The sequence below is a fragment of the Paenibacillus glucanolyticus NBRC 15330 genome, assembly GCF_004000885.1.
Classification (GTDB): domain Bacteria; phylum Bacillota; class Bacilli; order Paenibacillales; family Paenibacillaceae; genus Paenibacillus_AQ; species Paenibacillus_AQ glucanolyticus.
Genome location: NZ_BIMC01000001.1, coordinates 230,687 through 692,059 on the forward strand (window position 1 = coordinate 230,687; position 461,373 = coordinate 692,059).

Genomic DNA, 461,373 nt, shown 5'->3' on the forward strand with positions numbered 1-461,373 from the left:
ACGTAAAAGCAAAACAAACGGCCATGCTGCTCTCCGGGGACGCGGATGTATTATACACGGGCGGAGCTTTTGCTTCCCAATGGTATCAGGAAGGACTGCTGCGGGATCTGGACGATCTGATTGAAAAGGACACCTCATTTGACCCCAACATTTATCTTGAAGGCATCATGAACAATTCCTACAGCACCAAATCCCCGGACGGCAGCAAGCAATTTGGCATTCCTGTCGCCCTTGGTCGCCGGATGACTATCTACGATAAGAAGCTGTTTGAAGACTGGGGAGTGGATACACTCACCGCACAGCCTGGTCCGGAAGAAATTCTGGATAAAGCTAAGAAAATGACTGGCAAAAACCCGAAAACCGGTGAAGACAATTACGGCCTGTATTGGAGCGGCAACTCGCTAAACGGATCTACCTTTGTTGCGCTTACCCTTGCTTTTGGCGCGAAGGGAGCGGAAGGGTCGTTGAAAGATATCAAGAACATCAAGTGGCATCTCAACACACCGGAAATGGTGAAGGTGCTGGAATGGCTGAAGGAAGCTGCCAAGCTGCCGCCGGCCGGTTTCGTCAACGCCCAGGGTGCCGAGAATTTCGGGCTTGAGAAGAACAACATTGCCATCGCGCTGGATTCTACCGGCGGTTCAACCATGAGTGAATACCGTTCGAAGCAGAACAAAGAGCTGCTGGACCGATTTGAGCCGGTATTGAACCTGGGTCCAAAAGGCGAAGGCTGGGTTGCAGTCGACCCGTTCATCATGGCAAAGAATGCAAAAGATGTGGATGCGTCATGGGAAGTGATGAAGTTCTTGACGAGTTACATGACGCAAAAATATATGTATGAAAATTTCTCGAATACCCCCACATTGAAAAACGCTGATTTCGTAACACCGGAAGATAAATTTGTGAAAAAAGCGCTTGAAATCGCGGAAGTTGGCCACTCGGAACTCATGGATGAAGCCAATCCGTTCTATATGAGCGACATCGCTCCAGCCATTAACGGATTTATTAGCCAGGCTGCATCCGGTCATGCACCGGATATTCAGAAGTTTCTGGATGATCTGCAGGCACGTGCAGAGAAATGGTCTGCTAATCTTAAGTAAGGTAGGTTACAAGAGGACTGCATAAAGCGCGCAACTCCTCAGAGACAGGCCTAATCATGATGATTATATGAGCCAATATGCAATATATTCCAGTTTATTGTAAAATGTGCATGGTCCAAATCAAGTGAAGAGATGAAGCCGGCCCAAGTGGCCGGTTTTTTTTATGAGATGGAATGGAACCCAGCATATTTTCAGGATATTTGCTGCTGCTGGTTACTGATATGGGAATCAGGCTTTAAGCCTGGTGCAAAATATGCGGATGTACCCGAGACTAAACGCCTCTACCGGATGCTTTGTCCCCACATACGATAAAAAAACAGGTTCTTGTGACGAGATACCCTATCAATGTGGCAAGGAGTTGAGACGACAATGGGTCGGCTGAAGACCGTACAGACAGAGATTCAAACCTATATTTCGCATCTCAAATCCTTACAGTTTCCGGACGGATCCTGGAGATTTCTTTTTGAAACGGGGCCGATGACAGATGCCAATATGATCATTCTACTGAAAAACCTGGATACCAAGCCGGAGCTAATTCCGCAGCTCGCGCAGCGTCTGAAGCAGCGTCAGGCTCCAAACGGCGCATGGAAGCAGTACGACGATGAAGTGGGCCATCTGTCTTCTACGGTCGAAGCTTATACAGCCCTGTTGCTATCCGGTTGTGCAAGCCGGGAAGACGTTATGATGCAGAAGGCTGAGGAGTATATTATACAGCATGGCGGTGTGGAGCAAGCCCATGTTTCGACTAAATTCATGCTGGCGCTAAACGGGTTCTATCCTTGGCCTCGTTTTTTCCCGCTGCCCCTGTATTTGATACAGCTTCCCAAATCAAGTTCTTTCAGTTATTACCGTTGGAGCTCGTATGTCCGCAGTCATTTTGCTTCCTTGCTGATCCTCGGCCACCGCAAGTTTAAGCTCCATCATCCTCCGGAGATCAACATCCATCATCTGTTTGTAACACAGCATTTTCATAAACTACGTGAACCGAGACGTTCAAATCGCACACGGGAAAGAAAGAAAAAAGGTTATCTGTCGAGAAGCGCACTTAAAAAAACAGAGCTAATCCTCCTGCAAAATATTGAAAATGACGGAACACAATACAGCTATGCCAGCGCGACCTTTTTTATGATTTATTCTCTCCTTGCCATTGGATATAAGACGGACTCACCGATGATCAAGCAAGCGGTAGAAGGCTTGGTTTCTTTCGGTTACACTGCGCTCGACGGGTCGCTGCACATTCAAAACTCCCCATCAACCGTCTGGGATACGGCACTGATTGCCTATACCCTCCAGGAGGCAGGAGTATCAACGGAAGATGCCGCAATTCTGCGAGCCGCGAAGTATCTTCTTTCCTTGCAGCATTTGGAGAAGCAGGAGTCGGAAAGAGACTCACGGCATCGTACCTCCGGTGGATGGGGATTCTCCGAGAGCAACACGGCCAATCCGGATGTTGACGATACACAGGCGGTTATTCGCGTACTTACCAGGTTAGCAGCTCAGCAGAGTGAATATAGCGCGGCATGGAGAAAAGGAATTCAATATGTATTCCGTATGCAAAATGATGATGGAGGATGGGCTGCTTTTGAGAAGAACAGTGCCTCGTCGATTATACGTTTATTTCGAATACCGCATTTTGCTGAAACTGCCTCCGACCCTTCCTGCGCGGATATTACCGGCCGGGTGCTGGAGCTGCTCGGGAATCACTTGAAACTGCGTTTATCCCATCCGCGCATTCAAGACGGTTTAGACTGGCTCGTGAAGAAGCAGAAGAGCGACGGCTCCTGGTATGGCCGGTGGGGAGTGTCTTTTATCTATGGCACATGGGCAGCGGTGACTGGAATGGCTGCTGCCGGCTTGCAGGCAGATCATCCTGCGATCCGGCGGGCCGTGGACTGGCTGTTGAGAATCCGGCATGAGGACGGGGGATGGGGGGAGTCCTGTCGGAGCGATTTCATTAAGAAATATAATCCGGCTCCATACTCTACGGTCGTCCATACGGCATGGGCTTTGGATGCGCTGATTGCAGTTCACGACAATCCAACCGAGGTGATCGATCAGGGGATCCTTCGTTTAATAGAGTGGAACCGACAAGAAGGCAGGAGAACCACATATCCTGCCGGTGCGGGTTTGCCGGGACATTTTTATATTCATTATCACAGTTATCCGCTGGTCTGGCCGCTGCTTACCTTGAGCCATTATGTGCAGAAGTACCAAAAACAGCCCTAATTCATCATATTTCGAAGCCTTCTGGTTATACACCCTGTCCATATTGGAAACATAGCATATGCTTTTATTACCGACGAATTGTCGGAAGCGGAACCAGCTAACAATAAGCGTTTACTGTATTTATTATTCAATCCTGAGGAGAATGAAAAGAAGCTTGCGAAAGGAGAAGGCAGATGGCATATCTTGATCCTGAACTAATGGGAACGTTTCGAGGCAAAATGATGAATCCGAGATACTTCCATCAAGTGTATGGAATTCTCTGCAAGAAACGCTGCGAGGATTTGCGAGACTATAACAGGTGCTGCGGGATGATTGATGAATTGTCCAATTGCTTGGGAGTACCGGTTACTCCTTGTCAAAAAGAAAATGCAGCGAAGTGGCTTATGGAATGCGGCGTCGATCCTCAAAATGGATATCATCGCAGACGCATGTGGAATATGGTATGGGGAAGAGGCTAAGCAAATAAGGCGAGTTTGGTTTATGCACCTTCGTTGAAGAAGTCGCGGGAATCCGCGGCTTTTTTATTTACTGAGTTGGGTACCTTGGTGAGACAGCTTATGTCTTGTTATGTATAGTAGGTTTAAAAATGGTTATAGTTGTATATGTAACCACCATGAATATTTACAGTAATTGGAATGTAATTGGAATTGAACTCGAAAGAAAAAACCTTTGAACAACCAAGCAAGGAATGCGAACAATCAAGGAATGCGGAATCGGTAATTTAGACGTATTATCATGTAATCTGTTTATGAACTTTGGAAAACCGAACTTAAATACCACATCGACGACGAACTGAATGTTCCGTTTAGAGTAAGTTTAAAGAAGCAGAAGCAGAAGCAACCAGAAAGACCAATATGGGCCGAGAAATAATATCTCTGTCTGAAGGTTTTTGTATGAAATCAATGATTCTAAGTTTTCCCGAGAGTCTATTTCACAAAACTCGTATTTTGTACATATATCAAAGAATAACGAAATCATTGATTGGATTTCAAACATTAACCCTGCGATCTTAGTACTTCTTCAAAATATTTAGCTTTCCCATCTTCTTCAGCAATCTGCATGATGATTTCTATTGTTTGCTTATGAACATGACCAGGGTAAATGCTCATCTTTTTTGTGCGCTCTATATACTCCTCAAAAATTATACGATTGTTTATTTTTTGGGTCATTGCCCAATTAAACAATTCTTTGGAAGATTTTATTATTTCGGCAGCTGCATTTCGTAATACTACTCGCTTCCATACTTCTGCAAGATCGTTACAGGTTTCCCTTCCCCTTAAAACTTCTAGAATGTATTCAAAAAAGTTATACATTAATTCAGCATTTTCTGTCACTCTTACAGGAATAAGTGTCCCTAACACAGTGAGTGCCCCAGCGTGTAAAAATGCATCGCTAATAGTGTACTCTCCTTTCCCTTTTGGAGCAACATGGCAAGCACTAAGTATAATAATGGGAGGTACTTTCTGTGTTGGAATTGGCATCCAAAATTCATCACCAACATCTATTCCTGCTATTCCTTCCGCTCCATACCTTCCATGAGCGGAAATTACCAAACAATCAATTTCGGTTGTTTCCATTAGTATAGAGTTCAACTTTTCGATTGAATTGCATTCTTTGTATATTATTGATGTCAGATCACTGGATTGTAATAAGTGATGAATAGCCAACCATCCTAAGTTAGAGTCATTTCGAATTCGGTCATCTTTAGATAGACATTCAATGATTAATACTTTAAAAGGTCTGCTAGTATTGATATAGTGCTCTTCTACTCTTTGAAGACCACGTTGGAAAGCCATTGTTAATGGTGTTATGGGCCTGTAAGAGATTGATACCATACAACATAAAGGATCACTATATCCTGGCAAAATAGCTAATCCTATCGGAAAGTCTGTGAAAGCTATAATTCTCGTACTGTTAGCAATGAATGTTCCAATTTCATCAGAGCCTATAACTTTCTTAAGTTCTTGTCCAAACCATTCCATGGTTTTTCTAATATAAAAAGATTTTTGATTATCGTGGGCTCCTATTCCTTCCGGAAAGGCATGCTGGAATATGTTCTCGACGATGGGCTGCAGGGAGAGCCTGACCATTTTCTCCAGCAAGAGCTCTGGCGGCGTGGCTACCTCGATTTCAAAGTCGCGCCCGATGCGATGCTTTAATATCATCATGTAATGCCGCACATGGTTAAGCTCGTTCGCAATCGTGATCTCCTCCAGATTGGTCTGAATGGAATAACGGAGCATGAAGGCCATGGCCTCCACCATGTCCGAGATCTCATCCGAATCCTGGACGATGGCGTAACAATTGATCGTCTCCAGTGTGTTGTACAGGAAATGCGGATTGATCTGCAGCTGCAGCGCCTGAAACTCTGCCCGCTGACGCTCAAGCTGTATATCCTGCAGCTCCAGCTGCGTTTTTTGATTGTGAAGCTCCGTATCGTACACCTGCTCGATCATGTCGGATAACCGGCTGACCATGAGATTGTAGCTATGAATCAAGCCGCCGATTTCATCCTCCCGCGGTTTTGCGTCAGAGATATGCGTCCAATTCCCCTTCTCTGTCTGCCTCATGCCATTCTTCAGATTGCGAATAGGATTCACGATCGATTTGCCAAATCTGTAGGCCAGGATGAGCGCAATAATCAACGTGACCAAACCTACAATAATGGTGGTAGAACGAATCCCTGAAATGGGAGCACGCAGCTCTTCCAGCGGCATCATAATGACAAGACTCCAACCCGAATATTCAGACTGGCGCGAGATGATCATCGTTTTGTCGCCAAGCACCGGTTCAATGAAGCGGTTGTCGCCCTTCGCAATAATGCGCTCCGGCAGATCCGTTGCCGTAATTCCGTCCATATCCACATGCTCGGGCGCATAAACGACTTCACCTTCGCGATCCAGGATGAAGAAGAAGCCCTGCTCTCCCAGATCAACGCCGTTCCATAAGCTGGACAGTTGATCTTCATTGAACTCAACCGCAAGCACGCCCTTTACGTCGTACGAATTCATCCCCCGGATTTTGCGCGCAACGGTAATCACGCTATCCCGATCCTGTTCCAGCAAGCTGGTCTTCAGGATGACAAATTCCCCGTTTTCCGGGGTCTTCTTCATCAATTCCCGGAGGCGATCGGTAGGATCAATCGACATCGCGGAGAAATTCTGATTCTGGTCAAAAATCGACCTGCCGTGAAATCCCAGAATATACATCATGTGCGTTTGGGTCGGATATTGAATGAAAATTTTCTGAAAGACATCCTTGCGGATGAGATTCGTGAACCTGTAGTGTTCGTAACTGTCGCTAGGGTCCATATCCAGAAATTTTTTAACGGAATCCTGCAGCAGAATTGTATTGCTGATCCGCTCAAACATTTGCAGATGATTGTCCGTTTGTCTTGCGGCGTTCGTGATCACGGTGGTCATATACTTCTCTACCTGCTCATCAATCGCTTCCGATGATTTCATGTAGAAGAAAACGCCGACCGTGGTAAGCGAGAACAATACAACGATAAAAAAATACAGGAAAATTTGACGGGACAAACTCCTCCGCATCATTCGATCCCCAGCAGCTCCCGGTATTCAGAGGGAGTATACCCGGTTACCTTCTTGAAGGTTTTCGTGAAATGGGGATGATCCGCATACCCCACCTCGAACGATATATCCGTTATTTTATAGTGCGGGATGGCGAGAAGTTTCTTCGCCTTCTCCATTCTTTTTTTGATCCGGTAGTGGACAAAGGTCTCATCCGTCATCTGTTTGAACAGCTGACTGAAGTAAGACGGGTTGAGTCCGAGCATATCGGCAACCTCGTCAAGCGAGAGATCCCGGGATAGATTACGTTCAATGTAAGCTTTTGCCTCTTCAACAGGCTCCTTGGCATTGCCTTTTCGCTTCTCCCGAATGAGCTTCACCGTCTGATCCACTGCCTGGCGGAAATCCTCAAAGGTATTGCGTTTCCCGCCGGCTTCCGATTCGGGCATTCCTGCCAAAGACTCAAACGAATACACATCCCTGCCGTTTAGCTGCTTGATCAGCTTCGCGTAGAGCTCATCCAGCAATTCCTGAAGCTGAATGGCTTCAAGCCTGCGCTCATTGCAATAATCCTCAATTTCCTGCAGTTTGGCCTGGATGTCATTCATTTGCAAATGCCATACGGCGAGCTCCAGCTGCTCCAGCCAATTCTCCAGCTTGGACAGAGGGAAATACATTCGTTGTTTCTCCTGCATCGATTTCCGGTCCGACATCAGTTTATTCATCGTGTGATGTACCACCGATTTGGTCACAGGCTTAAGCAAATACTCCTTAACCCCATACGACATACATTTCTGAGCGTATTCGAAATCACCGTAACCGGAGATAACCACCACCGTAATGTCGCCATATTTCTCATAAAGCTGCTTGCTCAGCTCCAGGCCGTCCATCTTTGGCATTTTGATATCCGTGAAAATGAAATCCGGTCGTGTCGTCTGGATCGATTCCAATGCTTCAATGCCGTTCTCGGCCGTATCCGCTTGAATCATCGAAGGATCCGCCTGGGTGATCAGTTTCGCCAAGCCCATTCTTATCATAGGTTCGTCATCAACGACCAGAATGCGGTACATTACCCGTTCCCCTTTCGAAAGCAGCGAGAGTAGTTTAGCTTTAGCAGATACTCCTCTGCTTGATCAAGCAAAGGAGTCATTCTTCAACACTATACTAAAACATGCTCTGCTTATTCGAAAGCGTTTTCTTTTTCGTTAAATCGTTTCGTTGCTTCTTCAATAATCTCGTTGCCGCCTTTGGACAGGTATTCTTCCAGCACCTTGCCGTAATCTTCGATCGGCTCCCTGCCGTATACCATGCGCAGGACATGTTCCAGGATCAGAGGCGGAAGTTCATCCGATTTCGGATTCAGCTCGGGGTACTTAACCATCGCTTCCAGTCTCGGATCGAACTCGATCCCGCGGCGACCTTCCTTCGATAACATGTTATCAAAGGCACTGATCAGTTCCTTGCCGGAATCGGACAGCTCGGATACGCGCTTGTTGTACGTTGTATCCTGCACAAGCCACAGCCAGTAGTTCAAATACCGCATTTTATCCGCGCCGGCGGCATCGGTCGGAACCTCAAAGACCGGCTTGCCATCGGTTACTTGATAGTCCTCGCCTTCAATCCCGAAGCTGAAGAACAATTCCGCATCCTCACTGACCATCCAGTTGAAGAATTTCACGATATCCTCCGCCTTATCCTTCGCTTTGGCGTTAATGAAGAAAGAACGGGTGACCGGATTATAATGGGCATAGCCCCCCTTGCCATCAGGTCCTACCGGAGATGGAATCAGAGCTACTTTGGCATCCGGTACACTCTCGGTGAGCTGGGTTCCCCAGATCGGAAGCTCATTGGCATTCATGGACCACATGCCAGCTTTGCCGCTCGTTACGATGGACTTGAAATCAGCGCTCTCGATCGTGGCGAATTCCTTGCTGATCAATCCTTCTTCATGCATTGTCTTATAGATTCCAATCGCTTGCTTCATATTCTCCTCGTCGAAGAAGGTAGGCTTCACCTTCCCGTCCGGGAACACTTTGAACTGGTTCAGATAGCCCAGTACGTCATAAGCGCCGAAGAAGGTATCGGCATATTTGAAGTTCTGGCGACCGGCATAAGGCTGCTCCACCCCGGCTTCTTTGAACGCTCGGAGTACGTCCATCGTCTCCTCAACCGTTGTCGGAATTTCCTTGCCCACCTTCTCCAACAGGTCGGTACGAATCCACGTTGCCCGTCTGGATGGATTGGAGAGAATTTCGGGAATCCCGTAAATGTTGCCTGTCTTCGAATCCGTCATCCGCTTCCAGGCTTCCTCCGGGATAAACTTGAGCAGATCCTGCCCGTGCTCTTGCAGAAGATCGTTCAGCGGCAGAAACACTCCGTTCTCGACAGCGCCAGCCAGCTCAGGGCCGCTGATTCCGCCAGTTCCCTGCACCACATCCGGAATGTCGTTCGTTGCAAACATCTGCACCATTTTATCCTGGTACTCATTATGCGGAATGAGACGGATATCAAGGTCCGTATTCGTCTTTTTCTCCAGCTCCAGCACATATTTATCCTTGTTGATATCCGCATTCTTCTCCACATAGGATACGTTGAGCGTCCGCATCGAGATGGAGAATTTTGTTGCTCCCGCTGCTTCCCCGCCTTCTGTTTTACCGCCACCGGCATGGGTCCCGGCGTCGCCTCCATTGTTACCCGCACAGCCAGCAAGCATGGTCAGAACAAGACCTGCCGTGAGCGCGCGCGTCCACCTTTTTCTCATGATTACCCCTCTTTTCAAGCTAATATAGTTGCTCATAATAGCGCTTTCAAACTTAATATCAGTATAGAGAGCCGTCAGGGCGGGAACAAGGAATGTCTTTGGCTCGGTTTGTCGTTTTTTTAGGATCACGCTTTGGACTACTCCACTGAATTATTCTTTGATCGACCCGATCATCATCCCATGAATGAAGAACCGCTGCAGAAACGGATACAGGAGAATGATGGGCACCGTGGCTACCAGAATAACCGCCATCTGGATGCCTTGCACGGACTGGGAGCTTGCTTCAAACGCAAGGTTGCCTGTATCGGTCAATCCTTCGTTCACGAGCAGCTCTCTTAACTTCACCTGCAGAGGATACTTGGCTCGATCGTTGATATAGTAGAGTGCATCCATGTATTTGTTCCAGTTGGTCACCGAGTAGAATATACCTACCGTCGCCAATGCCGGCTTCGACAGCGGAAGCACGATGCTCCATAATGTGCGGACCTCGCTGCATCCGTCAATACGGGACGAGTCGATCAGTTCATTCGGAATCTGGGTGAAGAAGGTTCGAAGCACAAACAGATTGAATGCACTGATTGCTGTTGGCAGCATCAACGACCACAGTGTGTTCACCAGATTCAGCTCACGCATCAGAATAAATTGCGGAATCAGCGGCGCCGTGAAAATCATCGTCATCAGGATGATGATCATGATCGTTTTTCTGCCTACATACTCGGGTCTGGACAGTGGATACGCCAGTGAGGCAGTAGCTGCCAGATTAATGAAGGTACCGAACACTGTAATATAAACACTGATTCCAAAAGCCCTCCAAATGGAGACGTCATTGAATACGTGCTGGTAGTAAGCAAACGTAAACTCCACCGGCCAGAACATGACCTCTCCCCGGTCAATAGCGCCTGGGCTGCTGAACGACTGAGCGATCACGTTGAGAAAAGGGAACAGCATGGTGAGTGCAAGAAAGGTAAGGATAATATAGTTGCACACAAGAAACAGTTTTCTGCCTGCACTGTCATATTTCACGTTGGATGTCACTCCCCTCTAATACAGCGACTCGCCGGTCGCTTTCTTGCTGATGGTGTTCGCTATCGAGATCAGGAACAAGCCGACAACGGATTTGAACACCCCGATGGCTGTTGCATAGCTGTACTGAAGCTGCTGCAGGCCAGCCTTGTAAATGTACGTATCCAGAATCTCGCTGGATTGAATGTTAAGCGGGTTCTGAAACACAAAGACGCGTTCAAATCCATAATCCATGAAATCCCCAATCTTGAGCAGGAACAGGATCGTAATAACAGGAAGCAATGCCGGCAGCGTAATGCTGAGGGTCTGACGCCATCTTCCCGCTCCGTCAATATCGGAGGCTTCGTAGAGATCCGGGTTGATACCTGCAAGTGCCGCAAGATAGATAATGGTCCCCCATCCGACGTCCCTCCATAATCCGGAGCCCACCAGCACAGAACGAATATAGGAATCCTCTCCAAGAAAATAGATCGGTTCCATGCCGAACCAGCCCAGCATCACATTCACGATCCCGGATGATGGAGACAGAATGCCAACAAAGATACCGCTTACAATGACCCATGATAGAAAGTGCGGCGCATAGAAAATGGTCTGCACAATCTTCTTGTAAACGACTTGGCGAACCTCATTAAGGAGTAATGCCAGAACAATAGGCGCTGTAAAAGCAAACAAAATGTCGTACGTGCCCAGTAGAAGCGTATTGCGTAATATTTTCAAGAAATCGTAATGCTGGAACATCCGTTCAAAGTGCTCGAGACCCACCCATGGACTTTGGGTCACGCCGGCAAACAGATTATAATTCTGAAATGCGATGACAGAGCCCATAAGCGGAACATACTTGAACAATCCGAAGAACAGAAGACCTGGTAGGGATATGAAATACAGTGCCCTGTATTTCCACATGAAGCCTAATATGTTTTTGCGCTTGGTATGTTTTCCCGGCAGCGCCTTGCTTACTGCTTTTGTTGGTTCGGCCATCTGTGCTCACCTCTTGTTTCTCAAATTGGCCGGTGCATGATCATCTATCGGAATTTCGTCAAACTGGATGCTGATGAATTCGGGTTCACGATCAATAATACGGGACAACTCTCTTGTAAAAACATCAATGATTTCGCTCTTCTGCTCATCCGAGCGTCCCTCATACATTTTAATAGTGATTTGCGGCAACGGCTTTCGCCTCCTTATGAAATGGATGTGATGAATATCCTTATCCTATAAGTTTTCAGGTACGGGCAGCAATGGAAGTTGATCGCTTCCCTTGTGTTTTTTTTAGGTGCAGAAGGCTGCTTGTGTTTTTTTAGGATCGGCTTGTTATTTCAATAGTTCTTCTGCTCCGCGTATAGAATTTATCGCCTTTCTATGGAACAATAGGTCTCAGCAGAAACGAGACATCAGCCGATCTATACCATAAGTTCTGGGAGGGTTACGATGAACGGACAACAGCAGGAAGCGATCACATCCTATTCGTTATTGTGGGAACGACTCGAGGCCAAACTATCACGCATGGCGGAGCAGCTGGCAGACAAGGTTCCCCATGCAACTAAGAACGGGATCTATGATTCCACCCGGATCGATTGGTGGACCTCCGGTTTTTGGCCGGGGATGCTGTGGATTATGTATGATATGACCAAGCAGCCGCAGTATAAGGAATGGGCTTGGGAATGGGACATTAGACTTGAGCAGGCCATTATTGCAGAGAGCAACTTTCATCATGATGTAGGCTTTCAGTTTCTGCCGACGGCCGTAATCAAACATAAGCTGACCGGGGATCAGGATGCCAGGCGCAGAGGGGTGCTGGCCGCTACCCTGCTGGCTGGAAGATACAATCCTGCGGGACGGTTTATACGTGCCTGGAATCAGGTGAAACCTACCTCCTGGAATCACGGGAATGAAGGCTGGTCCATCATTGACTCCACCATGAACCTCTCCCTCCTGTTCTGGGCCTCCGAGGAGACAGGTGATCCGAGATATGCGCATATTGCCAGAGAGCAGGCCAATACGGTAGTGGAGCATTTTATAAGACCGGACGGCTCCGTTCGGCACATTTGTCGGTTTGATCCCTTCACCGGGGAATTCATGGAAGCGCTCGGAGGACAAGGACTCGGACCCGAATCCGCCTGGAGCCGGGGCGCTGCCTGGGCCTTGCATGGCATGGCCAACACGTACCGGTATACCGGTGATATCCGATATCTGGACGCCGCGAAACGCGTGGCGCATTTCTTTATCGCGTCCCTTGAGGAGGATTCCATACCGCTCTGGGATTTTCGTGCGGCACCCGAGAGGCTGGAAACACCCGCAACAGCAGCAACCCATCAATCAGCTGAATCTCTCTTCATTGCGGCAGAACCCCGAGATACGTCAGCGGCATCCTGCGCTGCTTCGGGTTTGCTTGAGCTCGCAGATCAGGTACCGCAAACCGAAAGCGCGGTGTATCGCAGAAGTGCCTTGCGCATCATCGACTCCTTGACGACTCGTTACGCTGAATGGGATGATCCGAATTATGAAGGCATACTGAAAGAGGCAACAGGCCATCGACCTGGTGACCAAAATATCAACGTCTCCCTGATCTATGGCGATTATTATTATGTTGAGGCCGCTGCCAAGTTAATGGGGTGGAAAAACCGGATCTTCTGATCTGGTTTTTTTGCGTAAGACAACCTCCATTTAAATAGGTTGCATAATTATGGAATTTATTGTACCTTGATACTCAGCAATCAAATTTAATTAATGGGAATAGGTGCTGATGTTGAAGCCTCTTCAATTTCAGCTTAAAAGGGAAGTTTGGTGCAACACCAACGCGGTCCCGCCACTGTAACAGAGGAGTTTGCCATCGGATGATGCCACTGATCAGCTTTTGATCGGGAAGGCCATGGCAGACCTTGATTCTGGAGCCAGGAGACCTGCCTATTCTGACAACACTGCTTACCTACGGGAGATAGGGAGGTGTTAAAGATCGCAGCATCCGTATGTACACAACGGAGGCGTCTTTACCCTTGATATTTTGATCGGGGTAAAGGCGTCTTTTTTATTCAGTCATTTAAATATGTTGGTGGAGGCGAAGATATTGATGGCAAATGTTCAAAGCAGCAATCTCGGCTATCCGAGAATCGGAGCAAATCGCGAATGGAAAAAAGCATTGGAATCCTTCTGGAGCGGCAAGCTTGAGGAACACGAACTTCTATCCAAATTGGACGACATTCGGTTGGACCGTTTACGCATTCAACAGGAGAAAGACATCGACCTTATTCCGGTTCATGATTTTACAATGTACGACCATATGCTCGACATGTCGGTGATGTTTGGCTTGGTGCCACAGCGTTTCAAGTACGATGGTGGTCCTGTACCGCTGAGTGTCTACTTTGCCATGGCTCGCGGCAGTCAAGGTGCTGCTGCGTGCGAGATGACCAAATGGTTTAACACGAACTATCACTACATTGTACCGGAACTTCAGGATGCCAAACCACATCTTACGGTCAACAAGCCGCTAGAAGCTTACCGTGAAGCCAAATCCTCGCTAGGTATCGAAGGTAAACCTGTTCTTGTCGGTCCCTATACCTTCCTTAAGCTGTCTAAAGGCTACACCCCGGATCAATTCGAGTCCTTGCTGGACCAGTTCACGGATTTGTATGCGGTAATCCTGAAGGAGCTGGAGCAGGAAGGTGTTCAGTGGGTGCAGTTCGACGAACCGATTCTGGTTACTTCATTAACCAAAGATGAATTGGCGCTTGTATCATCCGTATACAAAAAACTTCATGCAGCGGCTCCGGCGATCCGGATCATGCTCCAAACCTACTTCGATTCGGTCAGCCATTATGTAGAGATCATCTCCTTGCCTGTGCAAGGCATCGGGCTTGATTTCGTACACGGCCTGGATGGTAATACCGAACAGCTTCTCAAGCACGGATTTCCTGAGGATAAGGTACTGGGGGTTGGTCTTATCGACGGGCGTAACATCTGGCGTTCAGATCTCGATGCCAAGCTGGAATTGCTGGACACCCTCTCCCAAAAGGTGAAGCCTTCTCAATATGTGATACAGCCTAGCTGCAGCCTGCTCCATGTTCCCGTATCCACAGCTCATGAGGATAAGCTGGACCCCGTTCTTCGCCAGGCGTTATCTTTTGCCAATGAGAAGCTGGACGAATTGACGCTGCTCACTAGCGCGCTCAATAATGGGATTGAATCCGTTTCCGAGCAGCTGAAAGAGCATAACCAGGCCGTAGCCGCCATGAATCAATCATCGCTGCGGAATAACGAACAAGTACAGAAAGAAACGTCCAAGGTTGTCGGATTGAATCCAACTCGAGCGCTGTCGTTTGAAGAGCGGCGCAAAGCCCAGCAGAAGAAATGGAATCTCCCGCTCCTCCCTACCACAACCATCGGAAGTTTCCCGCAGTCGACCGAAGTTCGGCAGGCCCGGAAGAACTGGAGAAGCGGCGAATGGTCTGCCGAGCAGTATGAAACCTTCCTCGCCGAGCAAACTCGCGCCTGGATTGAGATTCAAGAAGACATCGGCCTGGATGTTCTCGTTCACGGGGAGTTTGAACGGACTGATATGGTGGAATTTTTCGGAGAAAAATTGGATGGGTTTGCCTTTACAGCTAACGGCTGGGTTCAGTCCTACGGATCGCGCTGCGTCAAACCTCCCGTCATCTATGGAGACGTTGAGTTCGTGAACCCGATGACCGTGAAGGAAACCGTATATGCACAGAGCCTGACCTCGAAACCCGTCAAGGGGATGTTAACCGGACCGATCACGATCCTGAACTGGTCCTTCGTTCGCGACGACATATCAAGAGAATTGGTCGCTTATCAGATCGCCCTGGCTCTCCGACTTGAGGTTAACGCACTGGAGCAAGCAGGCATCGAGATGATCCAGGTTGACGAGCCGGCGCTTCGTGAAGGATTGCCGCTTAAGCGTGAAGATTGGCAGGCATATCTGGATTGGTCGGTGAAGGCATTCCGTCTGTCCACCTCATCCGTGAAGGATACAACCCAAATTCATACCCATATGTGCTATTGCGAATTCCATGACATTATCGATTCCATTCGCGCCCTGGATGCCGACGTGATATCCATCGAGACTTCACGGAGTCACGGCGAGCTGATCGGGAGCTTCGAGGAGCATACGTATGATCATGGCATCGGCCTTGGCGTTTACGATATTCACAGCCCGCGCGTTCCGGAAGTCGATGAGATGACCCAGATGATTAAGCGTGCGTTGTCCGTACTGGATCCCGAACTGTTCTGGATCAACCCCGACTGCGGATTGAAGACGCGCGGGCGCGATGAAACCGTAGCTGCCCTGCGCAACATGGTTGCAGCAGCTGCCCAATATCGAGAGGTATTGTCCGTTAATCAATCCTAAAGGGTTGAAGTAAGAAAACAGCAAGCGCTCTTGCTTAAAGCAGAGCGCTTGCTGTTTTTTATATAGATGACTCCTGTCTCTGTACTTCCTGTTGTTGTCTGCTGGAATCGACGGGAATTTCCTTGGGTATCCGAATATAGAAGCAGCTTCCACCTGCTTGCTCTTTCCCGCTTTCAGCCCATACGTCTCCGCCGTGAGCTGCAACAAGCTGCTTGACGATGGCAAGTCCCATTCCGCTTCCACCATTTAACCGGTTCCTTGATTTATCTCCCCGATAAAGCCTTTCGAATATATACGGCAGATCGGAAGCTGGAATGCCTTGGCCTGAATCCTCAATACGAATCTGAACCGTATTCCCTTCGTCCACGAGATCAGTCTGGACCCTCCCGCTTGCCGGTGTGTGGTGCAGTGCGTTACTGAGCACGTTGATTAAGATTTGGAGCATCCGGTCCGTATCTACTTTAGCGATTATCGGCGAATCGCCGGGTTGATGCACGTATCGCAGATCCACTTGTTTTTCATTGTACGCGGCCCTTACCACGGCTACTGCTCTCTCTATAATCTTGGCCAGATCCTGTTCCGATCGGGATAACTGAAACTCGGGTGATTCCATATTATGCAGATCTTCAAGCTCAGTAACCAGATCAATCAATCGGTCAATCTCTTCCAGGCAGGTTCGAAAGCGATCGGCTGTCGGCTCCCATATGCCGTCCTCCAGCGCACGGGTATGACTCTTCAAGGTAGTTAACGGCGTTCGCAGCTCATGGGCAATATCCTGCGTCATGTTTCTGCGAAGCTGCTCCTGCTTCTGCAGCTGTACAGCCAGCTCATTCAGCGAAGAACCGAGTCCCGCGATTTCATCGTCTCCTCGGGTATCCACCCTGATATCCAGTTTCCCTTGTGTCATCATCTCAGCTGCTTGCTTCATCTGGATTAGGGGAGCCGATATCCTTCTAGCCACATAAATACCTATGATGGAGGCCACGGCTATCGACAGCAAGCATGTCAAAATAATGGATTGCATCTGCGCCTGCTCCAGATGTTCGTTCAGCTCGTCCATTCCGTGATGCCCATTCGACTGCTGCTGGTACATGGCTATATGATAATGGTTGGTCACAATATTGGTGACGGTAAACACGATCAGAATCCCTGCGGTGATGCTGATGATAATGGCGGCAAGCCTTAGATCCAGTCGCTGCTTCAAGACACCTCACCTCCAAAGCGGTAGCCGAATCCGTAGACGGTGATGATATATTGGGGCTGTCTTGAATCAGGCTCAATCTTCTGCCGCAAATTCTTGATATGCTGATCAATAATGCGGATATCCCCGATAAAATCGTAGCCTAACACCCGGTCGACCAGTTCTTCGCGCGAAAAATTCCGCTGTGGATACTTGGCCAGCAAGAGCAGCAGTTTATATTCGCTGGGCGTCAAATTTATGACCTGTCCATCACAGGTTACCTCGTGCTTCAACGAATTGATCACAAGCCGCCCCTGGTGATATACAATTACATCTGCAAGCAGCTTGCTGTCATCCCCCCGTCTTAAGACGGCTTTGATTCTTGCCATCACCTCGCGGGGGTCAAAAGGTTTTACAATATAGTCATCCGCACCGGCGGCAAATCCGCCAATCCGGCTGCTTTGGGCCACTTTTGCCGTCAACATCATAATCGGCACTGAGCTGAACGTTCGAATTTCCTGGCATACCCGCTCACCCTCCATATCCGGCAGCATCAGATCCAATATAACAAGATCCACAGTCTGCTCACGCATGTATCCCAATGCTTCGGCACCGTTTGTCGCTTCCAGTGTCAGATAATGTTCTTTAAGCAGATAAGAAGCAAGAACTTCTCTAATATTCGGCTCATCGTCCACGACTAATATGGTCTTCATGGTTGCTTCTCCTTATCGAGTGCTTTCTCAGTACAAGTCCACTTTAACATAAAAATTCATGATAACTGAAACTTGTGAAGATCTAGTGAGGACACGCCAAAAAAGCCCATGAATACCATGGGCATGGCTACTGTAATAATCCCCCTCATCCGTTTCTTTGGACTGCAGCCATTCGGGTCCTCAGGTAGTGAACACTCTGCGGCACCTCATTTTCTGACAATCCATGAAGAATAAGCGGTCCCTTGAATTGATAATCTTGCAGCAGCCTCAAGTAAGCTCCGTAGTCCAGCTCACCAGTTCCGGCAGCCACATATTTCAGCCCGTCAGCGGTCGAATAATCCTTCGCGTGCGCGATAATGACCTCTTCGCCGAGCAGCGACAATACTTGTTCCAGAACATCGGCCAAAGGCTTCTCCTCCTCCGGCCTGAACAAATTCGCCGCATCCAGCACGACCTTTAATCGGGCTGAAGCGATGGTATCCAGCAGCTGCCTGCCTTTGACGGCATCGCTAACCACATTGGCCGGCTCAGGTTCAATAGCGAGGTCAAGCTGGAATTCCTCCGCGATATTCACGGCCTCCTGCATCGTCAGGAGCAGATCATTCCACGCTTCCGGCGTATCGTTATCCGGATGCGTTCTCCACATATTGACCGGGTCCCTTGTGCCCGTGCACAAGGTGATGACCGAAGTTCCCATGGCATGGCACATCGCGGCCAAATGACGAAACCGGCGAACATCGTTCCGCAGTTTCTGCCGATCCGGGTGAATCATGTTAAAGGTACCGGAGACTGCAGCCATATGAAGATGCCGCTTCTCACACGCTTCCCTTATATGGACCGCCATCTCCATATCCACTGCATCCGGCAGAGACGGGAGACCAGCGCATGACAGATTGAACTGTATGATATCGAGTCCACTTGCCATGACTGCATCCAAATTCCCATCCAATGTCGGACGGTCATACGTCTTGGAGAAGATGCCAAGCCTCATGCCTCATACACCTCCCGTTACATCAGCCAGCCTCACCGTCTCCTTGCTCTCCACAGATCTTGCAATCGCCGCCATCGCCCGCATGGCGGCAACGCCATCCTCCAGATTGGCCCCCTTCATGGGTGCTTGGCCCAGAATCGTATCTGCAAAGCCCTCAACCTGAAGCTTGAAAAAATGCGCGTCTTCGCCAAGCGGTCTGTGATAACAGCCGTCACGTGCCGAGAACACCTCAACATCGCTTGACTTAAAGAGCCACGGATTGTAGGTTTTGCCAAGAATGCTTCCGTGTTCGCCGTATATTTGAAAGCCTTCATGCCAGTCCATCCGCACGGCAACCGTTAAATCCAGATGTCCGATAGCACCCGAGGCATACTGAACCGTGACAAACCAGTTATATGCATCGAATTTCTGCGTGTTCCAAGCCGTAACACTGACCATCTCTCCTCCTAAAAAGCGCGCCGTATCAACCAGATGGCTGCCATGGGTGAGCATGAAGTATCGCAGTTTATCGAGCTTCGGATTGCCTTCCGGTCTCAATGCGTTCGGACTCAGCTGCACCATCGGCTGCACGTTCTCCGTGACCGTGTAACGGTAGGTGGAATCGCAATACCATGCTTTCACAGCCAGCAGTTCACCCATCTCTTGATCCATGAACTGCTTGGCGTAAGCGATTCCCGGATCAAATCGTTTCATGTTGCCGACTTGTACCACAGACCCGGAATGCTCGGCTCTACGCAGCAATTCCTCACACTCCTCTACGGTGACACCGAGAGGCTTCTCAACCAAAACATGCTTGCCTGCTTCGATGGCTTTAAGTGCAGCTTCAACATGAAACTGGTCTGCGATGCCAATGATGACCGCGTCTACATCCGGATCGGCCAGCATCTTGTCATAGTCGTTGAAGGTCTGCACAGGCTGATGGATTTCGGCCATCCGCCTGAGCAAATCCTCAGCCACATCACATATGGCGTACAGCCTTGCGTTGCGCGCTCTTCTGCAAGCTTCAAAATGCCCGTACTGCGATATGGGTCCGCAGCCCAGCACACCGATATTCAGTCGCTTCTGATCCGTAATCATGACAGCACCTCCTATAGTTGATGATTATTAAAAAAGCCGCGGGATATACTCCAGCGGCTGCATTTTCCTTTATTTTTTTGCCATATACTTTCGGATGTCAAAGGCAACCGCTGCTACAATAATAAGTCCTTTGATGATCAATTGCCAATAAGGACTCACACCGATAAAGGTCAAGCCGTAATTGATGACACCGAAGATAAGCACGCCGGCCATCACGCCCGGAACCGTGCCGATACCCCCGGCAGTGGATACGCCGCCAACCACACACGCGGCAATCGCATCCAGCTCATACATATTGCCATAGTTGTTGGTCGCGCCCCCGGTTCTGGCAGCCTCCAGCACGCCGGCAATCCCATACAGCGCCCCGGAGATGGCGTAGATCGCTATGAGATTTCGGGCCACGTTAATGCCGGATACATGCGCAGCCTGAACGTTGCCGCCAATGGCATACATATTTTTGCCGAGCCGGGTTTTATTGAATATAACCCAGCAGACAAAAGCCACAAACACGGCAATAATAACGATGTACGGAAGAGAGTATCCGCCACCGAAATCGATGTATCCACTTCCCCACACGGTAAAATCGGGCCTTAAACCGCCAATCGGCTGGGATTGGTTCGGCTCCATATCAAAATAGATGGAATTGATGCCGTAAATGCCGACCATCGTGCCGAGTGTCGCAATAAATGGCGGCACATGCAGCTTGGCTACGATAAAACCGTTAATTAAACCAACGATAAGCCCCGCCAAGATGCCGATAAGAATCGGCATGAAGACCCAAACTTGAGGGAGATCCGGAAAGAAACGGTTGGCATAGACATCCGTTTGGAGCATCGATGCCGATACAACGGCACTTAAACCTACGACCCGTCCAGCCGAGAGATCCACCCCGCCAGTAATCAGAATGAATGCCGCGCCAAGCGCGATAATTAATCGGGTAGAGGATTGCTGCAGAATATCCCTCAATGTGGAGAAGGCCAGAAAGTTGGGATCTGCTACGGCAATCCCGATCACGAGCAATATCAATACAACGAATATGGCGCGCTGCGCCAAATAATCTTTAACTTTAACGATGGCTTGCGTATTCATCGATCTTCCCCTCCTGGATCAGCTGACCGCTGCTGTGCGGCAAGCCGCATAATTTCCTCTTCGCTAGCCTCATGCCCCTCAAGAATTCCCGTCATCCGCCCTTCACTCATCACCATGATCCGGTCGGACATCCCCAGCAGCTCGGGCATTTCAGAGGAAATCATGATGATGCTCTTCCCTTGCTTGGCCAGCTGCGTAATGATGGAATAAATCTCGAATTTCGCACCGACATCGATTCCACGGGTAGGCTCATCCAGAAGCAGAATCTCAGGCTCCGTGAGCAGCCATCTTGCCAACAGCACCTTCTGCTGATTGCCGCCGGACAGATTCCGAATCTGGGTATTCACCGACGGCGTTTTGGTTCTCAGCTTCTCCACATTCCTTCGGGCATCTTCCATTCCTTTACGTTCATTTAACAGAAATGCCCAATTCTGATACCTTTGAAGATTGGCAATGACCGTATTCTCGTAAACCGAGAGAACCGGGAAAATGCCGGTTGCTCTCCGCTCTTCCGTCAAAAGTGCCATATTGTTTCTCTTGGCATCGGAAGGTGACTTGATCTTCACCTGCTTGCCGTGAATCGATATCGTTCCTGAGGCGATCGGACGAAGCCCGAACATGGCTTCAATCAGCTCCGTCCGCTGCGCACCAACCAGGCCGCCAATGCCCAGAATCTCGCCTTTTCGGAGCTCAAAGGACACATTCTGGAACGATTTCGGATTCGGGGAACTCAAATTGTGAATCTTCATCCGGGTATCTCCGGGAACATTCGTGCGTTCAGGATAACGCTCCGTCAAATCCCGCCCCACCATGCGGGTAATAATCAAATCGGTTGTCAGTTCACCTGCCTGCCAGGTACCGACATATTTGCCATCACGCATGATGGTCACATCATCGGATATCCGCAGGATTTCTTCCATCTTGTGCGATATATACACAATCGACACGCCCTGTGACCGAAGCCTGTTCATAATGCTGAACAGATGCTCCACCTCATTGCCAGTCAGAGATGAGGTCGGTTCGTCCATCACAATCACCTTGGAGTGGTAGGACACGGCCTTGACGATTTCAAGCGACTGGATCTTGGATACAGAGAGCGCACCCGTCCTTGCCTTGGGATCAACATCGATATCAAGCTCACGGAACAGCCGGAGCGTATCGATAGCCATCTGTTTCTCATTCACAAATTTGAAAGGCCAGAAACCCATCATCGGAAATCGGCCCAGCCATATATTCTCCATCACATTGCGGTGCGGCACCGGATGGAGCTCCTGATGGATCATGGATACTCCATAATTTAACGCGTCCTTGGAGCTGTTAATGGTTACCTTGCTGCCATTCAAATAAATATCGCCGGCATCCGGCTTGTAAATGCCGAACAAACACTTCATCAGCGTTGATTTGCCTGCCCCGTTCTCACCCATGAGAGCATGCACGGTGCCAGGCTTTACCTTGAATGTCACATCATTCAACGCCTGAACTCCTGGGAAAGCCTTCGATATATTCCGCATCTCCAGTACGTACGATTCTGTCATCCCTGGATACCTCCTTCGCCTGCCGGGCCAAAAAAAGCCGAATATAAAGGGACAACGCTACGAATAGCCGCTGCCCCTTTCATATAACCCTGCCATTATTTCGCGTCGGCGATATTGTCCTTCGTTATTTTTTTGTAAGCGATCCAGACATATTTGCCATCGGTAATGTCAAAGCCGGTGTTATCCTTGTTCGGCGTTTCTCCCTTGGAGAGTGCTGCAGCAATCGCTACGGAAGCTTTTCCCTGGCTCTTTGCATCGTTAAGCACCGTACCGAGAAGTGTGCCGTCTTCAAGCGCCTGGATTGCAGGGGCCGTTGCATCTACGCCGACAACAGGCATGTATTTGTCGCCGCTGAAATATCCCGCTGCCTTCAATGCTTCAATGGCTCCCAGCGCCATATCGTCATTGTTCGCGAGAACCGCTTCAATCTTGTCGCCATGGGATGCGAGGAATGCCTGCATCTTTTCCTGGCCCTTTACGCGGTCCCACATCGCGGTATCTACCGCAAGCGCTTCCACTTCGATGCCTGCATCTTGAATCGCCTGCACGGAAAATTTGGTTCGCAGCTCCGCATCCTGATGGCCCGGTTCGCCCTGCAGCAGCACATACTGAAGTTTGCCATCCCCGTTCTTGTCTGCCTTCGGATTCGCCTTCCAATAATCCACGATGAGCTGACCGGAGATTGTGCCGGATTCCTCCGCCTTCGCCCCTACGTAATACACCTTATCCCATTTGTTCATATCCTCTGCGATCGGTTCCCGGTTCAAGAAAACAACCGGTGTATTAGCCGTCTTGGCCTTATCAATAATGACGCCGGCAGCTGTCCGATCCACCGGGTTGATGATCATGGAGCTGTATTTTTTTGAAATAAACAGGTCGATTTTCTCATTCTGGGTAGGCTGCGCATTTTGACTATCCACGATATCCAGCTTAGCCACGCCATCAGCCGCGTCGGACATTGCATTACGCACACCCGTCATGAACGTATCGTCAAATTTGTAAATCGCCACCCCCACTTGGGGCGTGCCTCCGCTCGCTGCTTCACTTCCCTTGCTTTCACCGCCGGTTGAACTGCTTCCGCCGTTATTGCATGCCGCCGTGGTCAGCATCATGCCCGCCATAAGGACAAACAACCATTTTTTCTTCACCTGGGTTGACCTCCCTGATTCATTCGATGATCAGCGATGTGTACGGCCATCCATTGCCGCATTTCACTGTCTATCGCCATTATGCCGTAACGGATGGCACATTCGAATTCAAAATCCTCATGTTTTCTATCAAAATCCTCATCACTTTTTACAGTTGTGGAATTACTTCACAAATGGAAACAACACCTTCTGATTATCCATCCAGAACATGTTATCCGCATCAATGACCTTGGTTTCAAGCACGATCGGCTTGTCGTATCTGGAGCCGTCCAATACTTTCACCGCCTGTTCTACTCCCAAATAACCTGTGCTGAAGCCATTCTGTACCACCAGTTTGTGAATAACGCCATCCTGAAGAAGCTGCAGCTGCTCCAGATCGCTGCCAAATGTGACAATCTTGATCCTCCCCTGCTCCTTGCGCCGAGCAATTTCTTTGGCAGCACCTAGGGATGCCTGAATATCCAGTGCCAGAATCCCGTCGATGGAATCCCGGTCAAGTAGCTGCTTGGCTGCCTGCCAGCAAGCATCCTCACGCTTGCCGCATGCGGCGCCATCCGCAATTTGAATGCCGCTGATATTCGACAGTACTTGCTTGGCGCCTTCTTCGCGAGCAATTAAGTCCGGATCTTCCCTGTCCGATCGAAGGATGGCCACTATGCCTGCTCCTCCAAGCAGGTCTGCGAGCTGCTGCCCCGCCTGGCGTCCTGCCGCTTCGTTGTTGATTGCAATGGCGGCCATCACACCTGTATTCATGCGGGCATCATTTAATGCAATCACCGGGATCCCCGCTGCTGAAGCCTTCACGCCGAGGTCCTTCAGCACAGCTTCGGATGCCGGGTCAACCAATATGGCAGAAGTGCCTCTCTCCAATGCCTGTAGCGAGACTTGAAGCTGCTCCGCTTCGTCGTCACTTGGCTCAAGGGCGATATAATCCAGCTCAAACCTGTATTCCTTGGCAGCCGCTTCGGCACCCAAACGGATGGCATCGCCCTGTTCTTCGGCGTGTACGGGTGCTACGAGCGCAATATGCCGCAGTTCGCTCTCCTCATCCAAGGGTGGCTCTGACGAACATGAGGTTAAGAACATTAGCGATAAGAGAACCGCAATGAAACAGACGATCGGGACATGCGGTAACCGAATTGAAGTAATCCTCTTAATCATCCTCGCGCACCTCCTCGATATTATCGTGAATGACAGGAATCTGAATGCGAACGGTCGTGCCCGCTTCCAGCTCACTCTGAAACTCCAGACCATACCGATGCCCATAATACAACCGGATACGATCGTGAACATTTCGAACGGCTACACCGGAGCCGGCCGTATTGACAAATTTGGCGGGATTCTGCTCAGGCCATTCATCGTCCAAAATTCCTTCAACGACCTCGGGAGCCATCCCCACCCCGTTATCCGCAACCGTCAGTTCTAACACGTCTCCCCGTACGGCTGCCGTTACGGAAATATGTCCCTGATCCACCAAATACTCGATGCCATGCACGATAGCGTTCTCAATTAAAGGCTGAAGCACCAGCTTGAGGGTATAACAAGACTGTGACGCTTCATCGGCCTCGATTGTAAAATCAAACTTCTGTTTATATCTCATCTGTTGAATGGTCAAATAATGCCTTGCATGCTCCAGCTCTTCCTGTACGCTGATGGATGTTTTTCCTTTACTCAGGCTCAAGCGAAACAGCTTCGACAAGGAGGTAATCATCGTAATGACCTCCTCCTTCTTGCTCATGCCCACCATGCGGACAACCGAATTCAAGGTGTTATATAAAAAATGCGGGTTGATCTGCGCCTGCAATGCTTCCAGCTCATACTTGCGCTTGGATTCCTGCTCCTTCACAATCTGTTGCATCAGCTGCCTGATCTTGTCCAGCATCAGATTGAATCGGCTGGACAACTGCATGACTTCGAGCGGCCCCTGCATCGGAAGCTCTACATTGAAATCGCCCCGTTCCACCGCTTTCATGGTTCTGCCCATCCGGCGGATAGGGCGTGTAAGCATTGCGGAGAGAATCAGCGACACGACGATGGCAAGCACCAGAACGATTGCGACAACCTGAACCAGATAGCGGTTGACCTCTTCTCTCGTGGTCATGATCTCGTCCAGATAAGACACACCAACGATTTTCCAACCAATGTTAACCACCGACTTCACGGTGTTCAGCCGCTTGATCCCGTCCGATTCGTCAATGTAGCTGTCGGAGGATGTGAGCGCCCTCTCCACGCTCTCATTCCGAAGCCCCATATAGATTAACTGCTGCTGGGGATGATACACGATATTCCCGGCGCCTTCATCGATGATGTACGCATACCCCCGCTTCCCTAAACTGATACGGCTGCTAAGCTCATCAATTTTCTTGAAATTGATATCCACGAGCAGGATGACGTACATGGGCTCCCCATTATGAACGACCGTAATGCCTTTGCTCATTGTGACGACCCATTGAAACGTATTGTCGTACAGATTCTGCACATGGGGCAGCGAGAAGCTCAAATGATTCGACACCCTCATAGCCGAGTGAAACCAGCTCTGCTCCGTCACCCGGGCGCTTGGTTTGACCGGCACGGCCGGATGGTTCCGCAGCATTTCGCCCTGCGCATTGAATAATGCGATGGAGACGATATCATCCCGGCTTCGCATGATCGTATCCAGCTGTTGGGTCACCTCTTCATCGTCCCATTGCCCATCCAAGAGCATATTATCCTCGATAGCCCGGTACAGCTGCGCCATTCCATCCACATAATCCTCCAGATTATAGCTAACCTGATCGACAATCTGCTGGGCATTCAGAAATACGCTTTGCTCTGCCGAGCGTGAGAATTTGTTGAAGAGCAGCACGGCTACGACAACCACAATGAGCAGAATAAATGCGGAGAACGACCACATGATGATGGATTGTATGCTGTATGTGCGAAATCGCCTAACCCAGCGCTGCATGGCCGGCTTTGCCGAATATCGCTTGGAATACGTGATTTTCACCTGTGTCCTACCCCCTCGCTTGCGCACGGTATTCCTTGGGTGATATACCAACCTGCTTCTTGAAGCAGAAGCTGAAATAATTCGGATCGGCATAACCGACGCGCTCTGCAATCTCAAAAGCCTTCAGATCCGAAGAACGCAGAAGCTCTTTCGCCGTTTCCATGCGCAGCTGCATTAAATACTGAACATACGTCATTTTGATCTCTTTTTTGAACACGCCGCTAAAATAGCCTGTACTGATGTGCAGCTGCATGCACAGCTTCTGCAGTGAAAGCTCCGGATCCACGTAATGCTCCCGGGTATATTGAAGCGCCTTCTCCACGATGTCTTTATAGGAGTGCTGTCTGGAGCTGGAAATATGCTTGCGAATGGTCAAACTGATGTCAAGAAGCCAGACTTTGGCTTCCTCCAGTCCGGAAAATTTAAAAATTTCAGCGTGCAGCTGAAACCCTGCCCCGAACAACTCCTCCATTTCAATTCCCGATTCCTTGGCTGTTCGCAATATGGAAGTGACCACTTCCAGCAGGTAGACCTGAACCTCATGAATGGTGCAGGAGGCACCAATCAGCTCATCAAATATGTGCGAAATCGCTTCACTCAACTCTTCCGCAGTACCCAGCTTCAGATTACGAATCAGAGCCTGCTCCATCAGCTCATCCAGACGAACTCCCTCCTGCCTCGGACTCTCCACATCATCAATGAAGATGACTTTCTCGGCACCGAGAATCAGTCTGTAATCCAGCGCCAGCAGAGCATCTTGATAGGAGTGCTTGAGATCGGACAGATGCCGAACCTTGGAGCCAACGCCAATCGTAACCGACAGCTTCAAGTAGTGAAGGACGCTTTTTAATAGACGGTCCAGAGTGACCTGCAGATCGTTGAACCATGCCTCACCCTCACGCCCGTCATTCGTAGTCAATAACACAATGCTGTCCTGATAGATGAATGCGCTTCCATAAGAAAGAGGATCCATGAGTTCTTTGGCTATGTTCAACATGGCGTGCAGCATTAAATCCAAATCGCCTGAATGGCGCAGCGAGCTTGAAGAAGTCTTCTCCTTATCCTCAGCCGCCGGATACAAGGCCAATACCGACGCCAAATAGCAAGCTCCATTCGATGGAAGCCCATAGTTTCGAGTCTTCTCCTCGATAATCGTACGAGGTAATTTACGGGTGAGCAGCGATGCCAGGAACGATTCCCGAAGCAAGGGCAGACTTGTGCGGTAATGCTCCTTCAGCTGTCTTACATCCTCGCGTTCGGCAACCTCCCTATCGATTTTGTCTTTGATCTTATGCAATAGCTCCATGAAGCTGTCCGCAGAGAATGGTTTAAGCAAATATTCATCCACACGGAGCGTAATCGCTTGGCGGGCATAATCAAATTCATCGTAGCCTGTCAGTATGACAATTTTGCATAGCGGCTGATGCTCCCGAAGCCATGCGGCTAACTGAAGTCCGTCCTGAAATGGCATACTGATATCAGTAATGACAACATCCGGCTCGAGTCGCTCTGCAAGTTCCATAGCCTCTCTTCCGTTCTCTGCCGTACCCTCGATGGTGAATCCGCATGCTCCCCAGTGTATTTCCTGAACGAGCCCTTCCCGCACATCGGCTTCATCATCCACTAACAGCACTTTATACAATGCGACCCCTCCTGTTTTCGTCCGTTAATAGTCTTAATGGATCTAAAAAGATCTTACATCGCCGTCCTGCAATTTGGAATGTCTGACTTTTACGTTTTTTTCAAGCCGTTACAAAGTTACAAAAAAAGAACGAATGTGCCTCTGATCAAACAGGTGGATTCCTGTTCCTAGAGTCATCATTCGTTCTCCGTTATCCATTGAATCTTGTTCCTTAAGCATGAACCGGTATCGATGTAGATGCAGCGGGCTTGCTCAACCTCTTGATACTCATATAATAGGCGATGCCGAGCGGGATGACTGCACCTAACCATGCCAGCGGATTAGCCAGGCTTGCACCGAGGAAACCGATCTGTGCGGTCAGGAAGATGGCAGCCAGAACGCGCATGATCAGCTCCATAATGCCTGCCACCGTTGGAATAAAGCTCTGTCCCAATCCTTGGAGGGTGAAGCGGTATATAAACAACAGCGACAGGAGTAAATAGGTGCTCCCGTTCGATAAGAAGTACAGCTTGCTGAGCGATAGCAATTCCTCCTGACCCTGACCGACAAACAGACTGACCGCGGCAGGACCCGCGAATATGACCAGCAATCCCACGGCGATGCTGAACGATCCCGAGAGCCAAATGCACTGTTTAACCCCCAGCCTGATTCGATCTATTCGGTTTGCCCCATAATTCTGAGCCGCAAACGTTGCCATCGTAATGCCAAAGGAGCTCATAGGCTGGGTCGCGAGCATATCAATTTTCTGAGCTGCGGTGTATGCTGCTACGGCGGTTGCACCGAGTCCATTCAGCGTAATCTGAAGAATGATGGCTCCGATCGCAATGATGGAGGCTTGGAAGCCCATGGGAAAGCCGATCCACATATGCTGGCGGATAAATGTCCAGTCTATGGACCAATCCGCGTTCTTGAACTGCAGCAGCGGTACTTTTTTGTGAATATAGATCAGACACAGCAAGCAGGAGAACAGCTGTGATACAACCGTCGCAAGTCCTGCTCCTGCTACGCCCATCTTGAATACAAGAATAAACAGCAGATCCAGTACAATATTCAGAATGCTTGCAACCACTAAGAAGAGCAGCGGCGTTCGGCTGTCCCCTAGCGCTCTGAGCAGATTGGCCAACAAGTTGAACAGAACGGCTGCGCCAACACCCCAGTTGATAACAATCAAATAGGAGTAGGCATCATCCAATATTTCAGCCGGCGTATTCATCATCTCAAGCACCGGTCTCGTAAACATCACACTGACAACGGTTAGAAAAATGGTGAAGACAAGGCTGATCCAGATGCTCGTGCCGACACTTTTACGGATACCTGCGATATCTTTTGCACCGAAGCGCTGAGCCGTTATGATGGACAATCCTGCGGTCAAGCCTTGAGCAAAACCGATGACAAAGAACAAAATGCTGCCTGTCGAACCTACGGCTGCAAGTGCGTCCACCCCAATCGTCCGTCCCACGATGAGTGTATCTGCCATATTGTAAAATTGCTGAAAAACATTACCGATTAAGAGCGGTATCGTAAACATCACGATCAGCTTGATCGGACTTCCCTGTGTCATATCTCTCATGTTATTTCTCCTATGCCTGTAGAGCGTTCTATTTATATGTTGAAATGAATCCCGTGATAAGGCCCCAAATGATGGGATTATCGGGATGTGGACCATCGTATTCCTGTGTATCTTATCATGAACGATCGTAAATTTCTGCATATTTATTATTAATTTTTAAATTACATATACTCGTCTCGGCACCACGGCACGGCAATAGCGAAACGGATGCTCGCGGCTGCTTCCTATAGAAATAGGCCAACCGGGAAGTGCCGGTTGACCTTAGAACATGATCAAGAGGGACAAGCAAGAAAGTTTACACTTTAAGCGATTAAACTTCTTCTACAGCAAGCATCTCCCATGCTTTTTTTGCACGTGAACGTGCCTCTTCTACATGGCTGGCCGTGGACAGCGCAACCGCGACGCGTCTTCCGACCTTGGTTACAGGCTTGCCAAAAATGCGCAGCTGAGTGTTCGGAACGGCAAGTGCCCGCTCAGCACCGGTAACCGTATAATGTTCCAGCTCTTTCGGTGCTTTCAACGGCCGGCTGGCTCCAGGCGTGATCCATTCGATCTCGGGTATCGGATACCCGAGAATGGCACGTACATGAAGCGCAAATTCGGACAGGTTTTGTGTGACAAGCGTAACCAAGCCGGTATCATGCGGCCTTGGAGATACTTCACTGAAGTACACTTTGTTCTCGGTCAAGAACAGCTCTACCCCAAACAATCCGAACCCGCCAAGCTCGTCCGTAATCGCCTTTGCTATACCTTTGGCTTCCTCAATCTGCTCTTCCGACATGTTATGCGGCTGCCAGGATTCGATGTAGTCTCCACTCTCCTGGATATGCCCGATTGGCGCGCAGTAGTTTGTCCCACTCACAGAGCGAACCGTCAGAAGTGTAATCTCGGATTGAAACGTAATAAATTCCTCAATGATCACTCTCCCGTTCTGCACCCGGCCGCCTTCCATGGCAATATTCCAGCAGGACGCGATCTCATCTTCTGAGCGGCAGACACTCTGGCCTTTTCCGGAAGAGCTCATAAGCGGTTTAATGACACACGGAAATCCCATCTCCCGCACAGCCTGAACAAACTCCTCATACGTATCGGCAAACCGATAACCCGCAGTCGGCAGCCCCAGCTTCTCCGACGCCAGTCGGCGGATGCCTTCCCGATCCATCGTCAGTTTCGCGGCTCTCGCGGTAGGAATAACGCGGTATCCCTCTTCCTCCAGCTTCACAAGCTCCGACGTTGCCAGTGCTTCAATCTCGGGAACGATCAAATCCGGCTTCTCCTGCTCTATGATCTCGCGCAGCTTATCCCCATCCAGCATATCAATGACATAACTGCGATGGGCGACATGCATGGCGGGAGCATCGGCATAACGATCAACGGCGATGGTTTCAACGCCCAGTCTCTGTGCCTCGATGACAACCTCTTTTCCCAGTTCTCCTGATCCTAGCAGCAGTATTTTCTTCGTTTTCAACATCGTTGTGATATCCCCTTTTTTTCATAGTTTCAGAGATGATAGAAGTCATTAGAATAATAAAAGAGGTAAGGGAAATAAGCTTCCCTTACCTCTGCCCAGGCGTACGGCCGTTGTCATCCATGTGCTCCCTCATGGTCCCCCATGCTACGCCAGTCACACATAAACCTATACATTGTTAGCTAAATCATACTTAATCTTTCCCTTAAATGCAATATCATCGGACAGAGCTTTTTCTAGGGTTTGGATATCATCATATCGATGAAATCTCTCTGCGCATGCGAGATCCATTTCTTAGGATGTATCACCATCTGTATGTCCAGTCGGATATCCGGATGGATAAAGGGAAGAACAGCCAGCTCTCCCCGCTTGATTTCCGCTTCGGCTACCATGCGGGGCAACAGCGAAATCCCCGAACCGGACATGACATAGCGCTTAATCGCTTCGGGATTGCCTAATTCCAATCCTATACGTAAGGGAACGCCGCGGGCACGAAGGACCTTTTCCAGCATGATACGATAATTGCAGCTATCCTCGGTCATAATCCATTCTACATCAGCCAGATGTTCAAGCTTAATGACGGGATGAACATGCAGAGGATGATTCGGGTGAGCGACCAGTAATAGAGGTTCCTCCCTGATTCGAATCCATGTTAAGGATGAATCAGACGGGTTATGTTCCAGCATGAGACCCATATCGTACTCGCCTTCCCTCACTTTACTCACAATGCGGTCTTCACGATCTGGCTGCAAACGAATGGAAAGATCCTCATATTGATGTCTCAGCCGATGTACGACCGGCGGAAGAAAATAAGCGGCTAACGAATCGATGGTCCCTATCGATAAGGTGCCCCCGCCTTGTTTGGTCAGCTTTTCCTTCGACTGTTGGAACAGATCCAGCATCTGAACTGCATACTTCAGAAGCTCCTCTCCGGACTTCGTCAACCGCAGACCTTTGCCGTATCGCTCAAACAGCTTGACGCCATATTCCTTCTCCAGCTTCTGAATCTGAGTGGTTACGCTGGATTGAGCATATCCTAACTCCTCCGCAGCTTTCGTGAAACTTTGACGATTCGCCACTTCCTTGAATGTTTGCAGGTAGATGAGTTCCATCTCGCTCTCCTTATCAATAATATTGATAATAATTATCTATTATTATAGATAACACTGATCCTGATTGCCATGATACAGTATAACCACAACCAATGAAATGGAGGAAGGGCCATGTTGAATGAGCAGCAGCTGCATGGAATTTATGTGCCTGTCATTACACCCTTTTCACAGGATTATGAGCTGGACCTTATTTCGTATCAACGTTATGTAGAGAACTTGTTAACCCATGACATTCAGGGTTTGGTCATCAACGGTACGACCGGCGAGGCGCCAACGGTTACGTGGGATGAGGTTGTTCGGCTTACAGGGGAAACCCGGAGAATTCTGGGCAAGCGGCAATTGCCGCTGGTCATCGGTACAGGAACGAACGATACGGTCTCCAGCGTGAAACGGACGGAACAAGCAGCGCTTATCGGTGCCAATGCCGTATTGGTAGTCACACCATACTACAGCCGTCCTTCAATAGAAGGGATCATGGAACACTTCCGTCAAGTGTCCGAGGTCGGTATACCGGTTATCTTATATGAAGTTCCTTCGCGTACAGGTATCCGGCTGCCGGTCGATGCCATAAGAAGAATCATGGATCTGCCTGGTGTGATTGGCATGAAGGATAGCACCTCAAGTACGGAGTTAATGAAGGAATTATCACAGAATCGTACGAAGCCTGTTCTATGCGGGGATGATATTCACTTCCAGGAAATGCTGTATCATGGCGCTTCCGGCGGGATTCTGGCGTCTGCCAACGTGAATACCGAGGCCTACATTCGCATGTATCAATTAGCTGCCCAAGGGGACTATTTTCGGTCTGAACTGGAATTTGAAGTGCTGATTCCGTGTATTCAGAAGCTGTTCGCAGAATCTAATCCCGCTCCACTCAAATGGCTGCTCGCCAAGCAAGGGCTCATCTCTAATGACACTCTTCGTCTGCCGATGGCACCCATTTCAGAGGAGCTAAAGCTATCCTTTGAAAAGGTCCTGCGAAATCTGTTCTTTCACACGCGTTGAGCAGTAAGTTGCTCTAAGAAAAAGGCAAGGAGGATTTGTTGCCTTGCCTTTTCTGTATGGCGGGCAGCCAAAGCCAAAGATCAATAGAATAGGATTGATGAAAGATAGGGACCAACATATAATATGGGTAACTTCGATCCTTGCAGATATTTGAGAGGAGACTTGCAGGTGCTGCCCTATCCCAACCAAAATCCTGATTTTGCTTTTGAACAAGCTGTAATTGGAATGGCAATTGTTTCACTTGATGGAACTCTACTTAAGGCCAATACGGCACTAAGTGATCTATTGGGTTACACGCAGCAAGCGTTAACTGCCGGGGCGCAGCAAGCGGAAAGCATACGCATGCTATTGAATTGTATCGTTCAGAACGTAAAGGCATCTCAAGATCATCAGCAATCCATAAACCCTTTTGAACATACCTATCATCATCCAGAGAAGCACAAGCTCTACCTCAACATACATACCGGGATTGAGCTGGATACGGAGAAGAATCCCAAGTCGTACTGGGTACAGCTTGAGGATCGAACCCTGCACCGTCAGCTTATGGAGCAGCTCGAACAGAAGGAACAGAAACTCATCGAGAGAAAACATACATTCCTGCAGCTGCTAGAGATTCTCCCCCTCTCTGTACTCATCACCAAGAAGGGTATTGTCCAGTACGTTAATCCCGCAGCGCTCAAAATGGTAAAAGCCACGCATCCCCGTGATGTTCTTGGCATTTCAACAGATGTAGTGGTCGATGTATCGTCTCATAATGACCTGATCAAGCGCCGTATGCGATATGAGAAAGATGGGGTTATTGGAAGCGTCAACTATCTGATCCGCTGCCTGGACGGGCAAGAGAAGATTGTCAGCGGCTGCACGATAATGGTCCATTATGAAGGTGATACAGCCGCCTTGGGCATCTTCAAAGACATCACCGAGCAGCGGATGGAAGAGGACCGCGTAATGCAGTCTGAGAAGCTAACGACCGCTGGACAGCTGGCCGCAGGAATCGCCCATGAAATCAGGAATCCGTTAACATCCATTAACGGATTCGTGAAGCTGCTGCGATCTTCGGAAAGCAGCAACGAGCTGTATTTTGAAATTATTGAATCGGAGCTTAAACGCATTGAGCTGATTGTCAACGAACTGCTGGTGCTCTCCAAGCCGCAAGGGGTTCATGCCAGCGGTCCAATCGAAGTACTGCCGATTCTGGAGCAGATTATTACACTGATGAAGGTTCAAGCCGCACTCAAAAATATCGAAATCATTCCTCATTACCCGGATGTCCCGATATCCGTTCAGGGTGAGGTCAATCAGCTTAAGCAAGTCTTTATCAATCTGCTGAAAAATGCGATGGAAGCGATGAATCAAGGGGGAACCATCACCGTAGACATTCTGCTCAGCGGCCACAATGTTCAAATTGTAGTGCAGGACGAAGGGATTGGGATGACTCCTGAGCAGATCCAATCCTTGGGACAGCCTTTTTTCACAACCAAAGATACAGGAACGGGACTCGGTCTCATGATAACCAAGAACATTATTCACAATCACGGCGGAACGATGAACGTGGAGAGCGTGCCTGATCATGGGACAACCTTTACGATTCAATTACCCGCCTTATGAAATCACCCAATATTGGAGGAATACGGTATGGATAATCAGAATCCAAATACCCATAAACAATTTGCAATGGACTGCTTCAATCAGGTGTGGGATATCTTAGAGAACAAACAGCGCACACCCCAAGAGGAAGAGGACATGATTCATATGTGTCACAGTTCTTTCTGGCATTGGACCCGGGTCGAGGATCATACACAGCGCAACCTTTCGATTGGATATTGGCAGCTCTCCAGAGTGTATGCGGTAGTGGGGCAAGGCGATCAAGCGCTGCGTTATGCCAAGCGCTGCATCACCGTTGGCTCATCCGCAAGTCTCGAACCGTTCTACATCGGATACGGGTATGAAGCGGAAGCCCGTGCTTATCTGGTCTTAGGGGATAAGGAGCGCGCTCTGGCATCCAAAGAATCGGCAGGATTGTATCTGGATAAGGTCACTGAACAAGAGAGCCGAAACATGTTGGCCCTTGATCTGGACAGCCTGTCATAACTTTTGTCCTTCTCTTCGCAGAATCGATCATCGGAATGGCGAAACGGATTGTAGCCAATATAATAGAAGATCTCCCGTAATTTAAAAAAAGGGATTATCCTGCGCCTGCTCTGATACGTCGCTCCGGGAGGCTGGCGAAGGGCTGGCCTTCATCTCCACGTCTTCTGCCATGATCATGGCGCTTTTCAACGATGCCACATACTCATTCTCCTATCCAGGGCAAGCCTTTCGATACAAATCAAACAGCCCAATATATCTCATTGTCAATCATGAGATATATTGGGCACATATTATATTATCGCAAAAAAACTATGACATGGTTTCCCATTCAGACCTTAACATCGCATAATAATACTCATCCCACCACACATCGCCTTGGGGAATGCACTGCTTAAAATGCCCTTCTCTTCTCATACCCAGCTTCTCCATCACGCGGTAGGAGGGGGTATTCTCTGGCTGGCACGTCGCAATAATCCGGTGTATGTTCAGTACCTCGAAGCCATACTGGAGCACTGCTCTGGCTGCTTCCGTGGCATAGCCCTTATTCTGATAGGATGAGTTGAAGATCCAGCCGATTTCATACGTAAGCTCCCCGAACCAGGGATGGAACACGATGTGACCGATCACTTGCTCTTCCATCTTCAACATAACCGCGTATTTTCTAGCTTGATCTCCCCTGTTTTCGGCCAAAAATAACTTCACCGTCTCCTGCGTAAACACCGCTTCCGGCATATACTTCATCACGACGGGGTCTGATGTATATAGAAGAACATCTTGCCAGTCGCCCGGTTCAAACTCGCGAATAACCAATCTTTCTGTAACGATATGCATTTGCCATACTCCTCTTCCAGTTGTATTTAAGTGTTATAACTTACCTTGGCACTTCAATACAGTGGCAAATGCGAGTCGCCGTGTATACAAGTATAACTTGATAACGCCAGGTCACCCTCTTTCTTATGTGTACAGATTACTCTGTGTATGTTCGATAAGAAGAATGAAATTCCTTCATATTGATTCAAAAAGGAGATTTTTACATTAAAATGACATGAAGTTTCATCGTCGATTCAATTCGTCCAATAGCTGAAGCAGTGTTTCCTCTTTCACTGCCCCGCCCCCAAAGGCAAGGAGATTACGAAGCGGCATATCCTTCATCATGGCTGCAAACAATTCGGAATGGGAATCGTCTTCCGCCATGCCCGACATGGGACTGGCTTCTTGGAATTTCTTCAGCAATTGGCCCGTGGTTTCCGCGGTCACAGGATCACTTAACAGTTCTCCGATGGTCGAATTCAGTGTATATTGCTGTTCCAATCTCACTGTAGACTGCACCTGCAGTGTATCCTTCAGCACAATCTCCTGCGAAGATTTGCCTATGAGCACTTCGAAATCTCCCGATTCCACATGCCAATCCTTCAGTTCAACATTGTAATAGGCAAAGGATCGTTTATCCAGCGTAATACTAACCGTCTTATGCTCGCCTGGCTCAAGGTCGACCTTGGCGAACCCCTTCAGCTCCTTCTCAGGACGGATCACCAAGCTCTCGACATCCCGAACATAGAGCTGCACGATTTCTTTGCCCGCGAGATGACCGGTATTGGTGACCGTTACACTCACTTCCACCGTTTCGTTATCCGCCAGCTCCGTTCGACTGAACTTTAGATTACTATACTCAAAGGTGGTATAACTTAACCCATGGCCGAAAGGGAACAGTGTCTTCATTTCTTTTTTGTCGTAATAACGATATCCAACAAAAATCCCTTCTTTATATTCTACTCGGTCCCCTTCGCCAGGAAAGTTCAGAAACGAGGGGTTGTCACTCAGTTTAACGGGGAAGGTCTCTGCGAGCTTGCCGGACGGGTTCTTCTTCCCGAACAGCACATCAGCGATCGCTCCGCCGACAGCCTGCCCACCGAGATAGCCTTCAATTACAGCTTTCACTCGATGAAGCCAGGGCATTTCTACGGGCGAGCCGTTGAGCAGCACCACCACGACATTATTCTGCACTTCCGCAATCGCATCAATCAGTTGAGTCTGATTCGCCGGAAGGGAAAGATGTGTGCGGTCATAACCCTCAGATTCATAACGATCCGGCAGACCGGCTATGACCACGGCCACTTGCCCCTGGCGTGCAGCCTGCAACGCTTCATGGATGAGAGTCTCATCCACGGCGTCATTCTCCAGCTGATAGCCCTGCGCATAGGTCACGTTCGACACGTGTCCGGACAGTGCAACGATTTCCTCATAAGGCGTGTCAAGCTGAGTCGGATTGATATGGGAGCTGCCGCCTCCCTGGAATCGCGGTGTTTTAGCAAACGCGCCAATGACGGCAATCTTGCTGTCTTGCCCAAGAGGCAGCAGCTGGTCCTCGTTCTGGAGGAGCACCATACTCTCGCCAGCAACTTTTCTCGCTAAGGCGTGATGCTCTTTTTGGTCATAGACTGCATTTTCTTTTTTATGATCAACCGCCATGAAAATAATTCGCAAGATACGGGCAACGGCACGATCCAGCGCTTCTTCTGTCAGCTTCCCGCTCTGCACGGCATGGATAACTTTACGTTCTCCACGTCCATTGCTGGAAGGCATTTCGAGCTCCATCCCCGCTGCAAGCGCATCGTCCCGCTGATTGACAGCACCCCAGTCCGATACCACAAAACCTTCATGGCCCCATTCATCCTTCAAAATTTCCGTTAATAATCTTGGATTCTCCGAAGCATAAGTACCATTCACCTGATTGTAGGAACACATCACCGTCCATGGCTTCGCTTTCTTGACGGCTCCTTCGAAGCTGGCCAGATAAATCTCCCGCAGCGTACGCTCATCAATGACTGCATCCGTTGTCATCCGCCGATGCTCCTGGTTATTAGCGGCAAAATGCTTGAGCGACGTACCCACGCCCTGGCTTTGAACCCCCTGGATATGGCTCGCAGCGAGCTCCGACGAAAGATAAGGATCTTCCGAGAAGTACTCAAAGTTTCTTCCGCACACAGGGGAGCGTTTAATGTTCGCACCAGGTCCAAGCAATACAGCAACGTCCTCTGCCTGACATTCTTCTCCCAGCGCCACACCCACTTGCCGGATCAATTCTCTGTCCCATGAGCTGGCAAGTCCGGCAGCGGAAGGAAAACACGTGGAAGGAACGCTGTCGAATATGCCGAGATGATCAGCACCCTGCCGTTGTTTGCGCAGTCCATGCGGTCCATCCGTCACCATAATCGATGGAATGCCCAGACGCTCCACCCCTTTTAGGTTCCAGAAGTCAAGCCCGCTGCACATTCCCGCTTTTTCTTCCAATGTCATCTGATTGATGATCTTCTCTATATCACGTTGTTCACTCATATCGTCAGCCTCCACATTAAACAGTTTTCAATGCTGACCCTATTATATGAAGGTTGCTCCTAACTTTATTGTAATTTCATTGGAATCTTGGTATTTTCTTTTCTTTATAAAGCGCAATCATGATAATTGCAGACTATATTGGGTCTTCCTCGCCTGAATGCGTACTCTTTAACCTGCGGCCTTCACGGTACTGTTTAGGGGTTACGCCTGTCAGCTTCCTGAATACCTTCGTAAAGTAGCTTTGATCATGATAGTTCAGCCGGGCATAAATCACCGATATAGGCAGATCAGTCAGGACCAGCAATTTTTTTGCCTCCTCAATGCGCTGCCCTTGTATATATTCACTAATAGACACCCCGGTTTCCTGTTTGAACCGTCTGGACAGATAACTGGAATTCATATGCACCGAGCGAGATAGCTGCTGTAGGGAGACATCCTCATATAGATGGTTAAAAATATACTGTTTGCACTTCACGACAGCTTTCGAGAAATCACCTTCTTTACATTCCTTCACCCGGTTTGCAAAATCGTAAGTCGCCTGCTGAAGTGCCGTATTCACTTCGTTTGCATCCGTCATCTCCTCCATTTGCTGAATATACAGGTCACTCATCGTATACGCAATCTCTGGATGCAAGCCACCTTCCACCGCTGCACGTGTCATCAGCGCTATCCCCACGATGCTTAGATTCTTCTGATGCCGAACATGGCTTGTTCTGGACAGCGTTCCTATCCCCTCCGTCGTCTGAATGAGCTCCAACTTGTTCACAAGCTCCTCCGGACGTCCATCGGTAACAAGCTGCATCAGCTCCTTCTCATAGATCGGATCATGGTGAAAGGAGACATTGATCCGCTGCTCCGAGACCTGAATATCTATATTTTCGCCCAGACCCTGATATCGCGATCCCCCGTGATTATGCTGCATGACGTCCATAATATCGATCCGGGTGTGATAGACCAGATAGTGCAGCATGGCTGCGGCATGAAGAAGCTTCTTCTTATCCATGATTACAAGCCTATCGTAATAACGCTCAAGCGCATCTCTATCCGTGATCCGATGATCACGCGCCAAGCCAACCAGCATATCCTTCGGGATGCGTGAATAAATGCTCGGACCGGCTATCAAACTTCCCATATAAACGCCATTTTCTTCGATTCGTGTTTCAATAAAATTTTCCAATAGAGATGTGCCCAGCATGTATGGACCCTGAACTTCGCCACGATGGGAACTCGAGATCAGCTGTATCATTCGCTCCTGAAGCTCCTTCTGGCCCTGTGATGATATTCCGGCAGGCATTAAGGAGTATTCAATTCTCCGATGTGGATTACAATAATGCATAGGCAGCCCCAAATTATCGTTCATAAGCTTGCAGATATCCATCCATTGCTCCAGCTTCATTCTCTTCATGCTGCCGCTCCCATCTATTTCATTCATTGCTTCATTCCATAATTATATGTTATCAGAATAACAATCAATTAGGGATTATACATCCTTCTGCATATCTTCATCCAATTATTGTTTACTAATTTCCATTGACATCGTTTTCATTAAGGATATAATATAAACTTATAAAGAGGTTAACAATATCCGGTTCTATAAAAAATTTGCTTATTAGTACTTTTTCACACCATTTAAGTTTATATAGTAAACTTAACAGAACAACAAACGTTGATACTAAAAAGGAAGTGATCACGTCCAATGGAAGTACATCTGCCCAGCACGATCCGCAGAATGAACAAAGAGATTGTGCTTAATACCATTAAAGATATGGGGCCTATTGCCCGGACCGAAATTGCCAAACAGACCGGAATTACCAAAGCCACCGTATCGGATATCGTCAAGACACTTATTGAAGAGAAATTGATCTACGACGAGAAGGATGACGCTGATTTAAGCAAACGCGGCACGAGACTTCATTTTGCCAAACATGCTGCCTTCGGCATCGCCATTGATCTCGGCGGGACCACACTCCATTTTGGACTATTCAATCTGGCAGGCGAATGCACTGCGAAGCATACGGTAGCTACGTATCAACACCAGACAAGTCAAGAATTTTTGGAGCATATGGCGGCCGATATCAAAGAATTCATTAAACAATCCGGGCAGCCGGAAACCCACCTTGCCTTCATCAGTATAGCCACTCCAGGAATCGTTGATCCTTCCAGCGGCATGGTTCTCGAAGGCTCGCCTAACTTGCCGGAATGGAAGAACATCGATCTTGGCCGGTACTTTCATAACGTATTTCATGTTCCCGTCACAGTTGAGAATGATGTCCGTGCCGCACTGGTTGGCGAGATGTATGCCGGGGCGCTTCAGGATCTGAACTCTGCCGTACTGATTGGAATTGGAACCGGACTCGGATCCGCCATTCTGATAGATGGCAAAGTGATACGCGGTGCGCGGAATGCAGCCGGCGAGATTGGTTACATGCTGTTCCAGCAGCACCAATTGTATGCTCCTTCAAGCAAGGGACATTTTGAAATCATATGTTCCGGTTCTGGTTTGGAGGCTACAGCACACGGTATGTTTCATAAGAACCTCACAGCACAAGAAGTATTCGAAATGGCTCTGCAAGGAGATATTCAGGCACGACATCTTGTATCCCGATTTGAGGAGCATCTCGCGATGGGCATCCTGAATATTATATCCCTGCTGAATCCGGAGAAAATCCTGCTCATGGGCGGCGTAACCGAATCGCTCTCACTCCAGAGTCTGACTGCTAAAGTGGGTCTTCATACTTCGAATGTAACCAATGTAGCCATCGAGATTTCGACCTTGCAGCATCAGTCGGCTCTCCAGGGTATAGCCATTCTAGGGCTGAAGCAAGCTTATCCCTCACTTCAATATATGAAAGACAAACAACTCTACTAACAGGAGCGTGATCAGCAATGTCAGGAATTCAACTGCACCCGCATGATATTTTAGATGAAGGTATGCCGCAGATCATGTCGTATATCCGCAAGCTGAAGGATGTACGCTATATCTTCCCGGAGGTGAATACCATCTTCGAACGAAATCCGAACCCTGTTGGCAACCTGCCAAGGAATGCCGTACATGAAGTCGTGTTCGGTACAGGAACCATACATGCTATCCTCCCCTCCTATCAAGGGCTTGATCAGCGAAGAGAACCCGGCCTTAGCGATGAACAGGATCCCCTGATGATCATTAAGGAATCGCTTCAGGAGGAACATTACGAGATCATCCCATGGCTCAATATTCTGAATGGTCATTTCGAAGGCCCTCTGCTTGCTCATAATCTGGTTACGGATCTGGATGGACAAGTCATTCCGCACTGGCTCTGTCCCAATGCGCCGGATGTCATCGACTTCTGGGAACAAGCATTGATTGACCTCCGCCAACGTTACGGTTATACCACCTACATGATCGACCGGATCCGGTATCCCGATTGGGGCGGAGAGGAAGTGAATCCAAGAGGATTGTTAACCTGCTTCTGTCCGCATTGTGAGAGAAAAATGAAGGAACAGCACATTGATGTAAGCGCGCTCAAGAATAACCTGCGTCAATGGATCACGCTCTTCGCAGAGAAGAAATTCGATGACGCCGTCACGTTTGCGGAAAACAATGCGCTGATTCAAGAATGGATCGCATTTCGACAACAGAGTGTAACCGGCTTTGTGGAACGTCTCATCGAACGCGTAAGAACTGTAAACGAGGACTTTACGCTGTGGCTGGACCTCTGGCCACCCGCTTACAGTTGGATGCTTGGCCAGGATTATGCGAGCATCACCAAATGCTCGCCTGCATTGAAACATTTTCCTTACCATAAGCTGGGCGGCGGGGCCGATGTACAGGGTTTGATCCATTACTTGGCGCATACTGCCGATGAGCAGGAACAAGCATTCCAGGCCTTCAAAAGATTCTTTGCGCTTCCCTATGATCTGACGTATGAGATGTTCAAGCAGGAAGGGTTCCCTATTCAATTCGTCGCGGATCAGAATAACAAGGTTCGCAGCCTGTCCGACCCCAATACACGTATCTATAGCGGAATCCAGATGTGGAACATTTCGCCGCAGAATCTGATTGAAGCGGTACAAGCCGGTGAGAACAGCGCAGCAGATGAGCTGTTGTATTACTGTTACGGCTGGGCGGCTGACGAGTTGTTTGAGGCTTTACAGACCTATCGAGAGAAAGGAATGAACTAACATGCAAAAAATACAGCGTCCGATCATTTACTTTCTCATCTTTGCCACCATGTTTGTCCTCGGCGGAATTCAGAACACCAAGGGTCTCATCCTTGAGAAAGTTCAGACGGATATCAATCTGGATCTCAGTCAAGTCGGTATCATGGTATCCGTCTTTCAGGTGGGATTTTTGTTAGCCAGTCTGGTCGCTGGCATATTCGCCGACCGCAAGGGAATCAAGGCGGTTATGACCCTCGGAACCATTCTGATGATCATTGGTTTAATTGGTACCGGCTCCGCTTATACCGTTGCCTTTTTTCTCGGATTCTATCTGATCGTGGGTGTCGGTATCGGGTCCATGACCGTCTCGGTTGCGACATTGATTCCGACCTATTTCAAGGAACGGTCCGGCGTGGTGTTTAACCTCGCCAATGCACTGTTCGGAGTTGGTATGATTGTTACTCCGCTCGTTCTGAACGCGATTTTCTCTCATAACATCAGCTGGCGCGCCTTCTACATTGGTGTAGCCGTCGTGATTGCCATCATTCTGGCTGCACTCATGATGTTTAAACCCGAACAGAGAGCTGCAACTGAAGGGCAAGATAAAGTCAGCTTAATGTCTGTCGCGAGGTTGTTTAAAGACCGGCAAATCTTATATGTCATTCTGTTCATTCTGTTCTATGTTGCAGCGGAAGCCGGCTTCCTGAATTTCTTCCCGATTTTCTATACGTCGCTGGACATTGCCGGGATGGATGCAGCGCAAAAAGCTTCAACCGCAGCCTATATCATCGCCAGCTTTGCATTTCTCTTTACCATTGGGCGTTTTGTAGGCGGGTTCATCATCTACAAGCTTGGTGAGAGACGCACCTTGATCGGCTTCTCCGTATTCGCCCTTCTCGCCTTGATTCTCGGCCGTCTGCTGGTTGTGAATGCCAGTTATTTAATGATGCTGTTCGGACTTGCCCTGTCCGTGTTGTTCCCGACGGCTCAAGGCATCGCCTCCAAGCTGACGAAGCAAGCCGGATCACTGCAAGGCGTTATCTATGTTGCATCCGGTCTCGGAGGCGCGGTAGTCGGACTCTTGATCGGTGAAATATCGGATGCGTTTGGCATTCAGCATGGATTTAATTTGATTTTCGTATTTACAGCTATCATTACGGTGCTGGCAATGCTGATTCGCACTCCTAAACAAGAAGAAACTAAGACTGCAGCTTAATAAGCCATTCGACCGCCCGAAGCCTTATCTTCGGGCGGTTTTTTATGTCTATCTGGACTTGACCGTTGGAATTACAGAACGATTTTTCAGCAGCTGTGCAACCTTTGAGACCTTCTCCCGTCTATAGTGGTGCAGCAAGTACAATTTACCAATTGAAATATCGCTTGGCTGTATCCTGGCTCGTTAGGATAATCTTTTATTTGGAGGATACCAACAATGAACAAAATCTACAAAGTACTAACAACCACTACGATACTCGCCATGACCGCACTGCCGATTGCAGCAAGTGCACAGGGCGCTCCTCCTGCTTCCATCCATTCGGAACAAGGCAGCAATGTGAATCAGGTGAAGCGTGTGCCTGGAACCCTGGGTTACATTACGGATTATGTAAATGACAAAACAGGCAAATCGATTACGGTTACCGGCCGCGGCTTGGCTGCTACCGATCAACGTGAAATCAAGCTTTCCATCTCCAAAGATACTAAAATCGTGGATGCACAGGGAAATAAAGTCCAGCTTCAGACCATCGTAGATAAAAACAAAGCCATTAAAGCTTTCTATAGCCCGAATATCACCAAAAGCCTCCCGGCTCAAGGAGCTGCACTTACCATCATTGTCTCGGACCATGACTTTGCCGCTATAGACGGGACCATCTCCGAAATAAACGAACGAGGTTTTCTTGTAGAAGGAAGCAACGTGTACGGTGACAACGCAGAGACCATTTGGCTTCATCCGGATCCCAAAACGACCATTATCGATCAAAATGGAAAGACACTGAAAGCAAGTGACCTGAAAGCCGGCATGACCGTTCGTTCCTTCTACGGTCCATATGTTGCGTTAAGTTTTCCTCCTCAATCCTCTACAAACTATATTCTGGTGAACACGGATCCCGCCAATGACGAGCAGGAAACCGAGGCCGGCATTAACGGTATCCTTACGGAGAAAACAGATGGCAGAATTTCGATTAGCGGCCAACCATCGAATCCTGACGGATATGAATACGTGGTGCTCGCCATCGATGGGGACACGCAGATCGTGGATGCACAAGGTAAGCCTTTAACATCTGATGTGCTGAACGAGGGTCGGCGGATCGAAGCACAATACGTGCCCGTCATTTACCCTGCGCTGCCGCATGCCGATAAAATCGTTGTATCTGATGCTTCAGCACCAAGAGTTGAAGGCACAATAACTGCATCTGAACGCACTACCCAGGATCTCCTGTACATTAATGTGGGTTCAGATCAATCCACGGATAACGATATCATTCTCAACATATCCAAGGACACCCAAATAATCGGTCTCAGCCCTGATGAGAAACTGAAGCCCGGCACAAAGATTGTAGCTTACCACTCCCTTATCATGACCAAATCAATCCCTGCTATCACTTCAGCGGAAGTCATTGTTGTTCAACCTGACATTACGCTGCCGTTCGAATCACCTATAAAAGGATAATCTGCACTATAATGCAAAAACCATCGTGTTCAGAAGTGCTGAATACGATGGTTTTTTGTGTACATACATGGATCGAGTTCTTCTATTCTTCAAACTCTACGTTATGATAGACCTGTTGCACATCTTCCAGATCTTCCAGCGCATCAATCAGCTTCTCGAATTGCGCCTCAGCATCACCTGGCAGTGTAACAAAGTTCTGTGCCAGCATGGTCAGCTCTGACACCGTAAACTCCGTAACCCCTGCAGCCTTAAAAGCCTCCTGTACCGCATGGAACTGGTCAGGTTCTGCATACACGATTACAGCATCTTCCTCTTCAAGGATGTCACGTACATCCACATCAGCTTCAAGCAGCAGATCCATGACCTCTTCCGATGTCTTACCTTCGACGCCGAACACGGCCGTTGGATCGAACATATAAGATACAGAGCCGCTGACGCCCATGTTACCGCCGTTCTTGTTAAAGGCAGAACGCACTTCCGGTGCCGTACGATTGACGTTATTGGTCAACGCGTCAACAATGATCATCGAACCGTTCGGACCAAATCCTTCGTAACGAAGCTCCACATAATTCTCGTCTCCGCTGCCCTTCGCTTTTTCCAGAGCACGGTCGATAATGGCTTTAGGCACATTGTATGTTTTCGCGCGCTCAAGCACGACCTTGAGCACACGGTTCGACTCCGGATCCGGTTCACCCTTCTTGGCTGCCACATAAATCTCAACACCAAACTTAGCGTAGACGCGACTTGTATTCGCATCCTTGGATGCTTTTTTTTCTTTAATATTATTCCATTTACGGCCCATATATTTCCGCTCGCTTTCATTATTGAATCTGTAGCCGGTATTCAATAAATACCCTTATCCATTATATCTCTATTAAGTAGCATGAACAAGGTTAAGAGCACATTTAGAGTAAATCCCAAACAAAAAACAATCTCGTCTATTCAAGGATATAATCGGCTCATAAATACAAGCAGATTGTGCCTGTTTTTAATTGCATACTGTAGACAAAAAATAAATTTGTATTGATTATTTATAGATATAATATTAATATGTCTATGTATTTAATAAACTAAATGCGCATCCGTTTATTAAATAATCAATTACGACTCCGTTTCACACGAGTCACGAAAGGAGAATCCTCATTATGCTTCTTAACAACCCGTATGTCCGAACGATTATTTTGTCACACGTTCTTTTAAATCTTGGCATTTGGGTTCGTAACTTTGCGATTCTGTTATATGTCACCGACATAACCAACAACGATCCTTGGTTTGTATCCCTCATATCGGTAGCCGAATTTGCCCCTATCTTCCTGTTCGCTTTCATTGGTGGTACATTTGCAGACCGGTGGCGACCTAAACGAACCATGATCGGTGCCGATGTGTTGTCGGCCGTTTCCGTTTTTCTCGTACTGATTGCTGTCCACAATAACTCATGGCAGGCGCTGCTGGTCGTTACGTTATTCTCAGCCATCATGTCACAGTTCTCCCAACCCTCGGCTATGAAATTGTTCAAACAGCATGTGCCGGAACATCAGCTCCAATCCGTCATGGCTATATTCCAATCCTTAATGGCCTTCTTTATGGTGATCGGCCCCATTGCAGGAGCATTCGTGTATCAGAAGTTTGGAATTGAAGCATCCCTTATCGCAACAGGTGTATTATTCCTGGGTTCCGCTCTGATCCTGGTGTGGCTGCCGAGAGATCAAGAGAAAGAATCAAAGTCTGAACAACGGAGCCTCTTGCAGGAAGCTATTGAAGGGCTGCGCTATGTGTGGAATAACCGCGCCTTGCGGACGCTGGCTACAACCTTCGCTGCCGCCGGTCTCGCTGCCGGACTTATTCAGCCCATGATGCTGTTTGTCACGATTGAGAATCTCGGGCAGGATAAATCTTTCCTGCAATGGCTGCTAACCGCGAACGGTGCTGCGATGCTGCTTGGCGGGGGCTTCGTTATGGTGTTAGCCAAAAGAATATCGCCGCAATCCTTGCTGGCGCTTGGCCTTACCGTCAGCGCACTGGGCAACCTCGGCATCGGCTGGTCTACGAGCATTCTCTTCACTCTGCTGTTGCAGGTAGTCAATGGTTTCTTCTATCCCACCATTCACATCGGCATCAACACGCTCATTCTGACGAATACCGAGAATGCATACATCGGACGCGTAGGCGGCGCTCTGACACCGATCTTCATGGGCATGATGGTCATTGGCATGTCGCTTGGCGGATTACTGAAAAATCAATTTTCCTTATTCACCGTATTCTCAGCAAGTGCCCTCCTGTTTCTGATAGGCTCCGCTCTTCTGATCCCTTTGTTTAAAAAAAGCAGGAACGCCACAAATAGTCTCGTACAATGATGATCAGAGCCACCTCATGCTGAGGTGGCTCTTGGCGTGAATCGGCTTAATCCACCATCTCCACGCTTGAGAAAAAATAAAAAACCGAAGCCCCTCCTCTCGGAGAGCTCCGGTCTGTCGTGTTTATTCACAGTTATCCTCTGAATCCCTATATGTCTCTTTACATTTACATGTTATGCGTGAAACTGCTGTCCATCCAATACTTCCTTCACATAGCCTGCGCGAATGACAAAGTCACCAAAGTGCTCGCCTTTCTCTCGCTCTTGTGCATACTGTGTGATCATCGGGCGAAGCGAATCCAAAATCTCGGTTTCACCGATGTTTTCCTTGAAGAGCTTGTTTAAGCGGTGCCCGGAGAAACCTCCACCCAAGTACATATTGTATTTGCCCGGTGCCTTGCCGATAAAGGCGATCTCAGCCAGCATCGGTCTGGCACATCCGTTCGGGCATCCTGTCATACGAATGACGATATCCTCTTCGCGCAGCCCATTCTCCTCCAGAATCGGATCAATCTTATCCAATAGCGTTGGCAGATAGCGCTCGGATTCAGCCATAGCCAGACCACATGTTGGCAAAGATACGCATGCCATGGAGTTTCTTCGCAGAGCGGAGTAATGGCTTCCGTCTGTGAGTCCGTAACGCTTGATGAGCTCCTCGATCTTTTTCTTCTTATGGCTGCTGACATTGGCAATGATCAGATTCTGATTGGCCGTCAGACGGAAATCGCCATTATGGATTTGGGCAATTTCACGAAGACCTGTCATCAGCAGATAATCCGCCTCGTCTTTAACGCGTCCGCTTTGGATGAAAAGTGTAAAATGCCATTTTCCGTTACTGCCTTTTACCCATCCGTAGCGATCACCGTTATGGTCAAAATGAAAAGGTCTTGCCTCTTCCAGCTTCCAGCCAAGCCGCTCGCTAAGTTCGCTTACGAACCAATCGATCCCTCGGTCATCGATCGTATATTTGAATCTAGCATGTTTACGAACCGCGCGGTCCCCGTAATCACGCTGGATCATAACGGTCTTCTCCGCCAAGTCAATGATTTGCTCCGGTTTGCAGAAACCAATGACTTTTGCCACTTGAGGGTAGGTCAGCGGATCACCGTGTGTCATCCCCATCCCACCGCCAACAGATATGTTGAAGCCCTTCAACTCTCCGTTCTCAACAATTGCAATGAAACCAAGATCCTGGGAGTATACATCCACATCATTGGAAGGTGGCACAGCCATCCCAATTTTGAATTTACGAGGGAGATACACCGGGCCGTAGATCGGCTCCTGTTCCTCGGCATCCTGCAGACTATCCACGATCTTCTCACCATCAAGCCAGATCTCATGATAGGCACGAGAGCGCGGATCCAGATGATCACTCACTTTGCGTGCCCACTCGTACACCTCCGAATGAATCTCGGATTGGTACGGGTTAGGGTTACACATAACGTTACGGTTGACGTCGCCGCAGGCTGCTAATGTACTAAGGAGTGCTTCATTAACCTCTTGAATCGTAGTCTTCATGTTCCATTTGAGCACACCATGAAGCTGAAACGACTGGCGTGTTGTCAACCGAATTGACCCGTTTGCGTACTTCTGCGCAACGCGGTCCATCATAAGCCATTGCTCAGGAGTAACCACACCGCCGGCAGCGCGAACACGCAGCATAAACTGGTACGCAGGCTCCAGCTTCTGCTTATGTCTCTCATTGCGTAAATCCCGGTCATCCTGCATGTAGCTGCCATGGAATTTCATCAGCCGGTTATCATCTTCCGGAATCGATCCGGTTATACGATCTTCCAGCGTTTCTACAAGACTGCCGCGCAGATAGTTGCTTCGACGCTTGATGTCCTCCACATCACTATGAGGTGCGCTATTAGATGATAATAAGTTATTATCAGACATATTCCTTTTCTCCTCTCGCAACCATGGGAATTGTCTTAATATACATCCCGCTGGTAACGTTTCTCTTGCTGCATGAGGCCCAAGTATTCCGCAGCTTCTTCTGGACTCATCCCGCCTTCTTGCTCAAGAATTGCCCCCAGTGCGGAATGCACATCATGCGCCATCTTCTTCTCGTCACCGCAGACGTATACACACGCTCCGTTCTGAAGCCACTGATACAATTCCTTGCTCCTCTCCAGCATACGGTGCTGTACATATACTTTCTTGTCCGTATCTCGCGAGAAGGCAACATCCATCTGTGTCAACACCCCATCCTTTAACCAGCGCTGCCATTCGATCTGATAGAGAAAGTCTGTTGAGAAATGCTGGTCACCGTAGAACAACCAGGATTTCCCTCCTGCACCTGTCTCTTCGCGCTCACCGAGGAAAGCTCTGAATGGAGCAACCCCTGTACCAGGACCGATCATGATGATCGGGGTGTCCGGATTCTCGGGAAGCTTAAAGTTCGGATTGTGTTGAACATACACCGGAAGTGTGTCTCCAGCTTCCAGCCGTTCCGCCAATTGTACGGAACATACACCGTAACGATCTCGGCCATGTGCCTCGTAACGAACCGTACGAACGGTTACATGGACTTCATCGGGGAAGGCCTTGGAACTGCTGGCAATTGAGTACAGACGAGCAGGGATTTTTCGTAATATCGATACAAAATCACTTGCTGCCACTTGCTGCAGACCATAATCCTGTACCAGGTCGAGCAAATCCCGTTCCTCGATATAGGTGCGCAATTCCTGCTCATGCCCTGGTTCCAGAAGCTTCCGAAGCCCTTCATTCCCTGAGACCTTAACCACTTGCTCAATCAGAGGTTTCGTGAGAACGGTTATTTCGTAGTGACGGAGCAAGGCATCCCGAAGCGCTCGCGCTTCACCATGTTTATTAATGACGACCACTTCATCAGCATTCCATCCCATAGCAGCGATAAGATCATCGACAAGCTGCGGATGATTTTCCGGATAGATTCCTAAGCTATCGCCCGGCTCATACTGCAAATTTGATCCTTCAAGAGAAATTTCGATATGACGTGTTTCACGGTCGGATCCTCTTCCGTTCAAATTCAAATTCTCGAGGATTTCCGCTTGAAATGGATTGCTTCTTGAAAATTCCGATTCCGTGCTATCGCTCAGGGCTACCGCACTCACGCTTTCAACAACGGACGATCCTGCTCCAGCCTCATTCAGCGATTGAAGAACCTGGTTCATCCATTCAGCGGCCGATTCATCAAAATCCACGTCGCAATCCACTCTTGGCGTCAGCCGCTTGCCGCCCAATTCTTCGAGCCGCTTGTCGAAATCTTTACCCGTTTGGCAGAAAAATTCATACGAGGTATCCCCCAGCGCCAGTACGGAATATTGAAGACTCTCTACTTGAGGCGCCCGTTTGCTGTGCAGGAACTCATAGAAAGGAATGGCGTTATCCGGCGGTTCGCCTTCGCCATGCGTACTCACAATAATAAGGAGATTCTGCAGCTTCTTCAGATTGTTCGGCTTGAAGTCGCTCATTGAGGACATTGTAACCACTAGACCAACCTCTTCAAGCTTCTTCGATAACTTCTTCGATAATCCATGACCATTGCCAGTCTGAGATCCGTATAATACGGTCACTTCTTTAGGTGCCAGCGCTGCGGGAACCGCTATTGCTGCTGTGTTTGCTTGTGGTGCTGTTGCAACTGAAGCGGCTGCCGTTCCCTGGATAGCGGCAATATATCCGCTGAGCCAGGACCGCTGGGAATCCGTCAGTGTCGGCAACAGCCGGTTCAGTAATTCTACCTGTTCCTGATTAAAAGGACTGTTCGTTACTTGAAGTTCCAACCATATCCACCTCTCAAAAGCGCACATTATTAATTCCTACTATTACGATACAATTAATTTTATTGCTCCTCTGAACCTATCACAGCTTACCGGGCCGGTCAATTACAATGTTCTTATAGCATTTATCAGTTTTCCTGATAAATCGATGATGAAGGATTTTTTTGCGATTTAAGAACTTCGCGAAGCAGGCAGAATATCGCTGTGTCGGATTGGTAATGATACGAAGGATAAGGAGGAAGATAGAAGATGCAAATTCATGACTGCAATTTCACGCCGCTTAAGCGCAAGCTGAAAGACCAGCTTATTGACATCAAAAAGCATATAGAGAATGTCATTGTCAATCTGGACCAGAACAGCTCCTGTCTGCTTAATGAATTGGATCTTGTACGCACTAAATTTTTGGAAGCCGAGTCAATTTCATCCACGTATTATCTCAATTGTTTTCTCTTCCCCTTCACAAGCAAGTACCAGGAAATCGCCAAATCCATATATCATCTCAGTCAAAAAAATCTGGGAGCGCTGATTGTGATTCAGCGGGAAGATCCTCTCGATTCTTTAATAACACCCGGCATCCCCTTATCTGCGGAAATCACGAGCCCGCTGCTGGAATCCATATTCGTTCCGGGTAGTCCGCTGCATGACGGGGCCGTTCTCGTTCGCAAAGAAATGATTATCTCTGCTGCGAATGTGCTTCCATTAACTGCAAAAACTTATGGTGATCGAAAGCTTGGCACTAGGCATCGTGCGGCTATAGGTTTATCCGAGATTAGCGATGCTTTGGTTCTCGTCGTATCTGAAGAAACAGGAAGAACCTCCTTCTGCATGAAAGGAACTCTCTACCCCTTATCGATTACCAGTCCTTAATTCATCAACACTCTTGGCTACATAACCTCTCTTTACAGCGCACCAATAATAAAGTGAACCTTCGCTCGTATTGGCATAGAAAAAAGAGCCACCGCGGTGGCTCTTCTATTGATATCCATCTATTCATAGGATTCTTATTCAAAGGTATACGTCCAGAAACGTTCAGTCCCGAAGCGGTCCTCGACTTCTTTTGCCTTCAACTGCTTTTTACCCAGCAGCTCTGCAGCCTGGAATTGGGAACGATGGGCTTGAATGGAATTCAGCTTCTGGACCATAAACATAGATACGTCCTGATAAACATCCGGTTTGCCAAGCTCCTGCTCACAATTTTTGGAGAATGCCAGACACTGAACCACAGGTCTTTCCCCAGCAGGCATCCGCTGAATCGTACGAATTACAGCTGCACCCGTGGCATCATGATCGGGATGAACACTATAGCCAGGATAGAATGTGAATACAAGTGAAGGTTGTATCTCCTGAATCAGGGCTGCAATCACACCATCCAGCTTAGGCTGGTCCTCGAATTCAATCGTTTTATCATGGAAACCCAGCAATCGCAGGTCTTGTATGCCTATAGCTTTGCACGATTCCTCCAACTCTGCTCTACGAATAGTCGGAAGCGTGATCCGGTTAGCAAACGGAGGTATCCCCATGTTGCGGCCCATCTCTCCGAGTGTCAGGCAAGCATAGGTGACATGAGCACCTTCTATAATATATTTAGCCAACGTACCGGATAAACCAAAGGCTTCGTCATCCGGATGCGGCAATACGACCAGTATGTTTTGCTCCATCGTTCCTCATCTCCTCTCTCTATTAAAAAGGCTCCCGGCTCAGCTGCAAAGCAACAACCAGCTTCCCCTGACTATCATGGCCCGCCATGATAAGTCTATCGGTATCAGCCTGTTCAAAATGGGTAAGTCCTTCGGTATATATCCAGCCTTGATTCATTTTTAAACCAACCCGGTAAGGACCGTTGCCGGATATTGAACCAGCGGTATAACGAATACTTGCATTTGTAATAAAATTGGCAGCAGGGTGCTTTGTGCTATCGTGATGGGCAGCATAGGCGCCTGTTGTCATCTCAAGATGAATATATAAATCCTGATCCTTCAATTTATCAATCATTTGTTGGACTTCTGCTTGATTTATGAGTTCCATAGTTCCCTCCAATATAAAGAATCACGACAATGATCACAGTCGGTATGATGATTCTAACATAATTATATGACCATGACGAAATACCTTGTATTTATCTTTCAGCAAACAGAGCGGAGTATTCCGGCTGTGCTGCATACACGCTGAGCTCGTGCTCAGAAATAACGGTATATCCTTCCCTGCGCAGAAGAGCTGTTGTTACGCCATAACCGGCTTGCTTCACATTGGCAAATTCTCCATTATAGATCATTGCGCTGCCGCAGGAGGGGCTGTTCTCCTTCAGAACGATAAGCAGTGCTCCGAGCTTTTGTGCCGTTTGAAGAGCCTGATATGCACCCTTTATATACATCTCCGTCACATCTCTGCCGGACCATTCTATTACTCTGGCACTTCCTGACAGGACGTCATCACCGTTACCGCCGATGATCTCTGCTGGCTCACGCGGAGTTGAGAATCCGCCAAGAAGTTCCGGGCATACGGTTACCGCTTTCTTCGCTTCCACTAACAGTTGAATATGGGTATCCAGGCTGTCCGTAGCGTTATAACGAACCTTCAACCCGGCTAAACAAGAGCTTACGATAATCACAGATGCCACCTCAAATCTTCGTGCTTTGCTTAATATATGGCTAAAGCGGTTCGGTCTGACTTAAGTATCATGAATCAGAACGCAATTGTCAACGCAATACGCATGATGGATGGCTGCTGCCATCACTCCAGCTTCCCTCTGAGAAGTCTCTGAGTCAAAGCTGAAGATCATCATAATTATCGTAACATGGGAGCAACCCGTTTAAGGAAATGGTTCATTAATAATGGCAAGGAAATCAGAATCGGTGGGTCATCTAACCGGGGAACATGCAGAGTCACTTGGAGATGCCGGGTCTTCGAGTTGGATGTAACGATGATCGGTTCCCTTGAACGGGTACGCAAGGTGGTGGATTGCGGAAGCAAGAAGTCAACTGCCTGCATACCCCATGGCACAGAAGTAGCCATCAGATAATATGTGCCCGGGCTTACGTCGGTAAATCGAAATGAGCCAACAGACGGAAGCAGTGTTCCATATAGAGGAAATCCTTCTGGAATGGGCTTGGCAAATAAGCCTATCAAAATAACTCCCTGAAATGGGGCTGTTGCTTCTATCGTTCCCTCAACCGTCAAGTTGGGATTCTGAATCGGCATGGATTCTCGCCAGTCGTTCAGACTCTGCAAAGATAACAAATGCTTGTCCGCCTCCTCCATGGAGTTCCGAAACTGGGAGGGGGTTACACCCACTCTCTCGGAGAAGCGGGTCGTAAATGTACCCAGGCTTTGCTGCCCAATCTCCAGGGCGATATCCCGGATGCTGAGGTGCGTGTGCAGCAGTAAATCCTTGGCTTTCTCCAAACGAAGTGATGAGACATAATACAGGGGCGGCAGTCCGATCCGATCCTTGAATATACGAGAGAAATGATAAGGACTGTATCCAATGTAACCCGCCAGTAATGACAAGGGAAGCGGTTCGTAAATATTCTTGTGAATATAAGCGATTACCTCGTCGATTTCTGAATATCGCTCAGTCATCATGCCCTGCACCATCCTTCATGTCATGGATATTGTAAAATTAAAATTGTAATTATCCTCAAATAAAGAACAAATGTTCTGTTCCATACTATCATATCCATATGGAAATTGGAAGCGTAGATCTGGAAATTTACCGTTATGATGACAACAAAAAAGCCGCGCAGTATACGCGGCTGAACTGCCACTAATCCAATTCCGGGATGTGGATATCCACTTCTTTTTTGCTCTGGGAAGAGCGCAGAATGCCGTCCAGGATTGCTTGATTCCGAAGCACCTGCTCTCCGGGTATCGGTGCTGGCTTGCCTTCGCGCACGGCGCTTACGAAATCTTTGATTTTCTCTTCGAATACGTTAAGCTGGTGGCTGATCAACGGAATTGCGCTTTCGGTATGATGCCCTTGAATGTCATGGAATAAGGAGATTGAGCCTACTTTCCCATCCCATACGCCACTCCAGGGTCCTGATCCAGCCGGCGTAATCTTCATGCCCGCATCCGTTCCAAGGAACATGGTTGCTCCCAAGGTATCCATATGCATAGCCCAGGACGTCTTAAAGTTCAATACGATGTCGCCTTCGAACCGAATGATGGCAACGCCGAAGTCCTCCACGTTAAACGCACCGGATTCCGAGTGGTATTTAGGATTCGTTCCGAAGTGATTAGAGGTATAGGCCGATACCGTTAACGGCTTTGGATATCCAAGCGCATTCAATGCCATATCCAAGGAATAGCAACCGATGTCCGCCATGGCACCTGCTCCGGCAATTTCCTGACGGATAAAGGTTCCACCCGGCATCCCACGGCGACGGCCGCCTCCCGTTTCCACATAATACACCTTGCCGAGCTCACCATTCTGGATCAGATTCTTAATGATTCCCATGTTCGGGTCATAGCGCGGTTGAAAGCCCACATTGAGTATATTCCCGGTCTTCTTCGAGATTTGAACCATCTCGATAGCTTCATCCAAGGTGACCGACATCGGCTTCTCGAGCATGACATGTTTGCCGGCTGAGAGCGCATCGATCGTTGTTCTGTGATGAGCAACATTTGGCGTACAGATACTCACACCATCCAGATCCAGATCAAGGAGCCTGCGGTGATCGTCAAATCCGATTGCCCCCTGAAGTCCCCAACGCTCAATGAACTGATCTGCTCTTCCTGGTAAAATATCCGCTACAGCGACAATCTGTACGTCTTCAATTTGTTTGTAGTACTTTGCATGCTCTCCTGCAATGCCACCGCTTCCAATAATTCCAATTCGAATGCTTTTGCCCATATGTGATACTCCCCCTACAATTTCACATTCATTGCCCGATATGTTGTTGGCGTATAGCCGTATCTCTTTCGAAACACGGTATGCAAATAACTGCCGCTCGAGAAGCCTTCATGAATCGCGATTTTATCAATAGACCAATTGGTATCGATTAATTTCCGGCACACCGCTTCTAAACGGACGTGTTCAAGAATTTCACTGAAGGATTGCCCAGCCGCTTGCTCCTTGAATATCCGCTGCAGCTGCCTGGAACTGATATGCAATTTCTCCGCGACATCATCCAGAACGACCTCACCCGAGGAATTCGCATGGATATACTCCAGTGCCAATTGATAGCGGTAAGCCTTCATGTCTCGTGAAGGCAACTCCGCTTCGGATGGCTCGGATTCATACGCGCGTACGGCACGCAGCAGTATCTGAATAATGCACTGCTTGATCGTTGTGTACAGACCCGGATATTTTTCCTGAGAAGCTTGGTAAGCCTCCAGAAAATAAGGCATCGCCCGATGGATATCCATCGACGGCTTCAGCGGCAGCCCCCTGAGCTTTTCCATGCAGTCGTCAGCCTCCGCCATCTCCCAAGGATCCGCAGCCGGCCATAACAGACGATCCGGATCATCGGGTGTTACGTCATGCGGAATAATGTCCACATGCAGACATAATTCGTCCATGGGCTCTGCTGCGTCCGCTTCCTGATAATGGAGAACATTCGGACCCGTTAAATAAAACATTCCTTCCCTCAAGGCATAGGGATTCTCTTCCATAATAACGGTCCCTTTGCCACGCGGTATGAAATGAAACTCATATTCAGCATGTTTATGGAAGGACACAATCTTCCCCGGAGGGAAGGTGGTGAGATGAAATCGAAGAACCCGGATCTCATAACGCCCCCAATAGACCCTCAGATCAAGTCTCTCCAAGGCATCTTGCCGATCTTTCATAAACTCATATGGAAAATGATTATTCATGCTGATACATCACCCTTGTAACTTAAGCTTGCAGTTCATCCAAACGAATCGCACGATGTTCCTTGGCCGAACGGTTGGAAGCCTCCATCAATTTCGTTAATTCAACCGCATATGCGATATTTTCCTCTGCAACGGTATTTTCCTGAATATGAGAGATCCACTGTTCAAAAGCACTTGCACGATTTGCTGGTACTGGCAGTTCAACCCACGCTTCCTTGTATTCTTCTTTCTTCGTTGAGCGGATAAGAAGTTTACTGTCTGGCGTACCATAGAGAATCGTTCCGTCTGTACCGTGAATCTCAATCGTAAACGGCGAGAAGTTATTAACAAAACCAGCCTCCACAATACCAACAGCACCCGTAGCTGTAGATAATGTAGCAACGGCGTTATCTTCGACCTCTTTACCCGTTATGTAGCCAAAATTCGCATGAACATCAACCGCTTCTTCTCCCAGGAACAGGCGTGTCAAATACATAGGATGGCAACCCAGATCAATGAGGGCTCCTCCACGAGTTTCCTCCAGACCATAGAAATGCTCAGGCAGCCAGCCTGCCGTTGCGCCGTTATGAGACAAGCGGACACGAACGAGTGTTACGGTACCCAGTAGTCCCTCTTGCAACAGTTCACGGATCGCCAAGGTGTAACCATCATTCAAGCGGGGGAGTGATACCGTTAATTTGACTTGATTCTCATTTACCGCGTTCATAATATCATTGACCTCTTGAAGGGTAGCGGCCACTACTTTCTCCGTAAAAATGTGCTTGCCGGCTGCCGCAGCTTTCAGCATCACTTCTCTGTGCATGGATGTTGGTGCATCCACGATGACAGCATCGATATCGCTTTGCAGCATTTCATCCAAGGATTCAAAGAAGGGTACTCCTTGCTGCTCCGCAGCTTTTTTACCGCGTTCCGGATTCTCATCCCATACGGCTACGATTTGTGCATCCGGATGCTCCTGCGCCTGTTTTGTGTAATCCCATGCGTGCACATGCCAATAACTAATTTTTCCGATTCTAATCATTATGGTCACCTCAGTATCTAATATTAAGACATCATGCCATTAATCTAACACATGAATTAGCCGATTCACAGTGTAAAATTGCGACAGTTGATTTTGATATTGCGACATCATTGCATACAAAAACTCCGCCATAAGACGGAGTAATATGTATTGTCACGCTATATTGTGAACCGTTCTCTTGCAGAAGTAATATGTGCTATGTGATGATTCCCATGCCATGCATACATGGCCGTGGCGTATTCAAGATGAGTCGTTCGCTGGTTCTCGGGATGATAGAACGTTCTTAGAAAGTCTTCATGGTCCATACTGTTTAATAAAGCGACCCATCTGGTATGTATGCCTTCAATCATGGCCAAAGATACTTCAGCAGCCACCGTCATGGAATCCGGAAGCGCTGCCCACAGCCGCTCGTCATACGGTTTGATGGTTGGATTGTCTTCTGTTAAAGCGAGTTTAAACCTCATATAGGAGTTCATATGACTGTCTGCAAGATGATGAACGACCTGACGTATGGTCCACCCACCCTCACGATAGGCCAAGTTAAGCTGTTCCTCAGACAAACCTTGAACGGCTGTCCGCAGTTTCCCAGGCATCCCCTCAATCTCTTGAATCCAGTGATTCCTATGTTCCGGTGACGACTGTCCCTCCCATTCAAATTGCCCTATGGGGTATCTCATATCCATGTTCCTCACTCCGATCTGCATGGTATCATCCCTTATCGTATGAATTGATAAGAACTTCTTCTCTATTATATAGAAGATGTTGTATAAACTGCTACAGCTGCTGAGCTAGAAATTATATTTACATAATATAATTTTCCAAAAGCATTTGCTATGCCCATCCTCAATAATTTTTAATGATTCAATTCTCGAATTATAATGGACATGGCTTGCAGTCTTTTTGAGAAAAAAGGGAGGCAGGCCGCACTTTGGTGAATGTGCCGCCCCCCATCATTTTTGACTACGAAATGCGAATGACATTAAACACTTGGCCCGAATATGTGGCAGAGCTGTTTGCCCCCGAAGTATCCATGATAATACGCAGAACATCGCCATTATTCAAAGTAGTTAAATAAGATTTTGAAGCTTCCCCATTGGTTACTAACGTTGCCCCAATACCAGAGATATTTTCAATGGAAAAACTGGAAACACTTCTCGGTTCTTGCGTAGTGCCATTGATTTGCACATAGAAGCTGACAAGGCGACTCGCCGAAGCCAACAGTGTAGGAGTTGTGGTTAGATGAACGGTTATTACAAAGTCCACCATATATACTCCGGACGCATTAACCGTAATCGTACCTGATGCCACGCTCGTTGTCGTATTTAGGGTAGGCCCTGCTGTTGTAAAAGCTACAGGTGTATTGTCAACAACCGTGATTAACGTAGTAGGGGAACCATAAATGGAACCATAACCTAGAGCAATAGTTCCCGTCGGGCCCGTTGGACCAGTTGCTCCAGTGGCACCGGTTGGTCCGGTTACACCAGATGAGCCGGTGGCTCCCGTAGCTCCGGTTACTCCCGTCAGACCCGTTGGACCGGTTGGGCCGGTTGAACCAGTTCTTCCAGTTGCTCCTGCCTCCCCTGTTCCTCCAGTAGGACCGGTTACACCCGTTGCTCCTGTTGGACCCGCTGCTCCAGTCAGACCGGTTACACCGGTTGGGCCTGTCGCTCCGGTTGGGCCAGTTAATCCTGTTGAGCCTGTTGCACCAATCGCGCCTGTGGATCCCGTTGCGCCCGTAGACCCCGTTGCTCCTGTTGGTCCAATTACACCTGTTGCCCCTGTTGGGCCAGTAGCTCCTGTGACACCAGTGCTTCCTGTTATGCCTGTTACTCCTGCTGAACCTGTTGCACCCGTTGGACCAGTCGAGCCGGTTGGACCGGTTGGACCGGTTGAACCAGTTCTTCCAGTTGCTCCTGCCCCCCCTGTTCCTCCCGTAGGACCGGTTACACCCGTTGCTCCTGTTGGACCAGACGAACCTGTGGATCCTGTAGCACCGGTTACTCCAATGGCTCCAGTCGAGCCGGTTGGGCCTGTTACTCCGGTTGAACCCGTGTTACCAGTTACACCAATCGGGCCTGTCGCTCCTGTTAAACCAGTTGGACCGGTTGCTCCCGTAACTCCGGTGGCTCCGGTCGAGCCAGTTGAACCTGTAACGCCTGTTACACCCGTTGACCCGGTCGAGCCTGTGGATCCTGTAACACCGGTTGCCCCCGTGTTACCAGTTACACCGATCGGCCCCGTTGGGCCTGTTACCCCAGTTATCCCAGTTGCTCCTGTGACACCAGTACTTCCTGTTGGACCTGTAACGCCGGTTGCACCAGTTGAACCTGTTGCACCAATCGCGCCTGTTACACCTGTTGAACCTGTCGCTCCTGTCGGACCTGTAACTCCCGTTGAGCCAGTTGCACCAGTTGGACCGGTTACACCGATTCCTCCTGTTGGACCGGTAACTCCCGTAGCACCTGTCAGGCCAGTTGAACCTGTAACGCCGGTTACCCCCGTTGAACCCGTGGCTCCTGTTGCTCCAGTAACGCCGGTTGCACCAATGGCTCCTGTCGGGCCCGTTGCTCCTGTTGCCCCCGTAACGCCGGTTGGGCCTGTTGGACCGGTGGCTCCCGTGTTACCAGTTACACCAATTAAACCCGTAGGGCCGGTGGCTCCTGTTCCTCCTGTTACTCCCGTTGCACCAGTTTGGCCTGTTGGGCCTGTGGCTCCGGTTGCACCTGTTGGGCCTGTTGGGCCTGTGTTACCAGTTAGACCGATTGCTCCCGTAACTCCAGTTGGACCGGTTATGCCGGTTGCTCCTGTGACACCAGTAGCTCCGATTGCTCCGGTTGGACCCGTACTTCCGGTTCCTCCTGTTAAACCAGTTGGACCGGTGACTCCGGCAGTTCCTGTCGCGCCGGTTGGGCCTGTTACCCCGGTTGCTCCGGTTCCTCCCGTTGAACCTGTCGCACCTGTTGAACCTGTAACGCCGGTTGCACCAATGGCTCCAGTCGGGCCCGTTACACCCGCTGCTCCTGTTGCTCCCGTAACTCCTGTAATGCCAGTTGGACCGGTTAATCCGGTAACTCCGGTGGCACCTGTTGGGCCTGTTGAACCTGTAACGCCGGTCGGGCCTGTTACTCCAGTTAACCCGGTTGCTCCTGTGACGCCAGTGCCTCCTGTTGTTCCTGTAACTCCAGTTGGACCGGTGACTCCCGTTGGACCAGTCAAGCCTGGGGATCCTGTAGCGCCGGTTGGGCCCGTTACTCCGGTTGCCCCGGTGTTACCAGTTACACCAGTCGGGCCGGTCGCTCCTATTAACCCAGTTGGACCTGTTGGACCTGTAACTCCCGTTGAGCCTGTTGCACCAGTTGCCCCTGTTCCTCCTGTCGGACCTGTGACTCCTGTGGATCCTGTAACACCGGTTACCCCAATGGCTCCTGTCGCTCCGGTTGAACCCGTGTTACCAGTTACACCAATCGGCCCGGTTGCTCCTGTTGCTCCTGTTGCTCCGGTTACACCGGTCGGACCGGTGACTCCAGTTACACCTGTAACTCCCGCTGAGCCAGTTGCACCAGTTGGGCCAGTGGATCCTGTTACCCCTGTTAATCCAACTGGGCCTGTTGTTCCTGTGACGCCAGTTGGACCAGTTATTCCCGTAACTCCTGTGGCTCCGGTCGAGCCTGTGGATCCTGTTACACCGATCGGACCCGTTGGACCGGTTACACCGGTCGGACCTGTTACTCCTGTCGAACCCGTGGCGCCAACAGCTCCAGTTGCTCCGGTTGGACCGGTTATCCCGGTTACTCCTGTGATACCAGTTGGACCTACTAATCCCGTAACTCCGGTGGCACCAGTGACACCAGTTGCCCCCGTTCCTCCGGTTACCCCAATCGGGCCTGTTACTCCCGTTGACCCCGTTGCACCAGTTGGGCCTGTTACTCCCGTTGACCCCGTTGCACCAGTTGGGCCTGTTACGCCGGTTGCACCTGTAACACCCGTTACTCCTGCTGAACCTGTTGGTCCCGTCAAACCCGTGACGCCTGTTACTCCGGTTCCTCCAGTCGGACCTGTGGCTCCGGTTGCACCGATTGGTCCCGTTGGACCTGTTACTCCGGTGGCTCCTGTGACACCTGTGCTTCCTGTTATTCCTGCAACACCGGTTGCCCCGATGGCTCCTGTTGAGCCCATTGCGCCAGTAGATCCTGTTGAACCCGTGGCTCCTATTGCTCCGGTAACGCCGGTTGGGCCTGTTAACCCGGTTGCTCCTGTTGCTCCCGTAACTCCTGTGGCTCCTGTTGCTCCCGTCGCTCCGGTTCCTCCTGTTGATCCGGTAACTCCAGTCGGACCGGTTACACCAGTTGCCCCGGTTCCTCCGGTTGGACCTGTAACTCCCGTTGCACCTATCGCACCAGTTGGGCCAGTGGATCCCGTTACTCCTGTTAATCCAGTTGGGCCGGTTAATCCCGTAACTCCTGTGGCTCCGGTTGGGCCAGTTGAACCTGTTACTCCGGTTACTCCCGATGGACCGGTCAAACCTGTGGACCCTGTAACACCGGTTGCCCCGACGGCTCCGGTTGAGCCCGTGGCCCCTATTGCTCCTGTAACGCCAGTTGCACCTGTTACTCCGGTTACCCCAGTCGGGCCTGTTACACCTGTTACCCCACTTCCTCCTGTTGGACCTGTAACTCCCGTAGCGCCCGTTGCACCAGTTGAGCCTGTGGATCCCGTTGGACCAGTTGAACCTGTAACGCCGGTTGGGCCTGTAGAACCTGTTCCTCCGATAGAGCCTGTTGCTCCTGTCACTCCATTTCCTCCGGTCGGACCTGTTGGACCGGTTAATCCCGTAACTCCGGTGACTCCTGTTACCCCGACCGGTCCACTTGGCCCTGTGGCTCCGGTTGGCCCGATTGACCCTGTTGCACCAATCGCTCCTGTCGCTCCCGTCGCTCCGGTTCCTCCAGTTAACCCAGTTGGACCGGTTAACCCTGTTGAGCCTGTTGCTCCTGTTGGGCCCATCGCTCCCGTTAAACCCATGATTCCTGTTGGCCCGGTTATTCCAGTAGCCCCAGTTGCTCCAGTCGAGCCTGTTACTCCGGTGGCTCCTGCTGCTCCTGTTGCTCCGGTTACACCGGTCGGACCGGTGACTCCAGTTACTCCTGTAACGCCAGTTGGACCTGTTGCTCCTGTCGAACCCGTGGCGCCAATAGCTCCGGTTGCTCCGGTTGGACCGGTTAATCCCATTTGGCCTGTTGCACCAGTTGGGCCAGTGGATCCCGTTGACCCTGTTAATCCAGCTGGGCCTGTTGTTCCTGTGACGCCAGTTGGACCAGTTATTCCCGTAACTCCTGTGGCTCCGGTCGGACCGGTGGATCCTGTGACACCTGTAACGCCTGTTGGACCGGTTAATCCCGTAACTCCGGTGACTCCTGTTGCCCCGACCGGTCCACTTGGCCCTGTGGCTCCGGTTGGCCCGATTGACCCTGTTAAACCCATGATTCCTGTTGGCCCGGTTATTCCAGTAGCCCCAGTTGCTCCAGTCGAGCCTGTTACTCCGGTGGCTCCTGCTGCTCCTGTTGCTCCTGTTGCTCCGGTTACACCGGTCGGACCGGTGACTCCAGTTACTCCTGTTGTTCCTGTAACGCCGGTTGCCCCTGTTGCGCCGGTTGCTCCGGTGACTCCAGTCGAGCCTGTTGCACCCGTTGGGCCTGTGACTCCCGTTGATCCAGTTACTCCTGTCGCGCCGGTTGGGCCTGTTACTCCTGTTAACCCATTTGGACCTGTTGCTCCTGTGCTACCAGTGCTCCCTGTTGTTCCTGTGGATCCTGTTGCTCCCGTAACTCCGGTGGCTCCGGTCGGGCCAGTTGAACCTGTAACGCCTGTTACACCCGTTGAACCGGTCGAGCCTGTGGATCCTGTAACACCGGTTGCCCCGGTGGCTCCTGTCACGCCAGTTGGGCCTGTTACCCCGGTTAACCCAGTTGCCCCCGTTGCTCCAGTCGGGCCTGTTGAACCCGTGGCTCCTATTACTCCTGTTGCGCCGGTTGGGCCAGTGATTCCGGTTGCCCCCGTGTTACCGGTTACTCCGGTAAAACCTGTTGCTCCAGTTGCTCCGGTGACTCCTATCGCGCCCGTTGCGCCAGTAGATCCTGTTGAACCCGTGGCTCCTATTGCTCCTGTAACACCGGTTGCGCCTGTTACCCCGGTTAACCCGGTGGCTCCTGTCGCACCGGTTGGGCCTGTTACTCCCGTTGCCCCTGTGGAACCGGTGGTTCCTGTTGGACCAGTTACTCCCGTAAATCCTGTGGCTCCTGTCGGGCCTGTTGAACCTGTTGCTCCGGTTGCACCTGTTGTTCCTGTGTTACCTGTTAGACCGATTGCTCCCGTAACTCCAGTTGGACCGGTTGCTCCCGTAACTCCGGTGGCTCCGGTAGCTCCTGTGGCTCCCATTGCGCCCGTAGCTCCTGTAACGCCGGTTGAACCCGTGTTACCAGTTACACCGATCGGCCCCGTTGGACCGGTTGCTCCGATCGGACCTGTGGATCCGGTTGCACCTGTTACTCCCGTGTTACCAGTTATACCGATTGTTCCCGTTGGACCGGTTGCTCCGGTGGCACCTGTCGCTCCCGTAGATCCCGTTAAACCCATGATTCCTGTTGGCCCGATCGAACCTGTTGCTCCAGTCGGTCCAGTGACTCCCGTCGCTCCGGTTGTTCCTGTGACTCCTGTCAATCCCGTTGGGCCGGTTATCCCAGTTGTTCCCGGGACGCCGGTTGGCCCTATTGCCCCCGTGTTACCAGTTACACCAATCGGCCCGGTTGCTCCTGTTGGACCTGTTGCACCACTCACGCCTGTTGCTCCGGTTCCTCCTGTTGCTCCGGTGACTCCCGTTGAACCTGTCGCACCAGTTGGACCAGCGGATCCCGTTACCCCTGTTAATCCAGTTGCGCCTGTTGTTCCTGTGACGCCCGTTGGACCAGTTATTCCCGTAACTCCTGTGGCTCCGGTCGAGCCTGTAGATCCTGTAACGCCGGTTAAACCCGTGTTACCAGTTACACCGATCGGACCCGTTGGACCGGTGGATCCTGTGACACCTGTGCTTCCTGTTGGACCTGTAACGCCGATTGCTCCTGTCGGGCCTGTTGAACCTGTAACTCCAGTTACTCCCATTGGACCAGTCGAGCCTGTGGATCCTGTCGCGCCGGTTGAACCCGTGTTACCAGTTACACCAATCGGCCCGGTTGCTCCTGTTGGACCTGTTGCACCACTCGCACCTGTTGCTCCGGTTTCTCCTGTTGCTCCGGTGACTCCCGTTGAACCTGTCGCACCAGTTGGGCCAGCGGATCCCGTTACCCCTGTTAATCCAGTTGCGCCTGTGGATCCCGTTGCTCCTGTGACACCAGTGCTTCCTGTTGGACCTGTAACGCCTGTTGGACCAGTGACTCCCGTAACTCCGGTTATTCCAGTCGGGCCTATTGCCCCGGTTGGGCCTGTGACTCCCGTTGATCCAGTTACTCCTGTTGTTCCTGAAACGCCGGTTGCTCCTGTAACGCCTGTTGCCCCGGTTGCACCAGTGGTTCCCGTAGCACCTGTAACTCCCGTTGGGCCAGTAGCTCCTGTTGAACCGATTGAACCTGTTTCACCGATCGGGCCTGTTACTCCCGTTGGACCCGTTAATCCCGTAGCTCCGGTGACTCCTGCTGAACCTGTTGCCCCTGTTGGTCCAGTCGGACCGGTGGATCCTGTAACGCCTGTTGGACCTGTTAATCCGGTTACCCCCGTAACTCCAGTGGCACCAGTTGCTCCTGCTGAGCCCGTCGCTCCTGTTGGACCTGTAGCTCCCGCTACTCCTGTAACGCCAGTTGCCCCGGTTCCTCCAGCCGGACCGGTTGCTCCCGTGTTACCAGTTACTCCAGTCGAGCCTGTAGCTCCCGTCGCTCCTGCTGCACCAGTTGGACCGGTCGAGCCAGTTGCTCCTGTATTACCAGTTCCTCCCGTTGGGCCAGTTGCTCCCGTAGCCCCAGTGACTCCTGCGCTACCGGTTGCTCCTGGTTCTCCAGTCGGACCTGTTAATCCCGTAACTCCTGTAACTCCAATCGGTCCCGTGGCTCCAATTGCTCCTGTTACTCCAGCCAGACCAGTTGCTCCCGTGGCTCCTGCCGCACCAGTCGAACCGGTTACACCCGTTGCTCCCGTATCTCCTCTGGTACCCGTCATCCCTGTAGCACCTGTTTCGCCGGTCGGGCCCGTCGCTCCTGTTATTCCTACCTCACCGCTCATGCCGGCTGCCGCCAGCAAGGTATAATCTGCCGATGCTCCGGGGATCCCCGTGGGATTGGCGACATTGACCAAATACGTACTACCATTGTATGTCACGACTTGATCCAACGGATAAGACTGACCTTGAGCTGGATCAAATGGTATAACCCCGTTTAAGCCTGCGCCTGCAGCAGCAAGCAATGTATAATCCGGCGACATGCCCGGAACGCCTTGAGGCGAAGTGACATTTGCAAGGTAGGTGCTGCCGTTATAAGTAACGACCTGACCTTGCATATAGAATAAACTTGATCCTGGATCAAAACTGACAATTCCATTTAATCCTTCACCTGTTGCTCCTGTTGCTCCTGCACCACCATCTGCTCCGCTATAGCCAATGGGTCCTTGAGGTCCCCTGACCCCCGGAGCTCCCGTTATACCTCTGGGTCCTCTTCTAGCGAGAACTACTTTTCGTATACATTTCCCACGTTTTCTTTTATGGTGATGATGATGTCGTTGCTTTCTATGATGTGACCGAGATTGTCTTGAAATGACCAAGCGATTTTTCCGAAGCGATTTTTGGCGACTGATCTTTTTCATTATTTTTTTTCGTTGAAGTACACGCTGTTTAGGCTTATTTCTGAGCGATTTCCGAAGAACCCATTTTCTTCTCAGCTAATTTCACCTCCTCGTTTTCGACTCGGTTGCATAAGTATATGAGAAATAACGCCTACCCTTGAATGATTAAAAATATTTAGCGTGATCATCAAGCAAAAAAAGTCCCCCGGATGTTTCCCGGCGGACCTATTTTCTTCAACACCCAATGCCATTCATGACGAACCTAGTATTCCTTCGACTTCATTTATCTGCGCCTCCGACAAAGGTCCAAAAGCAGCTGCCCCGATCAATTCCTCCACCTGCTTCCTGGTTTTAAAACCTGGGATCGGAATTGTCACATGACTTCTCCCCCAAATCCATGCAAGCGCCCCTTGAACTAAAGTTCGATTTCCGCTCGTTAAGACCTCTCTGACTGCCTCAAGCTTTTGGAGGTACGAAGGTACCGCCTTACCATTCTTAAAATAGGTAACCCATTCATGACGGCTTCCCCTTACATCCTGATCACTGAATCTGGAATCATGATTGAATTTTCCGCTCAAGAGGCCCATAGCCAGAGGAGTATTATTAATGCTGGCTAGACCATAACGTTCACATAGAGAGAGCATTTCCTTATCATCACTAAGCACATTCAATACGTGCTGTATGGCAGCTGCTTCCGATTTTTGAGCGAAGATTTGGGCATTGGCTACATCCCATGTGCTCCAGCCATATGTACGGATCAGCCCTTCTTGACGAAGTTCATTCAAACTATCGATGACTGTATCGATTTCCTCTAAACTTAAACCACCTACATGAATTTGGTACATGTCAACATAATCCGTTTGAAGACGTCTCAGGGACCTCTCACACGCATGACGAACATATTCTGGTGTTACATCGTGACGAGTGAATGCTTCCTTGGTTGACTCATCATAGGTATATCCGAATTTGGTAGCAATGACCGCTTCGTGTCGTCTTCCCCTCAACGCACGACCAAGCACCCCTTCGCTATGCCCTGTTCCATATACATCCGCAGTATCAAAAAAGTTTACACCCCTTTCTAACGCTGCATGAATCCCTGCAATCGATTCAGACTCATCGACCTCCCCCCATCCGTCCGGCAAGCCATCTAACGTAAATTCCCCACCGATTGCCCAACATCCCAACCCAAGCGGACTTACGGATATTTCCGATCTGCCTAACATCCTGTTCATGTCATTTCCTCCCTTTTCGGATCACTTCAACATCATTATAATAAGGACAATGGTTTATGATTAGATCCAATATTCGCTGTTATACAGGAACCAATTAGAGGAGGAAAATCGTGTACGGCATTTATGTGGACCGTGAATCTAAGGTACCGGTGACGCGTCAGATATGCCAGCAGTTGCGAATGATCATCGAATCGGGGCAGCTGTCGGCTGGAACCAGACTGCTTCCCACTCGCGTTTTCGCTAAGGAATGGGGAATTGCGCGCAATGTTGTCATCGAGGTATATGAGCAGCTGACAGCCGAAGGATATCTGGATGGTCGGGCAGGATCTGGCACCTATGTGGCCGAAGGAATCTTCCCCTCTTCCGATTCGCGTATTCCCACAATTTCCAGCGGAGCGGCAGTCCAACCACAGCCTAAACCGGAGCGTGAACAAATCATTGATTTTGCGACAGGGGTTCCTGACCAAAAATGGTTCCCTAGGCAAATCTGGGCGAAATACTTGAAAGAAGCAGCAGAAGGCACGTTGTCTGAAGAACATAATTACGGTCATATCCAAGGCGATTTATCGCTTCGGTCCGCGATATGCGAATATGTATACCGCTCCAAGGGCATTCAATGCACAGCCGAACAAATCATGATTGTTTCGGGCGCTTCCGAAGGTTTTTTTCTCCTGGCCAAATCATTCGCTCCAAAGTTTCATTCCTTGTACATAGAAGATCCAACAATCGATTTTACACAAGAGATTTTTAAGCTGATGGACTATCGTCTTGTCCCTGTTGAAGTCGATCTCAACGGAATGCGTATCGACTTCCTTACGAGTATCACTCCGGGTCATCTTGTTTTATTAACACCGTCACACCAGTTTCCTACTGGGAGCCTGCTGTCCATTCAACGCAGACATCAGATTATCCGGATGGTTGAAGAAGCGGACTCATTCGTGATTGAAGATGATTATGATAGCGAGTTCCGTCTTCGGGGAATTCCTGTACCCCCTCTACAGACCCTCTCCCCTTCCAGAGTCATCTATGTGGGAACGTTTAGCAAAACCTTATCGCCCAGTCTTCGGATCGGATTTATAATTGTTCCGCCGAGTCTAATCGATACCATTGCCGAAGTGAAAGATAAACTGAATTTGCACACACCCTTTATCATTCAAAAGGCATTAAGTCAGTACATTCTGGATGGCCAACTGGAACGACATATCCATAAGATGAAGAAAGTGTACAAGAAACGCAGGAATTTCATGACGGAACGGCTTCAGCACTTATTCGGTAATGATATTTCCATTCTGGGCGATGAGGCAGGCATGCATCTTCAGATCTCTTTTCATCCGAAAGCGTACGCTCTTCTTCCTTGGAATGATACGGCTGCATACGGCTTCCAAGCTGAAACGATTTCGAAATACAGGATCACCAAGCCGAGCCCCTCCACTCCAACCGGTATTGTATTAGGGTACGGGAACCTCACAACAGAAGAGATTGAGGAAGGACTGAGCAGAATTTATCAGTATGCTTCTCAGGCAGGGATACCTCGTGAATGAATACTTCTACAACCAAACAAAACGGCCTGTCCGCTTATTGCGAGCCGAGCCGTTTCATTGGAATACTTCTATGTTCTTCTACTTGCTGCACTTCAATCTCCTCGATCCGATCAGTTACGCAGCGTCCAAAACGCATTCAGGATTAAACCTGGCTTCTCTATCGATTATTACGACTCTTCATAAAAAATGATTTTATTACCGAATGGGTCAATGACACACAGCTCTTTACTGTTCCAAGGCGCGATCTCGATGCCAGGTCTGGAGTATGGATAATTTTTCTGGATCAGTTGTTCATGAAAATGCTCAATCCCTACCAGGTCCACCCGAATGGCTGCGCCGGGTGAGCAGTCTCCATAATGCTCCGTCAAATGGATTTTTAACGAATCCCTGGATATCTGCATGTATAGCGGTGCGGAATCATCAAAGCGATGTTCCCAATCCAAGGTGAATCCAAGATATTGGATATAAAATTCTTTCGCCTTCGTTTCATCGAATACTCTGAATAAAGGTATGATTTCGCTCATAACTCTCCCTCCCATGTCCTGTTTATTCTATTCAATCACTTACCTAAATCTCTTTAAACGCATTATGTATGTGTGCAGCTACGCTGTAAGCAGCGGTTGCAAGGGCATTCAAATCTGCAGACCTTTTATTTTAAAATGCAAATCATGCCATTCATTCATTTCTGGTGGCATTGGAGAGCTTTTTGGCTTTCTCACGTTTAACGCGATTCCACACAAGCAGGATAAGAAAGGAACAAGCCAGACAGATAAAGATTACCTTCAGATAATGTTCGACCACATTCAGAATATACTGCCACTGCTCGCCAAAGATATAACCTATGCTGAAGAAGGATATTACCCACGCTGCGACCCCCGTGTATCCATAGATCCATACCGTCCGGTAAGGTACTCGAATCATGCCGATAAAGTACCCGATGAATTGCCTCACCCCGGGGATGAAAAAACAAATAATGAGCAGCTTATTTCCATACTTGTTGTAATACACCTGTGTTTTCTCCACAAGGGATGGCTTAATGAAGAGCCATTTTCCATAGCGTTCTATGAGCGGCATCCCCAGCTTATATCCAAGGATATAGGTAATGGTTAACCCTATGGCTGCCCCTATAAAAGCTGATCCAAATGCAGGGACCATCTCAACGATCCCCTTATAGGTCAGGAACCCGGTGTAGGTTAAGGTGCTGTTTCCAGGAGGAATTGGAAGAGCAATAAAATCAAGGGGCAGCCCAATCAATAACACCAAATAACCATATTGTTCAAATAACTGCTCAACCAATTCCAACAAATTCATGGATAAACTCCTTCATCTTACCGATAACTGTCATAGTAATGGTGTAGGGCCTCGTTCTCAAAGACCTCTCTGTTCAGCACCCCGTACGGTACAGCTGTTATGTCGTCTGACCATTCGCGAAGCCGATAGCTCTGTTGAATATGGAGCAATCTGGTCAGAACCGATAGTGCGGAATCTTTATGGGTATTGATTGCGGCTTTGTGCTTCATCTCCTGCAGAAGTGCCGGAGTCGTAATCAACTTCAGCAATTGCTGTTTCAGTTCACCAGCCATGGCTTGCTGAGCCACGCCGATTCCCACCAGATAATCCGCATTATCCTGCTCTTGACCCGGCAGCGGTTTAACTAATAACATAGGACGCTCCATCGTCAACGCTTCGGATATGGTGAGTCCTCCTGGTTTTGTCACCATCAAATCAGCCATCGCCATCAATTCATGCATACGATCTACATAACCCATGACCGTTATTTGGGAATGATCCGAAAAATCCTCCTGCAGCGATTGATACAACTTCGTGTTACGGCCGCACACGATCATAAATCGCACATTCTGCGGGTATTCCCGTGATTTCATCCATTCGATAACCTCTTTATCGATCATGCCTTCTCCTCCGCCCATGATCAGCACAACCTGCTCAGATGCATGTATGCCGTAATGGTCTCGCAGCCGGCCCTGATCCACCGGTTGGCTGTAGAGAGGATTGACGGGAATTCCGGTGACTGAGATTTTTTTACTTGGCACGCCTTTGCGCTCCAGTGCAAGCTGTACGACATCAGAACCCACCATATAATAATCCGTGTGAGAATGTATCCAGTAGCTGTGATCCGTGTGATCCGTCATGACGGTAGCCGTTGGCACATCGGTAAAGCCCATTGCTTTCAATAAGGACATGCCTGCTGCTGCCGGGGGGAACGTACTGACTACAATTGCCGGCTTCTCCGTCTCCAGCATTGTGCTGAGTTTATGCAGGCTGAAAGTACTGAAGCGCTTCAGCATCTGAATTAGGGTGTTTTCCTCACGTGTTTTTTGAAATAGATAACCGTAGACGGATGGGAAATGCTTCATCCACTGCACAAAGAAATACTGGCCTGCCACATGCAGCCGTGGATGGGTTAGCTCCATATAATCCATTACTTTAACGCGCAGATGAGGGTAGTTTTTTTTAGCTGACTCCACAATGGCCTTCGACGCCTGGTTGTGACCCTCTCCCAGGCTTCCGGTTAATATTAATATTTTTTGCTCATTTATGGATCTCATTGATATTACTCCTTATCTAACGTTATGTGTTGCTTATTCGTTAATCAAAACTTCATCATCGAACCATCAATCATTCTTCACCTGCCGTCACATCAATCGAATCTTTTGGAGGCTGCACCACTGAGGTCTCAGAGCGTTTTTTCTTGCGGTTCTTAATCATCCGTACTGTGAACCAAACGCCCCCGATCAGAATCCCAACAGATAACAGAATAATCGTGAGTACACTATCCACCATATTCTCAGCTGCGCGGCCGTAAACATAGAACAGCACGCCCACGGTATAGAACTTCACTGCGCGGCCGATAGCCGCATAACTGAGAAGTTTCCATAAAGGATAGTTCATGCAGCCAGATAGAATGGTAAATATTTTAAAGGGAATTGGCGTGAAAGCTCCAACAAGTATGGCAGCTTCGCCATGCTTGGTGAACAATGCGGTTGCTGAATCATACCATTTTTTCTTCATGATCTTGTTTAAGACTAAACTGCCGGAAACTTTTCCAATTCCATAACCGATAGGCGTTCCAATCAAACACCCTGCAAATCCGATCGTCGCGAGCCAGATCGCCCGGTCCGGGCTCAGAGCGCTCAGGGACAGCTGCGAGAACAGTGCCGGAATCGGAAAAATAATCGCATCGATCATGGCATGAATAAATAATCCGATATCGCCTAAATTACGTAAAAAATCCATCAGGCCTTATCTCCTCTGCTTGGTTACCACCTACGCAACCCGTATATTGTGCGATATCGTTGTTTAGAATCAAATCAGTAAGCATCCGTTCACATTCCTCTCCCGTGTCTTGTTAATGCAAGGATATCATGATCGGAGAGGGTTATCTTCCGTCTTCAGACGATATTCATCCTAGACTTAGGTCTAGATACTAATAGTAGATATAATATAGTAGATATAGTATAAACGAGTTTTATGATCAATAAGTTGGGTTTATGTCCATTTGGTGTAAAACAAAAAAAAGCCCAGCCGCAATTCGCGGCCAAGCTCTAGGTAATATTCTATTCGAATTGGCAGATCTGCGCAACTTCCGAAACGGCATGCACCACATAATCGGCTTGGGATAAATCCTGATTTCCCGAATTCGGATTCACGAAGCCGATGCATTTCATCCCTGCCGCTTTCGCTGCGGCAACACCATGGCGGGCATCTTCAAGCACCATGCAATCTTGTGGCTTCACCCCCAACAATTCGGCAGCCTTGAGATATACATCCGGTGCTGGCTTCCCTCTCTCCACTTCTTCTCCACTCACAACGCATTCAAAATGATCTAGCAGATCAAACTTGCGGAGAACGGCCTTAATGAATACAGGTGGCGATGATGACGCAATAGCCGCCGGAATATTCCGTGCTTTGAGCTCTGCCAGGAGTTCCCGTATGCCATCGATAGGCTCCATCTCACTTGAAGTCAGCATTTCGATTTTGTTGGACAACTGGTATTCAATAATTTCTGAAACGGATGGAGTCAGATTATGCTGTTCTTTCACGGCTGCCCACATCTCCGGATTGGTCATCCCCACGTACTGCTCCAGCTGTTCATGGGTTATAGCCGACCCGTAATAGTTCATAACCTGAATATCCACTTCAAAGTGCATGGGCTCGCTATCAATAATGACGCCATCCATGTCGAAAATAAAAGCTTGTATCATGTTCATACCCCTTTGTTGTATTGTTTCTTGCTTAACCCCATATGATATCCAGCACCGTTCCCAGCGCCCCGGATTTATGGCCCCGCAGGACATCGGGATTGAATACCTCTACGAATCCGCACCGGGTGCAGGATACGAACAAATAATGGTGATAATCGATATCGAAAATTTTGCTAACACCGGTACCGCTCATGCTAACTTCCTGCGAGATGCAATCCCGATGACCACAGCGTCGGCAATTGAATTTGCTGATCATCAATTCCTCCATGCTGAGGCAGCCCGCTTCAGTTAATGGATCACTCTGGACGCTTGTCTCTTCATCCGGCCCAGATATCAGATGCTCAGGCAATACCTCGTGTTTACATACCGGACACGTCTGGTCAATCAAAGCTACATCGCTCGCACACCATGGGCATTGAACCACACCAGCACCTTCCTCCCAATCATGTAGACAACAACGTTCTCTCAAACCCTACTCGTGAATACCCTTCGGCAAAATAATTAAGCTCGTAACGGGTTTGTTGGTATCCGAGGCGTTTGTAAAAGTTGAGAGTACCTTCATTCCCAGGGTGACCCAAGGTGAATAAAACGGCTGTGAAATGGCCTCGATCCCGAATGCCTGCACATACGGCATCCAGTATGCCGGCGCCAATTCCCTGCCGTTGATATAACGGAGAAACCACCACACCAACAATTTCATATCTTTTCAGATCAGAATTCCATATGTATCCAGCATGACCCACAACATCTTCTGTATCCCTAACAGCCACCCAGTATTTCGCATCATCCTTATGTTTTAAATAAAGATTCCACCTTTCAGGATACAATCGCTGGACAAAGCCAGGAAATTGCAGTGGATGTCGCCCCATTAGCTCCAACACAAGTTTACAATCTTGTTCCTGAAGAAGTCCATAATATGGATCATGATCATGATACCTCCATATTCATCCTGCCCATCGAAACCGATCCTCTAAAACGATATAATATCGTGTAACTCCTCCAGCGTATGGATCTCATACTTGGGTTGAATGGACGTGGAGTTTGCCTTACGATGCGGGTTATACCAGCAAGTATCAATCCCGTAACGAATGCCGCCCTGTATATCGGAAGTTAGAGAATCACCAACGATGAGGACCTCCTTCTTATCGGGGTGGTTCAATTTATCGAAGGCATAATCAAAAATCCCTTCGTGGGGCTTTTGAGAACCGGCATCCTCCGAGACGATAATACATTCAAAGGCATCACATAACGCAGAACCGTGAATTCGGTTAAACTGTACTTCCTTGATTCCGTTCGTAATGATGGCCATTCGCTGCCCGCGTTCCGCAAGCTGACTGCATAGCTCTTTTGCCCCTTCGATCAGGTATGAGCCCTGTCCTAGATACTTAATGTAGGTATGACTGAATGCATCGGCATCCAGGTCACATTCAATGCTGTGTTCGGCCAGCAGCCTTTCGAATCTGGCTGTTCGCAGTTCACTCTGCGTAACGCTTCCTTGCTCGAATTCGTTCCATAACTGCTGGTTAATACGCCTGTAGCTGTCCACGATAGCGGCCGTGCATTCCTGATCGATCTCGCCAAATGAACCTGACAATGCAAAAGCCTCCGACTTGGCATAGTCATACAACGTATCATCTGCATCGAATAATATAACCTTATATCGCAACGATGTGCCTCCTCGCATGCTTTATTCTTGTTTACGCTGCTTACTCCGATGCCGATTCGGATGGCAGATGTTCTCTGGACTTTTGATTCAGTTCATGAATCTTTTGTCTTTTTTGATGGACCACATAATCCCTGCCACTCTTTACCAGCTTCATCTGATAATGGAGTATTAAAGATAACAATGTAATCATAACACCTGCAGCCAGCATAATCATGATCCACTCATCCACTGCCAAGAGCATAATGAGCAGCAGCTCAACGACGATGAATATCCCTGCTCCCAAGGCAAGAGTTTTCATATTACCTCCTTAACCCTCTTTGCTGAGCCTATAGTAATGATGAAGCTCCTGATCGAGCTCGACCTCGCCGACGTACGTAAACCCGCATTTTCTGATAACTTTATTGGAAGCCTCATTGCCGGGCAGAGCAGCAGCACATAATTCGAGCTCCCCTGTATTCTGGAACAAAAACTCGATTAATCCACGAGCAGCCTGGGTTGTATATCCGTGATTGTGATGCCGGTTGGACATTCCATACATGATTTCCCTGTTAGGATAAGGCAGCCCGTCCTTGGGTCCTGTGTTGCACCAGCCAATGGTCTCTCCGGTATCCTTCAACACAATAACTAATCGCAGACGCAGTTCGCCCACATCCCCGCCGTCCTGAACGGCTTGCAGGAACTGTCGATTCTCAACCATCTCATAGTTGGTCAGCCAATCAAGGCGCTGTTCCTTCGGCACATCCCAACCCGGCAGGTACTGCCTGATCTCCGGTTCATGCGTGATCTTGTATATGGCATCCAGATCCTCCAGCATATATTCCCTAAGAACAATATCCTCACATTCAATCATAAAGGGTTTGCCTTGCGGATCGGTCATTGTATAATTGTTCAAAATAGTCCTCCTACATTCATTTCCTTAACGAATCCGGCTTAGACTGCTTCCTCTAAAACCGGGTTTTCTGCAGCCTCTTCCATGATTATACAACGGTTACTGATACAGAGTAACCCCCGGCGCGCGAGGCACAGAGGCTCGAACCCCCTACAAGCACCTAACGCGCTACCTGTTTACGTCTATACCAATACGTATAAATCTCTTTATACTGTAACCGATCATACAAACGGTTAGCTGCAACATTATTTTGTATCACTTGCAGATAACTGCAAGTTGCACCTTTCGCTTTTGCCCATTGAAGGATGTGCAGCACCAGCTGCTTGCCGAAACCCCGATTTCTGGCAGCTGGCGAGGTGGCAATATCATAAAGCCCGAGAACCCCCTGCTCCAAAGCTCCAATCCCGCAGGCTACGGGCTTGGATTGATCATATAGAGTAAAGAATCCGTATGGAATAACAGATTGACATAACAACCTTCTCGTAGTTGCCAGATCCTGCTCTGACTGTCCCGTTATCACTCCCAGATTATGAAGCCAGTCATCGCTTACATGCTCCTGAACGGTCACTTCATGATGAGTAGGGGCCTCGATATCACGCAAATGCTCCAGGATTCTGACACTGGATGGATCAACAACAGAGTAATTCATAGAATCTAATGTTGAATCCAGATCGGGCGGGTTGAATGGCGTGATTTTGAAAATAACATCAAGTCCGGTATCTGCATAACTTCTCTCACATAGATGAATCTGCGCGTGAAGATCTATCGGATGTTCTGAATATAACGCGCTGATTGAGTTGGACCTCTTCGTAAAACCGTCTGCAAATCGCAGCAACCAGCCATGCTGGACCACCGTCTGGATGGCCGGCCACGCATTCAGTGTCAGTTCTTCAATTCGCTTATGCATATCTACCACTCCCTATAACCTGTTGAGAATAAATATACATTTTACCGAAAATTTATTCAATAATTTGAGCAAATTGATAGGAAGCTGCAAGTTACACGCATGCCTCTGCCTCTCCTCTAGCTTCCAAGTACACGCTGGATAAATTCTGTTTTTGCAGCCGTGTATGCCTCTCGATCATCCTGATTCTCTTGTGCCAGCTTCACTTTCAATTCAGCATATTGCTGAGCCCACTTAGGCTGCTCCCTAAGCCGATCCCGAAACTGAAGCTGCTTCTCCCATCTCGGCTCCTTGTCCAGCATCAGATGCAAGTGACACTCTCGCCGATCATTCCTGACTCTGACAAAAAATCTTCGGTACGTTCTCCCATCCAACTCTGGTGGAACATAGCTCCAGCGATGCACCTCCAGCATCTCAGCTATACAGTCAATCTCTTCAAAAGATTGGATCTTCGCCATGACATCGATAATCGGTTTTGCCGGCATCCCAGGTATGGACGTGCTTCCGATATGCTCGATCTGCACAACACCATATTGTGCCAGCAACTGCTTAAGTTCGGCAACCTCATGAAGTCCTTTGTTAAGCCAGGCAGGATCCGGTGCGGCAATACTAATCTTCTCCGTTGCCCAATCGGGCCAAGCTTCCTGATGAAACTCCCCCATGTCATTCACCTCGTGTTTAATTGGTTAAGGTCTGTATTGTTCTTCTAATAGGATGGCAGAGTCTCCCGCATACCGCACATGAAACAAACGATCTACGAGATTCATCGTGACCATTTCATGAAGCTTCACTTCAACCGTTCTTGACCCGTCCAGTACATACAGCAATGCATCCGTTGGGAGGTGTATATGCGTATCGTCTGTTACCGGATTGCGAATATAGAATCCATTGCTTAAAGAAGCAGTGTCAGGAACGCCATCCTCGGCGGCAGCTTGCTCTGCTGCTTCAGCTGAGAACCATTCTACATCATCCAATACAAGGGAATAGCCGGCATCTTCCTTCTTAACAGCTAGAATAAAACCCAGCTTTTCCTTAACCTGAGGCAGATGATCTACGATCTGATTGAGTTTCTTCATATCAGATTGGACCTCGGAAATGGCCTCGTCGCTCATGCTGCTGACCGCCACAGCCTCCTGTTGCTGATGAGCATCGGATTGTGGATTAACACGATCCATCTGCGTAATTTTGGACTGGGCCAGCAGCATATCATCCTGTAATTGCTTCATGTTCTCTTCCACTCTTTGAATGCTCTGGGCATTCTCTTGCTTATTCTTATGTAAGGCGTTGAATAATACCAGATTTGAAGCTAAAGAAACGATGATTAACAATATCAAACCGATGGCAACCTTAGGCTTTTTGGACATACGTACCCTCTCCCGATCGATAATCAACAGCCTATATTTCGAAATACAATGGGGCCGAAGCATGATACCCCCTCCACAGCGCTGATGATATTGATATAACGCAAAAAAACGAAGACCCAGCCTCAAAAACTCCCGTCTCAGGCCTCGAATCTCGATAAAACGCTATCAAGCACTTTACTCCAGGCGTTCATTTCGGATAACCATATGAAGATGGTCCTCCCACACACCGTTAATTTTCAGGTATTTGATTGCCAGACCCTCTTCATAGAAGCCTAAGCGTCTCACCACATTCAACGAGGCTGCATTCCTCGGCATGATATTGGCTTCCAGCCGGTGCATCTCCAGTGTATCAAAGCAATGGGATACGACAGCGCTCAGCGCTTCGGTCATATACCCTTTTCCCGTGTGACTCTGTGCCAGCTTGTAGCCGACATGCCCCGATTGAAATACGCCCCGAACGATGTTGCTGACCGCTACGGATCCGATGATCTTGTCATCCTGATGCAGCCACACCTTGAACAGGGAGCCGTCAGCTATACTGCGTCTTTCCGCCGCAAGAAGCTCTGCTTGTTTACCAATCGTAAAGTATTCCGGTTCCCTTACAGGCTCCCAAATTTTGAAGTAAGGCTCGTTCCCGACGATAAAATCCACCACTTCTGCTGCCCGATCCTGATCCAGGATCTTCAACTGCAGACGTGATGTTTGCCATGCAATGGACATGTGATGCTCCCCCTTGTAAACGTATCCAATACGTAAATAATATCATATCAATCTCTAGGATTATAATGTTTCAGTTGTGATCGGGTAAATCCGCGAGCTTCTCCCTCGGGAGTCAATCGGTACTCGAACTGCATAATATGGTTGTGCGCAAAATAGATGTATTCGACTTCGGGCTCATCCTTGAAGATCACAACCGTATAAAATGGAGGCAGCTTCACTCCCCATATGCCTTGAACGGACTGTATCTCTTCTTGCCGATAATGCTCTTCTTCAAGAAGGTAAGCGTTGACCCTTTTGGCATAGAGCATTTTGTTAACCTGTACGTACACAATGGGAGACAATACAACAAGCACCAACAGAATCAATAGTGTAATTTTGAACTTCTTCATCCTATTCCACTGAATCCTGCGCAACAAATTGATCTCCATCCCATATCAAGGTAGACTCGATTTCTTTTCCTTTCGAGTTGTTATAATAACTTTTTTATTAGATGAAATCTCTTCTGCCCTCAGTGTTTTTTCGTATCTGCAGTTGGTCAAATAACCACCCCTGGTCATCGACGGCACGCAATTCCAAACGGTCCGTTGTAACAACCACTTGAAGAAAATGCGGTACGGCCAAGGACTGCGATGTATGCCACTCTCTCTTGGGAAGCAGCCAGTCCGGCATGGCCCCGGCACCACCTGCTACAATGTAAACAATCCCATGATCGTAATCAATTATCCCGTCTCGGAGCGGATGGCTTCGCTCATATACAATCGTGTGCGAGTTCATAACCAAATCCACTCCGTACTCTTCAAATACCGGACAGAGCTGCCGGAGAGCCTCCACTTGGTAACCGCCTGAAACATACGGTGGATAGTGAAAAAACACGATGTTCCACCGCGCAGACGACGATTCCAAATCACGCACCATAAAATCATATTGCGGATTTCCCGGACCCATCACCCCGGAGCTGTAAGGATAATCCTTCTCTTTTATCAAATCCGTGCTGTCCAAACAGACGAAATGAACATCCCCATAGTTGAAGGAATAATAGTTCCGAGGTTCAGGAAAAGCAAAAAGGTCATAATACCAGGATGCGTTGTCCTCATGATTCCCCAGGCAGCTGTAAAATGGCGTATCCACAAAAAAATCGCGGCCGGGTCCGAAGAAATATGTATTCCAATCCTCATCGTTCTTCCCGTCATTGACAACATCCCCGACAAATAAGGCAATATCGGGTCTATACTGCTTCATCTGGCTGAATATCCTCTGATTGATAAGACCGTCTGTAGCATCAAACCCGCTGTATCCTCCGGTTTCGCTTGTCACCGTAAAGGAGAATGGCACACCGCGTCCTGCCGCGGTCTTGAACATATACAGCTTGGATTCAATCTCACCTGATTCATTGCGTGAGTGAATCTTGTAATAATAGATGGTCCCCGGCTCAAGACCCTCTACTGTAATTTGGTGAATCCTGGATTCAGACCCGACAGTGAACGTGCCGAATGGCTTATCCGGCAACTTGTAGTTCCCTTGATATCCGCTGTGTATTCGCTCAGCCAGCAAGACGTCCACTCTGGAGGACGCAGGTAACGAAGTTTCCCACATGACGGTTATACAATGCTCAGCCGGGTTTTGGAGATACGGTCCTTTTACAATGGAAAGCATTTTACTCCCCCATCCATTTTATTTCTCGGCAATGTGTTGTTATGCGACTCATCCTCTAATTATAACGATCTTTCCGCGAAAAAGTTACGAGTGCTTCACCATAACATTGGCCTTGAAAAACCGAAAAAAGCCGACTTAATCAGCCGGCTCCTCCACTATTCTATTCGCTTATCCAACCACGGCATCCAGATCCGACTCTCCCTGTTCAGTCTCCGGAACCAACACTTCAACCACGACTCTTGTCGGAACGCAAATGATCTGCTGGTATGGCTTTGAAATAAACCCCATATCCAGTGCAATGCTCTTCGGAGCATCCGAATATATCATCTGTATGCCGTAATCATAAACTTTCAGCGTGTTATGGCCATATTTGGTCTTAATATCAATGACACGCTCGTCTCCGATCAAAGGGACCGTCTCATATTCCTTACCATTGACCGTGATCAACGCCTGGAGCTGCCCCTGCTCATACGCCACATGCTGATGGCTCCACCATTGAAGAACCGTTACAGATCCAATAATCAGGATCATAGTGAACAAAATGATATCCCCTCGTTTTACTTTAGCCATGGCCGCATGCCCCTTCCAACCCTATTAGGAAATTAAGTATGCATGATTTATGACCAAGTTGAAATGATTTCCGTCATAATCTCCAATTTCCTGGATGTTTGTTCGGCTAACAGCTTGTACAAAACGAAAGGGGGACCTGTTTATTTGTCCATTGGTCCGAAATCAGCATAGGTTCGGCTGAATTTTTGCGAGAATGCACTGATGATTGCGAACAGCTCAATACATATCCGTTGACCTGCATGCACAGATGACATAACGTCCATAGACCTGTGCGCCCTGATAACACCAATCCCGTCCGATGTAAGGATGCGCTTGTTGGGAGATGCAATCCTGACACTTCGCCCGCTGCCCGACCGGATCACTTGTATACCACCACCCGGCAGGATAAGGACATAACCCTTTGCAATCAGTGATTACCGTGTTGGGTGTACAAACGATATAATCTGAAGGGCAGGAGGCGTCTGCCCCGCAGCCCGTGCAATATTGTCCGTGCGGAGGTCTGCAAGGGCCCGCGGCGAACGAGATTTTGACGATTTCATCATCGTCAGGCCGAACCAATATCTTGGCCAGCGTCTCTGCCGTCTTTTGCGCAAATTGGTTCAGAAGCGATTTGCGATTCATTTTCCGGGTAACCTGACTGATCAGCACCTGTGTCTCTTCATCCTTGCTTTCCGGCTTCCGCCACATGCTCTACACCCCTTCTTAAGAAGCTCTTGCTGCCTTCGCATACGCCTCGAGCTGTTCCCGGCTGTTAACCAGTCCCTTGTGCCGAATGACACCGTTCGTATCCACCGCATACGCATAAGGTGTAACCTGCACATCCAGATGGTTGGCAAACTCCGAACTTACGATAAGCACCTCATCCTCATATGCGATTTTTCGGATATAATCCGATGCTAAATCCACAGACGAGAATAACAGCAGGACCGGTTTCACGTTGTTCATCTCGGCAATCCGCTTGAAATCCGGCAAAATGTCGGCGCATTCCTTACACGTCGGTGAGCCAAAAAGCATTAAAGACGGCATGCCCATCAGCTCGCTGGTGGACCACTCAGTTCCTTGCAGCTTTGTTGTCACGGCTTCGGGAATTTTTTTGCCGACAGGAATACCGGATTGATTCACGCCCCTCGCGGTGCCCATCACCATAATTCCCAACTGCCGGAACAGGACCAGATTCAGAATCACCAAGGGTACAACCAGAAGCCATAGAATGGAATAAGAGATCCAGAAGAATGTGTTCATCGGCAGCCTCCTTAAAATCTTTTGAGTTTGGCATAATGAGATGCGGCAATATCGCGGTACAATCGGATCGCATGCAGGGCATCCGGAACCCCCACCATGATGAGCAGTGCAAGCAGCAGCAGCATGGCCTCCATTAGCAGACCTGTTATGGCGAAGGAGTAACCGTACACAAACCAGTCGGGATTGCTGTATGCCGCCAAACCGATGGAACCCATAACTAAATTGAACAATATCAACGGCCAGCCCAGCTTGGAATTAATCTGAGGACCCAGACAGCCGCAGTCCACCCTCCCCTTTATCCTAATGAAGTAAGCCACACCCAATCCCTGAGTGAAATAAAGTACCGAGATGATCAGGAAGCTGACAGCTGATGGAAAGCAGTATATCAAGGTAATCGACACCACTTGTGAGAGGATGAGTTGAGCATGCAGACGGGCACTTCCGGGAAAATGATCCGGATCACCGAATATACGGCTCCAGACAAAACTCACCACCGACAAAAGCATGGGAAGCGTAACCGATATGGCAACAAGCTCATACATAGGTCTATCAGGCTCCTTAACTTTAGTAGCTGATGATCCAAATGATGGATCCGATGATCAGCAGCATGGAAACGGCTTGCCGCACCGCGGTGAGCAGCGTGATGCTGCGTACTCTTTTTTCAAGCATGCGATATACAATGGAGCGGATCAGCGGCAGGCTGAATACCATCCCCCGAACGAACCCGAACGTTATGCCGGCCAGCAAACTCAGCCACCACGGTGAAGCAAACAGGGAAACCAGAATATAGGCGTGAAACAGCACGCCCACTTGCAGCGTGATGAATCCCAAACCCAAAATATGTCCCCATAATGCAGCAGAGCGATAACCTGCGTGCTTGATCCACTCCGATGGAACGATGAAATTGCCTGATGGAAGAATTCCCGTTCGATGAATCAACTCCAACACCAGGAATACGGCAAACAGCGTGATAATGATGTAGTTCTGATACAGACCGACAGGGGTGAATTTGAGCAAAAAATTAAAGAGCCCTATTGCCAGTCCCGTCACGGCTCCTCCCAGCATGCAGGACGCAATATACACAAGCGCATATCTGAATTTGCTGACCTTCGTGCTGTCCAGGCTGCCCAATACATTCAAGCCGCAGGTTGTATCCACACTGGCAATGGCGGCACCGATGGCAAAAATGAATAGCAATATCGACAACAAATCATTCCACCTCCCACAATTCCTTTCGGAATGAATGCTCCATCACTTCATCTTATGAGGGACGCTTGTCGATTAATTACGGAAATAATCCATAGGGCTTGGGCATGCTCTTTACATGGCTATCTAATTTAGAAAAAAATAAACCGTCCATGGACAATATCCATAGACGGTTTCTGCTTATTCCTATTGCTGGATACGTGCTCAGGATCATGATGCACAACACGAATCAGAGCCACCCTTTATCCTCCGCGATGGCGGCCGCCTGCTGCCTGGAATCAGCCTCCAGCTTCTGAATGGCAGAGGACAAGTAATTGCGTACGGTCCCTGTAGTCAGAAAAAGAGCCTTGCTAATTTCGCCTGTCGTCATCCCTTCCTTGGTCAAGCGAAGCATTTCGATTTCCCGCTCGCTCAGCGGATTCTCTCCCTTCATGAACAGTGCCGCCGCCAGATCGGTGCTGACGACTCGCTCGCCCTTCATGACCCGCCGAATGGCCTCGATCAGGAAATCGATCGGCTCATCCTTTAAGAGATAACCCTCCACCTGCGCATTCATCGCTTTCTGCAAATAGCCGGGGCGCGCGAAGGTTGTAACGATCATAATCTTGCACGGTAAGCCGACATGCCGGATATTCTCGGCAAGCTCAAGGCCGTTGATGCCAGGCATCTCGATGTCGAGCAGGCATATATCCGGCTGATGATGCCGTATTGCTTCCCATGCTTGTTCCCCGTCCGGCACTTCCGCCACCACCTCGATATCGTCTTCGAATCGGAGCAGCGAGGCGAAAGCGCCGCGAAGCATTTTCTGATCTTCGGCAATGATAATCCGAATCATGAATCGTCCTCCTTCTCGTGCTGGTGAATCGGAAGTTTCAGGGACAGAACCGTCCCTCCCGCAGGGGATGGGCAAATCGCGAAGGAGCCTCCTAAGATCTGCATTCGCTCCACCATTGACGGAATGCCATTCCCGCCTTCCTGCTGCGTAACCCCCTTGCCGTCATCTGTAATATGGATGACGTAGGATTGCTCCTTGACTTCCAGCATGATCGTGCACCGCTTTGCCCCGCTGTGCTTGATAATGTTGGTAGTAGCCTCGCGGACGCACAGCGACAGCATCGTCTCTTCCACGCTGGATAACAGCGGTGTCTTGCCATGATATTCAATATAAAGTGCGATGCCTGCCGTTCGGAGCAGTTCTACCGAATGCTCCAGTTCGCCGGGAAGAGAGATGAACTTCATCTCCGATACCAGTTCCCTCACCTGCTTGATCGCCGTTCTGGAGGTAGCCAGAATATCGCCTAGCTCCCGCTTCGCCTGGGCAGTATCTTTATCTACCCACTTGGTGGCCAGCTCGCTCTTCAATTTAATCATCATCAAGGTCTGTCCCAAGATGTCGTGCAGATCCCTTGCAATCCGCTGCCGTTCTTCCTGCTGAATATATTTCGCAATCTGCTCGTTCGCAGCATCAAGCTCTCCTTGAAGGCTTTTGGATTTCTCCTTGATATAGATGACGATGGGGTACACCGTCTGGATGATCATCACCGGCAAGTACACGGCATTAGATATCTGGAGCAGCGGTTCCATCCGAATGATGAACACGAACATAAAGGAAAGGGCAATGCCCGCGCTGCCGATCGCGATGTGCCCTTTGGATCTGGACCTGCCGAGCAGGTCGGCAAAAATAAACCCGAACCATAGGATGACCGGACCGATATACACCGCGAGGACCGCAAGAACGAACAGGCCGGACAATACGGCCGCCAGCAGCCCGCCGTCCCGGCGCCACAACGCAAAATAAAAGGAGACGAGAAACAGCAGGAGCAGCATAAGGCTGCTCCATAGTCCCAGCGCCCCATCCAAACGGAGCACGCGGTAGAATAAAAACACGATCAGCACGAAATCTATGAGCAAATAATTTTTAATTTGGTCTTTCGGATACAGCTTGTCGAGCATCCCTAACCCCCTGCTAATTTCTATCGAATAATCCTATTGCCGTTTTGCGGAATGTCTCCATGGGCCCCAGCCGGAAGCTTCGCAGCCACAAGGATGCAAATCCGAGAAGGGATACGGAGATCAGCAGCCAAACAACGATAATGGCGGCGGAATTCAGCTTGCCGGCCAGTCCCAACCCCCAGCCGTAGAAAACGGCGGATGCGATGAGGTTCTGGATCACATAACAACTCAAGGACATTTTCCCGGCATTCTCCAGAAGACGCCACAGCCCATCCCACTTCGTATATTGTATCATTTTGGCAATGATTGCTATATACCCTATCGACATCAGCGGGGCAAACAAGTATCGGACCGGCAGGTCGAATGCCCCACCCGGGATAAAAATGAACAGATTCAGAGGCAAACCGGCATATAGACCGATCTTCAACAGCTTCTCCCTCAGCTTTTTGCCATTCTCATCCGGTGAGAACACCCCTGCGCGCATGAAACGAACGCCCAGCAGGAACAGGAATATGTTCAGCGGGATGACGAAGATGGCCTCTATCCGGAGGGAAAGGAAGTTGGCCAGACGATACCCGACTTGATCAAGCCACGTCCCTTCTTGATATAGTGTGATAACGGCTTCGAAGCTGCCCGGCGATAGACCGCCGCTTGTCAGCATCAGTGCAAGGAGGGCCAGAAACATCGCTGCGTAGAGGCAACCGATAACGTTCATCGTGCGGGCGATGAGACGGTCGCCGCCCTTCACGATAAAGGCTGCAATAACGGCCGTCACGCCATAACTCATTAAGATGTCATACTCCATGACCAAGATAAAATGCAGCAAACCTTCAACGAACAGAAACATGACGGCCCATAAGTAAACGCCAGGCCATGGCTTTCCTATACGTTTGGCCTGACGGTACTTCATCTCCAGTCCGACGCCGAACATAATCGTCAGCAGGCCGAGCAGTTTCCCGTTCACCAGAAACAGCACGATCATGCGAAGCAAATCGTTCATCTCCCACCAGCCCTCGTAGTTAGAGGTGGTGATATAGTTCAGGTCTCCCGCATGAGCGAAAATCCAGATATTCGTCCCGAGCGTTCCCAGGATGGCGAAGCCTCTCAATATATCCAGCAGGCGGATGCGGTTCGTTTGTTGTTCCATGGTTGCCTTCCCTTCTTCCCTCGTAGGTTAATCTCGCAGCTTTATTGTAAATGCGAACCGTGAGGAACAACATTCACACCTGTAAAGAAATCCATATGACACCTGTCATAAGTCTGGGCGCGCATGAAAAAAGGTCGAAGACAAGAACTCATATAGAGCCTGTCTTCGACCTTTTTGGCCGTTCATGAATGAGAATTGGGGCTACGCCCTGTAGACTATCTACTATGGGGACAATTTCTTAGCTGTTGGCATCGCGGGATACGCGCTCTCGATCATGATGCGATGTTGCGGTAATCGGAGATATCCACCTCCAGCGACAGCTCGGCTGCGCGAGATTTCTGCGCCGCTTTGAAGAATAGGATCACGAGCACGACACTGATAACCGCACCTGCAACATACGATACATTCAAGGACTGCCTGAAGCCGATTTCGGCGTTCAAAATATACACCGTGGTTGTATAGAGTATAAACGCACCCGGAATCAGAGCCACCCAGTAATTCTTACGGGCAATGAACAGGTACATCGCACCGACAAACAGAGCAATGGCGGCTGTCGCCTGGTTGGCCCAAGAGAAATATCTCCACAGAATATTGAAGTCAATTTGCGTTAACGCAATGGAGATCACAAAGAGCGGAACCGCAATGAGCAGACGTTTTTTCATGCTGAACTGAGGTAGCTTGATATAATCGGCAATGATCATCCGCGCACTGCGGAAAGCGGTATCACCTGAAGTAATCGGCAATACGATGACACCCAGCACAGCCAGTGTGCCTACTACGGCTCCTAACGTTACCTTCGCTACTTCACTTACCACGAGACCTGTTCCTCCTGTAGCAAGCAGCTCATTCAAACCGTTGGCCCCTTGGAACAAACTCATGGCAGCGGCCGCCCACACCATCGCAATAATGCCCTCGGCAATCATCATACCGTAGAAAATTTTACGTCCCTGCTTCTCGGTCTGCGTAGTCCGGGAAATGATCGGTGTTTGGGTTGCATGGAATCCGGACAGAGCTCCGCAGGTTATGGTTAGAAACAACAGCGGGAAGATCGGCATTTGATCAGGATGAAGATTGGCTAGAGTCAATTCCGGTATGGGCACCTGCTGAATGATCAGCATTCCGCCGACACCTAATGAGGCAACTAGCAGCAGTGCACCGAAAATGGGATAAAACCGGCCGATGATCTTATCGATCGGCAGCAGTGTAGCCAAAATATAATAACCGAAAATAAACAGTGTGATGATCAACAGGCTGACTTTGCCGTTCATCAGGTTGTGAAGCAAACTGGCCGGTGAAGTAACAAAGACTGTACCCACCAGAATCAGCAGCAGGATCGCGAAAGCGTTCACAACATGCTTCATCACTTTCCCCAGAAACTTGCCTGCAAGCTCCGGCAAATGCGCGCCGCGGTTACGGATCGAGATCATGCCTGTCAGATAGTCATGGACGGCTCCGGCAAAAATACATCCGAGCACAATCCAGATAAAAGCAACCGGTCCATACAGTGCTCCCATAATCGGGCCGAAGATCGGCCCTACACCGGCTATATTCAGGAGCTGAATAAGAGAGTTTTTATTGGAGCTCATGGGGAGGTAATCAACGCCGTCCTGATTGACATAGGCTGGAGTGGCCCTCTCTTCTTTAACCCCGAACATTTTTTCAATGTATTTACCGTAAGTAAAATATCCGGCAACAAGCAGAATGATGGATATAATGAAGGTATACATGCCTTCGCCCTCCTCTATTGGAATCGCTTACATTGATTATAAACAATTCAGCAAGACGAGAGGTCGGTTTTGAGTTAACATGTCGTTCCCGCTCATCAAGATGCGCAAAATGAAGATTAACACGCATATCATGGCATGTACATCCAGCTCTATTTCTATATCATCCCTTACTGCATTGCTACCCAAACACCGCTTGCTATAACTCCATGGCTTCGCGAAACGCCTTGGCATAGTTTCGGCTCACAGCGAGTTTATCGCTGCAGTCCTTAAGCTCAAGCTGGAATGCACCGTTAAACCAGGGAACCAGCCTGTTAACATAATCCAGGTGAACCATGTAGCTTTTGTGGATTCGAAAGAACGGATACTTCTGCAGTTTGGCCTCCAGCTCCTTCAACGGGGTTTTAACACGGTAATGCCTATGGGCTGTGACGATCTTGGAATATGTATCCTCACGTGAGATATAGATAATTTCATCCGGATCGATAAATAGGATCTCGCCGTTCTCTTCCAGCGACAGCTTGCCGGAGGATTTAAGAGGAAGATGTGCGGCGGAAGCTTCTTTATGAAAAGCTTTTTCCAGACGCCTTACGGTCTCTGCCAGACGTTCCTCGTCAATCGGCTTTAACAGATAGTCCAGCGCTTCGAATTGAAAAGCCTCCACGCCAAATTGAGGATACGCCGTTGCAAACACGATTTGGGGGGGATTCTTCAATCTCGTTAATGCTCTTGCCGTCTCAAGTCCGTTCATCCGCGGCATTTCTACGTCCAGAAACACCGCTTCCGGCTGCAGCTGCATCGTCCTTAACACCGCCTGTTCCCCGGAATCTGCTTCCCCGACAATTTCCAATGCCGGATGCTGCTTTAATAGAAAGATCAGTTCTTCACGGCTGTAACGTTCATCGTCCACGATCAGTGTTCGAATACGTTCGGTCATGTGATGGGTCCCCTTCCTTCATGAATGGATTTTAACGTTAACTGCAGGCGGAATTCGGAAATTGATTTCGGTTCCTGCCGATTTGTCACTCTTGATGTTTAGTGATGCCTCGGGTCCATACATCAAGGTTAACCTTCGATTTACATTGTACACGGCCATTCCGGTTCCCGATGTTGAATCGAGCATTTGGCGGCCCAGGTACTGAAGCCGTTCCGGCGTAATGCCCTCTCCATTATCCCTGATCGTGACGGATACGCCTGAGGCAGGTTCACCCTCAACGAGGATATCGATGACACAGTTGTCCGTCTTGTCCCTGAAGCCGTGACGTATGCTGTTCTCCACTAACGGCTGCAAGGTCAGCGGCGGCACCAGCGCATGGAGCGCGACATCCTCCACCTCATAGCGAATAAACAGTTTATCCTCGAATCGAGTCTGTTCAATGCTCATATATGAACGTATATGCTGCAGCTCATCCTGAAGCGTCGCCTTCTCAGAGGTTGCTGCCGACAGATTCTGACGGATATAATTCGATAGATTCCGCAATAGTTTTCTTGCCTTCTCTGCATCAATCCGCGTTAAAGATAGTATGGTATTCAATGTATTAAACAGAAAATGCGGATGGATTTGGGCTTGCAGCGTCTTAATCTCAGCTTCTCTGGCAAGCTCCTTGGTTTCGGCCAACTGAGCGGCCTCCAGCTGGTAACTTAACAACATGGTAAGACCGGACATCAGTTCCTTCGTTACATGCGAGATATCCTTGGGACTGCTGAAATAGAACTTTAGGGTACCCACGGTGTGTTCCCCTTGTTTCAAGGGCCCGATGATCACCGCCCCAAGCGGACATTCCGTCTTCTGGCATTGAATATGATCCCGATCGGCGATCAATTGCTCCCCTTGTTCAATGACCCGGCGTGTTACTTCAGTCTGCAGCGGTCGGCCTGCTGCGTGGTGGTCATCCCCTGTCCCGATATGAGCCAGAATAACACGATCATCGGTCATGGCTATGGCACTGGCTTTGACTTCTTCGTATAAGATCCGGCATACCGCCTCCGCAGACTGTGGATTCATGCCCTGACGCATGTAGGCAAGCGTCCTGCGAGCGATACGAAGTGAGGTTTGGGCCTGCAGGGCAGCAATCCTCTCCTCTTCATTCAATACGGACCGGATAATCAGCAGAAATAAAGCACATCCGATCCCGTTTGCTACAATCATCGGAACTCCAATATATCCAACCAAAGACACGGCCTGTTCAAATGGCCTCGACAAGAGCAGGATGATCAGCATCTGAAGAGATTCTGCCAACGCCCCCATTAACAGTGCCGCTGAAAAAGAAACCTTCTCATTCTTCTTATGAAACAAGCTGGCCAAGTGTCCTGCTAATATGGTGGCCAAGCCACAGGCCAGACTCGTAAAACCTCCTAATGTAAAACGATGGAGTCCTGCTATCAGGCCTGCGCCGAGCCCGATTCTCCAACCTCCGAACATTCCGGCCATGACTACGCCGACAACCCGGGAGTTTGCAATCGCTTCTTCTCCGGTAACCTGCATCATCCATTTGTTCACTTCAAGCGATTCGGTATTTACGGTTATGCCCGTATACGTTCCGACGATACCCAGAACGCCAAAAACCAATATGGCTTGCAGCTGCTGCACAGGCGCCAGCTTGTCCTGACTTATCATCGTCCGAAAAAATCTCAGACGGGTAACAATAAAGGCAATCGTCACAATGATCCCGATCCGCTCGGTCATCGTGATCAGCAGTTCAAACATGGCGTCACCCCGCAATCCACATCTATTCGGTACTCAACATCTTCACTTCAGTATGAAGTATGCCGTTAAGCTGGCGATACATACTAAAGTATCATGGCTGAAGCTCAAAAAACAAGAAACCTCCCGCTTCGAATTGGAATCGAAGCCGAAGGTCAGAAGGTCGTTCTCTTTCAAGATTATCTATTCAGGTTTAGGTTGAGGGGCTTACTCCACTCCATATAAATGCGTTCATGGAATCCTGAATCCTCCGAGTGCCCTTCGGGCTTGCGTTCAATCTCCCGAAATCCTAATTTCGGATACAGCCGAAGCCCGGCTTCGTTGCTGTTCGCCACTTCCAGGACATAACGCCTGTAGGGCAGCTCCTTCATCACATGCTTCATCAACGCAGTAGAAACTCCTTTGCCGCGTGCTTTTTCCGTTGTGGCCACACATTCGATATAGCCGGTATCGTCATCGTATGGCAGCGCCAGATTAAATTCGTTTTTCATAACCTCATAAGCCAGTTTGCCGGTCTTGTCTCCAAGAGCATCCTGAAGCGGGGTTAACGCCACCGGCATCGCCCGCTGTCCGTTATGGGAACAAGCCAGAATCCCGATGATCACGCCCTGCACCTCGGCCACATAAAACACCTCGGGACTGAACAAGTCTTGAAAGGCTGTTTGCAGCGTGTTCCTGTCCTGCGTGAAATAGGACAGCTCGTTATAGTACCCGTCAACAAATACCTCGGCCACTTCCCTGCGAACGTCACGATCATAATCTGCCATTCTTCGAATCCTGATTGTATTCACCCTGCTTTCCTCCTGTCAAAAATGTAATCTGCGCTTGATGTCCTGGCGGAATCCCTTGTCAGCGAGCAGGCACATCCCGCCAAAGGTGAGCAGCGCGTACAGCGCAGCCGCAACGGCTGTCCATAACACGTGCGACATGCCGACGGCATACAGCAGCAAGGGGATAAATCCAAGGAGAATCAGGGTTAGCAGGTATCCTGCGAACTCCCGCCAACGCATTTTTTTCGTGCTGCAGATCAGCGTTATGAAAAAGGTTGCCGCCATCATCAGGAACGGGATCACGTAGCCCGTCGACCAGTAATTTGTATCCGCCACCACATTGATCCACAGCAGCATGCCGGACAATCCGAGCAGTTGAACGATGACCTTGCCGCCAAGATGTGATCGGGACATCAAGGTATGTCTGATGAACAGCCAGGCATACAGCACACAGGGCATCAGATACAGACTCCACCAAACATCGCGATTTCCCAGCGCGTTAATTATGACGGAAACACTGATGACGGATACAACAATAAAGGCGAGCCAGTTGGAGAGAAGACTGCTGGCACGCTCCTCCTCCCGAACCGTATAGGCGGGATACCATCGATTACCAGCTAATGATGCCGCGTCCTTGCCATGTAAGTTCCTACGGCACAAGGGACACGCTGCATGCACCGGATCTACGGTAACGCCACAGCTCTCGCATCTCATGCCCCCATCCCCCAATCATTGCTGATAATCCTCACGTCCAGACCGCTTAAGCCGGAGAGCTGGCGGAAGAAGTGTTGGATCACATCGTTTTCGACGATATTCCGTGCAAAGGTGATTGTGAGCTGATCGTTAATGGAGCATACGGCACAATTCATCGGGCTTTTGGCTGTGGGATACATCGTTGTTTCCATCGCTTCGATATGCGCTCCCATGCTGGCAGGAATATCGATTCGGCCGAGATTGGTAAGCGTGAGGGTTTTGGCTTCCTCACCGTAATGGTCGAATCCATACCGAATCGCGAGATCCTTCAACTTCAGGGGTGTAAATCTCGATAGAAGGTTCTTCTCGTACTTCATGCTGCTGGCCATCGCTTGAGTTAGATACGGCTTGGTTGTTTTTTCTTTCATCTGGGCTTGTACAATTTCGAGCACCTGCTCGAATGTCATGCCTGCTTCGATCCGCACGCCGATGTTGATAACCGCAAAAAAATTACGCAGGCTGCTGGAAGGAAAGATTTTTCTCAGATTCACCGGCATGCTGATCACAATAGGTCGGTTCTCGTTGTTCAAGGGAAGCGTGGAGTCATGAACCGCCATGATCAGAAGCGCCGTCAAGTAAGCAGTAAGGGTTGCCCCGTGCTGCTTGGCTGCTGCATTCAGCCGGGAGGCGTGAATCATTCCGTGGATCACGTTGTGACCATAAGGCGAAAAGCGCGTACCTGGAATCTGCAAGGCCTCCGGCGTCCTGATTTCCGAAACCGTGGAGGTATAGTGAGCCTTAAAGCTGTCCTGCGCTTCGGCATAACGGGCAAAGGAGGCGGGCGGCAAAATCAGCCCATCCCTGTCCTCCACACTCTCACCGATCCGATATAAATACTGGAATACCAGGGTTTTGAGAAACTCAAGCGCCCCTCCACCGTCGGTCAGTGCATGGAATATCTCCACACTGATCTTGTTGCCGTGATATAGAACCCTCACCAGACTTCCGTTAGATTCCGATAAAGTGACAGGTGAACAGGGATAGGCGTTTTCCGGTTTTACCATCAGACGTGTCTCCTTCTCCCTCAGGAATTTCCAGAACAGGCCGTTTCTCAGCTCAACATTCAATAGCGGAAATCTCGATATGACATCATCCAGTGCCGTCTGTAAAACTTCTTCGTGAACGGGGCTCGTCAGCATCATCGATAATCTGTAGGTCGAAGAATTCTCCCTTCCCGCCACCGCGGGAAACAGCTTCCCGGCATGGTCCAGTTTATACCAATCCTCCATGTATGGATCTCCTCCTTCAACCTTTAACCTTCAATCGTAGCCGATACCAGACTTGCCCCATATCCATCTTCATGTGCCTGCCTTCTATCCGACATTGAAAAGCGTTTCCTCAGCGAAGACCGGGTATGGATCAACATCATCGGGACAAGCAATTCGGTTCTTCGTTCGATGCGGCTTTTGCCCTCCGGGTGCATGACAGACAGCAGCATGCGGAGGTACAAAGTCGTTATCTTCTGAAAAATGTCTGGTTTCATCTCTTGATGCTCGAATCCGAGTCCATGCGTCAGGCCGCGGTGCAGCAGGGTAATTCCGACCAAGGCGCTGACCTCGCTGAACTCGGCCTGGCTTTCGTAGGCACAGCTTATCTGCTTCATGGATTTTCTTCCGAGCCTCGCGATTTTCAGAGCCGCACGATCCGGTCCTTCCGACCGAATTAACCTCAGGATCGTTTCGTTGTCCAGATGAAGCTCACCGATTAAATCTCCATTATGTATGACTGTGGAATCCTCACAGACGATGGGTTCCCCCTGATGCTTCTTAATCATCACTGTGCATATGCCAAAGTGTGAGATATGCGAGCTGCGAAACCGGGATATGAATGCAAAGATCCGTTCCCATATCATCCAGGTGCTCTGCATGACGGATTTAAGCAATTTGTGCAGCAGCTGTAACACCACCTTACTTTTTTTGATTGAATATTTCTTGCAATGAACGCCCCTGCAACATTCGTTAAACACATCATACCGAATATCCCGGCAGGGTCACACCGTCTCAGGTATAGCGCTGCACTCGGTCTCGAGGCGGAGATGCAGGCATAACTTGTTGCGATCGATGATTAATGCGAACATCCCGAATCGCAATGCGTGCTGTCTTGGAATTACATATTGCTTTTGATGCTGTACACAAACCAAAACAACCCTTGGTCTTCACCAAAGGTTGTCTGCCTAATTCCTATATCAACAATCTCACTAAGTTCTCTCTCCCCCAGAATGCTCCCCTCTCCCAATCAACCCGTAGTAGAATAGTCGATCAATATCCCGAAGCATAGTAGGGCTTGCTTGTGCAATGAATCCCGGACGCGCTAGCGCATCCTTAAACACTTGAATATAGAACAAAGCCGCTTCTATCGAAATATGGGGATCAATATCTCCTTCCTGCTTGCCTTGCTCAATCAATTTCACAAAAAAGGGAATCGTCCTTTCCTTGTAAAAAGCCTCGATATGCTCCCGAACAGACGGTTCATTGCTGATTTGAATAAAATCCACATTGATTTGATCCACGCTGTTCATTCTTGACCCCAACAACAATTTTAATTTTTCTTGAAAAGGGATAGGCTCTTCCAGGAGCTTCTCATACTCGTTCATGATTTTACTCATATAATCGATAAACGTCATACGTATAAGCTCTTCCTTACTGCCAAAATAATTATAAATGGAGACGGGAGACACGCGAGCGTGTTTCGAAATTTCTGTAATACTTGTCTTATCCACTCCATATTTGCTTATCAAATCGAAGGCTGTCTTCATAATTTGTTCTTTTTTCTTCTCCGTGCGTAGTTGATAGCCGTTCATCTTCTCACCTCTCGTATAAAACTATACTGAATGTTTTGTAATAATGCAATTCATATAGTTCAAAAACACCTTGCTTAATTCTGTTCGGGAATTTATTATGAATTATATGAATGTTTTCATTACAAATTATATAAAAAGGAAGTGTGATTATGAACAGAATCCCTGGACCCCACTCCGCCTTCGGCTGGAGGATCAATATGTTTCACTTTTTTCGCAGCCCTTTCGCATTTCAACAAAAATTGTTAGAAGGGTATGGTAAACTTTCGGCCCTGGGGCAAAGCGTCAAACCTTCAGTTGTATTTGCGTTTGGTCCTGAGCTGAACCGTCAAATTCTATCCAACCCGAACTTCTTTGAGATGAGCACGGCTCTTGTTAAAATACCCAAAGACACCGTTATGGGGGATTTATTCTACCATAATCTGCTATTAATGAGCGGTGAAAAGCACAAAGAGCATCGTCGCCTGATACAGCCCGCCTTTCTGCACAGTCAAATTGAAAGATACGGCCAGGACATGACGTTAATAACGGAACAGTTGGCAGACGAATGGAGAGGTCGTCCCCTGATTGACATTAACACTGAAATGAAAAAGTTAACGCAGCGCATCGCCCTTAAGACGTTATTCGGTGTTCAAAATAGTGAAATGATGGATACGATGGGGATGCTGATTAACCGGTTTACGAAGTCTTTTCTGCTTGCCACGCTTGCTCCACTCAATATTCCTTTCACTCCATACCGTCGCTCACTACGTAATGCACAGCAGCTTAATACTCAAATACGGTCCATGATTCATGAGAAACGACAGGAGTCTGATGCAACGGATGTACTTGCAGCACTTATTAGAGGACATGATGAGGAGGGCTCAGCATTATCGGATGAAGAATTAGTCGGACATGCATTCTCAATCTATACGGCTGGTCACGAAACCACTGCAAATGCTTTGACTTGGGCATTTTTTCTGCTGGTACAGCACCCGAATATATATGCAAACTTAATGGAAGAATTAAACGCCGTGATGGGTGGAAGCCACCTGACACAGGAGAAACTAAGTCGACTCTCCCTGCTGGACTATGTTGTCAAAGAGAGTTTACGTTTACTTCCTCCAGCTAGCATCGGCACCCGCATTACAAATGCCCCTTGTGAGCTGGATGGTTACGCTCTTCCGGAGGGCACAAATGTATTTTTCAGCCAATTCATTACACATCGTCTCCCTGAGCTTTACGAGGACCCAAATTATTTCAAGCCCCACCGGTGGCAGACCATCAAACCATCTGTGTTTGAATTCTTACCATTTAGTGCAGGACCTCATATGTGTATAGGTTGGCACTTCGCCATGCAAGAACTTAAGATCGTCCTCGCTGTTCTTCTTCAACGATTTAATTTTTCATTAGTGCGTAATGCAAAAATCACTCCGAATCTGATGATGCGGCCCATTCACGGCATGCCCATGCATATAAGTCTGAATCATGGCACATTTGAACGAGTTGACGTACGTGGTACCATTCATCGGGTTATCGACTATGGAGTCGTACCTGCTTGCCTTAGAAAATAATAACTTAACACGAATCCAACATCGGTTCTAATCGTCTATTTTTGTAATATTAAAAAGTAAACGCTTCAAAATAACACAGATTTGTATTTTTATGTTAGTTTCTTCATTTCGACTGCCGTTGAGTCAATTAGATTTACATCATACTGACAAGGATGTGAATAAAATGATGCTTTCACATTTACGCAGGTGCGGGCTCTTGTTTCTGGCGGCAGTTCTGATGGCTACAATTGGTGTTCCAATCCCCCATGCTCAGGCCGCTGCGTTGATTACGTTGGATTCTCATCAGGACGGGCAAACGCTGCAGCCGGGTGTGACTGAGTTATTCGGAACCTACTCCGGTGTATATGATCTCCAGCTCATCGTTAACGGTGAATGGGTAACGGACGTTCAGATGGATGATCCCAATGGGGATGACAGCGGGTCCTGGTCTTACTCACTCGATACAAGTCAGCTGGATGGCTCGGTCGAGATTGTCCTTAAAGCAAACGACGCGGTAACACGATATGGCATCTGGTCTCCTTGGATCCACCTTAACATCGATAATCCTGCGGCTCATATTCCGGACGTGCAGATTACCAGCCCTGCTGAGTTTACACAGCAGAACGACACCATTAAGGTTGGCATATCAGCCGAGGGTAAAAACCCGATAGCCCTGGTTGAGCTCCGCATCGACGGCGGCGCATGGATGCAAATTCCTTCTGCACATAATGGATACACATACGAATTTGACACGTGTCCATCCCCGCAGCAGGTTCACAGCCTGGAAGCCCGCGCCACCGATACGTATGGCAATACAGGTTATAGCTTAACGGTTTATGCAAGTTCCGGTAATCCATTACCCATTAACGAAGGTGATAATTCTGCTGCTGTTACCGATGCCGTGTATCCTGAAACGGTAACAAGCACCACCTATGGTCCTGAGCCGATGCCGGATCAGGACCGTGCAATCTGGATCTGGGAGAATGCCTCCTATCCACTGGTGCTGAATCCGAATTCGCGAAGCGTGCTCTCTTCTATGGCCAAGGATACAGCTACGTTTAATCAACGGCCGATTAAGACCCTTTATTTAGCTGTAGGTAAATATAACGGAGCTGCCATGCTGGAGGATTACCGAGGTGAGGTTCAACAATTCGTAGAATGGGCACACGGCGAAGGTTTCTATGTTCAAGCATTAATCGCCGGCGGCACCACTCCACCTTATTTCGGAGCGTATAGTCGTTATCACCCTCATGCCGTCAAGGAATTCGAGCAAATCTTGAATTACAACCTGGCTTCCTCCGAATTGGCCCGCTTTGATGGCGTAAACGTGGATACGGAGCCGTATATCCTGCCCGATTTCAAAACGGCAAAACCTTCCGTCCAAATCCAGTACCTGGATATGCTGAAACTGCTGATGGAACGCAAACAGGCATCTGGTCTCACCTTGTCCGTCGGCGCGGCCATTCCAAGATGGTACGACACCTCCGCCGATGCCAGCAATATCGCATGGAACGGAGGAACCAAATGGCTCTCTGAGCATGTTCAGGATACGGTGGACTACATCTCGATTATGGATTACCGCGATCAGGCGGAGGGCAGTGCGGGCATTATTGCGCAAGCGCTGAATGAGCTGGCCTATGCCAATTCGATTGGCAAGCCGAAATCGGTTGTGATCGGGGTTGAGACAAAAGATATCGCGGATGGCGGAGATCCTGAGACCATCAGCTTTCATGAAGAAGGACGCATCTACATGGAACAGGAGTTAAACAAGGCGTACAACGCTTTTCAGAACGACCCGGCGTTTGGAGGAATCGCCCTCCATCATTACTCGTCCATCGTTGATTTTCCAAGCGAGTGGGGACCGGGCGGCTACACATGGCAGCCTCCTTCGGATCAAGAACCGCCGAGTACGGTCAGCGGGGCAGAAGCAGTTACATTTGATTTTCAGCGGATTAACGTATCCTACGATATGGCAACGGATAACACTGCCGTGAATGAGTATCGTGTCTACAGGGGAACCGATGCCGCTTTTAACATTGGGCCGGATACTTACGCAGGGACTTCGAAAGGGCTCAATTACACAGATACGGGGCTCCTGCCGGATACGACCTATTATTATAAAATCACGGCCGTGGATATTAGCGGCAATGAAGGAGCCCCCAGCGCAGCGGCCACCGCAACGACGGCTCCCTCCGCGATGAAACCCATGGTCATCGACCACATGACCATCGTCTATTCCGCCGGTACGGCCAAAGTAACCGTGAAGATGGTGGATATGGAAACAAGACTGTCGGTAACCGCCAAAATCAGCGGACGCTTCACTCATATGGCCGGCAAGTATGTGAATGCCGCGACGAATGCGGCTGGCGTGTTCCAATCCCAATCCGAATCGGTCCCCGTATCCCGAGGCCAGATCGGCTTCCTGCCGCGGCGAATCATGGCCGACTCCTATTATTGGGCCAGCGCCTACGATCAGCTTCCATACCCGACGGTGATATGGGGGCCTTGATGCAAAAAACCGCCCGGGCATAAGCTCGGGCGGTTTGGCATATTCACTTCTGTATCGTAGGATGAGAACATCGTGACATCATAGGGGCATAGTTGATGTTACGCAGCAGCACATCCACTTTTTCGTCAACAGATACAGATCCAATAAGCCTCGTGCAATTACCGAATAATTCGGCCACTCTGATCGGGTCGTACTAATTCAAATCTTTGTTTTGTAATCCATCACTACGCATGCGGATCATGCTTCCGATCCCTGTTGCCCCCAGATTTCTGATTATCCTATGATATGGTTGAAATCCGGGGACAAAGGGGACCGCTTTCGCTTCTCCAGCATGATTCCACCTTCTTCGTTGGAGTAGGAAACCAAACAGAAACCTCTCTATGGTAATGGAGGTTGTAATCACCGCCATTACAGAGAGGTTTCTTTATCAAATCTACTTGACTTGTACAAATATCTTCACATGAAACATTGGATTATTATCCGCATATAGATAATTGCTGACAAGGCTGTTCACTATATTCCCTTTTTAAAATCAATCTTTGTATTTTTCAGGTACATATTCTATGTTGATAATGCCCTTAATCAAATTTTATCGATATATTCCTCATTTCATAAATTTTTTGCAAGGTATCAAGGTGCATAGATTTATCCCCGGGCGACTCCGCGAATGTATACCACTCCACAAGCCTGTATCCGAACATAGTAAGGATTAGTTCATGGACACAATGATCGGTGATATGGGACACATCCACATATTCCGAAAAACCCCTGTAATAAGCCGGAATGCATTTTTGGTAGTATTCAACCATATGACAGACGTCTGCTTCGTCCGCTATTAAACTCGCGATGTCCTCGCCCATGTACCCCCATCCAGCGGTATCCCAGTCAATCAGTGCGATTTTCCTGTCCGAGTAGAATATGTTTGCCACCCAAAAATCTCTATGGCAAAACACAATTGGCAGCTTTTCAATGCGACTGAATATTTCGTCCGCATGGTTATCTATGTCTATGAGCATTTTACATAGGTGCTTCGGAATTTCGCAGTCGTCGGAGCGTATATAATCATACAAAACTTTCCACGACTGATACCGCAGATAGGAGCTTTTTACGAAGTCAACCTCGCTTACATTGATCAGATTCAGTAATACATCCGATTGCTTAGCATATAGCTTGCCTTGAAACCGCCCCAATTCCTCGGCTGCACGTTCATACATTTCGGAGGTTAGATTTAAGCCTGACACCCCCTCAATATGTTCCATCCATAACTGTATCTCATCACCGTTCATTTCCCCGTAATAACATTCTGGCCAGCGGAGAGAATCCGTGAAAAACTTTGCGAAATCCGATACATAGAGGTCGTATTCCCTCCGCCATGAATCAGGGTCGCCGTGGCGTTCCCATTTTTTCTGTGTTTTCCACACCACCTTATACGGCAGACTCTCACCGTCGGAGGTTTCAGCCATCCCCGTAACAAGCCTAACATCCCCTAATGTCCCGCCTTGCAACTCTTTGAGTTGATAATCTGCGCGTACTACCGTCTTGTCGAGCATTTTACTCAAAACAAGTACCAGTATTTGGGGATTTACGAATTTTTCATCATGGTTGTTCATTTAATTGTAGCCTCCCTTTTACCCTTATGTCGCATGGCAATCGCCTTTTGCCACGCGAGGCAGCAATTTGACAATGCGCGAAACTCGCTGAAGTTCCGTAACCCTTCCGGGTATTACACCTATCGGCGTCGGTTCCGCTTCGATATAGGCGTATGGTTTCAAATCAGTCATTGAACCGATTCCCTCCTACAAAATCAGAGTTGTTTTCGGACATAAAAATACCGCGAACACGCAGCCTCCTAAGAAGCTGCTGTTTCGCGGCGAAAAGCCAGAAGTCGGCTTATGATCAAAAAGGGATACGACCGTCATCGTATCCCGCTTAACAGCAGTATTCACGAAAGGTTACTGATTACGGCATAGCTATAATCAAAGATTGGAACTTACTATGCCTGATATTCGGTTAAGGGAAAACCACCATTACCATATTAGCAGTCATTTAAAACATCTCCTTTCATAAGAAACAAGAATTGAAATGCCCTTACACATCCATAGTTTGGCATAATCACTTACGGGTACTCAATGTAAAATTTAAATATAAACAAACTTTATTTGGTAAGCTGCTCTCCAACAGATTCGAACCTTCATCGAAGAACCGCATACACACAGCCAAAATCCTGACATTTTTCAAATATCAATTTCCGCATCCATAAAATATCGGCCCTTTACGCCACTGATCACTTTATTAAGTTCACCCATCGCTCGTTTCACTTCAACAGGCTCGATCCACCAATTATCTCTTCTCCCTTTGGCACGATGGTCCGGGCTCCAGACAAACTCATACCAAGGCGGCATGAAGGTCTTGAGCAGGAGCTGGCATCGGCGCATATGACTGGGCGCACTGACAAACAACAACCGCTGGATTTGCTGTAATCCAAGGGCCCGGTCGAGTACGATCAGGGAAGCTATCACATTCTCTTTGGTATGGTTAGACATCGTTTCAATGAAGATGGACTCCGGTGGAACCCCCATCTTCACGGCTTCATCTCGCATCATGGTCGCCTCTGGTTGATCCCATTCACCGAATCGATCTCCGCCAGCAAATAAAATATAGGGTGCGCGACCATCATTGTACAGTTCAACCGCTTTCCACACTCGATCCAGATTTTTGCCCCCAAATACAAAGATGATATCTGCCAATTGTGTGCCGTCATCAACTTCGGATTCCGCTCCGAACACCACTTTGGTAATCTGTTCTCTCGATAATGCCTCTGGATTCATCTGTGAGATCAGCATACGAGCACCTCCCATTTATTGTGTTGATGGCAAACCATGCCTGCAATCTTTCAAAGAAAAGGGACCACCATGCGATCATCCCATACCTGAGCTTCGATGTATCGTTCAGGTCCCTACTGTTTGCTCCAATACTCGGGATCTCCCGTTTCATACAACTTCTCTCCCTCTTTATTGAAACTTCGGATCGTGATCGGTGAGTTTAAATCATCTTTCATAAGTGCGTACCATACCGTCAGAGAATTGTTTTCTATTATAGTGGCTGCTTTATTTTCCTCACTCAACAGCAAGATATGGCTGGTTTCCGGATTATTCACAACCCCGTACAGCATATGAATATTTTCCGAGTTGGATTCGATACCAAACCAGCTCAGATCATTTTCCAAAGCCACTTGATTCTTTCCGATATACTCTTTTACTCTAAAACCCCCGTAAGCCTCTTCTACTGTTACTACCCCGACTTCGCTTTGGATTGTTGAAAAAAACACAAGTGTTCTTGCTCTATCCATGTGTATATGCAGCACCTCATTCAAATCGGTCTCCAAGGAATGAATAGCTTCTTCGATTTGGTTATATACACTTTCTTTTCTTAGCGGCCCTGCAAATAAAAACCAAAGGCAGATCACAATCAACATCACGGATATAACCATTGCGTTTTTGTTAGATAATGGCATCATAACGCAGCCGATTCGATTTTCTGCTTTTCACGGTCTATGAAATCATATACTTTTGAAATTTCCTCTTCATAGTTCTCTTCCATTTCAAAATACGCAACTTCGAATGCCGGTGGTGAGGCAGTACATAGCAGCCCTCGATAATTAAATTCTGATTATTCTCGATATTGGTCATGATGATCCCTTTGAGGATCGGCCATAATTTCTCACCGATGTATTCAGTTGAATCCAGCGGCGTGAACCCGCAATTTTGATCCGCTCTGTATAACCCCATTTTAAAATGGTCAATCGAAAGATAAGGAACGTGATATTTCTCAAGTAATCTTTGAGCCATATAGGTCTTACCCGTGCAGCTCACCCCGCTTATGAGTATGATCATTGTATGAGACGCCCTCCCTTAGCCCATATTGCTGCATCAATCAAATCTCTTGGTATTCATTTTTCACAATGCCGTAGTAGACAAGATCCTCATAGTGATTTTCTTTCTTCACATGATCGATCAATACTCCTTCTTGTTTCATGCCTGTTTTTTGTATGACTTGCCCGGATGCCGGATTCGAAGCAAAATGCCGCGCATAGACCTTATGATAATGTTTCATCTGAAAGGCAAAGTCCAATATGGCTTTGGAGGCTTCTGTTGCATATCCCTTTCCCCAATACTCCTCACCAATCCAATAAGCGATTTCTCCATTATCATAGCGCTGATGATTAGTTAATGCGATTGCACCATATACCGTCCCTGTGTGCCTGTCACAAACAGCAAATTCATATGACTTATCCGCATCAAAATTATGTATATGATGTTCTATCCATGACAAAGCACAATCAAGTGTATAAGGGTACGGCAGCGTGAGTGTGCTTTTATATATATTGTAGTTATTGCATAGCCTGACAACCGTTTCAGCATCCGATTCCCTGAATAAGCGAAGCAATAATCTCTCCGTCGTCATCGTTTTATTGATCTCGTCATATGTCATTTCACTTCGCCTCTTTCATAAAAAAGTATTGAACTGCCCTAGATCCCGATCGACGCTCTCTATTGTCATTCGTTCCTCGGCGCAATACTGGTTATTTTCGCCTATCATACCATAATCATCTATGGCTAAACATGACAAAAAAGGCCGGACTTCTCATCCCGACCAAACAGATAATTTCTATGATCTTACAAACTAGCGAATCCACGAATCCATCACCCGCAGTCTCGCCAACCCCGGCCTCTTAAGGCTCAAAGCCCTGTTGGCTCACGAATAACTGCTCCTTCGGAAACGCCTGGCTAAACCGATCATAAACGACCTGATAGGCAGCTGGATCGTACCATTCCTCAAGTCCAAGCTCTTCATACAGCACCTGAACAGGCAGCCTCTTCGTCCGTTTCCCGCCGCTGCCGTCGCCCATGAAATAATCGTCGATGCACACGCGATTCACAAGCGGCCGCAGGATCTCGGGAAAAGCCGCCGTGCTCGGAAGCACGGGTGCGATCGCTGCCTGAGTGGGAATCCCAGCGTCTCTCAGCAGCTCCAGTGTTTTCAGTCTGGCTTGGACCGGCGGTGCAGATGGCGTAAAATGCTTGCGGATGTCCTCACGGTCGGTCTCAACCGTCATGCTGACCCGCACCCGATCTCCTAACTGCTGCAGCAGATCGATATCCCGCCGGACTAAGGGACTTCGTGTCTGCACGAACAGGAAATCCGGCGGTTCGCCGACCATGACCTCAAGCAGCGCGCGAGTTACTTGTTCCTTGGCCTCGACCGGCTGATACGGATCGGTGCTGGAAGACATGAAGATCGTAACGGGCCCCTTCGTTTTGGCACGTTTCAGTTCTTTGCGCAGAATGGCGGCAGATTCCAGCTTAACGTCAACCCAGCTGCCCCACTCCCCATTGCGAAAGATCGATACCGGCATTTGCCGGACATAACAATAAGAACAAGCGAAGGTACAGCCTGTGTACGGATTTAAAGTATGGCTGTATCCGTTCAGAAATCCCGTTCCTTTATTCAACAGGGTCTTGGGGGTCTTATAGAGCACTTCACTTTTAATCTCAAACACCCCGTTTCTGCACTTTCTTCTATTATACCATGTCTCTCCAGGCATCCTGGCCGAGGAATCCACCCCACTTATGAACCCTTTTACTTCGCATCATGAAAAATAATCCCAAGGCTGTACCTGGTCCCTGCCGTGATGGTGCTAACGCCGTGCCGCAGCGTGGTTCGGTAATACCCTCGGGTCCCCTGAACGGGCCGATGGTTGGTCGGAAAAATCAGTCCCGCGCCCTGTTCCAAAGTAATGACATGCCCCCGGCTCTGTGCCCGCGGCCGCTGTTCAACCAACAGAAACTCTCCGCCCGCGTAATCGACTTCCTTCTCATTCAGCACGAATACCACTTGGAACGGGAAGAATTCATCTCCATATAAATCCTGATGCAGACAGTTGTAGCCGCCCTTCTCATATTTCAAGATGAGCGGTGTAGAGCGCCCCTGCCCTTGCGAATGGCACATCTCAAGGAACTCAGCCAAGGTCCCAGGGTACCGCTCCTCGCTTCCCAGCTGCGTCAGCCAGCGGTTGGCTGTCAGTGCAAGCTCAGGATAGAAGCCTTCCCGAAGCTGTTGCAGGAGTCCTGGCAGCGGGGCCTGATAGTACTTGTACTCCCCAACCCCAAAGCGGTGTCTGGCCATGTTAATGGTATTGCGAAACCGCTCCTCTTCCGAATAGGTATTTATGATCCCTGTACATTCCTCAGGCAGCAGAAGCTTTGGAATGACAGCATATCCCTGCTCATCCAAAGCTCCCTGTATCCCTTCCCAATGTAGTCCCGAGATTCGCTCCTGCAACGATCTAGACATACTCCGCGGTCTCCTTTACCGGGACACGCCCGCGCTCCAGCTGAAGCAGCCAGGTCTTCATCTCAAGCCCTCCGCGATAACCGGTCAAAGCCCCGCTCTTGCCAATTACCCGGTGGCACGGCACGGTTATAAGCAATGGATTGGCTCCGATAGCCGCTCCAACGGCACGAACCGCGGCCGGCTTTCCAATCTGGTTGGCGATGTCCGTATACGTATAGGTCTCGCCATACGGAATATGGCATAACGCATTCCATACAGCCGATTGAAAGGCGGTACCTTTGTAATCCATAGGCATTTCAAACCGGTCTCTGTTCCCCTGAAAATACTCGGTTAACTCTTCCGAATATACCTGCATTTTCGCATCATCCCGTACAAGCTCGCTGCCAGGGAACCTGACGTTCACCCAGTCCGCTAACTCTTCTAACGGCTTATCCTGCGAGCCGACATAACATAATCCTTCCTTCGTAGCCGCCAGATATACATTCCAGTTGTCATGAGTCAGTCGAGTCCAGTAGATTATTGTATTATCGGATTTCATCATGATCCTGCACCTCCATGCTTGTATTATTCAACACATATTGCCCGCGATAACGGAGTGGAGTAACCCCCGTCTTCTTCTTAAACAAGGTGATAAAATAAGCCGTATTGTCCAAACCCACCTTATGGCCGATATCCGAAATGGTTAATCCGGAATCCCTAAGGAGCTCCTTGGCTTTGTCCATCCGGTAATCCTGAATGTACTCCATCGGGGTCAACCCTTTTACGCGTTTAAATATCCGGTGCAGATGATACGGGCTGCCGTGGCTCACATCGGCCAATACATCGAGTGTCAAATGCTCCGTGTAGTGGTTGTCGATATACTCCGTAACCAGCTCAATCCATTCATGGTCCGGTAGACGTTCTCCTGTCGGCTTGCACCGTTTGCATGGTCGGAAGCGTTCGGCCCTCGCTTCATCCGGGGATTGGAACACGCGCACATTTTCAAATTTCGGGGGTCTGGATTTACAGGATGGCCGGCAGAAAATCCCGGTTGTCTGCACCGCGTAGAAAAACTTGCCGTCACTCTCTTTATCATTGCTGATGATGGCCTTCCACTGTGCTTCGGTTGGCTGAATTCGGTTTGCCACGTTTCCTCACCTCCGCTAACATTATAACCACAGGATGGATTCGCTGTACGCTTTTTGGAATAGAAGAGCAAGATAACAAAATTATACGATCCGCATTTATGTTACAACTAGTATAGATAAGTTTATGAAGGAAAGGAACCGGTGAACATGCGAGATTCAAAACCTATGCCAAGCGGCACAATCCCTGCGCAAGACCCCATATTTCTGAAGAAGCTGCCGCCGGGCCAAACCGCCCACTATAACGGGGACATGGCTCAGGAACAAGACACATATGGCCGTTTTCTTCCCCAGGACAGCTGGGAGGATCTTCAGCATTCGTTAAAGCTGCACGTGCCGAAGGAATTCAGTTTTACCGAGAACCTCCATTATTTGCAGAGATCGCCAAACGAATGTCTCTATCATATTCAACATGACGCGATTTACAGAGCGCTTTCTCTCGATTCAGAGACGGCGGTCATTGAGGTTAGCGAGCTGCCTCAAGAACAGGCTATCCTTGTACGGTTTCTGGGTGATACTGCCCCAACGGAATGGAGCAAGCGTGCGGAAGTGGCGATTTATGTCCGGGACTGGTTTGATCTGAACACCGATCTGGTTCCCTTCTACGCCATGGCACAGACTGACCCTCTGCTCAGTCGAGCCCTTCATTCCTTCTATGGACTGCGCAACATGGGCATCCCCGACCTGTTCGAGGCACTGTGTTGGGGTATTCTGGGACAGCAGATTAACCTGACTTATGCATATACGTTAAAAAGACGATTCGTCGAGGCTTTTGGCCGCCGCGTGGAATGTGAAGGAGAGATTTACTGGTTGTTTCCCCGGCCCGAGGACATCGCACATCTAAACGTGCAGGACCTGGAGGAGCTCCGTATGACCGTGAAAAAATGCGAGTACCTCATCGGGGTGGCACAGCTTATGGCGGAAGGAGAATTGACGAAAAAGCAGCTGCTTGATACGAATAGCTTAGTAGAAGCTGAGAAACAACTTGTAAGCATTCGCGGCATCGGTCCGTGGACGGCCAACTATGTGCTGATGCGCTGCCTCCGGATGCCCGCGGCATTCCCCATCGACGATGTCGGGCTGCACAATGCCATCAAACATCTGCTGGGTTCGGAGAAGAAACCGACAAAGAAGGAGATTCTGGCACTATCGGCAGCATGGGCGAATTGGGAATCCTACGCTACCTTTTACCTCTGGAGGTTTCTCTATTAATCGCAGATAGAAAAAGGGATATCTCCCACAACTGCGGCGCAGTCTGTAAGGAGACATCCCTTTCTTAGCGATGATTTCTATCTCGAATACCTATTCGATGAAATATAATTTGCCGTCAACCTCAAGCGAGATCGCGGATTGTGCCAGATCGTCCTTCAGCTTTTTTGCATAATCCACCACTTGATTGAGCGAATCCTTGTCGAGTTTTTCGGCAAAAGCGTACACAATCGTAACTTTTTCCTTGATCAGGGTTTTATGGTTGTCCACCCACGCGCCTTCACCCGGAATCGCGGTAGCACCGCCAAACCAACCGGACAGTTTAGTCAAGGTCTGGTCAACAAACTTCTGATGTGCCGCATCTGTAATCGGGATGTCCCCTTTCACGGTGGAAGGGACATAAATTTTCACCACATGATCCAGATGGAATTGATCGTTCAGGGCACTTTGTGTAATGGCAGTAGCCGTCGGGTTTCCCTCTGCACTGAAAGACTGCTGAACCGGCACCACGATAAGCGTTAACAACAACGCTGCAGCGAATGCAATAAGCCAACCTTTTCTCTTCATCTTCATTTCTCCTCTATGTATGGTCTCGTTCTCCCCGTACGAACCGCTGGCTACCTTTCTTGTGCTGGCCGCCAACCGGACGGTGCAAACTAGCACATATTATATAATGGACTTAACCTGTCAGCTATGGGGCATACGGATTATATTATGCGGATTCATGCAAAAAAGCCGATATTCCCGATGTAAAAACTCAGAAAATCGACTTTATGCTGAAACAGAGCTTATTCTACCGTTATTTGATCGTACCGATCCAGGATAAACTCTCCACCGATCGATGATCCATACTGCCATTTAGGATAGCCTGAACGTCATCTAGTGTTTCTAGCAGCGATACCCGCTCGCCCTGTAATCTGGTATATGCTTCCGCAACGTAAAAAGGCTGCGAAAGATAGGCTTCCAGCCGTTCTCCCCGCTCATATACTTCCGTCTCGGATGCCGGAATGGCTTGCAGGCCTCGCACTTGAACCAGCGAACGCAGCTCACGGTAACGCCTCAGCAGTTTCTGGGCACGCTGCTGAACCGACAGGTGATGCTGATCCAGATGGACTCCTTCCAATACGGAAGATGTGGAGTATAACGGATTTACGGCCGGAAACATATGTCTGGCAGCCAGGTCCGCATCAAAATACCACAGCGTCTCCAGGGGACCGTAAGGCAAATCCTCATCAACAGCTGCCCCTTTTAGATCCACAAGAAAAGTCGTGACATTCTCAATGCCTTCTTGTTGAATACGTTCCTGAAGATCATAGATCTTCCCGGTTAAGACGTGCTCCCGGTCTGCTGCAAATACAATCTCCTTCTCCCTACTTGTATTCGCCACGATTGAATAAGTTTCTTCTATAGAGCTAGCCACCCGCTGCACATCATTAAGCATGTCCTGCAGCTCCGGATATTCACCTTCCGGCTTCAGCAGAATCGTCACATAACCTCCCGCCTTGAAGTGGTGGAACAATTCCCCCAGCAGCACAAGCTGACCCATTCCGGGACGGGCGACTAAACCGACGGTGCCGCCTTTTGCCAGCGGAGCAAATAAATCGAGCGGCTTGATGCCTGTTTCGATCATATCCACCCTTTCCCCGCGCAGGATCAGTTCATCTAAACTGCATTTCGCCAGGGATGCCAGTGCGGCAATGGTGCGGACTTCCGCCCGTCCCACGGGGATTTTTCCCGTGCACAGATTGGAGACCGTAGCAGGCCGCAGTCCAACGGATTTGGCGGCGCTAGTCAGGTTCGGAACCCTTTGTCGTAACAGTGATACATTGAGCTTCAGATTATCCAAGTGCGTACACCCTTTTTAATAGTGGATTGATTTTATGCTTTTTTCCATCAAAGAATCTGCTGTGCAGACAAACAACCCCTCATCCGGTTCAAAAATGTTGTGATCAAACTGCTCGAATTCCGCGATTTTGGCCTGAGGCAGTGATTGTTTGTATTGTTTCCACTGCATCTAATGAAACCTAGGACTTGGTTTTATGCCACGGATCATAAGAACTGGGCAAGACAATAGCGTCAGATCGTTCCACAGTTCTACTTTCGCTGTTACAGAGCATGTAAGGCAGAGGGCTTCATCCATCATTAGCCCCCCTCTTACCTTAATGCGCCAAAAGGCAAAAATGCGTGCACGCCCTTGGCCGTATTCACGATTTGAGTTACGCGCAGATCTACTGCCAATGTGGCGTAAGCGTACGCCTCTGTTCGCGTAATGGAGTAGAGTTCCGTCATGAGGTCAAGCATCCCGCTTAGAGCCATCCACATCGCTTCGTCCAGATCCTCATGAAACCCCATCGTTAGCCAACCGGTGCTCGTCTTCGCTCTTGGCATCGTAATCGGCATATCGTCCCGGATATGAAAGGTCAGACTCACCTTCTCCATGGGACATTCCAGGGCAGGCCCGCTGACTTCGCCGTCCCCCTGCACGGCGTGACCATCCCCTGTAGAGAATAATCCGCCATCGACCGGAATCGGCAAATACAGGGTGGAACCGGCGGTTAACTCTTTGCAATCCAGGTTACCTCCATAGGGGCGCGGCATAAAAGTCGTATGCTGGCCTTCTTCTCCTGGCGGCATGCCCATTATACCCATAAAAGGTTTCAGACCAACGTTGTACTTGAAGGTTCCGAATTGACTCCGGCCTATCAAAGTCTTGGCGTCCAATTCAAAATCCAGCATGATTTCTTGAACATCACGCATCCCCAGCTTCTCGTTCCAATAACTTGGAAAACCTCCGGCGGAGGTCCAACCCCATGATCCGGGAATAATCTCGTTGATCTGGATCTCCAATGTGTCACCAGCTTTTGCACCTTCAATATGTACCGGCCCCACCAATGCATGCCCAAACTGTTTCTCCTGCCGCCCCGGCTTACGCTCAGTGAACTTCGTTCTTGGCGCACCTGGCGCAGAGCGCTTCGCAATCCCCCAGGAAGCATCCAACGTTTGATAGAGGACAGTGTCCCCTGACTGAATATACAGAGCCGGTTCCAGCTCTTTGCTGAAAAATCCATGAAGCGAGTGAATATCCGGTTTTAGCCTATGAACGTTCGACATCGGTTCTTCTCCCTTCACACCCATGATCAGAATAGCGCCGCACCTAGGCAGGCTATACCCTGTTACGTTATAAAGTATTTTATATTACTCTAAAAGTCAATACATTTTTACTCTTTAAAGTAATTATAATTACGCATTAAGATGTGTGTTTAGTTGATGCTAGGTATCGACATTCAAATCTGGATACAAAAAAGTCCCCAGCCTCCATCTTATAGACTGGACGAGTGGGAACTTCAGTTATACTTAGACGGCATGTATTACCGTTTGTTATGCTGTGGTTTGCTCGGAGCCTTGTAGGCTCGTAACTTCAATTTCACAGATTCGAAGATCAGGAAGATTCATGGATTCTGAGATCCCTTGAAAAATAGTTCCATCGATTCATGAGTCTTATGAGTTCATTGTATCATTCATCCAGCAGCATGCCGCGTTCATCGTAAAACTTATAGTCCCTGAAGGTGTACGATTGATCTTCGGACGGAGGTAATTCAATATAAGTCACATCTGCACGGTTAGGGACGAATGTTTGCTCCAACAACTCCCCATTAATGCGTACTTGCATTTTGGCGACTTGATTATCGTGATGGGTTACAACCATCCATTTTTGAACCTCTTCCTTGGGATTATTCAGCATGAACAACCCGACAGGATCATGCGCTGTCTCTATATGTTTCCATTCATAGTTCCCTTTGGAATTTCGAGCAAACTCAATATACCCCGGCCTTTGGTCGGACAAGAATCCTACCACCCTGCTGTCATGGAAATCGGATATATCCAGAATCTCGATTTGCCTGTTTTCGTATCCCTCAATCGACTGAATTACTTTTTGGATGGACCCCTCATCGTTTCCATACAGCTTCTTGTCGTTACTAAGATAATAAGCTGATAGAACAACAATACCAATAACCAAAACCAAGCCAATCATTACATTTTGTCTTCTCAAAATTATAGTCACGCCCCAGTACGAAAGGATGTTGTAATTGAAATCTCGGGGTCACGTAGAGAGAATCCCATACGAACACACGAACCAAGCGACCCAATTAAGGTCATATGACTGAAATACCCACATGAACTCACTCTCCAGAACCCCCACATGAATATACTTTAATTGTACTCTAACGTATTATAGTCACGATTCGCTAATTTGGTGGGTATCCAACCGAGCATGCAAGCCATACTCCAATCAGCCCATACCAATGGCATAACGGACTCCACAGACGTTATTTACATTAATTCGCGCCGTTTGCAAATGTAACGGACCGAGCAGACGCTATACCATAAATATTTGCCCACTTTCCCTATTTTGTAGAGAATAAGGCGGCTGAGGTCCGTTATCTTGTTCAAATGTTCCTTTTGGAGCAAATAGCGTCTCCTGTGTCCGTTAAAGTGCAAAAAACGTTCGATCACGCGACCTCTCGTTCACAGGTATTTAGGGGTCCATCTTAGAGTAACTTGCCATGCAAATATTGGTTTGTTGTTACAATGGACTTGAGCCTTGAGATTGTATCATGCCTAATCGGCAGATTATTCGCCCTAAACAATAGAATGCCTCGCAAACACGCGATGGCTTCGAATAGTTCCAGCTCATCCTCCCCATATCGGCTCTCTGCACAAAATGCAGTACGGTAGAAAGAGGCCCACTTCTCGCTTACATAAATCCACATCAAGATAATGGACCAGGCTATGTCATATCTAGGGTCACCTATTTGGACGTTAGTCCAATCGATCACGGTCAGCTTGCCTTCTGACTCAAGAATATTGCCCAGATGGTAATCCCCATGAATCATGCACACTGGCTTCAAGTCTGCTCGCTGAACCAGCTTCACTAATAAATCCTGGATATCGGGGTGCTGATCCACTTGCGGATAAAAATAATCAATGAGGTCGTAGCTTGGTAACGCCGAACCAGTCAGACGATCAAGCGGGAACTTATGCACATCATTCAAATTCTTCGCAAGCTTCTTAAGTTTGGGCTGATCCACTTTATCTATGGGTGTCCCATCGTAACTGGTTAGCAGGACTTGATGGCCATTCACCTCATAACCCCAGCCGACAGGTTTCGAAACCGCACTTCCATGCGTGTGTAAGGCATTTAAGATTTCATATTGGAATTGCACATTAGGCTGAGACTCTTTATTCCAAACCTTTAAGACAAAATCAGACTCGGGTGAGCTGATTTTCATGACCTCAGCCTCCAACCCGGAATCCAGCGGAGTTACGCTTAGTGTGGTATCATCTTCCAGCAATAACACCATTCGGTCGCTTTTCTCCACCCAGTTTATTTCACGCGCTTGGAAATCTATCCTGCTCACTGCCTTTCGCGGGGATGGTTGCACGCACTAACACACCAGCTTCCCATATCATTTTATAATCGCTTCACCGCTAACTTGGTCAGATATTCCCTTCTATTTCTGGCAATTTACTCACCATGCCTTGCCATGTAGATGCATGCAGCCGTTATTACCTCCGTAATTTATAATCCTCCGTGTTTCCCACGATCCTCAGCCTAAATCAAGTACCCTCTTCTGTTCGTTGTTAGTATACCATCATATTTACGGCATCCATTTCTTCACGCACCTTCATAGCTGCAGCGATTCAATCGTTGTAAAGATTCGGGAATAGACATCCTGGATATTGGACTCATTGCGTACATCGTTGGATAACCCATATTCCCAGTAATGAGATTCCTCGCCATAGTAACCCGTGGCATAAGCGTAAGCTGAAAGATCAGGAACATCGGCATACGATAACTCCTCAATTGTAAAGGGGACGTGTGATTTCTTAGACTCGATATAGAAAAAAGGGATGTCCGAATGGTGATAGACTTTTGCATATTGTGGATTGGAAGCCTCCACTAGAAACTCTTTCGTAATGAAAATAGCGTCAAGGTCAGATGATAACTCTTCTTCCTCTAATTGTTTGAACGCAACCTCCACAAAATCCACATTCTCTTCCCTTATGTTCGGATTCTCTCCAATCAAACCAATAACTAGGCTCCTACCCTCATAGGGTGGACCCTCATAAGGTGGAGTATCAACGCTATCGACGTTAGATTTACAGACCATTAACATCAAACATATACAGAATAGGACCATGGCATTTTTCATCATTATGGAAAGCTCCTTCAGCAGATATAGGATAAATTCGCTCACCAGACTTAACGGTTATCTCTTATGGCAATTTGGGCTCGGCTTTCACATCCGGCACCTTAATGACCTTGTAGGTATTGATCGCTTTCTTCAGTTCCCCCTTCTCAGTTGCCTTGTGCTTCACCGCCTGCAAAGACTCACCGACTTTTCCAATAACTCCATATTATGTGTATTTCTCCACTTCGTAAATACTTATCTTCGCTATGGCCAAGTATCCGTACAACACAAAAACCGCGATATACGCGGTTTCTGCGATCTCTGTTTGCTATTTCTCGGATAAGGAACTCGCCTTTCCTAATGAAGTTCGATGCTCCCTCCTGGATGCTCCCCAATCATGTATCACATTGAGAACGTCTTCAAATTCTCTTCCCTGCTCCGTTAAGGAATACTCAACCGTAACCGGCATGGTTGGCATGACTTGCCGTTGAATGATTCCGTTCTGTTCCAAATGTCTCAGGATCACCGTCAACGATTGCGTACTGATGTTGCCCAAATTCCGGCGTAAGCGGTTAAACCGCTGAGGACCGTCATGCAGTTCTCCAATCACGTGGACGGCCCGTTTCACGGCAACTATTTTCAAAACCTCGCCAATAACCTCCGTGCATACTTCATATTCTTCGTTATGTTCTGAATGCTCGCTCAAACCATCACCCGCCCTAACCTAAAGTAAGTTGGTCTATAATAAATGATCTTATCAATAAATATTGCCTACTGTTCTTGTTGGTTTAGAGTCATTATAATTTGGCACATAGCTGTTGATCAAGGTGCATTCTTGAATCGACACTCTGAAAATCGCGCGATTCTCTTCGAATAGCCATATATCCGGAAATGTGGTTATGCACAACAATATACAGTACGAGGAGACGATGAAATGTCGACCACGATTAAAGAAATCCGCGCGCCCTTATTCGCCATCATCATTGGCATGTTTATGGTCCTACTGAATATGACCGCCATGAATGTGGCGATTCCGAAACTAATGAACACCTTTCAAAGCCCACTATCTTTAATGCAATGGGCAACCACGGGTTATATACTGGCCGAGGCGGCCATTATTCCGGTAGCCGGCTGGCTGGCTGACCGCTTTGGCGGCAGGCGCATGTTCATTCTGGCCATCTCCATCTTTACAATCTGCTCTATTCTTTGCGCACTCTCAATTAACGCTGAGCAATTTATACTGTTTCGCATACTTCAAGGTTTAGGTGGAGGCATTGTCATGCCGATTGGTTATGCCATCGTCTTTCGGATCAGTCCTCCGGACAAGATTGGCACGGTGATGGGTTCATACCTGGGCGTTCCCATACTTATTGCGCCAGCCATCGGGCCCGTGTTTGCCGGGTGGTTGGTGGATTACGTAAGCTGGCCTTATCTATTCTGGGTGAATGTGCCTGTAGGCATCTTAGGAATATGCCTCGGGCTGCGATATCTGCCTAAGTTGGAGAGTCAGGCTCAAGCCAAGCTGGATAAACTCGGCATGATTTTCGGCCCTCTTGCTTTTGCAGCCCTCATCTACGGCGTGCACCAAGGGGGCGATGCCGGATGGGACTCCATGCAGACCATCATCGGCCTTGCAGTTGGCGTAGTGGCGCTTCTGCTATTTATTCTGGTTGAACTTCGCTCAAGCGAGCCGCTCCTCGAGCTGCGTGTATTCCGTTCGTGGTCTTTTACAAGCGCCATGTTGATTCTTTGGCTAACGGCCGTTACGTTTTATGGAAACTTCTTTCTCATTCCGGTTTACCTCCAGCAGGTGAAGGGATTTAATGCATTTGATACAGGGCTCCTCATGATTCCACAGGCCATTGCCTGTATCGTTCTCATGCAGATTGGCGGTAGGCTCTTTGACCGGATGAGCGTAAAGCCGCTGGTTATTATCGGTACGGCACTTCTGGGGCTAGGGGCCTTCCTGCTCTCTAGAGTTTCTTCGGGGAGCGGAATGGGAATGTTAATTGTCGCTATGACCTTAGCAGGCTCCGGCCATGCATTGTATGGCATGTCTTTGAATGCATTTGTTATGAAATCTGCACCGCAAGCGCTGATCAACCGCGTTACGTCCTTGAACAATGCTTCACAGCAAGTGATGGGCTCGTTTGCGGTGGCTGCCTTCTCAACCTTGTTGACAGCTCGTGTATCAGCTTCATCTCGTGCAATACCGCAAGTTGAAATCTGGGCAGATGCGTTCTCGTTCACCTACCTTGTTGTAACGGCAGTGTCCATTGTTGGTGTTGTCATGGGGTTATTGATCCGTAAACCAACCGCTCTAACGGATGAAGCCATTGATCAACCAGATGCACGAGGCTTGGACTCCTGATTTTATAGTTGATTAGGTATAACGGCATTGCATCTGTTCTGCTATACTACGTTCAATATAAACGTTTCCCATATTAAAGAAACGGAGGTGAACTTCATACAGTCCATCGTTTGATTTCCGAGTTCTCAGCCATATATTCTTCTGATTGGAGCTGATCAAACATTGAAATTCGTGAAACTGCTGCTTGGGATGGCTGCACTCGCAACTGCGTTCCTGTTCCCGGTACAGGCTTTTGCCTACAGTAATCCATTTCATTTAACGGATTCCTGGCGTTGGAACAATAACGATTTCTACGGTGAGGGCGACCCTTACATCCTCAAATTCAACGGAACGTATTATCTGTATGTCAGTACGGTTGACCACCAGTCCGGCATCAAAGTGTGGTCTTCCCCCGATCTTGTCAATTGGGCCTACCGCGGTCTATGCGCAACAGATCCGATTACCAAAGCCGCTTATGCTCCTGAGGTATTCTATCATGTGGACGGAAATTTCTATATGTACACATCACCGGGAGGAGGAGGGCATTATGTGCTGAAAAGCGACAGTCCCCTCGGTCCGTTCGTTCCGGTTACTGGCAATGTGGGCATGGGGATTGACGGTTCTGTTTTCGTTGACGACAACGGACAGTGGACCTTTTATGCAACCGGGTCCAATCAGATCATGGCCTGGCCAATGAACAGCCCTACTTCCTTTGGTTCTGCGGTGTCGACCGGTCTCAGCATGAACGGCTGGACTGAGGGTCCTACCGTCCTTAAGCGCAATAACAAGTATTTCATGACCTATACCGGCAATCATGTATGGAGTACGGCATACCGGGTCGATTATGCTGTCAGCAACAACGCAACCCACGCATTCGCGCCCGCGTCCGGCCAGAATCCCGTTCTCCTTGAAACGGAAGGCCATCATGTCGGCCTTGGGCACAACTCCCTTGTGCGCGGACCTGATCTGGATTCGGACTATATGGTTTATCACAGCCATGCGCATGAAGGAAATTCGGTTTATCCGGGACGAAGGATGAATCTGGATCGAATCGTGTGGAACGGGGACCGAATGCTTGTGCTCGGACCGACGTCATCGGAGCAAACCAATCCGGAGCTGCCGTTGTTTGCAGATCGCTTTAACCGGACAACGATCGGAAACCAATGGATCAATGTTGGAGGAGGCACTTGGGGGATCTATAATCAGGAACTCATGTGGCAGGATACCATCGGCAATGCTTCTTGGTACCGTCAAGTAACGGCCAATGCTACGGAAGCCGATTATACGGCCGAGTTCCATACCAAACAGATGAAGCAAGGCTCTGGCAATACGCCTGTGTACGGCGTCGTATTTTCATATCAGGATGAATCCAACTACGGAACGGCCGTCCTGAACCGAAGCTTAAACCGGCTCGAAACCGACTTTGTCATTGGCGGCGTGAGTCAGGGATGGGAATATGCTTCCTTACCTTCGGGTTTCAATTATACGAAATGGCATCAAATCCGCGTGGAGAAAAAGGATTCCAGCTTCTCCATCTTTGTTGATGGCATGAAGAAGCAGACCCGGAACATCACCGGTCTGGCCGGAGGCAAGATCGGGTATGCCACGTCGAAAGTCCATGCCGATTTCGGCTATGCTGCCTTTAGCAACAAAGTTGGTGGCAGCAGTGCATGGAATGCCTATAAGCCCGTTGCCGGCACCATCGAAGCCGTTCATTACATGCAGGGCGGCGAAGGAACAGCATACCATGATCTCAGTCAAGGGAACACGGGCGGCGCTTACCGGAATGAACATGTTGATATTCGATCTTCGGCGTCTGAAGGGAAATATGTCATCGGCTGGAACCAGCCGGGCGAATGGCTCAAATATCGTGTCAACGTTGCGGAGACCGGGTATTATGATCTGAATCTGCGGGCAGCAACGACGTTCCCCAATGCGCAGTTCCGTCTCTGGAATGGAGCCGAAGATCTTACCGGGCCCGTTCCTGTCCCCAGCACGGGAGATTGGGAGAACTGGCGGTTAACCAGCGGCAAGCGTATATATTTGACTGCCGGCCATCATGAATTGCGGCTTGAAACGGTCAGCGGGGAATTCGATTTAAGCTCGCTCACCTTCTCGCGCGCGGACGCAGTCACCTCCATCAACGATGATTTCAATGACGGCAACGACAATGAATGGACTCGCTACGAGGGCGACTGGTCGGTTGTTAACGGAGAGTATGCAGGAACAGGGGCAGGCTCCTTTGGCAAAACGGTAATCGGCAGCAGCCTCTGGAGTGATTATTCGGTTGAGGCGGATATCAGGCGGCTGACATCAACGGGAGATGCGGGAATTGTTGTCCGTGTCAACAATCCGGCGAGCGGCAAGGCCTTTGTTAACAACCCGGATTATCTGCAGGGTTACTATGCTCATATCACTGCCCAGGGCGTGCATCTTGGCAAAATGAATTACGGTTACCAAGCGCTCGACTTTGCGGCCATGAGCCTGCCCGCCGATAGCTGGCATCATCTGAAGGTTGTCGTTAGCGGAACCCATATTAAAATTTATGTAAATCATGGTGTATCTCCTGTTATCGACTATACGGATACCAGCATGAATCCATTTACCCACGGCAAAGTCGGACTCCGTGTAATGAACAGCAATGCCCGTTTTGATAATGTTAAGGTAAATCCTTAAGGCTTAAGGGTAAGGTCATCCATCAAGCGAGAAATCCCAAAGCGGAGATACGCCTGCCACGAAGGTACCTTTTCCCTTTATGCGGGTAACTACGCCCTCCTCGGCCAGACCAGCGAGCGCATTCCTGGTCGTGATGACACTGACATGAAACCGCATGGCCAGTTCTTTCTCGGACGGGATGCGGTCGCCCGGACGCAGATTGCCCTGCTGGATCTGTTCTCTGATTTTATATTGTATTTGCTGGTATAAAGGAAGCTCCTTCACGATAGATCATCCTCTCCTCAACATACTTAAATGAACACATGAGATTTAAAACCCCGGCCAGGCTCCTATGCCTGGCCGGGATCATGTTTAGCTGTTTTACTCTCCGGAAGGCAGAGGAAGCAAGCTATGCTCAGATATTGGAAGCCCAAAATCGGGCAAGCCGTCCTCCTTCCAGCCGAAGCGTTGAATCCGCGTACTGCGTGGACCGCCAGCCGAACGCTGCTGCTCGGCTTCCGAGTAAGAATACGCATGGTAGACGATCCAATCTTCCGAACCGTCCGGTGAGACGGTGAAGCTGTTATGTCCGGGGGCGTACACGCCCTGAGCGGGATTCTTCGCAAACACTGGCCCTGCATGCTTGGTCCAGGCTGAAGCATCGAGCACATCATCCGTCTCCGAAATCGTAATCATCCCAAGACTATAATCATCGGACCAGGTCGCGCTTGCCGAGAATACGAGGAACAAGCGCCCATTCCGCTTCAAGAACACCGGTCCTTCGTTAATCGCCATCCCGCCTTGCTTCTCCCATGCTTCCGTAGGCGCCGATAGAAGCACATTCGGCCCCGTTAAGGTCCAGGGATTAACCATGCGGACCGCATAAATGGCCGAACCGTAGTCCGGGAAAAAACCGTATCCGGAATAGAAAAAATACAGCTCTCCCTTGTGCTGGAGCACGGTTCCATCCAATCCCGGATGCTCCGTGTTTATCACACCTCGAAATATCCACTCATCGTTCATCGGATCTTCGCCTATGAGCTCCAGCACGCATATTCTTCGCGTATCATCGCCGCCCCCATTGTTGGCCGTGTAATAGATGTACCATCGATCCTCAATGTAGTGAAGCTCCGGTGCCCATAAATGATAGGAATACGGCCCGTCCTGTTCAGGGGTCCATATCGTTGTCGGGTTTGCCGCAGCTAACCCGGTCATGGTATGGCTCCGCCAAAGGGCGATCCGGTCACCTAACGTCACCGTCAAATAATAATATCCATCCGTATGCTTGATGATCCAAGGGTCGGCACCATTAGGGAGTATCGGGTTCCTGAACGTTTGTTGAGTCAATTTATTTTCCTCCTTCCAAACTTAAGAAAGATTGATCTCGCGAATGATATCCAGCGGAAACTTCGGTTTGCGCTCCTCTGTCAATAAACCGTTCATCTCTTGCTGCACGTCCGTTAGCTGTGTGTAACAATATCCTACAATATATTCCGTATCCTTGATCGCTTGGTGAATGCTGCGGAACCTCGAGAGGAATTCCTCCTCTGAAGACTCCTGCTTGCCATAACCCCAGCCGGATTCCGATTGAAAGGCAATCCCCCCGAATTCGCTAACGATAATGGGCTGTCCTCCGTAATGGTATCCCTCTGCGTAAGCATACTTCCACTGGTTGAACGATCGTTCGTTATTCACGATCACATCTTTATTCGCATAACGCTTCTTGAATTGTTCCCCGGACTCGATATAATCGTGAAGTGTCAAAATATCGGACATGGTGTGCTCCCATCCGTCATTCGTGATCACCGGACGGTTCGGATCGAATGACTTCGTCAAGTGATAAATGGATTCGGTAAATTTCTGCTGCCTGCGGTCCTTGGCAATTTGCGCGATTCCCCACGATTCATTAAACGGAACCCAGGTAATAATGCTGGGGTGGTTATATTGCTGACGGACGATTTCCATCCATTCGTTGGTGAATTTCTGGATGGCATTGTCATTGAATTCAAAGGCAGCCGCCATCTCCGACCAGACAAGCAGCCCCTTTACATCACACCAGTACAAGAACCGGGCATCCTCCACTTTCATATGTTTGCGGACACCGTTATACCCCATTTCCAGAATTGCATCGATATCCTCAATGATGGCTTCCTCGGATGGCGGAGTGAGATGACTGTCAGACCAATAACCTTGGTCCAACACGAGTCTTTGATAGATCGGAACGTTATTAAGCAGGACTCTGCCCTTCTCAATCGATATCTTCCTCATGCCGAAATAGGAATAGACGTGGTCGAGCTTCTCCTCCCCTTGATGCAGTATAAATTCAACATCGTATAAATTCGGATGAGCCGGAGACCACAGGCAGTGCTTCCACGGACCGTTGGCTTCGTGAACCAGATCGACGTCCAATTGGAGCCACGGACGATCAATCGTCAAACTCACTTTCTTAACTTGCTTCCCTTTCAAGCTGATAATCGTCTCCAGTCTGGTCTCCTTCGTCGTGAAATCACCCTTCACCTGGTATTCGAAACGCACGGAGCGCGTATCCATATTCGGTGTTATTTTGACAGAATCGACATGGACCGGTTCTACAACTTCCAGCCAGACCGACTGCCAAATCCCGGTTGTCTGGACGTAAAAACACTCGAAATTATGCTCAACCCACCTCTGCTTGCCTCGTGGCTGGGTTGCATCCATGCTGTCCTCCGCTTTCACCGTTAATTGATTGGCAGCACCAAAGGATATGTACGGGGTAATATCAAATGAAAATGCCGAGTATCCCCCTTGATGACTGCCAACGTAGGTACCATTAATCCAGATTTTCGCCAAGTAGTCTACTCCTTGAAAATGCAGGACAACTCGCTTGCCCTCATCCTCCTGAGGGATATCAAGCGTTCGGTTATACCATATGAATGGATGGTGCTCCTCTCTGCCGATCCCGCTGGCCTTCGTCTCATAAGTAAAGGGCACCGTGATCTTCAATTCACCGCCAAAATCATCCTGCCACCGATCACGCTCACCTGTATTGTCATCGTCAAACCCGAAACTCCACTCCCCGTTCAGATTAACCCAATGTTCTCTCACGAATTGAGGTCGCGGATAATCTTTGCTATACATTTTTGTTGTCATGTTGTCTCCTGCTCCTTTGTCGCACGTTGGCTTGTGCTATGTTTATGTTGTCGGTATGCAGTTACTGCATTTCGATCGGTTCAACCGTTAGCGGCGAGAAGGTCCATCCCTTCGAGGAGGTACGCAGACCGACACGGCCGTTCAGGAAGGCGTTGGGGTCCAGCCAGCTCACAATCGGATCTTCACCGCCGTTGGCGTACACATGTATAGCGGCTCCTTCAAGTCTTACTTTAATCTCTGCTGGCTGATGTTCCTCCAGCTCAAGGAAGCCCGAAGCCATCTCCTCATTCACTTCATAACTGATCCGCTTTAAGATCACCCTTCCATTACGGAAAGACAGCTCATAACCCATGAAGGAGTCCCTGACCTGGTCCGGAAAATCCGATTCGTTGGATGTTCTTAACAACACGGACGCCTCCCCTGACGCTTCTTCAGTTGCGGTTAACTGAAAGCTCACTTCGTAATTGCTCCATCGCGGGTCCCCGCCGAACAACTTGCCCTCTTGGCCTTCCGACAGAAGCTCGGCCTGACCGTTTGCAAGGTTCCAGCTGCCGTATACGTCGGTGAATTCGACGTCATGACGTGGCGCTACTGGGGAAATTAAGCTGGACTCGATATAACGTATCGAGACATCTCCCTTTTTCCTCGTTAACGATAGCCATTGAGGCCCCTTACGCAGTTGAACCGACCCCAGGGGAATCTTCGTCCATTCGGATTCTTCGGAGAACCATGAAGGATCCAGCAGGATTTCCTTTCGTTCTCCCCCGGCATCCAGGACAAGCCTTGCACCGGCCGAAGCGTTCGATACCATCGCAGATAACAGATAACTGCCGTCTTCTTTTACATATACCGGAAACGTTAGTCCCTTGTGATCTTGAAGCACGGTTACCGCATAACTTCCGTCCGGTGTTTCCTTGTCACTGATTGCGTATTCGTTACGCTCAACTGAATCTTGGACACCATGTATGGCCTCCATCGTACCAGGCACCTGCTTCAGCACATCTTGGTCGCTGCTGCCGTTCGCTTCGTTTGAAAAGGCGGTATATCGCAGTTCCGGCTTCAGCGCTGGTGACCAGCTATATCCGATCCGTCCTGCCGTACCCTTCATTTCCTTATCGCTCAGCAGAAGGATCCCATCCCAATAAACTCGGGTTCCATGGTCCCCTGATTCGATGCGCAGCGCGTGATGCTTGGTCATATCCATTCCGTTAGGGAGACTGACGGATTGAGTTATGACTTCTTGTCCCCCAGCTCTTTCAAACATTGACATGGACATATCCTTGCCATCCACGCGAATGCCTCGGTAATGATCTCCATCCTCATAGGAAAACAAAGCCTCGAAATCCGCATCTTCCGAACCGGCAGGGACGTTCCCATCCGTGAGCACAGCATTGAACTCTGCCGTAAACCTGTTGTCCGTGCTTAGGCTGCTGATCCATGCTGCTGATCCATTTACAAGCTTCTGATGTTCCCAGCGCTCGCCTTGCGGCTCCGCTCCTCCGAGCACATCATGAAAGACCGGAAGTGCTGGTGCTTGCACCGGTATCCCATGCGTAGGTCCTGCAAGCGACATTTTGTCCCCATTAAAAATCAATCGGTCCATGTTCAACATCCGTACCGGCGGGCCTTCCGCCGAACGCCCCGCAAGATTGTGGTACACAATGTAGTAGGAATCCATGTCAGGTCCTAATACGGTTGCGCTATGCCCCAGCCCGTTAAACTCATCGTTAGTCGAGATGATGATGGGGTTATTCTCCGGAATTGAGTAGATTCCGTTAGGCGAATCATGGGCAACCGCATAATTGACGCGGTATCCGCGGCTGAACACATGATTGCCTGTATACGTCATGTAATACCGGTCTTGACGCTTGATGATCATGGAGCCTTCCGTCCAGTGGCCTAAAGACGTATTCAGTTTAGAGCCAACGTCAATGGAATACGGGTCCTTCATGGTGCTTGCCATGATGCCGCCTGATGCGGCATAAGTGAAATACCACTTGGCATCATCGTCTATGAACACCGAACCATCGATATTCAGTCCCAAATTATCGGTTTCTATTTGGAATGGACCCGTCGGATTGTCGCTTCGCAGAACATAATGTCCTTTGCCCCCAGGCGAGGTGTACATGTAGAATGATCCGTTCCAGTAGACTACCTCCGGCGCATAAGCCCCCTCGGTAAGCGGCTCTTCCGTAACAAGTCCTTCGTATTGCCAGCTCACAAGATCCTCGGAGCTCCATGCCTTAATGCCGACACGCCAGTCCTTTGTACTGCAATATAGATAATATCTTCCATTAAAACGCAGTACATAAGGGTCACCTATTCCATAATCCTCCCATTCCTGATCCAGCTTCATCGGGTTCAGATAGGTATGTTCCATTGTTATCTCCCCTCCGTATGCCTGCTTACCCTTGGTCGCATCCTGTATGACTGCAAGCGTAACGGCCACAGCCGCAACCGATGCCAACGAAATCCCTAACAGCCTCCACGGTTTCCGAAATCGTGTCATCGGTTATCCCTTAATGCCCGTAATGGCCAAGGATTCAATGAAGTAGCGCTGAGCCATGAAGAATACAATAACGACTGGCAGCAATGCCACGATGGAGGCAGCCATGAGCGACGGATAATTGGAGGTCGAGATGTAATTGGACTGCATACTTGCGATTAACACCTGAATAGTCTGCCTTTCCGGTGTGTGCAGATAAATCAAGGGGCCCATAAAATCGTTCCATATCCCCATAAATCCAAGGGCGGCCTGTGCAGCAATCGCCGGTTTCACGATGGGAAGCGCGACGGTCGTAAATGTCCGGAAATATCCGCAGCCATCTATTTTCGCCGCATCGATGAGGTCCGTCGGAATAGAGCCTTGCATAAATTGACGAAAGAAGAAGATCGTCACAATATTCCCGAAGAGACCAGGCACGATGAGCGGAAGCAGCGTATCCACCCACCCAAGCTCAGAGAAACCGATATATTGGGGGATCATGACCACGGAATATGGAATCATCATCGTGCCAAGCAGGGCCATGAAGATCCCTTCTTTGAAGGGAAAATCAAACTTGGAAAAGGCATAAGCTGCCATGGCTGCCACAAACAGACCTATTGTCAGTACCGTCACCACCACGATGGCACTGTTCATAAAACCATACAGGAGCGGGGCTTTGGCCCAGACATCCTTGTAATTCAGCCATGTCAGCGGATCGGGAATCCACTGCGGCGGTATATCAAAAACATGCTGCTGGCTCTTCAATGACGTTGACAACGTCCAGACTAGCGGTCCAAGCATGATGAAAGACCCCGCAAGCAGCAGGATATAGATCATCGAATGGATCAAACGGCGTTGTTTAACCATAATATCTAATTCCTCCTATATAAATGGCATGCGTCTATTCTTGGTAAACCCACCGCTTGGAGAAGCGGAACTGGAACAGCGTGATGATAAAAATGAGAATACCCAGCACCCATGCCACCGCGCTTGCGTAACCCATATTGAAATATTTAAAGGCTTCCTGGAAGATGTAATACACGATGGTCGCTCCGCTGTATTCAGGCCCTCCATCTGCTGCCAGAATGTACATCTGGCTGAAGGATTGGAAGGTGCCTATGATGCCCATCACAACGACATAGAAGTGAATCGGCGACAGCAGCGGAAGCGTAATATGCTTGAATTGGTGCCAGCGCGAAGCCCCATCAACCTGAGCCGCTTCATAATAACTTGAGGGTATCCCTTGCAATCCTGCAAGATACAGCACCATAGTGCCGCCAACGCCGCCCCATAAACCCATCAGGATGAATGACGGTTTTACCCAATTCGGGTCTCCGAGCCAGTTCGGACCCTGCACCCCGAATACATTCCAGATAAACTCATTGATAATGCCGTAATCGTAATTAAGAAGCCACTGCCAGAGTAATGAAACGGCAATAATAGGGGATATCACCGGAATGTAATAAATGGTACGAAAGAATGAAATACCCTTTAGCGGCCGATTCATCATGATCGCCAGGATCAGAGCTATGATCATGCCGAGCGGAATACCGAGCAGCAGATAGAACGTGTTATAAAGCGACTTGTAGAATTTCTCGTCCGCAAACATGTACTGAAAATTGTCCGTACCCGTGAACTTGGCGGGCGTGAACATATCCCATGACATGAAGCTTAATCCAAACGATGTCAGAAGCGGTGCCAAACCGAATATCAAGAAACCCAATATCGGCGGTGTGACAAACAGCAGTGACCATATGATTTCTTTGCGCCGATATCCCGGGGTTGTATTCTTCATCAATTTTTCCTCCCTGGCTGCAGCGGGAAAAAGCAAAGACGCTGCAAGCCGGGTTCCCCCGTCGTCTTCGCCTCTCCACCGCAGCATGTGCTGCCCTGCCTACTTATTGCTTTCGTCGTAAAGCTTCTGCAGCTTCGGCTGCTCCTCTTTGACAAATTCAGCTGCGGATTTCTTGCCTGTCCACACTTGACTGGCATCCTGCCAGAACGTATCCAGCCATTTGGTGTTTTTGGAGGTAACTTCAACTGGCGGACGTCCATAATCTTCAATGATATCGAGGAATACCTGACGAGTCTGCGGGGCCTTCTCCATGTCCAGGAATTCGCCCTTTGCCATATCCATCAAATTCGGAACCGCCTGACCCAGCATGTAATTTTCTTTTTGCGATTCCGGATCCAGGCTCAAGTACGCTGCCAGGGCAAATGAATCTTCAGGATACTCCGTTTTCTTTGATACAACGAATCCAAGCGAACCCAGCCACGTTGCGGTTTTGCCCGTATTTGGACTTGCCGGCCATGCGGCGATGTCCCACTCAAACGGCAGATCCCAGAAACCAGGCTGATCCCACGGACCCATTGGGAACATCGCCACTTTACCGGCAACGAAGCGAGCATAGGCGTTCTGGGCCTTCTCATCGTCCGGTGACGGACTGACTTTATGTACCAGGCTCAAATCGGCTACAAATTGCATCGCTTCTGCGAATTCAGGCGTATCAATTGTAATCTTGCCGGTAGCGGGATCGAGCCAGTCGGCTCCATTGGCCCACACCGCGGATTCGGTGGAGTAGCCCGCAACACCGAACGTATCGATCTTTCCGCGCTCATTCACAACGGTGATGGCTTTTGCATCTGCGACCATGTCATCCCATGTGTATTCGCCAGCCTTGGCGCTAGGGTATGGAAGGCCCGCTTTATCAAACAACGCTTTATTGTAAGCAAATGCCCACGGACCTACGTCTTTAGGCAATCCGAACAAATCTCCGGAACCCACATTGCTTCCATCGTAACGATAACGATCGAGTCCCTGCTTCCACACGTTGTCGGGGTTCACGTCGCTGTTGGAGTTGAGCTGGGATTCCAGATTTAACAGAACATCACTGGAGACCAGCTTATTGAAGTGGGCTCCTCCGGCATAAAAAACATCCGGTGTCTTGTTCGCCGCAATCAATGTATCCAGCTTCTGATAATATTCCGCAGGCGGAACGACAGTATATTTCACTTTCTTGTTCGGATTCTTTTTCATATAGGAGTCAATCAGCTTCTGGAATACGGCTTTCTCGGTATCGCCCCCCCATCCCATGAATTCAATCTGGGATTTTGCGTTTTCACTCGGTTCTCCCGTCCCACCATCCGATTTCGGGTCCTCCGGTGCAGCGGTATTATTGCTGGAACCACAACCTGATAGTACAAGCATGAAACTTAACACCATTGTCAATGAAAGCTGAACCCACTTTCCTTTCCAAACCATAATGGATGCTTCCCCCTTCGATTGATTTGCTGATAAACAAACAACTGCTCAAAACAGCGCTTCCATGAGTACATCTGGAGCCATGAACTTGTTTTCTCTGCCCATGATCCAAATTCTTCAATACTCATTCGTTTGTTTTATTACAATTAATTTGTTTATAAACAGAATAATATATGGTCATTAAATGTTTTGTCAACGCTTTCTTTCGAAATTATTGTTTTATTCAATAAAAAAAGTTTCAGAATGTTTTGTATTACAAAACATCTGAAACCTTAACATTTAATATGGATCAATCATACTGCAGCTTCATCACAATGCCCTGCGCGTAATCGCCAAATCCTTTTCCGAACAAATTGATACCGCCCTGATGCTTCGCATCGGGCTTGATCCCGATCCGAAACGTTATAAACGGCTTGTCCTCCAGATGAAGATCCCGAAGGGTAACATCCGAGCATTTCTCTTTATCCACCATGCTTCGGTTCAGATCGGTAGACCAGGTTTTCAGCAGACCGTGCTGTGTGCTGTTGTCATACCACCATGAAGGATTAAGCTTGCCGCGGTAATCGCCGAAATCTCCTGGCGAAATCCATGACCCCACCTCTATGTCGTTAATCCACACCGTAATTTCCGATGGCCAATCATTATTGAAGTTTGGCGCCTCGGAGCATATCTCGAGGGAGAATTCCAGTGACTGGATCTGTGCTCCTGCTGGAAGCTTTCGGGGAAACCGATATTCGATCCAGCCTTTACGGAACCATATGATCTCTGCGGTTCTGCTCTCTGGAAGATAGAAATTAACCGGATCGTCCTCTTGAAAAACCATCCCTGTCGCATTGGCCATTCCACAGGTAGGAACGATATCAAAATTAATGAAATGACCAATGGGCATTTCGATTTCCTCAACCTTGCTTGTATTTTGGTCATAGGCCTTGGGGTTCAAAATCATGCGTACATCGTCAAAATTTCGGCTGCACACCTTCATGGCCCCTCTTGTCGCAGGCTGAAGCTCTGTGACGATTAATTCGGCTTCTTCCAATACTTTGACGTTGTTTGCCGCTGTCGATACGGGAATATCAAGCTGTTCCGCGATTTCCAAGATATTAAGATTAGCTTTGGCCAGCAGCAGCTTAATAATGCCTATTCTGGTCTGCGTGCTGAGTGCATGAGCCACTTTTACCAATCGGTCAGAATCATTAATGGACAGTTCCAGCAATGTACAGTCACCTTCTCGTCATATTTCTTTATCTTACAATAATATAAACAACATCATGCGTATTTGTCCAGTTTTTTTGTAATAAAACAATGATACCATAATACTAGAACGCAAAAAGAAGCTTTCACTCCTCACCGTTTAGATTTCCATCTAAAACAAGAGAAATATGAAAGCTCCTAAACATGCCAGTAACGTTGAACAGCTTGGTATGCAGTTCTAAGAAACAAACGAAAATTCCGTCTGGCTACGATACTCCTGCCCTGCTCAGCTTGCGTTAGCTTTTCAGTCCCCGTCATCCTTACCTTAAGATCATTTCTTTCGCTTCCCGATCAGAGGAAATTCGCCAATTCGAAGCCTCGCGCTTCCATACGGAACTAACTCTAATTCCGTAATGGGCTGTCCATCCGTATTCGGATGCAGCGGTGGAGTTCCTGCGTTGTTGCCTTCCATTTTCCAATCCCGGATTAACTGTCCCTGCGCCTTCACCCTGACCGGTGACTCTGAAGCCAAGAACGGCTGCCGAGCCATATCCTGCTCCAGCACCTCGAATGACGTATCGGCAATCAAACCATATTTCCATGGCGATGCAGGATATACCTCCCAATCGTGAAACATATCCCGCTGCTGGATCATCTGCCAGTTCTCCTTCACAGGCAGCACATAAACCAGCGGCCCCCTTTCGATGCTTGCAGCGTACATGCTCCGCGACGAGGTTCTCACTTCCATCGGCAGGTGAATGTCCAGGCGGTCACCGCTCTGCCAGTTCTGAACGAGCCTTGCATAACCGGATGTAACCTGGAACTCCAATTCGTGCCCGTTCAGCGTAATGACGGGATGATCGCACCATGCCGGGATACGCAAGGAGAGAGGAAACGATTCCGGTCGTTCCAATGACAGCTTGATCTGGACGCGATCCTTAAACGGATATTCTCCGCTTACCTCTACAGCTGCGGCAACCCCTTGACCTACCGTTGTTCTCACGGTGCATGGCGCGTAGGACACGGCTGCAAGCCCCTCCTCCCGATCCTTCATCCAGAGATGTGAAGTCAGCTTGGGCCAGCCCTGGTGCATGTTGGCCGTGCAGCATCCGAAATTCGGCTCCAATCCGAACAGGTTGGCATCCGGACCATTGCTCCATGGCCGCGGAGCGACATTGCACACCATCTGATTGACCTGCTGGTCATACTGATGGGATGTCCAATCCGGAGAGATTGCGGCAGGCAGCGCATTAAAGGCAACCTTCTCCAGAATGTCCCCAAAGCGTCCGTCTCCGAAAATACGCGTCAACTGCTCCATAGAGAACATATACTCCACGACGGCACACAATTCCACGCCCTGACTCGGATGGGTACCGGACAACCATTCATCTCCCGAGAACATGCCGTGCGCTTGACCATGATAATTCATCAACGAGTCGATGCCTCGCAGCACGCTTTCCCGCTCTTTGACGTTGCCGTTTAATTCAAACAGCACGCCCGGCGTTTTGATTCCCATGGCTACGTTGACAACATGGGTCGTCCAATCCCACTCCTCAACCTTTCGCCAGAATGGGAAATCATGAAAGATATCGCTCCAGTCCGTCGTTTGTCCGGCAACGATATCGGCAAGCTCTAACAGGAAGGATAACGACGTGCGTTTATACAACCAGACAATGCACAGCAGCATTTCCGCGCCTCTTGTCTGAGCCCAGCCCCGAAGCGGCTGTTCCTTAATAACCGAATGGACATAAGCAAAAAATTTCGTGAGAAACGGGATGATTCGTTCATCCCCTGTTGCTTCTTCATGCTGCATCATCACTTTCAGCATGATCATGTAATGCCACCAGTCCTGCTCCTTGTCGATATCCTGATTTACCGATGTAATACGCGCCGGACCGAACATGCCATTCTCCTGCTGGCTGGCAAGCGACCACTCGACCCAGCGGTTCGATTTGGCAATTAACGACTCATCTTCAAGCAAATAAGCTAAAGGAAGCAACCCATCCACATAATACGGTCCCCGTTCCCAGCTCTCCCCCTGTCCACCCAGCCAGCCATTGTCAGCCCCAACGTCCTTCCACTGTTCCTCCAAATGTCCGGTAAGCCCGTTTGCCTGAATCTCAAGCTGATCCTTAAGCCAGCCAGCCGGCTTTATGGCTCCTAATGGGAGGTTGCTAAACGCAGTCTCATGCAGCATTCACTTCCACGCTCCTTGTTTCTGTCTTGTAGGTGTACACTCTGATAGAAATATATCATGTCATCAGACGGCGCCCTATACACAGAAGCAACCTGTTTTTATCCAATTACAACATCATGCGTCTTATTGAATTCTGATCAGAAAAGAGTATATTATGGAGAAAAAGTTTGGATGACAGGAGGTCAGACAAGCATATGCTCTTCCAATTCACGGCACTGCCGCTTCCTCACTATATTATTTGTGGAGAAGATACCTATCAGGAAGGACACCAGCATCCGAATCGGTTTAATATCGGTGTCTTTGATCTGATTCTGGTTACAAGAGGCGCTTTATATCTGGAGGAGTCTGGCGCTCCGTATCGCGTTTCCGCAGGCTGTTACCTGATTCTGAGACCGGATGCCGCGCATCGCACCTTTTTGCCATGCCAAGAGGAGACGCATTTTTATTGGCTGCATTTCCAGACGCTCGGCCAGTGGATCGAAGCAGAGGAAATAACCCCATTTGCCTTATCGCAATCGGAGCAGCCATATGTACATATCGAGAACTTCACCTTCTATATACCGAAATACGGACAGTTATCATCGGGAGAGCAGGCCGAACTGTTCATCGAACAATTGCAGCTGCTGGAGCAATCCCTTTCTTCCGCAGCGCGTTGGAAGCAGCAGCAGGTATTGCAGGAGCTTCTATTGTTGCTTCAAGCTGAAGAACAAGGAATTCAGAAGAGACAGAACCCTCATTATGTCATTGCCGAGAGAACGGCCAACTATCTCAGGAAACACTACAACGAACCCATGAGTTACGGGAGGTTATCCGATGCCATGCACTTTCACCAGAACTACCTTTCCATATGCATGAAAAAGACGTTTGGCTGCACTCCCCTGGAATTTCTTACACGGCATCGAATCGAACAAGCCAAACAAATGCTGATTCATACCAATGATCCCATTGGGCATATTGCCGAAGAATCCGGGTTCGGCTCATTTCCTTATTTTATACGATGCTTTTCCCGTTATACTGGCCTCAAACCCAAATCCTTCAGGCAAAAATACCGTTCACCATGAGCTTATCGTTCCATTGCCCTGGCCTAGAACACACTTCGGACCAAGCCCCCGTCTACACGGAGTGCTGAACCGTTGATGGCCGAGGACTTGGGGCTGCTGAGATAGGTAACAAAATCCGCAATCTCCTCGGGTCGAATCAATCGCTGAATAATGGACGTCGGCCGGTTTTCCTTCATAAATCGCAGCTCGGCTTCTTCGATGGTAAGCTTCTCATGAGGGTACAGAGTATTCAGCATCGTCTCCACACCTTCGGTCAGGGTGGATCCGGGCATGACGGTATTCACCGTTACGCGTGTGCCTGTTGTCAGCTCGGCCAAACTCCGGGAGAGGGACAGCTGCATCGTTTTGGTTGCACTGTAATGTGCCATCTCTTGCGATGGCATGACGGCAGCTTCACTGGCAATAAAGATGATTCGGCCTTCATTGCGACTCAGCATGTTTTTCAGATAATGCCGCGTTAACCGAACACCACTCATAATATTCGTCTCAAAGAACCTGAACCAATCCGCATCCGAAATATCGAAAAATTCAGCAGGCTCAAAGATCCCCAGATTGTTAACCAGAATATCAAGCACCGGAGCTGCTTCCCTAACCTGATGGCATCCTTCCTCCGTGCCAAGATCCGCAACGACAAAACGCACCTCGGCATCCGGGTGCTTCGAGTGAATATCATGGATCGTCTGTTTCACTTTATCCTCATGTCTGCCATTAATAATGACCGAAGCTCCCTCAGCTGCAAGAGCCATGGCAATAGCTTTGCCAATGCCGGACGTCGAGCCTGTTACCAATACGACTTTGCCTTGTAGATCCAGATTCATCATTTCTCTCTCCTTCCAGGTTATGTAGAAAATGGACTCTCCTTGTTTCCGAAGTGCAGCTGGAAATGAAGGAGAGCCGTAATATTTATTACACTTATATTGTTACCTCAAACGGATTTCTTAAAAGTCAAAATCGTCCGGGTCGGGACCAACTCTGAGGTCCTCATTCAAACTGTCGATACGCTGCATATCCTCATCAGACAACTCAAAATCGAAGATAGCCGCATTCTCTATAATCCGATGTTCCTTGGTTGATTTTGGAATGGTAATCACGCCGTTCTGCAGATCCCAACGCAGAATAATCTGGGCAATGGATTTATGATGCTTCGCGGCAATGCCTTGAAGATCCTCCTGATCCAGCAGCTGGCCCTGCATCAAGGGGGACCAGGCCTCGAACTGAATTCCGTTCGCTTGGCAGTACTGCTGCAGCTCCTTTTGCGTCAACCGCGGGTGATATTCCACCTGGTTCACCATCGGTTTGATTTCAGTTTCCTTCATTAACTGCTCCAGATGATGGATGTGGAAATTACTCACGCCAATGGCTTTTACCCGCCCTTGCTTGTACAGCGTTTCTAGCGCTTTCCATGCTTCTTCATATTTCCCTTCAACCGGCCAATGTATGAGATACAGGTCCAAATATTCCAGTCCCAGCTTCTGGATACTTGTTTCATAAGCCTTTAGTGTCGATTCATACCCCAGGTCAGCATTCCACACTTTAGATGTAACAAACAGATCTTCTCGCTGGATTCCCGCGGCTTCCAGACCCTCACGTATTCCCTGTCCGACACCTTCTTCATTTTCGTATATGGCTGCCGTATCCACGCTACGATAGCCGTGCTGGATTGCCGTGCGAACCGCATTTACCAATTCCGGTCCTTCTTCTACTTTAAATACGCCAAGTCCAAACCATGGCATATTAACGCCATTAGATAAAGTGGTTGTATCCTGTAAGTTTTTTGCTGTCATGTTGGTAAAACCTCCGATTATTTGTGAGAATGTTAGAAAGCTTCCCTTCTTGCTTACAATTAATTGATCAAGCTGCTTGGTCTCGATGCCCTTGCTGATCCTTCCGTTCCAGCTTCAAACTCCAACCGGTGAGCACAACAGCGCCCAGCACCATCAATGCGCCGATCCAGGCTGTATGAATCATGCCAAGTGAATCCGTAATCAAGCCGCCCATAAAAGCCCCGATTGCAATACCAGCATTGAAGGCGGCAATATTCATCGCGGAAGCCATATCGACAGCCCGGGGAGCAAACCGCTCAGCCAACATCACGACATAAACCTGAAGCCCTGGCACATTCATAAATGCAAGAAAGCCCATGAGAATGATTGTGATTAAACCGGCGACTTTGAACGGTGCAGTAAACAGCAGAATGAACAGCACCACCGCTTGAGCGATAAACATATAGAGCAGGGCTTTAAGCGGGTTTCGGTTTGCTGCCTTCCCGCCGATAACATTACCAATTGCAATGGCAATTCCGTATACAAGCAGGATGACCGCCACCGTGCTTTCCTTGAACCCTGTTACATCCTGAAGTAATGGAGACAAATAAGTGAAGACAACGAAAGTACCTCCATAACCCAATGCAGTGATCAAGAGCATAAGAAGCAGTCTGCCGTTTGTCAACAATTTAGCCTGATCACGGAATGTAGTGCGCTCTCCCTTGGGCAAATCCGCAGGGACTAGAATGCTGTTGGCAATGAAGGCGATAACACCAACTACAATAATTGCCACAAAAGCAAGCCTCCAGCCCAACTGCTGGCCGATAAATGTTCCAAGCGGAACACCCGTAACCGTAGCTACCGTAAGCCCCGTAAACATAATGGAGATGGCGGATGCTCTGCGATTCTCAGGTACGACGCTTGCTGCAATGATCGAGCCGATGGACATAAATACGCCATGCGAAAAGGCCGAAAGCACGCGGGCGGCAAGTAGAATGCCAATCGAAGTTGCACTGGCAGCCACGCTGTTACCGATGATAAAAATAATCATAATCCAGAGCAGCAGCGCTTTTCTGGGCATCCTGGATGTAAGTGACGTAAGAATCGGTGCGCCGAAGGTAACGCCCAGCGCGTACATCGAAACGGTTAAACCGGCGGTTGTCACCGAAATATTCATATCCTCTGCAATAAGAGGAAGCAGTCCCACGCTTATAAACTCTGTAGTGCCGATAGCAAAAGCACTGACCGCAAGGGCTAACAGTGCAAACAAACTTCTCTTTTTGTTAACGATCATGATGTTAATAGTTCCCCCTATCAAGTGTATAACTTGTATTTTGTGAAAATATTCTGTATGGTGTAATCCAGCTGGCAAATGCTATTATGATTGATATCATCTTTTGTGTGAAGAACGTACTTTTTAGTAAGGTAGGTACCACAGAGTACCCTAGGTACTTATTGGTGCCTATAAATTAAGGAGGATGTATATGCAAGCAAAGAAATACAACATAGCAGTAGAGGCAACCTTGGAGGTTATCGGAGGTAAGTGGAAATGCGTGATCCTCTGTCATCTGACCCACGGCCGCAAACGAACGAACGAATTGAAGCGGCTCATGCCTCATATCACGCAGAAAATGCTCACTCAGCAGCTGCGGGAGCTTGAAGATGACGGCGTGATCAATCGGATTATCCATAATCAGGTACCACCGAAAGTGGAATATGAGCTGAGTGAGTACGGTATGAGTCTGTGCGGAATTCTGGACATGCTCTGTGCATGGGGGGAAAGGCATATTACGAAAGTATACGGAGACAAGTTCAGTGTGCTTGAGGATAGCATACTGAACGACAAACTGAAGACAGGCGATGCACCATTAGATGTACTTTAGACTTAAATCAAGCGGACCTGCTCCCTTCTGTAGTCCAGGATTAGGATTCAGATGATGTTATGGACGCGATCCAATGCCAAAAGGGCGAAGTCAGATATCACTGACTTTGCCCTTTTTTAAGTTACTCTATATGTTCACCGCGGTCAAAGACGGTCTATCTTGTCCATTCACCAAATGTTGAATTCGTCCGCACTACTGCCATTAAATCTCCAGATGTACCCATCCCAAATTTCATCTCATTTCTCACGCGAATCATTCATACGCCACGTTTTTTATTTCGCGTTTTCCTTCTCTTTTTTGGCAACGATCATATCCGTCACTTCTTGTGCTTGAGCCAGGACAGCTATGGGGTCATACGGCCAGAATCGTTTGGCGTCCAAATAGAACACGCGATCTTGCTTGACAGCCTCAAGGGAGCTCCATACCTTGTCATCCTTGTCTAAGGTACCACCTTTCGACTCATCCAGGAATATGTAATCGCCAGCATAATCTTTAAGGACTTCCATAGAAACCTCCTTAAAGGTTTCCCCTGTGTCGATTAATTCCGTTTTAATGCGTTCGGGCGGGGTTAGTTTCAGCTCCTTGTAAATCGCCAAACCTCCACGATAGATGCCGTCTCCATACAGATAAAACCCTTTTCCGAAGGCACCGAAAATCGATACCGTTTCTCCCTCTGCCATAACACCGTTCATGCGGATCCGAAGCTCTCCGATCTTCTCATCAAAGCTGGCGAGCCATTTCGTTGCTTCTTCTTCCTTGCCCAGCATGGCCCCAAAGCCCTCGACTTCCTCATGTACGCTTCGGTAGGTCTCATATGGAATAATAACCGTTGGCGCAATTTTGGATAACTGCTCGTATATTTCGGGTTCCGAGTTAGCGCTTATGATTAAATCCGGGCTTAATTCCAGAATCTTCTCCGTCGCGCTCTCTCCTGTGCTCTCAATTCCTTCAATCAAGTCTTGAATATGCACGTTGCCGAGATCTCTTTCGGTCGCACCTACCGGCTTCTCACCAAGCAGCAGTAACGTAGGCAAGTAAGCATCGACCACAATTCGCTTAGGTTCAGCCGGGATCTCTATTTCTCCATGAATCGTCTCTATTACTCTAGTTGCTGGTGCTGAAGCTTCGCTCTTCTGATTTTCCGCGCCGACCGCAGTTTCCCCGGCAAATCCGGCACTGCTCGTGGTATTCTCTGTCCCGCTACAAGCTGTAATCCATAAAGAACATAGTACGAACATATATAAAAGCACTCGGAATTTCGTCTTGTACATAATATGAATCCTCCAGAATGGTTAATGAGTTCTATTAAGCGCCAAACTGTGCACGATGCAATCGGCTGTATAGGCCACGGGCCTCGAGCAGTTCCTCATGCATGCCTTGTTCTGCAATCCCCTGATCTGCCACTACTACAATCCGGTCTGCATTCTTGATGGTTGCCAGCCTGTGAGCGATCACCAGCGTTGTGCGGCCCTCGGAGAGCTCGGCCAGTGATTGCTGAATCGCAGCTTCGGTCTCCGCATCCAGGGCGGACGTTGCTTCATCCAGGATCAGAATCGGCGGGTTCTTCAAGAACATCCGCGCAATCGACAGACGCTGCTTCTGTCCACCGGACAGTTTAACGCCTCTCTCGCCTATCAACGTATCAAGCCCCTCCGGAAGCGACGCGACCAAATCCTCAAGCTGAGCACGACGGACGGCTTGCATGATTTCGCTATCTGCAGCGCCCAGTTTGCCATAGGCAATATTTTCACGGATGCTGCCATCGAACAGGAACACATCCTGCTGCACAATGCCGATATGGGAACGAAGGGATTGCAGCGTCATTTTTCGTATATCCATCCCGTCAATCGTAATCCGGCCCGCCTCTGTATCATAGAAGCGAGGCAGCAAGGAACACAGCGTCGTTTTGCCTGCTCCAGACGGACCCACAAGGGCAACCGTTTCTCCTGCTCGAATGGACAGATTCACATCCTGAAGCACTTTATCCTTGTTCTCATACCCGAATGAAACCTCGTGGAATGCAATATCTCCCCGCAGATGCTGGACCGGCTTCGCATCCGGCGAATCCGCAACATCCGGCTCGGTCGCAAGCAGCTCCAAATATCGCTTGAAGCCGGCAATTCCTTTTGGATACATCTCAATGACCGCATTGATCTGTTTGATCGGACCTAAGAATACGTTGGACAGCATCACAAACGCAATAAATTCTCCGTTGGTCATCCGTCCTTGGATCACGAACCAGGTACCGCACACCAGAACGAACAAGGAAATGAATTTCATCAGGATAAAACTGATCGAAGAGTTCCAAGCCATAATGCGATAGGCAATCAGCTTGGTCACACGGAAGCGGTTGTTGTTTTCAGCGAAACGTGCGATTTCATGATTCTCATTCGAGAAAGCTTGAACCACGCGAATGCCACTGACATTGTTCTCCACCCGCGCATTATAATCGGCGATATCTGAGAACATCCGCTTGAACGCCGCCGACATTTTGCTGCTGAAATACAGGGATAAATAAATCATCAATGGCACAATGACAAACGTCATCACCGCCAGCTGCCAGTTAATACTGAGCATGATGCCCAGCGCTCCGGCAAGCGTCATAACGGCAATAAACAGGTCCTCTGGACCGTGGTGAGCGATTTCCCCGATATCCATCAGGTCATTGGTCATTCGCGAAACCAGATGCCCTGTTTTGTTGTTGTCAAAAAAACGAAAAGATTGCTTCTGAACGCGGTCAAACAGCTTCTTGCGCATGTCCGTCTCAATGTTGATCCCCAGCTTATGCCCCCAATAGGTAACTACATAATGCAAGAAAGAGCTGATGACATAAATGCCCAGAAGACCCAGGCAAGCATATAGAATCCACTTCCAATTACCGCTCGGGAGCAAATCGTCGATGACCCGGTTCACGGCAAGAGGGAATATCAATTCCAACAATGCTGCAAAAATGGCACAGCAAAAATCAAGGATAAACAGGCCCTTGTAGGGCTTGTAATAAGAAAAAAATTGGCGCAGCATAAGGACCTCCTTAATCCATATTTCCGTTCATTGGGAGCAAGTCCATTTTTTAGCAAAACTCACTTGGTCCTGCAGCACACCTCGGTTTTTAGCCTTTCGACCTGGACAACAGGTACAGGAAATAGGGAGCTCCGATCACCGCAACAACGATCCCCGTCGGAATCTCTGACGGTTGAATGATCCAGCGGCCCAGGGTATCCGCCGTTATGACGAGCAATGCCCCCACCAATGCCGTTATCGGCAGCAGCATCTGATGTTTTGCACCCACCAGTTTCCTTGCTAAATGGGGTGCTATGAGTCCGACAAATCCGATCCCTCCACTTACAGCGACACAAGAGGCCGCCAAACCAACTGCCGCAGCCAGCAGCTTCAGCTGCTCCCTGGTTACGGAAGCACCGAGTCCGGTCGCCATCGACTCCCCGAGATTAAGAACATTCATCACCTGTGCTTTGTACATGACATAAGGCAAAAGCACAACAATCCATGGAAGCAGGGCAAACACAAACTTCCAGCTTGACCCCCAGATGCTTCCGGCAAGCCAAGTTGCAACAAATTGATATTTTTCCGGACTTAGCTTGAGGGTCAACACGATCATCGCCGCACTGATCCCTGCCGCCACAGCAATTCCCGTCAACAGAAGTCCGGTTGGCTTGAAACCCTCATTCTTTTTGTAAGCCAGCACGCAGATTATAGCAGCGGTCAAGCCAGCACCTATCAGCGCCAGAACCGGCAGCAGATATACCGGGGCCGATGTCGTGCTTGGGAAGAATGAAATGAACAGCATCACCATCAAGCCGGCACCCGCATTGATGCCTAAGATCCCGGGATCAGCCAGCTCATTTCGGGATATTCCCTGCATAATGCAACCAGAAATCGCTAACCCTGCACCAATGAGCAGAGAAATCACAATGCGCGGCAAGCGGAATTCAAATAGAACCAGATTCTGCTTGTCCGTCCCGCTGCCAAACAATGTTTTTATTACCTCAAGGGGGGATAGACGGATAACTCCCGTGTTCATACTGATGAGAAAAACGAGAACGATGAGTATCCCAAGTACAGACAGGACCACCATCTTTCGCTTCCTGTCTTTTCGCTCGTGGATGTCATTTGTTATTGCCTCCATTTACAGTCCCCTCCTTTCTTTACGCGCCAGGTAGAGGAAGAAAGGTACCCCGATCAGCGCAACAACCGCGCCCACAGGTGTCTCATAAGGAGGATTCACCATTCTTGCTGCAAGGTCCGCAAGGACAACAAGCAAACTTCCCAGTACTGCCGAGCAAGGGATGATCAGACGATAATCCACACCTACCAGCTTGCGGGTTACGTGTGGAATAATAAGACCGACAAACCCTACCGCACCAACGACCGAGACCGCAGCCCCTGCCAGCACAAGGACAATGACCGCCCCCGCTAATTTCACCAGACCCGTTCGTTGTCCGAGTCCTTTCGCAATGTCATCTCCAAGACTGAGCATTGTAATGGAACGCGACAAGGCAATCGCGCCCAGAATAGCAGCTCCGATCCACGGCAGCATAATCTTCAGGTGAATCCACTTAATTCCCGCCGCACCGCCGGCATACCAGAAGGCCATATCCTGTCCGACCTGAAAATATAATGCTATGCCTTCACTGAGCGCACTTAACAAAGCGCTTAGCGCAGCACCTGCCAGTACGAGGCGAACCGGTGTCAACCCCCCCTTTGCCATGGAGCTAACCCCATACACAAGTACTGCCCCGAGCCCAGCGCCAAGGAACGAGAACAGAATCAGATACATGTACGGTAAACCCGGGAAAAATGAAAAGCAGATGGCGATGACAAAGCCCGCTCCCGCATTTAATCCGAGCAAACCCGAGTCGGCGAGCGGATTCCGGGTCATCCCCTGCATGATCGCGCCAGATACCGCGAAACAGGCACCAACCATCGCCCCGCCGAGCACCCTCGGCAGACGCAGCTCCTGTATAATCTGATGCTCAGTCACAGACGGATTAAAGAAGAACACTGCTTCCCATACGCTCCTCAAATCAATCTCGGCTGCGCCCAGCGATATGGATACGGCGATCCCAAGAACAAGTGCTGCCACACCACCAATAAGAATAAAGGTTGCTGCCCATGGCCGCCTTTGGAGGTTGACGCTGGTCTTGGAATCTGTAAGACTTGTATTCGAAGTGTTTGCTGACATCGTTTACCCCTCAATATTTTGATATTGATTATCATTATCATCTGTAACTATAAAATAGAGCCTGTTCTTTCGTCCATGGACATCTTGAATTTCTCACCTGAAAAAAGTCCATGCCCAAGTCAAGCATTTTCTTCCAAAAAAAGCCCGCTTTCCGGATCATCGGAAAGCGGGCTTTTAAATGAGTTTCAGCGCGATTTGCGCCGAGTTATGCAAATTTACATCCAATCTTGTAAGTACTCCAGCGGAATCGTTCTGGAGAAGCGCAGCGGTCGCCTTTGCCGTCGGATTTCACCCCTATCCAATCCATTCATAGAAATCCGAGGACAACAGCGATCGGAAGAACGATCCGCATGCGCAGCGATGTCACCTCTTCCCCACCATCATGCAGGGTACATGTTATCGCATGCGAGATTAACATCCCATGACCTCCAGTGGAGAAGGCGGAATCGTTCTGGAGAAGCGCAGCGGTCGCCTTTGCCGTCGGATTTCACCCCTATTCATATCCATTCATAGAAATCCGGGGACAACAGCGATCGGAAGAACGATCCGCATGCGCAGCGACGCCTTTATTCAATAACTCCCTTGCTGCTTAAAAGCATACGCTCAAAACATGAACCCTGATTGTTCCTCACTTTATTCCCGCATGCATAAAACTATTGATGAATCGCTGCTGGAAAATCATGAACAAAACAAGCAGCGGAGCAATAACCAGCAAGGTCGCCGCGCTGACATCAGCCCATTGGGCCCCCGTCTCGAAGGATTGAGCGAAGATGGCAAGACCAACCGTGAGCGGACGGTTCTCCACTGAGTTCGTAATGATCAGCGGCCACAAGAAATTGTTCCATTGATGACTGATGGATACAACGGCAAACGAGACGTAAACCGGAATCGACAAGGGTACATAAATGCGCGCTAGCAGACCAATCTTGGAGCAGCCCTCCATCACTGCCGCCTCTTCCAGTTCAGCTGGAAGCTGCTTAAACATTTGACGAAGCAGAAAGACGCCAAATGCCGAGACAAAGAAAGGAGCCATGATACCAAGCTTGGTGTCGAGCAAATTCAATTCCTTGATCACATGATAATTGGGGAAAATCAATACATCGGCTGGAATCATAAGCTGGACAAGAAACAGGACAAAGATGATGTCCCTGCCCCAGAAATTCAACCGGGCAAAAGCAAACGAAGCCAAGGTGACCGTCACGAGCTGTACAGCCAGCACACCTCCAGCAATCAACAGCGTATTGAGATAATATTGGGCAAACGGCGCGGCCTGCCACACATGAGCAAAATTCTCCAGCGTAAAATTCCAGCTCCAGCCGTTTAAGGTTTCGCTTTTGGGCATAAAGGCTGCCCAAACCATCCATAACAATGGAATGACCCACAGCGCGGCCAGCAGATACATAACGCCATAACCGATCAGCATCGCTGGACTTTCCCTGCGCAGCCTTCGGGCGAAACGGAACCCTTGTCGAGACGAAACGGAGGACTCAGCCGCTCCCACGGTGATAGGCAAACTTTGATCTTTCATCGATGTTCCTCCATTTCTTTTAACGATAATGAATCCGCTTATCCAAGCCAAAGAACTGTGCGCAGGAGAGGATCAGCAGAATGCCTATCATAACGACGGTCAGCGCGCCGGCCATCCCTTGATCGTAGAAAGAAAATGCCGTCTCGAAAATATAAAACAACAGCAGGCTGCTAGAGTTGTCGGGCCCGCCCTTGGTCATTATCCACAGATGATCTACCAGCTTGAAGGAATTCGTCAGCGCTATGATCATCACGAACAGTGTCGTGGGCATCAGGAGCGGAAAGGTAATCCGCCGGAAAACAACAAAGCGACTGACACCGTCAACATTCGCCGATTCATACAGATCCTTCGGAATGTTTTGCAGGCCGGCCAGATAAAAGATCATGAAGTACCCTGCTTCCTTCCAAATCATCATGAAGGCCAGCGCACCCATCACCGTATCCGGATTTCCGAGTAAATTCATGCCCTCGGCATTGAACCAGACCGTAATCCGGCTTAGCAGCCCATATTGCGGTGTGTAAATAAACAACCATACGTTCGCCGCCGCTATCATCGGTATCAGGTTCGGGTAGAAAAAAGATACCCGCACCCACGACTTGGCGTGGATAGCCTTATCCGCAAATATAGCCATGACCATCCCAAGCAGTATGGAGGCAGGCACCGTTGCCAAGGCAAACCACAGGTTGTTGCCAATCACCTGCCGGAATACGGAATCGTCCAGCATGCGGGAATAATTATCCCATCCGGTAAACGTCGGAATCGGTGTGGCCAGATCCGATTGATAGAAGCTGATCTTCCCCGTCTTCCACATGGGATAAAGCGTAAAAAGCGCGAGAAACACCAGAGACGGCAAGAGCAGCAGCCAAGCAAAGCCATTCTCCTTTAAAGTAGAACGTACAGATGAAGACATCCTAATCTCTCCCTACTTATCGTTAAGGCTATTAGTCAGCGATCACTTTAACTTTCGCTTCACTTATCACCCGCGTAACATGTGAAAAGCAGACCGCCCGATAAGCGACCTGCCCCTTTCATATGGAATGAACATGAAGGTTACTTATTGAATGGCTCCAATGCTTTATTTGCTTCTTCCTGCGCTTTTTTCAGTGCACCTGCCGGATCGATCGTACCCGTTAACGCAGCCTGAACCTGATCAGACAGAGCCTTGGACACGCGTCCATTGTTATGTGTGGACAATTCGGCATGCGCATGCTCAAGCTGATCCCGGGCAACAACAGCGAGTGGGAAATCCTGCGTATACTGCTTCATTACATCGGTTTCATAGGCAGACTTTCTTACCGCTACATACCCTGTATCAATGCTCCACTGCGCAGCGCGCTCGGGCTCTGTCATGAACTTGATGAATTTCCATGCGGCTTCCTGTTTCTTCGGTTCAATATCTTTGAATACATAGAAATTGCCGCCGCCTGTCGGGCTTCCGTACTGCTTGTTCATCGGCAGGAAAGCTACTCCGAAATCAAATGCAGCGGAATTCTTGATATTGGTCAGGTTTCCGGTCGTATGTATGATCATCGCTGTCTTCTCGGCCAAAAAGTCCGAGGGTACCGTTGCCCAATCCAGTATGCCTTCCGGCATGACTTTGTGTTTTTTCGTCAGGTCTACCCAGTACTGTAAGGCTTCCACATTCTCAGGCGTATCGAAGAATACCTTCTTGCCATCCGGTGACATCAAATTTCCGCCGTCCGGACTGTTCTGCAGAGACAACAGCTGGAACATCCAATAAGCAAAACCGCTGCCCGGAATCTCGATCCCGGATTGACCGTTCTGGTTCAACTGCTTCGCGGCAGTAACCAGCTCATCCCAGTTCGCAGGAGGCTTCTCCGGATCCAGCCCCGCCTTCTTAAAGGCATCCTTGTTATAGTACAGCACAATGGTGCTGCGCTGGAACGGAATGCTGTAGGTTTTGCCTTCGCTCTGCGCATTGGACATGAAGGCAGGATAGAAATCTTCAATATAAGACGGATCTTCTTTGGCAATAAAATCATCCAGCGGAATAACGGCATTGCTGTCAATCATGCTGTATAGCTCCGTTGTCAGCAGAACGGCCACATCCGGCGGCTGTTTAGCCTGCACACCAGCCTGCACTTTGGTGGTGGTATCCGCGTAACTCCCGGTATAAATCGGCTTCACCTTGATATCCGGGTTCTCTTTTGTGAACTCCTCCGTCATTTTCTCAATAACGGACGTTAACGGACCGCCCACAGCAATCGGGTAATAAAATGAAAGCTCCGTCTGCTCACCCTCGGAAGCCACCTGTTCGGTGTTAGCCCCCGACTCCAGTTTCGGCTGCTGTGTATCCCCTTGTCCTGTCTTTGACCCCGATGTTCCGCAACCAGCCACGAACAGTACGCACATGCATAGTACCAACATTAATTTCGCTCTGAATTTCATTCCCCTTCATCCTCCATCTATGGGCTTGTCTGTCACCTTCTACAAATTACCATAGGAAAATACAGGGAATTACACGATCTATGTAAATCGATTGTTAAATTTATTGCAGGGAATGTGCTATTGACGGCAAACCTGTATTCCATTACAATAAATGCTAATTAAATGAGGCGATGGAGTTCGCCATAACCGCTTGCAAAAAGCTAATGACTCCTACCAGTGGTCGCTTCCCTGGTAGGAGTCTGTTTGTTATTGAGGGGTTAGCGGCGAATAATAAGAAACGGGTGAGCGGGAATGACTAAGAAATGGATCGAATTAAATCAAAAGTGGCCCTTAGCATCGCTGTTCGGGTACGTAATCAAATGGATCGTACTGGGTAGTATTGTGGGATTCATGACGGGCAGCGCTTCTGCCTTCTTCCTCTACAGTCTGGATTATGTAACCCAGCTGCGTATGGAAATTCCTTGGCTGTTATACTTCCTTCCTCTGGGGGGCGCAGCCGTCAGTTTCCTCTATTATAAGTTTGGCAAAAGTTGCTCCAAGGGAAATAATCTCATCATTGAACAAATTCATGGTAGTGGCGGTACGGAATCCGTTCCGTTGCGAATGGCGCCACTGGTCTTGGTCGGGACACTGATCACACACCTGTTTGGAGGATCTGCGGGACGGGAAGGGACAGCCGTGCAGATGGGGGGGAGTTTGTCCGATTGGTTGGGGAAGCTGCTTCACGTGAATCGGTTGGATCGAAAAATACTGCTTATCTGCGGGATAAGCGGCGGTTTTGGATCGATTTTCGGCACGCCGCTGGCGGGGACGCTGTTCGGACTTGAAGTCCTTGCGATCGGACTCATCTCGCATCAGGCGCTATGGCCTGCATTCGCGGCCAGCTTGATCGGGAATATAACCGCCACATCCCTATGGGGGGTGAGCCACCTGCACTATCCGATCGGCCAGATTCCCGTTCTGAGCTTCGTGGTGGTCCTTAAAGTCATCGTGGTGTCCATACTCTTTGGACTGACAAGCCGGTTCTTCAGTGAACTTACCCATGCGCTGAAGCGGTGGTACAGTTATGGGTTCAACAATCCGATGGTCAGAAGCGCAGTCGGCGGCGTGATCATCATTGGGCTGGTCTTTTTACTCGGAACACGGGATTACTTGGGGCTGGGCATCCCGCTCATCGAGAAATCATTCGCCGGCGAAGTTTCACCGTTCGCTTTTCTCGGGAAACTGATTTTTACCTCGCTGACGTTAGGCGCAGGCTTTCAAGGCGGCGAAGTCACTCCGCTGTTTGCCATCGGGGCAACGCTGGGCAACGCGTTATCGGGATGGTTCGGATTGCATGCCCCTTTTCTCGCCGCGTTAGGTTTTATCGCTGTTTTCTGCGGTGCCACAAACACTCCGCTTGCATGCTTCATTATGGGAATCGAACTGTTCGGTGGCGAGGGCGCGGTGTATATGTTTATGGCCTGCGTCATCAGCTATCTGTTCTCGGGTCACTCCGGCATATACACATCGCAGCAGATCGGCACATCCAAGCACCCGCTGCTCTCATTTCCACAGGGAACAACGCTTGCGGAGACCAAAACTTTATACAAACAGAAGAACAGACGAAAAGACGTCCGATGATTAGTCGGACGTCTTATAATTTGATCGGAATTACACAGTAGATTTGCGCAGACACTGACGGGAACACAGCGCAATGATCAGAACGACCGGAATGAACCACAGTGACAAACCGAGTGCAGTATGCCCGGCAAACCATTTAATGATCGGCCCCCACCACTCGTATCGGGTAGCGACCAAACTCATCCCCGAGAGAAATATCATAACGGCCGCAAGCATAACAAAAGTTCTAATCCCCCTGAATCTTAGGAAGAAGGCTCCGATTCCATAACCGAGCATCGAAAATGTAACGAGCAATATCAAATTCACAACGAACTGGGCCAGCCAGGATCCGTCACTCAAGTAAAGCAGATGAAAGAAATGCACCGTATTTCCCCAGGATCCCGTCCATACCTCTATATACGAGAGAAGAACTAGCAACGCAGATGTAATGATACTGATAAATAGGATAAATAAGAAGGTGCCTGAGAAAAAGTCCGTTCTGCGTATGCTAAAGCCCATGGCGAAAGAGAACAGCTGTATCGTTGTGGTTAAAGCGGTGACAAACATGAACACAAAAATCGTCGCAAGCCCCCCTGTATAAATGGTATCGCCTCCCACCAATACACTGACAAGTATATTTACCAGAAAACTTAATCCCATAATGGCCCAAGGCAGGTAAAACCATGTGAGCTTCTGTCTTAGCTGCATTTTAAAGACACTGTTCATTCCATTCATCAGCGGCTCGCCACCTTTCCGTTCTTCGTTAGATGAACAATTAATTGCTGCAGCGAGACTGGCGCCGTTTCCAATCCGGCTTGCTCTGCTGCCTGTTTCACTTCGGTTTCCGTTCTCCCCATAACCGTGGCTGACAGCGTCGATCCCAAGGATTCCAAATGAATAACATCCCTGCCCTTAATGAAGGATTCCACTGCAGATTGATGTCCGATGACGTTATGCGTGCGTCCGCGCAGTTCATCCGTATCCGTGTCGAGCAGTATTTTTCCGCTGTCGATGACAATGAGATGTTCAAGCAAGCGGCTGACCTCGTCAATAAGATGAGTCGACAAAATAATCGTTCGAGGATTCTCAGTGTAATCCTCTATCAGATGATCGTAGAACAGCTCTCTTGCCACCGCGTCTAGACCGAGATAAGGCTCGTCGAAGATGGTGATCGGCGCGCGGCTGGCAAGCCCGACTATGATGCCTACAGAAGACAGCATCCCTCTGGATAACCTCTTGATGAGGCGTTTCATGGGCAGGCGGAATACCTCGATCAAGGCTTTGGCATATTCCGCATCCCAATTCGGATATACACTTGATGCGGTAACCATAACGTCCTTAACCGTAAATAGATCCGGATATTTCTGTCCTTCCTTAATGAAGCAAATCTGCTGGATCACTTTTTTATTTTCATAGGGGTGTTCCCCAAATACACGAACCTCGCCGCTGGTCGAAAACAGCTGTGCCGTAATCATCTGCATGATAGTGGTTTTACCTGCACCGTTTCTTCCCAGCAATCCGTAAATCTTGTTCTCTTCGATTCGGAAGCTAACATGGTCGACAGCTGTGGTATCCTTATATTCCTTCGTCAAATTCCTGACTTCGATCACCGTTTGGCTCATCAGTCTTTCTCCCCTCTGCGGATCATTTCCGATAATTGATCTTTGGTAATGCCCAGCTTTGCCGCTTCCTTAACCATGGCAACAACATACTGCTCATAAAACTCTGTCTTGCGTTTCTCCATCAGCCGTTCACGAGCTCCCGAAGCTACAAACATGCCAATCCCCCGTTTCTTGTATAGAATTCCTTGATCCACCAGCAGATTGACGCCCTTGGCAGCTGTAGCCGGATTGATCTGGTAAAAGGCTGCAAACTGATTCGTTGATGGAACCTGTGTCTCTTCAGGCAGTCGTGCTTCTATGATGTCGTCTTCTATTTTGTCTGCAATTTGCATGAATATCGGTCTGCTGTCATCAATCTGAAATGCCATTCCCTCACCACTTTCGTTTATGACCTAGGTTGCATCATTGGTTAGTTACTCATGTAATTAACCATACAAGAGAAGAAGCATTCTGTCAACGGGCGAATGGGGATCATTTACAAAAATCAAGAAAAAATTGGACTTTTGTCCTAAATAAATAGTCCCTGTCGTCCGATATAGTATAGGCACAAATTTTGTGTCACCTGAACCAACTACAGACAAAGAGAAAAAGGAGTTTGAGGGGAAACATGAAGAGAATAATTGCAATCGTAGTGCTTGCTATGCTTACAGTAATGACGCCGCTGTATGCCGCATCCACTCCAAAAAACTTGGCCTATGTGGACAAGAACAGCCAGTCGTATGTTCCGGTCGGGGTACTCAAGACCTATGAAGACATACAGGTGACGTATACAGCTGCGGAAAAGAAACTCAACATCAGTCGTGGTGATAAAGCTCTGACACTATACCTGGGCAGCCGAAATGCCTATGTAAACGGCAAAAAAGTTCAAATGAAGGCAGCACCGTTCTCTGAGAACGGGTCCACCTATGTGCCGCTGCAATTCGTCAGCCAACATCTGGGCCTGGATCTATCGTGGAGCAACAACCGATCGACTCTTAAAATTACGGATGGAAACATGGTAAACACCCTGCCTGTTCTATCAGGAAATCTCATATCCAGCCAGTCCAAGCCCGTTACCACGGCTAGAAAAAGCTTCAAGGTTGGTTCAAGATCCTTTAGCGCGCAGGTTGTTACGGTTTCGCTTCTCCATCCGAAGGTAGAACTGGATGTCGTTCTTGCAGGCAATAAGGCAGGTAAAGTCGAGGATCTGCGCAGTATAGCCAAACGAAGCCATGCCGTGGCGGCCATTAACGGGACGTTCTTCGATGCCTACACTTCAGGTGCCTACAAGGCGCCGTATGGCTATCTTGTCAGCAACGGCAATATTTTTCACAAGGCCTCGGGAGATAATCGGACCATCTTCACATATGACAGCAACAATCTGGCCTCGATGATTCCCGGGCTTGATTTCAAATCCGTATACGATACCGGACATATGGACGGCGCACTTCAAGCTGGCCCGCGTCTATTGACGGATGGCAAGGTGACCCTCGACGTGAAGAAGGAAGGATTCAAAGATCCGAAGATTCTTACGGGCGGCGGTGCGCGAAGTGCACTTGGTATCACGAAGGATCACAAGCTGATTTTGCTTACGACAGGCGGAGCAACCATTCCTCAACTCGCTGAAATCATGAAGCAGGCAGGTGCATACCAAGCGATGAATTTGGATGGTGGCGCCTCAAGCGGCTTGTACTACAACGGCTCTTACTTGACAACCCCGGGCCGTCAGATCAGTAATGCCATTGTCGTGAAATATAAATAATGGGTTGGGACTTCTCTCCTCTGGTTATTCGGATTACTTCTTCCGGGTACCTGGGGGAGTTTTCTTTTTATTCAGCAATACCTCCGCTTCGAGGTGCATATGCTGGTCAAAGAAATGTTTCACTATGAAGACCAGATGTGTAAATATATAGAAAACTGTTTATCGTGTGAGTACCGGAATTCAATGGTTGAAGGATTATACTGCGGGGGGTGAATTCCATTACAGCTTCTATAGCGACTATCCGGACGAGAATTAGGGATATGGTCGAGGGTGTTATGGGTGCGTGGCGGGAATGGATAAGAAAATACCCTATGATAGCAAAGGTATATCACTTATTTACCTGGCTTTCCCTGCTAGTGCTCGTTATAAGCCTGATTCTGATCGAAGAGTCTCGTACCATGCTTGTCCAATATTTGTGGTCATTCTATGTGCTGGTGCAGTTTTGGCTGTTATGCCGGAGTAAAACGTTGGCCTGGAAACAGGTCAGCTTGTTTGTTCTTTCAGGTGTTCTTCTGGTCATTCCTTTGACCAATTGGACCATGCAGGGTCTTCATTTGATTTTTGGAGGACGGACAACCGACACATGGTCCTTCGCCATAATGACACCTGTCATTGAAGAAGTTTACAAGCTGATGCCGCTGGCATTGTTCCTGTGCTTCTCAAGAAAAGCCACCTCCCTTAGCCTGAGTGATTACGTACTTTTGGGCGCTGCCCCGGGTATTGGGTTTCAATTCATGGAGGAGTTATCAAGACGCCTGGTCCAGAACAATTATGGCGTCACTTGGCTCGGTGGAAAAACACTTCATTGGGAGTTCTTCGATCTATTCCCCGGATACTTCGAGGAAAGCTTTCTTCCTACCATGATGAATGTTACACATCCTGTACAAAGCGCCATGACTGCGCTTGGCATCGGAATCGCTATCCGGTACTCCAAACAACTGACGCGCTGGGTCTATGTTTTTCCTGTGCTGCTGCTACTCTGGACAATCCTGAATCATGCAGCCTGGAACGGTCAAAATCGGCTGCCTGACTGGCTTCTTGCCTTTCATGATTGGACCGGGGAGGGTTACCGAACCGAGGGCTTCTTCCTGCTCCTGCTGGCAGCGGGATTGTTCATCGACTATTTGGATTTGCACCGAATTCGCGAGCGGCTGCCTGTCCTGAAGGGTGAAACCCTCATCAATCCTTTTACGGAGCTTTGGCAGATGACGACGGCTCTTTTTACAGACCGGAAACGTCTTGGCTATCTGATCGGATTCTATCGTGATCGACGGGAACTCGGATTCTCGCTGCTGTATGGTAACGATGAAGCAGCTGGCCAAAGGGATCAGGTTCAGGAAAATGTACGGAGATACGCTGCCGTACTGGGAGCAATCGGACTCATTATTGTTGCTGCGGGGATCTTCTCCAATATGGGCATTCCAGCTCTCGCAAGTGAGTCCTCGTGTTTTGCATGCCTGTTTGACTCGCTTCAGAATTGGTGGGATGGGCTCAACGGCTGGGAGCAAGCGGCTATTATACTGGGCGCCTTCGCCCTTTCCATACTGTTTGTCAGCTTCTGGCCGGCCCTTGGCATCGCCATGACCGGTGCAGGTATTGCAGGTGGAGGACATGAAATTGCCGGATACATCCGCGATCCGAAGAAGCTGTTATCCCCTCAAAATGCTGCAGCTGCCGTATTAGCCGTTGTTCTCAGCCGAATACCGTTCGGTAAAGGTTTGTCTTGGCTGTCCAGGAAGCTGGGTCCCCGTGCGAGAAAGTGGCTGGATAACCTCGCCGAGAAAGTCGGGTCGAAGCCGCGCCAAGAACCGGATGCCCCATCTGGAGGAAGTCGTGATCACCCCCCTGACCACGAGCGCCCGCCTGAGAAGAAACCGGAACCAAACAAACCCGATGATGAAAAACCGGACGAAGCTGGCAACACTCCACAAGATGTGCCGCGATATTCCGGTGGGCTGCAGAAGGTTAACAAGCCGGATGCAGCCGCAGATGCGCTTGCCGAGCGACTTGGCGGCGAATCCAGAATGAAATTTGATAGCGATCCGATCGGCCGCGAATTCGATGCCATCAGCGATGAATACATTGCCCAGACAAAGCCCGCGCTGCAGCAGGTCAACAAAAAGGTGCGTGACCAAATGAAGGCCACCTTTGAAGCTGCCGAGCAGACTGGCAGAAAAGTATATTATCATTTTGAAGGAGAGCCTGCCCAATCGGTTATTGACAAATTACATGAATACAGCCAAAGATATGGAATAGAGGTCCACATTGATACCGATCCATTATAACGACAAGGAGTGATCATTCATGTATGAATTTCACGGCTGGGCTACCATCCAGGACAATCCTGCCGAAATAGATGCTGGGCAGCTGGATGCAATCATTCAGAAAATACAGCTTAAGATTACCGAGTTTGCTTGGGGCAGCGGCCTGCTGTCCTTAAATGCAGCAAACGGTTCATATTACCTTCATGTCGGAGGTTTTACCAACCGCAAGGGCGTCGAAGCAGACGAGGTTGTATCGCTGTACCAATTAATCGGTGAGATCGCTCCCGGATCGTACGGTCTTCTGTATACCCGGGATGATGAGAATACAGAGGGCTTTGATAACGAGTTTCGGGTGTCGGTGCTGGCACGCGGCCGATTACAGGAGCAGCATGATCCCTTCCTCTCCCCATGCATCCCTGTTATCGAGGATGAGCTCGATTAAACTGGACAAAAAATCCCGCAAACCCGACCATGAGAACATTGCATGGTTTGGATTTGCGGGATTTTTCAGCTGAGTCGCTGTTTGTCAGTTTAGCTGGTTAGCTGGTTCGTGAAAACTGATTACCGTATTCATCAATCGTCGATTGTACAATAACCCTCAGGGCGTCCAGCATGGTTTCATGTGACAACGTCGGCAAACCCGGCTTCTCCACCGCCATCTCCGTTGAAGCCGGAAAATGCACAAACCCGCCAATCGCAGTTAGCTGCTGAATCCGTATCTCGTTCAGAATGGCGTACATTGTGTTATTGCATATATACGTTCCCGCGGTATTGGACACCGAGGCAGGGATCCCCGCTTCCTTCAGCCGGTTGACCATCAATCGAATCGGAAGTGACGAGAACAATCCGTCTGGTCCGTCAGGATCGATGAGCTCGTCCTGCGGCCTCGCTCCCCGATTATCCGAAATCGTGGATTCGGGCGGGATGTCTTTAATGTTAACGGCAATTCGTTCAGGCGTAATGGCGGTCCGGCCACCGGCTACACCGCAGGCGATTACGGCATCAGGTCCGTACGCCCTCATCTCTTGCAGCAGAATTTCTGCACATTCATCGTAATGTACCGGGAGAAGAATCGTTCTTATCTCAGCGCCCTGGAAGGAATCATGCCTGATTTCCTCAACCAGTCTTTCTGTCGGATTGATGGAGCTGCCGCCAAATGGTTCAAAGCCAGAAATTAATATTTTTATCATATCTCATCTCTCCTGTGCTTGATTTATGTATGCTTGCTTGATCATATTCCCAACAAGTTGATTGGAGTATATCATATGGATTGCACGCTTATACCCTCGGCTTCAAGCCGTGATCGCAAAGTCCTCGCGAACAGGGATGCATGTGCGCCGTCTCCGTGAATGCAGATCGTATCTGCGGAGATCGGGATAACCTTGCCCGTCTGGCTTATAACCTCTTTATCTTTGACCATCCGAATCACATGTGAGACTGAAGCTTCCGCATCGGTAATTATGGCTTCCGGCCAATTTCTCGGCGTGAGCGTGCCATCATCCTGATAGGTCCGATCTGCAAATACTTCACTTGCCGTGCGAAGTCCGGCAGCAGCCCCTGCCGCGACCAGCTCGCTGCCTGCCAATCCGTACAGGATAAGAGACGAATCAATCCGGTGGATGGCGGATGCTATCGCATCAGCAAGAGGTCTTGAGGCCGCTGCCATATTATAGAGAGCGCCGTGAGGCTTCACATGCTTCAGTTGACCGCCCTCCTGTATCGTAAAAGCCATCAGCGCTCCAACCTGGTAGGTCACCATATCATAGGCTTCGGCAGGAGAAATCTCCATTCTCCTTCTTCCGAAGCCGACCAGATCAGGCAAGCCTGGATGCGCTCCGATCGCGATACCGCCCGCGATGGCCTGACGCACCGTTGCCCGCATCACGGATGGATCGCCTGCATGAAATCCGCAGGCGATATTAACCGAAGTAATGCTGCCAAGCAGCTCGGAATCATTGCCAATTCGGTAAGCGCCGAAGCTCTCTCCCATATCGCAGTTCAGATCCACTCGAACCAATGTTAGCACGCTCCTTTAATTTAAGCTTAATCATAGCTTCCGTCATCCGAAGCTCACGAATGTAATCCGTATAGAGCCGTTCTGCTTCTGCTAAGGTAATTTCCTTAAAGCGGATCATGCCGCCAGGCGGCAGCTGGGCAATTAACGGAACATCCACAGAAGCAACCTGGGCGATCTTTGGATAGCCTCCAAGCGTTTGGCGATCCGCCATCAGGACAATCGGCTGACCATCCGCAGGCACCTGTACCGTGCCTATGGATACCGGTTCGGATATATACTCCTTCTCTTGACTTAACCGCAGCAGCGGACCGGACAACCGGTAGCCCATGCGGTCCGATTGCGGAGTTATGCGGAAGGAATCCCGGAACAAAGCCAGCTTGCTGCTGCTGTCAAAATCATCATACTGGCGACCTCTCAGCACACGCACTACAGTCTCTTGATCGTTGATTGAATACAAGTCCGCAGAGACGGACCATTTTACAGTGAAAAAGGTGCCTGCCTCATCATAAGGAAACCCTGATGAGACCCGAGGTAGACGCGAGGGATGGGCATTCAGCACATCCCCCTTCTGCAGCGGTCTTCCCTCATAGCCGCCAATTTCGGCTCGCAAATATGTACTGTAGCTGTCCATTACCATGGGAACCTCGAACCCGCCAGAAACGGCCAAATAGGCGCGGCAGCCGGATAATCGCTGTTGAAAGCTCAGGACACTGCCCGCTTTGATGTATACGGGACGCCACATAGGCACCCTCGTATCCTGGATCGCTGGCGACATATCTCCGCCAGTAATTGCAACCCACATATCGCTTTGGAATTCTACCGCAAATCCAGACCATGTAATCTCAAGAACTGCGGCTCCATCCTCATTACCAACGAGTACATTGGCGACCCGATAGGCGAAGCCATCCATGACTCCTCCCGCGCTGATGCCGTATCTTCCATAACCGTATCTTCCGGCATCCTGAAGCGTAACGAGCAGTCCCGGCTTAATTACCGTCAAACCCATAAGCTCACTTCCCTTATCCGTTCATATTCCTCTGTTTCAATGGGCCTAAACCGGATATATTGTCCAGCCTTCAACAAGCTTGGCGGCTGTGCTCCCGGACGAAACAACGCAAGCGGTGTCCTGCCGATCAGCTGCCATCCACCGGGCGTCTCGATCGGGTATATCCCGGTTTGATTGCCTGCAATGCCCACAGATCCAGGCGGAATTCGCAGCCGGGGTGTCTTTTTGCGCGGCGTTGCGATAGTGTCCGGTATTCCTCCGACATAGGGGAAGCCTGGCGCAAATCCGATCGCATAGATCAGATAATCCTGGCCGGAATGAATCCGGATAACCTCCTCGGGTGTGAGCCGATTCTTATCAGCCACAAGCTCCAGATCCGGACCGTGTTTACCCCCATAGCAAACCGGAATTTCAACAACGTCAGGCACCGCACTTGCCTTCTCTGCTTCGTCAGCCACCATCCTTTGCTCCAGCATCGAGCAGATATACGCATATACGGTATCAAACTCGTCAGGTTTGTTAATTCTATGGAATTCATAGTAAATCGCAACACTGGTAAACGATGGAATGCACTCGACGAATCCCGGGAACGGATTCTCTTCGATACATCTCGCCGCAGCTGTGACCTCCCGATGTATGTTCTCGCTCACCCAGCTTTCGAATTGGATAAGGACTGCCGAATCTCCCAAAGGGAAGAACGAATAGGACCTGCTCATCATGACATTCTCCGTTCCGAATATACTGCCTGATACAGATAAATGAATCGAATGATTACTCCTATGATAGCAGAGAAACGAGCATCCTTTGAACATGAAATAAATAAAATCGCAGCTGGTTATAAAAAAGCACGTAACGCAGCTAAACGCCAGGAAAAGATGCTGTTTTCTGTATAAAATTAGGACATTGTTGGCAGAATACAGAAGTCATTCTCGATAAAGGAGGTGCCAAGATGAGCGAAACCAACCATAACGGTAACCAACCAACAAAAGCCGAAGTGCAAACCACGAAATTGAACAAAATGCCGGTTCCAGGTGAATTCGACACCGAGTTTTCTGCTGAAGAAGCTGCAGAAGTGTTTGAACAGCAGCAGCCACACGCTGAGAACAACTCCGAGAACCAACAATAATACATGTCGAAGACCTCACGGGCGATCCAATGGTCGTGTGAGGTCTTTTTTTTATATTCGCCCATCGTTATCGATCAAATGATGTATGTATCCATTTCCTGAAGCTTTTTTTGGACAAGCTTGATCCATTGACCTTCCGGATCTGCCAGAACCGTGCTCCAGGACAACTCCTCAGCAGGCCTCAAATTTTTTGCCTGGTCATCAACATAGATAGTGGATTTGCCTTCATCCAGTTTGGATGCAACGATATGATAGATCGGAAGATCCGGCTTGCAGCATCCCTCATCGCTAGAAATCGTCACGCTGGCAAGATAAGGCCTAATGGGATCAAGCAGCATCTGGAGCCATTCTGACCTGTGATTGCTGAGGAGATGAATATCGGTTTGCACAGACCACTCAGGGACTAGATCAAATGCCGGCATTGTGTGCAGATTATTAAATAATATCGTCTTCAATTCCTTCGGTTCTACAGGACAATACCCAGCTAGCCAATTCCAGAAAGCTTCTTCACTCATTTGACCTGTCCATAACGGTTTACGTATCTCGGTTGCAAACAACAACTTCAATTCGCCAAACGTAATTCCATTCGCACGGGTCGTATCATGCCAGAATGCGGGTGAGAAATTGGTGATTAATACCCCAGCAACATCCAGTACCAGCTGCGTCTTCTTCATTTTCCATCCCCTTGGAATCTATTCGTATGGATTTCTATCGTAGACTTCTTCAAACAGCAATCAATTCCCTCTTATTCATAACCGCTTGACTTGATATCGACCTGTTCGAATCTCAAGAATATAATCTTCAGGAGAGGGCATTCCCGATTGAATGGCATCCTGCACGGCCTGCTCAATATTGTAGGGAACACGGATAAATTGAATGTTCAAGGGTGCCGGGATACCACTCTCATAGCTTCCATCCAGAATAACATACGAGGCTTCCGGCATTTCAAGGGGATTGCCTACGCTGCCGGTATTAAACAGCGTTCTGCCTTCCAGATGCTGGTGGAACGCATTGTGGATATCCCCGTAACCGGCGACATCTGCTATTCTAGCGCTCCCACATAACGCGGAGCTGTGAAACAGGGTGGTCCGCTTCTCCTGTTCGTGCCACGGCTGTATCCGCTCATACACACTGCGGGGAGACGCATGAAATAATCGGATCCATTTGCCGCTCATCATGAACTCGATAGTATAAGGCAGACTGGAAAGATACTGTAGCCTCTCTGTTCCAAGTTTATGCTGCTGCCATTGCAGGGCCGGATCATCGGTTTCCTTGCCAATAAAATCATCCCAGTTGCCCTTGATCACCTGCTGGCAATGGGTTCTTACCATATCAACTGCGGTATCTCCGTCCGGGCCTTTACCAATCAAGTCACCCAAGCAATAGATGGCATCTACTCTACGCTGCTGTATATCCACCAGAACGGCCTCCAGTGCAGGAATGTTGCCATGAATGTCGGAGATCAATGCAATCTGCGTCATGAACCCGCCTCCAAACTTCATTTATTTCCGATTACTTTAAACGAATAGCATCCCTTAAATCATAATATGCGTCTTGCAGCCACGGATGGACTACCGCAAGCGATTCACGCTGATTCCATAAGTGCTGAATATATTGAAATGCTGCATGATCAAGCGAAATATGTAATTGCTCGGTTATATCCCTTAAGTACGGAGGACTCCCCGTCTGATCCCATTCAATCTTATCAGCGACAAACAGCACCTTGTCTAGCAGTGAAGCCTTAGCTTTCAAGGTAGTATGACAGCCGACTGCACTCCATATTTCAGGATCGGTCATTCCAAACAGATCCCTGGCCATGTAAGACGAAATTTTCTGATGAATGATCATGGGAAATTGCTGTTCTTCAGGCAATACATCCAGCCCGATCTCGCGGGATACCTGAATGCGGACATGGTTCGGGAAAATGGCGCTGATATCATGCAGATACCCGGCATATTCAGCAGCGACCGGATCTGCGTCATAAAGAACGGCAATTCTGCGGGCTTCATCCCCCACCTTCAGCACATGCTCCGCCGTTTTTGGACAATGATGCTCCTGCAGAAAGCGATACACATCATCTCTCAGGTTTCCGGTCAAATCGTGCACCCGAAGCTCATCGTAGCTGTTGATCATCAAAAACGCTCCTTTTCCATACCCTATCATTTTATAATGAGAATGGTTTGAAGCCATTATACAAGAAAGTCAAAGAAAGGGGGAATATCTATTCCATGCATCGTCTTCCAATCTTCTCGGGGTTACCGCTGCAGGTGTAAATTGTTATTCTAAGAATTACAAATCCGCACATTGGAAAGGAGGCCATTATACATTAGAGGGCAGCTCGCTGTATTCGCCACAAAAAAAAGCAGCCCGTGGGCTGCTATATTCCGAGATGACGTTGATTTAACAAGGCTTAATGCGTCTGCTCTGAAATTTGGCTGAGTGCATCGCCTGCTTCATTTACAAAGATATTCACTTTTGCCAAATCGCCAATAGCAACCATACCCACCAATTCCCCTTGGTCCACGATGGGAATCCGGCGGATCTGATGTTCTGCCATCGTTCGGGACAGCTCGTGCACATCCGTATCCGGAGAGGCACTCACAACATTCGTTGTCATACAGTGCTGACACGTCACGGTGTTGATATCCTTGGAATCAGCCACCGATTTAATGACGATATCCCGGTCCGTAATCATCCCCACAACATTCTTTCCTTCACAGACGGGCACAGAACCACAGTTGATGTCTCGCATAATTTGGGCTGCTGTGGATACAGAATCCTGAGGCGTGCATACTTTTACATTCGAGCTCATAATATCTCTTGCCGTTGTCATCTTGTCCTTCACTTCCTACTCCATATTTTTGGTCAATCTTTGATATTGTCTCCATGCGCTATGCAATTATTCCTTTATATGGAATGTTTCAATTTTTAGTCTATTGTTTATTATCTTAATCATATATTTTTACTCACGCGAGCTTGGTAACTGAATAAGATTTAAGCATGACTGATTTCACCACGTTAGGAGGCTGACGATAGTGAACACACGCAGGATGGTTAGCTTAGGGTTACTTATTCTTATCTTGTTAATCAGCGGTTGCGCGGGAACAACTTCAAGCGAAAAAACGAAAACGCTTACACTCTGGTATTGGAACCGAAGCCTGGACGACGAGCTGATCAAATCCGTCGAGCAAAAGTTTCCGGGTATCCGTATCAATGCCCAAAAAATCGGAGGCGATTTCAAATCCAAGCTCAAAACAACGCTGGCTGCCGGTTCCGGAGGACCGGACATCGTTGCTTTTAACGACTGGGTGGCAGAGCTGTTTACCAGCTCGGATCGCTTCTATGATCTGTATGAGCTTGGTGCCAAGGAAATCGAGCCCGATTTCCTCGATTGGAAATGGAAGCTTGGCGTTACCCCGGAAGGTTCCATGATAGCGCTTCCGATCGATACGGGGCCAACTGCCCTCTATTATCGGGCGGATTTGTTCGAGGAAGCCGGTCTGCCGTCCGAACCTGATGATGTGTATGCACAGATAAACACCTGGGATCAATATTTCGAGGCAGGGCTGAAACTGCAAGAGCATTTTGACAATAAAGTAAAAATGCTCGACAACATCACCAACATCTACACTCAGATTAATGCCCAGTCTGACCATATATATTTTGCCGAGGATGGGTCATTTATCGGTGAGTCACCTGAGTCCTCGATGAAGACGGCTTGGGATACAGCAGTTACAGCATCACAGATGAAACTGAGTGCCAATACCACCACCTCCTCCTCTGAATGGAATGCCGCCATGAACAATGGACGAATCGCTTCCTTTGTCGGTGCGGTATGGATGAAGGAGATTCTAATGCAGGCAGCACCGGATACAAGCGGCAAATGGAAGGTAGCACGCGCACCGGGTGGAGACGGCAACAATGGCGGTTCCTTCCTGGCCATCATGAAGACCAGTAAATATCCGCAAGAGGCGTTTGATGTCATGAAGTATATTCAGAATCCGGAGAATCAGGTTCAATCCTTCAAGAAAATCAATCTCTTTCCTTCCGCCACGGAAGCACTGGACGCCCCTGTGATGAAGGAAACCGAAGAATTTTTCGGAAATCAGGCCACAGGTGAAGTATTCTCGGAATCTGCGCGCAACGTCAAACCTGCTTACTTCGGCGGGAAATACGCAAATTTAAACGGCATTGTCAATCGAGAGCTTTCTTCCGTTGCACTTGAGGGCAAAAATCCCGATAAAGCATGGAAGGATGCGCTGGCAAGGGTCAAAAAAGAATTGCTGCGCTGAATCTTCGTGCCGGTGTTCAACCCATTGCAACCCTCGATTGCTATGAGTACTTAAATACCAACCGCTACAGGAGGTTACAGTACGATGGATAATCCACTGCTGAATCATACACCCGTGGAACACAAACCTGTTCCGAAGAAATCAAAGTCACAGGACCGGTTATCTGCTCAAATATGGAAACATCGCAAGGAATATCTGGCGATCTCCCCTTTTTACATCTTGTTTGCCATTTTCGGATTGTTCCCGATCGCCTTCTCCATGTTTCTGTCCTTTCAAAAGTGGGATGGCATCGGTGAGATGACCTTTAACGGCCTCAATAACTATCAATTCATGTTAACCGATCCTGAATTCTGGAGAGCTGTGGGCAACACGCTGCTCATCTGGATCTACTCCACGATACCGATGCTATTTATTGCGTTAGTTGTTGCTTTCCTTCTCAATGCATCGTTTGTGCGGTTCCGCACATTTTTCCGGATCGGGTATTTCCTGCCGAACGTCACGTCTCTCGTCGCTGTTGCCATTGTATTCGGCACGGTATTCTCCAACAACTACGGTCTGCTCAACTATATACTGTCTCTGTTCGGCCTGAACTCCGTGGAGTGGCTGAACAAAACATGGGGCATCCAGCTTGCCATTTCGGTGATGGTCATCTGGAGATGGGCGGGGTATAACGCCATTATTTATCTCGCCGGATTGCAGAGCATTCCCACGGTTCTGTACGAGGCAGCCAAGATCGACGGAGCTTCAGGCATACAATCCTTTTTCAAAATCACCATTCCGAATTTAAGACCGATCATTCTCTTTACGGTTATTACATCAACGATCGGCGGCATGCAGATTTTTACCGAACCACAAGTGCTTGTCGGGAATGACGGCGGCGTAAGCGGCGGCGGTTTGACAATCGTTCTGTATTTATACCGTGAAGCCTTCGTCAATAACTATTTCGGATATGGCGCTGCTGTCGGCTGGGGTATGTTCGTGCTCATTGCCCTCTTTTCCATCGTGAACTGGAAAATGGTGCAGGGCAATCCTTCCAATGACTGATAATGGGGGTGAATCGTATGTTCAAATGGAAATCCATTCTGCTGCATCTCGGATTAATCGCCGGACTGCTCTTGTCAATCTTTCCCTTCTACTGGCTGCTTGTTATGGCGACACGCACCACTTCGGATATTTACAGCTTTCCTCCTAAATTATGGTTCGGTCCCCACTTGTTAGATAACGTGTCCAGGGTACTCAGCAGCATCGACTTTTTCGGGGCCTTCTGGAACACCCTGTTCGTAGCTGCTGCGTGCACACTTCTGGTGTTGTTCTTTGATTCCCTGGCTGGTTTTACGTTTGCTAAATTCCAATTTCCGGGCAAAAAATGGCTGTTCGTCCTGCTTCTCGCCACCATGATGGCCCCGGCCCAGCTATCTCTGGTGCCATCGTTTGTTATCATGGCCGAGTTTGGATGGGTGGGCTCTTACAAAGCTTTGATTATTCCGGGAATGGTAAACGCTTTCGGGATCTTCTGGATCAGACAGTATGCGCAGGAGTCGGTTCCATCGGAGCTGCTGGATGCCGGTAAAATCGATGGCTGCGGATTCTTCCGCCTGTACTGGAATATATCGCTGCCTATTCTGCGGCCTGCTCTTTCATTCCTGGCCGCCTTCACGTTTATCGGCGTGTGGAATGATTATCTCTGGCCACTCATCATTCTGAACGATGAGAGTAAATTCACTTTACAGGTTGCACTCTCCTCATTGAACGGAATCTACACCACCGACTACTCGATGGTTATTGCCGGCACCCTTCTCGCCGTCATTCCGCTGATCGTCATGTTCCTGTTTATCAGCAAGCAATTCATTTCAGATATTGCGGCAGGCGCCATTAAGAGCTAATAGCAACAGAGCTGCCTGATCGGCTGAACACCGGCAGGCAGCTCTTATCATATGATGAACTACGGCGAAGCTATCTTGTTATGGAACCAAGACCAGCTTCTCCCGATCCTGGGATTCTTCGACTTCCTCTGCCGAATCAACGACAGCCTCCTTCACCTCTGCGGATTCATCCATCTTCTTGCGTCCCATAAACGTTGCGGCAAGAAGCGCTAACGCGGCAGGAGCAATAGCCCAGGCGAACGTTGCAGCTATGGAGGATGCCAGTGAGTCCGATATCGGTTTTAACAGCTCCGCCGGAATCAGCGCACGAGTCTCCGGTGCCAACAGCGCGTGGGGATCCTGCAGATTAAATCCCTCAGGAAGGTGACCGTTGTTCGCTCCGCCCGATGTTAAGGAACCCGCAAAAGAGCGGCTCTGTATCAACCCAAACACCGTTATCCCAATCGTCATACCGAGCGACCGCGTGAAATTGAAGGTCGAGGTGGCCATGCCGCGCTGTTTATAAGACAAGCCATGCATCACAGCGGTTCCCAGCACAGAGAACGAGCCCCCGATGCCAAGCCCAATTAGCACCATGTATAAGGTGACGATCAGCCGGCTTGATTCCGCCGTCAGCGTCGAGGCGAGCACCATGCCCCCCGTGAACAGGACCAGTGTTGGAATCATGATGTTTCGATAAGATATTCTGCTCATCAGAAAACCGCTCACCGTAGCTGTTATGACGGAGCCCAGCATCATCGGCAGCAGAACGAGACCCGAGTTGGTTGCGCTTCCCCCAAGTACGCCTTGGATAAAGATCGGTATATATACGGAAGCCACGATAAACGATCCGCCACTGAATAAACCGCATAACACACTGGACGTATAGAGTTTATTCTTAAACAGGCTGAATGATATGATTGGCTCCTTTGCCCTTCTCTCGGCTAGAACAAAAACAACCAGCATAACGGCAGCAGCAGCGAGCAAGGAAATCAAAATCCAGGAATCCCATGCCAATTGCTTGCCGCCAAGCTCCAGTGCAAACATGAAGCAAATAACGCCTGTCAGGAGAGTGGTTGCTCCCATCCAATCAATTGGTTGTTTGGAACGCTCATGCGACTCCTTGTAGAACAGCGTGACCATCATGAAAGCCACGATTCCAATGGGCAAATTGATATAGAACACCCACTGCCAGGTGATGTGATCCGTAATGTATGCCCCTGCCAGCGGGCCAAATATACTCGATAACCCGAACACAGCTCCGAACAAACCTGTAAGCTTGCCGCGCTTCTCAAGCGGAACCGTATCAAACATAATGGCGAATGCAATCGGAATGAGTGCCCCGCCGCCGATTCCTTGCACCGCACGATACAGCGCCAGTTCCGTAATGGAGCTTGCCGTTCCGCACAGCACGGAGCCCAGCATAAATACAATCATCCCGAATACAAAAAACTTTTTGCGCCCATACATATCGGACAGCTTTCCGAAGATCGGCATTCCTGCCAGTTCAGCGACCATATAAGCGGAGGTCACCCATACGAAATGATCGAGTCCGCCGAGCTCTCCCACGATATTTCCCATGGCCGTCGCTACAATCGTATTGTCCATGGAAGCCATCAGGATGGCGAGCAGCAGCCCGGCAAGCACGATGGGCAGTTTGTTAACTTGATTCGTTTTCACGTTTCTCAAACACTCCTTCTCAGTACGTTTCCTTATTTACTAAAGTCAGTGTAATCCAGAATGTATGACAGCTGATTGTCACACTTTTGCACGGGAATTCTATTTATATAAATTGTTCAGAGAACCCCCATCCTTAAAGCACAGGCAGCTCGTAGCGATAATCTGGTTATCTAATTTAAGTAGGGAGATACACATGGAATGAAGATCAGCGAATTATCACAACACAGTCATGTCCATGCGCTCCATCCGGCACTATGAGCAAAAAAGACTGCTGGAAGCCGACAGACTGGACAATGATTACCGCGATTTTAACGCGCATCCGCGATCGAACGGGTCAAGATGATTCCATTGTACTTGAAGCTCGGTCTGACCACAGATCAAATACGGGTATTACTCCGCGGTGAGGTGGCTTCGCCCGATGCTTACGAATACTGCGAGGAAATGCTCTCCTTCTACGAGGCAAAGTTAAACAATGTGGACAGTCAGATTGCTCACTGCATGAATTGAAACATCTGCTTCGGAGACAAATCTCCCTTACTCTGGACAAGAAAAAGAGGCAATTGCCGATATCGCCATCATCCATTTGTTTAGTGTCTACTGTTAACGTGATAGAATAAAGTGTACATCTGAAATGGAGGACATCTACATATGGACAATTTCGAGAAAAATCTGGAGAAATACGCGGAGCTGGTCATTAAAGTGGGCGTAAACGTTCAGCCAGGTCAAGTTCTAATCGTCAATGCGCCCATTGAAACCGTAGATTTGACCCGCCACATCGTAGCCAAGGCATATGATGCGGGCGCCAAATATGTGCAAGTCGATTGGGAAGACGAGAAAATCACCCGAATTCGTTATGAGAAGGCACCTGACGATTCCTTCGGGTATTATCCACAGTGGCAGGCAGATGCCATGCAGCAGCTTGCCGAAGGCGGAGGTGCCATTCTGCGCATTAAGGTACCGGATCCTGAGCTGTTCCGTGGAATTGACTCAGCCAAAGTATCTACGGCTGTAAAAGCTGCCGCTGTAGCCAGCGAGAAATACCAGGATTATGTGCGCAACAACAAAATCAGCTGGTCGCTCATTAAGGCGCCTACGCGTGCATGGGCTAATAAAGTGTTTGCAGACCTCCCTGAAGAAGAGCGGGTTCCAGCCATGTGGGAGGCCGTATTCCAGATGACCCGTGTCGGAAACGACGATCCGGTAGCAGCCTGGCGCGATCATATAGCTCAACTGAAGCTGCGACAAAATCACATGAACGCAAAGCGCTACAAGAGCTTTCACTACCGCGCACCGGGAACCGATTTGCGTGTTGATATGCCGGAGAGATATCTATGGCTCGGCGGCGGCGATGAGAACGAAGTCGGCGTATATTTTGTTGCCAATATGCCAACAGAAGAGATCTATACGATGCCGCACCGTACAGGCGTGAACGGTACCGTAACCAGTACGCTTCCACTCAATCTGAATGGCCGATTGGTTGAAGGCATCAAGCTTACCTTCAAGGACGGCAAGGTAGTCGAGTATGAAGCCGAATCCGGACGGGAGCATCTCACAACACTGCTCGACACGGACGAGGGTGCATCCTATCTCGGGGAAATGGCGCTCGTTCCGCATGACTCGCCGATCTCTCAACTGAATCGGGTGTTCTATAACACCGGGATTGATGAGAATGCCTCCTGTCACTTTGCACTTGGCAGCGCCTATCCGGTCAATATAGAGGGCGGTACCAAGCTGAGCAAGGAGGAACTGCTGGCTCGTGGAGCCAATGTCAGCTTGACGCATGTCGATTTCATGATCGGGTCTGCTGAGCTCGACATTGATGGCGAGCTGGCGGACGGCACGGTTGAGCCAGTATTCCGCGGCGGACGCTGGGTCTGATTACGATTGGAATACAAACACGAAACAAAGCCCTGCGAGGTTCGCGGGGCTTTGTTTGTATATAGAAGACTAGACCTGAATCTTCTGTATTCCACAGCCAATATTCAGTTGAACAGGCGGGTCGATCTTGTCATAGAATTTGTACTTTACTTATACTGGAAGCGCTTTTATAATTTATAATAACATAAATCGATTTATACTAACATGAAATAAATTTCAAACAAATCGGAGGTGATTTATTCTAGAAGTGTTTCACGGATTCGTTCTCTCTAATTCAGATTGAAAGGAAGGATATAACGAATGAACAAGAAGAGAAAATGGCTTACTTCGCTTGTGCTTGCCATTGGGTTGTGCGTCACGGGCGCACAGTCGGCATTCGGCGCTTTCTGGAACCTTAGCGGTGATATTGTCGTTCACGATCCAACGATCATCAAGGAAGGGAATACATGGTACACCTTCTCAACAGGACAGGGCATTCAGCTGCTGAAATCCAGCAACGGCACGAACTGGACCAGGGCCAATCAGGTATTTTCCTCTCCGCTTTCCTGGTGGAAGACCTATGTACCGAATCAGAGCACGAATGATCTCTGGGCACCCGATATTGAATATTTCAACGGTCGTTACTGGCTCTATTATTCGATCTCGTCCTTCGGGTCCAACACATCCGCCATCGGCTTGACTTCGACAACCAGCATCACCTCAGGCAATTGGCGCGACGACGGTCTGGTTACACGGACGACATCATCTAACAACTATAATGCAATCGATCCCACCCTGACGATTGACAAGGACGGTAACCCTTGGCTCGCCTACGGTTCGTTCTGGAGCGGACTGAAGCTGACACGCGTGGATGCAAGCACGATGAAACCGACAGGCACGCTTTATTCCATTGCCTCACGTCCTAACAACGGCGGTGCCGTAGAAGCGCCAACGATCATCTACCGAAACGGTTACTATTATCTGTTTGCCTCCTTTGATTCCTGCTGTCAGGGCGTGAACAGCACTTATAAAATCGCTTATGGCCGTTCTGCCAATATCACGGGCCCTTACGTAGACAAGAACGGAACCAGCATGATGAACGGCGGCGGCACGATCATGGACAGCGGCAATGCCGTCTGGAAGGGGCCCGGACACCAAGATGTGTATAACAACATCATCATTAGACATGCTTATGACGCAACGGACAACGGTACGCCGAAGCTGCTCATCAATGACCTGAACTGGGACGCCCAGGGCTGGCCTACTTATTGAAGGTAAAGGGACAGAGCGTTTAATCATTGGATAAAAAAATAACCTGCAAGAGCGCACGTTTGTTCAAGCGTCCACTCTTGCAGGTTACGATTCTCCTATCGCTTTATCGGCTTCGATAGTGGAATGAATATCGATGAATCTCCTCATGTAAAAGAGGCCTTCACCCATGAATATGCTTGGGCGAAAGCCTCTTGTTCATTGAATAACTCGTTATTTCTCCACTTTCTCGAGCATGCGAAGAATCATCATAACCGCTTCCGCGCGAGTCGCGGATTCAAGTGGAGCAAATCGGTTACCCGAGCGGCCATTCACGATACCGGCATCAACAGCAGCGGATATCTCCTTCTCTGCCCAGGCAGGAATGTTGCTATGATCTCGGAAGGAAGATTCCGCATCCCCCAAGCTCAGTCCCAGGTATCTCACAAGTATGACCGCCATCTCTGCACGGTTAACGGTTTGATTCGGACGGAATGAACGATCTTCGTATCCCTTCACGATACCTTCGGATACGGCCCATTGAACGGCTTCAAGCGCCCAAGGTCCGATGAGGGAACTATCTTTGAAGTTCAGCGTCGCGGAATTCCCGTGGCCCTCCATGGCTTTTGCCAGCATCACCATAAATTCAGCACGGGTTACCTGACGGTCCGGTCTGAAGGTCTGGTCCGGGTAACCTCCAACAATCTCAAGCTGAACGGCTTGTTCAATGGCTGACGCGGCCCAGTGTTCACCGATGTCCGTTAACCCTGCCGGCTTGGGATCGGGCTTCGTTGCTTCTGTCTCTTTAGCTTTACGATGAATGTTCAACTGATAGACCTTTGTCGCGCCATTCTCGGCTTGAACTACCAACCTCAGAATGTTATCCCCTTCCGTTAAGGCGATCAGCTGATCCGGCTTCACGGCTTCATCACCCAGAAGCACCTTGGCTCCGCTGTGCGCAGCGCCAACACGGAGCTGTACCGATTCGGCTTCCGTTTCAAGCCGATACTCCGTTGTATTCTGGTTGAACGCAGGAGATAGTTCTACCGCCTTGCCGCCAATGATCACTTCAAGGCCTTTCAGGTTTGTGTTGCCTGACCGTACGATGCCTCCGGAAGAATCTGAACCTGAAGATGGAGGATTCTCCGATGAAGGAATAACCGAAACGTTATAGGCACGGATTGCAGCCTGCAATACTATCACTGCATCCTCTACATCCTTGGCTGTGGCTTGATCCTGTTCCGCTACGACACTGGCACTCGCAATGGCAGTCCGTAAAGCGAATCGTGCGGCTGCCGGGTACTGGCCCGGCGATGAGCCTTCTTGGGTTTCATCGAGCCTTTGCTGTGCCAAAGCGATCCACCTTTTCAGCTCTCTTTTATCTACAGCTGCCGCCGGAGTTGTAACCGATTGATGAAGTCCATGGCTCTCTCCAGCCGCATTATAGGCTTTTACCGTAAAGTGATACAACGTATCCGGCTCCAGGCTGGAGACGGTATGTGAATACACGTCGTTCGTCACGGTAACCACCGGTTCACTCCGACCATTCTGATAGACGCGATAGCCATCCACGCCATCAGGTGCATTCGCCTCCGGCCAGCCCAAGGTTACACTTATTGGCGTAATGTCCGTAACCTTCAACTCTCCGGATGACCATACAGGCGCACCCGAAATGACCTCAGCATTCGTTGTAATCGTTAACCTGTCGCTTCGATCCGATTCGTTCCCTTGTTCATCCAGGGTAGTTACCTGGAATTCGTATACCGTGTCTGCCATCAGCCCTGTCGCTTCATACACACTCTCCGTTACAGTCGCTGTCTGCTGACCATTCTGATAGATATTGTAGCCCGCGACCTGCTGGTCCGGATGGTTCACAGAATCCCAGCCCAACTGAACCGAGGAGGATGTCACTCGCAGTGCCTTCAGATTCGTCGGAGCAGGAAGCTCCCCGCCTTCGGTTGTGAATGACCAAACATCCGATACGGTTCTCCCGCCGAATTCATCCTGTGCAAGAACATACCAGGAATACGTCGTCCCGTTCGATTGAAGCCCCGTCCATGGCTGCGTCACCTCTGCACCGCTGGCAACTTTCTGCGGTGCACCCAAAGCCGCTCCTTTCAGATGATTCACTTGAATCGAATCCGTTGCCACCCTTTTCAGCTTCGGCTCAAGATCCAGATTCATCGTAAACTCGTCCACTCCTGGATTTGTATAATAATTGTACTTATCCAGGTATGGAGAATACGTATTCACGTAAATTTGATTGCTTTCCTTATCAAAATGCAGCAAGCGCAGATAGCCGCTGCCACCATCGGCATGTCCCTGGTAGTCCGCAAGCATCTGATAGACGGTTCTGTCCGGCGTACCGTCACCGTCATCATCCAGCTCATTCTTGAGCAGACTGGCTCCCGTGTAATGCCCGCTCAGAACAGCAACTACATTCGGGTTCGGGACGACCACTTCTTTGTATAACTTGTTTCCTACACCGGAACGCGTTCCATTGGCAAGCATGTAATCATGGAAATTCAGAAACGCGATTCGGTCCGGGTACTCAGCCAGAACCTCATTCATCCACTTTATGTCCTCGTCTTCGACTCCCCATCCCATATACATCATGATGTAGTCGTTGCCTTCGGCGGAGATGAGGTCGTAATGACCGCGATTATCCTTGTAGGAGCCACCGTAGTAAGGCTGATTCTTATAGCGGTCCTCTCCAAAATATTGACTGTAGGTCGTGTAATCCCAATCATAACTACCCACGTCATGATTACCGGCAAGCACGCCATGAGGCAAGTTTGCATTCTCCAGCATGTTCATATATCTGTCGGCTCGTTCCCACTGATATTGCGCCGTCGGATCATTTACGATGTCACCGGTATGGAACAAATATTTAATATTCATATCATCCATGGAATCGACGATCCAGTCGAATTGTTTCTGTTGAATGTGCGGGTACAGCTCTGTCAAGAACTGGGTATCCGATACCCAGACAAAGGTATAGTCATAATCACCTCGGGTGGGAATTTCATCCTGTACGATGACATCCACCTGGTTGCTCCGCACGTAGTCAGCTGCGGCCAATTCTCCACGAAGCGTAAAATCATCTTCGGACTGGGCGATATGTTTCGTGATTTCCGTCCACTTGCTTGTATTGTAATTCCACGCGTACATCGTGACCTTGCGACCAGAAACGGTATGTCCTTCCCAGCCCACTTCGACGACGTCGCCTGGTTCGGCGGCTTGCTCCAGGTCAACCTCGAAGCGGATGTAAGGGAACTGGGATGTAGAATCCACGGTAACATATTGATCGTTGGACTCGGAGATGAGTTTCAATTCCTCTTCTGTCAATACGGTTTCGCCAGCCGGAAGCTTGACCTTGGGCGGTTCTTCATCCGAAGCGTTCTTGGACAACTTCACTCGATCACCGCTTAACGAGTGATACGTATGCGCCTGATGGAAGGAAACCTCAAGCTCGTCATTCGATGGATCACTGACTTGAACCTTCAGCTCTGGCGAAAGCCCTGTTCCTGTCTCCTTATCCGCTGGTGACACCAAGACCGGTACATTCGGATGCTCCTGAGCAGTGTTAAACGTAACGGAGCGTTCCGAACTGTTGCCGATCTTATCCACTGCGCGAATCTCCAGCTTATGATCACCAGGTGCAAGCTCCGATGATGAAGTCGCGTATGGCACCTCGATTAATCGACCGTCCAGTGTGACCTCCATACGATCCACGCCGGATACGTTATCCATAGCGGATACTTCGATCGGGATGCTCCCCTTATAAGACTTTCCCTCTTCTACACTCACATTGATTTCCGGCCCATGATTATCGGACTGAACGGTGGCAGATACTCCAGACTGGCCCTTTATGTTCAGTTGGACCGTATGCTGCCCGTCCGTGACTTGTGAGGTATCCCACGCATACGACAAAGCTTTTACCTTATCCGCCGGAATGTCAAAATAAAATTCAACCAGCGGCAGAAACCGTCCGTCATCACCCAGATCATGAATCAGCGCAGGGTCGCTGTATCGCGGATCCCGTATCTCCGTTCCGTCTCCTAACAGAAGTCGTACATTTCGGGCATTGAAGTCATCCATGTTCCCAGCAGGCTTGTTATCCTCGAAGTAGGTTCGCTCATTGTCGCCTGCCCGAAGCGTTATTTCGTTAATGCCGCTTGTCAGCCACTGGGGTTCAATCGGGACAGCGATCGTTCGATAGCCATCTATATTAGCCTCGGTCTTGTAGAGAACGTCCTTGCCGATGGTTACCGTGTTGATCCCATCATCGATACCATCCGCTTCAAATACAAAGTAGGCTGAGTGCTCCATGACAGGCACACCTTGAACCCTCTGTCCATCTATAAAAAGCTCCAGGTCGTTGGATTCCGCACCATTTGCGGCGCCCCGAATGTACGTTGTGCCGGTTACCGTTTGTTGATGATCCAGGTTCAATCTGGCGCTTGCTCCATTCCCTGTCAGATCGACCTCATACTTGGGGCTCTCCACTTCTTTAAACGTATTGGACACCGTGAAGAAATACTCCAGTTTACGGTGTCCCAGCAGTTCAAGATAAGAGATCGTATGCCGGAAATCTTGCTTTCCTTCCTGGAGCTGAACGACCGTGTAATCATTTTGATCATCGACACGATAAGATAATGCCACAGAAGTGACCATTCGCGCATCATGGGCCTCGGCAATTATCTCCAGATTATCTCCCGGCTCTACGTCCATGGCTGTCGTGCGGTTCGTCACGGTCGGTTCCTTCGTTATATCGATATGTACCGGCTCCGACGGCACCTCAGAATGCTGTAATGAACCCGGCGTTGCCAGATGCTCCAGTTGGGAGATCCGCTGCATCTTCAGGCTGCCGTCCTCAGGATATTTATAGAAGATCCCCAGATCAGGACCGTTATGGACTTCTCCGTCATTATAGAATGCAGACACGATCGGTCGCCCGGTGTTGGTCACTACCATGAGCTCCCGCATGCGCGAATTGGACATACCACCTGAGAATATTTTCACCACATCGGTGTTCTCAGTCAGCTGGGTGCCATAGTTATTATTAAAATCGCCAATCGTTGATTTATTGTTCTGACCGTTAATAATCCAGAACACCAGCGTACCGCCGGCTGGAATGGTCACCTCATCAGGGACGTGCGCCCAGAGGGTGTCACTCTCCAAATAACGGTAGCGTATTTTGTAATTGCTGAAATCGATGGCCTGATCGGTATTGTTATACACTTCAATAAATTCGTATCCATCTGCAGTTCCAACATTTGTAGAATCAGGTACAAGTTCAGTAATTAACAGCTCCGGAACGGTATTGCCTGTAGCCAGCTGCTCGGCTGAAGCTTGTCCGATGCCAACGGTGAACGAGGCTGATAAGACGATACAGAGAATCAAGAAGCAGGAAATACATCGATTAAGGACGATCTTAGACATGGAAAACCTCCTAGAAATGATTTGTTGAGCAATCAATTCAGTTTCCCAATTCTCCAGGTCTCCATGGGATCTCCAAATTTAAAATTAAAGCGTTTTCATCACAAGCTCCTTCACAACGCTCGATTCAGGTTGTCCCCTCGAGGAGTTGCGTTACCCCATCACCTCCTGAAATCAATAATTGCATATTCTACCCGGTTTTTAAACCACTTTATGTAAAATTTGATAAATGATATATTAGTCCCGGTAGTCCCTTCCACCTCTAGTCACAGGGAACCATTTGTCAGGCATTCTTTACTATTAGATATGGACTTGGGCTCCATTTACTGCACAAAAAAAAGACCCCGCGAATGATATCGCAGGATCCTTATGAGTGGGAAGCGATTTGAAGTTCGTTATGCAGCAATTTTCCAATTGCTAGGGTGCCTTACCTGAAAAGAATCGAAGAAATCTCGCTCTTCTTCTCCTTTTGCGAGTGTTCATGGCGAATCAACTGCCTTTCGGAATGACATCAAGTTCTTCCGTCCGTCGATTGACAATACCACTTCCCACTTATTCTATATTTACCCGATCCTCAATAAACGAAACAACTCTCTTTCAAAACCATTATGTCTGAGCGTTGATTTCTCATCGATGCGAGTTCGCCCCATTCAACTATTGAGGCGGCTCATTCTGCATCTCCATGGCCAGCTGTGCCAGCTTGTTCATCGTTTTCCAATTCCGCATCGTGACGGGTAGACTGAGCTTGGATAATTGCCCTGCCAGCTTGGAATTCCGGACGCTTTCCTTAAATAATAAATAGACCTCTTCACCTATCGCTTCAAAGGCTTCCTTGTCGTTCTCATAGTTCTTCAACTTCTCAACCTCTTCAACTGCAGGTACTTCTGGCAGCATGGCAACATACAGGCTTTCAAACTCTGAGGCTTCCTCGGCAAGGCGAATACGTTCTTCTGAGAAAGGACAATTCCGAATAATCCCTTCGATTTCCGAGGAGGTTCTGAGCAGCACCGGCACCGGGAAGCCAAACACTTCAAGTATGCCCTGCTCCATCTTTGCACGCAGAGCTGCTTTGGATTCCGCGGATTGAAACAGTACGTTTCCGCTCTGAATGTAGGTTTGTACATGGGTTAGCCCCATGCCCTCCAGCATCTTCCTTAAATCGGCCATTTTTATTTTATGGTGGCCGCCGACATTGATCCCTCGAAGCAGTGCAATGTAGATGGTCATGTGTTTGCCTCCTGATTACGTTCCATAATCTGACCAGCCGTATTCTCACCATTCGCAATACAGTCCGGGATGCCTACCCCATAGTAAGAACATCCCGCAAGAATCACGTTAGGATACGAATCTTTTAGTTTGCGCTCCAATGATTCTACAACCTGTCTGTGCTTCAAATGGTAATTCGGCATGTCGTCATGCCACTTCGTAACTTCACAGGAGACCGGCTCTGCCGTAATACCCAAGCTGCGGTTGATGTCCTCCATCCCGACCTGCTTCAATTCATCGTCCGTTAACCGGATTAACTCCTCATAATGCGGATTGGAGCTCTTGTAGAACAATCTCATCAATAATCGCTTGTTCTCGGAGGTATGCTCCCATTTCCGACTGGTCCAGGTGCAGGCATCACACTTCAAATGTGTGCCTTTGCCCGTAATGAATCCTGTGCCATCATAAGGAAGTTCTTCATCTTGTATATCAAAAGCAAGATACACACTGATGAGGGATTTGGTATACAGCTGATCGAAGTCTTCGTTAAGGTGTGGATCTTGCAGCAATTCCTTCGCAGATGAAGCCAGCGTGCTCAGCACAACATAATCGGCTTCAAGCTTTTCTCCGTTGGAGAGTGCAATTTCATAGCCATCAGCTAATTTCTTCAGCTTCGCTGCTGCCGTTCCTTTGTAAATCTCTGCTCCTGCTTGAGAAACCGTATCTTCCAGGGCATCAATCAAAGCCGAGACGCCGCCTTTGAAGGAGATGAATTTCTTGTTTCCCGCACCCAGATACTTCTGCTTATTCTCTGCGAGGCCGCCCATGATGCTGCCATATGTATTTTTGTAATCAAGCAAATAGGGGAAGGTGGAGGCAATGGTCAAGTCATGAAGATCTCCGGAATACACCCCTGATATGACCGGAGCGATCTGCTTCTGCACAATCTCCTTGCCAAGAAATGCTTCAAGAAACTCCCCCAGCGAATCATCCCTGGTGAATGTCTCATTGGGCGTGTAATAATCTTTGAGCGCCACTACCTTCCCCTCCGCGGATACGAGCTCACTTTCGGCCAGCGACCTCAGGCTAAGCGGTATACCAAACACACTCTCGTCCGGAATTTTCTTCAGTCCCTCGCTTGTGTAAATAAAAGAGGTTCCCGTGGCATTATACACAACCTGATCCGTTAGCTGAAGCTCCTCCAAGAGCGGTGCCACATTCGTTTTTCGGGACACGATGGAATCCGCGCCGGTTTCCATAATAAACTCGCCATTCTGAACGGTTCGAATTTTCCCTCCAAGCGTTTCGCTTGCCTCAATAAGCACCAGATTCATCTCCTGATGACGAAGCTTTAACTCTTTTTGCAGGTAGTATAAGGTTGAAAGTCCGGTAATGCCGCCGCCGATCACTACTATAGTTGTCACTATATACACCTCAATTATGTAGGTTCTTTACAATCTCATCCATGTTACTTACCATTGTATCCAATTCATAAGTATATCATAGAAGCAGTCCATCGAATGCCGCCATTCCCTCAATATTGTGAACAGTCTTTTCAGCAAAAGATCAGCATATCCAGCTGGGATGCAACGAAAAAAACTCCACGAGATGCCTCGCAGAGTTTTTTAAAGTGGGAAGCGGTTATTACCGTTCACAAACCATCATTACATTACTTAGGATGTCTTCGGAATAATTCAGGCGGTGCCTTCCTTATTCCTCGTTATATGCTTCATGGGTATCAAGTCCTTTCGGTAATTCCGACTTTAACAGTCTTGTTATCCGTCTGGTGTTGATGTGACTCCACTTCCCACTTAGGATATATATACCCGGACCACTGCCGATGAAACATGTTGCACTTGATATCTTCGAAACAGACTTAACCTTATTTCTCCTCCGTGAATACCTCAAGCAAGCCCGCTGGAAGCTCATACTTGCGATTGTTAATCTGAATGCTCTTCAGCTCCTCCAGCAATGAATCCTCACTCTCTGAATCCTTGATTGCTTGTACCTCATGATGCAATTGTTCCATTTGACGGTCCAGCGCATTGGCGGTATCCGCTGCATTCTTCAGTTCCTCCAGCAGCTGCTGAGGAACCGACTTATTATATTTGTAGAAGATCTTGTGCTCCAGGCTTGCCCAGAAATCCATGGCAATGGTTCGAATCTGAACTTCAACGCATACCTTTTCAACCCTGTCGGAGAAGTACACCGGTACTTCTACTAGAAGATGCAGGCTTTGGTATCCGTTCGGCTTCGGATTCTTGATATAATCCTTCACATTAAGAACCGTTAAGTCGCTTTGCTGCTGCAGCATATCGCTGATTTTGTAAATGTCGGAAATAAAAGAACAGGTGATCCTTAAACCTGCGATATCCTTAATGTTATCCTCAATCGAGCTTAGGGATATGTTTCCGCCTTTACGAAGCAGTTTCTTCATGATGCTTTCCGGTGACTTCAGGCGGGATTTCGTATGTTCAATCGGGCTATAATCATGAAGAGCCTGGAACTCCTCTTTCAATATTTCCATTTTGGTTTCAATCTCATCTAATGCGAATTTGTATTTCATCATGAAACGGGTAATTTCATTCCGAATGATTTTGAGCTGTTCGATTTGCAAAGAATTCATGGGATACTTCCTTTCGATTGTGTGATTCAGAGTCGTTTTTGACTCGATCGTAATTAAATATCGCTTGCTGATTACATACTAGAAGTTCCGTTCCCTCTCTAAATATTAGTTGAAAAGGAGGGGTGCCTGCAACTTTAGTGCAATAACGCAAAAAAGACGCCGCAACCATTTCAAGTTGCCCCGTCTTCATCTTATGCCGATATGCTGCTGTTTGACTTACTTTACGCCGCTGTTCGCGCGGACTTTCAAGACTTCTGTTCAACAAAAGGTTACAACGAAACTCACATCATAATATAACTATATGATTATATTTAGAATAAAAAAAGCCTGGCAATTGAACAATGTGACCATCGTTAATCACATTAATATTTCATATCACTTTTGTTCAACTGCTTAAGCATATCTTGTGGAGACGGCATCTCATTCAATACGGCCTGAATGTATGGCTTGTCTGCAACATTGAGCGAGTAATATACCCATTGTCCGCGCCTTTCTTCATTCACGATTCCCAGAGATTTCAGTTTTCTTAAATGTTGGCTGACACTTGGTTGTGACATATGCAGCACGTGAACGAACTCGCACACACACCACTCCCTCTCTGTTAGCAAGATCAGAATCGTCAGTCTTGTCTTATCTCCCAGCAGCTTTAGCTTATCGGAGATGATCTCCAAACGTTCCATTCTCTGAACCTCCAATACCATCTTGAGCCAGATTCCATCCACCGTTGATATATTTATCATTCAATCGCAATAAAATTACTATTACTATCATGAAGCGCAGGTTTTATTTCTCGGGCAATCGCAAAATAATCTTGGTTTCGACAACCGAATCTCACTTTGCCATCATGTCGTTACCCGTTCCCATTTTATTTTGGACAGTACCTGCTCCAGCCTGTTCATATCCTTGTGAAAAGGACTAAGAACCGAATGTAAACTCTGGACTCCATCCGGGCCAAATAACGAATGATTGTGCTTTATGAAGGTTGCAAGTGTTCCCCCTGGCCCCAAATCCACAAAAATCTTATCCTCCATGGGCAGCAAAGTTTTCAAGGCATCGCGAAAGCGGATCGGTTCCCGCACCGCGTTCCATAAATGCTCGGACTCAAAAGAAGCGCAGGCCCCTCCTGCCAGAGCTGATATGACTCCTGATTGAGGAGACTTTAAAGAACATGAGGTTGCATAACGCTTATATAGTGCTCCGGCAGGATCTATCCACTTAGAGTGAAAACCATAATGAATAGGTAACCGCTGAAACGTCACTTTGCGTTTTTTTATATATGCCTCCACTTCAGAGAGGCCTGCTGTTCCCCCTGAAACGACAAAATGATTATCAAAATTAACCGAGGCAATCTCACAGTTCCGATAAAGCTCCGGTTCGCTATGGAACAGCGATACTTGTTCAAGAATAGCGATCATCCCTCCCGGTTCGCAATGATTCTGTACGATGTCCGCTTGAACGACCAAACTCTCCAATGCTGAAGTGTAATCCAGCGCTCCGGCAACGGTACATGACGCAAATTCCCCCAGACTAGTACCAAACACATAATCAGGGTAGATCTGCTGCTCCATAAATACCTGGGCTAAGGCATATTCGATCATAAATATGGCGGGATGTGTGAGCGGCAATGAGTCAAATGGTTGACTTATTGGATAATCCTTATCGTACAGCTCGTCGATGACCGAATTTCCGGTTATTCCGTAATAATATTGATCCAGATGCCGCATCCAGTGGCGGAACACCGGTTGATCTCGATATAATTCCCTGCCCATTTGGTAGTATTGTGAGCCTTGCCCGGAAAATAAAAATACGATGGATTTCCCCACCTTTGTTCACTCCCCTATCATCGAAAATTAAATACGCTTTTCTGATTCGGCCTCATTCTGAAATCGACAAAATGCTTGCGCGAATCCAATTGAAAGTAAATATTCTGATCGTATAACCTTCTTATGGTTTGGCCTGGCTCGGCCCCGTAGGAATGACCGGGATACACACGCAAGTCCGGGGCAGCCAAAGCCTTGATCTTTTGGATACTCTCAAACATCGCCTCAGCCGAACCGCCTGGATAATGGCATCCCCCACAGCCCTCTATGAATAAAGTGTCTCCAGTAAATACGCAGTCCTCCAGCAAAAAACACATGCTTCCCGAGGTATGTCCGGGTGTCCACAAGCAGGTGACCTTCGTTCTCCCAATCGAGATGACTTCTTGATCCGAGACACTTATCAGGTTTCTGCAATGGAATCCGTAGTCTTCAATTTCCACATTCGACATGAATACGTCACATTCAAAAATCTCCGTGAGCACCAAGGTCAAATTCACGTGATCATAATGGGAGTGAGTCAACATAATCCCCTTCACGTCTGCATTCAAATCGTTCAGCTTGCCGAGGATGGCATCGAGTTCCCATGAAGGATCGATTAACAAGGCAGAACGACTGCTTTTGTCCAAAACAATATAGCAATAATTAATGTAAGGAAGCGAGACCGTTCGTAGTGCAAACACTTCGTAATTAACCATTGTCCTCCCTTTCGCATAGGCATGACAAAATCCCGACTAAGCGCCTTGTACCGCAGCTTAGTCGGGATTCGTTCACACCTTGCTTCCGTGTAATTCTTTCGTTTGCTCTTTAAACATCTGGAGGAACTCCTTGGTTATGCCTTCTCCAGAATATAACGCTTCGCAAAATGCAAAAATCGTTTCGTACGATTTAGCTTCCGACAACAGCACCATATGATTCGAAGGATCGATATCCATGACATGCAGGTCCGGGAACTGGCGTTCCCACTCCTTCCAGTATGCCGCTTGGTCTAGAACCGACGAATCTTCGGTTGTCGAGAAGTACGGCTCCAGCTCTCCGAAGATCAAGCCGCCCTTATTGCGGAAATAGTAGCAGGTTACGGCATCCGGGTCGGGAAGCGGCATCGCCGCATATTGATCGAATTGGTAAGCATGCTGTATCTTGACATTCGCCTCGATCATGGACACAATCTGATCCTCGGTCTTGGTGAGTCCGCGTGTGTTTCCCAGCTTAATAAGCTGCTCCAGCAGTTTGCCCTCTTCCACATTAAAGTCCAGTTCATCCCTATGAATCAGCGTCTGGATAAACTTGTCTGGTTCTTGAAAATTCCTCGAGGCAAGCGCCAAGTTAACGGCCTGCAATACGGCCGTTGTTCTTGAGACGGCTCCTTGCTGGAACTCTTTGCCGTATGGGGAGTCCAGCATCACAACCGAATTCACCACATGCCCCAGTACCTGCAATTGACGCGTTACTTCATAGGCCAGAACCCCGCCTAAGGAGTATCCTCCCAGATCATAAGGACCGTCGGGCTGAACCGATTGAATAATGTGGGCATAATAAGCGGCCATCGCCCCGACCCCTTTTAGAGGGGTACGGTCAGTCAACCACCCTCTCGCCTGAATTCCGTAAAAGGGACGCTCACTCTTTTGCGCCAACTTCTGGTACATTTCGACACCGCCCAAACCCCCATGAAACCAGAATACGGGCGAACCTTGTGATCCTTTGTTAAGCAGGATGAGCTCGGGAAATTGCGGCCAATTGACGGGTGCAATAGACGCATTCTCAGGATCAAGTCTGGGCTGCCTGTCTTCTGTCGGCGGCAATTCAATCATGGCAGCAATATCCATCACCGTCCTGCATTCCTGCAGCTTGACGAGATCAACCGCGGGATCCAGCTGGTGCTGCAGCTGCTGCAGCAGCTGCATCAATAGAATGGAGTCAAGCCCGTATCGATCCAAGGGCAGCCCCGGATTCATCTCAGCCGGTGCCATGCCCAGTATGCTCGATACGATATCGATCACGCGGCTGCTTATATAAGGATCAGGATCGGTCTCTTGTACATCGTCCAGCTCAGGCCAGCACCTTCTCTTCTCGAATGGATACGCGGGAAGAGATATTCTATGGACTCGTTCTTCCATATGGAGCCATTCCCAAGGGAACTGCCCGCCTTTTGTCCACTGCAGCGCTATGTTGGTCAAATTGTTTTCTGCAAAAAGCGACTGAAGCGCAGCCGAATCCAGTTTGGAGCTTGAGAAGGTTGTATCCCCAGTAAAAATGGCCGGATTCGTAATGGCCCCACCGGGGTTATCCGGCGATGCATTCAGGAATATCCTGAAACCAGTAATCAGTTCCTGCCTGCTGCTGGCAACCATAGCTAACCGGGACTCCATCTGTTCCCTTCCCACCTGTAAGGTATATGCAAATTCCTCTAATGAGAACTCGGAATGACGTTCTGCATATTCAAGCATTTGTGAAGCGTATTCTTGAAGCCGCTCTGTTTTTTTTGCCGACAGGACAATAATCTGAGGTTTCCCTGAAGGTTCTGCCCGAAGCAACCCTTCATCTGCAGGGATATACTCTTCAAGAATGACATGGGCGTTTACACCGCCGATCCCGTAGCTGTTTATCGCTGCGCGCCGCGGAAGCGTCTTGCCGTCTGCATCGGTTAAGGCTTCCCATTCATGATGCTCTGCGGAGATTCGCAGCGGACTGCCCGCAAGCGTAATATGTTCACTCGGACTTGTAAATCGGACCACCCCAGGGATAAGTTTATGCCTTATCGCCTGTATGGCCTTGATTAACGAAGCCATGCCGGAAGCCACTTCCCCATGACCCATGACGGGCTTCAAGGTGCTGATATAACAAGCATTGTCCTTGACTGAATCAATTGCAGACGAGCTGTTCGACGCAATCTCCTGATATCCCGCCCTCAGTGCATTCACTTCAATGCCGTCAGCCATCGGGGACGCAATGCCATGAGCTTCGATATAAGATATCGTCCGAGGATGAACTCCCGAGCCTTTAAAGGCTTGAGACATCGCGGCTTTCATGCCTCCGGCATTGGGAGAGGTCAATGACATCCCCTTGCCCCCATGCGAAACGCCTGTCCCTTTGATTACCGCATAAATGAGATTATGGTCCTTGATTGCTTTTGACAAAGGCTTGATGATCATCGCACCAACCCCCTCGCTCCGCACGAACCCGTCCGCGTCGGACTGAAAGGATTTGGCATGTCCATCCGGGCTAAGATAACCCATGGCATCAAAACCTATGAAGCCTATTGGAGAGATCAGCAGGTTTACGGCGCCAACGATGGCTTGTTCGCATTCTTGATCGCGAATAGAGCGAATGGCACGATGCAAGGCCACCAAGGTTGAGGAACAAGCCGTTTCGTAATATTCGCTCGGCCCTTGCAGGTTTAAGGCATAGGAGATACGGTTCGGAATCAAGGATGGAACGACCCCTGTCATCGCTTGGGGATTCCCCTGCGAGATCGAAGTGATGTTCATATAATCGCCTGGACCTGCAGCCACGAATACACCTGTAGGATCTTGCGACAGCTTGCCCGGTGCAATACCGGCATCCTCAACCGCCTTCCAAACCTGGGTGAGCAGGAGACGCTGCTGGGGATCCATAATCTCGGCTTCTCTCGGGGAAATACCGAAGAATAACGGATCAAATTCTTCCACGCCTTCAATGAAGCCTCCCCATTTTAGACTGGAATGCCCTTGAGCCTCGGAAGGATCATCCAGACACTCCCTCCAGTCCCATCGCTCCTTCGGTATTTCCGTGATACAATCCTTGCCCTCCACGATGTTCCTCCAAAATTCATTCACATCCTGTGCCATCGGAAACAGACCGCTGATACCTACGATAGCCATCGGCTCAGGTTCAGCTTGAGTGTCTTGGGCAACCTGGGCTAACTGGACAGGCTGGACAACTTTCGGCGCCCATCGGGAGCGAGGTTTTCTGACGGGATTCACTTCTTCCTTCTCAACCTCAACCTCTACTGCGTTTATCTCTATTACGTTAACCTCTGGAGCGTCCGACTGCATGTCCGATGGAGTCCCAGCGGTAAATGCAGCCGGATGTTCCGCGATCAGGTATTCGGCAAAACTATCCAGCGTTGTATATTCAAAGAACACGGTCGGAGTCAATTCAAGACTGTAGGCTTCATTCAACATGTTGGCAAATTGCGTAAGAGAGATCGAGTCGAATCCATACTCACTGAATTCCGATTGAATATCGATATCTTCCAGCTTGACCTTTAATAGTGTGGACACGTTCTGTATCAACACGGTCTCTACTCTATCCCTCTGCGTGCCGTCATCATGCTTGACGGTAGCTGTCATCATGCTCGGCTGTGGAGCAACGGCATTGGTTGGAGGGAGCATTCTGGGTTTCATTCGTGACATCATGCCTGTCATGACCAGAACCTGATGTCTTCCCGAGGCAAGCCCCTGATACAGTGCTTGAATTCCCGCAGAAGTCTGCATCGGGACGGTGCCCAGACTCTTCAGCATGATTTTTTCGACGTCATCGCCGACGCGCATACCGCCCTCTTTCCACAAGGGCCAATTGATGGATAACATTCGACCATGTCGCTGCTCGGATGCGGCAAGCGTATTTCTATACTCTGCGAAGGCATCCATGAAAGCATTGGCGGCAGCATAATCTGTCTGACCCGGATTTCCCGTCGCCCCAGCCACAGAAGAGAAAGCAATAAACAAATCCAGATGAATATTTTTACTGGCTTCGTCCAAATTTACGAGCCCGTTAACTTTGGGGGCCATCACCTCTTGCAGTTCCCCCACATCTTTTCTAAGAATAAGATTGTCCCGGATGATGCCCGCTCCATGAATGATCCCGTTCAGACGTCCATATTCATCCTGGATACTTCGGATCAAGGCGAAGACCTGCTGCCTGTCCGTCACGTCCACTTGTCTATAATCCACCTTGGCACCGCGAGCTCGCAGTTCGTCCAGCTCCGCCCGCGCCCCTGCTTGCAGCGCAGAACGTCCGGTAAGAATCAACACGGTTTCTTTGGCTGTATTCGTAATCTCTCTGGCAAAAATAATGCCCAGACCGCCAGCACCGCCCGTAATCAGATAGATGCCTTGGTCCTTCCACGGAGGAACTGCTTCCTTAGCATCAGCATGAAGCTCGCCCCATCCCGCAACCCATCGTTTGCCGTCCCGATATCGGATGCGTTGATCCGACGGCTGGCCGCTGTTCTCCATGGATACACCTGTCAATTTCGCAATTTCGGCTGAGCCTGATTCTATTTCGATAAATTGACATGCAAGCTTGGAACTTTCCAACTGTGCTGCCTTCATTAATCCCGAAAGACCCGAGAACAACAACCGGTCATTCTGCGGAAGGGATACAACCTGAATCAGAATTTTATCTTTCGGTTTCTCTTGCAGAACGGCTTGGATTTCCTCAAATATCCGGCTGGCATAACTTGTATACCGTTCTTCCATTCTTTCCTGAGATGATTCCAGCGTGATACAGCGTGCCTGAGTCATCTGTTGGTTCATGCCCTGCTGCAGGTCCAGACCGATCTCGCACAGGAAGACCAGATGTTTGGCATAACCCTGGGCGCTGGTGTTGCTAGGGACAGGCTGCTCCCTCCAGATCGGCTCCAGCATAAGAGTCCCGGGTGTCTCTGAAAGACCCTGTGACTTCACCTCACTGTCTAGCACCCTGGTTGAAAAACCTTTCATTATTACAAATACAGTCCCTTGAGCATCGCATAAATGGATATCCAGCTTCTGCACTTTGCTATCTGCATTATTTCCTTCGCTGTACCGGATCAGAGCCCACATTTCAGACGGGCAGCGGCCAAATACCTCAAGCTCCTGAAGTGCAAACGGAAGTCCCGGCTTCAGGGCAGCGGACGACGCTGGATCTGAGCTCATCATCATGGAAATCGTTGCCTGCAGGGCCGAATCCATCAAGCTGGGATGCAGAGTATACATTTGGGTTGTTTCAGAAACCACGGCGGGAATGGACAGCTTGGCCAATGCCTGACCACTTCCCAAATAAACCTTCTGTATTCCCTGGTGAGCCGGACCGTAATGAATGCCCATGGCTCTGTATGTTTCATAGATCTGGTTTGATGAAATGACATCTCGATTACATTCAGACTGAAGGGCTTGGATATCCAGCGATATATGATCCTCCATACTGCCTAATATCGCACTCCCTTGACTGTGCAGCACTGCTTCTCCATCTGCTCCTGGTTCGCTGCTGTATACTTCATAGGCAATTTCACCATTGTCCTCATGAACAAGATCAATGTAGACTTGAACGGGTTCATCTCGCACCGCAATAGGCCGAGCCCACACCACGTTCTTGAGCCGTATTCCCATGCGCTCTTCCTTCAGTATCTCTCCGGCCGTTTGCTCAACAGCCGCTCGCGCCATTTCAAGATAAGCCACACCAGGCAGGACAGGCGCCCCCTTCACCACATGATCCTTCAGGAAAAACTCGTTCCCCGTATACATCGAAGTGAAACGCAGCCCCGACAGGTCAGAGGTATTCCGATGAAGCAAAGGATGAACAACAGATGCTGCCGATGCTTCAGCAGGTCGGCTTGTTTCAGCGTCTGCCCCAGCTTCAGGGATCCAGTACGGTTCACCGGCAAAAGGATAAGTTGGCAAGCCGATCCGAGAAGGTTTAACTTCGCCATAGATCTGGCCCCAGTCAACGCTCAGCCCCCTCACCCATAAATTGAGAAGTTTGGCGTATTTTCCTCGCTGGATCCATCTAACGATGGCATCCTGGATTTCTTCATCAGCCTCAAGAAGCGACATCGTCTCCTTATTGCGCTTGACCTGCCCTCTGAACGTATCCTTGATCGAATCGCAGCCATTCGCGAACTCGTGTAATTTTGCCTTAAGATCGTCCACGGAGCCAACGATCATGGCCAAGCGATCCTCCATGGCCTCGCGTCCCACTTGAAGTGTATACGCTATATCCCGCAGGCTTGCATCCGTCAGCTGTTCTTCGCCGATGGCGTGCATTAGCCTTCTGGCCTGCTCCCGGAGCCTGTCCTCGTTTTTGGCAGATAAGAGTATTAATGCAGGGCTATGTGAATGAACGGCAATAGGAGCCTTATGGCTGTCCTTAGGGATATACTCCTCAACCACGATATGGGCGTTAGCTCCTCCTGCCCCGAAGGACGAAATTCCGGACCGGCGAGGTACCTCCTCCCCATTAATCGTGGGACGCTTCCAATACGCCGTTTCACTCTGCACGACAAATGGCGTCTGATTGAAGTCGATGTTAGGGTTCAGTCTTTGTCCGTGCATGACATTTTTCACAAGCGTTTGATGTTTCATTTGAAGCAACACTTTCGTAAGCTGCGCGATGCCGGCCGCTGCCTCCGCATGTCCGATGTTCGATTTGACCGAGGAGATGGAACAATAGCCTGTTTCTTCGGTATATCTACCAAATACGTCCATCAAACCTTTAATCTCGATCGGATCACCAAGCGCCGTTCCGGTACCGTGAGCTTCGATGGAGCTGATGCTTCTTGGGTCAATTCCACTTTGGATGAGCGCATTCTCAATGGCCTGTGATTGGGATACCGGACTTGGAACGGTATAACCGTTCGTTCTGCCCGCATGACTGACTGCAGTGCCTTTTATGACTCCATAAATGTAGTCCTGATCTTGGATTGCCTCTTGCAAAGGTTTCAAAAAGACGGCGCCTATCGCCTCGGATGGTACATAGCCTGTGCCGCCTTCACCAAAAGCACGGCATCTTCCGTCTGAAGCGCTGAATTGCCCCTGGCATAACGTAATGTATTTGCTTGGATGAAGGGATAGATTAACGCCGCCTGCAATCGCCATCTTGGACTGTCCGTTTCGGATGCTCTCGCAAGCCAGGTGTACAGCATAAAGCGATGAAGAGCAGGCCGTATCCACCGTTAAGCTTGGACCCGTGAAATTCATGATGTAAGACACCCGGTTCGCTATCGAGAACATCTGGCTCGTCGCCAGATACATATCTTGATTGGCTTGCTTGGCCGCATCGGCCATAAACAGCTGATAGTTGTTAAATGTAGCGCCTACAAAAACTCCGATTTGATTGCCATAACCCTCATGCTTCAACGATTCGCGCGTATAACCCGCATTCTCCATGCATCCCCAGGCAACCTCCAAAAACAGCCGTTCCTGTGGATCCATGTACATGGCGTCTCTTGGCGAAATATTAAAAAACAAGGGATCGAAATAGTCAATACGATCCAAGAAGCCTCCCCATTTGCTATAACTCAGTCCCTTGGCAACGGCTTTAGCCCGGTCCGGCTCATAGAATCCCTCCAGAGGCCAGCGGTTTGCCGGAATCTCTTCAATGCAGTCCTTGCCTTCGTACAAGTTGTTCCAGAACTGCTCCAGCGTCTCCGCTTTCGGATAACGGCCAGCCACCCCAATGATGGCAATATCCGCAGATTGGCTTGGCTGACGTTCCGTTAGAGATATTGATTGTTTGTTAGACGGACTAACGGATGAGATGGAGGCTGAAATAGCTGGCTTTTTTGTTGTTTCAACCTGCTTTAGACTCTTCAGGGACTTCTCCACAACGGCCACAGCCGTATCGGCTGCGAGTGCGGAAACCACGTCTTTATACTCCCGGATTAAATAAGCGGCTAATGTCTTGACGCTGTTGTACGTATAGAAGAGGGTGGTATCCAATTTCCCGATCCATAACTCCATTTTCCGATTCAGGGCAGTAATCATCAGGGAATCAAGTCCCAATTCTTCAAAGGAGGCTTCCTCCTCCAATTTATCATGAGGGATCCCGGTAACCTCTCCAAGGAGCATTCTTAATCGTGCTGTGGCTGCCGATACCATCGCTTCCGTATCCACGCTGCCCTGAAGAGGAGTTTGTTCTTCATTAAGGTCATCTTCCAAATCTTCTGTTTGGCTAGCTAATGGAAGCTCTTCTACTTCCGCCGCAGAATCGAAGCCCGTCTCTTTCTCCATCCCTACAGCAGCTGGCTCGTTCACGGCTGTTTCGGCAGAATCCACCCAATATTCCCCTTTTTCAAAAGGATAGGTTGGAAGCTTTACCTTATAAGGTTGATCTTCGCCAAACAGCAGATTCCACTCGATGTCGTACCCCTGGCAATACAAATCCGCCAGCACGAACAGCGTCTCTTGGAATTCGCTTTTACGATGACGCTGGGTGAGGCTCTTCGTAAGGAGCTCCTGGATATAAAGCTGCATCGCTTTTTGCCCGGTAAAGTCCCGCGGAACCCTGCCTGTAAACAGATTTGGCACTTTCTCGCTGCTGGAGGACAAGTTCAGTACATACTTCGCATCACCTAAATCCTGAATGACCACGGCACAGCGATAACTGAAGTGGCGGCGTCCCTTTAACAGCGTATAGCTTATATGCGGAAGATCTTCATCATTCCATGTCTCTTGATCAAGCGTTTGGATCATATCCCGGATTTTTTCGTCGAGTGCTTCCTTCGTTTTTGCCGACAAGGCAAGCAGATGGTATGGCGGACGCGCCTTGGACACACCACCTTTTCTATCTCTTGCATAACTCTCCAGAACCATATGCGCATTGGTCCCGCTCATACCAAATGCGCTTACTGCCCCGGTACGAACTGTTCCTTCCGGTCTGCTCCAAACTTTGGCTTCTCTGTTTACATAGAACGGGCTCGCACCCCAATGGATATAATCGTTCTCTTGTTCAAAATGGAGGCTTGGCGGAATCATTTCATGGCGCAGGGAAAGCACCAGATTGATCAGACTGACCAGACCGGAAGCTGCAAAGGCATGTCCGAAGTTGGTCTTGGAGGAAGTGAGTGCACAATAACTCTGTTTCCCCGTATGCGCTTTGAAAGCATCGTTCAAGGCATTGATTTCTACAGGATCGCCTAACTTTGTCCCGGTGCCATGGGTTACGATATATTCGATTTCTTCGGGATTTATTTGATATTGTGCATAAATTTCTCTCAACAATTTGCTCTGAGCAACTCCGCTTGGGGCCGTAATCCCATTAGTTCTCCCATCGTAATTCACCCCGCTTCCGCGAATAACCACCTGAATAGGATCTCCATCCGCTTCCGCTTGCGACAAACGCTTAAAAACCAGGACGGCAACGGCTTCTCCCGGAACGGTTCCGTTCGCCCGATTGTCGAAGGCGTAACATTTGCCGTCCGCGGATAATATCCCTGCCTGACTAATGCCTGCATAGGCTTGGGGAGTAAGCAGCAAGTTAACGCCCGCCACGATAGCGGTATCGCATTCTCCATTCCGCAGGCTCATACAGGCCTGGTGAGCAGCAACCAATCCCGATGAACATGCCGTATTTATAGCCATATTCGGTCCGCTCAAGTTGAGGAAGTAAGACAATCGAGCTGCCAGGATAGCGTTATGATTAGAGGTTATAGTCCCCTTATCCTTGACCAGCAGATGATAATCGCCATCCTCAACCCCAACAAACATTCCGATCTTGCCTGTACCAAGCCGGTCTTCACCGTACCCGGCATCCTCTAACGCCTTCCAGGATTCCTGGAGCAGCAGCCGCTGCCTCGGGTCCATCGTTTTGGCTTCATTCGGCGAAATCTCGAAGAACATCGGATCGAATTCGCTAACACCCGGAATGGTGCCACACCATTTACAATGGATCTGCCCTGATTCTTGCTCGCCATCCCCGTAATATTTCCGCCAATCGAACCTCTCGACGGGAACTTCCGACACTGCACTTCTGCCTTCAGCCAGAATCGTCCACATCTCATCGATATTCCGTGCTTCCGGAAAGCGCCCGCTCATGCCGATAATCGCGATAGGCTCATGCATGGCCGGCGGTGAGAGGTTCGGTATGGCCTTTCTCACAGGCCCTCGTGCCCGCTTAAATGCTGTTTGCTCCGATTCCGGCCTATTCAATGGTTGTCGTAAATCCGTATGCTCGATCTGACCTTCCTGGTAGAAATCAGCCGCCAATTCCTTATGTTCATCCAGGAAATAGCCGATTAATTTCCCAATCGTGGATTGTCCGAAGAACAACGAAGGTGTTATATCCAAGCCATAATGCTCTGTCAATGCGTTTGCGAACTGCGCAAGATTGATGGAATCGAAGCCGAATTCAGCCAGGTTCTCTTCCAGGTCCAGCTTATCGCGAGGGATTTTTAGCAATTGGCTGACGATTTCCTTCAAATCCCGCTCCAGACACTGCTCAAGGCTCAAGCCCTTCATTTCACTCGTCCAGCCCCTGCCTGGAGCGGATAACGCTTGAACGGTCTTCGACTCCTGTTCTTTCGCTTCAATAACGGAACCACGATCAGCAATCCCCAAAAATCTGTGTACGCGGCTTCGCTGCCCAACCAGTATCAAATGCTGCGAGTGGCTGTTAGATAAAATGCGCTCAAATATCTGTAATCCCTCTTCGGCCTCCAGAAAGCGCTGACCGCTCGATTTTAAATACAGCTCCGTATTCGCTTTATCCTGGAAGCCCATCCCGCCGTCCTTCCACAGCGGCCAATTGATTACGAAGGTACGACCGCTGCGTCTCTGTTCGTTCCGATAGCGGGCATAAGCCATCTGAAAACGATTGCCAACCGCATAATCGCATGAGCCGAAATCTCCGAGCACGGCCGAAGTGGACGAAAAATAACAGATAAAGTCCAGCTGCTGTTCCCCTTGAAGCAACGCCTCCAGCGCAAGTGTTCCTTCCACTTTAGGAGCGAGAATCTTATGGAAATCTTCAATCTCTTTTTCAAGAATATTCTGACTGCTGGACATGCCAGCTGCATGAATAACCCCATGAATGGCCCCAAAACGATCTTTTGCAGGGGCCAACCCTTCCCGCATGCCTTCTGCATCGCAAATATCGGCCTGAACGTAAACGACATGGCCGCCCCTATTCTCCAGTTCCTCCATGCTGAACCGCATTTCATCATTCATTGGAGATCTGCCTGTAAGGATTAAATTTGCGCCATATCGCTCAGCCATATGCCTGGCGAAGACAAGCCCAAGACCTCCACATCCGCCTGTAACAAGGTACGTGCCTCCATTCTTTAACATGTTGGAGCCATTCGCCATCACGGTGGGCTTGATCTGCCTAACATGGCGCTTACCTTTTTGATACCAGACGCTTGTTGCTTGATTGTTGCTTATTTCCGCCAACAGCCTTTGAGTCACTTCTCTCCAGGAAACTTCATGCGGCTGTGCTTGCGATTCCAATGATACGACGCTCACGCTAATGTTAGGCAGCACAAGACCGAGTGAACGTTCAAAGCCTGTCCAAGATTCCATATAACACTGTTCAAGCCGGTTCTCATATTGACCTGCCAATAACAACCGCTTCGGCTTCAGCCTTGCAGAGGCGATGGCTTGAATCAGGTGCACAACGCAAGAAACGTCCTTAACGTAAATGGCATCTTCCATAGGCCACAGATACAGAACCGCATCGATTTCTTTGAAATCTTCCTTGATGCTGCTCAATGCCTGCACGTACGTCTCCCGATCCGTCTCGGAAATGGTGTAATCATACGTTGTGTTCTTGGCAAATCCCGTACTTCGCGAAACAAAAATAACCTGGGTGTCCCCACCCAAGCCTGTCGCGGTCTCCAAAAATTTCTGTTGACTCCCATGCTGGGAAAGGAAACAGATCATCGTCTTCGTTTCTGTATTATGGGTACCCGTTAAGACTTCTTCCTCCCATACCTCTTCAAATGTCATCATCTCGTAGGATTCTTGTGTTTGTTTCATTGAAGCTCCCGTATTGTCCTTGCTCGGTCTGTTTGTGATCCGCATGCTTCGTGATTTGGTTCCGGCAGCATCCCCTTTGACGTCGTTCCGGGACGTCCAATACCGTTCCCTGGCAAATGGATACGTCGGAAGATGGGTTAGCCGAGCCGAGGTGCCTGCATATAAATTTTCGCCGCTCAGCTCATAGCCCTGACAGTAGAAATCAGCTAATGCATGCAGAGCTTCCCGATATTTGTCCGGATCTTCCATCAGAGAAGGCATGGTTCTCATAAGGTCTTGGACATACTGCTGAATCATGCTTTGCCCTTCAAAATCTCGCGGCACTTTTCCGCTGAACAGGCTTGGCAGCCGTACCTTGTCTGCGCTTGTCGACAATGCATATTCCGCATCCTGTTTGTCCCTTACAACAATGGCAATCCGATGGTTAAAATGCTGTCGTCCTTCCAGCAAGGTATAACCCAGATGGCCCATCTCTTCTTGTGATAGCTTCGTGTTCCTGAACATAGCGAGCATGTCTTGAATCTTCTCCTCCAGAGCTTCGCTCGTTTTGGCGGAGAACGTAAGCAAATGATATGGAGAACGGTCAGCAGACTCTTCAATCGGCTCTCTGGCGTAACTCTCCAGCACCATATGAACGTTGGTCCCGCTCATTCCAAATGCGCTTACTGCTCCCAGACGATTTTTGACGCTGTTGGAGGGCCAGGGTTTGTTCGTTTTATTGACATAAAAAGGACTTTCCGTCCAATGAATATAATCATTCTCCTCTTCAACATTCAGGCTTGCAGGAATCATTTCATGGCGGAAAGCCTGTATCAAGTTGATCATATTGACTAAACCGGAGGCGGCAAAGGTATGGCCGAAGTTGGTTTTGTTGGAAGTAATCGCGCAATAGCCTTGTTTATCGGTATTCGCTTTAAACGCATCTTGCAAAGCGTTGACTTCAACCGGGTCTCCTAATCTGGTTCCGGTGCCGTGTGTAACAACATATTCAATGTCTTCCGGTGTTACCCCGGACTGCTGATACACGGCTGTTACAAGATCCCTTTGCGCCACTCCGCTCGGAGCTGTGATACCGTTTGTCCTGCCATCATAATTCATACCGCTCCCGCGGATGACCCCCAGAATCGAATCCCCGTCTGCTTCAGCTCTGGATAAACGCTTGAGTATCACCACGGCAACCGCTTCGCCGGGAACAAGCCCGTTTGCCCGCTGATCAAAAGCAAAGCATTGTCCATCCTTGGAGAGCATGCCAGCCTGACTCATCCCGATATACGGCTCCGGGGTCAGCATCAGATTGACACCTGCTGCAATAGCCGTGTCACACTCCTCGTGCCGAAGACTGAGACAAGCCTGATGCGCTGCTGCCAGCCCAGAGGAGCAGGCGGTATCCACCGACAGCACGGGACCGTTCAGGTTCAAGAAGTAAGACAGCCTTGCTGCCAAAATGGCATTGTGGTTGGAGGTAATCCCCGCTTCCCCTCGGACCAGCTGCTGATAATCTCCTTGCTCTGCCCCAACAAACATCCCTATCTTCCCGGCTTCGATTTTCTTGGTCCCATACCCAGCATCCTCCAAGGCATTCCAGGCCTCCTGAAGCAATAAACGCTGCCTCGGATCCATCAGCTCCGCATCCCTGGGTGAAATTTCGAAGAACAAAGGATCGAATTCACCGACACCCGGAATACAGCCACACCATTTGCTGTCTATCGTTTGAGACTCCTTACCGGAGTCTGTGTAATAATCACGCCAATCAAACCGATCCGAAGGAATTTCTTTCACCGCACTCCTTCCTTCGGTCAGGATGGTCCACATTTCTTCTACATTCCTCGCATCTGGAAATCGCCCGCTCATGCCAATGATGGCAATAGGCTCGGGGACATCCGGGGAAGCGCTGCGTGATATTACCTTAGGCCTCTCAGACGACCGTGGTTTCGTTCTGGAGACGGATGCAACGGGCTTGCTCTCTTCAGCCTCATAATAGAACGCTGCAACCACCTCTTGATGCTCCGTCATCAAGTATTCCGCTATTTTATTTATGCTGGAATGCCCAAAAAACACCGCCGGGGTAAGCTCGATCCCGTAAAGCTTCGAAAGCGATGCTGCCAAGTGGGTCAAGCTTATCGAATCAAATCCAAAATCCGCGAGATTGATTTCACTGTCCAATCGATCCCGCTGGATTTGGAGTAAAGCACCTATCTGATCCTTCAAATCCAGCTCTACGCACTGCTGTTCATTCAAACCTCTCATTTCTCTTTTTCGGCCTTTACCTGATTCGGTTCTTCGATGATCAGCCTGACGATCCGACTGTTCCATATTTTCATTGGCATCGAATTTTACAGACTCATCCGAACCCAACGGTTCGATGAAGGATGCGGGCGTGGATATTATACGCTCACCATCCAGCTTATCAGCTATAAAATATCGTTCCCTCGCAAATGGATAGGTCGGCAGACTCCTGCGGCGCGGTTTAGGCCCTACGCTATACAGGCTGTTCCAATCCAAACTTGGCCCTTCGACCCAAAACCTTGCTATACTCTGATAATCCCCCAGCTGCAACCAAATCTCCATGTTTGCATTCACTTCTGTTATATCCTTCAGCTCTTTGCCAGCCTTGTTCTGTCCCTTGCTCAGCCCATCAATGTCTGCCTGACCTTCCAAATAACGCATCAGCTTAGTTTGAAGCTCCTGAATAGAATCCACAACGAGCGCAATCCGCTCCTCCATGGCTTCTCGTCCGATTTGAAGGGTGTACGCTACATCCGGCAGGTCGCTGTCCGATAATTCCCCGGCGCGGATAACCGACAAGAGTTGCCCTGCCCTCTCGTTTAGTCCCGCTTCGGTTTTGGCTGACAAAGGAACGATGACCTTCACATGTTTAACTTGCTTCACTTGCATCAGGGTTGGATCATTCCGGGATGCTTCCTCGGGTCTATATTCTTCGAGTATGACATGGGCATTAGAGCCTCCCGCTCCAAAGGAGGATACCCCGGCAATTCTGGGGAATTCCCTCAGCTTGCCGTCGAAATGAATGACCGGTCTTTGCCATTCTTCCAGTGATTGCTGGACAACAAAAGGTGTTTTGGCAAAATGAATATTCGGATTCAGCTCTTGGGCATGCAAGCTGGGCACCAGCATCTTATGCTTCATTTGCAAGACGATTTTGGTTAACCCCGCCATGCCAGCCGCAGCTTCCAGATGCCCGATGTTGGATTTGGCTGAACCGATGGCGCAATACCCTGTATCGTCTGTGTCTTTGGAAAAGGCTTGGGTCAGCCCGGTTATTTCTATAGGGTCACCGAGATCTGTGCCGGTTCCATGTGCTTCAATATAACTGACCGCTCTCGCATTTACGCCTGCCTTGTCCAGCGCAGCACGAACAAGCTCGCCCTGAGCTACGGGATTGGGCACGGTGTAACCGTTGGTTTTACCACCATGATTCGTGCTGGTGCTTTTAATGACGGCATGGATCTGATCCTCATCCGCAATGGCGCGTGACAAAGGTTTCAGCAGCACGATGCCGACACCTTCGCCGGGAACGAACCCATTGGCTCCTTGACCAAAGCTTTTGCATTTACCGTCCTTCGAAAGCATCTTCTGTACGCTCAGCCAGTGGTAATTGGAAGGGTGCAAATACAGATTTACCCCGCCTGCAATTGCCATTTCGCAATCACCAAGATGAAGATGTTCGCAGGCTTCATGAATCGCGGTTAGCGAGGAGGAGCACATCGTATCAATCGGCATGCTGGGACCTTGCAAATTCAGATAATACGAAACCCTGTTGGCGACGGAGCTGAAGGATGTGTACGGATTGAGATGTTCCCCCTGTTCCCATAATTCGGGGCCGTACAGATCGTAGCCCGTCTTCGTAATACCTGCAAAAACACCTACCCGGCGGTTATGCTGAACCGCCAGCTGCTCCCGAGTGTATCCCGCGTCCTCTAACGCTTCCCAGCAGGACTCGATGAACAGGCGTTCTTGAGGGTCCATCAGCATGGCTTCCCGGGGAGAAATGTTGAAAAACAGGGGATCAAAATCCGCGTATCCGTCTAGAAAACCGCCCCATTTACTATAACTCTTTCCCTGTGACGCGGCCTCCTGCGGATCCGGATGGAAGAAGCCTTCCATCGTCCAGCGGTCTTCAGGTATTTCAGAAATCGAGTCTTTGCCGGCCTTTAAATTCTCCCAGTACTCGCTCAGATTGCGGGCTCCCGGATACCGTCCGCTTATACCTATGATGGCAATGGGTTCCCGCGTGTTGCGGGCAGGCTTATGGGCAGGGAAGCTATTAGATCGTTTCGTACCTCGTCTGCGTGAAACGAGTGCCGGAAAGGAATTGTCCGGATGCGAAGCTGTTGGATTGCTTGCAGGTATTTCCCTGACGACCTGCTCTTCTCCCATCCCCGTCCACTTCACGCACAACTCCGTATATTCAGCAGCCAGATAATCAACGACTTCTCCCAACGTCTGATACTCATAAAATAACGTTTTGGAAAGAGCTCCGAAGATCCTTTCCAAGTTCATATTCAATTGGTTGATCATGATGGAGTCGATTCCGTAACGCTCAAGGGGTTCGTTTATATTTATTTTGGAAGCATCGAGCTGCGTAATCTCCCCGAATAGCGCTCTGAATTGCTGAGCCGTTCTATCTCTTAAACGTTCCCGATCCACCTGGGATCGATCTGCCGTTTCGGAAATCACTTGCTTAAGGGCGGAACTTGAGAGCAAAGTATCCCTCATCTTAGTGAGTTCACCTGGCAGAATAAGCACTTGATCATGGCCGGAAGCCAGTGCTTGAAACATAGCCTGAATGCCAGCATTCGTCTCCAGTGCCGTCACGCCCCAGCTATGCATCATCCGGTCCTCAGCTTGTGGATCAATTCCCATCCCGCCATCCTTCCATAAGGGCCAGCTGACAGACAAGGCTCGGCCTTGGCGAAGCCCGGATGCCGCCAGACCGTTGCGATGCATCGCGTAAGCATCCATAAAGGCATTCGCCGCAGCATAGTCGGCTTGTCCCGGATTTCCAAAACTGCCCGCTATCGAAGAAAAGAACACAAAGAAATCCAAAGGAAGCTCCTTGGAGGCAAGATCCAGATTCACGAGACCCGCTACTTTGGGATCCAGTACTTGCTGTACCTCTTGTCTGTCCTTCTTAATTATGAAATTGTCGCAAATGACGCCCGCACTATGGATGATCCCGCTCAGCTTCCCGAATTCCTCTACAATATATCGGAACAGACCTTCTACTTGATCCCTATGGGTCACATCCGTTTGCATGTATACGATTTGGGCTCCGCTTGACCTTAGTTCATGGAGTCTGGCATCTGTTTCCCCTGACAGCACAGAACGTCCCGTTAGAATCAGCACAGGGTCTTTCACTTGCCGCACAATATCGTTGGCGAATAGGAGTCCGAGTCCCCCCGCACCCCCGGTAATTAGATATATCCCGTTGTCTTTCCATGAAATCCTCGGCTCTAACGGTGAAGCTGCAATTTCATTCCAGTCTGCCACCATTCTTATACCCTGGTCATACTGCACGCGATCATCAGGCTGTCCCTTGCTTTCGTTCAGTTGCTGCACAAGTTGGTCTATAGTCTCATCAAGTTCTGTTACGATCAATTGAACTCTTAACTGCGGATTCTCCAAGTGGGCCGTTTTCAAAAATCCAAAGAGCCCGGTGAGCAGCTTCTGTTCACCCTGCGCAGACACCACCAGTTGAATAAGGGTCTTCCCTGTCTCTTTACGCTCTAATATCGTTTTTACCCAATCGAACATTTGCTGTGCATAGGTTTGGAATCGTTCATGAATCTCCATATATGGAGAGGATTGCAGCATATGAACTTCTGCACCCGACATTCTAACTTGAACGCTTTCTTGGGATACGTGCTCCATATCGCACAGGATAACCATATGCCGGGTTTCCTCTGCTGGCATGTGTCTGTCCATCATCCCTGCTTCTCTAAAATGCGGCGTAAACAAATGAACCGTGGACGCTGCTACGGACCTATTAGAACCTGAAAGAGTATGTTGATTTCTCATAGTTTTAACCCTCCCCCAACCATGTCGTGTCCTACAGTATATTTATCTTTGCTCTCCGTAAACCGGACTGTAAGTCCCTTCAATCTTGCATATACCTTACCGTGTTGATCATACAAGTCCATATCTACTTGTATATCCTTATTCCCCTGCACGCGATGTTCGCTCTTTCGTACATGGATCCATACTTGCGGTGTGGGTTCACCGATCATTTGCATCTCTTGCAAGTAGAGCGGCAGCATGGATTGGATAACATCACTGCTCATTCGAGGATCCCTATCCGCCAAAAGACCAATAGCCGCCTGCAAAGCGGCATCTGTAATACATGGGTGCAGAATAAAGGGATGAGACGAATCCGTCCAGGTTGCATGCAGTGAAAGTTTGGCAAGCACTTCATTCTGTCCGACAAACAGCTCGTCTACCACTCGATGCTCAGGGCTATAGACGGCTTCTGCCTGATCGTATGCCTTATACCAGTCTTCTTTTGAGAAATATTTCACGTTGCATTGTTCCCGTATGAGGTTCAAATCAATTGTTTCAGCTCCTGGTACAGGATAAGACGATACGCTCCCTTGATTGTGTATAACCGGTTCTGGGCTGCTCAGGCCAGAACTGCTGTAGATTTCAAACGAAATACCCTCATCATCAGGAAAGACGTCGATATGAATCTCCAAGCCTTCCATCCCTAACTCAACCGGACTGGACCAGACCATATCCTTGATCTGGATGCCTTCATGAGGTCCTATAAAAGCTCCCGCCGACATTTCCGCCGCTTTTCGTGCCATCTCGAGATAGGTCAAGCCAGGTATGGTTTTTGTTCCTTTGACATTCCCATAAGCCAGATAAGGTTCGCTGCCTTTAAACGTCGTGCTGTAGCGAACTCCTGACAGATCCGAGGTATTCCGATGAAGCAAGGGGTGCAGCATGGCCTGTCCTGGTGACGCTGTATCATGGGATGATAAACGTTTGTTTTTCTTATCCGGTACCCAATAGCGTTCTGTCGCAAAAGGATATGTTGGGAGGGACAAAATTCTATAACGTTCACCTGAGAACAATGCTTCGTAGTTAAGCGCATATCCTTGAACGTATAACTCAGCAATCGCAGATAACCGTTCCACGTACCCATTCGGATCTGCTGCGAAGCACTCCTCAATGCATTGATTTCCGTACCGTTTCAGCGAAGGCTGCTCCCGCCGATCATTTTCATTCCGTTCTGAAACGTATACCTGCGGTACTTTGCTCCTGGCCAGCCATTTGCTTAAATACGATATAAGTTCATCCACACTGCGAACAACGCAAGCTAAACGATGGTTGAAATGTTTTCTCCCCGCCAATAACGTGTAGCTTAAGTTGCCGCAGTCCGCTTGCTGATTCCGTTCACAGTATTCGATTAGCTGGTCAGCCTGCTGCCGCAGCTGCTCTGGAGTGCGCGCGGATAACGCTAACAAATACCCTGGTTTCACGGAATGGCTCCCTGCAGGTTCCGATGCTTCCTCAATAACAATATGGGCGTTTGTGCCACTGAATCCGAAAGAGCTGACAGCAGCCCGTCTTCTGTCATTGGAGCCGGTTTCCCAGTCCCTGAGCGTTGTATTGACATAAAACGGGCTGTCCTTAAATTGAATATTGGAGTTGCCCGACTTGAAATTAAGCGTAGGCGGGATTTGTTGATGCTTCATGGACAGCAGAATTTTGATGATTCCCGCGACGCCAGCCGCATGGGCCGCATGCCCGATGTTGGTCTTGATTGAACCGATGGCGCAGTATTCCTTATTGTCGGTATATTTCCTGAATGCTCTGGTAAGTGCCTGGTATTCAATCGGATCTCCCAGCTTCGTGCCCGTTCCGTGGGCTTCAACTACCTGGATGCCGCTTGGATCAATATGAAACGCATCATATACGCTGCGTTCCAAACTCTCCTGGGAAATGGCGCTTGGCGCCGTAATACCATTGGTGGTTCCGTCCTGATTCATTCCCGATCCGCGGATGACGCCGTAGATATGATCTCCATCATCCATCGCTTCGCTAAGACGCTTCAATACAAGCACGCCGGCCCCTTCACCGGGAACAAATCCATCCGCACGGTCATCAAAGGTATAGCTGTGTCCTGTTGCAGAGAGCATTCCGGCTTTGTTGGTGCTCAAGTAGTACCAAGGCGTAGACTGGATAAACACGCCTCCCGCCAGAGCCATTTCCGTCTCTCCTGCCCACAATCCCTGACAAGCGATATGAACCGCAACCAACGAACTGGAGCAAGCGGTATCGATAGCAATAGCCGGTCCCTTGAGATCAAGGTAATAGGCAATCCGTGCCGGAATGACCGACCCGGCTATGCCCCAGAAGGCCTGCGCGGGTGCATCGTCACCCGACAGCTGGTGATAATCCCCCGCTCCTCCAAGGCAACCGACATAAACGCCGCATTGGCGTCCCTGAATCCTGGAACCGGCATAACCGGAATCCTCCAGTGCCTTCCAGCACTCCTCCATAAACAATCTCTGCTGGGGATCCATATAATTGGCTTCAAGTCCGTTAATATTGAAAAAAGAAGGATCAAATTGATCGATGTTCTCTACAAAGCCGCCGCGGTTGCAATATTCGGCATCCTCCGGATAGTATGCCGTGAGATCCCAACGCGGTGACTCTCCGATAAGCTCCGCTCCATTGGATAGATGTGTCCATAATTCATCCACGTTGGCCGATTGGGCATACTTTCCGCTCATTCCAATTATGGCAATCGGCTCTTTTTGCATGGATGTCTTAAGGGCGACCCCCTGCTGTTCAAGATTAGCCATTTGAGAGTCAGGCAGTGGAGCCGCATCCATAAACCTGCCAAAGTAAGACCTAGGGGCGGAGGCGTCCTCTATATCAGATTCACCCGGCTTAGCCTCAACAACGACAGCTTCGTCTTTAAGGTTTTGTCCGAATTCACTGGCGACCGCATCTCTGTGATCCGATAAAATATACGCTGTGAGCTGCTTCACGGAACTATAATCAAAGAGGCTTGTCGTATCAAGTTCAATGTTTAAGGCTTGATTAAGCACTTGTACCAAATGAACACCGATAATAGAATCCAGACCGTAGTCGGCAAAAGAATCCTCCAGCTCGATTTCGTTCCTGTTCACCTTCAATGCCTCCGAGAGCTTCTCAATGATGGTCTCCTTCACATGATCCTCCAGCATCTGTTCGGTCACAGCCCTGGTTGTTTGCGTAGCCGCGACGTTCTTCTCATGTCTTTTTTCTGCTATAATCGTGGGCTGCAGCGTGGTCGTCGTGTCAATTCGGTTTAGCTTGGACATGCTTCTGACCTCGGCATGCGGGGAAGCATCCTGGAGTGCTATCTTCTGTCGTACAACCCCGTTGCTTCCCGCCGCAATGATCTGCTGTCCCCAATCATGAGCTTCTTGTGCCGGAAAGAAGACGCCCTCATAGCCTTCGGATTCCAACACGGCTTTCCAGGTTGCCGGATACAGGCCGGGGCTGCCGGGAATGCGTAGAGCTGCATCTTCATACAGCCACCACCCTTCCAGAAGTCCGAAAGTTAAATGAGTGAACAGCCGATTATCGCTGAGCTCGTTGATCAGAATGATGCCGTTCTTTTTTAACACGGCTTTGGCATTTCGTAACGTATGGCGGATATTGCGCGTCGCATGAAGCACATTGGTTGCGATCGCAATATCGAATGCTCCCGCAGGCGTATTCGGACCGGATGCCGGTGCGTCTACATTGAAGATTTTATAGGTCAAATAGGCATGCTCCGGACCATATTCTTTTTCAGCAAACAATAAAAATGCTTTGGAAATATCGGTATAGCAATACTCCTCAATATGGTCACGGTAAGGCTTCAGTTTGTGGAAAAGCATGCTGCTAGTCCCTCCGGTACCAGCCCCGATTTCAATAAGCCGCAGCTTTGCCGAAGGATCTGCCTTGATCCTGTCCTCCACATACGCGATTAAGGCATCTGCAAGAGCTTCATTGAAATAGTCTGCAACCGGATTATTTTTATAAATGCCTTCCACCATGCTCATCGAGGAATTAGGAAACAGGATATCGGTCGCGAGGCGCTGACCCGTTAGAATGTCAGGTAATGCGCGCAGCACCGCCTCCGTCAGTGTCATCCATGCTTTTAAGCTTGGATCTGCCAGCCATTCCTTCTTTCTCAGCTCCCATTCCTTCCACATTGAATCCCTGTCAACGGTTACCGATTTCATGGTTTGGTACGTCTCGCCATCCTGATAAAGGAATTGATTCTGTACAAGAACACGGTGGCTTTCCTCAAGCCATCTTTCGTACATGGGAGCCAATCCCTTGCGGGCGTTACCATCACTCGACGCCTTTATGCCCGACTTCAATAGCCCCATAGCCGTAAGCTCGCTCAAGAGCATTCTGGATAAGAGGTCAATCATTTCCTTATTCAGGCCCTGACCCTCGTTCAAGCTCGGAGCCTGGTAACCTGCCGCAGCGCTATTCCCCTTGAGGTTAAAACTGTGGATGGTTGGCGGTACGTTGTCCGAACGGATATCGAAACGCTCCTTAGGATTCATCCCTTCCACCAGGAGGGGTTTGGTTGTTGTAATCATGGCCATCTGATGGATGGGGTTCGATACCAGCAGTTCCACGGCCTTCATTCCATCCTCCGGTGTTATGAGTCCCAATCCGATTCGGGACAGCTGCTGTACATCCTCGGAAGCAGCAGCGTCAACGCTGCTCCAATACCCCCAGTTCATCACCTTCACCTTACACGGCCACTCACTCGCGAGCCGATGGGCGAACGCATCCTTGAATGTACACCCGGAGGCGTAAGAGCTTTGCCTTGGGTTTTTGATGAGAGCGATCAGAGAAGAGAAAAACAAAACAAAATCCAAAGGTTCCTCACGAAACACCTGAGCCATGCGTACGCTCACGTCAATCTTAGCCGAGAGGCCCGCCTGGAATTGCTCCTCCTCCATATCCGCAAGGCTGCAGTCCGACAGCACCATCGCTGAGTGAACGATGCCGTTAATTCCCGGGAATTCCGCCTTAATTGCTGTGTAGGCTCCTCTGAGTTCTTCTAAATGGGTTGCATCTGCTGCGATATAAACAGGTTTCGGGCCAAATTGTGAGATACGATCCAAATCCGACTGGATCTGATCATCTATAGGTCTGCGGCCAATCCATACCACGTTAGCCTTATACGTCCGGACCATGTATTCGCTCCATGCTTTACCGATTCCTCCGGCACCACCAATTACGACATAAACGCCCCCGACCTTAAAGCTTGATTCCACCATTGGAGGCGGGTTCATAAGTACGAGATGCTGCCTGTACCACTCCTGATTCCGGTAAGCCCAGGGGTGTCCGCGCCGATCGGCAGGCAAGGCCAATAGATCGGTTACGGGCCAATCACAACCGGCCTCCAGATCGACGATCCTAATGTTCCAGTTGGGATATTCTTTTGCCATCGAACCTACCAGTCCGAGAATACTGGCATGCGCAGGATTAATCGTATCTGATCCATGAACGGATTGCGTATTAAATGTAATCACGGTCCATTCCAAGCTGCGAGTTGAATACCCCAGACGGATAAGCGATTTAATCGTTCGGAACAACGGTTTAACGCCTGACTCCTGTCCTGCGATCCATTCATCTCCCGCGGTGGGTTCAAGTGAATGTTCAGAAGGAGCCATCCATATCACATGATCTATCAAACCGCGAGCTTCCATTTGGGCTGCAATGCCTGTAATTGTATCTTGGGACGTGATGTCGATGAATTGCATCTGAGGGTATATCTGCTGGATCGTACTTCTGTTTTCCTTCCCGCCGACAACCAGAACACGAGCCAACGCTTGGGGCAGCCTCTCTCCCTTATCTGGCAGCACCGCATCCCATACCGGGACGAGATGAATATTCCCGACAGGAGGCTGTGCATAGGACTCTTGCCGAATGGCATTCGACTGGCTGCTTGCTTGAGATTCCCCCTCCAGCACCCTTGTTGAGAACCCTCTCATACGGACACGGATACGGCCCTCTTCGTCGCATAAATCGATGTCCAGCTTTTGAGTTTTGCCTATCGTCGCAGCCGCATACTGATCACTGCTTCGTATCCATGCCCACATATTCGGAGTGCAATCGCCCAGTATGTCTAGCTCCTGCAGGGCAAAGGGCATCACGGGTTTAACCGAATCCGGGATTCTGCCTTCGCCTTCTGAGCTCATTAGAAAACCGATGGTAGCCTGTAAGGCTGAATCCATCAGGCTCGGATGAAGAACATACTCGTTCAGGGTACTGGTTACAATTGAAGGGATGGACAGCTTCGCCAGTATTTGCCCTGAGCCCTCTTCCTTATAAGCTTCTTCAATTCCCCTGTGCGCCGCTCCATAGTCCATGCCCATCGCATTAAAAACCTCATAAAAACGAGAGGCGGGAATGGATTGTTCGCCATACTGCTTCTTCAACTCATCGATATTCAGGACAACCTGCGTGCCAGGCCGTACCAGCTCCGCATGGCCTTTGCTGTGTACAGTAAATTCAGTGCCGGTATCCCCTCGAGGCGTGCTATATATTTCGTAGCCTATCCCTCCGTGTTCCTCGGGAAGCAGCCGAATATTCACGATGGCTGGCTCCCCCTCTACGGAGATTGGCCGAATCCAGACTACATTCTTCAAGCGAATTACTGTCTGGTGATCCGGTAGTTTGCCAAGCGATTGCAACATCGCCATCCGAGCCATCTCAAGATAGGCCACCCCCGGCAATATCTTCTGCTTCTTCACAACATGATCGGACAAGAAAAATTCATGTCCGGTAAACCTGCTGCTGAATCGCTGCTCCATGAAATCGGACGTGTTTTTGTGAAGCAGCGGGTGTATGCCCACTTCCGCTGCAGGCGCGATCGGCTTACCGATAACAGGAATCCAATAGCGCTCCCGTGCAAATGGATAGGTTGGCAGGCTGATCCGGGAAGCTCTGTTGTTGTCACCATAGAGCAAATTCCAATCGATCTCGATTCCCTTAACCCACCACTCAGCCAAATGCTCCATACGTCCCTCATGAATCCATTGGCTGACGAATTCTTCATTTGCTTCTCTCGCAGAGGATAATGAAACCGTGTCCTTATCCGGCTTGATCGTCCCTATATAGCCGCGTTCAAGTACATCTTTATTTTGCAGGAAAGCCTGAAGCCCCTCAATCAACTCCGAAATCTCCCGAACAACAAAAGCCACCCGTACTTCCATAGCTTCACGCCCTACCTGCAGCGTAAAGGCCACATCCTCTATGGAGGTTACGTTGTGGTCCTGCTCCCGATCCCATTCTTCCTGGGCAATCGTTTCGTCATGAGCCGCAACCTCACTCTGGGCTCGCAATCGTTCTGGATGCTCGTCCAGAAGATGTGCCGCAACCGAAGCGATCGTGCAACTCTGAACCCATTCCCTATCGTCCATCTCAACGGCGAATTCTTCCAGAATTTTGTCCTTCAGCTGTCGGATGTGAACGGGTTCGACTCCATATTCACTCCATGGAACAACGGCTTCAATAAGTTCTGCGTCAACATGAATGATCGCGGCTAAGATCCCCCTGATTCGCTCTTCCAAGAAGCCCGCAAGTTGCGACTCTGTATGCTCGATATCCAGCACTTTCTCACGGATAGGCAGCCCTTGCAGATGTTTGAGCAGCTCTACGGCATAGGATTTAAGCCTCTCATTGTTTTTAGCCGAAAGAGGAACAAGCACGGGCCGGTCTTGCTCACGCTTCGTCCGTGCAACTCCTCGAATTTGGGTATCTATGTATTCTTCTAGAATCACATGCGCATTTGAACCAGTGGCTCCGAACGAACTTAATGCTGCCCGCCGCGGATAACGAACCTGCCGCCCATCTTCCATCATCACGGATGGCTGCCATTCTTCGGTGACACGCTGCACATAGAACGGCGATTGCTCAAAATCGATATAAGGGTTCAATTCCTCAGCGTGAAGCGAAGGAACAAGGGTTTTGTGATAAATTTGGAGCGCTGCTTTCTGAAGACCGATCACCCCGGCTGCCGATTCCGCGTGCCCTATATTTGATTTTACAGAGCCGATCGAACAAAACTGCCGGTCTTGGGTATAACTTCCAAAAGCTTTCATCAATCCTTCAATCTCAATGGGATCACCGAGGGAGGTTCCCGTACCATGCGCCTCCACATAACGAATCGTCCGCGGGTTAATGCCGGATTGCTTCAAGCAATCGGCAATCGCCTCCCCTTGTGCCACTGGACCAGGCACCATGATTCCACTCACAGTTCCAACATGGTTAATGGCGCTGCCTTTTATAGTCGCGTAGATTCTGTCATTGTCTTCAATGGCTTTATTTAAAGGCTTCAAGAGAACCGAAGCAACGCCTTCTGCAGACACATAACCATCGCCTCCTTCACCGAAGGTATGGCAGTAACCATCACTTGAATGCATCCCCCACATTCCATAGGTCATATACTTGGCCGGATGCAGGGATAAATTCACACCACCCGCCAAAGCCACTTCGCTTTCACCGCGTTTTATGCTTTCCATAGCCAGATGGACAGCCGTAAGGGAAGAAGAACAGAGTGTATCTACGGTCATGCTCGGACCATGAAAATTACAAAAATACGAAACCCGGTTCGCGATAGGACCTGCATTCAATGAGAGTGGAAACGCCTCCCCTTGGGACAACGCCTCTGCCCCCACCAGGGAATAATCCTTGTGCATCACCCCGGCAAAAACACCTACGTTCCGTCTCTTGTTTTTCCCGCGAGGCGTCACCAATGATTTAGGTGTATATCCGGCATCCTCAATGGCCTCCCAGCACGTTTCCAGAAACAGTCGTTCCTGCGGATCCATCGTTTCCGCTTCACGAGGAGAGATTCGAAAGAATTTGGGGTCAAAGCAATCCGGATCTTCAATAAATCCACCCCATTTGGACATTTCTTTACCGCCAGGCGATTTAATTCCGGCCAGCCGCTTCCGATCCCACCGAGATTCTGGTATCTCACTTATGCAATCTTTTCCCTCCTGCAAGTTCGTCCAGAATTCCTGGAGGTTTCTGGCTTGCGGATATCGGCCGGACATACCGATGATGGCAATATCGTCATCGGCGGCTGTCCTTTCCTTGGGAGTGGAACCCAAAGCAGTAGGGGCTAAAGGTTTAGGCAAGTCATCGAATCCAGGATGGGAAGGCGATCTGGATACGGATTGCTCTGATGCTGCTTCGATTTGCTTAAATTGTGATGCATAATGCTCTTCCAGGTAAGCAGAAAGCTCGGCAATGGTTGTGTATTCAAACAACAAGGTGGGCGATAAAGAGGTCTTGATTCTGGACTCAATCGATCTCACGATCCCCAACAAGCCCGGGGAATCCAATCCCATCTCATAGTAACCGGACTCCGGGTGGATATCTTCCGCGGAACTATTCAAAACATCTGCCATGAGCTGCCGCAGGAACCTTTCGATAGAAATAACGGGTGCCGCATCACCTGCGACACCCGTATCGAGAGTGATCTTATCGGAGGTGGCCGGAGCTCCGCTTATAGGCTCCTGCCACGGAGATGATGGAGACGACAACTTCCGTTCCGGATTGATCAGTCCCGCTTCACGGACCAGTTTGCCCGCGAAATTTCTTAATTCTCCGACTTTTTTTCCATCCCGATTAAAAAACTCCATCGTCCAAAACATCAATTCGTTCTTATGGATCACCGAGGATTTCTGCACTCGTGTAATACATCGCTGCTGAAGAGGTTCTGACGCATGAAACGCTGCATAACTAAGAGGCAAGAATAATCGCTGTTCCTGCTCAGTGGCAGGCGCAAACATTCTCCCGGCCCCAACACCGCTGCCGTCAATCAGCGCAGGGTGGAATAAGAACTCTTGCGAGCTGGACTGAGCGTCCGGTCCGATAGAAAGATCCAGAATCACGGCGGCCTCCAGTTCATAGACCTGACCTTCTGCCTTCATAAATCCGGTATGAACCAGCTCCTGGCTTTGGTATTCTTCATATAAATCATATATGCCCAGCTCTCTGATTGCCGAGCGCTTCACGGAGCTCACGTCCAACGTCTCATCATACGACACCGGTTCTATAAGAGACATTTCGGCAGTAGCGTACAAGGTTGTCTCCGGTTCCAGTAAGCCATCACGCTGATTCTGCCCTTCGAGACGAATCTTCCACAAACCGGCAGAGGTTTCATTGCAATGAACGCCAAGTCTGACAGAGCAGCCTGGGACGGTTGCAAGCGGCTTGAAAATACTCAAATTACGAAGTTCGAGCCTGTCGAAAGAATAGTGATTTTTTTTGTAAGCTTGATATATAAGATCAATATAAGCCAGTCCAGGCAATAATTCTTGTCCATACACTTTATGATTGCTGATAATCGGATTCTTTGCAGACAGGTTAAATTGTTCGTACATCTCACTGGCTCCTCCCTAGTCGAATTTCTCCCAAAAAATATTCTGCGGAACGTCGGCTGCTGCTCTGCTGCCGGGTATCGTCATGGCATGCGTCTGCCACAGCCGCTGCTTGTTTAATGCCGGAAGTGGAACAGGCTGCCTTGTATTGCGTTGGAGAGCCAAATCCGCGGCCTCCTCCAAAATCACATGGGCGTTGGTTCCCCCGTCGGCAAAACAGTTAATCGCAGCGATTCTTGATGTATGAGCATGAGTCCACTCGGTATTTTCTCTGCCAAAATACAGCGGAGATGATTCTATGTCATAATGTGCCATAGCTTCTCGGCCAGATAAGAAAGGAACAAATCGTCCATGCTGCAGCATCAATACCACTTTAATAAAACTCGCGATGCCTTCGGCACAGAGCGGATGCCCGATATTGGGTTTCATCGACCCGAGCCCCAGCGGAATCGTGCTCGACTCCCGATAAATCGTATGGATCGCCTTAAGTTCCAGCAGATCGGTCACCGTCGTACCGGAACCGTTGGTTTCAACATAACTGATCTCCTCAGGTTTCCTGCCACTCTTGCGCAATGCGGATTGTAAAACTTCTCTCTGCGCCTGGATATTCGGAGTTGATGGACCTGCTGTCCGTCCGTCATTGTTAACGGCCACTCCCTTGATGACAGCGTAGATTCGATCGCCATCTGCAAGCGCCTGCTCCACGGTCTTCAACAGAACCATACCCGCACCTTCTCCCAGCACCACGCCATCCGCTCGCTTGTCAAACATATGGAAGTCCTGCACCGGACTTAAAATTCCCCGCTGCGCGAATATTCTGTGAGCACGATCCGTTGTCAGCAGACTTGCGCCGCCGACAATCGCTGAATCGATATCTCCTGCAAGGAGCGCTTGGATGGCCATGTTCATCGCTACCAGAGCTGAAGAACAGGCGGTATCCATCACAACGCTTGGACCACGGAGGTCAAGAAATTGCGAGATATTGGCAGCCAGATAGTTCTGTCCCACGGCCACAATGGGATTACGTGCTTGATGTAGGCTTGATTCTTCCGGCTGATGCTGTGTTCGCGCACCGAGGTAAACCCCGGTCGGCTTTCCCTTCATTTCTTGCATCGTATATCCCGCATGAGATAACAGCTTCAGACTTTCTTCCAGTACCATTAACGCCTGAGGATCCATGGCTTGGGCATCGGCTTTAGGAATCAGGAAGAAGGAGTGATCAAAGCTTGTAATGTCATTCAGCGTGCCCGCATAGAAGCCGCTGGAGTAACCCCATTTTTCATATGGGACCTGACGAATCGCTGATCTTCCCTCCGATAGAATCCTCCAATATTCTTCAAGCGACTCGGCACCCGGGAATCGGCATGACAAACCTACCACGGCAATATCTGAAGAAATAACTCCATGAATGCCTTTATTGGATGGTCTTCTTCTATCTTCTGAAGCCGCTGGTACCTGTGGTGGAGATTCTTTCCCTTCGTGTTCATAACCTTCCATATTCATAGACCCAAGCAACTGAGATACGGCAGCGGGATGGGCACTGACAAGCCACGCGGCCAATGATTCTATGGTTGGATATTCAAATAGCAGAGTTGGCTCCAGATCCAGCATGGCTAATTGATTCATTCGGCGCAGTAATTGAGCGATCATAATCGAATCTACGCCGTAATCCTGAAATGCTGTATCAAGCTCCAGCCGGGAGAAAGGGATTTTCAATTCTTCTGCCAGCAATTCGGCGAGCCAGACTTGCGTTTTATTTAATAGGCTATCGCCGCCAGGCTTGGGAGATACCAGCACTGCCTTTTGCCCGCCGTGCTGCGATCCGGTGTATCCTTCCGGGCGCTCCTGAATCGCATTATGCATAAGCATGCCAGGATTCCATATCTCCGGATTAACAACAGCCGGCAGAATCACCGATTCTGTTCTGCTGGAGAGAATCTGATCCAACAGCTGCAGCCCCTCTTCATTTGTCACGCTCAGTAAGCCTGTCTGCGCATAAGCCTTGCTCCTTACCTCGCCCATACCAGCCTCTTTCCAGCTTGGCCACTGGATACTGATTACGGGATTCGCATGCTTCTCCTTCGCCGCAAAATAGTCCATATAAGCATTTGCCATGGCATAATCGCTTTGTCCGGAACCTAAAACAGGAATCGTTGACGAAACGGACGAGAAAAGCATAAAAAACGATAAGGCTTCATGTCTAAAGCAATCATAGAGCACTTGAAGTCCCGCCACCTTCGGGTCAAAAACCCGCTCGATTCCTTCAACCGGCTTCCTTACAAAGGCAGGATTATGCGAATCAATTACGCCGGCACAATGTAAAACGCCTCCAATTGGCCCCATCGTGCTTTTAACCGCTTCCAGGCTATGCCGCATCTTACGTTCATCCGTTAGGGATACGGAGAGGACCCTCACTTCTACCTGTTGTGCTTCCAAAGCCTGGATCGCTTGAATTTTGTGGGCCACAGCCGTATTCTGACCCTTGTAAAATCCCCATTCCTCTCGGGGAGGCAGCTCTTCCAGTCCAGTTAGAACCAGCTTTCTAACTCCGTATTTCCTTACAAAATGCGCGGCGCATACATATCCAATTCCCCGCGTCCCGCCTGTGATCCATAGTACATGGTCCTCTGGAAAAGCGAACGGTTCCTTGCCGGGGCCGAAGCCCTGCAACTCATCCAGCGCTGCACGATATCGCGTACCGCTCCGGTAACCAACTTCCGCATCCTGACTTTCAGCTGCGAATTCGCTGACGATTTGCTCAGCTAGGGCAAGAACATCATATGCTGCATCCACATCCATATGACGTGACCTCAAGCGGCTATACTCACTCTGCAGCATTCGATACAGCCCCGCCCGATCAGCGCCCGACAAATTCACTTCGGTACTGAGAAATGACTCCAGCCCTTGCGTAACACCAAGGAGTGCCAGACCACCTGCGTCCGCATGCTCAATTACTTTTTGAAGCCAGGGAATCCACCCGGTCAACCCCGTCCCATTCCTGCCGCAGCCAACAACGTCGATACAGCCGCCATATTGCTTCCAATCCCGCTCGGTCTGATGAAATTCCTGTGCCATATCCTGAACATCAATGATCCGGCTGCGTGTGAAATGTCTCGACACATGCGCAGCTAATTCCATCGTTTCCCGGGTCGTCAATATGGCAATCGTTTGATTCTCGAACCTGCTCATATCAAGGGATGTTTCTATGCTTGCAGGTATCCACGTCTTGTTCAAAAAGCACATGTTACGCTCGACCGGATGATTTGGGATGACAGGAGGAGCTGCATCCTGTTTCGTTCCCGAACTTCTGTCCAACCGATCACGGCGATCATGACTCCCTTGGGGATACCAGTAACGCTCTTGAGAAAACGGATAGATCGGCAGGCTGATCCGTTGCGGGAGATTCTCGCCATATAGCAAGCTCCATTCCACATTCAACCCTTTCACCCAGAGACTGACGAGTTTGTTGTACTTTCTGCGCTGTATCCATTTAACAATGGCTTCCTGCAGTTCTTCATCCCTCGCAAATACAGATAACGTATCTTTATTACGTTTAACCTGGCCATAATGCACGCCGTCCCCATGCTCACGGCCTTCGATGTAATCCGTTAGTTTATCCACCAGTTCTCTCATCGTGGATGCAATCACGGCCAATCGTTCCTCCATGGCTTCCCGTCCGATTTGAAGGGTGTAAGCCATATCAATGAGGCTGTGTTCTTCATACTGCTGGACCGCGATATCCGCCAGAAGGCGCTGAGCCTGCAACTTCAGCTGCTCCTGATTCTTCGCGGACAATACAATGATGGCCGGATAATGGCTATCTGCTATCACTGGCGAAGGTTTCTCGTATCTTGGGATATATTCTTCTATCACGATATGGGCATTAGACCCGCCCGCTCCGAAGGACGAAACGCCCGCTATTCTCGGGTATTCCTTCCGTTCTCCGTCTATCTCTAACACGGGTCTTTTCCAATCGGCAAGATCCTGCTGAACAACAAATGGAGTATCGGCAAAATCGATGTTGGGATTCAGCACGCGGGAATGAAGCGAAGGAACTAACTGCTTGTACTTAAGCTGAAGCAGCACTTTGGTCAAACCTGCAATTCCCGCAGCACTCTCGCAATGCCCGATATTTGATTTAGCCGAACCGAGCGCACAGAACTGCTTGTCGCCCGTGTACTCCCGGAATATGCTGTTCAAGCCGGCAATCTCAATGGGATCTCCGAGCGATGTTCCGGTGCCGTGCGCCTCCATGTAACTGATCGTCCGCGGCTCAATCCCTGCCTTCTTAATAGCCCGGCCAATTACGCTCGCTTGAGCCTTGGGATTAGGAACCGTATATCCGTTCGTTTTCCCCCCGTGATTGATTGCGGTCGCTTTTATAATTCCATAGATCTGGTCCCGATCCTCAATGGCTTGGGCCAGCGGTTTAAGAAGAACCGCGCCTACGCCTTCACCGGGTACGTATCCCTCTCCTCCCTCGCCAAAACTCTCGCATCTGCCCCTGCTGGATATGAACTTCCCTTGAGACAGGTAGAGATATTTATTGGGATGAATCGAGACGTTGACCCCGCCTGCAATGGCAGCCTGGCATTCCCCTCTCTGCAAGCTTTGACAAGCCAGATGGATCGCTGTGATGGAAGATGAGCACATCGTATCTACGGTCATGCTCGGACCATGGAAATTGCAAAAGTAAGAAACGCGATTAGCGATGGATGCCGGAAGTCCGGGCAGCGCGAGAGGATTCCCCTGTATTTGTTCCTGAGCCCCATATAGCTGGTATTCCTGGTACATGGATCCGACATAAACGCCGACATTTCCCTCCAGACCATAATCATGGTATAGGCCCAAATTCTCCCGGGTATATCCCGCATCCTCAAGAGTTTCATAAACGCATTGCAAAAAGAGGCGCTCTTGCGGATCCATCATTTCCGCTTCCCGCGGCGATATATTAAAAAACAATGGATCGAAGCGGTCTACGCCTTGAAGAAATCCGCCCCACTTGCTGTAGGCTTTTCCCGGTTTGTTACGATCCTCATCAAAATACAACTGGGAATCCCAGCGGTCTTTCGGTATTTCCGTAATGCAATCCTTGCCATTCTTCAACACCTCCCAGAACTGGCCGATATTCTCGGCGCCGGGATAACGTCCGGACACACCGATGATGGCAATATCCATCGCTTCGGTTGTCCGTTCATTCCGCTCGCTCCTGGTTGGCGACAAGAACCTTGAACGCCTGAGACTGGCAACGTTCCGAAAGGCCTCTCCCTGTGTTGAAAGGGGGGGCTCCGCTTGCTGAACAGCAGCAGGTTCTATGGGCTCTGCATCTTCCCTCTCTCCCAGAACCTCCTTCAATTGATCCCGGTAGGCTGTAATGAAATACCCCGTTAATTCCCGTATATTTTGATATTCAAAAAATAGCGTTTTGGACAATGAGCCGAAGGTTTTCTCCAATTCGTTGGTCAATTGCGTGGTCATGATGGAATCGATGCCATACTGCTCCATCGGAGCATCCGTTTCTATTCGCTGAACGGGCAGCTTCAAGACGGCTGATATCTGTCTCTTTATGAAATGTACCGCTTTTTCCGCGAACACCTCTTCGCTCTTTTGAAGGGAATGGTCATTGTCCGAAGGTGGCAGCGACGCCTGTAACCGAACTGCAGGCTTCACGACCTGCTTCTCTGTCAATTTGGCATAGAACAGCTCAGGATTACCTGCCATGACAAGAACCTGGTCTTTACCGGACGTCCATGCACGATGGAAAGCAATCATAGCTGAAGGTGTCTCTATTGCGGCCATTCCCAGCCGCTGTTTCATCATCTGTGCGGACTTTTCATCAACCTGCATGCCGCCATCTTTCCATAAAGGCCAATTGACGGACAGCGTATGCCCACTTCGCTCGTTCGCGCGTACAAGTTCATTTCGGTATGAAGCGTAAGCGTCCATAAAAGCATTGGCCGAACAATAATCTGCCTGTCCCGGATTGCCCAAAACCCCATATATCGATGAAAAAACGACAAAAAGATCAAGCTTCAAATCCTTGGTTACTTGATCCAAATGGACAAGTCCTGCCACTTTTGGCGCCATCACCGCCTGCAGTTCTTCCGCTGTTTTATTGAGAATAAGACGATCCTTAATCACGCCAGCGCTGTGAAGGACTCCATTCAGCCCGCCAAACTCGGTGGCAATGTTACGAACGAGTTTCTCCACCTCTTTGAAGTTCGACACATCGACCTGCCTGTATTCCACCCTAGCCCCTTGAATTCTCAATTGCTCCAGTTGAAGCGCTGAGTCGCTACCTGGCGCAGATCGGCCGGTAAGAATTAACGTCACATCCTTCGTGTGCCGGGCGATCTCATTCGCAAAAATAAACCCGAGACCTCCCAGCCCTCCCGTAATCAAGTACGTTCCGTTCTCTTTCCAAGGAGGGCTCTCTTCGAATGTCGGTGTCTCCATGACGTCCCAGCCTTTAACGAAGCGCTTCCCTTCCTGGTATCGAATATGAAATTCCTCCGGGCTGCAATGGTTCTCCCTCAATACGCCAACCAACCGCTCCGCCGATACATGCGGCTCCATCTCGATCATCTGTCCTACGAATTTGGGATTCTCCAGCCTGGCCGTCTTCAGAAGTCCCGATAAACCGGATAACAGACGATGTTCCCCCTGCGCAGGAATGACAATTTGAATGAACACGTTCTTTTTGGAGCCGTCTTTAAGAATACTCTGAATTTCATCAAGCAGATTGCCCGAGTATGCTTGAAACCGGTCCTTCATGTTTTTTCGTTTCGATTGCAAGGACAGGATGCGGACACCCTCCATTTGCGTTTCAAGACTCTTCTTCGCCGTTTCGTCCATTTCACACAGCACGACACAGTGGTCATCATAACCGGATAACACCTCATGAGCCGCAACGTCCTGTTCCTGCCATGTCGGATGCAGCATGATCGTGCCCGTGCCTGCCCCGGATTTGAGCAAGGCCTCCTCTTTACTGAGTATCCTCCAGGATAACCCCTTCATCCTGACGCATAACATTCCTTGTCCGTCATAGAGTTCAATATCGACTTTCTCAGACTTTCCTGATGTCCTGTCCTGCAGACTATACTGAACCTGCGCCCACATGACCGACGAGCATTCGTGTACAATATCGAGCTCCTGCAGTGCAAAAGGCAGGAACAGCCTTGATGCAGCCTTGCCCTCCAACACGCCCAACATGTCTGAACCAAGCATCAGAATCATGGCCGCCTGGAGGGCCGAATCCATCAAGCTGGGATGCAAGATAAACGGATCTTCGGTGCCCCGAATGGAGGAAGGAATCGACAGCTTAGCCAGGACTCCGCTTGCTCCCGTATATACTTCTTCAATCCCTTGATGTGCAGGTCCGTAATGAATTCCCATAAGCCGGAAAACCTCATAGTACTGCGCTATTGCAGTATCGGCTCTGACAAACTGTTTTTTTAATCCATCGATGTTCACCTGTGGCGTCCCGCCAATCAAGTCGGCATCCAACACGATATGGCCCTGGCTATGAACAATAGACTCTTCACCGCCATCTTCCGGCTCGCTATAAATTTCGTAGGAAACATCGCCCTGTTCATCTGGATAAAGCGCAATGTTCACATGAGCATGATGATCTCCAACCGTGATCGGCCTGGCCCAGACCACATGTTCCAGCCGAATCGGCGAGTATGCATCAGCTGATTGTCCTGAGGCCCTCGAAGCAGCTTCCCTGGCCATTTCAAGATAAGCGACGCCGGGCAAGACACGCTGATTGTTCACGATATGATCCCTCAGAAAAAACTCTTCGCCCGAAAAGGTTGAGCTGTATCGCTGTTCTGAGAAATCGGACGTGTTCCGGTGCAGAAGCGGGTGTATACAGGAAGCTGCTGCACCCTCGGATACCAAGCTGACATCCGTGGTACCTTCTTCGGGTTCGGATATCCAATACCGCTCCCTGGCAAAAGGATAGGTAGGAAGATGGACATGCTGTATCTTCTCGGCCGGGAAGATGGCCTTCCAGTCCACCTCATACCCTTTTACGTATAATTCTGCCAATGCCATCAATTTACTGCCGTATTCCTGCACACTGCTCTTCTTGATGGATTGAAGCTCGGTGACAAGCACCTTGCCCAGATGTTCAAAGAGCGGCTCCTCCTTCTTCCCTGTTAAAGGGATTCGATCGTGGAAATACCCCTCAGGCTCATTTTTAGCAACTACCTGCTGCAGCTTCTCCCGAAGCTCACGTACATCCCTAACAACGTAAGCAGACCTTACTCCGAAATGCTCCCGGTGAAGGAGGAGGGTTGCGCTAACCTCCGTAAGCGCGATGTCCTGTTCTTGTTGGTCGAGCCAGCGTGCCAGATCCTGTTCCCGTTGGCGAAGCGATCCTTCTGTTTTGGCGGATAAACAGATTACGTACTGAGGAAGCTTTTTGCTCGATTTTTTCTTGGCAGCGGGGGCTTCTTCAAGCACGACATGCGCATTCGTTCCACCGAACCCAAAGGAACTGATCCCAGCACGCCTCGGATAGGTCTGTCCATCTTCGCTCTCAAGCAGCTTCCATTCCCTGAGCTTGTCCACCATGTAAAACGGGCTTTCATCGATTGAAATACGGTGGTTCAGCTTTTTGAAATTTTGCAATCCGGGCAGCTGCTTATATTTCATGGACATCAGGACTTTGATAACCCCGGCAATGCCTGCCGCTGATTCCAGATGACCGATATTCGTTTTCACCGAGCCCAGTCCGCAGTAATTGGTGTTCAGCTTTTGAGGCTCTTCCGGATGGAGTAATTGAAAAGCTTTCACAAGCCCTTGAAACTCCATGGGATCTCCCTTGGGCGTACCGGTCCCATGAGCTTCGATGTAACTGATGCTTTCCACGGGTACACCGGCTTTGCGATGGGCTTCGGCTATAACATCCGCCTGAGCTTCCGGATTGGGATAGGTGAGCGTATGCGTTTTTCCGCTATGATTAACGGCCGTTCCCTTCAGGACGCCATAAATGGAGTCCCCGTCTTCCAGGGCCTTCACCAGCGGCTTAAGCAGCACGACGCCTGCGCCTTCACTGCGCACGTAACCGTCAGCGCTGTCGTCGAATGTTTTGCATGATCCGGTTGGGGACAGCATGCCCGCTTTGGAAAAGGAAATATGGCGGGAAGGGGTGAGTATAAGGCTGATCCCGCCTACAAGCGCCATGTTGCTCTCTCCAAGAAGTATGGACTGGGCTGCGGAATGGATTGCGTTGAATGAACTTGAGCAAGCGGTGTCGATAGGAAAACTCGGGCCCTTCAGGTTGAAATAATGCGAGATCCGATTCGCAATTACGGCCGAAGCTGTCCCTATGGAATGATAGGTTTCAATAGTCTGATTGCTCTGCTCCTGCAATCCTTTGTAATCAAAATTAAAGACCCCCATGTAAACGCCGACCTTGTCCCCAGACAGTTGTGAAGGACGAATCCCGGCATCCTCCAGGCAGGACCACGATAATTCCAGCATAATCCGCTGCTGAGGGTCGGTCGCCTCCACTTCCCTTGCTGAGAGACCAAAAAAGCCCGGATCAAAGGCATCTGCGTCTTGTATAAAACCGCCCCACTTGCTGTTGCTCTTGTTCTTCCCTTGGGGATCGCCCCAATATTCCTTCCAGTCCCAGCGCTCCTTCGGTATCTCCTGAATGCTTGAACGACCTTCCTTCAGATTATCCCAGAATTCTTCATAATTCTGCGCTCCAGGGAATCGGCAAGCTATGCCAATAATCGCGATCTCGTTCTTCATTTATACGGTACACCTCACTTTTAATAAACCTCTTGTGTGCTTCGGCTGTTCTCCATTGCGATGTCATCCGTCTCCGAAAGCTTGGAGAAGCTCTTATATCTTTGATTGAGCAGTGCTGCCGTCTCCACCATCAGTTTCTCCGCAATCTCATCAACGCGCCTGTTCCGCCACTGCTCAAGCTCGGTTCCTTTAACCCATTGATTAAAAGCACCTAAGGCCGGTCCGCAATGAATTTGATAATCCACTTTATTTTCAGGGTCGCCCTGCAAAGCCAACCGTGTGCTGTAACTGAAATACCACCGGAATATCATGGCCATTTTGTATTTCGGGTTCCGCTCCGCCTTCTCGACGATTTGTGGATAGCGCGTTCTGACCATGTCATATACGCTCTCAAAACTGCGCTTGAAATACTTGTCCTGTATCTGTGCCTTGGTCTTCTCGTCGATTTCATCAATGGAGTTGTACTGACGGTACAAATCGTATAACTTATTGGAGCGCGCCGGAAAAAAAAGCCCCTTTTTCAGCACCTGCACCCTCGCCCCCATCTCAAACATATCTCCCGCAGGCGCGTATTCCGTGTCCTGGACGTTCATTTGCTGCAGCAGGTCCTTTGCTTCGTCGCTCGTTCCGGCCTCCAAGGTGCATTGATTGATTGAACCGGTAACAATAAAGTCGGCACCCAGTGTAAGGGCTGCCGATATCGCATCCGGTGTACCGATCCCACCTGCGGCGCCTATTCTTATTTTTTTGTGATATCGATACTTATCCATCATTTCATCCCGTAATTTAATCATGGCCGGCATTAATGCATAAGCCACTGCTCCGTCCGTATGACCACCGGAATCCGCCTCGGCGCAAATATCATCGGCAACCGGCATTTCCCTAAGCATCAGGGCCTCTTCCGGCGTGATTTTGTTTTCCTCCCGCAGCTTTGTAATGATCCGCTCAGGCGCCGGACTGAGAAATGCTTCCGCAACTTCCGGCCGCGATACCTTGGCAATAATTTTCTTAGAAGAAACAATCCTTCCATGTACGTCACGCGTCAAGCCTTTGGCCCGGTATTTAACCAATGCAGGCGTAATGTTCATGAAAGCCGCCGCCTCCATAACCCTCACGCCGCTTTGCAGGAACAGATCCACGGTTTGTTCTTCGATCTCCGGCTCGGTCGGATTGTGAACCAGGTTCATGCCGTAGGATTGGCCTTGAGAAAGCTCTCGTTGTATGTATTGAATTGCATCCGCAATCTGCGGTAATTTCAAGCCGCCAGCCCCGAAGAAACCCATCATTCCTGCTTGACCCATTCTTACAACCATTTCCTTGGAAGCAATGCCGCGGTACATGGCTCCGGTCATATAGGCGTATTTAAGATTATAGTCTCTGCGGAATTCAGCGCTTCCCAGGGAAGAAGGGAGAATATGATATTCTGACGATGGTACCGGAGCGGGCGGTTCCGCCCCCGATACTTCCATAGTCGTCGATTCCAATACTGACGGTATCTGTGCGGCACTCTCGATTAGTTCTTCATTCACGCTTTCTGCAACGGACTCCTCAACCACTTCCGGTTCATCCACGATCAGCGGACTTGCCTCTGTCCTGATTCTCGCTATTAGATCCGTCAGAACCCTCCCGGGCCCAACCTCTTCATATTCCTGTACGCCAAGCCCCATTAAATAGCGAATGCTTTCCGTCCATTTAACGGAACTTGTAATCTGTTGAACCAGATTATATTTAATTTCGGTTGGTCGATAACGTCTGGCATGCACATTGGAGATGACCGGAATCCGCAATGACTGGAACGTAAAGTTTTCCAGGAAAGCTTCAAATTCTCTCGCTGCATCCTCCATATGCCGGGAATGAAAGGCACCGCTCGTTCGCAAGGGAATGCACATCGTCACGTCCTTGTGGGACTCAAGAACCTTCATGGCATGATCCATGTCTGCTTTCGCCCCGGAAATCACGATCTGATGGGGGCTGTTAAGATTGGCAATGTCAATGCGGTCCAGTTTATACTCCTGCAGCACCTCTGAAAGCTTATTTTCACTTAGGCCGATGACTGCTGCCATGCCCCCGCCGGCAGCCCGGCTCATCAATTCGCCCCTTTTTTGCACAAGCTTCAGTCCTGTTGCAAAGTCGTAAGCTCCTGCTGCCAGCAGGGCGTTATATTCCCCCAGACTATGTCCGGCAACAAAATCGACCCTGCTCCCGGAATCCTTGACCTTCTTGAAGTAACTTAATGCACTAACGGTGTATAATGCGGGTTGGGTGAATTGCGTCTTATTAAGTTCAGAATCCGGATCTTCCAGACATAGTCTCTTAATCGAATATCCCAGAATACGATCCGCTTGCGCAGTCAAATCCTTGAATTCGTCAAACAACCCTTCGCCCATTCCTTTTTTCTGGGCACCCTGCCCTGGAAATACGTAAGCCAGCATAAGTTTCTACCATCCTCCCAATTAGATTTGTATAGGTATGTTTAATCCTTTTTTGATCGCCTTCATGTTCAGCCGCATCCCCTTCGGATAAGTGATGGAACAGACAAAGGAATCCAGCATGAAAGAAGTCGTTTCATATTGATAAAAGTTTTCATAATAACTCACAAAAACATCATCCTTGAGGTTGATTTGCTTCAATTCAAAGATAGCGAACGGGGTGGATAATCCCGTTTTCAGCACCTTGGATAGCGCCTCTTTAGCCGTCCAGACCAACGTCAGCATGCTGTCCGCAGAATAAGGCAGCGATTGTATCAAGCTTAATTCTCTCGCGGTTGCTTGATCTTGCAGAACCTCCCGATTGCCCTCACAGATTTGTTCGATATCGATTCCCATAAGGAACTTCTCCGAAAAAGCAACGGCGGCGGCGAGATGGCCAGAATGCGTTATACTAACTTGCGCATTCTGTGAATGCACCACGAGGGGCTGGTTAAAAATACCCCGTGCAATGAGAATTTGTCTCAAATCATCCTCGTTTTTGTACAGAGCAATCGCTTTTTTGGCTGCGTACCTGCCTGCCAGATAACTTCTGATCCTTCGTTCAAAATGGAGTGAGCGATAATACTGCCATTCTTCAACATGAAGAAATTCTGTCGTCTTCAACAGCTGTTCCTCTTCTGAACAAGAGAAAAAACATAGACTTGCCACGTTCGAACCCGTTCCTTCTCCAGACATTAAATGCTCAACCGTCATTTCCCAGGATGGACTTGTCATTCCCTTCAGGAGGCCTCCTCGATACAGAATAAGATCGATTCATGCGCATCATTCTTTTTAAAAATGAACATAAAAATGCCTACGAGGTCCTCCCCTAAATTGCGGGAGGATTCGTAAGCATTAACACTAGTCACGTGTATGTTATGGCCCTTAAATGCTCTTAACGCGCCGAAACGTCGATTAAGTCGATTTAAGTTTCTGTTAATTAAAGTCATTCATTACCAATATATTATTATATAATTATTTATTTGTAAACTATTAATCTTATATGATTAGTAGTTTATTTTTTGTTTAAATTCCTTATTTCGACATTTTTTTCTCAGATTGTTTGATATGATCTTCATCATCCAATAAGAAGGGAGGATCACATATGTCCTGGTACGCTTTATTTGTTAAAACCGGTTACGAATCTTCCATCAAACGATGGCTTGATACAAGGTTCGATAACAACTTGCTGCATAGTGTGATTCCTAAAAGAAAAGTGCCGGAGAAAAAGGACCGTACCGTCCAGCACGTAATAAAAACACTTTTTCCCGGATATGTGTTCATCGAAACCAAAATGAGCTTTTCCATTTATTATACATTAAAAGAAAATCCTTTCATTTACAACACACTGAACTATCTCAATAACAAGGATAAAAGATCAACCCTCCCTGATGTGCAAATGGCTAGCGTCGCTTCTGAAAGACCAGCAGCAGAATCGCATTTTTTCAAGGAGATTCCCAGCGAGGAGATGCTTGTCGTGCTGCAGCTGATTAACGAGAATGAGGTTATCGAGTATTCCCAGGTCTATTTCCAAGATTCCAAGGTGATCGTCCAATCGGGTCCCTTGAAAGGTTTGGAGAGCCACATAAAAAAAGTCGATAAACATAAAAAGCGAGCGAAAGTGCTTATGAATATTATGGGGAAAGAACAGTTGGTCGACGTTGGAATTGAGATCATTGAATAATCCATCGAAGTTTACTTACACAAAAAAGGGGCTGCAAGCAGCCCCTCATTCACAAACGGAAGCGCGGTAACGACAAACGCCCCCTCTCCAGCCCGCAGAGTAGCCACCCGTCGAGGTGTACAAGCTTCGGGTAATCGGTGACTTCTGTTATCCCATAGCTTATTTAGTCAATTTTGCATAAATCTCTTTCAATTTAGCGACAGCCTTAATCTCCAGAGCTTTGATATCCTGTACCAACGTTATCGCCTTGGTAGATTGATCTTCGAGATTGGGCTCGCCCCCTACCGGGAAAGGGAACATCTGATGCAGCACATTGAACCGTTCACACATCCCTGCATACAACATGTTTGCCTCCTCGAACAGCCCCGTAAGCTCCGGCTCTTCACCGTTCCCTTGCGGCCAAGCTGTAATCAATTCCTTGAAGAACTCTGCCGCGTAATAACGGGCATCTCTCAGCACTTCAATGTTGTAGGCGTGACCATTGGGCTCGATCTGCCGCCCCTGCAACGATTCAAGCCAGGCATCATATGCCGCGATTCCTTTGACGGCTGTGGGTACGACGCTTTCTTTTCCTTCATATTGCTCAACGGCAGTCTCAAGGGCAAGTCGAAGCTGCTGACGGAGCGTTATATCAACGGAGCCCTCGATGATCAGAACGAATAGATCTTCCATGACACTCCTGCCCAGATTTTCGTAAGGCAGCGTATCCACTCTGCCGCACTCCTCCGCGTACAGGGTTCTGGTCTCATCATCGTACCCATACAGCGTACCGAACTCCGGGAAGAAAATATCCCATGCCAGCACAGGGTATCCCCGGTCCAGCGAGCTGTGAATGAGATCGAGGGCTCTTGGCAGCTCTTGGTGAATGCTGCGTTTGCTCATCGCTTCTTTTTCCATGAGGGCAGGATCCAGCAGGTTGGTGTTAGGTCCGATTCCGTCCGACATCCCGTCAACGAATTTGGAATGGAAACCGATGTTATGAAGTCCACGGGATAACGCTTCGCCAAAGAAATAAGCGGTCGGACCGGCAATATGAACATTATTCGGTATGATGTTGATCCGGAAAGCATGCCCTGTAAGCCCCATCACCATAGGCAGTGAGAGCTTCCGGTCAGTGAATTGCAGCATTTTATAGGTGGCATCTGCAGCACTCGTCCAGGTTTTTGTTTCTTTCAGCGATCCTTCATACGGCAAAATTTTCTTTTTCATGATTCCCAAATCCCTTCTCGTCTTAATATAAGAGTCAACGGTGATACGGATTTTTTCCTGAATCACTTTCTTGCGTGACCTGGATATTATCTGATACACATTGGCCGAAGAGAGCTGAAACAGGTTGGCAATTTCTTGCGGCGACAGCTGATCGAAGAAATGGGATTCGAAAATAAGCCGTTCGCGAGGCTTGAGGCATTGAATGATGCCTGTCAAAACACGCAGCGTTTCCTGCTGGAGGATTCGTTCCTCCGGCACGCTGGAGCCTGCGCTTGCTTCATTTGCGGAACGGTGGAGCCGTCCTAGAATGCTGTCCAGATTGCCCCAATTGTGCGAGCCTCCAGTGCCATCTGCTCTTCCCACGCCCTCAAGCTCGGTAAATGTCTGCTCTTTAACAGCAGAGTTCCCTCTGAGTCGGGTATAGGCCTGGTTCCGGACGATCCGGTGCACCCATGGCAGGAACCGCTCTACATCAACCAGCTTGCCAAGATGCATGAAAGCGCGGATGAGTGCATCCTGCACAACGTCCTCTGCCAGATAGGACTCCCGGGTTATAGCTCTGGCATAGCCATACACCTTCGACCGGTGACGCCGGACGAGTTCCCCGAATGCTTCCCGCTCTCCTGCCTGCGCATATTTCACCAACTCGCGATCTTCCATCTCATCCCATTGGACCTTGCTGTCTGCTGTCGTTTCCAATTGCTTAAACCCTCTTTCGTATCGTTGACTACTTATATGACCGGAGAAGTTCGCCATTTCTGACAATGTGATTGAAAAACATTATACCTTTTTTTGATTTTCCTTTCATGACAAAAAAAACGTCCCAAGATGACCTGTACTTCAGTCACTTGAAACGTCTCTTTAATCCCCATAGGTTATCTAACATCCACTGCTGCGCGCTGGACCTCTTGGCGGAAGTGCCCCACATCCGGGCGCTGAAGACCGAGATGCTCTCTCAATGTTCGTCCGCTGTATTCGGTACGGAACAATCCCCGTTCTTGCAGCACAGGGATGACGGTATTCACGAAATCGTCCAGATCGCCCGGCAGAACCGGAGGCATAATATTAAACCCGTCACAGGCGTAACCTTCAAACCAATCCTGCATCATGTCAGTCAATTGCTCGGGGGTTCCGACAAACTGCATATGTCCCCTGGAGGTTAGTATCTTTCTGCCCAGTTCCAGAATCGACAGATTGTCTTGATAGGCCATATCCATATATAACTGGACTCTGCTCTTCATGCCGTTGGAAGCCGCTACAGGATCCGGAATGTCTCTTGGCAAGGGTTGATCCAGCGGATAACCGCTCAGGTCATAATTAAGGAAACCCGATAGAACGGTAATCGCGGAAGATGGCGGTATCAACGCCTGCAGCTCATAAAACTTGCGCCACGCTTCCTCCTCGGTAGCTCCAATAACAGGTGAAAGACCCGGCATGATTTTCAGGCTTCCGCTTGCTCTCCCATACTGCGACAGCTTGGAATTGACACTGGCATAGAAATCCTGTGCAGCCTTCTTGGACTGCTGTGCCGTGAATATAACTTCACCATATTGGGCGGCAAAATCCTGCCCTGGTCCCGAAGAGCCAGCCTGAATCAGCACAGGATAACCTTGCGGCGGCCTCGGCACATTCAGAGGACCCTTCGTGGAATACCACTGTCCGGTGTAATCCACAGGCTGCACTTTGGCTCCATCGGCAAACCTCCCCGACTCACGATCAAGAACAAGCGCATCATCTTCCCAGCTGTCCCATAAACGGGTGACCACCTCCACGAACTCATGCGCCATCTCATAACGAAGACCATGTTCTGGATGTTTCGGCTTGCCATAATTATGGGCTTCAATATCAAGCTGGGACGTGACGATATTCCAGCCTGCTCTTCCTCCGCTTATAAAGTCCAGGGAGGCAAACTTCCGGGCTACATTATATGGCTCGTTGTACGTGGTGGAGACAGTTGCGGTAAGCCCCAATCTGTCCGTAACGGTAGAGAGGGCCGATAATAACGTCAGCGGGTCCAGCATGCCGGAAGCGGAATTTTCGACCTGGGTCACATACAGCAAATCGGCAAAAAACATCATATCGAACTTTCCCCGCTCCGCGGTGGCGGCGAGTTTCTTGTACAGCTCGATTCCAAACATCCCCTCCACATCGGAATCGGCATGACGCCATCCGGCATGATGATGACCGGCATAATAGATAAACGCACCCAGATGCATTTGATGATCTCTGCGGCTCGTTGTTCCCATCTATGTAACACCCCTTTTTTCCATATGGCCCAGCGAACGATCGCTGATCAGCCTTTATATGTCTCTCTCCACCTCAGAAGCTTGGATTCCAGCAGACGCACAACCGAATCCGACAGCTTGCCCACGATGGCAAAAATAATAATGCCCACAAACACGATATCAGTCTGCGAATACGCTCTCGCGTCTTGAATCATGTACCCGATTCCAGCACTGGTGCCCATCATCTCCGCAACAACCAGGACGAGCCAGGATACCCCGAGCGACAAGCGGATGCCCAGCAGAATGTTTGGCAGCGCAGCCGGTATGATCAGGCGGATTACCAGCTGCAGCTTCGAATATTGAAAAATTCTTGATACATCATACAGCTTCACATCCACACTGCGGATGCCAAGGAAGGTGTTCACATACATCGGAAAAAATGCCCCAAGCGAAATCATGAGAATCTTCGAGAATTCCCCGATGCCAAACCAGAGAATGAACAGTGGAATCAGCGATAGCAGCGGCACTGTACGAAGCATCTGCAAGGAAGGATCAAGCGTGCGCTCTGCCATTTTGCCAAGCCCTGTTGACAATCCAAGTGCCAGCCCCGTCAATCCCCCCAGCACAAAGCCGGAGAGCGCCCGAAGGATGCTGATCTGAAAATGCTCCCACAGCTCACCGCTTAACCCCAAACTCACAAATTGCTTGGCAATCGTTAACGGTGTCGGGAGCAGCGTTGCCGATATCCACCCCAGTCCACCGGCTATTTGCCATAAGGCTACTATGGCTATCGGTACAAGCCAGGCATGAAGCGGTCCGGGTACCGCCCTCAGCCAATCCTGCCCCGCAGCTTTGCGGGCGGCTATTTCACTTTTCATGACTTGTCACCACCCTTGTAGCTATCCTGCCAGCGCAGCAGCCTGCCCTCAAGCCATTTTACGAGAGAATCCGAAAGCTTTCCGACGAGTGCGAACACTATGATTCCAACGAATACGACAGTCGTCCATGAGAAAGAACGCGCATCATTAATGATGTAGCCGATGCCGGAGCTGGAACCCATCAGCTCAGCCACCACCAGTCCAAGCCATGCTACGCCAATCGAGAGACGGATTCCGAGAAATATGTTAGGCAGCGAGGCCGGAACGATCAACCTGAGGATCAGATCCCACCGACTGAACTGCAGCACACGCGCAACATCAAACAGCCTGTTGTCCACTGATCGTATGCCAAGGAAAGTATTCACGTATAACGGGAAGAACGAGCCTTTGGCGATTAACAGTATTTTCGATGTTTCGCCGAAACCAAACCATAGGATGAACAGCGGCGCGATCGCTAGATGAGGAAGCGTCCTCAGCATTTGCAGCGATGGATCGACAAGCCGTTCCGCCTTATACGAGAATCCCACCCATATGCCAGCTGCCAAACCCAAGCTGCCACCGAGCAGAAATCCGAGCAGCGCGCGCCAGGACGATATGCCAAGATGTTGAATCAATTCGCCTGTGCTCGTTAAATGAACGAGCTCATTCCAGATCGCAAGCGGAGTCGGCAGCAGGATCGGATTGAGCCAGCCCAATGCTCCCGCAGCCTGCCATACCATGACGATAACAAGGGGGACCATCCAGCCTATCAATGCATTTGTGAACTTGATCAGAAATCGTCGATCTATTCGTTTCTGGCGCCTCATCGGTTCGGCGGGTATGGCAACCGCCCCTTTGCTGATCCCTTCTTGGAGCATGTAACACGCCTCCTCTCACCTTCGTATTGTTTGTTTGTACTATTTGGATACGGCCTCTATATATTGATTATCAAAAACCTCCTTAACCTGGATTTTCTTGCGAATGGTTTTCTGTTCGAATTGAAAATCAGCCGTTTTCTGCTGCTCAGCTATAATTTCGTCTGTTACAGGTATGTTGATGGATCTGGAGCGGTCAAAGGTCCCCTGGATCACTTCCTGGGGAACACCCCGCTCGTCAGCATATCGCTTAAGTGCCTCTGCTTCATTCTCCTTCTCCCAAGCTAGCGTCTGGTTCAGCACTTTAAGATAGAGCGTGACGAGATCCGGGTATTGCTCGGCAAAATCCTTCCGGACAATATTGAAAGATGGGGACAGAACGCCAAGCTGCTCACCATCGGCCAGCACTTTGCCTTTCCCTGTCAATGTATTCAAGGTTATATAAGGGTCCCAAGTGGCCCATGCTTCTACTCCGCCCGATTCAAACGCAGGCTGAGCTTCATCAGGCTGAAGCTGAATAATCTCAATGTCAGACACCTTGACCCCCGCGTCTGCCAATCCCCGGTAAAGAAAGTTAAACGCGTTGCTTCCCTTCGTTACGGCTACCTTCTTGCCTTTCAGATCACTCAGAGACTGCGCCGTACTGTCAGGCGGCACAATAATGGCCACATTCTTCTGACCATGCAAGCTTTGGGAAATCACCTTAAATGGAATATCTGCCGCCTGGGCCGCGATAATCGGCATATTCCCTAAACCCGCAAAATCGAGACGATTCGACGCCATCGCTTCCGTCATCGGCGGTCCGCTCTGAAACTCTGCCCACTCCACCTTGACACCCAGCTTGCCAAACTCCTCCTCAAACCACCCTTCCTCCCGGGCCTTGCCAAACAAACCTCCGCTTCCCTGTACGCCGAGCCTGACAATCAGATCTCCATACTGGCCGTCCGCTCCCTTCTCCACGGCACGAGTCTTGGATTGACTATCTGTGCTTGCACATCCGGAAGCCAGTACAGAAATGATGAATAGTAGAATAAACACGACTTTCTTGTTCATTGGTCTCATGATTAGCTCTCTCCCCTGTTATCTATCGTTCTGCCCGTTCAATATCGAATCGTCATGGATATTAAATGCCCGCACCTGTATCGAACTCCGGCTCTTCTACTTTCTCGAATTCACGCAGTACTTTGGTCCGCAGCTCTTGAAAAGATGATCCCGTCCGCTTGCGTGGAAAAGGCAAATCGATTGGCAGGATGGAACGAATATGGCCAGGTCTGGGGTTCATAATGACCACGCGCTCGCCGAGGAATACCGCCTCATCCAGATCATGGGTAACAAAGAGCATGGTCGTGCGGTTGTTTTGCCATATATCCAGCAGGACCTCTTGCATATGGGAACGTGTGAAGGCATCAAGCGCACCGAACGGCTCATCCAGCAGCAGCACATCCGGATTCCGCAGCAGCGCTCGGGCAATTGCTACCCGCTGGGCCATTCCTCCGGACAGTTCTCGGGGATAGGCCTTCTCAAAGCCTTGAAGCCGAACAAGCTCGATGAATTCATCCACTTTTTTGCGTACAGCTGCCTGCTTCAACGACAAATTTCCGGCGATATTCTTCTCCACGGTCAGCCAAGGAAACAGTCGCGGCTCTTGAAAAATGAACCCCTTCTCAATGCTTGGACCCGATACAGGTTTATCATTCAGCAGGACATTCCCCTCATACGAGGTATCGAGGCCCGCCACGATTTTGAGCAAGGTGCTCTTTCCGCATCCACTCGGTCCGATCAATGTAATGAATTCCCCTTTTCGAACCCGAAGATCAATCCCTTTCAATGCCATGACATTTCCTGTTGGGGCTTGGAAAATCTTGTTGACCTGCTCAATGATCAATGTATCCGCAGACATTCCGCTCACCATCCCATACATTAATTATTCTTACCTGATTACTTGGTTAAAAGAGTACAAGAAAAACGTCTAGCGACGTAATTTCCCAGAACCGGATAATAGCGAAACGCTTTCTTATGAGATAAGGCGACAAGCCTCTTCAAATACATGCATATGCTTATCTCAATAAAAAAGGAGATATTACGCTTGTCTAAGTACTTCCAATAGCTCGTACTTGTTCACAGGCGCGATATCTCCAGTTATCTGGTCGATTATCTTGGTATTCATTTGGTATGCCGTTATATTACAACTGCTGATAAAGGTTGTCAAACCTTTTTTCGTTCCGGACTCACTCCCCTGCATGTCAGAATATGTTCATACCTGCCAATAGACACCGGCGCCCAATAATGCGACAATATACTCTGCATGTCATACGATATATAATGTAAAAAAAGTGTTTCTACGCAACACCCGCACGCTTATGCTTCAAGTCGCATTTATCAGGAAAGGAACGAAAGCATGGCTCAATTATTTTTCAAACACGGTTCTATGAACAGTGGTAAATCGATCGAGATTCTAAAAGTTGCTCACAATTACGAAGAACAGAACAAACCTGTGCTTCTCTTCACATCCGCCATTGATGACAGGGATGCCGTCGGTTATGTATCCTCACGCATCGGTCTGCGCCGGGAAGCGATACCCGTTACGGAAAGCACCGATATCTACGGCATCGTGAAGGACCATCAGCCTAAGCCATACTGCGTTCTGGTGGATGAATGCCAATTCCTTACCAAGGATAGCATCCTTCAGCTCGTTCGGATTGTAGATGAGCTTGACGTGCCTGTGATGGGCTTCGGGCTGAAGAATGATTTCCGCAACGAGCTGTTTGAAGGCAGCCGCTGGATGCTGATTTACGCCGATAAAATCGAGGAAATGAAAACGATCTGCTGGTTCTGTGAGCGGAAAGCTATCATGAACCTTCGGGTCATTGATGGGAAGCCCGTATATGACGGCGAGCAGATACTGATTGGCGGGAACGACACCTACTTCCCTGTCTGCCGGAAATGCCATACCAATCCCCCATTATCATAGGACGTTGTATTCAATCCATCATTCAAACTTAAGGAGCAGGATGATCCATGCCTATTGTCAGACCATTATTGACCGATCAGGATTTTCAGGAAGTAATGGAGCAGCAGATCCGTATCCGCATATTCAAGGACAATCATCTGATCGATTCCGGGAGTCTCGTTATTCGGTTTACCGACGACACCATCATTACGCAGTCCAGTGTCAGTTCGCTCGGTTATCATAAACGGGATGCATGCGAATTTTTCGAAGTACGGAAGTAATGGAGCGATTGCCTGAGCGCTTGTCCGAGCAGACCTTGATCTTAAGTCTCTCCCATAGCTTCAGGCAATCAAATCTCCTCCCCCTCCCCAATAAAAAAACGGTCTTCTGCAGAAAAAATCTGCAAAAAACCGCTGATCATCCATCCATAACTGCTGTAACGTCTTCTAGTGAATATCGGCCTTCGCCATACTTCCACCAAGCACGTCCGCTACATTCTGAATCGAAATAAACGCATTCTTGTCAATCTCCTGCACTACGGTCTTCAGCTTCGCAATCTCAAGCCTTGTCACAACGCAATATATCATTTGCGTGTCCTCTTGAGAGTACCCGCCCTTTGCATATATCATGGTGGTGCTGCGGCCCAGACGCTGCACGATCGCACTTGAGATTTCTTCGTATTCATTGGATATAATCGTAACGGATTTGGACTCGTCCAAGCCCTCTACCACAATATCCATCACTTTTGCCGCTATATAGTAAGAGAAGATTGAATACATGGCTGAATCTGCACCGAACACAAACCCTGCCGTGATGAAAATAAAGACGTTGATGATCATGATGATCTGTCCGACTGGCATTCGCAGCTTTTTGGACAGCAGAATGGCCACGATCTCCGTCCCGTCAAGAGCCCCCCCATAACGGATAACAAGGCCTACTCCAAGACCCAGAATCAGCCCACCGAACAGTACCGCCAGAATTTTCTCGTTCGTAAACGGTTCTACATGATGAAGGAATGTTGTCGCGAGCGACAGCACTACGATCCCGTACAAGGTCGAGAACGCAAACGTTTTGCCTATCTGCTTGTAACCGATAAACAGAAACGGCAAGTTGATGATGAAGAGGAACACACCGAGTTTGATAGGTGTAATCGATGATAATACGATAGAAATACCGGTAATACCACCGTCGATAATTTCGTTTGGCACGAGGAATATCTCAAGCGCCACGGCCATCAGGATAGCCCCGATCGTAATAAAGATGAACCTTTTTAGAATCTCGCCGACTGTCATTTTTTTGTGATGTTTGACCATGCCATTCTCCTTTTGTATCTTTTTTCACACGATAATACCTGTCGAAGAACCATTGTATTAAAAAATTGATCGGCATGTCAATATTGACACAGTAATACGCACGGAACTTTAGGGCATTATCAGCTCATCGATACACAAGGATTGCAGATGCTGATCGATGATCTTCTCGATCTTATCCTGCGTGAGCTGCTGCGGTCTCATGATATGGTGAATCGCCAATCCATCAACCAATGCGTATATTCGCTCCTTCTCATATTCAAGATCCAGCTCCGGTTTAGCAAGCTTATGGGTGACCAGGGAATCGATGACGAAATGACATGCTTTCGTTAAACCATCATACATCTCATCGTTTATCTTCCGTAATTCGGGATAGATGAGCGCTTTGGCAACAAACGACATCCATACCTCCATTTCCATCGTTCTATCCTCATCCATCGGAAGAAATTGCATCAGCACCAGCTTCATATCCGAGAACACTGGCCCCTTCAATGATAAGGACGTTAAGCGTTTCTCAATCCGTTCAATAATGAGGTTCATGCAGAAGGCCAGCAGCTCAGCCTGACTTGAGAAATAATGCCGCATGGAGCCTACGGACAAGCCGGCCTCTTCCGCAATATTACGTACCGTCGCTTTTTCCAGTCCACCCTTCTGAATAACCCGCAGAGCCGCTTCGGCAACCCATTCTCTTTGTTTATCATGATCTACTATTTTTGGCATACCTCCATTATACACCTCCAACTTTTTTTAATACAGCGTACTATAATCAAGCATTAATCTCTCTTCAGCTGGAGCCAGATACTCCTAAAAATGGGTTTCCTCTGTGGAACACCTTGATAGAAAAAATACTATACATATTAATGGTACAAGAGAAACGAACACCGCATCGTGTTCCAGGAGAGGAGAGATCTGGTCATTCGTACATCAACTGAATTGAGTACTCATCATGGAATATCCCGGATATTCCGTGATCAAGAAGGCCGATTGAATTTGTTCTGGCGTATCGCCTTCGGCTGGCTGGCATTTGTAATAGGGCTCGGACTTGCCGTAGTCGTTGCCACGGCCGCAGGCACTTACGGCATTCCCACACTCGGTCTGCAAATCCTCCTTGCCGTTGTAACGACTAGCGTTACAGTGCCGCTGATTTATCTGCTTAGGCGTTATGCGGACCGGCGTCCATGGAGCGGGCTTGGTCTAAGCTCACCGCCATCGGGGCTTCGTTATTTCCTTCTCGGCATTGGCTTTCTGGCACTTGTTACGGCAGTGGCCCTGCTGCTGGGAAGCGCCTTCGGATGGCTCCGGGTTGTCGCTCTCCATTTACCGGCAGTTACTCTGCTCGTCATGCTCATCAACATTCCCATTGCCTTTTTCTATGAAGCCTTTCCTGAAGAACTCACCTTCCGGGGGTATTTGTTCCGTAATTTAAACACCCGTTATCCGCGCTGGCTTGCGCTAATCCTCCAGGTCTTCTTATTCGTTCTTGCACCCATCGCCGTAACTGGATTCATGGTGGCGGCAGGACTGGGTACTTGGGATCTGATTACGGTACAGTATATCGTTAATTCAATCGCTTTTGGCACGGTACTGCAGCTGCTCCGTATCGTATCCAACAATCTGTGGATAAATATCGGCTTTCACCTGGCTTGGCTTGAGATGGTCCGATACGTTGTCGTGCCTTCCGAATATGCCATCGTCGAGATCGAATACGTATCCATCTGGGGCAATTATATGGTAACGATAGGTTCCGTCATCATCGGGATCATTGTACTCTTTATTTGGTCCCTGCGGGGCAGGCACAGAGTCGACTGGAGCCGAATAGAACCGGATTAATCAAACATGAAGCAGATAAGCTCAAACTCAACCGAAATCGGAAGAGTTTGAGCTTCTTTTGTAGCAGGACAACTGCGATTTATAATATAGCTTCCGGTTATGCTATAATGTAATTCATCTGTAATCGACCAGAAATTACATAATTTTACCCTAGGCAGGGAGAGGATTCACTCATCATGTTGGAATGGCTTCAGAACGTATGGACCCATATGAAAGATATTGATATGGATCAAGTGCAGGGATGGCTTCAGCAGTACTCCCAGCTGGGACCCATCCCGGGCATATTGCTTCCATTTATAGAGGCGTTTCTTCCCATCCTGCCGCTTATCGTGCTGGTGATGGGGAATTCCGCTGCTTATGGCTTATGGTGGGGATTCTTCCTGTCATGGATTGGCGTCTGCCTTGGATCCATTACGGTGTTTTGGATTGTTCGCAAGCTGGGAGGCAAGCTCGGCCTGCTTATCCAAAAAAGAATGCCGGGATCTCAGCGTTTTTTCCATTGGATTGAGGAGAAGGGATTTACCCCCATCTTCATGCTGTACTGCTTTCCCTTCACCCCGTCCTCGCTGATTAACATCGCCTCTGGCATCAGCACGGTATCGGCAACAACGTTCACGATAGCCGTAATGGCGGGAAAGTCCGTTATGATCTTTATGGTCGCTTTCATCGGACATGACTGGAGAGCGTTCGTTGAGCAGCCCTGGCGCATTCTCATCGCCGCTTTGGTACTGTGGCTACTGTGGCTGGCCGGCAAGAAGATGGAGAACCGCTACCACCATGAAGACCAGCCTGACGGCGCGTCAAGCAATAAGAATACGAAGCCATAGTGGACTCATGACAAGACCCGCCCATCCCATAACAAGGACAGGCGGGTCTTGTCGTGAAGAAGCAAGCGTTCATCCCGTTATCTGATTACACTCCGTTGCTTCCCTCCGTGAATTCGGGATCTCCTGAATGAACCTGTCTGCCTGCAACAGAAGCAGGGCTGCCATATTTGAAAAGGCCGCCCTCATTCTATCCGTAAATCGTCCACTCATAAACTTCAGCTTTCTTCATTCACCCCTGCTTTGGAGGAATCCACCGCCTGAGACTCGCGCATCCGCTCCCGTTCGCGTTTAAGTGCAGGCTTCAGGTCGTCGTGGACACTTTTGTCCCACATGGATACACCCGATCGATAAGCGGCCCTTCCGTTCAGGTGACCTGCCACCGGTCCCGTAATGAACACGAATACGATACCCAGCAGCAGCTTAGCGCTGACATGCTCCAGGTAGAACGTGAAATACAGGAATGCACCTGCAAGGATCAAGAGGACGCCCAAGGTAGCGCTTTTCGTAGCTGCATGGGAACGCATGTAAACATCCGGCAGGCGAATCAGGCCGAACGCACTCAATGCACCGAGCAATGCACCGAGCAGCACTATGAGTGCAATGATAAACTCACCGATCTGACTCATCATTTGTGCGTTCAATGACATCACCCCTCTCAATATATCTCGCTAGTGCAGTTGTTCCGATGAAAGTCAAAATTCCAATTAACAGGATAATGTCGAAATAGACGGTTGTCCGAAAGAGCATGCACAGGACAGCAATCATGGATAACAGAATAATACCGATCGTATCCAGCGACATAATCCGGTCGTTCATCGATGGCCCCTTAATCAAACGGTACAAGCAGCCCAGTATCGCAAGAGACAGTATGACCAGCGAAGCAATCAGCATACTGTTGATCATGTGCGGGTCACCTCCTTAATCGCCCTTTCAAAGGTACCACGGATCTGGTTCGACAGCTCTTCAACATCCTCGATGTCCATCGCATGAATGTACAGCGTCTGTCCTTCACGCGACACCTCCAGTGTCAGTGTTCCCGGCGTCAGGCAGATCAGGCAGGACAGCACCGTGATCTCCCAGTCCGATTTCAGCTCGGTTGTATAGGCGAAGATGCCTGGACGTACGTTCAGCTTCGGCCGAATAATCTGACCGATGACGGTGATGCTCGATTTAAACAGCTCGCTTAGAAACAAGAGCAGCAGCAAGATGACCGACCACAGCTTGCGCAGATAGAAATCATTCGGCCAGAAGCGTCTCAACAAGTAAATCAGCAAGATTCCGATCAGATATCCGACAATAAACTGCTGAGGGGACCAGTTATTGTTCAGAAACATCCAGACAACGGCAATGATGATATTTAACAGGATTTGATGGCCCATATCCACTACTCCTTTAATACGGCATTAATATATAGTGATGGATCGGATAATACGGCGCCGGCTTGAGAGGTATAGGAATAAATCCACTCCGAGCCGACTCCAAGTACAATCACCATAACCGATAACCCGATAACGGCCGCATAAGCTGTCCGATGGATTCTGACCGGCTGCTGCGTATCACGCGGTCCAGGGACATCTCCCCAGAAAGCTCCCATGAACACCTTTATCAGGGAATACAATACAGCTAGACTTGATGCCAGGGCCAGTCCAGACAGCCAATAATGTCCCTCGCTCAGCCCGCCGCGGATAATAAGGACTTTTCCAAGAAAACCGCTGAGCGGCGGGATGCCAACCAGAGCAAGTGCAGCAATGAAGAACATCCATCCTACCAACGGATGACGCTTCATCAGACCGCCCATCTCACTCAGTTTATTCGTGCCAGCCGATGCTATGATGATGCCGCCCAGAATGAAGAGCAGTGCCTTCGCAATCATATCGTGCATCAAGTAGAATACGGCTCCATTCAAGGAATCGGAAGACGCGACTGCAACCCCAAAGGCAATGAAACCCACACTGATAATGATGTTATAATTCAGGATTCGTCCAAGATCCTTGTAGGCAACCGCGCCCAAGCTGCCTAGAATCATCGTGGCTGCGGCCATCCATCCGATGATGGCATGAATGCCGCCAATATCATGATAGAAGATCAAGGTAAAAGTACGGATAATCGCATATAACCCGACCTTTGTGAGCAGCGCACCGAACAAAGCGGTCACTGCCGCTGGAGGCGCACTGTAGGAGCCCGGCAGCCAGAAGAACAGGAACAAGCCTGCCTTCAGGGCAAATACGATCAGGAACAAAATGCCGATGACCGACAATACGCCATCCTGGTGCACTTCGGCCACGCGTTGGGACAGATGCGCCATATTCAACGTACCCACCGTACCATACAAGTAGGCAACGGCTGCAACAAACAGGGTGGATGAAATAATATTAATCAGCATGTACTTTAGGGTTTCTCTCAGCTGACGCTTCGTTCCGCCCAGCACAATCAGTGCATAGGAAGCGATCAGCATCACTTCGAAACAGACAAACAGGTTGAACAGATCCCCCGTCAGGAATGATCCGATTACGCCAGCAAGCAAAAATTGAAAAAAGGGATAGAAGTAGTGCTTCTCTCTCTCTTCCCCAATACTTCGAAACGCGTAGAACAGACAGCCTGCAGCCACAATCAGCGTTGTAAGAACCAGCAGTGCCGCGAGCATATCCGCAACAAACACAATCCCGTATGGTGGCAGCCATCCGCCCATATGAAGCGTCTGAATGCCTTCATGGTTCACTTGATTTACGATGAACAGAGCGACCAGTACGTTCATCACAACGCTGATGGCGCTAATCAAGCGCTGCGCGCAGACGTATTTGGAGCAGAAGATGAGAATTACGGCTGTAACCAGCGGAATGAGAAGCGGAAGAACGATTACATTATTCATCCTCCGTCCCCCTTAACTCTTCCATGTTATCAGTGCCGAGGCGTTGATACGCTTTATATGCCAATACGAAGAAGAACGATGTGACACCGAAGCTGATGACAATGGAAGTTAGAATTAAAGCTTGCGGAACCGGATCGACGTAAGCGGATGCCTTTTCGCCAAGCAGCGGTGCCGCTCCGGTCTTCAGCCGCGACATGGTGAGCAGAAGCAGGTGGACACCATGGGTCAGGAGCGATGTACCCAGAATAATCCGCAGCAAGCTTTTGGACAGAATCTGGTATATCCCAACGGCAAAAATAATCCCGATAGCAAGTGACATATAGAGTTCCATGGTCAGTTATCCCTCCCAATCGAATTGATGATGGTCATCGTTACGCCAACAACGGCTAAATATACGCCGAGGTCGAAGATAACGGCAGTAGCCAGCTCGGTTTCTCCAAGCAGTGGCAGGTTGAAATATCCGAAGGAATGACTTAAGAACGGTGCGCCAAAGGCAAATGAACCGATGCCCGTAAGCAGAGCAATGAGAAGTCCTGTCGCCATAACCTTCCGGAACTCGAAGGGCACGATTTTCCGGGTCATGTCCATGCCGAAAGCCATCGACAACAGAACCAGTGCCGCGGAAGTCATCAATCCTCCAACAAACCCTCCGCCAGGCTCATGATGTCCAGAGTTGAACAGGAACCATGAGAAGGTTACCACGATAAAGATGACAACTTTGGAAACAGTCCGCAGAATGACGTCGTTGCTGTTGGGCAGATACACACCTTCGTAGCGATCCCGCTCGCCTAGAATGCCTTCACCCAAATCGACTTTGATCAAGGCGTAGATTCCAAGGGAAGCAATGCCCAGAACCGTAATTTCAAGCAGGGTATCGAAACCGCGGAAGTCCACCAGAATGACATTGACGATATTTTTACCGCCCGCGGAGTTGTAGCTCTCTTTAATGAAATAGTCCGCAATCGATTCAAAGGCCCTGCCGCTGCTGGCAGCGAGTGCAATCAAGGTAACCACGGCCCCGACGCCGACCGATATGAGCAGATTTCTCCACTTCAGGCTCATCGGAACCTTTTCCCGCTTCAGCTTCGGCAAATGATAGAAACAGAGCAGGAACAGCATGACGGATACCGTCTCTACAACCATCTGCGTTAGCGCAAGGTCCGGCGCACGGAACAGGACAAAGAACAAGGTAACCATGTAGCCGGCAGCACCGGTTAATATGATCGCCATCAGTCGTGTACGGACGAACGGAAGCGCAATGACCGGAATGACCAAGCCCAGAATCGCAACTGCCTCATAAAAAGACATTGGCGCGTATGCAGACATATCAATCCCGATATTGTCTATCAGCAGCAGCCCTCCGCCAAGAACGGCAATAAAGAATACAAAGATATACATGACGTAATGACGGATTGAACCTGTCATGTAAGTCGAGGTCAGCGACTTGCCGCCTCTTTCGAGGACGCGCAATCCACCGTCATACAGACGGTTTAATGTGATTCGCTTACTCAACGGACGGTTCAGCACGCTCACGCTGCCATGAAGTTTATAGAGAACGGTACCCAGAACAATAATGCCGATTGTCATATAAATTTCCGCAGTCCAGCCGTGCCACATCTCGATCTTCACGTGGAAGCGGTCGCCTCCTGCCAGCAGCCCCGGATGAATGGCAGCCATAGCCGGTTCAATAAGGGAGTAGGACAACAAATTCGGAAACAGACCGAAGACGATGGCCAGCGAAGCCAGAATTACTGGAGGAATCAGCATCCCCAGCGGTGCTTCATGCGGCTTCTTCTCCAGCTTCTCAGGCTGGAATTTTCCGGTGAAGGTTCTGAATACCAGAATCATGCTGTACAGGAACGTAAACACGCTGGCTATCCATGCCACAACAGGGATCAGCACACCCCACGTATCTGCATTCCAGAAATTCATATGAGATGCCTGCAGCACGGCGGTGAAGAACATTTCTTTACTCAGGAATCCGTTAAACGGAGGCAGTCCGGCCATGGAAAAAGCTCCAATGACAGCCACCGTGAACGTAATCGGCATGAGTGACATGAGACCGCCGAGCTTCCGCAGATCCCTGGTGCCCGTCTCATGATCCACGATGCCGACCACCATAAACAAAGCGCCCTTGAATATCGCATGGTTGATCAGGTGGAAGATGGCTGCTGTGGTCGCTTTCGTATAGAGCAGCGTGTCCACGCCTCCTCCATAATAAGCAGCCGCAGAACCCAGTCCGAGCAAACTCATGATGAGCCCCAGTTGGCTGATCGTAGAGAATGCAAGCAATGCCTTCAGATCCGTCTGCTTGATCGCGCGAATTGAAGCATAGATCAACGTGGTCAAGCCTGTAATCGCAATGATCCAGAACCAAGCGGCCTGACCGGCAAATACCGGACTAAAGCGGGCAACCAGATAGATTCCCGCCTTGACCATCGTGGCCGAGTGCAGATAAGCACTGACCGGAGTCGGCGCTTCCATGGCATCCGGCAGCCAGATATGAAATGGAAACTGCGCGGATTTGGTGAAGGCGCCCAGCAGAATCAGGATCATGGCTGGAATAAACAGCGCTTCGCCGCTGATGCTTCCCACATTCGCCACAATCTCGCGGACACTGAAGGTGCCTGTCATGGTATACAACATAATGAATCCAGCAAACATGGCTAGGCCACCGAATACGGTGATCAGCATGGATTTCAATGCCCCGTACCGGGAACGGTCGCGATGGTGCCAGAATGCAATCAGCAAGAATGACGAAATGCTGGTCAGCTCCCAGAAGCCGTACAACACCATCAGGTTATCGGAGAGCACCACGCCCAGCATGGCCCCCATGAACAGAAGCAGATACACATAAAATCTGTGCACGGCTTCCTTCTTTTTGTCCATATAGAAGATAGAATACAATACCACAAGCGAGCCAATACCCGATATTAAGAGTGCAAATATCAAACTTAACCCGTCCAAGTAGACCGTAAAGTTAATTCCAAGGCTTGGAATCCATTCCAGAACGGCCTGAACTTGTTCACCTCCCTGAATGGTTGGGATAAGACCCAAAAAGTAGGCAAACAGGATAACCGGTACCGGCAGAATCACCCATCCGGTATGAACACGGCCTATGAGCTTGTAGGTCAGCATAACCACAAGCGCTACAATAAAAGGTGCCAGAACGGCGATGTGCAGCAAAGACAAAGTCTACTCCTCCTATAGTCCGAATTTTCCTTACATTAGTATTTCCCCATTAATTTAGGAATAAGTCCAAAAAAACACAAAAAGAGCCCGCTGATGGCAGGCTCCTCCGGGTAAAACCTTATGGTATTTTTTCGAATCACACTGAAAATCAGTATATCTTGTGAGCAAAACTTTGTCAAAGGTTATGTTGGAATGAAATGTGATCAATCAGGAAATCACTGTATATAAAGGAGTGGTTCCCATGATAATCAAAAAAACATTGGTTTGCGCTATCATTTTTGTCGTTATTTTAGCTGCAGCCATCCTAACCGATAGTCGTACACGATCACGCTATCAACCGGACAACACGTCTTATATACAAAGGTATCAAATGCAGGATTTCCAAGAGGAATCCCGATGGTTCTCGCCTAGAGAATATATAAAAATCATTCGGAAATCGCCGGAATCCGGACCGGATCAGCCATAGTCCTTGTCCTGTGGCTGTCTATCCGTGAAACTGAATTTCACTGTTTTCTTTGCTTCGCTTTTTTCTCCGGATCAGCCACGATATGATCATGATGACGGCGAGACCAGCAACTACAGCTGCCACATAGTAACCGTAACGGTTAATCATCAGTCCTATGTGATCAACCACCTGATCCCCAACAAACATCCCCAGAGAAAAATAACCGATGGTCCATACCAAGGACGCGGAATAGGAGAACATCGCAAATCTTCGATAGGGCATCCCCTTCATGCCTACCGCATAGGGAGTTACGTTGCGCAATATCGGTAAGAAAGCGCTGATGCAGATCGCATAGTTGCCGTATTGGTGAGTCAGTCGTTCGGATACATTAAGAAACTCGCGAATTTTCGATTTTTCCCCAACGCGGTTTAACAGTTTGCTTGCGGTAAACCGACTGAGCATAAATCCTACCGTCGAGCCTGAGCATACCCCGAGAAAAGTCATAAAAAAAGACGGTACCGGTGATAAAATCTCGGATGCCGCTAACGCTCCACCGGTCATGGCCACGACTTCATTAGGCACAGGAAGGCCGACCAATCCAAGGCATAATACAAGAAATAGCGCATAATGCCCGATCTGTTCAATAAAATCTAATAGCGTATCCACGCCTTGGCCCCCTAATCCGTCCCTTAAAATATATAACCAGTTTATATGCAAGCGCCGCATTCGCACACGTGCTGCAGACGAGGATATGCACTGGACCTGAGACTAGGATCAGTCCATCACGATCTCTTATAGATTTTTAAAAGCTGCAATAAAAGACTGCGGATCATCCTTCACCGTGTAAGAGTACACGCCTTGCTGGGTATGCAAATATAAAAAACCACCGCCGCCTCCCAGAGGGCGGTACGAGAGGTCAAACACCTGCTTAATCGGGAACTCGCGGTATTTCGTGACGATTCGATCCTCATACAAGAGCATCTCCCGGCCTTGCTCCTCGGTCCGTTGTTCGATGCCATCCACGACTCGGTTGATTTTGTAATAGGGCTGCATGGCTACACACTTCATAAGCTCCCTCCTTGCTGTCTGTGTCATCCTCGGTTCGAAGACTGCACTTCCCCTCTCTTCTTCCTGCGGTTCCTGATTCGTTCCATCAGCTCCAGGGCTCCAATGAATAGAACGAAAACTACGAATAACCCGATCGCCCGGCCTGGTTCAATCAGACCATATAAAGAAGCAGCGATGCCGGTAATCCCTACAATAATAATACCTAATACTGAAAGTTTCCAACCTGTTAACATATGTATGCTCCTATAATAAACATAATTGCCATTCATTAAATCGATAGCTTTAGGATTGTCCAAGTGTACATTTCCAGACACAGGGAATGTATCATAAAGGAGCCCCTACATTCAAGTTATAACGGAATCGGCAATTTCAATTGCCAAACACTCGTGACTTTTGCAATAATTTACTCAAGGAGAGAAACGATAAGCTGGCCTACGGAAACAAATAGACGGGAGGAATACTTATGAGCACATCCATTTGGATCCTGATCCTTTTGTTTATTTTGGTGGATATTTGGATTATTGCTTTTTTTGTCTTCAAGCGCTCGTTACGTAATCAAAATAGTCAACAGCCCTTTAAGGGCAATAAGCCTCGACGTGGAAAAATACCTGATCTGCCGCCCATCGTGAAAGCGGAAAGCCCTGCAAGTGAGCTTGCCGGCAGACTGGAAGCCGCCCTGCCTTATACCTATCAGAACACGCTGAAGCAGAGAGTGATGAGTGAGCACCCGGACATGTCAGAACCGGAATATGAATGGCGATGGCAAGAGCTGAAACGTTTCTTTATCCTGTGCGCTGTTCTGGATCGAGTCCCGATGTTCAGCAAAGACGTGGACGAAGTGTGGCATGAAATGCTGATGTATACATATGAGTATCAACAGTTCTCGGAGCGCTTTCTTGGCCGTATGCTTCATCACGCTCCCAACACCGGAAGCGAACATGTTCCCATCCCGAATGAACGGGCATGGTTTGACACGGTCTATGTCCAATTATTCGGCTGGCATGAATACAGCGCCAAGCTATGGGGAGCATTCTTCCGCGTCCCGCTGCCTCGCGAAGAACTGAAGGACTACGGTTCTGGCCATTTCGCCGTGGATCATGGTCAGAAGCGTTTTAACGCTTGGACTTATGAGAGCATGCCTGCGGCACGTACGGCGATTGATGCCGTCATTCATGATTTGCAGGATCGGATTAGAGCAGCCGAGGTGGAGCGGCCGCATGATCAGAAGCTGGTTAATTTCCGCAATAGCGATGTGCTGCTGGCGGCGGCCGTTTATTATGCGTGGAACGCACCCGAGCAATTCGCAGATCATATGATCCCTGATGAGCGGGAGCTTTATAAGAGCAGCAGCAGCTCCTCTTGCACCGCTGCTTCGGCTTGCGGGTCCGGCAGTGGCTCGGACTCCGGCAGCGGATCCTCCTGCAGCAGCGGTTCGTCCTGCGGCAGCAGTTGCGGAGGCGGCTGCAGCAGCTAATGTGAATCGGGGCCGCAGCAGGTGTGCCAGAGAGTTTATCAACTATATGTAGAACAGGGCCTGGAATAATTCCAGGCCCTGTTTATGTTATGGATGCGTTATTTCCCGCCGTCTACAATTTCACCTTTTCTTACCTTTACATCTCCCAGCCAGTTGATGTTAAGAGATTTCGTGCCGTCTCTAAACAGATCTGGATGATCCGACACTTGAAAATGCAGATGTGCCTCACTGGAATTGCCGGAATTGCCACACAACCCAATCCGATCACCCGATTCCACGTCCGTCCCCTCCAACACGCACACCGATCCCAGCTTAAGATGCGCATACAGGCTGTATTCATGGCTGCCATGATCGATGATGACATAATTTCCTGCAGGTTCGGTTTCGTTTACCACTCCGACGGGCACGTTATCCGCGATGTTGTTCTCAATGGCAATCACTTTACCGCTGGCACCTGCTAGAATTTCTTCTCCAAACGCGAAGTAACTTTCGTTCAAATCGGGATCCCCATGGTAGGTCATCCCTTCCTCCGTTCTCACAACATCGATGGCATACCGCTGGCTCGCCTCCACGTAATGATAATTGTCCATCACATGCTCGCCTCCCCAGAACACATACCATTTCCCCTTAAACGGCAATTTGAACGTTGTTGCCGAATAACGGCTATCCGATTCCGAAAATCTCTCAAGAGGCGATAACATGAATCCGACAATCATGCCCGCTTCATCGATCATAGCTTGGATTCCTTTTGTCCCGCTGTCATCCATCCAGTGAATCATTCGAAGTTTGTTCATCGTGTTGTCCAGAACGAGATGGAACGCACTCACTCCAGCCGTATATTCCTTGGACATCGCTTCGAATTGTTCCACCGTTACAAGTGCTCGCAATTCCTCCTCAAAAAGCTCATACAGCACGCGATGTTCCCCATCAAGCATTAATTTCGGAGCATCTACCATATTCAAGTCCTCCTCCATATGTATACGGGTCCACTATGACCCAAGTATACCTGATGAGATTTATCTTGATCGAAACAGAAGCTTAACTTTAGCTAAACTTTCTTCTGCAGCGAAAATTCAATGATCAATGATTTCATATTCCATATAAAAAGCACCTGTAACCATCCTTCGACGGTTCAGGTGCTCCTATTCACGATGTGACTTGGCCATATTATCCATTGGACGAGAGAATCATGCCGGAACGGGTCTGCGGCCCGACTTTGCGGATTGAAATCTGATTTTGTTCGGCCCAGCGTGTCAGCTCCCGAATTCCTTCGCAATTCTTCTCTTCAAATTTAAAACAGCAGTACATAGGGGGTACGCTCTTATCCTTGAGAATGAATTGAAAAGCGGCCTTGTGACATCCGGAAACCTTAATCTCACGAATCTGACCGGCATGAACTTCAACACCATTAATTGTAATCGTATCGGAATTCCCGTCAATCTGGACTTCACGCTTTACCAAACGTGCATAAGCTTCAATTCCTAATGCCGCAACAATAACGACATTCACAACCATCTGCATATAGAATAGGACAGGATACGAATATTCCGTCAGAGTCGCAACTTGAAACATCATGATGCTAATTACCAGAGCAAATAAAATAATGTCTTTCATTCTTGTAGAATAGTGAATTGCGAATTTCATAATCATCAGCTCCGTTCGTTCTGTAAGGGTTTTCATTTTCTTCTTTCCTTATTATAACACCATTGTACATAATTTTGACACATATCATTCACATTTCTGTCAAAAAAATATTTGCTTCGCTCCATATTCTATGCTTATTCGAATGGCGCAGTGTCGTCCATGGTCTAGCCAACCGCATAACTACTCGGTGATGATCAGAACCTGTCCCCAGTGAATGCGGAAAAAGTGGGTATGAGCGATTGGTTCCTATGGCATCTCTTAACAACAAAAAAAGAGCATCCCGCCAGATCCAAAATCTGTTGGGATACCCTTTGTTTCAACCTGTTGTCTTTACTTGGTTAACGCCGTATTTCCTTCCTTTCTCCGAAACCGTTTCATCACGACAGATACGGTATCAATAAGGGCGATGACCACAATAATGTAAATGAGGCCGTCCCTGGATCGATCCCAAATTAACTTTACGGTCTCATACGATCCATCTCCCGTTGTTACAAGTCCTGATTGAACGAGCTGATCCATGAATATCGGATTCCAAATCGTCATATCGGAGAACAGGATCACCGCAACGATAACGGAAGCAATGTTAAATATAACATGCATGACGGCAAGCTGCGGCGTCCACTTTCTTGTGATTAATTTCCTGGCTTCATTGAATATGCTGAAGGCGGTAAGAAGCCATATCAGCGGCAAATACTTGGCGAAGGCAGCCTGTTCAAACACCGGAATGGCGATCGAGTGTTCAGCAAATCGATGAACACCGATCAAGTTAATGGAAAACGTGTTAATGGAAAACGTGAACAGGACGAAGAACAGCACGGAAAAGAGGATGCCAAGCACCGGCTCGCTCGGTTTAATCCGGGTGGCTGGTTCTGGAATTGCAGGCAATTCCGAGGGTTTCCATGGATCATTGGAGACTTGGCGAGCCCCGCGGTATTCGATAAAGGCAAAAATAACGGTTACCCAGGCAAATCCGTGGATTCCTACGCTAAGCAGCGAGACAAGGTATTCCAGCAGCTTCTCGGCAGTGGGTTCCGTGCTTATAAAGAAATTAACGATGTAGACGATCCCAAGAGCAACGGCTATCGAATACAGAACAATCCTTAGGACGGACCAATAGCTGTCAATCAAACCAGGACCAATGAGATACCTTTCCCTTCCTCTGTATCTGGCTGCCATTTCCACGGGGGGGCCGAGCTCAAGCAGCACCTGCTCCACTTCTTCCAAACTAGCGGTCTCCCTGTCGGCTCCCCGGTCTTCCAGCATGTCTTCGACGAGTCCTTGAAGCTCCTTCTCAATATCCGCCCGCTGCGATTCGGGCAGCTTCTGGGTCACCGCATAAATATACCTGTTAATCAGATCCATCACTTTAGTCCCCCTTGTCATTTATAAGTCCCTCCAGACTTGTCATCATATCTTTCCATTCATGGTAGAGCTGCCGATATATATCCTTGCCTGTCTGACTTATGATGTAATATTTCCTCGGCCGGGCTTCATTTGTATCCCACTCGCTGTTAAGCAAGCCTTGTTTCTCCAGCCGTCGCAGCAACGGGTAGAGCGTACCCGCTTCCACGTTGATCCCCCTCTCCTGCAATATGGTCACTAATGAATAACCATACTGCGGCTCGGACAACTGACTGAGAACACCAAGGATGATCGTACCACGCCGAAGCTCCTGCACCATACTGTTTAAAATGTCCTGATCCTCTGGCATATCATCATCTCCTGGAAAAGATTATACTGTATATCACACACTAATGTAAATAAAACATTAATGATTATTTAAAATTATTTTTAGATGTCCTTATGTTAACTACTGCCAAGTTTGATGACTTACCAAATTCGGCCAATTGCTTGTACGCAAAAAAAGGTTATCCTACAGCCGTGACGGACCGTAAGATAACCTTCTCTATTTATGCTCAACCCATTACAGGGATACTGTGGATGTTCACGTCAGGGAACCTGGTATACCAACATTATCGTTCATTGGCAGCTACATGTTCATATCTTGCCTACCTTATCTCGTTTTTCTGGGAAATCCGTTCTGATACTGTGTCGGAATTGCCGTCTCCTTCTGCAGGACAGCTGCAGCCTCCAATGCCCAGTAAGGGTTCCGAAGCATTCCTCTTCCAACGGCAACGAGATCTGCTTCTTCATTGCCAACGACCGCATTCGCCAGTGCAGGTTCATCCAGACGGCCAACAGCTATGACCGGTACTTGCAGCGCTTCTTTAATTTGTCTGGCAAGCGGAACTTGGTATGCCACATGTGTGCCCGGTCTGCCTTCGGCCGCAATCGGTCCCTCGCCGCCTGCGCTGATATGGAACATGTCGACACCGGCAGCCTGATATTCTTTGGCGAAAGCAATGCTCTCCTGAATGCCGTAACCGCCTGTCACGTATTCTCTTGCAGAGATTCGCATGATTAATGGCATATCTGCCGGCATTTCACTTTTTGCGGCTTGAATGACTTCTTTACCAAACTTCGTTAAATCCTGTCCGTACTCATCGTTTCTTTGGTTCGTTAACGGGGAGTGGAACTGATGAATCAGATAACCATGTGCACCATGAAGCTCAATCGCATCAAATCCCGCCTTCACCGCACGGCGTACAGCCAGACGGAACTTCTCCACCATCTGCTGAACTTCTTCAGTTGAAAGAGCTCTTGGCGTTTTGGAATTCTCGTCAAACGGAATAGCCGATGGAGCCACAGGTGTCTCCGCATCCTCTGCTTTCCGGCCGGCATGTGCAATTTGGATCGCTGCCTTCGCACCATGCTGGTGAACAGCATCAACGATGCGAGCCAAAGCCGGGATATGATCATCCGACCATAAACCGAGGTCATAATCGGAAATCCGTCCATCCGGTTCGACGTCCGTCATTTCAACGATAACAAGTCCCGCTCCGCCAATCGCACGGCTGGTATAGTGCAAGTAATGCCAATCCGTCGCGATTCCGTCCTTGTTTGTTACGGAGTATTGGCACATCGGCGGCATGACCACCCGATTTTTCAATTCTAAAGATTTCAGTTTGTATGGGCTGAATAAATGTTCCATTGTAACACGCTCCCTCTATTCAAAAAGATTGATTCGCAAACTTATTAATGCATGCGCATGCATCTAAAATAACAAAATAAGAACCATCCGTCAATAAGGAGACTGAAAAATGGTCACGCCTGCACCTGTTTTAATACATCCTGAAGTCCATGCTTCAGCTTAGGCGCAGAGAATTGCTGCTCCAATACCCCTTGGACAGTAGCTTTCGCTTTTTGCAGCTTCTCTTCACCGATATGAGTTAGCGATGTATAGATCCCTCTTCTGTCATCCTCACAGATGGCTCTCTGCATCGCACCGCAGCTTTTGGCTTCAAAACGGCTGACGAGTCTCGATATCGCACTTTGACTAAGGCCCACCATGGTTTGCAGCTGCTGAAGGCGCAGTTTTTTCTCAGGCGACTCCGATAGAAATAACATCACATAAAATTCATTCAACGTTAAATCATGCTTTTGCTGCAAGGTTTGTTCCAGCTCATGGGTAATCATCGCCTGAACCTGCGTTAAAGATAGCCAACTGGTTATAAGAGTATGCGTTTGTTCTGTTGACATAAGGTCTCCACCTGTTCTAGGTATATTTCCATCAGATGATCCACTCTGCCACCATCCAACGGCTCACTATTAGTTATTAATAATAACAACTCCCCCTTTGGGACGTCAAACCTATCATTCGTTAAATCGTTCCGCCAACAACCAACATGCCAGTCTATAACCCTCAAGAGAGAGCTTCAACTGACACGCTGTAACGGACTTTTTTCTCTAAAAGAGACTAAACAATCTCCTGCGGTTCCTTATCCAACAGTCCCAGCATTTGAAGGCCGTGCTTGATCCCGTCCTGAGCAACATCCCGGGTCACGTATCTTGCTGCCTGTTTTACAATCTCCGGCGCATTCCCCATTGCTACACCGTGACCCACGTACGACAGCATCTCCAGATCATTCAGATAATCGCCAAAGGCGATAGTATCCTCTAATTGGATACCAAGCATATCAATCAATGGTTTGATTCCTTGGGCTTTTGAACCTCCCGCAGGAAGAACATCGATTCCATAAGGCCCCCAACGCACAAAATCAAACTGTCCCTCGAAACTTTTCGCATAAGCCGATTCCTCTTCCTCCGTACAGAAGACAATGGCCTGATAGATATCTCTGCCCAGATAATATTCCGGATCATATTCCGGGATTGTAAGTTTGAGCTCTCCCCAGCTGGAATCGATATGAACATGCTCGGTTACGTTCATCTTCATCGCTTCGCTGCCGGCATAGATAATCGGATGGTCAAGAAGAACAGCCTGTTCCGTAAGCTGCTGCAAGGAATCCTGCGCTAATGGATTGCCGTAGATCGGTTTGCCTTCATGCACCACATACTGGCCATTCAAACAGACATACGAATCGATACCCAGTTCCTCACGCAGTTCTTCAAAATGATACGGAGCACGCCCTGTTGCAATGGCAACGATGTGTCCGGCTTCCTGTAGTTGGCGAATGGACTCCCGTGTCGTTGCAGGTACCTTCTTCTCATGATCCAGCAGGGTTCCATCAATATCAAAAAAAATCATTCTCTTCATCAATAATACTCGCCTCTCTTCCGTATACTCAAGCTTGTAACTACATTGTAAATGATGAAAAGCATTTCAGAGCAAGCATTTTTTTAGCTTATCCTCCGGGTATTTGTGTTTCATTCGTCAGCCAAGATTTTCTTATGCAGCGTACAAAAAAAGCCCGCGTGTTAAGGCGGACTTTCCTTATGGCTTTAATTTGCTTCCGAGTGAACCTCTTCCAGCATTTTATCATTGAATCCGAACATCCAGGTCAGTACAAATGCAATCGCCATCGCCGTTACATTGCACAAAATGTAAAGTGGAAGCTGGCTGTTCAAGTATAACAGCGTGCCCGGGATAACGGTAATTGCCATGCCTGTGGCCTCAAGCTGAAAGATGGAAGCCATGAAACCGCCCACACCGCCACCGATCAAGCCGATAACAAACGGTCTGACGTAACGGAGGTTGACCCCGAAGATTGCAGGTTCGGAGATTCCCAGCAAGGCCGAGAATGCGGATGGCAGGGATAATGCCTTGAGCTTTTTATTTCTCGTTTTGAGTCCGACAGCCAGACAAGCTGCACCTTGAGCTGCCATCGCACTGGTCACGATCGCATTAAACGGATTGCTTCCTGTCTTCTCAAGCAGCTGAATTTCCAGGAAGTTGAATATATGATGCACGCCGGTAACCACAATAATCTGGTTGAAGAAACCGATGACCAGACCCGCGATACCGAACGGCAGCTCCAGCAAGAAGGTTGTTGCGTTCAGCACGACCTCTTCCAGGGAATGGAATACGGGACCGATCGCGAACAGGCCAAGCGTAATCATAACAAGCAAGGTTAAAAATGGCGTAACGATCAGATCGATGGCGTCAGGAATGCGTTTTCGCAAAAATCTCTCGAATCTCGCGCCCAGCAGTCCAATGAAGAATGCCGGCAGGACCGAGCCCTGATACCCGACGACCGGAATGAAATCAAAGATCATGAGTGCCTCAGCCGAACCGTTGGCGACGCTGTACGCATTGGGAAGAGCCGGGTTAACCAGCATCAATCCCAGGACGATACCGAGCACGGGGCTTCCTCCGAACACTCTGAATGCGGACCATGCCACCAAGGCTGGCAAAAAAGCGAAAGCCGTATCCGTCAGTACCTGGGTGAAGAGCAGGAAATTAGCCGAGATATCATCCGGTGTCGCACCGAACCAGGCAAGCACGGTATCCTGGGTCAGCAAGCCCCGTAATCCCATGAACAAGCCAGTGGCGACCAGTACAGGGATAATCGGCACAAACACGTCACCGAATGTGCGAATCGCCCGCTGAAACGGATTCCCCGACTTTTTCGCCTGAGATTTCAATTCTTCCTTGCTTGTGCTCTCCATTCCAAGGGATTCGACCGCTTCAAAAATCTGATTGACGGTTCCTGTTCCGAAAATGACCTGGTATTGCCCGGAGTTGAAAAAAGCTCCCTTAACCTTATCGATCTGCTCAACCTTCTTCTGGTCAATCTTCTTCTGATCATAAACCATGATTCTCAGTCTGGTTGCACAATGGGCAAAGGAAGCGATGTTCTCCCTGCCGCCAATGGCTTCCACTACCTGCCTTGCGATTTCCCGATTATCCGCTGCCATGTTCATACATCCCCTTCTTTATCTTTTACGGCTTCGGTCAGATCCCATTTCGCGACCTTCAAGCCGGCACTGCCGTTCTGTACAAAAAATCGAATATTTCGGCTCTCGCACTTCGGAAAAATCCGGCTTGTAAACACCTCTTCGCCATCGTTGATGAACAGCTCGACCGAAGAGATGTCCACAAACAGATGAAATTTGATCGAATTTCTTTCGGTTGGCAGCTTACAGGATCGAACCGTTCCGTAATCACTGACAATCGATGCTCCCGAAGAAGAGCGATCCAGCGTAACCTTCCGTTTGCCGGATTCATATCGAATAACGGTTCGTTCCCCTTCGCCAGCCCGAAATTCAATGCCAACAACGTCCGCTTCGATTGCTTGGAACTCGCATATCATCTCGAATGCGGTCCCTTGCACCCCCTTGTAACTCTTCACTTCGCTGTGAAGCGTATCCGCTGCCTCTGCGACCTTGTCGCGGAGCACCTGAAGCTCGGGGACCGGCTGTTGATTCAACCTGCCTTCACGGAACGTAAGCATACGAGGAAGCGTCAAACAATGGGCCCAGCCATGCGAGTCGGTGGGATACCCGATATCCGGCAAACCCATCCAGCCCACCATGATGCGCCGGTCTTTCTCATCCAGCATGGTCTGCGGCGCGTAGAAATCAAAACCTCTGTCCAGCTCGCAAAAGGAGCCGTGATCCAACTCCAGCGTATCCCTCTTCAGCGGTTTACCTGAAATATAGCCGGATTGATATATGTTTTGAAAATGGTCATCCTCCGGAAGCAGCCCTTGGGGTGAAAACAGCAGCACCCCTTGGCCTTCCAGTTCAAAATAGTCAGGGCATTCCCACATATAGCCGAAATGCTCAAGACGGGTTTGAATCTCCCCTTTGAATTCCCAAGACAGCAAATCCGAAGATTCGTAGATGACTGCCGAACCGGTCTGATCAACCCTTTGGGCGCCGATGACGAACCGGTATTTGTCTTGGTCTTTCCATACTTTCGGATCCCGGAAGTGTTCGGTATATCCGTCCGGCACATGATCGATCAGCGGCTTATCAAGCTTCGTGATCGATCCGTCGCGGTCCATCACAGCCATGCATTGATAAGATTGCCTGTTCCATTCCTCGTCCCGGGCATTACCGGTATATAACAGATACAGTTTGTTGTCTTTCACGATCCCGCTGCCTGAATATGCGCCATAAGCATCAAACAGCTGCCCTGGTTCAATGGCGATGCCTTTGTTATGCCAATGCACCAGATCCTTCGAGGAAGTATGATACCAATATTTCAAGCCATGAAACGTCCCCAAAGGAAACCATTGATAAAACAAGTGATATTCCCCGTTATAATAAGAAAATCCGTTGGGATCATTCATCAACCCCATGACGGGCTGTATGTGAAACGTCTGTCTCCATTCGCTTCGTCTCGCCTGCCTCCTTAATGAAGCAATCTCTTCGGGAGAAGCCTGATCCAGGCGGCGGTATTTCAGTTCTCTGTCCATATCTCTTCTCCTTATAAATGGGCTAACTAAAGAATCAAACAGACGTGCTGCACGTGTACGTGAACAAAACCAATCATAGTGGAACCGGTTCCAATCAAGTGTAAAAATAATGAACTCAGTTCCAATACAAGCAGCAAACGCCTGAGTTGGAACCGGTTCCGTTTTTTTAGTATAAAATAACTAATTCAGATTGTCAACGCTTTCCCGATGAATCATCTCGCAATTCATGACCGTCAGGAGATCCGCAGGCTCGTCGTTGACCAGCTTGATAATATGCTGTGCAGCGAGGTGCCCCGCTTGAAAATATCCATATTTAACCGTGGTCAATCCGGGGTGAATCACCTCGGTTACATCGTATCCGCCAAATCCGGTAACGGAGATTTCGCTGGGAATTTGAATGCCCTTCATATGAGCAGCTTTCATCACGCCAAGCGCGATGTTGTCCGTGGCGCAGACCACCGCCGTTGGCAGCGTTCGATTAGATTGGAGAATCGTCAACGCGGTCTGAACGCCATCTGACATTTTAAAGCCACTTTCATAGAGATCGAGATTCACTTCCACACCAACATGCTCGCTCACCGCTTTCAGAAACCCTTCCTTTCGTTTGACCCCAACTGCAACGTCTTTTTCCGTAACACCAATATAAGCTATGTTACGATGTCCCTTGGACAGTACATAACGCCCCATGTCATAGCCTGCGGCATAGTCGTTATAAATCATGCTGTGAACATCCTTGTGCTGTTGTCCGAGCAGAAGAACGGGAATGCCGATCTCTTTAATCGCGGCAAGATGCGTCTCCGTCACCTGTGTGGCGAATAGAATGATCCCTGATATTTTTTGTCTGGCGAGGTCATACAGCGCCTCAATCTCTCGGGATAAATCCTGGCTTGCATTAATGATGAGAAGCTGATATCCGTGTTCCCTTAGTTCTTCGTCCATTCCGGCCACGGTCTGCGATGCGGAAAATGAGTCCAGACGCGGCATAATGGTGCCAATCATACTGGTTTTTTTCGCTTTTAAGCTCTGTGCAAAAGAATTCGGAATATAGCCGGTTTCCTGAATGACCTGCTCAATCTTTCGGCGTGTCGCATGGCTTACGGATCCTCCGTTTAAGAAACGGGAGACCGTGCTTTTGGCAACTCCGGCTTTGTGAGCGATATCGGCGATCGTGTTCTTCATTCACTGATCACCGGAGCCGCACAACAGGCTTTGATTCGTGTATGCATGAAGCTCTCCCCTTCGAGTTCGCATTTCTCTAACTATACCATGACCTCCGGGCGTCCGTGAAATTGCAGGCCTAGGGCCTATCTTTTTATAGACCATACCTCTCTAAGATCCAAACTTTGGCGTGGATAAAGCGATTCGAAGGGGATTATTCTTGGTTCCCCTTTACTTAACATGCAGATGGTCTATGGCTTTCCCCTTAGACTTGCACGGTTCGCTCAGCCGATTCTACGGTATGCTTCAGCAGCGTAGCAATCGTAACAGGGCCCACGCCGGCAGGTACCGGCGTAATCGCGGAAGCAGCCTTCGCGCAAGCTTCATAATCGCAGTCACCGATATTCCCTTTGTTATAGCCTGCATCCAATACAACGGCCCCCGGCTTGATCCAATTCCCTTGAATGAAATTGGGTTTGCCTACGGCAGCAACAACAATATCCGCCTGCGAGACAATATTGGCGAGATCCTTCGTTCTCGAATGACAGATCGTAACCGTTGCATTGCGATTCAGCAGCATCATCGATACCGGCTTGCCGAGAATCGGACTGCGTCCAACAACGACGGCATGTTTCCCTTCAATCGGCAGGTTGTAATAATCCATAATCGCAAGTATCGCCGCAGGCGTACAGGAAGGATAGTCGGCAAAACCAAACGCATTTTGCGAGAACCCAAGCGTGGTGACCCCGTCCACATCTTTTTCAATATGGATGGTATCAAAAGCCGCTCGTTCATCGATATGATGGGGTACCGGATGCTGCAGCAGAATGCCGTGAACATTGGGATCCTCATTCAGCTCTTGAATGGCAGCCATCAGTTCCTCCGTTGTTGTCGACTCGTCTAACACCACTTTTTTGGATATAATTCCAAGCCGCTCACAGGCATTTCCCTTCATTCGCACATAGGTTGCCGAAGCCGGATCTTCTCCTACCAATATCGTTGCCAGACAAGGGGTTACCCCTTTCTCCTTAAGCTCCTGCACCTTCACGGCCAGCTTGGCCTTGATATCGTCGGATACCAGCTTTCCATCCAAAATCAAAGGTTCCTTACTCATTGCACATCCGCTCCTTCGCCATTGTTATTGTAATAAACATAAAGAGGCAAGGCGACATCTCTGTCTCCTTACCTCTTGCCCAGGCGTACGGCATATGATCCTATGTGCTCCCTCTTGGTGACCCAAGTTACGCCAGTAACACATAGATAACTTTTTTTAATATACCATGACTTTGGACTTCACGCTACCAGGATGATGCGCCCGTTCCAAATCGTAATCTTTTTGATTAGATTATTAAAAACACGTATGTTGCCGATTGTCCAAGCATAGAATGTGCTAAGAACATTTCGCTTCAGGAGGACTTGATGAAACATCCCGTTGTATTCAAAATGCTGCCCTTCATCCTGCCGCTTGTCTTCGTGATTCCGGTCTTAACGATATGGCTGCAAAAGGGTTCTGGTTCCAGGCTCGTCGAAATCCTTGACATGCAGCAGGTCAAAACCATTTTTACTGGCATCTTCCTTGAGGCGCTACCTTTTGTTTTGCTAGGCGTGCTGCTCTCGTCCCTTCTGCAAATGTTTGTAAAAGAGCAATGGGTGCGCCGACTTATACCCAAAAATCCGCTCATCGGCGTTTTGTTTGCTTCCATGCTGGGCATCGTGCTTCCCATATGTGAATGCGGGATGATACCGGTCGTCCGAAGGTTGATGTTAAAAGGGATGCCTGCCTACATCGCAGTCACCTTTATCCTCAGCGGCCCCATACTGAATCCGGTCGTGTTCGCCGCAACCATCATGGCCTTCCGCTCGCATCCCGAAGTGGTGATCGGCCGGATGGGACTAGCATTGGCCGTTGCCGTGACGGTAGGTTTAATCGTATATGTATTCTCCAAACATAATCCGCTCAAGCGATCCTTTCAGGAGTTTACCGAACAGGGCTCCGTCAATGGGGGTCGGAAAATACATGAGCACCCTAAAACATGGAGAAGCATGTTTGTTCACGCCGGAGACGAATTAATTGAAATGACCAAGTATCTGGTTCTTGGCGCGTTCTTGACCGCCTGTATCCAATCCTTCATTCCAAGGGATGAATTGTTGGCATTAGGAAACGGTCCTGCCGCCTCTTATCTGTTCATGATGGGGTTTGCGTTTATATTGTCGCTCTGCTCGACTTCGGATGCCTTTGTCGCGTCTGCGTTCACGCACAGCTTTTCGGTCGGTCCGCTGGTTTCCTTTCTTGTTCTCGGCCCGATGCTGGATTTCAAAAGCTTGCTTATGCTGTCCGCTACGTTCAAGACCAAATTCGTAATCGGTCTAAGCCTGCTGGTTATCACGCTGGTCTTTATCGGCTCTATAGCCGTTGATGCTCTGTTTCGAGGTTAGCTTATTGGGGAGGAGGCTGATGTAAACGATGATTTCCAGCTGGGCTATACGGGGCCATTATGTGCTTCGGTCGCTGCTCATTGCAGCTCTTGCCTTCTATATCATGCATCTGAATGCTACAGATTCTCTTCATTATTACCTGGCTCCACACATGCAGACCCTGCTGCTGCTCTGTCCGGTCCCGCTTCTATTCATTGCATTCGGTATGCTGTGGCACGCTCTTGGGGGTGATACCGGAGAGGTGTGTGATTGCGAGCATCCCCTGCCTAACGGCTTTGTCAAAAACATGACCGTCTACGGGTTGTTCGCAGTACCGCTGCTGTTCGGCCAGCTTCTGCCGAATCAAGCTCTTGGAAGCGACATGGCTTCCAAAAAAGGCATGATCTACACCTATCCGAACCCGGATGTCCGCCGTAAGGCCGAGGACCAGAACGCCTCTGCAGCCTCTGAGACAAATAACCACTCTCTATCTGCTGATCAATCGGCGACCCAAGACGCCTCGCAGCAGGAGCTGTTTATTGCCAAGGACATCTACAGCGTGGAATTCGCAGAGCTCGCCAAGCGTTTATATACGCTTTCCGTCATTTCGGTTAAACCTGACATTTTCTCGGAGACCGTCGGTGCCATCGATATGTATAAACAGCAGTTTCAAGGAAAATCCATTACAGTCCAAGGATTCGTCCATCGGGATAAACATATGTTAGAAGACACGTTTGCCGTCAGCCGATTCCTTGTCATGTGCTGCACCGCTGACGCCATCCCGTTTGGCATTATTGTCCGCGGCGCGAACGCTTCGTCTTTTGACAATGACACATGGGTCCAGATCGATGGCACGATCCAGGTGAGTACCCTAAATGGTGAGGAAACTCTTCAAGTGCAAGCCGAAGAAATTCAACCGATTGAGCAGCCGGCATCCCCGTACATTTTTACAAATGCGGACTCCGTGGCGGAGTTTGATGAACTGTATTCCAATATTAAAGATACCGGGAGGTAAGGAACCGATGAGCAAAGTGCCTGTAATTATGATTAGCGGTTTTTTGGGAAGCGGCAAAACAACGCTGCTGCTCAGACTGCTGGATTATGCCGCCAAGCAGCAGTGGAAGACAGCCGTATTGATGAACGAGATGGGCGATCAGGACGTGGATGGGGCTATCGTATCCGGCGAAATGCCGGATCTTCCGATCGAGAAGCTGCTTGACGGCTGCATCTGCTGCACCAAACGAAGCGAGCTTGGGCAAGCTCTGAACACCCTGTTAGATCAGAAACCTGATCTCATATTTATTGAGACTACCGGAGTCGCGAACCCTGAGCAGATTCTTGAGGATCTGCAGGATCCGTCCCTTGTGGATCGCATATCGATCCAGCGCAAAATCGCTTTGGCCGACGGCAGAAAATTTCTGGAATACAACAGCTTCTTCGCATCCAGCCGCGAACTGGTCCGTACCCTACGGGGACAAATCAGCTTCGCGGATATTATCATCCTTAACAAAGCAGGTGAATGCGAAGAGAAACATCTCAACAAGGTCATCACTTCCATACGAAAAATAAACACGGCCGCAAGCCTGTCCGTGACCGATTACAGCCTTATAGATGAGCTGGAAGTGTTTCGTGAATTCTCACGGCCAGCGGATGTTCGCATAGATCAAATTCAAGACACACCATGGAGTGAAGAGGCCCTCAAACATGAGCCTCATCCCCAGGGAGCCCCAATATTCGCGAATCACCGCCATCAACATGGAGTGGAGTCAGAGCAGACAAATCCCTCCTTCTCGGGTCTGGATACCTTAACGTTATCCGCGCCAACCCCTATCCCGCTTCGCATAAGTGTGATCGAAGCCTTTTTGACCGCGCGCAGGTCCAGCCTGATACGAGCCAAAGGCTATATTCAGCTCTCGACTGGCCCCACACTTGTTCAGTGGGCGGGTTCACAGCTGGAATGCCAACCAAGCACCCTGCGGCTGCAGCGCGGATATCTCACACTCATCGGCCATCGTCTGGATAAAACGCGCATCGTACAGGAATGGGAGGACTTACTGAGCGGCGTGGTGCAGTAAAGTGAAAATCAAGTGGAAATAATCCCAAGAAATGTGAGTGCAACCGCGATGGGAGGAACGTTTCATACATGGAGCACCTTCCAGCAGGAAAAGGGGCATCTCACAAGATCTAAGATCTTATGAGACACCCCTTACGGTGAAACTGGTAGTTTAAACACATACGTAATTCCGATAGAATCATAATTTAGTCCCGGGGATAATTCACTTCCATGATGTCCATAAATGAAATTTTAGTAACCTCACCATTATGTTTCATATGTACCTTCCCTGTTCGGGAGTCCATTTGATCGATTTGTCCGCGAACCGTCTCTTCCCATCCCCATACCGTTAATACAATCACAGATTCCTCTTGGTAAGCTTCTGTAAGTTGATTGCCGAGCTCTTCAAGTACAAACTCATCTCTAGTAGGTCTCTTTGGTACTTTTGCCTTGGCCATATCCTTGCCCTCCTGATTTATGTTGTTCATGCTGCAGCATTAAATTTCGAATGAACGATTTCTTTCATCAAAACGATGAATTGGGAATCTTCTTCCTATTATACATCAAAAACGATCCAGAATGCTCAGTCCATCACTTATCTCAACGGATGATAGGCAGAACAAAAAAACAAGCCTTGATAATCAAATCAAGGCTTGTTTTTATGCGTAATCATTACGATTAATTTCAGTCAAAAAATATAGTCCTACATAAGGGACTCATTCTCTTCTAATACCATCCATGGCAGCGGATTGTTAAATGTTGACCATTCAAGCTGCATTTCCTCGTCCGTTAACAGACATCCATCCAGGTCCTGCTCGATTTGCTCCCGCTCCATCTGAATGCCAATCATCACGAGCTCGGTCATCCGATCTCCCCAGACGCCATCCCATTTTCTCCGGATATCCGGTTCGCTCTGAATCAGCTCCTGCTGCTCCTGCTCGGTTAATGCAGCGACCCAGTATCCTGCCGGTCCGAACTGAATGGAGGGACCCGCCTGACTTAAGCTTGCAGCCACATCCTCACGCACAGCCAGCCATGCGATTCCTTTGGCGCGTACGACCTCTTCGGGCCAATCCCCCATGAATTCGGCCAGCCGCTCGGGATGGAACGGTCTTCTTCTCCGGTAAACAAATGAGCTGATGCCGTATTCATCCGTTTCCGGCACATGCTCTTCCTTCTGAAGCTCCTGAATCCATCCGGGCGATTGACTCGCTTTTTCAAAATCAAAAAGCCCGGTGTTCAGGATTTTCGCAGGGGAAACCTGTCCGTTCACTGTACGAATGATGCTGGCACTTGGCTGAAGCTTGCGCAGTATACCCTCGACCTTGGTCAATTCCTCTTCGCTTACCAGATCACATTTATTCAACAGCAGCACATCACACATCTCAATCTGATCAATCAACAGATCGACCACTTCCCGTGTATCCTCTTCGCCCAGCGCTTCCTTCCGATCGAGCAGGCTTTGGCCGGAAGAGAAGTCTTTCCAGAATCGGTTGGCGTCCACTACCGTTACCATGCAATCCAGCCTGGCGAGGTCAGACAATTGCACACCCGAGACCTCATCCGGATAGACAAAGGTCTGCGCGACAGGCACGGGCTCACTTATTCCCGTTGATTCAATCAGAATGTAATCAAAGCGCTTCTCTTCCGCCAGCTTCTGTACTTCCTGCACCAGATCTTCCCGAAGTGTGCAGCAGATACAGCCGTTGGACATTTCGACCAGCTTCTCATCTGTGCGCGACAAGCTTCCCTCTCCTCGAACCAGATCTGCATCAATATTCACTTCACTCATGTCATTAACGATGACAGCTACCTTCAATCCCTCACGGTTATGTAATACATGATTAAGAACCGTTGTTTTCCCTGATCCGAGATAGCCGCTAAGTACAGTAACCGGTATTCTTGTATTATTCATTTATTGAACTCCCTCCATTCATTAATCGTAATAATTACGATTAATACGTTTTGATATTATATCTCCTCCGTTCAAATGTCAATCCTTCTGTACAAAAAAAACGCCTCAAGCAGTAAAAAACCTCCGGCGCCTTATGTACCGGAGGTTTATGCCATATTGCAGCGAGGCGCGAGTCATGATGTTGAGCTACCCTCTATGATTTAACATGCTCTTTTGTCTGCTTATCGCAGAGTCAATCCTCTGCTGCTATTATTTATATTGAAGCCTATCATTCGTCTTTCCAGATGACCTGCTCGCCGTAATCTTTTCCCCAATCGTACATCAGTTTCAGGATTGGCATTAAGCTCTCCCCATAAGGCGTGAGCGAGTATTCGACTCTGGGCGGGACCTCGGGATAAACCACTCGATGCACCAACTGATCCTCTTCCAGCTCACGAAGCTGATTGGTCAGCATTTTTTGCGTGATATGAGGAATCATCCTGTTTAGCTCACCGAAGCGTTTGACGCCTTCCAAGCCAAGATGCCATAGAATGATCAGTTTCCATTTGCCGCCGATGACCGCCAGGGTTAACTCCTTATGGCAGTTTATTTCTTTGAGATTAATCCGCTGCTTGACTTCACTAGCCATAATTAACACCCCTTCCTCCCTATAGTATACAACGGGCGCGGCCATATCATCAAAATGGAAAACCTCACATAATCAAGCTTCTATTCCAGATTGGCGTGCAGCCCAAACATATTGTCCGACTGCAGTTCCTTCTGTTCCATCAATCTGAGTATGACGGCATCCAGCACGATCAGCAAGGTCTGCTCAAATAAGGAAGCCATCGGTTGAACGGTTACGAGATTATCCGGATTCTGGTCTTTGGTTGCGCCTGGAAGCACAACAACCGTATCTGATAGTTTACCCAATCGGGATTCGGGCTTAATGGTTACAACCGCTAAGGCAGAACCGATGCTTTTGGCCTTCTGGGCCATGGCCACCAAGCTCTGCGTCTCGCCGGAACCTGAACCGATCAGGAGTAGATCCCTCTCTCCAATAGCCGGAGTTACCGTTTCACCCACAACATGGACCTTGTATCCCATCTGCATCAACCGCATGGCAAAAGATCGGATCATCAGACCGGATCTTCCGCCTCCCGCTACAAAGATAGACTCGGATCTCATAATTCGTTTGATCAATTCCTCAATCTGGGTACCATCGACCTTCTGTACAGATTCCGAGATCTCCCTGGCAATCACATCTGCATGCTGAAAAATCGGTTTATCCATCGTCCTTAAGCCTGCTTAACCCATTGCTGCATTTGGGCAGCAGCGGCTTTCTTATCCGATTGGCCCGTGATTCCACCGCCAACGATTACGAGATCGGGGTTCGCTTGGATCACCTCAGGCAGAGTCTCCAGCTTGATTCCTCCTGCAACGGCTGTCTTGGCATTTTTGACTACACGTTTGATCGCTGCCAATTCTTCGAAGGAGTTTTTGCCTTCCGCCTGATGGTCATAACCGGAATGCACGCAAATGTAATCCACGCCGAATGCATCAATCTCCCGTGCTCTTCCCTCGATATCCTTCACATTAATCATGTCCACCATCACCTGTTTGCCTTGCTTCAGGGCTTCAGCCACAGCGCCTTTGATGGTAGAGTCATCGGATACACCCAATACCGTGATAATGTCCGCACCAGCCTCGGATGCCTTCATCACTTCATAACCGCCAGCATCCATAATTTTAAGGTCAGCGAGCACGCGCAGATGCGGAAATGCCTCCTTGATGGCTTTTACGGCGTGAAGGCCCTCGTTAATGACAACCGGTGTTCCAATCTCCACGATATCGATAAACTCGGCTACCTCGGCCACCACTTCCTTTGCTTCCGAAATATTCACCAGGTCTAATGCCAATTGAAGTTCCATATTGTTAATCTCTCCTTATGAGCGTATTGGTTAGCTGTTACACGCTCATTGTAGAGCCATTACTTTACTTTATGGAAGTACGTACTTATAAGTGAGATACTTACGGCGAAGTAAGTAATGTGGTGGGACAAGGGTTTGCAGGCTCTCCTTTTCCGCGAAAATATTTTGGATAACATGCTAGCGCCCAGGTAAAAAACAATTAAGGTCATTTATTCGCTTCTGTCTCACCAGCTGCTGTGGTTTAATATAGTTGTCCGGCCGGACTAAATGATCGGAAAGGAGGCTGAACGAATTGATTCAGAATATGGAGGTGGCATCTGCGTAAGCGGATGCCGCGTTAAGGGGAGTCCATCTTGGACTCCCCTTCATTCATTTTATTCATAAATAACGGCTTTGATTTCGTCACTATCGATGTTGTTTTTATCATACCAGTAGAAGCCCGTATCAATCTGCGGTTCTACCTTCTCTCCTTTGATAGCGGCAACAGCCGCTTTCACCGTCTCATATCCGATGCCGACCGGGTTTTGCGTGATGGCTCCCGCCATCGTTCCGTTCTTGATGGCATCGATCTGCGCTTTTCCGGAATCGAAGCCGACCACCACGATCTGGCCTTCCTTCTTCATCTCCGTTACCGCATTAATGACACCGACCGCAGATCCTTCATTCGCCCCGAAAATCCCTTTCAAATCCGGGTGTGCCTGCATCATCGCTTTGGCAAGGTCCGTGGATTTCAGATGATCTCCGCCCCCATATTGGATATCAACGATCTCAATATTCGGATACTTGTCTTCGATCTGCTTCTTGAAGCCGTCGCGACGGCTTACGCCCGTGACACTTGTCTGGTCATGGACCACCATCGCGATTTTGCCTTCATTCCCGATGAGCTTCGCCATCTTATCCGCCGCTAATGCAGAAGCTGCCATATTGTCTGTAGAAGCAGTTGTTACCGGAATGTCGCTTTCCACGCCGGAATCAAAGGCGATCACCGGAATATTGTTTTCCTGGGCTTTTTTCAGATAAGGAATCGAAGCCTGACTATCCAGTGCAGCGAACCCGATCGCGCTTGGTTTCTTGTCCAGTGCAGCCTGCAGCATTTCGATCTGCTTATCCACCTGGGATTCCGTTTCCGGTCCTTCAAAGGTAATCCGTACGCCCAGCTCCTGCCCAGCCTGCTCAGCTCCTGCTTTCACCGCCTGCCAGAATTGATGCTGAAAGCCTTTGGAAATAATCGGGATATAGATTTCTTCCTCGGCACCGGAGCCTGAGCTTGAACCGCCCTCGCTTGGACTATCGGTACCTGTCGCTGTACTGCCTGATGCGCCGCAAGCCGCCAGCAAGCCTGCAGTCAGCATGAGAATCAGAACCAATACGGAAAGCTTTTTCATAATTTCAATCTCCCCTTATGTTTCAGTAATGTACATCTATAGAACTTCCAATCCGGAAGTTTCTACACAACAAATCTGCTTCTGATCAAGCTTAATTCCGTCATTGAAACGCTTGAAACGCTTCACGCTTTACGTCTGCGAAGAATATCCGCATATACCGCAAGAATGATAACGAAGCCAACCACAACGGTCTGCCACTCCTGAGGCACAGACAGAATGCGCAATCCGTTCGTCAGCACACTCATTATCAGAGCACCGATGACCGTTCCGATAATGGTGCCCTTCCCTCCGCTGAGCGAAGTTCCCCCAATCACCACCGCTGCGATAGCTTCCAGCTCATACCCGGCACCCAGCGCCGGATTGGCCGAATTCAATCTCGATGCCATCATGACGCCGGCCAGGCCGGTAAAGGCGCCGGTTAAGGTGTAGATTACGATTTTCCAGAAGCCTACATTAACGCCCGACAATCGGGTCGCCTCTTCGTTGCTGCCAAGCGCAAAGTTATATCGGCCGATAATGGTCTTCGATAGGATAAGATATCCGACAATAGCGGCAACAAAGAAAATGACCACTGCATTCGGAATATCGAGTCCCGGTATCAACCAGCCCAACACGCTGCCTTGGGAGACCTCTGCAAAACTCTCGGCGTCGTTGAAATATACCGGCTTCGCCCCTGAGATGATTAACGCCAACCCTTTGGCTATCATCATCATCGCCAGCGTGGCAATAAAAGGCGGGATCTTCATTTTCGCAACCGCCGTTCCGGACAGAAGTCCGCATAAAGCGCCCATCAATATGCCTCCAAGGATACCAACAGGAACCGGCAAACCCCAGAACGTAATGCATACCCCTGTCATAACGCCGCTGAGTGTCATGACCGTACCAACCGATAAATCAATGCCTCCCGTAATAATGACAAAGGTTGAACCCAGAGCCAGCACGCCGATCACGGCAGTGGAGAGAAGAATCCCCACGATATTGGAGAACTGAAAAAAATTGCTGGATGAAATCGTGAAGAAAACAATGAGAACGACCAAACTTGCAAGCGCCAGCACTTGCTGAAGCGCACCTGACTTGATTTGAATGTTCATCTACTAATTCCTCCTGACGTGTATGGATAACGGCTTACATTCTCGCTGTTGCCAGATGCATAATGGTTTCTTGGGTAGCCTCTTCATGATCCAGTTCGCCTGTAATCCGGCCCTCACACATCACAAGAATCCGATGACTCATCCGCAGAATCTCAGGCAGCTCCGACGAGATCATGATGATTGATTTGCCCTGCGCCGCAAGTTCGTTCAGCAATCTGTAAATTTCGCTCTTCGCCCCCACGTCAATCCCGCGCGTAGGTTCATCGAAGATCAGAATATCGCAATCGCGCGTCAGCCATTTGCCAATGACCACTTTCTGCTGATTGCCGCCGGAGAGGAACTTTACCTCCTGGTCAACATGCGGCGTTTTGACCTTCAATCGTTCGACCATATCCTCCGCTTGCTTGCGAATCTTTACCGTATTCACCCATCCGCCGGGACGGAGAAATCCAGGGTAGGAAGCAATGACCACATTGCTCTTCACATCCAGGTCAACAACGCATCCGTATCGCTTGCGGTCTTCGGATAAATACCCGATTCCTAGACGTACCGCGTCATGCGGGCCTCTCATCTTCACCCTGGAGCCATGGATGTATATCTCTCCGGATTGGATGCGGTCCGCACCGAATATCGCTCGCGCAAGCTCGGTGCGCCCCGCACCCACCAGACCCGCAATGCCTAGAATCTCTCCTTTTCTCAGGGTGAAGCTAATATCTCTCAAGGCTCTGCCTTGATTCAGCCCCTTCACCTCCAATACCGTCTCGCGCTCGCCTGCCGCGGCTTCCGGCTTCGAGGTCTCGTAAATCTGCCGGCCAACCATCTTGGATATAATATCCTGGGTGGTGACTTCAGCCGTCAACACCGTATCGATGTACTGCCCGTCGCGCATCACCGTAATGCGATCCGTAATCCGCTTGATTTCGTCCATTCGATGCGAAATGTAAACGATTCCAACTCCGTCGGCGCGAAGCTGACGAATGATGCGGAACAAATCTTCGATCTCGGTCTCGCTTAAAGCTGCCGTCGGCTCATCCATAACCAGTACATCCGCGTTATAGGACAAGGCCTTGGCGATCTCCACCATCTGCTGCTTGGCTACCGTTAATTCCGATACCTGAATGGCTGGATCCATATCAAGCCCCATTCGCTGGAACAATGCCTTCACCTGCCGGTGCAGCGCCTGATCATCCAGAAACAGACGGAGCCTTCGCCGTGGCTCACGACCGATGAATATATTCTGAGCAACCGTCAAGTCCGGCGCCAGGTTCAGTTCCTGATGAATCATGCTGATTCCGGCGTCTTGAGCCGCTTTCGGATTCGTTAACTCCACGGGTTTCCCTTGGTACGTAACTGTACCTTCATCCTTCTGGTACACGCCGGTCAAAATCTTCATCATGGTCGACTTGCCCGCACCATTCTCACCCATCAGCGCATGAACTTCGCCGCGCCGCAGCTCAAATTGGCAGTTGTTCAATGCCAGCACACCCGGAAATTCCTTCGTGATTCCTTCCATCTGCAGCAGCACTTCACTCAAAATCTCTCACCTCTCCAGCATTGATGCATTTATTCATCATTGTATAAGCCGGTAAGTTTCACGGGAATGGAATATTCTCTGTTCCATGTTGAATATTCTACGATCCATCCATAAGCTCAAAAAAAGAAGCTACTCTTCCACAAAGGGAAAGAGCAGCTTCTGATTTTCCTCGGTATACATATTGTCCTTGTTGATAATTACGGAGTCCGTATAAACATTAGGAGACACCTTATCCCCTTCGATAAGGGATACGGCTGTTTTTATCCCCAAATAGCCAATGCTGAACGGCTTCTGAACGATGGTAGATTGGAGAACTCCCTCTTCCAGCAGCTTCACTTCCTTGATCGAGCTGTCGAAACCAACGAGTTTCACCTTGCCGACCAGTCCCTGTTCTCCAATCGCCCTGCCCGCCCCAACCGTGGAAGGCTCATTCAATCCCACGATTCCATCCAAATCAGGCCGCTCCCGCAGGAGCTCCATCGTGATTTCATAGGCTCTCTCCTCCATGCCCTCACTGTAATAGGTCCCGACAATCTCAGTGCCTTCACGCTGCTCCAGTATACTTCGAACTCCTTGTTCCCGCTCGATCTGCGTTGAGGTGCCCTGAACGAAACTGACGATAGCTACCTTGGCATTTACCGGAAGCCGTTCAGCAAGCTCCACAGCAGCCTTTTGCCCCGCATTGAAATTGTCCGTAGCGATCAGGCTCTGTGCATAATCACCATTTACGGCAGAATCAATCATGATCAGCGGAATACCTGCTTTTCGAATCGACTCCACAGTGGGGACCAAGCGGTTATAATCGCCTGCGGCCATTACGATGGCATCCGGCTGCTGCTTAATGGCTTCCTGCAGCATTTGGATTTGCAGGTCAACCTGAATTTCACGAGGAGGTCCTACCACCGAAACGTCCACGCCGAATTCACGCGAAGCCGTGTTTACCCCTTCAATCAGCACTCTCCAGAATTCGATCTCTTCCACGGCTTTGACGCCAACAATGATCTTCTTGGGCCGGGGTTCATCTTTAGACCATTGAAGAATGGCATAACCCACTATCAAGGCAGGAATCAGCAGCATCACAATATAACGCATGCTCAAGTAGGACTTCAAGGCATATCCCCCTCCTTTTCCCGCCGTTCCTCCGCATGAATAGCCGGAATGAGCAGCTTTACGCACGTCCCCGCACCAGGCTCGCTTGTATAACTCAGGCCATAATTCGCACCGAAATATAACTGAATCCGCTGATGGACATTCGCAATCCCAACGCTATTCCTCGATTGGTTCCCACCACTGGACGTTAAGAGGGTCTCCACCTTGGCCTCATCCATTCCGATGCCGTCATCCATGACTTGAAATACGATCATATGGTCTTCATGCGCACCCGTGATGGTGATCGTTCCCGGGCCTTCCTTGTTCTTGATACCATGATAGATAGCGTTTTCCACAAGCGGCTGCAGCAGTACTTTTAGCGTGAGATAAGAATAAAGCTCCGGATCCATATCGAGTGTATACCGGATTTTGTCCTGATATCGCATCTGCTGTATTTTTAAATAATTCGTAATGTGTTCCATTTCCGTGGCAATCGGTATCAATTCCTTCCCCTTGCTTAGTGACGCCCGGAACAGACGAGCTAAAGCCGATGTCATCAGAATAACCTCATCATGCTTCTTGCTCTCGGCCATCCATATGATGGAGTCGAGTGTATTGTACAGAAAATGGGGATTGATTTGGGCCTGAAGGGCATTCAATTCGCTTTTCCTCTTAAACTCCTGTTCAACCATAATCTGCCTCATCAATTCTTTGACCTTCGATACCATGACGTTGAAGCTGCGGGCCAGGCCGGAGATTTCTCTGGAATGCCCTACAGGAACGCGAATATCGAAATTCCCTTTCTCCACCTCCATCATTTTCTCCTGAAGCTTCTTGATAGGCCGGGTCAGGTTGCGGGAGATGACAACAGAGAACAGCACGCCTAACCCGAGGCATAACAATCCTGCTACGGCAAAAGAAAGCTGCATCTGCTTCTTATTATCCACCAGCTCATTCTCGTAAAAGACCCCGACGATTTTCCAGCCGAAATCCGTGTCCTTAATGCTATAAATTCGGCTTGCACCATCCTCCTTCACAACAAATCCCCCTTGCTTGTCCTGAAGCACCTGTTCCAATCGCTCCGTCTTCAGATTGCTGTAGAGCAGCTGCTGCTGAGGGTGGTATACAATCCTCCCCTGGCTGTCAATCACAAACACATAACCCCGGTTGCCCAGATCGAGCTTGCTGAGCATGTCGTTGATGACCTTGAAATTGAGGTCAATCAGCAGGATTCCAAGCCCTTGGGTAGGGGTAATGCCGCTGAGCTCTCGGCTGAGCGATACAACCCAGCGGTATTCTCCCTTGATGACCGGCTGCACATGCGACGACGATATGACCGTCTGTCCCTTGTTTTCCTGTGCCTGCCGATACCAGGGCTGCTCGGAAACCTCAATATAAGGATTTAACTCTGCATTCGTCCGATCGGAAATGAAGGTCCCGCCCTCGCCGAAAATGTTGATCGAAGCTATATCCTTGCGCGAGACCCGGATGGAATGGAAATATTCCGATATTTTCGCTTTCAGTTGGGCTAATTCAGCCGGCTGCAATTCCTCGGAAGAGGCAAGATATTCCCTCACGTTCGGGTTGTTCATGGTCGCAAGCGAAATGTCCTTCATGCCCGTAATATAGGTTTGGATGTTCGCATTCACTTGATTGATAAGCTCGGAGGTATAACTCTCCGCCGTTTCGCGAACAGCTGATTCGGATAACCGATAGGAGATAAAAATAAGCAATAGTGCCGTAAACAGCACCAGCATCACAAACGAGCTGGCAATGCGGGACTGAATGCTCTTGATCCGCTGCGAGGATTTCATGAGTTTGTTCCATCCATCGTCATTTTGTTCCGGTATTCCGTGGGGGTAACTCCGGTATGCTTCTTAAACAGCACGCTAAAATATTGAGGGTCCAGGTAGCCGGACCTTGCCGCAATTTCATAGGTTCTCATCGGCGAGTGCTTCAGCAGCTCTTTGGCTTTCTCCATTCGAACTTCCGTTACATATTCAACGAAGGTCTTCCCCGTATGAGCCTTGAACAAGGAGCTGAAATAACTTGTGCTCATGAAGATTCGGCTGGATACCGACTTGATCGATAGCTGCGCATCCTCATAATGTTGGTGAATGAAATTCACCGCTTCCAGCATCTGCGAACGCGTAATATCCTTCCTCGTCTTGGCCACGTCCCGTATAGCTTGCTCGCACACTTCTTGCAGCCAGCACTCAATCTCATCGAGGGAGCGAAATGAGTATAAATCGGATAGCAGCCTCTTTTCCTTGCCAACCCACTCATTCTCGTTGCTGCCGATTTCCGTTAGGGTCTGAAGCACGGCCAGCATGACCCGTACAATTCTCACATAACATAGCTCAATCGATATTGAAGCGCTTCCAATTTCGCTGATCAAACGCTTGATGCACGCCTCCACTTCACTCGCAGTTCCTGCACGGATTGCGGCTATAAGGGCTGCTTCATTTTCACTCCCGTCATGCAGCGGGCTGGTCTCCCGCTTTTCGAGATCCGTAATGCTGACCACCTGATCATGGCCCATCAGGAGCCGATATTCCAGCGCAGCCTCTGAGGCACGACAGGAATAACGTATCGCATGAAGCTGATAGCCGATCGTTCCTATTCCTAAGGTAACGGTGAATTTCATAAATCGTTTCGTAGACACGCGAATTTCCTCTGCCAGCTCTTGTGCTCTTGCGTACAGCTCTTCCTCGCCAAGACCGGACAGAATAGTCATGACTTTGTTCTCCTTATACCGAAAGACCGCTGCTCCCGGCTCCTCCGCTAATATCTCCTGAGTGATATTGTATAAGGCAAAAGCGTGCAGCTCATGATCCACATACCCTTCATCAGAAAGGAGTTCATCCATATCCGCCAGCATGGCTATATAACACGGGCCATGGAGTGGAATTGCAAAATACGTCAGCTTGTTCTCAATCTCCGTGATTTTCATCGGAGATGTTGCCAGTCGCTCCAGGAAACGTTCCTTGAGGAGAACCAGGCTTTCGTTCAACTGCTGCCTGAGTTTTTTCAGGTGCTCTGCATGTCCGCGCTCTTCATCCATTTCCAGCTTCAGTTTATCCAGCAGTTCTCTTAACTCTGCGGATGTAACCGGTTTCAAAATAAAATCCGTCACCTGCAGCTTCACGGCCTGCTGGGCGTATTCAAAATCGTCAAACCCGGTCAAAATGATAATTTTGGTCTTGGGGTGCTGCTGCGTAATATGTCGGGATAATTCCAGACCGTCCATATACGGCATATGGATATCCGTCAACACGACGTCCGGTTGAAGCCGGTTCACAGCTTCCAATGCATCACGGCCGTTCTCGCAATCTCCAATACATTCAAAGCCATGCTCTGCCCACGGAATCCGGTTCCGAATTCCTTCCCTCACAATCGGTTCATCGTCCACAATAAGGATTGTATACAATCGAAGCCTCCCCCGTCCGAAGCAAATTCGCCTTTCTTTCACATCTCATGAATATGAGGAGAATATACAGGAAAAGCCCCTCGGCAGGCAACTGCCAAAGGGCTTCATACGTTAACATTATTTGCGGGAGTTCATCCAGTTTATGAAGTTGTTCACCACGATATCAATGAAACCAATTGTCGGTTCATGGATCAGCTTACCGGTCTCATCCATCTTCTCATGTACCGCACCGATATATACCTCATTATTGGGAAGCAGCGGTGATGTAATGCCGACGGAAAAAAGGATATCCCGAAGATGCTCTTGAGCACGAACCGTGCCAAGCTGACCCATCGATGCCCCCATGATCCAGGACGGCTTCCCGTTCATGACCTTATCGACGCGGGATAACCAATCCAGTGCATTCTTAAGCACGCCAGGTATGGAGTAGTTGTACTCCGGCGTTATCCATAACACAGCATCAGCTGCTGCAATCCGCTCCTTGAAATCTTTGACCACCGCAGGCGGATCCAGCTCCACATCCTGATCGTAATGCGGCAGATCGCGAATGCCAACGATCTCGAATGTAATCTGATCCGCATAACGGAGCTTCAAATATTCTGCAAGCTTCATATTGTACGACTGTTTTCTGATGCTTCCTACCACAATTGCAACCTTCATGATACCCTCCAATTCTTATGCCTTAAGCACAAATGTTTCAGATTCTAGACAACTCTATTCAGCCTAACACCATATTTTACCATTGTCAAAATAACCTTCGTCCTACTTCATCAAGGAGAGCAGTTTACACACATCGCGTTCCAGCTCCACTCTTCGACCTTGCGGCACATACTGGAGCAGCGCCAGTGCAGCGTAGGGCACTTTGATTGCGTGAGGATCTTCATAGAGCCCGCTCCAATAGGACGAATCCATGATCGAAGCTTCATCCGATACCTTAATTTCCAGATGCGCGAGTTCTTGCGGTCTCAGACGGTTCAATATCGTCTGCCGCTGGTGGTTGCCTTGACCCAGCCTGGCCAGCTGGGTGTATCCGAGCCTTTCCAGTTCAATAAGCGCATGGGCATGCGTAATGCCGTGTTCAAGCTCTCCTGCAAAAAAGTAATACTTGCCCTCATAATGCTGATCCGGCAGCACCAGCTGCAGCTCCGATAGGGCACGGGAGGCCAAGTCAGACGCATCCTGGTAAGGTGGTATGTCATTGAACGAGAGTTCCGGCAGACTTTGCCGGGTATAATCCTCAATCCCATAATACCTGGCAAGCTTATGCTCATGCGCTGCATCTTCCATCAGCTTGAGCAGACCCCTGACGATAGACGGAGTCAGCAGATCCGGCCGGTCCCGCAGCGCTTTAAGGCCGAGGACTCCGAGGGTCACCCCATGCCCGGAGGTGCTCAGATTTGTCAGGTTCGGCAGCAATCCTTCTACCAATTGATCCATTAATTCAGGCTTAGCCAGCTCCGATGGATAGGGCTCAAACCAATCCTCATGCTGACTGCGCAAGTGTCGGCAATTGGCGGCCAGCCCCTGCCGCACGTCCTGCGGAAGATTATGCTCCTTCTGCATGTAATAAGCCGCCAGATACGCCCCGCCGACATGTCCTTCAAACCAACCCACCTCACCCCCGCGGCTTAGTGCCGTGAGTCCATCCTCCAAATATTGGTCGCTGATGTCCATGTCGTCTCCCTTCCCTTCACTCGTGTCCGGCAAATTCAGCCTGGATGCAATATCCTTGGGCAAACTCGTTTTCTTCAAACGAATATTGTAGCCATACATTCTAAACTGCAGACCATTTTCGTTATCCGACACGATGATCCGGCGATCCAATGAGGAGCGAACCCGATCCAGAAAGCGATCATCCGTAACCCCATAAGTTAAATCTAACGACGGTGCCAGCGCATACATCGCGATTGGAATCCATTTGCGCTTGGTAGACACGACGACCGCATGGGCCGTTCCCCCAATAACAAATGCAAACTGCTCCGAGTCCTTGGCAATCGTTAATCCCAACGTCCGTTTCATCCATAATCTAGCGGCTACCGGATCCTCTACAGGCAATCCCACTTCCCGCAAATACAGGACACCGTAAGGACCATTCGGAGTCAGAACCCCTTCTTTCAAGTCGTGATGGGCTATAAATTCAAGCAGATTGCCATCGCCGTCTTTGAAATACGCGTTCACACCGGAATCAAACCATTCAACCACCTCGCCGTCGGGCCATTGCAGCAGTGGCAGCTGCTCTGCGAGCTGCTGAATCGTAGAGTTGAAGCGGGAATAGGAGACTTCAAACGCGATATGAACCGGGGATAAGGGTTCGAACACTTCTTCGAATACAAGCGAAAAATCAGGTGTAGGCTGAAATTCGATCTCGACCTCATTTTCCCGCGTGATGGGGAAGTGAAGCAGTCCATGATAGAACTGCTTCACCCCCTGAATGGATAGGGTCTTCAATTTCAATCCGGAAAAATGTGTAATCACGATGGAAAAGCCTCCTCTTTACCGCTGACTTTCTTGACCAGCTCCATAAAGATGGATAGGGCTTCCTTGGCACGGTAATCCAGCACAAGTGTACCTTCTGCCGATTCGTTTTCATAAATGGCACGCTGAGAGCCACCAATGGAGATCCATTCCGGACTGTTAATTCCATGCAGATTGCGAATGGTAGCCTGCATTTGCTGCAGTGAACTCACACCTACTGCGCCGCCCGCCGAGCTTACGGATAGAACCGGCTTGCCTGAGAAATGCATCTGTCCCATATGATCCAGCGCGTTCTTAAGCACCCCGCTCATTCCACCGTGATATTCGGGAGTTGTCAAAATAATACCGTCTGCCTCCATTAACAGCCGCTGCAGCTCACGCACGCCCTCATGACGGTTGAATATTTCGTCCGGCGAATAGAACGGAAGCGGGCTTTCATACAGATTGAACAGGTTTACTTCCACGAACAACCGCCTCAATTGCCCCTCCAAAGCTTTTGCCAAAACGGTACTGGTTGCTTCCTTGCGATTGCTGCCTGTGATCATCACGATTTTCATAGCACTGCCTCCCTTTTAGATTGTCGAGTGATTTGTTAAGTACATTGTATAGGAGGCAAGCCATGGAATTCGTCATCACAAGGAGTGATTTCACGTGCAAAAACCCTCAAACCTTAGGCTGAGGGCTCTACAACTATAGTCTTAGATACGATCACTATGTAAAGTAAACTTTTATACGATTCCGTGCTTGAGCGCATAGATGGCCGCCTGTGTCCGGTCGGCGACACCCAGCTTATCAAGCAGATGGCTGACATGGGTCTTGACCGTCTTCTCGGTAATATACAGCGCTTCGCTGATTTCCCTGTTGTTCATACCCGAAGCGATCAGCTGCAGCACTTCCTGTTCCCGGCGGGTGAGTTTATCCAGCTCCTGCACAGCTTCTTCCTGCCTGCCGGGCCCGCTGGACGACTCCGCTCCTTCGGGTAATGTAACGTGTGTCATTAACAGTCCTGCTGCATCCGGATGCAGCTCGACCATGCCTTGGAATACGCGTCTGATGGCAGCTACCAGCTCCTCCGGTTCAATATCCTTCAAGAGATAGCCTCGTGCGCCTGCCCGAATGGCGGGCAGAACATGGTCGTAATCGACAAAAGAGGTCAGTACAATCACTTTAATGTGAGGCTGTTCTTTTTTCAGCCGTGCGGTCGTGTCGATTCCATTCAGCACAGGCATGTTCAGATCCATTAAAACAACGTCCGGCCTGAGATGAACCACCCGTTCCAAGGTCTCCTCGCCATTGGCGGCTTCACCCACCATTTCGATATCCGGCTGCGTAGCCAGAAAAACCTGCAGTCCCCGGCGTACCATGGCGTGATCGTCAGCAATTAACAATCTGATCATCGCATATCACCTCCATTCTCTGTTGATTTCAACATCAAGGGCAGCGTAACCTCAATGATGGTTCCTCCTCTGTACACACTATATAGACGGAATTGTCCTCCCAGTGATTCGGCCCGTTCCCGCATGCTGGAAAGTCCAATGGAGTGTCTTGTGAGCTCGCTCAATCGTTGTTTGGTAATGCCTCGCCCGCGATCTTCAATCCGAAGTTCCACTTCACCATCATGCAGGGTTAAAGCTACCGTAACTTCCTTCGTATCCGCATGCTTGCTTACATTGTTGAGCGCCTCTTGGCCGATCCTCCATAAGGCTTCTTCTATTAGCCGCGGCAGCTCGTGAATACCGCTGATATGTGAACGCACATGAAGCTTCAACCGTTCGCCGTATTGCTTCAGACCTGTCACAAGCCCTTCCTCAAGCCCTGGCGGACGAAGCTGCATAATCAGCTCCCGCATTTCCTTGAGGGCGCTTTGTGATAATGACTGTATGTCGTGAATCGTGTCCTGCAGCAAGCTTGTTTGACCATTGGATTCCGCTGCAAGCATACCGCCCACTCCCCTGGACATCATCACCAGCGAGAATAAGGTTTGGCTTACCGAGTCATGCAGGTCGCGTGCGAGGCGGTTTCGTTCATCCATCCGGGTAAGCTCTCGCCGGTTCTCCTCGAGGCGGACACGCTGAAGGGTCAAGCCAATATGTTCAGCCAAAGCCTCGATGACTTCGATATCCGCCCGGTACTGATCGCCGTATTGATCATAACCCACCAGAAGCAGGCCGAGTGAAGAGTCTCCGGCGACAGTGACAGCGGTAGCCACAGCACGGGTCAGGGATGAGACCCAGCCTTCCTGAACGAGCTGGTCTGCCAGCCGCTGCGCATCTTCTGCGCAGACCGGATCTCCTCCTGAGCGCTTCCTGTCGTTAGGGTGGGGACGTGCCATCTCGGCGAGTGGAAATTTGGCATGGGGCAGCGTTGTTTTTCCCTCGCTGTATAGTGCCCGGAGTGTGATTTCCTTTTCAAGCGGCTCCAGCAGCGCGACGACCGGCCAATCAAAATACCGGCCCATTAAACTCATCACCTGCTCTGTTAACTCAGCCCGGTTAACGGCTTGTGAAGCATAGGCACCGAGAGCGCTGCTGTATTCCCCGAGCCGGACGAACAAATCCGCTCGACGCTGCTCGGCCGCGTACAGCCGCATGCGCTCAATGGCGCTGCCAATCTGATAAGCAACCGACTCCAGCAGCGCCAATTCCTCTTTGGAAAAATGCAGCTTCCCGGGCGCAGCCACATTCAGCACACCGAACCTGCGGCTGCCGGATCGCAGCGGAACCGTTGCATGGTGGGTAATGCCTTCCGTGTCACCCCACTGATATCGAACCGCGTTATCCAGACGTTTGCAATTTAGAATGTTGACTGCATTCTTCAGGCGTCCATCATCGTAGCGCTCCAAGCACCAGCAGCTGCCGCATCTCATAGGCTCGTTATCCTCCCGGCTCAGTGCAGGCGGCAGATTTCGATTCGCTACAAATTCATACGTTCCCCGCTCATCCACAAGGAACAGCCAGCCGGTCGTAAGTCCTGTCAGCTCCAACAGCTTGCCTATGACGACATCCAGCATCAGGGTCAGCTCATTGGATTCGTTCAAGGTTTCTGCGATCGTCTTCAGCGTAATCAATTCCTGAATATGCGGATCCTGATTGGACATACACGAGAACTCCTTCTTTTTTTGCATTCTGAAGTAACTATATTATATAATCCAGTCACATACCATCCAATCCCTCATCCAGCATCCTCAGCCAGCCCGATATTTCACCCCATTAATTTTGGTAAAAAACAATTAATATTGTTTTATCTCTTGCATAATTCCACCTACATATGGCTTAATATAGAAGTCGGGCCGACGAAATGAGCTGAAAGGAGGCTGATTGAAATGATTCAGATCCGTGAGGTGGTATTCGCGTAAAGCGAATATCCGTTAAATGGGAGCCCGCTGCGGGCTCCCTATATCTATTTTAAAATCCAAAAAAAATCCTAAAAAACTAATTTCACGAAAGGAGGAGGGCAAGCATGATCAATGCAATTGTTTTGAAACTCAGCGATAGCTTAAATATGTATACAGAAAGAGGAGGGCATCGATGGGCCATTACAAGAACGGAAGAGAAGTGCTTCCCCCCGAGCTGCTGCAGCAAATTCAACAGTATATAGATGGAGAATTACTCTACATACCGAAACAGAGCGAGCAAAGAGCCGGCTGGGGAGAGTTAAGCGGTTCCAAACAACGCATCGAAAGTCGCAACAAAGAAATGTATCGCGCTTACTGCAAAGGAAGGTCTATTGAAGAACTGGAACGGACCTACTTCCTGTCAGGAGAAAGCGTGCGCAAGATCATAAGCAAACTTACCCGCGTAGGGACCTAAAGCGATGAGGCTTAACGGACTGCATGCGGATTAGCATAGGACTGTTCCCCAGGGGTGCAGTCCTTTTCATGTGACTCAGGCTAAACTGGCGTGGAGCCTGGCTTGTGTTGAACCGTATATCGGAATTCGAGATTCGACTACATAGAAAAAAGAATGCCCGGCTGTAGATTGTCTACGGCCGGGCATCTTCATGTCCAACTATCCTTCCTGCGGCTCACCCGCTATATCCCATCGATGGCGGAATTTCTCCAATCTCGGGTGCAAGTATGGAGGCTCGGACAACAGAATCAGCCTCAGCTTCACAATCCATTCCTCAAATGAAGAAAAAGACGCAAACACATTAGCCACCTCAGGCGTCAAAACAAGAAAATGCGGGCTTCCGTATTTCTCGACCAGATGACGAAGCGCAGTATCGATTGGCGTGTACTTTTTTCGTTTCGACTCGAAAGCTTCAATTACAACCGAGGAGTCTTCACGCTCCCCGACCCATTCCTGAAGCCGTTTCTCCCGTTTGTAATAAGGACTCACCGGCTCCTTGAACATCCGTCTTACCGTCTCTTCATGCAGCGGATACAGCACCAATTTTGAAAACGCCCGTTCTTCCAGAATGGCTACAGCCTGCTCCAGATCCTCCTGTACCTGTTCGAAGGAGTCGTAAAATATTAATGTTCCCTTGGTTGCCGGCTTCGGGGGTTCGTAGCCGTAAGGAACATGCACCAAATTGCGCGGCATGATGGAGCTTCACCTCTCTTTACTCTGATGACTGGGATGAAAGCTTTGGCGCTACGCGATGTCGCGTCGCCTGTTCAAAGCCATAGGCCAGCTTGATTAGCACGGGCTCACTATAAGCCGTTCCGATGAAGGTAATGCCCTGAGGGCCCTTCGTCATGTAACCGCCCGGAGCAATGACGCCATTCTCCGCGTAACCTCCAGGAACGGTAATCGAAGGATAGCCTGCTCTGGCTGCCAGATCCGGTCCATATTCATTACCCAGGAACAGCAAGGCATCCAGCTGGAACTCCTGCAAAACCTGGTCAATGCCCCGGGTCCCTGCCATCTCCCTGTTCTTCTGTCTGCTCTCGAGGTACTCTTGCTCGGTCAATGTACCGCTGGTTTCCTCGGCCCAAATCAACGTGCCCTGACCATATTTCAGGGCCCTGTCGGCATGTGCCTCATTATAAGCGATTACGTCGGCCAATGAGTGAACCGGCAGCGAAGAATCCACATTTGCCAAATAATCATTCACGTACTTCTTAAACTCATAGCGGAGGACATTGGCATCCCATTTCGTATTCTGGCATGGCAGATCGACCGGGTCGATTATGACAGCTCCCTGCTCCCGCAGCACTTGAATGGCGGATTCTACAATGTCTAGTCTATCCCGATCGAGATGCTTATAGTAGTGTCGGGGAATCCCGATTCTGGCCTGCTTCAGATATCCAGCATCCAGAAATTCGGTGTAATCCTTGATCCGATGCTGAGGATCTATGTTCGTGACTTCGTCCTGATCATCAGCCCCGGTGATGGCACCAAGCAGAATAGCGGCATCCGCGACAGTTCTGGCCATAGGGCCTGCTGTATCCTGCGTATAGGTGATCGGAATGATACCCGAGCGGCTAACCAGACCCATTGTCGGTTTAATTCCAACCAGACTATTCTGGCTGGATGGGCTGATAATCGATCCCGAGGTTTCCGTCCCGATAGCCGCCGCGGCCAAATTCGCCGCTACCGCTGCACCGGAGCCGGAGCTTGAACCTCCAATAAACAATTCACCCGGACCATATGGTTTTAAGGTAAGTCCTTTTCTCGAGCTATACCCAGCCCACATGGAGGCTGACATGAAGTTGGCCCATTCGGTCATGTTGGTCTTTCCAAGAATGACGGCACCAGCCTGGCGCAGCTTCTCTGCAACGAAGGAGTCCTTGGCTGCATAAGAGTCCGCAAGCGAGATAGAGCCGGCGCTTGTATGCAGCTTGTCTCCTGTGTCTATGTTATCTTTCAGCAGAACTGGAATTCCGTGCAGCATTCCCCTGACTTTCTTGGCGCTGCGTTCCTGATCCAGGTCCTGGGCGATCTGCAGCGCGTCCGGGTTCACCTCCAGAATCGAGTGAAGCTGTCCGTCGTACAGCTCGATCCGCTCCAGGTACAATTGAACCAGCTCCGCTGAAGTGATCCAGCCTTGTTTCAATGCATCCTGCATATCCGAAATGGTTGCTTCCACAATCCATGTTTTTTTATCCATAATCCGATACTCTCCCCCTGATTCATCGTTTTGAACTTGAAATAGATTAACGGGGATTACATTTTCATATTCTAGCCTCCAGACTGCTCATATCCGTTTTAATTTCGAGATTCGGACGCAAAATCCCTCTAATATCGGAGTATTTCAATCCTTTCGATCCATGCTTTATGCTTGTATAGTATCTATCGTACATCCCATGATGTTGTTCCCAAACAACAAACAAGCCGACCAAGAATAAACCCTTGATCAGCTCGCTTTCGTTAGGAAACCGGGTGCTACCGGTACCACTGTGCCTGTTTGTTAAACATCTCGGCATAATGCGCGTCCTGCTCGATTAACTCCTCATGCCTTCCCTCTTCAACGATCCTTCCATCCTTAAGGACCAGAATACGATCCGCTTGTCGGCAGCTGCCCAGCCGGTGAGATATGAAGATGGCGGTTTTCCCTTCCGTCATGGACATCAGGTTCTCAAATATAGCAGACTCCGTGAGCGGATCTACCGCAGCCGTAGGCTCGTCCAGATAGATTACCTCGAAATCCCGGTAAAATGCGCGGGCAATCGCTACCTTCTGCCATTGTCCCTGCGACAGTTCACGCCCGCCCGAGAAACGCGTGCCCAGCTGTGTTGACACCCCATCACGGAGTGAATTGACCAGCGAGGTCATCGATGCCTTATCGATGGCATGAGTCAATTGGCGCTCGCTTTTCCAATCATCCGTCTCACTCTCCTGCAGCGTGATGTTCGCTCCAAGGGTCAATTCATATCGGTAGAAATCCTGGAACACTGCCGTCACTTTACTGCGGAAGCTCGTGGGATCATAATCATGAATCGGGATGTTATTGTAACGCACCTCACCGCTGGTTGGCTCATACAACCCCAGCATAACCTTGACAAGGGTGCTCTTACCCGCACCGTTTTCACCCACGATGGCTACCTTTTCACCAGGCTTTATGCGAATGGACAGATCGTCAAGGATATTCCGTTCCTGGCTCGGATAACGAAAAGAAACACGATCCACTTCAATGCCTTGAAACAGCTGCCCGGCCATCGGCAGTTCTTTGCTTTGCTGTGGTACGGGCGTATCCAGAAACTCAAACAATTCATGAATGAACAGACCGTCATGGTAGATCTGTCCCATGTTCTGACTAATATTCTGTATGGAATAACGCGTATCCTGCACCGCTTGATAGAGTGCAACATAGCTGCCAATCGTCAATTTGACGCGGGAGCCCAGCCATATGAATACAGCCAGAATGCTAAATGAAAATATCGTAACCGCGGACTCCACCACAAGGCGATTTTTCATATTTTTCCGCTCAACACCCAGCATTTCATACGTGTTCTTGAAATAGATGTCCCTCCATCTGCTCAGTAAAAAATCCTTGGCATCAAACAAGCGAATTTCCTTCGCCGCTTCCTTGGTTTGCAGCAGCTGGTTCATATACACCGCCATCCTTGACGAAGCAGTCTGCTGATGAATGACTATAAAGCGGGAAGCCCCCTCCTTCTTCTGGATGACCAGCAGCGGAATAATCAGAAGCAGCATCACGATGGGCAATATGTAATGGAAGCTGAACAGCAGCACAAGCAATCCCGCAAGCGTAATGACACTCTGAATGATGGAGAATATGTAGAACACCATGTTAATGCCGCATATGCTCAGATTGCGAAGCGCTCTCTGCAGCTTGTCATAGCTTTCCGGTGATTCAAAGAACAAGAATGGAAGCTTGCTCAATTTTTCGGATACTTGAAGATTAAACCAGAACGATACATACGCGTTCATCTTGCGTTCCGTATACTTTTGAAAGGAGCTCAGCGCGATTCCAAGCAATATGACCGTCAACTGAAGAACCAACCAATACAGTGCGCTAAGAGGCGTTTCACCACGGGTCAGCACACCCGTAACAGCGTTAATGACTTGAGCCGTAATATAGATCTGTGCTACAGGCAAGAAGGCCTCAGCCAGATAAATAACAGTGGCCCTTGAGAACATGCGTGGAGAAACACGGTACACCTGCTTCATAACCTCAAATATCAGGTTTGCATATTTCATGGTGTATGGCCTTGAGCCTCCTTCACGATTAAGCTGATTTGTTAAAGGCTGAAGGTTTTGCATGCGGTAGCTGTGTCATCATTTGCTCAAAATGATGCAAGTAATTGGTGACACTTTTGTTGAGGATAACCTGCTCATCGGATAAGTAAAACGCAAAGGGAAACCGGTTCACTTTATACGAATCGATAAGTGCCCGATCCGCCCATACCACCTGAAAATCTGCTAATTCATTGGTGTTGACCATCTCTTCAGCCTCGTCAGCATCCTGTGCGTACAGAAATAACGTGACGGGAAGCCCAGGATGCGAAGCAATGAATGTTTTAACGGCGCTATAGGTTTCCTTGCAGGCATTGCAATTGTTCATGGTGAACAAGATGATTTTGGACTTGCCATCATACAGATTCACGGATTCTCCCCCCATACTCATATAGGTTTTACGGGGAATCGCCACCCCCAGCTCAAGCCCTTCCTTCGGCATTGTCGGCTCCTCCTTATCGGTTATCGCTGGCTGAGACTTCAAACTCCGAACATGTTGATACAATTTAATTACGAAGAACGCCAAGCTGAATATGAGTACATATTGAATAACAAGCACGGTAGTAATCAAATCCATGGATTATTCCTCCCTCCTCGGGTGCAATTGGGCTAGCGTATAATAGTTCAATACGACCAAGGCTAGAACGGCAACTCCGATGGCTGACAGCACGGTGAGAACCACTTCTTGTGCCGGTAGGCTCCAGAAATCCACAGACTCAGAGAAGATCGATAGCAGCACATTTAACAATCCTAATAACCCGATCTTGACGACCGTGCTCATTCCGAGCGTTTCACTGGACCACGAGCCGAAGCAGCTGCAGACAATCTCCTGTTTCCGCACAACCTTTGCCTGATAAACGGCGAATCCGAACCCTGCCAGCATGATGAAAATCGCGATCTGCGCATACATCCTGCTTCCTGAGAACAGCAGACCTGCCCCTGCCGCTATCTCAGCGGCGCATATGAGAACAGGTACAATGGGTGAGCGACCTGCAGGCATCTGCAATCGTTCTATCGTTGTCCTGAAATCCGGTAACGATAACAGTTTCGACACTCCCGAAAACACAAATATCACGGTAAGAGATAGCAGACCAAGCGCGGTCATCGACACGATTCATTCTCCTTCCCGACAGCCAGGGAGACCAGGCACCCATTTGATGACATTGAATTCTTGCTGACATCGGACAATCCTCATCATGCCTGCTCACGGCTTCTCTTCCATACTGCAATGGACCAGCAATCATAATCGATACCTCACTCTCCAACAGTGTTATGAAATAGTAGATTCCGCATGAAATATAAACAGCGGAACAAGAAGTTCCGCTGTTTATACGATGAGTGCATGCGTTTTCAAAAATTAGCAGCCGCAGCTATATCTTGCTTCGGAACCATTGCCGCAATCCCATACTTCGAGAAGAACGCCAAATTTGTCACGTCCGCATTGCTCTGTTGTGTTACAAGAAGTGTGACGAAGAATACACATTAATCTTCACCTCCTTTCAAACCATGAAATACATGTGCATTTATGTGAAAGGTGCTCTGGCAGCCGTGTTGAGATGTGTAAACCGCTTGATGTAGGGAGTCGTTCAGTCTAGTAAAGCGCATAGTTTAGTGAATAAATCCAGAGGTTGTTTAAGAGGAGCTTGATCTAACTAACTAGCTTGCAAGATATGATTAATATACTATATTTATCATTTCTTACAAGGATAATATCTTATAGTAAATAAATAGAATATTACCCCTTATTCAATAAATTACATATCTTTTACGGCGTTTATACTCCATTCTCCATTCCAGCTTTCGCCATGCGAGAAGAACATGACAAAAGGTTTCAATGCGGACTTGGTTTGCGTAACCCCTACAAAAAACATTAGGAAACAGAGGCCTCTTAGGCCACCTGCTTTGCAATTTAAATTAAGCATTTCCGATCGTAGGATTGTCTTCCTGCCCCCATTCATGCAACCAATCCCCTTCTGTCAGCGTAATAGAAGAAAACACCCGCTGGAAAAGGTATTTTTATTCGTAATCGCTATAAAAAACTAATTGAAAGAAGGAAGATCGTATGATTATTACAACAACATCTACCATTGAAGGTTACCCGGTTAAAAGGTATATCGGCGTTGTGACAGGCGAAGTCATTATGGGCGCTAATGTAGTGAGGGACTTTCTGGCCTCCATTACCGATTTTGTTGGCGGGCGCTCGGGTGCATACGAGAACAAGCTGCAGGAGGCAAGAGATGTAGCGTTTGCCGAGATGAAAGATAAAGCTGAGCGGATGGGGGCCAACGCCATTGTAGCAGTGGACATCGACTATGAAGTCATTCGCGAGGGTATGCTGATGGTGGCCGTCAGCGGAACAGCAGTGGTGATATAGCCGGTCCTGTAACAGACGACGAACGGCGCAAATCAGCCAGTAATCGGCTTATCGCAAGATTGATGAAGCCACGGCCAGTCAGACCGATTACGGTCTGACTGGCGCTGTCTTCTCTAAAAACCGTGGGCATGACTTGCCTGGCGCCTCAAACCACTTCAGGAAAGCTTCAGCAACCACCGCTCCTGCTAGGAAGGGAGTGAATGAATGTCACATTGATGCTATAAGTCGAGCTGCAATTGAAAAACGGCTTAATCGTTTGAAGATTTCGATCAAGTCTTTTCTCACTTGATTATAGATCTCTTTCCGTCTATACGTCGGGGTGAACACAATATGGTACTTGCACAGTGGTTTCATATTTCGCACGCTATCGCGTGCTCAACTGACTAAACTCATAAAAAAACCCTTGAATCATCAAGGGTCAGGCTGTCGAGAAAGTCTCGACAGCTATTTTTATATTCGATTATTTCAACACGACACCGCGTTAATGTTGTATAATTATAGTAATAAATGAGATCGGGAAGGTGTTCAATTATGCTGCGTTCAAACCGTGAAAAACAACAGGCTTATGAGTTTGTCTCAATTGAGGAGCTTGTTCCTCAGGACCATCTGCTACGCAAAGTGGAAAAGTATATCGACTTTACCTTCATTGACGAAAAGGTTCGTCCTCTTTATTGTGCAGACCATGGTCGGCCAGCCATTGACCCTGTTGTATTATTTAAGATGATTTTTCTCGGTTATTTTTACGGCATCCGTTCGGAACGTCAGCTTGAACGTGAAATTCAGACCAACTTAGCTTACCGCTGGTTTCTGGGACTTGGCCTTACGGATAAAGTCCCAGACCACTCCACCATCAGCTGGAATCGTCGTACTCGCTTTAAAGATACCGGTATTTTCCAAGACATTTTTGATGAGATTGTTCTTCAAGCGATTCAGCACCGAATGGTCGGTGGACGCGTCTTGGTTTCGGATTCTACCCATGTCAAGGCCAATGCCAATAAGCATAAGTACACCAAAGAGCAGGTTTTACAAAACACCCGTGATTATGTAGATGAATTGAATGCAGCCGTGGAGGCAGACCGGAAAGCACAAGGAAAAAAGCCTTAAAACCCAGAGAGGACGTGATAGAGGAAAAGGAAGTTAAAGTGAGCACAACCGACCCGGATAGCGGTTATATGATTCGTGATGGAAAGCCGGAAGGGTTTTTCTATTTAGACCACCGTACGGTAGACCTGAAATACAATATGATTACGGATGTCCATATTACGCCGGGCAATGTGCATGACTCCGTTCCTTATCTGTCCCGAATAGATCGACAACAACAACGATTTGGTTTTAAAGTAGAGGCCGTTGCTTTGGATTCTGGTTATTTGACTTCACCTATTTGTAAAGGGCTGCATAGCCGGAACATTTTTGCCGTCATTGCTCATCGAAGATTCCACTCGACTCGAGGTCTATTCCCTAAATGGAAGTTTACGTATGATGCAGAACACAATCTCTACGTATGCCCCGCGAAGCATGAGTTATTATACAAGACGACCAACCGTGAGGGGTATCGGCAGTACGCTTCGGATCCTCAACATTGCAAGAACTGCCCGTTCTTGAATGAATGTACTCGTTCACGCAATCACCGAAAGGTGGTCACCCGGCATGTCTGGGAAGACAGCAAAGAATGGGTACGGGGCAATAGGTTGAGCCGATCCGGCAAATATTTATACCGAAAACGAAAAGAAACGATTGAGCGAAGCTTCGCGGACGCAAAAGAGCTCCACGGGTTTCGCTATTGTCGTTTGCGCGGACTGCAGAACGTCAGGGAGCAAGCCCTGATGACAGCAGCCGTACAGAACATGAAGAAGATGGCGATCCACTTGGATCGCCTGGAAAGACGGGGTTAAACCTCCGTCCATCCCTTTTAAAGTAACTGCTTGAAGACGAGAAACCCTGTTCCTTTGAAAAAGTACAGGGTTTCTCGACAATCTGACCCTTGAATCATCAAGGGTTTTCTTCGTATAGGACCCAGAGGAATTTAACCCCTATCCTGTTTGGCATTCTCAATTAAATCACAACGCCTTTTTTCAGAATGATGTTTGCATATAATGCTTTTTCGCCTGTCGAGACGACCGCGTAAGCATTTTTTGCCCGTTCATAGAATGCAAACCGCTCCAGTTCCTTGAAGTCCATATGCACGGCATGAAACTCCCTCACGATCCCCCTGTATTCCTCCCAGATCGGTGTCTGCACCGTATCGCCAGGCATGACAGCCATCAGCGCAACAGGGGACTCAACATACGTATCCAGAGGAAACAGCGGCAATATGGCGCTCAGCAGTGCAGGGATACCATGTCCGTCTGCCCGGACCAACCGCCGGGCATGACTTGCTGCCGGGAAATTGGCGTCGCCGAGCACGATTTCATCCGCGTGCCCCATTTCCATGAGGATCTTCAGCAGATCCGGGGAGATCACATTGGATATTCCTTTTAACATGGCACGAGCCCCCTTCTATGACAACGTAACAGAATAATAACGAATCAAGCAATTGGGACGTCATGTTGCTAACATGAATGAAACGATGCAATAGCCTACTTCACTTGCTGCTGTGCGGTTATGGACTTGTAATGAGAGAAGGCTGCGTTCCAATCCTCTGCAGATGCCGGTTCATACCAGGCAAGCGGAAAAGAACGCTTGACGAGTTCTACTCCCTCTTCCCGATTGCGCAAAGTGCCATTCGCCACAAATTGAACCAGCATGTTCCCGATGGCACTTGCTTCAATCGGTCCAGCCCACACCGTTCGGCCCATGGCATTAGCCGTATACCGGCATAACAGCTCGTTTTGAATGCCGCCGCCTACCATGTGCAGCCCATCATAATGGCATCCGGTAAGAATCTCCATTCGTTCAAGCACTTCCCGGTATCTTAATGCCAAACTCTGCAAAATACACTGCACAAACTCGCCAGTACTCTGCGGAACGGGCTGGCTCGTCTCCTTGCAATACTCCCGGATCTCAACCGTCATATCCGCCGGATTCATGAAGCGCAGGTCATCCGGATGGATGAAACTCTGGAAGGGTTCTGCCTCTTGCGCAAATTCAACCAGCTCTGCGTATGAATACGTCAGTCCCTGAATCTCCCATTGGCGTTTGCATTCCTGCAAAATCCAGAGGCCCATAATGTTCTTCAGCAATTGAAAGGTCTCATAAGCCCCGCCTTCATTGGAGAAATCCTCTTCCAGTACCTCCATGTGCACAAGCGGCTCAGGAAGCTCCGTTCCGAGAAGCGACCAGGTTCCGCATACCAGATAAGCAAACTGCACCGAATTCGCCGGTACAGCGACCACGGCGGATTCCGTATCATGCGAGGCAACCGCAATAGCCTCTATCGCCGGAACCCCCAGCTCTTGTGCTACGGAATCCTGCAGCTTCCCTATAACCGTCCCCGGTTGAATGGGATCTATGAACAGGGAGCGGGAAAGCCCGAGCTCCTCGAGGAGCTTCTCGTTCCATTGCCCATCCGTCACATGATACAGCTGCGTGGTTGTCGCCATTGTAAACTCGCATGCCTGTACCCCTGTCAAATAGTAATTCAGCAAATCCGGGGTGAGCAGGAGTTTATCCGCAATATCCAGCATCGGCGATTGTGACTTCAACATCGCATTTAATTGAAATATGGTGTTAAACGGCATAAACTGCAGTCCGCTTTCTTGAAACAGGCGTTCCTTGCCAACCTGCTCACAAGTCTCCTTCACCATTCCCTCGGTCCTTAGGTCCCGATAATGGTAAGGAACTCCGATCAGCTCTCCGTTGTAATCAATCAGCCCATAATCGACACCCCATGAATCAATGGCGTAGCTGACTGGCTGATAACCGGCTTGAAAAGCTTTGCGGATGCCATGCTTAACTTCCTGCAGCAGCATCGGAAAATTCCAATGCAGATGCTCTCCCATCTGTACAGGGATATTGGCAAAACGGTGAATCTCGGTAATCTTCAACATTCCGGGCGAATCATGATCAGAAGAGGTGATTTCTCCCAGCAGCGCCCGGCCGCTGCTCGCCCCCATATCAAAAGCAAGCACCGCAGATGATTTGCTCATAAGCCGCATCCTTTCTCACCTTCAGTACTGTACCCATCCGAATATTTGAACCCATGGATCTGAACACCACGATCGTTTATTTCATCTTCTGCAACAGCTGGATTCGATAATCTTCACTTTCGAGTGCAGCGATGTCGTCCACTTCCTGTTCCGTCAGCGGCACCAGCGTGCCGGCAGCCTTCGCGCTCAAGTAGATTTTGGCACTCTCTTCCACAACCTGGGTCCGGTAATAGGCTTCCCGAAGATTCCGGCCGGTGGTGACCAAGCCGTGGTTGCCTAGCAGAATGGAACTGGCCGTTGTAACCTTCGCTGCAACGGCATCTGCCAGCAGGTCGGTTGTCGGGATAATATACGGAATATAAGCTGTTCGGCCGACCAATGCCGCTTGATCGGGGAACATCACTGGGAGCTCCCGCTCAACCAGCGTGAACGCAATGCAGTGTGACGGATGTGTATGCACCATGGCCCCGATATCCGGGTTGCTACGATAACCATACAAGTGCATCAATACTTCGGAAGAGGGTCTCAAGCCAATGTCGGTAATATCTCCCGTCAGGATGTCAACCTCAATCCATTGCTCCGGCTCGATCTCCTCCAGCGCAAAGCCGCTCGGGGACAAATACATTTTGTCCCCGGCTCTTGCGCTGATGTTCCCTCCCGGACCCACAACAAGTCCGCTGTCGACGATTTTTTTGGCATACTTGCAGAGCTCGTTTCTCGTTTCTAGGTTCAGCATGATTCCTTCTCCTCTCGAATGACCCGTTATTTATATAGGGGTCCGAAGTTCTGACAAGCGCGGAAATCAGCGCTTTCCGGGTCAGACGTTCCGAACATGCCCCATGCACGCGGACGGAACACCTCTTCGGCGGACACATTATGCATGTTGACCGGAATCCGCAGCACGGAAGCAAGGGTGATAAGATCTGCACCGATATGACCGTAACTGATGACGCCGTGATTAGCCCCCCACTGATTCATAACCTCATACACGCTTGTGAACGCTCCCTGTCCTGTGAGGTTCGGCACGAACCAGGTAGTCGGCCAAGTCGGGTCGGTACGCTTGTCGAGTGTATCGTGCACCTCCGCTGGCAGATCCACCGAGTAACCCTCGGCAATTTGCAGGACGGGGCCAAGTCCCTTCACCAAATTCAGACGGAACATCGTCATCGGCATTCCGCCGCGTGTCAGATAATCGGTCGAATAACCTCCGCCCCGGAAGTACTCTAAATTAGCCGGTCTCCACTCCGTTGCCCTCAGCGTGCGGTCCACTTCCTCGTCCGTAATCTCCCAGAACGGCTTCATGGCCGGTTTGCCGTCCTTCTCCTGCTCGCCCGTGCCATCCAGCGCTGCCGAGCCCGAGTTAATCAAATGCAAGATGCCGTTCTCCGCCTTGCCTTCTAGCTTGTAACCCGTGACCCGTTCAACCGATGCCGGACTCCAGTATGTTCTAACATCCGCGAAGATCTGCGCCGTGTTGGTTAACAGATGCCCGAAGAGCATGCCCACGCCATTCAAGCTGTCATTCTCGGTGGCGACAACATAAGGAGCGCGTTTGCCGTTCCAGTCGAAGGAGGAGTTCAGCAAGGTCTCCAGGAAATCACCATTCGGCGAATGATCCGTCCACTGGCGTTGTCCTTGAAAACCGGAAGCGATTGCGCTGTGCCCCTGCGCTTCCTCCTCGAAACCCAGCTCAGCCAGGCGCGGATTGCCAATCATTAAGTCGCGGGTAATCAGCGTCATTTTCACAACGGTTTCCCACTCCAGATCCTTCCGCTCCCGGCTGTTCTGAAGATGGTCCGGATTGTTGTCCGGTCCTTCCGCACAGTTCTCCTTTACCCAGGCAAGCGCCTTTGTATATTCTTCAGGATCGTAGATGCCTTCTGCTAGGCGCCGCGTGAACTCGCTCATATCCACATATTCATTCCGCATGCCCAGATATTCCTGGAAAAAGCTGTCGTCCACAATCGAGCCGGCGATGCCCATTGATACGGAGCCCATGGACAAATACGATTGTCCACGCATATATGCAGCGGCCAAGCCGCTTCGGGCAAAGCGCAGAAGTTTCTCCTGCACATCGTCCGGGATGCGGGTATCGCCTTCGTCCTGAACGTCCTCCCCGTAGATACCGAATGCCGGCAGTCCCTTCTGTGCATGGGCAGACAGTACGGCAGCCAGATAAACCGCACCTGGACGCCCTGTTCCATTAAAGCCCCACACTGCCTTGGGACGTGAAGGATCCGCATCCATCGTTTCGGTTCCGTAACACCAGCAAGGCGTAACGGTTATTGTTAGACCGACCTCCGCATTCTTGAATTTTTTGGCGGCAGCTGCTGCCTCAGCGGCTCCACCGATGCAAGTATCTGCAATAACGCATTCAATCGGTTCGCCATTCGGGTATTTAAGCTCGCTGGACAGCAGCTCGGCGACGGCCTTGGCGAGGTTCATCGTCTGTTCTTCGAGGGATTCCCTTACCCCTCTCCGTCTTCCATCTATCGTAGGGCGAATGCCGATTTTCGGAAATCCGTCCCGCCATCTGTAATCGTTTTCAATTGTCATGTTGCCACGCCTCCCAATCAGGAATATGACCTCATTGTAAATTTATTCGGCGCAGAGGATAACCCACTATTTTGTTGTATCGGACCATAATTTCAGCAAGACAGTGAACCATTCCAAGTATTCATGTAAACGATTTCCTCATGATGAGCATTATGCATTATAATGGATACAGGATGCTGCTTTCCAGGAGGGACGAGACCGTGCCAAAGATCGAAATCTCGCATAGCAAAAGCGATCAATTCCGCTTCATCAAAAATCCGCAGCTGCTGTTTGCCGGGCAAGTGGTGGACGAAAATTTTTTCTACGGGCCGCCGCAAATTCACGATTTCTGTGAGATCCTCTATGTGGTTGAAGGACGCGGGGAATTCACCATCGCAGGAAAAGTATATGAACTCCGCAAAGGCGATGTTGCGATTTACAACCCCGGTGTCCCCCATGAGGAACGATCCATCACGGACGGGCCTTTTAAAGTAATCTATTGCGGCGTGGATTCGCTCCACATTGAGGGCGTTCAGCAAGGAATGCTGCTGCCAGCGTATGTCGAGCCGGTTATTTCCTGTGAGAAATACGCCTATAAAGTCGAAAGTTATCTTTCGGAAATCATCCGCGAATGTGATTCGCAGGTGCTGGGTTACGAAACGCTGAGCACGAACCTGCTCATGTCATTGATCACCGTGATCTATCGCATCGTGGATGTAAAGCATCAATTCCAATCCCTGAAGGGCAAGAATGAAATCGCGCTCCGGACCAAACAGTTCATCGACGCCAACTATACCCAAAGCATCAGTCTGAAGGACATCGCGGATACGATGTACGTCAGCCAGCATTATTTATCCCATCTGTTCAAAAAAGAGCTTGGCGATTCTCCCTTCAATTACTTGATATCCCGCCGGATTGAGGAAGCCAAGCGCCTGCTTGCCGACTCGGAAATGCCAGTGCATGAGGTGGCCTCCCAAGTAGGCTATGGCAACGATAAATACTTCTCGATGTTATTCAAGAAAATTACCGGTCAAACGCCAAGTTCCTTCCGGGAACAGAACAAGCTGGCCTTGGAATAAAGGATTTACATGCGCGGACTATTTATATGAAGCCGTCTTTAAAGAACCTTAGTCCGGTGCTCAACTAGACTAGGTTCTTTGCATTTTTCTGGTAACGTTATGGATTTCCCTTGCGTGATATACCCCCTTCATTTTTTCACGATTAAAAAAGCATGCAAGAAAGGCCCGTTCCTCCTTATCGTTCAAGTTGGAATAAGCCTTTGAAAATTCCGATCAGTATAACACCAATCTGCGTATAGGTAGCTATTCTAATCTGCAACTCAAAAAATAGTCGCCAGATAATATCGTTCAAAAGTACGGAGCATGCCTGATTTTGATGGGACCCACCGCTTCGACACGGCTCTGACATCCCAAACGGTAGCCTTCCTCAATCTCTTCCGGATCAAGGCGCCCCTCTTCCGCAAGGTTCGGCTCGGACAAATATTGAATACCCTCCGCCACCATGCAGCGGCAGCGCGCGCAAGTCCCTCTTTTGCAAAAGGAGTTCCAATCCACGTCATTCCGCTCCGCAAGATCCAGGACGGTCATACCAAGAACAGGCGCCACATTACGCTGAATCTCTCGTCCCGTAAGCTCGATAATCAGATCCGGTACAGCCTCAATCGGTTCTCCTTCCGTACTCAACGATGTATCTCCGCGTTCACTACCCTTTTTATTCTTCCAGAATTTAAACACGCCGTTGTCCCCCTATGCATGTAATCATCAGGTTATGTATGAATTCCTGTATTTATTATACTTGAAAGTTTAAAAAATCAACATGCCTGCTCTTATCTATTCTATGACATCATGTAATTGGAACTCTATGAAAATTTTGCTATAATTGCATATGCTAGATTACCATTCCATGTAAGGCCAATCTACTATTATATGATGAGTTGGAGGAATACGGAGTATGTTACATAAACATGTAGGAAAAACAGCGGCCGCCACCGTTCTGGCCCTATCCTTGCTGGGTACTGCCACGAATATCAGTAATGCCGCCGCAGCACCGGCTATTGCGGTCATGCTGGATGATGTTCCACTGAAATTTGATGCTGCTCCAAGGATAGACAACGGTGTCACTTATGTTCCATTCCGGACCGTTGGCGAAGCGCTCGGAATTGAGATCACCTGGAACAGCAAGACGCAAACGGTGAGAGCGATCGGCAGCCTGAAGGGGCAAGCAACGGAGGTATTGCTGCAAGTGGGCAGTAAAACCGCAACCGTGAACGGGAAAAAAGTTACGCTCGCGGCACCACCGGTACAGCGGGAAGGGCGCGTGCTGATTCCGCTCAGCTCGTTCAGCAGCCAATTCGGTGTCGACGTGGGCTGGAACCAGGCTACGCGTACGGTTTCCCTGACATCTCCGCAGCGGGAGATGCATTTGAGAGCCTTCTATGCTCTAGAATCCTATCAGGAACGCGATATAATACCTTCCATGAACTCAGTCGCTTTCGGGTGGAGCCGCATCGACCGCGAAGGTCAATTTACGCTTGAGGGTAAAGAGTACCGCTTGCCTGCATCTGCCGGTGATGTAACGCCACAATCCATTGTGGCGGATGCAGCAGATCAGAACATTAAACCGCATCTTATGGTTTATGCTTTGGATGGTAATGGTGAACTGACCAAGGTTCTGAGTGACAGCACCCTTCGGCAGAAATCGATTGAGGGCATAACGACAGCCGTTACGGACAACGGCTTCGGCGGAGTTGTTCTCGATTTTGAAGGGCTCGGCTTTAAATTGGATGCAGGGCAGCAGCAGAAGCTGCTTAACAATTATGTCAAACAGCTGAAGGCTTCTTTACCGAATGACATCTCCCTGTCATTGGCAGTGCCGCCATTGAACAGTGCCTATAAAGGCTATGATTACAAGACTCTTGCCTCCATAGCAGATGATCTCATCATTATGGCTTATCAGTATAACCCGGTCGGCACCAAATCGCAGGTACCCGAGCCTAACAGTCTTGTAGATCAGGCGATTCAGCTTGCACTCCAAGCGGGTGTTCCTAAGCAAAAGCTCCTGCTCGGCATCAGCTTAAGCAGTGAAACTCCGTCTTCCGTAGATGATAAGCTGGGTCTCGCCAAGCGCTATGATCTAAAGGGAGCTGCCTTCTGGCGTCTGGGACTATTCCGGACTTATAATAATCAGATGGAAGGCGCTGTGAATGCTTCTGTTGTAAAGGAATAAAGTGATCAGGTCTAGCATCCCTCAATAAAAGAAAGCCTGACAAAGATGGATCTTTGTCAGGCTTTCTTAATATGTATTATACTTCCCGAAAAACTGCGTCTCTCAATTAGCTTGGACTGCCTACCAGTTTCGCATAGTTTTCTTGACTCAGTACACGACGCGCCGTTACATAACGCGGCTCATAATAAGAATCGCTAAGCTTGCTGATTCTTACACCCTTGCTGCTGGAAGCATGCGCAAATTGACCTTCGCCAATGTAAACTCCTGCATGCGAAATTCCGCTGCCGCTTGTATTGAAGAACACCAGATCTCCAACCCGCAGGTCTTCGCGATCCACATAAACCCCGGCTTTAGCCTGGCTTTGGGATGTGCGTGGAAGATCTATATCAAAATTTCTAAACATGTACAGTATAAATCCTGAGCAATCAAATCCACTGGTGGTCGTTCCGCCCCATTTATATGGAGTTCCTACCAATTGTTTCACTTGATGCTGAAAGTTCGGTTGTTGATCAGCAAATGCTGTTACGGCACCTGAAGAAAAAATAATTGCAGACCCAAGCAATGTGATGACAAATTTCTTCAAAATATGTTCTCTCCTTCGATGCCTACGGAGTTAGCTAAGGGTTCGGTTGAAGGTTCCCTATACTCTCTTTAGTACAAGAATAATTCACCCAAGACGGTTCCCCCGTTTTCACAAACGAAATTCGGCAAAAATTCATTAACATTTTGTAACTTCTCTTAATATAGTATACAAGCAAGGATGCTGTCAATAATATCCTAAGAATCTATCGTTTTATGTTACCCGCTGTCGGAATAATCGAATTTCGCAGCTTGATTTCTGTTAACAATCTCACATAGTCATGACAATTATGTAACTCTAGCGTATTCCTCTTACTCCATTTTCTTAAAACGTTTAGCAACTTTTTACAGGATCCTGCGTTTAACTATATCAGAAAAGAAATCATAGAGGTGATCCATTACGAATGAGTCAAATCACAATGGCTGAAGCTTTAGCCGTACGGGCAGCAATTCATCGTCTTATGAGCCAGCTGGCGTCGGAGCGTCTGAATAACAGCAGTACGATCATTGAAAAAGGAGAAACGGCTGAGTATCCCGCGCGGAGTGTAGATGTCATTACGGAAGAGATTGAAGCGGCGGCGGCGGATTTCAGAAAACTGGATTTGCTGATGGCCCTCTCCAACACAACGCAGACGATCTCCTGGAATGGTTCCGACATAACGATCATGGAAGCAATCGAGCTGGCGAAACACATTCGCGGTGATATCGGACAGCTTGCACACCTCGGCTCTCGCAAGAAGCTTGAGCGTCAAAGCAGCCGGGGAAGCGGAGACAACGCCACGACGCTGTTCAACGTCGCTCTGTATGATCCTGAAGCTTATCAGGCGGCAGCGCGCAAGAAGGAACGCGAGGTAACCAAACTCTCGTCACTGATAGAACATGCCAATCATAACGCCATGATATCGTTTGACGCATCGAAGTATATGGGGTAACGGCAGCCGCCGGCTCCAAGCCTACAGGTATTCCTAACGTGCGGGTTTGGAGCCGGCGGTTACCGCCGGCGGGCGGGAAAGTGCGGGCAACCGCTTGTTTGTCGGATACAAACAAACCATAAGAAAACCAAAAAGTCGAATCCTATGCACAAACGGATGACGGTTTACGGTTCACACTTATCACTCATTACATGTGACGGACTCCCCAATAGCAAAAAAATGATCGCCCCGTTTCCCGCTTCCCTGATACATAATGAAAGCCGCCCTTCTATGGGCGGCTTTTTTTATAACTACTGGCTATAAGAACCGTCTAATTCCAATTCTATTTCCCTGCCAAATGATCTCTATCTAAGCTTTATTCCATCCACTGCTCTATCCACTACCTAAGCATTGCAGTTGTCATCACCGGAACAAGGCTGCGGCACCAACCAGACCCACATCATCCCGCAGACCGGCCGGAACGATCTCGTACGTGCCTAAATAGGACGGCATGACCAGTTTATCTGTCATTTCCCGCAGCTGCGGGAACAGCAGCTCTCCTGCTCTGCTGACACCTCCACCAATTACGATGCGGTCCGGGTTGAAGCTGTGAATGACATTAACCAGACCTAGTGCCATGTAATAAATAGCACGGTCGATGACCTCCACCGCTACAGGGTCCTGAAGACGCTTAGCTTCAAATACGTGCTTTGCATTCACTCCCCCATCCGCTGCAGCCAGCTCTCTGATCACGCTCGGCTGATCGAGCATCCGCTGGGACGCTGCATGGCCGATCGCTGTCCCCGAGGCAAATACCTCCCAGCAGCCATGACTTCCGCAATTGCATCTGGGACCGCTCGGATCGATGATATGATGCCCGAGTTCGCCTGCAAAAGAATTACTGCCCAGAAACAGCTTGCCGTCCAGCACGATTCCTGAACCAATGCCTGTACTCAGCGTCACATACACCATGTTAGTTGAACCTCTGCCGGCTCCTCTTACATATTCCCCCCACGCGGCTGCATTGGCGTCGTTCAGCACCTGAACTTCCGTATGCAGCTCACGCTCCATCCAGGCTTTGAGGGGGACATTGGTCCATTCCGGCAAATTCGTTCCATGAATGACAATCCCCTCTCGGCTATTCACTGTGCCTGGTGAGGCCATCCCTACCCCTCGAAGCGGATGGCCGCCCGACACACTGCGGATCATGGCCGTAATTCTGCCGACCACCTCCTCCGCCGTCTGTGCGCCGGCGGTTTCCATCTGCTCCCGGTTCAGCAGCTGTCCTTCGGAATCAAAGAGCGCTGCCGCGATCTTTGTACCCCCAAGGTCAACGCCAACCACAAATTCTTGCTGTTTATTCCATTCGGTTTGCAATTTTTGTTCACCTGTTTCCGATAGGTTTGCTACTACTTCTATTGATGTATGCTGTCTGCCAGCGATCTCAATTCAATCGGATCAATGGGCTTCAGCCCTGACCGACCATATCGAACCGCCGAGCCGAAATGCACCTCGCTCACACCGGTCTGATCGATAAATTCACGAATAATTTCCCATTTCAGGCCATTGCCGGCCAATATCTTAAGCTCGCTGCCTTTGGTTTGTTCCACAAGCTCCCGAATTCTCGGAATTGCTTGTGGCGCTGGCTGGGGCCCTCCCGATGTCAGTACACGGGTAACGGACGGGTATTTCAGCAGCGTACGCAGACCTTCGAACTGATCCTCCAGCTCATCAAAAGCACGGTGGAAGGTGACTTGCATGCTGCCCGTCCATTCCAGCATGTTGGCCAAGGAAACCTCGTCAATCTTCCCATCCGGGGTCAACATGCCCAGCACTACGCCGGCTGCCCCGGCCTTGCGGATCGCCTTGACCTCCGCCGTCATGGTTGCTATATCGTGTGTGCTGTACACAAAGGACCGACTGTGTGGTCTTACCATCACATGGACAGGAATTTGAACAGCCTTCACAACCTCTTCAACGAGACCGATTCCAGGCGTAAGTCCGCCCTCGGTTATGGCCGTAATTAATTCCAGACGGTCCGCACCATTCTGCTCTGCGGTGATGGCATCATCCACGCAAGTTGCGATAATTTCTAGAAGCATCATCGTCACTCCTCATCTGAAGTTCTGTTCTCTATGTCTTGAGAAACTGCTTCTCCACATAATCTGCCAACAATCTGGCGCCATAGCCGGTGGCTCCCGCAGCGGAATAGGGAAACTCCCGTTTATACTGCACGGTGCCTGCCATATCGATATGCACCCATTTCATGGACTCGGCTACAAAATGGCGGATGAACAGCGCAGCCGTTATGGCTCCAGCCAGCGTAGACGTACCGACATTTTTTAAATCCGCATAATCGCTTCTCAGCTCCGAGGCATACTCATCCATAAGCGGCATGGGCCACAAACGCTCCCCGTTGCGTTCCCCGATATCAACCAAATCAGCTGTAATCTCCCGGTCTCCCCAGATTCCAGCAATCTCCAGGCCAAGCGCTGCGCCGACATTGCCTGTGAGGGTAGCGATATCAATGACCTTATCGGCACCGAGATTCGCTGCATGCAGCAGAGCATCCGCAATAATCAATCTCCCTTCCCCATCCGTATTGGCTACCTGAACACTCAGCCCGTTCGGATAATGGATAACGGAAGAAGGAAGCATGGCATCCGGTCCAGCTAAATTATCAGCCACGGCGATCAGTGCTGTGACTCGCACAGGTGCTTGGCGAGATACCAGAATATCCATTGCACCAACGACGGCAGCAGCACCGCCCATGTCCATGCGGGCATCGCTGATATCTCGGCCAATCTTGACGTTCATACCGCCCATATCAAAGGTTACGCCTTTGCCGATGAGCACGATATGAGGAATCTTCTCCGATGAAGAAGCTCCGTTGTAGGATAATTCAATCATGGCAGGGGCGTATTGGCTGCCAGCGCCTACGGCAATAAGCCCGTTCATCTGCCGATCATGAAGCTCTTGTCCGCGATACACGTGAAGCTGAACCGGTGCCTTCTTGAAGCGTTCCTCGACCACCGCAACGAACGCTTCCGGATTTAACGTTTCCGGTGATTCGTTAACCAAATCTCGCGTGAGCCGGGTTCCGTTTATGCGGATGGAAGCCTCCCTCAGGATGGATTCCATATCTTCACGGGTAAGCCCCTGCCAATCTTTCACTCGGAGATTCAAGGAGAGGTCTTGATGATTGGCTGTAACGCCTCGATGTTTATTGAATTGATATAATCCGTACATCCAGCCTTCCATCCATGCTTGAAGCTCCTCCTTCACCGATATTGCTGCAGAAGCCCCTCCCTCGCGGAATGAGGCGCGCACCAGCACCGCACTTGCTTTTTTCTCCTTAAGCAGTGCTCTCGCTGCAGATGCTCCCGTTCTGCGCACTTGCTCCAATGTCAGGCCAGAGCGCGGACCCATTCCGGCTACGAGATCGTCTGTCTCATGATGAGAACGGCCATAGAACCAGGTCAGTGTATATTTTTGCTTCTGGGATTCCGTTACCCGGAAAGGGGGCCCCTCCCCTTCATAAACCGCATAAATCGAAGTATCTACCGATTGCATATCGTCTATTGTGATTTGCATCTGAGTCCTCCTCCTCAACCGAACATCCATATCAAAGCTGCTTACACATGCTTCATGATCTCTTCATCATATAAATGACAAGCCACCTGATGCCCTGGTTCAACCTCACGGTATACGGGCGTTACCTGCTTGCACACTTCCATGCAGGAAGGACAGCGCGTGTGGAATCGGCAGCCTGTTGGCGGATTCACGGGACTTGGCAAATCGCCCTTCAGAATAATCCGTTCCTTCTTCTGCTTCGGATCCGGAACCGGAACCGAGGACAACAGCGCCTGGGTATACGGATGCAGCGGACGATCGTACAGCGTATCTTTATCCGCCGTTTCCACCAAAGTCCCTAAATACATCACACCGATCCGATCGCTGATATGCTCGACAACACTCAGATCATGCGAGATGAACAGGTACGTTAGCCCATACTCCTCTTGAAGATCTTGCAGCAGGTTCAGCACCTGCGACTGGATGGATACATCCAGTGCCGAAACAGGCTCATCTGCTACGATCAGATTCGGACGAACGGACAGTGCTCTGGCAATGCCAATCCGCTGACGCTGGCCCCCGCTGAACTCATGGGCAAAGCGTTCGGCATGGAAGCTGTTCAAACCCACCGTTTCCAGCAGCTCGCAAGCCAATTTATCCCGCTCTTTCGTGCTCATCTTGGTATGGATCAGCAATGGCTCTGCCACCAGCTCTTTCACCTTCATCCGGGGATTGAGGGAAGCGTAAGGATCCTGGAAAACCATCTGCATATCTTTACGAAGCGGACGCATCTGATTATCGTTATAACCGCTGATGTCTTGTCCGTTAAAAATCACTTCGCCTGCGTTTGGTGTCAGCAACCGTGTGACCAGCCGGCCTGTCGTTGACTTGCCGCATCCGCTCTCCCCAACAAGACTGAAGGTTTCGCCCTTCTGAATGGCGAAGGATATTCCGTCCACGGCGCGCAGCTGCTTGGCGTTACCGAAGAATCCTTTTTTCACGGTGAATGATTTCTGCAGGTTCCTGACTTCTAACAAAGGTGTTTCTTTCATGCGGTTTCCCCTCCTTCCGGATGCCCTTCCTGCGTCAGCCAGCAGCGACTTTGACGATGCGGTTCATTGGCAACGGGCAGCAGCCCAGGCTCCTGTGACAAACAACGCTCCATCACGAATGGGCAGCGCGGTGCAAACTTGCAGCCTTGAGGCATATTCATCAAATCCGGTACGTTCCCGGGTATCGATTCCAAGCGGCGAACCTTCTGTCTCAGCTTCGGCACGGAATGAATGAGCCCTTTGGTATACGGATGTTGCGGATTCTCAAACAGCTCCTCCACCGTTGCTTCTTCCACCACCCGGCCGGCATACATGACAACCACACGATCGCACATTTCCGCGACGACGCCAAGGTCATGTGTAATGAGCAGCATTCCCATTTCCTGCTCCCTCTTCAGCCGGTTCATCAGATCCAGGATTTGAGCCTGAATCGTTACATCGAGCGCTGTCGTTGGTTCGTCAGCTATGAGCAGCTTCGGATTACAGGACATGGCCATTGCAATCATGACGCGCTGCCGCATGCCGCCGGACAATTGGTGCGGATAGTCATCCACGACTTCGTCGGCTCTCGGAATCCCAACCAGTTTAAGAGACTCAATCGCATGATTACGCGCCTTCTTGCGGCCGTAGCCCAGATGGAGCATAATCGACTCTTCCAGCTGCTTGCCAATGCGCAGCACGGGATTGAGTGAGGTCATCGGCTCCTGGAAGATCATTGCCAGCTCGTTACCGCGGTAACGACGCATTTCTTTTTCCGACAGCTGCACCAGATCCTTGCCTTCAAAGCTCACGGAGCCTCCGGAGATTCTGCCGGGTGTATCTTTAAGAAGTCTCATGATGGACAGGGAGGTCACGCTTTTACCGCAACCGGATTCACCTACGAGCCCGAGCACTTCGCCTTTATTAATATGAAAATCCACTCCCGCCACAGCGAGCACCGATGAGCCCTCGCGTTTGAACTCGGTTTTGAGACCTTTCACTTCAAGCAATGTTTGCGCCACGATTTATCCCCCCTTTTAATTTTTTGTCTTCGGATCCAGCGCGTCATTGAGGCCATCCCCAATCAGGTTAAAAGCAAGCACCGTCAAAAAGATGATGAAGCCTGGAAAATACACGATATGCGGAGCAATGCTGAGGTAATCACGCCCCATGCTTAGCATGGCACCCCAGTCCGGTTCAGTCGGCTTCGCTCCAAGTCCAAGGAAGCTCAAGGATGCCGCTGCCAGAATGGCGCCACCGATTTTCATCGAGACGTTAACAATGATGCTTGGTACGGTTTCAGGAAAAATGTGCTTCCAGATAATCCGATTATTCTTGGCGCCCATCGATTGAGCTGCTTCGACATACAGCGATTCTTTGGCAGACAAGGTTACGCTTCGGATGATCCTTGCGAACGACGGCGTCCCGAATACGGCTACTGCTATAACCACGTTGGATAAGCCCGGCCCCAAAATCGCCACGATACCGATGGCAAGCAGCAGATCGGGGAAGGAGAACATAACATCGCTGCCCCGCATGATCAGACGATCGATCCAGCCGCCATAATAACCGCTGATTAGTCCGAGAATGGTACCCGCTATTGCGGAAATGAATACCGCGCTTAAGCTGACAGCCATCGTGAGCCTTGTTCCATCGATCAAGCGGCTGAGAATATCCCGGCCATACTCGTCGGTACCTGCCCAATGCGCTGCCGATGGTCCTTCCATCAGGGCGTCGTAATTCGGTTCATTTGGAGGATAAGGTACAATATGCGGACCGATTATTGCTACTATGAATAACAGCAGGATAAACGCACTGGATATAACGGCAAGCTTTTGCTTCATAAACTTAGACATAAACGCTTTGAATTTGCCTGTTGCCGGCCTGTTCACAAGCGTCTCCTCTGGTACAGAAATGACAGTCGCTGTCGAGTTGTCGCTCATTGGTTCCCCCTCCTATTTCGATGCATACCGGATTTTCGGATTCAGTACGCCATAAAGCAGATCAACGATCAGGTTGATTAAAATAAATTCAGCTGCAAACATTAACAGCAAGGCCTGGATCACGGTATAATCACGAAATGCGATGGAATCTACCAACAAACGACCCATGCCCGGTATGCTGAATACCGTCTCAACCATAACCGAGCCGCCAAGCAGGAACCCGAACTGCAGTCCGGCAACGGTCACTACTTGAATCAGGGAATTGCGCAGCGCATGTCTTCCGACAACGGTAAACTCGCGCAAGCCTTTGGCGCGTCCGGTTCGGACATAATCCTCACGCATCGTCTCCAGCATGGAGGAGCGGGAGTATCTCGCCAGCATGGACATAATGCCGGCTCCAAGCGTGAAGGAAGGCAGAATATAGGATTGCCATGTATCAATGCCCCCTGTCGGGAACCATCCCAACTGAACGGAGAAAACTTGTATAAGGACAAGCCCCAGCCAGAATCCAGGCAGCGAAATACCGGATATCGCGGCCAGCATACCGATATAATCCGGCCATTTGCCTCGATTAACAGCGGTTACAATCCCGATTAGCAGTCCAATAATAAGTGCCCAGCCAAGACTGGTAAAAGTCAGGATAATGGTTGGGAGAAAACGGCTTTCCAACATCTCCATAACCGGTATTCCGGAACGTACGGATTCACCCAAGTCACCCTTCAACAGATCACCCATGTAATTAACATATTGCTGCCATAACGGCAAATTCAATCCCAGCTGCTCACGAATACCGTTGATCTCCTCAAGGGTGGCATCCTTACCTGCAACAAGTCTCGCCGGATCTCCAGGAATAAGATGAATGAACATAAATACGAGTATCGATACAATGAACAGCAGCGGGATAACCCCCAGCAGCCTCTGAATTGCATATCTTCCCAAGGGATGAGCCTCCTTCCGCAACATTTGAGCTCTTTTTAAAATAAGATGGGCCGCATCCTTAATAATCTTAAGAAGCGGCCCACCACAAGGTATACGTTCAGTAAGCTCTTCGCTGTCTGATTACTTTATTTCGGCATTCAGCACATTGATGGAACCATCAGGGAATGCCTTCACGCCTTCAAGATAAGCTCTTTTACCCGTAATGACCTGATCTACACCGAGGAACGCCCATGGCGCATCTTCCCAGATTTGCTTCTGGATGTCGGCATAAATGCTTTTTGCAGCCTCTGGATCTACAGACTTATTGGCATCCATGATCCACTTATCTACGTTATCATTCTTGTAATATGCTGTATTAGAGCCAGCTGGCGGGAAGAATTCACTGCTGAACAGACCTTTAGTAGCTCCATCCGCATCGCCTGAAGATGGTGACCAGCTTACATACCACATTTGAATCTTCGCATCTTCCGGCGTTGCCGAGTTGATTTGATCGGACAGCGTAGCACCCTCCATCGATTTCACTTCGACTTTGATTCCGACTAGAGCAAGCTGCTGTTGAATGAACTGCATACCCTTCATCGTTTCGGAGTCGTTCTCTCCCCAGATTTCTGCTTCGAATCCTTCCGGATAGCCAGCTTCCGCAAGGAGTGCTTTGGCTTTCTCCGGATCGTAGTCATAACCGGATTGCTCTGAATAATACTGTGTCATTGAGGACATGGAAGAAGTCAGCTTGGAGCCAAGACCGGATTTGACAACCTTAATGTATGCTTCTTTATCGATTGCATAGTTGATCGCTTGACGGACTTTCAGATCGTCGTAAGGTTTCTTCATCGTGTTCAGTGTGATGTAACGCACGATGGTGGAATCGATCTTGTCAACAACGATGTTCTGATCGCCTTCGACCTCAGATACCTGCTCTGTCGGCATCGGGTAGATGAAGTCCGCTTCTCCGGTCTTCAGCATGGCAATACGGGAACCATTCTCAGGTACAGGCTTGAACGTGATGCTGTCGACTTTTGGCAGACCCTCCTGCCAGTAGTCTTCGTTCTTCAGCACAACGAGACGATCACCTTGGACCCATTCTTTGAATTTGTATGCTCCGGTACCCACGGGGTTCTTCGTGATATCAATACCGTCTTCAAGCGCTTTCGGACTGATGATCAGCGCCATGGCCGTCTTGTTCAAGAACGCGTTGTAGGGCTCGCTGAGAGTAATAACAACGGTATGTTCGTCCGGTGTTTGAACATCTGCCACTTTCGAGAAGCTTTTGCGCATACGAAGGTTGTTCTCTTCATTCATAATGCGCTCCAGATTGACTTTTACGGCTTCAGCATTGAAATCTGTTCCATCATGAAACTTCACGTTCTTACGCAGGTTGAACGTATACGTCAAACCATCTTCACTGACTGTGTGGTCTTCAGCCAGCATAGGCACGAGTTCCATTTTCTCATTGAAACCCATCAGGCCTTCATACATCGTGCGTGCACCGGAAATCGAGTGCGTGTCTCCAGCATTGTGCGGGTCAAGCGTAATGAAGTTGGCGTTGATGGCAATGACCACGTCTTTATTATCTTTTGTCACCGGCTTGGTTTCGCCGCCGCCTTCACTTGCACCTTCACCGCCTCCGCTATTTCCGCCGCAGCCTGCCGCAACAATCGTGAATGCGAGCAGCAGCATAAGCAGTGACCATGTTCTACCTTTGAATCTCATTGTTTACTCCCCCTTTGATGTAATAATATCTATAGATTCACTCGCCGCTTAAGAAAATAACATCTCTTCCTTAAGCCTTGAGTTCCTCACAGCTTAATCATTCCAGTCATACACGGCCCGCCGCTCGCCAACAAGCGTACCGCCATCGTTAAAGATCGCATTCGGCACAAGATCATACAATCGATCAATCGTAGCTTGATTGTCATAACCAAGACGCTCCAGGATGGAGGCAATGATACAAGGCCATACTTGTTCGGAGCCATCGGATACTTTAAGCGAGATGGCCAAGCGCTCCTCCCGAAGTCCGATGCCGTATACGCCTTTGGCGCCGCCCTTGGCAGCCAGATTGGGATCCCGGAGCAGAGCCGAGCACACAAATCTCGTATCTGCGATGACATCCGGATACTCGTTCATCAGCTGTGCCATTCTTGCAGCTGCATCCGCTGTCTGCGCATCGTGGATCAAATCCGGACAAGCCAGCTTAAGGAACGAGTACCCTATGCGATCCAGAGGAAGTGCGAAGATGGGAAGCCCACAGCCGTCGATGCCTTGCGGAATCGAGGAAACCGGAACTTCAGCAAAGTAAGCCAGGGTTTCAAGGATTTCCTGCTGAACCGGATGCTCCGGCTTGTAATACGTGCTCTCGTCCCAGCCCATATGCTTGCTCAGGGCAATCAAACCGCTGTGCTTGCCTGAGCAGTTATGGAATATCCGGCGCTTCTCCTCATGGTTGCGGTGCCTCTCTGCCTTTGCATCCTCATTCAATGGATAGGTTGCACAGCAGTGGAGGGCCTCCTCCTGAATCTCTGTTTTTTTCAGAATGGATTCCAGGGCATCGATATGAAAGCGTTCGCCCCGGTGGGAAGCGGCAAACAGTGCCGTCTCTTCCCCCGTAAGTCCGTAGACTTCGGCAATTCGGCGCTTCATAACCGGTATCGCCTGAAATGGTTTAGCCGCCGATCTCAGGAATGTCATGTGATGCGGATCACCTGCTGCATAAATGACCCCTCCGTTCTCGTCTACAACGCTGATCGCTCCGTAATGGACATTCTCCAGTACATTTCCGCGATATTCCTCTACCAATGGCACAAAACCCATAATCATGCTCCCCCATCTTTAGATGAATTAATTCAATTGAAAATAACGATCCTGTGCCACAAGTCCCGAGCCAATGATGACGCCATGCTCATGCAGCTTGGAGCGGACGATGGTGAAGGAATCCTGAAGCGGTTCCCAGATATACTGCGTATAACAGAGATTGGTAATCTCCTCATACACTTCGGGAAACTTGTCCAGAATTTCACCGCTCAAGATGACGCTGTCAGGATTGTACATGCTAACCACGTTGTTGATTGTAATGGCCATATAAGCAAGGGCTCGATCGATTAAGTAACACGCCCATCTTGTTCCTGCACGTCTCTCCGCGAATAACTCTTCTATAGTACGAACCGGTTTTATTTTGCTGGCTTCTGATAGCAAGGACGGTATGTTGATATAGGTTTGAAGACAGCCGGCCTTGCCGCAGTCACACATCATGCCTTCAGGATCCACCGTGGTATGTCCGATTTCCCCCGCACTGTTGGTCACCCCCCGGTAAATTTCCCCTTCCAGGATCAGTGCCGAGCCTACACCATTACCAAATCCCAGCAGAACCGTACGGTTGGAGCCATACGCTGAGCCTTTTAATTGTTCCGCCAATGCTTTCACTTTCAGCTCATTGTCTACGACAGCTTGAAGCCCCGTTAATTCCTTCAGTCTCTCGGCAAGCTGCACATTCTTCCAACCCAGCTGAACGGAAAAATTGACAATGCCTGCTTCAACATCGATGATGCCTGGCAGCCCAACGCCGATTCCCACAATCCGTCTGCGATCGATATCGCATTCAAGAATCAGCTCTTCAATAATGTCTGCGATCCGAGCCACCGTTGCTTCTGGCGTATCGCCCGAAGATCTGGGAAAATTGCCGCTGCACAGCACATTCCCCTGTACATCGATGAATCCGATGTTGGCCTGGTGACGATCCAGCTCGACGCCGATCGAGATCACGGCAGTATCCAGCAGCCTTATTAAGGAAGACTTTCTTCCTCGTCCGGCCGAAGCTTGTTCTTCCGTCTCATGAACGTATCCCTCTTCTGTCAGCTCTGACACTATGCGGCTGACGGTTGTCGGGCTCATTCCGGTTTGTTTGGCAATAGCTGCTCTTGAAATCGGCTGTTCATTCTTGATGATTTGGAATACCGTGAGTCTGTTCTGCCGCTTCATAAAGTCTTGATCATGCTTTTTCATGAAGACATCCCCTATTTAATTTCACCAGTAGATTAATTAGATCATTTTTCCATTTAAAACGACCTGTTATCATCAAAAAACAGTGATTTTTATCAATTTTATTATTTTTATTCTCCAGTGATATTAATAATAAAACGTCTTTTGTAAAAGTGTCAATATATATGACACATTTAAATTATTATTTTTTTATTTTGGAAATGTAAGCATTTCAATTTTTTGCGAAAGTGATACAATCCCTTGCATAGACACAGTTGCCCCTCTCACGCGCACAACATGACATTAATATGACACGAAATCTCCTGAAATGTAGATAACACCGCGGTTTGACTTCCATAATAAAGCCAACCGCGAAACGAATTATTGTATGTTTGCCAGCCTTGTTTGGTCGACATCCATCCAAGCATGCCCCGAACCTCGCATCAGGAAATTTTCCCATTCTAAGCGCCTCAATAGGTGGTTTTACAGGGGTTTAAAGTAATAACGATGTTGATTCGAGGCATGCCTACGTCGAACACTTCATCCAAGCGAAATAAACCACCCGAGAAATAAATTAGAGAGGTTTCTCTAATTTTAAAATGCACCCTATAAGATGACCTTTTTTAAAGTGTCTGTCTTATGGGGTACATTTTTTTCCCGAATGGCTTTAAAATTGATGATCTGTGATTGTAGTATTATCACTGGTTGTCATTGATTCTTTGTTTTTTGTTCCCGCTCGCTAGAAATCAGCCGGTCCCCTTGGAGCGAGTTGACCATCGCCCCGCAGCGCGTGATCGGCGCGGGGGCGAATGGCTGCCCGGGTCGTTCGATGGCTGTGCGTGTGGTTTGGTGGCTGGCATGGGATACGGTAGATGGCTGTACGACTCGGTGGCTGCCCGTGAGGGTTGGTGGCGCCGTGCGGTACGATGACTTCTGCGTGATTTGATGGATGCTGTGTGGTTGGATAGATGTCCGTCGAGGGCTGTACATGCGGTTTGGATGCTGCCCGAGGAGTTTGCTGGCTACCGCGTCGATGGCTGTCCACGCGCGTCGATGGCTGCCGGCGTGGGTCGATAGCTGCAGCGTGGTTGAATGGGTGGTTCTTAGGTGGTTGAGTAACTGAGGACGCTAACGGACTGGAACGCTCTTATCTACCTAAAAAACCAGCTTTTGATTTTTTAACGGACTGGAGAGCTCTTATTACTCGAAAACACCCCCAAAGGTGCTTTTCAGTGACGAATAAGAGCTACGGTGTCCGTTAATCCCTGCAATCGCTCGATTTCGCTAGAATAACGCCTGCTAGGTCCGTTAGGGTGATGCTCGCACACATCATTGATTGGTCAAGCTATTCTCGCATTCGATCTTTCAACCTCTCGATCCCTTAATCTTTTGATCTGTAGATCTTCCCCCACAGCGGAGGTTTGAGGATAGCCGATCCTTTGGGAGTCCGTTTCACCCCTGCCTATTCCAATCCAAGAAACGGACGGACAACAGAGCGGATAGCCTCAAACCGAAGCGCTTGCTAGCCTCAAACCGGAGCGCCCGAGCGCCCTACTTGTTTTTATAATATTCAACCGCTTTATCGAAGTAATGCTTCTCTTCTTCCGGCAGGTCCTCGAAATAGAAAATAGCGGCCACCGGGCATGCTGCCTCGCAAGCACCGCATGAAATACAGATATCCGTGTCTATGTAGAACTGGTCATCTCCTTCTTCTATACAATCCACAGGGCAAACGTCTACGCATTCTCCCGCTTTCTCTTCGATACAAGCCGAACCAATAACATACATTCGTGATTCCACCTTCCCATGTTATAATTTTTCATTGCCTATCATTTCCAAATAAAGTTCCGTGACCTTGAGACACTTTGTTTTTTTATACTTTTTATACTAAAATATATCATAATTATGTGGTCAAACATGTGGATTGTCAATAAACGGCGTCACATCAAGCTTACAAAACTGCTATTCCGGTTGACTTATAGAAGGTAAAGTCATAAGATGAGACATATTGCTTTTTAACGATTTTTAGTTGTAATAGAAGTAATTCATCGAGAAACAAGGCGGTGATTTTAGTGGATCAGGAAGTCGCATACAGCACTCGCGAGTATATCATGCAAATGTTAAAAATAAATGGTGAACTGAGCACAAAATCCATTACCGAGACATTAGGCATTACCGGCATGGCCGTCAGGCGTCATCTGGAAAGCTTGAAAAATGAGGGCTACATCACATACAGAACCGTGAAGCAACCGATGGGAAGACCCGTTTCCTTATACAGTCTTACCGATTCTGCGGAGGATTTTTTCCCTAAGAACTATCACGCTCTTGCTCTTGACCTGCTCAGCGAGCTGCAGGACGAAGCTGGTGATGAGATGATTTCGCTGCTGTTTGATAAACGAAAAGGTACACTGTTGAACAAGTATACGCCTGCTGTTAAAGCGGATGCCCTGGAAGAGCGTGTTATAGCGCTTGCCCAAATTCAGAATGACAACGGATATATGGTCGATTACAAAAAGGTAACGGAAGATGAATATATATTCGAAGAATTGAACTGCCCGATATCCCAGGTAGCCAACCGGTTCCAGCATGCCTGCCGCTGTGAGCTTGACCTGTTTCAATCGCTGCTGGAGGCCGATGTGGAACGTACCGAATGCCTCGCCAAGGGCGACAAGAAATGCGTCTACCGTATCCGAAAGCAGGTCGAAAGCGGACAAACATAATATCTGTTATTGCCACTTAAGGCCTCTTCCATACAGGAAGGGGCTTTTTTAGAACGGTACGGTACGCTTCTTCTATCCTATTCTCTCAAACGACAAGACATGTACAATTCTCTGAATTATTCCAGTACAAGCAGCCGGTCATCGTTATCGGAGGGCACACCCCGCCCATCGGTGTTGTTGGTAATGACATAAATTTTGCCGTTATATACTTTCACGTCTCTTAATCTGCCTTCATCCTCCAACACAACATCGAGTGAGGTACTCTCCGGCTGGAACCGGTACAGCTTCTGACCGCGCAAGGTAGCAACATACATCTGATCCTCTTCATCAAAAGCGATGCCCGAAGGAGCAATGGCCGTATCGCCGCTATGGTACACCGGGGTCTTCATGCCCTCTTGCTGCTCATCCCCAAGAATCTCGGGCCAGCCATAATTGCTGCCTGCGGTGATCTCATTAATCTCATCGTGTCCACCAGGCGTACCGGATGGTCCGTGTTCTGAGCTGTAGAATTCTCCTTCGGAATTCCAAGCCAAGCCTTGCGAATTTCGGTGACCTAACGTAAACACATAGGAGCCTGCTGTGGGGTTATCCTCGGGAATTTTTCCATCCAGCGTCAGCCGCAATATTTTCCCTGCAAGATTCTCCTGGTTCTGCGCAAGCTCGCCCTCTCCTGAATCACCGGTAGTCACATAGAGATGATTGTCGGGTCCAATCGCTATTCTTCCGCCATTATGCACATTGGAGCCCGGGATTTTCTCAATGAACGATTCCGCTTCTGTCCATTCATTCCCCTTCTGCTCCAATAGAACCAGCCGGTTCATAACCGATCCGTCCTGATCATAGCTGTGATAGGCGAAGGCTCTTCTGGATTCCTTGAAATCAGGGGCTAATACAAAGCCCAAGAACCCGCCTTCTCCTATCTGGGCAACCGGCTTCTCTGTATGTACAGACTGTCTGTTGAATGCGCCGTCCTGGATCTGAACGATATTCCCTCCCCGTTCGCTGATATAAATCGTTTCTCCGTCAAAATCAATCGCCCAGGGTGTCTTCAATTGTTCAGCAAGCATTTGGTATGGAGTATCGGGGGACTTTTCCTCCCGGCTGACCTCCTGCTCCTGCTCCTGTTCCTGCCGCTCTCCCTCCGTTGACGGGGATGAAGGGCTGGTACAAGCTGTCACAGTCAACAAAATCGCTGCTAACATGATGCCAATCGTTGTTCGTTTCAAGATTACACCTCCCAAGATCGCTTAAGCTTATTGTTCGGGTGACATCATCTGGATGCCGTGCTCCATGACCTGAAGGGAACTCAGCACAACCTCCTCATCGCTGAAAGAATCAACCTGGCTCCCCGCTACGTAACGGGTCTCATGACCCCGCCCGGTAATGATAATCCTGTCCTGGTCCCCGGCCATCTCGACCGCTCGTTGAATCGCCTCTTTGCGGTTCGGCACTACCTCCCAGTTGACGGCATGATGAGAGCTCAAACCTCCGAGCATCTCAGCTATGATCTGCTCCGGGTCCTCGGAGAACGGATTGTCCGTTGTGAACAACACATAATCCGAATAGGATGCTGCAATATCCGCCATGATCGGCCGTTTGAGCCGATCCCGTTCGCCCCGACAGCCCATCACGCATATCATTTTCCCCGAGGTAATTTCTTTAGCGGACAGCAAGGTTGCCTTGAGCCCATCCGGATTATGGGCATAATCTACAACTACGCGAAAACTCCTGTCTGTCTTTATTTCTTGAAAACGTCCATGAACACCTGCAAAATCCTGAAGACTGTTCCTGATTTCTTGGATCGGAATCCCTTCGAGCAGACAGGTAGTAATGGCCGCCAGCGCATTGTACACGTTGTGTATGCCATGAACCTTCATAGTGAAGTCGCTACTTCCCCATGGCGTCTCTACGATAAAGTTGCAGCCGTCGCCGGTATTTTGAATATGCAGAGCACGAACATCCGCCGGGTTATGAATGCCGTATGTCACAATCTGTGCGGATGTACGCTTCCCGTAATAGGATGAGGCCGCATCATCAGCATTCAGCACCACTTTTTTCTGCATGTCACGATCACTGTTGCCTAGTTGGGTGAATAGCAGTTCCTTCGTATTGCGATAACTCTCCATGTTCTGATGGAAATCGAGATGATCATGGGACAGGTTTGTAAAAACAACGGTCTGAAAATCACACCCCCGCACTCTTCCCATATCCAGTCCATGCGAGGATACTTCCAACACGCCATACGTGCCGCCATGCGCGACCATCGCATGAAAATATCGCTGCAGCTGGATCGTATCCGGCGTGGTATTCAACGTTTTCTCTACATGATCTCCGATTTTCATATAGAGAGTACCGATAATTCCCGTTTTGCGGTTGGAATCATTCAGCACCTTATCAACCATATGTGTTGTTGTTGTTTTGCCGTTCGTCCCCGTAATCCCGATCAATTTCAGCTGCTCGGTAGGATTACCGAAAAAGGAGTTGGCTAAAATGGGAAGCACCCTTCTTGTATCCGGCACAGTAATCCGCGTAATGTTCCCGGGAAGCTCCGGAAGCTCCTTCTCAGCCATAATGGCAACAGCACCGTTCTGTATCGCATGCTCGATATAATCATGGCCGTCTACATTAAATCCCGGAACGCAGACAAACAATCCGCCAGGTCTGATGGCTCTTGAATCCGTATCGAGATTCGTGATTTCCACAGCAGCGCTGCCTGTAATTGTCTTAAGAATCAGCCGCTCCGTCAGTGATTTCAGGTTCATGTAGGGTACCTCATCTCGTGATGTAATCCGTTCAAGGTCCGTTGTGATATTAAGGCGTAGAATTCACGACGATGTATCGTTTTAAACCAGCGTTTCTTATTAACCTAACCAAGCCAGCCCGTTATGAAACAAGAATATGATGACTGGAAGAGATAACCATGTTACGCTGGAAGTAAGCGGTTGCAATTCCAATATCGAATATCGAAACCAGCCGCTCATATGAACATCAGATTCACTTATTCGTTCTGCTATTTCATCACTGCTTGAAAGGAGAATAATCGATGGGACCATTCACCGAAGATTTACTTCAAAACAAAGTCGTATTGATCACAGGAGGCGCAACCGGACTGGGACGTGCCATGGGCGAGAAGTTCGCACAGCTTGGCGCCAAGCTGGGCATATGCGGACGCCGGGAGGAGGTTCTGCAGCAGACGGCTGATGAGCTAAGGCAATTGGGATGCGAGGTATGGCATCAGACCTGTGATGTACGGGATCCTGCGCAGATCACAGCACTAGTCGATGCAGCAGAATTGCATTATGGAGGCATTGATGTGCTTGTGAACAATGCGGCTGGCAATTTTATCAGCCCGACTGAACGTCTTTCGCCACGAGCGGTGGATGCTGTGTTAAATATCGTGCTGCATGGAACTTTCTACACGACCCTTGAGGTTGGCAAGCGCTGGATCGAGCAGGGGAAGAACGGAACGATGCTCAACATTGTCACTACCTACGCTTCAACAGGCTCAGGGTACGTGGTCCCTTCCGCAGCTGCGAAAGCGGGAGTGCTCGCACTTACCCGATCCTTAGCTGTGGAATGGGCCTCTTACGGTATTCGTCAAGTAGCCATTGCGCCCGGACCGTTCCCAACTGAAGGCGCATGGTCAAGATTATCGCCGACGCCGGAGCTTGAGCAGAAAATGATCGACCGCATTCCCCTGCGACGCGTTGGCGACGCGGAGGAATTGGCCAACCTGGCCGCCTTTCTCATCTCGGATTATGCCGGCTATATTAATGGGGACGTCATCACCATTGATGGCGGCGAATGGCTGAGGGGTGCAGGCCAGTTCAATGACCTGTCAGAAGTAACCCATGAGCAGTGGGATCGACTGGCCGAGCTGACGCGAAAAGGAAAATAATCTCACAAAAAAAACAACGAGCGACCGAGTAAACTACCATCGACGTGCTTGCAGAAAAACAGAACCCGCTTGGAGGGATGTTCTTCTTGCAGCTACCGAGATTTTTACCTTCGCCTGAAAATGATAGAATTCCGACATGCTAAACAGCCCCTTGCCTGGAGTATAAACATTCCTACTCCAGGCAAGGGGCTTATTGTTTATCTAATGATTACTCATAAGAATCTACTAGTACGGCATAGACGATGCCGGGTCCGTGAACGCCGATCGTCAGATCATTCTCGATATCGGCAGAACGGCTGGGACCCGAGATGAAATGGATGCCGGCAGGAAGCTGCTCACGTCCGCCTTGATCAAACTGAAACAGAATCTCGCCTAAACGGGTATACATCCGATCGACAGGAATGACGGCAATCAGTACCGTGGGCAGCAGGCTGACCGATCTTCCTTTATGCGGGGCAGATTTCACCGTAATCGAACCCGTGTAGGCCGCTGCATAATCAGCCATCACCACGCCAAAATCGGCCTTCGCGGCGACAGCTCTCCAGTCCGTGTCGGCAGCTTCGTTCCAGGAGAGAATCATGGCCTCCGGCAAACTCTCTTCAAGCTCTAAAAGGTCCAGAGCCTCTTCCCGTTGACGAAGAATCGTGGCCGCACTCATCTCCAGTGCCTTATCTCGAATAAACCGGCTTACCTCTTCACGATTGCTTACCCTGACCGCATGGCCTCCGGCAGCTTCAAAGTTCGCGGTAAATTGCGTAATCTTCTCTTCCAGCGGCCACTGGAATTCATGCCAGAAATCAGGCGCACCGCGAAAAGGATGCTCCGGAGCTGACCGAACGCGGTCTCTTCCCAGCTTCGCGGCAATCCCATCCATGAACAACTCCTGTTTCTTGCGCGAGCGTTCTTCCAGTTGGCTTAACCACCCGCCGTCTGCATGGTTACCCATGGGAGTCCTCCCCCTTTCGCGACTTCTGCTGCTGAAGCCGTTCCTTCAATCGGTTTGCGATTTCAGGCTCCATCTGCCCGGAGGTTCGGCGGATATCCCGCTCCATCTCCGGCCACCGATCCCGGAAGGACTGCTTAGGCAGACTCGGGGTCACTCGGTACGAGTTCCATCCTTTCAACGGGCCGATCCGTGTCCGAATCTCCCCGTTTCGAACGACAAACTTCTGCCCCCATTTCCCCAGGGATACCACGCTGCGATAACGTTTGGCATTACCCATTATCGCGGAGAAGCCCTTCATCCCCATGGCTTCCAGCTTGTCACCCCGTCCGGCCTCAATCTTTCTTCGCCGTAAGGATACCAGCATATCGTGGAGCGGAATCTTCACAGGACATGCCTCATAACATGCTCCGCACAGACTCGATGCGTTGGCGATATCATCCCATTCCGCGACATTCTTGTTTAACGCCGGAGTCAATACGGCACCGATCGGACCGCTGTAGGTGCCTCCGTATGCGTGACCGCCAATATGGCGATATACGGGACAGGCGTTCAGGCATGCGCCGCAGCGAATGCAGTTGAGCAGCTCCTGGAATTCCGGATCGCCGAGCTGGAGAGAACGCCCATTATCGATGATGATAATATGCATTTCATCAGGTCCATCGGCGTCCAGCTCTCTCTTGGGACCACTGATTCCAGACATATAGACTGTCAGCTTCTGGCCGGTCGCTGACCGCGGGAGCAAGGTGGCCATCACTTCCAGGTCAGCCCATGACGGGATGATCCGCTCCATTCCCATAAGCGTTATTTGCGTCTTGGGCACGGTGGTCACCATCCGGGCATTGCCTTCGTTCTCGAACAATACCATCGATCCCGTCTCGGCAATTGCAAAATTACAGCCCGTCATGCCAATATCCGCTTCGAGAAACTTCTCGCGCAGTTTCATTCGTACAAAACCTGCCATGATCGCCGTGTCGGGCGGCAGCGTTTCGCCCGCCTCCTCAGACAGAAGCTCTGCGATCTGATAACGGTTCTTGTGGATCGCAGGGATGATGATATGGGATGGGGTTTCATCCGCAAGCTGAATAATGTACTCGCCGAGGTCCGTTTCCACGGCCTCCACGCCGATGGAATCCAGTGCTTTGTTCAAATGCAGCTCCTCGGACACCATCGATTTGGACTTTACGACGGACTTGGCGGACTTGTGCTCCGCGATCTGCAGGGATAGCGCGACCGCTTCCTCCGCCGTCTCCGCAAAGTGGACATGAGCCCCGTTCGCCCTGGCCTGTTCAGCAAACTCATTCAAATAGTAATCCAGGTGAGCGATGGTATGAAGCCGGATTTGACGTCCTCGCTCCCTCCACTCATCCCAGTTGCCATGCTCCTCCGACGCCAGCTTTTTGCCAAGCCGCAGCCGCTCTGTTGTAAACTTCACCGCATTGCGCAGAAATTCGTTGTTCAGAGCGTAACCTGCACGTTCCTTAACCGAATGCGCTTTCGATTCAGCTGTGTTCATGCACGCTCACCCCCTCGTACAGAAGTTCGGCCAAGTGCTTGACCTGCACCTTCTCGCCCCGATGACGCAAATTGCCGGCAATATTCATCAGGCAGGCCATATCAAGACCGACCAGCACGGTCGCTTCCGTCTCCAGCACATGATCGCTTTTCTCGGTGACCATGGCTCCCGAAATATCCGCCATCTTCACGGCAAACGTGCCTCCGAACCCGCAGCAATCCTCTGCAAAAGGCAGCGGTACAAGCTCCAGCCCCTTCACCTGATTCAACAGCTTCATCGGTTCATCCTTAACGCCCAGCAGACGGCTGCCGTGACAGGAGGGATGGTAGGTTACCTTTTGCGGATAAACGGCTCCCACATCGGTCACACCGAGCACATCGACAAGGAACTGGGTAAACTCATAGGATTTGAATTGAAGCGCTTTCGCTTTTTTCAGGTAGAGGGGATCGTCCTTGAACAGATCCGGATAATGATGAATCATATAGGTGCAGGAACCGGAAGGGGAAACAACGAAGTCACTATCTTCGAAAGCGTCGAGAATCGTCCTCGCGCTTATTCGTGCGTCCTCCCAGTAACCGCTGTTATAGGCCGGCTGACCGCAGCAGGTCTGAATTTCCGGGAATTCCAAATGAACACCGTACCTGGCCAGCAGCCTTGCCATGGATTCAGCCACCCGCGGGAACAAGGCATCACTGAGGCAAGTAACAAACAACGAAATCTTCATGATTTTCACCCCGCTATCATCAGGATATGGACCGATTGATCGGTCTCTGGCAAGAACCCCCCGACCTCGGGGGGATTCCAATGTTGATGTCCATTCGCTGCTCTACACAGATTGAATGGTGATGCCTAAAGCTCGATAAGGATCGGCTTCCTCTTCCGTTAATCTCCTATCCGTAATAATCAGATTCACTTGAGACAAGTCGGCTACCTGGGCAAAAGCCTGAGCACCGAATTTGCTGGCATCGGCAAGCACAATGGTCTCATCCGTCATTCCAATCATTTTATGCTTTATTCTGGCCTGAAGCTCGTTGGATTCGCTAAGTCCCCTGTCCAGGTGCACGCCCTTGCAGAACAGAAAGGCTTTATCCACGTAATAAGCATCAAGAGAGCGTTCCGCAAGCGGACCGACAAAGGACAACGAGCGGTGTGCCAGAATGCCGCCGGTAGATATAACCTGGACGCGCTCCTTGGTGCTTAGCTCGGCAGCCACCTTGATTGAATTCGTCAATACCGTAATCGGAATATCCGGTATGATTTTTGCCATATACCAGGCCGTTGAGCTGGCATCAAGCAAGATACGGTCATTCGGATGGATTCGCTTGACCGCTTCCTCCGCAATGCGCTGCTTCTCCAGCGCATTCATGATTTCCCGTTCAGCATACGGTATCTCCGGCTGCGAGCGCTGAATTTCCGGTTGATCCTTCACACTAACCGCCCCTCCATGGGAACGGCGCAGGCGTCCTGCTTGCTCCAGCCTGTCAAGGTCACGGCGAATCGTTTCCTCCGTTACGCCGCATAGCTGACTCAGCTCGGAGACGCGGATGCTCCCTCTTTCGTTGACCAACTGTACTATTTTCTCATATCGTTCTGCAACCAGCATATTACCGCCCATCCTTACTATTCGATATATTCTATCTCTTCCGGGTCAGCTGACCGAACACACCACAGGCATCCTCCCATAGTGGAGTATCCTCGGGCTCGTAAGTCTTGACCGGGAATGATTCCCTAATAACGGCACGAGCCTCCCATATATCGGACAGCTCGCCCTGCGCAATCCACTGCACAGCCATATTGCCAATGGCGCTGCCCTCTGCAGGTCCAGCCCATACAGGCTTGCCGATGGCATTCGCCGTCCACTGGCATAATATTTCATTATGAATGCCACCGCCTACCATATGCAACCCTTGAAATTTCTGTCCGGACAATTCCTCGGTCAAATCCAGCACATAACGGTACTGCATGGCCAAACTCTCCATGATGCAGCGCACGATGGCACCTTCACCTTGCGGAATGCGCTGGTTGGTGCGAGCCGCATACTCCCTTACCCGCTTCGGCATGTCTCCAGCCGGGAGGAATAAGGGATCGTCCGGATCAATGAAACATGCAAAAGCAGGTGCTGCATCCGCCATCTTAACCAATTCGGGGTACGAGTAGGATAACCCTTCCCGCTCCCAGGTCCGCTGGCACTCCTGCAGAATCCACAGACCCATGATGTTCTTGAGCAGCCGGTAAGTACCGTATGCCCCTCCCTCATTCGTGAAGTTCAGCTCTCTGGCCCGTTCATGAATGACAGGCTGCTCCACCTCTGTTCCCATCAACGACCAGGTACCGCAGCTTAAGTAAGCAAATGACCGATCCAGTGCCGGTACCGCCACCACGGCGGATGCCGTATCATGCTCGGCAACCGTATAAACCGGAACGGACGCGATCCCCAGCTCCTCTGTTACGGAAGATCTCAAAGATCCAACGGGAGTGCCGGGTTGAACGACTGGATGAAACATCCCATGAGGTATATGCAAAGAATTCATCAGATAATGATCCCAGCTGCCTGAAACCGGATTATACAGCTGCGTCGTGGTAGCATTCGTAAACTCATTAGCCATCTCACCGGTCAAGAAGTAGCGCAGCAGATCGGGAATCATCAAGAACCGCTCCGCTTCTTGAAGCAGATAAGGCTTCTGCTGCCGGATTGAGGCCAGCTGATAAATGGTGTTAAACGGGAGGAACTGAATCCCCGTCCGTTCAAAAATCTCGGAAGGCGGCACGCTTTTCATGACCTGTTCCATCACACCGTCCGTGTGCGTATCGCGATAATGATACGGATTCGTCATAAGCTCGCCATTCCGATCCACAAGACCGTAATCCACCGCCCAGGTATCGATGCCTATGCTTGTCGGCAGTCCGTGCTGCCCTTTCGCCCGCAGCAAGCCCTGCTTCATCTCATGATAAATCCGGAGAACGTCCCATTGTAAGCGGTTGCCAACTCGAACAGGGTCATTCGGAAATCGGTGGATTTCCTTCACTTCAATGGTTCGGCTGCTTAACTGCCCCAGCATAGCTCTTCCGCTGCTTGCTCCAATATCAAATGCAAGAACGCTCAACGTTCTCTAGCCTCCTTGTCAGATCAATTTCCACTGCCCGACACAACGATGATTGCATAAAAAATGATCCTGCTCTACTTATGACCCGAAGCGCTTCAGTAATACGTCCTGCTCATACCGCTTCACTTCGGATAACCATTCTTCCCTGACGGGTACCCCCATGCGTTCGCAGTAGTAATCCCACACCGCTCCAAAGGGATAGGATTTAAACTCTTCCATTAACGCAAGACGGGTTGTGTAATCACCCTCAAGCTCGGCTTGCTTCAGCGTCTCGGTCGGTTCGAGCTTGGCACGAAGCAGCGCCTTAATCGTATTGCGAGTACCGATAACCCAAGCGGCAATGCGGTTAATGCTTGCATCGAAAAAGTCCAGCCCGATATGGGTGACACCAAGCAAGTCATTACGCACAAGCTCGCGTCCAATTTCAATTAACTCATCATCCATAATGACAACATGGTCACTGTCCCACCGCATCGGCCGGCTTACATGAAGGAGGAGCCCTTCCGTAAAGAGCGCGAGTGAGGACAGCTTTCCGGCAATGCCTTCGGTTGGGTGGAAATGACCTGCGTCAAGGCAAATCAGCTTATTATTCTGAATGCCGTACCCCATATAAAATTCATGGGAGCCGACAACGTAAGCCTCGGAGCCCAACCCGAACAGCTTGCTCTCTACGGCATCGAGGTTCCAGTCTGGATTGATCTCCTCGGCAAAAATCTCATCCAGCGATGCCTTCAGCCGTTGTCTGGGCGCTAAACGATCAACCGGTATGTCTTTATAACCATCCGGGATCCAGATGTTGGTCACGCAGGTCTGACCCAGCTGTTCACCAAAATAAGCCCCGATTCTGCGTGAAGCCTTGCAATGGTCAATCCAGAATTGGCGAATAGCCGGATCGGCATGGCTTAGCGTAAAACCGTCCCTCGACTTGTCGTGGGAGAAGCAGGTTGGATTAAAATCAAGCCCGATTCCCTGTACTTTGGCCCAATCCACCCAGGACTGAAAATGCTTGGGCTCCAGCTGATCCAAATCCACCGATTCCTCGGTGTCCGCATATATGGCATGGAGGTTCACCTTATGCGATCCCGGAATAAGCGACATCGCTTTTTCCAGATCGGCCCGAAGCTGCTCCGGCGTTCCTGCTGCGCCGGGATACTCGCCGGTTACGGAAATCCCGCCAGACAGCTCCTGATCCCGGAACAGAAATCCGCGAACATCGTCTCCTTGCCAGCAATGGATGGAGATTTTGATACGTTCAAGCTCCGTCAAGATTTCATCTACCTGGATGCCATGCTGCTCATAGAGCTTTTTCGCTTCTTCATAATTCCTTGCAACATCCTGCCTCATCTCATAACCCCCCGCTTGAATGAGGATCGCCGGGTCATAAGAGACCCAGCGCCCGATTATATGAAATATGATATCATCATGATTCCTTGTGGATCGCGTATGTGCATGTGCTTCTATCCAAATTAACGAGTAAATGCAGCCGGCACTCCGCCGTCAATGGTCAGCATGCAGCCGGTTGTCTTCGAGGATCTCGAAGAAGCGAAGTAAGCAATGCCTTCGGCAATGTCTTGCGGATATATATTCACAAGAAGAGTCGTGCGTTTACGGTAATGCTCTTCCAGTTGATCCGGTTCAATTCCATAGGCTGCCGCCCGCTCATTTCTCCAGTTCGAGTTCCATATTGCAGACCCTTGCAGAATCGCGTCAGGCAAAATCGTGTTGACTCGGATTCCGTATTCCCCGCCTTCAGCAGCAATGCAGCGGGCCAGATGCGCCTCCAGTGCTTTCGCGGAGCTGTATGCGGTCACGTTTTTCCCGGCATAGACGGAGTTTTTCGAGCCAACAAACACCATGCTTCCGCCGACGCCCTGTACCTTCATTAATTTAAAGGCTTCTCGGGCTACAAGGAAATACCCCGTCCCCAGAACGTTCATGTTCAGGTTCCATTCCTTCAGGCTAGTCTCATCAAACGGACTGGATGTTGCAAGGCCCGCGTTATTGATAATGATATCAACGCCGCCATAGGTTATTGCCGTTTCACGATAGGCGCGTTGAACCGCCTCTTCATCGGTTACATCCATTTTAACAGCAAACGCCCGATGATCTCCGTATTTTGCATTAATCTCCTCGGCAACCTGCTGCGCTCCTTCTAAATTTAAATCGGCCAGCACAACATGCGCTCCCCCGGACACCAATCGACGGGCGGTTGCACTGCCGATCCCGCCTGCCCCGCCTGTGATGAAGGCAACCTGACGGGAGAACTCCGTCTCGGCAGGAGCGAGGGACAATTTGTACAGCTCAAGCGGCCAGTACTCTACATTGTAAGACTCATTCTCGCTCAGGGACACAAAATCACCCAGTGCCGTCGCCCCCCGCATAACCGCAATCGCCCGATGGTACAGGGCACCGCTGACTTGCGACATTGCCCAGCTCTTGCCGGTATTAATCATCCCGATCCCAGGGATAAGGATAACGCGCGGAGCTGCTTCGAACATAACATCACCTTCATGGCGGTTGCGTTCAAAGTACGCTTTATACTGCTCTTTGTAGTCTGCAATGCCTTCAAACAGCTTCGCCTTAAGGCCTTCCACATCGTCAGCATCCGGTGTCCAATCGATGAAGAGGGGAACAACCTTGGTATGGACCAGATGGTCTGGGCATGCCGCTCCTACCTGGGATAGCTTGGGGGCATCGCTGCCGCCGACAAAGTCCAGCACATCGTCCTGATCGTCAAAAGACAGGATCATCTTCTTGACGTCGCTCACAGCACCACGAACGGCAGGCATCACCTCTGCCGCAATGCTGCGGCGTACCTCAGAGGTCAACGGGGCAAATTTGCGCCCGCCAAACAGCTTGTCGTTGTTAACCCGGGCTTCGATGAAAGCCTCTGCTTCGCTAATGATACGAATTGTTTGCGCATAACATGCCTCAGAGGTATCTCCCCAGGTTACGAGACCATGCTTCTCCATGAGAACAAGCTCAGCTTGGGGATTCGCCAGCACCCCTTCCGCAATCATCTTCGACAGTGTGAACCCGGGTCGTACATACGGAACCCATACGAATCGGTCGCCAAAGATTTCTTGGGCCAGTTCCTTGCCGTTATGAGCGCAGCATAAGCTGATGATGGCATCGGGATGCGTATGATCCACATGCCGGAACGGCAAGAACGCATGCAGCAGCGTTTCAATGGAAGCGCGAGGATGCTTGGCATCCACCATGCAGTGGCCCAGATAAGCCACCATTTCCTCATCGGACATCGATTCCCTCTCGAACAATGGCCGAATATCCTCCAGTCGCAAGCCTGTGAAATTGCCCGATTTCATGGTTGCAAGGTCGGAGCCGCTGCCCTTCACATACATGACCTCTACATCTTTGCCTCGGAAATCCTGAATCGTGGTTTTGCTGGATGTGTTGCCGCCGCCCCAATTGCAGACGCGCCGATCCGCCCCAATCAAATTGGAACGGTATACAAGCTCATCCAATGTATTTTGTGCCTGCTGCGCTGTAGATTGTTCCCATAAGCTCTGAACCATGAAGTTTCCCCTCCGATTGACCATATGAATTTGCTTTCATTTGATTCCTATATTATCATGTCCGTTTATGTTTGAATAGTGTGTTTTTCAAAAATAAACAAAGATCATTTATCTGTTTTTTTGTTTTGTTATTTAATACACGTTCCTCTGAAAACAAAAAAGCAGCTCCGCTGGAGATGCCTCCATACCGAGCTGCTGTGTAATAGAGCTATGATTTATCCGCGCCTGCGGATTGCGCCATTTGATCGGCTTTTTCAATCCCTTCAATCAGCGCATCGCGAAATGCGATTTCATCGTCGTTAATATATCCCCTAAATACAACCTCCGATATATCCTCATGGTTAAAAAAGATATTGGAATCCTTCGTCAGATTGCCATGAGGGTAGAAGCAGGCGACATAATCCCAACGCTTCAACGTCTTGGAGTCATTCTGCATCCGCCCCGTCTGATCCCATTCCTTGAATTTGATCACCGAGCCTATCGGCAGCAGCTGCTGTTCCATGATTATCAACCCTTCATTATCCTTTTCCCTGCCCAATAAACCAACGAAACTACAAGCGGGACTCCCACCAGGTAGGATATACAGATCACTGCCTTTTCCGCGGCCGCATATTCCGCATTCAGTAAATTGGGAACAACCGTGCCGAGCACGCCTACTATGCCAATGACCGTCATTATGTATTTGAACTTCCTCTGTCTATCGTTCATCGGCACTCTGCCTCCTTTTACCCGCTCCACCATGTCACTGCTTAGTTGACCAGACTGAGCAAATTGTGCCGAGACCTGCTCCAGTTGCTCGGGTGTAACCAAAATTCGATTGGACATAAAAAATGACGCCCCTTCTGTCATGCTGCCCGTTCTCGTTAGGCAGTCCAAATACAAATTTCAAATCCTTACACTATTAACCGATCCTTCAAGTGAATAACCATATTTTTCAATTTTAGTAGGTATTCAGGAAAGGAACAATCAAGCGAAGGGTTCATTTCTAGGCTGCTCACACTAGTTATTTAGCACTGGCTAAGATTTAATTCCTGAAGACCACCATCCCCTCCGTTATCCCCTATCCCCTCCTTAAGCCCAGATAGGAACCATTCCCAGGTACGGTAATTGATTACATCCCCAGCCCGTTAATAAGGCAGCCTTTCTCCTGTAAATTATAAGCAATTCATCATTACGGAGAGGATGTTAATCAATATGAATCAACCTTCACACGGAACAACCAACCAATTTGTCAAATTGTATAAGCAGGAGACCTGGCTTATGCTTGCAGGGCTGATCGGCTTCTTATTAGCCGGAATTTGCGGGATATGGGTCCTGCTGAATGGAGGACCTGTCGCCCCCGATGGCGATGTCTCCAAAGCAATTTCCTTTACTGCGGCGCTGGGAATATTCACGATTTCAACCGCAGCGATCTTGCCGGTATCCGGTTTAAGACCGAGAAGCAAGTCCATCTTCCGCTGCTGTTATATTTTTCTCGTTTTGTTTTCCTATTTTGCCGAGACGGTACAAAATTTCCGCGGTGTCAATCCGAGGTTCGTTCAGAACGGTTCCACCTTTGATGTGGTCATAGCGATTTCTTTCTCCGCCGTGGCTTTGCTGCTCTTGATACTCTATCTGATTTTTGGGCTTCAGTACTTCCGGAAACAGGCGATAAAAGCACACCCTGAGCTTGTGCTTGGCATTCGTTATGCCATGATCGCGGTGCTGATTTCGTTTGCAGCCGGCATATGGATATCCATCAATGCTGGACGCTTCACCGGAATCGGCGGTAACATCATCTGGCTCCATGGGTTAGGCTTTCATGCTCTTCAAGCAATCCCATTCGTAGCATGGCTGTCCTTGAGAAAATCCTTCAATCCTGCAGCCAAACCGATACTCATCCATATGAGTGGCATCGCTTATCTCCTTGGATTGGTTGCCATCGGCTGGCAAACGCTTCTCGGTTATTCCATTGCCGAATGGTCTTTACTTCCGATTCTGGCCGGAAGCTGTTTTCTCATCGCATTTACTCCTGTCATATGGCTCCTGAGACAAACCAATGCTTCGGCTTCAGCCCTACTCAGCTCCCATGCCCGAAATATATAATCCGGAATTAAAAAGGAGACAGCGCTGGGATATCCCATGCCCTGTCTCTTCTATATAAAACATCATCTGCCGGTGATCACGAGGTTCTTTCTCTATTTTAGATAAACAAGAATGGAATGAGGAATAACAGAGCGATGGCTTCCCAAGCAAATACATTGCCTCCCCAGCCGTATCCTCTTCCGTATCCACCGCCATAGCCATAGCCACCGCCGTAGCCATATGGTGCAAATGCGGATGTTTGCGCACCATTTTTAGCTGACTTTGAAGACTTCTTGCCTTTTTTGCCTTTTGTGGACAATATATATGCGGATGGGTTCGCAAATTCGAGTTCGAGGCCTCGATCATGTACACCGCGAATAGTCCCCACGACTTCAGTTCCATCATGCATGACAGCGCAGATGGATTTGCCGACGTAATTTCTGCATCCGTCTGCCGATATTGGTATTGGTTGCACTTTTTTTCCCCCTCCCAAGCGTTTGTGTATTATATTCCTGCTGGAGGGAAGTCGGCAGAGATAAATGTCCACAAAGCCAAAATTCCGCCTTTTCACCCTGCTTATTCACGCGCTTTACGGTAGGCTTGTTCCATCAGATCTTCGTTTATCGCCCCTTGAAACCGCTCCGAAATGATACCGTTTGGCGATATCACATAGGTAGTCGGATAGGCTACGACCTCATAGCTTTTTGTGTTCTCCCCGTTCCGGTCATATAGAACAGGAAAGGTTAAACCGTTCTGCTCGACAAAAGCCTGCACCTCGCTCATGTTAGTTTCCAGATGCGTCATATTAACTGCCAGAATCACAACGTCTTCGTCTTGATGCTTATCGTAAAAATCCTGCATATATGGCATTTCTACCTTGCAAGGCGGGCACCAGGATGCCCAAAAGTTAAGAAGAACCGTTTGTCCGCGATAATCCGACAGCTTTACCTTCTGTCCTTCCAGGTTCAGGAGTGCGACGTCCGGTGCGCGAAGTCCTGGCTTCAAGCCCTCGATAATATGATCCGCATGTTCTCCTTGACTCGGAGCACCGGCATCTTGCTCGCTGGCCGAATTGGAGGCAAAGTCATAGATTACCCATATGAACAGAGCTGACATGAGAAGCAGCACTGCCCTGTTCCTCCCTAAACCGAGCGTAAGGTAATGGGTTAGCGGCTTTTGGAATTGAAGCCAGCTCAGGATAAGCAGAACACCGAACAATACAATGTAGAACAACGAAATCGTTACACTCGCTCCATCCGCCCACAGCCACTGAAATATCGATCCTGCCAGTCCGCTCGCGAATGCCGACAACATAGCCGACTTGAGCAGCAGACCCGAATTTACCCTGCTCTTATTCCATCGAAGACCAACATAGAGAAGCGCAAGGATGCACCCCAGCCAGATGCCTCGGGTTCCGCCCGTCATATAAATAAGGGACGTCGGATGCTGAAGGGTTCGGATTGGATCAAACAGCAGCATGCCGAATTTCCACGAGATAAAACCAATGATCAGCGCAGTCAAAAAAATGTCAAGGACCCATTCCCGCTGCGGCTCCTGGCGCAAGCGAATTCGAAGTGCTGCAAGCCCGGCCGCAGCACAGATAAGGAAGAGAACGATATCTGACCTGATCATCAAAGGACCTATGGGAATAATACTCAAATGCGAACCTCCTACGATATGACAAGGATTAATAATTACCCACAGGGGTATATATGTTAATCATAGTAGATTGCCGCACGGATGTAAACTTTAAGAGGATTGCCTGAATTATGTGATCTTGTCAATGGAATCCCACAGCAATGCAATCTCGGTATGGGTTTTCCCGCCGATGACAATCTCTTTTCGTTTCTGTTCCTGTCCGCCCTTATGTCTATAAAAGTGTTCTGCCGAATTGCCTTCAAGCACCCAGACCAATAAGGAGGTGTATCCCTTCATATTCATATACTCTTTCAGCCTGGCAAACAGTTGGTTTCCATAGCCTTGCCCTTGAATCTCTTCCAACAGATAGACGGCGTAAAGTTCTCCTTCATGAGGCATCTTCTGCTCGCGTTCTGTGCCGTAAGACATAAACCCGTACACCTTTCCGTCTTCATCGGCCACGACAAGCAGCTGCTCGTCCTCCGGCATGTTCGCCAGCTTCCAGCGCCAGCCCTCTACACGATCGGCGGCAGACAGCGCTTGTAAGAAGCGATCGTCCACAATTCCCTTATAGGTTGTTTTCCAGCTGTCCACATGCACCTTGGCAATACCTTCAGCGTCATGTTCATTAGCGTATCTGATCTGCATGTTCTTCCTCCTGCTCGTTTTTTCTTCTCTTTGTATTCGCTTGACAGTCATTTGATCCTCTTTTTCGTGAAACACCGTTCCTCAGAAATGGCACGGTGCACCGTCCCCGCATAAATATATGGATATACTCCGCATTACGATCCAGTGTATCCGGGAAAGGAGCACATCTGAATGAATAAAGCACTAATACGCCTTGAAGATATCGGGCCAGGAGGAAATTACGAGAGTGAGGAACAACAAGCCAAATTACTTGTCATCGCTCAGTTCCTACATAATGAAGGAATCCCCTTCCATCTTGCGATCATCCCGCGTTATGTCGATCCAGCACAGAGTATTGACAGGTCTATAACCGATGCGGAAAATGATGTTTCCCTTCGTTTTGTCCTTATGCTCAGAACGCTGCTCACTCTTGGCGCCTCGCTCGGCATGCACGGATATACGCATCAATACGAGGACTCGGTCAGCGGAGACGGGTTCGAGTTTGCCTATCCCGATTGCAGCGCCAATTGTCCCCCCGATGATCGGTCCGATGCTCTCACGTCTCTCCTGCTGCTTCAGCAATCCTATGCGTATCAGCGGGTTCAGCTAGCCGAGAATGCCTTCCGAGCTGCCGATCTGGCCGCCGGCTGGTTCGAAACTCCCCACTATACTGCTTCCCCCGTCCAACGGCATATCATCGAGATCTGTAACGGCATTCTATATGAATCCCCGCCTTCCGCACCGGATGCGAGGACGCCTGTACTCAAACTCGACCCTGACGATCCATTCTCGAACGGAACCCTCTATGTACCTACCCCGCTCTATTACGTTGCAGGTGACAACATCGAAGAAGATGTAGCTCGTATCGGGCAAACCATAAAGGACTATACGGGCGGGAAGGATCTCGCGTCATTTTTCTACCACCCGTATCTCGAATTCTCATATATTCACCTTCGTGCTAACGGTACTGTGCATTATGATCCGAACTCGCCCCTCAGAAGAATCATTCGGTCCTTCAAACAGGAGCATAAATCCTTTGTCCCCCTAACGTCGCTGACCCCGTTCATACCGGATTTCAGGGAGAGCGGTTTGCTGAATAAACTCACAATCAAGCACCCGACATTGCTGCTTGCCAAAAGAATTCGGCAGCCAGATCAGTTATTTATTCGAAGTGAAACCGACAACCTATGGTGCATAGCGACTATTCGATTCGATGCTCCCCTTCGGCTCCATAACGGCGTGTTGTCCATACGCCCGTTATTGACGGGTTGGCCGCTCCATCCGGGCGGCACGGCTATGACAGGGGATTATGATGGGGACGGAAGGATGGATACGGCCGTGTGGTATGGGAAGCTTAGTTTGTGCGAGGTCGCCCTTGGCACAGGCACCACCTTATGCCCGGCGGGTGCATGGCTGTCAGAAGCTGAAGTCATGAACTGGGAGTGTTTGACCGGTGATTTTGACGGGGATGGCAGGCATGACTTATGTTTATGGAATCCTCGCAGCGGAAAAGCCGCCATTGCCTACAGTTTCGGGAGCGGCTTTGCTACTCCTGTTATTCAGAACAAGGTTGCTGTACGTGAAGGAGAAATTCCCTGCATAGGGGATGTGAATGGGGACGGCCTGGATGACCTCGTCGTTTGGAATCCCGCCACTGGAACCTGTCGGGTCTGGCTAAGCAGTTGCAGAGACCTCCTGGATGCCGGTATATGGTATTCGGCCCATAACCTGAGCGACTCGCAGCTGTCGGTGAGGCTTGGTGATGTAGATGGCGACGGGTATGAGGATTTGGTGCTTGTTGATCATAAAACGGGCAGCTGGTCTGTTCACTACAGCTCGGGAGCCGCCTTCGGTCCACGCGAAGCTCTATTTGGCCCATGGATATCTGGAGAACAGATGATCCCATTTGTTGGCGATCTGACCGGTAAAGGCCGAGTCAGTCTGCTGGCATGGTCGCCCCAGCTTCTTGGCGGAACTTTGGATGCTGCGATCAACATCAAGGACCGGACAATGGATTAAGGACATGATATACTTCTATACAATAAAGCCTGCGATTAGCCGGAAGTTCATCATCCTTATTCCCATTTTGGAGGAAAGATCATGCCATCCAACCATTCAGCACCCGTCAAAATCGTGAAGCCCAAACTCCCCAAGCAGCTTGAACCTTTGATCCTGTCCGATGCAGGTGTCGACGATGAAGCTTCATTTGAGCAATCCACCTGTCAGGACGAAACCTTATCATATGTTGCAGCCAACAAGGTTCTGTTTGATCAAATGATATTCAATAACGTTACATTCCAGCACGTCTCCCTCCACCACGCCGAACTTACAGATATCGTGTTCAATCATTGCGACTTATCCAACGTGGATCTCAGCGAGGCTATCATGTACCGCGTGCAATTCAATCATTGCAAAATTCTAGGGCTAGACCTAACGGCAGCCACCATCCGTAATGTGCTGTTTAATCACTGCACAGGGGATTACGCCACGCTTCGCTTTGCTAACATGAAGCAGGTTTCCTTTCAATCCACCTCCCTTGTAAAATCGGACTTTTACCATTCTGAATTAAGCAAAGTGGAGTTTCTGGATTGTCAGATCGATCAATCGCAATTCTCCGGCACGAAGCTGGCAGGGATTGATTTAAGCCGTACGGACTTCCATAACATAGGCGTTACGCTGGAGGATCTGCAGGGATGCATCATTTCGCCGCATCAGGCCATTCCTTTAACCAAAATATTCGGTCTTGTCGTAAAGGAATAACAGCGCGTTATGCTCGCAGGCGGGATGTAGATTGTCAGCCCTGCTGCCCGCCCGCAGCGATCGGGATGACCAGAAGGAAAATGCTGCACCAAGGTGCCTAACTTGGAGGAACAGTTTGTTTTGATTCCGATGGGGACTGCCGGGGAAATCCGCGAGAGCTCTTTATACTTAACAACGGATCAAGCATGTCCCGGTCCACGCATCGTTTTAAATAGGCAGCCGTCCGGACGATAAAGCGGCTTGCCCCGGAGGTCTTATGACCTTTCGGAGCAAGCCGCTTTATGAATGTCACCCTATTCTCAATCCAGTGTGTACTTCTGCAAATCCAGCGGCAGCGGTGCCGGGACGTCGCAGGAGCTGGCCATCTCATACCGTTTGCCTTCATCGGATGCATCATGGAATCCCCACATGGCTTCAAGCACATGATAGGCCAACTCTCCGCTGGCACGATGAGGTCTTCCGCTCCGAATGGCATAAGCCATATCGGCCGGACCAATGCCTCTCGTATTCTCGTGATATCCAGGAAGCAGCGGTTCTTCCGACCAATCACTTTCACCGGTCAATCGATATTTCACGGATCCGCCAAACCCGTTCGGATCCGGTACCAGGATCGTGCCCTCTGTACCGTAAATCTCAATATTTGGAAGCGTGCTGCCGCCAAATGCATCGAAACTCGTAATCAGCGTGCCAATGGCGCCGTTATGAAACTCCATGAGTCCAGCCACGTGAGTAGGAACATCCACCCGAATCTTCTGTCCGTGCTTCTTCTCGCTCGTAATGGTCCGCTCTGTAAGCGCCGCTCCGGTCATGCCGCTAATGCTGCGGATAGGTCCCAGCAGCTGGACCAACGCTGTCAGGTAGTAGGGTCCCATATCAAACATCGGACCGCCACCGGCAGCGTAGTAAAATTCAGGATCGGGATGCCAGTGCTCATGCCCGCGGCTCATCATGAACGCGGTCGCTGCAATCGGGGTGCCAATCCGGCCGTCCTGAATCAGCTTCAAAGCCGTCTGGATACCGGATCCAAGAAATGTCTCGGGTGCGCATCCTACCCGGAGCCCCTTGGCCTCGGCCAGGTCCAGAACCGCCTTGCCCTCTTCACGGGTAACACCCAGCGGCTTCTCAACGTACACATGCTTGCCGGCTTGCAGCGCATCCAGCATAATCTTCGCATGGAGTGCAGGAATCGTCAGGTTTATGACCAGCTCAATCTCCGGATCGGCAAGCAATTCTTCGGTGGTGTACACATTCGGGATGTTGTACTTGGCTGCCTGCTCCTCGGCACGGGCACGATCGATATCCGCGCAAGCTGTCAGCTCCAGAATGTCAAACTTATGGCAATTTTCCATATAAATGCCGCTGATTTTTCCGCAGCCAATAATGCCAACCTTTACTTTCTTCATGATCCAAGTCTCCTTCTGCCGCTTATTGGCTGTCTCCCATGCCTGTGTATCCTTGACCTTCCGTAAACAAACTCATATCCGAGCCAGAGTACAACGATTTGCCCTCAGCAGCCCACAGCAAACCTCTGCGCATCATTTCCTTTACCTGAGGCATGTCGACGATATCCGCATGATGACCGAGCGAATTATAGTATACGCGTCCGTATCCCCAGCGCTTGGTCCACGCCACCGGCATGTCAACCGCTTTGTTCAGGAGATGCGGTCCTGCCGCAACCGGAAAACGGGTGGTCGCCAGTACCTCGACTGCCGGGTCCACATGCAGGTAATACTGCTCGGACGCCACGGTGAAATCCTCCATCCCATCCACCAGCGGACTGGAGCTGGATTTGATCTCTACCCGGTAGTTCACACCATCATTACCCGGATGCGCAACCCAATTGCCCCCGGTCATGAACTGCCAATCCACGTTGCTGCGGAATGAATCGCACATTCCCCCATGACAGCCCGCCAAACCGGTTCCCTGCTGCACGGCAAGCGATACGTTCTCCACCTGCTCCTTCGATATTTCGCCCATCGTCCATACCGGCACGATCAGATCCAGTGCCTGCAGCTTATTTGCATCATTCAATGCATCAAGCGTGCCCGATACCTCAACCTCATATTGTTCCTGACGCAGCAATTCAGCGAAAATACCGGCCACCTGCTCGGGTTCATGTCCGTCCCAGCCGCCCCATACGATTAAAGCCTTTTTCATGCGTAGCACTCCCTTTTATGTGTCCGACCCTGTCGGTCGAATGAATTAATTACATTTCTGACAGTTGAACCCAGCGACGCTCCTCAATGGATTTATCCACGGCTTCCAGCACGGCCTGACACTTCACCCCGTCGTAGAAACTCGGCACGGGCTGTCTGCCTTCCGATATGGCGCTGGACAGCTCCAGGATTTCATGCGTAAACGTGTGCTCGAAACCAATCGTATGTCCAGGCGGCCACCACGCCTCCATATAATCATGTACAGGATCGGTTGCCAGCACGCGGCGGAAGCCCTGCACATCCTCATCGTCAGAGGTGAAATAAACCTCCAGCTCATTCATCCGTTCAAAATCAAATTTGACGCTGCCAAGGCTGCCATTGATCTCAAAAGAATTGGTGCTTCGGTGTCCGGCCGCAAAGCGCGTCGCCTCAAAGCTGCCCAGCGCCCCGTTCTCAAAGCGGGTCATGAACAGCGTCGCATCGTCCACCGTCACCTTTCCTTTAGGACCGCCATCACTTCCTTTTGCACTTAATCCGGTCATTTCGCTGGCAATCGGACGCTCCTTGATAAAGGTCTCGCTCATCCCGATCACTTCCTGCATATCACCAACCAGATAATGTGCAAGGTCGATCAGGTGGGCGCCGAGATCCCCGTGTGAACCCGATCCGGCGACTTCCTTCTGCAGCCGCCATACAAGCGGAAACTGCGGATCCATAATCCAATCCTGAAGAAACCAGGCGCGGAAATGATAGATCTGGCCCAATCTCCCGCTGTCCACCAGCTTCTTGGCCAGCCTTACCGCCGGCGAGAACCTGTAGTTAAACCCGACCATGTGGGTCACGCCTGCATCTTCCGCTGCCTGCAGCATCTCTTTGGCATCCGCCAGCGTCAACGCAAGCGGCTTCTCGCAGAATATATGCTTGCCTGCCTTGGCGGCAGCAATGGCAATCTCCTTATGAGCATCGCTTGGAGCGTTGATATCGATCAGATCAATATCATCCCGGTTCACAAGCTCCCTCCAATCGGTAACGCTTTCACGCCAGCCCAGCTGATCCGCCGCTTCTTGCACAGCCGATACATTGCGCCCGCAGATCGCTACCATCTCTGGCTTCAACGCCTCCGGGAAGAACATCGGGAGGCTCCGGTATGCATTACTGTGGGCTTTGCCCATAAATTTATATCCGATCATGCCGACACGTAATTGTTTCATCTTTCATTCCTCCTTGAATAAGGGTTCACTAATTTCGATGAAGCGAAGATGCACGAATGACAAGACGGGTGGATAGCTGCCGATGAAGTACCGCGTTCATCTCGCTCTCATCCTCGGAGTCGGAGGCGTCCAGCCTATGGAGAACATGTGCCGCGGCAAGACATCCCAGTTCGTAGAAGGGAACTCTGACGCTGGTAAGCGGCGGGGTACACAGTTCCGCAGCTTCCGAGTCGTCGTAACCGACAAAAGCAGGCATTCGTTCTTCAGAAATTCCGAGCGCGCGCAAGCCCTGCTGAAGACCAATCGCCATTCGATCATTGGCAGCAAAAACCGCTTCGATTCGGTCCAGCTGCCTTGCAATCAGCTCAGCTGCGGCATAACCGCTCTTGCGGCTGAAATTGCCTTCGAACAGCAGCGACTCATCCAGCGCGATCCCCGCTTCATTCAGCGCTTGAGCATACCCCTTCAACCGGTCGCGACTGTTGGAATACTGGGACGGTCCGTTGAGAAAAGCAATCTTTCGAAATCCCTGCTCGGTCAAGTGGCGAACGGCTTGATAGCTGCCATCCACATGATCGGCATCCATGACATGAAACGCCTCGCCTTCGAAGTATTGATTAATCAGGCAATAAGGATGATTTCCCTCGCTCAGCTGTTGAATGGCTTGCCGCTCTCCCCCATCATCCCTGGCACCAAGAATGATGCAGGCATCCACCTTCTGGGTGCGGAACAGATTCATGTAATCCATCGAACCGCCAGGCTCACGGAACAGCATCAACAGATCATATTTGCTCTCCAGCGCCTTGCTCCCAATACCGCTTAATATTTCGGAGAAATAATAAGCTGAGAATATGCGGGCTTTCGGCAAATAGGGCATCACAACCCCAAGGTTGCCGCTCCGGCGGCGGGCAAAACTTCTGGCAAGCGCACTCGGGGTATAACCGAGCCGATCCGCAGCTTCCAGCACGCGCAGCCGGGTCTCCTCCTTGATCGGTCCGACTCCGTTCAGAACCCGGGATACCGTGGCTTCCGACACGCCCGCAAGCTGTGCTACCTCTTTACGACTAGCAATAATAATCATGCCTCCCGCAATTTATGTACGCGCGTACATTTTCTCATGGAGCTGCACGGTTGTCAACTGCTTCACGACAATTCGTCCAACGTCTAACGGTTTCCTTCAGGACAATCCCTCTGCCGCTCAGACCAGCCTCATCAAACCTCGAATCATTCACAATTTGATGTATAATAGGAAAATTGATATTAAACTTACAACGGAAGAAGAGACACATATGAGTATTTTCATCACGATGTTATTCCTGGGAGGTCTTCTCGGATTTGTAGGTGCTGGTGGATCCGGATTCATCATTGCACTTCTGGTCACTGTATTTCATATTCCTGTACATACGGCGCTGGGCACTTCCATTGCTGCCATGGTATTCACCATGATATCGGGTTCCGTCAGCCACCTAAGAGAGAAAAATGCGATACTATCAACAGGACTTGCCGTCGGATTGTTCGGCGCCATGGGTGCTTATGCAGGCAGCTTTGCCGCTCGCCTGATTCCGGAGGACCGGCTTGTCTTATGTACAGCCATCATGCTGTTTCTATCCGGCCTGCTGATTATGCTGCGGACGCGCATGCAGTTTACGCCGAAGCCCATGCTGACCTCCATCCGCTCCTCGAGATTTTGGATGATGGCACTGATCTCCGGTTTGATAACTGGAGGCATGTCGGGTGTGTTCGGTATCGGTTCAACTCCGTTCATCCAGCTTGCGCTTATGGTTCTGTTCAATATGCCGATAACGCTGGCTGTAGGTACAACCATGATGGTTATTATGCCGATTGCGCTCTTCGGGGGCATCGGTTATTTTCAAGCAGGGTACATCGATTGGCAGCTGTTGCTGCAAGTGGTTGCAGGTACGATGATCGGATCGTACATCGGAGCAAAGTATACAAGCAAGGCACCCAGAACGCTGCTGCGATTCTCCATGATTCTCATGCCGATACTGGGAGGGATCATCATGCTGCTTCGCTAATCGTCCAGACTCCCTGAATCAAGATTGTTCTTGCGCCCCCTTAACAGATATGCAATAATCTTCAGCAGAAATTTATTAAATCAGTTTAAAAAGTCAAAAGAGGCGTGATCATTACGCGAGAAAAAGCGTTGTCGACGCCGCAATCCATGAAACACGCTGCTCGGCGCGCACTGCGCTCCTCGCTGCTGGAACTGGGCAGTGGAACCAAGGCAGAGCTTAGCGACAAACTCGGCATCAGTTTCCCGACGGTTGGCAAAGTGCTGGAACAGATGAAGCAAGAAGGGGAAGTCACCCTGCTTGGACTGGATGAATCGAGTGGCGGCAGGCGTGCGAATCGTTATGCTTTTAATCCGGATTACATGCTGGGGCTCGCTGTTTATTACGAGAAGGAGCAGAGCGTATATACCCTTTTCAACTGGAACGGCGACCTTATCGAGCGGACAGTGAAGACGCCATACTCCATCGCGGACCGGAGGCTCTTGCATCCCAGCTGGGAAACTGGATCCGGAACTACCCGAAAATCCGTTCGATTGCCGCTGGCTTGCCGGCCCCGTTCGTGATGGCGTCATTTTTCATATCCCAACGTATGGAGCCTTTCAGGACTATGACCTCAAGTCCTATCTGGAGACCCTGTACTCCATTCCTGTCGTGGTAGGCCGCCTGAGCGCAACCTTTGCCGCAATAATCAATCCCGATGCCATCATGTGGTGTGAGCATGATCTCCTCCCCTCCACCCTGATCTCGATAAAAGAACGGGCTTCCACTTACGTACCGGAACCGCATTTGCCTGAGATGCAACTTCGCGATTGGGAACAAGACTATATAGCCGGCTTAAAGCGGCTTGCTCTGGATATGATGATATCCGATACTCGTGCAGTGTAAAATTCAACGATGATGATTGGGGAATAACCGTGAATACTGACCTTCAAACGAAAGCAAAACCGAAATTCAGCAAGGATTACACCCTCCATTTGGCAACCATATTTCTCGGCTTTATCATTTTCGGGATATCGGAAAATATTAAAGGACCCGCCATACCCAGAATTCAATTCGATTTTCGTCTGGACGAAATGCAGATCGGCACATTGCTGTCGCTGAATGCACTCGGATATTTGATCGCTTGCTCCTTCACTGCCCTGTTAACCCGCAAGATCGGGATCAAATGGGTCAGCATGGCTGCCTTTGGATCAATGGCGATTTCCGGCGTGTTTATTTTTCTGTCACACAGCTATCCGATGTTTACCGCATCCTACTTCTTAATGTACATAGGAAACGGCATGCTCGAGATTGGACTTGCGATCTTGGCAGCCCGGATTTTTGTGCGAAATACCGGTACGATGATGAACCTGTCCCATTTCTTCTACGGGATTAGTTCAACGGTGGCACCGATGATTGCATCCGGCTTAATGACCGTAACCGTATGGAATCACACGCTGGACTGGCGGGGAATGTACCTGGCTATGCTTATGTTATCCGTACTGCCGATGATCCCGGCATTGATGAGCAAATTTCCCGGGGATGACCTGTCCGAGACGGAACGCGTTCCACTGAAACAATTGGTCAGAGATCCTGCCCTGTGGCTTGTTGTCATGATCCTCTCCTTCGGTGTTGTCTCGGAGATGGCCGTCGGCGGGTGGCTCGTCAACTTTCTTGAAAAATCGTACAATTGGGAGCCAACCGCAGCGGCTGGAATGTTATCCGCGTTCTTTCTCTGTTTCTCGGCTGCGCGTCTGCTGCTGGGCCCGATCACGGACCGGATCGGTTTCACTCTATCGATTATCATTCTGTCTGCTCTGACCGGAGTATGTACCTTTATCGCGATCTTTGGCGGGGAATCCTACGCCTTCCTGTTCGCGGCAGCCGGTATCGGAATCGCTCCGATTTATCCGACAGTTATGGCTTTGATTGCCAAAAGATATCCAAGAGAAAGCGATACCGCCATCACGTTTATCGTCACCATGATGGGGATTGGCAGCGTCATTGGCAATTACGCAATCGGTGCCATTACGAACGGCTTCAAACAGATGTATGGCAGCGAAACGGAGCTGGGTCTGCTGAGAGGACTCCAAGCCGGCTATGGCTTCATCGGATTATGCGCGGTGCTGTGCTCGCTGTTCGGCATCGTCTTGTATCGCTATTTAAGGGTTCGCAAGCAATTGATCTAATTATGGAGCTTTAGAAGAAAAAAGGGAGCCAGCCCGAAAATCGATTCGGGCGGCTCCCTTTTCCTTTTTCTCAGCCCAGATCGGGCTTATCAACAAGATGGACGCACGCATCGCCGGAATGATGCAGTTCAAATACCGTGATTGCATTGCGACCCTGCTTCAGCAGCGGTCCAGGCACATAAAGTGTTGCCTGCGGCCCTTCCTTCCAATAGCGTCCCAGATTGAAGCCATTGATCCATACTACGCCTTTTCCCCATCCATCCAGACGGATGAATGTATCGCCGATTTCATCCACTGTGAATTCGCCGGTATAGAAGGTAGGCCGATCCTGCTGATCCAATGCACCTTCCAGCGCTTGGAACGATGCCGTATTCGGATTCTCTAACGGCAGCGGATAGATGCTCCAGTCGAACAGGAACTGGTTGTTCATCCGAGCTCCCTCCGTGATGCCCTTATAGTCCTTCAGTTTCGGACCATAGTTAACCCGCCCCATATTCTCGACAACAATCTCCAGCTTCGCCCCGGCTGCCGGAATATCGAGTTGCAAGGCTTGAGGATTCCAGCGCTCAACGGTACCCTGATAAATACCATTCAAGAATACCTGAGCCCGGTCATGCACCTCTTGCAGATGCAAGAATTCACCCTGACGCGGACCCGAAACCACCGTTGAATACACAATGAACCCATAACTTTGACCCAACAACTCCATAGGAACAGGCGTTGTGCGTTTCACCTGCTCCGACAGTACCGGCAACTGCTCCAGTAAGTCGGCATAATGCGTCATGCGAACAGAGCCATAACTTTTCTTCACCGAAGGTGGAGGCAGATTGGGCAAATCCGCAATCTCAAGCCCCTGATGCTTAACAATCGCACTGCGAACGGCCTCATATTTAGCGGTTGCATCCCCGCATTCCGAGAGTGGAGCATCATAATCATAGCTGGTGACTGTCGGTTCATATTTCTCTTGATCATTCGCTCCGTTGTAGAATCCGAAATTCGTTCCGCCATGAAACATGTAAAAATTCACGGATGCATTCAGGCGAAGCATCTCCTCGAATACCTGGGCAACCTCCTCGGAGCTCCGCGTATGATGCGGTTTCAGCCAATGATCAAACCATCCGTTCCAGTATTCCATGCACATAAGAGGATCTTCTGTCCGGTACTCTTGCAGTTTAGCGAAAGCTTCCCCGGGTCTGGATCCGAAATTGACGGTTGCAAGCACGTTCGGTACGGTTCCCCCCTGCAGCATGCCATCCGTAGGACCATCTGAAGTGAACAGCAATACATCCACGCCACGCGCGGACAAGCCGTCTTTTAAATATTCCAGATAGGCCGTATCATTTCCATAACTGCCGTACTCATTCTCAATCTGAATCGCAATTACCGGACCTCCCTTGGAGGTCAACAGCGGAACTATTCGTGGAATCAGTTCATCGTAATAGTGGTCAACCTTCTCCAAATAGACGGGGTCCATACATCGCAGATGAATATCCGGATACTGCAGCAGCCAGGCAGGAAGCCCGCCGAATTCCCATTCTGCACATATATAAGGACTTGGCCGCAGGATCACGTGCAGCCCCAGATGACCGGCTTTTTGGACAAATCCTTCCAAGTCAGCTATGCCATCAAACGTAAATTGCCCTTCCTTGGGCTCATGCAAATTCCACGGAATATAGGTCTCCACGGTGTTGAACCCACACGCTTTAAGCTTCATCAACCGGTCTTCCCAATATTCCGGAACGATACGAAAATAGTGAACAGCACCTGACAGAATCTGAATCGGTTCATCCCCTAACACGAACTGTTGATTTATCGCTTTCAATTGAGGCTGCATCTTATATTCCCTCCATGATTCATATCATTTCAATTTCACCACACACTGATATCATCTATCAAAAGCGCTTTCTGCTCAATCTCCAAATGGATCATTCTCTATACCTTTTGTGTCAAATTCTCACGATGTCATGAACTTAATATGATAAAATAGAGGGCATACATATTAGAGTGAAAGATGCTAAAAAAGGAGCACGCTGCTATGGATATTACATTCCGCTTTCCCAATATCATTCACACGCTTCAGGTAACCGGATGCCATTTTGATATCCAGCCACCTGGCTGGAGTTATCCGAGGCATCATCATCACCTATTCGAGCTGCTGTACTGTCTGGAAGGCGAGGTCTTGCAGGAAATTCACCGGGAATCCATTACGCTTCGGCAAGGGGAATGGCTTCTGATCAAATCCGGGGTACCCCATCAAACCTCTAATCTATCCAATAAGCAGTATGGATACTTCAATGTTCATTTTGATCTCGATGATACGGAAATTCGGAGCTCATTATCCGCTGCCCCTTACCGCCATATTCGCCAGCATGAAAGCGAGCGCAGCAAACTGAACGCATACGTCCATGAGCTGGAGGAGATCGTTCGGCGCAGTCAGCCGCCAGCTCATTCGCTTCATCCGGAGAACCCGAAAGCCGAATACAATCTCACCTTTGAAGACAGGCTGCTGCTCCAATCCTATACCCTGCTTATCATTCATGATGTGCTCTCTCTCCTGAAGATGCAGGAAACACTCAAGCCACGACATTCCTTACCGGCGGCAGCGGGCGCTCACAAACCGTCTTCCTTGCTTGCAGCCGATGCGGCTCATGCCATTGAAGAGAAACTATCCTCGGGGCTCACCGAGGAGATATCTATCGCGGCGGTGTCCAAAGAGCTTAATTTAAGCCGCAGCCAATGCAGCAAATTGTTTCGCCAAGTCTATGGAATATCGCCAAGACAATATATCAGCCGTCAAAAGCTCAGCTTGGCCAAAGAGCTGCTTATCACGACCCATCTGCCGATGACCGCGATCGCCGACAAACTCGGGTTTCGCTCCGCCAGCCACTTTTCAAGGCAATTCCGCCGCTGGACCGGACAGTCGCCGACTGAATACCGGCCCAGACACTAAATTGTAAAATCCGATTATTTTTAGTTAGTTACTTGACATTCAATAGCATTATTGAGTATGATACAACTTGAGTTTCAACTATATAAAAGTTAGTTGATAACATTTCAAAACAAAGATAAGGAGTTGTTACATTTCATGCGTAGTTATTCTTCTACGGGCACATTCATTATTCGGGTTATACTGGGGGTCATCTTTTTGGCTCACGGTTTGGATAAGTTCCAGAGCGGCATCGGAAATATCGAAGGATTCTTCGCAAGTTTGGGTATCCCTGCATTTATGGCTACCGTTGTCGCCATTATCGAAATTGTGGGTGGCATTGCGCTGATTATCGGTTTGGGAACGAGAATTGCTTCCCTAGTTCTGGGTGTCGTACTAATCGTCGCTATTTTTCAGGCCAAGCTGGGCATGGGCTTCCTGGGTGGCTATGAACTGGATATAGCGCTGCTCGCAATGGCTGTTCATCTTGCCCTTAGCGGCAGCAGCCTGCTCTCGGTTGATTCATTGTTTAGCAAGAAGAACAAAGCCTAAAGTAAACGCAAAGATTTGCCGGTGATCCGAGGCGACGACCTCATGAAAGAAAAACGTCTATCGACGTACTCTCAAAGAAGACAGACCGCATTTAGCGGTAGTTTTTCTTGTGATATCATGCAGCAGATCCTCCGAAGTTTATACTTTCTGATATCTAAGAAAGAGCCGTACCTGACGATCAGTCTCCCATGACCCTGATCCAGATCCGCTTGCTGAAAATCTACTGTAGCCTTCCAATTTTTCACCTTGTCGGCCCCCGTGCATTCTCATGAGTCTCTATCGCTTCACTTGCGTTAGCTTGCCCCTCCTTCACTGACAATGCGACAAGCGATAGTCCAGTGAACAGGTAGCACCCCTCTGGTATATAATTTTATTTAGGTTAATTTAAAAGGATGCTTTGTTATGTCTAGTCCAAAATTGACCGGTTCACATTCTACATTAATTTTCTATAAAGGGGTGACATTTAAAAATGATTGTAAATGTTAATGTTTTAACTTTAATGATATTATAGCGGCATTACTGAGCGCGCAAGACGGAGATATATTCAATTTTTTTTATATAAAACGACATCAATTTCAGCAGCGGTGTTATGTTACAACAAAATATCACAATTAACCTGATAAATAGCAGCGGCAATAATAGTGTTACACTTGCGATTACAAATGGAGGAAGTTTTCGTCACTTTTCAACGTTAACAAACGGCAGTTTAACCGGAGTGTCGATGACCATAGGTGTTGGTATCATCCTTGATGGCGGAGGAACAGGCGGCGGCATTTTAATTTTCGGCTCCGGTTGTTCCCTAACGCTTGACGGCTGCATAATTACCAATTGCAGGAACAGTGGCAACGGTGGCGGCCTCCTGGTTCAGGGAATATCAGTAGAAGCAGTCTGATCATGAACGCCGCGTTCATAGAAAACTGCCAAGCCGATAGTGGTGGTGGCGTCTTTGCCGCGGGCTGTGACATCGAGATGAACGGTGGGGAAATAACAGGCAACCGTGCGAACAACAGCGGTGGCGGTATTACCACAATAGCGGGAGGGACCAGGCTCGGTTGCACCCTTACCATTAACGGAGGGAAAATCATCGCTAATTCCACCGTGTTGGCTTTCGGTGACGCAGGAGGTATAAACGCGTTTGACACCATCGTTACAATTCAAAACAGTGAAATAAGCAACAATACGGCAGCAACAATGGCGGCATAATTGCTAATAACATCGCATTCATGGACGGCGGCGCTATCATCGCCAATGGCTCGCTCGTTTCGATTGCCGGCGCTGAAATCATAAATAATACCGCGGCTGGGGACGGCGGAAGTATATTTATTGATATGCTCGCCAATTTAACGGTATTTGCCTCCGTTATATTCAGTGGAAACACCGCGCAGACATTATTGTATTTTCTAAATGTTTTTAACAATTACGACATTGGTGTCGGGATGAAGTAAAACAGCGGCGGTACCTCCGAAAGCAGCGTCATTAACGCGTATTCGAATGGTACCGCGACTGAACCCTTCTATCTCCTACTAGTTATTTATGCAGTTTGCTTGACGGGGTGCAGTTCAACTTACAGCCCCCTTGCTAGTATATGACTCCATTTATCGGCACCAACATCCGCTTCCCATTTCTGAATGCCACAAGCTCCTTATAACCCATACGTTCAACATCCGCTTTGGCCTGATCCAACAGCATCCCGATATCATCAGGAAAATGCGCGTCCGAGGACAAAGTAAGCGGAACCTTATATTCAGCGAGCACGGAGAGAAATAACGGACTCGGGCAGCTCTCCCCGATCGGGTAACGGTAAGCAAGTCCCGTATTGATCTCGGTAATGACCCCGCTCTGTACCATTTCCTTCGCCAGCATTCGGTAATAAGGAAGCAACTCCTTCTCGTCAACTGGCCGGAATCCGAATACCTTAAGGTTGTCCGGATGGGCGATAATATGAAACAGCCCCGACACGCAGGCCTGCCTTAACAGCTCGTAATAGTGCTTATAGGTCTGAACCGGATCTCTCCCCTCAAATTTGCTCTTCGTCTCAGGATTGTCAAATCCCCATCCATCCAAAAAATGAACGGACCCAATGACGTAATCCCACTCGGACCCTGCGAGAATTTCCCTCAGCTCCTGTTCTCCACCTGGAAAAAAATCGGCTTCGATTCCCAGGGCAAGATCCGGTCTGGAGGCCTTTGCCTCTGTTACGAAGCGGACAAAATCGGAAAGCGAAGCCACGCATACCTGATCCAGCCACGCTTGCTGCATTCTCCCGACAGGGGTATCGTCCAGCAGCATATGCCTCTCATAATACGGCCGACATTCCCGAAAACGGTATAAATGATCTACCACACCAAACTGTCCGATCCCTCTTTTGCGCCCTGTATTCAAATAGCGGTCCAGCCATTCCTCACTATAGCAGCCCTGCTGTATTCTGCGTGACAGGAGCTTTGCCATTTCCTCCCCATACTGCAGCGTATGATGGACTAATGATGCCTCCCGTTCAGGCTCCGTAGAGGCAAGCGCCTGCAAAGTGCGGGATAGCCAGCGCAGCGAATAAGGGCCTTCCTCCAGATGAAAATGCATATCTACCTTCATAAGTCGTATCCCCCTTGATCTAATCCCACGCCAGCATCGCTTCCGAAGGTTTGATTCCTAAATAATGGCACATCAACGGTGCCAAATGCAGCTGCGATATTGCCCCTGTCTGATCCGGCATCAAGGAAGGTGAAGGCAACTCGCCAAACACATAGAGCGGAACATTCCGTTCTTCAGGCTCGGTTCCTCCATGATGCCCCATCGCATTCATCCCGTGATCGGACGTGACCACCACATGATATCCCTGTAATCTCCATGCAGGAACCAAGGTCGCCAATATGCCGTCTACAACACGTACAGAACCGGCATATTCCTTGCTTTCACCCCCATGCTTATGGCCCATGTCGTCGATATTCATAGAATGAATATATAAAAAATGCGGATCGTACGTCGATCTCAAATGCTCGGCATCTATAAACAGATGGCTGTCAGGATAGTAATCCTCGAAATAGAACAGCCCATGCTGGATCAGCCTGCTGACATCATGCTGATAGCGGTCTGCGACAGGGTTAAATGGAGCGCTGTTATAAAGCTCGCTTACCCAATGATACGCGGCCGCAGCAGTCCTTAGTCCGGCCTCGCGTGCGAGATGGAACACGCTCTGTTCATGACTCAACCTCGCAATATGGTTCGCCGTGATCCCGTTTCTCGCCACGTGCGTGCCGGTCAGCAGCACTTCGTACAGCGGACGCGAGAGACTCGGCAGTTGGGATTGTACTCGGTAGCAGTTCGCCTCGCCCTGCTCAACAAGATGCTCCATATATCCCAAATACTTGCGGGCGGCATCGTATCTTAATCCATCCAGTACAACTACGATAAGCTTGGCTTCTCCTTGCAACATCCTTAATCCCCTCTTTTCGTGGCTTCAATCCAATGGATATGGTGGCTTCTAAGCCCTTGCAACCATTCCTTAGGCGGAGCAATATCGCTAACAATGGTATGAACCCTGTACATCGGCACAATTTCGATGAATCCTTCTTTATCCAGCTTGGAGCCGTCGGCCAATACGATGGTCTGGGAAGCTGCATCTATCATCCTGCGCGACATCCCAGTCTCGTTCGGATCATAGTCGCTGATGCCCCGTTCCAAGGACATGCCTCCAACAGAGATAAACGCCTTATCTACACGGAATTGGGAGAGGACGTGCTCTCCAAGCGTACCGGACATGGATTGCTGCTCCGGATTCAATTCACCTCCGACTACAAAAATCTTCCCTGAGAATCTCCCACTGTTCAAAGATTCCATTAAATGATAAGCGACGGCAAGCGAATTGGTCAGAATCGTCAGACGCTCTCGTCCATGTATCGCCTTAGCCAGCTCAAGCGTCGTCGTCCCTACGTCGACCGCAATGGTATCACCGGATTCAATCAATTCCGCAGCCATGCGCCCAATCCGCTCCTTCTCTTCCGCATTCACCATTTGGCGTTGTAAATAGGGAGGCTCGAAGCTGGTCATTTTCGTCAAAACCGCTCCCCCGTATACCCGCTTGGCTAAGCCTTCCTTTTCCAGCAGCACAAGGTCACGCCGAACCGTCTCCTCTGAAACCGTAAAATAGGCCGACAAATCAGGAACCTTTACCTGACCCTGCTGCTTCAATTGCTCGATAATCACTCTCTTACGTTGTTCAGATGAAATGGACAATTATTTTATACTCCTTCCTTCTCTAGCTGCAACAGTTGAGAACGATCCAAGGCAAGATTCACAAGGCTCTGCTCTCGAATTCTCAAGGATCGGCCATCATTAAGCGCATCTACGATTAACCTTACGCCGGCGGCATCAATGGTATAACGAATAATATTGCCCAGAATGGATATCGAATGGACAGTACCCTCAACGATTTGCTTATCTTCACGCGATGCTTCACTCAATGTGTCCGCACCCACCAATAGTAACGCCTCAGGCCGAATGGCGAAGCTATCCCCATCACCATTCGCCTTACCGAATAATTGCAGTACCTCGGGACGAGTCAACACGTTATAGCTTCCCATGAACTGGGCGACAAACTCTGTGCGTGGAGTTGTATACAGTTCTTCCGGAGTACCCTGTTGAACGATGCTTCCCTTATTCATCAGGCATACCCGATCGGATAAAGTTAACGCCTCCTCCTGATCATGAGTCACGAAGATCGTTGTTATATTGAATTTCTTCTGAATCTCACGAATTTCCGACCGCAGGTTTTTTCGGATTTTCGCATCCAGAGCACTAAGCGGCTCATCCAACAGGAGAACCTTAGGCTTAACTGCAAGTGAACGGGCGAGCGCGACGCGCTGCTGTTGACCTCCCGACAGCTGCTGGGGATAAGCATCCCGTTTTTCTCCAAGATCAATAAGTTCCAACAATTCAGCAGATCTTTTTCGTCTGGCTTCCTTGGAAGCTCCTCTCATTTTCATCCCGTACTCTATATTTTCTCTGACCGACAAATTCGGAAACAGAGCATAGGATTGGAATACCATGCCGATCTCACGGCTCCGGGGCGGCAGGTTCACGATGTCCTTGCTATCAAGCAAAATATGTCCGCCATCGAGGTCCGTCAGGCCGGCAATGCAGCGCAGCAGCGTACTTTTTCCACAGCCGGATGGACCGAGCAGCGTAACGAGTTCTCCCTCACGGATATCCAAATTCACATTATTAAGCACCGGAGTATCCCCGAATTGTTTGCGGATGCTTTCAAGCCTCAAATATGGTTTCATCCTGATATCCCCTTGTTCACTTTTTTGCCCAGCTTCATTAGGATCATAGACAGCACCAGAATAAACAAAAAGTAGGAAATCGCAATGGCACTGGCCAAATGCCCGTTTTCGTTGACCCTTTGATACAGATAAACCTGGATGGTCTGAATATGCCCGCCAACCAACATGTTCGTTAGAACGAATTCACCAAATAATACGGAGAACGATAACAATGTAGAAGTAACGATCCCTGGCCAAATATTGGGCATAATTACGGTTATGAAAGCTTTCAATCGACTGGCGCCTAGCATCTCAGCCGAGTTAACCAGTTCAACCGCAGACACAGTTAATAGACTGTTACGAATCCCTTGATACATGTAAGGCAAAATAATAATGAAATACGCACCGATCAAAATATACGCTGTGCCTGCAATAGGGATCGGCCCCGAGGAATAGGCCCGAATCAACCCTACCGCTGCAACGACGCCGGGCACGGCATAAGGTAGGACAACAACTCCCTTCATGAACGACTCCAGCTTGGGCAGATAAACGGTAATAATAAACACGGCTGGCAGCATAACGGCGAGGCTCAGCGCCACACTAATGATGCAGAGATATAGCGAGGTCCATAGGGCTTCCATAAACCTAACATCCTGAAGCATCTCCTTGAACCAGGACAGCGTCCAGCTCTCCGGCAGGATCGTTGCCTGCCATTCCTTCGCGAACGCATAAATCAACGTAGCAAGCAAGGGAAGCAGCAAATAAACCATCAAGAGGAGCATTAGTGATCGATGGCCCCAGCTTGCCTTCTTTCTATGGGTTTCCATTACAGTTCCTCCTTCACTGCCGAGGACTTAAGCTTGGGAAATATCCGCAGGCTCCTGGTGTTCTTTGTTGTAAATCCGGATTGAAGCATCTTTGAACGCTGTGTCATTTTATGATTAAGATACACTGCCAGCAGCGTCGATAAAGCCAGTATAACCGCGAGTGCATTGCCGAGCTGCGGCTCATTGACCACATCCCCCGCGACCAATGATCCTATCCGAACTGCAAGTAAATTGTAATTGCCTCCAACCAAGGCATAGGCTGTTGCGTATGCCCCCATCCCGTTAGCGAACAAAATTCCCAACGTACCGAAAACAGCAGGCGTCAAAATAGGCAGCCCGATCGTTCTCCAAAACTGCCATTTGCTTGCGCCTAACAGGGAAGCCGCTTCCTTCCACTGCTCCCGAATCCCGTAAAAGGAAGGGTACAGCAGCAATAAAGCAAGAGGTATCTGAAAGTACACATAAACCAGAACAAGTCCTGTCCAGCTATATAAATTGAAATCGGCGAACACGCTCCAGCCCCACTGCTTAAAGAGCAACGTAAACACCCCATTGCTGCCAAGCAGAATAATATAAGCGAACGCAAGCGGAACACCAGCAAAATTCGATGTCATATTAGACAGCATCAACAACCGATCCCGCATCTTTGGCGAGAATCGCGTAATCGAATAAGCGCAAATCAGTCCGGCTGCAATGCCAATCACGCTAGAAAAAATGGAAATCAGCAAACTGTTCTTAATCGCTTTCAAATAAAATTCGCTATGGATAATCCTCGAATAATAATCAAGCGTAAAGCCCGAACCGTTCCCTTGACTAATGCTTCCCGTCACCATCGACAGGATTGGAGCTAACTGAAACAGGACGATCATCACTACAAAAGGGACTAGCCCCAGTAAAAACCATCGATTCCTACGCTTCATGCCCTCACTCTCCTTCTTGTAAAAAGGGGCGTCGTTCGTCTGAAGACGAAGACGCTCCACCTTTAGGCCTGCTCATTAGTTCATATGAACAAGCACGCGTTCCTGCCAAAGCTGCGGAAGAGTCTTCGCGGTTTCTTCCCATACCTTGTAATCGTTAACCGGCTTCACGTTGGTATAAGCTTCCGCAGACAAAAGCTTGGCGGCTACCTCTTCAGGAAGCTGTACGCTGTCACGGATCGGTCTCGCATAACCTTTAGCCAGGTTAATCTGGCCTTCGTCGCTCAAAATATATTCACGGGCAAGCTTGGCGGCATTCGGGTGGGGAGCATATTTGTTGATAATCGTTGCATAACCGCTGACAACACTGCCCTCTTTAGGAATAGCTACGCTGAATTTATCCGCACCCAATTGATCCTTATAGTTGAGAGCGTTAAAGTCCCATAACAGCGTGACTTGAACCTCGCCCTTCTCAATGTTGGCCAGTGAAGCTTCTGCATTGGACAGACGACCCTTCTTCGCAAGCTCTTCGAAGTAAGCTATTCCCGGCTCGATGTTCGATTCATCGCCGCCATAAGCCATTGCTGCCGCCAATACGGCCATTTGCGCTTGTGCTGCCTTCGTTACATCGCCAACAATAATTTTATAGTCGCCGTTCTTGAGATCCTCCCAGCTTTGCGGTGCCGATTGAACAAGCTGTGTGTTCGTAAAGATCGAGATAGAGCCCTGGTAGCCAACGATCCAGTGGCCTTCATTATCCTTAGCCCAGTCCGGAATTTCATCCCAATAGGAGGTTTTATAGGCCTGCGTAACCCCCTTATCAACCGCAACCGGTCCGAAGGCAATACCTACGTCACCGATGTCGGCAGTAGGCTTGTCCTTCTCCGCCTCAAATTTCGCGATTTCCTCTGCACTCGACATGTCCGTATCTGTGTGTGTAAGAGAATATTTGCTCTTCAGATCCTCCCATGTATCCTTCCAGTTCGCCCAAGAATCCGGCATGCCGACGCTTACAACAGAGCCTTCTTCCTTCGCCTTGGCTTCCAGATCGGCTACTGAAATTTCTTCCGCAGCAGGATTAGCGCTCGTATCTCCGCTTGTAGTTGCTTCTTTGCTGTCTGTACCTCCACAAGCAGCCAGCATCAAAACAAATAAGCTTAGAACAAGACCCAATGCTAACTCTTTCTTCAACCAATATTTCATGTTTTTTCGCACTCCCTGTGAATTAATGTGGGTTTATCATATATTTACGTTGTTTTTAACCCTCTTAAAGTATAGAAATTGACTGTTTCCGCGGGATTAACTAAAGTGATTACATTTATTAATTGCCGGTAAAAGAAGCAGGTTTTGTATTAGAAGCATAAAAGGAGTGTTAAAAGAGAAGGCGCCAGGAGTTGAAACCGCAACATTAAACTTAGTCACTTAAGTCAAAATGGCATAAAACAACAATGTTGTGATGACCTCGGCAATAAGAAGTTTTTTTCACTCATTCAAAAAAAAGAAACCCTGAAGGGCATGAAGCCAGTCAGGGTCTTACGGTATTAGGGCTTGTCTCTCTGGATTCCTTTTGATCAATTTTACGCATTAAGCCGAAGCTTGCGCTTCAAACGGGTTGCGAATACTTCCAATAATATTGCAAATAACAGCATAAAATAAGTAATAATACCGACTTCTCTCAGATCGTAATAGAATACGCTCGCCATAAACATATCATATCCGATTCCGCCTGCACCCGCTGCAGCACCCATCGCAACCGCTACGGTAAAATTAATTTCAAATCTTAAAAACGTCCAAGAAAGCAGGTAAGTCATCGATGAAGGGAGCACTGCCTGAAATACGATCTGCCACCAAGTGGCTCCGCTCGCCTTCAATGCTTCGATCACTCCGTCATCCATCTCCTCGAACGATTCGGAGTAAGCTTTGACCAAATATCCGATAGAATGGAAGCTCATACCGATAACTGCTGCTACGCTCCCGAGTCCGGCGGCTACGGCAAAAATCAATACCCATAGCACCGTCGGAACCGCTCGGATGACGGCAATAATACCTCTGATATTAGAAGTTGTTTTTGACGCCAAATTCCGGGCGGCAACCAGGGCCAGAAAAAGTGAAATCGCGGCTCCTAACATTGTTGTCAGGATGGCCAGCCCAATCGTTATGAATAGCTTGGAAATTAATTCAACAAAAGTAAAGTGACTAAAATGCGGCTCCAAAAACATCGTTAGAAACGTCTGCCCTGTCAAGACAATGCCATCAAACACATGTATTCCTTTATAATCAAAAGTAAAAAAGCCCAGTAGGGTCACCAACACCAATACAAGCAGCGTCATTCGGATAACCAGCGTTGCCTTGTTGAATGATTTCACCTTGATTTTCGTTTCGGATCGGGTAATCATTACAGGATCACCCTCCTGACGTAATTTGATAACCATTCTATCAAAAGTATCGCGATGACAATGACAACTACGACGAGACTGGCCGCATGGTAATTCAAACTTTTGTAGTACAAATCAAATGCGAAGCCTATGCCCGTTCCGGTGAGGATGCCTACAAGCGTAGCCTGACGTATGTTGGTTTCAATCGCAAACAACACCCAACTAATCATCTGTGGCATGGTAGATGGAACGACCGATTTAAATACGATTGAGAAATATCCTGCACCAGTAGCTTTAAGGGCCTCAACTGGACCGCCGCTTACTTCATCAATGGTTTCCATAAAGGCCCGGGTCAAAAAGCCAAATGATCCGAAAAACAACGCGAAATATCCAGTCATCACATTCTGTCCGAAAGAGAAAAGCAGAATCATTGCCCACGCTGAAAAATCAATGTTACGGAAAACGATTGCAATCCCTCTGCTAATCACTCCGAGAAACACATTGAATCGGGTCGTGTGAGCGCCGAAGATAGCGAACAGGAAAGCAAAAGCTCCTCCTGTCACAGTTGCGGCGACGGATACGAGCAGCGTCTCCCTTATTTTCTGCAAAATGTCAGGGAGCTTCTCGAATGATTCTACATTCGGGTAGAAATTCGTAAAGCCCCAGACAATCGCCTTCGGAATAGAGGTGAAACCCTTAACCGGATCATATTCTGTAATGACGCCAGCCACGAAAGCAATAATAATCAAGAGTCCGAAGTATGCAAGAAAATTCATCCTTTTTCTTAGAAAAAAGTTACCCAGCATTTTCACCTCCGAGGTCAAACAGAAGATCTCCCGTTTCGGAGCCGTAGATATTGTGGATCATATCTGAAGTCATTTCTCTCGGCACTCCGTCATAGATGATTCTTCCCTTGTTTACCCCGATGATTCGATCGGAATATTTTAATGCAACATCCACCTGGTGAAGATTCACGAGTACGGTAATCCCCAGTGTAGTCGATATTGTTTTAAGATAATCCATAATGGTTTTGGACGCGTTCGGGTCCAAAGAAGCAATTGGTTCATCGCAAAGCAAGAGCTTAGGCTCTTGCACCAGTGCCCGGGCAATACCTACGCGCTGCTTCTGACCGCCGCTTAGCTGATCGGCTCTCTTGTAGATTTGGTCCTGCAATCCGAGCATGGCCAATATTTCTACAGCTTTCTTCTTTTCCTCTTCGTTGTACAAACCCAGCATACCGGCCAGTGTCGACTTATAGCCAAGCCTGCCGTGCAGCACATTCTCGATAACGCTGAGTCTGTTTACCAAATTATAATGCTGAAAGATCATGCCGATCGTTCTTCTGACTTGCTTCAACTGCTTTTTACCCAACTTTGTAACGTTCACATTCTGGAACACAACTTCTCCGCTGCTTACCTCTATCATCCGATTGATGCATCGAAGGAGAGTGGATTTCCCCGCTCCCGATGGTCCGATGATGGAAACAAATTCGCCTTCTTGAATGCTGAAGCTGACGTCGGACAAAGCTGTGCTCCCATTGCCATATTTCTTCGATACCCGTCGCACTTCCAATAATGCTTTCATTTGTTTTCCCCTTTGATGCGATTAGTTGGACAATTCTCTGATCGGGTTAAACCATGCGTCATCAACCGGAAGCAGTTTCTCGTCTCCGGATTTCGCGAAAATGCCTGAAAACCCGGAATCCTTCGGAACGAATACTTTCGGATTATTTGTAACTTCGTCAGAAGTCAAAGCCGCGAGCAGTTTGTCCACCGTAGCTTGATCCACGTTGTCTGTATTCACTACGAATGGAGAGTTCAACACCGGAGTAACCGAAATCAGTTCAAACTCTTCTCCCTTGAATGCATTGAACGGTTCTTCAGCATCGTCCTTCACTTTGTAAACGGCTCCCGCTTTGTTCTCCTCGCCGTCTACCCGTTCAACATAGTTATTTACGCATGAATCGCAAAACGCCGCTACATCTGCTTTGCCGTTCAGCAAGTTAACTGCGGAACCTTGATGGGAGTTGCCGTAAAGCACTTCACTGAAAAATTTTCCATTGCCGCCTTCCAGCAGGTCATCGGCTTTCAGTTCTTTATACGAATCCATTTTGCTGAAGTATCCTACGATACCGGACGATGGTACTTTAAAGCCGGAAGTGGAGCTTGTGGACACGAAGGACATTTTCTTGCCGGCAATCGGATCGATTTTAAATCCGTCACCATCCTTGTATTCGTCTTCGTTGCCTTTCTTAACAGCCAGCCAGCTGTAGTAAACTGCATCGTCCAATGTTCCTGATGATCCGCTCGGTACGACAAGCGGCAAAACTTTTTCGTTTTTATCGTGAGCTTCGATATAACCTTGAGGACCAAAGAACGCGAGATCGGCGTTGCCGTTTGCAATCGCTTCAATCGTAATAATATAATCGGTTGTCGTCTGATGCTTTACTTGCTTGCCGGTCGCTTCTTCGATCACCTTACCGATTTCATCGCGAGCTTCTCCAAGATCGGCGCCGGATTCATTCGGTAGCCATGCAATGGTAAGCGTGTCGCTGCCAGCCGAATTGGACGAACAACCAGCAAAAATCGTTACTATAACTAAAGCCAGGATAATAGACAACAATTTTTTCACAATAGTCACCTCTTCTAATTTAAACTGATTAAGTTAGCCTAATTAGCAATGCCTCGCAATTAATACAATATAGATTACATGTTATATAGGAATTAACTTATATGTTTACTTTTATTAAGAGGAGTAATAATTCCCATTTATTAAATAGCGCTAAAAATTCCGTTCTGCATGTTGTATTCGCGATGACACAAATTTTTCATGAACTCAAGATCATGGAAAATCCCCAGCATCGTTGTCCCTTCGCGCATCAGCTGTTCCAGCAATTCTCTGACCTTGATCTTGGAAGCATTATCGAGGCTTGCCGTCGGCTCATCCAGCAGCAGCAGCCTCGGATGCTTCACCATCGCTCTGGCTATGTTAAGCCTCAGCTTCTCTCCCCCGGAGAATGTTGCAGGGTAGCTGTCCCACAAATATTCATCCAGTTCGAAGTGGGCCAGCATATGTTCTGCCTCCTGCTTCGCAAAGTCTTCCCCGTTTCCCATCTCGACAATGGCCTGCTCTACCAGCTCTCTTGCGGTTGTGCGGGGCATTGCATTTAAAAATTGAGACACATATCCAATTTCATGTTTCCGCAAATAGACCATTTCCCGTTCCGATGCCTCTGCTAAATTCATCCGGCCAAATCTCTTCGAGATGTACCAGATGCTGCCTTCGTTGATGACATATGTGCGATAAATACTTTTCAAAATTGTCGATTTCCCGCTTCCGCTCTTCCCGGTTATTCCGACAAATTCGCCTTCCTGCAGCTCGAAATCAACACGATCAATGGCTTTAATATGTTTATCCAGATTGTGAAGCATAAAGGATTTAGACAAATTATGAATGCTCAGTATAGGTTCCACTAAATTCCACCCCCGGTTTAACGGTAATTGGTTTTTTGAATAAGTCTTCCATCGACGAACACCGCTGTAATTACCGGAAAGTTCGGTTCAATTTTTTCGATAATTAACAAGTCTGCTGTCTTGCCTTCCCGAATCGAACCAAGCTCATGATCCAGCTTGATCGCTTTGGCAGGATTCAGCGTAACCAGCTTAAACATCTCGACCAGATCCATGCCGTGCTTGCGGTTCATTTCAAATACGGCGTGCAGCAATGCGGCCGGGTAATAATCACTGCACAGAATATCGATGCTACCCGCCCGGATCGCCTCCGGCGCAGATAGATTTCCGCTATGCGAGCCGCCCAGCAGCACGTTCGGCGCGCCGGCAATGGTAAACATTCCGTTCTCCTTCGCCTTCAATGCAATCTCAAGCGTGATCGGGAACTCACTGATCACTGCGCCAAAGCTTTGGACAAGCTCGAGCTTCTCAAGCGAATCGTCATCATGCGAGGCAATCGTAATCTGATGCTCCCGGGCAAATTGCGCAAGTTCCCGGATGCCGTCGATTGTAAGCTTCTCTTTCTGCTGATGCCTTTCCAGAATCTGTGCGATCTCTTCATCGCTCTTATTGCTGTAGCCCTTGACCGTAGCACGGTATATTTCCAAGTTTCTGTATTGTCCCTGACCCGGTGTATGATCCATAAAGGATAATAGATGCACTTTCTTCTCTGCGATAAAAGTTTTCAAATTCGCGATCTCTTCAACGTTGTCGATTTCAAGCCGTGCGTGGAAGCGGTGGCGAACCAGATGCTTGCTGTGATGGGTTTTATCGATAATATCAATTAACTGCTTTACGTTTTCCGTTTCACGGATCGGCTTATAAGCATACTCCGTGTCTTTAAAGAGGGAAAGCGAATGATACATGGTCGTGATGCCATGCGTAATCAATTCCTTCTCCGTCTCCCTAACGCTTAAATGAAAGTCCATTAAGGATGTCGGTCTGGGAGCTGCCATATGCTCAATGTAGTCGGAATGCAAGTCAATGAAGCCCGGCGAGATATATCCGCCTTCGGCGTCAATCACCTGAATGGTTTCATCCGGATTGAATTCTCCTTGTTTAACCACTTTTTCAATGCGGTTGCCGGCGATCAACAGATCGAACCCTTCCAGTATGGCTTCCTCCGTTATGATTTTTCCACCCGTGATGAGATACATATTTCCCCCTACTTTCATCTGTTGTCTGCCGATTATAACAGCGAGTGAACCAATTGCTGCGTATACCGATGCTGCGGGTCCTCCAAAATCTGATCCGTCAGACCATACTCTATGACCTTGCCATCCAGCATGACCATCGTCCGGTCGGCCAGCATCCGGATGACGCCAAGATCATGCGAAACGATAATCATGCTGATGTTCAGCTCTCTTTGCAGCTTTTTAATCAAGTCAAGCACGTTTGCCTGCACCGAAAGGTCAAGTCCGGTTGTGACCTCATCCAATAGCAGAATCGGCGGGTTGTTCGATAGCGCCTTTGCGATTTGCACGCGCTGCTGCATGCCTCCCGAGAAATTTTTAGGCGGTTCCTTCATCCGGCGGATTGGAATATTCACATGCTCCAGCAGCTCGCGGCCTCTCGCTTCCATCGCTCCGACATTTCTGCCACCGGCTGCGATCAGCTTCTCCGCAATATTGCCGATTGACGAGAAGCCCATCCGCAGGCCAAGTATCGGATTTTGATACACCTTCCCCAGCTGATGATTGCGAATATAACGCTTTTGTTGTGAGGACTCCTCGAATATGTTAGCCTCGCCGTTCTTGTAGCTGGCAATAAGGGCCTCACCTTCGGTAACCTCCTGATCGAAATACAAGCATTGCATCAGAGTAGATTTCCCGCTCCCGCTTTCCCCGACGATACCGAATACTTCCCCGGGATACAGATCGAACGAAATGTCACGGCATGCGTATACGGTGCCGCATGTCGGACAGTAGTTTTTAATTAATGAATCCGATTGTCCCGAGCTACAATGAATACAGCCGGGTCCGAATTGCTTGCTTAAGTGGTTAACAGATAATATCGGCCGGTCAAAATCATCCATGTTGTATTACCTCCTATACATTTTGCTGCGTTTTTAGGTTTGCCGGAAAATTAATGATTCGCCGGTCGAGCGTTTAATCGGGAGATACAATAGCTGGTATCATTGCATTGATGATACGTCTCCCCTGTTCCCTCATCGATCAGTTCATCCAGAAACACTCCTGTAGCTCCGCACTGCCAGCAGCTGGCTCCCTCAAAGCTTTCGGCCTCGAACGGATAATCGTCAAATGCCAAAGATACGACCTTTGTGAATGGAGGAACGGCGTAAATCTTCTTCTCCCGGCCTGCGCCAAGCAAAATCAAAGCTTTCGAATAATTCATTTTCGGATTATCAAAGCGCGGAATCGGGCTAGGGGCCATCACGTAGCGGTCCTGCACCATGACGGGATGGTCCGCGCCTGTGGACATATGGCCGTACTTCATAATTTGCTCGAACAGCATCAGCCATGCGCCGCTGTATTCCTGCTCCGCATGCAGCCGCTGTGTTACGAACTCGCTTGGCTCATAATAACGAAGCGGCTCAGGCAGCGGAACCTGCAGGATCAAAATCTGATGCTCCTTCAGGGGAACTTCCGGAATACGGTGCCGGGATTGAACGACAGTTGCGTCCTCCGTGTCATCCACGGTTCGCACCCCTGTTGTCTTGGTAACCAGTTTCTTGATATTGACTGCGTTCACCGATTCGTCCGCCCCTTGGTCAATGACCTTCAGCATATCCTTCTTACCGATCAGGGACAGGGTGAGCTGCAAGCCGCCGGTGCCCCAGCCCCGGCCAATCGGCATTTCCCGTGAGGCAAACGGCACCTGATATCCCGGAATCGCGATTGCCTTTAGTGTCGACCGTCTAATTTCCCTTTTGGAGCCCTCGTCAAAAAAAGCAAAATTGTAAGCGATATTCATTCGCTCATCTCCTCCTCCGCACCAGATTTGTCTGCCTTTTTCGTCTTCCGCGCACTGTCCAGTTTCGATTGAAAGGTGACGTAATGCGGCATTTTGAGGTGGGACACAAATCCTGTTGCCTCAACGGAATCAATATGATAGAGCACAAACTCTTGATTTTCGGTAGGAAATTCGGGATTCGTGCTGCCAAGAGTGTTATCCAATATCCCCATGGCTATCGCTTTGGTCTCGTTCTGTCCATAGCAAATGCCGTAGCCGATCTCAAGTTCAATCTCCTTCTTGCCATGCTCTTTCTTGACCGTAACCGGAATGAGCATTTCCACCTCAGTGACTTTGACATTGCCGATAAAATAAGCGTCGTCCGGGTCAAGGCTGCCTACCGGATTATCTACATAGACGGGCAAATCTCCGACACGGAGCTCTCCGACCGTCGGGTGCAATTGACCGTAGCCCCGCAGAGAGGCGTAAGCGAAAGAAGTAACGGTTCCTGTCTGCCCCCTCGTCAGTACCTGTAACCTTTCGCTGCGGCTGGCCGGAAACTTCAGGCTCTTGCGCGTCACGTCATCCGGTTCCCGATCATCATTCTCGCAATCCGCAAGCAAGCCCTCTTTCCGCAAATAATCCAGCACCTTCGGCAAACGTTGCAAATCCGTTTTGTCCATATCCTCTGCAGACGTATCCTGATTTTCGAAATCCGCCAGCCAGCCCATAACTTCTTCTTCGGTTTCATTCATAAGATCGAAATCGATTAATCTATGGATAAAATCCGTCGTAGCACCTAAAATTTGACCTCCGGGAATATCTTTAAAGCTTGCCGAAATCCTGCGTTCCACCTGCATGTCATCGGAATGAATCGTTCTGGAATAATGTTTGCGGGGCAATGTGGAGCGATAAGCCCTCATCAGAAATACAGCTTCCTCCGGATTGCCTTCCGCCTGCTTAATAGAGATCGCCGCCAGTATTTCGCTGTAGAGGCTGCTCTCCGACATAACCTGATCAATCAGCCCCCTCATACCAGACTCAATAGAATCGACCTCCAGCACCATGCCCTTTTTTACCCGCTCGTATTTCAAGCGCCGGATCGATTCCTCGATAGCCATCGTTCCGCCTTTGACTGCTACATAACCCATTAATTGTTCACCTTCTTACTGATTTGAGTGGTCCGCGGCAAACATAACGTCCGGGAGTCACGGTCGACAAAGATCATATCAACGCCCAATGGATACTCGATGTTTCTCAAAGCACGCTCATCCAGCCAGCTTCCCCGGCTTTCGCTTCCACAGGTGGAAACCTGCACGTGATGTGTGTCTTCAATACCCGGTCCGGACAGAACCAGTCCATTGTCATTCGTAATCTGCTCCGCCTCTACGATAAATGTCGCCGATGCATGAGGATGGATCAAATCGCCCGCTTTGGCTTTACGTATCGCCTCTTCTAACTGGAATGAATTCGCATCGTTAAGCACAAAAATGAAATCAGCTGCTGCCGTTTCTGCTGCCTTCGCATACGTCAACTGGTTGAACAGCCTGACAATCTCTTCTTCCTTTTCCGAAATAATCTTGAAGGTCACTTCCGTATCGAGCAGCACTGCCGCCAGCAGCACTGTCGCATCAAAACAGTTCAATTTCAGTCCAACTTTCCCTGCAAGCTCACCAAGCTCGCTGATCAGTCCGGGTCTGGACATCGAATCCATCAGTTTTCTGTACGCAAGCTGCGTATCATGCACGAGATCTAGTTTCATCTGCCGCTCTCCCCTAGTTTCCGTCGTCCATCGTTTCAAAGTTTACTTTCGTTTGCAGAACTTTGTGCTGGAATGCCTTTTTCTTATGGTTGATGACTTCTTCTTCGGCCAGCAATACTTCCGTCCAATGCTTTGTTTCTTCAATTCCGGCCTGATACGCCGCGTCAATGACGGCAAGCTGGTAAGCAAGCTCAGACTCATGCCCCTTAACGAGTCCCAGTCCCATCGCTTGGCCAATTTGCACCTTGCTTTCTGTTACGAACACTTCGCCCAGATAGAACAAGCTTTTTTGCGATGTTTCTCTTACCTTCATCATAACCAACCCGTTATTGGGCTGTTCAAGCGTATTTACTTCATAACGGTCTATAATTTGCTGCGCCAATCGGGCTGGAATCTCTCTTGAGCCATTGATCAAAATTTCGGTCCGTTGTCTCCGCTGCATTCATCATTCCTCCTCATGGGACGGTTTTATGATATAAGTAAAATAGTCGCTTCTATACAAAACTCGCGTATGCTCCAGCACTTTGCCGGTTCGCTCATCCACGCAGCCTGATTCCAGCACCAACAGAGGAATCAGGCTGGAGCATTCCAGCAACTCGCGCTCGCTTTTCGAAGGAAAGGCGATGCTTATTTCAGTAGTTGTCGATGTGTAATCGGTATAGCCTTTGCTGTTGTAATAATCGAACATCGACGTAATCTGTCTGCCTTCGGCCGCGATATCATCGAACACGCTTTCCGCTACATATGAAATATGAAATGCAATAGGCCGCCCATCAATCAGCCGAAGTCTTCCGATACGGAATACCCGAATTTCCTCGCCGACCTGAAGGAACTGATAAATTTTCTTGTTGTGCGAAATCTGTTCGCAAAAAATATTGCTTGATTGGTAGCTGAAGCCAAGCTCTATCATTTTCTTGCTGAAACTGACATTCGAGAGAACAAGCGGAATTTGCTGCTGTCTGTTTCGGACATAACTTCCTTTGCCTTGCTTCGAATAGATGTAGCCCAGCTCATGCAAGGTCGTATACGCTTTGCGGACAGTCATCCGCGGGATTTTAAACAAATCCGCCACCTCATTCTCGGATGGAAGCTTGTCATCAGGCTCATAAATACCGGTACGAATATCGAATATGAATTTATCGACGATTTCCTGATCTTCCGACATCGATGAACCCTCCCTGATTACTAATATTCTGAATTTGTGTTACACTCCATACTTGACGATAAACGATTGAATATCGTTGAATTCTGCGAACCGTTCCTCCAGAACATTGCGCGGCCAATCCCACCATGCAATCTGTAATAATTGATCCACAATCTCAGGCTCAAATCTCATTCGGATCATACGGGCCGGAATGCCAACCACGATGGCAAACGGAGGTACATCCTTCGTAACTACGGAGCCGGAGCCGACAACCGCCCCCGTTCCGATGTGAACCCCCTTCATAATGATTGCACCGTGCCCGATCCATACGTCATGTCCAATCGTGACCTGGTTCGTACGCCGCCAATCGAAGAAAGCCTCATCATCGGTATCCGAGAAATCATACATTTTCCGACGATAGGTCATATGATGCTGTGTGACCCGATCCATCGGGTGCTGGACCGGATTGATGCAGGCATGGGACGCGATATTGCCGAACTTGCCAATCTCGGCGTAATTCACCGTAACATCATCCATCGTGTATGTGTAATCCCCGAAACTGGATTCGAAAATCTTATTGGAAGGCCCGACAGACGTCCATTCTCCAAAATGACTGTTAACGACATCGCTTGTCTCATGAATATGAAGCCCAGTCGATAGCTTCGTTCCGGCATGGGGATAATGGATATGATGCATCACAGGCCAACTCCTTTTTTAGCTTTTAAGGCATTGAGGCTGTTGATAACCGGATTCATGCTGCCGAGCGCAATTTCCTTCTCGCCATAGTAGCCGTGAAAATCCGTTCCGCCAGTCATAATCAGCCCGTATTCAGCTGCATAGTCTTTCGCTCTCGCCACATCTTTAGGCCCGTGCAGTGGATGCCACACCTCGATGCCTGCAAGTCCGCTCTCTACCAGTTCGGGCACAAATTCAAAATTGCGGTACTGTCCGGGATGAGCAAGAACCGGAATTCCGCCCGCCTCCAATACCGCTCGGATCGCCGTCCGTGCATCAACATATTTCATCGGGACAAAGGCAATCCCTGGAGCCTTTCCGTTCTCGCCGCGGGCGAACAGCTCCTTGTACAAATCCCCATAGATGCTGTCGGTGTAACCATTGTCGATCAGAGCATGCATAATATGCTGTTTGTAAACACCCGTTCCGTCTTTCGCATAAGTCTCGATTTGCTCCCATGTAATCTTGTAGCCTGCTTCGATCAGCCGATTGGTCATCACAAGAGAGGCTTGATGGCGCATTTCCCGCAATGGCTCGCAGATCTCCTCCAGCGCAGGATGCCCCTCTTCGATATAGTATCCCAGAATATGGACTCTACGATTTCTCTCAAAGTCGTAAGCAGAAATTTCCATTCCGGGAATGATCTCCACTCCGCTTTTAACGCCGGCTTCTACCATTTCCCCCAAACCCTTGGTCGTATCATGATTCGTAATTGCCAAATAGCCGACACCTTCCTGCTTGGCTAAAGCGACGATCTCGCCGAAAGATAAGGAGCCATCCGATATATTCGTATGGCAATGCAAATCTACTTTCACCCTGTGTTCCCTCCCCTGAGTTAACTGGTTCGTTGTCATCCTAACTTGATGCCAAGTTGCAAGGGTTATGCCCATGTAAAATTGCTTATGATTTATGTAAAAAGTATAGAAACCAAGCTTGCATCAACCGAAATATACCAGGGAAGCAAAAAGGCGACCTTCATTCCCTACTACTGGGAAATGAAGGTCGCCTTTTGTTTCATGAATTTAACTGCCCCGTCAAACTACGACTTTTTCAGTGGCCTTATCCAGATACGGCTCTTTTTATAACATTTTATGAAAAGTTGCTTCCGCTCGATTCTGTCGCTAAAGCCGAATTCCTCTGCAACCTCAGAAGCGTGAACGACAACCCTGCGGATATCGCAATACAGATCGAACCCACAATATACACCATACGAATGCCGAGTGTATCGGCTATTAGACCAATAACAGCAATTGATAAACTCGTGATCGTAGAGAGCAGGATATCACGTGAAGCGTATACTTTCGGCAGCATCTCATGATCTACACTGGATTGGAAAGCCGTTTGCTGCGCCACATCCCTCAGCTGATAGGCTGGTCCCATCGCAATGCACAGGATCAAAGCCACAATCGGGATACTGTTCAGACCATACCACAGGGTAAGCAAACTGAACACCGCTGAACCTACAGCCATGCATGGAATCAGATTTTTCTGGATAAAGGAAGACAGCAGCAGCATCAGTAACCCACCCACAATGGCGCCCACATAATAACTGGCGTTAATAAATCCCCACCAAGCTTCGCCTTGATGCAGCACTTCCTTGACATATACCAGCGTGATCGCTCCCACCCATATGGTTCCGGCAATCCCTTCAATCATATCCATGATCGTGACGATTCTTAATGTAGGATTTCTCCACAGGTAGAACCAGCCTTCACGAATCACTTCCCAGCTTGGTTTTTCTCGTCCAGCCGCAGCCGTTTCCTTCGCCTTCATGGAGCGCGCTGCGATCCAAAGGGACAAGACGGATACCCAGATGAGTACGCAGCTCATGATTAAAGTCGGCATATGTCCAAACCGTACAACTAGAAAGCCCGTAAAGGTATAACCTGCAATCTGCAAGGATTGGCTGGTCACGGATAGTGAGCTGTTGGCCTTAACCAATCGGTCAGGTGCAACTAATCTCGGAACCATGGACTGGATGAGCGGGTTTCCCCATCCTTCGGTAAAAGCAATGAACAAGATAAACATACACAATATGGAAACCTGAGATGATATGTATGGGAATGCAATGACCAATCCAGTTAACAACAGAGCTTTCATGACTTGAAGCCTTACCAGAAGCTTGGAGAAGCCGAATTTCTCCATGACAAGCGGAGCCGTAAAGCCGGCGACAAACCGTGCCACTGCGTTAAACAGCGGGAACAACGCGGCAATAAAGGCCGAGCCGGATTCCTGATACATAAAGGTGGTCAGTACCATGATATAGACAACGCCTGCCAGCGAAATGCTCGAATGCGCGGTCCAGTAGTATAGAAAGAAGCCCCCTCTTTTCATGTTCACACCCTATCCTGACGATCTTTTTTTCTAATAGTCATAACATAGGTTGTAAGTTCATGTAAAGATGATTGAAGTTGTCCCATACTAAAAAAGCCTGCCCCCATGACCCATACATGAGAGGCAGGCTTGACTATAATCTTCTATGAAGCGCTACTGGCAACCGACCAACGGTCTTGCCCCGGATATGGGCATCTCTTGTCTTTCAGCTTTGCTGCGATCTGTACGATGCAGCCGCACAGCGTGCACGTCGTGTCCCCTTGCAGCTTTGGACAAGAGAAGCACGCACGAAGACGGGTTTCATACTCCTCATCCGGCACGCACCGGTCCGATGCAAACACCGGGGAGGATAGAACGCGTGCGATTTGTTTATCGCTGATCCGGTAATCGTCATGACAACCTTTACACCGATGATCTGTCATAACTTCGCTTATTCCGCCGTAATCTCAAGAACGGTGACGGACATCGGCGGGAGCTTCGCATATAACACGTCCCCTTGCAGTTCGAATGTTTCGAATGGTGTCGGCTTGAGTACATCCGGTGATTCAAAGGTGTTATGAGCGTCCAGCGAGCCGGAAGCAAGCTGCTGTCCTGTGATTCCGGACACCGCTCCGCTTAAACCCCGAAGTTGAATGCTCACATCACTCTGCTCCACATGGCTCACATTGCACAAGCTTACATGAATTTTACCAGCTTGATCTCTAGAGGCTGTCACCGATACTTGCGGAATCTTCTCGCCGTCCATCTCATAATCGGCTACGCTGTAGTGGGTGGCAAGGCGTTCGGCATCCTGATGCACTTTATACATATCAAACACATGATAGGTCGGAGTAAGGAGCATCTTCTCACCTTCCGTCAGGATGACGGACTGAAGCACATTAACGATCTGCGCAATGTTCGCCATCACGACCCGGTCATTATGCTCATGGAAGATATTCAGCGTTAGACCTGCCACCAAAGCATCGCGAATGGTATTCTGTTGATACAGAAACCCCGGATTGGTGCCCGGTTCAACATCAAACCAGGTCCCCCACTCATCCACGATCAGGCCAATGCGCTTGTTCGGATCATACTGGTCCATAATGGCGGAGTGTCTTGTGATCAGCTCATCCATGTGAAGCGCCTTCTTCATGGTAGTGAACCATTCCTGTTCGCTGAACCCGGTAGCAGCGCCTTTACTTGTCCAGAATTCGCCCGGAACGGTGTAATAATGAAGGCTGATGGCATCCATGAATGGATGGGCTTCCCTCATCACGGTTTCCATCCAGCGATAATCGTCTACATTCGGACCACAAGCAATCTTATAGATTTTGTTATCGCCATAGTTCCGTACATAGGTCTGATAGCGTCTATACAGATCCGCATAATATTCCGGCCGCATATTGCCGCCACAGCCCCAATTCTCGTTCCCCACGCCAAAATACTTCACGTTCCAAGGCTTCTCACGGCCATTCTCCTGACGCCATGCCGCCATGGGCGACACGCCGTCGAAAGTCATATATTCCACCCATTCCGACATCTCCTGTACCGTACCGCTTCCGACATTGCCCGATATGTATGGCTCGCAATCCAAAAGCTCGCAGAGACGCAGGAATTCGTGCGTGCCGAAGTGATTGTTCTCCACAACGCCGCCCCAGTGCGTGTTAACCATTTGCTTGCGGTTCTCGCTCGGACCAACGCCATCCTTCCAGTGATATTCGTCCGCAAAACAACCGCCCGGCCAGCGCAGCACCGGAATATTCAACTGTTTCAGCGCCTCCAGGACATCATTGCGGATCCCTTCCGTATTTGGAATCGGTGAATCTTCCCCAACCCATATCCCTTCATAGATGCAGCGACCCAAATGCTCGGAAAAATGACCATAAATATTGCGATTGATCTTACCTTTTGACAAATCTGAATGAATGGTAATGACATGACTCATGGATTAACCCGCTCCTCGCTGTTGTTTTATAGATATTTATATGAAACAATTTAACAATCTCTAAAACAATGATATCGATCAAATCCGATTCCGTCAACCAATAAATTAAACGCTTTCACTAAAAAATTTAACTTTTTCGCAGAAAAAAAAGACCGGCAGTAAGCCGATCTTCCGATTCAGCTTCAAGCCAGTCTATCATTAGCGCATCGCCCGGTTTAAGAATTCCCGGGTACGGTCCATCTTCGGTTGATGAAATAGTTGATCCGGGCTTCCGGACTCCATGACCTGTCCGTTGTCCATAAAGATGATCCGGTCGGCTACTTCCTTGGCGAAACTCATCTCATGGGTCACAATCACCATCGTCATATGTTCCTCGGCCAATTGCTTAATGACCGCAAGGACCTCACCCGTCAATTCCGGGTCCAGTGCTGACGTCGGTTCATCAAACAGCATAATGTCCGGATTCATCATCAGGGCTCTCGCAATCGCAACACGCTGCTTCTGTCCCCCCGACAGATTCCCGGGATATACCTCTGCTTTTTCGGATAAACCGACCTTTTGCAGAAGCACAGCGCTATTGGACCTGACTTCTTCCTTGGTTAACTTCTTGACATGTTTAGGTGCAAGTCCCAGGTTCTCCTGTACGGTAAGATGAGGAAACAGGTTGAAATGCTGGAATACCATCCCCATGCGGGAAGTGATGGCTTTGATCTGCGAGTGATTGGAATACACGCCATCCTTCACAAGGTATTGATCCTGTACCTTGATGGATCCCCCGTTGATCTCCTCCAGATGCACCAGGCTGCGGAGCATGGTGCTCTTTCCTGAACCGGACGGACCGATGACGGCAATCACTTCATTCTTTTGAATTTCAAAGCTGACGTCCTTCAGCACATCCAGATGGCCGAAGGATTTTTTCATATGGGATACTTCAATAATGGCCATAACACGACAGTCCTTCTATTCGTATTTAAATCGTCGTTCCAGAAATTTAAAGAACAACGTCAGCACCAGCGTCATCAGCAGATAAATGACACCCGCAATAAAAAACGGCATAATCGTAAAATCACGATTGACAGCAGTATAGGCAAAATGTAAAAGTTCCGGGACAGCGACTGCATACAGCAGCGCCGTATCCTTCACCAGCGTAATCGATTCGTTGGAGACTGCCGGAAGTGCCACGCGAAACATCTGGGGCAGAATGACCTTCGTGGTTGTCTGCCATTTGTTCAATCCCAGCACCTTGGACGCTTCATACTGTCCTTTGTCGATCGCCAGAAGGCCCCCTCTGAAGATTTCCGCAAAATACGCAGCATAGTTTAATACAAATGCCAGACATGCCGCTACAAATCGGTCCAGCACGAGATATTCTCCAATGACCGGCAGCACCGGCAGACCAAAACAGAAAAACAGCATTTGGAGCAGCAGCGGCGTTCCCCGAAACACATAGATGTACGTATTGGCAAGCCAAGCCAGCGGCTTGATGGCACTTCTGACCATTAACGTGAATACAAACCCGAGCGGGATGGATGCAATGATTGCAATAAAGAACAATAATATCGTAGTCTGAGCACCCTCCAGCATCGGTTTGCTGATTTGAACGATGTAATCCATACTCATATATCCCTAACTCCTATTGGAAAAACTTCCTTCACCCTTGAAGTTCTTCAAAGATATCGTTAACTGATTGATTGGAACACAAAACCGGAGCCTTTGATCAAAGTCCGGTTTCATGGGATTCCTATGGAAGGATGGGTCGCATCCTCATGGGTTGACTTACTTCAGCACCTTGTCTTCGCCAAACCATTTCTCGGAAATCTTAGCTGCCGTGCCATCGGCGTTCATCTCATCCAATGCTTTCTGCAGGCTTTCCAGCAGCTCTTCGTTGCCTTTCTTAACCCCGATCCCATATTGTTCCGGGGCAAGGGACTCCTCCAGGATCTTGTATGTTCCCTCTTCCTTGGACATGTAGTATTTCATGACCACTTCGTCAATGACTACGGCATCTACGCGCCCATTCTTCAAGTCGCTCAGAGCCAGCACATTGTCCGGGAATTCAGAGATTTTCTCCACCTGGGCATGAATTTCATTGGCACTTAATGCATCCGCTGCCGAAGACAACGACTGCAAGCCAACCTGCTTGCCAGCCAAGTCTTGGATTGAGCTAATAGCGGAATCGGACAATACTGCTACAACCTGACTGTTCTCCAGATATGGCTTCGTAAACAGCACTTTCTCCTTACGCTCATCGGTGATGGTGTAGCCATTCCATATCAAATCAATGCGGCCGCTGCTCAACTCGGATTCCTTGGCTTTCCAGTCAATGGGCTGGAATTTCACTTCCTTGCCCATTTTCTCGGCGGCAGCACGGGCATAATCAATATCAAAGCCGACAATTTCATTGCTCTCATCGCGGAATCCCATCGGCGCGAACTTGTCGTCAATCCCGACAACCAGCTCATTACCCCCGCCTGACGAGCTTGAGCAGCCAACCACGGTTAATAGAAGCATAAATCCTGCTAATACGGATGCTATCTTTTTCATCAAAAAAATCCTCCTCGTTGGCATGAAACGCAGTCATATTCAGGATGTATATAAATCCACATCATATGTAAACTGCTTTTTCACTTTAACACGTTATCAAGACTCCATGATAGCATATTAGCAGAGAAGAGTCGATAGTTTCATAGAATGGTCAATTTGATGCGTGAAAATTCAATTTATGTATTTTCATCCCATTTTAAGGTTATTTTAAGGATGATTTCAGTTTAGCGGGAAAGAATGATGGCTGTAAGACCCCACACCAAGAAAGGCGGTAAACAACAATGGCAACCCATTTGAAGTTTGTGAAGCGAATGGTGTTTCTCACCATCGCTGTAGTCATGGGCCTCGCTTATCTTCCTGTCTCCGTTTCTGCGGATGAACCGGCCGGACAGCAGACCGAATCACCAGCTGTTCCCTCTTCCAGGGACGAGAACGGGCAACATAAACCCGGTCATATGTTTAAGGCAATCTCGGAGTTTCTGAAGCTGGAGCCTCAGGTTCTCCGCGATAAACTCAAGACCTCCTCGCTCGCGGAAATAGCCAAGGATCAAGGTATTTCCCGGGAGGCGATCAAAGCCAAGGTAATCGAGCTGCTAAAAGAAAAAATCGCCTCCCATCCGAAACAGCTTGGCAAATCCGTCGATTACGCTGCGGCTGCAGATAAGCTGCTGGATGCCAAGGGCGGATGGCAGAAGCAGCGGATGCATCAACGTCATGGCAGACTGATCTCGGATAGCGAGGAGCTTGCCAAGCTTCTGAAGACAACACCGGAGGAACTCAAGCAGTCGCTCCAATCCGGAAAATCGCTGGCTCAGATTGCGAAGGAAAGGGACGTGCCTGTCCAGTCCGTCATTGATCAACAAGTCCAAGCCATCACAAAGCGCCTGGATCAGAAGCTGTCGGAAGGCAAAATGACAAAGGAAGAATATGAGGAGCGCAAATCCAAAATTGCTCCGTTTGTCAGTGATGTGGTGAACGGGAAACTCCAACCGATGAAACACACCCGCTAAGATTCACAAGCTCACGCCTGGCACCTAAAAATGGGCAACGCAAAAGCCGCTCCATCGGTTATCCCTAACCAGTGGAGCGGCTTTTATTCGTTAGCTTCTATCATTGTTTCTTAATATGTTCCATATGTTTTAAGGCACGTATTGTTGTATGATCTTCACAACGACACCATCTTCAACGGTAATATGAAACGGGAACCATTTCATGTCAACGATGTCGTCCTTGTGGTAGATGTCCGTGAACTTGTTCAAACTCACCATCTGATTCCAGGAAATCTGCGCATCCTCATATCGCCCGGTATGATCGTACAGCTGAAGCAGCACTTCTGCATCGTCGGCTACCGCAAGCTCAATCTGCTCTTCCGTATCGTTTACGATATAGTATCCATCCGGAGCTTCTGTCATCTCGGGATCCTGCTCACGCTCGCGGAATATCTGATTCGCTTCCTCGCCCTCGTACCATTTGATCGGATCGACCGTCAGGTAAACCTTGCCGTCTCTAAGCTCAAGCCCGTTTATATAGGCAGTTTCCTGATTCGAAGCTTTCGGAACCGGCTCATAATTGTTGCTCGAGGCTACGCCAACGGTTGTCATCATGATGAGTACAAGCAGCATCATCGCTCCCAAACTCCAAGCCGACTTCTTCATCTTCTCATCGCTCCCTCTCGTCGAATAGGACTGAATCCATCGGGTCTATCCCGGCATATTCACAACGTTCACAACGTTCACAGCATTCTAATTTATTTTTAAACCAAATGCTGGGACTTGAAACTCTTTACTATGTACTTCTCGGTTGTATCTTCATTATACGAATCCGGCCTCTAAAAAGGATGTCAATTCGATGTAATTTCATTACAATATTTCAATCTTCGTAAGCGCTTATCACAGCAACAGCGATTAAAATCTACAATGCCATCAACAGTCAACACTAAAAAATGACAAAACAAGCCTGACCCGCTGAATGAATCAGCGATGGTCAGGCTTGTGCTTACATCATCTGAATTATTGATTAAACGCCTCAGTCAGAACAGGAACGATCTGCGATTTGCGTGACACCACGCCTTTAAGAAGCGCCTTGTTCTCCGACAGAGACACATTGTACGCTTTCTCAACAGCTTTGGACTCTTTGCCAAGGGCAAGAGCGATCGAATCGTTGTTCAGAATATCCGTCACTACGAACACAAACAGATCCAGATTTTTATCTGCGATAATGCCCTGAATGGCATCTTCGAGCTCGGCTTGACGGGACAATACATCATTGGTGTCAACCGCATTAACCTGTGCGATTTCAACTTTAGCTCCGCCCATTTGGAATTCCTTGGCGTCGAGTGAAATCAATTGAGCGATCGTTTTGTCGCTCAGATCTGCGCCTGCCTTCAGCATGTCCAGACCGTAGCTGTCTGCATCCACGCCAGCGATCTCAGCAAGCTCGCGGGCAGCAGCGATATCTTCATCCGTGCAAGTAGGGGATTTGAACAATAAGGAGTCCGAGATGATGGCAGAGAGCATCAGGCCAGCAATCTCCTTACGAACCGTTACACCCTTTTCCTTGTAAATCTTGTTCAGGATGGTAGCTGTGCAGCCTACAGGCTCGGCACGATAGTACAGCGGATGGCTTGTCTCAAAATTCGCGATACGGTGGTGGTCAATGACCTCAACAACGCGAACCTGATCTATATCGCTGGCGCTTTGCTGACGCTCATTATGGTCAACAAGAATAACCTCGTCTGCTTCATTCGCGACAGTCTCAACGAAACGAGGTGCTTCAACCTTGAAGTAATCGAGCGCGTATTGCGTTTCCCCATTTACGTCTCCAAGCCGTACAGGCTCAGCGGAAAGACCCAGCTGGTTTTTCAAATCAGCATAAGCAATAGCAGAGCAGATGGTGTCCGTATCCGGATTTTTGTGTCCAAAAATTAATGTTTTAGCCATATAGAATGCCCCTCTCGCAACATGAAATTTCATCGTTTATACCAATAAACAGATGATCACCTATCTGATTATAGCGTTAAATTCTACTTATTCCAATTCCTTTACAGAGATTATTTTTGCGCCGGGTTTATACCAGCACAATCTCCGGTTCCGGAACGAATCCAAATTGATTGTTGATAGACTCTGATATCAGATTCATCAAATACAGAATGTCCGTAGCTTTGGCATGCTTCTGGTTCAGAATCATGTTTCCGTGGTGCGGAGAGATGATGGCACCGCCATACTCCGTCCCCTTCAAGTTCAGCTGGTCTACGAGCGAGCCTACCGCAACCCCGTAATCATAATTATTCTTAAACACAGAACCGCAGGATGGGTAGTCGAAATGGCGTTTACTCGTCCGGTACTTGATGATGTCGAGCATCGACTGCGGCGTCTGAATCCCCTTGCCTGCCAGCGCATGAACCTCGCCCAGGAAGAACGAGAAGAAAGATGGCAATGAGGATGGGTGACTCCCGCGAGTCTTCCAATCCGTGAGCAGCACGGAAGTCGTGTTGATCTGCTCTTCCGAGCTGACCGGAATGTTAAGATCGGCCCCTACAACAATCCAGGGACGCTGCTGGAATATGGATTGTTTGTAGGCAAACAAACATTCCGATACGGGAATGGACTGTACGCTCAAGCTTGGATCCGTTGTATCGATATAATAAACGGTATCCAGAATATCACAGATTTGGCGTGCGTTATATTTGGCATTCATATAGATGCCGGCCCCGACGCAGCCTGGCAGCAAAAAGGTAAAGTCGAGAAGGTCCGTCCCGCCCAACAATCCCATCAGAGAGAGCAAAGACATCGGCGTTCCGGATGAAACGTGCCATTTTCCTTCGGATACCCTCAGATCCACCAGGTTTTTAAGCGATATAAACACCAGGTCGTGCTTCGGTTCATCTGGAAACAGAATATTCGAGCCCATCCCGAAAATGTACCATGGCATCCCGCGTTTGTTGCATTCCTGCAGCAGTTCCGCCAGGTCATTGGCGGTTTCAGGCATAGCTAAATAATGGGCTGAGCCGCCGATCCCGTACGTTGAAAAAGCAGACAGCTCCACATTGCGTTTGCACAATCGGTCAATTGCAGATGTATGTAAAGTCATCGTAGACATGTCACTCCCTATTCGTTCACATTCAACACCATAATCCTTACTAAATGTGGGGATGTTACATCATTATGATGCAACTGCTCGGGTGGTGTCAATCTGAAGGGACACATGGAATAAATAGCAAAAAATCCCTTGATTACAGCCTATAGACCATAACCAAGGGATTCATTATAAGCTTTTACAATTCCTAGGATTTATTCAAGGAAATCCTTAAGCCGTTTGCTGCGGCTTGGATGACGAAGCTTGCGCAGCGCCTTCGCTTCGATCTGCCGAATGCGTTCACGCGTAACACCGAAGACCTGACCGACTTCCTCCAGCGTGCGAGTCCGTCCATCCTCAAGTCCAAAGCGCAGCCGAAGCACATTCTCTTCACGTTCTGTGAGGGTATCCAGCACTTCCTCCAGCTGCTCCTTCAGCAGTTCAAACGCTGCGGCATCTGCCGGTGCCAAGGCATCCTGATCTTCAATGAAATCACCCAGGTTGGAGTCGCTTTCCTCGCCGACCGGCGTTTCCAGCGATACAGGTTCTTGTGATACCTTCTGGATCTCGCGTACCTTTTCCGGTGTGATATCCATCTCTTTCCCGATTTCTTCCGGTGTTGGCTCACGGCCAAGCTCCTGAAGGAGCTGCCTGGACACACGAACAAGCTTATTGATGGTCTCAACCATGTGAACAGGGATCCGGATGGTTCTCGCTTGGTCAGCGATGGAGCGGGTAATCGCCTGACGTATCCACCAAGTGGCATACGTGCTGAACTTAAAGCCCTTCGAATAGTCAAACTTCTCCACGGCTTTGATCAGGCCCATATTACCTTCTTGAATCAGATCAAGGAACTGCATTCCCCGACCAGCATAGCGTCTTGCTATACTTACAACGAGACGAAGATTCGCTTCGGCCAGACGGCGCTTTGCTTCTTCATCTCCCTCCTCTATTCGTTTGGACAGCTCCACTTCTTCATCGGCTGAGAGGAGGGGAACACGACCGATTTCTTTCAGGTACATGCGAACCGGATCACTAATCTTGATGCCTGGCGGAAGTGAGAGATCGTCGTGAACCGAAAAATCCTCTGCCGGAGAATTTGCCGTTTTCTCTGTATCCGTAACCTCACGTTCCAATGCAAAATCCGCATTCTGACGGTTCTCCATTTTATGCCCCCCTGTTGACAATCCCATATTTTCATGCTAATCTAGCATTAGATCATTATGACATTAAGCCAATAGTTATTTATCCTTCATTCTAGCATATTTCTTACACTATATCAACTTCTAATATATTCTAATCCAGATCACCCGATCTCATTACGAGATCGGGTTTGTTTATTTCCTGCAGCAGATGATGGCTGCCAAGGGTGTTCCGTCCCTTAAGAGGGGTAACTCCTTATTCTTTACATATGCTACGTTTACTTCATCTGATCTATTACTGCTTTCGTATCTGCATTCAGCTGTTTTACATCCGGAACCTTGACCGGCTCGTCACTTAACCGATACTTATCCTTCAATTCGAGCGTTGTCCTTACCCGGTCGTTCAGCAGTTCCTCAGATATCACACCGCTGTCAACCGCTTCGGTCAGTGCTTGGATGACGGCTTCCTCCTGCGCATACTCATGACCGATCAGAACGATGTTGCTTCCCGCAAGAATGGACTGTACGGAAGCCTCTCCTACGTCCGTATTACCGGAAACGGCCCCCATCGTCATATCGTCCGTTATGACCACGCCATCAAACCCCATCTCTTCTCTCAGCAAATCGGTTATGACCGGCTTGGAGTAAGAGGACGGCGTATCAGGATCAATGCTCTTCATCAGCAGATGGGCAACCATCACAACATCAGCTCCATCATCGATCGCTTGTTGAAACGGAACCAGCTCCAGCTCATGCAGACGTTTCAGATTATGCTCAACGACAGGCAAACCGAGATGAGAATCAACCGATGTATCACCGTGTCCAGGGAAATGCTTCACAACGGGCACAACTTCCTTCTCCTGAATACCCTTCATGGAAGCTATCCCTTGCGAGCTAACTTCCTCAGCTGTTGTTCCAAAAGAGCGATCGCCGATCACCGGATTGTTCGGATTGCTGTCAATATCCAGTACCGGAGCAAATACCATATTAAGTCCAAGTCCCGATACCTTCCGCGCGATAAGACCGCCCACATTCTTGGTTAATTCCAGATCTTGACGGCTTCCCACTTCGCCGCTCGACGGCAGCTTCACGTATTCATCCGGGAAACGGGTAACCCGTCCGCCCTCTTCATCTATGCTGAGCCATAATGGCACTGGATTGGCTGCATTCGCTTTTTTCAAATCATTCAACAGCTGTACCGACTGCTCGGTGCTCTCGATGTTATCCTTGAAAAAAATAAACCCGCCCACATGATATTCCTTCAGCAATTTACGTGAAGTATCGTCCGGGGTGGTCCCCTCGATCCCGACAAGAACCAGCTGGCCTATCTTCTCCTTCACTGTCATCGTAGACATCAGCTTGTCTACCGCATTCTGAGGAGCGTTCGCGGGGGGCTTCCCTCCCTCGTCTTCTTCTGGCGAAGATGACGGATCCCCTTCATCCGGTGGCAGGTTCTGAGATTCCTGTCCCTGCTCCGATGGTGAAGCTCCTTGCCCGTTGTTCGCAGGGCCTCCCGTCTCTGATCCGCCTTGACAACCTGCCAGAGCTACCATCAAGATGACCATCAGCATCCCGAAATACATCCATTTTGTGATACGCTTCAACATCTTCACCTTCCTTATGCTCACTAACTATATTCGTGCTCCGATAAGCAGAGTCCTTCCATCTTAACATGATTTCCTCTTAGCCTGAATCACAGACAGGCGTTTAGCCTCATGAAGAGAGCCGCATCGGCTGCGGCCCGTTGACTGCCTATCGGAGCAGTCCCAGCTTGCGGGCTTGCTCTTCCGTTAATATAAATTGCTCCGACTCCCACACTTCATCCTCATCCGTTCGCCCGAACATCAGCATAATTTCATCCCATATATTCTTTTGCATGGCCTCAGCTTGCGTGATGATCACCTTCATTGCTCCTCATTCCTTTCCGGTGTTATGATTCCCTAATACATATACAACCATCAACCATCGATTCGAATCGGATACAAAAGCCTGCAGACCGAAATCTGCAGGCAGGATCTTTAGCGTAACTATGAATAGGCGGGGTGATGCTTAATCCACGCCATCGCAATCGTGCCTTCACCTGCGTGGATACCCGCAACAGGAATAAAGGTCATGATTTCGGTCTTCAGGGCAGGATGCGCCCCGCTGATTTCATTTTGGATCTCTTCAGCCTCCGTAACGTTGTTTGCGTGCATGATACACACCTTCTTAATTTTCTCGATATCCAATTTCATGAGGTCCAGCATTCTCTGCTTGGCTTTCTTGAAGGTCCGAATCTTCTCTTCCACAATGACTTTGCCCTCATCAAAACGCAGCAGCAGATGAATGCGGAGCAGATTGCTCAGAAGCAGCTGTGTCCCGGACACCCGACCACTGCTATGAAGCCGATGCAGGCTTGCGGGAATGAGGTAGAAGGACATGTTCTGCACCATGGACTGGATTTTCTCTTTTATGACTTGCACGGTATCACCCTGACGATGCCAGTGAATCCCGGATATAATCATTTCACGTACCGGATACGCTCCCGCTTGAGAATCAATGCCAATCACGGGGACCTCAGCAATCTCTGCCGCCTGCATCGATGAATTCAACGTTCCGCTGAGCTCGGATGAACAGTGAATTGCAATAATATCATCGTACTTTACTTTCAGAGCTTCATATAATTCTATGAATTCTCCGATAGGAGGTTGCGAGCTGCTGACTTTCGGTTCATCCTTCATCTTCTCATAAAAGGCTTCAGCCGAAATGTCTATACCTTCACGGTATGCATCCTGTCCAAGAATCAACCTCAAAGGCACAATATAAATATGATTGTCTTTGGCGAATGCAGGATCGATTGTGCTCGTGCTGTCGGTCACCCATGCTATGGATCTCATTATAGTGTTCACGTCTCGCTTTCATGTAGTAAAAAGTAGGAAAGGAAGCGATTTAAGCCGCTGAATTAATCATATCCCACCCTTGCTACGATATGCAAATGGAAGGCATATGATATCTTTCCCACTCAGAAAACTGCCACAGAAAAGCCTTATTTTTTTACCACGTTATATCCCTTTTCGCCAAAAGGTTCCAGTCTTTCGATCCAATAGGCCTCCCGTTTGCTGACCGCATCCTTCAGATCATAGAACGGGTCCTGCTTCGGTTCAATCGTCTCCAGAATCTCAAAGACAAAAGCGTCATCCCCATACTCTTTCCATTCCTGCTGAAGCTGCTTGTTGTAACTCGTTCCCATCTGCAGCTCAAAACGCTTGCCGTTGATGGTCTTCAGATTATTCGTTCCGGCAACCCATATTTTGCCGTTCTTTGTATTTCGAATCTGATATACACCTGCTTCAATCTTGATTTCCTTGTAGATTTGATTTAATTCCTGTCTGCGGCTCATTGTCGTTACATCCTCCTTCTATACTGCCGTCTAGGTCGTTAACCAATACTGGCTTCCATCATCCCTGCGATCCAAAAAACCGTATTCAATCAGATATCGGCGGATCGTCACGTAATCCGGATTGTCCCGTCCGATCATATCGTTGATTTCATTTTCGGAGTACATGACCCCGGGTTTGAAACGGGCAGCTATTTCCCGCAATACAACGTACTTCTGCTTCTCTTTGAGCTTAAACGTCTTCAGCGGAGCCTCGGTCCCTTCGGGAAACACCTTGGCCAGAATGGATTGACGCTCCTCTTCCGTAACGTTGTAACGCTCATCCACCATCTTGGCTTGCTTGGGTATTTCCACCATGGAAGGCGCATGACGATCCTTCTCCTTCAGCAGTTCCATTAATGTCAGCAGAACCTTGGACTGCCGTTCCTTCTCCTTCAAGGCAAACCGATGATTTCGTATGGTCGATGCACTGCCTATGCCCAGCGCCTGCTGAACTTCTTTATCATTCATTCCTTCATAGAACAGCTGCAGCAGTCGGTTCTGATGCTCCGTCAGTCCTGTCAGTTTCTTATCGAGGCCCGACAGATATTGAAACACCGACCCATGCTCGCGCTGAATATGAACAGTCATGTAACGCTTGGCTTCGTATAACACGTCATGATCCGGGTAGATGATCCCTTTTTCCAACGTCTTGCCGCACAAGAGACATACCCATACCGGTCCTTCCTCCACATAGCCTTCCTTGAGTTCATCTATGGAAGCATTCCAGAAACGTTCACTGAGATCCAATAGGGACACCACTTTCCCAAAGTTATTTATATAGACATATTATTATTTTGTCTATGATTTGTCAATGCCAACCTAATTAACCATTCATCCAATCAGCATAAACAAACAGGTCACATCCTGGTATAGGAATACCAGAATGTGACCTGTCTTTTATAATAGGATAAACTGCACAAAATACGACGGATGATAGCTGGATCATACTAAAACCAGGCTGACCATGCTTTTATCAAAATCAATCCCAGAAATCAATCCTTGCCGATCCACCGGCACCTATCTTCTTCACGTAAAATTCTGCTCTTTTGTTATCCCCGTCTACAAAGCTGCCGATTCCTCGAACAATTCCGCATTGATTTTTAGATAATTCAGCTTTTCCTACATAATCATTATTATTGTTCCCCGGATCATCCTCCCATAATTCGTACACTGCCGTTGGACCGGAGTATAGGCAAAACGCAAAATCTCCACCCGTGGAGTAAGCAATGGCGCTTGAAGAAGTGAACGTAGAGGAACCAATATAATCCCATTGCCCAGGTACTGACGCCAATTCGGAAACCGAAACCAAAGAAATCGAAGCCGGAGATGACGTCGGGGAATCTGTTTCTTCACTCGCAAAAACGGTGGAAAAAGAGCTGACCAGAAACACGAGCAGGATACTGCATGCGATTTTTTTAAATTTCATCTGTAACACAACACCTCTTTCCTTTTTTTATAACAATCATGTATATAATAGCTTAGTTGTAATTTTATGTAAATAGATAAATGATAAATAATTCATCCATTTCCTAAATCCGATCCCAACGGGGGGATGAACAGCAGGGATCCTCCCTTCATAAGAAAGGGAATCCCTCTATAATAAATCTTCCTCCCATGATTCGAACCTGCTAGAATAGAGAGGTTGCTGCTGTAAAATTTAGGGGGTATCATCATGGGGTTAATACACCAGTCGGCAAAAGAAATGCGATCTTGGCCGCGCAATATTAAGCTGTTTTTTCTAGCTAACGTGCTGTATCAGATCGGTACCGGCATGTTCAGTGTGCTCTACAATTTATACATACAAAGCCTTGGGTATAATGACTCCATGAATGGAACAGTGGTCAGTATTCAGTCCCTTGCCACAGCATTAATGTTCATCCCGATCGGTCTGATCGGAGACCGCGGCAGCCGGAAACGCATTCTTGTCCTTGGTGCACTGTTAAGCGGGGCAGGGCTTATCGCCCGCTCGTTTCTGGAGAGCGAGTTCAGCTTGCTTGGGCTCGCGATATATACAGGCCTGTTTGCATCCTTCTTTCAGGTGCTGGCCATCCCCTTTTTGGCGGAAAATACAGCGAAATCCGCTCGCATGCGCATCTTCAGCATCCACGCCTCGCTGGTTCTGGCTTCTCAAGTGCTCGGGAGTATGGGCGGCGGATTCCTGGCGGATGCCTTGCAGGCATTTGGGATAAACAAGGTCGGCAGTTTGAAAACAGCGCTGTTCATAGGCGGTCTGGCAACCTTTGCCGCGTTCATCCCGCTCTTGTTTACGACAGATAAGAATGCCGAGGATGCACAATCAACGGATACACCCCTCCCTGATCATCAACCCGCTCAGTCCGGAGTTGCCGTTAACACCTCCGGTTTGGGGGATTTCAAGATCATCGGACAGTTCGCGCTTGCCCAGCTGTTAATTGGACTGGGCTCCGGACTCGTTGTGCCTTACTTGAATCTGTATTTTACCAATCGCTTCTCGGTGTCGTTATCGGCTGTCGGGATCCTTATTTCGCTTGGGCAAGTCATGACTATCGTTTCCATGCTGATCGGTCCGACACTCGTGAATCGCGTGGGTGCGGTGAGAGCCGTGGTGCTGTTTCAGGTTCTGTCCTTGCCGTTCCTGTTGTTAACCGGCTTTACCAACGTATTGATCATTGCATCCGTTGGATTCCTGTTCCGGCAAGCGCTCATGAATGCGGCTAATCCGATCCAGTCCTCTATTCTGATTGACCGTGTGCCGGATCATCGAAGAGGAATCGCCAATTCCGTCACGCAAACCGCCTTTATGCTCGGGTGGGCAACCATGGGACCGGTACAGTCCACACTAGTCACCACATACGGTAACTACTGGGGATATGCAATCACATTCTGCATCACCGGAACCTTATATGTTGTATCTTCCTTTTTGTACTACCGCATGTTCCGCGAACAAAAAGATAACAATCCACCTTCCGGCACGCCCACTACTCTCTAACCTCCGTGCGGAGGGGTTTAACATGAGACGGAACAGGCTGCCCGTTCAGCGAAATCGTCCGGGCCTGAAAACTTCCCTTATACCGGAAGACAGGCCCCAATATCGGATTGTTTACCTGAACGGATATCCGGTAACACTTGTCCCGTTCTTCATACCATTCGCACACGTCGGCCGTTCCGGTCAAGCACCGGGGGAATCGAAACCGCAGGATCCCTTCATAAAACCTCTGCTCACTCGATTGAATGCGGATTCCGCCGTTATCGCTTGCGCTAATCGCCAGATCCACTGCCAGATGCTGCTGATTGCCCAGATAATCCACCACGCGGCTGCGCTGTGAACTGTAAATCATCGTAGCATCAAACCGTCTGCGGATGCCTGGAAAATCGAAGCTTCGGCACCACGTCACCGTTTCTCTCCCCCATTCATCCTGATAAGCATAGTTCTCAATTCGAAACGGAATCCCCATCCCCCGATTCGGGAACATGATATGCCGCATCGTTCCGATATATAGTGGCAGCACTGCCCAAGGAGCATGCCAGATCTCTTCCATGACGCCTTCTCCAATCGAAGCGATGTTATCCTTGCTGTTAAACCCGAAACGTTCCCGGATTTTGGGATGAAGCTTCTGAAATTGTGCTCCGAGGGCTTGCTCATAGATCGAGGTCATATGCGTTCACTCCTTAGGCCGGGTCCATCTGTGGAGGCCGGTCTTCTCACACAGCGATATGTGCTTGGCAAATCGGCAGCCGACAGGGAAGCCGTGAAGCATAAAGCTATCATTGAACCGCTAAGAGTCAACGGATTAAAGGGAGCTTTCATCAACTGTGGCTCCGTGATTAATGCTCCCAGCATTAAAATAACGAGCAATAACATGACCAGCTTGTACTACCACCGACTCTTGTGAAAGAGCAAGGTTAATAATCCAACGCCGATCTCCGCGATGCCAAGCAAGACCAGAACCATGCCCTCCACCCCCTCGGCCCAGCCGGACTGTCTCAACAAATCAAGCTCTCCGGCTCCCGGAAACAGCAGCTTCGGCACCAGCCCCTCGTAGCACCATAGAATGACCAGCATGAACACGCTTAAGGCGTGGATCAAGGCATTCCGGATTGAAACCGACGGCGGAATGTCCTTCTCTGCCCATAAACGCAGAACATCAAAGCTCCAAGCCGTTGCAACGCCGAACAATGGCCGAAACAGCAAGCGGTCAAACCAGACTCCCAGCATGCCGAACCGTGTCTTGTAATCATATCGGGTCGAGAACTTCAAGATGCCTTGTCCACCGTCTGCATACTTCCAATAGCCGCTTCCCTCCCTTATCAGGGAATTCCGCTGATCGGAGCCGAATCGAAGCACCGAGACCCGGTGCCCCGACTTCGGATGCACCACCGTTTTCGTAGCACCTGCCCCCGTAACCTCCAGACCCAATCCAATCCGGGTCTTATATAGAAAACGCTGAGTCTCTGCATCCTTTTTAGGCAAATAATGAATTTCCGAAAATCGCAAGTCCCACTGCTGGTGGAGTTCTGGTGTCTGTGTGAACGACCACAGTTTATCCATATCCGTCTTCATATCGATTTCCACATAAATCGGTTTTCTCTTCATGCACTTTCATCTCCTGGTTCGTGGATTCAACCGCCCTTTTCGAATCCATGCTGTTGCTGGACCGGGCAGCCTTTGGTGTATACAGTCATTCTACTGTCGTCTCCCGCTGACCGTCAGACCTCACTTTCTTAGAACATGCAAAAGAGAGGTACTACATTTCGTAGTACCCCTCACACTTCTCTGTATACAAGCGCACCTGAGCTAACCAGCTTCGCCATTATTTGTCCCTCTGCCTCACGATTCCTTTGCGGCGAACCTTCTCCACGGCTTCCCTGCTGCTCTTCACGCCAAGTTTCTTCAGAATTTTATTAATCTGATTCTTAAGTGTGCTCTCGGTTTTGAACAGCTTCTTCTCCATCTGGGAATGGCTGTATCCTTCGTCCAGTAGCTCAAACACTTCCCGCTCCGCAGGGGTTAAGCCCCGCAGCTGTTCTTCGCGCTTCAGACGGGCAAATTCCTTCAGCAGCACCTCCATCGTTCCCGGGTGGAGCACTGCGCTGCGGATGGCAGCCGGAAGCTCCTTGAACCTGGTCTTCTCTAAGTAATTAACGGCCCCGGCCGTATACGATTGTGTAATAACAAACTCGTCAGCAAGCGAGGTCAGCATGATGACCTTGGCTTGCGGCTTGAGCTCATGAATTTCTGCGGCGGTATAGATGCCGTCAAGACGCCCCGCGGTCAGTTGTATATCCATCAGAACGATATCAAAGGAGAGGATGGCTGCCATCGCAATCGCTTGCTCGGGCGAATCCGCTGCACCGACAACCATCATATCCTCCTGCGCATTCAGAAAGACGGTCATTGCCTTAATCCAATCCGGGTCGTCCTCAACCAGAAAGATCTGTATTCGATTCAAGCCTCATCCCTCCCGGTCAGACGAATGATTTTGCTGCGAGGGTAATATAGCGTTATCTCTGTTCCCTCCGACTCACGGCTCTCCAGTCCTACGGAGCCCCCGCTTTTCTTCATCACATTATAGACATAGGACAAGCCAAGCCCGAAGTTAAGCTTCTCATGACCCTTCGTGCTATAAAAAGGTTCAAATATGCGTCCTTGCAGCTCTCGCGGAATGCCGCTGCCGTTATCCTTGACGGCGATAGCCGCTCCCTTGCGGTCTGCTGTTACCGTTATCGTAATCCGTCCGCCTTCCGGCATCGCCTCAACGCTATTTCGAATCAGGTTGCTGATCGCTTCCTTCAAATGAACAGCATCTGCCAGCAGCCAAGGCCGCTGCAGGTTCTGGACCTCCAGCTCGATACCATATCTACTTAACAACTCATATTCACGAAGCTGAACCTCTGCAATGAGCTGATCCGTACGGGCAGGCTGTTCTACCAGTCTGAAATCCTTCATTTGCTGCTGGATACGACCCACCATGGCAACCAGATGTTCTGAAGAATGTGTGATGACTTCCAGCTGCTCCATGACGGCACCGCTGTCCTGCGTCAGCATCAGCTTCACATTTTCCGTGCTGATCGCAATCTTGCCAATCTCATTCTTGATGGTATGGTTCAGCATCGATGTTCCCGTGCTTACGGCCTGCATCGTGCGATCCAGCGGATCGCGCTCAAACTTCAGACGAACGCCCAGAACGCCATATACAAAAGTACAGATAACGGCCACGGCTAACGAATACAGAATAAACAGCGATACATATTGAAACGAATCATAGCCGGGCGAGATTAAATTGCCGACATTGATCAGCAGCATTACACCGAGCAGCGTAGGCACCATGATCATGGTGGTGATCCACATGCTCTTTCGTTTCTGCGGATTCATCTCATATGACAGCGCACGAATAAGCAAGGCACATCCCGCCACATAGTAGGGGCACGTCCACACGAATAACAATCCATAATGAATGTGATGTTCGGGATGAAGCAGAACCTGAACCAGCATGATGAACACAGGCAGAAGCAAGCCTATTTTGAGATAGCGCATCCTCTGGGGCTGCTGCGGTCTCCGAGTATATACCATGCAAAATATCAGCACTCCATACGGAGTTAAAGTATGATTCAACAATTGAATCACCGGTTCATACCGGATCGGTATAAAACCGGAAGGCGCAAGCAGATCCGTCAATCCTCCACTCCCTGCACTCAACAGGAAAAAAGCCGCCCAGCGGTTCACCTCGCTCCGAGGCTGATTGAGCAGAAGCACAGCTGCCGCGCTCCATAGCGCTGCCACATAATAGAGCATACTACATCGTCCTATTCTCTTCCCAAATGTAGTTTCATCCTACCACAGTTGCTGGCAGGTGTGGTACAAAAGATCGCCCCTTATCCGCCTTCTTGGCCAGGATATCGGCGGTCTTTTTTTACATTGCGAAAACATTCAGTTTACATTCAGCCGCGTTTAAGAAAGAAATCAGGAACGCTTGCTAGGATAGATTTCGTAAGCAAGCTACGCCATGACAGAGAGAAACGAGGTGGAACCATGACAACCCCATTGAAATACCGGAACGAGCTGAAGTTTTTTGTGAATATCCATCAATATCATATCATCCGGGAGCGATTAAGAAATCTGGTGGCCTACGATCAGCATGCCGGTCCGAGCGGGGAATATCACATCCGAAGCTTGTACTTTGATGATATCAACAACAAAGCTTTGTACGAGAAGCTGGCAGGTGTCCGCGATCGCGTGAAATACCGCATCCGTATTTATAACGTTGCCGACGATACCATCCATTTTGAGAAGAAAATCAAATTCCGGGATTACATTGCCAAGCTGAAGGAGCCGCTCACAAGAGAGATGGTCGATCAGATCATGGCAGGTCAATATGAATGCCTCTATCAGCCGGACAAACCCCTGATGATGGAGCTGTATCATGAAATGAAACACAAATGGCTGCGTCCCAAGGTCATTGTCGATTATGTCCGCGAACCGTACGTATGCTATAACGGGAATGTTCGCATTACGTTTGACAAGGAGCTCCGAACCGGCCTGCACTCCACTGATCTGTTCAACCAGCATCTGCTGCCCATTCGGGCGATCGATGAGAATCTGATCATCCTTGAAGTCAAATATGACGAGTATATGCCAGATTACATCAAAATCGCGCTGCAGCTCGATGGCCTCAACCGACAGTCGGCATCCAAATATGTCATGTGCCGCAAATTTCTCAAATATAACACATGGGAGGATCAATAATTCATGAACGCTACACCGACTAATACGGAAACCACCAATTTCTCGGATATTATCAAAAATTCCGTAATGGAAAACTTCGTATCCGATATCAGCATCTCCAAAATTCTGATTACACTTGCCGTCGCTTTTGTTATCGGGCTATTCATTTACTTACTCTATAAAAGGGTGTTCAGCGGTGTGCTGTACTCCAAAAGCTTCAATGTTTCACTGATCGGGATGACCATGATCACCGCTGTTGTCATTATTGCCATCAACTCGAATCTCGTGCTCTCGCTCGGTATGGTCGGCGCACTCTCTATCGTCCGCTTCCGTACGCCCATCAAGGACCCTACCGATCTGATATTTCTGTTCTGGGCTGCTGTAGCCGGGATCGTAACCGGAGCCGGATTCTATACGCTGGCAGCGATCGGGTCCGTTGTTGTCGGTCTCATCCTGTTCTTCTTCATTAAAAAAGCAACGGTGGATACGCCTTATCTTCTGGTTGTCCATTGCGATAACGAGCAGAGCGAGCAAGCCGTTAAAGGTCAAATCGATCAAGCCGTGAAGCGCTATAATCTGAAGCAAAAAACAGTGACGCCAGGAAGCATTGAACTGACGCTGGAAGTAAGGCTCCGTGATGCGGAAGGCCAATTCGTTAACAAGCTGTCTCAGCTTCCCGGCGTTCACAATGCAGTCCTGATCAGTTACAGTGGCGACTATGTATCCTAAGTCAGGCGGTGGTCAGAGATGATGAACAAAAAAACGGCAGTATGGCGGCTGTCCCTTGTGCTGGCCATCGTCCTCCTGCTCGCAGGGTGTCAATGGACAACCTCCCCGGTCGCCAGCTCGGAGGTTGACAGCAGCACAGACGAAGAAGTCTTGCAGGATCAGATCAATTCCACGGTATTTCCGAAGGATAAAGTTATTGATGTGAAAATCACCATCGACGAAGCCGATTTTCAGGATATGCTGGACAATGCCAGTGCAGAGGAATACAAAGAAGCCTCCGTGAATTACAACGGCATGCAGTATGATCATGTGGGTCTTCGTACGAAAGGCAATTTAAGCCTGCGAAGTGTAGTCAATTCCGACTCCGACCGCTACAGCTTCAAAATCTCTTTTGATGAATATATCAATCAGACCTTGAATGGAATCAGCAAAATCAATCTGAATAACAACTACAGCGACGCCTCGTATATGCGCGAATTCCTTACTTACGAGCTGGCGGCATCCGTCGGATTGCCGACACCCGGATTCTCATACGTAAACGTATACGTTAACGATGAATTATGGGGCTTCTACCTTGCTATCGAACAGATTGGCGATTCTTATCTGCAGCGTCATTTCGATAATTCATACGGAGCATTGTATAAGGCTGAGATGACAGGTGTAGGAAGTGATCTCACATGGCTTGGCAAGGATCCGGATTCCTATACGGGACTTGTCATGAAATCCAAATCATCCAATGACGATATATTGATCGATATGCTGGATGAACTCAATAACGGCACCGATTATGAGAAGGTGCTTGATGTGGATAATGTGCTCAAGTACGTTGCCTTGAACGTAGTCGCCTCCAATATGGACAGTTATCTCGGTTCCAACAAACAGAATTATTACTTATATGAGAACAATGGCATATTCTCCGTCCTGCCGTGGGATTACAACATGGCCTTTGGCGGACTTGGCAGCTCCAGCATCCTGATTGACGAGCCAACCCAGGGTGCCTTAGCAGAACGGCCACTGATTGCCAAGCTGCTTGAGGTTGATGAATATAAGGAACGCTATCATGCCATTCTCACGGAAATGCTGGAGGGATACATGCAGCAGGACACATTCAATAACAGGGTAGCGCAATTGCAAGAACTAATATCCGAGCATGTAAAACAGGATCCAAGACCGTTCTACTCTTACGAGGAATATGAGCAATCTCTCCCGACGCTGATGTCTTACGTCCAAACGTCGTCTGATAACATTCAGCAGCAATTGGATGGAACCATCCCGTCCGCTGGTGATGGAAGCGGCAGCGGCGGTGGTATGGGTGGCGGCGGCCGCGGCGGTATGGCACCGGGCGGGGCTGGCGGCATGATGCCAGGCGGGGCTGGCAAAGTGGCGCCTGACGGCGCTGGCGGCATGGCGCCCGGCGGGGGTAACGTGGCACCTGATGGTGCCGGTGAGATGGTGCCCGGCGGGGCTGGTAACGTGGCACCTGATGGTACCGGTGTGATAGCGCCTGGAGCTGCCGATGGCAGCACTCCTGCTACTTCACCGAATGGCGCTTCAAGTGAGGGTACTAACAGAAACGGTGACGCTGATCCCAGCAATGCGGAAGATAACAGCTCCAATGATCAGCCGAAGGTTTCATTATCTTCTGCCGCGGCAAATACGGAACCAGCGCAAAATCCAGAGGATCCTGCGTCCCAGACGCCAACGCAGAATCAAGTCCCATCTGACGGAGATCAGCCAGTACAGAATCAAGCCCCTGCTAACGACCAGCAGACCCAGCCTCAAGCGCCGGGGCAGAATGGTCAAGGGGAACTGCCGGACGTTCCTCAAGGTCAGATGGGGAACGGAGGATTTGGCGGTGGAGAGTTCGGCGGCCAGATGCAGGGTGGTCGAGGAATGGGACGGCCGGGCGAATGGAGTAACGGAGCCTCCCAAGAGCAAGGCAGCACCAGGGAAGCCCTATACGCTGGAGTAGCCATCTTGCTGCTGCTTCTCTCTTGCCTCTTTGTGAGTTTATACAAGCGAAAACGACTCTAACTCTACCAAATAAGGGACGGCTGCAAAGAATGATACCTTTGCAGCCGTCCCTTTGTATGTTCAGAACTTTCTAACCAATACCCGGAGTTACCGCTTCATTATGCGCTTAACCACGTAATCAATGCCGGTGTTAGTATCAGTAACGAGCCCAGCGTCATTACGATCCTTGTTGTATTTCTTGACAGCTCACGCTGCGTCTCGGATGAGCGATACCAGCCGCTGAATTGCAGTCGGTTGCGGTAGAGAACAAGAAACCATAAAATATTTCCGCTGAACAAGAACAGGAAGTAGGACTCCTTCCATGGAATCCATGACGTCAGTATGCTCTGTTCAATGCTGCCCAGAATTGCTACTGCAATCATCATCATGATCATCATACGAATCATTTCCAGTATGGATGAGGCCAATTTGGTCATAACGTTACTCCTTCTTCATCATGCTGATTCTAATATAGTCTGCGTTTTCCATTGTAAAACAAAACAAGAAATTATGATATGCCAATAGGCGACATGGCATCCGTGCAGCCGAGCTATTCAGTTTGATTCTAACTCTTCTTGAATATCACGTGACGCTTGTTTTCGAATAAAATACGAATCCAGCTTCCGGCTGACCCATAGAGAAAGAATGATAAACGCAAGGACGCCAATCAGCTTGGAGGGCTCAGCCATAAAGTCGGACAAGTTAGCGCCGATGTACGAAACGCAGAATATCATAATGCCTTTGCCCAAGGTTACGGCCATGAGATAGGACATAAGGTTCATTCTTGCCAGCCCGGCAGCTACATTCACAGCTACGAACGGCCCGACCGGAAGTATGCCCAGCAGGAACACGTAACTGAATCCATTATGCTGAATCCAGCGCATTCCACGCTGAACCTTAGGTTTGTTGGCCCAGCGTTCGATCAGTGGCGTACCGGATATTTTGCGCACAATGAGGAAGGTCGTCAAGCACCCCGCAACCATCCCGATCCAAGAGTAAAGAAACCCCGCCCACAGTCCATATACCGCCCCATTAACACCTACGATTACAATCGTGGGCAGCGGAGGAATGAAAGATTTCAAGAAGGTGAGCAAAATTCCTGGCAGCGGACCTAAAGCTCTAAACTGTTCTAATAACCATTCCAGATTGCTCTCCGTAAAATAAGACATGATGTCCAAGTAGCCATTCAATAACTTCACCCATTTCTGCTATTGTATTGCCGACTAGCCCTCCTGAAGCACCTTGTTCAACTGAGCCAGATGGTGCTTGTCATGCCAGATGAAATCCCGCATGAATTGCTCCACTTCAAAAGGATGGCCGTCCCCGTCCGTATACCGCTTCGCGTACAGCGCTTCCGGCAACGCTTCGATGGTCTGAATCAGCTTCTCCCTTGCAGCTAGCGACTGATTCACCAGAGCTTCTGTCGATAACGTCTTGGCATATAACCGTGAATCCTCATTAAAAGCATCATAGTCCAAATGCTTGACGGTAAGCGTCTCCCCAGCGGAAACCTTGGCGATAGCCTCATTGTAAAAATATTCATCCCAGCGCATAATATGGCACACCACATCACGCACAGTCCATTTTCCCTCAGCGATCGGGCGATTCCAGTAACTCTCTCCCTGTTCTGCGAATTCACCAACCTTGTCGATCCATTCCGAATACTCATTCAACAGCAGCTGTTTATCAATCATACCCATTCTCCTTATCCGTGAATTGTTTGATTATGGCGTCCAGTTGATCCTCCGGCCAGTCGTACATCTTCAGCAGTTCCACATAAGGATCACCCGGTATATTCAACAGCTTCGCAAAGGCAGGCTCTGTCTTGTAACCTGACTTCTTCAGCTCGATGATGCTCTGTCTTCCGGCCTCGCCCAGCCGCTTCAGAAGCCTGTATTCCACCACCATATGCCGGTAACCGTTCTGATGGGTGGAAGGCAGCGGCTGCGCAAACACCTCAAATTCCCAGCCCCCATACCGAAACCGTACCACCATTCGCTCCAGATTGTCTACCGTGCGCAATGAGGAGCTTAAGCCCGGCAGGTTTTCTCCATAACGCTCCTTCATCCCTTGCTCAAACGAAACAAAATCCGTCACCTGACAAATGATATCCAGATCGCTTGAAGCTATATCAATACCGATAGGGATCGTCCCGACCCATATCGGATGGTAACATTTCAAATGATCCAACAGCTCAAGTCGATCTATTACCTCGGCTGCCTGCTGTTGTTTCGCAGAGCCTTGGCGCAAGTAATCGATGTTCAGAAAATCCATATCCTCATCCATGGCTGCTCACACCTGCCCGTGCTTAATGTCGTTACGCTTCGCGTTCTGTCCACGTTGTCCGGACATAACCAAGCTTCATGCCGACCGTCTCCATATTGCGATGACTCTGTGACAGGAAGGCACACTGGCCCACAACCAAACTGCATCCCGCTTGTTTCGCATCCCATATTCTCCTGCGAAGAAGCTCTTGCTGCAAGCCCTGTCTGCGGAACTTCGGCAGTGTTGCTGCAAAAGTAAGCGACGCATTGGAATGGTTCATATACATGACACCCACAGCAGCAGGCTGTTCTCCCGCATATGCCATATAGAAGCTCCAGCCCGGCCGTGAATGCAATACACGATTGTTCAGAGCTACGGACGGAATTCCCTGATCAGGCAGTCCCGTTCCAAGGCAATGAATTCTAGCATAATCTTCAAATTCATCTTTGTCTATCGTTTTGATCACAATTCCGGCATCCGGCATATCCTTCCATTCTTGCGGGTCCATATACATTGAATTATGAAACGCCGATTGGTAAAATCCCCGAGCGGCAAGCGAGCTTAACAAATGCTGATTAACCATGGCAGGCACGATCTCGAATTGGAATTTGCGGTCTCTTGATTTGTAGAAATCGATAATAGCATCGAGATGAATGGAGTCCTCTGACTGTATACCTTTTACCGTGTTAAAAGAAAGCCAGGGCATCGTCCTGCTGTACAAGCACAGCGCCTGACCGAATTGTTCTATCTCCACGCCTTCGGGATTGCCGGGCCGGCCTTCTATAGCCTTCATTCGATCCTGCATATAATCCGTTTCTGAATGCTGAATCCGATGGATAAGTTCCTCAGAGGGAAGATGCCGCATATTGCCTCCTATGTATTCGTAATAAAATAATGATAACGTTCGGATAATTAGAGCCCGAAGATCACTTGCTGATGCTTCGGGCTCCATGCTTGCTGTGTATGATATTATTTCGAGCTGTTCGGCAGATCGCAAGATCCGTCGGCACACATGCCGTCATTGCTGTCCGCCTCATTCACCATGACCAGCGGATTGGCTTCACGATAGGCCTTATCCAATGCATCTGTGAATACTTCCAGAGGCTGGGCGCCGGATACAGCATATTTGCCTCCGAGCACGAAGAATGGAACGCCGCGAATGCCCATGTTGGCAGCCGCTGCTTCGTCTGTCCGCACCTCAGATTGGAAGTCGTCGCTCTCAAGCGCTGCCGCAGCCAGTTCCCGCGAGAGGCCAACTTCCGCCGCCAGGTCCGCCAACAAATTCCGATCTTCAAGATTCTCGGCATCTGTAAAATACGCACGGAACAACCGCTCGGTCATCTCTTTCATTTTACCATGCTGGTCTGCAAAATAAACAAGGCGGTGTGCATCAAATGAATTGGCCGGAATCACCCGATCCATATGATACGTAAGTCCAACACCCGCCGCTTGCTGAGTAACGTTTGCGTTGGCCGCTTTAGCCTGCTCGATACTCATGCCATATTTGGCTGCCAACAACTCGTCCATGGAAACATCAGGTTTATAGGACGCATTCGGATCAAGCTCAAAGCTGCGGTATACCACCTCTACCTGATCCTTATGCGGAAATTGCTCCAATGCTGATTCGAAACGGCGCTTACCGATATAACAGAACGGACACATAAAATCCGACCAAATTTCAACTTTCATTTTTTCGCCTCCTAGCGAGTGTAATCCTAACTTACTTATTGTAACCCGCTTTCAGCATTGCATCAACACTTCACGCAGAAATCATTCACTCTGGGCTGCAAGCCGAAGAAGCCAACAAAGCCAGATGAGTGTTAAATAGATATGTTACCGTTGTCCTGCAATCGGGCATGAATCCACTCGGCCACGACCGCGCAGCCCCGAACGTTCCCCATCAGGGAATTGTTCACCACCAGATCTGCATACCAGCGGGTAGGCTCGACATATTCATCATGCCTGTATCTGACAAGCTGCAAATACTCCTGAAGCACGCTCTCTTCGCTGTGTCCCTTGTCAATGAACCACTGGTTTCTGCGCAGCATCCTTTCATCGGCGGGACAATCTATGAAGAGCTTCAGATCAAGGGAATCCCGAAGATCCTCGAATTGATACAGAAGAAATCCTTCAAGAAGGATGACATCGTATTCGCCACTGCGGACGGCCTGCTCATAATCCTCGGTCAAGCGCTGAATATGGACGGCATCCGGGTGATTAAAATCCTCAAAGACTCTGTTCGTGAAGGGCGCTTTGGCCATCGGTCTGACGGCTTTGTAGTATTTGTCCATGTGGAACAAGGCCACACGATACGCGCTTAACTTCTCCTTGAGCTTCAGACTCAGCGTTGTTTTTCCGCTGCCCGAGCCTCCGCCAATCCCAATTGTCAAGCACCGACTCTGCTCCATTTATTCCTCCATGTATAAAAAGGATAAAAAAACAGACAGCCTGCAGCCGCCTGTCATTTGTATTTTTTCCAATCCATCTCACTATGCTCGAGTAAATATTCAAAATCATTATCGCGCAACTTCTGTTCCGCCTTGCGTGCTGCTTCACGCTCCTGCCTTTCCTTCTCCAGCCGATCCGCTTCATTCGCTTTCAAGGATTCGGTGGTTGCCTTCAGCTTCGCCAGAACTTGAGGGTCCAGCATATCCTTTAACGTTGCAGGTTTATCCGTTGATTCTGTTCGTGGCAATGGGGAAGTCCGTTTCTTTTTTGCCATGTTCGCTCACCTCGATTTCCACATCATTATATCATTTTGCTGGCAGCCTGACATCCGGCTGGACCATATTTCTCATCCTCCATGATTGATTTCACGGACATGTAAATACTATACTTACTTGGACCTGGACTCCATCATCGGACCAAATAAAGAGTCATAGATAGTGAGGGTACACATTGTGACGATGCAAGCACTGGAGGTACAGCAACCATGATCTATCATATTGATTATGTTTCAGAAGGACTTCATGTTAAGGGGTATCTGGGGCTCCCCCCTCAATTGCCCCGTACGCTCAGCCACAAGATGGCTGAAGCGGTTGACACCATGCATGGCGTAACCGTAACTGGCACACTGGCTTGCTCCATTCTGAACAGAGAGCCAGCATCTTTCGAATCTTCCAACGAATCCCCTAAGCTGCCACTGGTCATCTACTGCCGGGGCGGCATTGGACGAATTGGTGCCGTACGGCTGAAGTGGGTGGAGGAATTCTCCGCCCAAGGCTTTGCCGTATTTGCACCCGCTTATCGCGGCAATGAAGGCAGCGAGGGACGGGATGAATTCGGCGGTGCCGATACGATGGATGTGATCTCTGCCATTGACTGGCTGTCCCGTATTTCATGGATAGACAGCAGCCGCATCCACGTGCTGGGCTTCTCCCGCGGCGCGATTAATGCCGCTGTAGCGGCCGCTGCATCCCCCCATATATCCAGAATGATTCTATGGAGCGGCGTGTCGGATTTGGCTCAAACCTATGAAGAACGGATTGATCTGCGCAGAATGATGAAGCGCGTTATCGGGGGCTCGCCTGCCAAGGTTCCTGAACAATATCTGCTCCGCTCCCCGCTGCACTATGCGGACCGGATCCCATGTCCCGTCCTGCTCGTCCATGGAACACAAGACGAGCAGGTCCTGGTTCAACATAGTTACCGTATGCTGGATAAACTCCGGGAATGCGGGCATGAGCCGCAGACGCATCTGTACGAAGGGCTCGGGCATCACTTTCCCCCGCCCCAGCATGCAGCGGCAATCCATCGGATGTTCGATTGGTTAAAGAAGGGAGATTGAACATTTGCCCGGCTCAATCTCCCGTGCAACCGGCCCCGTGCCTTCCTCACTCCTTATTACTGTGAATAGAGGTATCGATCCAGTATTTGCACTTCCCGTCTGCAATGGAGCTGAGCTCCCCCTGATTCCATTCAATGATGCGACGGGAAGGCAGGTTGGATTCATCACAGGTCAGCAGGACCTTGTTGATATGGTGCTCATAGGCTTTCTTAACTAACCCCTCCAGCATCCGCTTGCCATATCCCTTCCCCCGCTCCGAGGGCCGAATGACATACCCAATATGTCCACCCAGTTCAAGCAGACTCTGATTCAGCCGATGTCTCAGCTTGCCATATCCAACAGGTATGCCGTTCACATACAACCAGTAAATGGTCTGAGGAACATACTCCACCGGCAGATCGATACCTCTTGATATTTCGTAATTGCGATGGACCTTGGATACGAACTCTTCCATACTCCCGCTGTTTAAGCTGTTGACGAAGCCATTCCCGCCCGCTCCAATTTCCTGCACCATGAATAAGAGGGCTTCATCCGCTTTCTTCTGCAGTTCGACTAACTCTAATGCCATGTCTACTCCTCCACTTGAAAGATAGAATCCACGATGATAGGCAGCTGATCTCGTAGGGATACCGCGCCAAATACGGATCTGGCATGGGCTCCCCTCATCCCCTCCATGAAGAAGATTCCAAATAAATTTCAATCATTGTACCACGGAATGAGATCAGTACAAGCGTAAGAATAAAAGTTTCTCGATGTATCCTGCATTCCATGAGGACAAAAAGACCAACCCCGTACCATCAGGGTTGGTCTTCTCATCCATGCAACGAAGGCTTAAATCCGAAACGAATAAGATGCATATCGCTCCGCGTTGTTAATCGCCTGCCATACGTCCGTTGTCTCAGCGCCAGGGTACCAATAGGCATAACCCGCAATCTGATATTTGGCAGCCATAAGATGTTTCAAGGATAAGGAACGGGCTTCCTCCGTCCATATGCGATGCCTAAAACCACCACTGGTATATGCGGCTTCATACTGGGCCACATCTTCGTTCCACGCCAAGGAAGCCTTGTGCAGGCGGATTCGATGTCCCTGTTCAACCAAACTGATATCCTGCGAGGATACCGATGAGGCCAGATGCCAATCTCTTGTATACAATGGATACGCAATGATACTCTTCTTCGCCGTGACTTGGTTTACCAGCTTGTTCAGAGCCGATTCGGACCAAGGCAGCGAGGATACGGAACCGGCTTTTGGCGAGCCGCCCCAGTGCTGGTCATAACTCATAAGAACCACATAGTCCACTTGTCTGCCAAGCGCTGCGTAATCAAATGCTGCCGTCCAATCCGTATTCAGATCAGGCGATACATCAATGGATAGCTGGGCTCCGAGCCGCTTCATTTCCGCGGACAATTGCGTGATGAAGGTGGTCAAGTTCTGACGATCCTGAGGCATCACATTCTCAAAATCAATATTGATTCCGTCCAACCGGTATTTGGATACATTGGCAGCAATGCTCTCTACAACCGACTTCAGGTTCTGGGCGCTGCTTAGAACGGAATGCGTTCCTTCCGCATTCCCCCGGTTGCCCACCATAGCCCATACCTGCCGTCCATTGCTGCGAGCCCATGTGAGCAGCGCTTGATCGGTGTGGTCCGATACCTTGCCGTTTGACTCCATATAATACCAACGCGGTACAAGCACATTCAAGCCGGCTCGCTTGGCATAAGAAATGTACTCCTTGGTTGTCCCATTGTACAACCACCCCATATGAATATTCGCAGGAACCTGACCATCAACCGAAATCTTCACATTGCCCGACTGGAGCACCCGATCCAGCAGTTCCGCCGTTTCCTCCCGGGTGATGGCGTCCTGAGGTCTGAACTGCCCCTTGCTTCCCTGCAGCCAGCCGGTATCGGTTGCTGTTCCTACAGCATCCCAAGCCCACTTCGCAATCGAGGCTGAATCGAGATATCTGCCCGCCGTGTTCCCGTGATAAGCCTCGTTCTGCTTCATGGCCCGGGTGACAATCACAGCGGCTTCTTGGCGGGTAATGGGCGCATTCGGGTAAAACATGGAGCCATTCCCTTGTACGATCGATAGATTCAGGCCAGTATGAATCCAGCCATAATACCAAGCAGATTTGAAAACATCCCGGAATGCTGACACATCATTCTGAACAGGCTCCAATTTAAGCATTCTGGCGATCATCGCGGTAAATTCCGCCCGGGTCACCGGTTTACGCGGCAAAAAAGCCCCTGTGCCATCCCCGCTTACGATACCTCTCTTAGCCAGACGATCAATCGCGTCTTTAGCAAAGCTTGCAGAAATATCATGGAAGGCAGTTTGGCTCGGAGCTTGAAGCGCTGATGCCTGAACAGGGCATAAAAGCGATGTTAATGACAGCAGCAAACAAAGGGACAGGATATATTTTTTCAAAGGTACGCCTCGATTCTATCATCTGATATCCACAGCATATCAGATGATGATAGAATCAGGCATTATTCATTTCTTGGTAAAAATCGCATCTGGGCGAGCGCCTAGCAAGCTAAGACTACAGCGCCGATCCCTTCTACAACAAGAGAATCCGAGTTTAAACGTTTAATCAGCTCTTCACCAAGCAGAATCTTCCACTCCCCAAGCTCAGGCAGCTTTAAGGAAGACTCCTTGCGTGCGGCATAATAGAGTACATAGATATGTTTCTCGGCGTCGCCGCCCGCATGATCACGAAGCGTGAAGGCTACGGTGTTCTCTGGACTATCCTCGAATCGCAGATGCAGCCGGATCGAAGCCGAATCCCGCAATCGAAATGCCGGATGATTCTTGCGAAGCTTAACGAGCCGCTGAATGTAGCTCACGCCATCCTGATGCTCTGAGGCCATGCCCCAGTCAAGCCGGTTCACCTCATCGCTGGAGTTGTAGCTGTTCTCCACACCGTTCTTGGAACGGTAATACTCCTGGCCTGCATGCAGGAACGGGATTCCCTGACTCGTAAGGATCATGGCCGATGACAGCCGGTGCATATCCCGCCGAACCGCATCATTCTCTCCGTCCGTAGACAGCATGATTTTATCCCAGAGCGTATGATTATCATGACACTCCACATAATTCACGCATTGTACCGGTTCGGAAGCAAAGGCCTTGATCTCTCCGGCATACGGAATGCCGCCCACGATACCCTGCTTGACCTTGCCCTGGTATCCAATACCGCCGCTTACAAAGCCTTTGTAATCGAAATGAAAGATATCCCCTTTGACGGCGTCACGGAATCCATCGTTAAAATGTGCGATGCGCGGCATCAACGCGGCCTGGCGCTGATTCGCTCTTCTCTCTTCAGCCAGCTCGGTATCCATTACCCAGCCTTCACCAATCGTGAGGATGGACGGATCGATTTCATCCAGACGCGTTCGGATTTCATTCATCGTCTCTATATCCATCAAGCCCATGAGATCAAAACGGAATCCGTCTATCCGATATTCCTTCACCCACTGCAATACCGATTCTACGATGAATTTCCGCATCATCGGCCGCTCGGTTGCCGTATCATTGCCGCAGCCGGAGCCGTTCGAGAAGGTACCGTCCTTCTTATAACGCAGATAATATCCGGGAACCAGCTTCGTGAAGTTGATCAGGTATCCATCGTATACATGGTTGTACACCACGTCCATGATGACTCGAAGTCCTTGATCGTGAAGCGTCTGTACCAATTGCTTCAGTTCCCGAATCCGTACCTCCGGTACATACGGATCCGTAGCATACGAGCCCTCGGGCGCATTGTAGTTCTTCGGATCATATCCCCAATTGTACTGCGGCTCGTGAAGTCTGGTCTCATCCACGCTTTCGGTTGCATAGTCGTATATCGGGAGCAGCTCCACATGCGTGACGCCGAGCTCAACAATATGGTCAAGACCTGTACGAATCCCCCCGGGGCCTCTTGTTCCTGACTCTGCAAGACCTGTGAACTTGCCCTTATCCGAAACTCCGCTATCCGGATGAATGGTGTAATCCCGGACATGCAGCTCGTAGATCACAGCATCCACGGGACTGTCCAGCGATGGCTTATCCGCTGTCCAGCGTTCCGGATCGGTTGTTGTCATATCCAGAATACAGGCGCGATCCCCATTAACGCCCACCGCTGTGGCATAGGGATCGACGGCTTCGTTCCATTGATCCCCGATCAGAACCTGGTAGGTATAGAACTTGCCTTGAAGATCCTCACGAACCTTCAGCAGCCAAGTCCCTTTCACATCCCGGGTCATGGCTATTCGGCGGGCATCCGGTGCTTTCCAATCCTCGTATAACAGGACATAGGCCTCACTAGCCGTTGGAGCCCAGAGACGGAAGGCCGACTCTTGAGTTTGGTAGGTCAGCCCCAGATCGCTACCTTCATAATAAAATTGCTGGTCAAATTCCTTGTCAAAGACGGAAACTCCTCCGGTTACGGCCGGATCACCATAATGAATAATGGCATTGCTCTCTTTTTGTACAGACAAGATGTTCACTCCTCATTTAAACTTCCTATCTTGTTGCAGCCGTTCAAATTCTTCCTTGGTAATGTCACGGTTGCCATAGCGCGCTTCCTCGTACAGCTCTATCAAGGATTGCGGAATGCGATCGCTCTGCCCATCCCAATCCTTAAGATCGTGTTCGGTTTCCCGAGGGGTCAGAGCCGCTTTCCAATTATAGCCTTCACGGATGCTTCGGGAAAGTATCCTGCGATACATTTGGCGGATTTTCTGATTCAGGTGTTCCGATTCTTCGCCCTCACGATGCCTTCCACCGAAACGCACACCGGACAACAATCGTCTAAGACGTTTCGATGCAGGATCGTGTTCGATATTCTCCACTTCATCCTCATAACCCAGCGAGGGCTGAACGTTCTGTCTGTTGATCATTCTGTTCATCCACGCCGAGAATTTTCTGTAGAGCGTAGGCAGCACTTTGCCGAATCTGAACAAGACGTATACAACCCCAACCCCGATAGCAAGGAATACACCATAGATCAACATTTGTTCAAGCACTTTCATCCACTTGCTTGGCGACTTCGGTTCTTCCTCCATCATAGGCATTTCGGGCAGCGGCTCTGCCATCGAAGGCGGCTCCGGAGCCTGCTCTGCTCCAGAGCCGAACAGCCCGGAGATCCAGGCTGCTATTCCCCTCGCGAGATCGGAGAACCACTGCTGAAGCTGTGGCAGAAAAGCCACGATTCCGATTAGGATCAGTAGTACGATAATAAACCATCGATTGTAGCGCAGAACGCGCCGTTCCAATACCGGCTGATCTTTGCCCGGGAGCGTCTCATCGAGCACGAACTGCCGATTGACGATCAGCAGCGTCAGTACCAAGGCAGCAGCTCCCATCCACGTCAGAGCCGGTATTCCATCCTGAAATGAATCCATGAAGCTTAGTATGAAACTGCTGACCCCGTACAGGATCAAACCGACCAGGAAATAGGTGCCCGGGAACATCAGATTCCAGCTTATCTGCTCCATTCGGCTCCCGCGATAACTTGCAACAAATAATACGGGAATGGAATAGGCGAGAGCGAGATCAACTCCCAGCATGGCAATGGATAACAACACGGAAACCAGGCAGCCCCATAAGAATGCCTTGAATTGACGATTGAATTTAAATAACTGCCCTCCAGTATAACCCAGTATGTACCCCGCTAATACCAGCGCAGGCCATATCCATCGGAAGGATTCAGGCATTAAGTAGAATGCGGAAATAAACAGAACGGGGAAAAACAATATACACTCTACGAAGCCCTGCAGCAAAGCCTTCATATATTCCGATACGTGAAGATTCATGCTGACACCTCCTTCGCAGGAGAAGGAAAATCTGCGAGAGGGAGGACGTCGACACGATGTCCATTCTCACGAAACCGCTGCAACATCTCTTCCAGCCTTGGGCTCACATAAGTGGTCAGAATAAGGATATCCCTTGCCTCCTCATGCCGCGACAGCTCATAAGCCAGGTAATCATGAAAAGAAAGTCTGCGGGTGAGTTCCAGCCTTGCCAGCATTTCGAATATCAGATGCTGCTGCTCCATGCCGCCTGCAACGGGGACAAAGGGGTCATACTCGGTCTCCTCACCCAGCGTACCGTTCGTCCCCATTCCGATCTCCATCCCTTGCGACAATAAATGCGCCGTTATTCCAGCTGCCAGCCGGATTCCATGCTCGATGGGCTCAGGCCTTGTAGCTTTGCTCCACATCTGCTCATGGTCCTCAATATTCAGGTAGATTAACAGACGGCTGTCTGCGGTCGTATCCCGTCTGTGAACCTGCAGGGTGCCCGTCCGTGCAGTGGCCTTCCACTGAATATCCTTCAGCGGATCTCCATCCCGATATTCACGAACACCCGAAATGAGAAACGGGTCCTCCATGATCCATCTGCGGACCAGCATTTCGCCCATCCAGGTCTGCACGGGCAAATCCATATCCGACACATCAAGCGGCATTGGATACACCAAAATTCCGCCGGTTAATGTCTTACTCTGCACAATCGATTCCAGTCCGATCAGATCGCCTGTTGTCATCGATACGGTTCCCAGCTTGTACAGACCTCTTTGCTTCGCGGTAATCCGATGTCTGCGCAGGATTTTGGTCCATGGCAGAAGACTGAAGAAACTCTTGTGGTTCTGATTGAATTGTCCCTCACTGATATCCAGGTTTAATTGATTATCGAAGGCCAGACCCGAGCGGAATTGGGACTCTACCCTCAACCAGGGGACAGGCAATGCTTTGCGGTTCTCTATGATTTCGATCAATTCGACGGAATCTCCCTCATAACAAGTCGACACCTTGAAGGAACGGCTGTAATTCAGCTTTTTCAATGCCATCCGTTTAAAAATCTTGCCCTGTACAACGACAACCACAGCGGCGATGAACAATATCCAGTAGGCTCCCATGGCAACCGCCCCCTACGACGAAATGCCTTCTTCTGTCGGTACGGAAACCTGCTGCAGCAACCGCTCGATCACTTCTTCAGAAGCGGCGGCCCCGCCCCGGCTTTGAAGTGTGCCCCGAAGCTTCAACCGGTGTGCCCAGGCCGGTACAGCCAGCTCCTTCACATCGTCAGGCGTCACAAACTCCCGGCCCTGCAGGACAGCTTGTACCTGTACGGCCTTCAGCAGGGCCTGACATCCCCTCGGACTTACTCCGGAGGCAACCGCTTCATCCCTTCTGGAATGCTCCGCCAACGAAACGATGTAAGCTAACATCTCGTCACTGACATGCACCTTGTTGACAATTTGCCTGGCTTTCACGATGCTATCAGAGGCTGCAATCGCCGCAAGCGACTCCAAGGGTTGATTATCCTTGAATCGCTTCAGGATATCGACGCTTTCCTGTGAGGTGGGATAGCCCATATTCAGTTTAAACAGGAATCGGTCCAGCTGCGCCTCCGGCAGTGGAAATGTGCCCTGCTGCTCCAGCGGGTTCTGCGTGGCGATGACCAGGAAGGGTTCCTCCAGCTGATGGGTTACCCCGTCAATGCTGATCTGCCGCTCCTCCATGCACTCCAGCAAGCTGGACTGCGTGCGGGGCGTTGCTCTGTTAATCTCATCGGCAAGAAGGATATTCGTGAACAAAGGGCCCGGCCGAAATTCGAACGCCGAGGATTGTTGATTATAGAAATATATACCGCTCAGATCAGACGGCAGCAGATCCGGGGTAAACTGAACTCTTTTAAACGTGCAGTCAATGGACTTCGAGATGGATTTGGCCAGCAAGGTTTTCCCCGTGCCCGGTACGTCTTCAAGCAGAACATGGCCAGAGGTCACCATCGCAATAAAGAGCCTGTCGATCAGCTGTTCCTTACCCACCATAACTTTGGAAACGTTTGCTCGAATATCATCAGCAAGACGGCGAACGGCATGATAATCTGTAATGATTGGAACCACCCCTTATATAGTTTAACTTAACAACAAAGTTCGGCATGACCTGCCATAATTCCTGTTATTCGGTGCAAAATAAGGCACGGTCTGCGTAAAACTTCCGTTTTCCCGAGCGGACCAGCCAGACGACCATTCACTCTTCATAGTCATAAATAAGGCAAGAAGCTGTCCAGGGACAGCTTCAGGATTCATCATATAGATGTTGATTGTATCGCTGATCTGTTATAATTGCCCATGAAAAAAGATCAATCAGAAGCAGATTCCTCATCTGCATCTGCATCTGCATCCGCATCCAATCCGCTGCCTGGGATCAATAGTTTGACCAGCTCCAATTCAGCTTGCTCGCGACTGTCGATCCGAATGTCGATATAATGCTTGACCTCAGGCGGACTTGCGTAGAATGGTTCAAGCAATGCTGACCATTTCTTATAATCCGGGTGTCCCCGGAAACCGAGCAAATGATCTTTAATCCCGCTCCAGCGAACAAGGAATATATATTCATCCCTGTTCTCCACACATTTATGAAGCTCATGATCTACATATCCCTTCTTCGTTAACAGAACGCCGGAAGCCGCCCGGAAGGCGCTCTCGAAATCACTCGCAAGCCCGGGTTTAATATAAAGTATCGCTGATTCCAGTATCATATCGTTCCCCCTCTTGATATTTATCCATCAACCGTGAGGCAGCTTGTACTTTGACGGCATCACGCTATGAAAACAGTAGGTGCAGTCAAGTATATGCTGATATAATAAGAAGAATGAATACACTAACGAGGATGAGACAAACATGGCATTCGGCATCTCCAAACAGGAATTGCAGCAATGGAAGCAGCAGGTGGCGCGAGGCGACATCGCTTTTTTGACTCACTACTGGTATGACAAGCGATTCCCCCAGTTCAATACCGTAACCAAGGTGGGCTGTTCGAACATCCGACGTCTTGAAGATTGGTGTTTGTCCAATGGGCTCAATCCGGAGTATATCCATCACCGCCTGCCTTACCCGCATTTTGATCTGATCGGTCCCAAGCAGACCGAATTGCTGCATAAATATGAGCTTGAAGACCATATCACCCGATTTGGTCTGACTTAACAAAACCCGCCCTGTTTCACGGTTCTCATAGAGCATACCGTGCAAACAAGGCGGGTTTTTTAGAATCCTGCTGCAATTAGCTTAGACGGAAGCTTACTCAGACTCGCCGCCAGAGCCATCAGATTGCAGATTTACCTGTCAGCTGCTTCAATGTTTTGTTAATCCAGATGGCAGCCGTTGCACCTTCCCCCATAGCTACCGTGGTCAATTCGGAATGAACTCCCAAGTCACCTGCGGCCCAGAGCCATTCAACGCTTGTCATTTTGGACCTGGGATCGGTTATGACATGTCGATTATGCTCAAGCTCTGCCCCGAGCTGCTCAGCCAATTCCGAATAAATGCTGTTCCCTCCAAAGGAGATAAACCCCCGCTCCGCAGGCAAAAGGCTCCCATCCTCCAGCACGACAGCAGAGATGATGCCGCTCTCCTCAGAACGAATCTCCGCTACCTTCTTCTCCACATACGGAATCCCGAGCTCAGCTAATTGGCGCATATGCTCGGAAGAAGCCGGCTTCCCCTCATGATTGACATAGGTAATATCCCTGGTTCGCTCCGATAGCAGCAAGGCCATACTGGCACCGGGATCTCCTGATCCCATCACGACGGTCTTCCGATTCTGGATTTCATACCCGTCACAATCAGGACAGACAAACACCGAACTGCCTAGCGTCGACATCAGGCCCGGAAGCTCCGGGAACCGGTCCATCAAGCCGGTTGCCAGCAGCAGGGTTCGCGCCCGGTATTGGGCTCCGTCTTTCCCGGTTAACACAAAATGCCGCGCTTCATCCCGCTCCGCCTTCCGAATGTCATCCGCTGCAAAAGCAACGCCGACAGCCTCTGCCTGCTTGCGTCCCCGCTGCCTCAGCTCTTCGCCTGAAACCCCGTCCGGCCAGCCGAGAATGTTGCGGTAGCTCTTGCATATCGTGGAACGCCCCGTTCCCCTGTCGATCACCAGCACGTCGTAAGCTGAATACCGCCCCAATTGTATAGCGGCCTGCAAACCAGCAATACCGCCGCCAATAATGATGCAATCCTTCACTTTGGTGTCTATCATGTAGGTTCTCCACTCATTTCTATATAGAATTCATAGCTGGAGCTTTTTGTATCCGGTATGCTTCCTGCAAAAGGTATACCCTAAATATTTAACCAATTCATGGAGATTTACTCCTGGCAATAAAATAGACCCTGGCACACCATGCCAAGGTCTAAGCTAAATCATGCCTTACAGAAGCAGCTGACCGGCTATCGCACCGGCAATCACAACAAGCCACGGCGGGCTTTTCCAGAACATCAGCATTCCAAACAATCCCGCTCCCATCACGAACTCAAGCGGACTATGAATAGAAGATGTCCATATCGGGTGATACAATGCGGCCAGCAAAATACCGACTACAGCTGCATTCATCCCTGTCAACATGCCTTGAAGTTTAGGGTTTCTGCGAATGCTGTTCCAGAACGGCATCGACCCCACGATGAGCAGAAATCCGGGCAGAAAAATAGCAAGTGTTGCCACGATGCCCCCAGGTATTCCTTGTATTACAACACCGAGGTAAGCCGCAAATGTAAACAGCGGTCCAGGTACAGCCTGTGTTGCCCCATAACCGGTCAGGAAATCCTCCTTGGACATCCAGCCGTTTAGCACCGTCTCACTCTCAAGCAGAGGCAGAACCACGTGACCCCCGCCGAACACAAGTGACCCGGCACGGTAGAAGCTGTCAACAATGGCCACCCAGCCATTATCGGTCATCGCTCTCAGCAGCGGGAGCCCCACCAGCAAAACAACAAACAAACCTAGGCAAAACAGTCCGGCTGTCCGTCCAATAGGGATCTTCATATCGGCAGCCTTCTCATCGTTAGCCTGCCGCTTAAACAACCACAGTCCCGATATACCGGCAAGGGCAATGACCATTACTTGAGATATGGGGGATTGCCACAGCAGAACGACAGCCATTGCTATAAACGCTAAAGCCGCACGCACGGGGCCCGAAGCCAGCTTCCCCGCCATCCCGAGAACCGCTTGAGCTACGATCGCGACTGCAACAATTTTCAGTCCTTGAATCCATCCGGCCGAGCCCGGATCGAAGGTCTGCATCAGATAGGCAAAGATCATCAGCATGAGCACGGACGGCAGCGTAAAGCCGAGCCATGCCACTATGCCGCCCCATAGTCCCGCTCTCATCACACCGACACCAATTCCGACCTGGCTGCTGGCCGGTCCGGGAAGGAACTGAGCCAGTGCTACCAGATCGGCATAACTTTTCTCATCCAGCCACTTTTTTCGCTGAACATAAGTTCCGTGGAAATAGCCGAGATGCGCAATCGGTCCTCCAAACGAGGTGAGTCCCAGCTGAAGAGCAGTCCACCACGTTTCGCTAAGGGCGCGCCATCTTCCGGACGGTTGATTATCGCCCATTTGAGCCTGTGCCTGTGCTTGTTCTTTCTCGATCTCTGTGTTCAATATGTCTTCGCTCCCCTTACGCTAAAGTTCAATGGAAATAGGATTTTCATGAGTGCATGCCTAGGCATGCATCGTATGATCAAATTTTAGGTTACAACATATGCACAACATCAATCCACCTCTTTATGTAAACGCTATGTAAAATCTGAGCGCTAACTGCTATTACTGTTCACCTTGCACCGAGTACTTATAAGATAGGAGACAAATTTATGAAGCTATTGCTTTCATAGTCGATGTATGTCTGATGATAGTTGCGGAAGACACTCTATCTGAGAAAACCGTAAGAAAGCGATGATAAGGTTTTCCCCTTTAAAACGCTGTGCGTACACAATTTTGAATTTTGGTACAGGGATGACAAAAGTTAAGTCCTTTCAAGATATGCCACCCGATTCATTCGCCACGGAGTGGGGGTAAGAAAGACCTTGAGGATCCCCCCAAGGTCTACCAAAAAATCCACAATAATCTTTTAATCAATGTTTGACCATAAATCCTAACAACATTTCCGAGGTAGGATACTTAAATAATCATCCATATCTTTACCTTTTAAAGTGAATAAACACTCGTAGAAACCTATTTCTTCCTCATTAAACAAAAGATTTATTTTTTACAATTGCAACCACTAACCCTTCCTCTTACCTGAAAGTGCAATTTAGACCCCTTAAATCTCCCGTCTCTAATCCCTTGATTGCCGCATCGTAACCATTTTTATCTGGTGATAACTTCTTAGCGGTTCTAGTCGCAGACTTTGAAATTGATACATTACATTTGGTGTTATGTACACGAATACCCAAGTCCGTTACATAATACGTATGGTAGTCCGCAACCGTAAAGTTATAAACCATGACAGGCTCATCTAGTTTAATGAATTCAATTTTATCAATCGTCAAATCGTTCCGTCAGCCTGTTGGAGTTTGTCCCCTTAACTCCACCCAATGTCTAGCGGTAAGAGTATCAAAATCAATGAGTTTCTGTGAAGACATCATTTTTTTTATTGATGCTCTATGGTGCTTGCTAAGTCAACAATAACGCTACAAGTATAGTAGTGATTGTACTTGGGCGGATACTGGATGATGTTCTCCATCGCTATTTTCTCATCGGGCTTGTACACCAGTTCCACTCTCGTTCGCTCTCCATTTCTGCTATCCCCTTACTTTGCCGCTCGGCCTTTTTATCATAATTCCAACAAAATGCATGATTGACCTGTAACTACATCCGACATTGGAGGCTCAGAAGTATTGAGTTAAGCAAAGAAAAGCCTTAAAGGAGAATATAATCCTTCAAGACTTTATTTAAAGCTAGTTAATTAATGTAATAATGTGACAAAAAGCATTGCTCTGCGTTGGATTTGATCCCTCTTAGAACTATAAAGTTTGCACTTTGTTCGGTCAGTTTTCTCGCTTTAAGAAATATGTTCGGGGACACTGTGTCAATTCTTGCTACTTCATTTCCTTCTTTAATTGCTTGAATAAACTCCTCATGTACGGATAGGAAAATCCCATTTAGATAAATCACTTCGTGCCCTAACTTATTCGGAATCTTTGATACAATTTTAATATCATTCATATAATCAAAATTTACTATTTCATTATTGATCCTGTCCTTATAAGTCAGTTTTTCAGTTCCACCCTCAAAAATCAGATATTTGCTCGAATCATTTAACATTTTGTGAACGGTGGGGTATTCCTTTTCAATCCCTAACATGTCGAGTTCCTGTAGCGAAAACAGGCTAGTATCGATCCTATAATATCTCTTGTTTCCGCATAACATGATAACTTCATGACCTGACCAGAAGTATATGTTAGATAGCCCACACTCATCAATGTCCGCATTAAAGTCTATAACTTTTTGAAATGCTGTATCAATATTTAAGTATACAAACACTTTATTGTCGGGACAGTATAAGATAACCTCATTTTTATAAGGATTCTTATAAACTGTGTGAATTAAGATACCTTCAAAAATATCAATTGTGCTCAGCAACTCTAAATTCTTGTTGTATAAATTGATTCCTGAATAATTGTTATTAACAATTATAATTCCATGGTGACATTCAAGAACGTATATATCATTATCCTCAACAAAACACTCGCTTTGTAGATTTATCATCAATTTCACCCCCCTGCTATTTTGATGTGCAGGATATGGGCAGTCCCCACACCCTGCACGTAACAATTATTTTATATTTATCTTCTTGTTAAGGTCACGTGTTCCGGGTTTTAGTTTTCCCGTTAAAACGTCTGCTTCTCCAATATGGTTTCCTCTCTTATCATATACTTCTAGATGAGAACCCTTTCCTGAATGGAAGATATCTCTATGATAATATTTATCTCCGTTTCTATAAACTTGTGCACCCTTTACCGGATTCATCTTTGTTTTTGTAAAACTTCCGTTGCCTAATGCAGTTTCTTTATCAATCGGAACTCTATTATTTTTAATAAAGTCAGGTGTACAACTATTATGTGTCCAAATTCCAAGGTTAGAAACAAAGTACGTATGAAAGTCCTTCACCTTAAAGTTATAGACAGTCTTATGTTCCTTCTTAACCTCAATCTTTTCAATGGCTAACTCCTTGCCATCCGATGTTGTTAGAACATCGCCCACCGCAAGATGCTGTGCTTCCACCCAACCTCTGCCGACAATCCAGAACGGATGCTCATCGGTTGTCGTTATAACTTCGCCGCCAACAGTTATATTATACGTTTCTTCTACTACACGTTGGAAGAGCCATTCGACGTCCTTGTATGCCTGTTCCCCTGTTTCGTCATCCTTAGCAAGAACCTTATCTCCGACCTCAATGTCTTCGATAGGTTTCTCCCCTTCGTTAGTTATAAACTTGAATTGGGCAAAGAGAACGACGACAACTTTATGAAGCTATCGCCGCCAGTTCTGGCATAGGTGTAATACGACATTCTGTCTTGTTTCTCATCATGCTGTAAATGATAGTTACTAGCCTTCTCATAATGCAGATGATGGCTTGTTTCTTCTTTTTCCCTTCACTTAATCGTCACCTCGTCCATGTACGAATTAGTGGGTTTGTTACTTTTAGTCAACCAGAAGTCTTTTCCCTTTGTCTTCATCATTCGTTCCTTCCTTTTTACAAACATTGTCTGTACCGCCCTGTGGCGGCTTATGAAGTCAGTAAGGCGGCTAGCCCTTCACGTTACCTTACCTTTTCTATATCAACTGGCACGTTACCAAATTGTTTTACACAATAAGAATCGCTTCATATGTCCAGATCGTTGCGAAGCAAAATGAATAATTTGTTACTTCCCCCACACCATAGTAGTCGGACTATGTATCTCTATAGTTGCGGAGATTCTCTTCTCGCCCTCCCTATCAGCTTAGGAGGAGGTTTGTTGCGATTACTTACAATTCTAATTTATTTGGCAAAAACCGTGAGAAAACGAAGGGTAAGGTAATCGGAAATTACGGTGGTATCTGATGATTTTAAGGTTTTGATAAAGCAGGAAGTTACTAAGAAAAGGGTATAAAATTCAATTGTTGAGTGGTTTTGTGTGTACACGACATTTTGAAGAAAATTCATAGGGGGATTACAAGGGTTAGGTTAGCTTGGAATTAGTAGTCCGATTCATTCGGCAAAGGGTGGGGGTAATAAATAGACCTTGAGGGCAAATTCCCCACAAGGTCTCTGTTCTATTATTCTGTGATTAGGTAGCTGACGTTAAACAATATATTCTTTAGATTTAATTGATTAATAAAATCATGAATGGATAAATTACCCTGAATTATTTCACAATCCCCCCCCTGATATCTTGCCAAAAACATAATTGTTTTTGATGGAGACTGTTCTATAAAAAAACTTAGTATCCTTTCGAAGTCCATCTTAAATTGCGGTCTAATAATCAAAGGTGTTAGATTATATATTACATCTTCATTTTCAATCCAAAAAGGGACGGGTAAATGTTGAGCATCTCTTTCAAAATCTGAATCACACAGAAGAAAAGCATTTTTAATTCCTTCGTCATCTTTGACTAACGAATACCAAATCCCTTTTGTCTGACTCATGAATTTCCAAGTAGTTCCGAACCTTCTGATTTCCTGATTGTCCCTTTCATTCATTACCTCAATTGAAGATTTAAAAGGTATTTGTACAGGATCTTCTTGGTTTACTATTACGACTTCCAAATCGAATGACATATATCTCTCCTTTTCTCACGGGAGGAATGTGTTAATGTTCCAGTTAGTATCAAATGATGTTTTTCCATCCCTTGACATAATTCTAATTGTCCCGTCAGAACTCAAATGAATATCCGGATTATTACCCACTTTTTTCATCGAAGCCTTATACGGGGAGTTTTTATTAGTCAAGTCTTTAATAATATCCTGCTTCACCTGGTGAAATTGCCCCTTTTTCAGGTCGAATTTCCTTTCTATTTCTTTGGCAGAAAAATTTTTGAAATCCACTTTACAGTTATGCACCCATATTCCAAGATTGGATACAAAATACGAATGGAAATCAGCTACCTCAAAGTTATAAACCGTTGCTTCTCGTGGCTCTTTCTCAATCTTATCTATCGCTAGTGTAGAACCATCACTCGAAACAAGCAAGTCCCCAACCATAAGGTCTTTAACAAAGGTCCATCCCTTGCCATCAAGCCAAAATGGATGTTCCGCAGTAGCTTCGATGATTTCATCACCGATGTGGACCTTGTAAATTTCATCAGCTTGTTTTTGGAACAGCCCTACGACCTCTTTATACGCGACTTCTCCAGTTTCATCAGACTTAGCAAGAACCTTATCTCCGACCTCAATGTCTTCGATAGGTTTCTCCCCTTCGTCTGTCAGAACTTTGGTGCCTGCTACAAAACAGTTACAACCTTTAGTTATCTTAGATATAGCTTTACCGGCTGCTTTTGCCCCTGCTACAATTCCTCTGCCTACCCATCTTGCAAGTTCCCATACAGCTCTTATTCTAGCTTCTCCAGATGGATCAATAAACGATACTGGATTGTTACCTACATAGTTGTATCCGTTCTGAGTCGTTGGTTCAAGTGCAGAACCTGATAAGGGATCTTTTGTAAGAAATGCACCTGTATTAGCATCGTAATACCTAGCATTTAGATAATATAACTCCAGTTCAGCCTCGTATCGATAACCCGCATAACGATATGGATTAATATTTGCTAGATCGCCCTCTGCTTTAAGTATATTTCCCCATGCATCATACTCGTAGCTTGCAACGATGTCCTCATTAGAATTTGTGATATCAACAATGTTCCCATATCCATTAGTATGATAATAGTATGTTGAACCATCATAATCAAAACCAACTAACTTCCCATCTATATCATAAAAATACTCTAAGATGGTGTTTCCATGATCATCTGTCTCGTACAGAACCTGGTCTCCGCTATAATAGTAATTTCGGATGCCTTGACTGCTTTCTGTACGAATTCGCTTGCCCTCTTCATCATAGCTAGCCTTAAAGATGATTGTATTGCTTTTCTTACTTTTCACCTCGACAAGCTGGTCCAACTCATTATATACATATTGATACTCTGCATTTTCAGTAAGGTTACCATTGCTGTCATAATTGTATTTCTCATTGTTCACCGTTTCCAACTGGTTTGCACCATTAAACGATGACACCATGCTTTCAACTTCCGCACCTCTATGAATTTCTTTTAAAGAGCGGTTACCAACATCATCGTACTCATAATAAATAATCGTCCCATCTGCAAGCTCTTCCTTAACAAGCTGGTCCTTATTATCATAGGTATACGTAATCTCTCCACTAGGTGAACTAATTCCAACAATCCGATTATTTTTGTCATAGTTGTATTTGTACTCGCTGATCATGGATTGATCTGATTTCGAATTACGGTGTACTGTAATATTCTTGGCTAAGTCATAATCGGTTTTGGTTGTGGTTCCATTGTTTCTGGTTCCAGCTACTTCGTAACCGGCTTGATTATAATCGTAAGTCGAGAGAACCTCACCATCAACTTTCATTTCAGTCAACTGATCAGCTTGGTCCAGACCGTATTCTATATTAGTTTCAACAGATCCATTTGAATAAACCAGTGATTTAAGAATTCCATTCTCGTAGTATACATACTGAATATCGGAGTTTCGGTCCTTAATATTTGAGATTGCATTATTCTTGTTGTAGTTGTAGATCTTATTTCCATTTACAGTAACGATATTTTGATTTTCATCATATTGATAGGAATAGAGAAGATCGCCATTTACTTTAGTATGAACAAGTAAATTTAGTTCGTTGTATTCGTTAATGAATACATCCCCGTTTGGCGTCATCGTATGGATAAGATTTCCGTTGGAATCATAATCATATTGGTACATATTCCCAATCGCATCAATAGACTTCTCTAATTGACCTGACTTGTTATACTCATATATTTTTGATTTTCCATTGGCATATCCTGTTTTGTTTAAGTTTCCTAGCTTATCGTACTCGTAGGAAGTAATGCTGCCATCAGGTTCGATTACTTTGACTAACTGGTTGAGTTTATTATACTCATATTTTGTGAGGTTGCCTTTACCATCAGTTGTGCTAATTATGTTTCCAACCGCATCTGTTTTTTGAACTGTTGCATTTCCCTTGGGATCGAAGGACGTCTCAATGTAATTGTTAGCATCATCGTATTCGTAGGTTTCCTTGGTACCATCGGCCAGAACAACTTCTTTTAAATTACCGTAATCGTCATAACTGTAAGAAGTGACTTGATTTTTTGCATCCGTAACTGATTCTAAGTCTCTTCCATTTGGATAGTACTTATAGGTAGTTACGTTCTTTCTTTCATCCGTTTCTGTAAGAACACGACCGAGATTGTTATACGTATAAGATTTTGCATACCCTGCTTCATCAATTTCTTTCAATATGTTCCCTTCATCATCATACTGCAGTTCAAATATATTCCCTTTAGCATCCTTTGTCAGAAGAGGATTGTGATTCTCATCATACGTAATGGAAATCGTTCGTCCTTTAGCATCTATTATGGATTCCACAGCATAGTCTGTATTAAGTGTATACTTTTCTACGTTACCCATAGAATCCGTTACAGTTGCTTCATGGTTTACTGTATCGATCTCATACGTCGTTACACTAGACGAATCTTTGAAAGGTTCCTTTACGGTCTCAATTACATCCTCACCCGCATAAGTGAACTCTGAGATTCCACCATTTGGATCAGTAACTTTCCATATGAGCCCTTTGTCGTTGTACTGGAAATGGGTCCTGACAAAGGTATCGCTTGTTTCGTAATACTCCATACTCTCCAAACGCTTCTTGGAGTCATATGCATATTTTGTAATTTCCCCTTCAAGCGTGGCCGATTCTACCATACCCAGTGCATTATAAGTGAAAGCCAAAACCCTTCCGGAAGGGTCAACAATGCTCTCTAATCGCCCTTGAGCATCATGGTTATAAGTTAATCGGTTATCATTTAAATCTTCTTCATAGCTGATACGAGCTTTGATGATGCTTACTTCTGGATCGCTCTTTAATGCGTCAAAATAGGTGCGATATCCGTATTTATCTGTAATTACATATCCCGTTACGGCACCATACTCGTTTCTTTGTTTACTGAGATTCAAATATTTCCCAGGCGGCGAAGTATATGTTCCGTTGCCCGAATTGTACTCAAAATAATGCGTTGTACCGTCTGCCTCTGTATAAAAGACCCTGCCAGTTTTATGTGAATCAATAAGGGTCTCTGACCCGCTATATGACCATCCATATCCAAACGGTGATGATTCTTTCGACTTGGAATTGTAGGTTCTTGTAAATGCGAGCTGAACATCCCCTCTGCCTGTTAGAGAAAAGTCGTTATATTCGAGAATATTGTTGCCTGTTCCTAAATTTGTATAATTGGTTCCCGAATTCAGGGCTATATTGTTGAAGATCCAATGATCTTCCAATCCCAATCGACTGGCAGAAGTATAGGTTACGCTTAGAAGAGGAGTATACTTCGTATTGATCGTGTCATCGCCAGAGATAAATTTCTTGTACGTGTTTGTTGTTTCAGATGTGCTTTTCAACAGAAACCCAATATTAGAGTCCGGCTGATTGATCCATTTCTCAACCATGTAAGGTGTCAAAGACCATTTATAATTTGCAGCAAGCGATGTTAAGGGTCCTACAGGAACGGTAGCAATGTGCGAAGCGTTATAATCTCCTCCTGGAGTCGACCATAGTTTGCCTGCATCAGCATACATCCATGATGCCGAGTATTCCGTCCAAGGAGTGTTCACCGCATGCAGTGTGACATTCATATTAGTATCATTGGACACAGCAGCTAGCCATAAATTTAGATCGGCAGTAATGATATTTACACCTTGAGGAATGGAATTCACATTAAATTTCAATAAGGATCGAATGACATTGTTTTGCGTTGAGTTCTTGTATAGACCTACACCAATCGTTGTCTCGGTTGGTGCCGTTTGTTTCGGGAACTCGCTTCTAATATTCGTATCCGTTACAGCATACTGCGGTTGAAACTTCACTATGGTTGGATCCAAGGTCACCGGGTATACGCGTTCCTTATCAAGGAGCCAGTTTTGATCCGGTACAAGATCCAAGTATAGTTGATTATTTTCAGAGCGAATATCGTAATGAATATCATAGGAAATCGCTTCTTCCGGAATACTGCTCACCCCGGATACTTCTTTATATCCATCTGGCCGGAATGAATCAAACATCATAGGTGCCTCAAGATAATATTTCGTTTCCCCCGAATCTTTATCTACCAATAGGATGGATCCGTTCTCCTGTTCTTTATAGGTAAGGTTATCCAGATCCAATGAGAAACTGTAGATTACAGGATTATCCATGTTTGATGGACGCTCTTTCAAGATGATCTCTTCTTTTATACGATCATTTCCAAGCGTATACTTTAGATCGGCGTTGTCAAATATTTCAGGATATACAACTTCATTTTGTTCTACCTCCGCAGGAGTTTCCTCGGCGGTAGCAGATAACTCTTCTTCCATTGGACTTAAGTTGATTTCGTACTCATCTTCGGAGATATGTAGTAATTCATCTGTAGTGGAGAAGGTGCTATGTAAATCAACACTTAGTGGGTGATCATTTGAAACAATTTTGTTCTCTTCTTTTTTCAAATCATTTACGATCGGCTTCCATTTACTTATACCTTCATCGTAGTAGTGAATAGGTATTGGTGAAATGTCTGTCGTGTAGGACCCATCACTATTCAGGTAAGTTTTGGAGTATTCACTCCGCTCCGAAGCAACCTCAACTCTCTTTGTTTGGTCTACGGCAGATAAACCTTGTGAACTTTCCGTACTTTTGGTTTTTGTGGACAATGCAATGATATCGGGACTCACGATCGTGGTCGTTAACAATGCGCTAGCAATGGTAAGCGAAATCATCCTTTTTAAGTTCTTTTTCATGTGTCAGCTCCTGGATGTTTTTTTGAACTACGTGTCTTCAAATCTAATTTAACCATAACAAAATAGAGGCCAATGATAGAACAAAGGCCGCTAAATGAAGTTAGCTTTTCAAATTACCTGCGATAATGTCGAAGCAGGTTGAATAACATTCCACCTGGTGGCATCCTATATAAGGCCAACAGTCGCAAATTTCGCCGAGCTTTGCGATGCTACTTGGGATGACAGCCACTGCATGCTGGGGCTCAATCATTTTTAAAAATAGTGCTCGTGTCGTAACATCGAAGGGCAATCACAGTCTCTTCGGTGAGATCGATCATCGCGTATGTTGTATCGTGTTTTCATTTGGAAAGTTTACCGTATTTTGAGGTAGGTTTGATTTGTTTTGAAGAGGCACTTTAGAATCATATATGGAAAATATAGAATTTACAATTCGTAAAATATACCAGATTACAAGCAGACATCATCTAGTTCACTTTTTTATGTCCACTGGCTCTAAATTGAACTAACGCATCTAAGAGCAACCAGATATTAGTGAGTATTTTATCCAAAGATTAGCCGCAAGAATCAAGAGTTAATTCCAAACAAATAAATTAATGTGAGAATAACTAGTATTATCAAGATGATAAACAATGTCTTATTATTCATTATATTGCCCTCCGTATTTTTAAAGAGATTAATCATTTTCCCTAGCGATTTGTTGGTGCATGTGTTGTTCCCTTTCGTAATGTAGCCTCTTTACTAATATCTACCCGATATCATTCACTGTCATTACATTGGATAGAAAAATAATGATATATAAGCTCATGTCGTCTGACATCAGTCGAGTCCTATGAGAATTGGTGTCCTATTCGGAATGAGAACTTAACTTGTTAAAAAAACAAAAAGTCGCGTTTCCGCGACTTTTTTTATTCTCAGGCTCGAAGCTTATATGCCCGCCGGACCGTTGTCCAGGGAGCTCTTAAAGATGTCCTTAAAAAATACAACCTTGATAATACCCCTCCGCCGTTATGGCTTCTCCATCTTCGGCGTAGATTCACCCGACACTGAGGTATACCCCGGTTTGGCTGCGCCAAAACCGAAGAAGAACAGCACAACAACGACTGCGGACAGAACCATGAGGGGAACCTTCCAACCGTCTGTAGCATCATGCAGAAACCCGATGAGCATCGGGCCGATCGCGGCCAGCAAGTAACCCAGAGACTGAGCCATCCCCGATAACGCCGCGGCTTCGTGGGCCGTTTTGGTACGTAAGGTAAAGAACATCAGGGACAAACTGAAATTTGCCCCGCCGGAAATACCGACCAACATCACCCATAGGAGATTTAATGAGGACATGCCGGATAATAATCCTACGTAACCAGTGAGCATGGATAATGCAGAGATGGTCACCAGAACGCGCTGATTCGGATTTCGGCCAGCCAGAACAGGAATAATGAAGGAGAACGGCAAACTGACAAATTGAAGTATGGAGAGCATCCACCCGGCAGCACTATAATCCATGCCTTGACTTCTCAGGATCTCGGGCAGCCAAGAGATATTCACATAGAACGTAAACGATTGAAGCCCCATAAATAAAGTGATATACCAAGCAAGAGGTGAACGAAGCACACTCTTTTGTTTGGCAGCAGTCGAACGGACTTCTGCTGTCTTGTCAGAGCTGCTGCGTTGAATCAGCCATACGATCAGAGCTAATACGGATAATGACGCCCAGATCAACAAGGAACCCTGCCAGCCAAGACCTGCTTGCGTTGCAAGCGGGATACTAACCCCGGATGCGATGGCGGCTAGCAGATTCATTGATGCCGAATAGGTGCCTGTCATCAGTCCGATATGCCGCGGGAAATCCCGCTTAACGAGACTCGGAAGCAGTACGTTCCCTACGGCTATGGCCATTCCCAGAAATGCAGTTCCCAATAATAAAGTAATCGGCGATGATATGGAACGTATGCCGATTCCGAATGTCAAAACCACCATGCTAAGCAGCAGGGTGGTTTCCAGTCCCCACTTTTTGGCCATGGCGGGAGCCATTGGCGATAATAGAGCAAAAGCCAACAGCGGCAGCGTCGTCAGCATACCAGCCATGGTACTCGATATTCCTGTATCCTCACGAATGATCCCGATCAGCGGGCCTACCGAGGTTATTGCCGCTCTCAGGTTAATGGCAATTAGGATAATGCCTGCAAAGATCAACCATGTACGCCCTGTGGAACTTGTGGTTGGTTCTAACGATGTTCTTGATGTCATTACATGGACTCCTTACTCTGTTACGATATGTAAAAACAAACTTATCCGAGTTTATCATAAACCCGGACATTAGGCTATAGCTCAGGGAGGCCACTGACGCTGCTTCACTGGTTATGGCCACAAGCCATACCCTACACAAGCGGGCTCCAGGCGTACACCGATAATTTTTGAACATCTCGAATTAATTCGGTATACCGTCTCTGAATATCCTCGGACGAAAAATGACGGAATTGCTCAAATATCCCCATGCAGCGCAGCATTCCCCGATCGCTTTTAATCTTAATGGAATACTCCAGACTATCTACAATGTACTTCAGCCCACGATCAAATTGTTTGGAATTTAAATAGTATATCCCCAATTCGGATAGAAGCCGCGTATATTGGTTCATTGTGACGTGTTCACTAACTTTCCCAAGTTTGTTTTTCTGTAATTTAAATGCCTGGTATTCCCGAAACTGGTCCACTATATGATCTATGTTGAAATGATATCTGTTAGCAGCTACTACAAAGTTACACAGGGCTGTAAAAATCTCATCCGTTCTTGATTCAATATATTCTATATATTCAGGCAGTACGTCAGAATCTCCAGCCATGAGTCTATACAAGTAACGGTTCGCTTTAGCCCATTCTTTAAACTGATCAACAGTTATAATTTCCTCATCAGAAAATTCCTTTGCCTTTAACCAATTAGGATTTTCATACATTGAAAGATACTCTAGTGCACCCTCAAGGTTTCCTGCTTCACGACAAGCGTATGATAGACTTAAATACGAATATAATATGTAAAAAATGGTGGGTTTCTCTTGTTCATTTTTCGTTGTCTTTTTTTTGTTATTGTTTGTATATTGTATTTTCGCCGTACGGCCCATTTTTTCAGCCAGAACTTTCACCATATCACTTCTGAGCAAAGAAACGTTAACGTTAATAAGCTTCCTATATGCATCTAGTTGATACACATCATCCAGCCGATCAACATAATGTTCAAAAGTTACGGCCACCTTTAAGTTAGACTCCATATTATCACTTAATTCTAACTTAAATAGTCGATAATGACATAAGGCAAGCCTCTCAGAATGCTGGAACTTCTCACTCTCTGCTACACACTCATACAATATAACCGCTGCTTTATAATTTTCTTCATTGAACAAATCTTCCGCCAATTCAAAAAGCAGCGGAGCATAACTGATATTTTCCATCGTTAATCGGGCGGCTTTTTGCAGACAATCCAGCTTGCCAAGCTCTGCACATCGTTGAAGAAAGACTCCTAACCGTCTCCAGTCTGGCGTAGTATGAAATATACATTCAGAAATGTATCGATCATAAAAAAATCCTTCAGTATGTCCTATACTGGTAGTGATGCGATCCAATTGATTCATGGACATGGGACGATTTCCGTTAAGTATACTGCTCAAGGACCCCGTATTCACACCGGATATTCTCGCAAATTGATTTAGCGTTAATTCGTTATCCTGTAAAAATTTCGTTATTTCTCCGCGAATCGTGGCTGTCGTTTTCAAATAACAACACCCCCCAGGGAAATCCAAATATTAGTTAGTTCTACACTTGGGGACTCCAGGCGTATACCGATAACTTCTGAACATCTTGGATTAATTCGGTATATCGCCTCTGAGTTTCCTCGGAAGAAAATTGACGGAATTGCTCAAATATCCCCATGCAGCGCAGCATTCCATTGTCACTTTTGGTTCTGATGGAGTACTCCAGACTGTCCAAGATGTATGCCAGTCCACGGTCAAACTGTTTGGAATTTAAATAATATATCCCCAGCTCCGCAAGAAGCCGCGTATATCGGTTTAATGTTACCAGATCACTGATCTTTCCGAGCTGATTTTGCTGCGTTTTGTAAACCAGATGCTCCTTATACCGATCCAATATATGATCGATATGAAGTTGATAGCGATTGGCTGCAATCATAATGTTACACAGCGCCAAAAAAATCTCATTTTCTCGTGAGTCCACATAATCTACATATTGGCTTAAAGCGTTAGGTTGTCCACTCATTAAACCATACATATACCGATTAACCTCAGCCCATTCCCTGAACTGCTCTATAATTAGTAACTCTTCCTCATTAGGTTTGTTTATCCAATCAGGATATTCATATAACGACACATAATAAAACGCATTATCATAGTCTCCTTGTTCTTGATGGATACAGGCCTGAATTAAATACGAATATAATATGTAAAAGATAACTGACTTCCTAGGATATTCGTTCGTTCTGAACCTATATCTATTTTGTTGGTAATGAATTTTAGCTTTATGTCCCATTCTTTTTCCAAGCGCTACAATTTTATCCCACCGTTGTAATGATATATTCACATTAATCAACTTAACATACGCGTCCAATTGATACATATCATCCAATCTATCGATATAGGATTCAAAGTATACGGCTGCATGTAAATTATCTTCCTGATTCTCTCCTAATCCGATTACGAATAATCGATACTTACAAAGAGCTAGGCGCTCTGAATACTGAAACTTTTCACACTCAGCCACAGATTCGTACAACAAAGCTGCCGCTTTATGCTTCTCCTCATTAAATAAGGCTTCCGCCATTTCGAAAAGCAGCGGGGCGTAAGAAATGTTCTCCAATGTCATCCGGGCAGCTCTATGTAAACAATCCAGTTTACCCAGCTCTGCACATCGCTGAAGAAATGGCCCCAATCTTCGCCAATCCGGAGTCGCATGAAAGATACACTCAGGAATGTACAGATCATAGAAATAGCCTTCTTCCAGACCCATTGCGTCGGTAATCCGATCTAACTGATGCATGGACATAGGACGATGACCATTTAGAATGTTGCTGAGCGTCCCGCTGTTAATGCCCGATATCCTGGCAAACTGGTTAATTGTCATAGAACGATTTTGCAAATATGTAACGATTTCTCCGCGAATCGTGGCTGTCGTTTCCAAGTAACAACACCCCCAGATGAGTACCAGAAATTAGTATATTAAATATTTAATTACATGCTATTATTTTACTTTCGCGAGGTCAATAGCGAATCAACATAATGGATCTGTAGTTTTTAAATGATGAAATATACTAATAATACTACGAAATATAATAAAGAACGCTTCCGAGAATTTCGGAAGCATCTCAAAAGACACATCTATTCGAGTTTAAAAGATAATTATGTACCTCCAGATCCAAATCCATGACTTAAAGTTGAAAATACCGCTATTTGTTTGTTATTGTTGTCAGCATGAGTCGTTAAGTTTGGAACAGCAAATGTCCAAACTAAACTAAACATAACTAATAGAGAAACCAATTTTTTTCTCATTTAATTTTTGCACCTCTCTAACTAAATTGGTATACCGTTTTTGTGATTCCAGAGAAGAAATATGACGATACTGTTCAAATAACCCCATACATCTTAGCATGCCATTATTACTATTGATTGTAATGGAACTTCCCAAACTTTCCAATATAAATTCTATTCCTTTATCGAACTGCTCCGAATTTATATAATAAATACCTAATTCGGCTAATAAACGCGTATGTCTCTCTAATGTTACTTGCTTACTCACTTTACCTATGTAATTTCGTTGTTGCTTATAAACTAAATATTCTTTGTAATCCTCCAAGATATCGTCTACCTGAAATTTATGTCGATTAGCTGCTATCATTATGTTACACATAGCCACGAAAATTTCATCTTCACGTGTCGATACGTATTTCACATATTCAGAAAGAACCTCTGCTTGCCCGACCATTAACTGGTACACATATCTATTAGCAACTGCCCACTCTTTAAACTGGTTAATTATTTGTAGTTCTTCATTATTTGTGTTACTTACCCATGAAGGATCTGCATATTGTGATACATAGTATAATGCCTTTTCGTATTCTCCACGCTCACTATAGCTATTTTCTAATGATAGATTTGCGTATAAAATATAAAAGACAAGAGGATTCTTCCTTCTTACTTCAATATAACCTTTAGTCTCACTATACTTAAACTCAATCATTGCTTTATGCAACATTAGCTCAGCGAATTCCTCTACTTTATCCCATCTATGAATAGAACCATTTACATTAATTAAATCAACTAGCGCATCCAATTGATAGACCTCATCTAATCTATCAATATAAGGTTCAAAGTATACTGCAGCCCTTGAATTAACCTCCTGATCATCACCCAATTCCAACGTAAACAATCGATACTGGCATAAAGCCAGCCGTTCGGAATGCTGGAATCTCTCACTCTCAGCCACGCTCTTATAGAGCAGCACCGCCGCCTCGTGCTTCCCCTCTCTGAAAAAAACCTCCGCCGTTTCAAAGAGCAAGGGGGAATAGGAAATATTATCCATTGTCATCCGGACGGCCTTGTCCAGACAATCCAGCTTTCCCAGGTCTGCGCACCGGTGAAGAAACGGTCCCAGCCGACGCCAATCCGGTGTGGCATGAAATATGCATTCATCTATATACAGCTCGTAAAAATAACCCTCTTCCAAACCCATCCCTGCCGTAATCCGGTCCAATTGCTGCATGGAAATCGGTCGATTTCCGTTCAGAATGTTGCTGAGTGTGCCGCTATTGACCTCCGATATTTCAGCAAACCGATTAATCGTCATCTCGTTCTTATGTAGGAACTCTTCCATTTGTTCGCGAATCGTGGCTGTCATTTCCAAGCTAACACCACCCTTTAGGATCAGAACCCAAATATTAGTATATCTCTTTATAGTAATCATATTGATTAATATTCCAGCGGTCAATACTTAATTACGTCATATTTTTACACAAAATAACCAAAACACTTTAAAAATACCAAATATATTTACATTTCTCATCTATTTTATATATCGTCCGTTTTATTTCTACTATGAGAAAAAGCGCTCCGAAAATTTCGGATACGCTTCTTCTGCTTCCTCATTATATACTCTCCTGCTTTAATGCATCAATAATGTTTTCCTTCTTCACCTTCGAGCCGGAATACAACATGGCGGAACCGACGATCACAAATACCGCGACCATGACAGACAGAACGCTCAGCCACGGGAAGGTGAACTCGTAGCTAAATTTGTTCGCAAATGCTCTATCGATCAGATACATCACAACGAAACTGATGGGAAGACCGAAGATCAGCGACTTGACCCCGTAAAAAACACTTTCGTAGTTCATCATTTTCGCAAACCCTTTTGGCGTCATGCCAACGGATTTCAGCATCGCAAACTCTACTTTTCGAAGAGATATGCCGGTTGAGATCGTATTAAATATGTTCGCGATGGAAATCGCCGATATGAGTACGATAAAACCGTATGAAAAGACCGACATCAATCGTATCTGTTGTTCCTCGCTTCTTCTGGATTGATACACATTGTAGATATTCAGATTGGTCTCATGCATCTCTTCGATTTCCTGCTGCGTTTTCATCGGTTCCGTGCTTCTCAGATGGACGTATGTCTGAACGTTAGCTGAATCCTCGTTGTCTGTCAGTCGATCCATGACGCGTTCCGACACAATGATATTCAACCCGCCAACACCTACCGGGTTCATCCCCATGGGAGCTTGATCCGTCAATGCGGCAACGGTCACGTTGCTTATCTTCTTCGTTGATCCGCCACTTTCTTCACTGATATTCGTTAATTCGATGCTTTGACCGATATTCGCATACATAGCCTTCGTCTGGATATATCTCCCCGTATTCATGTCTTGGTAATGGATTGTATCCATCACAATTGCGGCGGGATGATCCGGATCCGTAAGCTGCGTGTAATCTGCGCCGACGGCTGTGGCATAGGCTTGCAGACTGGAATCGTTCAGTGCATGAATCTTGATATCGTAAGGATATTTCCCGTTCTGAAGCAACTCCCTATCCTTCTTAACCTTCTCCTGCAATTCTTCGGCAATCAACGCTTCCTCGATCCAAGCGTTCTTGTACCACTCGTGAGTCATATTGTACTCTGTAACACCATCCAGGGAAACAATCGATTGCATCAACCGTTCGTCTATTCTTTTGCCGCTGCTGTACGATACTTCAATATCAAAGTCGACGCCTTCCTGCGACAGATCCAGGGATCGTTTCATACCGACGGTGAAAAACGATACCGTTAGAAACAAAACGATGCTGATAACAAGCGAAAATACGATAGCATGATATCTCCGTTTGTTCCGTTTTAAATTTTTCAGCCCGATCTCCGCTTCAATGCCGAACAGCTTGCGAATGAACTTCGACGTTCTCACGGCTTTGACCGTAAGTTTCACATCGGTGGTTTGGCGAATCGCGTCCATGGCGGATACCTTGGATGCTCGGATCGCCGGGACATACGTCGAAATGAAAATCGTCAGCATCGACACCATACAAGTAATCAAGAGTGATAACGGCGTGACGATGAGTCTCAACTCTTCTTGGGTCCATAATGCCCCTTGAATCATGGAATTCATGAACCAAAAGGTGATTCCAATTCCGGCAAGCCCGCATAGGATGCCAATAGGAATGCTGATCAAGCCAATGACAATGCCTTCAAAAAGCACTGAATTTCGCTTCTGTCTCTTCGTAGCCCCCACACTCGCAAGCATCCCTAAATGGCGGGAGCGTTCCGAGACGGATATCGCAAAAGCATTATAGATGAGCGAAACCGAGCCGATCATAATGACCCCCATAATGATCGCTGATAAGGAGAACATCATGCTGTACGAGGCTTCGCTTTTGGACAGGCCGTAATAATGAAGCAAGCTGTTATTATATTGGACGTTACCGATATCGTTCTTCTCAGCCAACTCCTCCGCATGAACGAACAAGAACGGGTTGACACGCTGTAACACCACCAACGCATCGACTCGATCGTCTGCCCCGATGAAATTTTCATCGACATAACTAAGGATTGTATACCCCGGGGCCCAAGCCGATTCCCATACGGGAGATTTAATGATGCCTACCACCGTATACTCCCTTGTCTTGACATGCTCCAGCGTTTCGGTCAATGTGCCGTCTTCCCTGCGCAGCGGTTCGGTCTGGTCCAGACGATGATTGCCTTCTTGCTCGAATCGTTCCCCGACGCGAAGGGTGAGATGATCGCCGATGTCGTAATTCACTTTGGCGTCCATTGCAACAGCTTCGGATATGACAACTTCCTTGTCCGTCTGCGGGAGACGTCCCTTGCTTAGGTCAATCTGAAATTGCTCAAAACCTTGCGCATTATATTCCTTGATGAATAAATACGGCTTATTGGGATTCTCACCCCCTTCTAATGGGGCGTACCCAACATCTCTTGTCATCGCAACAGATTTGGATTCGTCATCGCCCTGTATTGCCGCAAGCTGCTCCTTGGTGACATCTTGATATTGGACATGCCACTCCCCGGTGTCTGCAATGGTGTGCCTGACCATTACATCCGAGAAGGAAAACACAAGCGTAGCGACAGCGGTCACCATGGCAACCGATATGATGACGCCGATGATCGTTACCAGCGTCCGTCTCTTGTTCTGCTTCAGATGCCGGATGGTTAGTGTATGAACAATGTTCATCGCCTGATCACCTCGTCTTTGGCAATCCTCCCGTCTTCAATTGAGATGATCCTGTCGGCTTGCAAGGCGATTCGTTCATCATGCGTGATAACGATCAGCGTCTGCTGATAGGTCTTATTCAACATTTTTAATAAATCGACGATCTCGCTGCTATTCTTGCTGTCCAGATTCCCGGTCGGCTCGTCGGCCAGCATGATCGCAGGATTGCCGATGAGCGCTCTGCCAATCGAGACCCGCTGCTGCTGTCCGCCGGATAACTGATTCGGCAGATGATTTAACCGATGCTGCAAATTCAGCGTATTCACAAGGCTGTCCAACTGCTGTTGATCTACCTTTTGCTTGTCCAGCAAGAGCGGCAGCGTCATATTCTCCTCCACCGTCAGGACGGGAATCAGATTGAAAAACTGGTAGATCAAGCCGATTTGCCTGCGTCTGAAGATGGCCAGCTGCGTTTCGTTCAAGGTATACATGTCCGTATCCTGAACAAAAACTTTGCCGCCAGTCGGCCGATCCACGCCGCCCAGCATATGAAGCAGTGTCGATTTCCCCGAACCGGACGGGCCGATAATCGCAATGAATTCGCCTTTTTGCACCGAAAAAGAAACATCGTCAAGCGCCTTCACTGCCGATTCACCTGTGCCATATATTTTAGACAACTGCTCGATTCTTAAAATTTCCATTGCCATACCTCCTGCACTTAATACTCAATTCCAGAAATATACCATTTCTCTAAATCCAACATCCCACAGGGTTGCATTGCCCTCCAGGGTGATCGTAAGCTCATGAGCCTGCGGAATGAGGATTTCGGACATATTCGCCTCATGGCGCTGCGCTTCTGCATATACGGACAGCATCTCATGTCCATCGACAGCAACCCTGATGCTGCCATGGGATTCCTTTTGATCAGGAATTCCATAATTCAGGTAGAGATAGATCTCCTCCTTGTTGCCTAACGTATACGTGTACGCCTCCTTCATTTTGCCTTCGATGCTGTACACATTATATTGGGGTTCTACAATTTGACCGCCGATGCTGAGACTGTATCGCTGGGTTCCCCTTGATGGGTTTCCGGTGCTGTCTTTCCATTCATTTATCGCCACAAACGGACCCATTTCTTTGGTAAACACTTGGTCAACTATACCGAAGACCCCCCATACCCCGAGCAGCAGGACAACACTGGAAATGCCCGCAGCAGCTATATTTCTCCAGTCGTTTTTCTTACGAAAGCCGAGTTTGTACGCCCCGAATCCGATGGCTGCGCCCGATGCGTTCTGTATGACGTCATTCATATCGAAGCTGCCGAGAAACGTCAGTGCCTGAATGGTCTCCAGCATGAGAATGGACAGGATGAACCCCGTCAGGAATCGTATAAAGCTGGTCTGATATAACAACGGAATCAAAATGCCAAAAGGGATGAAGGCTGCGATGTTCCCAAAGCCGACAAGATCCATCAGTGCAGGATGCAGAAGTTCGGATATATCTGGCAGCCTAAAAAAACTGCCCGGCAAGAACATAAAGGTGTGCTCCGTAATCTGATCTACCGTGTCTAATCGACCGAAAGCGAAAAACAAAAAATAAAGAATCAACAGGGTGTAACCTATCGTGAGGCCCAATATCATCTTGCGGTGTTGCTTCAATTGCATGGTTTCACCTCCATCGTTTAGCTGATGAATATCATTTTATCTGTCTAAAATGACTTTCCCATGACGATGGAGGTGACAATTCAGTCACTTACGGCGTGCCGACCCGCTATACCACTTGCTTATAAAATTTAATTCGGAACTGCGTACCCTGCTCGCTGTCGCTCATCACATCGATCACGCCGTTCTGGCTGGCAACGATGCTATGTGCCATCGCAAGTCCTATGCCAATGCTTCCCTCACCGGCATTTTTCCCTTTGTAAAAACGTTTGAAAATGTAGGGCAGATCCTCTTTCGGGATGCCTATTCCATTGTCTGTTATGACAATTTCCGTAAATAGCGTGTTTTCGGAATATGTGATGGCGATCGCTCCGCCTTCAGGCGTATGCTCCACACCGTTTTTTAGAATATTGATGACCGCTTCGGCAGTCCAATTGAAATCGCCGACAAAAGAAACGTTATCATCGCCCGCGATAGAAACGGACTGTCCCTTGATATCCATCGGAATCATGATCGGCTCTAATGCCTTCTGAATAAGGCTTTTCACGAGGATTGGATCTTTCTTGAAAGGGATGGTCTTCGCGTCCATTTTCGATAGCTTTAATAAGGAAGAAACCAGCCAATCGATGCGTTCAAGCTGGACGCGAATATGATGGGTGAACTCTGATCTTTTGGCAGGAGGCAGGTCAGGGGCGCTTAACAAATCCGCCATCACGGTCATGGAGGTAAGCGGCGTTTTGAGCTGATGCGAAATATCGGAGATGGCATCCGTCAACTGGATTTTGTCCCGCTGCAATAGAGAGCGGTGCTCCGAGAGCATAAGGGTCACTTTGTAAATATCATTCTTGAGAATGCTCAGCTCGCCTTCTTGATTATCGCGAATGTCAAGGGAATCATTACCGTTGCTAATTTCCCGTAAATAGGCGGACAGCTTCGCCAGCTCGCGATATCTCCATCTCGTGAATAACAAACTGGTGCCAATAAGCAGAATGGACAGAATGGCAACAAACGCCGCCGTGACAGACGAGATAAAGGCAGCAGCAACAATCGCCGATAAGCTGATTGCGCCCATGGCGAGCAATAACATTTGGACTTCCCGATTACGCAGCATCTAATCACCGACCTTATAGCCTAATCCGCGTACGGTTTTGATCAAAGTCGGATGTCCTGGATCATCCTCCAGCTTTTCCCTTAGCCTTTTGATGTAAACCGTTAACGTATTGTCATTCACGAAGTCGCCGGCCACGTCCCAGATTTGCTCCAGAAGCTGATTCCTTGTGAGAACCTGTCCGATGTGGTTGCCAAAGATCAGCAGTAGACGATACTCTAAGGCGGTAAGTGGAATTTCGGTCCCTTTTTTATGTACTTTGCCTTCCAGCGTATTAATTCGGATATGGTCGATGTCTATGATCGCTCTGGTGTGGGACGGCTTCTGGTATCTCCGCAAGACGGACTTGATCCGGGAGAGCAGCTCACGAACTCGAAATGGTTTGGTAATGTAGTCGTCGGCTCCCATGTCGAGCCCCATCACGACATTGACCTCATCGTCGATCACCGTTAAGAAGATGACCGGAATGTCTCGTCGCTCTTTCACCAGCTTGCACAATTCGTAGCCGCTCCCGTCCGGAAGCTGTAAATCGAACAAGCATAACGCAAACTGATCTATGTCCTCGGCGAGCACCCTCTGGGCTGATGCAACATCATGGCAGAGAACAGTTGAAAAACCATCCTGCTGCAGCGAATATTCCAGACCCGATGCAATCGTCTTATCATCTTCGACTAATAAAATGTTCATCTGCAAATCATCTTTGTGAACGACCATGGATCAACAAGCCTCCTATATTCAAACGTCCGCTAATTAAGATTAGCAGTCGTCAGGCATTTTACAACAAAGCATACACTTGATATTTCTGTTGGATTGTAGTTGTGGTTCACCCAACATTAACACGTTATCAGGAATCCATGCAAAAAGCGATGGAGATGACGGACATGGAAGAAATCAGAGTATAAAAAAAACGCTAAACCCTCAGTCTTAAGGGCTTAGCGAATATATTGGATGAAGTGTATCTCATCTCACAACAATATGTTTATCCCAGAACCAGACGATCGTCAGACAGCTTGTGACCGCTAATCTGCTCAAATTCCCCTAACAGCTGCTCCACCGTCAGGGATTTCTTGCGCTCTTCATCCACATCCAGAATGATTCGTCCCTTATCCATCATGATAAGGCGATTGCCCAGACGAATGGCTTGTTCCATATTGTGCGTAACCATCAGCGTGGTCAGCTTCATATCCCGCACGATTTCATCGGTTATTCGGGTGATCAGCTCGGCACGGGCCGGATCAAGCGCTGCCGTATGCTCATCCAGCAGCAGGATTTGCGGCTGCGTGAAGGTCGCCATCAGCAAGCTAAGCGCCTGGCGCTCCCCGCCGGACAGCATCCCTACTTTGGCCCGAAGCCGATCCTCAAGGCCAATGCCAAGCCGCTCCAAATGCTTGCGGAAGCTGGCGCGCTTGGAGGCTGTAACGCCTATGCTGAGCCCGCGGGACTGGCCGCGGCGATGAGCCATCGCCAGATTCTCTTCAATGGTCATATGCGGCGCAGTGCCCGCCATCGGATCCTGAAATACGCGGCCGATCCAGCGACTGCGACGGAATTCCGGCAGATGGCCGATCGAAGTGCCATCAATACGCACTTCTCCGGCATCCGGCTTCATCACGCCAGAGATGATATTCATCAATGTGGATTTGCCTGCACCGTTACTCCCGATAACCGTCACGAAATCCCCCGGCTTCAAGTGAAGATTGACATCCATCAAGGCAATCTTCTCATCCACCGTGCCCGGATTAAACAGCTTGGAGACATGATTCATTTCCAGCATCAGAGCGCACCTCCTTTGCTCTTCCCTTGAGCTGCCAATAGTTCGATTGAACGCCTCCGTGCCTGTGAACGCTGTTTCATCGCCCGGTTGATGGTTGGAACCACCAGGGCAATAATAACGATAACAGCGGTAATTAATTTCAGATCCGAAGCTTCGAGCCATGGAATCTCATAAGCAGCGGCAACGACAATCCGATAAATAATCGAACCGCAGATTACAGCCAGCGTCGTCCGGAATACCGAACCGGTACCCAGAACAGCCTCGCCAATGATAACGGACGCCAAGCCAATGACAATCATTCCAATACCGGAGCCGATGTCCGCAAAACTTGATTGCTGGGCAACCACAGCACCGGATAAAGCGACCAGTCCGTTCGAGATGCTAAGTCCCAGAATCGTGGTTGTATCGGTATTCGCGCCAAAGCTGCGAATCATCCGCTTGTTATCCCCTGTCGCACGGAGCGCAAGGCCAAGATCCGTGCGGAAGAATGCATCCAGCAGCAGCTTTCCAATAATTACAATCACCAACATAATATAGATCGGATCAATAGACCCGAAGATAATTTCTTCCTGGCTTAGTGAGATGTTAGGTTTGCCCATAATTCTCATATTGATCGAGTACAAGGCAATCATCATGATGATACCGGAGAGCAGCCCGTTAATCTTGCCCTTGGTATGCAGCAAGCCCGTACAGATACCGGCTACCATGCCCCCGGCAAATGCAGCCAGCGTTGCAAGCCACGGATTCACACCGTTTGTAATCAGGATCGCTGCAATCGCTGCCCCTGTCGTAAAACTTCCATCCACGGTCAGATCCGGAAAATCCAAAATTCGGAACGTGATATATACGCCGAGTGCCATCAGCGCATACAGCAGCCCCAATTCAATCGGACCATCCAGTTTCATCACGAAATCCAGCATGTCTTTGACCTCCTTTAGGATTAAGCAAGGCGCGGGCTGTTATCTCCGCGCCTTACTCTTACTCGATGATGTTATTGTCCGGGTCTTTGACTTCCTGTTTCATGGCGTCCGTCACTTCGATTCCATAGTCAGCCGCAACCTTCGTGTTCAAGATCAGATCCAGCTTATCCGGCTTCGTGATTTCCATGTCCCCCGGATTCTTGCCGTTTTTCAGGATCTCTACGGCCATCTGGCCCACTTGATATCCATGATCGTAGTACTTGAATCCAACCGTTGCAAAAGCTCCCTTTTCCACCGTATCGCGGTCACTGGAAAAGAACGGAATTTTATTCTTTTGTGCGGTCTGAATAATTGTCTCGACTCCACTTACCACGGTATTATCCAGTGTGATATAAAAGGCATCCACTTTACCGACTAGCGATTCCGCTGCTTGCTTCACTTCCGAAGTATTGGTAACAGCAGCTTTCACAAGCTCGATTCCATGCTCCGAAAGTACCTCTTCTGCCGTGTTTGCCATAACAACCGCATTTGCTTCTCCTTCATCTAAGACCAAACCAATCCTCTTAACATTTGGAAAATGAGTATTTACAAAATTCATCAATTGTTTGGTTGCTTCCGGGTTCGTGTCAGATGCCCCGGTGATGTTGCCCCCTGGTTTCTTCAAATCGCTGACCAGCTTCGCATCGAGTGGATCTGTTACAGCTGCGAACAAGACCGGCTTCTCCTTCACGTTCTGCGCCACAGCCTGTGCCGAATCGGTTGCAATCGCGATCACCAGATCCGATTTTGTATCCTTCAGTTTCTGACCAATCGAGAGGTTGTTCGCCGGGTCACCTTGTGCATTGTTGTAATCAATCTTCAGCGTTTTATCATCCTCCGAGAGGCCGGCTTCCTTCAGTGCTGCCAGAATACCCTCCCGTGTTGCATCCAGAGATGGATGCTCTACGATCTGTGATATCGCAATGCTGTACTCTTTCTTCTCTGCATCTCCGCCGCTACCCGTTTGGGTCGTGCCGCCTTCCTGCTTGTCCCCGCACCCAACAGCCGTAACCAGCAATGCGGACAGTGTAAGTGATAACCACATTTTTCTCTTCATCATGATTCCCCTCTCATTTGTTAACCACTTTGCCTTGCAAACCATAATTTTCTACATAAAGCGACAACGCTTCCCCGCTTTCATAGACGAAAGCATTAAAGTCAAAAAATAGGTCGTTCCAATTGAACAACGGTCTATTATGAACATTTTATATGTACCCAATTGTATTCGTCAATCAGGATTTTCAAGAGAATGATCCTTTACACAAAAGAACATCCCCGGACAACAAACAACCCCGGGGATGTCAGCCAAGCATGATATGTTCTTATATAGAAGATAAATTCTCCGAGTCTACAGAATCGAGCGCCCCTGCATTGTGGCTAACCAGGCTTCTGCCATGAGCGCATGACCTGCCGGCGATGGGTGTACACCATCCGGTGCCCAGTAACTCATCTCCATCTTCGAACTCGCTGCTGCAAAAATCCCATCCAGCGGAACGTATAAGGTTTCAAACTCACGTGATAATTCGCGAACGGCTTGAATTTTGGGATCCAGATCCTCACGCCATTCTTTCTTTGCTTCTGTAACAGGCAGCAAGAACGGCTCCATCAGAATGAAATTCGCACCGCTTAATTCGCGGGTTTGGATAAGAAGCTCCCGGTACCCTTCATAATAGGCCTCCACGGAGGTTGCTTCGCCCTGATTATACTTCCTGCCCGTTTCATTGATGCCGACCAATATGGATACCCATGTTGGATCAAGGCCAATACAGTCTTCCTCCCAGCGGCCCCGCAGATCAACAACCCGGTTCCCGCTAATCCCGCGATTCAGAAAACGCAGCCTTTTCAGAGGAGACTCCATGCCTAACCGGGCAGCAGCCATAAGTGCATATCCATGCCCCAAGCTGTCCGACTCCTCGTAATTTCGACCGCAATCGGTAATACTGTCGCCTTGAAACAATACGAGTGCATTATGCTCGATATGTACCATGCTGTTTAACGCCTCCATTTTAATGAAAGTGTTCTCCTGCTCACCCCTTCATCATAACCGCTTTCATTCGCTCTTGGAACCCCAAAATTCACATTTCATGGCAAACTTTCTATACATTTAAGTTGACTATGTGAAATGAATTCACTACAATTCTATAAGGTATACGTATGGCTGAATATATAAAAAGAACAGGTGATTAAATCATGTCAGAACAACAGAATTATCAGATCCTTCTCTATTATAAATTTGTTCAGATACCGGACCCTGAAGTCTTCAAAGATGAACATCTGCAGTATTGCAAGGACCTTGGGCTTAAGGGACGTATTCTTGTTGCCTCCGAGGGCATCAATGGGACAGTCTCCGGTACGATTGAACAGACGGAACAATATATGCAGGATATGCATGCCAACCCGTTATTTGCAGATATGGTGTTCAAGATCGACCCATCCGAAGGACATGCCTTCAAGAAAATGTTCGTCCGTCACCGCGAAGAGCTCGTGACCTTCCGCGTGGAGGACGAGCTCGACCCTAACATGATCAGCGGAGCCCGCTTATCGCCTCAGCAATTCTACGAGCAATTGCAGCGCGATGATATCATTGTCATCGATGGACGTAATGACTATGAATATGATATCGGTCATTTCCGTAATGCGATTCGTCCAGAGGTTCAGTCCTTCCGGGAGTTTCCGGATTGGATTCGGGAGAATCTGAGCGAACACAAGGACAAAACGATTTTGACTTACTGTACCGGGGGCATTCGCTGCGAGAAGCTGACCGGCTTCATGCTTAAGGAAGGCTTCAAGGATGTTGCCCAGCTCGATGGCGGGATTGTCACCTACGGCAAAGATCCTGAAGTGCAAGGTCGTCTGTTCGACGGAAAATGCTACGTGTTTGACGAGCGCATCTCCGTGCCGATCAATCAGACGGACGAGGACATTATTGTCGGTAAATGCCACCACTGCGGTAAGCCTGAAGACCGGTACATTAACTGTGATAATGATGCCTGCCATCTTCAGCATGTATGCTGCGAAGAGTGTGAAGAGCTGCATCATAGCTGCTGCTCGACCGAGTGTGAGGAGATTGTGGCTGCAAGCCATAACGCTTCCTGATTATAAGTAACCTGAAGAAATAACAAGCGACCGTCCCTAACAATTGCGAGGGACGGTCGCTTGTTTATTTAGAACATTTATCATTTTAGCGACATTGTCAATTCCATCACTAAATAAATCAAGAACAACGTGGATGCAATACCATTTATGGATTTATAAAACCCGGATTTATTCTTATACAAGCTTCTAACTTTAGTCACATCTAATTCTTTTCTCAACGAGAAAAGTATTGTGGGCATTGCGCGCGAAAAACCATACAAAAAGCCGAAAAGCAGCCCAACGGTTGGATCTTTAAAAAGACCAATATAGATGTACAGTATATAGAAGGTCATAAATGGTAAATACGTAAAGATCCCCGCTCCCAGAATGCTTCCCCATACCCACATATTTCGAACCGGAGGTCCATTAACCCATGATGCCGGGATTTGCCATTTCCGCTGTGGGACTTTTAAATTTAAAATTTTAAAATCATGCAGAATGTATAATCCGACTAATACGATCATGAATATCATTTTTAGAATGTACGGCAACCATGAGAAAACGACAAATAATAATAAAGTATACAAAAATCCTGATAGCGCGCCCGAAAGGGACGAAGCCGTCAAATAGTTAGCCCAGCACTTCATTCTTGTTTTTAAAGTCTTCTCACCGAGAAGACTGACCTCGAAGGTCACATTTAGCCCTCAATTTGTGCTTACTTTAGTTACGCCTGCTGTGCAAGCCAGGAATAACAATATGATGAATTCAACATATTCCAAGCCTAATTCCCCCTAATTATCTTATCGTTACGGCACATCCACAATCCGATGTATATGGTCGAGTGGAGTCGTTACCGCTTAATGTACAATCACAACAAGCTATGGAACCCCAAGAATAACCTAGGCACCAGCAGCCTGTCGATTCGTAACCATGCGCATAAGAGACTTTATAGCCCGTTGGACATTTGCTTGATTGTGAACTTGAACACCCTGGACAAGCTTTCCGGTTAGGAAAATTACAAGTCGCAGATTGATCGTATCCCCAAATTTGGCACCACGAGGAAGATCCATCCGCAAAAACCGGACGTGCCGAGAAAGAAACGAATGAAAGAAAAGCAGTCGAAAGAACTGTTTTTAAGAACGTAGATCGTGAAACTTTTCGTTCCAAGTTTTCAGCCATAACCTTAGTAAACCTATCAACCGATTCAAGCCATTTAATCATTTATTTTACCGTCCTTTCAGGGAGATTTGTTTCTTCAACTAACACAGATTCACCTTCAAGTGCCGATATTAAACCATGGATGTGTTCGATACCGTTGCATAATCCTTTTCCTTTGACTGTCCCATTCTCGTCTATAACAAATGCAAACGGTGTAACTCTAACCTGGCAGGATGCTAGTATCTCTCTTTCTTCATCTAATAATAGTTCGCCAATCAATGATTTATCCGCTAAAAGTTTGGAAAACGACGTCTTGTCCCCGAGCCCTACAATAACAAAGTTGATTTTTTCATTATATTTCATATAAGCTTTATTCCATTCGGGAATTAATTCCTGGCAAGGTTTGCAACCAGGCGAGATAAAAGCAATCAATGTCGGTTTATGAAAAAATGAATCGATCGGTATTCTTTCATTTGAAAAATACGATTTTGCTGAAAATTCAGGCAGCTTGCTCCCAATCGATACACCGTCTCGAGTAATGGCCTCACGTGTGCCCAAGTACACGGAACCAAATTGTCTATAAAGAAGAAATAATGAGAACAACATGAATAACACAACGATCCACAAGAGCACATTAGAATATAATAATATGTCCATAAACCCTCCCGTTAGGCTTTTAATAGCTTCATGTTTTTCTTATAATCATTCCATATTTTCTGCGAAAGAAAGTAGATAAAGACTATAACTATACCTAATACCAATGATGCTGCTGAGTATATAGAATGTTGAGACCATGTTACTCCTATTGCCAAAACATTCAATACGATTAAGGCACCATTACGGTACAACGAAAAAATATCCACTTGGCTTTCCAAGAAGTTTCCGAAACATGAGCATGTAACGGATCGTTTTGACTTGATAACCATGATATCCGCGATAAGAAAACTGACCAGCAGCAACAAAGTCATCATAAAGCCGTAGAAGGAACTGCTGTGAAATATAATCAAAATTGAAGCAAACAGTTCGATGACAGGCAGGGTATAACCATACATGACAGATAATTTCCTTGGAACGACTCTATACTCGATGACGCCATCGACGAATTTTTTTATGTTGGCAAGCTTTGGTACCGAGGATATTAAAAAAATCAAGAAAAATACAACTTTTAATATGCTGCCCGCTAGCTCTAACATAAATATAGTTCCCTTCGATTTTATTGATCTTTAGGTTCTTTACTCGAAATCCCTTCTTTAAATTCTTTCACAGCGGAGCCTAGCGATCTTCCCATTGACGGTAAATTCTTCGCCCCAAATACGACAAGGCCAAGAATCAACAATAGAATAATGCCTGGGACGCCGATTTGATTAAACATAACCTCTCCCCTTTCAGTTCTTCCGTTTATTTTCTAAAAAAGCGCACAATGCTAGCCCAATTTCGAAAATAGAGATTAATAAAATCATTGCAGTAATATCCGAAATAAAGTCAGGTGGAGTTAAAACAACAGCAGTTATACAAAAGATGGGATATAAAAATTTACGAAATTTCTTAATGGTAGTCGGGGATATGATTCCTAGATGAGTTAAAAAAACCATAAATGCGGGGATTTCCAGTATTAATCCGGTCAATAAACAGATCATAAATACAAACTGAAAGTAATCGGAGAAGTTATACATCGTATTCATACTCAGATCCTCGGTAACACCCAGAAAAAATGAAAACAAAAATGGTGTCAAGAAGTAATAGCCAATAAGCACTCCAAGAAAAAAGAGTATAGATACGATAATTGAGAACACTATAAAGCCTTTTGTGATATTCTTGCTAATTGCCGGCTTAATAAAAAGAAACAATTGCATAATTAAGATTGGAAATGATAAACACACGCTTTGAAGGAGCATCGTTTTAGCATAGATAGAAACAGATTCCGTGACTTTAAAAACATTTAGTTCAATTTCGTGAGAAATTGCTGACGATTGCAACAAATTCACAACATAAGGCGATGTAAAATACGTAATGATTAAACTCGTTAAAAATGCAGCTACGAAATAAAGTAATCTCTTTCGAAGCTCATAAAAATGTTCAATAAATTTCTTAGAATCGTTATCATAAATACGAGGTTCTTCAATAGCGCTTATCTTTTCAATTTCATTTAACATTTTCTCTCCCAAGTATTACGAGTAATAGTATTCGGATTGCTAAAGACGAAACGCCGACGGAATTTGACTTAGTCTCCCTCCTTCCAGCATGTCATTTCAATTTCCTTTAAAATATCCAAATAAAAGAAATATAGCCCAAATATTTACTTGGTATATCAATTATAGTTATATTAATAATTCTTTCAAATAGGACCATTAGCTCAAAAAGTATGATTGCCTAAATATGAAATTGAAATACAAACTCTGATCGGTAGACTATGCTTGATAATGTGAATATATAGTTGTATAATAAGATTCCAAAATTAGTTATTTGAGGCTGGCTAGGTTACTGGTGTTCCTCTAGGTCTTCAAAACCTTTTGGGAGATTATTGGATCTCCGGTGGGTTCGATTCCCACACAGTCTCGCCATTAACTCATTCACAATGTCCATTTTCGGATCTCTTTTACTCTTTTGGTAAATCGTAAGAGGTCCAGAAGTTCGAGAAACTTAACTAGATTTTTTCTTGGCATACTTAAGATTTCCCTTGCATCTTGCAGAGAAAATGGCTGTTGTTTTGTTGCGTGATATAGTAATTTAAATTGATCATCAAAAGTTTCATAATGAATAAGTTGTTTATCGCCTATTGGATAACCCAGTTTTTTCGTAATCATGAAATGATATGATTCATGTTCAAATCGACTATGGACATTTTCACTTCTGCAGTATTCCCCCCATTCCTTCACCTCCATCCGATCATGCTTTAAATTGTCTAAAACTCTGTCAAATTTCGACACAAGCTCTTTCGGGATATGAGGCTCAAAATCTGTCAAATAAATGATGTGCTGCTCCCTTGCAATGGTTCTCTTTTCTATTTCCTTGTTTATAACCGCCTCAATTAGTTTTTTAGGAAAATTTCTTTCCAAAATTTGAATGCACTCTGCTTTGCTTATCCCGATTCGGAAAGGATTTAATTCATGGTATTTGTGCACTTCAAACTTTACCTGGGATCCTGCATCATTATAAACTTCCTTAGAAGTGAAAAAACCAGGCTCGATTTCAACAATTTGATCGCTGTCTATCATCCCATTTAATATCTCGTTAATCTGATCAGAGCTAATTGACAACGATTTACTTATTTCATTTTTATCCAAACATTTTTTTGTTGATAATACATCTAATACTCTTTCTTCCGAACTTGCTTCTCTTTGTTGCAATAACCTCTGAATCGTTTCTTCACCAAATCGATATTTTTCACCGGCCGTACCAATAACCCATCCACCACCAATGGTTTCTGAAGGTGAAGGTCGTCTTATAATAAAACGATCGCCGCGTTTAACGACAATCGGATTCGTTAATCGAATTTGACACAAAACTTCAGAGCCTTCGCGTAATTCATTACGATCGAAGAATACAATGTATCCCGCGGATTCGGTTGTTCCACAATAAAAATGGATGGGGGTACGTTGTTTTACAGGATATTGAAGGTGATTTACTGAGTTAAGTGACACATCCACCATCGTACTTAGTGTGAAATTGGTTGATGTTACGATAACATCGCCCCTCTTTATTTTGCTTTGTTTAAGTGCACCACCAATATTGATGGCTACTCGCTGACCTGCCGAAGCTTTATCTTTAGAACAGTTATGTATTTGAACTTCCTTTGCCTTTACTGAGCATTGTTGCGGCAATACGATTAACGTATCCCCTTTATTAACAACTCCTTCGTATATCGTCCCTCTTACAACGACTCCATGACCGTGAATGGTAAAAACCTGGTCAATCGGTAATCTTAAAGCTCCGTTAGAAATTCGTTGCGGGATTTCTATCAACTTCTCATGTAGCGATAGCTTAAGTTCATCAATCCCTGTTTTTCTTATATTATCCACAAACAACGTTTCAACTTCTTCAAAAATGGAGCCTTTTACGACCTTATTTATATCTTCCACAACCATATTCAGAAATTCAGGTTCTACCCTATCAATTTTCGTGACAACAATAAGACCATTCACGATCCCTAACAGCGTTAGAATTTCAATATGCTCTCTCGTCTGGGGCATTACCCCTTCATCTGCGGCAACGACCAGGATGACAAGGTCTATCCCTGCGACCCCCGCAATCATTTTCTTTATGAATTTTTCATGTCCCGGTACATCGATAATGGATGCTTCTATACCATATAATGAGAATTGAGCATAACCTAACTCAATGGAGATGTTTCTTTCCTTTTCTACTTTCAAACGGTCGGTATCAATATTCGTTAAAGCCTTCGTTAATGAAGTCTTACCATGGTTAATATGACCAGCGATTCCAATCGTATAATACATAGTTTGATCTCCAATGCTATTCAATAGTTTTAAATCATACGGGTTCCAAAGATCTCGTTTAATCCTTGCGCAACAATCACAATTTCGTCCGCCTGTATCGTCCTAGCATCTAGAAGAAGGGCATTCTTATGAATTCGAGCAATGATCGGAGGATCATGCTTTCGTAGTTCTCTTTCCAACCACTGTACATCGAATCGATCGGAATGAACCGCGACAACAAAAGATGGCAATTTTACATCAGGCATCGAACCGCCACCGATCTCAGAGTAATCTGGAATGATTTTAGCATATGGTTTATAGTCGTCTAACAGTAGGTCACAAAGCTCCTCTGCCTTTTTCTTAATTTCTTGTGGCGTAAGCAGGATATCTCTAAGTGTAGGTAATTCTTCTACCAACTTTTTTTCATCAAGATACAATAATAGCGTGGATTCTAGAGCAGCAAGAGTTAACTTATCCGGTCGCAAAGCTCTGATGAGCGGATTTTTCTTTAATGTATTGATTAAATCACGTCTACCAATAATAATGCCGGCTTGAGGTCCTCCTAACAATTTATCGCCGCTAAAGCTGATCAAATCTACTTTCTTGTCGACGATCTCTTTAATAAACGGCTCGTTGCCGATTTTGTGTTTTTTTAAATCGTATAATACACCGCTGCCAAGATCCTCATACACCGGAATATGATGCTTCTGTCCAAGCATGACGAGGTCTTCAGTCAATACAGAATGTGTATATCCGTTCATTACAAAATTGCTCTTGTGGACCTTAAGTAACATAGCCGTATTCTCATTGATTGCTCGCTCATAGTCATGCGTATATGTGCGGTTAGTCGTACCAACTTCGTTAAGAACAGCCCCGCTTTCCTTCATGATGTCAGAAATACGAAATGATCCTCCGATTTCAACAATTTCACCTCGGGATACAATAACCTCCTTTTCTGAAGCTATTGCCTTGAGTATAAGAAATACAGCGGATGCATTATTATTCACAACCAAGGCTGCCTCTGCACCCGTCAAAGTCGTAATAAGTTGTTCGACGATATCATGTCTGGATCCGCGCTTTCCTGTTTCAAGATTATATTCTAAATTCGAGTATCTTCCGGCTATTTTTGTTAGATGCTGATTAACCGCATTCGGAAGTACAGAACGTCCTAGATTGGTATGCAAAACAACGCCAGTGGCATTAATGACTGGAACCATATTGGGTTTTAAACGCTTCCGAATAAAGTCTACAAGATCGTTTAGCAATTGATCCTCCGAGATGGATGTCAACTGTCCAGAGACGATTTCGCTTCTAACTTCTTCAAGATACTTTTTTATTAATATGGTGATATAGTCGGATGATACAGCATGATTTTCTACTATATTTTTTATAATGGGATGATTTAATTGGCTGGCAACAGAGGGAATAGAACGAAAGATCATATATTTCTCCTTGGTTTTAGTATAGGAATACTTAATTACATCAATTTATAGTATATATTCTAGGAAGGGAATCTTATGGTTTAATTATTACTAGATGTAAATTATAGTAATAATTAAATTTATTCTCACAATTTATTCCTTTTGAATCAAAGTATAATCATACTTTTTATATCAAGCAACCGCTTATCTTAAAAATCTACATAATTTTCAAGATGGAATATTGCTACACTATTTCGAATTTCATTATGATGCAATATGTAAAAATCCCTTTCTGCCAACAAGTGTTAAGTCATCGTTTCAGATGTACTTTTCAACATTTGTGTGCAAAAAGGGATGATATCAACATGTATTTAATTGTTTCTAGCGATTAAATATCATGGAAAACAGCCAGTTCAGCCTCGATAGCAGCTTTGATCTTCTCGACGCATTCTTCCGTCGTTGCCGCAAATACACGGTTTCCATTCACCATTGCATATGGACGCAGCTTGCACAGACCGCAAAGATTCATGCAATCCGCCCGCAGGACCGCGATTTCGGGATACAATTCCTCAAGATGCTCAAGTTCCAAAGCACTCATCAAGTTGCTGTCGCATATTTCCACAACAACAATTCCCATCCCCATCTTCATCACCACAATTCGATTTGACAATACGTTCATTCATTATGAGGAATAGACCCGGTTTTGTCAAATCAAAACGAACACTGCAGCATTTAATGAATGAGCGACTCCGCACCATCGATATAGATTTCCGTGCCGGTGATGTGCGAGGAATCATCGGATGCCAGAAAAGCCACCAGTTGGGCCACTTGCGCAGGTTGTCCCGGACCATCTGCCAAAGGCTGGTCCCCTTCCGGATATTCAATCGGGATGGTCACTTCGTCCAGCTCCGGCTTGGCAATCGTGCTCTGATCAATGTTGGTTGCGATTGCACCCGGACAGATCGCGTTTACCCGGATTTTATAACGTGCAAGCTCCAGAGCCGCCATTTTCATAAAAGCAACCTGACCTGCCTTTGTTGTGCTGTATGCAGAGAAACCAAACCCGGTAAACACCCGATTTCCGTTGATGGAGCTGGTTATGATAATGCTGCCCCCCGCTTCTTTTAAGTAGGGAATCGCATATTTCACCGTAGCGAAGGTTCCTCTTAAATTGGTGTTAATGGTTGCATCCCATTCGTCCAGCTCCATGATTTCGATCGGGGCCTTCGTTCCGTTTATTCCTGCGTTTGCGAACACGATATCGATCTTGCCCCACTTATCAACCGCTTCGCTAAAGCAATCCTTAAGCGATTCAGCATGGGAGATATCGCAGTTGCCCGTTATGGCTTCGCCGCCGCCTTGTTCAATGGTGTTCTTCACCTTCTCTACGCGTTCACGATCGATATCGATCAACAGCAGCTTAGCTCCCTGCTCCGCCAACAGAAGGGCTGAGGCCTGGCCGATTCCGGAACCCGCACCGGTAACGATGGCTACTTTGCCATCCAAACGTTGATTCGTTGACATTGCCACAACCTCCTTGTTCAGTTACATGATTATACATAACCCAAGGAGTCCAGCTCTGAATCTTGCCTGACCAATGCTGTCATACATTTTAATATCAAATCTTGTTCTTCCGCAGCTTAAAGCTGGAATACCGCTGGTTTCACGCATACCGGCTTCGATTGACTGACTGTATACCCTGTGAAGGCAAGCTTTCCATCTTCCGGATCTACATTAAATAACACCAGATTGTTCCCGTCCCTGTTGGCAACCACCATAAACTTGCCCCCCGGCATCAGCGTAAAATGACGAGGATGGCCGCCCTCCGTGGATATATATTGAACCGGGCTTAAATAGCCGGTATCTTCATGTACGGAGAACACAACGATACTGTCGTGTCCGCGATTAGATCCATACACCGTTTTGCCGTCCTCCGACACAGCAATCTCAGCGCAATAGCTTTCCCCGTCAAAATCCACAGGCAATGTTGATATCGTCTCCAGAACAGCCAAGCGTCCTTCGTCCTGGATATAACGAAGCACCGTTACGCTTGAATTCAGTTCATTAATGACATAAGCATAAACTCCGCTTGGATGGAATGCCAGATGGCGGGGTCCTACCCCCTCTTCAAGCTGGGTCTCATCGTGGAAGCTCAACTCGTTGGTATCCGGATTAATTGTATAAGACAGAATCTTGTCCAATCCCAAGTCCTGCACAAACACATATTTACCATCCGGACTGTAAAATGCCGAGTGCGCTCTGGCTTGCTGAGCTTCACGCACAGGCACGAGATCCGAATGTTTCTTCTCATCCAGCAGCTCACCGGCTAGACCTTCCTCATCGATAGAAAGAAGACCTACCAAGCCCCCATGATAACTTGAAACGATCAGATACTTACTTGATTCGTCGCGCTGTATATGACAAGTCGAGCTGCTGACACTGCGAACGCGATTCCGTTCGGTCAGCTTGCCGGCAGCAGGATCAATCTCAAAACTGACAACCTCGCCTGCTTTGCCTCCCTGCTCTGCCATCTCGCCAATGGCATATAAACGTCTGTTATCCGGGTCCACGTTGAGGAATGTCGGATTCTTAATGCCGGAGACCTCATCGAGCAGCTTCAGCTCGCCGCTGTCCTCATTAAATTCATATATACATACACCGCTTTGATCCTCTTCCGCATACGCACCTGTAAACAGCAGCGTACGCTGTGATCGGTTAGCCATATTACTGTATCTCTCCTCTCGTTTATCCGATAACTCTATATGGTATGTAGAGATCTTTCAGTTACCATGTTAACTTCAAGCCATATGAAAATCAAATGGCTTGTCTTTAATGCCTGTTTGTCTTTTGGCATTCCGGGTATGTATTTATTATACGGACAAAAAGGAGGTAATCCCATGAAACAACCAAGCAGTGAAGAAGTGTGCAATCATCAGAACACAAAGAACGACTCGCAGGAACAACGAGACAAGGTGAAGAAGCGGCAGGATGTGGAGCCTCAGGCTGAGAATTGGAATCCCCGGGATCTCCCCAAGCCTGACGATAAACAGCAATCTAAATCCTGATAGATCATATAAGAAGGCCGCATGGAAATGTCCATGCGGCCTTCTTATTATGCAAGTCTCTCTTCTCTTGGATAATTATCCTTCCAGAAGCAGTGACTCCGGATCTTCAAGAAGCTCTTTAATCGTTACCAGGAAGCGAACCGCTTCGGATCCGTCAACGATTCGGTGATCGTAAGACAATGCGATGTACATCATAGGGCGGTTCTCCATGCGCTCAGCATCGATGGCTACTGGACGAAGCTGGATCTTGTGCATGCCGAGAATACCCACCTGAGGTGTATTCAGGATCGGTGTAGACAGCAGCGAGCCGAAGACGCCGCCGTTCGTAATCGTAAATGTTCCGCCTTGAAGTTCAGACAAGGACAGCGCATTATTGCGAGCTTTCGCAGCCAGATTGCCGATTTCCTTCTCAATCTCGGCGAAACCCAGGCGATCCGCATCGCGAACGACCGGAACGACAAGTCCTTCCTTAGCGGATACCGCGATACCGATATCATAGAATTTCTTCACAACAATATCGTCGCCATCAATCTCCGCGTTAAGATGCGGGAATCTCTTCAGCGCGCCCACAACCGCTTTGGTGAAGAAGGACATGAAGCCGAGGCCTACGTCATGCTTCTCCTGGAATGCTTGCTTACGACGCTTGCGCACATCCAGGATCGCTGTCATATCGACTTCATTGAAGGTAGTCAGCATGGCAGCTGTATGCTGCGCTTCAACCAAACGATTCGCAATCGTTTGACGGCGGCGGGACATGCGGGTACGTTCAACCGGTTTGCCATACTCAGCAGCCGGAGCTGATGCTGCCGGTGCTGGCGTTGAAGCTGCAGGCTTGCTAGGTGCTGCAGGCTGCTTGGCTTCATTATGATTCTTCACATCATCATGGTAAATCCGACCGATCGGGTCGCGACCCTGTACCTGGTCCAGATCAATCCCGCGCTCACGAGCCAGTTTGCGTGCGGATGGCGATGCAGTCAGGCCTGCTCCTTCCTCGCTTGGGGCCGACACAGAAGCTTGTGGCTTAGGTGCTTCTGCAACTGGTGCTGGTGCAGCCTCCGGTTGTACAGGTGCAGGAGCTTCAGCAGCCTTCGATGCCGGTGCGCTTGCAACGCCTTCCTGTAGAGAAATTTGACCGATCACTTCCCCGATGGTCACATTCTCCCCTTCTTGACGAAGGATTTTTTCCACAACGCCTTCAGACTCTGCGCTAATTTCTAGATTAACCTTATCCGTTTCTAACTCGAGCAGAACATCACCGATGTTTACGCTATCCCCTTCTTTAACGTGCCATTTGAATATCGTTCCTTCGGTGATGGATTCGCCCATAGCTGGTACAGTAATTTCGCTCACAGCCGCTACCTCCCCAATGAGATCTGTTGATTTATAGTTTTACGATTAAGGGCAAAAGAAATGATGGTCTGTTGCTCATAAGCATGAACATCCTGATATCCGCTAGCCGGGCTCGAACGCTCAGGACGTCCGCTGTAACGGACCTCTGTGCCTTTAGGTGCAATTTCACGAATTCTCGGCTCCATGAAGCTCCAGCCGCCCATGTTCTGAGGTTCTTCCTGAACCCACAGAATCTCCTTCAGGTTCGGATATTTCTGCATAACACGGGAAATTTCCTCTTTAGGGAATGGATACAGCTGTTCCACACGAAGAACATGAATCCATGATTGGTCTTCATCCTTCTGTTTATCCAGCGCGTCCTCCAGATCGATCGCAACTTTCCCCGAGCACAGCACCAAGCGTTCGACCTTCTTCGGTGATTGGCCAAGACCAGGCTGTTCCATAACCTTCTGGAAGCCGCCTTCGCTGAATGCGTTCACCGGTGATGCCACACGAGGGTTGCGGATCAAGCTCTTCGGAGCCATGACAACCAGCGGACGGGCATCTTCCGTTTCAGTCAAAGACGCCTGCTTGCGAAGCAGATGGAAATACTGAGCTGCAGAAGTCAGATTCGCAACCGTCCAGTTATCTTCTCCGCTCAACTGGAGGAAGCGTTCCAATCTTGCACTGGAGTGCTCAGGACCATTTCCTTCATATCCGTGAGGAAGCAGCATGACCATGCTGGACTTCTGTCTCCACTTCGAACGTCCAGCTGTAATGAACTGGTCAATGATAACCTGGGCACAGTTGGTGAAATCACCATATTGCGCTTCCCAGATAACCAAGGTCTCAGGAGAATATACATTGTAGCCATATTCGAATCCAACAACAGCTGCTTCTGTCAGCGGACTGTTATGAATGGCGAACGAAGCTTTGGCTTGCGGCAAACGGTGCAGCGGGCAGAAGGTTTCTCCATTAACCGCATCGTGAAGCACAAGGTTACGGTGAGCGAACGTTGCCCGCTCCGCATCCTGTCCGGTAATCCGGATCGGCTTGCCATCCGCAAGAATCGTAGCGAAAGCCAGCGTCTCCGCATGACCCCAATCCACCTTCTCGCCTTCATCAAGGGAATTGCTGCGGCGCTCAAGGATGCGTTGAAGCTTCGGATATACCGTAAAGCCTTCAGGCCATTGCAGAAGCTCGCGATTAATCCCGCGCAGTACCTCTGCAGATACGTTCGTTGCAGCTTCCTTCTTCGATTTGCTATCGGTCGGTTTCAATCCTAGCAGGATCTGATCCACAGGATCCTTCGACTTTACGCGCTCATAAGAATTCTTCAATACCTCTACAACACGATTCTTCAATTCGTCCACTTGCTCCTGGGTCAGAACGTTTCCATCAACCAGCTTCTTCATATAGAGCGTGCTGACGGTTGGATGATTCTTAACCTTCTGATAGATCAGCGGTTGAGTGGTTTCCGGATCGTCCGTTTCGTTATGGCCATATTTACGGTAGCCAACCAGGTCAATCAGAATGCTCTTCTTGAACTTATTCCGATAGTCGCTGGCAAGTCGGGCAACGGCAATACATGCTTCCGGATCATCTGCGTTCACGTGGATAATCGGAATTTCATATCCTTTAGCCAGGTCACTCGCATAATGGGTCGATCTGGAATCCTTGCCCTCTGTCGTAAATCCGATACGGTTGTTCACGATAATGTGAATCGATCCACCCGTACGGTATGCCGGCAGCTTGTTGAAGTTCAGGGTTTCCGGCACGATGCCTTCGCCAGGGAATGCGGAATCGCCATGGATCTGAATGCTCAGCGCTTTGTTTACGTCCTGCTTCGGATATCCCGCTTCACCGCGTTCCTCCTGAGCCGCACGTGCAAAGCCCTCCACCACCGGATTGACATATTCCAAGTGACTCGGGTTATTCGCGAGCGTAATGCGAATCTCGCGTGCTTCATCCTTCTTCAGATAGCGGTCAGCTCCCAAGTGATACTTCACGTCACCTGTCCAGCCGTAGTTAATGCCCATGGAGCCTTCGGACGGCACCAGATGTTTATTCGGGGAGTGCATGAACTCCGAGAAAATCTTGCTGTAATCCTTACCCAGCACATGAGCCAGGACGTTCAAGCGTCCACGGTGCGCCATGCCCACCAGGATCGAGTTGACGTCCACTTCAGCCATCTGACGAACAATCTCATCCAGAAGCGGTACAAGCGCTTCGTTGCCTTCAACGGAGAAGCGCTTCGCACCTACAAACGTACGGTGCAGGAATTCCTCGAATTGTTCGGCCTCCAGCAGTTTTTTCAGAAGTCCCTTGCGCTCATCAGCGCTTATGTCGGACAAGAAACGGCCGGATTCCGCTTGTTGATTAAGCCACTTGCGTTCTTCTTCATCATGCACATGACTGAATTCGTAGGCAATAGAGCCTGTATATAGTTGTAACAGCCGCTGGATTGCCTCATAGCCGTTCTTGATATCACTAGGAGCCTCCTCCCAGACGATATCTGCAGGCAGAGCTGCCAAATCCGCTTGGCTGAGTTGGTAGCTTTCTGGTTGAAGCAGACGTGTGTCGGCTTCGTTTCCAATTCCAATTGGATCAATGTCGGCGGCAAGATGACCATAGGTTCTAATGTTCCACACCAGTTTGCCGGCAGCTACCCCTTTTTTCAATAATTGCGGGTCATAGCTTACACCTTGTCCCTGCGAATCCGCTTTCTTTTCATTGTTTTCCAAAGATGGAGGCGGTCCCCAGCTGGCGAACAGCTCACGGTATCCTGGCTCCACAGATTGCGGGTCTTGCAAAAACTTCTCATACTGATCTTGAATGTACCCCAAGTTCGGACCGTGATATTTCTGCCAGGGTCCCTCTGTCATTCTGTCAAGGGTCTTCATCGCTGACTCCCTCCGTCAGATTATTTTGATTGTTCATGGACGGAAATTCTGGTTTTACATTAAATTAACGTTTTCTTACGATTACATTATAATACACTTGACCTACTTACCGAAAATACCCTTTATATATAATAATGATCTCGGAAACAGATGAATTTGCGGCAACTTTTTGACGATTTGTCCATTCGCTAACCATTTATCTGTATGAGCATACAATTAAAGTCATTTATCGGTAAAGATATCCTCATCCAGCCAATTCATCTGCCTCAGCGGCTCGGGTCCGCTGTCCATTCCGAGTAAGCGAAGAAGCTGTTTCGCATTATCGGAAGCATCGCCTCCTGAATTGTTATTGAAGATTATCCAGCACTGCTCCGATTTCTCAAGCAGCTCTTCGATCCATCCCTTCCATTGATTGAGCTCCTCCAGGCTGTAACGGTACAAGTACCGCACTTCACGCCAGTTGGGCTGACCGCTGGAATGCCATCCCTCGGCATTGCGCCCATGCATTCGGATCATGACGGCATCGGTGTCCGATGTCTCCAACACGACGGGCACGGAACCGATACCTGCCTGGGGCTCGTCAGCTATGCTGTGAATCCAACCTTCACTGCGCATAAGCTCCATCGTCTTCTCGCGATATTCCGGCGCATACCAGCTCTGATGCCGAAATTCCAGAGCTACCGGAACATCCTTCATCCACTCCCGCGTGCGCTTCAGAATTTCCACGTGTTTGCGTTCGCACCCAAACCATGGCGGGTATTGAAAGAGAACCGCCCTTAACTTTCCCGCCAATTGCAGTTCTTCAACCGAAGCGAGCAGATGCTCAAACATCATTTTTACATTCGGGTACCTGTCTTTGCCCTGGCCGCGCGCATGGCCCGTCATGCCTTGATAGGCCTTTACAATAAAACCGAAATGGTCCGGGACCGCGGCTGCCCATTTACTCATCTGTTCTGCTGAAGGAATGGCATAGAACGAATTGTCCATCTCCACAATCGAAAAATGCCTGCTGTACATTTCCAGCTTATCGGCAGCCCTTGCCCCTTCATCGTACAACTTGTCATGGTCTCCCCAACCGGACAGCCCCATCTGAATCCGTTTCTCAAGCTTTTCTTCCTTTAACATAACAATCCTCTCATCAACATGATTTACCATATCGGGGACTTCTATTAATTAACCTCAACCCGGCGATTTCAAAAGCAAGCAGCCCCATACTGATTTTTCCAATACCTGCAGACACCTACTTCTGATCGTAAAAGATATGGCGTGCCTCCAGGGCTCCGTCCTGGATAAGAAGCCGTCCATACGAATACCGGGGCTGTCTCCGTTTGTCAGTTGCCGACCCCGGGTTAAACATTAGCACGCCTTGTTTTCTAGGAAAGGAATATGGGAGTGACCGAACACTATGCAATCCACCTCGCTATCATGGAATGCCTTTCTTGCACGTGATGGCGTCGTCCCCCCTTGACCGTGTCCATGCACAATGCCGATTCGTTTTCCCTCGGCAAGGACAATCCTGTGGTATCCTAAGCGATCTATAATCACCTCATCGTCAACATTGCCGGCAACGCCCTCAACCGGAGCATACTGGCTCAGCAACTCGTAGAGCTCCCACTTGGACCAATCCCCTGCATGGATGATCAGATCCGAATGCCTAAGGTCTTCTAACAGCGGAGCTGGAAGCTCCTTCGCCTTTTTGGGCATATGGGTGTCTGATAATACCGTAATTCGAAAAGGATGACTCATCCTGTGCAGCAGCCCCTTCTTATTCACATCAGATGCAAGCAGGTTGCTGCTGGCACTATCATATATCCTACCAAATATTCGGATTCAAATAAAACCGCGCTGAAGCTGCGCGGCTCTAAGGGGAGGATGAAGAGAAACATTTTCCAATTCACAGTTTTAGTTTGCCCCGAAGCTGAATACAATGTACGAGCATACTTGTACGAGTCATGCTTCGTTCCATTCAATCAGGGATAAGGAGGGATAACAATGAGTGTTTTTCTAAGCTACATGATTCTGGGGTTTTCTCTGTCTGCACCGATTGGCCCAATCAATGCTGCTCAGCTTGATAAAGGCATTAAGAACGGTTTTTGGCACTCCTGGATGTTTGGCGTCGGCGCTGTGTTTGCTGATATTTTTTACATGATTCTGGTGTACCTTGGCGTCGTCCACTTCCTGAGCACTCCGTTTATGCAGACCTTTCTGTGGCTGTTTGGTGCCTTTGTGCTGATCTATACGGGATTTGAAAGCATCATGAATGCCAATAAAGTTACAATCAGCAGCGCGCGCAGTGAAGACTCCATTCCCAAAACCATGTTCTCCGGCTTTATTATGTCGGTATCCAATCCCATGACAATCCTGTTCTGGCTTGGCATCTATGGTTCCATTCTTGTTAAGGCCGCTGCGGACGATAACAGCTCCGGTCATATTTTTCTGTACAGCCTTGCGGTCATTGCAGGGGTTGTTTTATGGGATTTGTTCATGGCAGCACTCGGGAGCTTCTTCCGGAAATATTTAAGCCAGAGAGGACTCTCCATCATTTCCATTATATCTGGAGTATCCCTCATTGCCTTCGGTATCTATTTCGGCATTCGGGCATTAACCCAGCTGTATCCCCTGGTGTTTTAACGGGCAGGCTTCGGATTCAGTTTGGATTTGTTGAGCGTTTTCCCTTGACCGCTGCCAGATTTCTTCCATATTGGACGCATACATAAGACAACCAGACCGATGATGACAAGGAAGCCGAGACTGATCAAGAGCCCTGTTCGGCTCGTGGGATGCATTGCTGTTCCGCTTACCGCAGATACAATGAGCAGCATGCCGGTGTATCTTTTGATCTGCCCCCACATCGTAAGCTGTACTATTTTGCCTGCAGATATAAGGATAAACAGCCAGTTGTACAATAGCATGAGACCGGCTGCGGTCGTCAAATATTCATAGATCTTGCCGGGAATGAGCAGTGACAGCACGATGGAGAGAATCAGACCTCCTGCTGTAAGGGAAAGCGCATAGACCGGAGCCTGCCGATGAAACTTTTTGGCTGCAAAGATCTTGGGCGCGTCATGATCCTCTGATAAGGTCACGAGCATCGTTGTGACCGCATAGAGCGAGGCAACCATCGTCGAGAAACCGGCTACAATTAATACAGCATTAAAAGTATGCGGGATGAACGGCAGCTGATAGGAGCTCAGTGCGACAACAAACGGACTCTTGGTCGTAGAGAATTGATTCCAGGCAACCATCATGACCGCCAGTCCAATTGAAAGAACGTATACAATCGACAGCAAGATGATCATCACTTTACCCGACTTGGGCGCTTCCTTTGGATTTTTCAGACGTACGGCCATCATGCCCATTACTTCAATACCGCCGAAGGCGTAGAATGCAAAAATCAGGGAAGACCACACACCCTTTCCTCCCGCAGGGAAAAAAGCATTCAAACTTCCTGGAAAGTTCGGCTTCGTCCCGCCTTTTAGCCATCCCATCCATGCGGCCGCCGCAATGATCAGGAACATAACGATAGCAGCTACCTTTATAACCGCAAGTACATTCTCCAGCCTGTCAAACCCTTTGTTCCCAAGCCATATGATAATCAGCCCAAGCACCGCATATCCAGAGGCAAATATCCACATCGGAACGGTCGGAAACCAGAAGCGTGAAAAAATAGCGAGGGCCGTCATTTGACTTCCCATGATCAATACCTCCGAGCACCAATACATCCAGCCTGTCGAGAAGCCTGCCCATCGGCCGAAGGCTTTTTTGGCATAGGTTCGGAATGAGCCCTTCTGCGGGTCTTCGGCCGTCATCTTCGCCAGCACATCGAATACAAAATAGGTCGCTGCCGCTGCCAATATAATAGATAGAAGAAATGCAGGCCCACCCAATCTGATGCCAAGTGCAGATCCGAGAAAATAGCCTGTACCGATAGTAGATGCCACTCCGAGCAGCGACAGCTGCCACCATTTCAAGTTCCCTTCCTTCGACTTCGCCCCTCTGTTCACGGTCTTATCCTCCAGACTTCATAATAAGTACTTCAAAACTTTCCTTATTATGAAGGGAATCTCCATGCATTATGTACCAGGTGTCTGTCCTTATAATCCCTATTTGTAATAATCGCCTCCCAGGAAGTCTTATTGCATTGCACCTTTCACTGGATATCCTCGCATATTTTGGCTGTTCCCCGAGAACTCTAAGCTGAAGAAAGTGAAATGGGGGATCGAATAACATGTCCGTTGCTCGCGGAATTCCAACGAATCAAGTATTCATGATCATGATGTTGACTGCCGGTTTGACCAACCATGTCATGATTATTCCTGTCCTGCTTGAAAAGTCAGGCCGGGATGCCTGGATTACAATTCTCTTGTCAGCGTTCTTGTTCATCCCCTGGATTCTGCTTATATACGGAATTATCAAGAAAATCGGCGACCGCACATTAACGCAGGCCTTGGAAGAAAGCAGCGGAAAATGGGCTCGCATCATCGTGATGGGCATGTCCGGATTGTATTTTTTCTCCTTTTCATTTTATACATTGAAGGAAGTTATCGACTGGACCAAATCCTCCTACATGATCCAAACGCCGGTCATCGCAACCACATTGGTGCTCATGTTACTATGCCTCGTCAGCGTGAATCATGGCATCAAAACCATTGGGGTTTCTGCAGGGATATTGCTTCCAGTTGTTGTCTTGCTCGGAATATTCGTATCCTTAGCCAATTTGAAGATCAAAAATTACAATTATTTGCTGCCCATTCTGGAAGATGGATTTATGCCTGTACTTAGCGGAATACCCGTCATGTTCGGCGGGCTTTCGCAAATTTTCTTAATCCTGTTTCTCCGCCCCCACCTTCAGAAAAAGCCGCGTTTTGTTACGGTTCTGCTCATCCATCTCATCCTCATCTTTTTAACGTTTGGTCCAACGATCGGAGGCATTGCCGAATTCGGACCGGAAGAAATGAAGCTGCAGCGGTATCCGGCTTATGAGCAGTGGCGGCTCGTCAAGCTCGGAAAATTCGTGGAGCATGTTGATTTCTTCTCCATATTCCAGTGGCTGAGCGGAGCTTATGTCTCTATATCGATCTGCATCTATTTGCTATGTGAAGCGCTGCTTCCCAAAACCAAGCAGAGAACCGGCGTGTTAGCCATTTCCACGCTGCTTATCATCCTGTGCGCCTCACCAATCAGCAATCTGAAAATGTATTATGCGATGGCTGATTATTTTTTGCCTGTATCCGCCGTGTATCTTACCGTGTTATGCCTGCTGATGTTTTTCTTAATCCACAAGCAGCAGCAAGCGAATTCCATTACAGCGAAAGGAGAATCTCAATCATGACCATTACCGAGCAGCAGCTCCGAGAACGTTATGCCGATTCCGATGACATCTATATTTCGTCTTATCCTGGAATGGAAGGCTCGGCACATCCTTGGGCTCTTATGATATACAGTCCGATGATGTGCAACGCCCAGCTGATGTCCAAAATCCTGCTGCCCGTCATCAGTAAGGAATGGAATATATCCGTTACGCAAAAACATGAGTTTGATCCTGGACATCTCGAATATTACCTTACTCTCGACTCCGTTCAGGCCAGCGCTGAATCCATTGATGACATTGTTTTCTCAGGCTATGTGGCGCTGTATTTCCCCAAGGATAACAAGTTATTCTCCTATAGTGCCTCCAAAAGCATCGGACGAGTACCCGAAGAAACGTCATCGGAGACTTCGGTTAAGGGGCCGCGGGACGGATTTGTCGAGGAACTGGACGTCAACGTGTCCCTCATTCGCAAACGCCTGAAATCTCCGGATCTTGTCTACACCTCCTACAAGCTGGGCGACCGGAGCAAAACCTCAGTAGGCATCATGTATTTGAAGGACAAGGTTATACCGCAAACGGTGAAAGAAGTGGAAGAGAGACTGAATCATTACTCCGGTGATTCACCGGTGGGCATCGGTGAACTCGCTGAACATATAACACCCTACCGATTTACGGTACTGCCGATGTTTGATTATACGGGACGAACGGATCTCGCATACGATTCTTTAACGCGCGGCAGATTGATCATCATTATGCAAGGAAGTCCCGTGGTATTGATTGCACCTGCCAGTTTTATGCAGCTCCTGTTTGCTGCCGAGGACCCGCAAATGCCATTTTATTTTGTATTTCCATGGAGAATCCTTAGGCTTGTGGGCTTCCTGATATCCATCCTGCTTCCGGGTTTCTATATCACACTGATGTCGTACCACCAGGATCAGATCCCCTTCCCGCTGCTGGCAACGGTGGCCAACACCCGGCTCGGACTTCCCATTCCGACCGGAATCGAAATGCTGGTTATCCTGTTTCTGCTCACCCTGCTCCGGGAGGCCGGCATGCAGATGCCTTCTCCTATCGCATCCACCATCACGGTTGTGTCCGGTATTATTATCGGCGATGCCGCCATTCGAGGGGGGTTCTTCTCGCCTACGATGACCGTAGTCGGTGCATTGGCCTTTGTGGCCGGTTCGACCCACTCCAATCAGGACTTTGTGGTAACCCAGACGATTTTTCGTTTTTTTGTGCTTGCTTTCTCTTCGGTATTCGGATTATTCGGTTTTTTTATCGCGATATTCTTGATGGTTCAGTATGCGGCCAACCATAATCCGTTTGGACAGCCCTTTCTCGCTCCCTTCTCTCCCTTCTCCCTGTCCAAGATCATTCGCAATCTCATGAGGTTTCCGGGTAAGCGAAAAAAAGGCGGCGCATTATGAGACGGGTCTTGATGCTTGTAGGTATATTGATTTGTTTGCTCACAGGGTGCTGGGACAACAAAGAAATACAGGATATTAACTACATCACTGCACTGGGTGTGGATTATAGAGACGGGAATTATATCGCCTATGTGCAGATGCTTGACTTCGCTACGATAGCCAAGCAAGAAAGCGGCAAATCAACAGAGAAAGCACCCATCTGGGTCGGGAGAGGTACCGGAACGACACTGGCCGGAGCATTCATCGACCTGTATACGTCGAGTCAGCAGCGGGTTTCCTGGGGACATGTTACTGCATTGGTGCTTGCGGAAGCTGTATTAAAGCCTGATCAGATGTCACAAGTGTTTGACCTGACCAACCGTTCCCAGGAAATCCGTTATACCAAATGGGTATACGCCACTCAGGATAACATGGAGGACCTGTTCACCGTCTCGCCATTCTTTCAACTCTCTCCCCTTCATTCACTGCTGCATGAACCCAAAGAAAGCTACGATCAGTTCTCGTTCATACGCCCGATCCAATTCGTCAATTTCATTCGGCTCTACCGGGAAAGAGCGGCTACAGTTGTCCTTCCGTCCATTCATATCTCCAGTCAAAACTGGTCTGAAAATCTGAAGCAGCACCCGATTCTGGAGGTCAGCGGCGCCTTTATGATTAAAAACCAGAAGCTGATGGGCTGGCTCAGCCGCTCCGACCTGCTAGGTACCCGCTGGTTGGCTTCCCCGCACACCCACGCTTCCATCATCGTTCAAGAGGAGGGTGAAGCCATTGGGAGCATCAGCCTGGAGAAGCCTCAATCCTCGATTGAGATCATACGCGAACCCAACGACGTGGCCTACAGAATTAAACTTAACGTGACGGGGACGGTACAGAATATGTACAAGAAGGTTGGTGTCAGCGAGATGAAGCGGTTAACCGAAGCCGCGCTGAAGAAAGAGATGCATACCACCTTTTATAAGGCTGCTCTGCTAAAAGCCGACCCCTACGAGTTATGTCTTCAGTTATATCGAACCGACCCCAAACTATGGAAGAAATTAGTCGAGCAGAAAAAAGAAATCCATGATGCTTCCCTTCGCGAGCTTGAGGTCGATGTCAACCTACGTTTCTGGGGACAACGCAAAAACCTGAACCGGTAACCATCCGAACCCGCGATGGATTGGTCATTGCCTACGTATTTATACAAAAAGAAGCAGGCCGCTGACTGGCCTGCTTCTTTACCTTGTTGAATTATTTTTTCATGATATCCTTGATGTCGTCCTTAATGGATTCTGCCTGCGGTCCGAATACGATCTGAACCGCACCCTGACCCAGACGCATGACACCGGATGCGCCTAATTTTTTCAATTCCGAATCTTTAACGGCCTTCTCGTCCTTAACAACAAGGCGCAGGCGCGTGATACAAGCATCGATGCTGGTAATATTATCGGCACCGCCGATGTTTTGCAGGACCTTGGCCGCCTTGGACTCTTTGGATACTGCACTGGATGGAGACTGGCCATCGGTTCCAGCGTCCTCAGAGGACAGATCCAAATCGTCGTCATCCTCGCGTCCAGGTGTCTTCAAGTTCAGCTTGACGATCAGGATTCTGAACAACAGATAGTAAACTACACCGAAAGCCAATCCTACCGGAAGGAGAAGCCAAGCGTTAGTGGACAGCTTCAGATTCACCAGGTAGTCGATCAGACCCGCAGAGAACGTAAAGCCCAAATGTACATCCAGCATATACATGATCAGACCGGAAAGACCTGTCAAGAATGCATGCACCACATATAATAATGGAGCTATGAACATGAACGCGAATTCAAGCGGTTCGGTGATACCGGTCAGGAACGATGCCAGTGCTGAACCGATGAATATCGATCCGACTAACTTGCGTTTGGACGGCTTAGCAGTGTGCATAAAGGCCAGTGCCGCAGCCGGCATCGCAAACATCATGATTGGGAAGAATCCGGACATAAACATGCCAGCCGTGGGGTCTCCCGCAAAGAATCGCCACAGATCGCCGTGAACGACTTCGCCCGCTGCATTCGTGTAATCTCCGATCTGGAACCAGGCGATGGAGTTTAATACGTGGTGCAGGCCCAGAGGGATAAGCAAGCGGTTAGCCATACCGAAGATGAACGATCCAATACCTTCAAGACCAACAACCCAGTTCCCGAAAGCAGATATTCCATCTTGGACCGGGCTCCAAACCATACCGATCAGCACGGCAAGCACCATCGTGGAAGCTGCTGTGATAATCGGAACGAAGCGCTTACCCGCAAAGAAGCCCAACCAATCCGGCATTTTAATATTGTGGAATTTATTATATAAGTATGCGGACCACAGACCAACAAAGAAACCGCCAAGAACGCCCATATTCAACTTCACGTCATCTGGTATAAACGGCATTTGCAGCGGTACTTGTGCAAGAACTTTGGTAAGCACCATGTACCCGATAAGAGCGGATAGAGCCGCAACGGCGTCTCCAGCAAAACCAATTGCAACGCCAATCGCAAAGATGAACGGCAAATTGTCCAGAATCGCAAGGGCACCGGAGGTCATGAACGGAGTTACATATTGATTCAGAAAAGCTCCGAAAGCCCCTAAAGGTATATCTTTTTGATAGTCAATCAATCCAAGCCCCTGCAAGATACCTGCCGCAGGTAGTGTAGCCACGGGCAGCATAAGGGACTTACCCAGCTTTTGCAATTTAGCCAGCATGTCAATCATCCTTTCAACTTCAATAATTTAGCTTTCTACTGAAAACGTTTACATAATGCGTCGAATATATAACTATTTCGTCCCTCCATTCGGGTAGAAAAAGAATCCTCCTCCTCGTGGGTTTCTTGTATTCATCGAAGATTCTTCAAAAAGAGCGACGATGACTAGAGGTACGTTATCTTGTGATATAGAACTCGGTCTGCCCTGCTAAAACAATGTGCATTCTATATCAACAAAAAAAGCCAAGGAGGACGGTGACTAAATAAAAATAGTCATGGTCTTCCTTGGCTCATGCCCACAAACGCGGTAACACGCCGTTCTCTTATTCATTTCTGCTGTTATCTTAATTCAGGTGTTCCTGTTTTGTCAATATCCAATATTTCAATCCATGATTCATTATGTTGCACTACTTCAATTCAATGGTGAGAACATGATCTTGCCCGGATACAACATCGCCAATCTGCCCTTCGACCTTTGAAGCCACTTCATCCGCATTAGTCACAATGATCGGTGTAATCGTTGGATAACCCGCGGCCTTGATAGCGGCCATGTCGAACTCAATGAGAGTCTGACCCGATTTCACCTGATCTCCAGCTTGAACATGACTGGTAAAACCTTCGCCCTTAAGACCGACCGTATTAATCCCTATATGAAATAAATACTGAAGCTGCGTCGCGGGATCTTCCAGCATCACGGCATGCTTCGATTTAATGACATGAGCAACCGTACCGTCAAAAGGGGCTACTAATTTCCCCTCCGAAGGCTCGATAGCAATGCCTTGGCCCATATGCCCGGCAGCAAACGCCTCATCCGGCACTTGGGATAAGGGTACTGCTTTACCTGACAATGGAGCTGTGACTTGAATGGCTGTTGCTGTCTTTTTCTTTTTCCAACGATCGAACATATTATGATTCCTCCCTGGGTTGATTCTTCTGCTGTATTCGGCCTGTGAACAGCCGGTATAGATGCATGGCTAGAAAGCAGATTTCCGCTTCCGGTACTTTCTTGCCGAGTTCCTTCTCCATCATTGCCGCAAGACGAGCAGCCATACCGTACTCATAAGTGAACTTGGTACGAATCTGTTCTGCGAACGGATTATCCACGTGGATCTCCTGGTTCAGCATACGATCTACGGAGAATCTCAAATGCATGAGAAGGCGGACATAATCCATACTCCCCCGGTCGAAGATCGCCTGCCGCTCCTCTTCTATATATTTCACCAAACTTCCCACCACATTCGAAGCCTTCACCAGATGGCCTACCGGCACATGGCTGACAGCAGAATAAACATGATAGGTCAAGAAACCAATCTCGTCCTCCGGAACCTCGATGTGAAAGGTCTGGCCGATGATTTCCGCTGCTTTGGCTGCGATATCATATTCTTTCGGGAAGCTGATTCGGGTCTCTTCAAGGAAAGGGTTTATAATATCCATACCCTTACGGATTCTGTAGATCGTAAACTGGATATGGCTCGGCAAAGCCAAATAAACCTTGTCGTTTAATGTGCCCGGAAATTCCTGTCCTATGAGATTGAGTATCTGGTCTGTGATCTCCATCACCAGTGGATCGAACTCTTCCAGCAGATGATGAGCTTGACTCCACTGCTCCCGATCCTCGAGCCTGAACAGCTTCTCAATCCGCTCATCGTCCGAGGAGATCGTACCGCCTGTTTTTACTCCAAAGCCAATTCCTTTGCCGAGGATGACGTATTCCGATTCTTTTTTGCCGCCATTAACCATCACGACATTGTTACCAATAACACGCACAACTGTAAACAACTCGATCCCGCTCATTGACTTCCCCCTTTCCTTTAAGTTTAATCAGAGAACAGCCGAAGGATTCATGTCCGAAGATAAGCTCCAGGCAAATTCCCGCAAACATGAAAAAAGCCAAGAAAAGACCCCTTTGAAAGCTGTCTCTTCTTGGCTCATGCCCTGTTAGGTAACACGCCGTCTCTTGTTGGTGCTATAACCCCATCATAAAACAATTCGCTTGCATTCGTCAACATTTGACACTCGAAACTGGACATCCCAAGCGGGAATTCACACCAAGCCCATTAACGGAATTCGTTAATTCCCTACCCATTTCTGAAGAGCGACAATAACCTCGTGAATATGAACCGGCTTATGAATATAACCGTTGGCACCATCGGCAAGGAATTGATCCTTATCCCTCATGGCATTCGAACTCATCACGATAATGGGAAGGTTGGACCACTCCGAATTCTCTCGAATCCGTTTCATTGTTTCGATTCCGTCCATCTCGGGCATCACCAGATCCAACAAGACCGCATTGATGGAGGATTGTTTGTTGAGCACCTCCAGGCATTCATAACCATTTTGTGCTGTATGCACGGTCATCTGGAGTTTCTCCAGCGCATTGGTCAAACCATACACATTACGGATATCGTCGTCCACGATTAATACCGTTTTGTGTTCCAATTGGCTAAGCTCGTCCAGCTCATACTCCTCTATCCGTATATCACTCAAGCTCGTATGGCTTGCGGCAGCGGCCACCTCAGGCAGCACAAATAAGCTTTCGCTGCCGCCATACTCTGTTACGAGCGGCAAATACAAGACAAATAAACTTCCGCTTCCTTCCTCGCTCTCGACGGTAATATATCCGCCCAGCAGCTTGGCAAGATGCAGCGATATCGATAAACCGAGACCCGTTCCACCGAATCTTCTGGCAGTGGTTTCTTCCCCCTGCTGGAAGGCTTCAAAGATCGGTTGAAGATGCTCTGCCGCAATCCCGATACCGGTATCCTCCACTGAAAAAGCAATGACTTCTCCACTGATGATGAAATCCGAAGTGACAATCGAATTCATTTTCTTTACAGACAGTTTTACGCTGCCGCTCTCTGTGAACTTGATGGCATTCGAGAGCAGGTTGCGCAGAATTTGATGGAGCCTCATCCCATCGCTGTACATCATGTCGGGCAGATCTTCCGCCATCTCAATTTCAAACTCCAGATTTTTGGACTCTGCGCTCTTGGAGAAATACCCTTCCATCAATTCCGGCAGCTCTGTCAGATTTACCAGATCCATCTCGATTTGCATCTTACCGGCTTCTACTTTGGACAGATCCAGAATATCATTGATTAAATTCAGCAGCTCACTGCCTGAATTATGAATGACAGAAGCATAATGCTGCTCTTCCTCTGTCAGGTTGCCCTGCTTATTCTCCGATAAGATCTGGGACAGGATTAACATGCTGTTCAGCGGTGTCCGAAGTTCATGGGACATATTCGCCAGAAATTGAGACTTATACTTGGAGCTCTTCTCCAGCTCCTTCGCATAATTCTCCAGCTCACTGGCTGCTATTAACGCCGCTTCCTTCTGTGCTCCCAGACGTTCATTCAGAAGATGCATCTCAACCGAGTGGGCTTGAAGCTCCTCCGTCTGTGTCTGCAGTTCTTCCGTCTGACTCTGCAGCTCCTCATTCAAGGTCTGCGATTCGTGATATAACTGCTGGATCTCCATTTTACTTCGAATAGAGTTCAGCGTAACCCCTAGCTGTTGATTAAGTTGTTCGAGCAGCTGAATTTCCAGTTCATCAAAGGGTTTGAATTTGGCTAATTCAATTACGCCAAGGACCTGCCCCTCGAACATGACAGGTGCAAGCAGCAAGGTCGTAGGCTCAGCATCACCCAGACCCGATTCTATCCGTACATAGTTCGGCGGGATATCGTCCAGAATAATCATTCGCTGCTCCAGCATACATTGACCTACCAAACCTTCACCTGGCAGGAAACGGTCTCTGACCTTGTTCCAGGGCTCACCATCAGGGTCAGCAAAAGCCGCGGCCTTTACCAATTCTGAACCGTTTCGGTTAATAAAAACAGCTCCATACGGCAGCTTCATGATTAAAGCAAGCTTATGAATGAAAAATTGCACGGCCGTCTCCACGCGATCTGACGATTGAAGCAGAGTGGACATGATCGAAATATGATCCTTGGCCCAATTCTGTCTCCCCACCTGTGCCAGCAGCTCGTTGGTTGTATCAGCCAACTGCCTCACCTCATCGTTGGAGCGGACATGAATCCGTTGGGACATATTGCCGCCTTTAACGATATCAGAGATGATATCGGTTACTTGAGAGATCGGTCTTACAATGCTCTTGGAAATAATCAAAGCCGCACAGATCGTAATCAGAGCTGCTCCGGCCCACAACGCATACATCAGAGACAGCAATTGGGTGTTGCTATCCTTCATGTCGTCAATCCTGCTTGTTGTCAGCTCACGTTCTGTGTCTCGGAACGAGAGGAATAACTCGTGAATGGAGTTCATCGCTTGCTGCCCGGGATCGTTGATGAAGAAATGAAGAGCTTCCTCATCTTGTCCAAGCTGTTTCAATTGAACCGCAGGCTGACCCGCATTGGTAATCCATTCCTGGATATTTTCTTTGATATTCTCCAAATGATTCGCTTGCTCAGAACTTTCGCTTACCAGCTGGTACAGCTTGTTGTACTTAATTTGCCAGGAGGACAACGCTTGGTTGAACGGCTCCAGATAGGTCTCGTCACCCGTGATAACATACCCGCGTTGACCGGTTTCCATCTCCAGCAAATCCTTCTCGATTTCGTGCGTCAAATTATGTACTTCGATATCATGCTTCTCTATAAAATCCGCCTCTTGCTGCAGTGAAGAGATGCGGTCCGATACAATCCAGAGAAAAGCTCCAAGACATAACAGTATCAACAAATATCCGATTACAATCTTGCTGCGGATATTGATTTTCAGGTTGTTAGACAAATGGCTAACCTCCCTTGTTCTCTATCAGAATAGGTCTGCTCCTATCCTCATAGTAATTGTTATGAAAATGGTTTACAAGCAAAACCATTTTGCATGATCTCAATGCTACTTTAGTCGTAGGCAGTCAGATTTATAAAATCCAAGCATATAGTGTAGAGAACAACCCCTGTACAGCTTCTATTGACACGTTTAGAAAAGGAGGACCGCTCTTATGATGACCTCTACGGCGCTTACGGCGAAATTACATTGACCCGGCATGTATTCCATCCGAGGAGGCAGGCCGAACGTATAACCGGTCAAGGACACGCCCATGTGTCATCTCAGGAGCTGCCCCTGCTCAAAGGCATGTTCGTGTCAGAAATCCACCTAGGGCGCGGCAAGGTACTTTCCCCTCATGGTCATCCGGACACCGACGAATTATGCTATGTCATTAAGGGAGAAATCAGCTATTCCCTGGTTGATCCGTGCAGCCACCGGGTTCACGCATTACACGTTACACCGGGTCAGGTGGTACATGCTCCGGTTGGCTGGTGTCACTGGGTTACCTCACTCACCCCTGACACAATTTTGCTGTTCATGTATAACGCGGAGCATCCGCACCAGATGGATATTGCCCCGTTATGGTCTCATGCATTGCGTGAAGCAGACTCATTTCAAATCAATGGCGCCCACAAACAACCGCAAGCGGAGCCAATCCTCCCCTCTGTTCCAATACAAAAAAAGATGCAGACAGTCGTTCAAAAAAGCCCCCTCCCAGCTCCACCCTTAATCATGGCTTCGAACCACAGCAACAAAACCACACACAGCCGATGAGTCGGCCATGTGTGGTTTTGTTATAGGGACGCTTGTTATGTAATGATTCCGAGCGTGTAATTTATGCCTGCCTGTTGACTGCTTCTAGTCAATATAAAACCTTTGTTCAGGGCGAATTTGCTTCTTCAGCAGACGCAAATCAGCTTCGAGCTTTGCAACGGTTTCCTCAATCTCTTCCGGATTGAGCGCAGGACGTTCTGCTTCTGGCTTAACCCCGGCTCTAAGATCACGAATAATGATCTGCTGCTCCTGCCATTTATCCATAAGATCTGAGATGGTTGCGTAAAAACGCTCATAATCTTGAATGACTTCGTCCAGAAAGGAATCCACT

Annotated in this window: 386 protein-coding genes, 1 tRNA gene, 6 pseudogenes and 5 riboswitches (2 of these 398 only partly in view); of the genes and pseudogenes, 80 read left to right on the top strand and 313 right to left on the bottom strand. The window is 48.6% G+C overall.

The features are described from left to right. From PGL02S_RS01035 to PGL02S_RS01045, 3 genes are all read left to right on the top strand, one after another. On the top strand, positions 1–1,100 hold the 3' portion of the coding sequence (locus PGL02S_RS01035) for an extracellular solute-binding protein (protein WP_036639136.1). Its footprint begins 280 nt before the window's first position; the window shows 1,100 of its 1,380 coding nt (coding positions 281–1,380); the start codon falls outside the window, past its left edge; the stop codon is at positions 1,098–1,100. A gap of 369 nt (positions 1,101–1,469) precedes the next feature. Next, complete coding sequence (locus tag PGL02S_RS01040; RefSeq protein ID WP_036639134.1) at positions 1,470–3,326, top strand: terpene cyclase/mutase family protein; 1,857 nt, start codon at positions 1,470–1,472, stop codon at positions 3,324–3,326. 173 nt (positions 3,327–3,499) lie between these two features. After that, positions 3,500–3,784 carry a hypothetical protein gene (locus PGL02S_RS01045; protein ID WP_036639133.1) on the top strand — a complete coding sequence of 95 codons (285 nt, stop codon included), beginning with the start codon at positions 3,500–3,502 and terminating at the stop codon, positions 3,782–3,784. Positions 3,785–4,321: 537 nt separating this feature from the next. On the opposite strand, the gene PGL02S_RS01050 is transcribed toward PGL02S_RS01045, so the two are convergent. The 6 genes from PGL02S_RS01050 to PGL02S_RS01075 all read right to left on the bottom strand — a co-directional run bounded on the left by PGL02S_RS01050 (position 4,322) and on the right by PGL02S_RS01075 (position 11,807). Further along, positions 4,322–6,865, bottom strand: coding sequence for a cache domain-containing sensor histidine kinase (locus tag PGL02S_RS01050; protein WP_255308600.1), 2,544 nt, complete (start codon positions 6,863–6,865; stop codon positions 4,322–4,324). An 11-nt stretch (positions 6,866–6,876) separates the two neighbouring features. After that, positions 6,877–7,926, bottom strand: a complete 1,050-nt coding sequence (locus PGL02S_RS01055) for a response regulator transcription factor (protein ID WP_036637368.1) — start codon at positions 7,924–7,926, stop codon at positions 6,877–6,879. Positions 7,927–8,036: 110 nt separating this feature from the next. Further along, positions 8,037–9,617 carry an extracellular solute-binding protein gene (locus PGL02S_RS01060; protein ID WP_036637366.1) on the bottom strand — a complete coding sequence of 527 codons (1,581 nt, stop codon included), beginning with the start codon at positions 9,615–9,617 and terminating at the stop codon, positions 8,037–8,039. A gap of 150 nt (positions 9,618–9,767) precedes the next feature. Further along, positions 9,768–10,640 (bottom strand): carbohydrate ABC transporter permease, encoded by an 873-nt coding sequence (locus tag PGL02S_RS01065; protein ID WP_036637364.1) that lies wholly within the window; start codon positions 10,638–10,640, stop codon positions 9,768–9,770. Between the two features lie 18 nt (positions 10,641–10,658). Beyond that, complete coding sequence (locus PGL02S_RS01070; RefSeq protein WP_051449098.1) at positions 10,659–11,618, bottom strand: ABC transporter permease; 960 nt, start codon at positions 11,616–11,618, stop codon at positions 10,659–10,661. 6 nt (positions 11,619–11,624) lie between these two features. After that, positions 11,625–11,807 carry a tautomerase family protein gene (locus PGL02S_RS01075; RefSeq protein ID WP_006210547.1) on the bottom strand — a complete coding sequence of 61 codons (183 nt, stop codon included), beginning with the start codon at positions 11,805–11,807 and terminating at the stop codon, positions 11,625–11,627. Between the two features lie 261 nt (positions 11,808–12,068). Here PGL02S_RS01075 and PGL02S_RS01080 point away from each other — a divergent pair, with 261 nt between their 5' ends. Beyond that, the gene (locus tag PGL02S_RS01080; protein ID WP_036637360.1) at positions 12,069–13,274 is read left to right on the top strand and encodes a glycoside hydrolase family 88 protein; all 1,206 of its coding nucleotides are present in this window, start codon (positions 12,069–12,071) and stop codon (positions 13,272–13,274) included. A gap of 84 nt (positions 13,275–13,358) precedes the next feature. Next, positions 13,359–13,562: riboswitch (cobalamin riboswitch) on the top strand. A gap of 145 nt (positions 13,563–13,707) precedes the next feature. Further along, a complete protein-coding gene (gene metE, locus PGL02S_RS01085) occupies positions 13,708–16,005 on the top strand; it encodes a 5-methyltetrahydropteroyltriglutamate--homocysteine S-methyltransferase (protein ID WP_036637358.1) in 2,298 nt (765 codons plus the stop codon). A gap of 58 nt (positions 16,006–16,063) precedes the next feature. Here metE and PGL02S_RS01090 read toward each other — a convergent pair whose 3' ends face one another. The 13 genes from PGL02S_RS01090 to PGL02S_RS01150 form a co-directional block, all read right to left on the bottom strand. Then, on the bottom strand, positions 16,064–17,209 hold the full coding sequence (locus PGL02S_RS01090) for a sensor histidine kinase (RefSeq protein ID WP_036637356.1): 1,146 nt from the start codon (positions 17,207–17,209) through the stop codon (positions 16,064–16,066). Continuing rightward, complete coding sequence (locus PGL02S_RS01095) at positions 17,206–17,898, bottom strand: response regulator transcription factor (protein ID WP_036637354.1); 693 nt, start codon at positions 17,896–17,898, stop codon at positions 17,206–17,208. The genes PGL02S_RS01090 and PGL02S_RS01095 overlap by 4 nt, the downstream gene beginning before the upstream one ends. A 145-nt stretch (positions 17,899–18,043) precedes the next feature. Further along, entirely contained in the window at positions 18,044–18,889 is an 846-nt protein-coding gene (locus PGL02S_RS01100; protein ID WP_036637352.1) for a sugar phosphate isomerase/epimerase family protein, read from the bottom strand. 3 nt (positions 18,890–18,892) lie between these two features. After that, positions 18,893–19,966, bottom strand: coding sequence for a Gfo/Idh/MocA family oxidoreductase (locus tag PGL02S_RS01105; RefSeq protein ID WP_036637349.1), 1,074 nt, complete (start codon positions 19,964–19,966; stop codon positions 18,893–18,895). Between the two features lie 69 nt (positions 19,967–20,035). Then, a complete protein-coding gene (mglC, locus tag PGL02S_RS01110) occupies positions 20,036–21,055 on the bottom strand; it encodes a galactose/methyl galactoside ABC transporter permease MglC (RefSeq protein WP_036637347.1) in 1,020 nt (339 codons plus the stop codon). Further along, complete coding sequence (locus tag PGL02S_RS01115) at positions 21,052–22,590, bottom strand: sugar ABC transporter ATP-binding protein (protein ID WP_036637345.1); 1,539 nt, start codon at positions 22,588–22,590, stop codon at positions 21,052–21,054. The genes mglC and PGL02S_RS01115 overlap by 4 nt, the downstream gene beginning before the upstream one ends. A gap of 95 nt (positions 22,591–22,685) precedes the next feature. Next, entirely contained in the window at positions 22,686–23,711 is a 1,026-nt protein-coding gene (locus PGL02S_RS01120; RefSeq protein WP_370511112.1) for a galactose ABC transporter substrate-binding protein, read from the bottom strand. Positions 23,712–23,900: 189 nt separating this feature from the next. Beyond that, on the bottom strand, positions 23,901–24,899 hold the full coding sequence (locus PGL02S_RS01125; protein ID WP_036637341.1) for a substrate-binding domain-containing protein: 999 nt from the start codon (positions 24,897–24,899) through the stop codon (positions 23,901–23,903). Then, positions 24,892–26,682 carry a cache domain-containing sensor histidine kinase gene (locus tag PGL02S_RS01130; RefSeq protein WP_036637463.1) on the bottom strand — a complete coding sequence of 597 codons (1,791 nt, stop codon included), beginning with the start codon at positions 26,680–26,682 and terminating at the stop codon, positions 24,892–24,894. Before PGL02S_RS01130 ends, PGL02S_RS01125 begins: the two co-directional genes overlap by 8 nt. Positions 26,683–26,731: 49 nt before the next feature. Continuing rightward, on the bottom strand, positions 26,732–28,366 hold the full coding sequence (locus PGL02S_RS01135; RefSeq protein ID WP_036637339.1) for a response regulator: 1,635 nt from the start codon (positions 28,364–28,366) through the stop codon (positions 26,732–26,734). 211 nt (positions 28,367–28,577) lie between these two features. Further along, positions 28,578–29,936: an MATE family efflux transporter gene (locus PGL02S_RS01140; RefSeq protein WP_036637337.1), complete on the bottom strand. Its 1,359-nt coding sequence runs from the start codon at positions 29,934–29,936 to the stop codon at positions 28,578–28,580. A gap of 310 nt (positions 29,937–30,246) precedes the next feature. Continuing rightward, a complete protein-coding gene (purT, locus tag PGL02S_RS01145) occupies positions 30,247–31,407 on the bottom strand; it encodes a phosphoribosylglycinamide formyltransferase 2 (RefSeq protein ID WP_036637335.1) in 1,161 nt (386 codons plus the stop codon). Positions 31,408–31,493: 86 nt separating this feature from the next. Beyond that, positions 31,494–31,574: riboswitch (ZMP/ZTP riboswitch) on the bottom strand. Positions 31,575–31,640: 66 nt separating this feature from the next. Then, positions 31,641–32,516, bottom strand: a complete 876-nt coding sequence (locus PGL02S_RS01150; protein WP_036637333.1) for a LysR family transcriptional regulator — start codon at positions 32,514–32,516, stop codon at positions 31,641–31,643. Between the two features lie 111 nt (positions 32,517–32,627). On the opposite strand from PGL02S_RS01150, the gene dapA reads away from it, so the two are divergent. The 3 genes from dapA to PGL02S_RS01165 all read left to right on the top strand — a co-directional run bounded on the left by dapA (position 32,628) and on the right by PGL02S_RS01165 (position 35,612). Continuing rightward, the gene (dapA, locus tag PGL02S_RS01155; protein WP_036637331.1) at positions 32,628–33,521 is read left to right on the top strand and encodes a 4-hydroxy-tetrahydrodipicolinate synthase; all 894 of its coding nucleotides are present in this window, start codon (positions 32,628–32,630) and stop codon (positions 33,519–33,521) included. 123 nt (positions 33,522–33,644) lie between these two features. Beyond that, positions 33,645–35,129, top strand: a complete 1,485-nt coding sequence (locus tag PGL02S_RS01160; protein WP_255308601.1) for an ATP-binding protein — start codon at positions 33,645–33,647, stop codon at positions 35,127–35,129. Positions 35,130–35,156: 27 nt separating this feature from the next. After that, positions 35,157–35,612 (top strand): hypothetical protein, encoded by a 456-nt coding sequence (locus PGL02S_RS01165; RefSeq protein WP_036637327.1) that lies wholly within the window; start codon positions 35,157–35,159, stop codon positions 35,610–35,612. A gap of 309 nt (positions 35,613–35,921) precedes the next feature. Here the strand turns inward: PGL02S_RS01165 and PGL02S_RS01170 are convergent, their stop codons facing one another. The 3 genes from PGL02S_RS01170 to PGL02S_RS01180 all read right to left on the bottom strand — a co-directional run bounded on the left by PGL02S_RS01170 (position 35,922) and on the right by PGL02S_RS01180 (position 40,380). Continuing rightward, positions 35,922–36,443, bottom strand: coding sequence for a GNAT family N-acetyltransferase (locus PGL02S_RS01170; RefSeq protein ID WP_036637325.1), 522 nt, complete (start codon positions 36,441–36,443; stop codon positions 35,922–35,924). Positions 36,444–36,665: 222 nt separating this feature from the next. Beyond that, positions 36,666–38,948 (bottom strand): glycoside hydrolase family 3 C-terminal domain-containing protein, encoded by a 2,283-nt coding sequence (locus tag PGL02S_RS01175; protein ID WP_036637323.1) that lies wholly within the window; start codon positions 38,946–38,948, stop codon positions 36,666–36,668. Between the two features lie 133 nt (positions 38,949–39,081). Continuing rightward, on the bottom strand, positions 39,082–40,380 hold the full coding sequence (locus PGL02S_RS01180) for a helix-turn-helix domain-containing protein (protein WP_051449097.1): 1,299 nt from the start codon (positions 40,378–40,380) through the stop codon (positions 39,082–39,084). 264 nt (positions 40,381–40,644) lie between these two features. On the opposite strand from PGL02S_RS01180, the gene PGL02S_RS01185 reads away from it, so the two are divergent. The 4 genes from PGL02S_RS01185 (at position 40,645) to PGL02S_RS01200 (ending at position 45,756) form a co-directional block, all read left to right on the top strand. After that, positions 40,645–41,817 carry an ROK family transcriptional regulator gene (locus PGL02S_RS01185; RefSeq protein ID WP_036637321.1) on the top strand — a complete coding sequence of 391 codons (1,173 nt, stop codon included), beginning with the start codon at positions 40,645–40,647 and terminating at the stop codon, positions 41,815–41,817. Between the two features lie 17 nt (positions 41,818–41,834). After that, positions 41,835–43,109 carry a hypothetical protein gene (locus PGL02S_RS01190; RefSeq protein WP_036637319.1) on the top strand — a complete coding sequence of 425 codons (1,275 nt, stop codon included), beginning with the start codon at positions 41,835–41,837 and terminating at the stop codon, positions 43,107–43,109. A gap of 1 nt (position 43,110) precedes the next feature. Then, entirely contained in the window at positions 43,111–44,304 is a 1,194-nt protein-coding gene (locus PGL02S_RS01195) for an MFS transporter (protein ID WP_036637317.1), read from the top strand. 216 nt (positions 44,305–44,520) lie between these two features. Further along, entirely contained in the window at positions 44,521–45,756 is a 1,236-nt protein-coding gene (locus PGL02S_RS01200) for a hypothetical protein (RefSeq protein ID WP_051449096.1), read from the top strand. 82 nt (positions 45,757–45,838) lie between these two features. Here the strand turns inward: PGL02S_RS01200 and PGL02S_RS01205 are convergent, their stop codons facing one another. Beyond that, on the bottom strand, positions 45,839–46,558 hold the full coding sequence (locus PGL02S_RS01205; protein WP_036637457.1) for a YebC/PmpR family DNA-binding transcriptional regulator: 720 nt from the start codon (positions 46,556–46,558) through the stop codon (positions 45,839–45,841). A 343-nt stretch (positions 46,559–46,901) separates the two neighbouring features. Between PGL02S_RS01205 and PGL02S_RS01210 the strand changes: the two genes are divergently transcribed. After that, positions 46,902–48,110, top strand: coding sequence for an MFS transporter (locus PGL02S_RS01210; protein WP_036637315.1), 1,209 nt, complete (start codon positions 46,902–46,904; stop codon positions 48,108–48,110). 173 nt (positions 48,111–48,283) lie between these two features. On the opposite strand, the gene cysI is transcribed toward PGL02S_RS01210, so the two are convergent. Then, entirely contained in the window at positions 48,284–50,008 is a 1,725-nt protein-coding gene (gene cysI / locus PGL02S_RS01215) for an assimilatory sulfite reductase (NADPH) hemoprotein subunit (protein WP_036637313.1), read from the bottom strand. Positions 50,009–50,043: 35 nt separating this feature from the next. Further along, entirely contained in the window at positions 50,044–51,876 is a 1,833-nt protein-coding gene (locus tag PGL02S_RS01220) for an assimilatory sulfite reductase (NADPH) flavoprotein subunit (protein WP_036637311.1), read from the bottom strand. A 246-nt stretch (positions 51,877–52,122) separates the two neighbouring features. Between PGL02S_RS01220 and cdaS the strand changes: the two genes are divergently transcribed. Continuing rightward, positions 52,123–52,740 (top strand): sporulation-specific diadenylate cyclase CdaS, encoded by a 618-nt coding sequence (gene cdaS / locus PGL02S_RS01225; RefSeq protein WP_036637309.1) that lies wholly within the window; start codon positions 52,123–52,125, stop codon positions 52,738–52,740. Between the two features lie 134 nt (positions 52,741–52,874). On the opposite strand, the gene bshB2 is transcribed toward cdaS, so the two are convergent. From bshB2 to PGL02S_RS01275, 10 genes are all read right to left on the bottom strand, one after another. Then, the gene (gene bshB2 / locus PGL02S_RS01230) at positions 52,875–53,531 is read right to left on the bottom strand and encodes a bacillithiol biosynthesis deacetylase BshB2 (protein WP_036637307.1); all 657 of its coding nucleotides are present in this window, start codon (positions 53,529–53,531) and stop codon (positions 52,875–52,877) included. A 22-nt stretch (positions 53,532–53,553) separates the two neighbouring features. After that, the gene (locus PGL02S_RS01235; RefSeq protein ID WP_006210588.1) at positions 53,554–53,898 is read right to left on the bottom strand and encodes a YojF family protein; all 345 of its coding nucleotides are present in this window, start codon (positions 53,896–53,898) and stop codon (positions 53,554–53,556) included. Between the two features lie 91 nt (positions 53,899–53,989). Next, on the bottom strand, positions 53,990–54,481 hold the full coding sequence (locus PGL02S_RS01240; RefSeq protein WP_036637305.1) for a 2-thiouracil desulfurase family protein: 492 nt from the start codon (positions 54,479–54,481) through the stop codon (positions 53,990–53,992). A gap of 176 nt (positions 54,482–54,657) precedes the next feature. After that, a complete protein-coding gene (locus PGL02S_RS01245) occupies positions 54,658–55,455 on the bottom strand; it encodes a helix-turn-helix transcriptional regulator (protein ID WP_051449095.1) in 798 nt (265 codons plus the stop codon). A 181-nt stretch (positions 55,456–55,636) separates the two neighbouring features. Further along, positions 55,637–56,725 carry a Gfo/Idh/MocA family protein gene (locus PGL02S_RS01250; RefSeq protein ID WP_006210591.1) on the bottom strand — a complete coding sequence of 363 codons (1,089 nt, stop codon included), beginning with the start codon at positions 56,723–56,725 and terminating at the stop codon, positions 55,637–55,639. 14 nt (positions 56,726–56,739) lie between these two features. Next, complete coding sequence (locus PGL02S_RS01255; protein WP_036637303.1) at positions 56,740–57,690, bottom strand: AraC family transcriptional regulator; 951 nt, start codon at positions 57,688–57,690, stop codon at positions 56,740–56,742. A 22-nt stretch (positions 57,691–57,712) separates the two neighbouring features. Further along, positions 57,713–58,711: a Gfo/Idh/MocA family protein gene (locus PGL02S_RS01260; RefSeq protein WP_006210593.1), complete on the bottom strand. Its 999-nt coding sequence runs from the start codon at positions 58,709–58,711 to the stop codon at positions 57,713–57,715. Positions 58,712–58,869: 158 nt separating this feature from the next. Continuing rightward, on the bottom strand, positions 58,870–59,394 hold the full coding sequence (locus PGL02S_RS01265) for a YfiT family bacillithiol transferase (protein WP_194166098.1): 525 nt from the start codon (positions 59,392–59,394) through the stop codon (positions 58,870–58,872). Between the two features lie 277 nt (positions 59,395–59,671). Continuing rightward, entirely contained in the window at positions 59,672–67,249 is a 7,578-nt protein-coding gene (locus PGL02S_RS28615) for a collagen-like domain-containing protein (RefSeq protein WP_255308603.1), read from the bottom strand. A 533-nt stretch (positions 67,250–67,782) separates the two neighbouring features. Continuing rightward, positions 67,783–68,763, bottom strand: a complete 981-nt coding sequence (locus tag PGL02S_RS01275; protein ID WP_006210846.1) for an aldo/keto reductase — start codon at positions 68,761–68,763, stop codon at positions 67,783–67,785. A 110-nt stretch (positions 68,764–68,873) separates the two neighbouring features. Between PGL02S_RS01275 and pdxR the strand changes: the two genes are divergently transcribed. Continuing rightward, the gene (gene pdxR, locus PGL02S_RS01280) at positions 68,874–70,304 is read left to right on the top strand and encodes a MocR-like pyridoxine biosynthesis transcription factor PdxR (RefSeq protein ID WP_036637297.1); all 1,431 of its coding nucleotides are present in this window, start codon (positions 68,874–68,876) and stop codon (positions 70,302–70,304) included. A gap of 167 nt (positions 70,305–70,471) precedes the next feature. Here pdxR and PGL02S_RS01285 read toward each other — a convergent pair whose 3' ends face one another. The 32 genes from PGL02S_RS01285 to PGL02S_RS01440 all read right to left on the bottom strand — a co-directional run bounded on the left by PGL02S_RS01285 (position 70,472) and on the right by PGL02S_RS01440 (position 96,592). After that, a complete protein-coding gene (locus tag PGL02S_RS01285; RefSeq protein ID WP_255308604.1) occupies positions 70,472–70,843 on the bottom strand; it encodes a glyoxalase superfamily protein in 372 nt (123 codons plus the stop codon). Positions 70,844–70,979: 136 nt separating this feature from the next. Beyond that, the gene (locus PGL02S_RS01290; protein WP_036637295.1) at positions 70,980–71,615 is read right to left on the bottom strand and encodes a DedA family protein; all 636 of its coding nucleotides are present in this window, start codon (positions 71,613–71,615) and stop codon (positions 70,980–70,982) included. A gap of 17 nt (positions 71,616–71,632) precedes the next feature. Beyond that, positions 71,633–72,871: an MGDG synthase family glycosyltransferase gene (locus PGL02S_RS01295; RefSeq protein WP_006210849.1), complete on the bottom strand. Its 1,239-nt coding sequence runs from the start codon at positions 72,869–72,871 to the stop codon at positions 71,633–71,635. A gap of 70 nt (positions 72,872–72,941) precedes the next feature. After that, positions 72,942–73,559, bottom strand: a complete 618-nt coding sequence (locus tag PGL02S_RS01300; protein ID WP_036637293.1) for a YqaA family protein — start codon at positions 73,557–73,559, stop codon at positions 72,942–72,944. Between the two features lie 320 nt (positions 73,560–73,879). Then, the gene (locus tag PGL02S_RS01305) at positions 73,880–74,527 is read right to left on the bottom strand and encodes an HAD family hydrolase (RefSeq protein WP_006210852.1); all 648 of its coding nucleotides are present in this window, start codon (positions 74,525–74,527) and stop codon (positions 73,880–73,882) included. A 31-nt stretch (positions 74,528–74,558) separates the two neighbouring features. Continuing rightward, positions 74,559–74,951, bottom strand: coding sequence for a zinc ribbon domain-containing protein (locus PGL02S_RS28620; RefSeq protein WP_006210853.1), 393 nt, complete (start codon positions 74,949–74,951; stop codon positions 74,559–74,561). A gap of 19 nt (positions 74,952–74,970) precedes the next feature. Then, a complete protein-coding gene (locus tag PGL02S_RS29075) occupies positions 74,971–75,396 on the bottom strand; it encodes a GNAT family N-acetyltransferase (protein WP_051449094.1) in 426 nt (141 codons plus the stop codon). A 101-nt stretch (positions 75,397–75,497) separates the two neighbouring features. Then, positions 75,498–76,193 carry a YjjG family noncanonical pyrimidine nucleotidase gene (locus PGL02S_RS01320; protein ID WP_036637291.1) on the bottom strand — a complete coding sequence of 232 codons (696 nt, stop codon included), beginning with the start codon at positions 76,191–76,193 and terminating at the stop codon, positions 75,498–75,500. Positions 76,194–76,233: 40 nt separating this feature from the next. Further along, a complete protein-coding gene (locus PGL02S_RS01325) occupies positions 76,234–76,491 on the bottom strand; it encodes a hypothetical protein (protein WP_036637290.1) in 258 nt (85 codons plus the stop codon). Positions 76,492–76,500: 9 nt separating this feature from the next. Next, positions 76,501–77,085, bottom strand: coding sequence for a GNAT family N-acetyltransferase (locus PGL02S_RS01330; protein ID WP_228030000.1), 585 nt, complete (start codon positions 77,083–77,085; stop codon positions 76,501–76,503). A 157-nt stretch (positions 77,086–77,242) separates the two neighbouring features. Beyond that, on the bottom strand, positions 77,243–77,989 hold the full coding sequence (locus PGL02S_RS01335) for a GNAT family N-acetyltransferase (RefSeq protein WP_036637289.1): 747 nt from the start codon (positions 77,987–77,989) through the stop codon (positions 77,243–77,245). Positions 77,990–78,105: 116 nt separating this feature from the next. Next, positions 78,106–78,648: a GrpB family protein gene (locus PGL02S_RS01340; RefSeq protein WP_006210859.1), complete on the bottom strand. Its 543-nt coding sequence runs from the start codon at positions 78,646–78,648 to the stop codon at positions 78,106–78,108. Positions 78,649–78,672: 24 nt separating this feature from the next. After that, the gene (locus PGL02S_RS01345) at positions 78,673–79,350 is read right to left on the bottom strand and encodes a hypothetical protein (RefSeq protein WP_036637288.1); all 678 of its coding nucleotides are present in this window, start codon (positions 79,348–79,350) and stop codon (positions 78,673–78,675) included. Positions 79,351–79,524: 174 nt separating this feature from the next. Further along, positions 79,525–80,070 carry a GNAT family N-acetyltransferase gene (locus PGL02S_RS01350; protein ID WP_036637286.1) on the bottom strand — a complete coding sequence of 182 codons (546 nt, stop codon included), beginning with the start codon at positions 80,068–80,070 and terminating at the stop codon, positions 79,525–79,527. A gap of 47 nt (positions 80,071–80,117) precedes the next feature. Continuing rightward, positions 80,118–80,459: a DUF3139 domain-containing protein gene (locus PGL02S_RS01355; RefSeq protein ID WP_036637444.1), complete on the bottom strand. Its 342-nt coding sequence runs from the start codon at positions 80,457–80,459 to the stop codon at positions 80,118–80,120. A gap of 97 nt (positions 80,460–80,556) precedes the next feature. Further along, complete coding sequence (locus PGL02S_RS01360; RefSeq protein WP_036637284.1) at positions 80,557–81,723, bottom strand: purple acid phosphatase family protein; 1,167 nt, start codon at positions 81,721–81,723, stop codon at positions 80,557–80,559. Between the two features lie 168 nt (positions 81,724–81,891). Next, complete coding sequence (locus PGL02S_RS01365) at positions 81,892–82,293, bottom strand: NusG domain II-containing protein (RefSeq protein WP_006210864.1); 402 nt, start codon at positions 82,291–82,293, stop codon at positions 81,892–81,894. 216 nt (positions 82,294–82,509) lie between these two features. Further along, entirely contained in the window at positions 82,510–82,980 is a 471-nt protein-coding gene (locus PGL02S_RS01370; RefSeq protein WP_006210866.1) for a hypothetical protein, read from the bottom strand. A gap of 15 nt (positions 82,981–82,995) precedes the next feature. Next, complete coding sequence (locus tag PGL02S_RS01375; RefSeq protein ID WP_036637282.1) at positions 82,996–83,535, bottom strand: redoxin family protein; 540 nt, start codon at positions 83,533–83,535, stop codon at positions 82,996–82,998. An 11-nt stretch (positions 83,536–83,546) separates the two neighbouring features. Next, complete coding sequence (locus PGL02S_RS01380; protein WP_036637280.1) at positions 83,547–84,077, bottom strand: MauE/DoxX family redox-associated membrane protein; 531 nt, start codon at positions 84,075–84,077, stop codon at positions 83,547–83,549. 22 nt (positions 84,078–84,099) lie between these two features. Then, the gene (locus PGL02S_RS01385; protein ID WP_036637278.1) at positions 84,100–84,744 is read right to left on the bottom strand and encodes a hypothetical protein; all 645 of its coding nucleotides are present in this window, start codon (positions 84,742–84,744) and stop codon (positions 84,100–84,102) included. Between the two features lie 226 nt (positions 84,745–84,970). Then, positions 84,971–85,576 carry a response regulator transcription factor gene (locus tag PGL02S_RS01390; RefSeq protein ID WP_036637276.1) on the bottom strand — a complete coding sequence of 202 codons (606 nt, stop codon included), beginning with the start codon at positions 85,574–85,576 and terminating at the stop codon, positions 84,971–84,973. Beyond that, positions 85,573–86,694, bottom strand: a complete 1,122-nt coding sequence (locus PGL02S_RS01395; protein ID WP_036637274.1) for a sensor histidine kinase — start codon at positions 86,692–86,694, stop codon at positions 85,573–85,575. Before PGL02S_RS01395 ends, PGL02S_RS01390 begins: the two co-directional genes overlap by 4 nt. Positions 86,695–86,707: 13 nt before the next feature. Further along, the gene (locus tag PGL02S_RS01400; protein WP_036637272.1) at positions 86,708–87,841 is read right to left on the bottom strand and encodes a DUF418 domain-containing protein; all 1,134 of its coding nucleotides are present in this window, start codon (positions 87,839–87,841) and stop codon (positions 86,708–86,710) included. Positions 87,842–88,113: 272 nt separating this feature from the next. Then, positions 88,114–89,568 carry a carbon starvation CstA family protein gene (locus PGL02S_RS01405; RefSeq protein WP_036637270.1) on the bottom strand — a complete coding sequence of 485 codons (1,455 nt, stop codon included), beginning with the start codon at positions 89,566–89,568 and terminating at the stop codon, positions 88,114–88,116. 196 nt (positions 89,569–89,764) lie between these two features. Next, a complete protein-coding gene (locus PGL02S_RS01410; RefSeq protein WP_036637268.1) occupies positions 89,765–90,502 on the bottom strand; it encodes a LytR/AlgR family response regulator transcription factor in 738 nt (245 codons plus the stop codon). An 18-nt stretch (positions 90,503–90,520) separates the two neighbouring features. Next, positions 90,521–92,272: a sensor histidine kinase gene (locus PGL02S_RS01415; protein WP_036637266.1), complete on the bottom strand. Its 1,752-nt coding sequence runs from the start codon at positions 92,270–92,272 to the stop codon at positions 90,521–90,523. A gap of 176 nt (positions 92,273–92,448) precedes the next feature. Beyond that, positions 92,449–93,060 (bottom strand): GNAT family N-acetyltransferase, encoded by a 612-nt coding sequence (locus tag PGL02S_RS01420; RefSeq protein WP_036637264.1) that lies wholly within the window; start codon positions 93,058–93,060, stop codon positions 92,449–92,451. A gap of 15 nt (positions 93,061–93,075) precedes the next feature. After that, complete coding sequence (locus tag PGL02S_RS01425) at positions 93,076–93,753, bottom strand: DUF6320 domain-containing protein (protein ID WP_036637263.1); 678 nt, start codon at positions 93,751–93,753, stop codon at positions 93,076–93,078. Next, positions 93,750–95,021, bottom strand: coding sequence for an alcohol acetyltransferase (locus PGL02S_RS01430; protein ID WP_036637261.1), 1,272 nt, complete (start codon positions 95,019–95,021; stop codon positions 93,750–93,752). The genes PGL02S_RS01425 and PGL02S_RS01430 overlap by 4 nt, the downstream gene beginning before the upstream one ends. Positions 95,022–95,044: 23 nt before the next feature. Then, a complete protein-coding gene (locus tag PGL02S_RS01435; RefSeq protein ID WP_051449101.1) occupies positions 95,045–95,659 on the bottom strand; it encodes a YkoP family protein in 615 nt (204 codons plus the stop codon). A gap of 330 nt (positions 95,660–95,989) precedes the next feature. Continuing rightward, positions 95,990–96,592 (bottom strand): TetR/AcrR family transcriptional regulator, encoded by a 603-nt coding sequence (locus PGL02S_RS01440; protein WP_036637259.1) that lies wholly within the window; start codon positions 96,590–96,592, stop codon positions 95,990–95,992. A gap of 149 nt (positions 96,593–96,741) precedes the next feature. Here PGL02S_RS01440 and PGL02S_RS01445 point away from each other — a divergent pair, with 149 nt between their 5' ends. After that, a complete protein-coding gene (locus PGL02S_RS01445) occupies positions 96,742–98,142 on the top strand; it encodes a cytochrome P450 (RefSeq protein ID WP_036637257.1) in 1,401 nt (466 codons plus the stop codon). Between the two features lie 217 nt (positions 98,143–98,359). Continuing rightward, positions 98,360–100,630 carry an Ig-like domain-containing protein gene (locus tag PGL02S_RS01450; protein WP_235187295.1) on the top strand — a complete coding sequence of 757 codons (2,271 nt, stop codon included), beginning with the start codon at positions 98,360–98,362 and terminating at the stop codon, positions 100,628–100,630. Between the two features lie 578 nt (positions 100,631–101,208). Here PGL02S_RS01450 and PGL02S_RS01455 read toward each other — a convergent pair. The 9 genes from PGL02S_RS01455 to PGL02S_RS01495 all read right to left on the bottom strand — a co-directional run bounded on the left by PGL02S_RS01455 (position 101,209) and on the right by PGL02S_RS01495 (position 108,111). Then, positions 101,209–102,240 (bottom strand): aminoglycoside phosphotransferase family protein, encoded by a 1,032-nt coding sequence (locus PGL02S_RS01455; RefSeq protein ID WP_036637252.1) that lies wholly within the window; start codon positions 102,238–102,240, stop codon positions 101,209–101,211. 624 nt (positions 102,241–102,864) lie between these two features. Continuing rightward, positions 102,865–103,473: a YdcF family protein gene (locus PGL02S_RS01460; RefSeq protein ID WP_036637250.1), complete on the bottom strand. Its 609-nt coding sequence runs from the start codon at positions 103,471–103,473 to the stop codon at positions 102,865–102,867. Between the two features lie 113 nt (positions 103,474–103,586). Next, the gene (locus PGL02S_RS01465) at positions 103,587–104,147 is read right to left on the bottom strand and encodes a hypothetical protein (protein WP_036637248.1); all 561 of its coding nucleotides are present in this window, start codon (positions 104,145–104,147) and stop codon (positions 103,587–103,589) included. A 34-nt stretch (positions 104,148–104,181) separates the two neighbouring features. Beyond that, positions 104,182–104,478, bottom strand: coding sequence for a hypothetical protein (locus tag PGL02S_RS01470; protein ID WP_244892274.1), 297 nt, complete (start codon positions 104,476–104,478; stop codon positions 104,182–104,184). Positions 104,479–104,563: 85 nt separating this feature from the next. Further along, complete coding sequence (locus PGL02S_RS01475) at positions 104,564–105,121, bottom strand: GNAT family N-acetyltransferase (protein ID WP_036637246.1); 558 nt, start codon at positions 105,119–105,121, stop codon at positions 104,564–104,566. 241 nt (positions 105,122–105,362) lie between these two features. After that, positions 105,363–106,181: an SPL family radical SAM protein gene (locus PGL02S_RS01480; protein ID WP_036637441.1), complete on the bottom strand. Its 819-nt coding sequence runs from the start codon at positions 106,179–106,181 to the stop codon at positions 105,363–105,365. Between the two features lie 89 nt (positions 106,182–106,270). Beyond that, entirely contained in the window at positions 106,271–106,984 is a 714-nt protein-coding gene (locus tag PGL02S_RS01485; protein WP_036637244.1) for a 2OG-Fe(II) oxygenase, read from the bottom strand. Further along, positions 106,977–107,525, bottom strand: a complete 549-nt coding sequence (locus PGL02S_RS01490; protein ID WP_370511109.1) for a methylated-DNA--[protein]-cysteine S-methyltransferase — start codon at positions 107,523–107,525, stop codon at positions 106,977–106,979. The genes PGL02S_RS01485 and PGL02S_RS01490 overlap by 8 nt, the downstream gene beginning before the upstream one ends. After that, positions 107,509–108,111 (bottom strand): bifunctional transcriptional activator/DNA repair enzyme AdaA, encoded by a 603-nt coding sequence (locus PGL02S_RS01495; protein ID WP_036637243.1) that lies wholly within the window; start codon positions 108,109–108,111, stop codon positions 107,509–107,511. Before PGL02S_RS01495 ends, PGL02S_RS01490 begins: the two co-directional genes overlap by 17 nt. A gap of 249 nt (positions 108,112–108,360) precedes the next feature. On the opposite strand from PGL02S_RS01495, the gene PGL02S_RS01500 reads away from it, so the two are divergent. Further along, entirely contained in the window at positions 108,361–109,320 is a 960-nt protein-coding gene (locus PGL02S_RS01500) for a DNA-3-methyladenine glycosylase family protein (RefSeq protein WP_076151495.1), read from the top strand. A gap of 90 nt (positions 109,321–109,410) precedes the next feature. Here the strand turns inward: PGL02S_RS01500 and PGL02S_RS01505 are convergent, their stop codons facing one another. The 7 genes from PGL02S_RS01505 to PGL02S_RS01535 all read right to left on the bottom strand — a co-directional run bounded on the left by PGL02S_RS01505 (position 109,411) and on the right by PGL02S_RS01535 (position 116,217). Then, positions 109,411–109,884, bottom strand: coding sequence for a hypothetical protein (locus PGL02S_RS01505; RefSeq protein WP_036637241.1), 474 nt, complete (start codon positions 109,882–109,884; stop codon positions 109,411–109,413). A 232-nt stretch (positions 109,885–110,116) separates the two neighbouring features. Continuing rightward, positions 110,117–111,163, bottom strand: coding sequence for an ATP synthase beta subunit C-terminal domain-containing protein (locus PGL02S_RS01510; protein ID WP_036637240.1), 1,047 nt, complete (start codon positions 111,161–111,163; stop codon positions 110,117–110,119). A 308-nt stretch (positions 111,164–111,471) separates the two neighbouring features. Then, a complete protein-coding gene (locus tag PGL02S_RS01515; protein ID WP_036637239.1) occupies positions 111,472–112,428 on the bottom strand; it encodes an acetamidase/formamidase family protein in 957 nt (318 codons plus the stop codon). A gap of 403 nt (positions 112,429–112,831) precedes the next feature. After that, a complete protein-coding gene (locus PGL02S_RS01520) occupies positions 112,832–113,350 on the bottom strand; it encodes a hypothetical protein (RefSeq protein WP_036637237.1) in 519 nt (172 codons plus the stop codon). Positions 113,351–113,867: 517 nt separating this feature from the next. After that, entirely contained in the window at positions 113,868–114,737 is an 870-nt protein-coding gene (locus tag PGL02S_RS01525; RefSeq protein ID WP_244892275.1) for an aminoglycoside phosphotransferase family protein, read from the bottom strand. A gap of 267 nt (positions 114,738–115,004) precedes the next feature. Then, entirely contained in the window at positions 115,005–115,406 is a 402-nt protein-coding gene (locus PGL02S_RS01530) for a hypothetical protein (RefSeq protein WP_228030004.1), read from the bottom strand. A 433-nt stretch (positions 115,407–115,839) separates the two neighbouring features. After that, positions 115,840–116,217 carry a winged helix-turn-helix transcriptional regulator gene (locus PGL02S_RS01535; protein ID WP_006210901.1) on the bottom strand — a complete coding sequence of 126 codons (378 nt, stop codon included), beginning with the start codon at positions 116,215–116,217 and terminating at the stop codon, positions 115,840–115,842. 228 nt (positions 116,218–116,445) lie between these two features. On the opposite strand from PGL02S_RS01535, the gene PGL02S_RS01540 reads away from it, so the two are divergent. Beyond that, positions 116,446–117,882, top strand: a complete 1,437-nt coding sequence (locus tag PGL02S_RS01540) for a DHA2 family efflux MFS transporter permease subunit (RefSeq protein WP_036637234.1) — start codon at positions 116,446–116,448, stop codon at positions 117,880–117,882. Positions 117,883–118,053: 171 nt separating this feature from the next. Next, positions 118,054–120,537 carry a family 43 glycosylhydrolase gene (locus tag PGL02S_RS01545; RefSeq protein WP_235187297.1) on the top strand — a complete coding sequence of 828 codons (2,484 nt, stop codon included), beginning with the start codon at positions 118,054–118,056 and terminating at the stop codon, positions 120,535–120,537. Positions 120,538–120,552: 15 nt separating this feature from the next. Here the strand turns inward: PGL02S_RS01545 and PGL02S_RS01550 are convergent, their stop codons facing one another. The 9 genes from PGL02S_RS01550 to PGL02S_RS01590 form a co-directional block, all read right to left on the bottom strand. Then, positions 120,553–120,801: a GntR family transcriptional regulator gene (locus PGL02S_RS01550; RefSeq protein WP_036637233.1), complete on the bottom strand. Its 249-nt coding sequence runs from the start codon at positions 120,799–120,801 to the stop codon at positions 120,553–120,555. Positions 120,802–120,897: 96 nt separating this feature from the next. Next, positions 120,898–121,863, bottom strand: a complete 966-nt coding sequence (locus PGL02S_RS01555; protein WP_036637232.1) for a glycoside hydrolase family 43 protein — start codon at positions 121,861–121,863, stop codon at positions 120,898–120,900. A gap of 21 nt (positions 121,864–121,884) precedes the next feature. Continuing rightward, positions 121,885–123,645, bottom strand: coding sequence for a glycoside hydrolase family 2 protein (locus PGL02S_RS01560; RefSeq protein WP_036637231.1), 1,761 nt, complete (start codon positions 123,643–123,645; stop codon positions 121,885–121,887). Between the two features lie 61 nt (positions 123,646–123,706). Beyond that, a complete protein-coding gene (locus tag PGL02S_RS01565) occupies positions 123,707–126,154 on the bottom strand; it encodes a family 43 glycosylhydrolase (RefSeq protein WP_051449091.1) in 2,448 nt (815 codons plus the stop codon). A 3-nt stretch (positions 126,155–126,157) separates the two neighbouring features. Further along, positions 126,158–126,997 (bottom strand): carbohydrate ABC transporter permease, encoded by an 840-nt coding sequence (locus PGL02S_RS01570; protein ID WP_006210908.1) that lies wholly within the window; start codon positions 126,995–126,997, stop codon positions 126,158–126,160. A gap of 34 nt (positions 126,998–127,031) precedes the next feature. Beyond that, a complete protein-coding gene (locus PGL02S_RS01575) occupies positions 127,032–127,925 on the bottom strand; it encodes a carbohydrate ABC transporter permease (protein ID WP_036637426.1) in 894 nt (297 codons plus the stop codon). Between the two features lie 99 nt (positions 127,926–128,024). Next, on the bottom strand, positions 128,025–129,392 hold the full coding sequence (locus PGL02S_RS01580) for an ABC transporter substrate-binding protein (RefSeq protein ID WP_036637230.1): 1,368 nt from the start codon (positions 129,390–129,392) through the stop codon (positions 128,025–128,027). A gap of 289 nt (positions 129,393–129,681) precedes the next feature. Next, positions 129,682–130,605 carry an ArsR/SmtB family transcription factor gene (locus PGL02S_RS01585; RefSeq protein WP_036637229.1) on the bottom strand — a complete coding sequence of 308 codons (924 nt, stop codon included), beginning with the start codon at positions 130,603–130,605 and terminating at the stop codon, positions 129,682–129,684. A gap of 309 nt (positions 130,606–130,914) precedes the next feature. Continuing rightward, positions 130,915–132,780, bottom strand: coding sequence for a beta-L-arabinofuranosidase domain-containing protein (locus tag PGL02S_RS01590; RefSeq protein ID WP_036637228.1), 1,866 nt, complete (start codon positions 132,778–132,780; stop codon positions 130,915–130,917). A gap of 194 nt (positions 132,781–132,974) precedes the next feature. Between PGL02S_RS01590 and PGL02S_RS01595 the strand changes: the two genes are divergently transcribed. Next, positions 132,975–133,841: a helix-turn-helix transcriptional regulator gene (locus PGL02S_RS01595; RefSeq protein WP_036637225.1), complete on the top strand. Its 867-nt coding sequence runs from the start codon at positions 132,975–132,977 to the stop codon at positions 133,839–133,841. Positions 133,842–133,864: 23 nt separating this feature from the next. Here the strand turns inward: PGL02S_RS01595 and PGL02S_RS01600 are convergent, their stop codons facing one another. The 3 genes from PGL02S_RS01600 to PGL02S_RS01610 form a co-directional block, all read right to left on the bottom strand. Then, a complete protein-coding gene (locus PGL02S_RS01600; RefSeq protein WP_036637223.1) occupies positions 133,865–134,659 on the bottom strand; it encodes an SDR family NAD(P)-dependent oxidoreductase in 795 nt (264 codons plus the stop codon). A 120-nt stretch (positions 134,660–134,779) separates the two neighbouring features. Continuing rightward, on the bottom strand, positions 134,780–135,625 hold the full coding sequence (locus PGL02S_RS01605) for an aldo/keto reductase (protein ID WP_036637221.1): 846 nt from the start codon (positions 135,623–135,625) through the stop codon (positions 134,780–134,782). 67 nt (positions 135,626–135,692) lie between these two features. Beyond that, a complete protein-coding gene (locus PGL02S_RS01610; protein WP_036637219.1) occupies positions 135,693–136,898 on the bottom strand; it encodes an MFS transporter in 1,206 nt (401 codons plus the stop codon). Between the two features lie 190 nt (positions 136,899–137,088). Between PGL02S_RS01610 and PGL02S_RS01615 the strand changes: the two genes are divergently transcribed. Next, positions 137,089–137,487: a winged helix-turn-helix transcriptional regulator gene (locus tag PGL02S_RS01615; RefSeq protein ID WP_006210917.1), complete on the top strand. Its 399-nt coding sequence runs from the start codon at positions 137,089–137,091 to the stop codon at positions 137,485–137,487. A 272-nt stretch (positions 137,488–137,759) separates the two neighbouring features. On the opposite strand, the gene PGL02S_RS01620 is transcribed toward PGL02S_RS01615, so the two are convergent. From PGL02S_RS01620 to PGL02S_RS01635, 4 genes are all read right to left on the bottom strand, one after another. After that, on the bottom strand, positions 137,760–138,758 hold the full coding sequence (locus PGL02S_RS01620; protein WP_036637217.1) for an ABC transporter substrate-binding protein: 999 nt from the start codon (positions 138,756–138,758) through the stop codon (positions 137,760–137,762). 34 nt (positions 138,759–138,792) lie between these two features. Then, positions 138,793–140,508 (bottom strand): ABC transporter ATP-binding protein, encoded by a 1,716-nt coding sequence (locus tag PGL02S_RS01625; RefSeq protein ID WP_036637215.1) that lies wholly within the window; start codon positions 140,506–140,508, stop codon positions 138,793–138,795. An 88-nt stretch (positions 140,509–140,596) separates the two neighbouring features. Then, positions 140,597–141,631: a FecCD family ABC transporter permease gene (locus PGL02S_RS01630; protein ID WP_036637212.1), complete on the bottom strand. Its 1,035-nt coding sequence runs from the start codon at positions 141,629–141,631 to the stop codon at positions 140,597–140,599. Continuing rightward, positions 141,632–142,687, bottom strand: a complete 1,056-nt coding sequence (locus PGL02S_RS01635) for a FecCD family ABC transporter permease (RefSeq protein WP_036637210.1) — start codon at positions 142,685–142,687, stop codon at positions 141,632–141,634. It lies immediately after the preceding gene. Positions 142,688–143,108: 421 nt separating this feature from the next. Here PGL02S_RS01635 and PGL02S_RS28015 point away from each other — a divergent pair, with 421 nt between their 5' ends. Next, positions 143,109–143,264 (top strand): hypothetical protein, encoded by a 156-nt coding sequence (locus PGL02S_RS28015; RefSeq protein ID WP_164762851.1) that lies wholly within the window; start codon positions 143,109–143,111, stop codon positions 143,262–143,264. Positions 143,265–143,315: 51 nt separating this feature from the next. Here PGL02S_RS28015 and PGL02S_RS01640 read toward each other — a convergent pair whose 3' ends face one another. The 3 genes from PGL02S_RS01640 to PGL02S_RS01650 all read right to left on the bottom strand — a co-directional run bounded on the left by PGL02S_RS01640 (position 143,316) and on the right by PGL02S_RS01650 (position 146,624). Further along, the gene (locus PGL02S_RS01640) at positions 143,316–144,110 is read right to left on the bottom strand and encodes a carbohydrate ABC transporter permease (protein ID WP_036637424.1); all 795 of its coding nucleotides are present in this window, start codon (positions 144,108–144,110) and stop codon (positions 143,316–143,318) included. Positions 144,111–144,234: 124 nt separating this feature from the next. Further along, positions 144,235–145,125, bottom strand: a complete 891-nt coding sequence (locus tag PGL02S_RS01645) for a carbohydrate ABC transporter permease (protein WP_006210923.1) — start codon at positions 145,123–145,125, stop codon at positions 144,235–144,237. 140 nt (positions 145,126–145,265) lie between these two features. Further along, complete coding sequence (locus PGL02S_RS01650) at positions 145,266–146,624, bottom strand: ABC transporter substrate-binding protein (RefSeq protein WP_036637208.1); 1,359 nt, start codon at positions 146,622–146,624, stop codon at positions 145,266–145,268. A 157-nt stretch (positions 146,625–146,781) separates the two neighbouring features. After that, positions 146,782–146,844, top strand: a riboswitch (Fluoride riboswitch). Between the two features lie 71 nt (positions 146,845–146,915). Between PGL02S_RS01650 and PGL02S_RS01655 the strand changes: the two genes are divergently transcribed. Further along, on the top strand, positions 146,916–148,247 hold the full coding sequence (locus PGL02S_RS01655; RefSeq protein WP_036637207.1) for a voltage-gated chloride channel family protein: 1,332 nt from the start codon (positions 146,916–146,918) through the stop codon (positions 148,245–148,247). A 30-nt stretch (positions 148,248–148,277) separates the two neighbouring features. On the opposite strand, the gene PGL02S_RS01660 is transcribed toward PGL02S_RS01655, so the two are convergent. From PGL02S_RS01660 to PGL02S_RS01670, 3 genes are read right to left on the bottom strand one after another with little or no spacing between them, the layout of a single operon-like run. Continuing rightward, the gene (locus PGL02S_RS01660; RefSeq protein WP_036637206.1) at positions 148,278–148,961 is read right to left on the bottom strand and encodes a hypothetical protein; all 684 of its coding nucleotides are present in this window, start codon (positions 148,959–148,961) and stop codon (positions 148,278–148,280) included. Then, complete coding sequence (locus PGL02S_RS01665) at positions 148,961–149,848, bottom strand: ABC transporter ATP-binding protein (protein WP_036637205.1); 888 nt, start codon at positions 149,846–149,848, stop codon at positions 148,961–148,963. The genes PGL02S_RS01660 and PGL02S_RS01665 overlap by 1 nt, the downstream gene beginning before the upstream one ends. Then, the gene (locus PGL02S_RS01670) at positions 149,848–150,216 is read right to left on the bottom strand and encodes a GntR family transcriptional regulator (RefSeq protein ID WP_036637204.1); all 369 of its coding nucleotides are present in this window, start codon (positions 150,214–150,216) and stop codon (positions 149,848–149,850) included. The genes PGL02S_RS01665 and PGL02S_RS01670 overlap by 1 nt, the downstream gene beginning before the upstream one ends. Positions 150,217–150,455: 239 nt before the next feature. Between PGL02S_RS01670 and PGL02S_RS01675 the strand changes: the two genes are divergently transcribed. The 3 genes from PGL02S_RS01675 (at position 150,456) to PGL02S_RS01685 (ending at position 154,295) form a co-directional block, all read left to right on the top strand. Next, positions 150,456–151,589 (top strand): phosphodiester glycosidase family protein, encoded by a 1,134-nt coding sequence (locus PGL02S_RS01675; protein WP_036637203.1) that lies wholly within the window; start codon positions 150,456–150,458, stop codon positions 151,587–151,589. Between the two features lie 311 nt (positions 151,590–151,900). Continuing rightward, complete coding sequence (locus PGL02S_RS01680; protein WP_235187294.1) at positions 151,901–153,874, top strand: restriction endonuclease fold toxin; 1,974 nt, start codon at positions 151,901–151,903, stop codon at positions 153,872–153,874. A gap of 19 nt (positions 153,875–153,893) precedes the next feature. Further along, entirely contained in the window at positions 153,894–154,295 is a 402-nt protein-coding gene (locus PGL02S_RS01685) for an immunity 7 family protein (protein WP_036637200.1), read from the top strand. A gap of 97 nt (positions 154,296–154,392) precedes the next feature. On the opposite strand, the gene PGL02S_RS01690 is transcribed toward PGL02S_RS01685, so the two are convergent. The 4 genes from PGL02S_RS01690 to pxpB all read right to left on the bottom strand — a co-directional run bounded on the left by PGL02S_RS01690 (position 154,393) and on the right by pxpB (position 157,592). Next, positions 154,393–155,043 (bottom strand): pyroglutamyl-peptidase I, encoded by a 651-nt coding sequence (locus PGL02S_RS01690; protein ID WP_036637198.1) that lies wholly within the window; start codon positions 155,041–155,043, stop codon positions 154,393–154,395. 71 nt (positions 155,044–155,114) lie between these two features. Further along, the gene (locus PGL02S_RS01695; RefSeq protein WP_036637196.1) at positions 155,115–155,870 is read right to left on the bottom strand and encodes a LamB/YcsF family protein; all 756 of its coding nucleotides are present in this window, start codon (positions 155,868–155,870) and stop codon (positions 155,115–155,117) included. Continuing rightward, positions 155,806–156,876, bottom strand: coding sequence for a 5-oxoprolinase subunit C family protein (locus tag PGL02S_RS01700; protein ID WP_036637194.1), 1,071 nt, complete (start codon positions 156,874–156,876; stop codon positions 155,806–155,808). Before PGL02S_RS01700 ends, PGL02S_RS01695 begins: the two co-directional genes overlap by 65 nt. After that, positions 156,867–157,592, bottom strand: coding sequence for a 5-oxoprolinase subunit PxpB (gene pxpB / locus PGL02S_RS01705; protein ID WP_006210935.1), 726 nt, complete (start codon positions 157,590–157,592; stop codon positions 156,867–156,869). The genes PGL02S_RS01700 and pxpB overlap by 10 nt, the downstream gene beginning before the upstream one ends. 42 nt (positions 157,593–157,634) lie before the next feature. Between pxpB and PGL02S_RS28630 the strand changes: the two genes are divergently transcribed. Together PGL02S_RS28630 and PGL02S_RS28020 are read left to right on the top strand one after the other, a co-directional pair. Beyond that, complete coding sequence (locus PGL02S_RS28630) at positions 157,635–157,769, top strand: hypothetical protein (protein ID WP_255308605.1); 135 nt, start codon at positions 157,635–157,637, stop codon at positions 157,767–157,769. A gap of 56 nt (positions 157,770–157,825) precedes the next feature. After that, positions 157,826–158,002: a hypothetical protein gene (locus PGL02S_RS28020; protein WP_006210936.1), complete on the top strand. Its 177-nt coding sequence runs from the start codon at positions 157,826–157,828 to the stop codon at positions 158,000–158,002. A gap of 74 nt (positions 158,003–158,076) precedes the next feature. Here PGL02S_RS28020 and PGL02S_RS01710 read toward each other — a convergent pair whose 3' ends face one another. The 4 genes from PGL02S_RS01710 to PGL02S_RS01725 form a co-directional block, all read right to left on the bottom strand. Beyond that, on the bottom strand, positions 158,077–158,676 hold the full coding sequence (locus PGL02S_RS01710) for an HAD family hydrolase (RefSeq protein WP_036637192.1): 600 nt from the start codon (positions 158,674–158,676) through the stop codon (positions 158,077–158,079). Positions 158,677–158,751: 75 nt separating this feature from the next. Continuing rightward, the gene (locus PGL02S_RS01715; RefSeq protein WP_036637190.1) at positions 158,752–159,483 is read right to left on the bottom strand and encodes a metallophosphoesterase family protein; all 732 of its coding nucleotides are present in this window, start codon (positions 159,481–159,483) and stop codon (positions 158,752–158,754) included. A 31-nt stretch (positions 159,484–159,514) separates the two neighbouring features. Continuing rightward, positions 159,515–160,135 (bottom strand): bis(5'-nucleosyl)-tetraphosphatase (symmetrical) YqeK, encoded by a 621-nt coding sequence (gene yqeK / locus PGL02S_RS01720; protein ID WP_086936523.1) that lies wholly within the window; start codon positions 160,133–160,135, stop codon positions 159,515–159,517. Positions 160,136–160,412: 277 nt separating this feature from the next. Then, positions 160,413–160,835 (bottom strand): CBS domain-containing protein, encoded by a 423-nt coding sequence (locus PGL02S_RS01725; RefSeq protein ID WP_006210941.1) that lies wholly within the window; start codon positions 160,833–160,835, stop codon positions 160,413–160,415. A gap of 202 nt (positions 160,836–161,037) precedes the next feature. Between PGL02S_RS01725 and PGL02S_RS01730 the strand changes: the two genes are divergently transcribed. The 3 genes from PGL02S_RS01730 (at position 161,038) to PGL02S_RS01740 (ending at position 164,177) form a co-directional block, all read left to right on the top strand. Next, on the top strand, positions 161,038–162,294 hold the full coding sequence (locus tag PGL02S_RS01730) for an extracellular solute-binding protein (RefSeq protein WP_036637188.1): 1,257 nt from the start codon (positions 161,038–161,040) through the stop codon (positions 162,292–162,294). Between the two features lie 84 nt (positions 162,295–162,378). Beyond that, positions 162,379–163,338, top strand: coding sequence for a carbohydrate ABC transporter permease (locus tag PGL02S_RS01735; protein ID WP_036637185.1), 960 nt, complete (start codon positions 162,379–162,381; stop codon positions 163,336–163,338). Positions 163,339–163,355: 17 nt separating this feature from the next. Then, the gene (locus PGL02S_RS01740; protein ID WP_006210943.1) at positions 163,356–164,177 is read left to right on the top strand and encodes a carbohydrate ABC transporter permease; all 822 of its coding nucleotides are present in this window, start codon (positions 163,356–163,358) and stop codon (positions 164,175–164,177) included. A 78-nt stretch (positions 164,178–164,255) separates the two neighbouring features. On the opposite strand, the gene PGL02S_RS01745 is transcribed toward PGL02S_RS01740, so the two are convergent. Next, positions 164,256–165,836 carry an MDR family MFS transporter gene (locus PGL02S_RS01745; protein WP_036637183.1) on the bottom strand — a complete coding sequence of 527 codons (1,581 nt, stop codon included), beginning with the start codon at positions 165,834–165,836 and terminating at the stop codon, positions 164,256–164,258. Between the two features lie 339 nt (positions 165,837–166,175). Between PGL02S_RS01745 and PGL02S_RS29080 the strand changes: the two genes are divergently transcribed. The 3 genes from PGL02S_RS29080 to PGL02S_RS01760 all read left to right on the top strand — a co-directional run bounded on the left by PGL02S_RS29080 (position 166,176) and on the right by PGL02S_RS01760 (position 168,965). Further along, positions 166,176–166,343, top strand: coding sequence for a hypothetical protein (locus PGL02S_RS29080; protein WP_006210945.1), 168 nt, complete (start codon positions 166,176–166,178; stop codon positions 166,341–166,343). Between the two features lie 141 nt (positions 166,344–166,484). Next, positions 166,485–167,714 carry an aminopeptidase gene (locus PGL02S_RS01755; RefSeq protein ID WP_006210946.1) on the top strand — a complete coding sequence of 410 codons (1,230 nt, stop codon included), beginning with the start codon at positions 166,485–166,487 and terminating at the stop codon, positions 167,712–167,714. Positions 167,715–168,014: 300 nt separating this feature from the next. Next, positions 168,015–168,965, top strand: a complete 951-nt coding sequence (locus PGL02S_RS01760) for a glycoside hydrolase family 43 protein (RefSeq protein ID WP_006210947.1) — start codon at positions 168,015–168,017, stop codon at positions 168,963–168,965. Positions 168,966–169,175: 210 nt separating this feature from the next. Here PGL02S_RS01760 and PGL02S_RS01765 read toward each other — a convergent pair whose 3' ends face one another. The 14 genes and pseudogenes from PGL02S_RS01765 to PGL02S_RS01820 form a co-directional block, all read right to left on the bottom strand. Further along, positions 169,176–174,386, bottom strand: a complete 5,211-nt coding sequence (locus tag PGL02S_RS01765) for an S-layer homology domain-containing protein (protein ID WP_036637181.1) — start codon at positions 174,384–174,386, stop codon at positions 169,176–169,178. 651 nt (positions 174,387–175,037) lie between these two features. After that, on the bottom strand, positions 175,038–175,610 hold the full coding sequence (locus PGL02S_RS01770; protein ID WP_036637179.1) for a DUF1697 domain-containing protein: 573 nt from the start codon (positions 175,608–175,610) through the stop codon (positions 175,038–175,040). Continuing rightward, positions 175,607–177,013: a protoporphyrinogen oxidase gene (locus PGL02S_RS01775; protein ID WP_036637177.1), complete on the bottom strand. Its 1,407-nt coding sequence runs from the start codon at positions 177,011–177,013 to the stop codon at positions 175,607–175,609. Before PGL02S_RS01775 ends, PGL02S_RS01770 begins: the two co-directional genes overlap by 4 nt. 458 nt (positions 177,014–177,471) lie before the next feature. Beyond that, positions 177,472–178,215 carry a GTP pyrophosphokinase gene (locus PGL02S_RS01780; protein ID WP_006210951.1) on the bottom strand — a complete coding sequence of 248 codons (744 nt, stop codon included), beginning with the start codon at positions 178,213–178,215 and terminating at the stop codon, positions 177,472–177,474. A gap of 362 nt (positions 178,216–178,577) precedes the next feature. Beyond that, entirely contained in the window at positions 178,578–178,895 is a 318-nt protein-coding gene (locus tag PGL02S_RS01785) for an ArsR/SmtB family transcription factor (RefSeq protein WP_036637175.1), read from the bottom strand. Positions 178,896–179,057: 162 nt separating this feature from the next. After that, the gene (locus PGL02S_RS01790; RefSeq protein WP_036637173.1) at positions 179,058–180,038 is read right to left on the bottom strand and encodes an acyltransferase domain-containing protein; all 981 of its coding nucleotides are present in this window, start codon (positions 180,036–180,038) and stop codon (positions 179,058–179,060) included. Between the two features lie 17 nt (positions 180,039–180,055). Continuing rightward, positions 180,056–180,730 (bottom strand): MBL fold metallo-hydrolase, encoded by a 675-nt coding sequence (locus PGL02S_RS01795; RefSeq protein ID WP_006210954.1) that lies wholly within the window; start codon positions 180,728–180,730, stop codon positions 180,056–180,058. 72 nt (positions 180,731–180,802) lie between these two features. Next, complete coding sequence (locus PGL02S_RS01800) at positions 180,803–198,784, bottom strand: SDR family NAD(P)-dependent oxidoreductase (RefSeq protein ID WP_036637170.1); 17,982 nt, start codon at positions 198,782–198,784, stop codon at positions 180,803–180,805. Beyond that, complete coding sequence (locus PGL02S_RS01805) at positions 198,781–209,169, bottom strand: SDR family NAD(P)-dependent oxidoreductase (protein ID WP_051449090.1); 10,389 nt, start codon at positions 209,167–209,169, stop codon at positions 198,781–198,783. The genes PGL02S_RS01800 and PGL02S_RS01805 overlap by 4 nt, the downstream gene beginning before the upstream one ends. A 15-nt stretch (positions 209,170–209,184) precedes the next feature. Next, the gene (locus PGL02S_RS29180) at positions 209,185–212,409 is read right to left on the bottom strand and encodes a beta-ketoacyl synthase N-terminal-like domain-containing protein (RefSeq protein ID WP_376167287.1); all 3,225 of its coding nucleotides are present in this window, start codon (positions 212,407–212,409) and stop codon (positions 209,185–209,187) included. Positions 212,410–212,610: 201 nt separating this feature from the next. Beyond that, positions 212,611–216,183, bottom strand: a pseudogene (locus PGL02S_RS29185) (SDR family NAD(P)-dependent oxidoreductase); the annotation flags it as partial. Next, positions 216,157–218,934, bottom strand: a pseudogene (locus PGL02S_RS29190) (type I polyketide synthase); the annotation flags it as partial. The pseudogenes PGL02S_RS29190 and PGL02S_RS29185, both read right to left, overlap by 27 nt. 20 nt (positions 218,935–218,954) lie before the next feature. After that, positions 218,955–221,366, bottom strand: coding sequence for an ACP S-malonyltransferase (fabD, locus tag PGL02S_RS01815; protein WP_051449088.1), 2,412 nt, complete (start codon positions 221,364–221,366; stop codon positions 218,955–218,957). A gap of 21 nt (positions 221,367–221,387) precedes the next feature. Further along, positions 221,388–222,137 carry a 4'-phosphopantetheinyl transferase family protein gene (locus PGL02S_RS01820; protein ID WP_051449087.1) on the bottom strand — a complete coding sequence of 250 codons (750 nt, stop codon included), beginning with the start codon at positions 222,135–222,137 and terminating at the stop codon, positions 221,388–221,390. 370 nt (positions 222,138–222,507) lie between these two features. Here PGL02S_RS01820 and loaP point away from each other — a divergent pair, with 370 nt between their 5' ends. Next, a complete protein-coding gene (gene loaP, locus PGL02S_RS01825; RefSeq protein WP_006210961.1) occupies positions 222,508–223,086 on the top strand; it encodes an antiterminator LoaP in 579 nt (192 codons plus the stop codon). 159 nt (positions 223,087–223,245) lie between these two features. Here the strand turns inward: loaP and PGL02S_RS01830 are convergent, their stop codons facing one another. From PGL02S_RS01830 to PGL02S_RS01855, 6 genes are all read right to left on the bottom strand, one after another. Continuing rightward, positions 223,246–224,994, bottom strand: coding sequence for an RNA polymerase sigma factor (locus PGL02S_RS01830; RefSeq protein WP_036637167.1), 1,749 nt, complete (start codon positions 224,992–224,994; stop codon positions 223,246–223,248). A gap of 176 nt (positions 224,995–225,170) precedes the next feature. After that, complete coding sequence (locus PGL02S_RS01835; RefSeq protein ID WP_036637165.1) at positions 225,171–226,541, bottom strand: LLM class flavin-dependent oxidoreductase; 1,371 nt, start codon at positions 226,539–226,541, stop codon at positions 225,171–225,173. A 47-nt stretch (positions 226,542–226,588) separates the two neighbouring features. After that, positions 226,589–227,398 carry an ABC transporter permease gene (locus tag PGL02S_RS01840; RefSeq protein ID WP_036637164.1) on the bottom strand — a complete coding sequence of 270 codons (810 nt, stop codon included), beginning with the start codon at positions 227,396–227,398 and terminating at the stop codon, positions 226,589–226,591. Next, on the bottom strand, positions 227,395–228,204 hold the full coding sequence (locus PGL02S_RS01845) for an ABC transporter permease (RefSeq protein ID WP_036637417.1): 810 nt from the start codon (positions 228,202–228,204) through the stop codon (positions 227,395–227,397). Before PGL02S_RS01845 ends, PGL02S_RS01840 begins: the two co-directional genes overlap by 4 nt. Before the next feature lie 90 nt (positions 228,205–228,294). Then, the gene (locus PGL02S_RS01850; RefSeq protein ID WP_006210967.1) at positions 228,295–229,314 is read right to left on the bottom strand and encodes an aliphatic sulfonate ABC transporter substrate-binding protein; all 1,020 of its coding nucleotides are present in this window, start codon (positions 229,312–229,314) and stop codon (positions 228,295–228,297) included. 61 nt (positions 229,315–229,375) lie between these two features. Beyond that, positions 229,376–230,152, bottom strand: coding sequence for an ABC transporter ATP-binding protein (locus PGL02S_RS01855; RefSeq protein WP_006210968.1), 777 nt, complete (start codon positions 230,150–230,152; stop codon positions 229,376–229,378). Positions 230,153–230,650: 498 nt separating this feature from the next. On the opposite strand from PGL02S_RS01855, the gene PGL02S_RS01860 reads away from it, so the two are divergent. Together PGL02S_RS01860 and PGL02S_RS01865 are read left to right on the top strand one after the other, a co-directional pair. Next, complete coding sequence (locus PGL02S_RS01860; RefSeq protein WP_006210969.1) at positions 230,651–231,223, top strand: thymidine kinase; 573 nt, start codon at positions 230,651–230,653, stop codon at positions 231,221–231,223. A gap of 47 nt (positions 231,224–231,270) precedes the next feature. Beyond that, a complete protein-coding gene (locus PGL02S_RS01865; protein ID WP_006210970.1) occupies positions 231,271–231,483 on the top strand; it encodes a hypothetical protein in 213 nt (70 codons plus the stop codon). Between the two features lie 165 nt (positions 231,484–231,648). Here the strand turns inward: PGL02S_RS01865 and PGL02S_RS01870 are convergent, their stop codons facing one another. Together PGL02S_RS01870 and PGL02S_RS01875 are read right to left on the bottom strand one after the other, a co-directional pair. Continuing rightward, positions 231,649–232,515, bottom strand: a complete 867-nt coding sequence (locus PGL02S_RS01870) for a YitT family protein (RefSeq protein ID WP_006210971.1) — start codon at positions 232,513–232,515, stop codon at positions 231,649–231,651. Between the two features lie 108 nt (positions 232,516–232,623). After that, positions 232,624–233,232 carry a TetR/AcrR family transcriptional regulator gene (locus PGL02S_RS01875; protein WP_006210972.1) on the bottom strand — a complete coding sequence of 203 codons (609 nt, stop codon included), beginning with the start codon at positions 233,230–233,232 and terminating at the stop codon, positions 232,624–232,626. A 213-nt stretch (positions 233,233–233,445) separates the two neighbouring features. On the opposite strand from PGL02S_RS01875, the gene PGL02S_RS01880 reads away from it, so the two are divergent. Beyond that, positions 233,446–234,342 (top strand): CPBP family intramembrane glutamic endopeptidase, encoded by an 897-nt coding sequence (locus tag PGL02S_RS01880; RefSeq protein ID WP_244892276.1) that lies wholly within the window; start codon positions 233,446–233,448, stop codon positions 234,340–234,342. A 176-nt stretch (positions 234,343–234,518) separates the two neighbouring features. Continuing rightward, positions 234,519–235,169 carry a TVP38/TMEM64 family protein gene (locus PGL02S_RS01885; protein ID WP_006210974.1) on the top strand — a complete coding sequence of 217 codons (651 nt, stop codon included), beginning with the start codon at positions 234,519–234,521 and terminating at the stop codon, positions 235,167–235,169. 215 nt (positions 235,170–235,384) lie between these two features. Here PGL02S_RS01885 and mnhG read toward each other — a convergent pair whose 3' ends face one another. The 9 genes from mnhG to PGL02S_RS01935 all read right to left on the bottom strand — a co-directional run bounded on the left by mnhG (position 235,385) and on the right by PGL02S_RS01935 (position 242,976). Continuing rightward, entirely contained in the window at positions 235,385–235,795 is a 411-nt protein-coding gene (gene mnhG / locus PGL02S_RS01890; RefSeq protein WP_036637160.1) for a monovalent cation/H(+) antiporter subunit G, read from the bottom strand. Beyond that, complete coding sequence (locus PGL02S_RS01895) at positions 235,779–236,072, bottom strand: Na(+)/H(+) antiporter subunit F1 (RefSeq protein WP_006210979.1); 294 nt, start codon at positions 236,070–236,072, stop codon at positions 235,779–235,781. Before PGL02S_RS01895 ends, mnhG begins: the two co-directional genes overlap by 17 nt. Beyond that, a complete protein-coding gene (locus tag PGL02S_RS01900) occupies positions 236,069–236,548 on the bottom strand; it encodes a Na+/H+ antiporter subunit E (protein WP_006210980.1) in 480 nt (159 codons plus the stop codon). The genes PGL02S_RS01895 and PGL02S_RS01900 overlap by 4 nt, the downstream gene beginning before the upstream one ends. Positions 236,549–236,553: 5 nt before the next feature. Beyond that, positions 236,554–238,038, bottom strand: a complete 1,485-nt coding sequence (locus PGL02S_RS01905; protein WP_036637157.1) for a Na+/H+ antiporter subunit D — start codon at positions 238,036–238,038, stop codon at positions 236,554–236,556. Next, positions 238,031–238,369 (bottom strand): Na(+)/H(+) antiporter subunit C, encoded by a 339-nt coding sequence (locus PGL02S_RS01910; RefSeq protein ID WP_006210982.1) that lies wholly within the window; start codon positions 238,367–238,369, stop codon positions 238,031–238,033. The genes PGL02S_RS01905 and PGL02S_RS01910 overlap by 8 nt, the downstream gene beginning before the upstream one ends. Positions 238,370–238,371: 2 nt before the next feature. Then, positions 238,372–241,230: a Na+/H+ antiporter subunit A gene (locus tag PGL02S_RS01915; protein ID WP_036637154.1), complete on the bottom strand. Its 2,859-nt coding sequence runs from the start codon at positions 241,228–241,230 to the stop codon at positions 238,372–238,374. Between the two features lie 484 nt (positions 241,231–241,714). Beyond that, positions 241,715–242,341, bottom strand: coding sequence for a DedA family protein (locus tag PGL02S_RS01925; RefSeq protein WP_006210985.1), 627 nt, complete (start codon positions 242,339–242,341; stop codon positions 241,715–241,717). 126 nt (positions 242,342–242,467) lie between these two features. After that, positions 242,468–242,743, bottom strand: a complete 276-nt coding sequence (locus PGL02S_RS01930) for a hypothetical protein (protein WP_036637151.1) — start codon at positions 242,741–242,743, stop codon at positions 242,468–242,470. A gap of 23 nt (positions 242,744–242,766) precedes the next feature. Continuing rightward, entirely contained in the window at positions 242,767–242,976 is a 210-nt protein-coding gene (locus PGL02S_RS01935) for a hypothetical protein (protein ID WP_036637149.1), read from the bottom strand. Between the two features lie 230 nt (positions 242,977–243,206). Between PGL02S_RS01935 and PGL02S_RS01940 the strand changes: the two genes are divergently transcribed. Beyond that, complete coding sequence (locus PGL02S_RS01940; RefSeq protein ID WP_036637147.1) at positions 243,207–244,217, top strand: glycine-rich domain-containing protein; 1,011 nt, start codon at positions 243,207–243,209, stop codon at positions 244,215–244,217. Between the two features lie 98 nt (positions 244,218–244,315). Here the strand turns inward: PGL02S_RS01940 and PGL02S_RS01945 are convergent, their stop codons facing one another. The 11 genes from PGL02S_RS01945 to PGL02S_RS01995 form a co-directional block, all read right to left on the bottom strand. Then, complete coding sequence (locus PGL02S_RS01945) at positions 244,316–245,173, bottom strand: M23 family metallopeptidase (protein WP_036637145.1); 858 nt, start codon at positions 245,171–245,173, stop codon at positions 244,316–244,318. Between the two features lie 211 nt (positions 245,174–245,384). Then, positions 245,385–245,897 carry a hypothetical protein gene (locus tag PGL02S_RS01950; protein ID WP_006210990.1) on the bottom strand — a complete coding sequence of 171 codons (513 nt, stop codon included), beginning with the start codon at positions 245,895–245,897 and terminating at the stop codon, positions 245,385–245,387. Positions 245,898–246,191: 294 nt separating this feature from the next. After that, entirely contained in the window at positions 246,192–247,223 is a 1,032-nt protein-coding gene (locus PGL02S_RS01955) for a hypothetical protein (RefSeq protein ID WP_036637143.1), read from the bottom strand. A 4-nt stretch (positions 247,224–247,227) separates the two neighbouring features. Beyond that, positions 247,228–247,572, bottom strand: a complete 345-nt coding sequence (locus PGL02S_RS01960) for a PadR family transcriptional regulator (RefSeq protein WP_006210992.1) — start codon at positions 247,570–247,572, stop codon at positions 247,228–247,230. Between the two features lie 303 nt (positions 247,573–247,875). Further along, a complete protein-coding gene (locus PGL02S_RS01965) occupies positions 247,876–248,913 on the bottom strand; it encodes an NADH:flavin oxidoreductase/NADH oxidase (protein ID WP_036637140.1) in 1,038 nt (345 codons plus the stop codon). Positions 248,914–249,026: 113 nt separating this feature from the next. Continuing rightward, the gene (locus PGL02S_RS01970) at positions 249,027–249,461 is read right to left on the bottom strand and encodes a MarR family winged helix-turn-helix transcriptional regulator (protein WP_051449086.1); all 435 of its coding nucleotides are present in this window, start codon (positions 249,459–249,461) and stop codon (positions 249,027–249,029) included. Between the two features lie 217 nt (positions 249,462–249,678). Beyond that, positions 249,679–250,479, bottom strand: a complete 801-nt coding sequence (locus tag PGL02S_RS01975) for a Cof-type HAD-IIB family hydrolase (RefSeq protein WP_036637137.1) — start codon at positions 250,477–250,479, stop codon at positions 249,679–249,681. A gap of 182 nt (positions 250,480–250,661) precedes the next feature. Next, on the bottom strand, positions 250,662–252,083 hold the full coding sequence (locus tag PGL02S_RS01980) for a sucrose-specific PTS transporter subunit IIBC (protein WP_036637134.1): 1,422 nt from the start codon (positions 252,081–252,083) through the stop codon (positions 250,662–250,664). Beyond that, the gene (locus PGL02S_RS01985) at positions 252,080–253,582 is read right to left on the bottom strand and encodes a glycoside hydrolase family 32 protein (protein ID WP_036637131.1); all 1,503 of its coding nucleotides are present in this window, start codon (positions 253,580–253,582) and stop codon (positions 252,080–252,082) included. The genes PGL02S_RS01980 and PGL02S_RS01985 overlap by 4 nt, the downstream gene beginning before the upstream one ends. Positions 253,583–253,762: 180 nt before the next feature. Beyond that, positions 253,763–254,761: a LacI family DNA-binding transcriptional regulator gene (locus tag PGL02S_RS01990; protein ID WP_036637129.1), complete on the bottom strand. Its 999-nt coding sequence runs from the start codon at positions 254,759–254,761 to the stop codon at positions 253,763–253,765. A 244-nt stretch (positions 254,762–255,005) separates the two neighbouring features. Next, on the bottom strand, positions 255,006–255,854 hold the full coding sequence (locus PGL02S_RS01995; protein ID WP_036637127.1) for a bifunctional 5,10-methylenetetrahydrofolate dehydrogenase/5,10-methenyltetrahydrofolate cyclohydrolase: 849 nt from the start codon (positions 255,852–255,854) through the stop codon (positions 255,006–255,008). Positions 255,855–255,924: 70 nt separating this feature from the next. Further along, positions 255,925–256,004, bottom strand: a riboswitch (ZMP/ZTP riboswitch). A 155-nt stretch (positions 256,005–256,159) separates the two neighbouring features. Here PGL02S_RS01995 and PGL02S_RS02000 point away from each other — a divergent pair. From PGL02S_RS02000 to PGL02S_RS02010, 3 genes are read left to right on the top strand one after another with little or no spacing between them, the layout of a single operon-like run. Then, positions 256,160–257,176: a permease gene (locus PGL02S_RS02000; RefSeq protein ID WP_036637125.1), complete on the top strand. Its 1,017-nt coding sequence runs from the start codon at positions 256,160–256,162 to the stop codon at positions 257,174–257,176. Between the two features lie 28 nt (positions 257,177–257,204). Further along, the gene (locus PGL02S_RS02005; protein ID WP_036637123.1) at positions 257,205–258,170 is read left to right on the top strand and encodes a TIGR03943 family putative permease subunit; all 966 of its coding nucleotides are present in this window, start codon (positions 257,205–257,207) and stop codon (positions 258,168–258,170) included. A 7-nt stretch (positions 258,171–258,177) separates the two neighbouring features. Next, a complete protein-coding gene (locus PGL02S_RS02010; RefSeq protein ID WP_036637121.1) occupies positions 258,178–259,230 on the top strand; it encodes a CobW family GTP-binding protein in 1,053 nt (350 codons plus the stop codon). Positions 259,231–259,414: 184 nt separating this feature from the next. On the opposite strand, the gene PGL02S_RS02015 is transcribed toward PGL02S_RS02010, so the two are convergent. The 16 genes from PGL02S_RS02015 to PGL02S_RS02090 all read right to left on the bottom strand — a co-directional run bounded on the left by PGL02S_RS02015 (position 259,415) and on the right by PGL02S_RS02090 (position 277,134). After that, the gene (locus tag PGL02S_RS02015) at positions 259,415–259,666 is read right to left on the bottom strand and encodes a YolD-like family protein (RefSeq protein WP_036637119.1); all 252 of its coding nucleotides are present in this window, start codon (positions 259,664–259,666) and stop codon (positions 259,415–259,417) included. Positions 259,667–259,911: 245 nt separating this feature from the next. Then, positions 259,912–261,123, bottom strand: a complete 1,212-nt coding sequence (locus PGL02S_RS02020; protein WP_036637117.1) for a GTP-binding protein — start codon at positions 261,121–261,123, stop codon at positions 259,912–259,914. A 268-nt stretch (positions 261,124–261,391) separates the two neighbouring features. Next, positions 261,392–261,751 (bottom strand): winged helix-turn-helix transcriptional regulator, encoded by a 360-nt coding sequence (locus PGL02S_RS02025; RefSeq protein ID WP_036637115.1) that lies wholly within the window; start codon positions 261,749–261,751, stop codon positions 261,392–261,394. Between the two features lie 80 nt (positions 261,752–261,831). Next, the gene (gene hxlB / locus PGL02S_RS02030; RefSeq protein WP_036637112.1) at positions 261,832–262,395 is read right to left on the bottom strand and encodes a 6-phospho-3-hexuloisomerase; all 564 of its coding nucleotides are present in this window, start codon (positions 262,393–262,395) and stop codon (positions 261,832–261,834) included. 5 nt (positions 262,396–262,400) lie between these two features. Further along, positions 262,401–263,033, bottom strand: a complete 633-nt coding sequence (gene hxlA / locus PGL02S_RS02035) for a 3-hexulose-6-phosphate synthase (protein ID WP_006211004.1) — start codon at positions 263,031–263,033, stop codon at positions 262,401–262,403. Between the two features lie 374 nt (positions 263,034–263,407). Then, positions 263,408–264,418, bottom strand: coding sequence for an ABC transporter substrate-binding protein (locus tag PGL02S_RS02040; protein ID WP_036637110.1), 1,011 nt, complete (start codon positions 264,416–264,418; stop codon positions 263,408–263,410). 122 nt (positions 264,419–264,540) lie between these two features. Then, on the bottom strand, positions 264,541–265,509 hold the full coding sequence (locus PGL02S_RS02045) for an ABC transporter permease (protein WP_036637108.1): 969 nt from the start codon (positions 265,507–265,509) through the stop codon (positions 264,541–264,543). A 34-nt stretch (positions 265,510–265,543) separates the two neighbouring features. Beyond that, positions 265,544–267,043, bottom strand: a complete 1,500-nt coding sequence (locus PGL02S_RS02050; protein ID WP_036637106.1) for a sugar ABC transporter ATP-binding protein — start codon at positions 267,041–267,043, stop codon at positions 265,544–265,546. A gap of 129 nt (positions 267,044–267,172) precedes the next feature. After that, positions 267,173–268,153, bottom strand: a complete 981-nt coding sequence (locus PGL02S_RS02055; protein ID WP_036637103.1) for a substrate-binding domain-containing protein — start codon at positions 268,151–268,153, stop codon at positions 267,173–267,175. Continuing rightward, positions 268,150–269,946, bottom strand: a complete 1,797-nt coding sequence (locus tag PGL02S_RS02060) for a cache domain-containing sensor histidine kinase (RefSeq protein ID WP_036637100.1) — start codon at positions 269,944–269,946, stop codon at positions 268,150–268,152. Before PGL02S_RS02060 ends, PGL02S_RS02055 begins: the two co-directional genes overlap by 4 nt. Then, positions 269,943–271,562 carry a response regulator gene (locus PGL02S_RS02065; protein ID WP_036637097.1) on the bottom strand — a complete coding sequence of 540 codons (1,620 nt, stop codon included), beginning with the start codon at positions 271,560–271,562 and terminating at the stop codon, positions 269,943–269,945. The genes PGL02S_RS02060 and PGL02S_RS02065 overlap by 4 nt, the downstream gene beginning before the upstream one ends. A gap of 117 nt (positions 271,563–271,679) precedes the next feature. Next, positions 271,680–272,222 carry an NADPH-dependent FMN reductase gene (locus tag PGL02S_RS02070; protein ID WP_006211008.1) on the bottom strand — a complete coding sequence of 181 codons (543 nt, stop codon included), beginning with the start codon at positions 272,220–272,222 and terminating at the stop codon, positions 271,680–271,682. A 102-nt stretch (positions 272,223–272,324) separates the two neighbouring features. Beyond that, positions 272,325–274,037, bottom strand: coding sequence for a VOC family protein (locus PGL02S_RS02075; RefSeq protein ID WP_036637095.1), 1,713 nt, complete (start codon positions 274,035–274,037; stop codon positions 272,325–272,327). Continuing rightward, positions 274,034–274,594 (bottom strand): NADPH-dependent FMN reductase, encoded by a 561-nt coding sequence (locus PGL02S_RS02080; protein ID WP_036637094.1) that lies wholly within the window; start codon positions 274,592–274,594, stop codon positions 274,034–274,036. The genes PGL02S_RS02075 and PGL02S_RS02080 overlap by 4 nt, the downstream gene beginning before the upstream one ends. A gap of 171 nt (positions 274,595–274,765) precedes the next feature. Next, on the bottom strand, positions 274,766–275,434 hold the full coding sequence (locus tag PGL02S_RS02085) for a response regulator (protein ID WP_036637091.1): 669 nt from the start codon (positions 275,432–275,434) through the stop codon (positions 274,766–274,768). After that, positions 275,431–277,134 carry a GAF domain-containing sensor histidine kinase gene (locus PGL02S_RS02090; protein WP_036637089.1) on the bottom strand — a complete coding sequence of 568 codons (1,704 nt, stop codon included), beginning with the start codon at positions 277,132–277,134 and terminating at the stop codon, positions 275,431–275,433. Before PGL02S_RS02090 ends, PGL02S_RS02085 begins: the two co-directional genes overlap by 4 nt. Before the next feature lie 430 nt (positions 277,135–277,564). On the opposite strand from PGL02S_RS02090, the gene PGL02S_RS02095 reads away from it, so the two are divergent. Beyond that, complete coding sequence (locus tag PGL02S_RS02095) at positions 277,565–277,846, top strand: CD3324 family protein (RefSeq protein ID WP_006211013.1); 282 nt, start codon at positions 277,565–277,567, stop codon at positions 277,844–277,846. A 198-nt stretch (positions 277,847–278,044) separates the two neighbouring features. Here PGL02S_RS02095 and PGL02S_RS02100 read toward each other — a convergent pair whose 3' ends face one another. From PGL02S_RS02100 to PGL02S_RS02120, 5 genes are all read right to left on the bottom strand, one after another. Continuing rightward, positions 278,045–278,578: a hypothetical protein gene (locus PGL02S_RS02100; protein WP_036637087.1), complete on the bottom strand. Its 534-nt coding sequence runs from the start codon at positions 278,576–278,578 to the stop codon at positions 278,045–278,047. A 19-nt stretch (positions 278,579–278,597) separates the two neighbouring features. After that, positions 278,598–280,088, bottom strand: coding sequence for an amidase family protein (locus PGL02S_RS02105; RefSeq protein ID WP_063456009.1), 1,491 nt, complete (start codon positions 280,086–280,088; stop codon positions 278,598–278,600). A gap of 275 nt (positions 280,089–280,363) precedes the next feature. Further along, entirely contained in the window at positions 280,364–282,142 is a 1,779-nt protein-coding gene (locus tag PGL02S_RS02110) for an ABC transporter ATP-binding protein (protein WP_036637083.1), read from the bottom strand. 28 nt (positions 282,143–282,170) lie between these two features. Next, positions 282,171–282,755 carry a hypothetical protein gene (locus PGL02S_RS02115; RefSeq protein WP_036637082.1) on the bottom strand — a complete coding sequence of 195 codons (585 nt, stop codon included), beginning with the start codon at positions 282,753–282,755 and terminating at the stop codon, positions 282,171–282,173. A gap of 3 nt (positions 282,756–282,758) precedes the next feature. Further along, entirely contained in the window at positions 282,759–283,283 is a 525-nt protein-coding gene (locus PGL02S_RS02120; RefSeq protein WP_006211018.1) for a MauE/DoxX family redox-associated membrane protein, read from the bottom strand. Between the two features lie 957 nt (positions 283,284–284,240). On the opposite strand from PGL02S_RS02120, the gene PGL02S_RS02125 reads away from it, so the two are divergent. Then, on the top strand, positions 284,241–284,552 hold the full coding sequence (locus tag PGL02S_RS02125) for a YbjQ family protein (protein ID WP_036637073.1): 312 nt from the start codon (positions 284,241–284,243) through the stop codon (positions 284,550–284,552). Here the strand turns inward: PGL02S_RS02125 and PGL02S_RS28025 are convergent. Further along, positions 284,527–284,682, bottom strand: a complete 156-nt coding sequence (locus tag PGL02S_RS28025) for a hypothetical protein (protein ID WP_155984576.1) — start codon at positions 284,680–284,682, stop codon at positions 284,527–284,529. The two genes, PGL02S_RS02125 and PGL02S_RS28025, sit on opposite strands and share 26 nt — an antisense overlap. Positions 284,683–284,792: 110 nt before the next feature. Beyond that, positions 284,793–284,906, bottom strand: a pseudogene (locus PGL02S_RS02130) (transposase); the annotation flags it as partial. A gap of 177 nt (positions 284,907–285,083) precedes the next feature. On the opposite strand from PGL02S_RS02130, the gene PGL02S_RS02135 reads away from it, so the two are divergent. After that, positions 285,084–286,444 (top strand): IS1182 family transposase gene (locus tag PGL02S_RS02135; protein ID WP_107338709.1). Its coding sequence is split into 2 segments (ribosomal slippage): positions 285,084–285,654 and positions 285,654–286,444, totalling 1,362 coding nucleotides; the frame shifts between segments, so codons are not numbered across the junction. Positions 286,445–286,604: 160 nt separating this feature from the next. Here PGL02S_RS02135 and fucU read toward each other — a convergent pair. The 4 genes from fucU to PGL02S_RS02155 all read right to left on the bottom strand — a co-directional run bounded on the left by fucU (position 286,605) and on the right by PGL02S_RS02155 (position 291,193). After that, positions 286,605–287,033 (bottom strand): L-fucose mutarotase, encoded by a 429-nt coding sequence (gene fucU / locus PGL02S_RS02140; protein WP_036642405.1) that lies wholly within the window; start codon positions 287,031–287,033, stop codon positions 286,605–286,607. Positions 287,034–287,128: 95 nt separating this feature from the next. Beyond that, positions 287,129–288,637 (bottom strand): rhamnulokinase, encoded by a 1,509-nt coding sequence (locus PGL02S_RS02145; protein WP_036642495.1) that lies wholly within the window; start codon positions 288,635–288,637, stop codon positions 287,129–287,131. Positions 288,638–288,713: 76 nt separating this feature from the next. Next, positions 288,714–289,373, bottom strand: a complete 660-nt coding sequence (locus PGL02S_RS02150; RefSeq protein ID WP_036642403.1) for a class II aldolase/adducin family protein — start codon at positions 289,371–289,373, stop codon at positions 288,714–288,716. A 26-nt stretch (positions 289,374–289,399) separates the two neighbouring features. Continuing rightward, positions 289,400–291,193, bottom strand: coding sequence for an L-fucose isomerase (locus PGL02S_RS02155; RefSeq protein WP_036642401.1), 1,794 nt, complete (start codon positions 291,191–291,193; stop codon positions 289,400–289,402). 200 nt (positions 291,194–291,393) lie between these two features. On the opposite strand from PGL02S_RS02155, the gene PGL02S_RS02160 reads away from it, so the two are divergent. Continuing rightward, positions 291,394–292,251 carry an AraC family transcriptional regulator gene (locus PGL02S_RS02160; RefSeq protein WP_036642399.1) on the top strand — a complete coding sequence of 286 codons (858 nt, stop codon included), beginning with the start codon at positions 291,394–291,396 and terminating at the stop codon, positions 292,249–292,251. Between the two features lie 288 nt (positions 292,252–292,539). Here the strand turns inward: PGL02S_RS02160 and PGL02S_RS02165 are convergent, their stop codons facing one another. Next, on the bottom strand, positions 292,540–292,926 hold the full coding sequence (locus tag PGL02S_RS02165) for a 2Fe-2S iron-sulfur cluster-binding protein (protein ID WP_051449276.1): 387 nt from the start codon (positions 292,924–292,926) through the stop codon (positions 292,540–292,542). A 217-nt stretch (positions 292,927–293,143) separates the two neighbouring features. On the opposite strand from PGL02S_RS02165, the gene PGL02S_RS02170 reads away from it, so the two are divergent. Continuing rightward, positions 293,144–294,418: a stalk domain-containing protein gene (locus PGL02S_RS02170; protein ID WP_036642398.1), complete on the top strand. Its 1,275-nt coding sequence runs from the start codon at positions 293,144–293,146 to the stop codon at positions 294,416–294,418. Between the two features lie 106 nt (positions 294,419–294,524). Here the strand turns inward: PGL02S_RS02170 and PGL02S_RS02175 are convergent, their stop codons facing one another. Further along, complete coding sequence (locus PGL02S_RS02175) at positions 294,525–295,001, bottom strand: C40 family peptidase (RefSeq protein ID WP_006211028.1); 477 nt, start codon at positions 294,999–295,001, stop codon at positions 294,525–294,527. Between the two features lie 3 nt (positions 295,002–295,004). Then, positions 295,005–295,138, bottom strand: a riboswitch (cyclic di-AMP (ydaO/yuaA leader). 263 nt (positions 295,139–295,401) lie between these two features. On the opposite strand from PGL02S_RS02175, the gene PGL02S_RS02180 reads away from it, so the two are divergent. After that, entirely contained in the window at positions 295,402–295,929 is a 528-nt protein-coding gene (locus tag PGL02S_RS02180) for a hypothetical protein (RefSeq protein WP_036642396.1), read from the top strand. A gap of 402 nt (positions 295,930–296,331) precedes the next feature. Here the strand turns inward: PGL02S_RS02180 and PGL02S_RS02185 are convergent, their stop codons facing one another. The 12 genes from PGL02S_RS02185 to PGL02S_RS02240 all read right to left on the bottom strand — a co-directional run bounded on the left by PGL02S_RS02185 (position 296,332) and on the right by PGL02S_RS02240 (position 309,154). Continuing rightward, positions 296,332–297,285 (bottom strand): ROK family protein, encoded by a 954-nt coding sequence (locus PGL02S_RS02185; RefSeq protein ID WP_006211030.1) that lies wholly within the window; start codon positions 297,283–297,285, stop codon positions 296,332–296,334. 38 nt (positions 297,286–297,323) lie between these two features. Beyond that, positions 297,324–298,010, bottom strand: coding sequence for a copper homeostasis protein CutC (locus PGL02S_RS02190; protein WP_036642394.1), 687 nt, complete (start codon positions 298,008–298,010; stop codon positions 297,324–297,326). A 31-nt stretch (positions 298,011–298,041) separates the two neighbouring features. Then, positions 298,042–299,502, bottom strand: a complete 1,461-nt coding sequence (locus tag PGL02S_RS02195) for a leucyl aminopeptidase family protein (RefSeq protein WP_036642392.1) — start codon at positions 299,500–299,502, stop codon at positions 298,042–298,044. A 41-nt stretch (positions 299,503–299,543) separates the two neighbouring features. Beyond that, a complete protein-coding gene (locus tag PGL02S_RS02200) occupies positions 299,544–300,533 on the bottom strand; it encodes an ABC transporter ATP-binding protein (protein WP_006211033.1) in 990 nt (329 codons plus the stop codon). Next, on the bottom strand, positions 300,530–301,534 hold the full coding sequence (locus PGL02S_RS02205; RefSeq protein ID WP_006211034.1) for an ABC transporter ATP-binding protein: 1,005 nt from the start codon (positions 301,532–301,534) through the stop codon (positions 300,530–300,532). Before PGL02S_RS02205 ends, PGL02S_RS02200 begins: the two co-directional genes overlap by 4 nt. A gap of 15 nt (positions 301,535–301,549) precedes the next feature. Continuing rightward, entirely contained in the window at positions 301,550–302,455 is a 906-nt protein-coding gene (locus tag PGL02S_RS02210) for an ABC transporter permease (protein WP_006211035.1), read from the bottom strand. A gap of 12 nt (positions 302,456–302,467) precedes the next feature. Continuing rightward, complete coding sequence (locus PGL02S_RS02215) at positions 302,468–303,394, bottom strand: ABC transporter permease subunit (RefSeq protein WP_006211036.1); 927 nt, start codon at positions 303,392–303,394, stop codon at positions 302,468–302,470. A 120-nt stretch (positions 303,395–303,514) separates the two neighbouring features. Next, positions 303,515–305,104: a glutathione ABC transporter substrate-binding protein gene (locus PGL02S_RS02220; protein ID WP_036642390.1), complete on the bottom strand. Its 1,590-nt coding sequence runs from the start codon at positions 305,102–305,104 to the stop codon at positions 303,515–303,517. A 93-nt stretch (positions 305,105–305,197) separates the two neighbouring features. Beyond that, the gene (locus PGL02S_RS02225; protein ID WP_036642387.1) at positions 305,198–306,202 is read right to left on the bottom strand and encodes an asparaginase; all 1,005 of its coding nucleotides are present in this window, start codon (positions 306,200–306,202) and stop codon (positions 305,198–305,200) included. 27 nt (positions 306,203–306,229) lie between these two features. Continuing rightward, positions 306,230–307,390, bottom strand: coding sequence for an ROK family transcriptional regulator (locus PGL02S_RS02230; protein ID WP_006211040.1), 1,161 nt, complete (start codon positions 307,388–307,390; stop codon positions 306,230–306,232). Between the two features lie 684 nt (positions 307,391–308,074). Then, positions 308,075–308,356, bottom strand: a complete 282-nt coding sequence (locus PGL02S_RS02235) for a hypothetical protein (RefSeq protein WP_127502824.1) — start codon at positions 308,354–308,356, stop codon at positions 308,075–308,077. A gap of 561 nt (positions 308,357–308,917) precedes the next feature. After that, positions 308,918–309,154, bottom strand: coding sequence for an indolepyruvate ferredoxin oxidoreductase subunit alpha (locus PGL02S_RS02240; protein ID WP_006211042.1), 237 nt, complete (start codon positions 309,152–309,154; stop codon positions 308,918–308,920). 284 nt (positions 309,155–309,438) lie between these two features. On the opposite strand from PGL02S_RS02240, the gene PGL02S_RS02245 reads away from it, so the two are divergent. Then, a complete protein-coding gene (locus PGL02S_RS02245; protein ID WP_006211043.1) occupies positions 309,439–310,086 on the top strand; it encodes a helix-turn-helix transcriptional regulator in 648 nt (215 codons plus the stop codon). Positions 310,087–310,202: 116 nt separating this feature from the next. On the opposite strand, the gene PGL02S_RS02250 is transcribed toward PGL02S_RS02245, so the two are convergent. Both PGL02S_RS02250 and PGL02S_RS02255 read right to left on the bottom strand, forming a co-directional pair. Further along, the gene (locus tag PGL02S_RS02250; RefSeq protein WP_036642385.1) at positions 310,203–311,312 is read right to left on the bottom strand and encodes a PQQ-dependent sugar dehydrogenase; all 1,110 of its coding nucleotides are present in this window, start codon (positions 311,310–311,312) and stop codon (positions 310,203–310,205) included. Between the two features lie 27 nt (positions 311,313–311,339). Next, the gene (locus tag PGL02S_RS02255; RefSeq protein WP_036642384.1) at positions 311,340–312,848 is read right to left on the bottom strand and encodes a UDP-N-acetylmuramoyl-L-alanyl-D-glutamate--2,6-diaminopimelate ligase; all 1,509 of its coding nucleotides are present in this window, start codon (positions 312,846–312,848) and stop codon (positions 311,340–311,342) included. A 281-nt stretch (positions 312,849–313,129) separates the two neighbouring features. Here PGL02S_RS02255 and PGL02S_RS02260 point away from each other — a divergent pair, with 281 nt between their 5' ends. Next, positions 313,130–313,984 (top strand): SDR family oxidoreductase, encoded by an 855-nt coding sequence (locus tag PGL02S_RS02260; protein WP_036642382.1) that lies wholly within the window; start codon positions 313,130–313,132, stop codon positions 313,982–313,984. 208 nt (positions 313,985–314,192) lie between these two features. Here PGL02S_RS02260 and PGL02S_RS02265 read toward each other — a convergent pair whose 3' ends face one another. The 9 genes from PGL02S_RS02265 to PGL02S_RS28635 all read right to left on the bottom strand — a co-directional run bounded on the left by PGL02S_RS02265 (position 314,193) and on the right by PGL02S_RS28635 (position 323,908). After that, complete coding sequence (locus PGL02S_RS02265) at positions 314,193–314,930, bottom strand: LutC/YkgG family protein (RefSeq protein ID WP_036642376.1); 738 nt, start codon at positions 314,928–314,930, stop codon at positions 314,193–314,195. Beyond that, the gene (locus PGL02S_RS02270) at positions 314,923–316,443 is read right to left on the bottom strand and encodes a LutB/LldF family L-lactate oxidation iron-sulfur protein (RefSeq protein ID WP_006211049.1); all 1,521 of its coding nucleotides are present in this window, start codon (positions 316,441–316,443) and stop codon (positions 314,923–314,925) included. Before PGL02S_RS02270 ends, PGL02S_RS02265 begins: the two co-directional genes overlap by 8 nt. Further along, positions 316,430–317,167, bottom strand: a complete 738-nt coding sequence (locus PGL02S_RS02275) for a (Fe-S)-binding protein (protein ID WP_006211050.1) — start codon at positions 317,165–317,167, stop codon at positions 316,430–316,432. Before PGL02S_RS02275 ends, PGL02S_RS02270 begins: the two co-directional genes overlap by 14 nt. Before the next feature lie 102 nt (positions 317,168–317,269). Beyond that, positions 317,270–318,046: a DeoR/GlpR family DNA-binding transcription regulator gene (locus tag PGL02S_RS02280; protein ID WP_063456010.1), complete on the bottom strand. Its 777-nt coding sequence runs from the start codon at positions 318,044–318,046 to the stop codon at positions 317,270–317,272. 31 nt (positions 318,047–318,077) lie between these two features. Continuing rightward, complete coding sequence (locus PGL02S_RS02285) at positions 318,078–319,547, bottom strand: rhamnulokinase (RefSeq protein ID WP_036642374.1); 1,470 nt, start codon at positions 319,545–319,547, stop codon at positions 318,078–318,080. A gap of 78 nt (positions 319,548–319,625) precedes the next feature. Further along, complete coding sequence (rhaA, locus tag PGL02S_RS02290) at positions 319,626–320,891, bottom strand: L-rhamnose isomerase (protein WP_036642373.1); 1,266 nt, start codon at positions 320,889–320,891, stop codon at positions 319,626–319,628. Between the two features lie 122 nt (positions 320,892–321,013). Then, complete coding sequence (locus tag PGL02S_RS02295) at positions 321,014–323,083, bottom strand: bifunctional rhamnulose-1-phosphate aldolase/short-chain dehydrogenase (RefSeq protein WP_036642372.1); 2,070 nt, start codon at positions 323,081–323,083, stop codon at positions 321,014–321,016. Between the two features lie 208 nt (positions 323,084–323,291). After that, complete coding sequence (locus PGL02S_RS02300; RefSeq protein ID WP_036642371.1) at positions 323,292–323,585, bottom strand: DUF4176 domain-containing protein; 294 nt, start codon at positions 323,583–323,585, stop codon at positions 323,292–323,294. A gap of 5 nt (positions 323,586–323,590) precedes the next feature. Continuing rightward, positions 323,591–323,908, bottom strand: a complete 318-nt coding sequence (locus PGL02S_RS28635) for a hypothetical protein (protein WP_228030031.1) — start codon at positions 323,906–323,908, stop codon at positions 323,591–323,593. Positions 323,909–324,277: 369 nt separating this feature from the next. Here PGL02S_RS28635 and PGL02S_RS02315 point away from each other — a divergent pair, with 369 nt between their 5' ends. Further along, positions 324,278–325,168, top strand: coding sequence for a hypothetical protein (locus PGL02S_RS02315; RefSeq protein ID WP_036642370.1), 891 nt, complete (start codon positions 324,278–324,280; stop codon positions 325,166–325,168). Positions 325,169–325,265: 97 nt separating this feature from the next. On the opposite strand, the gene PGL02S_RS02320 is transcribed toward PGL02S_RS02315, so the two are convergent. The 3 genes from PGL02S_RS02320 to PGL02S_RS02330 all read right to left on the bottom strand — a co-directional run bounded on the left by PGL02S_RS02320 (position 325,266) and on the right by PGL02S_RS02330 (position 327,433). Further along, entirely contained in the window at positions 325,266–325,622 is a 357-nt protein-coding gene (locus PGL02S_RS02320) for a hypothetical protein (protein WP_006211060.1), read from the bottom strand. 101 nt (positions 325,623–325,723) lie between these two features. Beyond that, positions 325,724–326,806: a redoxin domain-containing protein gene (locus tag PGL02S_RS02325; protein WP_036642368.1), complete on the bottom strand. Its 1,083-nt coding sequence runs from the start codon at positions 326,804–326,806 to the stop codon at positions 325,724–325,726. 108 nt (positions 326,807–326,914) lie between these two features. Beyond that, positions 326,915–327,433: a GNAT family N-acetyltransferase gene (locus PGL02S_RS02330; RefSeq protein WP_036642364.1), complete on the bottom strand. Its 519-nt coding sequence runs from the start codon at positions 327,431–327,433 to the stop codon at positions 326,915–326,917. A gap of 171 nt (positions 327,434–327,604) precedes the next feature. Here PGL02S_RS02330 and PGL02S_RS02335 point away from each other — a divergent pair, with 171 nt between their 5' ends. Next, positions 327,605–329,431 carry a DUF2334 domain-containing protein gene (locus tag PGL02S_RS02335; protein ID WP_036642363.1) on the top strand — a complete coding sequence of 609 codons (1,827 nt, stop codon included), beginning with the start codon at positions 327,605–327,607 and terminating at the stop codon, positions 329,429–329,431. Positions 329,432–329,512: 81 nt separating this feature from the next. Then, positions 329,513–330,172, top strand: coding sequence for a pentapeptide repeat-containing protein (locus PGL02S_RS02340; RefSeq protein ID WP_006211064.1), 660 nt, complete (start codon positions 329,513–329,515; stop codon positions 330,170–330,172). Positions 330,173–330,471: 299 nt separating this feature from the next. Here the strand turns inward: PGL02S_RS02340 and PGL02S_RS02345 are convergent, their stop codons facing one another. From PGL02S_RS02345 to PGL02S_RS02360, 4 genes are read right to left on the bottom strand one after another with little or no spacing between them, the layout of a single operon-like run. Beyond that, positions 330,472–331,575 (bottom strand): Gfo/Idh/MocA family protein, encoded by a 1,104-nt coding sequence (locus PGL02S_RS02345; protein ID WP_036642362.1) that lies wholly within the window; start codon positions 331,573–331,575, stop codon positions 330,472–330,474. A gap of 22 nt (positions 331,576–331,597) precedes the next feature. Next, positions 331,598–332,329 (bottom strand): ThuA domain-containing protein, encoded by a 732-nt coding sequence (locus PGL02S_RS02350; RefSeq protein WP_036642361.1) that lies wholly within the window; start codon positions 332,327–332,329, stop codon positions 331,598–331,600. A 49-nt stretch (positions 332,330–332,378) separates the two neighbouring features. After that, positions 332,379–333,539: a Gfo/Idh/MocA family protein gene (locus tag PGL02S_RS02355; RefSeq protein ID WP_036642358.1), complete on the bottom strand. Its 1,161-nt coding sequence runs from the start codon at positions 333,537–333,539 to the stop codon at positions 332,379–332,381. A 28-nt stretch (positions 333,540–333,567) separates the two neighbouring features. Then, complete coding sequence (locus PGL02S_RS02360; protein ID WP_036642357.1) at positions 333,568–334,620, bottom strand: LacI family DNA-binding transcriptional regulator; 1,053 nt, start codon at positions 334,618–334,620, stop codon at positions 333,568–333,570. Positions 334,621–334,828: 208 nt separating this feature from the next. Here PGL02S_RS02360 and PGL02S_RS02365 point away from each other — a divergent pair, with 208 nt between their 5' ends. From PGL02S_RS02365 to PGL02S_RS02375, 4 genes are all read left to right on the top strand, one after another. Then, positions 334,829–335,575, top strand: a complete 747-nt coding sequence (locus PGL02S_RS02365) for a sulfite exporter TauE/SafE family protein (RefSeq protein ID WP_006211070.1) — start codon at positions 334,829–334,831, stop codon at positions 335,573–335,575. 104 nt (positions 335,576–335,679) lie between these two features. After that, entirely contained in the window at positions 335,680–336,135 is a 456-nt protein-coding gene (locus PGL02S_RS28640) for a hypothetical protein (protein WP_235187434.1), read from the top strand. An 88-nt stretch (positions 336,136–336,223) separates the two neighbouring features. Further along, positions 336,224–336,457, top strand: a complete 234-nt coding sequence (locus tag PGL02S_RS28645) for a hypothetical protein (protein ID WP_255308606.1) — start codon at positions 336,224–336,226, stop codon at positions 336,455–336,457. 29 nt (positions 336,458–336,486) lie between these two features. Then, the gene (locus PGL02S_RS02375) at positions 336,487–337,740 is read left to right on the top strand and encodes an MFS transporter (RefSeq protein WP_036642356.1); all 1,254 of its coding nucleotides are present in this window, start codon (positions 336,487–336,489) and stop codon (positions 337,738–337,740) included. A gap of 70 nt (positions 337,741–337,810) precedes the next feature. Here PGL02S_RS02375 and PGL02S_RS02380 read toward each other — a convergent pair whose 3' ends face one another. After that, positions 337,811–339,574 (bottom strand): glycoside hydrolase family 35 protein, encoded by a 1,764-nt coding sequence (locus PGL02S_RS02380; RefSeq protein ID WP_036642355.1) that lies wholly within the window; start codon positions 339,572–339,574, stop codon positions 337,811–337,813. Between the two features lie 201 nt (positions 339,575–339,775). On the opposite strand from PGL02S_RS02380, the gene PGL02S_RS02385 reads away from it, so the two are divergent. The 5 genes from PGL02S_RS02385 to PGL02S_RS28030 all read left to right on the top strand — a co-directional run bounded on the left by PGL02S_RS02385 (position 339,776) and on the right by PGL02S_RS28030 (position 342,663). After that, positions 339,776–340,690: an AraC family transcriptional regulator gene (locus PGL02S_RS02385; RefSeq protein WP_036642353.1), complete on the top strand. Its 915-nt coding sequence runs from the start codon at positions 339,776–339,778 to the stop codon at positions 340,688–340,690. A gap of 135 nt (positions 340,691–340,825) precedes the next feature. Beyond that, complete coding sequence (locus PGL02S_RS02390; RefSeq protein WP_036642350.1) at positions 340,826–341,218, top strand: DoxX family protein; 393 nt, start codon at positions 340,826–340,828, stop codon at positions 341,216–341,218. Positions 341,219–341,807: 589 nt separating this feature from the next. Then, entirely contained in the window at positions 341,808–342,110 is a 303-nt protein-coding gene (locus tag PGL02S_RS02395; protein WP_127502826.1) for a hypothetical protein, read from the top strand. 2 nt (positions 342,111–342,112) lie between these two features. After that, positions 342,113–342,421 (top strand): hypothetical protein, encoded by a 309-nt coding sequence (locus PGL02S_RS02400; RefSeq protein WP_036642347.1) that lies wholly within the window; start codon positions 342,113–342,115, stop codon positions 342,419–342,421. Positions 342,422–342,441: 20 nt separating this feature from the next. Beyond that, complete coding sequence (locus PGL02S_RS28030; RefSeq protein ID WP_036642344.1) at positions 342,442–342,663, top strand: hypothetical protein; 222 nt, start codon at positions 342,442–342,444, stop codon at positions 342,661–342,663. A gap of 133 nt (positions 342,664–342,796) precedes the next feature. Here the strand turns inward: PGL02S_RS28030 and PGL02S_RS02405 are convergent, their stop codons facing one another. The 27 genes from PGL02S_RS02405 to PGL02S_RS02535 form a co-directional block, all read right to left on the bottom strand. Further along, on the bottom strand, positions 342,797–343,807 hold the full coding sequence (locus PGL02S_RS02405; protein ID WP_036642341.1) for a PHP domain-containing protein: 1,011 nt from the start codon (positions 343,805–343,807) through the stop codon (positions 342,797–342,799). 19 nt (positions 343,808–343,826) lie between these two features. Beyond that, positions 343,827–344,648: an alkaline phosphatase family protein gene (locus PGL02S_RS02410; protein ID WP_036642339.1), complete on the bottom strand. Its 822-nt coding sequence runs from the start codon at positions 344,646–344,648 to the stop codon at positions 343,827–343,829. A 2-nt stretch (positions 344,649–344,650) separates the two neighbouring features. After that, entirely contained in the window at positions 344,651–345,448 is a 798-nt protein-coding gene (locus tag PGL02S_RS02415; RefSeq protein ID WP_036642338.1) for a DeoR/GlpR family DNA-binding transcription regulator, read from the bottom strand. A 5-nt stretch (positions 345,449–345,453) separates the two neighbouring features. Further along, positions 345,454–346,497 carry an ABC transporter ATP-binding protein gene (locus PGL02S_RS02420; RefSeq protein ID WP_036642336.1) on the bottom strand — a complete coding sequence of 348 codons (1,044 nt, stop codon included), beginning with the start codon at positions 346,495–346,497 and terminating at the stop codon, positions 345,454–345,456. Further along, on the bottom strand, positions 346,494–347,303 hold the full coding sequence (locus PGL02S_RS02425) for an ABC transporter permease (RefSeq protein ID WP_036642335.1): 810 nt from the start codon (positions 347,301–347,303) through the stop codon (positions 346,494–346,496). The genes PGL02S_RS02420 and PGL02S_RS02425 overlap by 4 nt, the downstream gene beginning before the upstream one ends. Further along, positions 347,303–348,223 carry an ABC transporter permease gene (locus PGL02S_RS02430; RefSeq protein ID WP_006211081.1) on the bottom strand — a complete coding sequence of 307 codons (921 nt, stop codon included), beginning with the start codon at positions 348,221–348,223 and terminating at the stop codon, positions 347,303–347,305. Before PGL02S_RS02430 ends, PGL02S_RS02425 begins: the two co-directional genes overlap by 1 nt. Before the next feature lie 75 nt (positions 348,224–348,298). After that, entirely contained in the window at positions 348,299–349,423 is a 1,125-nt protein-coding gene (locus PGL02S_RS02435) for an ABC transporter substrate-binding protein (RefSeq protein ID WP_036642333.1), read from the bottom strand. Between the two features lie 374 nt (positions 349,424–349,797). Further along, complete coding sequence (locus tag PGL02S_RS02440) at positions 349,798–350,616, bottom strand: PhnE/PtxC family ABC transporter permease (RefSeq protein WP_235187432.1); 819 nt, start codon at positions 350,614–350,616, stop codon at positions 349,798–349,800. Continuing rightward, the gene (locus PGL02S_RS02445; RefSeq protein WP_036642330.1) at positions 350,616–351,401 is read right to left on the bottom strand and encodes a PhnE/PtxC family ABC transporter permease; all 786 of its coding nucleotides are present in this window, start codon (positions 351,399–351,401) and stop codon (positions 350,616–350,618) included. The genes PGL02S_RS02440 and PGL02S_RS02445 overlap by 1 nt, the downstream gene beginning before the upstream one ends. After that, positions 351,391–352,179: a phosphonate ABC transporter ATP-binding protein gene (gene phnC, locus PGL02S_RS02450; RefSeq protein ID WP_006211085.1), complete on the bottom strand. Its 789-nt coding sequence runs from the start codon at positions 352,177–352,179 to the stop codon at positions 351,391–351,393. The genes PGL02S_RS02445 and phnC overlap by 11 nt, the downstream gene beginning before the upstream one ends. Before the next feature lie 21 nt (positions 352,180–352,200). Further along, on the bottom strand, positions 352,201–353,226 hold the full coding sequence (locus PGL02S_RS02455) for a phosphate/phosphite/phosphonate ABC transporter substrate-binding protein (RefSeq protein ID WP_036642328.1): 1,026 nt from the start codon (positions 353,224–353,226) through the stop codon (positions 352,201–352,203). A 140-nt stretch (positions 353,227–353,366) separates the two neighbouring features. Further along, positions 353,367–354,068 (bottom strand): phosphonate C-P lyase system protein PhnL, encoded by a 702-nt coding sequence (locus PGL02S_RS02460; protein ID WP_036642327.1) that lies wholly within the window; start codon positions 354,066–354,068, stop codon positions 353,367–353,369. A 17-nt stretch (positions 354,069–354,085) separates the two neighbouring features. Beyond that, the gene (gene phnM, locus PGL02S_RS02465) at positions 354,086–355,261 is read right to left on the bottom strand and encodes a phosphonate metabolism protein PhnM (protein WP_036642326.1); all 1,176 of its coding nucleotides are present in this window, start codon (positions 355,259–355,261) and stop codon (positions 354,086–354,088) included. A gap of 32 nt (positions 355,262–355,293) precedes the next feature. Then, a complete protein-coding gene (locus PGL02S_RS02470; protein ID WP_036642323.1) occupies positions 355,294–356,139 on the bottom strand; it encodes an ATP-binding cassette domain-containing protein in 846 nt (281 codons plus the stop codon). A 50-nt stretch (positions 356,140–356,189) separates the two neighbouring features. Further along, positions 356,190–357,038 (bottom strand): alpha-D-ribose 1-methylphosphonate 5-phosphate C-P-lyase PhnJ, encoded by an 849-nt coding sequence (locus tag PGL02S_RS02475; RefSeq protein ID WP_036642322.1) that lies wholly within the window; start codon positions 357,036–357,038, stop codon positions 356,190–356,192. After that, positions 357,035–358,168: a carbon-phosphorus lyase complex subunit PhnI gene (locus tag PGL02S_RS02480; protein ID WP_036642321.1), complete on the bottom strand. Its 1,134-nt coding sequence runs from the start codon at positions 358,166–358,168 to the stop codon at positions 357,035–357,037. Before PGL02S_RS02480 ends, PGL02S_RS02475 begins: the two co-directional genes overlap by 4 nt. Then, positions 358,168–358,779 carry a phosphonate C-P lyase system protein PhnH gene (gene phnH / locus PGL02S_RS02485; protein ID WP_036642319.1) on the bottom strand — a complete coding sequence of 204 codons (612 nt, stop codon included), beginning with the start codon at positions 358,777–358,779 and terminating at the stop codon, positions 358,168–358,170. The genes PGL02S_RS02480 and phnH overlap by 1 nt, the downstream gene beginning before the upstream one ends. 13 nt (positions 358,780–358,792) lie before the next feature. Continuing rightward, a complete protein-coding gene (gene phnG / locus PGL02S_RS02490) occupies positions 358,793–359,221 on the bottom strand; it encodes a phosphonate C-P lyase system protein PhnG (RefSeq protein ID WP_006211094.1) in 429 nt (142 codons plus the stop codon). 3 nt (positions 359,222–359,224) lie between these two features. Then, positions 359,225–359,944 carry a GntR family transcriptional regulator gene (locus PGL02S_RS02495; RefSeq protein ID WP_006211095.1) on the bottom strand — a complete coding sequence of 240 codons (720 nt, stop codon included), beginning with the start codon at positions 359,942–359,944 and terminating at the stop codon, positions 359,225–359,227. A gap of 39 nt (positions 359,945–359,983) precedes the next feature. Continuing rightward, positions 359,984–360,619 carry a DapH/DapD/GlmU-related protein gene (locus tag PGL02S_RS02500; RefSeq protein WP_036642316.1) on the bottom strand — a complete coding sequence of 212 codons (636 nt, stop codon included), beginning with the start codon at positions 360,617–360,619 and terminating at the stop codon, positions 359,984–359,986. Continuing rightward, the gene (locus PGL02S_RS02505) at positions 360,619–361,473 is read right to left on the bottom strand and encodes a PHP domain-containing protein (RefSeq protein ID WP_006211097.1); all 855 of its coding nucleotides are present in this window, start codon (positions 361,471–361,473) and stop codon (positions 360,619–360,621) included. Before PGL02S_RS02505 ends, PGL02S_RS02500 begins: the two co-directional genes overlap by 1 nt. 274 nt (positions 361,474–361,747) lie before the next feature. Further along, positions 361,748–362,992 (bottom strand): MFS transporter, encoded by a 1,245-nt coding sequence (locus tag PGL02S_RS02510; protein ID WP_036642313.1) that lies wholly within the window; start codon positions 362,990–362,992, stop codon positions 361,748–361,750. 143 nt (positions 362,993–363,135) lie between these two features. Then, positions 363,136–363,414 (bottom strand): DUF6171 family protein, encoded by a 279-nt coding sequence (locus tag PGL02S_RS02515; RefSeq protein WP_081742816.1) that lies wholly within the window; start codon positions 363,412–363,414, stop codon positions 363,136–363,138. Between the two features lie 8 nt (positions 363,415–363,422). Then, a complete protein-coding gene (locus tag PGL02S_RS02520) occupies positions 363,423–364,916 on the bottom strand; it encodes an alpha-N-arabinofuranosidase (RefSeq protein ID WP_036642310.1) in 1,494 nt (497 codons plus the stop codon). A 198-nt stretch (positions 364,917–365,114) separates the two neighbouring features. Beyond that, positions 365,115–365,861 carry an amino acid ABC transporter ATP-binding protein gene (locus PGL02S_RS02525; RefSeq protein ID WP_006211100.1) on the bottom strand — a complete coding sequence of 249 codons (747 nt, stop codon included), beginning with the start codon at positions 365,859–365,861 and terminating at the stop codon, positions 365,115–365,117. Positions 365,862–365,876: 15 nt separating this feature from the next. Then, positions 365,877–366,536, bottom strand: a complete 660-nt coding sequence (locus PGL02S_RS02530; RefSeq protein ID WP_036642308.1) for an amino acid ABC transporter permease — start codon at positions 366,534–366,536, stop codon at positions 365,877–365,879. 156 nt (positions 366,537–366,692) lie between these two features. Next, positions 366,693–367,460, bottom strand: coding sequence for an amino acid ABC transporter substrate-binding protein (locus tag PGL02S_RS02535; RefSeq protein WP_036642305.1), 768 nt, complete (start codon positions 367,458–367,460; stop codon positions 366,693–366,695). A 281-nt stretch (positions 367,461–367,741) separates the two neighbouring features. Between PGL02S_RS02535 and PGL02S_RS02540 the strand changes: the two genes are divergently transcribed. Beyond that, positions 367,742–368,470: a hypothetical protein gene (locus PGL02S_RS02540; RefSeq protein ID WP_006211103.1), complete on the top strand. Its 729-nt coding sequence runs from the start codon at positions 367,742–367,744 to the stop codon at positions 368,468–368,470. A gap of 129 nt (positions 368,471–368,599) precedes the next feature. Here PGL02S_RS02540 and PGL02S_RS02545 read toward each other — a convergent pair whose 3' ends face one another. From PGL02S_RS02545 to PGL02S_RS02585, 10 genes and pseudogenes are all read right to left on the bottom strand, one after another. Continuing rightward, complete coding sequence (locus PGL02S_RS02545) at positions 368,600–369,115, bottom strand: hypothetical protein (protein ID WP_006211104.1); 516 nt, start codon at positions 369,113–369,115, stop codon at positions 368,600–368,602. A 354-nt stretch (positions 369,116–369,469) separates the two neighbouring features. Continuing rightward, positions 369,470–370,399, bottom strand: a complete 930-nt coding sequence (locus tag PGL02S_RS02550) for a manganese-dependent inorganic pyrophosphatase (protein ID WP_036642302.1) — start codon at positions 370,397–370,399, stop codon at positions 369,470–369,472. Positions 370,400–370,526: 127 nt separating this feature from the next. After that, on the bottom strand, positions 370,527–371,549 hold the full coding sequence (locus PGL02S_RS02555; RefSeq protein ID WP_006211106.1) for a UDP-N-acetylmuramate dehydrogenase: 1,023 nt from the start codon (positions 371,547–371,549) through the stop codon (positions 370,527–370,529). A 200-nt stretch (positions 371,550–371,749) separates the two neighbouring features. Then, a pseudogene (gene rpoD / locus PGL02S_RS02560) lies at positions 371,750–372,727 on the bottom strand (RNA polymerase sigma factor RpoD); the annotation flags it as partial. A gap of 227 nt (positions 372,728–372,954) precedes the next feature. Beyond that, positions 372,955–374,283: a beta-N-acetylhexosaminidase gene (nagZ, locus tag PGL02S_RS02565; RefSeq protein ID WP_006211108.1), complete on the bottom strand. Its 1,329-nt coding sequence runs from the start codon at positions 374,281–374,283 to the stop codon at positions 372,955–372,957. Positions 374,284–374,428: 145 nt separating this feature from the next. Next, positions 374,429–374,578 (bottom strand): hypothetical protein, encoded by a 150-nt coding sequence (locus PGL02S_RS28035; RefSeq protein WP_162158346.1) that lies wholly within the window; start codon positions 374,576–374,578, stop codon positions 374,429–374,431. A gap of 125 nt (positions 374,579–374,703) precedes the next feature. Beyond that, complete coding sequence (locus PGL02S_RS02570; protein WP_036642300.1) at positions 374,704–375,552, bottom strand: DegV family protein; 849 nt, start codon at positions 375,550–375,552, stop codon at positions 374,704–374,706. A 149-nt stretch (positions 375,553–375,701) separates the two neighbouring features. Then, positions 375,702–376,055, bottom strand: coding sequence for a GIY-YIG nuclease family protein (locus PGL02S_RS02575; protein WP_036642299.1), 354 nt, complete (start codon positions 376,053–376,055; stop codon positions 375,702–375,704). A gap of 30 nt (positions 376,056–376,085) precedes the next feature. Continuing rightward, positions 376,086–376,841: a DUF2087 domain-containing protein gene (locus PGL02S_RS02580; RefSeq protein ID WP_036642298.1), complete on the bottom strand. Its 756-nt coding sequence runs from the start codon at positions 376,839–376,841 to the stop codon at positions 376,086–376,088. A gap of 232 nt (positions 376,842–377,073) precedes the next feature. Beyond that, positions 377,074–377,520 carry a hypothetical protein gene (locus tag PGL02S_RS02585; protein WP_006211113.1) on the bottom strand — a complete coding sequence of 149 codons (447 nt, stop codon included), beginning with the start codon at positions 377,518–377,520 and terminating at the stop codon, positions 377,074–377,076. 246 nt (positions 377,521–377,766) lie between these two features. Between PGL02S_RS02585 and PGL02S_RS02590 the strand changes: the two genes are divergently transcribed. Then, positions 377,767–379,062, top strand: a complete 1,296-nt coding sequence (locus PGL02S_RS02590; protein WP_036642295.1) for an MFS transporter — start codon at positions 377,767–377,769, stop codon at positions 379,060–379,062. Here PGL02S_RS02590 and PGL02S_RS02595 read toward each other — a convergent pair. Beyond that, positions 379,052–379,729, bottom strand: coding sequence for a DUF4166 domain-containing protein (locus tag PGL02S_RS02595; RefSeq protein WP_036642294.1), 678 nt, complete (start codon positions 379,727–379,729; stop codon positions 379,052–379,054). The genes PGL02S_RS02590 and PGL02S_RS02595 overlap by 11 nt on opposite strands. Between PGL02S_RS02595 and PGL02S_RS29085 the strand changes: the two genes are divergently transcribed. Next, positions 379,730–379,966 carry a hypothetical protein gene (locus tag PGL02S_RS29085; RefSeq protein WP_409347451.1) on the top strand — a complete coding sequence of 79 codons (237 nt, stop codon included), beginning with the start codon at positions 379,730–379,732 and terminating at the stop codon, positions 379,964–379,966. It abuts the gene before it with no gap. Here the strand turns inward: PGL02S_RS29085 and PGL02S_RS29025 are convergent. The 3 genes from PGL02S_RS29025 to PGL02S_RS02610 form a co-directional block, all read right to left on the bottom strand. Beyond that, positions 379,948–380,667 (bottom strand): DoxX-like family protein, encoded by a 720-nt coding sequence (locus tag PGL02S_RS29025; protein ID WP_376165316.1) that lies wholly within the window; start codon positions 380,665–380,667, stop codon positions 379,948–379,950. The two genes, PGL02S_RS29085 and PGL02S_RS29025, sit on opposite strands and share 19 nt — an antisense overlap. Before the next feature lie 217 nt (positions 380,668–380,884). Continuing rightward, positions 380,885–381,523 carry a response regulator transcription factor gene (locus PGL02S_RS02605; RefSeq protein ID WP_036642293.1) on the bottom strand — a complete coding sequence of 213 codons (639 nt, stop codon included), beginning with the start codon at positions 381,521–381,523 and terminating at the stop codon, positions 380,885–380,887. After that, positions 381,520–382,854 carry a sensor histidine kinase gene (locus tag PGL02S_RS02610; RefSeq protein ID WP_244892279.1) on the bottom strand — a complete coding sequence of 445 codons (1,335 nt, stop codon included), beginning with the start codon at positions 382,852–382,854 and terminating at the stop codon, positions 381,520–381,522. The genes PGL02S_RS02605 and PGL02S_RS02610 overlap by 4 nt, the downstream gene beginning before the upstream one ends. Positions 382,855–383,103: 249 nt before the next feature. Between PGL02S_RS02610 and PGL02S_RS02615 the strand changes: the two genes are divergently transcribed. The 3 genes from PGL02S_RS02615 to PGL02S_RS02625 are packed head-to-tail and all read left to right on the top strand — an operon-like array spanning position 383,104 to position 386,559. Beyond that, the gene (locus PGL02S_RS02615; protein WP_036642289.1) at positions 383,104–383,817 is read left to right on the top strand and encodes a polyphosphate polymerase domain-containing protein; all 714 of its coding nucleotides are present in this window, start codon (positions 383,104–383,106) and stop codon (positions 383,815–383,817) included. 3 nt (positions 383,818–383,820) lie between these two features. Then, entirely contained in the window at positions 383,821–384,525 is a 705-nt protein-coding gene (locus tag PGL02S_RS02620) for a DUF4956 domain-containing protein (RefSeq protein ID WP_006211122.1), read from the top strand. Between the two features lie 18 nt (positions 384,526–384,543). Then, positions 384,544–386,559 (top strand): CotH kinase family protein, encoded by a 2,016-nt coding sequence (locus tag PGL02S_RS02625; RefSeq protein ID WP_063456011.1) that lies wholly within the window; start codon positions 384,544–384,546, stop codon positions 386,557–386,559. Positions 386,560–386,657: 98 nt separating this feature from the next. Here PGL02S_RS02625 and PGL02S_RS02630 read toward each other — a convergent pair whose 3' ends face one another. From PGL02S_RS02630 to PGL02S_RS02665, 8 genes are all read right to left on the bottom strand, one after another. Continuing rightward, on the bottom strand, positions 386,658–386,975 hold the full coding sequence (locus PGL02S_RS02630) for a hypothetical protein (RefSeq protein ID WP_036642286.1): 318 nt from the start codon (positions 386,973–386,975) through the stop codon (positions 386,658–386,660). A gap of 117 nt (positions 386,976–387,092) precedes the next feature. Beyond that, positions 387,093–387,707 carry a TVP38/TMEM64 family protein gene (locus PGL02S_RS02635; protein WP_036642483.1) on the bottom strand — a complete coding sequence of 205 codons (615 nt, stop codon included), beginning with the start codon at positions 387,705–387,707 and terminating at the stop codon, positions 387,093–387,095. A 54-nt stretch (positions 387,708–387,761) separates the two neighbouring features. After that, entirely contained in the window at positions 387,762–388,232 is a 471-nt protein-coding gene (locus tag PGL02S_RS02640) for a DinB family protein (protein ID WP_036642283.1), read from the bottom strand. Beyond that, on the bottom strand, positions 388,225–388,824 hold the full coding sequence (locus PGL02S_RS02645; protein ID WP_036642281.1) for a DUF4269 domain-containing protein: 600 nt from the start codon (positions 388,822–388,824) through the stop codon (positions 388,225–388,227). The genes PGL02S_RS02640 and PGL02S_RS02645 overlap by 8 nt, the downstream gene beginning before the upstream one ends. A gap of 31 nt (positions 388,825–388,855) precedes the next feature. Beyond that, on the bottom strand, positions 388,856–389,668 hold the full coding sequence (locus PGL02S_RS02650) for a GNAT family N-acetyltransferase (protein WP_036642279.1): 813 nt from the start codon (positions 389,666–389,668) through the stop codon (positions 388,856–388,858). Between the two features lie 104 nt (positions 389,669–389,772). Then, on the bottom strand, positions 389,773–390,492 hold the full coding sequence (locus PGL02S_RS02655) for a DsbA family oxidoreductase (protein ID WP_036642276.1): 720 nt from the start codon (positions 390,490–390,492) through the stop codon (positions 389,773–389,775). Between the two features lie 131 nt (positions 390,493–390,623). Next, entirely contained in the window at positions 390,624–391,211 is a 588-nt protein-coding gene (locus PGL02S_RS02660) for a uridine kinase family protein (RefSeq protein WP_036642274.1), read from the bottom strand. Positions 391,212–391,264: 53 nt separating this feature from the next. Then, entirely contained in the window at positions 391,265–391,525 is a 261-nt protein-coding gene (locus tag PGL02S_RS02665) for a YqkE family protein (RefSeq protein WP_006211131.1), read from the bottom strand. A gap of 210 nt (positions 391,526–391,735) precedes the next feature. Between PGL02S_RS02665 and PGL02S_RS02670 the strand changes: the two genes are divergently transcribed. Then, positions 391,736–392,590, top strand: coding sequence for an alpha/beta hydrolase family protein (locus PGL02S_RS02670; RefSeq protein ID WP_036642271.1), 855 nt, complete (start codon positions 391,736–391,738; stop codon positions 392,588–392,590). A gap of 46 nt (positions 392,591–392,636) precedes the next feature. Here the strand turns inward: PGL02S_RS02670 and PGL02S_RS02675 are convergent, their stop codons facing one another. From PGL02S_RS02675 to PGL02S_RS02710, 8 genes and pseudogenes are all read right to left on the bottom strand, one after another. After that, positions 392,637–393,158, bottom strand: a complete 522-nt coding sequence (locus PGL02S_RS02675) for a GNAT family N-acetyltransferase (protein WP_036642268.1) — start codon at positions 393,156–393,158, stop codon at positions 392,637–392,639. 2 nt (positions 393,159–393,160) lie between these two features. Then, positions 393,161–393,259, bottom strand: a pseudogene (locus PGL02S_RS28655) (RidA family protein); the annotation flags it as partial. Positions 393,260–393,421: 162 nt separating this feature from the next. Then, entirely contained in the window at positions 393,422–395,026 is a 1,605-nt protein-coding gene (locus PGL02S_RS02685; protein WP_036642267.1) for an S-layer homology domain-containing protein, read from the bottom strand. A gap of 101 nt (positions 395,027–395,127) precedes the next feature. After that, positions 395,128–397,080 (bottom strand): type I pullulanase, encoded by a 1,953-nt coding sequence (gene pulA, locus PGL02S_RS02690; protein ID WP_036642263.1) that lies wholly within the window; start codon positions 397,078–397,080, stop codon positions 395,128–395,130. 12 nt (positions 397,081–397,092) lie between these two features. Further along, positions 397,093–398,397: a DUF4129 domain-containing protein gene (locus tag PGL02S_RS02695; RefSeq protein ID WP_036642261.1), complete on the bottom strand. Its 1,305-nt coding sequence runs from the start codon at positions 398,395–398,397 to the stop codon at positions 397,093–397,095. Then, positions 398,394–399,500, bottom strand: coding sequence for a DUF58 domain-containing protein (locus tag PGL02S_RS02700; RefSeq protein WP_036642259.1), 1,107 nt, complete (start codon positions 399,498–399,500; stop codon positions 398,394–398,396). Before PGL02S_RS02700 ends, PGL02S_RS02695 begins: the two co-directional genes overlap by 4 nt. A gap of 12 nt (positions 399,501–399,512) precedes the next feature. Next, positions 399,513–400,493, bottom strand: coding sequence for an AAA family ATPase (locus PGL02S_RS02705; protein WP_036642256.1), 981 nt, complete (start codon positions 400,491–400,493; stop codon positions 399,513–399,515). Positions 400,494–400,732: 239 nt separating this feature from the next. Beyond that, a complete protein-coding gene (locus tag PGL02S_RS02710; RefSeq protein ID WP_036642253.1) occupies positions 400,733–401,131 on the bottom strand; it encodes an antibiotic biosynthesis monooxygenase family protein in 399 nt (132 codons plus the stop codon). Positions 401,132–401,273: 142 nt separating this feature from the next. On the opposite strand from PGL02S_RS02710, the gene PGL02S_RS02715 reads away from it, so the two are divergent. Beyond that, positions 401,274–401,576 (top strand): hypothetical protein, encoded by a 303-nt coding sequence (locus PGL02S_RS02715; RefSeq protein WP_006211142.1) that lies wholly within the window; start codon positions 401,274–401,276, stop codon positions 401,574–401,576. Positions 401,577–401,694: 118 nt separating this feature from the next. On the opposite strand, the gene PGL02S_RS02720 is transcribed toward PGL02S_RS02715, so the two are convergent. The 20 genes from PGL02S_RS02720 to PGL02S_RS02820 all read right to left on the bottom strand — a co-directional run bounded on the left by PGL02S_RS02720 (position 401,695) and on the right by PGL02S_RS02820 (position 430,631). Next, the gene (locus tag PGL02S_RS02720; protein WP_036642250.1) at positions 401,695–402,630 is read right to left on the bottom strand and encodes an NAD(P)/FAD-dependent oxidoreductase; all 936 of its coding nucleotides are present in this window, start codon (positions 402,628–402,630) and stop codon (positions 401,695–401,697) included. Positions 402,631–402,798: 168 nt separating this feature from the next. After that, on the bottom strand, positions 402,799–403,989 hold the full coding sequence (gene chrA / locus PGL02S_RS02725; protein WP_370511100.1) for a chromate efflux transporter: 1,191 nt from the start codon (positions 403,987–403,989) through the stop codon (positions 402,799–402,801). A gap of 677 nt (positions 403,990–404,666) precedes the next feature. Continuing rightward, on the bottom strand, positions 404,667–404,876 hold the full coding sequence (locus tag PGL02S_RS29090; protein WP_370511099.1) for a hypothetical protein: 210 nt from the start codon (positions 404,874–404,876) through the stop codon (positions 404,667–404,669). A gap of 457 nt (positions 404,877–405,333) precedes the next feature. Further along, positions 405,334–406,140: a hypothetical protein gene (locus PGL02S_RS02735; protein WP_036642246.1), complete on the bottom strand. Its 807-nt coding sequence runs from the start codon at positions 406,138–406,140 to the stop codon at positions 405,334–405,336. Between the two features lie 66 nt (positions 406,141–406,206). After that, the gene (locus tag PGL02S_RS28660) at positions 406,207–406,863 is read right to left on the bottom strand and encodes a polymorphic toxin-type HINT domain-containing protein (RefSeq protein ID WP_081742814.1); all 657 of its coding nucleotides are present in this window, start codon (positions 406,861–406,863) and stop codon (positions 406,207–406,209) included. Between the two features lie 828 nt (positions 406,864–407,691). Beyond that, entirely contained in the window at positions 407,692–408,192 is a 501-nt protein-coding gene (locus PGL02S_RS02750) for a hypothetical protein (RefSeq protein ID WP_036642245.1), read from the bottom strand. 15 nt (positions 408,193–408,207) lie between these two features. Further along, on the bottom strand, positions 408,208–413,427 hold the full coding sequence (locus PGL02S_RS02755; RefSeq protein ID WP_036642244.1) for a polymorphic toxin-type HINT domain-containing protein: 5,220 nt from the start codon (positions 413,425–413,427) through the stop codon (positions 408,208–408,210). 1,005 nt (positions 413,428–414,432) lie between these two features. Next, the gene (locus tag PGL02S_RS02760; protein ID WP_036642243.1) at positions 414,433–415,671 is read right to left on the bottom strand and encodes a CynX/NimT family MFS transporter; all 1,239 of its coding nucleotides are present in this window, start codon (positions 415,669–415,671) and stop codon (positions 414,433–414,435) included. 131 nt (positions 415,672–415,802) lie between these two features. Next, on the bottom strand, positions 415,803–417,188 hold the full coding sequence (locus tag PGL02S_RS02765) for a helix-turn-helix transcriptional regulator (RefSeq protein ID WP_036642241.1): 1,386 nt from the start codon (positions 417,186–417,188) through the stop codon (positions 415,803–415,805). 40 nt (positions 417,189–417,228) lie between these two features. Then, positions 417,229–418,608 carry a helix-turn-helix domain-containing protein gene (locus PGL02S_RS02770; RefSeq protein ID WP_036642240.1) on the bottom strand — a complete coding sequence of 460 codons (1,380 nt, stop codon included), beginning with the start codon at positions 418,606–418,608 and terminating at the stop codon, positions 417,229–417,231. A 330-nt stretch (positions 418,609–418,938) separates the two neighbouring features. Then, positions 418,939–420,327, bottom strand: coding sequence for a helix-turn-helix domain-containing protein (locus PGL02S_RS02775; RefSeq protein WP_036642481.1), 1,389 nt, complete (start codon positions 420,325–420,327; stop codon positions 418,939–418,941). Between the two features lie 241 nt (positions 420,328–420,568). Then, the gene (locus PGL02S_RS02780) at positions 420,569–423,163 is read right to left on the bottom strand and encodes an ABC transporter permease (RefSeq protein ID WP_036642239.1); all 2,595 of its coding nucleotides are present in this window, start codon (positions 423,161–423,163) and stop codon (positions 420,569–420,571) included. Further along, on the bottom strand, positions 423,160–423,843 hold the full coding sequence (locus PGL02S_RS02785) for an ABC transporter ATP-binding protein (RefSeq protein WP_006211152.1): 684 nt from the start codon (positions 423,841–423,843) through the stop codon (positions 423,160–423,162). Before PGL02S_RS02785 ends, PGL02S_RS02780 begins: the two co-directional genes overlap by 4 nt. Positions 423,844–423,867: 24 nt before the next feature. Beyond that, positions 423,868–424,806: a VanZ family protein gene (locus PGL02S_RS02790; RefSeq protein WP_036642238.1), complete on the bottom strand. Its 939-nt coding sequence runs from the start codon at positions 424,804–424,806 to the stop codon at positions 423,868–423,870. 106 nt (positions 424,807–424,912) lie between these two features. Further along, positions 424,913–425,914, bottom strand: coding sequence for a sensor histidine kinase (locus PGL02S_RS02795; protein ID WP_036642237.1), 1,002 nt, complete (start codon positions 425,912–425,914; stop codon positions 424,913–424,915). After that, positions 425,915–426,598: a response regulator transcription factor gene (locus tag PGL02S_RS02800; protein ID WP_036642480.1), complete on the bottom strand. Its 684-nt coding sequence runs from the start codon at positions 426,596–426,598 to the stop codon at positions 425,915–425,917. A 292-nt stretch (positions 426,599–426,890) separates the two neighbouring features. After that, positions 426,891–427,685 carry an ABC transporter ATP-binding protein gene (locus PGL02S_RS02805; RefSeq protein WP_006211156.1) on the bottom strand — a complete coding sequence of 265 codons (795 nt, stop codon included), beginning with the start codon at positions 427,683–427,685 and terminating at the stop codon, positions 426,891–426,893. Further along, the gene (locus PGL02S_RS02810; protein WP_006211157.1) at positions 427,685–428,605 is read right to left on the bottom strand and encodes an ABC transporter permease; all 921 of its coding nucleotides are present in this window, start codon (positions 428,603–428,605) and stop codon (positions 427,685–427,687) included. Before PGL02S_RS02810 ends, PGL02S_RS02805 begins: the two co-directional genes overlap by 1 nt. Before the next feature lie 58 nt (positions 428,606–428,663). Further along, entirely contained in the window at positions 428,664–429,701 is a 1,038-nt protein-coding gene (locus PGL02S_RS02815; protein ID WP_036642479.1) for an ABC transporter substrate-binding protein, read from the bottom strand. A gap of 291 nt (positions 429,702–429,992) precedes the next feature. Beyond that, positions 429,993–430,631 carry an SGNH/GDSL hydrolase family protein gene (locus PGL02S_RS02820; RefSeq protein WP_036642234.1) on the bottom strand — a complete coding sequence of 213 codons (639 nt, stop codon included), beginning with the start codon at positions 430,629–430,631 and terminating at the stop codon, positions 429,993–429,995. Positions 430,632–430,834: 203 nt separating this feature from the next. Between PGL02S_RS02820 and trhO the strand changes: the two genes are divergently transcribed. Then, complete coding sequence (gene trhO, locus PGL02S_RS02825; protein ID WP_006211160.1) at positions 430,835–431,740, top strand: oxygen-dependent tRNA uridine(34) hydroxylase TrhO; 906 nt, start codon at positions 430,835–430,837, stop codon at positions 431,738–431,740. Positions 431,741–431,820: 80 nt separating this feature from the next. Here the strand turns inward: trhO and PGL02S_RS02830 are convergent, their stop codons facing one another. The 5 genes from PGL02S_RS02830 to tatC form a co-directional block, all read right to left on the bottom strand. Further along, positions 431,821–432,414, bottom strand: a complete 594-nt coding sequence (locus PGL02S_RS02830) for a hypothetical protein (RefSeq protein WP_036642232.1) — start codon at positions 432,412–432,414, stop codon at positions 431,821–431,823. 526 nt (positions 432,415–432,940) lie between these two features. Beyond that, on the bottom strand, positions 432,941–433,534 hold the full coding sequence (locus tag PGL02S_RS02835; protein WP_036642230.1) for a TlpA family protein disulfide reductase: 594 nt from the start codon (positions 433,532–433,534) through the stop codon (positions 432,941–432,943). Between the two features lie 11 nt (positions 433,535–433,545). Further along, positions 433,546–434,070 carry a MauE/DoxX family redox-associated membrane protein gene (locus PGL02S_RS02840; RefSeq protein WP_006211163.1) on the bottom strand — a complete coding sequence of 175 codons (525 nt, stop codon included), beginning with the start codon at positions 434,068–434,070 and terminating at the stop codon, positions 433,546–433,548. 20 nt (positions 434,071–434,090) lie between these two features. Beyond that, positions 434,091–434,249: a twin-arginine translocase TatA/TatE family subunit gene (locus PGL02S_RS02845; RefSeq protein WP_006211164.1), complete on the bottom strand. Its 159-nt coding sequence runs from the start codon at positions 434,247–434,249 to the stop codon at positions 434,091–434,093. A 13-nt stretch (positions 434,250–434,262) separates the two neighbouring features. Then, complete coding sequence (gene tatC, locus PGL02S_RS02850; RefSeq protein ID WP_036642228.1) at positions 434,263–435,030, bottom strand: twin-arginine translocase subunit TatC; 768 nt, start codon at positions 435,028–435,030, stop codon at positions 434,263–434,265. Between the two features lie 312 nt (positions 435,031–435,342). Between tatC and PGL02S_RS28040 the strand changes: the two genes are divergently transcribed. After that, positions 435,343–435,438, top strand: a tRNA-Sec gene (locus PGL02S_RS28040). A gap of 9 nt (positions 435,439–435,447) precedes the next feature. On the opposite strand, the gene selB is transcribed toward PGL02S_RS28040, so the two are convergent. The 5 genes from selB to PGL02S_RS02875 form a co-directional block, all read right to left on the bottom strand. Continuing rightward, positions 435,448–437,334, bottom strand: coding sequence for a selenocysteine-specific translation elongation factor (selB, locus tag PGL02S_RS02855; protein ID WP_036642226.1), 1,887 nt, complete (start codon positions 437,332–437,334; stop codon positions 435,448–435,450). A gap of 29 nt (positions 437,335–437,363) precedes the next feature. Continuing rightward, positions 437,364–438,755: an L-seryl-tRNA(Sec) selenium transferase gene (selA, locus tag PGL02S_RS02860; protein ID WP_036642224.1), complete on the bottom strand. Its 1,392-nt coding sequence runs from the start codon at positions 438,753–438,755 to the stop codon at positions 437,364–437,366. A 367-nt stretch (positions 438,756–439,122) separates the two neighbouring features. Then, on the bottom strand, positions 439,123–439,371 hold the full coding sequence (locus tag PGL02S_RS02865; protein WP_006211167.1) for a YuzB family protein: 249 nt from the start codon (positions 439,369–439,371) through the stop codon (positions 439,123–439,125). A 95-nt stretch (positions 439,372–439,466) separates the two neighbouring features. Beyond that, positions 439,467–440,258: an SDR family oxidoreductase gene (locus PGL02S_RS02870; RefSeq protein WP_036642221.1), complete on the bottom strand. Its 792-nt coding sequence runs from the start codon at positions 440,256–440,258 to the stop codon at positions 439,467–439,469. 116 nt (positions 440,259–440,374) lie between these two features. Beyond that, positions 440,375–441,457 (bottom strand): lactonase family protein, encoded by a 1,083-nt coding sequence (locus PGL02S_RS02875; RefSeq protein WP_036642218.1) that lies wholly within the window; start codon positions 441,455–441,457, stop codon positions 440,375–440,377. Between the two features lie 174 nt (positions 441,458–441,631). Between PGL02S_RS02875 and PGL02S_RS28045 the strand changes: the two genes are divergently transcribed. Continuing rightward, entirely contained in the window at positions 441,632–441,799 is a 168-nt protein-coding gene (locus tag PGL02S_RS28045) for a hypothetical protein (protein WP_164481461.1), read from the top strand. Between the two features lie 75 nt (positions 441,800–441,874). On the opposite strand, the gene odhB is transcribed toward PGL02S_RS28045, so the two are convergent. The 4 genes and pseudogenes from odhB to PGL02S_RS02895 form a co-directional block, all read right to left on the bottom strand. Next, positions 441,875–443,149 (bottom strand): 2-oxoglutarate dehydrogenase complex dihydrolipoyllysine-residue succinyltransferase, encoded by a 1,275-nt coding sequence (gene odhB / locus PGL02S_RS02880; protein WP_036642210.1) that lies wholly within the window; start codon positions 443,147–443,149, stop codon positions 441,875–441,877. A gap of 5 nt (positions 443,150–443,154) precedes the next feature. After that, complete coding sequence (locus tag PGL02S_RS02885) at positions 443,155–446,031, bottom strand: 2-oxoglutarate dehydrogenase E1 component (protein WP_036642207.1); 2,877 nt, start codon at positions 446,029–446,031, stop codon at positions 443,155–443,157. Positions 446,032–446,253: 222 nt separating this feature from the next. Beyond that, complete coding sequence (locus tag PGL02S_RS02890) at positions 446,254–447,156, bottom strand: DUF72 domain-containing protein (protein WP_036642476.1); 903 nt, start codon at positions 447,154–447,156, stop codon at positions 446,254–446,256. 115 nt (positions 447,157–447,271) lie between these two features. Next, a pseudogene (locus PGL02S_RS02895) lies at positions 447,272–447,777 on the bottom strand (metallophosphoesterase family protein). 246 nt (positions 447,778–448,023) lie between these two features. Here PGL02S_RS02895 and PGL02S_RS02900 point away from each other — a divergent pair. Then, entirely contained in the window at positions 448,024–448,662 is a 639-nt protein-coding gene (locus PGL02S_RS02900) for a LysE family transporter (RefSeq protein WP_036642201.1), read from the top strand. Here the strand turns inward: PGL02S_RS02900 and PGL02S_RS02905 are convergent. Next, positions 448,659–450,035 (bottom strand): amino acid permease, encoded by a 1,377-nt coding sequence (locus PGL02S_RS02905; RefSeq protein ID WP_036642199.1) that lies wholly within the window; start codon positions 450,033–450,035, stop codon positions 448,659–448,661. The genes PGL02S_RS02900 and PGL02S_RS02905 overlap by 4 nt on opposite strands. 224 nt (positions 450,036–450,259) lie before the next feature. On the opposite strand from PGL02S_RS02905, the gene PGL02S_RS02910 reads away from it, so the two are divergent. The 3 genes from PGL02S_RS02910 to PGL02S_RS02920 are packed head-to-tail and all read left to right on the top strand — an operon-like array spanning position 450,260 to position 453,908. Then, entirely contained in the window at positions 450,260–451,363 is a 1,104-nt protein-coding gene (locus PGL02S_RS02910; protein ID WP_036642197.1) for a GerAB/ArcD/ProY family transporter, read from the top strand. Beyond that, positions 451,360–452,772 (top strand): spore germination protein, encoded by a 1,413-nt coding sequence (locus PGL02S_RS02915; RefSeq protein WP_036642196.1) that lies wholly within the window; start codon positions 451,360–451,362, stop codon positions 452,770–452,772. Before PGL02S_RS02910 ends, PGL02S_RS02915 begins: the two co-directional genes overlap by 4 nt. Then, positions 452,769–453,908 (top strand): Ger(x)C family spore germination protein, encoded by a 1,140-nt coding sequence (locus PGL02S_RS02920; RefSeq protein WP_036642194.1) that lies wholly within the window; start codon positions 452,769–452,771, stop codon positions 453,906–453,908. The genes PGL02S_RS02915 and PGL02S_RS02920 overlap by 4 nt, the downstream gene beginning before the upstream one ends. A gap of 91 nt (positions 453,909–453,999) precedes the next feature. Here the strand turns inward: PGL02S_RS02920 and PGL02S_RS02925 are convergent, their stop codons facing one another. The 4 genes from PGL02S_RS02925 to PGL02S_RS02940 all read right to left on the bottom strand — a co-directional run bounded on the left by PGL02S_RS02925 (position 454,000) and on the right by PGL02S_RS02940 (position 460,229). Continuing rightward, positions 454,000–455,475, bottom strand: coding sequence for a PTS transporter subunit EIIC (locus tag PGL02S_RS02925; protein WP_036642192.1), 1,476 nt, complete (start codon positions 455,473–455,475; stop codon positions 454,000–454,002). Between the two features lie 406 nt (positions 455,476–455,881). Beyond that, positions 455,882–456,379 (bottom strand): PTS sugar transporter subunit IIA, encoded by a 498-nt coding sequence (locus PGL02S_RS02930; protein ID WP_036642191.1) that lies wholly within the window; start codon positions 456,377–456,379, stop codon positions 455,882–455,884. A gap of 1 nt (position 456,380) precedes the next feature. Beyond that, entirely contained in the window at positions 456,381–457,268 is an 888-nt protein-coding gene (locus tag PGL02S_RS02935; RefSeq protein ID WP_036642189.1) for a PRD domain-containing protein, read from the bottom strand. A gap of 276 nt (positions 457,269–457,544) precedes the next feature. Beyond that, complete coding sequence (locus tag PGL02S_RS02940; protein WP_036642186.1) at positions 457,545–460,229, bottom strand: CHASE3 domain-containing protein; 2,685 nt, start codon at positions 460,227–460,229, stop codon at positions 457,545–457,547. 180 nt (positions 460,230–460,409) lie between these two features. Here PGL02S_RS02940 and PGL02S_RS02945 point away from each other — a divergent pair, with 180 nt between their 5' ends. Continuing rightward, positions 460,410–461,042 (top strand): cupin domain-containing protein, encoded by a 633-nt coding sequence (locus tag PGL02S_RS02945; RefSeq protein ID WP_235187431.1) that lies wholly within the window; start codon positions 460,410–460,412, stop codon positions 461,040–461,042. Positions 461,043–461,126: 84 nt separating this feature from the next. Here the strand turns inward: PGL02S_RS02945 and PGL02S_RS02950 are convergent, their stop codons facing one another. Continuing rightward, positions 461,127–461,373, bottom strand: partial view of a DivIVA domain-containing protein gene (locus PGL02S_RS02950; protein WP_036642178.1) — the 3' portion only. Its footprint extends 131 nt past the window's final position; the window shows 247 of its 378 coding nt (coding positions 132–378); its start codon lies off the right edge, out of view; the stop codon is at positions 461,127–461,129.

Coding starts and splice junctions, on each gene's coding strand:
- PGL02S_RS01040 (WP_036639134.1), top strand. CDS start 1,470: ATGGGTCGGCTGAAGACCGTACAGACAGAGATTCAAACCTATATTTCG.
- PGL02S_RS01045 (WP_036639133.1), top strand. CDS start 3,500: ATGGCATATCTTGATCCTGAACTAATGGGAACGTTTCGAGGCAAAATG.
- PGL02S_RS01055 (WP_036637368.1), bottom strand. CDS start 7,926: ATGTACCGCATTCTGGTCGTTGATGACGAACCTATGATAAGAATGGGC.
- PGL02S_RS01060 (WP_036637366.1), bottom strand. CDS start 9,617: ATGAGAAAAAGGTGGACGCGCGCGCTCACGGCAGGTCTTGTTCTGACC.
- PGL02S_RS01070 (WP_051449098.1), bottom strand. CDS start 11,618: ATGGCCGAACCAACAAAAGCAGTAAGCAAGGCGCTGCCGGGAAAACAT.
- PGL02S_RS01080 (WP_036637360.1), top strand. CDS start 12,069: ATGAACGGACAACAGCAGGAAGCGATCACATCCTATTCGTTATTGTGG.
- metE (WP_036637358.1), top strand. CDS start 13,708: ATGGCAAATGTTCAAAGCAGCAATCTCGGCTATCCGAGAATCGGAGCA.
- PGL02S_RS01095 (WP_036637354.1), bottom strand. CDS start 17,898: ATGAAGACCATATTAGTCGTGGACGATGAGCCGAATATTAGAGAAGTT.
- PGL02S_RS01100 (WP_036637352.1), bottom strand. CDS start 18,889: ATGAGGCTTGGCATCTTCTCCAAGACGTATGACCGTCCGACATTGGAT.
- PGL02S_RS01105 (WP_036637349.1), bottom strand. CDS start 19,966: ATGATTACGGATCAGAAGCGACTGAATATCGGTGTGCTGGGCTGCGGA.
- mglC (WP_036637347.1), bottom strand. CDS start 21,055: ATGAATACGCAAGCCATCGTTAAAGTTAAAGATTATTTGGCGCAGCGC.
- PGL02S_RS01115 (WP_036637345.1), bottom strand. CDS start 22,590: ATGACAGAATCGTACGTACTGGAGATGCGGAATATATCGAAGGCTTTC.
- PGL02S_RS01120 (WP_370511112.1), bottom strand. CDS start 23,711: ATGGCGGGCATGATGCTGACCACGGCGGCATGCAATAACGGCGGAAGC.
- PGL02S_RS01125 (WP_036637341.1), bottom strand. CDS start 24,899: ATGATTAAGAGGATTACTTCAATTCGGTTACCGCATGTCCCGATCGTC.
- PGL02S_RS01130 (WP_036637463.1), bottom strand. CDS start 26,682: ATGCAGCGCTGGGTTAGGCGATTTCGCACATACAGCATACAATCCATC.
- PGL02S_RS01140 (WP_036637337.1), bottom strand. CDS start 29,936: ATGAGAGATATGACACAGGGAAGTCCGATCAAGCTGATCGTGATGTTT.
- purT (WP_036637335.1), bottom strand. CDS start 31,407: ATGTTGAAAACGAAGAAAATACTGCTGCTAGGATCAGGAGAACTGGGA.
- PGL02S_RS01150 (WP_036637333.1), bottom strand. CDS start 32,516: ATGGAACTCATCTACCTGCAAACATTCAAGGAAGTGGCGAATCGTCAA.
- dapA (WP_036637331.1), top strand. CDS start 32,628: ATGTTGAATGAGCAGCAGCTGCATGGAATTTATGTGCCTGTCATTACA.
- PGL02S_RS01160 (WP_255308601.1), top strand. CDS start 33,645: ATGGGTAACTTCGATCCTTGCAGATATTTGAGAGGAGACTTGCAGGTG.
- PGL02S_RS01165 (WP_036637327.1), top strand. CDS start 35,157: ATGGATAATCAGAATCCAAATACCCATAAACAATTTGCAATGGACTGC.
- PGL02S_RS01170 (WP_036637325.1), bottom strand. CDS start 36,443: ATGCATATCGTTACAGAAAGATTGGTTATTCGCGAGTTTGAACCGGGC.
- PGL02S_RS01175 (WP_036637323.1), bottom strand. CDS start 38,948: ATGAGTGAACAACGTGATATAGAGAAGATCATCAATCAGATGACATTG.
- PGL02S_RS01180 (WP_051449097.1), bottom strand. CDS start 40,380: ATGAATGAAATAGATGGGAGCGGCAGCATGAAGAGAATGAAGCTGGAG.
- PGL02S_RS01185 (WP_036637321.1), top strand. CDS start 40,645: ATGGAAGTACATCTGCCCAGCACGATCCGCAGAATGAACAAAGAGATT.
- PGL02S_RS01190 (WP_036637319.1), top strand. CDS start 41,835: ATGTCAGGAATTCAACTGCACCCGCATGATATTTTAGATGAAGGTATG.
- PGL02S_RS01195 (WP_036637317.1), top strand. CDS start 43,111: ATGCAAAAAATACAGCGTCCGATCATTTACTTTCTCATCTTTGCCACC.
- PGL02S_RS01200 (WP_051449096.1), top strand. CDS start 44,521: ATGAACAAAATCTACAAAGTACTAACAACCACTACGATACTCGCCATG.
- PGL02S_RS01205 (WP_036637457.1), bottom strand. CDS start 46,558: ATGGGCCGTAAATGGAATAATATTAAAGAAAAAAAAGCATCCAAGGAT.
- PGL02S_RS01210 (WP_036637315.1), top strand. CDS start 46,902: ATGCTTCTTAACAACCCGTATGTCCGAACGATTATTTTGTCACACGTT.
- cysI (WP_036637313.1), bottom strand. CDS start 50,008: ATGTCTGATAATAACTTATTATCATCTAATAGCGCACCTCATAGTGAT.
- cdaS (WP_036637309.1), top strand. CDS start 52,123: ATGCAAATTCATGACTGCAATTTCACGCCGCTTAAGCGCAAGCTGAAA.
- bshB2 (WP_036637307.1), bottom strand. CDS start 53,531: ATGGAGCAAAACATACTGGTCGTATTGCCGCATCCGGATGACGAAGCC.
- PGL02S_RS01235 (WP_006210588.1), bottom strand. CDS start 53,898: ATGGAACTCATAAATCAAGCAGAAGTCCAACAAATGATTGATAAATTG.
- PGL02S_RS01245 (WP_051449095.1), bottom strand. CDS start 55,455: ATGATGACTGAGCGATATTCAGAAATCGACGAGGTAATCGCTTATATT.
- PGL02S_RS01250 (WP_006210591.1), bottom strand. CDS start 56,725: ATGGGCAAAAGCATTCGAATTGGAATTATTGGAAGCGGTGGCATTGCA.
- PGL02S_RS01255 (WP_036637303.1), bottom strand. CDS start 57,690: ATGAATAATCATTTTCCATATGAGTTTATGAAAGATCGGCAAGATGCC.
- PGL02S_RS01260 (WP_006210593.1), bottom strand. CDS start 58,711: ATGATTAGAATCGGAAAAATTAGTTATTGGCATGTGCACGCATGGGAT.
- PGL02S_RS01265 (WP_194166098.1), bottom strand. CDS start 59,394: ATGGATATGAGATACCCCATAGGGCAATTTGAATGGGAGGGACAGTCG.
- PGL02S_RS28615 (WP_255308603.1), bottom strand. CDS start 67,249: ATGCAAGGTCAGGTCGTTACTTATAACGGCAGCACCTACCTTGCAAAT.
- PGL02S_RS01275 (WP_006210846.1), bottom strand. CDS start 68,763: ATGAACAGGATGTTAGGCAGATCGGAAATATCCGTAAGTCCGCTTGGG.
- PGL02S_RS01285 (WP_255308604.1), bottom strand. CDS start 70,843: ATGGGAGGGAGAGTTATGAGCGAAATCATACCTTTATTCAGAGTATTC.
- PGL02S_RS01290 (WP_036637295.1), bottom strand. CDS start 71,615: ATGAATTTGTTGGAATTGGTTGAGCAGTTATTTGAACAATATGGTTAT.
- PGL02S_RS01295 (WP_006210849.1), bottom strand. CDS start 72,871: ATGAGATCCATAAATGAGCAAAAAATATTAATATTAACCGGAAGCCTG.
- PGL02S_RS01300 (WP_036637293.1), bottom strand. CDS start 73,559: ATGGATTTTTTACGTAATTTAGGCGATATCGGATTATTTATTCATGCC.
- PGL02S_RS01305 (WP_006210852.1), bottom strand. CDS start 74,527: ATGATACAAGCTTTTATTTTCGACATGGATGGCGTCATTATTGATAGC.
- PGL02S_RS29075 (WP_051449094.1), bottom strand. CDS start 75,396: ATGGGGCGACATCCACTGCAATTTCCTGGCTTTGTCCAGCGATTGTAT.
- PGL02S_RS01325 (WP_036637290.1), bottom strand. CDS start 76,491: ATGAAAACTCTTGCCTTGGGAGCAGGGATATTCATCGTCGTTGAGCTG.
- PGL02S_RS01335 (WP_036637289.1), bottom strand. CDS start 77,989: ATGCATAAGCGAATTGAAGAACTGACACTGAATGCGTGGCCGGCCATC.
- PGL02S_RS01340 (WP_006210859.1), bottom strand. CDS start 78,648: ATGGGGGAGTTTCATCAGGAAGCTTGGCCCGATTGGGCAACGGAGAAG.
- PGL02S_RS01345 (WP_036637288.1), bottom strand. CDS start 79,350: ATGTCCAAAAAGCCTAAGGTTGCCATCGGTTTGATATTGTTAATCATC.
- PGL02S_RS01350 (WP_036637286.1), bottom strand. CDS start 80,070: ATGTCCATTGCATGGCAAACATCACGTCTGCAGTTGAAGATCCTGGAT.
- PGL02S_RS01355 (WP_036637444.1), bottom strand. CDS start 80,459: ATGAAGAAGTTCAAAATTACACTATTGATTCTGTTGGTGCTTGTTGTA.
- PGL02S_RS01360 (WP_036637284.1), bottom strand. CDS start 81,723: ATGCTTTCCATTGTAAAAGGACCGTATCTCCAAAACCCGGCTGAGCAT.
- PGL02S_RS01365 (WP_006210864.1), bottom strand. CDS start 82,293: ATGGCTAAAGTAAAACGAGGGGATATCATTTTGTTCACTATGATCCTG.
- PGL02S_RS01370 (WP_006210866.1), bottom strand. CDS start 82,980: ATGTGGCGGAAGCCGGAAAGCAAGGATGAAGAGACACAGGTGCTGATC.
- PGL02S_RS01375 (WP_036637282.1), bottom strand. CDS start 83,535: ATGAACACATTCTTCTGGATCTCTTATTCCATTCTATGGCTTCTGGTT.
- PGL02S_RS01380 (WP_036637280.1), bottom strand. CDS start 84,077: ATGTATGAGCTTGTTGCCATATCGGTTACGCTTCCCATGCTTTTGTCG.
- PGL02S_RS01390 (WP_036637276.1), bottom strand. CDS start 85,576: ATGATTCGGATTATCATTGCCGAAGATCAGAAAATGCTTCGCGGCGCT.
- PGL02S_RS01395 (WP_036637274.1), bottom strand. CDS start 86,694: ATGCTCGACAAGCTGTATCCGAAAGACCAAATTAAAAATTATTTGCTC.
- PGL02S_RS01400 (WP_036637272.1), bottom strand. CDS start 87,841: ATGGAACAACAAACGAACCGCATCCGCCTGCTGGATATATTGAGAGGC.
- PGL02S_RS01405 (WP_036637270.1), bottom strand. CDS start 89,568: ATGTATACCTTCATTATATCCATCATTCTGCTTGTTGCCGGATATTTT.
- PGL02S_RS01410 (WP_036637268.1), bottom strand. CDS start 90,502: ATGACCGAACGTATTCGAACACTGATCGTGGACGATGAACGTTACAGC.
- PGL02S_RS01415 (WP_036637266.1), bottom strand. CDS start 92,272: ATGTTTGAACTGCTGATCACGATGACCGAGCGGATCGGGATCATTGTG.
- PGL02S_RS01425 (WP_036637263.1), bottom strand. CDS start 93,753: ATGAGATGCGAGAGCTGTGGCGTTACCGTAGATCCGGTGCATGCAGCG.
- PGL02S_RS01430 (WP_036637261.1), bottom strand. CDS start 95,021: ATGGAGGATTGGTATAAACTGGACCATGCCGGGAAGCTGTTTCCCGCG.
- PGL02S_RS01435 (WP_051449101.1), bottom strand. CDS start 95,659: ATGCAGAGCACCTGGATGATATGGGAACGGATCTTTGCATTCATATCC.
- PGL02S_RS01440 (WP_036637259.1), bottom strand. CDS start 96,592: ATGAACGGCTATCAACTACGCACGGAGAAGAAAAAAGAACAAATTATG.
- PGL02S_RS01445 (WP_036637257.1), top strand. CDS start 96,742: ATGAACAGAATCCCTGGACCCCACTCCGCCTTCGGCTGGAGGATCAAT.
- PGL02S_RS01450 (WP_235187295.1), top strand. CDS start 98,360: ATGGCTACAATTGGTGTTCCAATCCCCCATGCTCAGGCCGCTGCGTTG.
- PGL02S_RS01455 (WP_036637252.1), bottom strand. CDS start 102,240: ATGAACAACCATGATGAAAAATTCGTAAATCCCCAAATACTGGTACTT.
- PGL02S_RS01460 (WP_036637250.1), bottom strand. CDS start 103,473: ATGCTGATCTCACAGATGAATCCAGAGGCATTATCGAGAGAACAGATT.
- PGL02S_RS01465 (WP_036637248.1), bottom strand. CDS start 104,147: ATGATGCCATTATCTAACAAAAACGCAATGGTTATATCCGTGATGTTG.
- PGL02S_RS01470 (WP_244892274.1), bottom strand. CDS start 104,478: ATGGCTCAAAGATTACTTGAGAAATATCACGTTCCTTATCTTTCGATT.
- PGL02S_RS01475 (WP_036637246.1), bottom strand. CDS start 105,121: ATGACATATGACGAGATCAATAAAACGATGACGACGGAGAGATTATTG.
- PGL02S_RS01485 (WP_036637244.1), bottom strand. CDS start 106,984: ATGTCTAGATCGTTGCAGGAGCGAATCTCGGGACTACATTGGGAAGGG.
- PGL02S_RS01490 (WP_370511109.1), bottom strand. CDS start 107,525: ATGATGAAATCCGATAATACAATAATCTACTGGACTCGACTGACTCAT.
- PGL02S_RS01500 (WP_076151495.1), top strand. CDS start 108,361: ATGGCTCAGGAACAAGACACATATGGCCGTTTTCTTCCCCAGGACAGC.
- PGL02S_RS01505 (WP_036637241.1), bottom strand. CDS start 109,884: ATGAAGAGAAAAGGTTGGCTTATTGCATTCGCTGCAGCGTTGTTGTTA.
- PGL02S_RS01515 (WP_036637239.1), bottom strand. CDS start 112,428: ATGTCGAACGTTCATAGGCTAAAACCGGATATTCACTCGCTTCATGGA.
- PGL02S_RS01520 (WP_036637237.1), bottom strand. CDS start 113,350: ATGATTGGCTTGGTTTTGGTTATTGGTATTGTTGTTCTATCAGCTTAT.
- PGL02S_RS01540 (WP_036637234.1), top strand. CDS start 116,446: ATGTCGACCACGATTAAAGAAATCCGCGCGCCCTTATTCGCCATCATC.
- PGL02S_RS01560 (WP_036637231.1), bottom strand. CDS start 123,645: ATGACAACAAAAATGTATAGCAAAGATTATCCGCGACCTCAATTCGTG.
- PGL02S_RS01565 (WP_051449091.1), bottom strand. CDS start 126,154: ATGACACGATTTCGGAAACCGTGGAGGCTGTTAGGGATTTCGTTGGCA.
- PGL02S_RS01570 (WP_006210908.1), bottom strand. CDS start 126,997: ATGGTTAAACAACGCCGTTTGATCCATTCGATGATCTATATCCTGCTG.
- PGL02S_RS01575 (WP_036637426.1), bottom strand. CDS start 127,925: ATGAAGAATACAACCCCGGGATATCGGCGCAAAGAAATCATATGGTCA.
- PGL02S_RS01580 (WP_036637230.1), bottom strand. CDS start 129,392: ATGGTTTGGAAAGGAAAGTGGGTTCAGCTTTCATTGACAATGGTGTTA.
- PGL02S_RS01590 (WP_036637228.1), bottom strand. CDS start 132,780: ATGCTGCATGAGACTGCGTTTAGCAACCTCCCATTAGGAGCCATAAAG.
- PGL02S_RS01595 (WP_036637225.1), top strand. CDS start 132,975: ATGCTCTTCCAATTCACGGCACTGCCGCTTCCTCACTATATTATTTGT.
- PGL02S_RS01600 (WP_036637223.1), bottom strand. CDS start 134,659: ATGAATCTGGATCTACAAGGCAAAGTCGTATTGGTAACAGGCTCGACG.
- PGL02S_RS01605 (WP_036637221.1), bottom strand. CDS start 135,625: ATGACAGCAAAAAACTTACAGGATACAACCACTTTATCTAATGGCGTT.
- PGL02S_RS01610 (WP_036637219.1), bottom strand. CDS start 136,898: ATGATCGTTAACAAAAAGAGAAGTTTGTTTGCACTGTTAGCCCTTGCG.
- PGL02S_RS01615 (WP_006210917.1), top strand. CDS start 137,089: ATGCAAGCAAAGAAATACAACATAGCAGTAGAGGCAACCTTGGAGGTT.
- PGL02S_RS01620 (WP_036637217.1), bottom strand. CDS start 138,758: ATGTACAAGACGAAATTCCGAGTGCTTTTATATATGTTCGTACTATGT.
- PGL02S_RS01625 (WP_036637215.1), bottom strand. CDS start 140,508: ATGCTGCGCCAATTTTTTTCTTATTACAAGCCCTACAAGGGCCTGTTT.
- PGL02S_RS01630 (WP_036637212.1), bottom strand. CDS start 141,631: ATGGAGGCAATAACAAATGACATCCACGAGCGAAAAGACAGGAAGCGA.
- PGL02S_RS01635 (WP_036637210.1), bottom strand. CDS start 142,687: ATGTCAGCAAACACTTCGAATACAAGTCTTACAGATTCCAAGACCAGC.
- PGL02S_RS28015 (WP_164762851.1), top strand. CDS start 143,109: ATGACCTCCAGTGGAGAAGGCGGAATCGTTCTGGAGAAGCGCAGCGGT.
- PGL02S_RS01640 (WP_036637424.1), bottom strand. CDS start 144,110: ATGCTGATCGGTTATGGCGTTATGTATCTGCTGGCCGCGCTGTGGGTC.
- PGL02S_RS01645 (WP_006210923.1), bottom strand. CDS start 145,125: ATGTCTTCATCTGTACGTTCTACTTTAAAGGAGAATGGCTTTGCTTGG.
- PGL02S_RS01650 (WP_036637208.1), bottom strand. CDS start 146,624: ATGAAATTCAGAGCGAAATTAATGTTGGTACTATGCATGTGCGTACTG.
- PGL02S_RS01655 (WP_036637207.1), top strand. CDS start 146,916: ATGACTAAGAAATGGATCGAATTAAATCAAAAGTGGCCCTTAGCATCG.
- PGL02S_RS01660 (WP_036637206.1), bottom strand. CDS start 148,961: ATGAATGGAATGAACAGTGTCTTTAAAATGCAGCTAAGACAGAAGCTC.
- PGL02S_RS01665 (WP_036637205.1), bottom strand. CDS start 149,848: ATGAGCCAAACGGTGATCGAAGTCAGGAATTTGACGAAGGAATATAAG.
- PGL02S_RS01670 (WP_036637204.1), bottom strand. CDS start 150,216: ATGGCATTTCAGATTGATGACAGCAGACCGATATTCATGCAAATTGCA.
- PGL02S_RS01675 (WP_036637203.1), top strand. CDS start 150,456: ATGAAGAGAATAATTGCAATCGTAGTGCTTGCTATGCTTACAGTAATG.
- PGL02S_RS01680 (WP_235187294.1), top strand. CDS start 151,901: ATGATAGCAAAGGTATATCACTTATTTACCTGGCTTTCCCTGCTAGTG.
- PGL02S_RS01685 (WP_036637200.1), top strand. CDS start 153,894: ATGTATGAATTTCACGGCTGGGCTACCATCCAGGACAATCCTGCCGAA.
- PGL02S_RS01690 (WP_036637198.1), bottom strand. CDS start 155,043: ATGATAAAAATATTAATTTCTGGCTTTGAACCATTTGGCGGCAGCTCC.
- PGL02S_RS01700 (WP_036637194.1), bottom strand. CDS start 156,876: ATGGGTTTGACGGTAATTAAGCCGGGACTGCTCGTTACGCTTCAGGAT.
- pxpB (WP_006210935.1), bottom strand. CDS start 157,592: ATGAGCAGGTCCTATTCGTTCTTCCCTTTGGGAGATTCGGCAGTCCTT.
- PGL02S_RS28630 (WP_255308605.1), top strand. CDS start 157,635: ATGAATCGAATGATTACTCCTATGATAGCAGAGAAACGAGCATCCTTT.
- PGL02S_RS28020 (WP_006210936.1), top strand. CDS start 157,826: ATGAGCGAAACCAACCATAACGGTAACCAACCAACAAAAGCCGAAGTG.
- PGL02S_RS01710 (WP_036637192.1), bottom strand. CDS start 158,676: ATGAAGAAGACGCAGCTGGTACTGGATGTTGCTGGGGTATTAATCACC.
- PGL02S_RS01715 (WP_036637190.1), bottom strand. CDS start 159,483: ATGACGCAGATTGCATTGATCTCCGACATTCATGGCAACATTCCTGCA.
- yqeK (WP_086936523.1), bottom strand. CDS start 160,135: ATGATCAACAGCTACGATGAGCTTCGGGTGCACGATTTGACCGGAAAC.
- PGL02S_RS01725 (WP_006210941.1), bottom strand. CDS start 160,835: ATGACAACGGCAAGAGATATTATGAGCTCGAATGTAAAAGTATGCACG.
- PGL02S_RS01735 (WP_036637185.1), top strand. CDS start 162,379: ATGGATAATCCACTGCTGAATCATACACCCGTGGAACACAAACCTGTT.
- PGL02S_RS01740 (WP_006210943.1), top strand. CDS start 163,356: ATGTTCAAATGGAAATCCATTCTGCTGCATCTCGGATTAATCGCCGGA.
- PGL02S_RS29080 (WP_006210945.1), top strand. CDS start 166,176: ATGATTCCATTGTACTTGAAGCTCGGTCTGACCACAGATCAAATACGG.
- PGL02S_RS01755 (WP_006210946.1), top strand. CDS start 166,485: ATGGACAATTTCGAGAAAAATCTGGAGAAATACGCGGAGCTGGTCATT.
- PGL02S_RS01760 (WP_006210947.1), top strand. CDS start 168,015: ATGAACAAGAAGAGAAAATGGCTTACTTCGCTTGTGCTTGCCATTGGG.
- PGL02S_RS01765 (WP_036637181.1), bottom strand. CDS start 174,386: ATGTCTAAGATCGTCCTTAATCGATGTATTTCCTGCTTCTTGATTCTC.
- PGL02S_RS01770 (WP_036637179.1), bottom strand. CDS start 175,610: ATGACCATCTACATTGCACTGCTTCGAGGGATCAATGTCGGCGGCCAC.
- PGL02S_RS01780 (WP_006210951.1), bottom strand. CDS start 178,215: ATGAATTCTTTGCAAATCGAACAGCTCAAAATCATTCGGAATGAAATT.
- PGL02S_RS01785 (WP_036637175.1), bottom strand. CDS start 178,895: ATGGAACGTTTGGAGATCATCTCCGATAAGCTAAAGCTGCTGGGAGAT.
- PGL02S_RS01795 (WP_006210954.1), bottom strand. CDS start 180,730: ATGGTTAATTACGAAGTGTTTGCACTACGAACGGTCTCGCTTCCTTAC.
- PGL02S_RS01800 (WP_036637170.1), bottom strand. CDS start 198,784: ATGAGAAATCAACATACTCTTTCAGGTTCTAATAGGTCCGTAGCAGCG.
- PGL02S_RS01805 (WP_051449090.1), bottom strand. CDS start 209,169: ATGTACGAACAATTTAACCTGTCTGCAAAGAATCCGATTATCAGCAAT.
- PGL02S_RS29180 (WP_376167287.1), bottom strand. CDS start 212,409: ATGTGCTTTTTGAACAAGACGTGGATACCTGCAAGCATAGAAACATCC.
- fabD (WP_051449088.1), bottom strand. CDS start 221,366: ATGCTGGCTTACGTATTTCCAGGGCAGGGTGCCCAGAAAAAAGGAATG.
- PGL02S_RS01820 (WP_051449087.1), bottom strand. CDS start 222,137: ATGACAAGTCCATCCTGGGAAATGACGGTTGAGCATTTAATGTCTGGA.
- loaP (WP_006210961.1), top strand. CDS start 222,508: ATGTCCTGGTACGCTTTATTTGTTAAAACCGGTTACGAATCTTCCATC.
- PGL02S_RS01835 (WP_036637165.1), bottom strand. CDS start 226,541: ATGGGAACAACGAGCCGCAGAGATCATCAAATGCATCTGGGTGCGTTT.
- PGL02S_RS01840 (WP_036637164.1), bottom strand. CDS start 227,398: ATGAAAAGTGAAATAGCCGCCCGCAAAGCTGCGGGGCAGGATTGGCTG.
- PGL02S_RS01845 (WP_036637417.1), bottom strand. CDS start 228,204: ATGAGGCGCCAGAAACGAATAGATCGACGATTTCTGATCAAGTTCACA.
- PGL02S_RS01850 (WP_006210967.1), bottom strand. CDS start 229,314: ATGAGACCAATGAACAAGAAAGTCGTGTTTATTCTACTATTCATCATT.
- PGL02S_RS01855 (WP_006210968.1), bottom strand. CDS start 230,152: ATGTCTGCGGATACATTGATCATTGAGCAGGTCAACAAGATTTTCCAA.
- PGL02S_RS01860 (WP_006210969.1), top strand. CDS start 230,651: ATGGCTCAATTATTTTTCAAACACGGTTCTATGAACAGTGGTAAATCG.
- PGL02S_RS01865 (WP_006210970.1), top strand. CDS start 231,271: ATGCCTATTGTCAGACCATTATTGACCGATCAGGATTTTCAGGAAGTA.
- PGL02S_RS01870 (WP_006210971.1), bottom strand. CDS start 232,515: ATGGTCAAACATCACAAAAAAATGACAGTCGGCGAGATTCTAAAAAGG.
- PGL02S_RS01875 (WP_006210972.1), bottom strand. CDS start 233,232: ATGCCAAAAATAGTAGATCATGATAAACAAAGAGAATGGGTTGCCGAA.
- PGL02S_RS01885 (WP_006210974.1), top strand. CDS start 234,519: ATGTTGGAATGGCTTCAGAACGTATGGACCCATATGAAAGATATTGAT.
- mnhG (WP_036637160.1), bottom strand. CDS start 235,795: ATGAGTCAGATCGGTGAGTTTATCATTGCACTCATAGTGCTGCTCGGT.
- PGL02S_RS01895 (WP_006210979.1), bottom strand. CDS start 236,072: ATGATCAACAGTATGCTGATTGCTTCGCTGGTCATACTGTCTCTTGCG.
- PGL02S_RS01900 (WP_006210980.1), bottom strand. CDS start 236,548: ATGGGCCATCAAATCCTGTTAAATATCATCATTGCCGTTGTCTGGATG.
- PGL02S_RS01905 (WP_036637157.1), bottom strand. CDS start 238,038: ATGAATAATGTAATCGTTCTTCCGCTTCTCATTCCGCTGGTTACAGCC.
- PGL02S_RS01910 (WP_006210982.1), bottom strand. CDS start 238,369: ATGGAACTCTATATGTCACTTGCTATCGGGATTATTTTTGCCGTTGGG.
- PGL02S_RS01930 (WP_036637151.1), bottom strand. CDS start 242,743: ATGAAGTGTGTAGCCATGCAGCCCTATTACAAAATCAACCGAGTCGTG.
- PGL02S_RS01935 (WP_036637149.1), bottom strand. CDS start 242,976: ATGTTAACAGGTTGGAAACTTTCAGTATTAGGTATTATTATTGTAGGG.
- PGL02S_RS01940 (WP_036637147.1), top strand. CDS start 243,207: ATGAGCACATCCATTTGGATCCTGATCCTTTTGTTTATTTTGGTGGAT.
- PGL02S_RS01945 (WP_036637145.1), bottom strand. CDS start 245,173: ATGGTAGATGCTCCGAAATTAATGCTTGATGGGGAACATCGCGTGCTG.
- PGL02S_RS01950 (WP_006210990.1), bottom strand. CDS start 245,897: ATGAAAACCCTTACAGAACGAACGGAGCTGATGATTATGAAATTCGCA.
- PGL02S_RS01955 (WP_036637143.1), bottom strand. CDS start 247,223: ATGGATCTGATTAACAGGTATATTTATGCGGTGACCCAGAAGCTGCCC.
- PGL02S_RS01960 (WP_006210992.1), bottom strand. CDS start 247,572: ATGCCAGAGGATCAGGACATTTTAAACAGTATGGTGCAGGAGCTTCGG.
- PGL02S_RS01965 (WP_036637140.1), bottom strand. CDS start 248,913: ATGGAACATTTATTCAGCCCATACAAACTGAAATCTTTAGAATTGAAA.
- PGL02S_RS01970 (WP_051449086.1), bottom strand. CDS start 249,461: ATGTCAACAGAACAAACGCATACTCTTATAACCAGTTGGCTATCTTTA.
- PGL02S_RS01980 (WP_036637134.1), bottom strand. CDS start 252,083: ATGAACATGGCAGCGGATAATCGGGAAATCGCAAGGCAGGTAGTGGAA.
- PGL02S_RS01985 (WP_036637131.1), bottom strand. CDS start 253,582: ATGGACAGAGAACTGAAATACCGCCGCCTGGATCAGGCTTCTCCCGAA.
- PGL02S_RS01990 (WP_036637129.1), bottom strand. CDS start 254,761: ATGAAGAACACGATCGCCGATATCGCTCACAAAGCCGGAGTTGCCAAA.
- PGL02S_RS01995 (WP_036637127.1), bottom strand. CDS start 255,854: ATGAGTAAGGAACCTTTGATTTTGGATGGAAAGCTGGTATCCGACGAT.
- PGL02S_RS02000 (WP_036637125.1), top strand. CDS start 256,160: ATGAAACATCCCGTTGTATTCAAAATGCTGCCCTTCATCCTGCCGCTT.
- PGL02S_RS02005 (WP_036637123.1), top strand. CDS start 257,205: ATGATTTCCAGCTGGGCTATACGGGGCCATTATGTGCTTCGGTCGCTG.
- PGL02S_RS02010 (WP_036637121.1), top strand. CDS start 258,178: ATGAGCAAAGTGCCTGTAATTATGATTAGCGGTTTTTTGGGAAGCGGC.
- PGL02S_RS02015 (WP_036637119.1), bottom strand. CDS start 259,666: ATGGCCAAGGCAAAAGTACCAAAGAGACCTACTAGAGATGAGTTTGTA.
- PGL02S_RS02020 (WP_036637117.1), bottom strand. CDS start 261,123: ATGAATAATACAAGAATACCGGTTACTGTACTTAGCGGCTATCTCGGA.
- PGL02S_RS02025 (WP_036637115.1), bottom strand. CDS start 261,751: ATGGCTAGTGAAGTCAAGCAGCGGATTAATCTCAAAGAAATAAACTGC.
- hxlB (WP_036637112.1), bottom strand. CDS start 262,395: ATGGATAAACCGATTTTTCAGCATGCAGATGTGATTGCCAGGGAGATC.
- hxlA (WP_006211004.1), bottom strand. CDS start 263,033: ATGGAACTTCAATTGGCATTAGACCTGGTGAATATTTCGGAAGCAAAG.
- PGL02S_RS02040 (WP_036637110.1), bottom strand. CDS start 264,418: ATGAAAAAGCTTTCCGTATTGGTTCTGATTCTCATGCTGACTGCAGGC.
- PGL02S_RS02045 (WP_036637108.1), bottom strand. CDS start 265,509: ATGAACATTCAAATCAAGTCAGGTGCGCTTCAGCAAGTGCTGGCGCTT.
- PGL02S_RS02060 (WP_036637100.1), bottom strand. CDS start 269,946: ATGAAATCCTCGCAGCGGATCAAGAGCATTCAGTCCCGCATTGCCAGC.
- PGL02S_RS02070 (WP_006211008.1), bottom strand. CDS start 272,222: ATGAAGGTTGCAATTGTGGTAGGAAGCATCAGAAAACAGTCGTACAAT.
- PGL02S_RS02080 (WP_036637094.1), bottom strand. CDS start 274,594: ATGAAAATCGTGATGATCACAGGCAGCAATCGCAAGGAAGCAACCAGT.
- PGL02S_RS02085 (WP_036637091.1), bottom strand. CDS start 275,434: ATGATCAGATTGTTAATTGCTGACGATCACGCCATGGTACGCCGGGGA.
- PGL02S_RS02090 (WP_036637089.1), bottom strand. CDS start 277,134: ATGTCCAATCAGGATCCGCATATTCAGGAATTGATTACGCTGAAGACG.
- PGL02S_RS02095 (WP_006211013.1), top strand. CDS start 277,565: ATGGGCCATTACAAGAACGGAAGAGAAGTGCTTCCCCCCGAGCTGCTG.
- PGL02S_RS02100 (WP_036637087.1), bottom strand. CDS start 278,578: ATGCCGCGCAATTTGGTGCATGTTCCTTACGGCTACGAACCCCCGAAG.
- PGL02S_RS02105 (WP_063456009.1), bottom strand. CDS start 280,088: ATGGATAAAAAAACATGGATTGTGGAAGCAACCATTTCGGATATGCAG.
- PGL02S_RS02110 (WP_036637083.1), bottom strand. CDS start 282,142: ATGAAATATGCAAACCTGATATTTGAGGTTATGAAGCAGGTGTACCGT.
- PGL02S_RS02115 (WP_036637082.1), bottom strand. CDS start 282,755: ATGGATTTGATTACTACCGTGCTTGTTATTCAATATGTACTCATATTC.
- PGL02S_RS02120 (WP_006211018.1), bottom strand. CDS start 283,283: ATGACCGCGCTTGGTCTGCTATCTCTTACCGTGATATTTGTGTTTTCG.
- PGL02S_RS02125 (WP_036637073.1), top strand. CDS start 284,241: ATGATTATTACAACAACATCTACCATTGAAGGTTACCCGGTTAAAAGG.
- PGL02S_RS28025 (WP_155984576.1), bottom strand. CDS start 284,682: ATGCCCACGGTTTTTAGAGAAGACAGCGCCAGTCAGACCGTAATCGGT.
- fucU (WP_036642405.1), bottom strand. CDS start 287,033: ATGTTAAAAGGAATATCCAATGTGATCTCCCCGGATCTGCTGAAGATC.
- PGL02S_RS02145 (WP_036642495.1), bottom strand. CDS start 288,637: ATGAGCAAATCATCTGCGGTGCTTGCTTTTGATATGGGGGCGAGCAGC.
- PGL02S_RS02150 (WP_036642403.1), bottom strand. CDS start 289,373: ATGCTGAACCTAGAAACGAGAAACGAGCTCTGCAAGTATGCCAAAAAA.
- PGL02S_RS02155 (WP_036642401.1), bottom strand. CDS start 291,193: ATGACAATTGAAAACGATTACAGATGGCGGGACGGATTTCCGAAAATC.
- PGL02S_RS02170 (WP_036642398.1), top strand. CDS start 293,144: ATGTTACATAAACATGTAGGAAAAACAGCGGCCGCCACCGTTCTGGCC.
- PGL02S_RS02180 (WP_036642396.1), top strand. CDS start 295,402: ATGAGTCAAATCACAATGGCTGAAGCTTTAGCCGTACGGGCAGCAATT.
- PGL02S_RS02190 (WP_036642394.1), bottom strand. CDS start 298,010: ATGCTTCTAGAAATTATCGCAACTTGCGTGGATGATGCCATCACCGCA.
- PGL02S_RS02195 (WP_036642392.1), bottom strand. CDS start 299,502: ATGCAAATCACAATAGACGATATGCAATCGGTAGATACTTCGATTTAT.
- PGL02S_RS02200 (WP_006211033.1), bottom strand. CDS start 300,533: ATGAAAGAAACACCTTTGTTAGAAGTCAGGAACCTGCAGAAATCATTC.
- PGL02S_RS02210 (WP_006211035.1), bottom strand. CDS start 302,455: ATGAGCGACAACTCGACAGCGACTGTCATTTCTGTACCAGAGGAGACG.
- PGL02S_RS02220 (WP_036642390.1), bottom strand. CDS start 305,104: ATGAGATTCAAAGGTAGAACATGGTCACTGCTTATGCTGCTGCTCGCA.
- PGL02S_RS02225 (WP_036642387.1), bottom strand. CDS start 306,202: ATGGGTTTTGTGCCATTGGTAGAGGAATATCGCGGAAATGTACTGGAG.
- PGL02S_RS02230 (WP_006211040.1), bottom strand. CDS start 307,390: ATGAAAAAGCATGATCAAGACTTTATGAAGCGGCAGAACAGACTCACG.
- PGL02S_RS02235 (WP_127502824.1), bottom strand. CDS start 308,356: ATGTACAGCCCTCGACGGACATCTATCCAACCACACAGCATCCATCAA.
- PGL02S_RS02240 (WP_006211042.1), bottom strand. CDS start 309,154: ATGTATGTTATTGGTTCGGCTTGTATCGAAGAGAAAGCGGGAGAATGC.
- PGL02S_RS02255 (WP_036642384.1), bottom strand. CDS start 312,848: ATGAACCTGAAATCACTGACGGAGCGGCTGATTCTTAAGACAATTACA.
- PGL02S_RS02260 (WP_036642382.1), top strand. CDS start 313,130: ATGGGACCATTCACCGAAGATTTACTTCAAAACAAAGTCGTATTGATC.
- PGL02S_RS02265 (WP_036642376.1), bottom strand. CDS start 314,930: ATGGGTAACCATGCAGACGGCGGGTGGTTAAGCCAACTGGAAGAACGC.
- PGL02S_RS02270 (WP_006211049.1), bottom strand. CDS start 316,443: ATGAACACAGCTGAATCGAAAGCGCATTCGGTTAAGGAACGTGCAGGT.
- PGL02S_RS02275 (WP_006211050.1), bottom strand. CDS start 317,167: ATGAAGATTTCGTTGTTTGTTACTTGCCTCAGTGATGCCTTGTTCCCG.
- PGL02S_RS02280 (WP_063456010.1), bottom strand. CDS start 318,046: ATGCTGGTTGCAGAACGATATGAGAAAATAGTACAGTTGGTCAACGAA.
- rhaA (WP_036642373.1), bottom strand. CDS start 320,891: ATGAGGCAGGATGTTGCAAGGAATTATGAAGAAGCGAAAAAGCTCTAT.
- PGL02S_RS02295 (WP_036642372.1), bottom strand. CDS start 323,083: ATGGTTCAGAGCTTATGGGAACAATCTACAGCGCAGCAGGCACAAAAT.
- PGL02S_RS02300 (WP_036642371.1), bottom strand. CDS start 323,585: ATGGAACAGCAGCTGCTGCCGATAGGCTCGGTGATCAAATTCAAGGAA.
- PGL02S_RS28635 (WP_228030031.1), bottom strand. CDS start 323,908: ATGTCCAATCGAATTTTGGTTACACCCGAGCAACTGGAGCAGGTCTCG.
- PGL02S_RS02315 (WP_036642370.1), top strand. CDS start 324,278: ATGAATCAACCTTCACACGGAACAACCAACCAATTTGTCAAATTGTAT.
- PGL02S_RS02330 (WP_036642364.1), bottom strand. CDS start 327,433: ATGCAGATCAGATACGCTAATGAACATGACGCTGAAGGTATTGCCAAG.
- PGL02S_RS02335 (WP_036642363.1), top strand. CDS start 327,605: ATGAATAAAGCACTAATACGCCTTGAAGATATCGGGCCAGGAGGAAAT.
- PGL02S_RS02340 (WP_006211064.1), top strand. CDS start 329,513: ATGCCATCCAACCATTCAGCACCCGTCAAAATCGTGAAGCCCAAACTC.
- PGL02S_RS02345 (WP_036642362.1), bottom strand. CDS start 331,575: ATGAAGAAAGTAAAGGTTGGCATTATTGGCTGCGGAAAAATCAGCGGC.
- PGL02S_RS02350 (WP_036642361.1), bottom strand. CDS start 332,329: ATGAAAAAGGCTTTAATCGTATGGGGCGGCTGGGACGGACATGAACCC.
- PGL02S_RS02355 (WP_036642358.1), bottom strand. CDS start 333,539: ATGAAACAATTACGTGTCGGCATGATCGGATATAAATTTATGGGCAAA.
- PGL02S_RS02360 (WP_036642357.1), bottom strand. CDS start 334,620: ATGATTATTATTGCTAGTCGTAAAGAGGTAGCACAGCTTGCGGGCGTG.
- PGL02S_RS02365 (WP_006211070.1), top strand. CDS start 334,829: ATGAGTATTTTCATCACGATGTTATTCCTGGGAGGTCTTCTCGGATTT.
- PGL02S_RS02380 (WP_036642355.1), bottom strand. CDS start 339,574: ATGCAGCCTCAATTGAAAGCGATAAATCAACAGTTCGTGTTAGGGGAT.
- PGL02S_RS02385 (WP_036642353.1), top strand. CDS start 339,776: ATGGATATTACATTCCGCTTTCCCAATATCATTCACACGCTTCAGGTA.
- PGL02S_RS02390 (WP_036642350.1), top strand. CDS start 340,826: ATGCGTAGTTATTCTTCTACGGGCACATTCATTATTCGGGTTATACTG.
- PGL02S_RS02395 (WP_127502826.1), top strand. CDS start 341,808: ATGTTACAACAAAATATCACAATTAACCTGATAAATAGCAGCGGCAAT.
- PGL02S_RS02400 (WP_036642347.1), top strand. CDS start 342,113: ATGAACGCCGCGTTCATAGAAAACTGCCAAGCCGATAGTGGTGGTGGC.
- PGL02S_RS28030 (WP_036642344.1), top strand. CDS start 342,442: ATGGACGGCGGCGCTATCATCGCCAATGGCTCGCTCGTTTCGATTGCC.
- PGL02S_RS02405 (WP_036642341.1), bottom strand. CDS start 343,807: ATGAAGGTAGATATGCATTTTCATCTGGAGGAAGGCCCTTATTCGCTG.
- PGL02S_RS02410 (WP_036642339.1), bottom strand. CDS start 344,648: ATGTTGCAAGGAGAAGCCAAGCTTATCGTAGTTGTACTGGATGGATTA.
- PGL02S_RS02420 (WP_036642336.1), bottom strand. CDS start 346,497: ATGAAACCATATTTGAGGCTTGAAAGCATCCGCAAACAATTCGGGGAT.
- PGL02S_RS02425 (WP_036642335.1), bottom strand. CDS start 347,303: ATGGAAACCCATAGAAAGAAGGCAAGCTGGGGCCATCGATCACTAATG.
- PGL02S_RS02430 (WP_006211081.1), bottom strand. CDS start 348,223: ATGAAGCGTAGGAATCGATGGTTTTTACTGGGGCTAGTCCCTTTTGTA.
- PGL02S_RS02435 (WP_036642333.1), bottom strand. CDS start 349,423: ATGAAATATTGGTTGAAGAAAGAGTTAGCATTGGGTCTTGTTCTAAGC.
- PGL02S_RS02440 (WP_235187432.1), bottom strand. CDS start 350,616: ATGATTACCCGATCCGAAACGAAAATCAAGGTGAAATCATTCAACAAG.
- PGL02S_RS02445 (WP_036642330.1), bottom strand. CDS start 351,401: ATGCTGGGTAACTTTTTTCTAAGAAAAAGGATGAATTTTCTTGCATAC.
- phnC (WP_006211085.1), bottom strand. CDS start 352,179: ATGAAAGCATTATTGGAAGTGCGACGGGTATCGAAGAAATATGGCAAT.
- phnM (WP_036642326.1), bottom strand. CDS start 355,261: ATGTATCTCATCACGGGTGGAAAAATCATAACGGAGGAAGCCATACTG.
- PGL02S_RS02470 (WP_036642323.1), bottom strand. CDS start 356,139: ATGGATGATTTTGACCGGCCGATATTATCTGTTAACCACTTAAGCAAG.
- PGL02S_RS02475 (WP_036642322.1), bottom strand. CDS start 357,038: ATGAATATCGCTTACAATTTTGCTTTTTTTGACGAGGGCTCCAAAAGG.
- PGL02S_RS02480 (WP_036642321.1), bottom strand. CDS start 358,168: ATGGGTTATGTAGCAGTCAAAGGCGGAACGATGGCTATCGAGGAATCG.
- phnH (WP_036642319.1), bottom strand. CDS start 358,779: ATGAAACTAGATCTCGTGCATGATACGCAGCTTGCGTACAGAAAACTG.
- phnG (WP_006211094.1), bottom strand. CDS start 359,221: ATGCAGCGGAGACAACGGACCGAAATTTTGATCAATGGCTCAAGAGAG.
- PGL02S_RS02495 (WP_006211095.1), bottom strand. CDS start 359,944: ATGTCGGAAGATCAGGAAATCGTCGATAAATTCATATTCGATATTCGT.
- PGL02S_RS02500 (WP_036642316.1), bottom strand. CDS start 360,619: ATGCATCATATCCATTATCCCCATGCCGGAACGAAGCTATCGACTGGG.
- PGL02S_RS02510 (WP_036642313.1), bottom strand. CDS start 362,992: ATGAAAAGAGGGGGCTTCTTTCTATACTACTGGACCGCGCATTCGAGC.
- PGL02S_RS02515 (WP_081742816.1), bottom strand. CDS start 363,414: ATGACAGATCATCGGTGTAAAGGTTGTCATGACGATTACCGGATCAGC.
- PGL02S_RS02520 (WP_036642310.1), bottom strand. CDS start 364,916: ATGAGTCATGTCATTACCATTCATTCAGATTTGTCAAAAGGTAAGATC.
- PGL02S_RS02525 (WP_006211100.1), bottom strand. CDS start 365,861: ATGGCCATTATTGAAGTATCCCATATGAAAAAATCCTTCGGCCATCTG.
- PGL02S_RS02530 (WP_036642308.1), bottom strand. CDS start 366,536: ATGAGTATGGATTACATCGTTCAAATCAGCAAACCGATGCTGGAGGGT.
- PGL02S_RS02535 (WP_036642305.1), bottom strand. CDS start 367,460: ATGAAAAAGATAGCATCCGTATTAGCAGGATTTATGCTTCTATTAACC.
- PGL02S_RS02540 (WP_006211103.1), top strand. CDS start 367,742: ATGGCAACCCATTTGAAGTTTGTGAAGCGAATGGTGTTTCTCACCATC.
- PGL02S_RS02545 (WP_006211104.1), bottom strand. CDS start 369,115: ATGAAGAAGTCGGCTTGGAGTTTGGGAGCGATGATGCTGCTTGTACTC.
- PGL02S_RS02550 (WP_036642302.1), bottom strand. CDS start 370,399: ATGGCTAAAACATTAATTTTTGGACACAAAAATCCGGATACGGACACC.
- PGL02S_RS02555 (WP_006211106.1), bottom strand. CDS start 371,549: ATGACTTTACATACATCTGCAATTGACCGATTGTGCAAACGCAATGTG.
- nagZ (WP_006211108.1), bottom strand. CDS start 374,283: ATGTTGAAGCGTATCACAAAATGGATGTATTTCGGGATGCTGATGGTC.
- PGL02S_RS02570 (WP_036642300.1), bottom strand. CDS start 375,552: ATGAGATCCATAGCATGGGTGACCGACAGCACGAGCACAATCGATCCT.
- PGL02S_RS02575 (WP_036642299.1), bottom strand. CDS start 376,055: ATGAGCCGCAGACAGGAATTAAATCAAATCTACAAGGAAATCAAGATT.
- PGL02S_RS02585 (WP_006211113.1), bottom strand. CDS start 377,520: ATGAAATTTAAAAAAATCGCATGCAGTATCCTGCTCGTGTTTCTGGTC.
- PGL02S_RS02590 (WP_036642295.1), top strand. CDS start 377,767: ATGGGGTTAATACACCAGTCGGCAAAAGAAATGCGATCTTGGCCGCGC.
- PGL02S_RS02595 (WP_036642294.1), bottom strand. CDS start 379,729: ATGACCTCGATCTATGAGCAAGCCCTCGGAGCACAATTTCAGAAGCTT.
- PGL02S_RS29085 (WP_409347451.1), top strand. CDS start 379,730: ATGCGTTCACTCCTTAGGCCGGGTCCATCTGTGGAGGCCGGTCTTCTC.
- PGL02S_RS29025 (WP_376165316.1), bottom strand. CDS start 380,667: ATGAAGAGAAAACCGATTTATGTGGAAATCGATATGAAGACGGATATG.
- PGL02S_RS02615 (WP_036642289.1), top strand. CDS start 383,104: ATGACAACCCCATTGAAATACCGGAACGAGCTGAAGTTTTTTGTGAAT.
- PGL02S_RS02620 (WP_006211122.1), top strand. CDS start 383,821: ATGAACGCTACACCGACTAATACGGAAACCACCAATTTCTCGGATATT.
- PGL02S_RS02625 (WP_063456011.1), top strand. CDS start 384,544: ATGATGAACAAAAAAACGGCAGTATGGCGGCTGTCCCTTGTGCTGGCC.
- PGL02S_RS02630 (WP_036642286.1), bottom strand. CDS start 386,975: ATGACCAAATTGGCCTCATCCATACTGGAAATGATTCGTATGATGATC.
- PGL02S_RS02635 (WP_036642483.1), bottom strand. CDS start 387,707: ATGTCTTATTTTACGGAGAGCAATCTGGAATGGTTATTAGAACAGTTT.
- PGL02S_RS02640 (WP_036642283.1), bottom strand. CDS start 388,232: ATGATTGATAAACAGCTGCTGTTGAATGAGTATTCGGAATGGATCGAC.
- PGL02S_RS02645 (WP_036642281.1), bottom strand. CDS start 388,824: ATGGATGAGGATATGGATTTTCTGAACATCGATTACTTGCGCCAAGGC.
- PGL02S_RS02650 (WP_036642279.1), bottom strand. CDS start 389,668: ATGCGGCATCTTCCCTCTGAGGAACTTATCCATCGGATTCAGCATTCA.
- PGL02S_RS02655 (WP_036642276.1), bottom strand. CDS start 390,492: ATGAAAGTTGAAATTTGGTCGGATTTTATGTGTCCGTTCTGTTATATC.
- PGL02S_RS02660 (WP_036642274.1), bottom strand. CDS start 391,211: ATGGAGCAGAGTCGGTGCTTGACAATTGGGATTGGCGGAGGCTCGGGC.
- PGL02S_RS02665 (WP_006211131.1), bottom strand. CDS start 391,525: ATGGCAAAAAAGAAACGGACTTCCCCATTGCCACGAACAGAATCAACG.
- PGL02S_RS02670 (WP_036642271.1), top strand. CDS start 391,736: ATGATCTATCATATTGATTATGTTTCAGAAGGACTTCATGTTAAGGGG.
- PGL02S_RS02675 (WP_036642268.1), bottom strand. CDS start 393,158: ATGGCATTAGAGTTAGTCGAACTGCAGAAGAAAGCGGATGAAGCCCTC.
- PGL02S_RS02695 (WP_036642261.1), bottom strand. CDS start 398,397: ATGAATCTTCACGTATCGGAATATATGAAGGCTTTGCTGCAGGGCTTC.
- PGL02S_RS02700 (WP_036642259.1), bottom strand. CDS start 399,500: ATGGGAGCCTACTGGATATTGTTCATCGCCGCTGTGGTTGTCGTTGTA.
- PGL02S_RS02710 (WP_036642253.1), bottom strand. CDS start 401,131: ATGATACTGGAATCAGCGATACTTTATATTAAACCCGGGCTTGCGAGT.
- PGL02S_RS02715 (WP_006211142.1), top strand. CDS start 401,274: ATGGCATTCGGCATCTCCAAACAGGAATTGCAGCAATGGAAGCAGCAG.
- PGL02S_RS02720 (WP_036642250.1), bottom strand. CDS start 402,630: ATGATAGACACCAAAGTGAAGGATTGCATCATTATTGGCGGCGGTATT.
- chrA (WP_370511100.1), bottom strand. CDS start 403,989: ATGGGCGATAATCAACCGTCCGGAAGATGGCGCGCCCTTAGCGAAACG.
- PGL02S_RS29090 (WP_370511099.1), bottom strand. CDS start 404,876: ATGGTTTATAACTTTACGGTTGCGGACTACCATACGTATTATGTAACG.
- PGL02S_RS02735 (WP_036642246.1), bottom strand. CDS start 406,140: ATGATAAATCTACAAAGCGAGTGTTTTGTTGAGGATAATGATATATAC.
- PGL02S_RS02750 (WP_036642245.1), bottom strand. CDS start 408,192: ATGTCATTCGATTTGGAAGTCGTAATAGTAAACCAAGAAGATCCTGTA.
- PGL02S_RS02755 (WP_036642244.1), bottom strand. CDS start 413,427: ATGAAAAAGAACTTAAAAAGGATGATTTCGCTTACCATTGCTAGCGCA.
- PGL02S_RS02760 (WP_036642243.1), bottom strand. CDS start 415,671: ATGACATCAAGAACATCGTTAGAACCAACCACAAGTTCCACAGGGCGT.
- PGL02S_RS02780 (WP_036642239.1), bottom strand. CDS start 423,163: ATGAACATTGTTCATACACTAACCATCCGGCATCTGAAGCAGAACAAG.
- PGL02S_RS02785 (WP_006211152.1), bottom strand. CDS start 423,843: ATGGAAATTTTAAGAATCGAGCAGTTGTCTAAAATATATGGCACAGGT.
- PGL02S_RS02790 (WP_036642238.1), bottom strand. CDS start 424,806: ATGCAATTGAAGCAACACCGCAAGATGATATTGGGCCTCACGATAGGT.
- PGL02S_RS02795 (WP_036642237.1), bottom strand. CDS start 425,914: ATGCTGCGTAATCGGGAAGTCCAAATGTTATTGCTCGCCATGGGCGCA.
- PGL02S_RS02800 (WP_036642480.1), bottom strand. CDS start 426,598: ATGAACATTTTATTAGTCGAAGATGATAAGACGATTGCATCGGGTCTG.
- PGL02S_RS02805 (WP_006211156.1), bottom strand. CDS start 427,685: ATGCTGGAAATGAATCATGTCTCCAAGCTGTTTAATCCGGGCACGGTG.
- PGL02S_RS02810 (WP_006211157.1), bottom strand. CDS start 428,605: ATGCTGGATTTCGTGATGAAACTGGATGGTCCGATTGAATTGGGGCTG.
- PGL02S_RS02815 (WP_036642479.1), bottom strand. CDS start 429,701: ATGAAGAGAAAAATGTGGTTATCACTTACACTGTCCGCATTGCTGGTT.
- PGL02S_RS02820 (WP_036642234.1), bottom strand. CDS start 430,631: ATGGTACATATCGAGCATAATGCACTCGTATTGTTTCAAGGCGACAGT.
- trhO (WP_006211160.1), top strand. CDS start 430,835: ATGTCAGAACAACAGAATTATCAGATCCTTCTCTATTATAAATTTGTT.
- PGL02S_RS02835 (WP_036642230.1), bottom strand. CDS start 433,534: ATGGACATATTATTATATTCTAATGTGCTCTTGTGGATCGTTGTGTTA.
- PGL02S_RS02840 (WP_006211163.1), bottom strand. CDS start 434,070: ATGTTAGAGCTAGCGGGCAGCATATTAAAAGTTGTATTTTTCTTGATT.
- PGL02S_RS02845 (WP_006211164.1), bottom strand. CDS start 434,249: ATGTTTAATCAAATCGGCGTCCCAGGCATTATTCTATTGTTGATTCTT.
- tatC (WP_036642228.1), bottom strand. CDS start 435,030: ATGTTAAATGAAATTGAAAAGATAAGCGCTATTGAAGAACCTCGTATT.
- selB (WP_036642226.1), bottom strand. CDS start 437,334: ATGTATTATACGATTGGAATCGCTGGTCATATTAACCATGGTAAGACT.
- selA (WP_036642224.1), bottom strand. CDS start 438,755: ATGATCTTTCGTTCTATTCCCTCTGTTGCCAGCCAATTAAATCATCCC.
- PGL02S_RS02865 (WP_006211167.1), bottom strand. CDS start 439,371: ATGGGAATTGTTGTTGTGGAAATATGCGACAGCAACTTGATGAGTGCT.
- PGL02S_RS02870 (WP_036642221.1), bottom strand. CDS start 440,258: ATGTCAACGAATCAACGTTTGGATGGCAAAGTAGCCATCGTTACCGGT.
- PGL02S_RS02875 (WP_036642218.1), bottom strand. CDS start 441,457: ATGGCTAACCGATCACAGCGTACGCTGCTGTTTACAGGTGCGTATGCG.
- PGL02S_RS28045 (WP_164481461.1), top strand. CDS start 441,632: ATGAAACAACCAAGCAGTGAAGAAGTGTGCAATCATCAGAACACAAAG.
- PGL02S_RS02885 (WP_036642207.1), bottom strand. CDS start 446,031: ATGAAGACCCTTGACAGAATGACAGAGGGACCCTGGCAGAAATATCAC.
- PGL02S_RS02890 (WP_036642476.1), bottom strand. CDS start 447,156: ATGTTAAAGGAAGAAAAGCTTGAGAAACGGATTCAGATGGGGCTGTCC.
- PGL02S_RS02900 (WP_036642201.1), top strand. CDS start 448,024: ATGAGTGTTTTTCTAAGCTACATGATTCTGGGGTTTTCTCTGTCTGCA.
- PGL02S_RS02910 (WP_036642197.1), top strand. CDS start 450,260: ATGTCCGTTGCTCGCGGAATTCCAACGAATCAAGTATTCATGATCATG.
- PGL02S_RS02915 (WP_036642196.1), top strand. CDS start 451,360: ATGACCATTACCGAGCAGCAGCTCCGAGAACGTTATGCCGATTCCGAT.
- PGL02S_RS02920 (WP_036642194.1), top strand. CDS start 452,769: ATGAGACGGGTCTTGATGCTTGTAGGTATATTGATTTGTTTGCTCACA.
- PGL02S_RS02925 (WP_036642192.1), bottom strand. CDS start 455,475: ATGCTGGCTAAATTGCAAAAGCTGGGTAAGTCCCTTATGCTGCCCGTG.
- PGL02S_RS02930 (WP_036642191.1), bottom strand. CDS start 456,379: ATGTTCGATCGTTGGAAAAAGAAAAAGACAGCAACAGCCATTCAAGTC.
- PGL02S_RS02935 (WP_036642189.1), bottom strand. CDS start 457,268: ATGAGCGGGATCGAGTTGTTTACAGTTGTGCGTGTTATTGGTAACAAT.